The sequence below is a fragment of the Nocardioides nitrophenolicus genome (assembly GCF_016907515.1).
Taxonomy (GTDB): domain Bacteria; phylum Actinomycetota; class Actinomycetes; order Propionibacteriales; family Nocardioidaceae; genus Nocardioides; species Nocardioides nitrophenolicus.
The window spans coordinates 2470893-2920747 of the sequence record NZ_JAFBBY010000001.1 but is presented as its reverse complement, the minus strand read 5'-3'; the positions used below and the strand labels follow the sequence as shown (position 1 = coordinate 2920747).

The following is a 449855-nucleotide window of genomic DNA, read 5'->3' as shown; positions in this document are numbered from 1 at the left end:
CGCCTGCGCGCCGCTGGCCTTGCGGATCAGCCGCCGGCGCGCCCGCTCGGCGGTGGTCGGGTCGACCACCGTCCACGCCCCCCGCAGCTTGATCACCGGGCTGGCCGCCTTCGCGAGCTCGGCCATCTCGTCCGGCGTGAGCGCCTCGCCGTGCAGCGAGACCTGCCACGAGAAGGAGAACAGGCCCTCGGTCGAGAACGGACTGTCCTGCAGTGGCAGCTCCTCGCCGCGCCCCGGCCCCGCGCTCACCGTTCCCTCCCGACGGCGGTCGAGCACCGCGCGGGTGGTGAGCTCGGGTCCCAGCGAACGCGGCCAGTGCACGTCGACCCGGGCATCGCGCAGCGCGCCGACGTGGGCCAGCAGGCTGCCGATCTCGGTGCCGTCTAGAGTCAGCTGGTCCGGCACGGCCAACGCCAGCAGCCGGTCGAGCACCGGCCACGCGTCGGCCGCCGCCCGCAGCGCGATGCTCGCGTGCACCCGCGCCCGGCTCCCGAAGCCGTGCTCGGCCGGGCCCCCGGTCCACAGCAGCGCCGCATCGCAGACGTGGAGCGGGTCGCGCTCGTCGTGGACCTGGAGCACCACCCGGACCGTGCCCGCGACCAGCTCCTCCTCGGCGGCCTCCACCCGCAGCGAGACCCGCACCAGCTCCGGCAGCACCGCGTCGTCGCGGCGCTCCGCCATCCGCCGGCGCACCCGGTCGGCGAACTGGTCGGGGGTGCGGGCGGAGGGCGCCGGCGTGGTGGCGGCCGGGTCCCGCGCCGGGTCCCGCGCCGGCGCCCCGGCCGGCGTGGGTCGTCGCGTCGGCGCCGCGCGCGGCAGCGTGTCGGCCACCGCGTCGAGCATCCCGCGGACCACGTCGTCGCTCTCGTCGAACGACTGGGCGAGCCGGACGACCGCGTCGTCATCGCGAGGGTCGAGCCCCGCGACCCGCCAGCTGCGGCCCTCCCCGTCGGGAGCCACCTTGCCGGCCGCGACCAGGCGCAGCCCGAGCAACGCGGCCCCGCTGAGCAGACGCACGCTCGGGTGGGCGTCGTCGCTCGACCGGGACCGGCTCAGCACCGGCAGGGCAGCGCTGACCGGCAACGCGATCCGGCGAGCACCGGCGGCATCGCTGAACTCGATCGTCGCCGGGTCCCCGGGCCGGAAGGTCGCGGGTCCGGAGACGGGAACGAAGCTCACATGGGGACGCTAACGGGTGGGTCCGACACGAAGTTCCCAGCCGGCTCCTCGCCCGGCTCCTAGCCCGTCGTACGACGGCCGCGCAGCCGGGCGAGGAACGCCCCGCCGAGCAGCAGCACCCCTCCGGCGACGGCGGTGCTCGCCGCCCACCAGGTCGGGTGCTCGGCCGCGAGCGCCACCGACGCGAGCGGGACGCCGAGAGCGGGCATCGCGATCGCCAGGATCGAGAAGCCGGAATGCCCGGACACCGCCGCCGCCAGCGCCCACAGCACCGCGAGCGCCCCACCGATGGCGACCACCCACCACACGTCGGTCTCCCGGAACCCGTCGGAGACGCCCACGGCCGAGAACATCGACGGGTCGTCGCCCAGCAGCATCGTGGACATCCCGCCGAAGATCCCGCCGAGGAACCGCAGCACCGCGAAGGATGCGAGGATCCCCAGGATCCCGACCAGGCCGAACGCTCCGACCACGACCCCGGACACCGCGCGGCTGGGCAGCGCCCAGCCGAGCACCGTGACCGCGACGACGAACACCGCGACCAGCACCGCGCCGGTCACCTGGAGATGCTCGTCGCCCACGCTGTCGGCGAGCAGGTCGTCGAAGGCGACGCCGTAGACGAGCGCCAAGCCGAGGATCGCCACCACGACGAAGGCCGCCCGGCGCGCCGCGACGTACCCGATCACCGCGAGCACGACCATCACGCCGCCGATCAGGTACGCCACCCAGCTGTCGTCGCGGTCGAGGCCGATCCCGATCAGCAGGCCGGCGGCCAGGATCCCGACCGTGCCGGGCCAGGTGACCACCTCCTCCCGCGGGCGCCCACCGACCCGGCTCACCAGCGCTCCGAGGACCGCGATGGCCAGCAGCACCGCGGCCGCGCCCAGGGCGACCCCGAAGTTGGACCAGTCGAGGCCGTCGCCGCCACTGCGACTGCGGAAGCCGCCGATGACGACCGCGGCCCCGAGCAGGCCGGCACCCAGCGCCACCACCGCTCCGGTGACCCCGGACCGGCCGACCCCGGCCGGCTGGACCGGCTCGCTCGGCCCGATCGGTCCGGGCACGCCGGTCTGGGCCGGCGGCACCGGCGGCTGACCGGCGCCACGGTCCTCGGTGGCCGGGACGTCGCCGTCGTCGGGATCGGCGACGATCGCCGACGCGGGCGGCCGGATGACGGTGTCGGGCGCCGGGCCGTCGGGGGCCGAGGACGCGGGCCTCGACGACGCGGGCGGGGGCGGCGGGCCGTCAGCGGGGTGCTCGGGGGTGCCGTTCGCGGGAGCGTCGTCGGTCATGCTTCGGACTCTAGATGAGGCGCGTCCCAGGATCGCGCAGGCGAGCGGCGCTCCCTTCACAGGCGGGGAGGCGGCAGCGGCGGGCCTCGGTCGGAGCTGCGGGCACTCACCCGGCCACCCCCAGCACCAGGGGGAGCACGGCCGCCGCCCCGGCGTCGTGCAGCGCCTCCGCACCCAGCGTCTGGGACCACCCGGTGACCAGCCGGTCGTCGACGAGCAGCACCCGACGACCCTCGACGGCCCCCGGGTCGTCGAGCTGGAGCGCGCACCGGCGACTGACCGCAGCCACTCGTTGCGCGGAGTTGGTCGCCCCGCGGTCGGGACCGACCGACAGGTCGATGACCGCCCACCGCCCGACGACCGGGACCTGCAGGAAGCGGGACAGCCCGCTCGCGAGGTCGGCGGTCAGCTGCGGCTTGCGCTCGGACTCGGCGACCACGATGGCGTCCACCCGGGGCTGCCAGTCGTGGAGCATGGTCACCATCGCCCGGGCCAGCGAGTCGGGGACCGGCCCGTCGGGGGCGTCGAGCGCGAACAGCCCGCGCAGCGCCGCGCCGTGACCGAGGTCGGTGAGCCGGGCGATGGCGCGGCCCTCCTCCGCGGGCTGCTTGATCCGGCCGGACCGGCTCACCCCGATCGCGGACAGTCCGGTGGGCCACAGCTTGCGGGGCTCGATCGGCACGCCGGGCCGTGCGATGCGGTCGGCAGCCTCCTCCACGGCCGCCGCCGAGACCTCCGTCGACAGCCCCAGCCCGCCGCAGTTGTCGCACCTCCCGCAGCGCCAGTCGGGGTCGGCCAGCACCGCCGGGTCGTCGAGCTGTCGGCGGAGATAGCGCATCCGGCACTCGTCGCTGTGCAGGTAGTCGAGCATCGCCTGCTGCTCGGCCGCGCGGGCCGCGGCCACCCGGGCGTAGCGCTCGGCGTCGTAGGACCACGGCTCGCCGGTCGCCTCCCAGCCGCCCTTGACCCGGCGTACGGCACCGTCGACGTCGAGCACCTTGAGCATGGTCTCGAGCCGGTTGCGGGACAGGTCGACCCGGGGCTCGAGGGCGGCGGTGCTCAGCGCGCGCCCCTCCTCGGCCAGCACCGCGAGCGTCTCACGCACCAGCTCCTCGCGGGGGAAGGCGAGCGAGGCGAAGTAGGCCCAGATGTCGCGGTCCTCGGTGGCCGGCAGCAGCACCACCGTGGCGTCGTCGACCGTGCCGCGACCGGCGCGGCCGACCTGCTGGTAGTAGGCCACCGGGCTGTTGGGGGCACCCAGGTTGACCACGAACCCCAACGCCGCGTCGAAGCCCATCCCCAGCGCACTCGTCGCCACGAGCGCCTTGATCTCGCCGTCGACCAGGGCCTGCTCCAGCGCGAGCCGCTCGGTCTGCTCGGTCTGACCGGAGTAGGCGGCCACCTGATGACCGCGCGAGCGCAGGAAGTCGGCAACCTCCTGGGTGGCGGCCACGGTCAGGCAGTAGACGATGCCGCTGCCGGGCTGCTCGGCCAGATGGTCGGCCAGCCAGGCCAGCCGCTGCTCGGCCGTCGTCAGCCGGACCACCCCGAGCCGCAGCGAGGCCCGGTCGAGGGAGCCGCGCAGCACCAGCGCCTCGCCGCCGAGCTGCTCCGCGACGTCGTCGGTCACCCGCTGGTTGGCGGTCGCGGTCGTGGCGAGCACCGGGATCCCGGGCGGCAGCTCGCGGAGCAGGGTGCGGATCCGCCGGTAGTCGGGGCGGAAGTCGTGGCCCCAGTCGGAGATGCAGTGGGCCTCGTCGACGACGAGCAGCCCGCAGGTCGCGGCCAGCCGGGGCAGCACCTCGTCGCGGAAGCCAGGGTTGTTGAGGCGCTCCGGGCTGACCAGCAGGACGTCGACCTCGCCCGCCGCGATCGCGCGGTGCACCTCGTCCCACTGCTCGGTGTTGGTCGAGTTGACGGTGACCGCACGGATGCCGGCCCGCTCGGCCGCGGAGATCTGGTTGCGCATCAGGGCCAGCAGCGGCGAGATGATGACCGTCGGTCCGCTCCCCTGCTCGCGCAGGAGGAGGGTCGCCACGAAGTAGACCGCCGACTTGCCCCAACCCGTGCGCTGGACGACCAGGGCGCGGCGCCGGTCGACGACCAGCGCGGAGATCGCCGCCCACTGGTCGTCGTACAAGGTGGCGTCGGGGCGGCCGACGAGGGCGCGGAGGTGCTCCTCCGCACGGGCGCGGACGGCGGCGTCGGTGGGGGCCTGGGTGTCCATGCCCCGTGTCTACCAGCGGGGCCCGACACGACGCCCGTTCATCCACAACCGCTCATTCACGGGGCGGTGCCACGAGGGCGTCGTCCACAGCCCCGGACCTCGAAACGTCCTTGTGTCGGGCCGTTCGCCTACGGTGATCGCCAACTCAAGAGGAGGTGCAACTTGTGTGTATGACACGCACACCGACTTCAGCGACGCCGCCACGATCCATCGTGCGGCTCGGCGCCAGGGCCGCACGGTCCGCAACAGCGTCGACTGCCTGATCGCCGCCATCGCGATCCGCCACGATGTCCCCCTGCTCCACCGGACTGCCGACTTCGTCGTGATCGGGGAGGTGAGCGACCTGCGCGAGCAGCCCCTGCCCGGGCCCTGACCGACGACCCGACGCTCCGACCACCGATCTCCGCATTCCCGGGACAGGCCGACCACTGGCGCCGTAGGTTTCCTCCTGCAGCCGCTGGTGACCCGAGACGCCAGCGGCTGCACCTTTTCGCAGCCTGACCGCGCTGTCGTCGAGGGTCAGGCCAAGGACCACCAGATCCGGGCCAGGTCGAAGCGCGACCCGGCGTTCCAGCGCAGCAGTACGTCGCCGACGTGCTTCTCCACGCCCTTGACCGAGATGCCCAGCTCACCGGCGATCTGCGGGTTGGTGCGTCCGGACGCGACGAGCGCCGCCACCTCCGCCTGGCGCGGGCTGAGGGCGGGGGCGGGGAGCGCGGGAGCCTCGGTCGGCGTGGTGCCGCCGACAGCGGCGAGCAGGCCGACGCGGGTGGCGACGCCGAAGGCGCACAGCACGCGCGACAGGTGGGTGCGCACCGTGAGGGGCGACAGGAAGAGGGAGGCCGCGATCTCCTCGACCTCGTGGCCGGCCAGGACCAGGCGAGCGACCTCCGCCTCACGAGCCGACAGTGCCTCCCACCCGCCGCCGGCGACCGGGGGCAGTCGACGGCCCGAGCCGGCGAGGGCGGCGCCGGCGGCCCGACGGAGGGCGGCGAACCCGGTCCGGTCGCCCTCGGCGACGACGGCCCGCAGACTGCGGCAGGCCGTGCCGAGGTCGGCGTCGAGGATCCGGGCACGGGCGAGCAGGACCTGTCCCTCCCCGGCTTCGACGCCGCGGTCCTCGGCGACGCAGCGCTCGATGCTGGCGGTGAGCAGCTCGATCGCGGTCGCGGCGTCGCCCGCGTCGATGGCCACCCGGGCGCGGGCGCGTTGGACCGTCGGCTCGGTGATCGGGTGGGAGGCCAGCTCCGCGAGGGCGGAGAGCCAGGCCTCGACCGCACCTCGGTCCTGCTCGAGAAGGGCGGCGTGCAGGAACATCTCGAAGCAGATCGCCCGGTCGATCAGGGTGCAGCGGCTCAGCGCCTCGTCGTCGCCGGCCCGGAAGGCGAGGGCGGCCGCACCCGCCACGTCATAGAGCGCGATGGCGCCATAGGAGAGGAGGAGCAAGGCCCCGCGATCGATGAAGTCGCGCGGGCGAGGCGGGACCTGGGCGGCGATCGACTCCGCCACCCGGACACCGTCCTCGTCGCCGGCGTTGCCCCGGATCAGCACGGCCACGGCGTCGACGACCGGTGCGATCCGGGCGCCCGGGATGACGGAGGCGCGGACCGGGCCCAGCAGGGCGTTGGCTGCCTCGATCCGCCCGGAGAAGGCAGCGATGCGCGCCTGGCAGATCCACAGGATGGTCGCGGCGGGGTGGCCCGACCAGGCCTCCCCGGCCGGCGGGCCGAGGGCGTCGTACGCCGCCGCGGCGCGGATCCGCGCGCCGACCAGGGCTGCCTCCGCGGCGACGTACCGCACGGCGGACCACCACCGGGATCCCGGGTCGTCGGCGGTCGCGAGCAGCCGGTGCAGCTCCTCCTCGTCGACGGCCTCGGCTCCGGGGTCGCCGCCGGCGGCGAGGGCCGCCGCCGCGAGGCACAGGGCGCGGGCCCGGTCGTCGCCCGCCCGGGCCAGCCCGTACGACGCGTGCCGGGTCGCATCGGCGAAGTCGCCGAGCCAGAAGTCGGCGAGGGCGGCCATGCCGTACGCCGCCGCGCCGTCGTCGTCGGCCGCGGCGAGGCAGTCGCTGCGCGCGGCGTCCGGCGTCCCCTCCGCCAGATGCCGGAGCACGTCGTCGAGCAGCGTGTCGCGGTCCATGCCCGAACGTTCCCACGAGCCGTGCCCGCCCGACCACCGTCGTGCCTATGACCGTCGTGATGACGACCATCGTGATTACGACCAATCCCTACCGACGCCTCGGCTCCTGGTCGGGAAGAGTCGGACGCCGCGACAGATGGAGGAAGTGGCATGCGGTGGATGGGGATCACCGGCGGACTGGTCCTGGTGGCCGTGCTGGCGGCGGGGTGCAACGACGGTGAGGGCGCGGCCGCGAGCGACGCAACCACGCCGACCACCGTCGCCACGGCAACCGACACCGCCGAGACCGACGCCGAGACCGAGACCGACGCAGCAGCGCTCCCGGCGTTCTGCGACCTGGTGACCGCCGACCAGCTCGCCGCCGCCGTGGGGGCGGCGGTGACGACCAGCACCGGTCCCTTCGATGCCTGCGAGTTCGACCAGGAGGATCCCCGTGCGCTGAGTGGCTCACTGGGGGCGACGGACGTGCAGGCCGGCGGCGGCTACGAGAGCTACCAGTCCGGCACGAAGGGTGCGCTGGACTCGCCCGTCCGGCACGACCTCGACGGCATCGGCGACGCGGCGTACCTCGACATCGGCACCGTCGCCGGCGGCGAGAACCTGCAGGTCGCCGGGGGCGTTCTGGTCGGCCAGGTGGTCTACACGCTCAACCTCGCCCAGGGCGTGGGCCTGTCCGAGGACGAGCTCGTCGCGACCGGCGAGAAGCTGCTGCGTCTCATGGTCGAGGCCGGCTGACCCATCCACCTGCAAGGCCACCGGCAACCGGCCGGCACCGGCCGGCACACCACCCCGCAAGGAGCCCTGATGACCCTCGTCAGCAAGTCCGGCATCGCCGCCGTCGCCGTCGCCACCGGCCTGGTCCTCACCGCCGGCACCAGCGGCGCCGTCGCCGGCGCGATGATCACCGGCAAGCAGATCAAGAACAACACCGTCACCACCAAGGACATCAAGAACAACAGCCTCACCGGCGCCGACGTCGCCGACGGGTCGCTCGCGGGTGCCGATGTCGCCGACGGATCGCTCGACTCGACCGACCTCAGCCGAGCCGCGAGGTACGACGTGGCCGGAGTCCGCGCCTCGGGCCTGGTCACCCGCGGCGGCGCCCTCGCCCGCTTCCGCGGCGCGGCCGGGGTCACGGCGACGGTGACGAAGCTGGGCACGGGCATCTTCTGCATCAGGCTCGCGGGGACGCCGACGCCCGTCGACGCCACCACCGCGGTCCTCGTCGCGACGCCCAACTACCAGGACGACACCACCAGCGCGGGCTCCGAGAGCAACGCCATCATCGAGGTGTGGGCGGCCAACGAGACCGACTGCGTGGGCGGCTTCGCCGTATTCACCTACGAGCGGTCGGGCGGCAACGACGTCGCCATCAAGGACCAGGGCTTCACCTTCATGATCAACTGAGCCGGCCTCCCCGGCCGAGTACGACGAGCGACCGGCTGGGGGGCGGCCGCTCAGTCGTCGCGCCAGCTCTCGTTGACCAGCTCCGACCGGACCTCCCCGTCGAGGTCGGCCCACAGCGTGACGCCGCCGTGGTCGACCTCGTAGACCTTGAGGTAGATCCAGTGGTCGTACTCGTCGACCGGCTTCTCGACGTCGTACCTGCTGTCGCTGATCCGCCCGTCGCTGCGACCGCGGGCGTCCTGGTCCACCGCGACCAGGACGGCCGGGTCGACGTCCGCGAGGGCGAAGGGCAGCTTGTCGCCGGCCTGCTCGCCCATCCACTTCTCCAGGGTGCGACCGTCCCACTGCCACACCTCGGCGAGGTCGCCCGGCTGCGCCGGGGGCACGGTCACCTGCATCTCGTCGGTGCCGTAGCCGCGCAGCTCGAGGATCTGGGTGCTCCCGGTCTGCGCGGTCAGTGCCGCACCGAGCGCGGCGAAGCCCTCGGCGGTCGCGATCGGCTGGTAGCGCTCCTCGGCCGGCAGCGGCTCCGGCGCCGGCTCCCCACCGCTGACGGCCCGCACCAGCCCGACGGCGGCCAGCACCACCACGACCGAGCCCAGACGCTTCCGGCCCCGCCGGCCCCGCCGGCCCCGACCGTCACGTGCGCGACCGCCGCGTCCCCGCCCGCTGCTCGGCGCCGGGGACGGCGCCGGGGACGCCTCCGGCAGGGGACGTCCCGCGGCGTCCCGCGTCTCGCGCTCGACGTCATCGGTCCTCGGCCGCTGGTAGCGAGGCCACCGTCCCGAACCGCCCGAGCGTTCGCGAGGCGCCTCGCCGTTCACCAGATGCGCACCCGGTCCGCGGGGTCCAGCCACAGCCCGTCGCCGGGTGCGGTGCCGAACACCTCGTGGAACTCGTCGAGGTTACGCACGATGTTGGCGCGGAACTCCGGCGGGCTGTGCGGGTCGATGGTGAGGTACTGCTGCTCCTGCTCGAGGCGGCGCTTGGTGCGCCACACGTAGGCCCAGTTGAGGAAGAGCCTGGTGCGGTCCTCGAGCGACGCGGAGCCGCCCTGGGCGATCTCGAAGGCGGTGTGGGCGATGGTGAGGCCGCCGAGGTCGCCGATGTTCTCGCCGACGGTGAGGGCGCCGTTGACGTGCTCGCCGGGCAGGTTGCGCGGGGAGAACCCGTCGTACTGGGCGATCAGGGCCTTCGACTTGACCTCGAAGGCGGCCTTGTCGTCGGCGGTCCACCAGTCGTTGAGGTTGCCGTCGCCGTCGTACTGCGCGCCCTGGTCGTCGAAGCCGTGGCCGATCTCGTGGCCGATGACCGCGCCGATGCCGCCGTAGTTCTCGGCCTCGAGCGCGTCGGGGCTGAAGAAGGGCTTCTGCAGGATGCCGGCGGGGAAGCAGATCTCGTTGGTGCCGGGGTTGTAGTAGGCGTTGACGGTCTGCGGGAGCATGAACCACTCGTCGCGGTCGACGGGCGAGCCGATCTTGGCGAGCTGGCGGTCGGTCTCGAAGCCGGCGGCGGCCTGGGCGTTGGCGACCAGGTCGTCAGGTACGACGACCAGGGCGCCGTAGTCGCGGAAGCGCTCCGGGTAGCCGATCTTGGGCCGGAAGGTGGCGAGCTTCTCGTAGGCCCGCTCCTTGGTCTCGTCGGTCATCCAGTCCAGCTTGCTGATCGACTGGCGGTACGCGGCGAGCAGGTTGGCGACCAGGTCGTCCATCATCGCCTTGCTGGCGGGCGGGAAGTGCCGCGCGACGTACTCCTTGCCGACGGCCTCGCCCATCGCACCCTCGACGAACGAGACCGCGCGCTTCCAGCGGGCCCGCAGCTCGGGGGTCCCGGAGAGGGTGCGGCCGTAGAAGTCGAAGTTGGTCTCGACGAACGCGTCGGTGAGGTACGGCGCCGCCGAGCGCAGCACCCGCGAGAGGAACCAGTCGCGCCAGGTCTCGATGGGCGTCGCCTCGAGGACGCCCGAGAGGTGCTCGAGGTACGACGGCTGGCGCACCACGACCTCGGCGATGGTGGCGTGCGGGCCGCTGAGGAACCCGCCGAGGTTGGTGACGTAGGCGTCCCAGTCGAACGCCGGGCACAGCGCCTCGAGCTCGTCGGCGGTCAGCAGGTTGTAGGTCTTCTGGACGTCGCGCGTCTCGGCCCGCTCCCAGTGTCCCTGGGCGAGGGCGGTGTCGAGGTCGAGGATGCGCTGGGCCGCGGCCTCGGGGTCGGGGTGCGCGCCGAGGGTAAGCAGCCGGGCGAGGTAGGCGACGTAGGCGGTGCGGATCTCGGCGAACTTCTCGTCGCGGTAGTACGACTCGTCGGGCAGGCCGAGACCGCCCTGCGTCACGTGGAACAGGTAGCGGTCGGACTGACGGCTGTCGGTGTCGACGTACGAGCCGAACAGGCCGTAGCCGCCGATCCGCTCGAACTCGCCGAGGAAGGCGGCCAGGTCGCGGATGTCGCGCAGCCCGGCGACGGCGGCGATCAGCGGCTGGGCCGGCGCGAGCCCGGCGGCCTCGACCCGCTCGGTGTCCATGAAGGAGTTGAACAGGTCGGCGATCTTGCGGGCGTCCTCGTTGCCGCCCCCGTCGCCCGCGCCGGCACCGCCGTCGCCACCGGCGGACGCCGCGGCCAGCTCGGTGATGATGGCCCGCACGTCCTCCTCGGCCTGGTCGGCGAGCTGGACGAAGGGACCCCAGCTGGAGCGGTCGGAGGGGATCTCGGCCTCGGTCAGCCAGGTGCCGTTGACGTGGCCGAAGAGGTCGTCCTGCGGGCGGATGTCGAGGTCCATGCCCGGTCGGGCGTCGTCGAGGATGCTCACGGTCGTGAGCGTAGACCCGAATGAGTAATCGTTGCTCAGGACATCGGGCCCCCGCGCGGCCACGCTGGCTCCATGGTCCCCCGTCGCCACCTGCCGCTCGTCGTCGCGCTCGTCGTCACCCTGGCCCTCGTCCTCGGGCCCGCCCCGTCGTCGACGGCGGTGGCGCGCCCCACGGTCCGGGTGGCCCTGTCGGCCACCGACGTCGCCGCCGGTACGACGGTCGTCGCGACGGTGCGGGTCCGCGGCGGTGCCGCCCGCCAGCGGGTGAGCCTCCAGCGCCGGACGGGTGCCGTGTGGACGAAGGTCGCCACCCGGCGGCTGCCGCGCACGGGGGCGGTCCGCAAAGTCCGGTTCGCCGTCTCCGTCGCTCCCGGCGTGGCGACGTACCGGGTGGTGCTCGCGCGCCGGGGCGGTACGCCGGGCCGACGGGGCGCGGCGTTCACCCTCACCGGACGCACGCCGGGCGGTGCGCCGAGCGTCCCCGAGCCGCTCGCCACCCGGCTGGTCTCGCACCGCCCGGGTGGGGCGACCGCGGGTGACCAGGCTTCGACCGACGCCTCGATCTCGGCCGATGGCCGGTTCGTCGTGTTCGAGTCCACCGCCACCGACCTGCTGCCGGGTGGCAGCGGCGGGCTGTGGCAGGTCTACCTGTGGGACCGCACCACGGACGCGCTCACCCTGGTCTCGCACCGTGCCGACGGCACGCCGGGGCTGGCTTCCTCGCGCGACCCGGCGATCTCCGGTGACGGGCGGTATGTCACCTTCCAGAGCGGCGCGAACCAGCTCGGCGGGGTGAGCGGGGTGGGCCCGGACTCGCTGTGGCGCTGGGACCGCACGACCGATCTGCTCCAGCGGCTGACTCCGGACAGCCTCGACGACGGCGTCACCGACCCCGTCATCTCCGCCGACGGCTCCGCGATCGCCTTCGCGTCCACGGCCACCACCATCGCCGGACCGGGCGCGCCCGCCGCGAGCGACATCTTCCTGTGGCGCCAGGGCAGCGGCTTCACCCTGGTCTCGCACGGCGCCACCGCAGCCAACGGCGCCTCGCGGTTCCCCGCCATCTCCGCCGACGGCCTGCACGTGGCCTACGAGTCGAAGGCCTCGAACCTGGTCGGCATGCCGGGCGGCCAGGAGGACGCCAACGGCAAGAGCGACGTCTTCCTCTGGGATGCCACGATGATCGCGACCACGGAGCCGGTGCTCGTCTCGACCGCCCACGGCGGCCTGACCGCGGGCACCGGTGGCACCGAGGGCGCCTTCTGGCCGACGCTCTCCGCCGACGGGAGCCTCGTCGCCTACGAGACCGACGCCACCAACGTGCTCGCGACACCCGACGGCGACACCAACAAGGACGTCTTCCTGTGGAGCCGGGACGCGCCGGGCAGCCAGGTCCTGGTGAGCCGACCGACCGGGACCGGCCCCGGCAGCTCGAGCGCCTACAACCCCTCCATGTCCACCGACGGCAGCCGGATCGCCTTCCTCGGCCGCCCGGACGACCTCACCGGCGCCGGCACCTTCATCGGCTCCCCGATGCTCTGGACCCGCGCCACGGGCCAGTTCACCGACCTGGCCCCGGCCCTCGCCGGGGCACCGACCGGCGCCGCGCTCTCGGTGACGCTCTCGGGCTCGGGAAGCCACGCCGCCTTCAGCTCGTACGCCGCGAACCTGGTGGGTGGCGCCACCGACGCCAATGGCACCGAGGACGTCTTCGTGCGCGGACCGCTGAGCTGACCCGCCGCCGGGAGTCGACCGGGGACGAACGTCCCGATTTGGGCAGCGGACGCTCAGGACGGCTGAAGGGGCACCGATCGGGCCCTCATGACCCGCCTGCTCGCTCTCGTGCCGTGCCTCGTGCTCGGCCTGGGCCTGCTGGCGCCGACGGCCGCCGACGCCGGGACCGGTACGACGGCCGCGGCCCTGCTGCGCCCGGTCGCGCCGGACGTCGTCCCCACCCGCAAACTGGTCCAGCGCGACCTCGAGGACCGGGTCGTCCAGCTGGTCAACGAGCAGCGCGCCGGCAACGGCTGCCGGGCGCTCAAGCCGGCCAAGCAGCTGCGCAAGGCGGCCCGTCAGCACACCATCGCGATGGCGCGGGCGGGCGTGATGTCGCACCAGCTCCCCGGCGAGGCCAAGTTCTCGACCCGGATCACCAGGGCCGGCTACCGCGGGTGGCGGCTGGTCGCGGAGAACATCGCGCGCGGGTTCAGCTCGCCGGAGTCGGTGATGAACGCCTGGATGAACAGCCCCAGCCACCGGCAGAACATCCTCAACTGCCGGCTCCGGGAGATCGGCGTGGGCGTGGTGCTGGACGCCGACCAGCTGTGGTGGACCCAGGACTTCGGGCTGCGCTGACACCGTCCCGGGACGATCGCCGCGCCCGCCTAGTCCTTCGGGACTAGCGGAGCCTGCCCGGAGCACCGACGCGCCGGCGTACCCCGCCGTCGCACGATCGTGCGCATGCCGCTGCGCTGCCCACGACCGGTCGCCCTGGCCGCCCTCGCGGTCGTGATCACGCTGTCGGCCGCCCTGCCGAGCGCGCCCGCCGCGGCCGCGCCGAGCACCCCCGCCGTCGTCGCCTCGGCCGACGGTCCCACCCTGACCGGGACGCTCACCAACCTGCTCGCCGGCCTGCTCGCCGCGCTGCTCGGCGGCCAGCAGACGGTGCCGGCGCCGGAGCCGAGCCCCGGCACCGCCCCGCAGCCGCCGATGCCGATGACCGTGGCCGCCGACCTGGAGGACCGGGTGGTGACGCTGGTCAACAAGCGGCGGGCCCGCGCCGGCTGCCGGCCGCTGCGGTCCAACGAGCGGCTGCGGACCTCGGCGCGCACGCACAGCGTGGGGATGGCTCAGTACCGCACGATGACCCACTACCTGCCCGGCGAGGCGGGCCTGGGCGACCGGATCACCTTCGCCGGCTACCGCGGCTGGCGTCAGGTCGCCGAGAACGTCGCCACCGGGTTCCCCACCCCGCGCGCGGTGATGCAGGCATGGATGGCCAGCGCCGGGCACCGCGCGAACATCCTGGACTGCCGGCTGCGCCACCTCGGCGTCGGGGTCGTCGTCCAGGGCGACCGGGTCTGGTGGACCCAGGACTTCGCGCGCCGCTGACCCGAAACCGGCGACAAGACGGCTCCCGGCCCGCCATGATGCTCCCCGTGCGCTCGGCATTGCTTCCCCTGGCCGTCCTCGCGGCGGTCCTGCTGACGGCGGTCCCCGCGTCGTCGCGCCCTGCTCCCCCGCGCCCGGACGACGGTCCGGACACCGCGCGGATCGAGGTCCGGCTGCTCGGCCAGGTCAACCACGCCCGGCGCCAGGCCGGCTGTCGCCGGCTCAAGCCCCGTGCCGGGCTGCACGGGTCGGCGAGCGCGCACTCGGCCGCCATGGCCGCCCAGCGCAGCCTGTCCCACCAGGTCGCGGGCGAGGCGGAGCTGCGCGAGCGGATCGCCGCCGCCGGCTACCGCGACGCGGCACTGATGGGCGAGGTGATCGCGATGGGCCCGATGAGCGCCCGGGGCGCCCTCGACCGCTGGCTCGCCAGCCCGCCCCACCGCGCCCTGCTGCTCGACTGCCGGATGCGGCTGGTCGGCCTCGGCGTGCAGTCCGTCGGGTCCCAGCTGTGGTGGACCATCGACCTGGTCCGTCGCCGCTGAGCGTCGCCCGGGCGGCCGGTCAGTCGGTACGCCGGAAGCTCAGCCGCACGGTGTGGTCGTCGGTGCGCAGCGTCGCCTCGACCCAGTCCCGGGCGCGCTCGATGCCGTAGCCGTCGGTCCACCAGGTTCCGTCGACGGTCGCGGCACACCGCACGGTGTCGGCGTCCATCGCCCGGCACTCGTCGAGGGTGACCGCACCGAACGGCCGGCCGGTGGCCGGCGCCGTGAAGTCCGGTCCGGTGAGCCAGGCCCGCAGGTCCGCGCCCGTGTAGGTGGAGGGCACCCCGAAGGAGCGGGTGAAGTACTGTCCCGCGTCGTTGTCCGAGGCGTCCTCGTCGTCCGGGACCCAGTCGGCCGGCACCGGGATCGCCCGGCCCCGGGCGACCACCCGGTGGTCGACCTCCCAGTGGGGCTCGACGTACTGCCGATAGGTCACCTGGAGGTCCACCTCCGCCGCATCGCCGTCGTACGCCGGCGGGCGCAGCTCGGCGCGCACGAAGTGCTCCACCGGATCGCCGGGAGGAGGCACCAGCTGCGCGCGGCAGGTCTGGTCGGCGCGGTCGCAGCTCACCACCCGGAGCGCACCGAAGGACGCGCCGGCGGGGTTGTCGGCCCACGCGGGATCGGCCAGCCAGGCGCGCAGGTCGTCGAAGTCGTACGTCGTCGGCACGTCATAGGTCAGCCAGTAGCGCAGGTTCGGGTGGTGGTTGCCGCCGTCGTCGCCCTTCTCGGTGCGGTCGAGCTCCCAGTCCGCCGGGATCGGCACGGCGGCCACCCGATCGCCCAGCGCGCGGGTCTCGGCGGTGCCGACCAGGTGCCACCACCGGCCGTCGACCGACACGAGCACCGCCGCGCCGAAGACCCCGGCGATCATCACGATCTGGAGCGCCCAGCGCAGCAGACCGACCGCGACCGCCCTGCCCGGCGAGAAGGTGGCGAGGAGCTCCTCGCCATGTCCGACGCCGCGGGTCGCCACCGTCCCCCAGAAGCCGAACCGCAGCATCAGCCACAGCGACGCCGTCAGGGCGAACAGCCAGGACCCGATGGCCGGGAGCAACCGGTCGTCGTAGAACGCCGGGAGCAGGAAGAGCGCCCACGCACCCCAGGCGACGGCCACGGCACCGAGATGGGTGACCAGCAGGAGCAGGGCGGCGCGGCCCGCGCTGCCGTGGTTCCAGGTGGCGAGATAGGCGGAAGGCCCCTTCACGGCGCGTCAGTCGGGGTCGGTCGCGGTCAGTCGCGCAGGCGCACCACGAGCTTGCCGAGCGCGGCCCGCCCGTCCATGTCGCTCAGCGCGCGACCGAACTCCGTCATCGGGTAGACCTGGCCGATCGGAGGCTTCACCACGCCGGCTTCGATCATCGGCACCAGCCGGGCCCACTGCTGCTGGAGGTACTCCGGCCGCGCGAAGGCGTAGGCGCCCCACCCGACGCCGCGCACGTCGATGTTGTTGAGCAGCAGCCGGTTGACCTTGACCTCGGGAATGCCGGTGCCGGCGGCGAAGCCGACGACGAGCAGCCGGCCCTGGGGCGCGAGGGCACGCAGCGAGTCGGTGAACGCCTCGCCACCGACCACGTCGAGGACGACGTCGACGCCGGTGCCGCCGGTGAGCTCGAGCGCGGCGTCCTTGAAGCCGTCGAAGAGCACCGTCTCGTCGGCGCCGGCGGACCGCGCGAAGGCGGCCTTCTCCTCGGTGCTGGTGACCGCGATGGTGCGCGCGCCGAGGGCCTTCGCCACCTGGATGGTCGCGGTGCCGACCCCGCCGGCCGCGCCGTGGACCAGCACCGTCTCGCCGGCCCGCAGGCCGGCTCGCTCCTCGAGGGCGAACAGCGCGGTGAGGTAGTTCATCGGCAGCGCCGCGCCCTCGTCGAAGGACATCTCGTCGGGCAGTGCGAAGGTCGACCACCGGGGTCCGGCGACCAGCTCGGCCGCGCCGCCGTACCCACCGACGCCGGCGACCCGCTGGCCCGGCTCGAAGCCCGGGCCGGACACCACGACGCCGGCGTAGTCGACGCCGAGGGTGAACGGGGGCTCGGGGCGCAGCTGGTACTGGCCGCGGCTGAGCAGCAGGTCGGGGAACGAGGCACCCACGCTGTGCACCTCGACGAGCACGTCGTCGGGCCCAGGCGTGGGGTCGGGCAGGTCCCGCACGGCGATGTCGGCGGGGCCGGTGGTGGTGACGACCTGGACTGCGCGCATGGCTCGGAGCGTACGCGGCGGGTTTGGGCCCCGGACGGCCGGGCAGGCACGCAGGGTGAGCGACAACTACTGGACCGACCGGCGCCAGGACAGGCGGATCGAGGAGGCCGAGGCCCAGCTCGACGCCGAGCGCCGGGCCCGCAACCGCCTCGCCGAGCAGCTGCGCTCGCAGCAGGGCAACACCCAGGCCCAGTTCGAGCGCCTCACCCGCGCGTTCGTCGCCCTCGTCGAGCACGAGGACACCCGCTCCGAGCTGGGGCAGTACGCCGACGCCGCGGCCGTGCGCCGCTACGCCCGCGAGGTGGTGTCGACGGTGGTCGCCACCGGAGGAGCGGCGCTGCGCGACTCGGTGGAGCCGGCCGACGTGCCCGGCTACTGGCTGGCGGCCGCGGCCCGCGGGGTCGCTGCGAGCGCCCGCGGCGAGGCCGAGGGGGCCGGCCTGCTCGCCGAGGCGGCCCGGCGCGACCCGGGCCGGACCACGCTCTTCCTCGCGCTCCTCGGCGCGCTCACCCGCGATCCGCGCTGGGTCGCCCAGCGCACCGACGGTGCGCTGCCCACCGCCCTCACCGTCACCCACGCCGAGCGACAGGTCTGGCTCGCGGCCGCCGACGGCCGGCTCCCCGCGCCGCTGACCGACGCGCTCGGCACCGCCCTGGCCGCCCAGGTCGCCGCCACCGGCGGCGCCGGCCCCGACGAGGTCGCCGCCTGGCTCGAGGGTCGGGCCGTGCTCGGCCGCGACGCGATCGCGGCCGAGCGGGCGAGTGCCCAGCTGGAGGTGCTGCACCAGGTGCTGACCGCGGGCGGCGACGCCGCAACCCCCGAGCCCGCCGAGCCCGACTCCGAGGACCCGCTCGCCGACTGCCTGCGCTCGCTGGTCGACGAGGGCTCGCCGGGCGAGGCCGACATCCTCGACCGGATGGCCGTCGCCCGGGCCGACATGGGCTTCCTCGACGAGCGGATCGCCGCCGACGCCCCGGGCTGGAACGCCGCCGCCGGCGACGTCCTCAGCCTGCTGCTGGCCGACCTGGCCGCGCCGGCGACGAGCGGCCGCTACACCCTGGCCCGCCGTGCCCTCACCCCCGTCCTGCGCGGGATCGCCGGCGAGCTGGCCCAGCAGGCCGCCGTACCCGCGCCGGAGACCCGGACCGTCGACGCGGCCGGCGAGGTGCTGACCGTGCGGGCCGACGGCGCTCCCACCGACTGGCGGGAGCGGGTGACCGGCGCGTTCGACCAGCGCCACCCACGCAACCGGCGCTCGCTGCCGATCGGGCTCGGGGTGCTCGGCCTCGGTGTCGCGTGCTGCCTGCTCGGGTTCGTCGCGGGCGGCTTCCTGCTGCTCGGCGTGCTCGTCGGGTGCGTCGGCGGCGGGCTCGCGCTCGCGGCCGTCGTCAAGCAGCGCGAGCTCGACCGCAACCGCGCCGCCACCCTCGCGGGTGCCGAGCGCGAGATCGCGCGAGAGGCCGCGGTGCTGCGTGACCACGCCAGCCGCAGCGCCGCGGCGGCGAGCCGCGCGGGCGAGCTGCACCGCGCGGTGGCGGGCGTGCTGGTGCCGGCCTGAGCCCCAGCTCACCGACCCGGCGGTCAGGCCGAGGCGCCGCGCCGGGCGTGCTCGGCCACCAGGTCGGCGTACCAGCCGAACGAGCGCTTCGGCGTACGCCGCTGGGTCTCGTAGTCGACGTGGACCAGGCCGAAGCGCTGGGTGTAGCCCTCGGACCACTCGAAGTTGTCGATGAGCGACCAGGCGTAGTAACCGCGCACGTCGACGCCGCGCTCGATCGCCTCGGCGACGGCGGCCAGGTGCAGCGCGTGGTAGTCGACGCGCTGGTGGTCGTCGACCACGCCGTGCTCGTCGGGACCCACGCCGTAGGCGCAGCCGGACTCGGTGATCATGATCGGAGGCACGGCGGCCCGGAAGCGCGCGCGGAAGGTGATCAGCCACTCCCGCAGCGCGTCGGGCACGACCGGCCAGCCGAAGTCGGTCATCGGGTACCCGAGCACCTCACGGAACTCGAACGGCAGCTCCGCGGTCTCGCCGGCGGCCGCGATCCGCATCGGGTTGTAGTAGTTGACGCCGTAGAAGTCGAGCGGCTGGCGCATCGTCGCGAAGTCGCCGTCGCGCACGTGCGGCTCGAGCAGCATCATCAGCTCGTCGGCGTACCGGCCGAGCAGCATGCCCTCGAGGTAGTGGCCGTTCCACAGCGTGTCGAACAGCTTCGCGGCGCCGACGTCGGCGGGGTCGTCGCTGGCCGGCCAGATCGGCGCGTGGTTGTTGGCGCAGCCGATGCTCGTGGCGCCGGCCGCCCGGAGCGCGATCGCGGCCCGGCCGTGGGCGACCAGCAGGTGGTGGCCGGCGGGCAGCGCGTCGAACATCAGCGCCTTGCCGGGCGCGTGCATCGCGACGGCGTAGCCCATCAGGGTCACGACGTTGGGCTCGTTGACCGGGACCCAGTCGGTGACCCGGTCGGCGAGGCGCTCCCCGACGATCGCGGCGTAGTCGGCGAAGCGCTCGACGGTCGCGCGGTTGAGCCAGCCGCCGTCGTCCTCGAGGGCCTGCGGGAGGTCCCAGTGGTAGAGCGTCGCCATCGGCTTGAGGCCGGCCTCGAGCAGGCCGTCGACGAGCCGGTCGTAGAAGTCGAGCCCGGCCTGGTTGACCGCACCGGACCCGGTGGGCTGGATCCGGGGCCAGGCGATCGAGAACCGGTAGCCGGGGGCGCCGAGGGTGCGCAGGAGCGCCACGTCCTCGGGCCACCGGTGGTAGTGGTCGCACGCGACCGCGCCGCTCGACCCGTCGACCACCCGGCCCGGCTCGGCGCAGAAGGTGTCCCAGATCGACCGGCCGCGTCCGTCCTCGTCGACGGCACCCTCGATCTGGTACGACGCCGTGCTGGTGCCGAACCTGAAGTCGGCCGGTAAACGGCCGGCGAGATCTCCCACCCTGTCCCCCACGGAACCAGACTCCCACGACACCGGCACAATCTGACACGTGAGCGTGGAGATCCGCAGGGGAACCGCCCGGTTCGTCGAACGAGAGCGCGGCCGGCTGAGCCACCACGGCTTCTCGTTCGGCCCGCACCTCGACCCCGAGCGGCTCTCGTTCGGTCCGATGGTGTGCCACGACGACCACGTCCTGGGCCGCGACACCGGCTTCGAGGAGCACCCCCACGAGGGCCTCGAGATCATCACCTGGGTGGTGTCCGGCTCGGTCGTGCACCGCGACGGCACCGGCGCCGAGGAGGTCCTCGCGGCCGGTGACTGCGGCGTGCTGTCGGCCGGCGCGGGCGTGCGCCACGCCGAGGTCGCCGGCCCCGACGGACCGGCCCGGTTCGTGCAGGTGTGGCTGCGGCCCGACGACCCCGAGCTGGCGCCCACCTACGCGCGGGCGACGGTGCCCGCGGCGCCCGGCGCCGGCCTGGTCCGGGCGGTCGGCGACGGCGGACCACTGTCGGTCGGCGTCGCCGGCGCCGGCCTCGACGTCGTCCGGCTCGGCGCGGGCGAGACCGTGGCCCTGCCGGCCGCCACGCGGGTGCACGCCTTCCTCACCACCGGCGCGCTGCTCCGCTCGTCGCTGGCCGAGCCGCTCGCCGCGGGCGACGCGCTGTGCGTGAGCGACGGGGCCGACGGGCCGTCGTACCAGCTCACGGCGGGGGTGCCGACCGAGATCCTGGTCTGGTCGTTCGCCTGATCAGGCCTCGCCGAACGCCTCGACCGGGTCGACGAGCGCGGTGGCGATCTCGGCGAGGCTGCGCACCTGCTCCGGCGTGAGCCGGTCGAAGACCAGCTCGCGGACCTGGGCCAGGTGGCCGGGGGCGATCCGGTCGAGCAGCGCCTGGCCCTCGTCGGTGAGCACGGCGAACTGGCTGCGACGGTCGCTGGGACAGTGCGCCTTGGTGACCCAGCCGCGCTCCTCCAGGACGGCGACCGCGTGGGTGAGCCGCGACGGGCTGGTCGCCGTCAGCCGGGCGAGCTCGCCCATGGTCACCATCCGGTCGGGTGCGGCCGAGAGGGTGGCGAGCATCGCGTAGTAGGTGTGCGTGATGCCGACCTCCTCGCGCAGCCGCCGGTCGATCGCCTGTGGGAGCTCCTGGACCAGCCGGACCAGCGGCAGCCAGGCGGCCATCTCGGCCGGGTCCAGCCAGCGGGTCTCCTCGCTCATGCCGACAGACCGCCGAGGTCGAGGGTGTGGGCGGTGTGGTCGCGCTTGACGGTCAGGTAGCGCTCGTTGGCCGCCGAGAGGTGCACCCCGGTCGGCACCCGCTCGTCGACGGCCACGCCGTACCCGGCGAGCTGGCGCGCCTTGTCGGGGTTGTTGCTCAGCAGCCGGATCCGGTCCGCGCCCACGGCCCGCAGCATCTGCGCCGCGGCGCGGTAGTCGCGCTCGTCCTCGCCCCGGCCGAGCGCGACATTGGCCTCGTAGGTGTCGAGACCGGCGTCCTGGAGGGCGTACGCGTCGAGCTTGGCGTACAGCCCGATGCCGCGGCCCTCCTGGCGCAGGTAGAGCAGGAATCCGCCCTCCTCGGTGATCCGCTCGACGGCCTCGCGCAGCTGCGGGCCGCAGTCGCAGCGCTCGGAGCCGAACACGTCGCCGGTGAGGCACTCGCTGTGGGGCCGCACCAGCGGCGCCGGGCCGCCGGCCGCGAGCGCGTCGAGCCGCTCGCGCCAGGGACCGAGGCCGAGCAGCAGGTGCTCCTTGCCGTCGACCAGGCCGTCGAAGGTCACCACGTCGGCGACGGTCCGGTAGCCGTCGGGGAAGCGCAGCGGTACGACGACCTGGGTGCGCACGGCGGCGGTCGGCACCGCGGAGGGCGCGAGCGGCGCGGAGGGCGCGAGCGGCGCGAGCGGCGCGGAGGGCGCGAGCGGCGTGGCGTGGGAGCCGGGCGCGCGGGTGGGGCAGATGGTCATGGTCGCTCCATTATTTGAAACTTCAAATGATGGTGACACAAGGCGACCGCTCGCGCAGGTATTCCCGCTCAGTTCTGCGACTTCGCGGCGACCGGCCGCAGCACCAGGTCGTCGGGCACGACCAGCCCGGCCTGCGCCAGCGCGTCGACGAGGACGGCCACCACCTGTCGGGTGAGCCGGTCGACGAGCTGCTCCTGGGACTCGTCGTGGTGGTCGAACCACCAGATGATGCTCGCGTCGACCATCCCCATCACGCCGACGAGGACGCCCTCGGGCGGGTCGGTGGAGAGCGAGGTCTCGCTCAGGTACGCGCGGGCGGCGTCGGCGATCTCGCTGAGCAGCCGGGTGCGGCCCAGGCGCGCGCGGTGCAGGGCCTTGGTCTGCTGCTGGGCGGCGAGGAAGCGGAACAGGTGGGGATGCTCGGCGGCCCACGCGACGCACGGCGCGATCAGGCCGCGGACGATCTCGACCGGCGTACCCGGCGTCGCGAGGTGCGGCCGGACCCGGCGCAGCAGCTCGGTCGCGGCGAACCGGGCGACCTCGGCGTCGAGCTGCTCCTTGCTCGCGAAGTGCCGGTAGACGTTGGGCCGCGGGATGCCGGCACGCTCGGCGATCGCGCCCATCCCGACCTGCCCACCGCCCTCCTCGATCGCGTCGACCGCGGCCTGGACGACCTGGGCCCGACGGGCGTCGCTCTCGAGCGCCTCCTTGGCGTTGCGCCGGCGCACGGTCGAGTCGACCCACTTCGCCACGTTCGCCACGTCGACCATGGCGCCGACGCTATCGCGGGCCGGCGTGCGGATACACCTTGTATCCGGACGTCCCCCCGTGATACACCCTGTACCCATGCGCCGCTCCCCTTGGATGAACACCGACCTCGACGACTTCCGCGACCTCGCCCGGACCTTCTGCGAGAAGGAGATCAAGCCCAACGTCGACACCTACATCGCCAACCGGCAGGTCGACCGCGGCCTGTGGAACAAGGCCGGCGAGGTCGGCCTGCTGTGCCTGTCGATCCCGGAGGAGTACGGTGGCGGAGGCGGCTCGTTCGCCCACGAGGCGATCCTGATCGAGGAGCAGGCCCGGGTCGGCGACAGCTCGTGGGGCGTCTCGCTCCACAACGGCATCGTCGCCCACTACCTCCTCAACTACGGCACGGAGGCCCAGAAGCAGGAGTGGCTGCCCAAGATGGCCAGCGGCGAGGTCGTCGGCGCGATCGCCATGACCGAGCCCGGCACCGGCTCGGACCTCCAGAACGTGCGTACCAAGGCCATCCGCGAAGGTGACGAGTACGTCGTCAACGGCGCCAAGACCTTCATCACCAACGGCGCCCAGGCCGACGTCGTGGTGACCGTCGTGAAGACCGACCCCGAGGAGGCCGCCGCCGGCATCTCGCTGGTCATCGTGCCGACCGACAGCCCCGGCTTCTCGCGGGGCCGGGTGCTCGACAAGATCGGCATGAAGGGCCAGGACACCTCCGAGCTCTTCTTCGAGGACGTCCGGATCCCGGTCGCCAACCTCCTCGGCACCGAGGAGGGCCAGGGCTTCATCCAGCTGATGGAGCAGCTGCCCCAGGAGCGGCTCATCGTCGCGGTCTCCAACGTCGCGGCCATGGAGCTCTGCTTCGAGGAGACGATGCGCTACGTCCACGACCGGCACGCCTTCAACCGCCCGATCTGGGGCTTCCAGAACACCAAGTTCAAGATGGCCGAGATCGCCACCGAGGCCCGGGTCGCCCGCTCCTTCGTCGACGAGTGCGTCGGCCTGCACCTCGAGGGCCAGCTCGACATCCCCACCGTCGCCATGGCCAAGCTGTGGTGCTCCGAGCGCGCACAGAAGGTCGCCGACATGTGCCTTCAGCTCCACGGCGGCTACGGCTACATGAACGAGTACCCGATCGCCCGCGCCTGGGCCGACCTCCGCGTCTCCCAGATCTACGCCGGCACCAGCGAGATCATGAAGGAGATCATCGCCCGCTCGCTGCCGGCGCCGGCCTGACGTCGTACGGGCTGGTTCGGGGGCTCGTCGTCACCGGCGCTGTAACACGGAGTTCGCTGCCCTACCGGACCCGAGACGTCGAAAATGGGGTCCGTGCGGGTCTGCTACATCCGGCACGGGTCGCGAAGAGCGGCGGACAACGTGTTACAGCGGCGGGGCGGGTGCCCCGCGTCGCCGGCGCTGTAACACGGAGTTCGCTGCCCTAACAGACCCGAGACGTCGAAAATGGAGGTCCGTGCGGGTCGCCTACATCCGGCATGGTGTCCGCCGAGTCCGACCTGAGCGTGCTGATCGGCCACACCGCCGGCAACCCCTACGGCGGCTTCAGCGGCGGCTACAAGATGCCGAGCACCGGCCTGACCTCGTGGCGCAGCATCGCCGCGCACCACTCGCCGCGCACCACTCGCCGCGCAGCCTCTACCGCGACGACTTCGTGCCCGCGTCCACGGGCAGCCGGTTCCGCGAGCAGCTGACGGCCATCGGGCAGCGGATGCAGGAGGCGATGCCACAGCCGTTCTTCAGCGTCGACGCGGTCCTCGACAGCCGCTCGCGCCAGCTCGGCGTCTACGCCGGCCGGATCCCCGAGGTGGAGCAGGCGTCCTGGCCGTTGGCGACCGCGCGGACCGACCTGCGGGTGCCCGGCGAGCCGGCCGACGTGCTGGTGATCGGCGTACCGCGCAACTTCCACTACGGCGCCGGCATGGGCTCCAACCCGATCCTGATGATGCAGGCCGTCGGCGCGAGCGTCGTCCGGGCGAAGCAGGCCCTGGTCGAGAAGCCGATCGTGATCGCCGCGGCGATCTGCGACGGCTGGTTCAACGACGACGAGTTCCCGCCGTACCGCGCGGCCTTCGAGCGGCTCCAGGACTGCCAGCACCCGGCCGACATGCGCGCGCACCAGGAGGAGCTGGCCACGGATCCGGAGTGGGTCTACCGCTACCGGCACCGCTTCGGCTACCACCCGTTCCACGCCTTCTCGATGATCTACATGGGCGGCATCGCCCGCGAGCACAGCGCCGCGATCTACGTCGCGGGTGCGAGGCGGCCCGGCCTGGCCCGCGCCATGGGCGCGCGCACCAGCGCGACGGTCGAGGAGGCGCTCGCGGAGGCCACCGCCATCCTCGGCCGCACGCCCAGGGTGCTGGCCGTGCCGCGCCTGTCCCAGCCGGCCTTCCACCTGACCAGCGCCGGAGCCTGACCGTGACCACGACCGGCCGGGCCCTGACCGCCGACCTGGGCTGGGCCCGGCTCGACCTGGACCGGGCCGCCCGCACCGGCGATCCCGAGGTCGTCTACGGACAGGGCAAGACGGCCAGCCAGGTGGTCGAGGCGCTGCGCCGGCTGCACGAGCACCATCCCACCCGGCAGGTGATGGCGACCCGGCTGGCACCGGACGCGCGCGCCGCCGTGCGCGAGGCGCTGCCGGACGCCGTCGTCGACGACGCGGCGCGGACCGCGGTGCTCGGGCCGCCCGCCCCCGGGACCGGCCGGGTGCTGGTGCTCGCCGCCGGCACCGCCGACGGCCCGGTCGCCGCCGAGGCCGCGATCACCGCGGGGGTCCACGGCGCCGACGTCGAGCGGATCGACGACGTCGGCGTCGCCGGCCTGCACCGCCTGCTCGCGGTCGCCGACCGGCTCGAGTCGGCCGACTGCCTGATCGTGGTCGCGGGCATGGAGGGCGCGCTGCCGTCCGTCGTCGGCGGGCTCACCGGAACGCCGCTCGTGGCCGTGCCGACCAGCACCGGGTACGGCGTGGGGGCCGGCGGCATCACCGCTCTCAACGCGATGCTGAGCTCCTGCGCGCCGGGCGTGGTCGTGGTCAACGTCGACAACGGCTACGGCGCCGGCGTGCACGCCGCCCGGGTCGCGCGGGCGGTCCGCTGAGCCCGCCCTCCGACCGGCGCCGCGTGGGTCAGGCCAGCACCCGGACCGCGCCGGGGACCAGCTCGACGACCAGGGGGGAGGCGGGGTCGGCGGGCAGCGGGCCGAGCGCCTCGCCGTCGGCGCCCACGGGCACGGCGGCACCCCCACGGTGCCGCCCGGAGAGGCCGACGCGCCGACCGGTCACCACGGTCACCTCGGCGAGGTCGACGTGGCTGCCGTCGTACACCTTGGGGAGGGAGCGGATCAGGTCGAGGCGCGAGGCGGCCTCGATGACGATGACGTCGAGCAGCCCGTCGTCGAGGGTGGCCGTGGGCGCGATCGCCATCCCCTTGCCGTAGTAGCGCGAGTTGGCGACGACGACGGTCGCGGCCTGGTGGGTGGTGCGGACGCCGTCGACCTCGAGGGTGCACGCGACGGGCCGGTAGGTGCCGAGCGCGCGGACCGCGGCGTACGGGTACTGCAGCCGCGAGGGCAGCCAGTGCGAGCGGTCGACGATCTCGGCGGCCCGGGCGTCGACGCCGGCGTAGACCGATCCCGCGACGACGTACGACGAGCCGTCGGCCTGGGTGGCACGGAGCAGGTCGATCGGGCGCGGCGTCGCGTCGAGCAGCACGCGCGCCTGGGCGGCGGTGTCGGCGGGGATCTCCAGCATCCGGGCGAAGTCGTTGCCGCGCCCGGCCGGGATGACGGCGAGCACCCCGTCGTGCTCGGCGACCGAGCCGGCGACCGAGGAGAGCATCCCGTCGCCGCCGACCGACACCACCACGGCGTCGCGGGCCACGGCGGCGGCGACCAGCGCGGGGGTCTCGGCGGCGGAGGTGGTGTAGGTGACCTCGACCTCGGCGCCCGCCTCGCGCAGCGCCCGGGCCAGGGGGACGACGACCTTCGGCGCCGCCCCTCCGCCGGCGGCGGGGTTCACCAGGAAGGCGAACGCCCGGGTCACGGGATCAGCACCCCGGGGTTGAGGATGCCGGCCGGGTCGACCGCCTGCTTGACCGCCCGCAGCACCTCGACGCCGACCTCGCCGATCTCGGCGGTGAGGTAGGGCCTGTGGTCGGTGCCGACCGCGTGGTGGTGGGTGATCGCGGCGCCGGCGGCGACGATCGCCTCGCAGGCCGCGGCCTTGGCGGGCAGCCAGCGCGCGAGCGGGTCGTCCCCGGCGGGGGCGGCGACGGTGAAGTAGAGCGAGCAGCCGGTGGCGTACACGTGCGAGATGTGGCAGAGCACCATCGTGCCCTCGCCGAGGCTCTCCTCCAGCGCCGCCTTGACCCGGGTGTAGAGGTTCTCGCGGTTGCTCCAGAAGGTGGCGGTTTCGAGGGTCTCGACGAGCACGCCGACGTCGAGCAGGCTGTCGCGGAGGTAGGGGGCGTCGAACCGGCCGTGCGCCCACGCCTCGCCCGGACCGGATCCCTGGGGGTCACCGCCGAGCGCGGTCAGCGCCTCGGTGACGGCGGCCTGCTTGGCGGCGACGGCGGCGGGAGCGCCCTCGTAGCCGACGATCATCAGGCAGCCCGCGTTGCCCTCGCCGCCGATCCCGGTCGGGTCGGCGAGGTTGATCGCGGTCTCGTTCTCGTCGGAGAGCCGGATCACGGTCGGCAACAGGTCGGACTGGGCCAGTGCGCGCATCGCGTCGGCGCCGGCGGCGAAGCTCTCCCAGCGCCAGCCCTCGTACGCCTTGACCTCGGGCAGCGGGCGGACCCGGACGGTGACCTCGGTGATCACGCCGAGGGTGCCCTCGGAGCCGAGGAAGAGCTCGCGCAGGTCGGGGCCGCTGGCGTTGGCGGGCGCGCTGCCGAGCCGCACCTCTCCGGCCGGCGTGGCCACCCGCAGGCCGACGACCATGGCGTCGAACCGGCCGTAGCCGGCGCTGGACTGGCCGCTGGAGCGGGTCGCGGCGAAGCCGCCGATCGTGGCGTACTCGAAGGACTGCGGGAAGTGGCCCAGCATCAGCCCGTGGGCGGCCAGCAGCGCCTCCGCCTCGGGTCCGCGCAGGCCCGGCTCGAGGACGGCGGTCGAGGAGACCGGGTCGAGCGCGAGCAGCCCGCGCATCCGGCCGAGGTCGAGCGAGAGCACGCCGGTCAGGCCGGCCGGGTCCGCGACCAGGCCGCCGGTGACGGCCGTGCCGCCGCCGAAGGGCACCACGGCGATCCGCTGCTCCGCGGCGTAGGCCAGCACGGCGACGACCTCGTCGTGGCCGGCCGGGCGGACGACGACGTCGGGCGCGTCGCCGAGGTCGCCGGCCCGCTGGCGGAGCAGGTCGGGCGTGGACTTGCCGCGGGTGCGCTGCCGGCGGAGCCGGTCGTCGAGGACGACGTGGTCGGCGCCGACGATCGCTCGGAGCCCGGCGACCTGGTCGTCGGTGAGCCGGGACGCCGGCACGCTCACCTCGACGCGGGCCGGCGTGCCCTGGAGCGGGAAGACCAGGCCGACGAGGTCACGGACCCCGTCGGGCAGGCCGGTCGCGTGGTCCGGGTCGCCCCAGCGGGTCGCGGGCATCTCGGGCTGGAGAACGGAGGGACGCTCGATCGTCATGTGTTACAGTGTGACACATGACGTCACATCGTCACAACACCGAATCCGAGCCGGGCCCGCGGGACGGCTACCTCGACGCGGCGCGCGAGTGCATCCTCGACGTCGGCTGGCGCCGCACCACGCTCACCGAGGTCGCCCGCCGGGCCGGTGTCTCGCGGATGACGATCTACCGCGCCTGGTCCGACATGCCCGCGCTGCTCGGCGACCTGATGACCCGCGAGTGGGGGACGCTCGTCGCCTCCGGGGTCGAGGTGGCCACGACCACGCCCACGCCCGACGCGATCGCCGACGCGGTCGTCGCGACCGTCGGGGCGCTGCGCGACAACGAGCTGTTCACCCGGATCGTCGAGCTCGACCCCGAGCTGATCCTGCCCTACCTGCTCTCCCGCCGCGGCCGCTCGCAGGAGCTGATCCTCGAGGTGCTCGCCGCGGCGATCGCCGCCGGGCAGGAGGCCGGCCTGATCACCGACGGCGGCCCGCAGGCGCTCGCGCGCGGCCTGGTCCTGGCCGCCCACGGGTTCGTCCTGTCCGCCCACACCATGGTCGACGACGACGTCGACCAGTCCGCGCTCGACGCGGAGCTGCACGCCCTCGTCTCCCGGAGGCTCGCGCGATGACCGTGATCACGCCCGGCCTGGCCGCCGTCCCCGCCGAGGTCGACGTCGTCGTGATCGGCCTCGGCGTCACCGGTGCCGGAGTCGCCCTCGACGCGGTCACCCGCGGGCTGAGCGTGCTGGCCGTCGACGCCCACGACCTCGCCTTCGGCACCTCCCGCTTCTCCTCCAAGCTGGTCCATGGCGGGCTGCGCTATCTCGCCTCGGGCCAGGTCGGTATCGCCCACGAGAGCGCCGTCGAACGCGGGATCCTGATGGAGACCACCGCACCCCACCTCACCCGGCCGCTGCCGTCGATCATCCCGCTCGCGGCCGGGGTCAGCCGGCCGATGGGCACCCTCGCCGGAGCCGGCTTCCTCGGCGGCGACCTGCTCCGACGGGCCGCCGGCACCAGCGCCGACACCCTGCCCCGGCCGCGCCGGCTCAGCGCCGCCGAGACCCGCCGGCTGGCGCCGCCCCTGCGCTCCGACGGGCTGCGCGGCGCCTACCTCGGCTGGGACGGCCAGCTCGAGGACGACGCCCGCCTGGTCACCACCATCGCGCGCACCGCGGCCCAGCACGGCGCCCACGTCCGCACCCACGCCCGGGTGCTCGCCGCGACCGGCCACGAGGTGCGCCTGCGCGACGAGCTCACCGGCGCGAGCGCGACCGTCACCGCCCGCACCGTCGTCAACGCCACCGGCGTGTGGGCCGGCGACCTGGTCGACGACGTACGCCTGCGGCCCTCGCGGGGCACCCACCTGGTGCTCCGGGGTGAGGCGCTGCCCGGGCTCGACGTCGCGGTGTTCGCGCCGATCCCCGGCGAGACCAACCGCTTCGTCCTCGTCTTGCCGCAGCCCGACGGCCAGCTCTACGTCGGCCTCACCGACGAGCCGGTCTCCGGGCCGATCCCCGACGTGGCGACGCCGAGCGAGGTCGAGATCGGCTTCCTGCTCGACGTGGTCGCCGCGTCCTTCGCGCGGCCGCTGCGCCGCTCCGACGTGGTCGGCGCGTTCGCCGGGCTCCGTCCGCTGCTCGACGGCGGCGACGACGCCACCGCCGACCTGTCCCGCAAGCACGCCGTGCTCACCTCGGCCACCGGCGTGATCACCATCGTCGGCGGCAAGCTCACCACCTACCGCCGGATGGCCCAGGACGCCGTCGACGCCGCCGTCGCCCACGCCGGCCTCGCCGGCGTGGCAGGCCCCTGCGTCACCGCCACCCTCCCGCTCGCCGGCGCCGCCCCGCGCGACCTGCTCGCCGACCGCGCCGCCCGGGCCGCTCACCCCGGCGCGGCCCGCCTGATCCGCCGCTACGGCGCCGACGCCGACCTCGCGCTCGGCGTCGCCGTCGAGGCCAGCGGGTGGACCGAGGACGAGGTCCTCGCACCGATCGCCGAGAGCATCCCCACCGTGTGGGCCGAGCTGTTCTTCGGGGTGAGCCACGAGGGGGCGGCCGACGTGGCCGACCTGCTCGACCGGCGTACCCGGATCGGGCTGGTCCCCGCCGACCGGGTGCTCGCCGTACCTGCGGCGGAGCGGGTGCTGGAGCTGTGCAGGAATCGCCGGTCGACCGGCGAAACTGTCACTTGACGGGCGTTGCAACGCCCGACAAGTGACAGAACAACCCGACAAGTGACAGAACAACCCGACAAGTGACAGAACAACCGGTCGACCGGCGATTCCTGCACCCCCGACCGATGAGTTTCCCGCTCGCCCCCGGTCACACCGATCAGGCAGACTGACGAGACGACGGGGACGGCGATGGGAATCACGGTGACCGAGACCGAGACGGCAGCAGCGGCGAGCGACGAGCTCGCCGACTTCGACACCCTGACCGGGCGCTACCAGCGCGAGCTGATGGCGCACTGCTACCGGATGAGCGGGTCGGTGCACGAGGCCGAGGACCTTGTCCAGGAGACCTTCCTGCGGGCCTGGAAGGCGTCGGCGAGCTTCCAGGGCCGCAGCTCGGTGCGCACCTGGCTCTACAAGATCGCCACCAACGTCTGCCTCACCAACCTGGAGAGCAAGCCGCGCCGGCCGCTGCCCACCGGGCTCGGCACGGCCGACTCGGCGCCTTCCGACGAGCTGCTCGAGGACCACGAGGTGCCGTGGCTGGAGCCGATCCCGGACGCCGCGGTCGAGGTCGCCGAACGCGACACGATCCGGCTGGCCTTCGTCGCCGCCCTGCAGCACCTCCCGGCCAGACAGCGCGCGGTGCTCATCCTGCGCGACGTCCTGCGCTGGTCGGCCGCCGAGACCGCGACCGCGCTCGACACCACGACCGCCGCGGTGAACTCCGCGTTGCAGCGCGCGCACGCCCAGCTCGCCGAGCGCGGCCTGTCGCCCGACACCGTCGAGCCCGACCTCGACCAGGCGCAGCGCACCCTGCTCGACGCCTACCTGCAGGCGTTCTGGCGCAAGGACATCGACCAGATCGTCCAGCTCCTCAAGTACGACGCCACCTGGGACATGCCGCCGTTCCTCAACCACTACCGCGGCACGGAGGCGATCGGCGAGCTGATCGGCACCAAGTGCCCGGGCGGGTGCAACGACATGCCGATGGTCGAGACGGTCGCCAACGGGCAGCCGGCGTTCGGGCTCTACATGCGCCAGCCCGACGGCCACTTCGAGCCCTTCCACCTGCAGGTGCTGCAGCTCACCGGCGCCGGCGACGACCTGCGCGTCGAGCACGTCACGGCGTTCTTCGACGCCCGGCTGTTCGCGCGGTTCGGGCTGCCGGAGCGGCTGCCCGCCGACTACGTCCCGGTCTGAGCGTGACCGCCCAGGCCCCCGACGGGGTCGTCGCCGGGCTGGACCTGCTCCAGCGCGCCCTCGACTACACCAGCGAGGCGCTCGGCACCATCACCTGCGCCGACGTCGACCGCCCCACGCCCTGCGCCGGCTGGTCGCTCGCCGACCTGCTGGCCCACATGGAGGACGCCCTGGACGCGTTCGCCGAGGCCGCCGACGGCGCGGTCGGGCTGAGCAGCGCGGCACCGACCCCGCTGGAGACCCGGGTCCGGGCGCTCCAGGTCAAGGCCTGCGGCCTGCTCACCGCCTGGCTGCACGCCGACCGCCCGACCGTCGACGTCGGCGGCCACCCGCTGCCGGTGGACGCGATCGCCCGGATCGCGGCGCTCGAGATCGCCGTCCACGGCTGGGACGTGCGCGAGGCGACCGGGCACGCCCGTCCGCTTCCCGAGCGGCTGGCCGCCGCACTGCTCCCCTCCGCGCTGCAGATCGCGCTCGCCGGCGACGACCGCTTCGCGCCCCCGCTGCCCGTCGACGTCGAGGCGCCGGCCGGGGTGCACGTGCTGGCGCTGCTCGGCCGACGAGCCGGGGTCAGCCCTTGAACCGGCTGTCGACCTTCAGCGCCTTGGCGGCGCCCGCGCGCTTGAAGTTGACGACCACCGAGCCGCCGCCGCAGCGGTCGTAGCGGCGGACCGCGCTGAACTCGGCGGTGGTCACGACCGTCCCCTTCGCGCCGACGGTACGCCGGACCTTGCCCGGGCGCATCCCCTTGTCGATCCGGCGGAACTCCTTCTTGGAGACGCACGTGGCCGCACGCCGGCTGGCATCCTGGCTGGCATCCTGGCCGGCATCCTGGCCGGCATCCCGGCTGAGGTCCCGGGTCGCCGGCACCGCCCGGCCCGCGCCGGAGCAGGCGGGCAGCGTCCGGACCGGCACGACCGCCTCGACGGTGATGCCGACCCGGGAGCCGGAGAGCACGTAGACCCAGCCGTTGCTGGGGCGCTGGATCGAGACCGTCGGGCCGATCGTGCCCTTCGCCGCGTGGGAGTAGGTCCACCCGGACAGGGTGAAGTCGTCGGCGACGTGGGCCAGTCCGCCGGCGCCCGACTCCCGGAAGTCGCCGGCGGCGTTCGGGTAGCCCCGTCCGTCCCACCACGCGCTGACCGTCGAGGTGCCATTGCCGTTCGGGGTCACACATACCCGGGTCGACCCGCCGGCCCAGGACGTGACCGTCTTCGCTCCCGCGGCCGCCGCGACCGGCGTACCGACGCCCGGAAGCAGGGCCGCGGCCGTGATCGCCACGATCGTTGCCACTGCCTTGCGCATGAGTGCTCCCCTTCGACGTCCCGAGTCCCGTCGCGGAATCTACCCGAGTGGGTGCGCGATCTCGTCCGCCGGCAGCCGCGCCGCGAGGACCGCGACCGTGGCGGCGACGACGGGCACCAGCGCCGCCACCGCGAAGGTCGCCTCCAGCCCGATCACCGCGGCGACCGGGCCGGCCAGGGCGAGGGACACCGGCATCAGGCTGATCGAGACGAAGAAGTCGAGCGAGGCCACCCGGCCCAGCAGCTCGGGCGGCACCCGCCGCTGCAGCAGCGTCCCCCAGATCACCATCGGGGCCGAGAACAGCGCCCCGATCACGAACGCCGACACCGCGACCTGCCACACGGCCGTGGCGAAGCCGACCACCAGGAACGGCAGGCAGCCGACGCCCCACAGCAGGTTCATCACGCTCAGGTAGCGCCGAGGCAGCGGCAGCGACCCGGTCACCAGCGAGCCGAGCGCGCCGCCGATGCCGAAGCAGGCCATCACGATCGCGTGGTCGCCGGGTCCGCCGCCGAGCCGGTCCTTGATCAAGAAGGGCACCAGCACCTCGAGCGGACCCATCACCACCAGCACCATCACGCTCGCGAACAGCAGCGTGGCCAGCAGCCAGGGGGTCCGCACCAGGTACCCGAAGCCCTCCCGCATGTCGGCCAGCGCGGTGCCGACCGCGTGCGCCCACCCGCCGCGAGTCCGCTCACCCACCGCCGGCAGCTCGCGCCGCACCGCGGTGAGCGGCACGGTCGCCAAGACGACCAGCCCGAGGAGGTACGCCGCCGCGGCCACCGCCGTCGCCGCCGACGACGAGCTCGCGCCGACCACGACGCCCGCCGCCGCTGGCCCGAGCGCCTGACCGACGGTCGGGCGGACCATCCCCTCGAAGCCGTTGACCGCGAGCAGGTCCTCCTCGGGGACCAGGGCGGGCAGCCAGGCGGAGTACGCCGGGTAGTAGAACGCCATCGCCAGGCCCGCGGTCGCGGCCACCACCGCGAGATGCCACAGCTGGGTGAGGTCGGCGAAGGAGAGCACCGCGATCACGCTCATGCCGACCAGCTCGACGGTCGAGGTCGCCAGCAGGATCAGCTTCTGCGGCACCCGGTCGGCCACCACCCCGCCGAGGAGCGCCGGCAGCACCACGCCGACCGCGCCGGCCGTCGTCACCAGCGACAGCGCGCTCGCGCCGCCACCGATCCGGATCACCTCCCAGACCAGCGCGACCACCCACACCCCGCCCGCGAAGCTGGTCAGGACCAGCGCCGTCCCGAGCCGGCGGTACGCCGCGTGCCGGAACGGGGTGAGCGCGCGGGGCAGCCGGCGCGGAGTGCGCAGACCGGTGTCGGCGCTCACGTCACCGGGAGGGCGACGTACGTCGTGTCCAGGTACTCCTCGATCCCCTCGAACCCGCCCTCACGGCCGAACCCGCTGGCCTTCACACCCCCGAAGGGCGCGGCCGGGTTGGAGACCAGGCCGGTGTTGATCCCGAGCATGCCCGTCTCGAGGCGCTCCGCCAGCCGGATGGTGCGGGCCAGGTCGCGGGTGTAGGCGTAGGCGGCGAGGCCGTACTCGGTCGAGTTCGCCAGCCGGATCGCCTCGTCCTCGGTCACGAAGGTGGTGATCGGGGCGACCGGACCGAAGATCTCGTTGCGCACCGCCTCGGCGTCGGCGGGGACGTCGACCAGCACGGTCGGCGGGTAGAAGAAGCCGTCGCCCTCGGTGGCACGGCCGCCGGTGAGCAGCCGGGCGCCGCGATCCACGGCGTCGTCGACCAACGCGGCGACGGAGCTGACCGCCTTGGCGTCGATCAGCGGACCCACCTGCACGCCGACGTCCTGGCCGCGGCCGACCCGGAGGCCGCTCATCCGCTCGGCGAGCCGGGTGCCGAACTCCTCGGCGACCGACGCCTCGACGAGGAACCGGTTGGCGGAGGTGCAGGCCTCGCCCATGTTGCGCATCTTGGCGATCATCGCGCCCTCGACGGCGGCGTCGAGGTCGGCGTCGGCGAAGACCAGGAACGGGGCGTTGCCGCCGAGCTCCATCGACACCCGTTGCAGCTCGCCGGCGGACTGCTCGACGATCCGCTTGCCGACCGAGGTGGACCCCGTGAAGCTGACCTTGCGCAGCCGCGGGTCGGCCTGGAGGGTCTTGCTGAGGCCGCCGGAGTCGGAGGTCGTCACGACGTTGAGTACGCCGGCCGGCAGGCCCGCCTCGGCGAGCAGGGCCGCGAGCAGGAGCATGGTCAGCGGGGTCTGCGACGCGGGCTTGACCACCATCGTGCAGCCGGCCGCGATCGCCGGGCCGATCTTGCGGGTGCCCATCGCGAGCGGGAAGTTCCACGGGGTGATGAACAGGCACGGACCGACCGGCTTGCGCACGGTCAGCAGCCGGCTGCCGCCCATCGGGTTCTGCATCCAGCGACCGTGGATGCGGACCGCCTCCTCGGAGAACCAGCGCAGGAACTCGGCGCCATAGGTCACCTCGCCCTTCGCCTCCGCGATCGGCTTGCCCATCTCCAGGCTCATCACGAGGGCCAGGTCGTCGGCGTGCTCGACCACCAGGCCGAACGCGCGGCGCAGGACCTCGCCCCGCTCCCGGGGCGCCGTCGCCGCCCACGACTCCTGGGCGCCGGCAGCGGCGTCCAGCGCCGCCCGGGCGTCGTCGAGCGTGCCGTCGGCGACGTCGGTCAGCACCGACCCGTCGGCCGGGTCGAGCACGTCGATCCGGGCCCCGCTGCCGGAGGGGACCCAGTCGCCGCCGACGTACAGCTGGCGACGCGACTCCGGGAGCAGGTGGGCGAGGCGATCACGGAAGGTCATGGCCCCACTCTGGCACTGGGCGGAAGGCTTCGGGAGGCCCCGAGGCGAGCCGATGGTCCCGGGTCCCAGGATTTTCGGCGAAAGGGATTTGTCCCTCACGATCGGCGCGCTAAAGTGGCAGCAGTCGTACTTCGGAGGGAGCACCGATACGACTGAGCCCCTCGTTGACCCCATGCAATGAGGGGCTCTCTCCGTTTTCCGATGCGTCGGCCGGAGCCGGACAGCCCGTCAGTCGCCGGGTGGGGTCGGCCCACCCGCAGCTGTCACCCGTTCGGGGGGCATTTGAGACGGTTTGCCTAACTTTGGGGGCCGCCACCTCCGGAGCGCCGGTAAGAACCGGGCCATGTCCACTCTGACTCCCCCTTCCTCCCGACGCGTGAGGCTGGCCGGCATCGCCGCGCTGGCCACCGCGACCGCCACGATCAGCATCTTCGGCACCGTGCCCAGCTCGCACGCCGACCCGGCCACGCCCCCTGACGAGCCGACCACGCTCGCGCTCGGCGAGTTCGAGCAGGCCGCCGCTCCCGGCTCCTGCGCCGCGATCGTCACCCTCGAGGGCGGCAACGGCGGTACCGCCATCTCCGGCGCCGACAACGACGACGACGAGCCCACCGACGACCCGGACCAGGTCGGCGGCGGCCAGGGCGCCCGGGTGCAGTTCCGGATCCCGGTGTCCCCGACCGACGTGCTCACCGGCGTCGTCGGGCGCGGTGGCGCGAGCGGCGGTCTCGGCGGCGCGTCCGGTGACGACAAGGGCGGCAATGGCGGCACCGGGACCCACGCCGGTGCTGGCGGCGGTGGCTACACCAGCCTCCTCGTCAACGGCGACCTCGTGGCGCTCGTCGGCGGCGGCGGCGGCTCCGGCGGCGGCCACAACCCCAACGCGGGCGGCGGCGGCCACGCCGGTGTCATCGAGGGCCAGGGCACCTTCGCCGGCCAGGACGGCGCCGACGGCGTCGACCGCTCGACCACGCCTCGCGCGCCCGGCGGCGGCGGCGCCGGCGGGACCAACGCTGCCGGCACCGGCGGCGTCCACGCCGACAAGCCCGCCGACAACGGCAGCGATGGGTCGGGCCGCAACGGTGGCAACGGCGGCGGCGGCGACGGCGCCGACCAGGGCGGCGGCGGCGGCGCCGGCTACTTCGGCGGCGGCGGCGGCGCCACCACCGTCGGCGACGTGGACAACGGCACCCCTGACCCCACCGACCCCACCGTCGGCACCGGGGTCGTCGGCGGCGGCGGTGGCGGCGGCTCCAGCTTCTTCAGCGGCACCCACGGTGCCACCCTCATCGACCAGGCGGAGGGCGAGTCCCTCGCTCCCAACGGGGCGAGCCGCAACGGCACCGGCGAGATCGAGTGGGTGCCCTGCAACTACGACCTGTCGGTCACCAAGACGGCCGCGGCCGAGGTGTTCGAGTCCGGCACGCCGGTCACCTACACCCTGGTGATCACCAACAACGGCCCCGACCTGATGGGCATCGACGACACCGTGACGGTGACCGACGACAAGGCCGGCGGCGGCACCCTGGTGTCGGTCCAGGCGAGCGGCAGCGGCACGCCGTTCACCTGTGACACCGCGGTCGGCTCGGCGATCCCGGCCGACGGCGAGCTCGACTGCTCGCGGCCCGTCGGCAGCGACGTCCGCGGTCTCGACAACGGCGAGAAGCTGACCCTGGTCTACAGCAAGGTCCTCACCGGCAACGCGCCCGTGCTGAACAACGTCGGCGTCACCGACCGCGGCAACCCGGCCAACAACACCGCGGCCGCCACCGTGCAGCCCGCCGTCCCGGGTGTCTCCCTGGTCAAGAAGGCCACGCCGAAGAAGGTCGCCAAGCTCGGCGAGAAGATCAAGTACACCTTCAAGGTCACCAACACCGGCAACATCGCGCTGAAGACCGTCACCATCGCGGAGCAGCAGTTCAGCGGCAAGGGCAGCCTGACCCCGAAGTGCCCGGCGCTCCCGGCCACCGGCCTCGCCCCCGGCGCCTCGATCACCTGCACCGCCACCTACAAGGTCCACAAGCGTGACCTGGTCGCCGGCAAGGTCGTCAACGTCGCCACCGCCAGCGGCACCACCCCGGCCGGCAACCCGGTCCAGTCGCTGCCGTCGAAGGCGAAGGTGAAGACGCCGAAGCAGCCCAAGAAGGTCGCGGGCACGCCCGCCACCGGCGCCCGGAGCCTCTCCGGACGCTGATCCAGACAGACACCTCCGGGGGGAGGATGTCGAAGACGAAGGGGCCGTACCCGCTCGGGTGCGGCCCCTTCGGCATGGGTGGGGCCGGGCTCGGGGCGGCTCGGCTCGGGGCGGCTCGGCTCGGGGCGGCTCAGGCGCCGCGCTGTAACACGGAGTTCGCTGCACTCCATGACCCCCGTGCACTGTGCCGTACCCGCACAGACCCCACGGCGCGACGTCGCGGGTCGGGTAGAGCAGCGAACTGCGTGTTACAGCCGGGCGGCCGGGGATGGCGGGGCACCGCCCGGCAGGGGCCCGGACGGGGAGCCCGAGAACCCTGGGCACGGCCGGGCCCAGGCCGGATGGCCGGGCCGGACCGGGTACGCGGGCCGAGGCCGGTGGCCGGCCGCGCGGGGGCTCAGCGCGCCCCGCGGAGGAACGCCTCGAGGAGCGGGCCGGCGGTCTGGGAGCCGGACTCGCCGGTCTGGACGTAGACGGCGACGGCGAGGTCGCCCTGGGCGGCGACCATCCAGGCGTGGGTGCGGATGGTGTCGCCGTCGGCGTACTCGGCGGTGCCGGTCTTGGCGATCACGGGCGGGCCGGGGACGTCGGCCAGGCCGCGGCCGCTGCCCTCGGTGACGACCTGGCGCAGGATCGCGCGCAGCTGGTCGGCCTCGGCGGGCGCGAGCGGGGTGGCCTCGGCGGGGACGCTCACGTCGACCTGGTCGACGAGGCGGGGGACGACGGTCGTGCCGGCCTGGACGCTGCCGATCACGGTCGCCATCGCCATCGGGGAGGCGAGCACCTTGCCCTGGCCGATGAGGGAGGCCGCCGCCTCGGTGTCGCTGCCCGGGTCGGGGACCTCGCCGAAGAAGGCGGGGAAGCCGAGGTCGTGGTCGATGCCGAGGCCCAGGGTTGCGGCCGCGGCGGCGAGGTCGCCCTGGTCGAGCGCGTCGCGCTGGCCGATCAGCGCGGTGTTGCACGACTGGGCGACCGCCTCGCGCAGCGGGATGGTGCCGAGGGCGGAGGAGGGGTAGTCGGAGTAGTTCTTGAACTCCTTGCCGTTGACACTGACCGTGGGCGTGCACTCGACCGGGCTGTCGGGGGTGAGCCCGGCGCGGAGCAGGGCCAGCGAGGTGACGATCTTGAACGTCGACCCGGGGGCGAACTGGCCGAAGGTGGCGTAGTTCTGGCCACCGGTCGCGGCGTCGTTGGCCGCCGCGAGGATCGCGCCGTCACTGGGCCGCAGCGCGACCAGGGCGGCGGCCGGCCCGGTCGAGGCGAGCACCTGCTCGGCGAGCGTCTGCAGCCGCTCGTCGAGGGTGATCGCGAGCGGCCGGCCGGGCGTCGCGTCGACGCGGTAGACCTCGCGCCGCTCGGCGGCCGGGTCCTTGCCGCCGGCCGCGGGGAGCACGTAGACGACGCGGCCGACGCGGCCACGCAGCTGGTCGTCGTAGCGTGCCTGGAGGCCGGAGAGTCCGGCCACGTCACCGGGGCGGTAGGCGGCGGGGTCCTTCTTCACCATCTCGGCCGTCACCGGACCGACCCGGCCGAGGATCGGCGCCGCGAAGTCGCGGCTCGGGGCGAGCGCGAGCTCGGCGTCGACGGTGCTCGCGCCGACGATGCCGGCGAGGGCGTCGGCGAACCCGGCCGGCTCCTCGCCGGCGCGGTAGGTGATCGCCTCGACGAAGGCGCGCGGACCGGCCGCGGTGACCGCCTTGACGTAGGGCTTCACCTTGACGTCGACCAGGCGGGCGAGGGCCCGCGCGGAGGCGGGCGCGGCCGCGGCGTCGACCTTGGCGCGGTCGATCCCGACCCGGACGACCGCCCGCTCGGTGACCAGCACCTGGCCGTCGGCGCCGGTGATGTCGCCCCGGTCGGTCGGCTGGGTGACCGCGTCGAGGGACTCGCCCTCGGCCAGGTCGGGCGCGACCAGCGCGGGCGTGAACACGACCTCGGTCGGCCCCTCGTCGAGGGTGCTCTCGGGATGGAACTCCACCGTCGTCTGGTAGGCCCAGGGGTCCTGTCCCTCGACCACCGGCCAGGACCACGAGACCGGCGCGGTGTAGAGGTCCTTGCTCTCGGAGACCTCGCCGATCTCGACGGTCGGCTCGAGGCCGTTCATCCCGCCGACGATCGCACGGTACTGATCGCGCACCTCGTCGGGAGTCTTGCCGGCGAAGGCGAGGTCGGCGAACGGGTTGGGGCCCTCGTCGGTGGTGGCGGCGGCGACCAGCGCCTTCTCCAGCGTGCGCGCGGCGGCGTCGGCCTCGTCGATCGCGCTGGAGCCGGAGCATGCGCTCAGCACGGCGCCGAGCAGGAGGAGAGAGGTGAGGGCTGCCGAGATCCGCCGCATGGGAAAGGTTCTACCAGGCGGGTCCGTCACAACGGGGTCAGTGACCGGCGAGGAAGCGGATGCCCTTCGTCGTACCGTCCACGATGTCGGAGACGTGCGCCTGGAAGCCGGGGCAGGTGGTGATGTCGTGGGCCCGGCACTCCAGCGCGTGCTGGGTCATGTGGCGCGACCGCTCGAGCTCGGCCTGGCGGCGGTCGAGCTCCTCGAGGTGCGCGCGCAGCGCGTCGCGCCGGCCGTCGACCGAGGCGTCGACGAGGGTGCGGATCTGGTCCAGGCTCATCCCGGACGCCTTGCTGGCCAGGATCGCGGCCACCCGGAAGGCGTCGTCCTCGCCGTAGACCCGGCGCCCCGCCGAGTCGCGCGCGGGGTGCAGCAGGCCCTTGTCCTCCCAGTGCCGCAGCACGTGCGTCTCCAGCTCGAAGCGCGCGGCCAGGTCACCGACGGACCACCGGATGTCGCGGGCACTTGACTTCATGTTCACATGAAGTCACAGGCTGGGCCCATGAGCAAATCGAACCGCTACGACGTCGCCGTGATCGGCGCCGGATCCGCCGGCCTCCAGGCCGCCCAGACCCTCGGTCGGATGCACCGCTCCACCGTCGTGATCAGCACCGACCGCTACCGCAACGACCCCACCGAGCACATGCACAACTTCCTCGGCCACGACGGCGCCCCGCCGGCCGAGCTGCGGGTCGCGGCCCGCAAGGACGCCCAGGCGTACGCCGACGTGCGCTTCCTCGACGTCGGTGGCGCCGGCGTCACCCGGATCACCGGCGAGCTCGGCGCCTTCGTCCTCGAGATCGACGGCGAGCAGCCGGTGCGCGCGGAGCGGGTGCTGCTCGCCACCGGCGTCCGCGACACCCTCCCCGACGTCCCCGGGATCGCGGAGAACTTCGGCGACCTGGTCGCGCACTGCCCGTTCTGCCACGGCCACGAGTACGCCGACACCCGCGTCGGCATCCTCGGCGCCGCCCCCCACGTGGCCGCGATGGCCTCGATGGTCCAGCCGATCGCCGAGGACCGGGTGGTGCTCACCCACGGCGCGGACCTCGACCCGACGACCGCCGACCAGCTGGCCGCACTCGGCGCGAGCGTCGTGACCGAGCCGGTGGCCGGCGTCCGCAAGGTGGGAGGAGAGCTGCTCGTCACCCTCGCCGACGACACCGAGGTCACGCTCGGCGGGCTGCTGGTGAAGACCGAGTGGGCGCAGGCCGCACCCTTCGCCGAGCAGCTCGGGCTGGAGATGTCGGAGATGGGCGCGATCGTGGTCGACGCGTTCGGCCGGACCAGCCTCCCGGGGGTCTACGCCGCCGGTGACCTGGCCCAGGGTCCGGGCCTGCCGATGCCGATGGCGTCGGTGCTGGTCGCCGCCTCCGCCGGGATGATGGCCGCCGCCGCGTGCGTGCAGGACGCGGCGCTGGCCCGAATCGCCTGATCGCGATAGTCCCTGCTCAAAAGCACCGAAATCCGACGACAACCGGTGCTTTTGAGCAGGGACTATCGCAAACGGCTCAGTACCAGCCGGTGCGCTCGGAGTGCTCCCACGCCTTCTGCGCGTTGCCGTAGCGCGCGGCGATGTAGGCGAGTCCCCAGCGGATCTGGGTCTCGGGGTTGGTGCGCCAGTCGCTGCCCACGACGGCCATCTTGGTGCCGGGCAGCGACTGGGGGATGCCGTAGGCGCCGGAGCTGCGGTTCTCGGCGAGATGGTTCCAGCCGGACTCGCGCTGCCAGAGGGCGTCGAGATAGGGCCACTGGTCGGCGGGGAAGCCGAACTCGATCATCTCGCGGTAGCCCAGGCCGCGGTTCGAGGCCGGGTCGACCTCGGCCGGCACGATCACCGGCGGCAGCCGCTTCGCGATCCGCTCCGCCCGCCGCGCCAGCTGGGCCATGATCTCGACCGTCGGTACGTCGACCCGGGCGCCCGAGCGGGACGGCTCGTCGGGGCGCGGGGTCGGCGTGGGCGACGCGGACGACGGCGTGGGCGCCGCCGACGAGCCGACGGCGGCCGGCTCCGCGACGGGGGTCGCGGCCGCACAGGCGCTCAGCAGCAGGCCCGCCGCGACCGCGGCGGGCACCCCCAAGCGGCGCCGACCCCCCAAGCGGCGCCGACCCCCCATGGGGTCCGACCCTAGGTCAGTCCCGCGGCTTGCGCGACCGGTTCGGCGGGCCGTAGTCCTTGGCCAGCTCGATCAGCTTGCCGCTGATCCGGGTGCTCTTGAGCCGCTCCCACTGGTCCTCGGTGAGCCGGGCGGGCAGCTCGACGATGGAGTAGTCGGGGCGGATGGTGATCTTGCCGAAGTCGCGACGGTCCAGCCCGCCCTCGTTGGCGAGCGCGCCGACGATCTGCCGCGGCTCGACGCGGTGCCGCTTGCCGACCTGGATCTTGTACGCCTGGAAGTTGCCTCCCGAGCGCGGCGCGCGGTCGCGGCCACCCCGCTCGCCCCGGTCCCGGTCCCGGGCGCCCCGGTCGGCCCGGTCGTCGTGGTCGCGGCGCGGTCGGCGCTCCGGCTCCGGCTCCTCCTCGAGGAGGAGCGGGGTGTCGCCCTGGAGCGCGATCGCGAGGGCGGCGGCCACGTCGGCCTCGGGTACGTCGTGCTCGCGGATGTAGTGGCCGACGACGTCGCGGAAGAAGTCGATCTGCGGCGACTCCAGCGCCGCGGTGATCTGGTCGTCGAAGCGGCTCAGCCGGGACACGTTGATCGCGTCGACGCTCGGGAGCTGCATCTGCTCCAGGGTGGAGCGGGTCGCCTTCTCGATGTGCTTGAGGAGGTAGCGCTCGCGCGGGGTGATGAAGGAGATCGCGTCACCGCTGCGCCCCGCGCGCCCGGTGCGGCCGATCCGGTGCACGTAGGCCTCGGTGTCGGTCGGGATGTCGTAGTTGAAGACGTGGCTGATCCGGGGCACGTCGATGCCGCGGGCGGCGACGTCGGTGGCGACCAGGATGTCGAGCTTGCCGTCCTTGAGCTGGTTGACGGTGCGCTCGCGCTGGGCCTGCACGATGTCGCCGTTGATCGCGGCGGCGCTGTAGCCGCGGGCGCGCAGCTTCTCGGCGAGGGTCTCGGTCTCGTTCTTGGTGCGCACGAAGACGATCGCGCCCTCGAAGTTCTCGACCTCGAGGATCCGGGTCAGCGCGTCGACCTTCTGCGGGTAGCTGACCATCAGGTACCGCTGCTTGATGTTCTCGGCGGTGCGGGTCTTGCGCTCGATCGCGATCTCGACCGGGTTCTTCAGGTAGGTCTGCGACAGCGAGCGGATCTGCTTCGGCATGGTCGCCGAGAACAGCGCGACCTGCTTCTCGTCGGGGGTGTCGGCGAGGATCGTCTCGACGTCCTCCGCGAAGCCCATGTTGAGCATCTCGTCGGCCTCGTCGAGGACCAGGAAGCGCAGCTCGGTGAGGTCGAGGGTGCCCTTCTCGAGATGGTCCATGATCCGGCCGGGGGTGCCGACGACGATGTGGACGCCGCGGCGCAGCGCGGAGAGCTGGACGCCGTAGCCCTGGCCGCCGTAGACGGGGAGCACGTGCACGCCGCGCAGGTTGGCGGCGTACTTCTCGAACGCCTCGCAGACCTGGAGCGCGAGCTCGCGGGTCGGCGCGAGGACCAGCGCCTGCGGGGTCTTCTGGGACAGGTCGAGCTGGTCGAGGATCGGCAGCGCGAAGGCCGCGGTCTTGCCGGTGCCGGTCTGGGCCAGGCCCATCACGTCGCGGCCCTCGAGGAGGTGCGGGATGGTGGCGGCCTGGATGGCGGACGGCGACTCATAGCCGATGTCCTTGAGGGCCTTGAGAATGCGGTCACCGAGGCCAAGATCGGCGAAGGTTGCGGGCTGGTCCTCGGTGTCACTCACCCGTCAAGACTAGTGCCGTCAAGCGTGCGGGGCGTGATCCTCGTCGCGGTGCGCTGGGTCACTGCGGATTGAAAGTGGCCCAGTCTGGTAAGGACAGCCTGTAATGCCGTCACCGCCGCATCCGCTGTCAACCTCGGCATCCGCTCCCGTTCCGCGACGAGAAAGTTCTCCATGAGGCCCCACACTCCGCCCCGCGCGCTGCGCCTGCTGCTCGTCGCGATCGCTCTCCTGCTGTCCACCACCGGCCTGGTCGCCGGGTTCGTGGAGCCCGCCAGCGCCGCGCCCAAGCCCGCCAAGGTCAAGGGGGTCAAGCTGAAGAAGCCTCGCGTCGACGGCACGACCGCCTCGTTCAAGGTGAAGTGGAAGCGCGCGGCGCGGGCGACGTCGTACAAGGTGCAGTGGCGGGTGCCGGGCGGGAAGCCCCGCAAGACCCGCGTCCGGTCGACGTCGACCACGATCAAGGGCCTGGCACAGGGCACCGACTACTGCGTCAAGGTGCGCGCCTACAACGGCAAGCGCAAGGGCAAGTGGTCCAAGACCCGCTGTCGTACGACGGCCCGGCTGGCCGCGGTGCAGCCGGTGTGGGTCGACCGGCAGCAGATCCAGGGCAGCACCGTCGCGCTGACCTTCCGCTGGAACGAGGTCCCCGGCGCGACGTCGTACGACCTCGACTACCTCGGCAACGAGAACCCGATCCAGGGCGCCAAGAACAAGCAGCGCGTCACCGTCCCGAGCACGGGCGGCCCGGTCGCCGGCGTGACCATTCCCGGCCTCGACCCGGGCCGCACCTACTGCTTCCAGGTCCGCCCGTCCGGTCCGGTGGGCGTGGGCGCCTTCGCGACGGCGGGCTGCAAGGTGACCGTGGCGCTGTCACGAGCGACCGGCGGACCGCTCCACGTGAACATGATGACCTGGAATGTGTGCAGCAGCGTCTGCACCGGCGACCGCGCCTGGGACCTGCGCAAGGACGGGGCCAAGGCCCGGCTCGCCGCCATCGCCCCGGACGCCGTGGCCCTGCAGGAGGCGACCCCGGCCGTCGATGATCTGCAGGTCACCCCCGGCTACGAGAAGGCCTGCCAGGCCGGTGACGGCCTCCCGGCCACGCCCAACGTGCGCAACCAGTCGCTGCTGGTCAAGTCGTCGAAGTTCGACGTCGTCGCCGGCACGGCCAATGGGTACCGGTTTCCCGGCTACACCCACGGCGGCTGCTGGGTGCGTGTCATCGACCAGGTGACCCAGCGCCCGCTGATTCTCGCGGGCCTGCACCTCGCACCCCCGGCCCAGGCCTCCGACGCCGAGCGCGACAGCGAGATGCGCCAGTTCCTGCTCGCGATCCAGGCCGATCCCAACACGGCGGGTGTCCCGATCCTGTTCGCCGGCGACTTCAACTCCGACCGCACCCGCGGGTCGGATGCTCCGCGGCAGGTGCTCAACTCCCTGGGCTACGACGACGCCTTCGACGCGGCCGAGGCGTACAACTCGCTGCCGTACGTCAACTCGTGGAACGCCTGGGCGGTGCCGCCGCCGGTCTCGTATCGCTGGGGCGCGCACGTCGACCGGGTCTTCGCTCCACCTGCTGCCCGCGTCACGAGCTGGCAGATGGAGTCCCCGTTCGCGGGGAGCCTGCAGCTCTCGGACCACTCCCCCGTCCGGGTGACCGTCGAGATCCCCTGACCCTCACTCCACGGTGACGGACTTCGCGAGGTTGCGCGGCTTGTCGATGTCGTGGCCCAGCTCCAGGGCCGCGTGGTAGGCCAGCACCTGCAGCGGGATCGTCAGCAGGATCGGGTCCAGCTCCCGCTCGTTGCGGGGGACGTCGATCCGCCCGGTCACGACGTCCTCGAGGTCGCCGAGGTCGACGCCCTCGTGGGAGACCACGACGAGCGGGCCACCGCGGGCCGCGATCTCGTGGAGGGCGGCGACATTGCGCTCGACCAGCTCGTCGTCGGGCACGATCGCGACGGTCGGCACCTCGGGGGAGATGAGCGCGAGCGGACCGTGCTTGAGCTCGCTGGTCTGGTACGCCTCGGCGTGGCGGTAGCTGATCTCCTTGAACTTCTGCGCGCCCTCGCGGGCCACCGGGAAGCCGCGGACCCGGCCCACGAAGAACAGGTTCTCGGCCTCGGCGAGCCGCTTCGCGATGACGGCGAGCTCGGCCTCGGTCGCGAGGATCTCGTCGATCTGAGCGGGGATCCGGGTCAGGCCGGCGATCAGCCGCTTGCCGTCGGCGATGGAGAGGTCGCGGACCCGGCCGAGCTGGACGGCGAGCATGCCGAACGCGAGGAACATGTTGGTCAGCGCCTTGGTGGAGGCGACCGCCACCTCGGGACCGGCGTGCAGGTAGATGCCGCCGTCGACCTGGCGCGCGATCGCCGAGCCGACCACGTTGACCAGCCCGATCACGCGTCCACCCTTGCGCTGCACCTCCTGCACCGCCAGCAGGGTGTCGATGGTCTCGCCGGACTGGCTCACCGCGACGTACAGCGTGTCGGGCTCGATGATCGGGTCGCGATAGCGGAACTCGCTGGCCGCCTCCGCGTCCGCGGGGATCCGGGCCAGCTCCTCGAGCAGCGAGGCGCCCATCTGGCCGACGTAGTACGCCGACCCGCAGCCGAGGATCTTGACCCGGCGGAAGGCGCGCAGCTCCCGGGCGTCGAGGTTGAGGCCGCCCAGGTGACCGGTGCCGAACCGCTCGTCGAGGCGACCGCGCAGCACCGCCTCCGCGCGGGCCGGCTGCTCGAGCAGCTCCTTGTGCATGAACGAGTCGTGCTCGCCGGCGTCGTACGCCTCGGGGTCGACGTCGACCTCCTTGGCGCGGCGGTCGGTGGCGGCCAGGCCGGTCGCCTCGATCCGATAGGTCGTGAACCCGCTCGCGGTGATCGTGGCCATCTCGCCGTCGTCGAGGTGGGCGACCGTGGTGGTGTAGCGCACCAGCGCGGCCAGGTCGGACGCGACGTGCATCTCGTGGTCGCCGACGCCGATGATCAACGGGCTGCCGTTGCGGGCCACGACCAGCCGGTCGGGGAAGTCGGCGTGCGCCACCGCGATGCCGTAGGTGCCCTCCACCCGGCCCAGCGCGTCGGCGATCCGCTGCTCCAGGGTCTTGGCCGTCGAGCCCGCGATGAGATGGGCGAGCACCTCGGTGTCGGTGTCGGAGGCGAGCACGACGCCCGCGTCGCTCAGCTCGGCCCGCAGCGCGGCGGCGTTGTCGATAATGCCGTTGTGGACCACGGCGACCCGCGCGGCCGCGTCGGTGTGGGGATGGGCGTTCACGTCGTTGGCGGGACCGTGGGTCGCCCAGCGGGTGTGACCGATCCCGAGCTTGCCGCCGAACCGCTTCGGCAGCCCGTCGCCGAGGTCGCGGACCCGGCCGGCCTGCTTGGCGACCTTGAGCCCGCTGCCGCCGAGGACGGCGACGCCCGCGGAGTCGTACCCCCGGTGCTCGAGCCGGGTCAGTCCCTCCAGCAGCAGCGGCGCCGCCTGCTGGGTCCCGATGTAGCCGACGATCCCGCACATGTGTCGTCTCCCTGTCGTGTCTAGCCGTAGATGATCCGTCGGAGCTGGCGCTCCGAGAGCTCCGGCGCCGCGACCACGGTGGTGCGCAGCTCCTCGCGCAGCCGGGCGAAGATCGCGTCATTCCTCGCGCCGTGCAGCCGGAGCTCGGCGTGCCGCCGCCGGACCCAGCCCTCGACCGTCTCGTCGTGGAAGGCGAGGACGTCCTGGACCAGCCGGGTCGCCTCCGCCGGACCCAGGCCCGTGCTGTCCTGGACGTGCTGGAGGAGCCGCGGATCGACGTGCACCCGGTGAGCGTGCACCCCGACGGGCACTTTCTCAAGTTCCTGCCCGGAATCGGGCAGATCGCAGGAGATCTGGCCGTCCGCACGAGTTCTCGTGGCGCGTCAGCGGGCGGTGGAGCACCACGCCCGTCTCGCGCCCGCCCTGGGCGTACGAGTGGAGGAAAACAGCCGCCGGCGGCGGGATTCGGGACGGGCCGGTGGGGGACGTGCTATCTTGGTGAACACAAGGTGAACAGGAGGTGACCCATGACCAACACGAACATGACCGAGACGCATCTGGAGATGCGCTGGCTGCCCGTGACCGCCCCCGACGGACGCACCCGGATGGAGGCCGTCTGGGTCGAGGTGGGCCAGCCGGTGGCCGCACACTCGCACGCGGCCTGAGTCCCATCGATTCTCTGGAAGCCACTCCCCGACCGCGGGGAGTGGCTTCCGGCATTTCGTCGTCATTCTGCGAGGTGATCCGGATCACCCCTTGCCTCGGAATGGTTGCCGTGTCACCATTGGTTACGGTCTTTGAAAGTTCAACAAACCCGCCACCATCTCAGGAGCCACCACCATGAGCGAGTCCGCTGCCCTCACCGACATCACCGGCGACTACACCCTCGACGTCGCGCACAGCCGCCTCGGCTTCGTCGCGCGCCACGCGGTCGTCACCAAGGTCCGCGGCCAGTTCACCGACTGGTCCGCCACCGCCCACATCGACACCGCCAACCCGGCCGCCTCCTCGGTCACCCTGACCATCAACCCGGCCAGCGTCTCCACCGGCAGCGCCGACCGCGACGGCCACCTCACCTCCCCCGACTTCTTCGACACCGCCGCCTTCCCGGAGTGGAAGTTCGTGTCCACCGACGTCTCCCGCGACGGCAACGAGTGGACCATCACCGGCGACCTCACCATCAAGGACGTCACCAAGCCGGTCACTATCGAGTTCGAGGAGAACGGCTCCGCCAAGGACCCGTTCGGCAACATCCGGGTCGGCTTCGAGGGCGACGTCACCGTCAACCGCAAGGACTGGGGCCTGACCTGGAACGCCGCGCTCGAGACCGGCGGCGTCCTCGTCTCCGAGAAGATCAAGCTCGAGTTCGACATCTCCGCGATCAAGAACGCCTGATCCCCTCCCCGAGGTCTCGGGGAAATCACGCGCGGACACCCGGGCGAGTCGGCCAGACTCGCCCGGGTGTCCGCCATTTCGCCGCCCTCCGGGCTCACCACGCGTCCGCTCACCCTCGCCGACGCGCCCGCCGTCTTCGCCGTCATCGCCGAGCAGGAGCGCCACGACGTCGGCACCGTCGAGGTCGAGGAGGCCGACCTGCTCGCCGACTGGGGGCGGCCGTCGTACGACCTCGGGGCGAGCTCGGTCGCGGTGCTCGACGGCGATCGGATCGTGGCCTACGCCGAGCACCTCGGGGAGGAGCGGTACGACGCCGCGGTGGTGCCGTCGTACCGCGGGCGGGGGATCGGGACCTGGCTGGCCGGCTGGGTCCGGCAGCTGGCCCGGGCGCGCGGCGCCGCGATCGTCGGCATGCCGGTGCCCCAGGGCTCCGACGGCGACCAGCTGCTCGCCGCGCTCGGCTACGAGGTGCGCTGGACCAGCTGGGTGCTGCGCCTGCCCGAGGGCGCGCGGATCGCCGAGCGTCGCCTGCCAGCGGGATACGCGCTGCGCGCGGCGACCCCCGCCGACCACGAGCAGGTCTGGACCGTCACCGAGGACGCCTTCTTGGAGTGGTCGGTGCGCGAGCGCGCGGCGCTGGCCGACTTCGGCGCCCAGGTCTGGGGCCGCCCCGGCTCCGAGCCGTGGCAGCTCCAGGTCGTCGTCGGACCCGACGGCGACGTCGTGGCCGCCGCCCACTCCTGGAACGCCGGCACCGACACCTTCGTCTCCAAGCTGGCCGTGGCCCGCGCCCACCGGCGCCGCGGCCTCGCCCAGGCCCTGCTCGTCGCGGCCTTCACCGCCGGCCGGGAGCGCGGCGCGACCTCCTCGTCGCTGTCCACCGACTCGCGCACCGGCGCGCTCGGCCTCTACGAGAACGTCGGCATGCGGATCGAGGCGACCTGGGTGCACCGGGCGGTGCGGCTGGGCTGAGGTGTGGCCGGCGCGTGGCCGGGGCCGGATAGGGTCGCCCGCATGGGCGAGGTGTTCGCGGGACGCTACGAGCTGCTGGACCCGATCGCCGCCGGCGGCATGGGCACCGTGTGGCGGGTGCTGGACCGCACGGCCGGCGAGGTGAAGGCCGCGAAGATGCTACGCCAGACCGACGCGGCGATGCTGCTGCGCTTCGTCCGGGAGCAGTCGGTGCGCATCGACCACACCCACGTCGTCACCCCGCAGTCGTGGGCGGGCGTCGACGACCGGGTGCTGTTCACCATGCCGCTGGTGCGCGGCGGGTCGGTGTCCGGACTGATGAAGCGCAACGGCGGAACGCTGCCGCCGCGATGGATCGCCGTCCTGACCGACCAGACCCTGCAGGCACTTGAGGCGGTGCACGCCGCGGGGATCGTGCACCGCGACATCAAGCCCGGCAACCTGCTGCTCGAGGTGACCGGCCGCGACCGCCCGCACCTGCGGCTCACCGACTTCGGCATCGCCGTCCCCAGCGACGAGCCGCGCCTGACCCACGTCGCGATGGTGATCGGGACCCCGGGCTACCTGCCGCCGGAGCAGTACCGCGGCGCCGACCCCGACCCCAGCGCCGACATCTACGCCCTCGGCGTAGTCGTGCTCGAGATGCTCACCGGCCACCGGCCCGCCGCCGACGGCGAGCCCACCCCGATCGACGTCGGTCCCCTGCGCACCGGCCGCCCCGAGCACGACGCGGTGCTCGACCTGGTCGCCGCCGCCACGGCGTACGACCCGCGCCGGCGCCCGACGGCCACCGAGCTCCTCGCCCACCCCGCCCTGCGCGGCCTGGTCGCCCGCTGGGACGAACCGGCGCTCGCCGACCAGGTCGAGGTCCTCGACGAGTACCCCGCCGCCCCGGACCCGACGCCCAGCCGACCGACGGCGGCGTACCCACCGCCCCCGCCGGCCCCGGCCACCCCCGGGGCCCTGGGGGCCCCGCCGCCACCGGCCAATCCCACCGCCGCCGCGACCGCGGCGGTCACCGCCTACGGCGCGCCGGTCGCCCGGCGGCGCCCGGTCGACGCCTACGTGCTGCTCGGCCTCGGCGTCGTGGGACTGCTGGTGGCGCTGCTGCTGCTCGTGGGGTGAGTGTCTGGGCGTGTCTGGGCGTGTCTGGGCGTGCCTGGGCGTGCCTGGGCGGCGGGGCGACCGGCGCTGTAACACGGAGTCCGCCGCTCTTCCGGACCTGCGACGTCGGAGAACGGGGTCCGTACGGGTCCGCTAGATGCGGCCCAGGTACGCCAGGCCGGCGAACTCCGTGTTACAGCGCCCGCCGACCCGACGCCCGCCGACCCGACGCCCGCCGACCCGCCGCCCGCCGACCCGCCGCCCGCCGACCCGCCGCCGGGCGACCCGACCAGGCCCGCCGCCCCTAGGTCACCGCCGGGCGCGGAGCCGGACCACCCCGGCTCCCAGACACGCCACGCTGGCCGCGGCCAGGCCGAACCCGGCCCAGCGCCGGGTCGTGAGCCAGCCGTCGTCGAGCGGACTGCCCGAGGCCACCGCGGCGAAGGTGTCCTCGCCGACCAGGAAGGGCCGCTCGGGCGAATAACCGTCGAGGCTGGTCTTCTTGTCCTGCGCGACCGCGACCCCGTCGTACGTCGGCGCGGCCCCGGCGTGGTGGTCGACCGCGACGGTGAGGGTCACCGGGATCTCCACGGCCTTCCGATCCGCGGACTCCGGGAGTGGCGACGCCGCGAGCGAGACCCAGTAGTCGCCGGGCAGCCGGCCGTCGACCGGGCGCACCGGCTCGCCGGCGGCGACCAGCACGGACGGCTCGCGGTCGTCGGCCGCGGCGAGATAGGTGCCGGTCGTGGAGTCTTCGGCCCCGGAGTCGGCGTAGCCCAGCCGGCCGCGGAGCGGGTCGATCAGGTGCAGGCTCAGGCCGGGGCCGCTGTAGGCGAACTCGTTGCCGTCGGGCGCCGCGGCGACGTCGACCCGCACGACCGGCTGGTCGCCCCAGTCCAGCGGCAGCCGCCAGAGCCGCTCGCTGCCCTCGCGGAGGGTGGTGCGGATCGCCGCGGGCCGGTCGCGGGCGTCGAGCTCGGGCGCCTCGTCGAAGGAGGCCGCGCCGTCGAGCGGCTCGGTGTCCTCGGGCTGGTCGGGCCGGTCGTACGCCGGGGTGTCGTCGGCCTCCTCGTCGCCGGCGCCGGACGAGGGCGCCTCCTCGACCACCTTGATCACATAGGGCAGGTCGGTGGTCGCCGAGGCGTAGCCACGGCTCACCTCGATCTGGATCGTGCCCGCGGCGCGGCAGGTGTCGCCGGTACTGCCGTCCTCGTCGCCCACGACCAGCCGGGCGCCGATCACCGCCTGCGGGACGCTGCTCTCGGTCGAGTCGCCCTCGTCGCCGCAGCTCGTGGGATCGCTGGAGCCCTTCGTGGCGACGCCGGCGACGACCCGGATGCCGTCGCTGCTGGTGCCCTGCGGCGCTCCGAGGACGCCGACGTGGACCCGGCTGCCGTTGATCCGGCGCTCGTAGCTGAAGAACTGCGAGTACGTCGGCCCCAGCGTCACCCGCCACAGCCCCGGGGCGAGCTCGCGGGGATGGGCGCCGTCGGTGCTCGGCTCGTTCGGCAGCGGTACGCCGCCCAGGTCGAGGCCGGGAGCGGCCGCCGCGGCGCCATATCCCGTCGTCAGCGTCAGCCAGGCCAGGCAGGTGGCGCCGGCGAGCAGGGCGGGAGCGCGTCGCGGACTCACGCCTGAACTCTAAAAGATCCGGGCCGCCCCAACCGGACCGACTCCTCGCGCGTCCTTCTCTGAGCACCGCACACCGCGAGCACGAGCACGAGCACGAGAGGATGGTCACCATGGCGCTGCGCGCATCTCGGGGCCCGACGGACGAGGAGTTCGCCGCGCTGGTCCACGCCGCCTGGCCGAGCCTGTACCGGACGGCCGTCCTGCTGGTCCGCGACCACGCGCTGGCCGAGGACCTGGTCCAGACCGCGCTCGCGAAGACCTACGCCCGCTGGTCGGCGATCCGCGACGTCGGCGCGGCCCGGGCCTATGCCCGCCGGGCCCTGGTGACGACGGCGACCAGCTGGTTCCGGCGCCGCTCGTTCCACGGCGAGCGCCCGACGGCCGAGCTCCCCGAGCCGGACACCGACCACGACCCCCGCGGGCCGACCGGCGACCGGATCGACCTGCTGGCGGCGCTGGCCCGGTTGGCGCCGCGGCAGCGGGCGGTCGTCGTGCTGCGCTACTACGACGACCTGTCGGTCGAGGAGACCGCGGAGCTGCTCGGCGTCACCACCGGCACCGTGAAGAGCCAGACCTCCGCCGCGCTCGGCAACCTGCGGCGCCTGCTCGGCGACGACGTCGACCTCCCCGACGCCAGCGCCGCCTCGCTGACCGCACCCACCACACGGACCACACCGACCACCGGAGGCCACCATGGCTGAGCGCCTCACCGACCTGCTCCACGACAGCGTGGACCACCTGCCCGTCCCCCACCCCGACGCCTCGGCGATCGCCGGGGCCGGGCGCGCCCGGCGTACTCGGCGCCGGGTCGGGACCATCGCCGCCGCCGTCGCGGCGATCGCGGCCGTCGGGGTCGGCGGCGCGGTCGTCGCGGACCTCGGCGACGGGCCCGCCCGCAGCTCCCAGGTCGCCACCCAGGACGACGACCCGTACGCCGAGCTGGGGTCGTACGCCGCCGGCGGGCACGTCGTCGTCGGCGACGCCACGGTCGAGCTGACGCCGGCGCCCCACCACCTCGCGCAGACGTCGGTGGGGGTGGTCACCCAGCAGTTCGACGGCCCCGACGGCACGCCCTTCCGGCTGGTCCGGCCCGACGGCACCGTGACGCCGCTGTCGATCCCCACCGACGCCTGGTCCGTCTCCGGCGACCCGGGCAGCGCTCGGGTGGCCTGGCTGGACCCCCTGCGCAACGAGGGCTGGGTGCACGTGTGGGACGTGACGACCGATCGCGAGGTCGCCACCCTGGGGGTCGAGCTGCCCGGCGAGACCCCGGAGGGCGGCAAGTCCGGCCTGCGCGAGGTCCAGCTGGACGGCGACTTCGTCTACGTCGGGACCGACCAGCGCACCGCCCACCGGATCGACTGGCGTACCGGCGCGGACCAGGAGCTGCCGTTCTCCCCGGTCGCCGTCCACGGCGGCGTGGCCACCTCGTTCGACGACGCCGGCCGGTGGACCCTCGTCGACGCCGCGACCGGGGAGCTGATCCGCGAGCTCGGTCGCCGGATCGAGACCGTCACGCTCGCGCCCGACGGCGAGCACGTCCTGGTCGTCCGTCAGGAGGGCAGCGGCTCGGTGGCGAGCGTCGAGCCGACCGAGCCGGGCGGCACGCCGGTCGAGCTGCCCGGTCTCACGGGGATGAGCAGCTGGAGCCTCGGCGGCCTGGTCGTCGGGCAGGTCGACGGCGCCAGCACCCTGCGCCGGTGCGACGTCGCCGGCCGCTGCGAGGACACGCCCGTCCCGTGGCTCGACGAGGAGAACCCGCTGGTGCTGCCGGCGGACTACCTGATGCTCGGCTGATCGGCCATCACCTCGCGCGCGAGCAGCGCGACGTGGAGGGCGAGCACGTTCTCCGGGTCGGCCAGGTCGATGTCGACGACCTGGCCGATCCGCTGCAGCCGGGCGTAGAGCGCGGGCCGGGAGATGTGGCACAGCTCGGCGGTGCGCACCTTGTTGCCGCCCGCGCGGCAGTACGCCGCCAGCGTGGGGGTGAGCTGCTCCCCGGTCCGCGCGTCGTGGGCGAGCAGGGTGCCGAGCTCGCGCTCGACGTACTGCTGCACCCGGGGGTCGTGGCGCAGCAGGTGGAGCAGCCCGCGCAGTCGCAGGTCGTAGAGGCGCACCGCGCGCGGCGGGTCGGTCGGGGCCGCGGAGTCGGCCACCACCAGCGCCTCGCGCACGCTGCCGCCGGCCCCCGCGACGTCGGCGACGGCCGAGCCGAGGCCGACCACCACGGGAGCGCCGGTGCGGGCCAGCCGGCCGACCAGCCGGTCCGCGAGCGCGTCGCCGGCCCCCGGGGCGTGGGCGACCAGGGCGACCACCCGCTCGTCGTCGACCGGGCCGACCAGCCCACTGGTGCGGCGTACCCGCAGCTCGTCGAGGAGGTCGGCGGCCACGCCCCGCAGCTCGTCGGCGTTGCCGGGTCCGGGCAGCCGCACCGCCAGTCCGGTGACCTGCCGGCCCTTCCAGCGCAGCCCGAGCGAGGTCAGCCGGGACGCGAGATGGGGTACGTCGACGCCGGCGGCGAGCTCGGTGAGCAGGGTGCGGTGTGCCTGCAGCTCCAGGTTCTGGGCGTCGCGGTCGATCAGCCGGCCCATGGCGAGCGCCGTCGCGCCGCGCTCGAGGAGCATCCGCTGCCGCGCGGAGAGCTCCTCGTCCGCCCCGTCGGCGACCAGCACCAGCCGCCCGAACCGCCCGGACTCGGGACCGACGTCGACGGCCGCGTCCGTGCCGAGCATCCGGGCGCTGCGCGCGCGCCGCTCCCAGTCGCCGATCACGGCGTCGTGGTCGCGACCGGCGGTGTTGTAGGCGATCACGTGGTGGACCAGGTTCTCGAAGACGACCGGCCGGCCGGCCATCTCCGCGACCAGGTCGACCACCTGCTGCGGCCGGGCCCGGCCGAGGGTGAGCCGGGTGAAGGCGCGGTGCGCCTCCTCGGAGGCCTGCAGCTCGCTCATCTGCGCGTTCACGACGATCTGGTGCACCGCCTGGGTGACCGCCACGAAGGACGTCTCCCGGCGGAAGGCGATCAGCGGCAGCCCGTGCTCCTCGGCCGCCTCGACGAGGGCGTCCGGCAACCGGTCGGCGTAGCGCCGGCCGAGCTCGATCGCCAGGCCGGCGAGCCCGACCTCGGCCAGGCCGGCGACGTACGCGCGCAGCCCGCGATCGGTCGACGGCAGCAGGATGCCGGTGTTGAGCAGCAGCTCGTCACCCTGCAGCAGGGGTGCGATGTCGGCGAGCTCGGCCACGTGGACCCAGCGGATCGCGCGCTCCAGGCGGCCGCCCCCCGCCAGCACCACCGGGTCGCCGCGACGTACCTCCGGCAGGGCGAGCACCTCGGCCAGCGTCGGCAGCATCCGGGGTCATTCCAATCTGTAATGTCGCTGCGCGATCGCGCGACAGATTGATGCTACTCACCGCGCGCCCGCGCGCCTACGTTCGGACCATGAGCGCGACCACCAGCACGATCAGCCACTGGATCGACGGCGCCGCGGTGACCGTCCCCGACGCCCGCACCCAGCCCGTCTTCAACCCCGCCACCGGCGAGGCCACCGGCCAGCTCCAGCTCGCCGACGCCGCCCTGGTCGACCGGGCCGTCGCCTCGGCGGCCGCCGCGGCGACGGAGTGGGGCCGCTCGAGCCTTGCGCGTCGTACCCAGGTGCTGTTCGCCTTCCGCGAGCTGGTCCGCAGCCACGCCGACGAGCTGGCCGCCGCGATCACCGCCGAGCACGGCAAGGTCCTCGACGACGCGGCCGGCGAGGTCGCCCGGGGCCTCGACAACGTCGACTACGCCGTCGGCATCGCCGAGCACCTCAAGGGCAGCTACTCCGCCGAGGTCAGCACCGGCATCGACGTGCGCACCGTGCGCGAGGCGCTCGGCGTCGTCGTCGGCATCACGCCGTTCAACTTCCCGGCCATGGTGCCGCTGTGGATGTGCACCACCGCGATCGCCGCCGGCAACGCCTTCGTCCTCAAGCCCAGCGAGCGCGACCCGTCGGCGTCCCTGCTGCTCGCCGAGCTGTGGCAGCAGGCCGGCCTGCCCGACGGCGTGTTCACCGTCGTCCAGGGCGACGCGACCGCCGTCCAGGCGCTCATCGACCACGACGACGTCGCGGCGGTCAGCTTCGTCGGCTCCACCCCGGTGGCCAAGTCCGTCTACGAGTCGGGCACCCGCGCCGGCAAGCGGGTCCAGGCCCTCGGCGGCGCCAAGAACCACATGGTCGTGCTGCCCGACGCCGACCTCGGCATGGCCGCCGACGCGGCCGTGTCGGCGGCGTACGGCTCCGCGGGCGAGCGCTGCATGGCCGTCTCCGTCCTGGTGGCGGTCGGCGACGTCGCCGACCAGCTGGTCAAGGAGATCACCGTGCGCGCCAACGACATCGTCGTCGGCGACGGCACCGTTGCCGGCACCGGGATGGGCCCGCTCATCACCGAGGCGCACCGCGACCGGGTCGCCGGGTACGTCGACGCCGGAGCCAGCGCCGGCGCGACCGTCGTCCTCGACGGCCGGCGGTCCGAGCTCCCGGCGTCCGGCTTCTTCCTCGGGCCCTCCCTGATCGACCACGTCTCGGAGGAGATGTCGGTCTACCGCGACGAGATCTTCGGCCCGGTGCTGTCCGTCGTACGGGTCGACACCTTCGACGACGCGATCGCGCTGATCAACCGCAACGAGTACGCCAACGGCGTCGCGCTGTTCACCCGCGACGGCGGCGCCGCGCGTCAGTTCGAACGCGAGGTGGAGGTCGGCATGGTCGGCGTCAACGTGCCGATCCCCGTGCCCGTCGCGCACCACTCGTTCGGCGGCTGGAAGAACTCGCTGTTCGGCTCGCACCACATGTACGGCCCCGAGGGGCTGGCGTTCTTCACCCGCGCCAAGGTCGTCACCTCGCGCTGGCCCGACCCGGCGACCTCCAGCGTCGACCTCGGCTTCCCCCGGAACCGGTGACGCGATGACCCTCCTCGACCCCGCCACCAACTCGCCGGCCGACTCGCTCGCCGCGAGCGTCGTCGCCGACGACCGGGCGCACGTCTTCCACTCCTGGTCCGCGCAGGACAAGATCAGCCCCCTGCCGATCGCCGGCGGCGAAGGATCGCGGTTCTGGGACTACGAGGGACGCAAGTACCTCGACTTCTCCTCCCAGCTGGTCAACCTCAACCTCGGCTACCAGCACCCCGCACTCGTCGCCGCGATCCAGGACCAGGCCGCCCGGCTGTGCATGGTGCAGCCGGCGTTCGCCAACGACGTCCGCGGAGAGGCGGCCCGGCTGATCGCCGAGCGCGCGCCGGGCGAGCTGAACCACGTGTTCTTCACCAACGGCGGCGCCGAGGCCAACGAGAACGCCATCCGGATGGCGAGGCTGCACACCGGCCGGCACAAGGTGCTCTCGACGTACCGCAGCTATCACGGCGCCACCGCCGGCGCCATCGCGCTCACCGGCGACCCGCGACGCTGGTCCTCGGAGCCGTCGATCCCCGGATCGGTGCACTTCTGGGGTCCCTACACCTACCGCTCGGCGTTCCACTCGACGTCCGAGGCGGAGGAGGGCGCCCGCGCGCTGCAGCACCTCGCCGACACGATCATGGTCGAGGGACCCGCCACCATCGCGGCGATCATCCTCGAGACCGTGGTCGGGACTAACGGGATCCTGGTGCCGCCGCCGGGCTACCTCGCCGGCGTACGCGAGCTGTGCGACCGGCACGGCATCGTGCTCATCGCCGACGAGGTGATGGCGGGCTTCGGGCGCTGCGGCGAGTGGTTCGCGATCGACCACTGGGGCGTCGTACCGGACCTGATCACCTTCGCCAAGGGCGTGAACTCGGGGTACGTGCCGTTGGGCGGCGTCGTGATCTCGGAGTCGATCTTCGACACCTTCCGTGAGCGCGCCTACCCGGGCGGCCTCACCTACTCCGGCCACCCGCTGGCCTGCGCGGCCGCCGTCGCGTCGATCCGGGTCATGTCCGACGGGGTGCTGGACCACGTGCGGGAGATGGGCAGCGAGGTGATCGGGCCCCGGCTCGCGGAGCTCGCCGCCCGCCACCCGTCGGTCGGCGACGTGCGCGGCCTCGGCATGTTCTGGGCGATCGAGCTGGTCCGCGACCGCGCGAACCGCGAACCGCTCGTCCCGTTCAACGCTGCCGGCCCGGACGCCGACCCGATGGCCCGGTTCACCGCCGCGTGCAAGGAGCGCGGGCTGTGGCCGTTCGTCCACTTCAACCGCACCCACGTCGCCCCGCCCTGCACGACCTCCCGCGAGGACCTGCTCGAGGGACTCGACATCCTCGACCAGGCGCTCGACGTGGCGGACGAGTACTGCAGCGGCTCCTGAGGTCCGCCGACCCGGCAGAAGGTGGCTCGGGTTTTGGGCCGACCCGGCAGAAAGTAGCCCAGGATCTCCGCCGAGCCGGCAGAAAGTAGCTCGGAAAACGACGCCGACCCGGCGCGAACAACGTCGCGCCGGGTCGGCGGGTTTTTTTCAGCCACCTTCTGCCGGGTCAGCGTCAATCGGGAGCCAGTTTCTGCCGGGTCAGCGTCAACCCGGCTCTACTTTCTGCCGGGTCGGCGTGAATCAGGAGCCAGTTTCTGCCGGGTCGGCGGGGTCCTCGGGGTCGGCGGAGCGGTCGGGGCCGTCGGCGAGGATGCCGTAGAGACTGCGGCGGGCCTCGACGAGTACGTCGACCGCGGCCCGGCGCTGGGCGTCGGAGCCGGCGGTGACGATCTGCCAGACCGCACCCATGACCTGGCCGATCTCGGCCTTGAGGTCGGCGTGGCCCTGGTCGGTGGGGCCGGCCTGGGCCTTCTCGCGGGAGCGGTCGAAGGGCACCCACACGGCGGCGAGCTCGTCGGCGTGCTCCTCGCACCAGGCCACGCCGGCGGCGGTGAGCCGCATCGCCCGGCGACCGCGGGCCTCGTCGATGTCGACGAGCTCCTCGTCCTGGAGCTGCTGGACGGTGGGGTACACCGAGCCGGGGCTCGGCTTCCACACCCCGCCGCTGCGGTCGGTGATCGCCTGGATCACCTGGTAGCCGTTGGGCGACTCCTCGCGCTGGTTGGCGTCGCGGAGTACGTCGAGGATGGCCGAGCGTACGTCGCCGCGGCGGACCCGCGGGCCACGGCCCGGCTCGGGGCGGCCCATGCCGAACAGGCCGGCGAGCCAGGGCGGGGGCATGCCGGGGCCGCCGGGGCCGAAGCCCGGGCCGCCGTGGCGGCCGCGGCCACGGCCGGGCTCCCCCCACTCCCAGCCGGCCCAGGCACCCCAGGGGCCGGGGCCGCCGCCGCGGTTGCGGCGCTGGGAGCCACGGGGCTCGGGGCGACCCCAGGGGTCGCGGTCGTCGTACGGACGGAAGTTGTCGTGGTGTCCCATGGCGGGACCTCCTTCGGTTGCTTGGGGCCTCGTGAGCCCCGATCGGTTCGAGATATCGCGAGAACAGTTCGTGTTCGTATCGCGATATATCGCAACCGTACGTGACAGAAAGCCACCACGCAAGCCTCAGCGGCTCGTCAGGCCCGGCTCGAGCGCTCCGGCGCCTCGGTCCGCTCCAGCGCCCACTCCCGACGGAGCGCCCACCGGGCCCGGGCCACCCCCACCACGGCGATCAGCACCAGCACCACCCACAACCCGATCCCCGCGATCCACAGCACGTCGGGGAGACGCGTGCGTCGCGCGATCATGACGCGACTCGCCCGCCCTTGATCACAAGTGTCAGCGCGCCAACCAGGCGGCGTAGGACGCGAACGAGAACGGTCGGCCGAGGAAGTCCGCGACCAGGTCGGCGGCGTCGCCGGCGCCGCCCGGCACGAGCACCCGGTCGCGATAGCGCTGGGCGACCTCGGGACGGAACAGGTCGGACTCGTCGAAGGCGCTGAACATGTCCTTGGCGATGACCAGCGACCACATGTAGGTGTAGTAGCCCGAGCTGTAGCCGCCGAGGTGGCCGAAGCTGGCGAACATGTGGGTGCCGGGCAGATAGGGCAGCGCGGCGTACCGGCCCTGTAGCTCCCTCATCCGCGCGGTGAGGTCGGGTGCGTCGTCGCCGTGGACCCGGTCGGCGTGGAACCAGTACGACATGGCGGCGTAGAACATCTGGGTACGGGCGTAGATGCCCTTGCCGTAGTCGTCGGCGGCGCGCATCGCGGCGACCAGCTCGACCGGGATCGGCTCACCGGCGGCGTCGGTCGCGAAGGTGCGCAGTACGTCGGCGTGCCAGGCCCACTCCTCGAGCATCTGGCTGGGCGCCTCGACGAAGTCCCACTCGGTGGCGACCCCGGCGTAGCGGAACCAGTCGCCGTGGCCGCCGAGGACGTGGTGCAGCAGGTGGCCGAACTCGTGGAAGAGCGTGACGACGTGGTCGTGCTCCATCAGGCCGCGCGAGAAGTTGCAGACCAGCACCCCCTCGGGCAGCTGCTCCCCGGTGACCCCGTCGGCGAGGGTGAACTGCGCGGCGTGCTTGTACTTGCCCTCGCGGGGGTGGAGGTCGAGGTAGATCCGGCCGATCCGCTCGGTCTCGCCGTCGCGGCGGACGTCGTAGGCGGTGACCTCCTCGTGCCACGCGGGTACGTCGACCTGCTCGTAGCGCAGCCCGAACAGCCGGCCGGTGACCTCCAGCAGCCCGGCGCGCACCTTGGCGAAGTCGAAGTAGGTGCGCACCCGCTGGGAGTCGACGTCGTACTCCTCGGCGCGGACCAGCTCGGCGTAGTGGTTGTAGTCGTAGCCCGGGACCTCGGTCGCGTCCGGGAAGTCGCGGCGGTAGCGCTCGAGCAGCTGGGCCAGGTCGCGGCGCATCGGCTCCTCGGCGGCCTCGACGATCCGCTCGATGAAGGCGGGGATGGCGGCGCCGTCGCCGATCATCTTCACGTCGGCGTCGTACGACGGCCAGTCGGCGTACCCGACCGTGGTCGCCAGCTCGTGGCGCAGCGCGAACAGCTCGGTGAGCAGCGGCTCGGTGGTCGGCCAGCCCCGGTCGAGGAAGGCGATGGTGACGTCGCGACGCACGTCCTGGTCGCGGGCGAACATCCGCACCGGGATGGAGTCGGGGTAGTCGGTGGTCACGGTGACCATGCCCTCGTCGTCGACGGGGTGGGCGGCCAGCCAGTCGTCGGGCATGCCGGCGAGCCGCTCCGGCGGGACCCGCACGGTGCGGACGTCGTCGCGGATCACCCGGCTGAACTCCTGGTCGAGCTCGGTGATCCGCTCCCGGATCTCCGCGATCCGGGCGCGGGTGGCCTCGTCCTGGTCGACGCCCGAGCGCCGGAAGTCGTCGCGCACCTTGGCGAGCAGCCGGGCGGCGGCCGGGTCGTGGGCGACGGCGGCGTCGTCGAGGGCCGCGAACACGTCGTACAGCGCGCGGTCCAGGCCCCAGGCGGTGGCGATCCGCTGGGCCTCCTGCTCGGCGGCGTCGGCGAGGTCGCGCACCTCGTCGGAGGGGTGCACGTTGCCGAGCAGCGACCCGGCCGCGGCGGCGTTGCCGAGGTGGCCGGCGGCGCGGTCCCACTGCCGCAGCACGTCGATCGGGTCGGCCGGCGGCGTGGCCCGCAGCGCGTCGACCAGCTCGCTCGCCCGCGCCAGCTCGGCCTCGGTGCGGGCCCGGAACCAGGCGGGCCAGTCGGCGGCGGAAGTCGGGAGGACGAGGGGAGCCGGCGTCATGGCGCAAGCGTACGAGTGCGCCCGCCGTGACGAGCTGTGACGAGCTGTGGGGAGTCGTGGCGAGCTGTGGCGATTTCGGGGGACTCGTGCGGGGCTCGTGTGGACCGGCTGTGGATCGCCGACGAGCAGAGTTCTGGTCATCACCACCGCCGCTGCTCGACCGAGCACGACCCCCACCAGGAGAACCACCGCCATGCGTCTGTCCCGCAAGATCCTCGTCCCCCTCGCCACGCTGTCCGCCGCCGGCGCCATCGCCGTGGGCTCCGGCGCGACCTTCACCTCGCAGTCGGGCAACACGATCAGCGCGGTCACCTCCGGCACCCTGGCGCAGGCCAACTCCAAGGACGGCGGCGCGATCTTCGACCTGACCAACCTGAAGCCGGGCGACACCCTCAACGGCACCCTCTCGCTGACCAACACCGGCAGCCTGCCGGCGTCCTTCAGCCTGACCGAGACCTCCTCCACCAACGCCTTCAGCGGCGACGGGCTGAGCCTCGCGATCACCAACACCACCACCGGGTCGACCGTCTACAGCGGCACCTTCGGCGGCCTCGTCGACGGCGCCAAGACCGACCTCGGCGTGATCCAGCCGGGCGTCGCCAACGTCTTCCGGTTCACCGTGAAGCTGGCCGCCGCCGCGCCGAACGCCGACCAGGGCAAGACCGCGTCGGCGGCCTACCAGTGGGACTCGGTCCAGCTCAACGGCGACACCTACAACCGCTGACCATGGCCGCCCACCGTCGTCCTCCCGGCCCCGGAGCCGCGCGCCGCGTCCTCAGCGGCGCCGGCACCCTCGCCCTGACCGTGGTCTCGCTCGCGGCCGTCGCGTTCGTGCTGCCGTCGGCCTTCGGCTTCCAGCGCTACGTGATCACCGGCGGCTCGATGACCGGGACGTACGACAAGGGCTCGGTGGTCTTCGAGCGCGCGGTGCCGGCCGCCGACCTGGAGGTCGGCGACGTGATCACCTACCAGCCGCCGGCTGCCTCGGGCGTGACCACGCTGGTCACGCACCGGATCATCCGGATCGGCCACGACGAGCAGGGCCGCCAGGTGCTGCGGACCCAGGGCGACGCCAACCCCGATCCCGACCCGTGGCGGTTCTCGCTCACCGCCGAGCAGCAGCCGGTCGTGGAGCACGCCGTGCCGTACGTCGGGTGGGCGTTGATCGCGCTGGCCGACCGCGACACCCGGATGCTCGTCATCGGCGTACCGGCCGGCCTGATCGCCCTGCTCAGCCTCGGGCAGCTCGTCGCTGCCCTGCGTACGCGTCCGGACCCGGCACTGGGGGGTCGAGTGCGGACGGCCTGACGGCCCGGCGCCGTCAGGAGGGGGACAGCCGGGCTCGCGCCTGTGGGAGCGCGAGCCCGGCGCTCGCCCGTTTTTGTGGAGATCGCGTGACTCGCCCGTGGATCTCCCGTGGCGTCGGCCTCCCTAGCGTTGACGACGAGCCACCCACTCCGCCCACTCCCCTGTCAGAAGGACGCCCCGATGCGCTACCCGACCGCGTTCCGCGTGGCCGTCCTCGGCCTGCTCAGCGGGCTGCTGGTGCTGGGGTCGACGACCTTCTCCGACGCCACCTACGTGACCTCGAGCTCGACCACCGCGACCGTCCGGGCCGCCGCCGACTGGACGCCGCCCGCCGTCACGCTCGCCCAGCCCGGTACGCCGGTCCAGGGCACGGTCACCCTGACCGCCACGGCCACCGACGGCGAGTCGGGCATCACGGCGGTCGTCCTGCAGTACCTCGCCCCGGGGGCGAGCACCTGGATCACGCTGTGCACCGCCACGGCCGCGCCGTACTCCTGCGCCTGGAACACCAAGGGCGGTGCCGACGGCGGCTACGACCTCCGCGCCCGGGCCACCAACGGGGCGGGCTACACGAGCGTGTCGGACGTCGTCAGCACCACGGTCGCCAACAGCGTGCTGGTGGTGCTCGACGACCCGGGCGACGTCGTGCGCGGCAGCGTCGCGTTGAAGGCCACGGTCTACAACGGCGGCGTGCTGCCGTGGCTGGTCACGGTCCAGTACACGACCAACGGCGGCACCAGCTGGAAGTCGCTGTGCAGCGGGCTGAGCGCCCCGTTCACCTGCACCTGGTCGACCACCGGCTTCGCCAACGACTCCTTCGACCTGCGGGCGGTCGCGACCGCGGGCCTCACCTCGGCGACCTCTGCGGTCGTCAGCGACGTGCTGGTCGACAACGCCGCGCCGACCGTCGCCATGGTCGACCCCGGCAGCCCGCTGAGCGGTACGACGACCTTCGCCGCCACCGTGAGCGACGCGGGCTCGGGCGTGCAGCAGGTCGTGCTGCAGTACGCCGCTGCGGGCGGGGGCTACCAGACCCTGTGCGTGCTGACCGCGGACCCGTGGTCCTGCCGCTACGCCACGACCGGCCTGCCCGACGGCAGCTATGCGTTCCGCGCCGTCGCCACCGACGTGGCCGGCAATGTCGCGACCTCCGCGGCACTCACCGGCCGGGTCGTCGACAACACCGTGTCCTCGGTGTCCCTCGACGACCCCGGTTCCTTCCTGTCCGGCCGGGTCACGATCACCGCCCAGGCCAGCTCCACCGCGGGGGTCGCCTCGGTCCGGATCCAGTACGCCGCCACCGGCTCCGCCGCCTGGACCGACCTGTGCACCGCGACCGCGGCGCCGTACTCCTGCGCCTGGGACACCACCACCGTCGCCAACGGCTCCTACGACCTGCGGGCGGTGCTGACCGACGGCCGGCGGGCGACGGTCACCTCGGCGGTGCTGAGCGGTCGCAAGGTCGACAACAGCCGGCTGCGGGCGCTCGACGTGCAGACCGCGAACGGCGACGGGACGGCCGGCCGGGTCGACGCGGGCGACACGCTCACCCTGACCTACGCCGACGTGGTGGCGCCGGGCAGCATCAGCGCCGGCTGGACCGGGGCCGCGCTGCCGGTGAGCCTGAGGCTGCGCGACGGCAACCTGCTGGGCGGCACCAGCAAGACCGACGCGGTCGACGTGCTGCGGGGCGGCGCCGCCGTCCAGCTCGGCTCGGTCGGGCTGCGGGAGGACTACGTCAAGGGCCGCAAGACCGCGCTGTTCAGCGCCACGATGACCGCGACGACGGTCACCGTCGACGGCACGGACCGCACCGTCGTGACCATCACGGTCGGCTCGCTGGCCAGCGGGAACGGCCTGCGCACCGTCACCACCGCGTCGACGATGGTGTGGACGCCGTCCACCGCGGCGCTGTCGACCGGTGGCGGCGCCTGCGCGGCGACGCCGGCGACCGAGTCCGGCGCCTCGGACCGGGAGTTCTGATGAGCGCCCCGACCCGAGGCTCCCGGACCGCGGCGGCGCTCACCGCGCTGCTCGGCGTGGGCCAGCTCGGCTGGGCGATCGGGGGCGAGCGCGCCTCGACCACCGCGCTGGTGCTGGCCCCACTCAGCCTCCTCGCCGCGGCCGCGCTGCTCCGGGTCAACTGCCTCGAGAGCCGGCTCGCCGTCGTCCTCGTGGTGTCCGCGCCGCTCCTGCTCACCCTGCTCGCGCTGAGCATCGGCCTGCCCGGGCAGCCCCGGCACGCCTTCGACGCCGCGACCGTCGTGGGGCTGGCGCTGCCGGCCGCCGTCCTGGTCGCGATCGACGCCGACCGCCGGGCGCGCTCCGCCCGGTCCCCGAAGCAGGCCCCCTATGCTCGGTGAGTGCCCGTGCGCCTGCTGATCGTCGAGGACGACGACGCCATCGCCGCCCCGCTCGTGCGCGCCGTCCAGCGCGAGGGCTACGACGTCGACCGGGTCGCGGCCGGCCAGCCGGCGATCGAGCGGGTCGCCGGCGGCGACGTCGACCTGGTGCTGCTCGACCTCGGGCTGCCCGACCTCGACGGCCTCGACGTGTGCCGCCGGATCCGGGCCGACGGCTTCGCCGGCGGCATCGTGATCCTCACCGCGCGGGCCGGCGAGCTGGACCGGGTGGTCGGCCTCGACGTGGGCGCCGACGACTACCTGGCGAAGCCGTTCAGCCTCTCCGAGCTGCTGGCCCGGGTGCGGGCGCTCCTGCGCCGCGCCCACCGCCCCGCGGTGGTCACCGATCCCGACGAGGCGCCGGCCACCGGCGCCGCGCCCGTCGCCCCGGTCCCCCCGGTCGCCCCCGCCGTGGATGCCTTCCGGCTCGACCGCGACGCCCGGCGCGCCTGGGTGGGCGGGAGCGAGCTGGCGCTGACCGCGAAGGAGTTCGACGTGCTCGCGCTGCTCGACGAGCGGCGCGGCGCGGTGGTGACCCGCGAGGACCTGATGGCACGGGTGTGGGACGAGAACTGGTTCGGCTCGACCAAGACCCTCGACACCACGGTCGGCCGGCTGCGCCAGAAGCTGCAGGACGCGGCCGCGCCGATCCGGCTCGACACGGTGCGCGGGGTGGGGTTCCGGTTGGAGGATTCCGTAGTCGATGCGTGAGCGGCTGGTCCTCGCCTTCGTCGGCCTCACGGTCGCCGTGATCGGCCTGTACGGCGTGCCGCGGGCCTACTTCCTGGCCGACCTGGTCCGGGAGCAGGCGCGGACCAGCCTGACCGGGAGCGCCGCGGTGCTGGCGGACCTGGTCGAGGAGCGCACCGGCCAGGGCCGCGAGGTCGACGCGAGCCTGCTCGCGGGCGGCCTGGTCGCCGCCGACCGGGTCGAGCTGGACCGCCCGTCGAGCCCGCCGATCGTGGTCGGCGCCGCCCACGAGGACGCCGACGGCGTCACGGTGAGCCGTCGCCTCGCCGACGGCAGCACGCTGCGGCTCAGCGCGTCCGGGGAGTCGATCGGCACGAGCATCCGCGAGGCACTGCTCCCGCTGGTCCTGCTCGGCCTCGCGCTCGCGCTCGGCTCGGCCGTGCTGGGCTTCGTGATCGCCGCCCGGATGGCGCGGCCGTTCCAGGACCTCGCCGCCTTCTCCCGCGACCTCGGCGACGGGCGGTTCGACATCGACGTGCCGTCGTACGCCGTCCCGGAGGCCGACGAGATCGGGGCATCGCTGCGGGGCGCGGCGACCCGGCTGGACGAGCTGGTGCGCCGGGAGCGGGAGTTCGCCGCGAACGCCTCCCACCAGCTGCGCACCCCGATCACGGCGCTCCGGCTCAACCTCGAGGACCTCACCCTGTGGCCGGAGACGGACCCGGCCGTCGCCACCGAGCTCGAGCACGGCCTGCGCGAGCTGGACCGGCTCAGCGGCGCCATCGACGAGCTGCTCGACCTCGCCCGCGGCCGGAGGATCGACGCCCAGGAGACGGTCGACCTGGTCGAGGTGGTCGACGCGAGCGCGGCTCGCTGGGAGCGCCGCCTCGCGGCCGAGTCCCGCGAGCTCGTCGTACGGCAGACCGGGCGGCGCTCCCGCACCCGGGTGCCGCGCGGTCCGCTCGACCAGGTGCTCGACGTCCTCGTCGACAACGCCCGCAAGCACGGCAGCGGCGCCATCACGGTGGAGGTGCGCGACGCCGGCACGCACCTGGAGATCGTCGTGGGCGACGAGGGCACCGCGCACCTCGGTCCCGAGGTGTTCCGCCGCGGCGTGAGCACCGGCAGCCCGGGCTCGGAGGGGATCGGCCTGGCGGTCGCCGCCGAGCTGGCCGAGGTGTGCGGCGGCCACCTCTCCCTCGACGCGGCCAGCCCCACCACCCGCTTCGTGCTCTGGCTCCCGCCGCGCGACCGCGGGGTCAGCCGGCCAGCTGTCCCCGCTTCCTGAGCAGGTACGCGCGCTCGGCCTGGTTGTCGCACACCGCCAGCGCGGCGTCGTACTGCTCCCGGGCGTCGGCGCTGCGGCCGAGCCGGCGCAGCAGCTCGGCCCGGGTGGCGTGCCAGGCGTGGTAGCCGTCGAGCGGCAGCCGCTCGACGATCGCGAGCGCGACCTCGGGGCCGTCGAGCTCGGCGACCGCGACCGCACGGTTGAGCGCGACGATCGGCGAGGGGTCGATGCGCGCGAGCTGGTCGTAGAGCGCGACCACCTGGGACCAGTCGGTCGCGGCGGCGGTCGGGGCGTCGGTGTGGACGGCGTTGACCGCGGCCAGGATCTGGTAGCGGCCGGGCCGGTTGGCGGCGAGGCAGGCCCGGACCAGGTCATGGCCCTCGGCGATGAGCGCCCGGTCCCAGCCGCCGCGGTCCTGCTCCTCCAGCGGCACCAGCTCGCCGCCCCGGACCCGGGCGGTACGCCGGGCCTCGGTCAGCAGCAGCAGCGCCAGCAGCCCGGTCGCCTCGAGGTCGGTGGGCAGCAGCTGGTGGACGATCCGCGCCAGCCGGATCGCCTCGCCGGTGAGCTCCGCGCGGATCGGGTCGCCGTCGCCGGAGGAGAGGTAGCCCTCGTTGAAGATCAGCAGCACCACCGCGAGCACGGCGCCGACCCGCGAGGGCAGGTCCTCGTTCTCCGGCACCCGGTACGGGATGTTCGCGCCCTTGATCTTGGCCTTGGCGCGGGTGATCCGCTGCGCCATCGTCGTCTCCTGGACGAGGAAGGCACTGGCGATCTCGGCGACGGTGAGGCCGCCGAGCAGGCGCAGGGTGAGCGCGATCCGGGCCTCCGGCGCGAGCGCCGGGTGGCAGCAGGTGAAGATCAGCCGGAGCCGGTCGTCCTCGATGACGCCGGTCGGCGCGTGGGGTGTGTCGTCCGCGATCATGACGGCTGCCTGGTGCTTGCCATCACGGAGCTTCTCGCGGCGGATCCGGTCGATCGCCCGGTTCCCGGCGGTGGTGGTGAGCCACGCGCCGGGATTGGGCGGAACGCCGTCCGCCGGCCACTTCTCGAGTGCCGTGACGAGCGCCTCGCCGGCCGCGTCCTCGGCGAGGTCGATGTCACCGAAGCGCCGGACCAGGGAGGCGATCAGCCGGCCGTACTCGTCGCGGAAGATCCGTTCGACGGCTGCGCGGGCGTCCTGGCTCATTCGGCCTGGAAGGGACGGACCTCGACCTTGCCCTGGCAGGCCTTCGAGCCCGCCGCGGCGTACTTCAGCGCGGTGTCGTGGTCGGGGACGTCGATGATCCAGAAGCCGCCGATGTGCTCCTTGGTCTCCAGGTAGGGCCCGTCGGTGACGACCGGCGCCTCGCCGGACCCGTCGACCACCGACGCCGACGCGACGGTCTCCAGGCCGCCGGCGAACACCCAGACCCCGTCGGCCCGGAGCTGCTGGTTGAAGCGGTCGGTCGCCTCGAACATCTCCTGCATCTGCTCCGCGGTGATCTGCGCGTAGTCGTCGTCGCTGCCGTGCACGGCCATCAGGTACTGGGTCATCGGAATCTCCTGGTATCGGTCGGGGTGCGGTCCCGGGTGCCGCTCACCCTGTCCACGAACGGGCGAGGCCCGCCACGACAGCGTCCCACGAGAATTCTCCACCGCTCCGCGGCGCTCAGGCCAGCCGCTCGGTGAGGTGCACCTCGACGGTGTCCCCCGCGGCCTTGCCGGAGTCGACCCGGAGCGCGGTGGCGACCGGCAGCTTGTGGGTGCCGTCGCCGAGGGCCATGAAGGAGGTCTCGAAGGGCGTGCCGTCGACGGTGCCGCGGACCTTGACCCGGCCGCGGGTGCCGAAGCGCGCGACGGACTCCGGCCAGACGACGTACGTCCAGCCGCCCTTCGCCTCGCTCCGGCGGAGGGTCTCGGTGAAGGTGATGTCGAGCGGACCGACGCCGCTGTGCTCGGAGGTGCTCATGGAGATGTCGACCGGGTCGGCGGGGCCGATTCATCGCCGGGCGCGTCGGCTCCGTAGCCTGCTCCGGTGAGTCTTCGCGGGATGCTGGCCGACACCCGGCCGTTGCGGAACCCGCACTTCCGGCGGCTGTGGACGGCCAACATCGTCACGGTCGTCGGCGCGCAGCTGACCGTCGTCGCCGTCCCGGCCCAGATCTACGCCGACACCGGCTCGTCGGCGTACGTCGGCCTGACCGGGGTGTTCGGCCTGGTCCCGCTCGTCGTGTTCGGCCTGTGGGGCGGCGCGCTCGCCGACCACTTCGACCGGCGCACCATGCTGCTCGTCACCACCTGCGGCCTGATCGGCACCGCCGCGCTGTTCTGGGTGCAGGCCGCGCTCGGGATGAGCAACGTCTGGCTGCTGCTCGGGCTGTTCTCGGTCCAGCAGGCCTTCTTCGCCGTCAACCAGCCGACCCGCTCGGCGGTGCTGCCGCGCCTGCTGGACGAGGACGTGCTGCCCGCGGCGAACTCGCTCAACATGACGGTGATGCAGGCCGGCGCGATCGGTGGCCCCCTGATCGCCGGCATCCTGATCCCGTTCACCGGCTTCGCCTGGCTCTACGCCGGCGACGCGGTCTCGCTCCTCGCGACCCTGTGGGCGGTGGTCCGGCTGCCGGCGCTGCCGATCGAGGGCGTGGTCACCGGGACGCCGGGCCTGCGCTCGGTGGTCGAGGGGATCGCGTACCTGCGCGGCCAGCCGGTGCTGATGATGTCCTTCCTCGTCGACATCATCGCGATGGTCTTCGGGATGCCGAGGGCGCTGTTCCCCGAGATCGCCCACGAGAGCTTCCTCGGCCCCGACGAGGGCGGCCTCGCCTTCGCGCTGCTGTTCGCCGGCATCCCGGCCGGCGCGGTCCTCGGCGGCGTCTTCTCCGGGTGGGTCTCCCGGGTCAGCGCCCAGGGCCGCGCGGTCATCTGGTGCATCGTCGTCTGGGGCCTGGCCATGGTCGGCTTCGGGCTGGCGGTGCTCGGCGCCGACGCGCTGCCCGACGCGCTGCCGGGGTCGGTGCACACCTGGCTCGCGGTCGCCGTCCTCATGCTCGTCGTCGGCGGCGCCGCCGACATGGCCTCGGCCGCCTTCCGCACCTCCATGCTGCAGACCGCGGCCGCCGACGAGGTCCGCGGCCGGCTGCAGGGCATCTTCGTGGTGGTCGTCGCCGGCGGCCCGCGGATCGCCGATGTCGCCCACGGTGCCAGCGCCGCCATGGTCGGTACGGCGACCGCGGCGGCCGGCGGCGGCGTACTGGTCGTCGTCCTGGTGGTCGTGGCGGCGCTCGCCGTGCCGTCGTTCGTGCGCTACCGGATCACGTCGGGGGTCGGGTCCGGTCGTCGCATCTGACGAATGGGCTGTAGAACCGCCCCGTTCTCAACCCATTCGTCAGATGCGCGGCCCACGACCTGACCATGCGGGCCGGTGAGCCACCATGGAGAGGTGCCCCTGCTCGACTCCGACCTCCCCCTCGCCGCCGCACCGATGGCCGGCGGCCCCACCACGGCCGCGCTCGCCGCGGCGGTCACCGCCGCCGGATGCTTCGCCTTCGTGCCGGCCGGCTACCTGAGCGCCGAGGCCTTCGCCGCCGAGCTCACTGCGGCGCACGCGACCGGGAGCCCGTTCGGAGTCAACCTGTTCGTGCCCCAGCCGGGTACGATCGACCCCGCGGCCTTTCGCGCCTACCGCGAGGCGATCCGTCCCGACGCCGACGCCCTCGGTGTGGACCTGCCCGTCGAGCCGCGACACGACGACGACGCCTGGCGGGAGAAGGTCGCGCTCCTCGTGGCCGACCCGGCGCCGGTGGTGTCGCTGACCTTCGGGCTCCCCGAGCGGGCCGACATCGACGCGCTGCGAGCCGCGGGCTCGCGGGTCCTGGCGACCGTGACCACACCCGAGGAGGCCCGCGCCGCCGAGGACGCCGGCGTCGACGGCCTGGTCGTCCAAGGACCCCGCGCCGGCGGGCACAGCGGCACCTTCGACCCGCGCCGCGCGATCACCGACGCCGCCACCGCCGACGTGGTGCGCGCGGTGACGGGCGTGACCCGGCTGCCGCTGGTCGCGGCGGGCGGGGTGAGCGGGCCGGCCGACGTACGCGACCTGCTGGCGGCGGGCGCCGAGGCGGTCGCGGTCGGCACCCTGCTGCTGCGCGCCCCCGAGGCCGGTACGACGACCACCCACCGCGCCGCGCTCGCCGACCCCGCCTTCACCGACACGATGCTCACCCACGCCTTCACCGGCCGGCCGGCCCGGGCGCTGCGCAACTCCTTCGCGCGACGACACCACGCGGACGCGCCGTACGGCTATCCGGAGCTCCACCACCTCACCCGCGAGCTGCGCCGGGCCGCCGCGCGCACCGGCGACCCCCATCGGCTGCACCTGTGGGCCGGCACCGGCTGGCGCAGCGCCCCGGAGCGACCGGCCGGCGAGATCCTGCGCGAGCTGAGCGCCGGACTCTAGGAGGCCAACAGCCCCTTCACGTAGGCCGCCTGCCCGGCGTGCTGAGCGCAGTCGTCCACCACGCTGACCAGCCGCACGCCGAGGGTCACCGGCGGGTCCCAGCGGGTGTCGACGACCCGGTCGAGCTGGTCCGGGGCGAGGCCGGCGACGAAGTCGAGGGTCCGGGCATGGGTGGCCCGGTAGTAGTCCATGAGCAGCCCCGCCGGCGCCCGCACCTGCGCCACCTGCGCGCTGGAGTGGCCGTACCCGATGTCGCGGGGGTCGAGCGACAGGGCGAACCGGTCGGCGTACTCCTCGGTCCAGACCTGGTCGGTCCCGGCGACGTCGGCGACGTGGTCGTCCTGCACCCGGGTCAGGTGCCAGACCAGCCACGCGATGCTGTTGGCGTCCGGCCCCGGGCGCTGGACGAGGAGCGCGTCGTCGGCCCCGTCGAGGACGGTCTCGACGACGCCGAGGACGCGGGAGAAGGCATCGGTCAGCAGGTCGGCAGGGGTCATGGGGTCGACGCTACGCCGGGGCCGGGCGCTGTAACACGCAGTCCGCCGCTCCTCATGACCCCCACCCCACCTACCCGACCCGCACAGACCCCCTCCGCCGACGTCTGGGGTCACGTAGAACAGCGGACAACGTGTTACAGGCCCGGCCAGCCGCCCGTCGCGTCAGCCCCACGACGTCCGACCGGAGCGCTCGGCCCCGGTTGGCGCTGTAACACGCAGTCCGCCGCTCCCCATGACCCCCACCCCACCTACCCGACCCGCACAGACCCCCTCCGCCGACGTCTGGGGTCACGTAGAACAGCGGACAACGTGTTACAAGCCCGGCCAGCCAGCCCGAGCCACCTCCCGGCCTCGTCACACCCGGCGGACGATCACGTGCGGGCGGGGGGGATGGGGGGACGGGGGGATGGGGGATCGGGCGGTAGCCGCTCCCGGTCCTCACTCCCGGCGCTGGAACAGTCGCACGACCACGCGCAGCGCCAGGGTCACCCCGCAGAAGCCGAGCGCGAGCCCCAGCAGGCCGAAGAGGGAGAGCTCGTCGGTCAGCCGCGGTCCGCCGCCGTGGAGGCCGAGGACGACGGCGAGGATGCAGGCGGTGATGCCGAAGGCGGCGGCCAGGCCGTTGTTGACCTGGTCGCGCAGCCAGGCCCGGTCCTCGGCGTCGCCGAAGGCGCGGGTGCGGACCGTGAAGGTGCCGTCGCCGAGCGCGCTGGTGAGGTGCTCGACGCGCTCGGGAAGGCGGCGGGCGATGGCGGCGACCACACCGGCCTGGCTGACGGCCTGCGCGGCGACCCGCTTGGGCTCGGCCAGCCGCCGCAGCAGGGACGGGAGCTGGGCGCGGGCCGAGCGGAGCAGGCTGCTGCCGGGGTCGAGCAGGGTGATCGCGGCCTCGACCGAGGTGAGGGTGCGGAAGGCGGCGGCGACGTCCCCCGGTACGCCGATCCGGTGCCGGCGCAGGACCACGAAGATCCGCGCGAAGGTGTCGCCGCCGATGGTCGTCTGCAGCTGGAGCGCGGCGATCTCGCGGCCGAGCTCCCGGCGCAGCTGCGGCACGTCCAGGTCGTCCGGTACGTCGAACGCCAGGGTGAGCGCGTCCACCGCCGAGACCGCGTCGTCGCTGAGGATCGCGAACAGCAGCAGGGCGAGCAGCTGGCGGGTCTCGCTGTCGAGGACGCCGACGGCGCCGAAGTCGAGCAGCCCGATCCGGCCGTCGTCGAGCACCAGGATGTTGCCGGGGTGCAGGTCGGCGTGGAAGACGCCCGCGACGAACACCGTGTCGAGCAGCGCGGCGATGAGGGTGTCGGCGAGCTCGACCCGGCGCTGCGGGGTGAGCCCGGCGACGGCCGGCTCCCCCGCGGAGAGGGGGACGCCGTGCAGCCGGTCCATCACGAGCACCCGGCGGGTGCTCAGCGCGGCGTCCACGGCGGGGACGACGAGGTCGGGCCGCTCGCGCAGCGCGGCCGCGCCGGCCGCCGTGTTGCCCGCCTCGATCCGGTAGTCCAGCTCCTCGCGCAGCGACTGGGCGAGACCGGCGGCCAGCCGCGAGACCCCGAGGTCGCGCGCCCATGGCCAGCGCTGCTCGGCGGTACGGGCCAGCCGGACCAGGATGTCGGTGTCGACCTCGACCTGTCGGCGGGCCTTGCTGCGCTGCACCTTCACGACCACCTCGCGGCCGTCGTGCAGCGTCGCGGTGTGCACCTGGGCGACGGAGGCCGCGGCCAGCGGCTCGGTGTCGAAGGCGGCGAAGAGCGCCTCCGGCCGGTCGCCGAGGTCGGCCTCGATGGTGGCCGCCACGGCGTCGTACGGCTCCGGGTCGGCGTCCGACTGCAGGGTCGCGAGCGCGCGGGTGGTGTCGGCGGGCAGCAGGTCGTCGCGGGTGGCGAGGATCTGGCCGAGCTTGACGAAGGTGACGCCCGACCTGTTGAAGACGGAGGCGAGGGCGGGCCCGAACGACGCCGAGCCGGGACCGCCCCGCAGCACCGCCCCGAGCCCCGAGCCGGTGGCCGCACGACCGATCTGCAGATACCGGCGGGTCCGGCGCAGCCACGACCGGAACCGGCCGAACGCCTCCCGCGGACCGGGGACCGTGCCCGACGGCAGGAGCACCTCCAGCAGCATCACCACCGCCAGCGCGGCGGCGAACACCCACAGGCAGCTGACCAGCAGGAAGGCGACCGCCGTGCCCTGGGACGTGGTCAGCCGGCCGCTCTCGGTCCCGACGCCGGCGGCGACGGCCAGCTTCCCGGTCACGGGAATCCCCACCAGGAGGGCGGTCCAGGCGACCAGCAGGGTGCGCAGCCAGCCCACCCGGGCGCCGAGGATCCGGCGGATCACCGCCCCGAGGCCGGCGGCCAGGACCAGGCTCGTGACGACCGTGTAGACCCACTCCACCACTCCCACGTGCTCACCGTAGGGCGCTCGGCGGCCCCGGGCGGGGAGGGTCAGGGGCCGACCAGGGACGGATCAGGGCGTGGTCAGGGCGATCACCGGCGCGACGAACCGGTCGACCAGCCGCCGCTCGGCCGCCTCGTCGCCACCGGGCACGGTCAGCAGCGACACGATCACCCGGACCAGCCAGGCAGCGGCCTCGCGATCGGCCACCAGGCTCAGGCCGAGGGCCTCGACCACCTCGGAGTCGTGGGCCAGACCGGCCGACCGGCCGGCGTCCCCCTCGCGGAACCAGGCGGCCAGCGTGGGCGCGGCCCGGACGTGGCGCAGCGCCGCGAGGGCGGCCTCGGTCACCGTCGCGGGCGCCTCGGCGGCGACCAGGGCGCCGACCCGGACCGCCTCGCGCTGCACGAAGGCGCGCTGCAGCGCGAGCCGGTCGGGGAAGTAGCGGTAGAGCGTGGCCCGCGAGCACCCCGCCGCCCGTGCGATCTCCCCCATCGCGACGGCGTCGACGCCGCGCTCGGCGATCAGCCCGCCCGCGGCGTCGAGGATCCGCTCGACCGCCGGCGTACGACGGTCGACCCAGCTCACGAGACCACCAGCGGCATCGAGAGCGGCCGCCGGACGTAGGGTCCCGGCGCCCAGGTCACCGCGTCCTCGTCGACCGTGAAGTCCGGGATCCGGGCGAGCAGCTCCTCCAGCGCGACGGTGATCTGCAGCCGCGCGGCGGCGGCGCCGAGGCAGTGGTGGTGTCCCTGGCTGAAGCTGAGCACCTGGCTCGGGCGCCGGCGTACGTCGAGCCGGTCGGCGTCGGGGCCGTAGCGGCGCGGGTCGCGGTTGCCGGCGGCGTAGAGCAGCAGCACCTTGCGGCCCGCCGGGACGACGGTGTCGTGCAACTCGACGTCGCGGGTGGTGGTGCGGGCCAGGCCCTGCACCGGCGAGGTGAGGCGCAGGACCTCCTCGACGGCGTCGGGGACGAGGCCGGGATCCCCGGCCAGGAGGGCGCGCTGGTCGGGGTGGGCGGCGAGCAGCTGCACGGCGCCGCCGAGCGCGCCGGTGGACGTGTCGTTGCCGCCGGCGACCATGGTGAAGACGAAGGCGAGGATCTCGAGCAGGTCGGTCTCGGCCAGGACCAGCTGGGAGACGGTGTCGGCGCCCGGCTCGCGGCGGCGGCGCTCGACCAGGTCGGCGAAGTACGCCATCAGCTCGGTGGTCGCGGCGGCGGCGTCCGCCGCGGCGAGGGCGCCCTCACCCGCGACGTTGGCCGCGACGATGGCGCCGCTCCAGTCGTCGAAGCGCGGCTGGTCCTCGACGGGGACGCCGAGGTAGTGGCCGACGACGAAGCTCGGCAGCGGCTTGAACAGCTCGGCCACGACGTCGCCGCCACCGGCCGCCCGCAGCGCGTCGAGCCGCTCGACGACGAAGGCCCGCACCGCCGGCCCCAGCTCGCGCACCTGGCGGGGCGTGAACCCGCGCGCGACCAGCCGGCGGAAGGTGGTGTGGACGGGCGGGTCGGTCATCACGAACGGCGGGTTGTCGACCAGCCCGATCCGCTCGAGCTCGTCGTACTCGACCGTGAGCCCGGCCGCGCTGGAGAAGGTGGCGGTGTCGACGGCCGCGGCGAGCACGTCGGCGTGCCGCGAGAGGACGTAGTAGTCGCGGTCCGGGCGGCCGGCCGGGACCACGTGGTGGACCGGGTCGTGCTCGCGCAGCCACGCGTAGGACGCCCACGGGTCGCGCCACGCGACCCCGCCCCGCGCCACATAGCCCTGCAACATCTCAGCCGACATGCCCCAACCCTGAGACACATCGGCCGATCTGTCTAGCCTTGCTTCCGTCGCATCTGACGAATGGGTCGACGACGAGCCGGCAGGCTCAAGTGGTCGTAGCAACACCAATCCCGTGGAGGTGTTGTGGTCCGTCAGCGTGTGCCGTACGAGGTCCGTGCTCGGTTCTTTGGCTTGGTGTGCACAGGCTGGTCGCTGGCGAAGGCCTCGAGCGAGGTCGGCGTGGCGAAGCAGTCGGCGTGGGAGTGGTGGCGCAAGTCTGCTCCGGTGACCTTGGAGCTTCTGCCAGGCCGAGTCGGGGGCATCGACAGCGCCCGCACCAGACTTAGCGGCCGGGGCGGCCGGGGCGGCCGGGGTGGGTCAGCGGCGCATGCTGACCAGTGAGGACCGGGCTGTGATCGCTGCCTGCCTGCAGTGTCGGGCACGGGGCGAGAAGATCACGCTTGCTCAGATCGGTGAGCTGATCGAGCGGCACAAGTCGGTGATCGGTCGCGAGATCGCTCGCAACAGTGGCCCGGACGGCTCCTACTATGGCGCGCTGGCGCACCAGCAGGCCGTGGTGAAGCGCAAACGGCCCAAGGAGTTCCGGCTGGTCGCCGAGCCGGGCCTGTGCCGGCGGATCGAGGCCTGGATGGACGACGGTTGGTCCCCGCAGTTGATCGCGCGGGTGCTGCGTGAGGAGTCGCCCCACACGATCATGGGCCGTGTGTCGCACGAGACGATTTACCAGGCGCTCTACGTCCAGACCCGCGGAGGGTTGCGCAAGGACCTCTACCGGCAGCTGTCGACCAAGCGGGCTGCACGTAAGCCGCAGGGCGGGGTCAAGCGCGCGAACAGCCCGTACAAGGAGGCGTTCAAGATCAGCCAACGCCCGCCCGAGGTCGCGGACCGGGCGGTGCCCGGTCACTGGGAGGGCGACCTCATCATGGGCAGCCCGGGGAGTCCCGCGGTCGGGACGCTGGTCGAGCGGGCCACGCGGTTCACGATCTTGTTGCACCTGCCCGGCAGCCATGACGCCGAGTCCGTGGCTGAGGCGATGATCCGGGAGATGTCGCAACTGCCTGAGCATCTGCGGCGGTCGTTGACCTGGGACCGCGGGACCGAGCTCGCGGCCTACGCCAAGATCCAGACCGACCTGTCGATGCCGGTCTACTTCTGTGACCCGCACTCGCCGTGGCAACGCGGCACGAACGAGAACACCAACCGGCTGCTACGCCACTGGCTCACCAAGGGCAGCGACCTGTCCCGCTTCACCGCAGCCGACCTACGCCGGATCGCGGCCAGCCTCAACGCCCGCCCACGTCCTACCCTGGACATGAAGACACCAGCCCAAGCGCTGGACGCGCTGTTGTCGAACCCGGCAGCAGCCTAGAAGTTGCTTCGACCGCTTGACCTAGCCGCCGAATTCGGGACCCATTCGTCAGATACGACGCGCAACCCCGGGCTCAGGCGATGATCGCCTCCGGCACCGAGCCCTCGGGCGCCCGCCGCTCGGCGTCGGTCAGCCAGGCCAGCTGCTCGAGCCGCTCGAGGATCGAGTGCAGCAGGTCCGCGGTGGTGGGGTCCGCGGCGTCGACGTCGTCGTGGACCCGGCGCACGGTGCCGGCGACCGCGTAGATCGAGGCGACGATCGCGTCGATCGCGTCGCCGGTGGCGACCTCGCCGCCTGGGAAGGCGGGGAGGCTGGACTGGGCGGCGGTGCGGGCGGAGGTGCCGTCGGGGACGACGTACAGCGCGCGCATCCGCTCGGCGACGGCGTCGGTGAACTCACGGGCGGCGTCGACGATCTCGTCGAGCTGGAGGTGCAGGTCGCGGAAGTTGGGGCCGACCGCGTTCCAGTGCGCCTGCTTGCCCTGGAGGGCGAGATCGTTGAGGTCGACGAGGACCTGCTGGAGGTGGCCGGCCAGGGCGGCGTCGGCCCGGAACGCGGGGTGGGCGACGTGCTGGGACGAGCGGTGTCGGGTCACGGTGGTGGCCACGGGTGGTGCTCCCTTCATCGATGACGGTGACTCCACCTTGCCACGCTTTCTGGAGTCATTCCAGAAAAGGAAGCCTTGCCTACGCACGCCCAGCCTTGCCTCACCGCGATGAGTTCCGTTGTCGGCGGTGGTCCCTAGTGTCGAAGCCGGGGACGACGACACGAGAAGGACTTCAGGGGCGACGATGAGCGATCCGATGATCAGCGCGACCGGACTGGTCAAGCGCTACCAGGACGTCGAGGCCCTCGCGGGCCTCGACCTGGCCGTGCCCGAGGGGAGGGTGCTGGCGCTGCTGGGGCCCAACGGAGCCGGCAAGACCACGGCGGTGCGCTGTCTGACCACGCTGCTCAAGCCCGACGCGGGCAGCGCGCGGGTGGCCGGCATCGACGTCCTCGCCGATCCCGCGGCGGCCAAGGCCAAGATCGGGCTGTCGGGCCAGTACGCCGCCGTCGACGAGCACCTCACGGCCGCCGAGAACCTGGTGATGATCGGCCGGCTCTACCACCTCGGCCGCGGGCCCGCCCGGGCTCGGGCGCACGAGCTGCTCGAGCGCTTCGACCTCACCGAGTTCGCGAACCGGCCGACGAAGACCTACTCCGGCGGCCAGCGCCGGCGTCTCGACCTGGCCTGCGCGCTGGTCGCGGCGCCGCCGGTGATCGTGCTCGACGAGCCGACCACCGGCCTCGACCCGCGCAGCCGCCAGCTGATGTGGGACGTCATCCGCGAGCTGGTCGCCGACGGCGCGACCCTGCTGCTCACGACGCAGTATCTCGAGGAGGCCGACGTGCTGGCCGACGACATCGTGGTGATCGACCACGGCCGCGAGATCGCCCACGGCACCGCCGACGAGCTCAAGGCGCAGACCGGCGGCCAGCGGATCGAGGTCGTGCTCACCAACGCGGCCGACGCCGAGGCCGCCGGCCGGATCCTCAACGAGGTCGCGGTCGGCGAGGTGCAGGTCACCGGAGCCGGCCGCGAGCTGGCCGCCGCGGTCGGCGACGAGGCGGCGGGCGACCTGCTGCGGGTGCTGCAGGGCTTCGAGCGCGACGCGGTGAAGGTGCTCGACGTCGGGCTGCGCCGCCCCACCCTCGACGACGTCTTCCTCAGCCTGACCGGCCACGACAGCACCGACAGCAGCCAGACCACGGAGGTCGACCAGTGAGCACCCTGACCCAGGCCGCCAGCGACGGCTGGGTGGTCGCCCAGCGCAACCTGATCAAGATCGTCCGGGTCCCCGAGATCCTGGTCTTCGTCCTGGTCAGCCCGATCATGTTCGTGCTGCTGTTCGCCTACGTCTTCGGCGGCGCGATCGAGACCCCGGGCGTCAACTACCGCGAGTGGCTGATCGCCGGCATCTTCGGCCAGACCATCGTGTTCGGCGCGACGTTCACCGGCGCCGGGCTCGCGGAGGACATGCAGAAGGGCATCATCGACCGGTTCCGGTCGCTGCCGATGTCGAGCTCGGCCGTCCTCGTCGGGCGTACGTCGTCCGACGTGGTCTACAACGTGCTCTCGCTGATCATCATGGCGCTGACCGGCCTGATGGTCGGCTGGCGGATCCGCGAGGGCGTCCTCGACGCCCTTGCCGGCTTCGCGCTGCTGTTGGTCTTCGGCTACGCGATCAGCTGGGTGATGGCGTGGGTCGGCCTGATGGTGCCGAGCGTCGAGGTGATCAACAACGCCTCGTTCATCGTGATCATGCCGCTGACCTTCGTCTCCAACGCCTTCGTCCCGACCAGCTCGTTCAACAGCGTGCTCAAGCCGGTGGTCGAGTGGAACCCGGTCTCCGCGGTCACCCAGGCCAGCCGCGACCTGTTCGGCAACACCGGCGTCGGGCCCGGCTCCGACGCGTGGTCGCTGCAGCACCCGGTCCTCTACACGCTGATCTGGGTGGTCGCGATCATCGCGGTGTTCGCGCCGCTGTCGGTGCGCCAGTACCGGCTGACGACCAGCCGCTGAGCAGCCTGCGCCGCGCCCACCGTCCCCACGACTGGTGAGCGCGGCGCAGGGGTCCGAGGCGCCCGCAGGGACCTCTTCCCCCTCGCGCGCCACTTCAACCGGCGCCCCACCTCCGGCACCACTAGGCTTCCGCGCATGCCGACGACGGTCGCCCCGCAGCCCGAGCGGCAGTGGCCGTTGCTGGGGCGCGAACGGGAGCTCGACACCGCGCTCGGCGCGCTGGGCGGTCCGGCCCGGATCGTGACCGTCCACGGACCGGTCGGCGTCGGGAAGACCCGGCTGCTGGCCGAGGTCGCCGCGCGCGCGGCCACCGCCGGCCAGCACGTGGTCGAGCTGGACGGCAGCGCGATCCTGGCCGGTGTACCCCTCGGCGCACTGTCGGCGCGACTCCCCGGCGTGCGTCCGTACGACGGCGCCGCGCCCGACCCGGCCCGCCTGTTCACCGAGGCCGGTGCCGCGCTGACGGCCGATGCCGGTGGGCGCCCGATCGCGCTGGTGGTCGACGACGTCACCCTGCTCGACCCGGCCTCGGTGCTCCTCGTCGCCCAGCTCGCCGCGGCCGGCCGGCTCCGGCTGGTCGTCGCGCTGCGCCACGGCGACCCGCTGCCCGACCCGCTCGTGCTCGCCTGGAGCGCGGGTCGCGACGTCCGGATCGACCTCGGTCCGCTGTCGGCGGACCTCGTCCAGGAGGTGCTCGAGGACGCTCTCGGCGGCGCCGTGGCGCACCGGACCGCGGCCACGCTGCACGCCGCGAGCGGCGGCAACCCGATGTACCTGCGGGAGCTGGTGGTCGGCGCGCTCGCGGACGGTGGCCTGTCCGCCGCCACCGGGGTCTGGCAGTTGGCCGGCGACGCCGCGGGCACGCCCACCCTGCGGGACCTGGTGCTGGCCCGGGTGGCTCCGCTCGGCGACGCGGCCCGCGACGCGCTGGAGCGGCTGGCCGTCTGCGGCGACCTGCGCCCCGACCAGCTCCCCGGCGCGAGCGTCCGACCGGCGCTGACGGCGCTGGAGGCGGCCGGCCTGGTCCGGGTCGGCGCCGACGGCACCGTCGGGCTGGCGCAGCCGGTCTACCGCACCGTGCTCACCGGATCGCTGTCCCGGCTCCGGGCCGAGGACATCCTCACCGAGCAGGCCGCGCTCCTCGCCGGCCGCGACAGCGACCTGCTGCACGTCACCCTGTGGCAGATCGAGGCCGGCCTCGGCGCCGACCCGGCGGTGATCGCCACCGCCGCGCAGTACGCCGCCGCGACCGCGGACCACGCCACGGTGATCCGGCTGACCGAGGCCGGGCTGCGCACCGATCCCGGCCGGGTCGAGCTGGTGCTGCTGCGCGCGGATGCGCTGCTGCGCTCCGGACGGTCCGACGAGTCGCTCGCGCTGCTGGAGCGCCACCCCGAGCAGAGCGCCCGGATCGCCCGGCTGGTCGCGGTCGGCCGGCTCACCGGCCGGGGCCCGCTCGCGGCGCTCGACGTACTCGACCGGGCGGCCCGCGCCGCCGACCGGCCGCATCCGGCCCTGGAGCTGACCCGCGCCGCCGCCCTGGTCGCGGCCGGGCGCTCCACCGAGGCCGAGGCGATCGTGACCGCCATCGCCCCGCTGTTCGGCGACGGCGAGCAGGAGCGGGCGCGGATCGCGCTGGCGCACGCCGTACCGCTGGCCTGCCTGGGCCACGAGGCGGCCGCCCGCGCCGCCGCGGAGCGCGCGGTCGCGTACGCCGAGGAGACCGAGGGACGGGTGCTCGGCCTGAGCCACGGCGAGGTCCAGCTCGCGCTCGCCACGGTGCACCATCTCTTCGGCCGCTTCGGGCTCGCCCGGGCCGCCGCGGTCCGCGCGCTCACCAGCGCCGCCGACAACGGCGACGAGATCCTCAGCCGGTCCATCGAGTTCCTGCTCGGCCGGATCGCCGCCGACGCCGGCCATCTCGCCTCCGCCGAGCGGTGGCTGGCCGAGACCATCAGCGGCGCCACCTCGGTCGGCCCGCCGGGGCTCGCCGTACTGGCCCGGTTGACCCTGACCGCCGTCCACGGCGCGGCCGGCGACCTCGACCGGGCCCGCTCGACGATCGCCGCGGTCTCCGCCGAGCTGGTCCCCGTGTCCTGGCTGGCACTGGCGCGCGGCTGGTCCGACGGCATGGCGTCCGGCACGACGGCGACGCTCGGCCACGTCGCGGACGCCGCGACCCGCGCCCACGAGACCGGCAACCGCGCCCTCGCCGCCCAGGCCTGGCAGGTCGCCCTCGAGATCGACCGCCCCGACGCCGCCGTCGCCCCGCTGGCCGCGCTGGCCGCGGGGTGCGACAGCGGCTTCATCGCCCTGCTCGCCGAGCACGCCGCCGCGGCCGCGGCCCGCGATCCCGCGCGCTTGCTGGAGATCAGCGAGGCCTGGGAGCAGCGCGACGGGCTGCGCCTGGCCGCGGTCGCGGCCGCCGGCGCCGCCCGGGCCGCCCAGGCCGCGGGCAGCGCCCGCACCGCCACCGCCGCCCGGGCCCGCGCCGAGGACCTGAGCCGCCGCTGCGACGGCCTCGACCTGCCCGTGCTCCGCACCGACGAGAGCGCCAGCCCGCTCACGCCCCGGGAGCGGGAGATCGCGACCCTCGCCGGGGCCGGCGCGACCAGCAAGGAGATCGCCGCCCAGCTCTTCCTGTCCTCACGGACGGTCGACAACCACCTGCAGTCGGTCTACACGAAGCTCGGGATCAGCGGTCGGCAGGAGCTGGCGGCGCGGCGCTGACGACCACCTCGCGCCGGGCCTCCAGCGCGGCCCGCACCTCCTCGATCCGGCCGGCCTCGGCACCCAGGTCGTACAGCGTCATCACCAGGTGCTCGGCCACCGCGTCGAAGGCGTCGTCGGTGATGCCCAGCCCGGCGTGCGCCGCGGCGAGCGGGCGGCCGGCGAACAGCTCGGGACCGCCGAGCGCGTGGCTGAGGAAGGCGCGCTGGTGGGCCTTGAGCCGGTCGACGTCGATCCCGTCGAACCAGGCCCGCAGGTCCGGGTCGTCCAGCACCCGCTGGTAGAACACCGCCACCACCGCCCGCACCGCGCCGGCCCCGCCGAGGGCGTCGTACGTGCTCATGAGGTGACGCTAGCGAGACCGCCCGGTCGGGCGCCTGAGTATCGGTTACTCAGGCGGGCTCGGCGACCCGGTCGCCGCCGGTGAGCACGGGGAGCGCCTCGACGCCGTAGACCGCGGAGAGCTTGCGGAACTCCAGCTCGGAGATGTCCGCGGCCATGGCCAGGTCGGGGAAGCGCTCGGCGAGCATCCGCAGCGCGGTGCGCAGCTCCATCCGGGCCAGCTCGGCGCCGACGCAGCGGTGCATGCCCCAGCCGAAGGCGAGGTGGCGCGTGGGCTCCCGGCTCGGGTCGAAGGTGTCGAGGTCCGGCGCGAGCCGGGGGTCGCGGTTGGCGGCGAGCAGCGATACGCCGACCGCGTCGCCCTCCTTGATCTGCACGCCCCCGATGACCACGTCCTGCTTGGCGAAGCGCAGGAAGGCCAGCTGGACGACGCACAGGTGGCGCAGCAGCTCCTCGACGACCTGGTTGACCTGCTCGGCGTCCTCCGAGCGGAGCATCTCGCCGGCCTTCGGCGTGGTGGCGATCAGGTAGGCGCCCAGGGCCAGCATCGACGCGGAGGTCTCGTAGCCGCCGAGGAAGACGCCGTCGGCGATGCCGCCGAGGGTCACGTCGTCGAGCTCGTCGCCGTGCTCCTTCAGCAGCGCGCCGATCAGGCCGTCGCCGGGGTTCGCCCGCTGCTCGCGCACCGCGTTGATCAGGAACTCGCGGGTGTGGGCGGCGGCGCCGAACGCGCCCGCGCCGCCCTCGGTGAGGTCGAAGCGGGCGACGCCGAGCTCGAGGAAGCGGGCCCGGTCGTCGACCGGCAGGCCGAGCAGGTCGCAGATCACGTCGAACGGCACGGCGAAGGCGAACTCCTCGACCATGTCGACCGGCCGCCCGTCGCGACCGGCCTCGGCCATCGCGTCCAGCCGCTGGCGCACGATCGCCTCGATGCCGGGCTGCAGCCGGGCGAGGCGGCGCATCGTGAACTCGGGGGTGAGATAGCGCCGCAGCGCGGTGTGGAGCGGCGGGTCGGTCATCCCGAGGCCGCCGATCTGCTCCTCGTCGGAGCGGCCCTCCTGGGACACGAACTGCCCGAGGTCGTTGGACCAGACCTCGGCGCCACCGGCGAGCACCTCGCGCGACTCGTCGTACCCGCTCACCAGCCACACGCCCCGGCCGAACAGGTCGGCGAGCTTCTTGACCGGCTCCTCGGCCCGCACCCGCGCCATCGCGGGCAGCGGGTCGAGGCCGTCTCGCTTGAGGGGCAGGGTCATCGAGTCGGGCAGGAAGCGGAGCTTGCGCAGGTCGATGCCGTTGCGCATGGTCCGGTTGAGCAGCCAGATGCCGACGCGCTGCTTCACCGGGCCGAGGAGGGGGACACGCATGAGGTGTATTCCACCAGACGAGACGCCTCGATGAATCCGGTGTGACCCGGATCGCGCCCTGACCCGACCCTGGGGTCTCCCCGGTTAGCCTGAGCGCGTGCCTCGGACAGTAGTGGACTGGGATGCCTGGGATGCGGTGCTCTTCGACCTCGACGGGGTGGTCACCCCGACGGCCGAGGTGCACATGCACGCGTGGTCGGCGATGTTCTCCTCCTTCCTGACCGCGCGCTCGGCGGCGGACGGCGTCGCCTACCCGGCGTACACCGAGCAGGACTACTTCGCCTACGTCGACGGGAAGCCCCGCTACGACGGGGTCCGCTCCTTCCTCGCCTCCCGCGGGATCACCCTGCCGGAGGGCACGCCGGAGGACCCGCCGACGGCGGACACGGTGGCTGGCCTCGGCAACCGCAAGAACGAGGCGTTCAACCAGATCCTGGCCTCGGACGGGGTCACGCCCTACCCCGGCTCGGTGCGGCTGATCGCGGACCTGCGCCGGCGCGGGATCCCGCTGGCCGTGGTGTCGTCCTCGCGCAACGCACCGGCAGTGCTGGAGGCAGCCGGGCTGTCCGGGGAGTTCGACTTCGTGATGCACGGCGGACTGGCCGCCGAGCTGGGCCTGCCCGGCAAGCCCGCACCGGACACCTTCTCCCACGCGGCCCAGGTGCTGGGTGCGACCGACGCCCGCTCGGTCGTGCTCGAGGACGCCATCAACGGGGTCGCCGCGGGCCACGCCGGCGGCTTCGGGCTGGTCATCGGCGTGGACCGCGGCGCGGGCGAGGACGCCCTGCGCGCGGCCGGAGCCACCGTCGTCGTCCCCGATCTCGCCGACCTGGTCGCGGAGGAGCAGCCATGAACGCACCCGAAGGCCCGTCCCACAAGGCGCCCCCGGCCGGCGACCCGCTCGACCGCAGCCGGTTCCCCGTCGACGAGTGGCGCCTGGTCGAGACCCGCTTCGACGGCTCAGACCTCGGCACCACCGAGTCGCTGTTCACCGTCGGCAACGGCTACCTCGGCCTGCGCGGCAACTACTCCGAGAGCCGCGACGCCCACCTCGACGGCACCTTCATCAACGGCTTCCACGAGACCTGGCCGATCTCCCACGCCGAGGAGGCCTACGGCTTCGCGCGGATCGGGCAGACCATCGTCAACGTGCCGGACCCGAAGGTGATCCGGCTCTACGTCGACGACGAGCCGCTGCAGGTCTCGGTCGCCGACCTGCTCGAGTACGAGCGTGCCCTCGACTTCCGCACCGGCGTGCTCACCCGCGACCTGCTCTGGCGTACGCCGGGCGGCAAGCGGGTGCGGGTCCGCAGCACCCGGATGGTGCCGCTGGAGCAGCGCCATCTCGCCGTGCTGACCTTCGAGGTCACCCTCCTCGACCAGCGGGCCTCGCTGGCGATCTCCTCCCAGCTGGTCAACCGGCAGGACGAGCAGCGCGAGACGGCGCCGATCGACCAGAGTGGCGGCGGGACCGCGGATCCCCGACGGGCCGAGGACTTCGACCGCCGGGTGCTCGACCCGCGGATCCACGAGGCCGACCCCGAGACCGGGCGGCTCAAGCTCGGCTACCGCACGATGCAGAGCGGGATGACCCTCGGCGTGGTCGCGGACCACGTGCTGGAGACCGACGCGCCGTACTCCCTCGACGTGCACGCCGAGGACGACCTCGCCAAGGCGATCTACCGGATCGCGGCCGAGCCGGGCGTCCCCGTGCGGCTGACCAAGCTGGTGTCCTTCCACACCGCGGCGACGGTGCCGCCGCGCGAGCTGATCGACCGCTGCGAGCGGACCCTGGCCCGCACCCGCGAGGAGGGGGTGGCGCACCAGTTCGAGGCACAGCGGGCGTGGCTGGACGCGTTCTGGGCCCGCGCGGACGTCGCGATCCCGGACCAGCCCGCGCTGCAGCAGGCGATCCGGTGGAACCTCTTCTCGATCCTGCAGGCCTCCGCCCGCGCGGAGGGCCAGGGCATCGCGGCCAAGGGGGTGAGCGGGTCCGGCTACGGCGGCCACTACTTCTGGGACACCGAGATCTACGTGATGCCGTTCCTCACCTACACCATGCCGTGGGCGGCCCGGAACGCCCTGCGCTTCCGCTACAACCTGCTCGACAGCGCCCGCTCCCGGGCCCGCGAGCTGTCCCAGAAGGGTGCGCTCTTCCCCTGGCGCACGATCAGCGGGCAGGAGGCGTCGGCGTACTACGCGGCCGGCACCGCGCAGTACCACATCGACGCCGACATCGCCTACGCCCTGAGCCAGTACGTCGGCGCCACCGGCGACGACGAGTTCCTGGCCCGCGAGGCGGTCGACATCTTCGTCGAGACCGCGCGGCTGTGGGCCGATCTCGGCTTCTGGCGCGACGAGAGCCGCCGCACCTTCCACATCCACGGCGTCACCGGGCCCGACGAGTACACCACCGTGGTCAACGACAACCTCTACACGAACGTGCTCGCGCGCTTCAACCTGCGCCGCGCCGCCCGCGCCGTGTGGGAGCTGCAGCGCGACGACCCGGCGGCGTACGACGACCTGGTGCGCCGCACCGGGCTCACCACCGACGAGCCGGACGAGTGGGCGCAGTGCGCCGACGGGATGTCCATCCCGTTCGACTCCTTCCTCGGCATCCACCCGCAGGACGCGCACTTCCTGGAGCGCGAGATGTGGGACCTGGAGAACACCCCGCTCGACAAGCGGCCACTGCTGCTCCACTACCACCCGCTGGTGATCTACCGCTTCCAGGTGCTCAAGCAGGCCGACGTGGTGCTCGCGCTCTACCTCCAGGGCGAGGACTTCACGGCCGAGCAGAAGCAGGCCGACTTCGAGTACTACGACCCGATCACCACCGGCGACTCCACGCTGTCCGCGGTCGTGCAGTCGATCGTGGCCGCCGAGGTCGGCTACCACTCCCTCGCACTGCGCTACTTCCACTCGGCTCTCTTCGTCGACCTCGCCGACCGCCACAACAACACCGCCGACGGCGTCCACGTCGCCTCCACCGGTGGGGTGTGGAGCGCCCTCGTCGGCGGCTTCGGCGGGTTCCGGGACCGCGGCTCCGGCGCCGGGGACCAGCAGTGGCAGCTCGACCCCCGGCTGCCGGCGTCGTGGCCGTCGCTCACCTACCGGCTGACGCTCCACGGGACCCGGGTGCGGGTCGTGGTCCGCGCCGACGAGCTGGAGCTGTTCGTCGAGGAGGGGACCGGTCCGGTCACGCTGTCGGTGCGGGGCACCCTGGTCAAGGTCGCCCCGGGCGACCCGGTCGTGGTCCCGCTCGAGCACCAGGGGCCGCGGCTGGACGGCGAGCCGCCGTACCCCGCCGGGATCCAGCGGGCTGATGGGACGGTGATCTCGGCGATCGTGCCGAGCGGGGAGTGAGGGTGCAGGAATCACCGGTCGACCGGTTGTTCCTGCACTTGTCGGGCGTTGCAACGCCCGACAAGTGACAGAACTGCCCGACAAGTGACAGAAACGCCGGTCGACCGGCGATTCATGCAGCAGGCGGATGCCACCCCACCCGGTTCGCCAACCCCACCGCCTCGAGCTGCGACGACACGTCCAGCTTGGCCAGCACCCGCTTCACCTGGGTCCGCACGGTGCTCTCCGACACCACGAACGCGGTCGCGACGTCGTGCACGGTCTGCCCGCGCATCAGGCACCCGAGCACCGTCGCCTCGCGCGGGGTCAGCAGCTCGAACCGGGCCCGGATCTCCCGGTTCTCCTGGCCGGTCTCGCGGGCCAGGGTGACCAGTGCGGCGCGCTCGTCCTCGCGGAGCAGGGTGCCTCCGACCAGCAGCACCCGGATCGCGCCGAGCACGCTGTCGAGGGTGCCCGACTTCGAGAGCACCTGCCGCGCCCCGAGCGCCAGGCACTCCCCCCAGCGGGCCCGGTCGGTGGTGGCGGTCAGCACCAGCACCAGGACACCGGCCCGTGCCAGCGGGCCGATGAGGAGTCGGCCGTCGCCGAGCGGCCCGAGGTCGAGGTCGACCAGCACGATGCGCGGGTGGAGGTCGCGGACCCGGGTGAGCAGCGCCGCCGGCGAGGGGTAGTCGTCGGGCGTCAGCACCCGGACGTCGTGCCCCTCCCGGGTGAGCGCGAAGTCGAGCGACTGGGCGAACAGCGCGTGGTCCTCGACCAGCACGATCCTCGTCGGGCCGGGCATCGCGCTCACCCCACGCTCCGTACGACGCCCGGCCGGGGCAGCGCGACGGTGAAGGTGGTCCCCGCGCCGGGGGTGGAGTCGACCCGGATCACGCCGCCGTGGAGGGTGGCGACCCGCTGCGCGATGGCGAGGCCGAGGCCGGCGCCGGGGCGGCGGCGTACGGCGAGGCTCCGGGACCGGAAGAACTCCTCGAAGACGTGCTCGCGGTCGGCCGGGTCGATGCCGATGCCGACGTCGCTCACGCTGAGCACGACGCCGTCCGGCTCCGCGGCGACCCGCACCACCACCCGGCCCTCGGGCTCGGAGTACTTGATCGCGTTGGAGACCAGGTTGTCGATCATCCGGCCGAGGTCCTCCGGATCGCCGTCGACGACGGTCTCACCGGTCGCGTCCAGGTCGACGGCGACCCCGCGGCCGTGGGCCTCGGCGCTGTGCAGCGCGATCGACTCCCGTGCGAGCGCGGCGAGGTCGGCGGGCAGCGCGCGGAGCGGGACGTCGGCCCGGCCCAGCTTGGCGAGCGCGCTCATGTCGTCGACGACCGAGCGCAGCCGTTCGGCCCCGCCGTGCACGACGTCCAGCCCGGCCTCGACCGCGGCACCGAGCTCCGGCTCGGCCCGCAGCGCGTCGACGGTGTGCGCGATCGCGGCCGCCGTGCCGCGCAGCTCGTGGGAGAGCACGTCGATGAGGGTCCGGCGGTACTCCGCGACGGCGTGCTCGCGCTCCACCCGGACCTCGAGGTCGTCGCGCTCCAGCGCCGTCACCAGCGCGCGCTCGGCGAGGCGGACGTACATCTGCAGGGTGGCCCGCTGGGCGGCGTCGGGTCGCCGCCCGTTGGTCGGGAGGTCCACCCAGAGGACGCCGCGCAGGCGGCCGGCGGAGTCGCGGAGCAGGCCGCAGATGAGGTCGCGCGGATCCCAGGCGTCGGCACCGGCCAGCGGTGGTGCGCCGGAGGTCCACAGGTGGCCGGCGAGGTGGCCTCCCGACCGGTCGGCGGGCAGGAACCGCAGCGCACCCCACTGCTCGGCGGGCGCCAGCTCGCGCTCGAGGAGTGCCACCGGGGTGCGCTGGTCGACCAGCTGGGCGGCGGCGTCGTCGTCGCCGACCACGGCCACGGTGTGCAGGACGCCGTCGGCCACCAGGCTGACCGCGGCCACCCGGAAGCCGGCGAACTCGATCACGCCCTCGGCGAGGAGCTCGAGGGTCCGAGTCAGCGGATGACCGGCCTCCATACCGGCCATGGTGCCCGAATCCGGGCCCGATCATCCGCTCCGGCGCTCGATGAGGCGTCAGGCGCTGAACAGGGTGGGTGCGATCCAGTCCGCCGTCCACGAGACCGGCGCCCGGCCCGGCCCGACCTCGGCCAGCTCGCGGGCGGCCAGCTCGAGCAGCAGCAGCCGGGCGATGCAGCGGGCCTCGCCCACGACGCGCCCGTGCCAGCGGGCGAGCAGCCGGGGCGCCTCCGTGACCAGGGCCGTGCCGGCGGCGGGGCGGCGCTGCTCGCCGCGCAGCTCGTCGAGGCGGAAGTGCAGGGTGTCGAAGCCGATCGGCCGGTTCCGCTCGAAGCGGTCCCAGTCCCGCACCAGCACCGTGCCCTGCGGCCCGGCCGCCACCGTCGCGCGCGACCAGCTCCCGTGCCAGGCGCCCCGTGGCAGCGCGTCGAGGTCGTGCTGCGCTCCAAGCCGGTCGAGCGCGGCGAGGAGCTGGTCGCCGAACGCCGAGGACGGCAGGTCCCGCAGCCGGGCCCGCAGGCCGTCGGCGTACGAGCGGTCCAGGTCGGCCGTGCTGCCGAGCTCGACGACCACCCGCTCGGCGTCGTACCGGGCGCCACGGGCCGGCACCCGTCCCGGGTACGGCGTCGCGCACCATTCCTGCACCAGCAGCGGCCGGCCCGCCCAGGTGGTGAGCGCGAGCAGGCGGGGCACGACCAGCCGGCTGCCGTGGTGGTGGGCCTCGACCGTGGCCAGCGCGGAGGCCGCGTCGAGCAGCCGGCGGGCGGCGGCCTCGTCCTCGGCCCACCGGACCACCGCGACCCGGCGCGCGTGCTCGTCGTACGCATGGAGCAGGCTCTCGCCCGGGCGGCCCGACTGCGGAAGCAGCCGGACCGGGCGCTCGACGGCGGCGCCGACCAGGTCGGCCAGCTCCCTGAGATCGCTCGGCTGGTTCATCGTGTGGTCCCCTCGTCCGGCGGCGCGTCCCCCCAGAACGCGCCGGACACCCAGGGTCGGGGACGCGAGCGGGCCCGGGGACCGCGGTCGGGAGTTGTCCCCAGAATTCGGTATGCGGCGTCATTCCGCGATCTCACATTCCAAGATCGACGTCTCATTCAATGGACACCTGTGCTTGACTGAGCCGGTGACCTCGACCGCTGCCCCGACCGACGCCGGGGCGCGGACGGTGTCACCGGCACGCCGCTGGGCGATGCTGGCGGCCGGGACCGGCGCACAGGCCGCGACGGCGGCGATGGTGACCGCGCCGAGCTTCCTGATCCCCGAGCTGCACCGCCCGGTCGCGGACGGCGGCTACGGCATGAGCCTGGCCGAGGCCGGCCTGGTCGCGGCCGCCTCGATGACCGGGATGATGTTCACGCTCGTGCTCTGGGGGCTGGTCGTCGACCGGCGCGGCGAGCGGTTCGCGCTGCTGGCCGGGCTGCTGATGACCGCCGTCGGCGGCGGCGTCGCGGCCCTGCTCGCCTCACCCTGGCCGATGGCCGCCGCCCTGTGCTTCGCCGGCATCGGCGCCGCCGCGACGAACTCCGCCTCCGGCCGGGTCGTCGTGGGCTGGTTCCCCCCGGAGCGCCGGGGCATCGCGATGGGGATCCGGCAGACCGGGCAGCCGCTCGGCGTCGGGCTGGCGGCCGGCACGGTCGCGGTCATCGCCCACCACCACGGCATCGGCCCGGGACTGTGGGTGCCCACCGCGGCCGCGATCCTGATGACCGGCTTCGTCGCCCTCGTCGTCCTCGACCCGCCCCGCCCGCCCCGCGCCGCCGCGGTGGCGGCCGCCAACCCGTACCGCGCCGACAGCTATCTCACCCGGATCCACCTCGCCTCCGTGCTGCTCGTCGTCCCCCAGTTCCTGGTCTGGACCTTCGGGCTGACCTGGCTGGTCGACGACCTCGGCTGGTCGCCCGGCGTCGCCGGACTCGTCGTCGCCGGCACCCAGGTCGCCGGCGCCGCCGCCCGGATCGGCGCCGGCTGGGCCTCCGACCTGGTCGGCAGCCGGATGCGACCGATGCGCGCCGTCGCCCTCCTCGCCGCCGCCACCATGGCCCTGCTCGGCCTGGCCGCCACCGCCACCGCCGGCTCCACCCTGGTGACCGCCCTCGCCGTCGCCCTGCTGGTCGTCGCCTCCGCCGTCACCGTCGCCGACAACGGGCTGGCCTTCACCGCCGTCGCCGAGCGCGCCGGCCCGTTCTGGTCCGGCCGCGCCCTCGGCCTGCAGAACACCGCCCAGCATCTGGCCGCCGTCGCCGTCCCGCCCGTCGCGGGCCTGACCATCACCGCCTGGGGGTACGGCGCGGCGTACGCCCTCGCGGCCGCGCTCCCTCTGCTGGCCGTCCTCGTCGTCCCCGTCGCCGGGGAGCGCCAGGTCAGCTGAGGTCATCTTCCGGCTGGGAACCGAGCGTCTCCTCCCAGTCCTGGCCACCGTGGAACAGCCCGAGAACGGTGATCACCGGATCGCCGGACGAGCGGTCGACCACATAGGCGATGAGGGTCCGTTTCTTGAACGTCGTCGTCCGCATGCCGGAGCGGATGTCGTCTCGCGCCCGGCCCGCGAGGGGGAAGGAGGCGATGCCCTCGACGTGATCGAGGACGGCGGACACGAATCGACGAGCGATCGCGGCGGTGGACTTCTCCGCGATCCAGTCGTCGAGATCGTTGAGCTGCTGCTCGGCTTCGGGAGTGAGACGGACCCGCCCCGTCATGGGCGGGCGGCCCACTTGGCCTCGAAGCGTTCCCGCACGGTGTCGAGAGGGACCGCACGCGAGGGATTCGCCTCGTGCGCGTCGTACGCATCGGCCGCGACGGTGCGCAGCCACGACTCCGCCGTGGCGTCGAAGGCCTCGTCGGGATCCACGGACTCGAGCAGTCGAAGGGCCACGTGCCGGCGCACATGTGGCGGCAGGGACATCCCCGCCTCGTAGAGCTCCGACTCACTCACCGACATGCAGCGAGTCTACGCCGGGGAGCGCCAGGTCAGCTGAGGTCGTAGTCGACGACCACGGGCGCGTGGTCGCTCATCCGCACGCCGAGGTGGTGCCGGTCCACGACCGCGGAGACGGCCGTGCGGGCCAGCCTGGGCGTCGCCAGGTGGTAGTCGATGCGCCAGCCCCGGTCCTCGTCGTAGGCCCGGCCGAGCCAGCTCCACCAGGAGTACGGGCCCGGCGTGTCCGGATGCAGCCGGCGTACGACGTCGACGAGCGTGCGCGGCGAGAGCTGCGCGGCCAGCCAGGCCCGCTCCTCGGGCAGGAAGCCCTCCGTCTGGTTGCTGCGCTTGTAGGCCGCCACGTCGAGACTCTGGTGCGCGACGTTGAGGTCGCCGGTCAGCAGGAACTCCCGGCCCGCGGCGACGGCCGCCTTGCGGGAGGCCGCGAGGTGGCGCGCGAAGCCGGCCATGAAGGCCATCTTGCGCTGGTACTTCGCGCCCCCGTCCGGTGCCTCCCGCATCCGCTTGGGGTCCTGCAGGTGCGCCGGGAGACCGCCCTTGGGCAGGTAGAGGCTCGCCACCGTCAGCGGTACGTCGGCCAGGTCGACCTCGACGTAGCGTCCCTCGTTCGCGTGGGTCCGCAGCGCGCGGGGCAGCGGCCGGTCCGGGGCGGGGACCGCCCAGGTCCGGACGGCGGCCGCCGGCTCCCGGGTCAGCACGGCCACGCCGTTGCGGCCCGCGAGCTCGCCCGCGTCGTAGGCGACCTGGTAGTCGCCGAACGCGCCGTCGGGCAGCAGCGGCACCGGGCAGCGCACCTCCTGCAAGGTCACCACGTCGCACGCGCGGCTCGCCAGCCAGTCACCGAAGCCCCGGCGGTGGGCGGCACGGATGCCGTTGATGTTGGCGGTGGCGATGCGGAACACCGACCGGACGTTAGCGAGCCCCCCAGCGCGCCAGCAGGTCGGCCTCCCGCTCGATGGTGATCCCGGTGATCCGCGCCGCCGGATCCGCGTCCAGCCAGGCCCGGGTGTCGCGCGTCGTCGCCTCGACCGGCCGGGGCCGCAGGCCCGCCGCCAGCGCGGGACCGGCGTCGTGGGCCAGCATGCCGTCGTACGCCGGACGGGGGAGCCAGAGCGGGACGGCGTCCGGCCCCGACCACGGCTCGACGCCCTCGGCCTCGAGGAAGTCCTGGTCGACCCAGACCAGGGCGGCGTCGGGCAGGGCCGCGGTCAGCAGGTCCGCGATCGGCTGGGAGGGGCCGACGGCGTCGTAGGTGCCGCCGGCGCGGTCCTCGGCGAGGGTGACGACCCAGGCCGCGAGGTCACGCACGTCGATCACCTGCACCAGGTCCCGCGGGTCGCCGGGCGCGAGCACCGCACCGGTCGCGGTCGAGCGCCGGGCCCAGTACGCGAACCGCCCGCTCGGGTCCCCCGGGCCCACGATCAGGCCCGGGCGGACGACCGCGGCGCCCGGGACCGCCTCCAGGACCAGCCGCTCGCAGGCGACCTTCATCCCGCCGTAGCTCTCGACGCTCGCCGTCGGGTCCAGGTCCTCGGGGATCGGCTCCTTGAGCCGGCTCGCGCCGGGACCGGCCGGGTCGGCGTCGTCGGCGTAGACCGAGATGGTCGAGACGAAGACCCAGTGCGCGTCGGGCACGGCGGCCAGGGCCCGGCGGACGTGGGAAGGGGTGCGGGCCACGTCGACCACCGCGTCGTAGGGTCCCGCGTCGGCGAGCTCGGGCGGCGGCGCCTCGTCACGGTCCCAGCGCACCGTCCGCGCCCCGGGTGGCACCGTCCCGGACCGGCCACGGTTGGCGCACACCACGTCGTGCCCCCGGCGTACCGCCTCGGCCGCGACCGCGCGGGACAGGAACTGGGTACCGCCGAGAACCAGGAGCCTCATCCGGACAGCATGCCCTGCGGGTGGCGGCTCCTCAGAGGAACTGGGTCGGGTCGAACTCGTCGATCGGGATGATCCGGACCCGCGGCAGCCGCTCGTTGAACGCGTTGACGTCGTACTCGAGGTCGAAGAAGTCCAGGCCGCGCGAGGTCAGCTGGGCGAAGGCGCTGTTGCGGAACTCGGTGAACCCGACCAGGCCCACCCGCCGGCCGTCGAGGACGTCCTCGATCTGCTCCACGAAGTCGCCGTCGTTGCTGACCAGGACGACATCGGCCTCGCGGCTCTTCAGCTCCTCCAGCGTGCGCTGGATGGCGATGTCGACGACCTTCTGGTTGGCCCCGCCCGACAGCGGGATCGGGCGGTAGCCGATCGCCAGCAGCGCCTGCACGAACGACATCGGCAGCTCGCTGTTGGCCGCCAGGAAGAACAGGCCGTTGGTCGGCTGACCCCACTGCCGCTCGACGAACTGCAGCAGCCGCTCCCAGCGCGGCCGCTCCTCGGGCCGGGGCCGCCGGCCCAGGATCGACGTACCGAGGGTGGCGTCGATGTTCTCCCCGTCCACCAGGACGTGGGTGGTCCGCGCGCTCTCCATGGGAGGAGGCTAGCCGCCCGCCCTCCCGGCCGGGCCGGTCAGCCGCGGCGCACGCCGCGGAACTCGGTCCAGTCGCCCTTCAGCTTGTAGAACCCGGCGACCGCCTTGAAGGTGTACCGCGCGGCCGTGCTGTCCAGGCACGCCTGGGGTACGACGATCCGCACCCGGTCGACGTCGAAGCGCCACCGGCCCCGGATCCCGGAGCACTCGACCGGCATCCCACCGAACTCCTGGTCCGTGGGCTCCCAGAGCTGGGTCACCGGGTCGGACCCGGGGCGGTGGCTGCTGTAGGCGATGAAGCCGGCCTCGCTCGAGGGGTCGGTGCCGATGAAGACCTTGGTCTGACCGCGGCGGGACTCGGTCAGGTCGCGGAAGGTCAGCTTGAGGACCACGCGGTCGGCGCGGTTGTCGATCTTCACGCGCAGGATGTCCATCTGCGCGGGCAGTGACGGGTCGGGGCCGTCGTCGATCACCTTCACGGCGGCGCCGGCGGGCGCGGGCAGCGCGAGCGCACCGCCGAGCAGGGTCAGGAGCGGGATCAGCAGCAGCCTGCGCATGGCTCGACCCTACGCCCGCCGCGGGCGTGGTTGGCTGGGCGACGTGAGGAGCCTGGTCGTCGCCGTGGTGGCCCTGGTGGCGCTGGTGGCCGCCGGTTGCGGCGGGGACCCGCCGGAGCCGGCCCCGACTCCCACGCCCACCCCGACTCCCACCCCCAGCCCGACGCCGACCCCCAGCCCGACGCCGGCGCCGGCCCTCGCCGAGGGCATCGACGTCTCCCACCACCAGGGCCCGATCGACTGGGGCCGGGTCGCGGCGGCGGGCATCGGGTTCGCCTACCTCAAGGCGACGGAGGGCACCGGGTTCACCGACCCGAGGTTCGCGACGCACCGGGCCGCGGCTCTGCGCTCGGGCGTGGCGGCGGCGGGCTACCACTACTTCCAGCTGTGCGGCGACGGCGTGGCGCAGGCCGAGCACTTCCTCGACGTCCTCGGCCCCGACCCGGACCTCCGGATCCCGCCCGCACTCGACCTCGAGCTCGCCGGCAGCTGCGCGGACCCGCCGCCCCGCGCGAGCCTGCTGCGCGAGGTCCGTGCCTTCCTCGCCACCGTCGACGACCGGCTGGGCACGACCACCCTGGTCTACCTCTATCCCGACTTCGAGGACCGCTTCGGGTTCGCGCGGGAGCTGGCCGACCACCCGCAGTGGGTCCGCCGGCTGGGCGAGCGGACGCCGGGGCGGGCCTGGGCGGTGTGGCAGTACGACGACCGCGGCTCGGTCCCGGGCGTCACCGGCGGCGTCGACCGCAACCGGGGAACAATCCCGCTCCCGATGCGTTGAGGAGACATGTCCACCATCGACCTCACCGCCGGCAACTTCGAGCAGACGGTCCTCGACAACGAGATCGTGTTCGTCGACTTCTGGGCGTCGTGGTGCGGCCCGTGCCGCAACTTCGCGCCGATCTACGAGGCGGCCTCCGAGGAGCACGGCGACCTGGTCTTCGCCTCGGTCAACACCGAGGAGGAGCAGCAGCTCGCCTCCGCCGCCCGGGTCACCTCGATCCCGACCCTGATGGCCTTCAAGAAGGGCGCGCTGGTCTTCTCGCAGGCCGGTGCCCTGCCCGCGCCCGCGCTGGCGCAGGTCATCGCCGCCGTCCGCGACTTCGACGTCGACGCCGCGAAGGCCGCGAAGTGACCGAGCTGGTCTTCGGGCTCGACACCTTCGGCGACGTCACGCTCGATCCCGCGACCCAGGAGCGCCTGGACCATGCCCAGGTGATCCGCAATGTCGTCGAGCAGGGCGTGCTGGCCGACCAGGTCGGGGTCGACGTGTTCGGCATCGGGGAGCACCACCGCGCGGACTTCGCGGTGACCAGTCCCGAGATGGTGCTGGCCGCGATCGCCGCGCGCACCGAGCGGATCGGGCTCGGCACCGCGGTCACGGTGCTCAGCTCCGACGACCCGGTGCGCCTCTACGAGCGGTTCGCGACCCTCGACGCGGTGTCGAACGGCCGCGCCGAGATCACCATGGGCCGCGGCTCGTTCACCGAGTCCTTCCCGCTGTTCGGCTACGACCTGGCCCACTACGACCAGCTGTTCAGCGAGAAGATCGACCTGTGGGCCGCGCTCCAGGGCGAGCAGCCGGTCAGCTGGGACCGGGGCAGCCTGCGGCCGCCGCTGCGCGACGTACGGATCTTCCCGACCACCGAGCGCGGCTCGATCCCGACCTGGATCGGCGTCGGCGGGTCACCGGAGTCGGTGGTGCGCGCCGCCACCTACGGCTTCCCGTTGGCGATCGCGATCATCGGCGGCGAGCCGGCCCGGTTCGCGCCCTTCACCGACCTGTACCGCCGGGCCCTCAAGGAGTTCGACCGACCGGACCTGCCGATCGCCGTCCACTCCCCCGGCTTCGTCGCCGACACCGACGACGAGGCGCGCGAGGCGCTCTACCCGCACTTCACGGAGAGCCGCAACCGGATCGGCGCCGAGCGCGGCTGGGGGCCCGCCACCCGGGCCCAGTACGACGCCGAGGTCGACCACGGCGCGCTCTTCGTCGGCTCGCCGGAGACGGTCGCGCGCAAGATCGCGGCCGCCGTACGCGACCTCGGGATCCAGCGCTTCGACCTGAAGTACAGCAACGGTGCGATGCCGCATCCCCAGCTGCTGCGCAGCATCGAGCTCTACGGCACCCAGGTGGTCCCGCGGGTCCGCGAGCTGCTCGCGCAGGCCCCGGTCACGGCCTGACGGCGAGGAAGAGGTCCACCAGGACGTCGACCAGTCGGTCCCGCTCGACCTCGACGTCGCCCTGTAGCGCGGCGCTGAGCGCGTGCGCCACCCCACCGATGAGGAAGCGCGCCCGCAGCCGCAGCTCGACCGGGAGTGCGGCATCGGGCTGCGCAGGGTCCCCGGAGGAGGCGGTGGCGGCGAGCATGCCGGCGAAGCGCCGCGACTCCGCCAGCACCCGCGGGCCGAGCACCGGCGAGGTGATCGACTCCAGCAGGGCGATCCGGCCCTTGCGCGGGTCCTCGAGGAAGAGCTCGGCCATCTGCGCCAGCACCGCCCGGGTCCGCGCCGCCGGGTCGTCCGGCGCGGTGGCCAGCGCGCCGAGCGCCCGCTGCGCGGCCTCGGCCGCGATCTGCTCGAAGACCGCGAGCTGGAGCGCCTCGATGCTCGCGAAGCTCTCGTAGAAGTAGCGCGCCGCCAGCCCGGACTCCTCCGCGACCCCGCGCACGGTCACGCCGACGACGCCGCGGGTGCCCATCAGCTCCAGGCCGGCCGCCAGCAGCCGCGCCCGGCGCTCGGCGACCCGCTCCCCGGCCGCGCGGCCGCCGTACCGTCGCGCGCTGTCCGTCACCGGCCCATCGTGACACGCGCGTTGACCGATGCCGCCGACGGCCGACTGTGACCAGGGCACAAAACTCCGGCGGCTCTCTGTCGCCGGGCACGAGCGATCCGCGTGCCGCCCATCACAGACTCGGTGAGGTCGAGACGCCCACCCGAGGAGCCCGCGTTGCGTGACCTGATGACCCTGGTACCGATCTTCGCCTTCATGCTCATCCCGCTGTGGATCCCGCTCGCCGCGATGGCCTTCGGCGCGCTGCACGACGCCGTGGCCGCCCCCGCGCGGCTGCGCCGCCGGACCACCACCGAGCCGGCGCGGGTCAGCCCTTCCGGTCCTCGGGTCCGCGCGGCAGGAACTGCTCGGTGAAGGCCGGCCAGGCCTCGTCGATGAGCTCCTCCATGTCGAGATGGGTGGCCTTGCGCACGTAGGCCTTGGCCAGCTCGGTGTCCAGCACCTTCAGCAGGAACCGCCGCAGCTCGGCGTCGAGGCCGGCGACCTTGCGCAGCATCGCCCCCCGCCGGGTGTCGGTCTTGACCTCGAGCCCGATCTGGTCCTCGGTCGGGGTCCGCAGCTCCAGGCGGAGCTTGAGCGGCGCCTCGGTGTGGACCACGAGCACGAGCGGTACGACGACCTCCGCGTTGAACGTCAGCCGGTCCATCGGCAGGCCGAGCTCGAAGACCACGCTGATCGGCAGGTCGATCGCGTAGGTCAGCAGCTCGCCCGGCACCAGCTCGCCCGTGGTGGGCCGGTAGGTCCCGACGAAGCTCACGCTCGCGAACGCCCGGCCCGGCCCGGCGCCGATCGGTCCGAGCGCGATCTGGTCGCCGAGCACCTGGTCGACGGTGCGCAGGATCCGCTCCTTGTGGAGCACCCGGTGGATCCAGGCGACCCCGAACTGCTCGTACGTCGTCGCCCCCGACGGCGTCGGTGACGTGGTGACCTCCTCGGTCACGGCTCCCTCCAGCACGGCTTCCCCCCACGGTGTCGTCCCGAATCCCGCTCCAGGACGGACGATTCTCGTACACGACAACGAGCGGCATGACGACGGGTCCCGGCTGTCGGCGCGATCCGTCATGATGGGCCGCATGCCGACGCCCGCCCGTCCCCGCGACAGCCACCCCGCCGACAGCCACGACGTGATCCGGGTGCAGGGCGCCCACGTCAACAACCTGCGGGGGGTCGACGTCGACATCCCGAAGCGCCGGCTCACCGTCTTCACCGGCGTGTCCGGCTCCGGCAAGAGCTCGCTCGTGTTCGGCACCATCGCCGCCGAGTCGCAGCGGATGATCAACGAGACCTACTCGACGTTCGTCCAGGGCTTCATGCCGTCGCTGGCCCGGCCCGAGGTCGACAACCTCGAGGGGATCACGACCGCGATCCTGGTCGACCAGGAGCGGATGGGCGCCAACGTCCGCTCGACCGTCGGCACGGCCACCGACGCCAACGCCATGCTGCGGGTGCTGTTCAGCCGGATCGGCGATCCCTACATCGGCCCGCCCACGGCGTTCGCGTTCAACGTGCCGACCCGCAGGGCCGGCGGCGTGATGCAGACCGAGAAGGCCGGCGGCAAGGTCGAGAAGAAGGTCGTCAAGAACGCCGTCTACCTCGGCGGCATGTGCTCGGAGTGCGAGGGCCGCGGCTCGATCTCCGACCTCGACCTGACCGCGATCGTCGACGAGTCGAAGTCGCTCGTCGACGGTGCGATCCTGGTGCCGGGCTACACCGCCGACGGCTGGATGGTGGCGGCGTTCAAGGCGGTGCTGCCGCCGGAGAAGCCGATCGCGAGCTACACCGAGGCCGAGCGCGCGGACTTCCTCTACGCCGAGCCGCGCAAGGTCAAGGTCGACAAGATCAACGTCACCTACGAGGGCCTGATCCCCAAGATCCGCAAGTCCATGTTCAGCAAGGACGTCGACTCGCTGCAGCCCCACATCAAGGCGTTCGTCGAGCGTGCGGCCGTGTTCGCGCCCTGCCCGGCCTGCGACGGCACCCGCCTCAACGAGGCCGCCCGCAGCTCCCGGATCAACGGCCGCTCGATCGCCGACGTCTGCGCGCTCCAGATCACCGACGCGGCCGAGTGGGCCCGCGGGATCGACGACCCGTCGGTGGCGCCGCTGCTGGCCAACCTGCTCCACCTGTTCGACTCGTTCGTCGAGATCGGGCTCGGATACCTCTCCCTCGACCGACCGGCCGGCACCCTCTCCGGCGGCGAGGCCCAGCGCACCAAGATGATCCGTCACCTCGGCTCCGCGCTGACCGACGTCACCTATGTCTTCGACGAGCCCACCATCGGGCTGCACCCCCACGACATCGCGCGGATGAACAAGCTGCTCCTCGAGCTGCGCGACAAGGGCAACACCGTCCTCGTCGTCGAGCACAAGCCCGAGACCATCGCGATCGCCGACCACGTCGTCGACCTCGGCCCCGCCGCCGGCACCGGCGGCGGCCGGATCTGCTTCGAGGGCGACGTCGCCGGGCTCCGTGCCTCCGACACCCTCACCGGGCGGCACCTCTCCTACCGCGCCGAGCTCAAGGAGACCGTCCGCGAGCGCACCGGCGTGATCGAGGTGCGCGGCGCCTCGTCCCACAACCTGCGCGACGTCGACGTCGACGTACCGCTGGGGGTGCTGTGCGTCGTCACCGGCGTCGCCGGCTCCGGCAAGAGCTCGCTCATCCACGGCTCGATCGCCGGGCGCGACGAGGTCGTGGTCATCGACCAGGGCGCGATCAAGGGCTCGCGACGGAGCAACCCGGCGACGTACACCGGACTGCTGGAGCCCATCCGCAAGGCCTTCGCGAAGGCCAACGGCGTCAAGCCGGCCCTCTTCAGCGCCAACTCCGAGGGCGCGTGCGAGAGCTGCAACGGCAACGGGATGATCTACACCGAGCTCGGGTTCATGGACACCGTCGCCACGGTGTGCGACGAGTGCGGCGGCAAGCGCTTCCAGGCCTCCGTCCTCGAGCTGACCTTCGGTGGGCTCGACATCGCCGAGGTGCTCGACCTCCCCGTCGCCCAGGCGCACGCCTTCTTCGCCTCCGGCGACGCCAAGACCCCCGCCGCGGCCGCGATCCTGCAGCGGATGGAGGACGTCGGGCTCGGCTACCTCAAGCTCGGCCAGCCGCTCAACACGCTCTCCGGCGGCGAGCGGCAGCGGCTCAAGCTCGCCATGCGGATGGGCGAGAAGGGCGGCGTCTACGTCCTCGACGAGCCCACCACCGGCCTCCACCTCGCCGACGTCGCCAACCTCCTCGGCCTCCTCGACCGGCTCGTCGACGCCGGCAAGTCGGTCATCGTGATCGAGCACCACCAGGCCGTGATGGCCCACGCCGACTGGATCATCGACCTCGGCCCCGGCGCCGGCCACGACGGCGGCACCATCGTCTTCGAGGGCACGCCCGCCGACCTGGTCGCGAAGCGGTCGACGCTCACCGGCGAGCACCTCGCCGACTACGTCGGCGGGTGAGGAGCTAGGCCCAGGCCTCGACCGCGTCCGGGTCGCCCGCGACCCCGAGATCCCGAGCGGCGGCGGAGATCCGCTGCGCGAGACCGAGGTCGGCGGTCGTGAGCGTCCCGGTGTCATGGGTCGTCAGGTGCACCGCGAGCGCGGGGTACCCGAGCTTGAGGTCCGGGTGGTGGTCGGCCGCCTCGGCCAGCTCGCCGATCGCGTTGACCAACGCCAGGCCGGTCGCGAAGCTCCCGGTGCGGAACACGGCGTACGCATGTGTCCCCACGACACGCCAGTCACCCACGCCTTCGGCGCGGGCGAACTCCTCCGCGGTGATCTGCTGGTAGCCCATGGTCCGACGGTACGCCGTGCCTCCGGCTCAGGTTGCCCGCCACAGCCCGACGTCGACCATCCGCCGCCGCGTGCGCCCTGCCCCGGGCTGTAACACGCTGTTCGCTGCTCTCCGCGACCCGTCCCCGCTGTTCCCGACCCGCACGGACCCGACTGTGCGACGTCCCAGGTCAGGTAGGCCAGCGGACTCCGTGTTACAGCGGCACCCACCCCAGCCACCCCGCACCCCAGCCACCCCGCACCACACCGCGCTCGTCAGCGAGCCTGCCCCGGGCTGTAACACGCTGTACGCCGCTCTCCACGACCCGTGCCCACTGTTCCCGACCCGCACCGACCCGACGCGGCGACGTCCCAGGTCAGGTAGGCCAGCGGACTCCGTGTTACAGCGGTCCCCACCCCACCGGCCCCCACCCCACCGGTCACCCCGCGTGCACGTGCGGGCGCCGGCGCGGGTCCGGCTCGGCGCGGCGGACCACCTCGCGGGTGAGCGGGGCGACCTCGCCAGTGCCGAACAGCAGGAATCTCGCCATCTGCGGGACCGGGCTGCCCTCGGTCCACTCGAAGTACAGGTGCGGGCGCACGCCGGTCCGCTCGCGCAGGTCGAGGACCAGCGCGGCGAGGGCGTTGGGGATGGTGGCGGCGTGGACGGTGAGCACGCGGTACTCGCCGTGGGCGACCGAGCCGGTGACCAGGACCCGGCTCTCGAAGTCGGAGTAGTCCTCGACGACGACCTCGACGAAGAGCAGGTCGCCGCCGTTGGGGAGCTCGTGCGCCTCGACGATCTTGCGCACCTTCGCGCGGTAGGCGCCGGCGTCGTGGTGGGCGGGATCGTGGGCGACCAGCCGGAGCGTACGACGCGCGCAGTCGCGGATGAACGCGTCCGCCTTCGCGTCGTACTCGATCTCGGTGGTGCGCAGCTCCAGCGACCGGGTCATCCGCGACAGCAGCGACACGGCGACGATCGCGGCGATGAAGCAGGCGCCGATCTTGACGCCGTCGGGGCGCTCGAGGACGTTGTCGATCGTCGTGTAGACGAACACGACCGAGATCAGGGTGAAGGCGATGGTCCAGCCCCGCTCGCGTGCCTTGCGGGCGGCGAGGGCGACCGCGACGCTCGCGGAGGTCATCAGCACCAGGACGCCGGTGGCGTAGGCCCCGCCCTGGGCGTCGACGTTCGCGTCGAAGATCCAGGTGATCAGGAAGGCGGTCAGGGTGAGCACGCACACTAGCGGCCGGACGGCGCCCGCCCACTCGGGTGCCATGCCGTAGCGCGGCAGGTAGCGCGGGATCAGGTTGAGCATGCCGGCCATGGCCGAGGCGCCCGCGAACCAGAGGATCAGGATGGTCGAGAGGTCGTAGACGGTGCCGAAGCCGTCGCCCAGGAACCGGTGGGCGAGATAGGCGAGCGCCCGGCCGTTGGCGCTGCCGCCGTCCTCGAACTCCTTCGCCGGGATGAGCAGCGTGGTGACCAGGCTCGAGCAGATCAGGTAGCCGCTCATCATGATCGCGGCGGTGGTCAGCAGCCGCTTGGTGTTCCGGATCCGTACGGCGGGTCGCCGGGCGTCGTCGTCCGGCGCACCCTGCACGTGGGTCATCACCGCCACCCCGGTCTCGAAGCCGGACATGCCGAGCGCCAGCTTCGGGAACAGGGTCAGCGCGACCGCGACCATCAGCACCACGTTGCCGTGCTCGGCGGTGAGCGCGCCGGTCCAGTCGGTGACGACGTGGCCGTTCTCGACGACGTGCACGGCGCTGACGACGATGACGATGGCGTTGAGCAGCAGGTAGACGCTGACCAGGCCGACGGCGAGCCCGATCGCCTCGCTGAAGCCCTTGAGGAAGACGCCGCCCAGCAGGGCGATCAGGCCGAGGGTGATCCACAGCTCCTGGCCGTGCAGGAAGGCCGGCACGTGCGGGTTCTCGACGACGTGCGCGCTCGCGTCGGCGGCGGAGAGGGTGATGGTGATGATGAAGTCGGTCAGCGCGAAGCCGAGCAGCGCCAGCACGAACAGCTTCCCGCGCCACCCGACGAGGAGCCGCTCCAGCATCGCGATCGAGCCCTGCCCGTGCGGGCTCTCGGCCGCGACCCGGCGGTACACCGGCAGCGCGCCGAACAGGGTCAGCAGCACCAGGACGACGGTCGCCAGCGGGCTGAGCAGGCCGGCCGCGAGGAAGGCGATGCCCGGCTGGTAGCCGAGGGTGGAGAAGTAGTCGACGCCGGTCAGGCACATCACCTGCCACCACGGACGCGGACGCTCGGCCGCCGACCCACTCACGACTCAAGTCAACCGCGCCGAAGTCCGACAACCCGCCGCCTAACAGACTCCTAACACGCGTTAGCGCCTGTCAGGCGGTCGTTAGGGACGCGTCAGGACCGGCGCCATCGCGCCGCGCCGGGCGAAGACTCCGGGTCATGACCTCCGTCCACCTCCTCCCCCGCGCCGGGCACCACCCCGAACCGCGGCTGCTCGAGGAGCCCGCCGTCCGCTTCGGTCTCGGCGGCTTCGCACTCTTCCTGGCCGCCGGCCTGGTCAGCGCCCTCGACCTCTCCGCCGTCCCCGGCAGCGCCGTGGTGCTCGCGGTCACCGCGGTCGCGGCCCTTCCCCTGTCCCGCTCGCTCGGCTCCGGGATCGGCATCGCGGGCTGGGCGTTCGCGGAGGGATTCGCCGTCCACGCGTACGGCGAGCTGACGCTCGCGCCGGCCGATCTCGCCCTGCTGGCGGGCTTCGTGCTGGTCGGGCTGGCGGCGGCGAGGAGCGGGTCATGAGCGCCGAGAACGTCGTCGCGCTGGTCATCAGCGCCCTGCTGCTCGGCTACCTCGTCCTGGCCCTGATCCTCCCGGAGCGTTTCTAGACATGTCCGACACCCTGGCCGGCCTGCTCCAGGCCGGCGCGCTGATCGCTGCCCTCGCCCTGTGCTACCGCCCCCTGGGCGGCTACCTCGCCCGCGTCTTCACCGACGAGCGCGACCTGCGCGTGGAGCGCGGGATCTACCGCCTGGCCGGGATCGACCCCCGTGGGGACCAGGCCTGGCGCACCTACGCCCTGTCGCTGCTCGCCTTCTCCGCCGCCGGGCTGGTCCTCCTCTACGCGCTGCAACGGCTGCAGGACCACCTGCCGTGGTCGCTGGGCCTCCCCGACGTCGCGCCGGACCTGGCCTTCAACACCGCTGCCTCGTTCGTCACGAACACCAACTGGCAGGCCTACTCGGGCGAGGCCACGATGGGCCATCTGGTCCAGATGGCCGGCCTGGCCGTGCAGAACTTCCTCTCCGCCGCCGTCGGCCTCGCGGTCGCGATCGCGCTGATCCGCAGCTTCACCCGCTCCCGCACCGGGCGACTCGGCAGCTTCTGGGTCGACCTGACCCGTGGCACGATCCGGGTGCTGCTGCCGCTGGCCGTCGTGGCGGCGGTCGCGCTGATCCTGCTCGGCGTCGTGCAGAACCTGTCCGGAGGCGTCGACGCCACCACCCTGACCGGCGGCCACCAGACCATCCCGGGCGGGCCGGTCGCGTCCCAGGAGGCGATCAAGGAGCTCGGCACCAACGGCGGCGGCTTCTTCAACGCGAACTCCGCCCACCCCTTCGAGAACCCCAACCCGGTCAGCAACCTGCTCGAGATCTTCCTGCTGCTCCTCATCCCGGTCTGCCTGACCCGCACCCTCGGGCTGATGGTCGGCGACGTCCGCCAGGGGTACGCCGTGCTCGCCGCGATGGCGGTGATCTGGGTGATCATGCTGGCCGCGGTCTGGGCGATCGAGGCGGCTCACCCGACCCCGGCGTACGACCTCGCCGGCGCCGCGATGGAGGGCAAGGAGACCCGGATCGGCGTCCCCGGCTCGGCGCTGTTCGCGGTCTCCACGACCGGCACCAGCACGGGCGCGGTGAACTCCTTCCACTCCTCCTTCTCGCCGGTCGGCGGCGGCCTGCTGATGCTCAACATGGGCCTCGGCGAGGTGGCGCCGGGCGGGGTGGGGACCGGCCTGTACGGGATGCTGGTGCTGGCGATCCTGACCGTCTTCGTCGCGGGCCTGATGGTGGGCCGCACCCCCGAGCTGCTCGGCAAGAAGCTGACCCCCCGCGAGATCAAGCTGGTGGCGCTCAACATCCTCACCATGCCGCTGCTCGTCCTCGGCTTCACCGCGCTGGCCCTCTCCCTGAGCGGCCCCCGGGAGTCGATCCTCAACACCGGGCCGCACGGGCTGAGCGAGGTGCTCTACGCGTATCTCTCGGGTGCGAACAACAACGGCTCGGCGTTCGCCGGGCTGTCCGCGAACACGCCGTTCTACAACATCACCATCGGCCTGGCGATGCTGCTCGGGCGGTTCGTGCCGATCGTGCTGGTGCTCGCCCTGGCCGGGTCGCTGGCCCGGCAGGTCCCGGTGCCCCGCACCGCCGGCACGCTGCCGACCCGCGGCCCGCTCTTCGTCGGGATGCTCGTCGTCGTCACGTTCATCGTCGCCGGGCTGACCTTCTTCCCCGCCCTCGCCCTCGGCCCGCTCGCGGAGGGCCTGTGAGCACCCCACGACCGGAGAAAGCCATGCTGCACACGCTCCTGAAGGCGCTTCCCGACGCGCTCCGCAAGCTCGACCCCCGGGTCATGGTCCGGACGCCGGTCATGTTCGTGGTCGAGGTCGGCGCCCTCCTCTGCACCGTCCTCACCGTCCGCGACGGCTCCGGCTTCGGCTGGGCGATCACCGCCTGGCTGTGGCTGACCGTGCTGTTCGCCAACCTGGCCGAGGCGGTGGCGGAGGGCCGGGGCCGGGCGCAGGCGGCCACCCTGCGCAAGGCCAAGACCGAGACCCTGGCCCGCCGGCTGGAGCCGGACGGCGACCTGGTGCCGGTGCCCGCGACGGACCTGCGGATCGGCGATCGGGTGGTCGTCGAGGCCGGCGAGGTGATCCCGGGCGACGGCGACGTCGTCGAGGGCATCGCGAGCGTCGACGAGTCCGCGATCACCGGCGAGTCCGCGCCGGTGATCCGCGAGTCCGGCGGCGACCGCTGCTCGGTGACCGGCGGCACGAAGGTGCTCTCGGACCGGATCGTCGTGCGGATCACCACCAACCCGGGTGAGTCCTTCATCGACCGGATGATCGCGCTCGTGGAGGGCGCGAGCCGGCAGAAGACTCCCAACGAGATCGCGCTCAACATCCTGCTCGCCAGCCTCACCATCATCTTCCTCGCCGCCACGGTGACCTTGAAGCCGCTGGCGATCTACTCCGGTGCCGACCAGTCGATCCTGGTGCTGGTCGCGCTGTTGGTCTGCCTGATCCCGACCACGATCGGCGCGCTCCTGAGCGCGATCGGCATCGCCGGCATGGACCGGCTGGTGCAGCACAACGTGCTCGCCATGTCCGGGCGCGCGGTCGAGGCCGCCGGCGACGTGAACACCCTGCTCCTCGACAAGACCGGCACCATCACCCTCGGCAACCGCGAGGCCGCCGAGCTGATCCCCGCCGACGGTGCGGGCGTCGCCCTGCTGGCCGACGCCGCCCAGCTCGCCTCCCTGGCCGACGAGACACCCGAGGGCCGCTCGGTCGTGGTCCTCGCGAAGCGGGAGTACGGCCTGCGCGAGCGCTCCGCCGGCGAGCTCACCGACGCGCACTTCGTGCCGTTCACGGCCCAGACCCGGATGTCCGGCGTGGACCTGCCCGGCCGCGAGATCCGCAAGGGCGCGGCGGCCGCGGTCACCGCGTGGGTGCGCGAGCACGGCGGGCGGCCCTCCCTCGAGGTCGGTACGACGGTCGACGCGATCTCGTCGGCCGGCGGCACGCCGCTGGTCGTCGCCGAGCGCACGGCGGGCGCCGCACCCCGGGTGCTCGGCGTCATCCATCTCAAGGACGTGGTCAAGGAGGGGATGCGCGAGCGGTTCGAGGAGATGCGCCGGATGGGCATCCGCACCGTGATGATCACCGGCGACAACCCGCTCACCGCCCGGGCGATCGCCGACGAGGCGGGGGTCGACGACTTCCTCGCGGAGGCGACGCCCGAGGACAAGATGGCGCTGATCAAGCGCGAGCAGGAGGGCGGCCGGCTGGTCGCGATGACCGGCGACGGCACCAACGACGCGCCCGCGCTCGCCCAGGCCGACGTCGGCGTCGCGATGAACACCGGCACGTCCAGCGCCAAGGAGGCCGGCAACATGGTCGACCTCGACTCCAACCCGACGAAGCTGATCGAGATCGTCGAGATCGGCAAGCAGCTCCTCATCACCCGCGGCGCGCTGACGACCTTCTCGATCGCCAACGACGTGGCGAAGTACTTCGCGATCATCCCCGCCATGTTCGCCGGCGTGTACGGCGGCCTCGACGCGCTCAACGTGATGCGGCTGTCGTCGCCGGAGTCGGCCATCCTCTCGGCGGTCGTGTTCAACGCGTTGGTCATCGTCGCCCTGATCCCCCTCGCCCTGCGCGGCGTGAAGTACACGCCGTCCAGCGCGTCGGCCATGTTGCGCCGCAACCTCACGATCTATGGCCTCGGCGGGCTGATCACCCCCTTCCTCGGCATCAAGCTCATCGACCTCCTGGTCTCGACCATCCCCGGCATCGGCTGAACAAGGAAGCGACCCATGTCTGTCACCTCCACCCTGCGCGGCGGCCTCACCCAGCTCGCCGCCGCCCGCGTCCTCGGCGTGCTCACCGTGCTCCTCGGCCTCGCCTACCCACTCGCCCTCACCGGCTTCGCCAGGACAGTCGTACCCCAACGGTCCGACGGATCCCTGGTCGAGCGTGACGGCGAGGTGGTCGGCTCGGCCCTGATCGGCCAGTCGTACGCCGGGGACCCGGCCTACTTCCAGTCCCGTCCGTCCGCGGCGGGCGACGGCTACGACCCGCTCGCCAGCGGCGCCTCTAACCTCTCGCCCGCGAACCCCGAGCTGGTCGCCACCGTCCGGCAGCGGATCGCGGAGGTCGCCGCCTTCGACGGCGTCGCGCCGGCCGACGTCGCCCCCGACGCCGTGCTGGCCAGCGGGTCGGGCCTGGACCCCCACATCTCGCCGCAGTACGCCGCCCAGCAGGTCGCCCGGGTGGCCCGTACCCGTGACCTCCCGGCCGCCACCGTGCGCGACCTGGTCGCGGAGAGCACCAGCGGACGCACCCTCGGCTTCCTCGGCGAGCCACGGGTGAACGTGCTGGAGCTCAACCTCGCGCTCGACGGGCTGGAAGGATAGGCAGCGTGAAGCGAGGCCGGCTGCGGGTCTACCTCGGCGCCGCCCCCGGCGTCGGGAAGACCTACGCCATGCTTGGCGAGGCCCGGCGCCGGCTGGAGCGCGGCACCGACGTGGTGGTCGGCCTGGTCGAGACCCACGGCCGCGACCACACCGCGGCGATGCTCGAGGGCCTGGAGGTGGTTCCGCGCCGGACCACCCACTATCGCGGCGCCGAGCTCGAGGAGATGGACCTGGACGCGGTGCTGCGGCGCCGCCCGCGCGTCGTCCTGGTGGACGAGCTGGCGCACACCAACGCGCCGGGCTCGCGCAACGCCAAGCGCTGGCAGGACGTGCAGGAGATCCTCGACGCCGGCATCGACGTGATCTCCACGGTCAACGTGCAGCATCTCGAGTCGGTCAACGACGTGGTCGAGAAGATCACGGGGGTGCGGCAGCAGGAGACGGTGCCGGACTCCGTGGTCCGCGCGGCCGACCAGGTCGAGCTGGTCGACATGTCGGCCGAGGCGCTGCGCCGACGGCTCGCCCACGGCAACGTCTACGCGCCCGACAAGGTCGACGCCGCGCTGTCCAACTACTTCCGCGAGGGCAATCTCACCGCGCTGCGCGAGCTGGCGCTGCTCTGGGTGGCCGACAAGGTCGACGACGCGCTGCAGGGCTACCGCCGAAGGCACGACATCACCGGCACCTGGGAGGCGCGCGAGCGGGTGGTGGTCGGGCTCACCGGCGGACCCGAGGGCGAGCAGCTGATCCGGCGGGCCGCCCGGATCGCCGCCCGCTCCGGCACCGGCGACCTGCTGGCCCTCCACGTCAGCCGCTCCGACGGGCTCACCGGCGCCGACCCGACCCACCTCACCCACCAGCACCAGCTCGTCGAGTCGCTCGGCGGGAGCTACCACCAGCTGCTCGGCGACGACGTCCCCGAGACCCTGCTCGCCTTCGCCCGCGCGGAGAACGCGACCCAGCTGGTGCTCGGAGACAGCCGGCGGTCGCGGTGGGCGGCGTACGTGCTCCCGCCGGGGATCGGCGCCCGCACCATCCGCGCCTCGGGCGACATCGACGTGCACATCGTGTCCCACACCCACGCCGGCCAGGGCCGGCGGCTGCCGGTCGGGCGCGGCGCGCTGAGCCCGCGGCGGCGGGTGCGCGGGTACGTGCTGGCGGTGCTGCTGCCCGCGCTGCTCACCCTGGCGCTGCTGCCCGTCGACCATGCCCTCAACCTGGTCAGCGACGTGCTGCTCTTCCTGCTGCTGGTCGTCGCGGTCGCCCTCGTCGGCGGCGTGGGGCCGGCGGTCGTCGCGGCGCTGCTGGGGTCCTTCCTGCTCAACTACTTCTTCACCGAGCCGGTGCACACGCTGACCATCGCGAGCACCAACAACGCGCTGGCGCTGGGCGTCTACCTGCTGGTCGCGCTGATGGTGAGCTCGGTGGTCGACCTGGCCGCACGACGTACCCGACAGGCGGCGCGGGCGGTCGCGGAGTCCCACGTGCTCGCCAGCCTGGCGGCGACGCCGCTGACCGGCAGCCACGACCTGGCCGCGCTGCTGGAGCGCTTCCGCGAGAGCCTGTCGCTGGAGTCGGTCGCCTTCCTGGAGAAGGAGGACCGCACCTGGCGGCTGCTCGGCGCGGCCGGACCGGACCCGGCGACCACGCCCGAGGCGGCGGACACCGTCGTACCCGCGGATCCGGACACCTCGCTGGCCCTGCGCGGTCGCGGCCTGGCGCCCGAGGACGCCCGGGTGGCCGCGGCTTTCGCGGCGCGCACCAGCCAGGCCGTGCACCAGATCCGGCTCGCCGAGGAGGCCGCCCGGGCCGGCACCCTGGCCGAGGCCAACACCGTGCGGACCGCGCTGCTGGCCGCGGTCGGCCACGACCTGCGCACTCCCCTGGCGGCCGCGAAGGCGGTGGTGTCGGGGCTGCGCGCGGAGGACGTCGCGCTGACCGAGAGCGACCGGCGCGAGCTGCTCCGCACGGCCGACGACGCGCTCGACACCCTGGCCGGGCTCGTCGACAGCCTGCTCGACCTGAGCCGGCTGCAGGCGGGCGCGCTGCCCGTCCACCTCGCCCCGGCCTTGGTCGAGGACGTGATCGCCGGCGCCCTCGACGACGTCAGCGTCGCCGGTCCGGTCCGCCTCGACGTCGCCGAGGACCTCCCGCCGGCGCTGGTCGACGCCGCGCTGCTGGAGCGGGTCGTGGTCAACCTGCTGACCAACGCCCACCGCTACTCACCCGAGGGCACGCCGCCGCTGCTGACCGGCAGCGCCGTGCTCGACCGCGTGGAGATCCGGGTGGTCGACACCGGGCCCGGCATCCCGGCGGCGGAGTACGAGCGGGTGTTCCTGCCCTTCCAGCGGCTCGGCGACCACGACAACAGCACCGGCGTCGGACTCGGCCTGGCCCTGTCCCGCGGCCTGGTCGAGGCCATGGGCGGCACACTGGAGCCCGAGGAGACGCCTGGTGGTGGGCTGACCATGGTGATCTCGCTGCCCGTCGCGGCCGGCGAGCCCGCCGGACCGGACCTCGGCATCAGGGAGCGGGTGGGATGACGCGGATCATGGTCGTCGACGACGAGCCGCAGATCGTGCGCGCGCTGTCGATCAACCTGCGGGCCCGGGGCTACGAGGTCACCACCGCCGGCGACGGCACCGAGGCGGTCGCGGTCGCCGAGATCGCGCCGCCCGACCTGGTGATCCTCGACCTCGGCCTGCCCGACCTCGACGGGGTGGACGTGATCGCCCGGCTCCGCGCGCGCTCCGCCGTGCCCATCCTGGTGCTGTCCGGTCGCAGCGACAGCGCCGACAAGGTCGAGGCCCTCGACGCCGGTGCCGACGACTACGTCACCAAGCCGTTCGGCATGGACGAGCTCCTCGCCCGGCTGCGGGTGATGGAACGACGTACGACGCCCGCCACCGACGGCGCCGCCCCGGTCGTGACCTTCGGCGACGTCGTCGTCGACCTCGGCGCCACCCGGGTCACGGTCCGCGGCGAGGAGGTCCGGCTCACCCCGACCGAGTGGCACCTGCTCGAGGTGCTGCTGCGCAATCCCGGCCAGCTCCTCAGCCAGCGCCAGCTGCTCACCGAGGTCTGGGGCCCCGGCTACGAGAACGCCCACGGCAACCTGCGGCTCTACGTCGCCCAGCTGCGCCGCAAGCTGGAGCCGGACCCCGCCCGCCCGGTCCACCTCAGGAACGAGCCGGGGATGGGCTACCGGTTCGAGCTCTGAGGTTGGCTGCGAGGATGCCGTCCGTGGGCAACGTCTTCGACTGCGAGATCCAGGCACGGCTGCGCGACGTCAACCTCGGCGGGCACGTCGACAACGTCGAGGCGATCCGGGTGCTCGACGAGGCGCGGCTGCTGTTCTTCCGGTTCGCGCCGCTGGACGGGGACGACCGGCCCGGGCTGCTCCGCGACCTGCCCGACGGGATCGCCCACCTGGTCGGCGCGCAGCGGGTCGACTACCACTCCGAGATGCGCTTCGTCGCCTACCAGCCCTTCCTGGTGCGGATCTGGGTCAGCCACGTGGGGCGCTCGTCGTTCACCGTGTCCCTGGAGCTGCGGGTCGCGCCGGACCACCCGCCGGCGGTCGTCGCCGAGACGAGCGCGGTGTTCTGGGACACCGCCGCCGGGTCGGCGTGGACGATCTCGGAGCCGGTGCGGACCGCGCTGGCGGCGTACGCCGGGCCGGCGGTGGCGCTCAGGCCCCGACCCGGTCACTGACGTCCGGCACCAGCCGCCACACCACCCCGAGGAAGCCGACCAGCCCCGCCAGCGCGAGGATGCCGGCGACGGCGGCATGGAAGGCGGCGGCGTGGAGGCCGGCGTCGAGATGGCGCACGCCGCCGGCGAGCGAGATCGCGGTGGCGACGCCGAGGCCGACGGGCAGGGTCGCCGCCGGCAGCCGTCGCGGTCGGGGTGCGCCGCGTCGGAGGCGGCGGACGTGGTGGGCGATCGCCAGGCCCACGACGAGCAGGCCGACGATCCCGGAGGCGAACTGCGCCCACTGCTGACCGGGCAGGCCACCGTGCGTCTCCCGCAGCCAGGCGACGTGCCGCACGCCCCAGCGGCCCTGGTGGGTGAACGCGTCCCACACCGTGTGCGTGGTCGAGCCGAGCACCGCCGCGAGCGGGGCGAGCAACCAGGCACGGCGCCCGATCCGGGCGCGGGCGGGGAGCCGGTCTCGGACCACGGCGGGGGCGGTGTCGACGAGCGCGTCGCGTCCCAGCAGGTCCCAGAAGGCCAGCAGGAGCAGGGTGAGCGCGAGGTCGAGGGTGACGATGCCGGCCGCGCCGTGGCTGAAGCCGTACAGGCCCCAGGTCTGCGCGAGCACCGGCAGGTCGGGCACCATCGACCCGACCACCAGCGCCGACAGCGGCAGCCCGAGCCCGCGCAGCGGCAGGACGGCGGCCGGGTGGGCCAGGGTGACCGGCACGTCAGGACCGCGCCGCGAGCTCGAGGGACGCGGTGAGCCGCTGCCCGACCTCGATCCCCTCCGCCCGTCGTACGACGACCTTCAGCGGCACGAGGTAGCGACCGTCCTTCGGGAACAGCGCGGTGCGGAAGTCGGTCCCCCCGATCCGCACCTCGACCGCGACCTGCCCCCAGTACTCCTGGCCGCGCGCGGCCTCCTTGATGTCCTCGCTCTCCTCCTCGGGCACCGCCAGGAACACGAAGGGTGCGGGTCCACGCCACTCGATCACGGCGCCGGAGAAGGTGAAGGGCACTCAGCCACCGTAGCCATCGTCGCCGAGCGGGTCGTACTCGTAGGTGTCGACATAGCCGGGCGGCCGCTCGTGCCCGATGTCGCACAGCTCGGCCGGTGACAGCAGGCCGGTGCCGTCGGCCTCCTGCTCGGCGATGCAGTCGTACCAGTCGGAGTGGTCGGCGCCGCTGCCCGTCCACTCGGCCGAGGACGCCACCGCGCCGATGACCACGACCGCGATCACCACGAGGATCCCGATCAGCACCCCGGTCGCCGACCCGCCACCCCGCGCCCCGACCGGCCCGAACTCGTCGGGCGCCAGCAGCGGCTGCTCCCGCGCCGGGGCCGGCTCGGCCGGCTTCTCACCGGGCCGCTCGTCCGGCGCGTCGTACTGCTCCCACATGCGGGAGACCCTGCCCCGGTGCGAGGTGGACCATGCCTCCTCGCTCAGTGCCGCACCAGGCTGTCCGCGAGGAGCTGGGAGAGCCGGCGGCCGGCGACGGCTCGGCCCGCCGCCCACGGCACCGGGCGGCCGGCCAGGGAGGTGCGGGCGCGAGCCACCGCCTCGCTCTGCCAGCCCGAGAGCATGTAGCCGGTCCGGGCGGAGAGCTCCTCGGCTCCGCTGAGCAGCTCCTCGGCCGCGGGGTCGGCCAGCTCGGCGAGAGCGCAGCCGGCGCCGACCAGCGCGTCGGCGTGCCAGCGCGCACCGAGGTCGGGGCCCTCGCCGGCCAATGCGCCACCGAAGGCGTGCAGGGCCGCGGTGCCCTGGCCGAGCAGCAGGTGCGCCCACCCGATGTGGATGCGCAGGTACGACGGCACCGCACTCGCGTCGAGCTCGCCGGCGACGCGCAGCAGGATCTCCAGGGCGTCGCCGGCGCGGCCGAAGGAGAACAGGGTCCAGGCGACGTTGGCGGCCACGCCGGGCACGTCGTCGGTGACCTCACCGGCGAGCAGCAGCTCGAGGGCCTCGGCGGCGACCGCCTCGGCGCGACCGGGATCGAGCTCGACGGCGATGGCGGCGAGGACGCTCAGGGCGAGCCGGAGTCGGGAGGGCTGCAACCGGCGAGCCGCCGAGACCGCCGCCTCGGCGTCCACCACCGCCTCGACGGTGGCTCCGCTCATGGACCGCTCGATGGCGGAGCCGATGAGGGCGAGGACGAGGTTCTCGCCGTCCTCGTCGACCTCCAGGAGCGGGATCGCCGCCGCGAAGTCGGCGCGCGCGCCGTCGGGGTCGTGATCGACGAGCAGGTTGCCGCGCAGCGCGCGGACCCGGGCCACGTCGTACGGGTCGAGGGACACCTCGGTGAGCAGCCGGCCGGTCCACCGGCGGCCGGCGGCGGCCATCTCGCGGGCCTCCCACCAGCGCCCGAGCCGCAGCAGCAGGGCGACGGCCGCCGCCCCGTCGCCGACGTCGACGGCGCTGCGCAGCGCTGCCAGATGGTCGTCGTAGTGGAGCCGGACGTGCTCGATGACGCCGTCCTCGGACCCGCCACGTGGCGCGGCGAACCAGGCGCGGTGCCGCGCCCGGGCGGCGCGCAGGTCACCGGCGCCGGCCACGTCCTCGAGCGCGCAGTCGCGCACGGTGCGCAACAGGCGCAGCCGCAGTCCGCCAGCGGTGCGCTCCACCTGCAGCAGCGACTCACGCACCAGGCCGTGGACCAGACCGTCGACCGTGGTGGTCGAGCCCAGGTCGTCGCCCACGACGTGACGGGCCGCGGCCTGGTCGAAGCCGCCGACGAAGACCGCCAGGCGACCCAGCACGATCCGCTGCTCGGGTCGCAGCCGCTCGACCGTCCAGCGCACGGCGTCACGCAGGGACCGATGCCGCAGGGAGCGACCGACGTCGGCGGCGGCGAGGTCGAGGGGGGCCTCCAGCAGCTCGCCGAGGTCGGCCAGGGAGCGCGAGCCGGCGTAGCCCGCGACCAGCTCCAGGGCGAGCGGCAGGCCGTCGAGCTGGCGCGCGTACGACGCCAGCCGAGCCAGCTGCGCCTCCCCGACCGCCATCGTCGGGCTGTGGTCGTGGAGTCGTTCGAGGAGGAGCTGGACGGCGGGCACGGCGGCGAGGTCCGGTCCGGTCGCGGACGGTCCCGGCACCTCGAGCGGCGCCAGCGGCAGGTCCACCTCGCCGATCACGCCCAGCGCCGCGCGCGAGGTCACCAGCACGGTCACCCGGGGGCAGCGCCGCGCGACCGCGGCCGCGAGCTCGGCGACCCCGGCGCGATGGCGCTCCGCCTCGTCGACGACGAGGAGCAGCGAGCGGTCGACGAGCGCGTCGGCGACGCGGTCCGGCTCGGCGTCCTCCGCCGCGAGCCCCAGGGCCGCCGCCACCGCCTCGGTGACCTCGGCCGGGCTGTCGGGCTCCGCGGCGGCCAGGTCGACGAAGCAGATCTCCCGCTGACCGGCGAGCTGGTCGGCGACCTCCAGCGCCAGCCGGGTCTTGCCCACGCCGGCGGGCCCCGTCACCGCGACCACCCGGCGCCGGGCCACCAGGTCCAGCAGGGTGCCGAGCTCGGCGGACCGACCCACCAGGCGGCTCACCGGCACCGGCGGCGCGGACACGCGCACCCCGCCACGACGCTCGGTCAGCGCCTCGGAGCCGGACGGCCGGGGCAGCAGCAGCGTGACGTCCTGGTCGAGCACGCGGGCATGGAGCTGCTGGAGGGTGCGGCCCGGGTCGACGCCGAGCTCGTCGCGCAGGACCTGGCGCATTCGCTCGTAGGTCGCGATCGCCTCCGCCTGCTCGTCGAGCCGGGCCGCGGCCAGCATCGCGAGCTCGGAGGACCGCTCGCGCAGCGGCTCCCGCTCCACCAGCTCGCGCGCGACGCTGAGCGCTCGGACCGCCGCGTCCCGCTCGGAGGCGGTCAGGAGCAGCTCGACGAGGAGCTCGTCCGCGGCGAGCCGGGCGTCGACCAGACGCGCCACCTCGGCCCCGGCGATGGTGTCGGCGACATCGGCGAACGGGCGCGGTCCCCGCCACAGCCGGCGCGCGGCGTCGAGGAGGTCGACCGCGCGCGCGGGCCGGTCGGCGCGTCGGGCCTCGCCGACGAGGTCGAGGAACCGGTCCGCGTCGGTCCGGCACCCGGTGAGCCGGTAGCCCGTCGGCGTGGTGACCACCTGGTCGGCCCCCAGCGCGCGACGCAGCCGGGCCACCTGGGTGTGCACCACCGACACGTCGAGCCGGGTCGCCTCCTCGCCCCAGACCAGGTCGAGCAGCACCTCGGGTCCCACGGCGCGGCCCGGCCGGAGCAGCAGGACCGCCAGCAGGTCACGCGACCGCTGGCCCCGAGGGGTGTGGTCCACGCCGGCCGCCGCCGCGGTCAGCTCGCCGAGAACGCCGTACTCCACCGCGTCATCGAACCACGGTCCAGCGCCTCCGCGCCGTGCATCGGTACCGCTCCGGCTCACCGCTCTGCTCTCGGCAGACGGGAGGCCAGCCAGGTGAGCGCCGGGCCGCTCCCGACGGTCGCTCCGGAGAGGTGGTCGGCCGCCTCGACCGGGCGCCAGGTGACGTCCGCGCCGAGCCGCTCGTAGTCGAGCGCGAGCCGGCGGCCCACCTCGGTGGGGACGAGCAGGTCGCCGCGCACGTGTACAGGTACGCCGGCACCGCCGGTGCGCGGCCGCCGTTGCGCTCCCGGTCCAGCAGCGCCCGCCACACCGGCTCCTCCCAGGGTTCGTCGCGCACCGTGTGCTCGCGCATCGGCTGGGGGTGCTCGACGACCAGCCCGACGACGTCGGCCAGCGCCGCCCGCTCGGCCGCCGCCCGGCCGTCGGTGCTGAGGATCCGCAGCAGGGCCGGGTCCTGGTGCGCGTGGGCCAGACCGACGAGGACCGCGAGGCCCAGCCCCGAGAACGGACCGCCGTCGATCGCCTCGACGACCTTCCGCAGGTCGGCGGGCACCCCGCCGGCCGCCAGTGCCACCAGCGCCACGTCGGGCGCGTACGACGGCTGCAGCTCCGCCGCCCAGGCCGCGCAGCGACCACCCTCGGAGTAGCCCCAGAGCAGCGTCGGCGGGGTGCTCGCCCAGCGGGGCACCGCGACGGGTGCGGCGCGGACGATGTCGAGCAGCGCATGACCGCCCGGCGCCCCGGCGCCGTAGGTGTGCGGACCGGGCATGCCCAGGCCGTCGCCGTCGCTGATCGCGACCGCCCAGCCCCGGTCCAGCGCGCCGGCGACCAGGTCGAGCTCCGGCTCCGCGCCCCGGGCGATCAGATGGCTGGGTGCGGCGTCCCGATCCAGGCCGTGGACCCCGACGCCGTAGCTGAGCAGCGGGCGCTCCCCGGGGCCACGCCAGCTACGGCAGGGCAACAGCACCGTTCCGGACACCGCGATCCGCTGCCCCCGCGCCCCGGTGGACGCGTAGACGAGCTGCCAGCCGGCCGCCACCGCCTCGTGCAGCACGACCACACGCCGGCTGCGGATCACGGTCCCGGGAGCGGGGACGGTGGCGACCGGGCCGTAGAACGGGTCCAGGCTCGGCGGCGGGACGAGGGCCGTGCCGCGGCCCACGCCGGTGCGCTGCACGCTCATCTCCGGCCTCCTCGCGCGCCGGTGAGCACCAGCACGACCGCCACCGCCGTCGCGACAGCGGCCAGCGCGGCTGCGAGCGTGAAGCCGTCGCCGAACCCGGCCAGGAGGGCGGCGCGCACGTCCTCGACCGACAGCGGCCCGTCGCTCGCGGCGATCCGGTCGGCGGTGCTCGAGGACGCGATCGACGCCAGTGCGGCGACGCCGACCGTGCCTCCGACCGCCTGGAAGGTGCTGAGCAGCCCGGAGGCGATGCCCGTGTCGTCGGCCGCCACGTCGGTCATCGCCAGCGCCGCGTTCGCGACGAAGGTCGTGCCGACACCGGCGCCGAGGCCGACCAGGCAGGGCAGCAGCACCAGGGCATAGCTGCCGTTCCGATCCAGCGCCACCAGGCCGGCGGCACCCACGGTGGCGGCTGTCGTACCGACGAGGACGAGGGGGCGGGCGCCCACGCGAGCGAGGAGCCGGCGGGCGAGAATCGCGAACGCCAGCACGCCGACGCCGATGGGCAGGAAGCGCAGCCCCGCGGTCACCGGACCGAGGCCCTGGACCTCCTGCAGGCTCCGGCTGAGCAGCAGGAAGCTCGGGTAGAGACAGGCGAACAGCAACCCCGCGATCAGGTACGCCGCGAGCCGGGTCCGGTGACGCAGCAGGTGCAGCGGCAGCGTGGGCTCGGGGACGCGCAGCTCCACCGCGACGAACGCCCCGAGCAGCGTCGTCGCGGCGGCGAGCGCCACCACCGACCGGTGGTCGGCCCCGTCGTGGCTGCCGGCCCGGATCACCCCGTAGACCAGTGCGGTCAGGCCGGCCGTGCCGAGCCCGGCGCCGAGCAGGTCGACCCGGCGGTGCACGCCCCGGGACTCCGGCAGCACGCGTCGCACGCTGACCAGCAGGCCGAGGCCGATCGGGACGTTGACCAGGAACACCCAGCGCCACGACGCGTACTCGGTCAGCAGGCCGCCGAGGACCAGGCCCAGCGTGATGCCGAGCCCGGCCATCGCGCCGTACGCCACCATCGCGCGGGCGCGAGCCGCTCCCGCCGGGACCAGCGCGGTGATCAGCGCCAGCGTCGTGGGCGTGGCGAAGGCGGCGCCGACCCCCTGGCCGGCGCGGGCCGCCAGCAGCACCGCGGGGTCGTGGGCCAGGCCCGCGACCAACGAGGCGCCGGTGAACAGGCCGATGCCGATCATCAGGGTGCGACGGCGCCCGACCAGGTCGCCGAGCCGGCCGCCGACGAGCAGCAGGCCCGCGTAGGCGAGGGTGTACGCGTCGATGACCCACGCCAGGCCGGCATCGGTCAGGCCCAGCGCCCCGTCGATCGCCGGAAGCGCCAGGTTGACGATCGTGACGTCGAGGGTGGCCATCAGCTGGGCGACGCAGATCAGCGGCACCGCCCAGCGGCTCAGGCCCGGCGTGGCGCCGGGCGTGCGGTCGCCGTCGACCGCGCCGGTGGTGGTTGTCATGCCAGCACGCTGCTCGGCCGGCCTGTCATCGGCCTGTCACCTGCCGCGGCGGCGGACCTTGACGACCACCGTGGTGCTCGACGGCTGCGCGTCGATCGAGCCGCCGTAGCTCACCAGGATCCGATGCCTGCCCTTCTTGAGCCGCTTGGTGATCCGCACCCGCGCCTGCCCGTTCACCACGACGCCGGCGCCGACGACCACACCCTTGCGGGTCAGCGTGACCGTGCCGGAGAGCGGAACGGTCGCCGAGACGGTCACGGGCAGCACGATCCGCCGCTTCCTGGCGGCCTTCCAGCGGTACTTCCTGCGCACCTGCACCGTCGTGGTCGAGGTGGGCACGGTGACGGCGCGCAGCACCTCGCGGCGGTCTCCCGGCGCGAGGAGGCCGGCGAAGACCAGGGTCCTGCCGAGCACGCCGATCCGCCACGGGTCGGACCCGCCCGCGCCGGGAACGAGGTCGGCCAGCTGGCGGGTGCCGGCGGCGGTGCCGTCGGAGATCCAGGGCTCGGCGCCCGCGGCGGTGGTGGCGTTGAGGAGCAGCCGGCCGTCGACGGCGGCCATCGGACGCGGGCCGCTGGAGGCCGCCCCGGGGTCGAGGTCGGCGAGCAGCCTGGTCCCGGCGGCCGATCCGTCGCTGACCCACGGCTCCCTCCCGTGCACCCCGTCGTCGGCGACGAGGTACAGCTCGTCGCCCGCGACGGTCAGCTCCGCGACCCCCACACCGCCCGGCGGCTCGATGTCGCGGACCAGCTGGGTGCCGCCGGCGGTGCCGTCCGAGGACCACAGCTCGGCGCCGGTGCCCGGCTGGTAGGCGGCGAAGAGGAGGCGGTCCCGGAAGGCGGTCAGGCTGGTGGGGTAGCTGCCCCCGGTGCCCGGGGCGATGTCCCTGACGATCGTCGCGTCGCCGGGCAGGCCCCGGCTCGACCACAGCTCGCGGCCGGCGTCCGGGTCGAGCGCGGTGAAGTAGACGCGATCCCCGACCGCGGTGAACTCCGCGGGGCGCAGGTCGACCGTGAGTGGCAGCTGGTCCAGGCGACTGGTGCCGGCCGGCGTACCGTCGGTGACATAGGGCTTCAGCACCCCGTCGGCCACCCGCCCCGAGAAGGCCAGGCGGTCGCCGACCCGCGTGATCAGGTTGGGGAAGCCCGACTCCGGTCCGGCGAAGATGTCGAGCGCGAGCCGGGTGCCGGCGACCGTGCCGTCGGTGACCAGCAGCTCGAAGCCGGCACCGACGGCCTGACCCTTGAAGTACATCCGCCCGCCCAGCACCACCGGGTTCTCCGGCGCGGTGCCGGAGCTGCCCGGCACCAGGTCGGCGAACAGCCGGGTGCCTTCGGGCGTGCCGTCGGTGACCCACCACTCCTCCCCCGTGTCGGGCGTGTAGGCGCTGAACCACACCAGTCCCGCGAAGGCGACGAAGTCGATGGGATCGGAGTCCATCGGCCCGGGGTGGATGTCGCGCAGCAGCCGGGTGCCGCCCGGCGTACCGTCCGTCGCCCACACCTCGGTGCCCTCGGCACCCCCGTCGGCCGCGAACACCATCCGGCCGCCGACCACGGCGCTGCCGGGCTCGTATCGCCCACCGGAGTCGATGCTGTCGAAGACGCGAAGCTCCTCAGGAGACGGCCCGAAGAGCGCCGGAGTGCCCGGCTCGGCCGACGTCGGCGGTACGACACCGAGGATCGTGACCGTGAGCAGCGCGGCCACCACCGCGCGCGGCGTCATCGCCGCACCCGGATCGTGAGGCGGTCGACGGGCGACGACTGGGCCCAGACCGATCCGCGGTAGACGGCCCGGAGTCGATGCCTGCCGACGCGCAGCCGCTTGGTGATCCGCACCGTGGCGGTGCCGTTCACGACCACGGCCCGGCCCACGACCCGACCCTTCCGGACGACCTCGACGAAGCCGCCGGTGACGCCCGGGCTCACCGCCACCTTGACCCGGATCCTCTTCTTGCGGGCCTTGACGGCGGCGTACCGGCGCTTCGCGCTCGCCTGCACCGACGACGGCTGCAGGGTGGCGGCGAACACCTGGCCACCGGGGACGCCGCTCGCGGCGAAGAGCCAGGTGTTGCCGAGCGAGCCCATCGGCACCGCGTTCGAGCCGGTGGCGCCGGGGTCGAGGTCGCCGAGGGGACGCAGCGTGCCGTCCGGCTCGACCACCCAGGGCTCGTCGCCCGCGCCGGGGGTGTTCAAGGAGAACAGCGCCCGGGCCCCGACCAAGCCGAGAGTGTCGGGCTCCGAGCCGGCCGCACCGGGCGTCGCGTCGCGGGCCAGGACGGTGCCGCCCGGCGTACCGTCGGTCGACCACAGCTCGGCGCCGTGCACGCCGTCGTCGGCGACGAACCAGGCCCGGCCGCCGACGACCTGGTAGCCCGACGGTGTCGCGGACTGCGGTCCCTCCTTGATGTCGCGCAGCAGCTGGGTGCCGCCGGCGGTGCCGTCGGTGGTCCACAGCTCGTAGCCGGCGGCGGCGGTCTTGGCGGTGAGTACCAGCCGGTTGCCGAGCCGGGTCAGCTGGGCGACACCGTCGTCTCCGCCGGGGTTGATGTCCTTGACCAGGACGCCGTCGCCCGCGGCGCCGTTCGAGGTCCACAGGTCGACCCCGCTCTGCTCGGTGTAGACGGTCAGCAGCAGCCGGCCGCCGAGCTCGACGAACTCGAGGGGGTTCACGCTCTGGTCGAGCGGCAGCGGGTCGAGCCGGACGGTGCCGCCCTGGGTCCCGTCGCTGAAGAACGGCTTGTACCGGCCGAGGGTGTCGGGGCTCGCCGCGAACACCACGCCGTTGCGGAACGGAGTGATCCGCCGAGGGCCGGAGCTGTTGCGTCCGCCGTTGACGTCGACGGCGAGGACCGTGCCGGCGGCAGTCCCGTCGCTGACCCACAGCTCCTTGCCGTTCTCGCGGTCGGCCGCGGCGAAGAACAGCCGACCACCGGAGACGACCAGGTCGTCCGGGCTGCTGACCTCCGCACCGAGATTGATGTCCTTGACCATCCGGGTGCCCGCCGCGGTCCCGTCGGTCACCCACAGCTCGTAGCCGTGGGTCCCGTCGGTCGCGGCGAAGAACACCCGCCCCTGGAAGGACGCGAACCGGTCCGGGAAGCCCGACGAGGCACCCGGCCAGATGTCGGCCAGGAGCCGGGTGCCGGCGGGCGTGCCGTCGGTGACCCACAGCTCCTGGCCGGTCGCGGCGGTGCCGGCACGGAACACGTAGCCGTCCCCGAGCACGGCGCCGGCGTTGCTCGACCCGTTGCCGTCGTCGTACGTCGCCGCCGTCAGCGGCACCGGTCCCGGGCCGAACGGCTCGGCCGCCGCGGCCGCCCCCGGTGTCGCCGATGTGGGTGCGGCGAGTGCGGAGACGACCGCGGCGGCGGTCAGGGTGGACCCGAGAAGGCGAGGAAGTCGTGTCATGGCCTCACCGTGCGGGTCGGGCCTGTCATCGACCTGTCAGCACCCGATCCTCAGCGCCCGACCTTCAGCGCCGACGCGCCTTGCGTACCTTGATCGTGAGCGTCACCGGCTCGCTCGGCCGGAGTCCCGAGCCACCCAGGAAGCGCACCGTCAACCGGTGCCTGCCCGGCTTGAGCCGCTTCGTGAGCCGCACCCGGGCGGTGCCGTTCACCAGCGTCGCCCGGCCGACCACCTTGCTGCCACGGGTGACCACGACGTCGCCGGTCGGGACCAGCGCCGGGGCGCCGACCTGCACGGACAGTCGGATCCGGCGCTTGGCGGCCGCCTTGTGCGGGTACCTCCGCTTCGCGGTGACCTGGAGCTGGGCCCGGTCGAGCTCGAAGGCCACGAGGCGTGCGGTGAGCCGGTCCACCGCGGTGGAGGCGATCACGGTCGTGCCCAGCACCCCGACGCCGAACGGCCCGGACCCGCCGTCGGCGCGCAGGTCGGCGACCTTGAGGGTGGTGGTGCCGTTGGTCAGCCACGGCTCGCCGTTGCCCGCGGCGTCCTCGGCGTTGAACAGGAGCCGTTCCCCGACCAGGGCGACCGGATAGGCGTACGACGGATCCGGACCGGGCCGCACGTCGTGCACCAGGCGCGCCGTACCCCCGGACAGCACCCACAGTTCCTCGCCGGCCGCAGGGTCGGCGACGGAGAAGAACATCCGGTCGCCGGCGGGGACGAAGCCGCCGGGATAGCCGCTGGCCGTGCCCGGATGGAAGTCACGGAACAGCCGAGTGCCCGCCTCGGTCCCGTCGGTCGACCACAGCTCCACGCCCGCGTCGTCGGTCCGGGCCGAGAACCAGACCCGCCCGTTCCACGCGGTCAGCCGTCGCGGGCCGCTGCCGTCCGCGCCCAGCCGGATGTCGATCAGCCCGTCGGCCCGGGTCAGCGCGGCGTCGGTGCGCCACAGCTCCTGGCCGCTGCGCGCGTCCCCGGCCGCGAACACCACCCCACCGTCGGCGAGCGGGGCGAAGCTGCCGACCTTGAGATCGACCCGAGCGTCCATCTGGTCCAGACGGAATGTCCCGGCAACGGTCCCGTCGGAGACGAAGGGCTTCCGGATCGCCTTGTCGGCGTCCAGGGTGCCCCCGAAGACCACCTTGTCGCCGTGGGCCATCAGGCCGTACGGCGCGGAGCCGACCGGGCCGGGCACGATGTCGGTCAGGTTGAGCCCGTCGGTGCCGTTGGTGCTCCACAGCTCGACGCCGCGGCCGGCCTGCGCGGCCGCGAAGTAGAGGCGATCGCCGGCGATGGTGAAGCCGCTCGGCCGGGAGTCGGGCTCTCCGGGGTTCAGGTCGGCCAGCGGACGGGTCCCGGCCTCGGTGCCGTCGGTGACCCACAGCTCGATCCCGAGCCCCGGCGTGCGGGCCCCGAAGTACACCGCTCCGCGGAAGGTGATGAAGCCGGTCAGCGAGGAGCCGTCGCCGCCCGGGACGATGTCGCGCAGCATCCGGGTGCCGGCCGGCGTCCCGTCGCTGACCCAGGGCTCGTTCCCGGTGGCGTCCGTGTACCCGGCGAAGACCAGCCGGCCCCCGACCCGTGCGCTCATCGGGCTCACGTCGAAGCTGACGCTGTCGGCGTCGGCCAGCGGCACGATCGGGACGCCCGGATCGGCGGTCGAGTACGTCGGCGACGGCTGCCGCGCGTGCGCCGGGTCGCCACCCGTGGCGAGCCCGGTGAGGGAGACGACGAGCGCCAGCACGGTGGCGCCGAGACGGATCCGCATCCGACTACTCCGCCGCGATGCCGACGCAGGTGTCGGTGAGATAGGTGATGAAGGCGTTGACCTTCTCCTGGTCGGCCGCGCTGACGTCGTCGGCGGTCGCGTTCTCGATCATCGTCTCGAAGCCGGCCCGGGCCTGCTCGGGGATGTCCGCCGGCGTGCCGATCTCGACCATGTCGTCGACGAGGCCGCCGGGGTCGGACCCGTCCCAGTCCCCGATCGAGTTGCAGAAGTCGTCCACCGACGCGTCCTTCGGCGCGTCCGCACCGTCCGGACCGCCGCAGGCGGTGAGGGTGAGTGCCGTCGCGGCGGCCACGAGGGCCAGCCGGGTCGGCCGGGTCGGCCGGGTCGGCCGGGTCAGGGAACGGTGCGAGGTCACGATGGTGCCTTTCTGGGTCGGAGTCGCCTCCGAGCCTCGACACCCGTCCTGTCGCCGGCCTGTCACGGCGAGCCCTCGACTCAGCGCAGCAGCGCCGCGATCTCCTCGTACCCCCGCCGCTCGGCGTGCTCCAGCGGCGTGACCCCGTCGCGGTCGGCGATGGTCGGGTCCGCGCCGGCGGCGAGCAGGATGCGCACGATCTCCTGGTACGGCTCGCTGCCGTTGCCGAGGATGATCGCCTCCAACATCGAGGTCCAGCCGAGGTCGTTGACGTGGTCGAGGTCGACGTCGGTCCGCACGACCCGGCGGATGTAGTCGACGTGACCGCGCTCGCCGGCGGGGATCGGCGAAAGGCCGCCGTATCTGTTGACGACGGTGAGGTCGGGATTCGCCGGGAGCAACGCCTCGAGCATCGCGACGCTGCCGGTCACGCCGGTGACCAGCCACGGGGTGTCGTGACGGTCGTCGAGGGCATCGGGGTCGGCGCCCATCGCGACGAGCACCTCGGCGACCGCGACGTGGTCGTACGTCGAGGCGAGCAGCAGCGCCGTGCGGTCGTGTTCGTCGCGGGCCTCGAGGTCGGCACCCGCGCGCAGGGCGAGGGCGACCGCGTCGGCGTCCCCGGCGCGGGCGGCACGCAGCAGCGCGGCGTTCGCGTCGGGGGGCTGCTCGGCTGCGTTCGTCATCGTCCTCAGGATCCTCTCCAGACCGGCGTATCCGCGCTCGCGGGCCATCTGCAACGGGGTCAGTCCCGCCGACGGCGAGACCTTGTCGAGTTGGACGCCGCCGGCGGCGAGCACCCGCACGGTGGTGGCGTACGCCGAGGTGTCCGCGCCGAGCCAGACCGCCTCGTGGATCGCCTGGTAGCCGATCCGGTTCACGTGGTCGCGGTCGATCCCGGCCCGCAGCAGCTCGCCCACGACCAGGGCGTGGCCGCGCTCGGCGGCGCGGATCAGGCCGGTCCCGTTCCAGCTGTCCTTGGCGTCGATGTCGGCGCCGTGACGCAGGGTGAGCCGGAGCAGGTCGAGGTGGCCCTCGCTGGTGGCGATCAGGTACGCCGACTGCTCGGTGTCGTCCTCGGCGTTCACGTCGGCGCCCTGCCGGATCAGCCGGCGGGCTCGGCGTACGTCATTCGCCCAGGCGGCGTCCCGCAGCCGCCGGTCGAGCCGGGCCTGGGGCACGGGCGCTGCGGGCGGGGGTGCGATCGTGGAGCTCGTCGTCGCCTCCCCGGCGGCCGGCCGCTCCGCCGGTACGGCGGGGTCGCCGCCCCCGCACCCGCCCAGGACGAGCGCGAGCGAGAGGGCGGCGACGACGAGCCTCGGATTCATCGGGTCGGGTCCGCGATGACCTCGTAGGGACCCGAGGCGACCGCCTCGTCGAACTTGCTGTCGACGTACAGGATCTGGCCGCGCAGCTCCTTGGCGGTGGTCAGCACCCGGTCCGGCGAGGACGCCTGCTGGCGGATCAGCTTCGCCCTGCGGCCGTCGGCGGACAGGCGGAAGGTCGCGATCTGCCTCTTGAAGTTGCGCACGACGGTGAGCCGGCTGCCCCGCAGCACCAGGCCGTCGGCGTCGGTCAGGTCGGCACCTCCGGTCCGCACCTGGCTGACCTTGCCGCTCCTCAGCGAGAAGCGCCACAGCCTCCCGGTGTTGCCCTGGGCGACGACGAGCGCCTTCTGGTCGGCCGTGACGACGATGCCGCCGAGGTTGAACCCGGTCTGGCGCGCGATCGTGGCGCCGGCGTCGGCCCAGAGCCTCACGCCCCAGCCGTGCTTGCCCTTGGCGACCCGGAAGATCTGCGCGTCGTTGGAGTTGGTGAAGTACGCCGCGCCGTCGGGACCGATCGCGACGTCGTTGAGGAACACGTCAGTGCCCGGGGTCTGCAGCGCCGCGAGGAGCTTGCCGGTCTTGGAGTAGACCCACAGCTCGGGCCGTCCGTTGTCGCTGGCGTCGGCACCGATGCCGTTCGGGCCGCCGGCGACGTAGACCCGGCCCTGGGCGTCGACCGTGATGCCGCGGGCGGTGTAGCGGCCGTCGGTGCCGTTGCCGGGGAGCCACTCGCGGGTCCGGGCGGTGCCGACCTTGCCGCGGTGGATCTCGCCGCCGGTGACCTCGCTGACGTAGAAGCGGCCGCGCCTCTCGTCGGCGCCGATGCCCTCGAACTTCGAGCCGGCCGGGTTGGTCGCGTCGACCGGGTCGCCGGTGAGCAGGTAGCTCGCGGCGCGGCCGTGGTCGGCGTCCGCGGCGGAGGCCGGCGTACCGGTGGCGCCGGTGAGCCCGGTCAGGCCCGCGGTGGCGGTCGTCGCGAGGAGCAGGGAGCTGGTGATCAGGTGGGTGCGCTTCATGTCCACCACTGTGCGTCGGTCCGCGGGGTCCGGACGTCGGGCGGCCGGCTACCGCTCGATAGCCAATCGGTTGATGCCGTCCTCGCCCGCGCTCCCTACGCTGGTCGGGCCATGTCCGTCCTCCCTCCCGCCCGCCGCCCCGGCGAGCACGGCATCCTCGCCCCGGCTGGTCGGCTCGACCGGTGGCTGCTGGCCGTGCTGGTCGTGCTGCTGGCGACCTGCGCGGTGAGGTACGTCGACCGGCACGCCTTCGACGCGACGGGCGCCGCCGTCCTGGCCGGTGCGCTGGTGCTCGGCCTCGCCTACGCCACCCGCGGGCTGCTGGCGGACCGCAGCTGGTGGCCGACGGCGTGGGTGAGCGGCATGGTGCTGCTCTGGGGTGCGCTCACCGCGGTGGCGCCGTCGTTCGCGTGGTGCGCGGTGCCGGTGGCGTTCGCGGTGCTGCAGGTGCTGCCGTTCGGCTGGGCCGTCGGGACCGTCGTCACCATGACCGTGCTGCTCACCGCCGCCTGGCAGCGGATCACCGACGGCTTCGACCCGGTCCAGGTCGCCGGACCGATCGGGGTCGCGCTGGTCACCGTGCTCGCCTACCGCGCCCTGGACCGGGAGTCGCTGGCCCGCCAGCACGCCCAGGCCGAGGTCGGCGCGCTGGCCGAGCGGACCCGGCTGTCGCGGGAGATCCACGACTCGGTCGGCCAGGGCCTGTCGAGCATCAACCTGCTCCTCCAGGCGGCCGAGCAGTCCTGGGACGCCCAGCCGGCGACGGCGCGCGAGCACGTCCGGACCGCCGCGGCGACCGCGCGCGAGGGCCTCGACGAGGTCCGCCGCGTCGTCCGCGACCTCGCGCCGGTCGACCTCACCTCCTCCGCGACCGCCCTGCCGGACGCGCTGCGGGCCGCGGCGGCGCAGGCGGCGCCGGGCGGGATGCAGGTGGAGGTGCGCGTCGACGGCACCCCGGTCGTCGTCCCCGCCGCCGTCGCGGCCGCCCTGGTCCGCACCGCGCGGGGCGCGCTCGCCAACGTCCGCGAGCACGCCGGCGCCACCCGGGTCGCGCTCACCGTGACCTACCACCCCGACGAGGTGGTGCTCGACGTCCGCGACGACGGGCGCGGCTTCGACCCGGCGGCCGTCCGCGCCTCCGGCACCCGCGGCCGCGGCCTGGCCGGCGTCCGCGACCGCGCCGTGGCGCTCGGCGGCCACGCCGACATCGAGAGCGCGCCCGGCGAAGGCACCACCGTGTCCGTCCGGTTCCCCGTGCGAGCCGAGGAGGAGAGCCGATGATCCGGATCGTGCTGGTCGACGACCACCCCGTCGTCCGCGCCGGGCTGCGCGCCCTGGTCGAGGGCCAGGACGACCTGACCGTCGTCGGGGAGGCCTCCGGCCTCGACCAGGCCGTCGCGGTGGTCACCCTCGACCAGCCTGACGTCGTGCTGATGGACCTCAGCCTCGGCGCCGGCCAGGCCGGCGGCGCCGAGGTGACCGCGGCACTGCGAGGACTGCCGGCGCCGCCGGAGGTGCTGGTGCTGACGACGTACGACACCGAGTCCGACATCCTGCGCGCCCTCGAGGCCGGCGCCCGCGGCTACCTGCTCAAGGACGCCCCACCCGAGGAGCTGTTCGCCGGCATCCGCGCCACCGCCCGCGGCGAGACCGTGCTCGCGCCGTCGGTCGCGGCCACACTCGTCCGGCGGACCACCCCCGGCGCGGTGACCATCACCGAGCGCGAGGTCGAGGTGCTCGAGCTGCTCTCCCGCGGGCTCGGCAACAAGGAGCTGGCCCGCGAGCTGTTCGTGTCCGAGGCGACCGTCAAGTCCCACCTGTCCCACATCTACACCAAGCTCGGCGTCGACACCCGCGCCGGCGCCGTCGCCGCCGCCATCGAGCGGCGGATCATCCGAGCCTGAGGAGGCCCCCCCCCCCGTCATGTCCGTCTCCGCCGAGGACCTGCGCCACCTGGAACGCTGCATCGAGCTGGCCGAGGCCGCCGTCGCCATCGGCGACGAGCCCTTCGGCTCGGTCCTGGTCGCCGCCGATGGCACCGTCCTGTTCGAGGACCACAACCGGGTCAGCGGCGGCGACGGCACCCGCCACCCCGAGCTGGCGAGCGCGCTGTGGGCCGCCGCCCACGTGCCCGCCCCCGAGCGCGCCGCGCTGACCGTCTACACCTCCGGCGAGCACTGCGCCATGTGCTCGGCCGCCCACGCCTGGGCCGGCCTCGGCCGGATCGTGTTCGCCACCTCGACCCCGCAGCTCGTGGAGTGGTACGCCGACCTCGGCCTCCCCGCCTCCCCCGTCACCCCGCTGCGGATCACCGAGGTGGCGCCCGGCGTACCCGTCGACGGGCCGGTCGAGGAGCTCGCCGAGCGGGTCCGGGACCTGCATGTCCGGCATCACGCCGGCTGACCCGGTCGGCGGGGTCGTCCACAGGGGCGGGGGTGCAGGGCTGCTGCGGTTTGGGACCAAACCGTGAAAAATCGGCCGAAATCGTGCGGTCTGTGCCCAAACCGGACGCGGTCAGACCAGTTCTACACAAGCTCGCCGAGCGGCACCGACGGGTCCCGGACGGCGTCCGTAGCGACCCCACCGACCACCCCGCGCAGCGGCTCGATCGCATCCCAGTCGTTGAGGTGCATCCCGGCCACCACCCGATCCCCGCGCAGCCACAGCACGCTCCCCTGCCGGGCACCGAGATCCCCGCGCACCACCAGGCCGTCGTAGCCCGCGCCGTGCCCGACGTACTCCATCCCGAGGTCGTACTGGTCGGTGAAGAAGTACGGCAGCCGCGTGTACGCCTCGTCCGCGCCCAGCATCACCCGCGCGGCCTGCCGCCCGTGCTGGATCGCGGTGTCCCAGTGCTCGACGCGGATCCGGGTGCCGAGGACGGGGTGGTCGTGGTCGGCGACGTCGCCGGCGGCGAAGACGTGCGGGTCGGAGGTGCGCAGCCGGGCGTCGACCTGGATGCCGTCGTCCACGGCCAGGCCGGCGCTGGTCGCGATGCCGTCGGTGGGTACGACGCCCACGGCGACGAGGAGCAGGTCGGCGGCGACCGGGTCGCCGCCCTCGACGTGGATGCGTACGCCGGCGCCGTCCGGCTCGATCCCGGCCACCCGGACGCCCAGCCGCAGGTCGACGCCGTGGGCGCGGTGCAGGTCGGCGAAGACGGTGGCCACCTCGTCGCCGAGCACCCGCTGCAGCGGCAGCGGCGCGGACTCCAGGACCGTCACCGACGCGCCGCGCTGCCGGGCGGCCGAGGCGACCTCGAGGCCGATCCAGCCCGCGCCGATGATCGCGATCCGCGCGCCCTCGGTGAGCCGGTCGCGCAGCGCCAGCGCGTCGTCGAGCGTGCGCAGGTACGCCACCGGGGCGCCCGACCCGTCGGCCATCGGCAGCCGCCGCGGGGTGGCGCCGGTGGCCAGGAGCAGGCGGTCGTACGGCAGCTCGCCGGATTCGAGGTGCACCCGCCTGCGGTCGAGGTCGATGCCGGTCGCGAGGGTGCCGGTGCGGAGGTCGACCTGGTGCTCGTCGTACCACTCACGCGGGTGGACCAGCGCCGACTCCGGCTCCGCCGTGCCGAGCAGCAGGCCCTTGGACAGCGGCGGACGCTCGTACGGCGGGTGCGGCTCGCCGCTCACGACGACGATGTCACCGGTGTGGCCCTGCTCCCGCAGCTCGGCGGCCGCACTGGCGGCGGCCAGGCCGCCGCCCACCACCACGACGTTCATCGCCGCCCCCTGGTCAGGTCGAGGAACTCCGCCCGGCTGCGGGCGTCGTCGCGCAGCTGTCCGAACAGCGCCGCCGTGAGCAGGTCCACCGCTGCGCGGTGGGCGCCGGCGTGGTCGACGGACGGTCCGTCCGGCACGATGCGAGGGCGCCACTTCTCCTCTAAAATCGTCACAGTTTCTATTTAGAAACGAGGACGGCGGTCTGTCAACTGTCGGACCCTGCGCGCACACTCCTCCCATGACCGACCGACGACCCGCCGCACCCACCCCGCCGCCCACCCCGCCGACCGACTCGGAGGTGGTCGCCGCGCGCTGGGACGGCGAGGACCTGTCCGGTCGCAGCTTCCAGCGGATCGCCTTCGTCGACGTCGACCTGACCGATGTCGTCGCACGCGGCGCCACCTTCGAGGAGTGCAGCTTCCGCGACTGCGAGCTCAACGGCGGGAAGTTCACCGACACCGGGTTCCTCAACTGCACCTTCACCAAGTCGACCTTCTTCGGCGCGAGGTTCGAGGGCTGCAAGCTGGTCGGGTCGCGGTTCGAGCGGTGCCGGTTCGGGCCGGTCGAGATCGTGGGCGGCAACTGGCAGTTCGTCGGACTGGGCGGAGCCGACCTGCGCCAGGCGACGATCCGCCGCGCCACCTTCCGCGAGGCCGACCTCAGCGGAGCGCGCCTGTCGGGAGCCACGGTCCATCACGTCGACCTCGGTGGCGCCTGGCTCCACCAGACCGACCTGTCCGGAGCCGACCTGCGCGGTTCCGACCTGTCCTCGCTCGACCCGGCCGCCGCCGCGCTCGGCAAGGCCGTGATCGACCTCGACCAGGCCGTGGTGCTGGCCCGCGCGCTCGGGCTGAAGGTGGAGGAGGCGGTGCCGATGGAGTCCTGACAACTCCAGAGCGACCCAAGAGCGACCGATCCGGCCGGCCGCCGGGATCAGCCGAGCCCGTCCCTCGGGGTCAGCCGAGCCCCGCCACCGCCGACGCGGCCCGGTGCAGCTCCGCGCGTACGACGGCCGCCGGCACGCCGCTGGCCACGAGCTCCGCCGACGACCGCACCAGCCCGGCCACCAGGAGCGCGCGGACCCGCCCCTGCTCCGGGGTGCGTGCGCCACCGGCCTCGAGGATGCCGCCGAGCGTCGCATAGAGCTCGCGGTGCCGCTGCCCGAAGTGCGCGACGATCTCCGGGGACAGCTCGGCCGCGGCCCCGCTCGCCTCGACCAGGGCGCCGTGCGCCTCGTCGGTGACGAAGTCGAGCTGGACGTCGAGCCAGGCGTGCAGCGCCTCGACCGTGGCGCCGTGCTCGGCGACGACCGCCTCGGCGCGGGCGAGCAGCGGGTCCATCTCCCGGTCGAACCAGACCTGGAGGATGTGTCCCTTCGTCGGGAAGTAGCGGTACAGCGAGGTCCGGCCGAGGCCGACCTCGGCGGCGATGTCGCCGAGGGTGACCGCGGCGACGCCGCGCTCCGCGAACAGCCGCTGCGCGGCGGCGACCACCGCGGCCTCCTGGGCGGCGACGTGCTCGGCGATGCTGGCGCCGGTGATCCGCGGCATGGGCTCCTCCCGTGGGTCGGCGTGGCCGGCGCTGACGTCGGCGGGTGTCGCCCCGAGCGGCTGCCCGAGGCCGGTCAGGTGGTGCTGCCCACCTGGACGCCGCCCGCGCTCAGGTGCAGGTGACGGTCCGCCCGGGCGGCCTGGTCCGGGTCGTGGGTGACCACCACCGTAGCGGCGCCGACGCGGCGCGCCTCGTCGAGGAGCAGGCCGAGCACCGCCTGACCCCGCTCCGGGTCGAGGGACGCCGTGGGCTCGTCGGCCAGTACGACGCTCGGCTCGTTCATCAGCGCGCGGGCGATGCCGACCCGCTGCCGCTCGCCGCCCGAGAGCTCGGCGGGCCGGGCGTCCAGGCGGTCGGCCAGGCCGACCCGGGTGAGCAGGTCGACCGCGCGGGTGCGTGCGGCGGAGTCGAGGGCGCCGGCGATGTGGGCGACCACCTCGACCTGCTCGCGCGCGGTGAGGGCCGGCAGCAGGTTGGGCGACTGGAACACGATGCCGATCCGGTCGCGCCGGAGCCGGACCCGGCCCCGGTCGCCGAGCGCCGTGGCGTCGGTGCCGCCGATGAGCACCCGGCCCTCGTCGGGGGCGCGGAGCAGGCCGGCCACGGCGACCAGGGTCGACTTGCCCGAGCCCGACGCGCCGGTCACCGCGACCGTCTCGCGGGGGTGCACCTCGAGGTCGAGCCGGTCGAGGAGGACGCGACGTGCCGGACCGTCCGGGACGGCGACGGTGATGTTCTCCAGGCGGAGGGACATGGGGTTCTCCTTCGGGTCGGGCGAGGTCAGTCCGAGCTGCGCAGCGCCAGGGCGGGATCGACCGAGACGACCCGGCGGATGCCGGCGAGGCAGCCGAGCAGGCCGGCGCCGACGAGCAGGCCGAGTGCCGACAGCGCGGGGGCGGCGGCCAGCCGGAAGGGCACGGCGCTGCGCTCGACGAGTCCGCCGACCCCGAAGGCGACCAGGCCGCCGAGCGCGGTGGCGACCAGGAGCACGACGAGCAGCTGTCCGACCGCGTCCCGGCCGACATACCCGCGAGAGGCGCCGAGCGCCTTGAGCAGCGCGATCTGGCGCGCCCGCTGCATGGTCCACACCACGAAGAAGGCGCCGACGATGAGCGCGGAGATGACGAGCAGGAACCAGCGGATCATCGCCATGGTCTGGGTCTCGCCGGCGTAGCCGGGCGAGCCGGCGTAGGCCTGCTCCTTGGTGACGACCGCGAGGCCGTCCGTCTCCTCGGCCGCGGCGGCGATGGCGTCGGGGTCGCCGGCGAGGGCGATCGCGGAGAAGCGGCCGCGGGCGTTGTCGCCGTACAGGAGCGACTGCCAGGTCTCGAGGCTGGTGAACGCGATGTCGACGTGACCGTACGAGCCGGCGTAGGTGAACCCGAGGACCGGCACCTGCTCGTCGACGCCGACGATGGTGAGCTCGTCGCCGACCCGGATCCCCTGCTCCTCGAACTCGTGGCTGAGCACCAGGCCGGGCGGACCGGCGAGCGCCTGCTCGGCGTCGTGGCGCGGGGCGAGGAAGGAGCGGGCGGGTACGCCGAACAGGGCGATGTCGACGGTCGTCCCGGAGGCGGTCCGGGCGTTGACGAAGGACACGCCCAGGGGCGACGCCTCGACGCCGTCGACACCGCTCCAGCGCTCCAGGTCCGCGGCGTTGAGCGTGGACCGGCTGAAGGTCTCGTCGGCGCCCTGCTGGAACGCGAGGTGGGTGAGCGGGAGTCGGCGCAGTCCGGAGATGCCGTCGTCGACCAGCCCGTTGGCCAGACCCGACAGCATCGTGGTCAGCATCGCCACGAGCGCTATCACCGCCCCGACCAGGACGAACCGGCCGCGGGCGACCCGCAGCTCCCTCAGCGCGAGGTACATCTCGACCACTCCCTGCTTGGCGACACCATGTCGACATCATAGCGACATGGTGTCTACAAACAAGAAGCGGCGGCTCAGCCCTTCTGCAGCGCGGCCAGGACGGCGTCCAGCTTGGTCGTGAGCTCGGGGACCTCGTCGAGCAGGACGAGCTTGTCGTTCAGGTCGCCGAGCAGGCCCTGCACCTCGCCCAGCACCACCCGGGTCTCGGCCAGGGTGGTGTCGACGGTGGTCAGCTTGCCGTCGACGTCGGCGAGCGTGGTGCCGACGGTGCCCAGCGTGGTGTCGACATTGCCGAGCGCGGTCTCCGCGCTCTTCAGCACCTTGTCGGCGCGCTTGAGGACGTCAGCGACGGGGTTCAGGCCCACGGGTTCTCCTTCGGTACGACGCGTAGGGGCTCACTTTGGCAGTCCCGGCTCAGCCGAGGCGCCCCAACACGGCCTCCGACTCGACCAGGCCGGCGTCGCTGGGCGCCTCGCCGCGACCGAAGACCTTGGCGTGCTGCTGAGCGCGCCAGGCGAGGTGCGCCTCGGCGGGCCGGTCGTACCCGTAGCGGGCCTGGGCCTGCGTCGGCGTCAGCAGCTCCGGGGTCACCGGCGGCACGCCGAGCAGGACCGGCGCGACCACCGGGACCGTGCTGGGGGACAGCAGCGCCAGGATCCGCAGCTGCAGCCGCCTGCTCACCGACAGCGCGGCGAAGGTGGCGCGCAGCACGGGTCGCGCGACGACGTCCATGACCCGCGGCTGGGTCACGCCGCCCAGCTCCCGCATCCAGTGCGGCAGGGTCGCGATCACCCCCGCCCGGAAGAAGAGCGCGACGAGCCACTGCGCCGGGCGGAGCGGCCAGGGCACCTCGACCAGCTGCCCGACGTCCATCAGGTGCGCCATCGCGCGCCGGGCGATCGGCGAGCCGGACATGACCGGCCGCATCCGCTCGTAGTAGGCGTGCAGCTCGGCGCGCGAGCGCGGCACGTCGTCGGGCGAGCAGGTCTGCAGCTCCGCTGCCCGGGCGCACTCCGCCCAGTACTGCGCCTCCTCGGCCTCCGACAGCCGGCCGGGACCGTACATCTCGTACGCCTTGAGCACCGAGTGCCACCCGGTGACCAGGATCCACAGCTGCGAGTCGGGGTCGTTGGCGTCGTAGCGACCGCCGCCGTAGGGCTCGGTGCCGATCGCCTTGCTGTGCACCTTGACCAGTACGTCGGCGGCGTGGGCGGTCGTGCGGCTGTCACCGAAGGCGACCAGGGCGAAGTAGTGGATGGTGCGGTCGTAGCGGGTCTTCGGCCGCCGATAGATGTCCTGGGTGTGGTCCACGGACGCCACCAGGTTGGGGTCCAGCTCCTCGACGACGACCGCCCGGCTGAAGCCGATGGTCAACGAGGTCGGGTACGACCAGACCTTCCAGGTCACCGACCCGGGCCCGAAGAAGCCGTAGTCCTCGGCCGGCGTGAGCTCGCGGGTGCACTTGAGGATCGCCATGTGCCCAGAATGCTACACAACTGTAGTAAATGGAACCCTAGAGTGGCTCCCATGTCCGATCCGGCCCGCAAGCGTCGCCCGTACGCCGCCCGGGTGCCGATGGCCGAGCGCCGCGAGCAGCTCCTCGACGCCGCGCTCACGATCATCGACCGCGACGGGTACGACGGCGTCTCGATCGACGCGATCGCGCGGGAGGCCGGGGTGACCCGCCCGGTGGTGTACGGCGCCTACGACGGCCTGGGCCCGCTGCTGACCGCGCTGCTCGACCGCCAGCAGCAGCGGGCGCTCACCCAGCTCTACGCGGCGCTCCCCCTCACCGCGCTGACCAGTCCGCCGGTCGACATCGTCGAGCGCGCGGTGCCGGCCCTGCACGCGATGGTGCTGGCCGATCCCGTCACCTGGCGCGCGATCCTGCAGTCGCCGGCGAACGTGCCCGATCTCGTCCGGGAGCGGATCGAGGGCGATCGCTCCCGGGTCCAGGCGACGATCGCGCTGATGGTCACGGCGGTCCTCCCGGGTGCGGACGCCGAGGTGCTCGCCCACGCGGTGCTCGCGCTGCTCGAGCACTTCGGCCAGCTCGCGCTCGCCGAGCCCGAGCGGTTCAGCGCCGAGCGGCTGACCGCGGCCGCGCGCGCGATGATCGGGGCATGGCTCCCATGACCGTCCGACTCGCCACCCCCGCCGACGCCTTCGTCGTCGGCGGCCTGCTCTTCGACTTCAACACCGAGTTCGAGGCGCCCACGCCGAGCGCCGCCGACCTCGGCGACCGGTTCACCGCGCTGCTGGCGCGCACCGACGTGCTCGTCGTCCTGGCCGAGGACCCGGCGACCGCCGCCCCCACCGGGTTCGGCTACCTCACCCTGCGCCCCACGCCGTACGGCGACGGCCCGCTCGCCCAGCTCGAGGAGCTGTACGTCCTGCCGAGCCTGCGCGACCAGGGCGTCGGCACCGCGCTGATCACCCGCGCGCTCAGCGAGGTCCGCGACCGCGGCGCGATCGAGATGCACATCAACGTCGACGAGGTCGACGTCGACACCCGGCGGTTCTACGAGCGGCACGGGTTCACGAACATCGAGCCCGGCGCCGACTACCGGATGCTCTGCTACGTCCAGGAGCTCGCGTGAACCCGCCACCGCGGCACCCGGACCCGCCCCGCCTGCGCCCCGCCGCTCCCGGCGAGGCCGCCGCGCTGACCGAGCTCGCGCTGCGCTCGAAGGGCCACTGGGGCTACGACGCCGCCTTCCTCGAGTCCTGTCGCGACGAGCTGACGGTGCGCGAGGACGAGCTCGGCGCCCGTCGTACGGTCGTCGCGGAGCTTCCCGACGGCCGGATCGCCGGCTTCCGCACCCTCGAGGGCGAGCCGCCGGTGGGGGTGCTCGGGATGATGTTCGTCGACCCGGACGCGATCGGCCGCGGCATCGGGGGCGCCCTGGCCCGCCACCTGGTCGCGGAGGCCCGGGCCGCCGGGTTCACCCGGCTGACCATCGACGCCGACCCGAACGCCGAGGCGTTCTACCTGGCGCAGGGCGCGGTCCGGGTCGGCGCGACGCCGTCCGGCTCGATCCCGGGCCGGGTGCTGCCGCTCCTCGAGCTGCGGCTCGAGCCCGCCGGCCACTGCTAGCCCGCCGGCTCCGCGCTGAACTCGCCCGGGGTGACCCCGGTGACCGAGCGGAAGTCGCGGGTGAAGTGGGCCTGGTCGGCGTACCCCAGGTCGGCGGCCACCCGGGCCAGGTCGACCGGCGTGCCGGCCCGGAGCAGGTCGGCCGCGTCGTGCAGCCGGCGGCGCTGCACCAGCCACTTCGGGGTGAGCCCGATCCGGCGCCGGGTCAGCCGCTGCAGGGCGCGCTCGCCGAGACCGAACTTCTCGCACACCTGCGACACGCGCCGCACCTCGCGCTCGCCCTCGACGTACTCCACGATCGCGTTGACCAGCCGGCCCTCGTCGTCGACCGGGACCAGTACGTCGAGCGCCTCGGCCACCAGCGCGCACGCCTCCCGCTGGCGGGCGATCTCGGCGGGATCGCTCCCGAGCGCGGCGCGCACCGCGGCGACCAGGGCCGCCGCGTCGATGCCCGCGACCGTGGAGAGCGGGCGGCGCCGGTCGGTCAGGTCCGCGACCGGTCCGCCGGCCAGGGCCAGCCCCGCGGCCGGCTGCATCATCGCGCCCACGACCCAGCCGGCGCCGCGCAGCTCCTCGGTGCCGAGTCCGGCGTGCGGGCCGACCAGCTGGCCGCCGTCCGGGCCGACGACCACCTGGCAGACCGGGTACTGAAGCACCCGCTGCACCGAGCTCTCCCCCGGCGGCAGCGACCAGACCGGCACCCAGAACCGGCGGACCACGTCGGCGAGCGACGGCGGGGGCGCATAGCGCCGCAGCGACGGGCTGTAGCCGCGGACGTCGCGCAGGTGGGCGGGCTCGGCCACGTCGAGCGGTCCGTCGGGCGTCCAGCGCATGTGTCGGATTCTTTCAAGACACTGTCGGAGCGGCCAGGCATCGTGGACCCATGACCTCTCCCGTCACCGAGCTCATCGCGTTCACCATCGACTCGGCCGACGCCGCGGCGCTGGCCCGCTTCTACGCCGACCTGACCGGGGGCGAGGTGACCGGCGACTACCCGGAGTACGGGTACGCGTCGGCCGCCGTGCTGGGCGCCACCCTCAACTTCCAGACCGTCGCGGACTACGCCCGTCCGCAGTGGCCGGGGCAGGCCCACCCGCAGCAGTTCCACCTCGACTTCCGGGTGCCCGACCTCGAGGCCGCGACCGAGCACGCCCGCTCCCTGGGGGCGAGCGTCGCCGAGACCCAGCCGGCGGCCGAGGTCGGCGGCTCGTGGCGGGTGATGCTCGATCCCGACGGCCACCCGTTCTGCCTGTGCCCGCCGCAGGAGGGCTGAGCGCCGACGCATCTGACGAATGGGCTGTCTACCGGCCCGATCCGGAGCCCATCCGTCAGATGCGTGGCGGAGCCTGAACCCCCGATCAGCCGGCGGTGCGGATCAGCTTCTTGTTGACGAACTCCTCCATGCCGTAGCGGCTCAGCTCACGGCCGAAGCCGGACCGCTTGATGCCGCCGAAGGGCAGCTCGGCCGCGTCGAGGCCGACGCCGTTGACGAACACCATGCCGGCGTCGATCTGGTCGGCGACCCGCTGCGCCTGGGCGGCGTCGGTGGAGTAGACGTACGAGCCGAGGCCGTAGGGCGTGTCATTGGCGATCCGGACCGCCTCGTCCTCGTCGGAGGCGCGGAACACCATCGCCACCGGGCCGAACAGCTCCTGGTGGTACGCCGGGTTGTCGGTCGTGATCCCCGACAGCACGCCGCTGGGGTAGAACGCCCCGTCGCGCTCGCCCGCGCTGGTCAGGCTCGCACCGCCGGCGACGGCCTGGTCGACCTGCTTCGCGAGGTTCTCGGCAGCGGTGACCGACGACAGCGGGGAGCCGCCCGAGGCCGCGAGCAGCTTCTCGGTGAACTTGGCGACGAAGTCGTCGTACAGGTCGTCGACGACGATGAACCGCTTGCCGCCGTTGCAGACCTGGCCGGCGTTGTCCATCCGGGCGAAGACGGCGGCGTCGACGGTCGCGTCGAGGTCGTCGGAGGAGAGCACGATGAACGGGTCCGAGCCGCCGAGCTCGAGGACGACCTTCTTCAGGTTGCGCCCGGCGATCTCGGCCACGGCGGCGCCGGCGCGCTCGGAGCCGGTGAGGGAGACGCCCTGGACCCTCGGGTCGGCGATGATGTCGGCGACCTGCTCGTTGGTGGCGTAGATGTTGACGTAGGCGCCCTCGGGGAAGCCGGCGTCCTTGAAGATCTGCTCCTGCAGCGCCGCCGAGCGCGGGCACTGCGGCGCGTGCTTGAGCAGGATGGTGTTGCCGATGATCAGGTTCGGGCCGGCGAAGCGGGCGATCTGGTAGACGGGGAAGTTCCACGGCATGATCCCGAGCAGGACGCCGACCGGCATCCGCCTGATCACGGCGGTGCCCTCGCCCTCGCCGAGCTCGATCGGCTCGTCGGCGAGGAAGCGCTCGGCGTTGTCGGCGTAGAACTCGTAGATCGCGGCGGAGAAGTCGACCTCGCCCTCGGCGTCCTCCAGCGGCTTGCCCATCTCCTCGACCATCGCGGCGGCCAGCTCGGCGCTGCGCTCGCGGTGCAGCTCGGCCACCCGGCGGATCAGGGCCGCGCGCTCGGCGACCCCGGAGGTGCGGCCCCAGGAGGCGTACGCCGCGGAGGCCGCGTCGATCGCGGCAGCGATGTCGGCGTCGGTGGCGGTCGGGAAGGTCTCGACCAGCTCCCCGGTCGCGGGATTGCGGACGGCGTACTCGACGGTCATGGGGTGGTGCTCCTTCATTGCAGCGGGACGGGATGGTCAGGGTGTCAGCGGACGGCCTCGACGTCGGAGGACAGCCGCTGCGCGAGCCAGACGGGGAGGATCGAGAAGACGATCAGGACGACGGCGACGACGTTGACCACCGGCGCCTGGTTGGGGCGGAACATGTTGTTGAGGATCCAGATGGGCAGGGTGGTCGCGCCGTTGCCGGCCGTGAACGTGGTCACGATGATCTCGTCGAAGCTCAGTGCGAAGGCAAGCATGCCACCGGCCAGAAGCGCCGAGCGGAGCTGCGGCAGGGTGACCAGCCGGAAGGTGGTGAGGACGCCGGCCCCGAGGTCCGCGGAGGCCTCCTCGAGGCTGGTCCCCATCCGCCGCAACCGGGCCTGGACGTTGTTGAAGACGGTGACGATGCAGAAGGTCGCGTGCGCCACCACGATGGTCCACAGCGACAGGTCGACGCCGAGGATCCCCCGGAAGCCGTTGTTGAGCGCGATGCCCGTGACCACGCCCGGCAGCGCGATCGGCAGGATGACCAGCAGGTTGACCGAGTTCTTGCCGAAGAACGAGTAGCGCTGCAGGGCGAGGGCGAGCAGGGTGCCGAGCAGCAGCGCGAGCAGGGTCGCGATCGCGGCCACCTGCAGGCTGGTCACCAGCGCCTCCCGGGCGCCGCTGCTGTGCGCGGCCCGGCGCCACCACTCGAAGGTGACGCCGTCGGGCGGCCAGGTCATCGCCTGGCTGGGGTTGACCGAGTTGGCGACGACGACCAGCAGCGGCAGGTAGATCAGCGCCAGGACGCCGAAGGTGAGGACGGCGAGCAGCTTGCGGGCGTGCGGGCTCAGGGTCATCAGAGGTTCTCCAGGGCGCCGGTACGACGGATCGCGGTCAGCAGCACCAGCATCACCACGATCGGGATCATCGCGATCGCCGCCGCGAGCGGCAGGTTGTTGGCCGCGCCGGCGTTGATGAAGATCAGGTTGCCGAGCATCTGGTTGGCCCCGCCGACGATGTTGACGGTGATGTAGTCGCCCATGGTGAGCGAGAAGCTGAAGATCGCGCCGGCGACGATGCCGGGCACGAGCAGCGGCAGCACGATCGAGCGCAGCACCATCCCGGTCGGCGCGCCGAGGTCGCCGGCCGCCTCGAGCAGCGAGTCGGGGACCCGCTCCAGCGCGGCGAAGATCGGCAGGATGACATAGGGCAGCCAGATGTAGGACTGGGTGAGGATCACCGCGGTCAGCCCGTAGCCGGGCGAGCCGAGGTGGGTCCAGTCGGCCAGGCCGCCCTCGGAGAGGACCACCCGCCAGGCGAACACCTTCACCAGGTAGCTGGCCCACAGCGGGGTGAGCACCGCGACCACCAGCATCCGGCGGGCGCGGGGCGAGGCCACCTTCGCCATGTAGAACGCGATCGGCAGCGCGATCGCCACGTCGACGACGGTCACCGTGAGCGCGACGGCGACGGTGCGGAAGGCGACCTTCCGGTAGACCTCGTTCTCGAGGAGGGTGCGGAAGTTGTCGAGGGTCCAGGCGTGGTCGATCTGGCTGCTGAGGCTGTCCACCGACCACAGCGACGTGATCAGCAGCGCCGCGAGGGCGACGACGTAGACCAGCAGCATCCAGGCCAGCGGACCGGAGAGCAGGAGCGAGAGCCGCAGCCACACCCAGCGGTGCAGGAGGCGCGAGCCCGGCCGGGCCGCCGGCCCCCGCAGGGCGGGGGCCGGGGCCGGCTGTTCGGTGGACGTGGCGGCCATGGTCAGCCCTTGATCTCCGTCCACGCCTCGGTCCACTGGGCGTAGTTGGTGCACTGCACGTCGGTGCGGCCGTCGAGGCACTTCTCGATCGGCGTCCGCCAGAACCACAGCTGCTGGGCGTACTCCTCGTCACCGGCGTGGAAGGTGTCGCAGTGGTTGGGGTCGGTCGTCTTGGCGCAGGCCTCGGGGCTGTTGGGCGCCTCGCCGAAGTACTCGGTCGCCTGCGCGTTCGCCTCGGGCGAGAGGATGTAGTCCATCCACTTGTAGGCGCAGTTCGGGCTCTTGGCCTGCGACGACAGCATCCAGGTGTCATTCCACGCCGTCGCGCCCTCGGTGGGCAGGGTGACGTCGACGTCCTTGTTCTCGATGCTGTTCTTGATCACCTGCCAGGTGGTGCCGACGACCGAGTCGCCGGTCTCGAAGGCCTGGACCTCCTTGAGGTAGTCCGACCAGTACTCGCCGACGTACTGGCGCTGCTCCTTGAGCAGGGCCACCGCGGCGTCGAGCTGGGTCTGGTCCAGCGCGTAGGGGTTCTCGATCTTCAGCTCGGGCTGGTGCTTCATCAGGTACAGCGCGGCGTCGGCGATGTAGATCGGCGAGTCGTACGCCGTCACCTTGCCCTTGTTCCTCTCCAGCTCGGCCTTGTCGAAGACCGCGGACCACGAGGTCGGCGGCTCGGCGAAGTTGGACTTGTTGAACATCAGCAGGTTGGCGCCGTAGCCGTGCGGGACGCCGTAGTTCTTGCCGTCCACCGAGTTCCACTCGGTGTCCTTGAGGAAGTCGTAGACGTTCGCGTAGTTGGGCACCAGGTCGGTGTTGATCTCCTGGGCCTCGTCGGACGCGATCAGGCGCAGCGACAGGTCGCCGGAGGCCGCGATGACGTCGTACTCCCCGGACTTGGCGAGGTTGAGCGCCTCGTCGGAGGTGCCGTAGACCTTGCTGGTCACCTCGCAGCCGGTCTCCTTCTCGAACGGGGTGACCCAGTCGACCTCGGGATCGTTGCTGCCGTCCTCGACGTAGCCGGGCCAGGCGAGGATCGAGACCTTGCCCTCGGTCTTGCCGAGCTTCTCGACGGCCTCGGTCTTCTTGTCGTCGTCACCGCTGCCGCAGGCGCTCAGCACGGAGACCGAGAGCAGGGTCAGGCAGGCCGCGGCCACTCGGCCTCTCCGGATGGTGTTCTTCATCGGGTTCTCCGCTTTCTCGTTGGGGATGGAGGGAGCATTCAGGAGCTGAGGGGGACGACGTCGGCCCGCGCGAAGCGCACCGTGACGTCGTCGCCACGGTGCTCACGGGTGTCGAGGGAGCCGGTCGACTGCTCGAGCGCGACCAGCTCGACGCCGTCGGAGGTGCGCAGGTGCACGCGGTTGCCGGTGCCGAGGTAGATCGTCTCGACGACGACCGCGTCCAGCCGGACCTCGCCGTCGCGGGCGGGCTCGGTGTCGGTGCCCGGCGAGAGCCGCAGCCGCTCGGGCCGCACGGCGTGCTCGCCGGCGACGCCGAGCACCCGGTGGGACGTCTCGGCGTCGAACAGGTTGGTGGTGCCGACGAAGCCGGCGACGTACGCCGACGCCGGGTTCTCGTAGATCTCGCGCGGGGTGCCGAGCTGCTGGATCCGGCCCGCGTCGAAGACCGCGATCCGGTCGCTGAGGGTGAGCGCCTCCTCCTGGTCGTGGGTGACGAACACGAAGGTGATGCCGAGCTCGCGCTGGAGCTGCTTGAGCTCGACCTGCATCTGCTCGCGCAGCTTGAGGTCGAGCGCGCCGAGCGGCTCGTCGAGGAGCAGCACCCGGGGCTGCAGCACGATCGCGCGGGCGAGCGCGACCCGCTGGCGCTGGCCGCCGGAGAGCTGGGCGGGACGCCGGGCGCCGAGGTGGTCCAGGCGCACCGTGGCGAGCGCCTGCTGGGCGCGCTCGCGACGCTCCTTCTTCGCCATCCCGCGCACCCGCAGCCCGTAGGCGACGTTGTCGAGGACGCTCATGTGGGGGAACAGGGCGTAGTCCTGGAAGACGGTGTGCACGTCGCGCTCGAAGGGCGCGGAGCGGGTGACGTCGACGCCGCCGAGCTCGACGGTCCCGGCCGTGGCCTGCTCGAACCCGGCGATCAGCCGGAGCACCGTGGTCTTGCCGGAGCCGGACGGTCCGAGCATCGAGAAGAACTCACCGTCGGCGATGTCGAGGTCGACGTCGTCGACCGCGACCACGTCGCCGAAGGTCTTGCGCAGCCCGCGGAGGGAGATCGCGGGGGTGCGGTCGACGGCGGTCTCGCCGGGGGGAGCACTGGTCGAGAGAGACATCGGATGTGCCTTTCGTCACGTACGGATTGGCGATAACATATGACTTCAGAGTTCAAAGCACAAGAGGCATCCTGGGGCCCTCGGGCAGGATGACCACGAACATCGGGGACGAGGGACTGGAGGCGAGACGGTGGCCGTGCCGTTCTACGGACGCGCATCCGCGGCGGTGTTCTCGCCGCTCGAGTCGCTGAGCCGCTCCGAGCTCGTCGTCCGCCGCCTCACCGACGCGATCGCGCTCGGCCTGCTCCCCGACGCCGAGCAGCTCCCCGGAGAGCTCGACCTCGCCGGGATCTTCGGCGTCTCGACCGTCACCGTGCGCGAGGCGCTGTCCGTGCTGCGCTCCGAGGGACTGATCGAGACCCGGCGCGGCCGCGGCGGCGGCAGCTTCGTACGCACCCCCGAGGACGGGATCAGCCATCTCGCCCGGCGCCGTCTCGACGGGTTCAGCCTCGGCGAGCTGCGCGACCTCGGCGACGTGTACGCCGCCATCTGCGGGGCCAGCGCCGCCCTCGCCGCCCGCCGCTCCAGCCCCGACGACGTCGACCGGCTGCAGCGCGTGGCCGACGCCCTCGAGCACGCCGACAAGCCCGACGCCCGGCGCCGCGCCGACGCGCAGTTCCACATCGAGGTGGCCGCCGCCGCCCAGTCACCCCGGCTCTACCACGAGGAGGTCAGCCTCCAGGCCGAGTTCGGGACCCTGCTCTGGCTCGCCTTCGGCGACGACGACAGCCACGCCCAGATGGTCCGCAGCTGCCGGGCCGTCGTCGCCGCGATCGCCGCGCGCGACCCCCACGCCGCCCGCGAGGCGGCCGAGCAGCGGGTGGCCGACTCCACCGCCCGCCTCATCGACTACCAGCTGAGCGAGGTCCACGCATGAGCGCCGCGCACACCCGCCTCTCCCCCGCCGTCACCGCGCCGGTGCTCGCGGCGATCACCGAGCTCGCCGAGGACGCCTTCGGGGTCGCGGCGTCGATCGCGGCCACCGTCGAGCGGGCCCTCGCCGGGCGACCCGCCCCCCGTCGTGCCGACCTCGGCGCGGTGGAGCCGCTCGTCGTCCCCGTGCTGGCCGACGACCACCGACCGGTCCAGGGCGCCGGATTCGTCGCCGCCCCCGGCGTCCTCGACGACGCCGAGTGGTGGCTGGAGTGGTTCGCCCGCGACAGCGACGGCCGCCCCCAGCGCCTGGTCACCCACTCCGAGCCGCAGGCGATCGGGTTCTACGACTACGAGCACCTGCCCTGGTTCGTGGTGCCCCGGGAGACCGGGCGCCGTCACGTGACCGGACCCTATGTCGACTACCTGTGCACCGAGGAGTACACCCTCACCTTCACCGTGCCGGTGGTCGTCGACGGCGGGTTCCGCGGGGTCGGCGGCGCCGACGTCGCGGTCCGGAGCGCCGAGGAGGCCCTGCTTCCCGCACTGCGCGCCGCCGACGCCCGGATCGCCGTGGTCAACGGCTTCGGCCGGATCCTGTCGAGCAACTCCGGGCGGCACCTGTGCGGCGACCTGCTCGACGGGCTCTCCTTCGACGAGCTGCCCGACGCGCAGCGGGTCGGCGACCTGCCGCTCGCGGTGGTGGCGCTCGACTGACGTCCTACGGCGCGTCCCGGCTGCGTCGGTAGGTCAGGTGCGTGACGTGGGGCGTGGCCCGGGTCGCCACCGGCTCCAGCCCGAGCGGGCCGACCCCGGCGAACATCCGGGACCCGGTGGCCAGCCCGGCGACGTACGGCACCACGTGGAGGCGCAGCTCGTCCAGCTCGCCGGCCGCGAGGCAGGCGTTGATCGTCGAGGCACCGCCGGCGATCGCGACATTGCGCTCGCCGGCGGCCGCGCGGGCCCGGGTGAGCGCCGCGTCGAGGCCGTCGGTCACGAAGTGGAAGGTGGTCCCACCCGCCATCTCCAGCGCCGGCCGCTCGTGGTGGGTGAGCACGAACACCGGTGCGTGGTACGGCGGGTCCTCGCCCCACCAGCCCCGCCAGTCGAGGTCCCACGCCCCCCGGCCCGGGGTGAACATGTGGCGGCCCATCACGAACGCCCCGGCGTCGACGATCGCGGCGACCTCGGCGGCGTTGTCGGCGCCGTGCTCGAACATCCAGCGGTGCAGCCGGCTCTCGTCGAGCGAGCCGAACGGATGCTCGCGCGACTGGTCGCTCGCCGCCCCGAAGCCGTCGAGGGTGATGCTGATGTCCGCGGTCACGATGCCCATGTCGGTGCTGACCGGAGAGGACGGGCGCACTCATCGCGCGACGTGGGAGGATGCGGCCCGTGCTGGGCATCACGGACCTGTCGACGTACCTCGTCGGCCTGGTGATCATCATCCTGCTGCCCGGACCGAACTCGCTCTACGTCCTCTCCGTGGCGGCCCGGCGGGGCGTGCGACCGGCGTACGCCGCGGCGGCGGGGGTGTGGACCGGCGACTCCGTGCTGATGGCGCTGTCGGCCGCCGGCGTGGCCTCGCTGCTGCAGGCCAACCACGTGGCGTTCTCGATCGTGAAGTACGTCGGCGCGGGCTACCTCGGCTACCTCGCCTACACGATGCTGCGCGGCGCGCTCGTGATGTGGCGCGCGCGGCGCCGGGCGGTGCGGGCGGTCGAGGAGGGAGCGCCGCCCCCGGTGCCCGGCGAGCGCCCCTACCGCCGCGCGCTCGTGATCAGCCTGCTCAACCCGAAGGCGATCTTGTTCTTCGTCGCCTTCTTCGTGCAGTTCGTCGATCCCGACTACGCCCACCCCGCGCTGTCGTTCCTCGTGCTCGGCACCCTCGCCCAGATCGCCAGCGTGGCCTACCTCAGCGCGCTGATCTTCGGCGGCACCCGGCTCGCCGCCGCCTTCCGCCGGCGCCGCGGCCTCTCCGCCGCCGGCACCTCGGCCATCGGCGCGATCTTCCTCGGGTTCGCGGTCAAGCTCTCCCTGGCCCACGCCTAGGGTCCCCGCGTCGTACCGGACGAAATGGTCGCCGGATCGCCGAGTTCACGACCAGATCGTCCGGTACGACGGTCGACCCGCTCACCAGGTGACCGCGTCGCAGGCAGCCGAGCGGTGCCCCTCGATCTGCAGCGTGGCGTGCTCGATCTCGAAGCGCTCGCGCAGCAGCACCTGCCCCTGCCGGAGTACGCCGGCGCCGTCGGCACCCGCGACCAGCACCAGGTGGGCGGTGGCGACGTGCATCCCGGAGGTGAGGGTCCAGGCGTGCAGGTCGTGGACGTCGCAGACGCCGTCGATGCCGCCGAGCGCACCGGCGACGGTGTCGATGTCGACGCCGGCGGGGACGTGCTGGCCGAGGACCGCGAGCACCTCGCGCCCGAGCAGCACCGCGCGGAAGGCCACGAAGCCGCCGATCAGGAAGGCCACGACGGTGTCCCAGACGGCATCGCCGGTGGCGAGGATCAGGCCGCCGGCGACCATCACGCCGACGCTGCCGGCGGTGTCGGCGACCACCTCGACGTAGGCGCCCTTGACGTTGAGCGACTCCTGCGACCCGCCGCGCAGCAGGGCCATCGCGACCAGGTTGACGACCAGGCCGAGGAAGCCGACGACCAGCATCGGACCGGTCGCGACCTCGGGCTCCGCGCCGATCCGGCCGATCGCCTCGACCACGACGTAGACCGCGACGCCGAGCATCATCAGCACCGCCAGGCCCGAGGCGAACACCTCGGCCCGGTACGACCCGTAGGTACGCCGGCCGGTGCTGTCGGCGCGGGTGGCGATCTTGGTCGCCACCAGCGCCGCGCCGAGGGTGACGACGTCGGCGGCCATGTGGCCCGCGTCGGAGATCAGCGCGAGCGAGCCGCTCACCAGGCCGACGACGAGCTCGACGACGAAGAAGGCGGCGATCAGCCCGAAGGAGACGGCCAGCCGCCAGCGGTGCCGTGCGCCCGCGTGACCGGTGTCGCCACCGTGTCCGTGTCCGTGTCCGACACCCATGGTCAGTCCCTCCCGCAGGGGCCGCCGGTGACGGCGACCAGGCGCTCGGCGGCACGCACCACCTCGCGGGTCAGCTCGGGCTGGGCGAGCGAGATCAGCGAGGCTCGGCCGCTCGGGCGCGAGACCACCAGGCCGCAGTCGCGCAGGCAGGCGAGGTGCTTGGACACCGTCGACTGGGCGAGCCCGAGGTGGGCGGTGAGGTCGACGACGCGGTGCTCGCCGAGGGTGAGGTGCTCGAGGATCGCCAGCCGGTTGGGGTCGCTGAGCGCGTGCAGCAGGCCCGCGACGTCGGCGAGCGCGTCCACCTCGGTGGGGGCCTGGGGCATCCTGCCGTCGAGCTGATTCATCGCCATGTGGCGATGTAATCACCGAACGGCGTCATCGGTCAACCTCCCCCGCCACGCCGCCACGATTCCGCCCGGCGACCAGCACTCGCCTACCGTCGGAGCTGGGCGTGCGCCGCTGCGGCGCACCAGGGAGCCGAGGGATGCGTGCCATGACCGTCACCGACACGGGTCTGTACGACGTCGAGACCGGGCTGCCCGGACGCGGCCTGCTCGTCGACCGGCTCACCATGGCCCTGCGCGGCGCCGAGCGCACCGGGCACGAGGTCGCGCTCGTCCTGGTCGACCTGGCGTCGATCGAGACCGCCGACGGCTCCCCCGCTCCCGACGCGGACGTGCTGACGGTGGTCAAGGAGGTCGCCGACCGGCTCAGCGCCACGGTGCGCGGGATCGACTCGGTCGGCCGGTACGGTCCCCGGACCTTCGCCCTGGTGTTCCCCGGCGAGGTCGGCGAGGACGGCTTCACCACGCTCGCGCGCCGGCTGCTCGTCGAGCTGAGCCCGCCGGTCGCCATCGCGCTGCGCCCCCACTTCGTCACCGCCCGGATCGGCGGCACGATCGCGCGCGCCGGCCTCGACGACCCCGGCGCGATGCTGGACCGCGCCGCCGACGCGCTCCGCGAGGCGCAGCTGCCCGGCGACCGGCTCGTCGTGCTCCGCACGCCCTAGCGACTAGGCTCGACTGTCGTGATGATGCGACCGGCCGAGCTGGAGGGCGTGCGCGCCGGCACCGTCGACCTCGCGTTCCGCCGCTGGGACCGGCCCCGGGTCAAGGTCGGCAGCCGACTGCGTACGGCGGTCGGGGTGGTCGAGGTGACCAGCGTCGAGGAGGTCGCCCTGTCGCGGCTGCGGGCCGAGGACGCCCGCCGGGCCGGCGCCGCGTCACTGGGCGCGCTCAAGGAGGCGCTGGCCGCGCGGGCGGACCGGCCGGTGTTCCGCGTCGGGCTGCGCTACGGCGGCACCGACCCGCGCGAGACGCTGCGCGAGACCGTGCCCGGACCGGGCGAGATCGTCACGATCCTCGCTGGCCTCGACCGGCTCGACGCGGCGTCCGCGATCGGGCCGTGGACGCGCACCACGCTGCGGATCATCGACCGCAACCCGGAGGTGCGCGCGCCCGACCTGGCCGCCGAGCTGGGCCGCGAGACGCTCGACTTCAAGAAGGACGTGCGCAAGCTCAAGGAGCGCGGGCTGACCGAGTCGCTGGCGATCGGCTACCGGCTCTCGCCGCGCGGCGAGGCGGTCCTCGACCACGAGGACGGCCCCCGGGAGCGGGCGCCGCGCCGCACCGGCACGCCCCTGCCCCGCACCATCGGCGCCCCGGCCACCCGCGCGCTGCGTGCCGTCGACGTCCACACCCTCGAGGCGGTCAGCGGCTGGACCCGGGCCGACCTGGCCGCGCTCCACGGGGTCGGTCCGATCGCGCTGGACCGGCTCGAGACCGCGATGGGCGAGCTCGGTCTGGGCTATGCGACCTGACCTGCTGCGCCGCCTGCTCGTCACGCTCGCCGCGCTGGCGGGCCTGTTCGCCATGCACGGCATGGCCGACCACGGCGTCGCGTCGGCGCCGCTCCCCGCGGTCACCGCCGCCGACCACGCCGCCGCCCACGACGCCCCGTCGCCCGCCCACGGCGGCTCCACCGGCCACGACCTGGCCGAGCTGTGCCTGGCCCTGCTCGTGCTGGCGGCGGGCCTGGCCGCCGGCCTGCTCGGCGTACGCCGGGCGCTGGTGGTGCCGCGAGGCGCACCCCCGCGCTGGCGGGCCCTGGTCGCCCGGGCCGCGCGCTTCCGCGAGCCACCCGATCTCCACCGGCTGTCGGTCCAGCGCTGCTGAGGGCCTCCCGCCCCGCAGCCACGACCGAACAGAACACAGGAGAACGAGATGCACCGCACCACCCTGCGCCGGCTGGCCTCCGCCACCGGCGCGATCACCCTTGCCCTGACCCTCGCCGCCTGCGGCGACGACGGCGAGGACGCGAAGCCCGCGGCGGTCGAGACCGCCCGCAACGGCGACGTCTTCAATGCCGCCGACGTCGACTTCGCGACCGCGATGATCCCGCACCACGCCGAGGCGCTGCGGATGGCACTGCTCGCCCAGGACCGGCCGCTGCCCGCGGAGGTCCGGGCCCTGGTCGACCAGGTCCAGGCCGCGCAGACCCCCGAGGTCGAGACGATGACCACCTGGCTGACCGACTGGGACAAGGACGTCCCCGCCACCTCGATGGACCACGCCAACGCGGGTCACGACATGGAGGACATGGGCGACGCGGGCGGCGAGAAGATGCCCGGGATGATGTCCGACGAGCAGATGAAGGAGCTCGAGGCCGCCACGGACGCCGACTTCCCGGACCTCTGGATGACGATGATGATCGAGCACCACGAGGGCGCGATCGAGATGGCGAGGACCGAGCAGGCCGACGGCCGGTTCGCCGACGCCGTCGCCCTCGCGAGGTCCATCGCGGAGAGCCAGGCCGCGGAGATCGCGACCATGGAGGACCTGCTCGCGCGGGACTGACCGGCCGCACGGCGGGGGCCGGAGGCGACCGCGAACGCGGTCGTCGCCGGCCCCCTGTCACACCCGGGGCGCGGGCGGTGTCTTGATGGCATGACCACGTCAGGAACCCGCATCCCCGCCGCCCCGATCACCGGTCTCTACGGAGCCCTGGTGAAGAAGTTCGCCACCAAGATGTTCGGCTCCGTGCCGGAGTCGCTCGGCGTCCTGTGGCACCACCAGCCCGCGCTCAAGGCGAGCATGTCCTACGGCCAGAAGCTGCAGAAGTGGGACGTTGTCGACGAGACGCTCAAGACCTACGCCCACATGGCCGTCGCCTCGATGATCGGCTGCTCGTGGTGCCTCGACTTCAACTACTTCATGGCCCGCGACAAGGGCCTCGACCTCGACATGGCGCGCGAGGTCCCGAACTGGCGGGCCTCCGCCGTGTTCTCGCCGCTCGAGCGCCAGGTGATGGAGTACGCCGAGGCGGCCAGCCAGACCCCGCCGACGGTCACCGACGAGATGGTCGAGCCGCTGCTCGCCGCGCTCGGACCGGCCGGCGTCGTCGAGCTGACCAGCGTCATCGGCTTCGCGAACATGACGACCCGGTCCAACATCGCGCTCGGCATCGAGTCCGAGGGCTTCTCCGCCGCCTGCGGCCTCAAGCCGCTGGCGGAGCGTCCCGCCGTAGGCTCGCCGGCATGAGCGATCCCTTCGTCGCCCACCGCAACCTGCTCTTCACCGTCGCCTACGAGATGCTCGGCTCCGCGGCCGACGCCGAGGACGTCGTCCAGGAGACCTGGCTGCGGTGGGCCGAGGTGGACCAGGCCCAGGTGCACGACCCCCGTGCCTACCTGGTCCGGATCGTCACCCGCCAGGCCCTCAACCGGCTGCGCACCCTGACCCGTCGCCGCGAGGACTACGTCGGCGAGTGGCTCCCCGAGCCGCTGCTCACCGCGCCCGACGTGGCCGAGGACGTCGAGCTCGCCGACAGCGTGTCGATGGCGATGCTCACCGTGCTGGAGACCCTGGGACCGACCGAGCGGGCGGTGTTCGTGCTGCGCGAGGTCTTCGAGCTGCCGTACGACGAGATCGCGGCCGCGGTCGGCAAGAGCTCGGCCGCGGTGCGCCAGATCGCCACCCGCGCCCGCAACCACGTCGCGGCCCGCCGCCCCCGGGTCGAGGTCGACCGCGGCGAGCAGCAGGCCGTGGTCGAGAGCTTCCTGGCCGCCGTCCGGGGCGGCGACCTCCAGGCGCTGCTCGACTCGCTGGCGCCCGACGTGGTGCTGCTCGCCGACCACGGCGGCGTGGCCCAGGCGATCCGCAAGCCGCTGCACGGCTCCGAGCCGGTCGCTCGGCTGCTGGCGAACTTCGCGACCTTCGCGCCCGACGGGGTCGTCGAGCCGGTGTGGATCAACGGCGCGCTCGGCGCCCGGATCGACGCCCGCGGCGAGGTCACCGCGATCAGCCTGGAGGTCGAGGACGGGCGGATCAAGCAGATCCTGGTGGTGCGCAACCCGGCCAAGCTGACCTCGCTGACCGAGGAGATCGCGCTCAGCCGGGACGCCTGAGCGGCTTCCGCCTGGGGCATGTCCTAGGGCCCGAGCAGCACCGGCATCAGCTCACGGACCTGGTCGCGCAGGTCGTCGAGCACGCCCTCGCGCTCGCAGAGGTAGCCGAGCAGGGCCTGCTGGAAGAGCCCGTCGAGCAGCCCGTAGGTGACATGGGGGGTCATCGCGGCGGGTCGCCCCGCCAGCTCGGCGTACGTCGAGACGACCCGCCAGACCATGTCCTCGAGGGTCTGGTCGATCTGGAGGACGGCCTCGCGCAGGCTCTCCTCGAACATGCTCTGGGAGCGCAGGTCGTACCAGAGGCGGTGCATCGGCGCCTCGTCGACGATGGTCTCGGCGAGCTTGTCGGCGAACGCCTCGACCAGCCCGTCGGCGGTGGTGGCGTCGGCCACCACGCCGTCGTAGCGGTGCACGCAGGTCGCCTTGTACTGCCGCACGCAGTAGACGATCAGCTCGAGCTTGTCGTGGAAGTAGTAGTGGACGACGCCGTGGGAGAACTCGGAGTTGTTCGCGATCTCCCGCAGGCTGGCGCGGGCGTAGCCGAGCTCGCCGAGGGTCCGCAGGGCCGAGTCGGCCAGGGCGCGGCGGCGCTCGTCGTGCTTGTCGGCGGGCGTGCGACGCGCGGTCGCTGTCGTCATGGGACCCGACCCTACCGCCTCGACGGCCGATCTCTGGACGGTCGCCCAGATTTTTCTGGACAATCGTCAAGAGAAGTCTTGACAGTCGTCAAGGAAACGGAGTTGTGTGGCCCACGTCACCCCACGAGCACGACGAAGGAGTCGCACACCATGACCGATGCCGAACTGAGCGGGCGCACGGCGCTCGTCACCGGCGGCGCCCAGGGCCTGGGCCGCAAGTTCGCCGAGCACCTCGCCGCGGCCGGCGCCACCGTCGTGATCGCCGACCTGCAGGACGCCAAGGGCAAGGAGGTCGCCGACGCCGTCGGCGGCCACTACGTCCACCTCGACGTCACCCAGGACGACTCGTGGGCCGCCGCGGTCGGCGCCGCCGTCGAGCAGACCGGCGGACTCGACATCCTGGTCAACAACGCCGGCATCGAGATCGCCGGGCTGTTCGTCGACCTCGACCCCGACGTCGTCCGGCGGATCTTCGACGTCAACGTCGTCGGCACCTCCCTCGGCATCAAGCACGCCTTCCGCACCATGGGCCCGGGCGGACCGGCCGGCAAGGGCGGCGTGGTGATCAACATCGCCTCGGTCGCCGCGACCATCGCCTTCCCCGCCCTCTCGGCGTACTCCGCCTCGAAGTCCGCCGTCGACCGGATCACCCGGATCGCCGCGATGGAGAGCGGCAAGCTCGGCCTCGGCGTCCGGGTCAACTGCGTCTACCCCGGCCTGGTCCCCAACGAGATGGGCGCCGGGCTGGCCAACGAGATGACCACCCTCGGCCTGTTCCCCTCCCCCGAGGAGGCGGTGGCCGGAGTCGTGGCGCTGACCCCGTCGGGCCGCCTGGCCACCGAGGACGAGATCGCCGACGCGGTCGCCTTCCTCGCCTCCGACCGAGCGCAGTTCGTCAACGGCGCGGGCCTGCCGGTCGACGGCGGAATGGGGATGTGAGATGAGCACCACCAAGCCCGTCGTCGTCTACGGCGCCTCCGGCTACACCGGCCGGCTGATCTGCGAGTACCTCCGCGAGTTCGGCGTCCCCTTCGTCGCCGCCGGCCGCTCGGCCGACAAGCTCAAGGACTCGATGGACGCCCACGTGCCCGGCATCGAGACCGCCGACTACGACATCGTCGAGGTCGGCCACTCCGTCGAGGCGCTCACCGAGCTGTTCCGCGGCGCCTCGGTCGTGTGCAACACCGTCGGCCCGTTCTCCAAGTACGGTCCCGAGGTGGTCGAGGCCTGCCTCGCCACCGGGACCCACTACCTCGACACCACCGGCGAGCAGGACTGGCTGATCACCTGCGACGAGCGCTGGGGCGCGGACTTCGCGGCCGCCGGCCTGCTGCTCTCCCCCGGCATCGCCCAGATGTACACCACCGGCGAGATCGCCGCCGAGCTGTGCCTGGAGAAGCCGGGCCTGGACACCCTCGACATCGCGGTCTTCTGGGGCGGATCCCCCACGATCGCGTCCACCCAGACCATCCTGGTCAACGCCGCGACGTCGAGGGCCCACTACCTCCAGCAGAACCAGTACGTCGAGTTCGACCCCACCCAGGGCCTGGTCCCGCTCGTCGTACCGGGCCAGCACGAACTGGCGCTCTCCCTGCCGTGGGGCGGCACGTCACACCCGGTCTGGTACCGCAAGGACCCGCGGGTCGCGAACTGCAAGGCGCAGGGCGGGGTCTTCAACGCGGCACTGATGAACGGCGTCCCCCAGATCGTCGCGGGCGCGCTCGAGGCGACCAAGGACATGTCGGAGTCCGAGCGCGACGAGGCGCTGACCGCGACCGCGGCCCAGGTGATGAACCAGATGCCCCCGCGCGAGAACCCGCGGCTCAACAAGTCGCTCGACTCCGTGCACGCCTCCGGCCCGCTCGGCCGCGCGCACTGCGTGATCCACGGCAACCAGAACTACAAGCAGACCGGCCTGCTGCAGGCCTACGCCGCGTACTCGCTGCTCCAGCAGCCACCGCTGCGGGTCGGCTTCGCGTCGGGCTGCAAGGCGTTCGGCCATCGCGAGCTGCTCGGCCAGCTGCGCGCCTTCGGCCTGGTCGCCGAGCCGGTCCTCACCGTCGAGGGCTGAGCGGATGCGACTGGTCGAGTACCTCGACAAGGGCGCGTCACTGGGGGGAGACGCGCCCTGCCTGGTCTGCGACGGGCGGACGTGGACGTACGACGAGGTCCGCGACCTCGCCGGCCGGATCGCGTCCGCCCTGGTGGGCCGGGGGGTGCGTCCGGGCGACAAGGTCGCCATCCTCTCCTCGAACGACCCGGTGGCCTTCACCTGCGTCTTCGGGATCAGCCGGGCGGGCGCGGTCTGGTGCCCCGTCAACCCGCGCAACGAGGCGGACGAGAACCGCGAGCTGCTCGACCTCTTCGACTGCTCGGTGCTGGTGTTCCAGGCGTCGTACGCCGACCTCGTGGACAGGATCCGCGGCGACCTCCCGCGGGTCACCACGCTGGTCTGCCTCGACGGCGACGTCGCCTGGGCGCTCGGATGGGAGGAGTTCCTGGCCACCGGCACCGAGCAGGTGGACCGCCCCGCCGACGACGACCTCGCGATGATCGTCGGCACGGGCGGGACCACCGGCCGGCCCAAGGGTGTGATGCTGACCGGCGCCAACCTGGAGACGATGACGGCGCTCACGCTCATCGGCTACCCGTGGCCCGAGCGGCCGGCCCGGCCGACGTACCTCGCCCTGGCGCCCCTGACCCATGCCGCGGGAGTGCTCTGCTTCCCCGTGCTGACCCAGGGCGGCGCCATCGTCGTGATGAGGCAGCCGGACGTCGGCGCCTTCCTGACCGCGGTGCAGGAGCACCGGGTGACGCACACCTTCCTCCCGCCGACGCTGATCTACATGGTGCTCGACCACCCGGCGCTGGAGATCACCGACCTGAGCAGCCTGCAGTGCTTCTGGTACGGCGCCGCGCCCATGTCGGCGCGCCGGCTGGAGGAGGCGCTGACCCGGATCGGGCCGGTGCTGGCGCAGCTCTTCGGCCAGACCGAGGCACCGATGATGATCTCCACGATGGCCCCGCGCGACCACTTCCGCGCGGACGGGAGCATCGCCCACGAACGGCTGTCATCAGCGGGGCGGCCCGCACCGCTGGTGACGGTCTCCATCATGGCCGAGGACGGCACCGTGCTGCCCCCGGGCGAACGCGGCGAGATCGTGGTCCGCAGCTCGCTGGTCATGCGCGGCTACTACGAGAACCCCGAGGCCACCGCCGAGGCGTCGGCGTACGGCTGGCACCACACCGGCGACATCGGGTACGTCGACGAGGACGGCTTCCTGTTCATCGTCGACCGGGCCAAGGACATGGTGATCACCGGCGGCTTCAACGTCTACTCGACCGAGGTCGAGCAGGCGCTGATGGCCCACCCGGCGGTCGCGGACTGCGCGGTGATCGGCCTGCCCGACGAGAAGTGGGGCGAACGGCTGACCGCCGTCCTGCAGCTGCGCCCCGGCCGGTCGGTCACGCCCGAGGAGGTGCGGGCGTTCGTCAAGGAGCGGATCGGGAGCGTCAAGACGCCGAAGCAGGTGGAGGTCTGGGCGGACCTGCCCCGCTCGAAGGTCGGGAAGGTGCTCAAGTCCGAGATCAAGGAGCGGCTGGGCAGCGAGAAGGTATAGCCGGTCCCATCAGCATCAGGGCTGATCCTCACGGAGCTCAGATCGCCCCGACGGCCACTGCATCGACGGTTCGCGCATGATCCCAAGCGAGTCATGGACCTCCTGGTCCCGGGAGGAGCCTACTGGGCACCGGCCTGATCACCAGGTCGGCTCTCGCGGAAGGAAGCGCCATGAATCGCTCTCTGAAAGTCGCCGCCACGATGCTCGCGGGCATCGCCGCCCTCACCGTCGCTCCGGGTCCGGCTCATGCCGCCAATCTCACGGTCAACACGACCGGGGCACGCGCGTACTGGAACGACGCCGCGAACAACCTGACCGCGACGGACACAGCACCAGACGGCGATGCCGCGGTCGCCCAACTCCGCCGCCCCAACGGCGACATCGTGACCGTCGTGGCCAGTGGGGGATCGGGTACCTCCGCCACCAGCACCATCTCGATCGCGGAGGACGTGAGCATCGCCGTCCGAGCGTGTCGGCGAAGCAGTGGCGCCATCACGGGGTGCAGTAGCTGGGTCGGCACCGCTTCCTGACGGGCTGCCTGCCGTGACCCCCCGAGAGTTTCGCGAGCGGCTCGAGCACGAACTGACCGGCGCCGAGAAGGACGCTCCGCCGATGCCGCCCCTGTCAGAGATCCTTCGACGTGGGCGACGGGCGCAACGGAGGAGGCGACTGGCGATCAGCCTCCTCGGCGCACTCGCCGCAGCGACGCTCGCCGCCTTGCTGCTGATCTAGGTTGATCCATCGCGGCGGCCCGGAGGTTCACCCACCGGGGGCCGGGTCGAGGAGCGGTGCGCCGGTCAGCTCGCGGACCTTCGCGGCGTCGACCCCCGGCGCGACGTCGAGGAGCACCAGGCCCTCGGGGGTCACGTCGAGGACGGCGAGGTCGGTGATGATCCGGTCGACGACGCCGGCACCGGTGAGCGGCAGGGTGCACCGCTCCACGATCTTGGGCGTGCCGTCCTTGGCGACGTGGTCGGTGATGACCACGACCCGGCGGGTGCCGGCGACCAGGTCCATCGCGCCGCCCATGCCCTTGACCAGCTTGCCCGGGACCGTCCAGTTGGCGAGGTCGCCGTTGGCCGCGACCTGAAGCGCGCCGAGGATGGCGATGTCGACGTGGCCGCCGCGGATCATCGCGAAGCTGGTGGCGGAGTCGAAGAAGGACGCCCCCGGCGCGGTGGTGACGGTCTGCTTCCCGGCGTTGATCAGGTCGGCGTCCTCCTCGCCGTCGTAGGGGAAGGGGCCCATGCCGAGCAGCCCGTTCTCGCTCTGCAGCAGCACGTTGACGCCCGGTGGCAGGTGGTCGGCCACCAGGGTCGGGATCCCGATGCCGAGGTTGACGTAGTCGCCGTCGTTCAGCTCGCGGGCGGCGATCGCCGCCATCTCGTCGCGACTCCAGGCCATGTCAGGCACCCACCCTCTCGCGCACGATGCGCTGCTCGATGTCCTTCGGACGGTCGCTCGCCCGGACCGTGACGTCCACGAAGATCCCGGGCGTGATCACGTCGTCGGGGTCGAGGTAGCCGTCGAGCACGTGCTCGGCCTCGGCGATGCAGACCCGGCCGCTCATCGCGACCAGCGGGTTGAAGTTGCGTGCGGTCATCCGGTAGCGCAGGTTGCCCTCGGCGTCCGCGGTGTGGGCGTGGACCAGCGCCAGGTCGGCGACGATGCCGCGCTCGAGCACGAAGGTCTCGCCGTCGAACACCTCGTGCGGCTTGCCCTCCGCGACCTCGGTGCCGACGCCGGTGCGGGTGTAGAAGCCGGCGATGCCGGAGCCGCCCGCGCGCAGCCGCTCGGCGAGCGTGCCCTGCGGGCAGAACTCCACCTCGAGCGCGCCGTCGAGGTACTGCTGCGCGAACAGCTTGTTCTCCCCGACGTAGGACGCGATCACCTTGGCGACCTGGCTGTTCTCCAGGAGCACGCCCAGGCCCTTGCCGTCGACGCCCATGTTGTTGGACACGATGGTCAGGTCGCGCACGCCGCTGTCACGCACCGCCTCGATCAGGTCGCGCGGGATGCCGCACAGGCCGAAGCCGCCCACGGCGATCGTCATTCCGTCCCGGACCCGCTCGGCCACCGCCGTGCGCGCGTCGTCCACCAGCTTCCTCATGCCTGCCATCACCGCCGACGCGCGCGGCTCTCGTCAACGAAGTGACCGGGCAGCGGATGCACTCGGCCGTGGGCGTCCACTCAGTGGACGCGTAGGATCGGCTCGTGGAGCGCGCGCCGGGGGTCGTCGAGAAGGTCGCCGCCCTGCTCCGGGGGCTGTCCACCGCCGAGTCCGGTACGACGACCACCGCGCTCGCCGCGGCCACCGACCAGCCGCGGGCGACCACCCACCGGTTGCTCGAGTCACTGGCGGCCGAGGGCCTCGCCGACCGCGACCCCCAGACCGGGCGCTGGTTCCTGGGCCCGGAGACCTACGTGCTGGGCATGGCCGCCGCCACCCGCTACGACCTCACCAACGAGGCCCGCGCCAGCGTGCTCCGGCTGGCCAAGGAGACCGGGGAGAGCGCCTTCTTCTCGGTGCGCCGCGGCGACGAGACGGTCGTGCTGCTGCGCGAGGACGGCGACTTCCCGATCCGCTCCTACGTGCTCTACGAGAGCGCCCGCTTCCCCCTCGGGGTCGTCTCGGCCGGCATCGCCATCCTCGCCCACCTGCCGGACCGCGAGATCGACGCCTTCCTGGCCCGGGTCGACCTGACCGCGGAGTGGGGACCGCAGCACTCCGCGGCGGCGATCCGGCGCCGGCTGGCCGCCACCCGGCGTACCGGCTGGTCGCTGAACCCGGGCCACGTCGTGGAGGGCTCGTGGGGGATGGCCGCCGCCGTCTTCGACAAGACGGGCCGGCCGGAGTGGGCGCTCACCCTGACCGGCGTCGAGCAGCGCTTCCGCCGCGACCGGCAGCCCGTCCTCGGCAGGCTGCTGCTCGAGGAGGCGCACCGGCTGTCACGGCTGGCGTGACGGTGAGGTTGACATCGTGGGCGATATCAACCGAGACGAGGCGGTGGGCGTGAGCGACGTTCTGGTACGCGGCGTGCCCGAGGCGACCCCGGAGGACTACCAGCGGTCGAGGGAGGCCATGGTCGACCTCGGTGACGACGACGCGATGCGCGCAGCCTGGTCGTGACCGATCGCTGGCTGATCGACAAGTCGGCCTACGTCCGCCTCGGTGACGCATCCCCGACCTGCCGATCGCCGCGGCGGCCGAGCTCGCGGGACTCACCGTCCTCCACGTCGACAAGGACCTCGAGCTGATCGCGAGCGTGACGGAGCAACCCGTGGAGAGGCTGCGCGGCGAGTGGTGACCTGAGCGGCGGCGCGGCCGGGGTGGCTGGTCTCGTGCGCGGGCTACCGTGGGTTCCGCTGGGGGGATGCCAGACCGAGCCGGAGGTGCTCGGCGTGGTAGATCGCCTGGTCCAGCAGCTCGGCCACGTGGTCGTCGTAGAGCTCGTAGACGATGGTGCGCCCGTCGCGGTTGCCGGTGACCAGGCCGAGGTTGCGCAGCAGCCGGAGCTGGTGGGAGACCGCCGGCTGCTCCATGCCGATCGCCTCCACGAGCTCCGAGACCGTGGCCGGGCCGCGACGGAGCCGGTCGAGGATGAGCAGCCGGCTGGGGGTCGCCAGCGCCTGGAGGGTCGCCGCCACCGACTTGGCCGCGGCGGCGTCGAGCTCGCGCGGCGCGCGGTGGCGCTCTCCGTGTCCCACGCCTCGCATCGTAGTGCCCGATCTCGGGGCGTTTGCATGCACATATATGCATGTCTCAGTATGGGTCCATGACCGAGCATCACCACCACGGCCCCTGGGCCCGGGTCCGGCACCTGGTCGTCCCCCACTCCCACGATCCGGCCGAGGGGATCCGCAGCGCCGAGGAGAGCAGTGGCGTCGGCATCCGCGCCGCCTGGATCGGGCTCGCCGGGATGACGGCGACGGCCCTGCTCCAGGTGGCGATCGTCGCGATCTCCGGCTCGACCGCGTTGCTGGCCGACACCGTCCACAACCTGGGCCACGCCGCCACCACGGTGCCGCTGATCCTCGCCTTCCGGATCGGCCGACGTCCGAGCAGCCGGCGCTACCCCTACGGCCTGCGCCGTGCCGAGGACCTGGTCGGCCTGCTCATCGGCCTGATCGTCGCGGCCTCGGCGGCCTGGATCATCGCCGACTCGATCGACGCACTGCTGCACCCGCGCGAGCTCACCCACCTGGGCTGGGTGTTCGCGGCCGGCGTGGTCGGCCTCCTCGGCAACGAGGCGGTCGCGGTGTACCGGATCCGCGCCGGGCGCCGGATCCACTCCGCCGCGCTCGTCGCCGAGGGCCAGCACGCCCGGGCCGACGGGCTCAGCTCGGTCGCGGTGGTCGCCGGCGTGGTCGGCGTCTGGGCCGGCGTCACCCGGGCCGACGCGATCGTCGGCCTGCTCATCGGGCTGATGATCCTCGGCGTGCTGGTCGCGACCATGCGCACCGTCGTGCGCCGGCTGATGGACGGCGTCGAGGACGGGGTCCTCGACGAGCTGACCAGCGCGGCGACCACCGTCCCCGGCATCGCCGGCGTCGAGCGGGTCCGCGCCCGCTGGACCGGTCACCGGATCGAGGGCGACCTGGTCGTCCGGGTCCCGCCGGACCTGAGCCTGCTCGAGGCGCACGCCGTCGCCGACCAGGTCGAGCGCTCACTGCACGACGCCGTGCCCCACCTGGAGAACCTGGTCGTGCACGTCCACCCCGCGCTCAGCCCACCTCGACCTGCGTGATCCGGCGCCCGTCGACCGCGGCCACGCGGAGCACGCGGTCCCCGACGGCGACCTCGTCGCCGACCTCGGCGACCCGGCCCAGCCGGGCCAGCAGGTAGCCCGCCACCGTCTCGTAGTCACCGTCCGGCAGCAGCAGTCCGGTCTCCTCGGCGACGTCCTCGATGGTCAGCCCGCCCGACACCAGCACCGGGCCCACCGGGCCCTCCGCGGGCCCGGTGGGCGGCTGGTCGGGCTCGGGGTCGTACTCGTCGCGGATGTCGCCGACGATCTCCTCGACCAGGTCCTCGAGGGTGACGATGCCGTCGGTGCCGCCGAACTCGTCGACCACGATCGCGAGGTGGGTGCCCTCCTTGCGCAGGAGCACGACGGTCGGCAGCAGCGTGTTCGTGCCGGGCAGGTGGAGCACCTCCCGTCGTACGTCGGCGACGGTCCGGCCGGCCGGGTCGCCGCCGGCGAGCAGGTCGCGGACGTGGACGAAGCCGATGATCTCGTCGAAGCTCTCGCCGATGACCGGGAAGCGAGAGTAGGGCTGGTCGACCACCCACGCCGCAGCCTCCGCGAGCGGCAGGTCGCCACGCACGAACACCACGTCGCCGCGGGGCCGCATCACCTCCTTGAGGTTGCGGCGGGTGGCCCCGAAGACGTCGCCGAGGATCCGCCGCTCCTCGACGCCGAGTCCCTCGTTGCTGGCGACGATCTCGCGCAGCTCGTCGCGGCTGACCTCCTCCGAGGTGGCGTCCGGGTCACCGCCCAGCAGCCGCACCAGGGCGTTGGTGGACACCGACAGCAGCCAGATCACCGGCCGCATCAGGTTCGCGAACCGGTCGAGGACCGGCCCGGTGAGCAGCGCGACGCCCGCCGCCCGCTGGAGGGCGAGGCGCTTGGGGACCAGCTCGCCGAGCACCAGCGAGAGGTAGGCGATGAGCAGGGTCATCACGACCAGCGCCACGGTGTCCGCGGCGTCGGGGCCGAGACCCAGGTCGACGAGGTACGGCGCCACGTCGGGCGCGAGCGTCGAGCCGCCGTACGCCGCGGAGAAGAAGCCCGCCACCGTCACGCCGATCTGGACGGCCGAGAGGAAGCGGTTGGGGTCGCGCGCGATCGCGGCGACCCGCTCGCCGCGGCCACCGCGCTGCGCGAGCTGGGTCAGCTGGGTGTCGCGCAGGGACACCAGCGCCAGCTCGGTCGCGGCGAAGACGCCGCCGACCAGCACGAAGGCCACCACGAGGCCGAGGTTCACGAAGGTCTGGGAGTCGATCATCGCCGTTCACCCGCACTCGGCCGCGCGGATGAACGGGAACGACATCGGGACGAATCCATGGCCAGATCGTAGGGGCGGACCCCACGCGGACGGGACACCAGCGCGACACCGGGGCGTGCTTCACTGCCGTCGTGACCGCGCGCGACCACGACAGCCATCCCGTCGGCGGCGACGTGATCCCGCTGCGCGAGGCGACCCGGGCCTGGTTCCAGATCTCGCTGCAGACCTTCGGGGGCCCGGCCGGCCAGATCGCGGTCATGCAGCACAAGCTGGTCGACGAGAAGCGCTGGATCGGCCAACGCCGGTTCCTGCACGCGCTGAACTTCTGCATGCTGCTGCCGGGGCCCGAGGCGCAGCAGCTCGCGATCTACACCGGCTGGCTGCTCAACGGGGTCCGCGGCGGGCTGATCGCGGGCGGGCTGTTCGTGCTGCCCGGGATGCTGGCCCTGCTCGCCCTGTCCGGCATCTACGTCGGCTACGGCGAGACCGGCCTGGTCACCGCGCTGTTCGCCGGCCTCGCGCCCGCGGTGATCGCCATCGTCGTCCAGGCGGTCCACCGGGTCGGGCGGCGGGCGCTGCACCACCCGGCCCTGGTCGCCCTGGCGGTCGCGTCCTTCCTCGCCCTCACCTGCTTCGCGGTGCCCTTCCCCGCCGTCGTCCTCGCCGCCGGGCTCCTCGGCTGGCTGCTCAGCCTGCGTCTGCCCGCCCTGCGCGAGCCTCCCGCGGCGGCCGCCACCGACGGACCGGAGCCGCTGATCAGCGACGACGCGCTGCACCACGAGCTGCCCACCGTCCGCCGCTCCGGCACCGTCCTGCTGCTGGGCCTGGTGCTGTGGTTCGCGCCGGTGGCGGCGTTCGCCCTGCTCGCCGGCCGGACCGACACCTCCGTGTTCGTCGACCAGGGCCTGTTCTTCTCCGGCGCCGCGGCCGTCACCTTCGGCGGCGCCTACGCCGTGCTCTCGTACGTCGCGCAGCAGGCCGTCGGCGTCTACCACTGGCTCGCGCCGGGCGAGATGGTCCGCGGCCTGGCGCTCGCCGAGACCACCCCCGGCCCGCTGATCATGGTGGTCCAGTTCGTCGCCTTCGTCGGCGCCTACCGCCACCCCGGCTCGCTCGACCCCTGGGTGGCCGCGGTCCTCGCCTCGCTGCTCGTCACCTGGGTGACCTTCGTCCCGTGCTTCCTGTTCGTCCTCCTCGGCGCGCCGTACGTCGAGCGGCTGCGCGACAACCGCGGCCTCGGCGCCGCCCTCACCGGCATCACCGCCGCCGTCGTCGGCGTGATCGCGAACCTGGCCCTGTTCTTCGCGCTGCACACCCTGTTCGACGACAACCGCACGATCGTTGCCGGGTGGCTGCACCTCGACGTCCCCGTGCTCGGTTCCGCGGACCCGGTGGCCTTCGGGATCACCGCCGTCGCTCTCGTCGTCATGTTCCGGCTCGGCTGGAGCCCGCTGCGGACGCTCGGGCTTTGCGCGGCCCTGGGCGTGGGCGTGTTCCTCATCGGGTTGGCGGGCTAGGGAGGGGCTCGCCGGGCGGATCCTCCCGTCGTACCCGGCGAACGGGCTGCCCTTTCGCCCGAACGACGACCCATTTGCCGGGTACGACGCAACTCCCCCGACCACGCGCGACCCACGCGCGAACGGGCGCGACCGTGCACCGCCCTCAGGCGGCGGGGAGGACGAGCACCCGCACCTCCGGCGCGTCCTCCCCCGCCGCCTCCCGCAGCCAGGCCGGGCGCAGCCGGAGCACCTCGGCCCAGCCGGACCCGAGGTACAGCGCCAGGGCGGCCGCGTGGAGCGGCAGCACCTCCAGGCAGGGGTGCAGCCCGGCGGCGCGGATGTCGGCGACGACGGTGTCGTGCAGCAGCCGCCCCACGCCGAGCCCCCGGGCGCCGGTGCCGACGAACAGGGTGCTCACCCAGCCGAGCTCGGCGACCTCGCAGCCGTGCGCCCGGGCGCAGGCCTGGTTCATCGCCGCCGCCTCGGCGAAGCCCGCCGGCGGCCCGGTGCGGCAGACGTGACCGACCGGGCGGCCGTCGAGCTCCGCCGTCCAGGCCGCGGCCGCGTCCTCGGCGTGGAGGAACTGCTCGACCGGGATGGGGAGCGGGTCACGGAACGGGTACCGGGTCGCCGGCTGCTGCTCCCACAGGACCTCGGCGAGTCCGGCGAGGTCAGCAGCACGACGCGGACGGACCTGGAGCGCTGCCACGCGCCGATCCTCGCACGAGCGTCCCGGCCAGGGCCGCCGCCGCGCAGCGCAGGGCGCACGCGGCGGCGACCCGGGCGACGTCGCGAGCGCTCACGAGGCCCGGCCCCGGAGCAGCGCGGCCGACGCCAGCGCACCCACCGCGGCGACGACGGCGGCGCCCACGAAGGCGGCGGCGTAGCCGTCGGTGAGGGCGACCGGGTCACCGAGCCGGTCGGCGCCGGCGGCCGCGGCGACGGCCGTCATCACGGCCAGGCCGAGGGCCGAGCCGATCTGGTAGCTGGTGTTGACGATGCCCGAGGCGAGACCGCCCTCCTCCGGCGGTGCGGCGGAGATGGCCGTGCCGAGGGTGGGGATGAAGGCGAGCGACATGCCGAGCGCGGCGACCAGCGACGCCGGCAGTACGTCGACGGCGTAGCTCCCGTCGGGGTCGATCATCGCGAGCCACGCCATGCCGGCGGCGAGCAGCACCAGCCCGGTGACCGTCGCGGCCCGCACCCCCAGTGCGGCGAGCACGCGCGGGGCGAGCAGCACCATGCCGACCATGATCAGCAGCGTCATCGGCAGCAGCGCGGCGCCGCTGGGGAAGGCGGTGAGGCCGAGCACCTGCTGCAGGTAGAGGTTGAGGAAGAACCACATCGGGATCCAGGCGGCGCCGAGCAGGAGCTGGGCGAGGTTGGCCGCGGCCAGGTCGGGGGCCCGGAAGATGCCGAGGCGCACCAGCGGGTCGCGGCCGCGCGCCTGCTGGGCGACGAAGACGGCGATCAGCAGCACGCCCGCGCCGAGCACCCACCAGGTGCGCGCGGCGCCCCAGCCGACCTCGGGAGCCTGGACCACGGCGTACACGAGGGCGGCGAGGCCGGCGGTCACCGTGACCGCGCCGACGACGTCCACCCGCCGCGAGGCGCCGGCGCGACCGCCCGGCATCGAGGCGGGCACGAGGGCGAGGATGACCACCGCGATCGGGAGGTTGATCGCGAAGACCCACGGCCAGCTGAGGTACTCGGTGATCACGCCGCCGAGGAAGACGCCGGCCGTGCCGCCGGCGGGCGCGGCGGCGCCGTACAGCGCCAGCGCCTTGGTCAGCTCACGCGGGTTGCCGCCGAACAGCATCATCAGCAGGGTCAGCGCGGCGGGCGCGATGAGTGCGGCGCCGGCTCCCTGGACCGCCCGGCCGGCGAGCTCGGTCCCGACGTCGCCGGCGACGGCCGCGACGAGCGATCCGGCGCCGAGGACGACCCAGCCGGCGGCGAAGACGGTGCGCGCGCCGAGGACGTCGGAGATCTTGCCGCCGAGCAGCAGCAGGCCGCCGAAGGCGACCACGTAGGCGTTGAACACCCAGGACAGGTTCTCCGGGGTGAAGCCGAGGTCGCGCTGCATCTCGGGCAGGGCCACGCCGATGATCGACGTGTCCATGATGACCATGAACTGGGCCGCGGCGATGACCGCGAGCCCGAGCCAGCGCCGGTTCTGAGGACCGGCCTCCGGTGGGGTGTGGACTGACATCTCGATCTCCTTCTTGACGGATATGTACCCTAGGGGGGTACCGTACTCACGAGATCGGGACGGTAGCACGGAATACCGCAGGGGGGTATCCTGTTCAGGCAGGACGATCCCCCCGAGACGAAGGACAGAGGCCATGGCACACAGCTACATCGCCAACCGCACCAAGGACGACTACCTCAAGCGGCTGCGCCGCATCGAGGGTCAGGCGCGGGGTCTGCAGCGGATGGTGGAGGAGGAGCAGTACTGCATCGACATCCTCACCCAGGTCTCCGCGATGACGAAGGCCCTCCAGTCCGTCGCCCTCGGCCTGCTCGACGAGCACCTGGCGCACTGCGTCGTGAACGCCGCCCAGGAGGGAGGTGAGGAGGCCGACATCAAGCTCAAGGAGGCCTCCGACGCCATCGCCCGCCTGGTCCGCTCCTAGGGCAGACCTGCCCTAGGCGTCCCGATCCCGCATCACCCACCCACCGAGAGGAAGCTCCGATGAGCACCACCCAGACCTTCACCGTCACCGGCATGACCTGCGGCCACTGCGTCGCCTCCGTCACCGAGGAGGTGCAGGAGCTCGCCGGCGTCGAGGACGTCGCCGTCGACCTGCCCACCGGTGCGGTCACCATCACCAGCGCCGCCCCCCTCGACGAGTCCGCCGTCAAGGCCGCCGTCGAGGAGGCCGGCTACCAGCTCGCATGAACACCCCGGCGCGGCTGGCCGGCTTCGCCGGCGTCGCCGCGGTCGTGTTCGGCATCGCGCTCCTCGCCGGCCGGGTCGTCGGCCCGGTCGACGTCGAGGAGCCGACCGCCCACGACGCCCACCAGAGCTCCGACGCCGGGACGACGACCGAGATCCCAGGAGGACTCATGACCTCGCAGGACGGCTACACCCTCACCCTCGACCGCGCCGAGGCCCCCGCCGGGAGCGCGGTGCCGGTGAGCTTCACCATCACCGGACCCGACGGCGCCCCCGTGACGTCGTACGACGTCCAGCACGAGAAGCAGCTCCACCTGATCGCCGTACGACGCGACTTCAGTGGCTTCCAGCACGTCCACCCCACCCTCGACGGCGGCACCTGGTCGACCGACCTCGCGCTGACGCCGGGCAGCTGGCGGCTGTTCGCGGACTTCAAGGCCACCGGCGGCGAGGCGCTCACGCTCGGCACCGACCTCGCGGTCGACGGCGTCTACGAGGCCGCGCCCGCCACCGAGGAGAGCCGCACCACCACCGTCGACGGCTACCAGGTCACCCTCGACGGCGACCTGTCCGCCGGCGCCGACGCGATGCTCACGCTGAGCGTCAGCAAGGACGGGCGGCCGGTCACCGACCTGCAGCCCTACCTCGGTGCCTACGGCCACCTGGTCGCGCTGCGCGGCGGCGACCTCGCCTACCTCCACGTCCACCCGGACGGCGAGCCCGGCGACGGTACGACGGCGCCCGGCCCCGACGTCGTCTTCCACACCGCGGTCCCGAGCGCCGGGACCTACCACCTCTACCTCGACTTCCAGCACGACGGCGTCGTCCGCACCGCGGCGTTCACCGTCACCGCCGGGGGCACCGGGGAGAGCCGGCCCCAGGAGCACGGAGAGAGCAGTGGACACGCACACTGACCCCGCGACCCCCGACCAGCAGGTCGAGCTCGCGCTCACCGGGATGACCTGCGCGTCGTGCGCCAACCGGATCGAGCGCAAGCTCAACAAGCTCGAGGGCGTGACCGCGACGGTCAACTACGCGACCGAGAAGGCGAAGGTGAGCTACGCCGAGGGCGTCTCGACCGACGACCTGGTGGCCGCCGTCGAGGCGGCCGGCTACGGCGCCTCGCTCCCCCGGCCGCCCGCGGCCGAGGGCGAGAGCCTCGCGGCCGAGCCGGATCCGATCACCCCGCTGCGCAACCGGCTGGTGATCTCGGCCCTGCTGACCGTCCCGGTGATCGCGATGGCGATGGTGCCCGCGTTCCAGTTCGACAACTGGCAGTGGCTCTCGCTGACGCTCGCCGCGCCGGTCGTGGTGTGGGGCGCCTACCCGTTCCACCGGGCGGCATGGACCAACCTGCGTCACGGCACGTCCACCATGGACACGCTCATCTCCCTCGGGACGCTCGCGGCGCTGGGCTGGTCGCTCTACGCACTGTTCTGGGGCACCGCCGGGATGACCGGCATGAAGCACCCCTTCGAGCTCACCATCGAGCGCAGCGACGGCAGCGGCAACATCTACCTCGAGGCCGCGGCGGGCGTCACGACGTTCATCCTGGCCGGGCGCTACTTCGAGCAGCGCTCCAAGCGGCGGGCCGGCGCGGCGCTCAAGGCGCTGCTCGAGCTCGGGGCCAAGGAGGTCGCGATCCTCGGGCCCGACGGCGTCACCGAGTCCCGGATCCCCGTCGCGGAGCTGAAGGTGGACGACCTGTTCGTCGTCCGCCCGGGCGAGAAGATCGCCGCCGACGGCGTGGTGGAGCGCGGCAGCTCCGCGGTCGACGCCTCGATGCTGACCGGCGAGTCGGTCCCCGTCGAGGTCGGCGCGGGCGACCCCGTGGTCGGCGCGACGGTCAACGCGGGAGGGCGGCTCGTCGTCCGGACCACCCGGGTCGGCGGCGACACCCAGCTCGCCCAGATGGCGCGGCTGGTCGAGGACGCCCAGAACGGCAAGGCCCAGGTGCAGCGCCTGGCCGACCGGATCTCGGGGATCTTCGTGCCCATCGTCATCCTGCTCGCGGCCGGCACGCTCGGCTTCTGGCTGGGGACGGGCAACGGGCTGGCGGCGGCGTTCACGGCGGCGGTCGCCGTCCTGATCATCGCCTGCCCGTGCGCCCTCGGCCTGGCCACGCCGACCGCCCTCATGGTCGGCACCGGCCGCGGCGCCCAGCTCGGCATCCTGATCAAGGGACCCGAGGTGCTGGAGTCGACGAAGGCCGTCGACACCGTCGTGCTCGACAAGACCGGCACCGTGACCACCGGCAGGATGACGCTGCGCGAGGTGATCGCGGCCGAGGGCGAGGACGCCGCCGAGGTGCTGCGATACGCCGGCGCGCTCGAGGACGCCTCCGAGCACCCGATCGCGCGCGCCATCGCCGACGCCGCCCGGGAGGCCGGACCGCTCCCGGCGGTCGAGGACTTCGCCAACGTGGAGGGCCTCGGGGTCCAGGGCGTCCTGGTGGACGGCGACGCGTCGCACGCGGTGCTCGTCGGGAGGCCCCGGCTGCTCGAGGAGTGGTCCCAGCATCTCTCGCCGGCCCTGACGTCGGCACTCGAGGAGGCCCAGCGCACCGGCGGCACGGCCGTCGCGGTCGGCTGGGACGGCCGGGCGCGCGGCGTGATCGTGGTCGCGGACGCCGTCAAGCCGACGTCCGCCACCGCCATCGCCGAGCTCCGCGGACTGGGCCTGCGCCCGGTGCTGCTGACCGGCGACAACGCCGTCGTGGCGCGCACCGTGGCCGCGGAGGTCGGCATCGACGAGGCGGACGTGATCGCCGACGTGCTGCCCGCCGACAAGGTCGACGTCGTCCAGCGGCTGCAGGACGAGGGCCGCGTGGTCGCGATGGTCGGCGACGGTGTCAACGACGCCGCCGCCCTCGCCCAGGCCGATCTCGGCCTGGCCATGGGCACCGGCACCGACGTGGCGATCGAGGCCAGCGACCTCACCCTGGTCCGCGGTGACCTGCGGGTCGCGGTCGACGCGATCCGGCTCTCGCGCCGGACCCTGGCCACGATCAAGGGCAACCTGTTCTGGGCCTTCGCCTACAACGTCGCCGCGCTGCCGTTGGCCGCCGCGGGGCTGCTGAACCCGATGCTCGCGGGTGCGGCGATGGCCTTCTCGTCGGTGTTCGTGGTGTCCAACAGCCTGCGGCTGCGTCGGTTCCGGGCCACCGCCGGCTGACCACGGGCCGATCAGGCGCGGATGCCGGCGAGGTAGAGCGCGATGCACTCCTCCTCGAGCCGCTCGAGCGGGTAGACCTGCGAGGGCTGGTACCAGCGCACGGTCAGCCACAGCCCGTCCCGGATCAGCCGGAAGGCCACCCGTACGTCGAGTCCGGCCCGCACCGAGCCGTCGGCCATCCCGGCGCGCAGGCTCGCCAGCCACGCCTCCTGCAGGCCGTTGGTGATCTCGCGCAGCCCGGCCGGCGTCCCCGCGGCGCGTAGCAGGGCCGCGTCGCGCTCGTAGATCTGCGAGGCGTGCGGGTGGCGGTGCATCACGCGCAGGGACGCCCGGATCAGGCCGACGACCCGGTCGGCGCCGGTGCGGGCGCCGGCCAGCTCGGCGTCGTACGCCGTGCCGAGCTCGGCGACATAGGCGGCCACCAGCTCCCCGGCGATCTCCTCCTTGGCGGCGAACTGGTGGTAGAGGCTGCCGGACTTGAGGTCGGCGGCGGTCGCGATGTCGCGCACGGAGGTGGCGGCGACGCCGTGGGCGGCGAAGAGCGGAGCCGCGGCGTCGAGGATCTGTCGGCGCCGGGGCGAGACCGGGGTCGCGGTCCCGCCGCCGTCCTGCGCCATGTCGGGGATCGTAGCGGACGCTCCGCCTTCGCCGAAATCGCCCAGATACGCCTTGCCGAGGGTTGGTAGCGATCGCTACGGTCGATCTCCATGAACCTCCCGCCCACCGCTCTGCCCCTCGCCCTGGTCACCGGCGCCGCCGGCGACGTCGGCGCCAGCACCGCCGCGCGGCTCCATGCCGACGGTTGGCGGGTGCTGCTCGCCGACGTGGACCTGCCGGCCACGCGGGAACGGGCCGACGAGCTCGGGCAGCACGCCGCCGCGACGTACCTCGACCTCGCCGACGAGCGCTCGGTGCGCGCCGTCGCGGAGCGGGCCGCCGCCGAGCAGGTGAGCGCACTGGTGTCGTGCGCTGGGGTGGCCGCGGTCGGCCGCTTCGTCGACAGCACGCCGGCCACCTGGGACCGGCTGCTCCGGGTCAACCTGCGCGGTCCGATGCTGCTCAGCCAGGCGCTGCTGCCGGCGCTGGCCCGCGCCACCCACCCCCGGATCGTGTACGTCGCCTCCGACAGCGCGCGGGCCGGGGCGGCCCACGAGGCGGCGTACGCGGCGAGCAAGGCCGGCCTGCTCGGCCTGGCCAAGTCCCTCGCCCGCGAGCACGCCCGCGACGGGGTCACCGTCAACGTGGTGTGCCCGGGTCCGGTGCGCGGGCGGATGGTCGAGGAGCACATGGCCGGCCGGCAGGCGATGCTGGACAAGCTGGTCGCGGCGATCCCCGGCCGGCGGCTCGGCGACCCCGACGACATCGCCGCCGCCATCGCCTGGCTCAGCAGCCCCGACGCCGGCTATGTCACCGGCCAGACGCTGAGCGTCAGCGGCGGCCTGACCATGCACTGAGCCACCACCTGTCCCCAATCCGAGGAGCCCCCATGACCCCACCGACCATCGTCGACGCCCACGCCCATCTCTGGGACCCGGCGGCCCATCCGTGGTACCCGGGCCTGCACGCCTTCGCCGAGCACGCCGCGAGCCCGTGGCTGCTGGACCGCCATCGGTACACCGACTACGCGGACCACCACGCCGGGGTGCCGCTGGGCGGCCTGGTCCACGTCTCGGCCGCCACCGCACCGCACGCCTATCTCGCCGAGGCGCGCTGGCTGGAGGAGGAGCTCGCCGCCGCCCCGGTGCCGGCGGTCACCATCGGCACCGTCGACCCGCTCCTCCCGGCAGCCGAGCTGGTCGCCCACCTCGACGAGCAGGCGGCCTCGGTGCGCTTCCGCGGTGCCCGGGTCTACGGCGGCCTGGAGCCCGACTCCCCGGCGACCCCGGTGCTCCTCGACTGGCTGGCCGGCCACGGCCTGGTCTTCGACCTGGTCGCCTCGCCCGGCAGCCTGCCCGCCTGGGTCGACGTCCTCGCCGCCCACCCCGGCCTGGCCGTCGTCCTCGAGCACCTGGGCACGCCCCACGACATCACGCCCGACGGGCGCGCCGCCTGGGCGGCGACCCAGCGCACCGTCGCGGAGAGCACCGACTGGGTGTGCAAGTTCTCCGGCCTCGGCATGGTGCTCCCCGAGGTGGACGCCGACACCGTCCGGCCGTGGCTCGAGGGCGCCGTCGACGCCTGGGGCTGGGACCGGCTGCTCTTCGGGTCGAACATGCCGATCGACTCGCTGCACGTGCGGCACGCCGACCTGCTCGCGGTGATCGTCCCGCTCGTCGGCTCGCTGGCGAGCCCGGCCGAGGCCGAGCGCTTCTTCGCCGGGAACACCCGGGCGACGTACGACCTGCCGGTCGCCGGCTGAGGTCGTCAGGAATCGAGAAGCGGGGAGCGGCCGCTGGACCTAGCGTCGGGGACATGAACTCCCTCGACACCCTCCTCCTCGAGGTGGCCGACCCGGCCGCCGCCCGTGACTTCTACGCCCGCGCCTTCGGCCCGGACCTGCCGCTCGACGTCCGCGCCACGGACGCGCCCACCGAGGGCTTCCGCGGCTTCCACGTCTCGCTGACCATGGCGCAGCCCGCCGACGTCGACAGCCTGGTCGCGTCCGCCGTGGCGGCGGGCGCCACGACGATCAAGCCCGTGACCAGGTCGTTCTGGGGCTACGGCGGCGTGCTGCGCGCGCCCGACGGCGCGATCTGGAAGGTGGTCAGCTCCTCGAAGAGGAACAAGGGACCGGCCACGCGTGAGATCGAGAGCATCGTGCTGCTCCTCGGCTGCGCCGACATCAGCGCCACCAAGCAGTTCTACCTCGACCGCGGGTTCGCGGTCGCGCGCAGCTTCGGCAGGAAGTACGTCGAGTTCGAGCCCGGATCGGGCGCGGTGACCCTCGGCCTGCTGCCCCGCAAGGCGCTGGCCAAGGACGCCGGCGTACCGATCGAGGGCGGCGGCTCACACCGCCTGGTCCTGGTCGGCGGCGACACCGCGGCGACCGACCCGGACGGCTTCGCCTGGGAGCCGGCGCGGGCTCAGCGCACCGCGAACCCGAGCCACGAGCCGAGGATGACGGTCGCCACGACCACCTCGACCCGGCGGGACAGGCGCGAGGGGTAGACCCGGTCCTCGAAGTAGTGGGCGATGAACCCGCGCTCGTGCAGCTGCGGCTTCCCGGCACCCTCGCGGCCCCAGTTCTCCAGCCGCGACAGCGGGCAGGCCGCGTCGGTGGCGGCCATCCGGCCACCCCAGGCCGCGGCGGCGAGGTGGGGGAGGAAGACCCACGGCATCAGCCAGGCGAGGAAACCACCGACCACGGTGAAGCCGACGAAGAGCACATGCACCACGAAGGCTCCTGCTGCGACGACCCGGTGCATGGACCCGAAGTGTAGTGACACGCTGTCACGGGTCGATCGTCAGCCCCGCCGCCGTGAACGCCCGCGCGTAGATCTCCCGGACCACCCGCTCCTTGCGGGCGTTGTACTGCATGCCGTGCTCGCCGGCGGCGCTCGCCGCGGCGGACGCGGCGAGCTTGGCGGCGGCGTACCGCTCGCGCTCGTCGGGGTTGCCGCGCAGCCAGTCGCGGAAGATCCGGTGCCGGACGGTCTCGGGGCTGTCGGGGCCGAAGACGTGGAGATGGGTGGCGGGGTCGGCGCCGCGGAGCAGGCGGTGCTCGAACCACCAGGGCTCGCGGACGCGGAGCACGAAGCCGACCGCCTCCAGCGCCGGGACGTACGCCGACTCCTCGGCCGGCTCGGCGACGACCAGGTCGATGTCGATGACCGGCTTCGCGGGCAGGCCCGGGACGGCGGTGGAGCCGACGTGCTCGACGACGAGCGCCCGCCAGCCGAGCGCGCCGCGGATCCGCGCCGCGACCTCCTCGAAGTGCGCGGGCCAGGCCGGGTCGGCCGGGACGACCGCGACGTCGGGCGACGGTCCGCCGGCCACCCAGGGCGTCGCACCCGGCGGGACCGGCGCGTCGTGGAAGGTGACGATGTCGGCGCGGGTCGGCACGCTCACCCCACCAGCCCGTGCTCGTGGGCGAACACCACGATCTGCACCCGGTCGCGCAGCCCGAGCTTGCGCAGGATCGCGCCCACATGGGTCTTCACCGTCGACTCGCTGAGGAAGACCTGCCCCGCGATCTCCTGGTTGGACAGCCCGCGGGCGACCGCGGCGAAGACCTCGCGCTCCTTCTCGGTGAGGCCGAGGTACGCCGCCGGCGGCGCCGCGGCCGCCTTGAACTGGCTGTCCAGCAGGGTGGACAGGTCCGCCGGCGCGAGCACGGCGTTGCCGGCGTGCACGGTGCGGATCGCGTCGCGCAGCATCACCGGGGTGGTCCCCTTGAGGAGGAACCCGCTGGCGCCGTACCTGATCGCGGTCGCGGCCCGGTCGTCGAGGTTGAAGGTGGTGAGGACGACGACCCGCACCGGCTTCTCGCGGCGGGCCGCCCGGTCGGGCAGGAAGATCTGCCGGGTCGCCTCGACGCCGTCCATCTCCGGCATCCGGATGTCCATCAGCACCACGTCCGGCGCCAGCTCGTCGACCAGGCGGACGGCCTCGACACCGTCCGCGGCGGTGCCGACGACAGCCATCCCGTCCTGGGCGTCGACGATGACCCGCACGCCCTCGCGGAAGAGCTCCTGGTCGTCGACGAGCAGTACCTCGATCATCGGTTCCTCACCGGCACCCACGCGGTCGCGGTGAAGGTCGGCGGCTCGGCCCGGCGGCGTACGTCGAGATGACCACCGACCGCCTCCAGCCGGCGTCGCATCCCGTCGAGGCCCTGCCCCCCGCCGGGCGGGACGTCGCCCGGAAGCACCGCGTTGCGCACCTCGATCCGCAGGTCGCCCTCCCAGTGCCGCTCGACGTGGACCGGCTGGTCGCGGCGGCCGTGCTTGATCGCATTGGTCAGCATCTCCTGAAGCACTCGGAACGCGACGACGGCCAGCTCCGGCGGCATCGGCTGCGGCGTGCCGACCTCGGTCGTCAGCACCTCGTGCCCGCTCGCGCGTACGCCGTCGACCAGGCTGTCGAGGTCGGTGTGCTGCACCGCTCCGGCCTGCGACTCCGACGTCGAGGCGAGCACCTGGCGCACGTCCTCCAGCGAGGAGCGCGCCGAGCCGGCGATGTTGGCCATCGTGGTCTTCAGGCCCTGGGTGTCGGCGTCCTCGAGGTACTGCGCGGACTCCGCCTGGGCGAGGATCACGGCGAGCGAGTGCCCGACCACGTCGTGCACGTCGCGCGCGAGCTGGGCCTGCTCCTCGCGCAGCCGGGCGATCTCCTCGGCCTGGTCGCGCTGCGCCTCGGCGGCGACCTGGGAGCGCCGGGAGTCCTGCGAGCGGGCCGCGAAGCGCAGCGCCAGGCCCAGCAGCCAGGGCGTCGCCATCAGCGCGAAGCCGATCAGCCCGGCGACGATCCGCCAGTCGTAGCCACCGCTGCGGTAGGTCTCCACCGCGATCCGGTTGATGCCGAGGACGTCGAGCGCCTGGTAGAAGGAGTACGGCGAGGTGATCAGCACCGCGAGCCCCACACTGACCGGGATCGAGAATCCGCTCAGCCACACCGTCGGCAGGCTGCCCCACCGTGCGCAGCCGAAGGCGACCGCGGCGAGCACCACCTCGGTCAGCATCGGGTCGACGCCGAGCCACAGCTGGACGAGGCCGGTGCCCCAGGCCACGACCAGCGCCGCGCCCGGCAGTCGCCGGCACAGGCCGACCGCGAGCGCGACCCCGGCCAGCACCAGCAGCGGTGGCCACGGGTCCGCCTCGGCGGAGCCCTTGACCTCGACCAGCGCGAGCGCCACGACGGCCGCCGCGGCGAGCAGGTCGGGCAGCCAGCGCTCCGCACGCTTCACGCCGGTCCTCCCTCCAGGTCGGTCTCGATGGTCTGCGGACAGCGAACCACAACCCTCATCGGTGGGCGGAGCGGACCAGCTCGTCGAGCAGCTCGGCGTAGCTCATCCCGGCGGCGGCGAACATCCGCGGCGCCTGGGAGTGCGCGGTCATGCCGGGCATGGTGTTGACCTCGTTGAGCACCGGGCCGGCGTCGGTGAGGAAGAAGTCGACCCGCGCGACGCCCGCGCAGCCGAGCGCCTCGAAGGCGGTCGTGGCCGCGCCCTGCAGTGCCTTGGCGTCCACATCGTCGAGCCGCGCCGGGAGCCGGAAGTCGGCGTGGCCGCCGTACTTCGCGTCGTAGTCGAAGATCCCGTCGGCCACGATCTCCAGCGCCGGCGGGACGAACAGGCTGCCGTCGGCGCGCCGCAGCACGGCGACGTCGACCTCCCGCCCGACCACGAGGTCCTCGACGAGGACTCGGTCGTCGAGGGCGAAGGCGGCGTCGAGCGCCCCCGCCAGCACCTCGGGGACGTCGACCCGGCTGACGCCCTGGCTCGACCCGGCCGCGACCGGCTTGACCACCACCGGGTGGGTCCAGCGCAGGTGCCGCGCCGTGGCCCGGGTGACGAGGACGCCGGGAGCGACGGCGATCCCGACCGCCTGCGCGACCAGCTTGGTGGCCCACTTGTCCATCGCCAGCGCGCCGGGGCGGATCCCGCTGCCGACGTACGGCAGGCCGGCGAGCTCGCACAGCGCGGCCAGCGCGCCGTCCTCGCCGCGCGGACCGTGCACGACCGGGAACACCACGTCGCAGCCCCGCAGCACCTGAGCCGCGCCGCTCAGCCCGATCGGGCGCAGCCCGCGATCGCGCCAGGTGCCGTCGCGGCCGATGGTGAGCGGGACGACGTCGTACGTCGCCGGGTCGAGCGCGCCCGCGACCGACGCCGCGGAGGCGAGCGAGACGTCGTGCTCGCAGTTCTGGCCGCCGCCGATCACGGCCACCCGGGTCCTCATCGCCGCCCCTCGGACGCGAGGGCGCGCAGGTGGGCGGCCGCGCGGACGACGCGCGGGACCCGGGCGCCGATCCCGGTGACCACCTCGTGCTCGATGGTGCCGGCCCAGGCCGCCCACTCGGCGGCGGTCGGCGCGCCGTCGGGTCCCGGCCCGAAGACGGTCGCGATCTCGCCGGCCTGCGCTCCCTCGGCGCCGAGGTCGACGACCACCTGGTCCATCGAGATCCGGCCGACGACCGGGCGCCGCACGCCGCGGACCAGCACCTCGGCGCGCTCGGAGGCGACCCGGGGCAGGCCGTCGGCGTACCCGAGCGGGAGCAGGCCGAGGTGAGTGGCGCGGCTGGTGCGGTGGGCGTGGCCGTAGCCGACCGGGGTCCCGGCGCGCACCCGGCGTACCTGCACCAGCGGTGCGGTCAGCGTCATCGCGGGCTCCAGCGCGGTGGTCCCGGACGGGTCGATGCCGACCAGGCCGGCGCCGACCCGGCTCATCGTGTGGTGGGTGCGCGGGTCGGTCAGGGTCGCGGCGGTGGCGGCCAGATGGCGCTCCCGCGGACGCAGCCCGGCGGCGCGGGCGACCTCGACGGCCCACGCGAACCGCGTCCGGCCGCGCGCGTTGCAGGCGTCGGCCGGGTCGTCGGCGCAGCCGAGATGCCCCATCACACCGACGACCGCCACGTCGCTCCGCTGCTCCGCACGTCGGGCGGCCCGGCACAGCGCGGTCCACTCCGTGGGCTCGGCGCCGTCGCGGGCCATGCCGGCGTCGACGTGCAGGTGGATCCGCAGCTTCCCCGGGGCGGCGGCGACGGCCGCGAGGTGGGCGAGACTCGGGACGGCGACCTCCACGTCCCGGACGGCGGCCGCAGGGAAGTCGGCGTCGACCGGGTTGAGCCAGCTCAGGATCGGTACGACGAAGCCCGCGTCGCGCAGCGCGAACGCCTCGGCGAGGCTGGTGACGCCGAGCCGGGTCGCGCCGTGCGCCAGCGCGGTGCGCGCCACGTCGGCGGCGCCGTGCCCGAACCCGTCGGCCTTCACCACGGCCATCAGCTCGCCGCTCGCCCGATCGGCGAGGGCGCGGGTGTTGCGGGCGACGGCGCCGAGGTCGACGGTGAGCCGCGGCGTGCTCGTCGTCGCCGGCCGGGTGGCCACCGCGAGCCCGGTCATGCCGCCACCGCGGTCGCCAGCGGGCCGTAGCGCGCGTGCGGCGCCTGGGTGAGCAGCGCCCAGTACCGGTCGCCGTAGCTCCAGTGCCACCACTCCGTCGGGTAGTTCACCAGTCCCTGCGAGCCCAGCACCCTCGCTAGCAGCGTGCGATGCGCCCGCGCGTCCTGCCCGATCCCCGCCGCCGCGAACCAGCACCGGCCGTCGCTCTGCTCGGGCGTCGCGTCGATCGGCGTACCGAGGTCGAGCTCGTCGCCGGTGATGTCCACCAGGGTCAGGTCGACCGCCGCCCCGGCGACGTGCGGCGCCACGTCGAGCGGAGCCACGAAGCGACTGGTCAGCCGCTCCAGCGCCTGGTCGCCGATGCCGGGGTGCAGCGCGGCCAGCTCGGCGCCGTACGCCGCCACGATGGCGCGCTGCTCGGCCTCCGGCCGGAAGCCCTCCACCACCCGCAGCCGGACACCGGCCGGCAGCAGCCGGTCGGCCGCGACCAGCCGGTCGGCGAGGTCCGCGCGCACCAGGGCGCCGGCGGGCGAGAGGTCCAGCGGGAGCCGCACCAGCGGCTCCCCGCACTCGACCACGGGCACCGCGCGAACGCGGGGATCGGACAACAGGATCGTCATGCGTCCACGCTAGGAACGCGACAGGTCGCGCCGCCTCCGCCTGAGGTGCCGGGGCCCGGTCCTCAGGTGCCGGACACCTGGCACCTCACGCCGCGCGTGGTCGGGCGGGTGCGTAGGCCATCCCGGCCTTGCGGAGGTTGTCGAGGGTGTTGCGTGGTGGTGGTGTCCAGACGGGTTGGCCGGTGTCAGGGTCGATGTGGACCACCCAGGGGGTTTGGTGGGTCAGGGTGTGGTGGTGGCGGCAGAGCATGATGAGGTTGTCGAGGCTGGTGGTGCCTTGTTCGGCCCAGTGGGTGATGTGGTGGGCGTCGCAGGCCAGTGGCATGCGGGTGCAGCCGGGGAAGGCGCAGTGTCGGTCCCGGATCACCAGCGCGGTCCACAGGGCGGGGGTGACGAGGCGTTGGGCCCGGCCCACGTCGAGGACCTGGCTGTGGGTGCCGAGGACGGCGGGGATGATCTCGGCGTCGCACGCGATCCGGCGTATCGCGGTCGCGGAGAGCCGGGCCCCGGTGGGGGCCTGGCCCTCACGCGCGAGTCCGGTGTCGATGACTTGTTGGCGGAGGCTGTCGTGGTCGATCAACACGATGACCCGGGGCTTGGCGCCGTGGTCGCTCGGGAGGTCATCGGTGAGGGTGAGCCGGTCACAGGCGTCGACCAGGGCGTCCCACAGCCGGGCGCCGGCGTCACGGACATCGCGTCCGTCGTGGGCGCATTCGGGATCCAGGCAGGCCCGGGCGGTGGCCACCCCGTCGGTGTCGTAGGCCGGGGCCCCGGCCGGCCGGGGGATCCCACCGCAGGCGCTCGGCGCGGAGGTCACCGGGGCCGCGAGCGGCAGCAGGACCGCCTTGATCGCCTCGGTGTCCTCGAGGGTGCCGTAGCCCTTGACCCGGACCCCGCCGAGACCGTCCTCGGCGAAGGACAGGTACCGGGCGTGGTGGGCACCGCGTTCGGCCTTGGCCTTCTCCTTGTCCGCGTTGACGAGTGCGGCGTCGGGGTCGAGTCCACGCACGACATCACTGAACGCGTTCTGCAGGTCGGAGGCGTCGTAGTGGTGACGCTCGACGAGGTCGAGCAGCTCGGCGGCGACCGCGGTGCGGAACTCGGGCACTCGGGGCAGGGTGTGGACCTTGGCCGCGATCGCGCGGGCCTGGGGCAGGGTCACGTGTCCGGTTTCGAGGGCGGTCTGGACCTCGGGCAGGTCGCGCAGCTGTTCGACCGCGCGGACCAGTCCGCCGCCGCTGCCCTTGTGGCCGCCGGTGAGGTGGGTGAGGTAGTCCTTGACCGAGGCCCAGCCCAGTTCACGGACCGCGTCGGTGGCCTCGAGTCGTTCGATGCCTCGCAGCAGGGCGGCGTCGAGGAACGAGCGGGCCGCCGTGATCGACTCGACCACATTCACCGCATCAGGGCCCTCGAGGCCCTGCCAGTCCAGGCGGGCCAGCTCGGCGGCGCGGTCGGCCGCGGCCGTAGCCGTGGAGAGCGCCCCGAGTGTAGACATGCGCTCATCCTAATCGAACATGTGTTCGAACGCAAGGTAACCTGAGCTGTCTCCTTGTGATGTCTCAGGACTTACCTGACACTTCTTCGGGTCCCTGTCCTCCGCGTGGTCGGCCGTTGCCGTCGTATCGGACGCCGACGGGGGCGCGTTGGTGCTCGATGCAGGATCTCGCCTTCGAGGTCGGCGACGGTGATGGTGTCGCGCTCGACGATCACCAAGACCTGCTGGAAGCCGTAGCGTCCGTCGACCTTGTAGTTGGCCCAGCCAGCATGGAGGTGCCCGCCGTGCTCAGCTTTCTGATGCTCGTGCCGGGCAGCGCTGGGTGTCACCCGGGCGCCATGTCGATGTAGATGGCCTGATGATTGCCAGGGTCGCCCAATGCCCAGCACTCGAAGCAGTTCACGTCTGCCTTGAAGTAGACACGGTCAGGCTCACATCTCGGCTCATCCTCCTGCCCGATGCGTGCCGCCAGATCGAACGCGCCAGCTCCCCCGCGAACGCGGAGCAGGTCGGGAAAGGCTTCTGCTATTGCGAGAACGGCAATCCCTGAATCCAGACAGAAGCGGAAAGGCGAGCCGTTCCAGTTGGGAAGTGGCTTCCATCCATCGGCTGCGAGATCGGCATTCAGCGTGCTGACGAGGACGCCCTCTACCCAGTCGGATTCCGGATCTGCTGAAAAGCACAGCGTGACATCAAGCTGTGCGTCGGCGAACGCTGCGACGGCGTCCTCCATGCCGAACCCGTTCGTCCCGACCTCATCTGGCGTCAGTCGCCCTGTCACATCGGCGACAAAGACAGTCGCGGACGGCGAGGTGAGGGTCCAGACGCAGCGCCTGCCCTCCTCGTAGACCTCGAAGTCATGGAGTTGCACTTCTCGAGGATGCCGCCGCCCGCAGCACGTGGCCAGCCCTGGGAGTCGGCAGCCGGTGCGGGCGGCGTGGTGTCTCGCCGACCTCCCGGGCCCGCACGTGCCACGATTCGGGGCATGGCCGGTGGTCCCGAGCGCGCAAACGAGTACGCCGCCGCCCTTGCGGCCAGGATCCGTGCTGCGATCATCTCTGTCGAGGATGACCTGCGAAGCATGCCCCAAGCCGAGGCAGAGGAGATCCTGGCAGCCGCACTTGGCGCGGATGCGCCCGTTCTGGGGACTCTGGGCATCAGGCGGACGGTCCGTCACGTCAAGGACCCGCTCTGGATCCTGAAGCATCCGCTGCGTTCCCGGCGCGAGCTCCGCGACAGCTAGCGGCCCACGCCACGACGCTCTGCGCGATCCTGACGGTGGGTGGTCTAGTCCCCCCGCTCGACACAGCCCTCCGTCGCGTCCAGCGAGACTGCCCCAGCGCCAGCCAACGCGTCGCCGGCCCGCGCCCGCCCCAGGTTCCACTCCAGCCAGTCGTCGCCCCCGACCCGCCGGCCCGCGAGCGCACAGGTCCGGTCGGATCCGGTCAGCTCGGCGAGCACCGGTACGGCGTCGTCGGACAACCCGCGCAGGTAGGACCAGTCGACGCGGCCGGTGTCGGCGTACCGGTCCAGGTTGTGGCGGGCGATCCACGCGTCGGGGTTGACCGCGGCCAGCCCGAGGAGGCCCAGCACGCCGCTCAGGAGCGCGAACCGCGGGAGCCAGGCACCACGTAGTCCGATGCCGCTGACCACGACCGCGAGCACCAGGACGCCGAGCCAGCCCTCGAAGACGTCGACGAGCAGGCGCAGGCGGGTGAAGCCGTACGCCTCCTGGTAGACGTCCATCCGGTACAGCGCGGACGCGACGACGACCAGCGTCTCGGCGCACAGCGCGCCGAGGGCGAGCCGCAGCCAGAGCCGGTCGGCCGCGGTCTCCCGCGCGGCCTTGCGGGCGGCGACGGCGATCACGAGCAGGGTCAGCGCGGTGGCGACGGTGAGCTGGGCGAAGCCCTCGTGGACGTACTCGGCGTAGGTCAGGCCGGTGGTGCGCCGCAGGTAGGCGTGCCCGCCGAACACCACCGTCGCCTGGGCGACGAGGAAGACCGCGAAGACGCCCACCACGACCAGGACCGGCGCCAGCCACTCGTAGCGCCGGGCCACCGACCGCGGGGCGACCCCGGCGCGGTCGACGCGCGGCGGGTTGAGGGAGAGGTACGCCGCCGCGAGCACCGTGCCGCCCACGGCGGTGGTCACGAAGGCGCGCAGCACGAAGGTGTCGACGGTGAGATCGGGCAGCAGCGCGTCGACCCACTCCGCGACCAGCGCGTCGGCCGAGGCGAACAGCGCCCCGAAGACGACCAGGCCGAGCACCGACCAGACCAGGGTGCGCAGCAGGGCGGCGCCGTGACCGACCACCGGCAGCGCGGTGACCGTCCGGCCCAGCCACGGCATCCCGCGCAGGCCCGCGACCGGCCACATCAGCCCCGACAGCAGGAACCCACCGAGGGTGCGTCCCCCGGTCACGCCGATCACGCAGAGTCCGGCGCCGGCCAGCAGGCACAGCACGACCACCCACTCCGCGTCCCGTACGACGGCGGTCGCCGCGAGCAGCACGCAGAGCCCCGCGCAGCTCAGCGTGAACGCGTCCCGACGCTCCCGGCTCGCGGTGAGCACCACGGACCCCGCGGCGACCAGCACCAGGAAGGTGCCGATGCCGAGGGCCCGCTCGGGGAGCACCAGCCCGCCGAGCAGGCCGGTGCCGAGCGCGCCGAGCAGCAGCGCGGGCCGGGCCGGTACCCCGCGCTCGGGCCAGAAGCCGCCGAGCAGGTCGTCGGTGATCGAGGGCGGCGGTGGGACAGGGGCGGGCGGGGACGGGGGTGCGGTGGGCGCGGACACGGGTGCCTCCTGGTTCGAGGTGACGGGTACGGCGGCCGGGCGGGCCGCGGGCTCGAGGGGCAGCTCGACCCGGACCCGGGCACCACTGCTCCCGTCGGCCGGGTCGAGGAAGCCGATGGTGCCGCCGTGCAGGTCGGTGACCCACCGGGCGATCGCGAGGCCGAGGCCGGTGCCCCCGGTGCCACCGGACGCGGCCAGGGTGCCGAACGGCTCGAACACCCGCTCCCGGTCGGCCGCCGGCACGCCCGGACCGGAGTCGCGGACCTCGATCCGGTACCGGTCGCCGGCGGCCTCGGCCCGCACCTCGACCGTGCCGCCCGCGGGACTGTGCCGCGAGGCGTTGTCGAGCAGGTTGGCCACCAGCTGGTGCAGGCGCGCCGGGTCGGCGGTCACGACGAGGTCCGGCGGCGTCACCCGGAGGTCGTAGGTCACGCGGCGGCCGAGCGCCTCCGCCTCGGCGACCGCATCGGTCAGCAGCTCGGCGAGCGGTACGCCGCGGGCCGCGAGCGGCGCCTTGCCCGCGTCGACGCGAGCCAGGTCGAGCAGGTCCTCGACCAGGCCGCTCATCCGCTCGGCCTGCGCGAGCGCGGTCGCGAGCACGGCGGGGTCGTCGGGGGCGACGCCGTCGACGACGTTCTCGAGGACCGCCCGCAGCCCGGCGAGCGGGGTGCGCAGCTCGTGGCTGACGTTGGCGACCAGCTCGCGGCGCTGCCGGTCGACGCCGGCGAGCTCGCGGGCCATCGTGTTGAACGCGCGGGCCAGCTCGCCGACCTCGTCGCGCGCGGTGTCGGGCACTCGTACGGCGTAGTCGCCGGTCGCCATCCGCCGGGCGGCGGCGGTCATCTGCCGCAGCGGCGAGGTCATCCCCACCGCGAGCAGCTGGGTCAGCGCCAGGGCCAGGCCGATGGTGACCGGGATGGTCAGCCAGAGCGGGACGTTGTCGGAGCGGCCGAGCGCGGCGACCAGGGCGGCGACGGTGGCGCTCGCCGCGACCAGCAGGCCGAGCTTGACCTTGATCGAGCGGACGCCGACGAGCGGCTGGGGCGTCATGCCGACGGCACCTCCAACGCGTAGCCCACGCCGTGCGCGGTCCGCACCAGGTCGGCGCCGACCTTGGCGCGCAGGCCCTTCACGTGGCTGTCGACGGTGCGGGTGCCGGTGGCACCGTCCCAGCCCCACACCTCGGCGAGCAGCCGCTCCCGGGTGACCACCGCGCCCGGCGTGGCGGCCAGGCAGAGCAGCAGGTCGAACTCGGTCGGCGTCAGCCGCACCTCCTCCTCGCCCCGCCACACCCGCCGGGCCGGGGCGTCGACCCGCAGGTCGCCGAGCTCCAGGGCCCGGCGGCCGGCCAGCTCGGCCGCCCGGTCCACCCGGCGCAGCAGCGCCGCCACCCGAGCGACCAGCTCGCGCATCCGGAACGGCTTGGTCAGGTAGTCGTCCGCGCCGACCCCGAGCCCGACCAGGACGTCGGCCTCGTCGGTGCGGGCGGTGAGCATGAGCACCGGCACCGGCCGGTCGGCCTGGATCCGACGACACACCTCGTGGCCGTCGTACCCGGGCAGCATGACGTCGAGCAGCACCAGGTCCGGCTCGTGCTCGGCGTGCGCCGCCACCGCGCCGGGTCCGTCGAAGTCACGCACCACGTCGTAGCCCTCGGCCTGGAGCCGGTCGGTGACCGCCTGGTTGATGACCGGGTCGTCCTCGACGACGAGGATCCGACGGCGCACGCTCTCCATGCCCCGAGGCTACGAGCGCGAGGCGCCGGGAGACGGGGACGACGTGTGCAGGTTCTGTGCAGATCCGCGCGCGGCCCCTCAGGCACCGTGCCCGGCCGCGGCGCTCAGGTACGGCGCGCGAGCTCGTCCTCGACGTACCGGTCACCGGTGGCGTAGAGCCCACACAGGTACAGCGGCACGCACAGACCGAGCAGCAGCAGCACCGACGGGGTCCAGCTCCCGGTGGCGGCGTGCAGGGCGCCGACGCCGAAGGGACCGGCGGCGGAGAGCAGGTAGCCGGCGGACTGGGTGAATCCGGACAGGGCGGCGGTGCCCTCGGGGGTGCGGGCGCGCAGGCCGATCATGGTGAGCACGAGCGGGAAGGTGCTGGTGCCGCAGCCGATCGCGAGCGCCCACAGCCAGCCGAGGGGCCTCGGGTCGGCCAGGAAGCCGAGATAGCCGACCGGGTAGCAGGCGATCAGCGCGGTGAGCAGCCAGCGCTGGTCGCGGAAGCGGCCGGCGAGGATCGGGATGAGCAGGGACAGCGGGATGCTGGCGCCGGTGACCACGCCCAGCAGCACTCCGGATGCCTCGGCGGAGTAGCCGGCATCGCGGCACATCTGCGCGAACCAGCCGAAGATCGCGTACGCCTGCAGCGACTGGAGCCCGAAGGCGCCGGCCATCGCCCAGCCGAGGCGGGTGCGCGCGATGGCGCTGACCCCGATCGTGGAGGTGCGCCGGTCGACGTGCAGGTCGTGCCGGATCAGCCCGACCCACGGCAGCACCGCGATGCCCGCGGTCACCGCCCACGCGACCAGGCCGCGGGTGTAGTCGGCGTGCTCGCCGCCGCCGGTCGCGATCGGGACGCTCAGCGCCGACGACGCGGTGAGGCCGACGGCCATCGAGGTGGTGTAGACGGCGGTGATCTGTCCGACCCGGTCGGGGAAGTGCAGCTTGACCAGCGAGGGCATCAGCACGTTCGCGGCGGCCGCGCCGGCGAGTGCCACGAAGGAGAGGACCAGGAACAGCGAGCCCTGGTGGACGTGACCGCGCGCCCACAGGCAGCCGGTGAGCAGCACCAGCCCGAGCAGCACGACCCGGTGCACCCCGAGCCACGACGCGAGCCGGGGCGCCGCGCCGCCGACCAGCGCGAAGCAGATCACGGGCAGCGTGGTGAGGATGCCCGCCTCGGTGGCGCCCAGGGGCACGCCGGCGCGGATCTCCTCCAGCAGCGGCCCGACACTGGACGCGGCCGGCCGCAGGTTGAACGCGAGGACCACGATCCCGAGGACGACGAGCAGGCGCTGGAGCCGGGTCTCCTGGGCGGCGGCGTCGGTGGTGGCGGTCACGGAGCCATGCAACACCAGACGTCGGATGTCCATTCCGCCGGGTTCAGGTCCGGTAGGTCGCCCGCCGGACCAGCACCTCGAACGGGCCCCGCCGCCCGCGCCGGGCCAGCAGGTCGGCGAGGACGACCGAGCCGGCCCAGGTGGCGATCGCGAGCAGGGCCGTCGCCGTGACGCTCAGGGTGCCGGCCAGCCCGAGCAGGTACGGCGTGAACACGACCGCCCACACCACCGACTGCACCAGGTAGCAGGTCATCGAGCGTTGCCCGGTCGCGGCGAGGGCGTCGATCACCCGGCCCCGGCGTCCCTCGACCACGCCTTCGAGCCGGCGGGCGGCGAGGGTGATCAGGGCCGCGTACCCCAGTCCGCCGAGCACGCCCGCCGCGTCGTGCAGCGGTCCGACCAGCTCGAGCACGCCGGCCGACGGCACCGCCGTGACCCCGGCCAGCATGAGCGCGACCGGCTGCGCGCCGAGCACCGCGACGCCGACGCCGACGGCGGCGACCGAGACGAGCAGACCGCGATAGCGCTCCGGCTGCTCGAGCACCCGGCGTCGCCCGGCCCACAGCCCGAGCAGGTAGGGGCAGGCGAACCCGATCGGCCCGAGCAGGGCGATGAAGGCGACCACGACCGGGCGCTCGGCCAGCTGGGTGGCGAGGTCCGGCGGCAGCATCGAGACGTCCGGCGGGTCCGTGCTCACCGAGGACGAGTCCGCCGACGGAAGGGCGTTCAGCGCGAAGAGCAGCCCGGCGACGACCAGCAGCCAGCGGTCCGACCAGCGCACCGCCCACGCACCGACGAGCAGCAGCACGCCGTACATCGCCAGGATGTCGCCGACGAAGAGGAGCATCGCGTCGACCACGCCCACCGCGACCAGGACGCCGGCGCGCCGCCACAGCAGGCGGCGTACCGCTCGCGGCGGGGCACCGGCCTCGACCTGGCGGCGCACGAGGTGGGCCACGCCGTACCCGAACAGGAAGCCGAACATCGGGAACGCCCGGCCGTCCACGAAGGTCGCGATCACCCAGGTCACCGCGTGGTCGAGCGCCGAGCCGGCCACCGGGAAGCCGCCGCGGACCGCGTCGCCGGTCAGGAAGTAGTGGGAGTTGGCCAGCGCGATGAACAGCAGCATGCAGCCGCGGGCCAGGTCCGGTCCCAGCGCCCGCGCCCCCAGGGCGACCGGACCGGCGCTGGTCATCGAGCTCACCCGGTCAGTCAAGCCGCGCGGCCGCCCGGGCACATCGGACCGCGGTCGGCGCCACCCCCTCCTTTGGTCGGGCCGCCGACCGACCGCGACGCTCAGCCGATCAGGCCGGGCGTCTGCGAGCGGGCTGCCTCGAACCGGCGCTCGACGTCGGCCCAGTTCACGATGTGCCACCACTGTTGGACGAAGGTGGCCTTGTCGTTGCGGTACTGCAGGTAGTAGGTGTGCTCCCACATGTCGAGCATCAGCAGCGGGACCATGCAGATCGGGACGTTGCCCTGGTGGTCGAAGTGCTGGATGACGTACGGCCGCTGGGCCAGCACGTCCCAGGTCAGCACGGACCAGCCCGAGCCCTGGACGCCGAGCGCGTTGGCCTGGAAGTGGGCACGGAACCTGTCGAAGCTCCCGAAGTGCTCGTCGATCGCCTGCGCCAGCTCGCCGGTCGGCTTGTCCCCGCCGTCGGGCGACATGTTCGGCCAGAACACCGAGTGGTTGACATGGCCGCCGAGGTGGAAGGCGAGGTTCTTCTCCAGCGTCGAGAGGCTGCCGAAGGACTCCTGCTCGCGGGCCGCGGCGAGCTGCTCGACGGCGGTGTTGACGCCGGTGACATAGGCGTTGTGGTGCTTGCTGTGATGCAGTTCCATGATCTCGCCCGAGAGGTAGGGCTCGAGGGCGGCATAGTCGTAGGGGAGGTCGGGAAGCGCGTAGACGGACATGTCGCCAGCCTTTCGCTATTGCAACTGATTTGCAACAATGGTCCAGGGAAATGCTGCCCTCGCGGGTCGTCCCCACCATTGCTCGGCGGGTACCGAGGGTGGGGACGGCCCGCAACCCGAATCAGAAGTCCTCGTCGAACCCGACCGAGCCACTCACCCCGACCTGGTACGCCGAGACCCGGCGCTCGAAGAAGTTCGACAGCTCCTGCACGTCCTGCAGCTCCATGAACGCCAGCGGGTTGGCCGATCCGTAGATGGGCTCCAGGCCCAGCCGCTGCATCCGCCGGTCGGCGACGTGCTCCAGGTAGGCGCGCATGTCGGCGGTCGACAGTCCGGCCACTCCCTGGCCGAGTAGGTCGTCGGCGAACTGGGCCTCGGCGTCCACGCCCTCGATGAGCATCTGCCGGATCTCGGCGGCCATCTCGTCGTCGAAGAGGTCCGGCTCCTCCTCGCGCACCGTGTCCACGACGTCGAAGGCGAACGCCATGTGCATCGACTCGTCGCGGAACACCCAGTTGGTCCCCGAGGCGAGGCCGTTGAGCAGCCCGCGCGAGCGCAGGAAGTACACGTACGCGAAGGCCCCGTAGAAGAACAGCCCCTCGATCACCGCCGCGAAGCAGATCAGGTTGAGCAGGAACGCCCGCCGGTGCTCGCGGGTCTCGAGCCGGTCGAGCTCGAAGACCTTGTCGATCCACGTGAAGCAGAAGTCCGCCTTGTGCTTGATCGACGGGATGTTGTCGACCGCCGCGAACGCCTCGTGCCGCTCGGTCTCGTCGGGCACGTAGGTGTCGAGCAGGGTCAGGTAGAACTGCACGTGCACGGCCTCCTCGAAGAGCTGCCGGCTCAGGTAGAGCCGCCCCTCCGGGGAGTTGATGTGCTGGTAGAGGTTGAGCACCAGGTTGTTCGCCACGATCGTGTCGCCGGTCGCGAAGAAGGCCACCAGCCGCGAGACCAGGTGCCGCTCGGCGTCGGTGAGCCGGCTCAGGTCCTTGAGGTCGGAGTGGAGGTCGACCTCCTCGACGGTCCAGGTGTTCTTGATGGCGTCGCGGTAGCGCTCGTAGAAGTGCGGGTAGCGCATCGGCCGCAGGGTGAGGTTCATCCCCGGGTCGAGCAGCATCCGGCTGGTGGTGGCGGTGTGGTCGGTGGCGGTCACTGGCAGGCCTCGCAGCTCTCGGGGTTCTCGAGGGAGCAGGCGATCGCTTCCTCGTCGGCGGTCGTGGGGGTGGGCAGCACGGCGACGGTCGCCTGCTGGATGCGCGAGGCGGGTCGCGAGCGCAGGTAGTACGTCGTCTTCAGCCCGCTCTTCCAGGCGAAGGCGTACATCGACGACAGCTTGCCGATCGTCGGTGCGGCCATGAAGAGGTTGAGCGACTGCGACTGGTCGATGAAGCCCTGGCGCTCGGCGGCCATCTCGACAAGCGCCTTCTGCGGGAGCTCCCAGGCGGTGCGGTAGAGCAGCCGTACGTCGGCCGGGATCGCCGCGATCCCCTGGATCGAGCCCTCGGCGCGCTTGATCTCCTCGCGGACCTCGGCGGTCCACAGGCCGCGCGCCTTGAGCTCGCGGACGAGCGCGGAGTTCACCTGGAGGAACTCCCCCGACAGCGTCTCGCGCTTGAACAGGTTGGAGACCTGCGGCTCGATGCACTCGTAGCAGCCGGCGATCGAGGCGATCGTCGCCGTCGGCGCGATCGCGATGAGCAGCGAGTTGCGCAGGCCGTGCTCGGCGACGCGCTCCTTGAGCGCGGCCCAGCGCTCGGGCTGGGTGACGGTGGCGCCCCACAGGTCGGGGTGCAGGTCGCCGCGGGCGGCCCGCGTGGCGTCGTACGCCGGGTGTGCGCCGTGGACGGCGGCGAGCTCGCAGGAGACCTCGAGCGCGGTCAGGTAGATCTCCTCCGAGATCCGGGTCGACAGCGCGCGGGCCTCCGGGGAGTCGAACGGCAGGCCGAGCGCGAAGAAGACGTCCTGCAGCCCCATCAGGCCCAAGCCGACCGGCCGCCAGCGCGGGTTGGAGGCCGCCGCCTCGGGGCTCGGGTAGTAGTTGATGTCGATGACCCGGTCGAGGAAGGGCACAGCGGTGCGCACGGTCGCGCGGAGCTTGTCCCAGTCGAGATCGGCACCACCGACCCCACCGACCCCGCCGGCGAGCAGGTGCTGGCCGAGGTTGACCGAGCCGAGGTTGCACACGGCGGTCTCGCCGTCGGAGGAGACCTCGATGATCTCGGTGCACAGGTTCGACAGGTGCACGACCGGCTGCCGCGGCCCCGGGGTGTCGGTGGTCTGGTTGCAGAACCGGTTGGCGGCGTCCTTGAAGGTCATCCAGCCGTTGCCGGTCTGGGCGAGGGTGCGCATCATCTTGGCGTAGAGGTCGCGGGCCTTGACCTGACGCACGTACCGGCCCTCGGCCTCGATCCGGCGGTAGGCCTCGTCGAACGCGGTGCCCCACAGGTCCGGCAGCTCCGGCGCCTCGTTCGGGTCGATGAGCGACCACGTCTCGTCGGCCTCGACCCGGCGCATGAACTCGTCGGGGATCCAGTGCGCCAGGTTGAGGTTGTGGGTCCGCCGGGCGTCCTCGCCGGTGTTGTCGCGCAGCTCGAGGAACTCCTCGACGTCGGGGTGCCACGGCTCCAGGTAGACGCATGCCGCGCCCTTGCGGCGCCCGCCCTGGTTGACCGCGGCGACCGAGGCGTCCAGCGTGCGCAGGAACGGCACGATCCCGTTGGACTGGCCGTTGGTGCCGCGGATCAGCGCGCCGCGCGAGCGGACCCGGGAGAAGCCGATGCCGATCCCGCCGGCGAACTTCGAGAGCTGGGCGACCTGGAGGTAGCGCGCGTAGATCGAGTCGAGCTCGTCGCGCGGGCTGTCGACGAGGTAGCACGACGACATCTGGGTGTGCCGGGTGCCGGAGTTGAAGAGCGTCGGGCTGCTCGGCAGGTAGGCCAGGCTCGACATCAGCCGGTAGAAGCCGATCGCCTCCTGCGGGGTGCGGGACAGGCCGCAGGCCACGCGCAGCAGGAAGTACTGCGGCGTCTCCAGCACCAGCCGGGTCGTCGGGTGCCGCAGCAGGTAGCGGTCGTAGACCGTGCGCAGGCCGAAGTACTCGAAGCGGCGGTCGGCGTCCTCGTCGATCGCGAAGTCGAGCTTGCGGGCGTTGTCCTTGACGAAGGCGGCGGTCTCGTCGCCGATCACGCCCTCGGCGTGGCCCAGCGCGACGGACTGGCTGAACGAGGCCACGCCCTGGTTGCGGACCTCCTTGTCGACGTACCCGGCGAGCAGCCGGGCCGCCAGTCGCGAGTACGCCGGCTCCTCGCCGATCAGCTCGGCCGCGGTCTGGATCGAGAGCCGGTCGAGCTCGGCGGTGGTCGCGCCGTCGTACAGGCCGCTGATGGTGCGCGTGGCGACCCGCATCGGGTCGACGTCGGGCAGGTCGGCACTGACCCGGTCGACGGCGCGGACGATCTTGGTGACGTCGACGCTCTCGGTCTCGCCGTTGCGCTTGCGCACCGTCATGGTGGTGCGGGTGGGTGACTCGGTGACGGTCACTGGCTTCTCCCCTCGGAGTCTGGCTCGCGAGGGGACGACAGCAGGGGAGGCGCCCCGTCGTCGGCAGGCGCCTGCTCAGCCGTCGGCCTTCCCACGAGGCCTCGGACCACCGCACCCGGCGGGCGCGGTGCGCTGGCAGGTCTTCGGACTCGCGGGCGTCTCCTCGAAAGGAGTCCTACTGGCCGTCGCTTCCCAGGTCGCACGTCGCGACCCAGTGCTGTGTGACGGCGGTCGTTCCCACTCACCGCTGCGGGGCAGTCCCGGACTTCCACCGGGTTCCCTCTTGCCTCCGCGCCCCTGGGTGGGGCGAGGAACCAGCTACGAGAACCACCATATGTAGTGGTTGCTCAGATCCGTGGGACCTAGATCTGGTGTCGGCGTGTCGGGTGCCCCGGAGGTGAGATATCCCACCAAGAGCGCCCGGGCGGCGCGTGCTAGCGTCCGCATCGCCAGTCGTGCTCACGAAGCAACGTGAGTCAGGGAACCCGGTGAGAGTCCGGGACTGACGCGCAGCGGTGAGGGTGACGGGCGGGGCAACACGCCACTGGTGGCGGGCAGCAGACACTCGGCTGACCGACTCCGGGAAGGCGCTCCGTCCGGTCGATCCCGAGTCCGAAGACCTGCTGGCCGTGGATCTCGAGGGTCCGCGACACACCCGCACCACAGGCTTCGCGCAAGAGCCTCGGACCCGAAAAGAGTGACCGTGACGTCGTTCCGTCGTACCCGCTTCCTGCCTGCCCTGGCCGCCCTGCCGCTCCTCCTCGCCGGGTGCGCCGGCGCTCCCGAGGCCGAGGACAAGGGCCCTGCCACCACGACCGGCTTCCCGGTGAAGGCCAGCAGCTGCGGCTTCACCTCGACCATCACCGCGCCGCCTGAGCGCGCGGTGACCATGAACCAGGGCGCGACCGAGGTCATGCTCGCGCTCGACCTGTCCGACCGGATGGCCGGCACGGCGTACCTCGACGACGCGGTGCCGCAGAAGTGGCAGCCGGCGTACGACGAGGTGAAGGTGCTCGCCAAGGAGTACCCCGACAACGAGACCCTGCTCGCCGCGAAGCCGGACTTCGTCTACGCGTCGTACGCCAGCGCCTTCGACGCCGACAACGCCGGCGCCCAGGACGAGCTGACCAAGCTCGGCATCGGCTCGTTCCTCTCGCTCTTCGGCTGCGGCGAGAACAAGCCCAGCGCCGACGTCTCGTTCGACTCGGTGTGGGACGAGATCGAGATCGTCGCCGACGTCTTCGGCGTCCCCGAGCGCGCCGACGCGCTGGAGAGGGAGCAGCAGGGTCAGCTCGACACCCTCGCCGCGGACAAGCCGGGCGACGGCCTGGACGTCTTCTGGTTCGACTCCGGCGACAAGACCGCGTTCGCCGGTGCCGGCGAGGGCGGCCCGCAGCTGATCCTCGACGCCGTGGGCGCGACCAACGTCTTCGGCGACGTCGAGGGCGGCTGGGCCGACGTGAGCTGGGAGCGGGTCGTCAAGTCCGACCCCGACGTGATCGTGCTGGCCGACGCGAGCTGGTCCACGGCCGACGACAAGATCGCGATGCTCGAGAAGGACCCGGTGCTCAAGAACCTGCGCGCGGTCAAGGCGAAGCGATACGTCGTGATCCCGTTCTCGGAGTCCACGCCCGGCGTGCGGCTGGCCGACGGAGCCGTCTCCGTCGGCGCCCAGCTCGCCGACCTGCCCCCGCTGGGCTGATGCTGCAGGCGGCCCGGCCGTCCCGGCCGGCGCGCACCCGGTCGGGAACGGGCCTCGTCGCGGGCGCCGCGCTCACCGTCGCCCTCGTCGCCACCGTCGTGGTGGCGGTGGGGATCGGCTCGGTGCACGTGCCCGCCGGCGACGTGGTCGACGTGGTGCTGCGCCGGATCGGCCTGCCGGTCGACGGCGTGACCCTCATCGACGACCGCATCGTCTGGCAGCTCCGGATGCCCCGCGTGGTGGGCGCCGCGGCCACCGGCGCCGGGCTGGCGCTGGCCGGCGCGGTGCTGCAGTCGCTGACCCGCAACGACCTGGCGGATCCCTACCTGCTCGGCATCTCCGGCGGCGCGACCGTCGGCGCGGTGACGGTGATCGTGCTCGGCGTCAGCGTCGCCGGGCTGGCCGGCAGCGCCCTGGTCGGTACGGCAGCCTTCGTCAGCGCCCTGGCCGCCCTTGCCCTGGTGCTCCTCCTCGCGACCGGGCGCTCCGGCGAGCTGCCCCCGGCCCGCACCGTGCTCGCCGGCGTCGCGGTCGGTCAGATGTGCGCGGCATTCACCTCGTTCGTGGTGATCATGGCCGGCGACCACGACGCCGCCCGGCGGGTGCTGGCCTGGACCATGGGCTCACTCGCCGGCGTGCGCTGGCACAGCGCCGGGGTGCTCGTCGCCGTCACGCTCGTCGCCCTCGTCGCGATCCTGCTGTACGCCGCCGACCTCGACGCCTTCGCGTTCGGGGACTCCTCGGCGGCCTCGCTCGGCGTCTCGATCCGGCGCACCCGCTGGGTGCTGCTGATCGGCACCGCGCTGCTCACCGCGTGCCTGGTCGCCTACACCGGGGCGATCGGGTTCGTCGGGCTCGTCGTGCCGCACGTCGTCCGGCTGGTGTGCGGGCCGCTGCACCGGCGGCTGCTGCCGCTGAGCGCACTGGCCGGCGCGGTGCTCATGATCTGGGCCGACACCGTCGCCCGCTCGCTGGTCGACGGCCAGGAGATCCCGATCGGCGTGGTGACCGCGGTGCTCGGGGCGCCGCTGTTCGCCTACCTGCTGCGGCGCGAGTCGAGGGCGCGATGAGGATCCACGCCGAGGGCGTCACCTGGGGCGTGCGCAGCCGCACGATCGTCCACGACATCACGCTCGACTGCCCGGCCGGCACCATCACCGGCCTGCTCGGCCCCAACGGCTCGGGCAAGACCACGCTGCTGCACGTGATGTCCGGGCTGCGCCGGCCGGCCTCCGGCACGGTCCGGCTCGGGGACGACGACGTGCACCGCCTGCCCGCCCGGGTGCGCGCGCGGCGGATCGCCGTCCTGGAGCAGCACACGTCGACCTCGCTGCCGCTCACCGCGCGCCAGGTCGTCGAGCTGGGCCGGATCCCGCACCGCGGCCGCTGGCCCGCGGCGCGCGACGAGGGCGCCGGCGAGGTCGCCGAGGCGATGCGGCGCAGCGGCGTCGACCACCTCGCCGACCAGGACTGGAGCACCCTGTCCGGCGGCGAGCGGCAACGCGTGCAGCTGGCCCGGGCGCTCAGCCAGGAGCCCGACGTCCTCATGCTCGACGAGCCGACCAACCACCTCGACCTGGCCCACCAGCTCGACCTGCTGGCCACGGTCCGCGCCCTCGGCCGGACCACGGTCGCCGCGCTGCACGACCTCGACCTGGCCGCCGCCTTCTGCGACCGGCTCGTCGTGCTGCGGGCGGGCCGGGTGGTCGCGGCGGGCTCGCCCGACGAGGTGCTGACCGCGGACCTGGTCCGCGACGTCTACGGCGTCGAGGCGACCGTCTGGCGCCACGACCACTCCGGCCGGCTGCACGTCGTGTGGCACGACCCCCGGGCGGCCCGGTGAGCCGCGCGGTGGTGCTGGTCCCGCTGGGCGTCGACGCCGGACGGTACGCCGCGGAGCTGGCCGAGGTCGCCGCGGCCACCGGGGCGTCGCTCGCCTTCCTGCAGGCGGGCTCTCCGAGCGTGACCGACGAGCTGGACCGGCTCGCCGGGCTCGGCGTACGGCAGGTCGAGCTGGTCGGGCTCGGGCTGGGCGCGCCGACGGCCCGGTCCTGGCTGCGCCGGGTCGCCGGGCACTGGCGGCGGGCCCGCCCCGAGGTCGAGGTGCTGGTCGGCGGCCGGGCCGTCACCGGCGAGGAGGCACCGCTGAGGTCGCCCGCCTGGGAGGACGTGCCCGGGCACGCCCACCAGGTCCTGGTGTGCCGCGGACCGCGCTGCTCGGCCCGCGGCTCGGCCGCCACGTCCGCCGCACTCGACGCCGAGCTGCGGGCCCGCGGCCTCGGCGACGACGACGTCCTGGTCACCCAGACCGGCTGCCTGTTCCCCTGCAACCAGGCGCCGGTGGTCGTCGTCCACCCCGACGACAGCTGGTACGGCGGCGTCGACCCGGACCGGGCGCGCGCGATCGTCGCCGACCACCTGGTCGGCGGGCTGCCGCTCCCGGACCGGCTGCCGCGCGCGCGACCCTAGGACGCGCCGAGGCCGGCCAGCAGCCGGGTCACCTCGCGCGGCTCGTCGACCCAGAACCCGACCCGCTCGACGACCCGCTCGCCGTCGTGGGTGACCAGGGCGGTCGGCCCGGCGAGGGCGAGCTCGACGTTGGTGCGGTTGCCGGGGCCGACCAGGAGCAGCCCGTCGGCCTCGTGCACCGAGCGCACCAGGCCCTCGAACTCATGCTCCACCCCGCGCACCGCCGTCACCGACGCCAGCGGCACGTCGACCCGGAGCCGCGGCCCGTTGCGGATCACCAGCCGGTCGGCGAGCACCAGGTGCCGGCGTACCGAGAACGAGGCGGCCATGCCCAGCATCCAGAACGCGCCCCACACCCCGACCACGAACAGCGGGATCCGCACGACGTCCGCCCAGGTCGCGTCGACGGCGCGCAGCACGAGCTCGAACGCGACCACCTCGGCGAACGCGCCGAAGATCCACAGCCACATCACCGGCGCGGTGAGCCGGGCGTAGCCGAGCTGGGTCGCCCCCGCCGGAGCGTCCGGCCGGCGGACCAGCCAGCGGGCGAGGCAGCGCCAGATCGCCACCTCGAGCAGCACCGCGTCCTTGACGATCCGCCACGCCGGGGTCACGTCGCCTCCTCCTCCATCAGCGCGGTGAACCGGGCGATCGTGGCGTCCAGCACCCTGGTGAGCTCGGTCAGACGCCGCGCGGACAGGTCGCCGAAGAGCCGGCGGCCCAGGTCGTCGTAGCCGGCCTGGTTGTCCTCGATCACCGCCCGCCCGGCGGCTGTCGGGGTCACCAGGGTGGCCCGCCGGTCCGTCGGGTGCGGCTCGCGGGTGACGTGGCCGGACGCGACCAGCCCGTCGACCAGGCCCGTGACATTGCGCGGCGTGACGTCCAGCGCGGCGGCCAGCCGCTGCTGGGTCTGCGGTCCGGACAGCCCCAGCTCCCAGAGCAGGTGGACCCGCGACGCGGTCAGCCCGGTCTCCTTCTCGTAGCGGCTCAGGTCGCTGGAGATGAGCAGGGACAGGTGCATCACGCGGTCGATGGCGGCGCGGGGAGTGGCGTCCATGTGCTGAGGTTAGTACATGATGAATGAACCTCACTAATTTTCCGGCCCTAGGCTCCCCCCATGAACCTCGTCGTGTGGATCGTGACCGGCCTGCTGGCCGCGCTGTTCCTGATGGCCGGCTCGATGAAGCTGGCCAAGTCCAAGGAGCAGATCGTGACCGATCCCCGGATGGGCTGGGCCGAGCCGATGCCGCCCGGGGTGATCAAGCTGATCGGGGCCGCGGAGGTGCTGGGCGCGCTCGGGCTGGTGCTGCCCGGCGCGCTGGAGATCGCGACCGGCCTGGTGCCGGCGGCCGCGATCGGGCTCGCCGTGATCATGGCGGCGGCCGTGGTCACCCACCTGCGCCGCGGCGAGTCGCAGAGCGCCGCCCTGACCGTGGTGCTGCTGGCCGGATGCCTGTTCGTGGCGGTCGAGCGGCTCGGGCCGCGGTCCTTCTGAGCCGCTCGCGCTACGGCGCGCGGAAGATCACGCTCACGAAGACGACACCGTCGTCGTCGCGCCAGGCGCCCACCGCCGCCTGACGGTACGCCGGCTGGACGATCACGGCGTGGTGGGACGGCGAGTCCATCCAGGCCCGGACGACGGCCGCCGGGTCGCGGAAGCCCGCGCCCCGGGCGATGATCTCGCCGACCCGGGACCCTCCGCAGCGCCCGAAGACCTTGCCGAGCCCCGCGTAGTGCACCATCTCGTCGCGGACCGCCATCCGCCGGGACCGCGCCTCGGCGAGGCCGTCGACGCACGCCGACGGCTGCAGCCCGGACCGGCCGCGGTTGACCCGGCGCCGCTCGATGGCCTTCAGCACCGCGGCCTCGTAGGCATCGCTCATCGCCCGGACCGACCTGTCCTGCCCAGCGGCGGCGGCCGCACCGGGGGCGGCGAGGACCGTCGCGGCGACGGTCAGCGCCAGCGTGACACGGTCGAATGCGGGCATGGGGGGACACCTCCGAGTCGGTGTGATCCCTCAACGCTGGTGGTTGGCGGGCATCACCGTCAACCACCCGCCCACACGCGGCGGCTCCCTCAGTACGGGCCGTACCACGCGGGGTCGAAGTCGCACGCGCCTCCCGCGCCGGCGGGAACGAGCACGGCCCGGAGGGCTACCTGCCACCTCCCGACGCGGCCGAAACCCGCGCCCGGGACCGGGTCGTGTTCCACAGCAGCACCGCCGCCGCCACCTGCAGGACGCCGATCACCGCGGCCAGCAGCGGCACGTGGCCGTCGACGAGCGCGCCGGCGACCGCGCCACCGACCAGGGCGCCGATGCCCTGCACCGCGGCGAACACGCCGTACGCCGTGGCCCGGCGGCCCGCGGGGACCAGGTCGGCGACGTACGCCTTCACGGTCGAGTCCTGCACGCCGGTCGCCGCGCCCCAGACGACGACACCGGCGAGCACCCACCCGAGCTGGTCGGTGAACACGCAGAGCGGGACGACCGCGACGAGCACGGGTACGACGAGCAGCACCCGCCCGCCCCAGCGGTCGAACATCCCGCCCGTCGCCAGCGCGGCCACCGCCTCGACGGCCATCGCAAGGGCGTAGACGAGCGGCACCGCGGCCGCGGCGACCAGGCCCGCCTCCACGAAGCGGTAGGACATCACGCCGAAGGTCATCAGCCCCGCCGTCGTCAGCGCGGCCGAGAGCGAGAAGAGGTGGAAGCTGCGCGGCAGGTCCGCGCCGACCGCCGCGGCGCGCACCTCCGCCCACGCACTGCGGGGCGGCCGGGCGGTCGGCGGCATCTCGGCGTCGGGCTCGGCGTCGGGCTCGGCGTCGGGCTCGGCCTGGGTCGCGATCGGCGCTCGGCGGCGGAGCTGGGCGAGCAGCAGCATCGCCAGCGCGCCCGGGATCGCCAGCACCGCGAAGCCCGGCCAGAGCAGGCCGGTCAGCGCCGCGATCCCGGCCAGCAGCAGCGGGCCGGTGAACGCGCCGACCTGGTCGAGCGCCTTGTGGACCGCGAAGCCCTTCCCGCGTCCGGTGGTCGTCGCCATCCGCGCGAGCAGCGCGGACTTCGCCGGGCTGCGGACCGCCTTGCCGGTGCGCTCCAGCACGATCAGCGTGGCCGCGACCGCCAGTCCGGCGCTGCCGAGGAAGGGTGTGACCGCGAGCAGCGGCACGCAGACCGCGGTCATGCCGTACCCGACGACGGTCAGCCGCCAGTGGCGGTTGCTCCGGTCCGCCCACGGCCCGGTGACCAGCCGCAACATCAGCGCGACCGCCTCGCCCGCGCCGGTCACCAGACCGACGGTCAGGGCGGAGGCACCCAGGCTGCCGAGGAACGGACCGGCCATGGCCCGCATCCCCTCGTAGACCATGTCGGCCGCGAGGCTGACCAGGCCGAAGGCGAAGACGGTGCGCCATGGCGTCCAGACCGGGCGTTCGCGCGGGGTGGAGCTCACCCTCAGATCCAACCAGCCCCACTCGCGATGAGCGCGAGCCCGAACAGCGCGAACAGCGCCGCGGCGCCGTACTTGATGACCTTCTCGGGCAGCTGCCGACCGAGCACCGCACCCACGCCGATGGCGAGCGCATCGGCGGCGACCATGCCGACCGTCGAGCCGAGCCAGGTGCCGAACCAGCCCTCCTGGGTGGCCAGGGTGATCGTCGCCAGCATGGTCTTGTCGCCGAGCTCGGCGAGGAAGAAGAAGAGCGCGACGACCAGGACCGCCCGGCCCGTGGCGCTGGTGGCCTTGCGCTCGTCGTCCTCGGTCAGCTCGTCGCCGCGCAGCGTCCACAGCGCGAACCCGAGGAACGCGATGCCCGCGCAGACCTCGATCGTGCCCTGGTAGTCGGCGAAGGCGTCGCCGATGGCGTAGCCGATGCCGACCGACGCCAGATGGACGACCGCCGTCGCGGCGGTCAGCCCGATCAGCACGTCGCGGGCGCGGTAGCGGGTGGCGAAGGTCATCGCCATGAGCTGGCTCTTGTCGCCGAGCTCGGCCACGAAGATGACCGCGGTGCTCAACAAGAAGGCGTACATCAGGTTCCTCTCCGGCGCCCGGCCGAGGAGCCCGCCGCGAGGACGCGCCTTCGACCAGGCGCGTCCATGACAAAACGGGTCGCACTGCTGGTCGAAAGTCTCGTCCGCCACCATCGGTGGCCTGCTGCGCCGGGCCCGCGAGCGGTCCAGTATGTCGACGCAGCCGTTGAGGACTACTCCCCTTCGTAGCGCCAGTCTAGGTGGTGCGCGGCGGACCGGACAAAACGGCCTGGGGTCGGCTCAGTCGCCGGTCGGGTCCAGGACCCGCGCGAGCGCATGGAGCGCCTCCGGGGCGACGCGATAGTAGGCCCACCTGCCACGCTGCTCGCGGGTCGCGAGCCCGGCGTCGACGAGCAGCCTCATGTGATGGGACACCGTCGGCTGGCTGAGTCCGACGGGTTCGGTCAGATCGCAGATGCATGCCTCGCTCTCGGGCGCTGCCGCGATCAACGACAGCAGCTTGACCCGGGTGGGGTCGCCGAGCGCCTTGAAGGTCCGCGCCAGGGTCTCGGCGACGGCGTCACTGACCACGCCGCCGGTGACCGGCGAGCAGCAGGTCGTGAGGTCGGCAGGCTCGAGGACGGGAAGTGACGACGGCACCCACCCCATGCTGCCCTATCCATTGACATCTGTCGATGGATTGCCCAGGGTTGTCACATCGAAGAACGTCGATGCATGATGATCCCGAGTCGAGGAGTGACGATGAACGAGCTGCCCGTGGTGGTGATCGGCGCCGGCCCCCAGGGCCTCGCCGCGGCCGCCCACCTCCTGGAGCGCGGTCTGCGGCCGCTGGTGCTGGAGGCCGGCGCCGGACCGGGCGCGGCGGTCGCGGAGTGGGGACATGTGCGCCTGTTCTCGGCCTGGCCCGAGCTCGTCGACGCCGCCGCCGCGCGCCTGCTCGGGCCGACGGGCTGGCGCGCGCCGGTCACCGGCTACCCCACGGGCTCGGACTGGATCGACGGCTATCTCGCCCCGCTCGCCGCGGTGCTCGGCGACCGGGTCCGGTACGACGCGCGCGTCACCGGGGTGTCCCGTCGCGGCCGCGACCGCCTCGTCGACGCCGACCGGGACCGGCAGCCGTTCACCGTGCACCTCACGGACGCCGCGGGTCACGAGTCCCGCGTCGAGGCACGCGCCGTCATCGACGCGTCCGGAACCTGGCGCCGGCCCAATCCCGCCGGTGCGGACGGGCTGCCTGCCTTGGGGGAGCGCACGGCGGGTGCCCGACTGACCTCCCGGGTTCCGGACCGTGCGCACCCCGAGAGGTACGCCGGTAGGCACACCGTCGTCATCGGGTCCGGCGACTCGGCGTTCAACGCGATCCACGAGCTGGTCGAGCTGGCGTCGGCGCACCCCGGCACGCGGATCACGTGGGCGATCCGGCGCGTCGTCAGCGCCGGGACGTTCGGCGGCGGCGCGGCGGACCAGCTGCCCGAACGCGGCGCCCTCGGCGTGCGAGCCCGGCGCGCCGTCGAGTCCGGAGAGGTCGAGCTGGTCACCGGGTTCCGGACGGCGGAGCTGCGGTCCGACGCCGGCGGCGTGGTCGTGGTCGACGAGGACGGACGGGCGCTCCCGGCGGCCGACACGGTCGTCGTGCTGACCGGCTTCCGTCCCGACCTGACGTTCCTGTCCGAGCTCCGACTGGATCTCGACCCCACCCTCGAGGCGCCACGGCGGATGGCCGCGGAGATCGATCCGAACGTCCACTCGTGTGGTTCGGTCCGGGCGACCGGCGCCGCGGATCTCGCCCAACCGGAGCCGGACTTCTACCTGGTCGGGATGAAGTCGTACGGCCGGGCGCCCACCTTCCTCGCCCTGACCGGCTACGAGCAGGTCCGCAGCGTCGTCGCCGCGATCGCCGGCGACGACGAGGCCGCTGCGCGGATCGACCTGGTCCTGCCCGACACCGGGGTGTGCGGAGGTGCCGGGATCTTCGACGATCCGGCGAGCAGCGGCGGCGGCTGCTGTCCTCCGTCGCCGGGGACGAGTGCCGGCAGTGACCTGCTCGAGATCGGCCGAGCACCTGCCGACGCCTGAGCCGCCGCGCGGCGTCCTGCTCGCGCTGTGCGGGACGGTCACGATCGCCTACGGCGTGCTGTACTACGCCTTCACGGTTCTCGCGAGCACCATCGTCGACGACACGGGGTGGTCGGCCACCGCCGTCACGACCGCGTTCTCCGCCGGAAGCCTGGTCGGAGCCCTCGCCGGCGTGGGAGCCGGGCAGGTGATGCAACGTCGGGGTCCGCGCCTGGTGATGACCGCGGGCAGCGTGCTGGCCGCGATCGCCGTCGCGGTGATCGCGGTGGCGCCCTCCCTGCCGGTGTTCACCATCGGCTGGCTGCTCGCGGGCACGGCCAGCGCCGGCACCTTCTACCCGCCGGCGTTCGCCGCCCTCACCCAGTGGTACGGCGAGCGCCGGGTCCAGGCGATCACGACACTCACCTTGGTCGCCGGCTTCTCGTCCACCATCTTCGCGCCGCTGACCGCCGAGCTCGGTGACCGACTCGGTTGGCGGGCCACCTACCTGGTCCTCGGCGCCCTGATGCTGGTGGCGACCGCACCCGCGCACGCCCTCGCCCTGCGACCACCCTGGCGGCCCGCGGTCCTCTCCGGCCACCACTCCACCCGCTCCGACCGCAGCATCCTGACCAGCCGCACCTTCGTACTCGTCACGACCTCAGGGGCGGTGACGTCGCTTGTCATGTACGCCTCCCTGGTCCATCTCGTCCCGCTGCTGCGGGATCGCGGATCCAGCGTGCAGCTGGCGGCGTGGGCACTCGGCCTCAGCGGCGCCGGCCAGGTCCTCGGCCGGCTGCTGTACCCAGCGCTGCAACGGCGGACCACCCCCAACGGCCGGGCGACGGCCTCGATCGTCGTACTGGCCTTGACCGTGCTCGCGCTCGGACTCCTCAGGGGACCGGTGCCGCTCCTGATCGGGGTCGCCGTCCTCGCCGGAGCCGCGCGAGGCGTGTTCACACTCGTCGGCGCGACGGTCGTGAGCGACCACTGGGGGCCCGCGCGGTACGCCGCGCTCAACGGCGTCTACAACGCCCCGCTCGGCATCGCCGCGGCCCTCGCCCCTGCCATCGGGGCCGCGCTGACGGCGGCGACGGGTGGCCCGACGGGCCTCTTCGTCACTCTCGGGCTGCTCGGCCTCGCGGCGGCCGTGCTCGCCGCGTTCGCCGGTGGGCCGGACTCAGCCGGCCTGCCGGACGAGCGGGACCAGCCGATCGACCCGCCGGGCGAGGTCGTCGTACGCACGGTCGAACGCTGAGCGCGTGCGGGCCGGGACCGGGTCGGCCACCGACCAGTGGACCCGCGACACCGGTCCCAGCTGCTCGTGGGCACGATCGCACACGGTGACGACGAGGTCTCGCCCCTCGCCGCGCAAGCCCACGTCGTCGAGATGGCGCGGCTCGACATCGGCCAACGCCAGGTCGTGCCGCCCGGCGGCGGCGAGGGCTCCCGGCGCGATCCGCGGACCTGGCTCGGTGCCGGCGGAGGTGGCCGGCACGCTGCTCGCACGCTCCCAGAGAGCGGCGGCGAGCTGGGATCGGGCCGAGTTGGCCGTGCAGACGAAGACGACCCGCTCCGGCGTCGCGAGCACAGCGGTCTCGGCGGTCTCGGCGGGCGCCAGAGCGGCATGGATCAGCCGCCAGTAGCCGCGGCGTCGGTCGCCTTCGGACCGATGCCGCTGGATCACGCCCGCCGACTCGAGGATGCGGAGATGGTGGGCGAGCAGGTTCGACGCCGCCCCGACCCGGTCGGAGAGCTCCGACGACGACGCATCGCCCACGGCGAGCAGGTCGACCACCCGGAGGCGGATCGGATCCGCCAGCGCCGCGTGCAGCGCCGCCCGGGCAGCCAGCAGATTTTGCTCAACGTTCATTGCCTCAAGTTTGACTGAGCCATTCTGCTCGGGTCAAGATCCCTGCGTGAGCGTCGCCGTACCGCTGTCCCGCCGCCTCCTCGCCGAGCTCGTCGGTACGGCGCTGCTGGTCACCGTCGTCGTCGGCTCCGGCATCGCCGCCGCGACCCTCTCCCCCGACGACCTCGGCCTGCAGCTCCTGGAGAACTCGACGGCCACGGCGCTCGGCCTGAGCGTGCTGATCGTGTGGTTCGGGCCGGTCTCCGGCGCCCACCTCAACCCGGTCGTCTCCGCCGCGGACTGGTTCCTGGGCCGTCGTACCGGCGCCGGCCTGCCGCTGCGCGACGTCGGCGCCTACGTGCTGGCACAGGTCGCCGGCGGCATCGGTGGCGCGCTCCTCGCCAACCTGATGTTCGAGGTGCCCCAGGGCCTCTCGGCCAACGATCGCCTCGGCGGCGGCCACGTCACGGCCGAGGTGGTAGCGACCGCCGGGCTCGTCGCGCTCGTCTTCGCCCTGGTGCGGACCGGCCGGAGCGCGCTCGCCGCACCGGCCGTCGGCGCCTACATCGGCGCGGCGTACTGGTTCACCAGCTCGACCTCCTTCGCCAACCCCGCCGTGACGATCGGTCGGACGTTCACCGACACCTTCGCCGGCATCGCCCCCGGCTCGGTGCCGGTCTTCGTCGGCGCGCAGCTCGTCGGCATGGTCCTCGGCGTCGCGCTCACCCTGACCCTCCACCCCCACCACCCCGACCACCCCGACGCCGAGGAGGCGACGCCATGACCCGACCCACCGTGCTGTTCGTCTGCGTCCACAATGCCGGCCGCTCCCAGATGGCCGCGGCCTTCCTCCAGCACCTCGCCGGCGACCGGATCGAGGTGCTCTCCGCCGGATCCCAGCCGGCCGACCAGGTGAACCCGGTCGCGGTCGCGGCGATGGCCGAGGTGGGCGTCGACATCGGCGCGCGGCAGCCGAAGGTGCTCACCGACGCCGCGGTGCGGCAGGCCGATGTCGTGGTGACCATGGGCTGTGGCGACGAGTGCCCGTTCTTCCCCGGGAAGCGCTACGAGGACTGGGTGCTCGACGACCCCGCCGGCCAGGACCTCGCCGCCGTCCGCCCGATCCGCGACGAGATCCGGCGCCGGGTCACGGCGCTGGTGGCCGACCTCGATCGGGGCCGGTGACACCGGTTGCTGCTGGGCGCGCGTGGTGCGGGGCCGGGGCGCCCGGACTGCTCAGAACCGCTGTAACACGCTGTTCGCCGACCTGACGGACCTGATTCGTATCTGGCGGACCCGCACGGACACCCGTTCGCGACGTCCCGGGTCGGGTAGAGCGGCGGACTGCGTGTTACAGCGCCGGGAGACCCGGTGGCCGGAGCCCGGACCGCTCCGACCCGCTGTAACACGCTGTCCGCCGACCTGACGGACCTGATTCGTATCTGGCGGACCCGCACGGACACCCGTTCGCGACGCCCCGGGTCGGGTAGAGCGGCGAACTGCGTGTTACAGCACCGGGAGACCCAGCGGCCCGGAGCCCCCACCCCCGGCCGGAGCCCGCAGCCCCAGCCCGGCCCGACCTACCCCGCTTCGCCGACCGGCGTCGACCAGTGCGGCGCGTGGTCCTTGTCGACCAGCACCGAGCGCACACCCTCCACGAAGTCGGCGCTGCGGATCACCTCGGCGGCGGTGGCCAGCTCGGCGCGCAGGCACTCCTCCAGCGAGCGGCCGCGGCCTTCGACGAGGAGCCGGTCGGTCACCGCGAGGCTGTACGGCGAGGCAGACTCGAGCGCCGCGAGGGTCTCGGCCGCCCAGGTGGCCGCCGGGCCCGGCGTGGCGACCAGCCGGCGGAGCCGGGGGCCGATGCCGGCGAGGTCGGGGGCGCTGAACACCCACTCCAGCTCGGGCCGTACGGCGGCGAGCGAGCCGGCCGAGCCGGGTGCGTCCGGCGCGAGCTCGCGGAGCAACTGCTCGAGCGGACCGTCGTAGCCGGCGATCAGCTCGGGCAGCCGGGCCAGGTCGGCGGCGGAGCAGGCATGGGTGGCGACGCCGAGGGCCAGGGCGTCGGCGGCGCCGATCCGGGCGCCGGTGAGGCCGAGATAGCGGCCGGTGTGGCCGGGCAGGCGGGGCAGGAAGTGGGAGCCGCCGACGTCGGGGAAGAAGCCGATCTTGGTCTCGGGCATCGCGAAGGAGGCCTCCGGGGAGACCACCACGAAGGTGCCGTGCACCGACAGGCCCATCCCGCCGCCCATGCAGATGCCGCCGACGAGGGCCACGACGGGCACCGGGTAGCTGCCGAGGAGCGCGTTGACGGCGTACTCCGTGTCGAAGAAGCGCAGGCTCTCCTCGTGGCGCCCGGCCAGCGAGTTCTCCCGCACCCGGCGGATGTCGCCGCCGGCGCAGAACGCCCGCTCGGACGCACTCTCCACGACGATGGCGCGCAGCCCGGCGTCGCGCCACTCCTCGAGCGCCGCATGGATCCGCTCGACCATGCCGAGCGTGATGGCGTTGAGCGCCCGCGGTCGGTCCAGCACGATCCGGCCGACCGGTCCGAGCCGCTCGACGCGGACGTCGTCGGTAGGTCCCTGCACGGCCTCAGTCTCCCAGTGCGGGGGCGCTGGCTACCGTCGGGGGCACATCCCCCAGCCAAGGAGATCCCGTGGACGACCTGTTCGAGATCGACCAGACCCAGCGCCTTCGTCGCGAGGAGGCGGCCGCCCGGCTGCGCGCCCTCGCCGACTCCCTGGAGCGCCACAACAGCGTGACGTTCGAGCGGGAGGGCCGGCGGATCACGATCGACGTCCCGGACGAGGTGGAGCTCTCGGTGGAGGTCGAGATCGGCGAGAAGAACGAGCTGGAGATCGAGCTCAGCTGGTAGCTGACGACCGCCGCTCCCCGGCGGTGGTCCGCGTGAGACCCTGGGGCCCGTGAACGGGGAGCAGCTGGCGCACTGGCTCGAGGGTCTCGGCCTCGCCGACCAGCTGGCCGCGGCGGGGCTGCCGTCCTTCGAGCGCGACCTCGGCGGCGTGGTGCGCTGGCGCGATCCGGGCACCGGCGCGGCACTCACCGACGACCAGCTCGCCGAGCTCGACCGGGTGCTCCACCAGGACGGCGAGGACCCGGCGTACGCCGTGCCCCTGGCGCTGGTGCAGCTGCGCCGCCAGGCCGAGGTCCGCGCCGGCCTGCTCGCCTCGCCGACCCACGACTACGCGGGCCTCGCGCGGCTACGCGGGGTGTCGGAGAACGCCGCCCGGTTCGCGGTGCACAAGGCGGCCGAGCGGCATGCCCTGCTCGTCGTGCCCCACGACGCCGGGGTGCTGGTGCCGGCCTTCCAGCTCGACGCCCGGGGCGAGCTGCGCCCCGAGCTGGGCGCCGTCCTGGAGCCGTTGCTCGCCGCCCGGATGGACCCGTGGCGGGTGTGGGCCTGGCTCACCCAGCCGGCCGGCCTGCTCGGCGGCCGGATCCCCCACGAGGCCGCGCGCGACGGCGACGAGGTCGCCATCGTGCGGCACGCGGCGGTCCGGCTCGCCGAGCGCGCGGGGCGCTGAGGTCAGGCCGGGACGAGCTCCCCCTCCGGCTGGAGGTGGGTGGTGATGCCGGTCATGTTCCAGGTGTTGATCGTGCCGACGGCGACGATCAGGTCGGCGCGGCGCTCGTCGCCGAGCAGCCGGCCGGCCTCCTCCCACAGCGCGTCGTCGATCGCGTCGATGCCGCCGGTGAGCCGCTCGGTGAAGGCGAGCGCCACCCGCTCGGTCGCGTCGAAGAACGGGCTCTCCTGCCAGGCGGCGACGCCGTGCAGCTTGCGGCTCGGCGTACCGCGCCGCTCGAGGTCGGTGGCGTGCATGTCTACGCAGTACGCGCAGCCGTTGAGCTGGGAGGCGCGCAGCTTGACCAGGTCGTAGAGGACCGGGCCGAGGGACTTCTTCATCCGGCTGTCGAGGGCGATCAGCGCCTGGAAGGTCTCCGGGGAGGCGTCGTTGGTGCGGGTGCGGGTCATCATGGTTCCTTTCGTGGACATTTGGTATCCAGTTATGGGTCGAGGAGAAGGACTCAGGCGCGCGCGAAGTGACGCCGCGCGTCGGCGGCGATGCTGCGCGGGGTGGCCGCGACCAGATCGAGGACGGAGGTGGCGGCGAGCTCGCGGCGCCAGGCCAGCTCGGCGGCGCGCATGGCGTGCGCGATGCCGCAGGGCTGGGTGAAGTCGCGCGCCGGACGGTCCTGGTTCATCCCGCGCTGCCGGATCTCGGTGCAGGCGAAGGCGTCGTCGGGTCCCTCGATCGCGGCGACGACGTCCATCAGGGTGATCTCGGCGGCCGGACGCGCGAGCCGGACGCCGCCGTTCTTGCCCGGGACCGACTCGGTGATGCCGGCCCGGGTGAGCGCCTGCACCTGCTTGACGAGGTACGGAGCCGGCAGCTCGTAGGCCTCCGCCAGCCGCGCCACCGGCACCGGAGCGGGGTCGGCCCGGTCGTCGTGGAGCCAGTGCAGCAGCACGCAGACGTGAGCGGCCCACTCGACGCCCTCGTTCATCCGCATGCCGGCCTCCTTAACTGGACATACTATATCCAGGTCTCTCGTCGTACCCGGCATCCGGGTCGTCCCCGGGGCCTCTTCACGACCCAGATGCCGGGTACGACGCCACCACCCGGCCTACGACGCCACCCCCCGATCAGCTCGACCGGGGCGCGTACATGATGATCGCCACCCCGAGCAGGCACACCAGGGCACCGGCGACGTCGTAGCGATCGGGCCGGAAGCCGTCGAGGGCCATCCCCCACAGCAGGGAGCCGGCCACGAAGACCCCGCCGTACGCCGCGAGGATCCGGCCGAAGTGCGCGTCCGGCTGCAGCGTCGCGACGAAGCCGTAGAGCCCGAGCGCGATCACCCCGGCGCCGATCCAGAGCCAGCCGCGGTGCTCGCGGACCCCCTGCCAGACCAGCCAGGCGCCACCGATCTCGGCGATCGCGGCGAGCACGAACAGCGGGATCGAGCGGATCAGGTCCATGCGCCCGATCCTCGCAGGCGCAAGCGTCAGAAGTAGCCGCCCGGCCGCTCGGCCGTGTCGCCCGGCCGCACCGCACGGGCGCCGGGGCGGGCGCCTTCCTGCCAGGCGGTGATGGTGCTGCGCGCCTCGAGGTCGACGTCGGGGTTGGCGCGGATGAAGTCGCGGACCACCCGCTCGGGGTCGACCCGCTCGCGGTTGACGATCAGCCGGCCGTAGGCGACCAGCTCGCGCACGGTGAAGGTCCGGAAGCCGTCGCGGTCCTGTGCGTGGCCGGCCGATCCGTAGGGGGCGCCGTAGCTCTGAGCCCGAGTCATGGCTGCACGGTACCTCTGGTCGCGGCGAGGCCGGCACTCGGAGCGGCCTGCGACGGGTCACCAGGAATTTCGGGAGATCGGGCTTGACCTTGACGCTACGTCAACCCCGCACGCTTCTCTCATGACCACCGAACACAGCCCTGCGGAGCACCCCGGCCCCGCGATCCGGGTCGCCGGCGTGACCAAGTCCTTCGGCGAGCTGAAGGTCCTCGACGGCGTCGACCTCGAGGTCGCCCCCGGCAGCATCCAGGCCCTGCTCGGCTCCAACGGCGCGGGCAAGACCACGCTGATCCGGATCCTCGCCACCCTGCTGAAGCCCGACGCCGGTACGGCGAGCGTGCACGGCTTCGACGTGGCGGCGCAGCCCGACCGGGTGCGCGAGTCGTTCAGCCTGACCGGGCAGTTCGCGGCCGTCGACGAGATCCTCACCGGTCGCGAGAACCTGGTGCTGGTCGGGCGACTGCGCCACCTCCCGGACCCCGGACGGGTCGCCGACGAGCTGCTCGCCCGGTTCTCGCTGACCGACGCGGGCGGCCGGCGCGCCGGTACCTACTCCGGCGGCATGCGCCGCCGGCTCGACATCGCGATGAGCCTGATCGGCGAGCCGCCGGTCATCTTCCTCGACGAGCCGACGACCGGCCTGGACCCGCAGGCGCGGATCGAGGTGTGGCAGGCGGTGCGCGAGCTGGCCGCGGGCGGCACCACGGTGCTGCTCACCACGCAGTACCTCGACGAGGCCGAGGAGCTGGCCGACCGGATCGCGATCCTGCACCAGGGCCGGATCATCGTCGAGGGCACCCTCGCCGAGCTGAAGGCGCTGCTGCCGCCGGCCCGTGTCGAGTACGTCGAGAAGCAGCCGACGCTCGAGGAGATCTTCCTCGCGCTGGTCGGCGCCGAGAGCTGAGGAGACCACCATGAGCACGCTCGTCCTGCGCGACACCCGCACCCTGCTCGGCCGCTCGCTGCGCCACATCCTGCGCAGCCCGGACACCATCATCACCACGGCGATCACGCCGATCGCGATGCTGCTGCTGTTCGTCTACGTCTTCGGCGCGGCGATCGACAGCGGCGACGGGAAGTACGTGAACTACCTGCTGCCCGGGATCCTGCTGATCACCGTGGCCTCGGGGATCGCGTACACGTCGTACCGGCTGTTCCTGGACCTGCAGGGCGGCATCTTCGAGCGCTTCCTGTCGATGCCGATCGCCCGCTCGGCGGCGCTGTGGGGCCACGTGCTGACCTCGCTCGTCGCCAACGCGATCTCGGTCGTGCTGGTCGTGCTGGTCGCCCTGCTGATGGGCTTCCGGTCCGGCGCCGGGCTCGTCGCCTGGCTCGGCGTGGCCGGCCTGCTGGTCCTGTTCACCCTCGCCCTGACCTGGCTCGCGGTGATCGCCGGGCTGGCGGCCAGGTCGCCCGACGGCGCGGGCGGGTTCGCCTACCCGATCATCTTCCTGCCGTTCATCAGTTCCGCGTTCGTGCCGACCGACGGGATGCCGGGGCCGGTGCGCTGGTTCGCCGAGCACCAGCCGGTCACCTCGATCGTGAACACCCTGCGCGCCCTGCTCGGCGAGCAGCCGGTCGGCGCAGACGGGTGGCTCGCGCTGGCCTGGTGCGCCGGGCTGCTGGTGCTCGCCTACGCCCTCGCGATGCGCGCCTACCGCCGCCGGTTCGCCTGACCGCGCCCGGGACACGGCAGGCTGGACTCGTGCTGACGATCGGACAGCTGGCGTCGTACGCCGGCGTGACCATCCGGACCGTGCGCCACTACCACCAGGTCGGGCTGCTGCCGGAGCCGGAGCGGGACCGCTCCGGCTACCGGTCGTACGACGCCGCCGCGGTCGTGCGGCTGATCCGGATCCGCACCCTGGCCGACGCCGGCGTCCCCCTCGCCCGGGTCCAGGACCTGCTCGACGCCGACCCGGAGACCTTCGCCGGCGCGGTCGCCGAGATCGACCAACGGCTGCGCGCCGAGATCCGCGAGCTCCAGCAGCACCGTCGCCGGATCGCCCAGCTCGGCTCGGGCGACACCCTCGCGGTCCCGCCGGAGGTGTCGGCGTACCTCGAGCTGGTGCGGGCGATCGGCGTCCCCGACGAGATGCTGGAGGCCGAGCGGGACGCCTGGATCCTCATCGCGGCGCGCTACCCGGACCAGATCGGGGCGTTCATGGCCGACAAGCGGACCCAGCTGGAGGATCCGCGCACCGTGCGCTTCTACCAGCTCATCGGCGAGCTGCTGCGCAGCACCGACGACGAGGCCGAGCAGCTGGTCCACGAGATGGCCGACCTGCTGGTCGAGCTGTTCGAGGAGGCCGCCGCCAGCGGTCAGCTCGAGCAGCAGGACCTGGCGATGGACGACTCGGCCTTCGTCCAGCTGCTCGACTCGATGGCCGACACCCATCCCCAGGTGATCCGGCTGCGCGAGCTGCTCGCCGAGCGCGGCTGGGCCGGCTGGACGAACATCGAACGGGCCTGAGTAGCCTCTGCGCATGGAGATCGAGCGACTGGTCGAGGCGCTCGCGCCGCTGCTGCGCGAGCCCGTGGCCGAGGGCGACTTCGCCTACGGCATGGCCGACCTGCCGGCCGCCGGCACCGACGTCATGGTCAACGTCGACCCCGAGCTCGAGGACCGCGCGGACGTCGAGGTCGCCGCCCTGGTCGACCGGGTCGCGGCCTTCCTCGCGCTCACCCCCGAGCAGTGGGCGGCGATCGTGGACCGGGTCGTCGCCGAGATCGAGGAAGCGGTCGCCGACCAGCCGATCGCCGAGACCACCGCGCTGCGCGACGACCTCGCGCTGACCTCGTCGGTCGTCTTCGTCGACGCGGTGCTGCTGTCCTTCGTCGCTCCGCTGCAGCTGCCCGACGCGCTCGTGCGGGTCCAGCTCGACTCCGACCACCGGTTCGAGGACCTCGAGGTCGAGATCGACGGCGTCGAGCCGGTGACCTTCGACAGCCTCGACGACCTGCTCGACCACCTCAGCGAGGATCCCGGCCCGACCGCTCCTTGATCTGGGCGAACATCTCCCGCAGCGCCGGCGAGACCTCCGCCAGCTCGACGTACGACGCGCCGGCCGCCGCCGTGTCGAGATAGGCGAAGCGCATCAGGCCGCCGGCCATCGCGCCCGCCTGCACCACCGCGAAGCCCTCCGCCTCGGCGCGCGCCAGCGCCTCGTCCATCGAGGCCACCTCGCAGCACACGTGGTGCAGCCCGGGTCCGCGCTCGGCCAGGAACTCGGCGTACATCGAGGCGCCGGCCACCGGTCGGATCAGCTCGAGCTGCAGGTCGCCGGCGTAGCTGAGCGAGATGTCGGCGGTGAAGTCCGCCGGCTCGCCGCGCAGCGTGCACGCGTCGGGACCGAAGTGGATGCCCGGCAGCCGGGTCCACCCGACCGCACCCAGGGTCGCACCCAGCGCCCGCTCGGTCGCGTCGAGGTCGTCGGTGACCCAGGCCAGCTGGGTGACCGGGCCGAAGCCGGTGCGGGGAGTCGTCGTCGGGCCGGACGTCATCGGGCCAGACTAGGGGCGTGGCGAGCCTCGACGACGTACGCCCGCTGGCCGACGAGCTGGAGCGGTCCTATCCCGTCTACGTCCGCAACCGGCTCAAGTTCCGCGTCGGCCAGCTCGTGTACGCCGCCTTCTCGCTCGACGAGACCGTGATGGGCTTCGCGTTCCCGAAGGAGGAGCGCGACGCACTGGTCGCCGGGGCGCCGGACCGGTTCCAGCTGCCCGCCGCGTCGGACCTGCGCTTTCACTGGGTGCACGCCACGCTGGCGGCCCTGGAGCCCGTGGAGGCGCGCGAGCTGGTCGTCGACGCGTGGCGGATGGTCGTACCGAAGAAGCTGTCCCGCGCGTACGACCTCAGCCACCCCGAGGGGCCGGGCCCGGGTCGATGAGCGCGGCCAGGCCGTCGAGGGTGCGGGCCAGGCCGAAGCGCCAGGCCCGGTCGGCGTCCCACGCGCTCCCCTGGGCGGCCCCCGCGGCGGCGCCGACCCGGACCGCGCGCGGGTAGGCCGCGGGATCGAAGGCGCGCTCGAGGATCGGCTGGTTCGCGGCCCACCAGTCGGCGTCGCTCAGCGCGGAGTCGGTGCTCGCCCGGGCGGCGTCGTGGGCGGCGCGGCAGTGGGCCTGGACGAAGCCGAGCAGGTAGCTCAGGGCCGCATCGGTGTCGACCTCGCTGAGCCCGGTTCCGTCGTACGCCGCCAGCTCGTGCTCGTACTTCGCCATCACTCCGGGCCCCAGCGGCGGCCGGCTCAGCGCCGCGACCTCGGTCAGCCAGGGATGCGCGCGCAGCAGGTCGCGGTTGGCCTCCGCGACCCGGGTGAGTCGGCTGCGCCACGAGCGGCTGCGCCACGGAGGCCGCGTCATGGCGAGATAGACCGCGTCGACCATCAGGTCGAGCAGCTCGGGCTTGCCGGGCACGTAGGTGTAGACCGACATCGCGGAGATCCCCACCCGCTCGGCGAGCGCGCGGGTCGTGACCGCGGCCAGGCCGTGCTCGTCGGCGAGCGCCAGCGCGGCCGCGACCACCTGCTCGACGGTCACGGACCGCCCCGGCCCCTTGCGCCGCGGGCCCGCCGACGGATCCCCCCACAGCAGCGCGAGGGTCCGGCTCGGCTCTCCCCCACCGGTGCTGGTCGCGCTCACGGGAACAGTCTGGCACACTCGTACGTTGTACGTTGTACACTGTACAGAGAATGCTCTCGAGGAGGACCATGAACATCACCGCCACCGCCATCTCCCTCAACGTCGCCGACGTCGACGCCTCGGCCACCTGGGCCCGGCGCCACCTCGGCTTCACCGAGGCGATGGCCGCCGACGGCTTCTGCTCGCTCGAGCACGAGCAGGCCGGGTTCAACCTGATCTACCTGCGCACCGGCCTGGCCAGCTTCAAGCCGGCCACCGCCGCCGGCGCCGCCGACGGGCTGCTCGTCGTGTTCACCGTCGACGACATCGACGCGCGGTACGAGCGCCTGCGGGCCGAGGCCGTCGAGATCGTGACGCCGATCGAGACCGAGCCGTGGGGCGAGCGGTACTTCCAGATGGCCGATCCGAACGGGGTGATCTACCAGCTGGTGCAGTGGGTGGAGGCGCCGTGAGAGATGGTCCTCGCCCCAGCCAGGAGCCCACCCGAGAGAAGGCTCCGGTCAGTGCCCGGTGCCCAGGATCGACCCGAGGGTGCGCAGGAGCGCCGCGGTCGGGTCCTCCGGCTGCTCGAGTCGACGTCGCCCTCGACGCCCGTCGCGGCCGCGACGTCGGCGGCGGCCGCGCGCCAGGCGTCTCCCTGGATGCCGGCCACGAGGGTGAATCGGCCCACCCTCACCGGTCGCGGCACCGGTGACCTCTATTCACTGACCATCGCCTCATCGGCTCTCCCATCCAGTTCGTCACCGGAGGCGAAGAGCCGAGCGACCTGCTGGCTCGCATGTACGCGGCCGCCCACGCCGTCATCGACACCAACCCGAAGGCCACCCGTGTGCTGCCGACCGAGGCAGCCAGCCTCGCGTTACGCGAGCCGACCGAGTTCCCGCCCGCTCCGCCGTGGCGGCTCCTCGCGGTCGAGTACGACACCGGCAGCGGGCCCGTGGACTTGGCGTGGGTGCACGCGGCGACCGGTGGCAGGTGCCGTCGACCTGAGTGGCGGAGGCCCGCCGGTAGGCGGCTGCCGGATCGGTCCGGTTCAGTGGCTCGTTCCTCGGAGCGCGACTGGTCCCCCTGCTCGCCGCCGACACGACCCGTCTGGTGCTCCGACGCAGGATCCCTTCCGGAACGATCACCGTTCACGAGGCACTGACAGACTGTGGATGAACGACACTTCGATGTCACTACTGACACCCCATGTCGTTTGGCCAGAGGGCCACCGACACCAGATGTCGCGTTACTGACGACGAAGTGTCGCCGTCCTACTGACATGTGTCGTCGCGACCACTGAGATCAAGGTGTCGCGTCTCATCAGTGCGCCATGTCGACGAACCGGCTGTAGTGACCCTGGAAGGCCACGACGATGTCGCGCGTCGCGCCGTTGCGGTGCTTGGCGACGATGAGGTCGGCCTCGCCGGGGCGGGTCGACTCCTTCTCGTAGACGTCGTCGCGGTGGAGCAGGACGACCATGTCGGCATCTTGCTCTATGCTCCCGGATTCGCGAAGGTCGCTGACCGCCGGACGCTTGTCGGCGCGCTGCTCGGGACCACGGTTGAGCTGGGAGAGCGCGATGACGGGGATCTCGAGCTCCTTGGCGAGGAGCTTGATCTGGCGGGAGAACTCGGAGACCTCGAGCTGGCGGGACTCGACCTTCTTGCCGGAGCTCATCAGCTGGAGGTAGTCGATGACCATCAGCTTGAGGTCGTGCTTCTGCTTGAGCCGGCGGGCCTTCGCGCGGATCTCGGTCATCGTCATGTTGGGCGAGTCGTCGATGAACATCGGCGCGGCCGAGACCTTGGCGACGTGGCGGGCGAGGCGGTCCCACTCCTCGGTGCCCATCTTGCCGTTGCGGATGTGGTTGAGCGGGATCCGGGCCTCGGCGGAGAGCAGGCGCATGACGATCTCGCCGCGCGTCATCTCCAGGCTGAAGAAGGCGGCGGTGAGGTTGTTGTGGATGGCGGCCGCGCGGCAGAAGTCGAGCGCGAGGGTGGAGTTGTGGGTCGGGATCATCGAGCGGCCCGCGAGGTACAGATGATCGTCGTTGTCCACCTGCACGCACCGCACGGGAACCGACTCGATCGGTGTCACCGAGGTGATGTAGCGACGACCGATGCGGGTCGTGCTCTGGGGTCGGGTCTCCTTGTGCAGGAGCGCCTTGCGATGCAGCCGGAAGACGTCGTCGACGGTCGAGAAGTTCAGGTTGTAGGCCGTGGAGCTCCGTTCTGTCCGGCCGCGCACCTTCTTGCGGGAGACTCCACAGCGGTATCCGAGGCTGACGATCAGCTCGTAGACGTCGTCGGCCAGCCGACGGCTGGTGGTGGTGAACTGCACCGCACCGCACTGCCGGGACACCGTGCCGTCCGTGTCGAGGAGGCCGGCCAGCAGTTCGCGTCGATCGGCTTCGGACGCGCGGAGGTACGACAGCGGAATGTGCTTGTTGCCCAGCACGCCCACACTGCGCAGCAACGCGGTGAAGGATCCATGGTCGAGGTAGCAGTCGCGGCACTGCTGCGACTCTCCTGAGGACGGACCGCCGCAATCCGCGCAATCGAACCGCTCGGGGTGAGCGCCCTTGTTCTTGGGCCCGCAGGTCCGGCCGCAGGTGTGGACATTCGGATGCCGGGCCTCGAAGGACGACCCGCAGACCTCGCACTCGCGCACGATGGGCTCGCGGGCCGGCAGCTGCAACGAGTACAGCATGCGGCCGCGGCTCTCACACCTGATGCCGAGCCCCTCGATGTACATGGGGATCTCGTCGGTCTCGGAGGTCAGGCGCGCCCCATCGCTGTGACCGTCACCCAGCCAGGCACCCAGGACGTAGGCCGGGATGGGCAGCGGCGAGGAAGGCGTCTGGAGCGGTGCGGCGTTGAGGACGGCGTGGTTCGCCCGTCCCTCCGCGCCGAGTCGCACGGTGCGGGCGATCTGTTCGGTCGTGACCACGGAGGCGACGACGTTCTGGTTGACCGCCCGGTTGTAGTGGTTGTCGGCGGCCCACTTCGACTTCCGGGCTGCGCGGGTCTCGGTGAGCCACTGGTGCTCGGCATCGGCCACGATGGTCGAACCGTCGGAGAACTCGACGCGGAAGCACGGTCGGTCCATCAGGACGTCGGTCGCGGCGACGACCCTGGTCGGGCGACCGTGGGCGTCGTAGAGCTCGTCTCCGACCTCGACCTCCCCCATCGTGGTCCACCCGGTGGGCGTCGGGAGCGGCGTGTCGAGTGAGAGCGCCTTGCCCATGGCGGGCCGCGCCGCGACGACGATCATCTGGCCGGCGTGGAAGCCGTTGGTGAGCTCGTCGAAGTCGGCGAAGCCGGTGGGCACGCCGTAGATGCCGGCCTCCCGGTTCTCCATCGCCTCGATCTCGTCGAGGACGCCGTCCATGATGTCGGACAGCGGCGCGTAGTCCTCGGACTTGTTGCGGTCGGTGACCTTGTAGATCTCGGACTGGGCCTCGTTGACGATGCCCTCGACCTCGCCCTCGCCGGCGTAGCTGATCTGGACGATCTTGGTGCCGGCGTTGACGAGGCGGCGCAGGATCGCCTTCTCGTAGACGATCTCGGCGTAGAAGCCGGCGTTGGCGGCGATCGGGACGTTGGCCGCCAGGGTGTGGAGGTACGGCGCGCCGCCGATCTTCTGCAGCTGGCCGCGGCGCTGGAGCTCGCCGGCGACGGTCACCATGTCGGCGGGCTCGCCGCGGCTGTAGAGGTCGAGGATCGCCTCGTGGATCTCCTCGTGGGCCGGGCGGTAGTAGTCGGCCCCGCGGATCACCTCGACGACGTCGGCGATGGCGTCCTTGGAGATCAACATCGCGCCGAGCACGGACTGCTCGGCGGCCATGTCCTGAGGGGGGGTGCGGCCACCGGTCGGAGCCTCGCCGGGCTGGTACGGCGCCGGGCCGTCGCCGTAGTCGGGCGGCTCGGCGGTCCAGGTCGGCGAGTCGTCCGTGAGGCTCACGGTCGTGGCCCCCTTCCTGGTGTCACTGCCTGGTCTGGTCAGCTCGGGTCGTCCGGTGTCCAGCCTGCCGGAGGGGTCCGACACAATCGTCGGCGGTGGGCCGAGCGGGCCACCGATGCGGCAACCTACGGGGCCGGCCGGGGATGCCGAAAGGGGCCTATCCACAAGGGTTGGGGATAACTGGGGACAGGGCGTGGACGACACGCGGACATGGTGTGCACGGGGTGGGGAGGAATCTGTGGAGAACGTGGTGCCGGAGTCCACTGAACACGCTCTGACCTGCGGAAACACCGTCCACGACCTGTGGACGAGAAAATTCTCGGGTGTGATCCTGTTCACCTCGTGGCCATCGGTCGGTCGAACCGGGCTCACCCGCGCAGCCGACGCTCCCGCCCACCTCCAGGCCGACTTTCCACAGCGACACCGCACTTATCCACCGGTCCCCACGGCGGTGCGCGCGGCCTGGCTCGGACCCGCCCGATGAGCCGCGCCCGCGCGCTCGACCGGGAGATCGCCCGGCTCGCGTTCCCCGCCTTCCTCGCCCTGGTCGCCGAGCCGCTCTTCCTCCTCGGCGACGCCGCGGTCGTGGGCCACCTCGGTACGCCGGAGCTGGCGGGCCTCGGCATCGCCGGCACGGTCGTGACCACGGTCGTCGGGCTGTGCATCTTCCTCGCCTACGGCACCACCGCGGGCGTCGCCCGGCAGATCGGGGCCGGGCACCGCGACGCCGCGCTGGCCCAGGGTCTCGACGGCCTCTGGCTGGCCGTCCTCCTCGGCCTCCCCGCGACCCTGCTCACCGCGCTCGCCGCCGACCCCCTCGTCGCGGTGTTCGGGGCGTCCCCGGACGTGGTCGAGCCCGCCACGACCTACCTGCGGGTGGCCGCCCTCGGCCTGGTCCCGCTGCTGCTGATCCTCGCCGGGACCGGCGTGCTCCGCGGCCTCCAGGACACCCGGACCCCGCTCGTGGTGGCGGTCGCCGGCAACCTGGCCAACCTCGCGCTCAACGTCGTCCTCGTGTACGGCGCCGGCCCGGTCCCCCGCCTCGGCATCGCCGGCTCGGCGCTGGGCTCGGTGCTCGCCCAGACCGCGATGGCCGTGGCGCTCGTGGGCGTCGTGGTCCGCTCGGCACGTCGTGAGGGCGCCAGCCTCCGCCCGCACCTGCCCGGCGTCCGGGCGGCGGCCCGGGCCGGCGTACCACTCATCGTCCGGACGTTGACCCTGCGCGCCTCGCTCCTGGTCACGACGTACGCCGTCGTGCTCACCGCGACCGGGACCGGCAGCACCGCGGTGCCCGTCGCCACCCACCAGCTCGCGATGACCCTGTGGGGCTTCCTGGCGTACGTGCTCGACGCCATCGCGATCGCCGCGCAGGCGATCACCGGGCGCTTCCTCGGCGCCGGGGACCTCGCCGCCACCCGCGCGGTCACCAGCCGGATGCTGGGCTGGGGGATCGTCAGCGGGGTCGTGACCGGCCTGCTGCTCGCGGCGGCCAGCCCCTGGCTCGGCGCCCTGTTCACGCCGGACGAGGGGGTCCGGGACGCCCTGGTGCCGGTGCTGCTCGTCGCCGCCGTCGCGCAGCCGGTCGCGGGCGTGGTGTTCGTCCTCGACGGGGTGCTGATCGGTGCCGGCGACGGCCGCTACCTGGCCCGGGCCGGGCTGGTCGTGCTCGCGGGCTACGCTCCGCTCGTGCTGCTGACGAGTGCGCTGGGCGCCGGGCTCCCCTGGCTGTGGCTGGTGTTCGGCGCCGTCTTCATGGGCGGCCGGCTGCTCACCCTGGTCCACCGCTCCCGCGGCGACGCCTGGCTGGTGGCGGGCGCGTGAAGCCGCTCTACTGGGTCGCGATCGGCCTCGCCGTCGTCGTCTTCACCGCCGCACCCGACGACAGGGTCGACGTCTCCGAGGTGCTCGGCTGCCTGCTGGTGCTGGTCGGCTACGTGCGGCTGGTGCGGGCGGTGCCCGACCTGCCGCTGCGGCTGACGCTCGGCTATCTCGCGGCGCTCGCGCTCGTCCTCGCGATCGCGCTCAGCCCGCCGGACGCCCGGGCCTGGCTCGACGACGCCGACCCGGCCGTGGTGTGGGCGTCCTCGCTCCCGGCCCTCGGCTTCCAGGCGGCGCTGTGCCACGCGCTCGGCACCCGCGCCCGCGAGGCGGGCGCCCGCAGCGGCTGGTGGTGGTTCGTCGCCGAGACGGCGATCGTGGTGGCCCTGGTCGCGAACGTGCTCTACAACGCCGCCGACTGGACCTGGCTGTACGGCGTCGGCACGGTCGGCCTCGCCGGCGTCCTGCTGGTCATCGTCCTGTGCGCTCTCCTGGGGGAGCCTGAGCAGGCGCGTATCTGACGAACGGGCCGTGGATCAGGCGATTCCACGACCCGTTCGTCAGATACGCGGGACAGAACTCAGCCCTTGACCGCGGCTAGGATCTTCTCGGCCAGCCCGACGGACTGGTTGAGCGGGTCGCCCTCGTACTCGACGCCGTCCTCGTAGTCGAGGTCGATCTGCAGCAGCACGGTGGCGGTGCAGGCGCGCAGCTCACCCTCGAAGTCCGGCGGGTTGCTCACCTTCCACCAGCCGCCGGTCGCGCCGGCGATGTCGTCGGCCGGGTCGACGACGCCGTCGTCGTCGCGCGGCTGGGGGCAGCCGAAGGCGCCCTTGGTGAAGTCCTCGGGTCCGGTCAGCTTGACGGTCACCTCGGCCAGGCCCTCGGCCTCGAAGGAGCAGTCGTCGCTCGTCCAGGCCAGGCCGCCCTCGGTGTGGTCGTCGCCGCCGACCTCGGGGGCGCCGAAGGACATGCCGTACGCCTCGGCCAGGTCGTCGGCGGTGACCACGTCGCACGCGCCGGGCAGGCCCGCAGCGGCGGTGGTCGGGGGCGGGGTCGGCGCCGAGGTCGGGGTGCTCGGCACCTCGGTGGGCGTCGAGTCCTCGGTCGCGCTGGACGCGTCGGTCGGGGTGTCGGTCGCGTCCGGCTCGTCGTCACCGCAGGCCGCGAGGACCGGGGTGAGCAGCAGCAGGGCGGCAGGCGCCAGCCGTCGTACACGCATGGGGAAGCTCCTGGGTCTCGGGGAAGGAAGGAGGAGTGGGCCAAAACTAACGGCGTGGCCGGTCCCGAGGGGACCGGCCACGCCGTCGTACGTCGATCGGGTCAGCCCGGGATGACGTTGAGGGCCACCGCGGCGGACACCTCGTCGTGGAGCTTGACCGACACCGCGTGGTTGCCCAGCGACTTGATCGGGTTGCCGAGGACGATGGTCCGCTTGTCGATCGCCTCGCCGGCGGCCTCGCCGAGCGCGGCGGCGATGTCGGCGGGGGTGACCGCACCGAACAGGCGGCCGCCCTGGCCGGCCTTGACCTTGACGTCGACCGGCGAGCCCTCGAGCTTGGCCTTCAGCTCGGCGGCGTGGGCCTCGTCGCGGACGGCACGGGCCGAGCGAGCGGCCTTGATCGAGTCGGCCTGGGCCTGGGCACCGCGGGTCCACCGGATGCCGAAGCCGCGGGGGATGAGGTAGTTGCGGCCGTAGCCGTCCTTGACCTCCACCACGTCACCGGCAGCGCCGAGGTTCTCGACCTCCTGCGTCAGGATGATCTTCATGAGTTCAGCTCTCCTTCTCTGACTCTGCTCAGCGACCGGCGGAGGTGTAGGGCAGCAGCGCGACCTCGCGGGCGTTCTTCACCGCGATCGCGACGTCCCGCTGGTGCTGGACGCAGTTGCCGGTCACCCGACGGGCGCGGATCTTGCCGCGGTCGGAGATGAACTTCTTCAGAAGGGCGGTGTCCTTGTAGTCGACACCGGTGGCCTTCTCCTTGCAGAACTGGCAAACCTTCTTCTTCGGCTTGCGGACGACTGCCTTCGCCATTGTGGTGCTCCTCCTCAGAGCCCGGCCGCGTCAGTCAAACGAACGGCCGGAATGGTTGGATTGTGATGCTGGTCAGAACGGGGGCTCGTCGCTCGACGAGACGCCCGGCGCGGCCCACGGGTCGTTGGCCGGGGCGCCGCCCCCGTAGTTGGAACCGCCACCCTGGTTGCCGCCGCCGGACGGGGCGCTGCCCCACGGGTCCTGACCCGCGGGACGACCGCCGCCACCCTGGTTGCCGCCACCCTGGCCGCCGCCGTAGCCGCCGCCACCGCCGGAGCGGCTCGCGCGGGTCACCTTGGCGGTGGCCCAGGTGAGCGACGGGCCGATCTCGTCGACCTGCAGCTCGTTGACGGTGCGCTTCTCGCCCTCGCGGGTCTCGTAGGAGCGCGACACCAGACGGCCCTGCACGACGACGCGCATGCCCTTCTGGAGGGACTCGGCGACGTTCTCCGCGACCTGGCGCCAGACCGAGCAGCGCAGGAAGAGGGTGTCCCCGTCCTTCCACTCGTTGGTCTGGCGGTCGAAGGAACGCGGCGTCGAGGCCACCGTGAAGTTGGCGACAGCCGCGCCCGACGGGGTGAAGCGAAGCTCCGGGTCGTCGGTGAGGTTGCCGATGACGGTGATGACGGTGTCGCCAGCCATGGTGGTCTCCTGTGCGGTGGGGTTCAGTGGCCCGCCCGGGTCAGTCCCGGGCAACGGACCCCATGGTGTCCCGTGGCTCCGACAATGAACAGTCGGCTTCCACAGGACGGGGTCCGGGGCTGCCTCAGACGGTGGGTCGCAGGACCTTGGTCCGCAGCACGGACTCGTTGAGGGTGAGCTGACGGTCGAGCTCGTCGACGGTCGCCGGAGCGGCGGTCAGCTTGATGATCGCGTAGATGCCCTCGGCGTTCTTCTTGATCTCGTACGCCAGGCGGCGCTTGCCCCACACGTCGACGTTGTCGACCGTGCCGCCGTCGTTGCGGACGACGTTCAGGTACTTGTCGAGCGACGGCTGAACCGTCCGCTCGTCGAGGCTCGGGTCGAGGATGACCACGACTTCGTAGTTGCGCAAAGCGGTCTCCACCTCCTCTGGACTCAGGCGGCCGTGGACTTTCCACGGCAGGAGGGCCTTGCTTGCCCGCTGGTTCGGCCCAGCGGACGGTACGGCGCCAGCGGCACCGGACGGGACAGGCTAACAGCGCCCGCCCGCCCGGACCGAATCCCGCCGACCCGGCGCGCTAGCCGAAGATCACCGGGTTCTGGATCTGGGTGTCGTCGATGGCCAGGACCGCGATCGCCCCCGCCAGCCCCTCCGGTACGTCGAGCGACACCGCCGCGCACACGTCGTCCGAGCCGAGGTTCCACGAGCCGTCGAGCGAGCCGAGCAGCTCCCCCTGCGGGTTGTAGAGCTCGATGGTGAACGGCGTGCCGTCCGGCAGTCCCGTGACCGCGAAGTGCGCGTACAGGGTCGCCGGGAGGGTGACCCCGCTGAGCACCTGCGGGTCGTCGAGGGTGCTCGTGGTCGAGCAGTCGCTGTTGCCGTCAACCGACCATCCGGACGGCGCGGCGGTGGCCTGGCCCATCGGGTCGGCCGGCGGCTCCGGCACGTCGTCGAGGTAGGGCGAGACGTACTCGGGGTCGCCGCCCTTCTTCGCGATCTCGACGATGTCGGAGGTCAGGTTGACCGGCCGGATCCGCGCGGAGCCGCCGGTGAACGCGCCGCCCTCGCCGCTGTCGCCGACGGTGGACTCGGTGACCACGGCGCTGTTGATGCCGACCAGCTCGCCGTCGTCGTTGATCGAGGCGCCGCCGGAGTTGCCGGAGCCGATCCGGATGTCGCTGTCGATCCAGGCCCGGTTGCCGGGCACCGCGGCCTCCTTGAGGAAGGTCGACACGACACCGCGGGTCACGGTCAGCGCCCGGTCCAGCCCGTCGTCGGACGCGACGTGCGCGACCGCCGGGAAGCCCAGCGCGGTGAGCTCGTCGCCGGTGCGCAGGTCGTCGCTGTCGCCGAGCGGGACCGGCGGCGGCAGGTCGAGCTTCTCGTCGTCGATCTCCTTGCCGTCGGCGTCGGCGGTGATCTTGAGGACCGCGAGGTCGAGCACGCCGTCGGCGACGATCGCCTCGGCGGAGTACGACGGCGCGGCCGGCTTGTCGTCCTCGGCGGAGGTGAGCGCGACCAGGAGGCCCGCGGGATCCTCCGAGTCGCCCTGCTGGCCGGGCGCGCTCGGCTTGCCGACGTGGGCATTGGTGAGGATCAGCCCGTCCTCGCTGATGATCGTGCCGGAGCCGGTGTAGAGCGGGTCGCCGCCGTCGTCGACGGCGATGATCAGCACGCTGGCGAGCTTGGCCCGGTCCAGCTCCTCGGTGCTCAGCCCGGCGGTCTCGGTGGGGCCGTCGTCCTTGCCGGAGTCGTCACCGCCGAGCAGGACGGCGGCGCTGACGCCGCCGCCGACGAGGACCAGCACGCCGACGACGCCCGCGACGAGGGCAGCGGTGCGCTTGCGCTTCTTCTTCGCGATCGACTTCTGCGCGGCGCCCGCCGCCACGATCGGGACCACCTCGACCTCGGCGCCCGCCGTGGGGTGGCCGAGCATCAGCGTGGTCGGCTCCTCGAGCTTGCGCTGGGCGACCCGGTCCTCCTCGAGGAAGGTGCCGGCGGTCGACCGGTCGACGTACCACCAGCCGTCGGGGCGGCCCTCGACCACACCGTGCAGGCGGGAGACGGACGGGTCGTCGACCACGACCTCGCTGACCGGGTCGCGGCCGATCCGGACCACCACCCCGGGTGGGAACCGCTTGGAGACGCCGCCGACCCGCACCAGCAGCCCGGGGCCGCTGACGTAGCCCGGTCCGGCCGGGCCGACGCCGGGCAGCACGGTCTGCTGGAGTGCCGCCGGCGGCATCGTGGCGGGGTCGGGCGCGGCGGGACGGGCGACGCCGGCCGGCGTCAGCACCACCTCCTCGCCGTTCACACCGCCGAAGCGGACGGTGGTCGGCCCGGTGAGCCGCACCTCCGTGACGCGGGTGCCGTTGAGGAAGGTGCCGCCGCTCGAGCCGATGTCGACGAGCACCCAGCCGGAGCCGTCGGAGCGCAGCTGGGCGTGCTGGCGGGAGGCGGACGGCGCCGTGAGGACGAGGTCGGAGCCGGTGTCGCGTCCGATGCTGACGACGCGCGGCTCCTCGAACGACCAGGTCCGGCCGCCCGCGGAGACATGGAGGGTGGTCACGCGAGGACGTTAATGCCCTCGCGCGCGCTCCACGAGCATTCCTGGCCAACCCGGGACAGCCGCAGGACAAGGACGGGACACACCAGGACCGCGCTGTCCGACCCCGTCCCTACGATGGCGCCATGAGCGAGCTGCGCATCGGAGCCCATGTCGACCAGACCGACCCGATCGCCGAGGCGGCCGCGCGCAACGCCCCGTTGGTGCAGTTCTTCCTCGGCAACCCGCAGTCCTACAAGGGCCCCGTGCTGTCGTACGACGGCGGCCCGGCCGCGCTCCGGGCCGCGGCCGAGGCGGCGGGCGTCGACCTCTACGTGCACGCGCCGTACCTGATCAACGTCGCGACCACCAACAACCGGCAGCGGATCCCGAGCCGCAAGCTCCTGCAGCAGCACATGGACGCCGCCGCCGAGCTCGGCGCGAAGGGACTGATCGTCCACGGCGGTCACGTCACCGACGAGGACGACCCCGCCAAGGGCTTCGACAACTGGCGCAAGGCCATCGAGGCCACCGACCTCAAGATCCCGCTGCTGATCGAGAACACCGCGGGCGGCACCAACGCGATGACCCGCTATCTCGACCGGATCAAGGGCACCTGGGACGCGATCGCGTCCGCCGAGGGTGCCGACATGGTCGGCTTCTGCCTCGACACCTGCCACGCCCACGCCGGCGGCAACGCGCTCGAGACGATCGTCGACGACGTGCGCGCCATCACCGGCCGGATCGACCTGGTCCACGCCAACGACAGCCGCGACGCCTTCGACTCCGGCGCCGACCGCCACGCCAACTTCGGCTCCGGCCAGATCGACCCCGACCTGCTCGCCCAGGTGGTCCGCGACGCGGGCGCGCCGGTGGTGTGCGAGACGCCGGGCGGGGCCGACGAGCACGTCGCCGACTTCGCCTGGCTGCGCGAGCGGGTCTGAGCTCTCGCCATCCGAGCCCTTGCGCTCGCGCCGTTCCGGCGTAATCTCAATTACATGATTACAACGGAGCAGCGCGAGCAGATCCAGGGCTGGTTCGCCGGCCGGCTGCCGGAGGACCTCTTCGAGTCCCTGGTGGAGGTCACCGTCGACCGCGAGGAGATCACCGTCATCGGCCGCATCGCGGCCCCCGAGCTCGCCGCGGACGCCTCGGCGACCGCGCGCGAGGCCGCGGCCCAGGGCCGGATCCAGGAGTTCCGCGAGCGCACCCGCGACACCCGGATCGCCATCGCCCGGGAGGCCGAGCGCCAGTACGACCAGAAGGTCGCCTGGGGGGTCGAGTGCGACGGCACCCGCGTCCTGTTCACCCACCTGGCGGTGCCGACCATGACCCGGCTGCGCCAGCCGGAGCGCGCGGTCCTCGACACCCTGATCGCGGCCGGCGTCGCCCGCAGCCGCAGCGAGGCGCTGGCGTGGTGCGTCCGGCTCGTCCAGCGGCACGCCGACGACTGGCTCGGCGAGCTGCGCGACTCGCTCGAGCACGTCCAGCGGGTCCGGGCCCAGGGACCGGACGCCTAGCGCCCGTCCTAGCGCCCGCTACCCACCAGCCCGGGCGTCGAACCAGCCCAGGTTGGTGGCGACCTGCTCGAGCGAGCCGAGCAGCGCGTCGTACTGCTCCGGCGAGAGGCCCTCGGCCGCTCGCTCCGCGACCACCTGCACCGGCCCGGACTGGAGCTCGGCGACCCGCTCGCTCCCGTCCGGAGTGAGCCGGTACTCCCCACTGCGGTGCTCGACGAGCCCACCCGAGACGAGGCTCGCGAGCGCCGGCAGCAGGTCCTCCGCGACGTCCTCGGCCACGGCGCCGTGCTCGAGGCGACCCAGCGCGTGCCACTCGCGCCGGCTCAGGCCCCGGGCGGCGACCGCGTCCTCGACCTGCTCCTCGAGGAGTCGATCGAGCGTGGTCAGCCAGTAGCCGAGAGGTCGAGGTGCGGTCATGACCCGGTACCCCGCTCGGTGGTCGGGATTCATCACGGGATGTAGGCGAACCCCTGCTTCCCCCGTGGAACTCCACGACAGAAGCAGCCACTCGCCTACATCCCGTGGTGAATCCCCCGCCCGATAGGTTGGTGTCCATGCCCAGCGTGCGCCCGATCAGCCCGACCGAGCACCGCGACCACCTCGCCACGCTGCCGTCGGCCAGCTTCCTGCAGACCCCCGGGTGGGCACGGGTGAAGAGCGAGTGGCGCAGCGAGTCGCTGGGTTGGTTCGACGACGCGGGGCAGCAGGTCGGCGTCGCGCTGGTGCTCTACCGGAAGCTGCCGAAGCTCAACCGCTACCTCGCCTACCTGCCCGAGGGCCCGGTCATCGACTGGAGCTCCGACGACCTCGGCTCCTGGCTCGATCCGATGGTGCGGCACCTGAGGACGCAGGGCGCGTTCGCGGTCCGCATCGGGCCGCCGGTGGTCACCCGGCGCTGGACCACCGCCCAGGTCAAGGACGGCATCGCCGACCCCGCCGTACGGCTGCTCGGCCAGATCCCGCCCGCGGAGCGCACGCCCGCGGGCGCGCGGGTGGTCGCCCAGCTCCACGAGCTCGGCTGGCGGCACCAGGGGGTCGAGGGCGGGTTCGCGGCGGGACAGCCGCAGTTCGTCTTCCAGATCCCGCTCCGCGCCGCCGACGGCACCCCGCGCAGCGAGGACGACGTCCTCAAGGGCATGAACCAGCTCTGGCGCCGCAACATCAAGAAGGCCGCCAAGGAGGGCGTCGAGGTGACCCGCGGCGGCCGCGACGACCTGGCGGCGTTCCACGAGCTCTACGTCCACACCGCCCAGCGCGACCACTTCACCCCGCGCCCGCTGCGCTACTTCGAGACGATGTACGACGCCCTGAGCGCCGACGCCCCCGAGCGCTTCACGCTCTGGCTGGCCCGCCACGACGGCGACCTGGTCGCGTCCACGATCGCGATCCGGGTCGGCGAGCACGCCTGGTACTCCTACGGCGCCTCGTCCACCGAGAAACGCGAGGTGCGCGGCTCCAACGCGATCCAGTGGGCGATGATCCGCGACGCGATCGCCGCCGGCGCGGCGGTCTACGACCTGCGCGGCATCACCGAGACCCTCGACGCCGACGATCCCCACGTCGGGCTGATCCAGTTCAAGGTCGGCACCGGCGGCGAGGCGGTCGAGTACGCCGGCGAGTGGGACCTGCCGGTCAACCGGGCGCTCTACAAGGCGTTCCAGCTCTACCTGCAGCGGAGGGGCTGATGAGTCTCACCCTCACCGTCGACGGCCCCCGCTGGCGCGCCCACCTGGAGCAGGTGGCCGCCGCCAACCCCGGTCTCGTCCCGGTCGCCAAGGGCAACGGCTACGGCTTCACGCTGGGGCGCCTGGCGCGCCGGACCCAGTGGCTGGCCGAGCGCGGGCACGACGTCCGCGCCCTCGCCGTCGGCACCTACGACGAGCTCCCGGAGGTCGCCCAGCGCTGGGCCGGCGACCTGCTGGTGCTGACCCCGTGGCGCCCCTGGGTGCCGCTCCCGGACGCCGCCACGAGCCGGCGGCTGGTCCACACCGTCAGCCGGCTCTGCGACCTGCGCGAGCTGCTGCACGCCGACCCGGCGGCCCGGGTCGTGCTCGAGCGGATGACCTCGATGCGCCGCCACGGCATGGCCGCCCGCGAGCTGTGGGAGGCCGGCGACCTGCTCCGCAAGCACCCCGGTGCCCGGGTCGAGGGGCTCGCGCTGCACCTGCCCCTCGGGCAGGGCACCCACCTCGGCGAGGTGACCCGGCTGGTCAACGACTTCGTCGCCGCCGAGATCCCCACCCGGGGTGTCCCCCAGGTCTGGGTCAGCCACCTGACCGACGCCGAGCTGACCACCCTGCGCACCCAGTACGGCGACTTCGCGATCCGGCCCCGGATCGGCACCGGCCTGTGGCTCGGCGACCGGGGCGCGCTGCGCGTCACCGCGACCGTGCTCGACGTGCATCCCGTCGAGCGCGGCGACGCGTTCGGCTACCGCGGCCGGACCGCCCCCAAGTCCGGACACGTGCTGGTCGTCAGCGGCGGCACCGCCCACGGCATCGGCCTCGAGGCGCCCACCGGCGAGCAGTCGATCAAGGCCCGCGCCGCGACCCTGGCGCGGGGCGGCCTGGACGCGGTCGGGTTCGTCCGCTCGCCGTACGCCATCGACGGCAAGCAGCGGCTCTTCGCCGAGCCGCCGCACATGCAGGCCTCGATGCTGTTCGTGCCCCACGGCGCCCGGGTGCCCGAGGTGGGCGAGGACGTCGACGTCCGGGTCCGCTACACCGCCACCGCGTTCGACCGGGTCGTCGTCACCGACTGAGCGAGCCGGCCCCGACCGTCTCGACCCGCTCCAGCGCGACCGGGTCGTGGTCGGGCCGGTAGAGGTCGCGCACGATGACCGCGGCGAGGTACAGCTCGCCGAGCACCCGCACCACGATGCCGACCCAGTAGAAGCCGGCGTCGCCGCCGCCGGTCGGGGCGAGGTAGCCGCCGAGGTACCACCACACCGTGCAGAAGTAGAAGACCTCGCAGGCCTGCCACACCAGCTGGTCACGCCACCGCGGCCGGGCCAGCACCGCGAGGGGGAGCAGCCACAGCACGTACTGCGGCGAGTACACCTTGTTGACCAGCAGGAAGCCGACGACGATCAGGTAGCCCAGCTGGGCCAGCCGCGGCACCCGGTCGATGCCGGCGGCCCGCCGCCCGGCGGTCATCCCGATCGCGAAGACGCCGAGGCACCACGCGCCGAACAGCGCCCACGACCACACGTTGACGGTGTGCGCCGAGATCGCGAGGTCGCCGGCCTGGTCGAGCACCAGCCACAGCGAGCCCAGGTCGGCCTTCCGTTCGGCGTTGAACGACCAGAACACGTGCCACTGCTCCGGCCCGGAGAGGTACGCCGGCGCGTTGGCCACCACCCACGCGACCACCGCCCAGAGCGCGGTCACCACGAACCGGCCCGGCCGCCGCCGGCGCAGGCAGATCACCAGCACGGCGCCGAGCAGGAACAGCGGGTACAGCTTGGCGGCGGTGCCGAGGCCGATCAGCACGCCGGTCAGCACCGGCCGCTCGCGCGACCACGCCCACAGCGCGCCGGCCACCAGCGCGACGGCGAGCAGGTCCCAGTTGATCAGCCCGGTCAGCAGCAGCGCGGGGGAGAGGGCGAAGGCCGCGGCGTCCCACGGCCGCGCGCGATGCACGCCCGCCAGCAGCCAGACCGCCAACAGCGCGAGCGCGGCGAAGCCGACGGCGTTGACGAGCAGGAAGATGCTCTCCTCGTCCTGGACCTCCGGGTCGCCGTACAGGTCCTCGACGGGCTGCTTGTAGCGCGCGGAGACGTCGGGGGAGCCGTTGAGCCAGTGCGTGACCCACGCGGTGCCCCAGGCCCAGTAGGCGATGCCGACGGGGTACTCCATCACCTTGTAGCGCGCCCGGGTCTGCTCGTCGTCGGAGTACGGCCAGGCGTGCTCGGCCAGCCCTCGCGGCACGTACAGCGGCTTGAGGTCGGTGTAGCACATGTGGGAGTAGGTCCAGTTCTGGTCGTGTCCCTCCGCGAGGGAGCACGGCGCCTTCTGGACCAGTCCGGCCGCGAAGACCAGCGCGGTGAGCAGCAGGAGCACCCGGGTCGGCGTCCACCACCGGTGCGGCGCGGCGTGGTCGCCCATCGGGCCGCCGACGACCTCGCTCAGCGCCGTGACGACGCCGTCGTCACGGGTGGGGTGGACGTGGGTCACCGAGCCGTCCTGGGCCTAGTCGCGCACGCGCGGACTGCCGACGGTCGCCGGCGCCGTCGGGGTCACGGGAGGCGTGGTCGGCGGCGCCTCGGTGGTCGGCGGCGGGGCCTCCGTGGTCGGCGGAGGCGGAGGCGGCAGCTCCGGCTCCTGGGTCTTGATGGTCTTCGGCTCCTTGGGCTTCTTGGTCTTCTTCGGCGGCGGGGGCGGCGGCGGCACGTACTCGTGGCCGTCGCTGGGCGCCTCGCCCTTGACGTACGCCGCGCCCGGCAGGCTCTCGACGTCCTCGCCCTCGAGCGCGCGGGTCATCACCGCGGTCCAGGTCTCCGCGGGATAGGAGCCGCCGAAGTACGACGGCAGCCAGTCCTTGAGCTGCTCGTTGCCCTTGCCGCGCACGTACATCACCGCGGTCGCCAGCTGCGGGGTGTAGCCGACGAACCACGCCGAGGAGACCTCGCCGTTGCCGTTGGTCGCCGTGCCGGTCTTCCCGCCGGCGGGGCGGCGCAGGCCGAGCGCGGCCGAGCCGGAGCCGGCCTTGACGACCTGCTGCAGGGCGTAGCCGACGTCGTCGGAGATGCCCTCGGAGAGGGCCTCGTGGGTGGCGAGCTTGTGGTCGAAGCGGACCACGCCGTCGCGGTCGACGACCTTCTCGATGATGTAGGCCTCGGCCGCGACACCGCGGTTGGCGATGGTCGCGTAGCCGTTGGCCATGTTGATCGGGCTGACCGTCTGCGAGCCCAGCGCGACGCCCGTGTTGGGCTGCAGGCCGGGGCTCGAGGTCGGGATGCCGTACGCCGGCGAGGCGGGCTCGGCCGGCGGGATCCCCATCGCGTTGGCGGTGCGGATGATCTGCTTGGGCCCGTCGGGCATCGCCAGCGTCATGTCGATGTAGGCGGTGTTGATCGAGTCCTGGGTGGCCTTGATCAGGTTGACCCGGCCGTAGCTGCGGTCACCCTGGTTCTCCACCGGACGGCCGCCGCCCGGCAGGTCGTAGGGCGAGTTGCCGTCGAAGGTGTCCTTGAGCTCGAAGCCGGACTCGATCGCCGCGGCGAGCGCGAAGGGCTTGAACGTCGAGCCGGCCTGGCCTCCGGCGACCGCCCAGTTGATCTGGGACTCCAGGTAGTCCTGGCCGCCGTAGAAGCCGCGCACCGCGCCCGTGCCGGGCTCCACCGAGGCGACCGCGACGTGGAGCTGCTTGGGCCCGAAGCCCTCGGGGCGCTGCTCGGCGACGCCCTCGGCGGCCGCGGTCATCGCCTTCTTGGTGAACGTGGTGGTGACCTGGAGGCCGCCGCCGTTGATCTCCTGCTCGCTGAACCCGAGCCGGATCAGCTCCTTGCGGACCATGGTCAGCGCGTGGCCGCGCTGGCCGCCGTACTGCGCGCTCTGCTTGATCTGCGGGAACTTCGGCAGCGCCTCGCGCGCCTGGGACACCTCACCGGCCGGGGCGGTGCCCATCTTGTCCATCGAGTCGAGCACGTACTGGTAGCGGCCGAGCAGGCGCTGGGCGACGTCCTCGCCGTCCGCGGGGTCGAGCCCGTTGGGGTTGTTGAGGATCGCGGCCAGGGCGGCGGACTGCTTGAGGTTGAGGTCGGCGGCGTTCTTGGCGAAGTACGCCTGGGCCGCGGCCTGGATGCCGTAGGCACCGCGGCCGAAGTAGATGGTGTTGAGGTAGCCCTCGAGCACCTCCTGCTTGCTCAGCTGGTTCTTGACCTTGAGCGAGAGGATCGCTTCCTTGAGCTTGCGCTTCCAGGTGCGCTCCTGGGTGAGGTACAGGATCTTGACGTACTGCTGGGTGATCGTCGACGCACCCTGGGTGGCGTTGCCCTGGGCGTTGCTGAACGCCGCGCGCAGGATGCCCTTGGGGTCCAGACCGTTGTCGGTCCAGAAGGTCTGGTTCTCGGCCGCGACCACGGCGTCCTTCATGGTCTGCGGCATCTCGTCGTAGTCGATCGCATCGCGCTTCTGCACCGCGAACTGACCGAGCTTGCCCTTGCCGTCGGAGTAGTAGACCTGGGTGGTCTCGGTGAGGTACTCGGCGTTGGGCTTGGGGATGTCGATCGACCGGTAGGCGATGAAGAAGCCGGCCGCGCCCAGCAGCGCCATCACCACGCAGGCGATGAGCCCCCAGATGGTGAACCTCTTGAGCCGCTGCTTCCAGGTCCGCGGCGTGCGGTCCTTGGTGCGCGACTTCGACCGCTTGGTCGGCGCTCCGGACTTCCGTTTTCCCTGAACCACGCAGGACAGGGTACGGCGCGCCGCTCAGCCGACCGATTTCCGACTGATCTGCCCCCGCAGCGCCGCGAGCGCCCGGGACGACTGGCTCTTGACCGTCCCCTCCGCGATCCCGAGCTCGGCGGCCGTCTCGGCGACCGACAGCCCGAGCCAGTGCCGCAGCACCACCACCCGACGCTGCATCGGTGGCAGCGCCCGCACCGCCGCCAGCAGGTCGGTGCGCTCGGCGACGCCCAGGCCGTCCCGGGCCGCGGCGTCGTGGCCGTCCAGGCCCGGCCGCTCCCGGCGCCACGGCCGGCGCCGCTCGTCGAGGTCGGCGTTGACGATGATCCGGCGCACGTACGCCAGCTCGGTGCCCGCGGCGTGCAGCCGCGGCCAGCTCACGTAGAGCTTGGCCAGCGCGGTCTGCAGCACGTCCTCGGCCCGGTCCCACTCGCCGGCGCACACGGCGTACGCGATCCGGCGCAGCCGGACCTGGTGGGCCTCGACGAAGGCCGTGAAGGCGGCGTCGCGCTCCTCCCGCGAGCTCACCGCAGCCCCTCGCCGGAGGCGTACCGCTCGCGGGCGTAGGCGAGGAAGGCCGCGAGCGTCGGCTCGGGAAGCCGCTCCGCGTCGACCGGGATCGCGTCGGTGGGCCCGCCCCCGGTCTGCCGGGCGAGCACGAACGCCACCCGCCCGTCGACGACCACCTTGGCCACCGCGGTCCGGTCGCCGGGCGCGGCGAAGCCGGGGAGCCCGCGGAGGTCCTGGTCGGGCCACTGCCGCAGGATCCGCACGCCCACCCCGGGGGTCAGGGTGCCGTCGGCCGCGAACGCGACATAGCCCTCCGGCTCGGTGCCGCGCTGCAGGTCGACCATGTCGTCCAGCCACTGCTCGAAGCGCGGGTGCCGCGACCCGGCCGGGTCCCAGGACGCGCCGCCGCCGTCGACGGTGTGGTCGAGGAGGTACCAGTAGGTGCGGTCGCCGTCGGTCACCACGAGACCGGCCGACGCCTCCGGCGCGACCCGGTCGAGCGGGTTCGGCACCTCCCGCACGACCCGCCAGCCGCGGCGCAGCACGACGTTGCCGTGGCCGTCGTAGCCGACCTGCTGGCCGGGCACGAGCACGTCGGAGACCTTCTCGGCCGGCTCCGTCGGCTCCGTCGGCGCGGTCGGCTCGGCCTCCGTCGCGGTCGGGGTCGGCTGCTGGACCACCGGCGTGGGATCGGGCGTGCTCCGGGGAGCGGCGCCGTCGGGGAGCAGGGCGACCGTGACAGCGGCGGCCGCCAGCACCGCCCCCGCGGCGCCGAGCCGCAGCCGCCGGTTGCGCAGCCGGCGGCGGCCGGCCGCGACGTAGCCGCCGGGCTCGCGCGGGGCCGGCTCGTCGTCGTACCCCGCCTCGAGGGCGGCCGCCACCTGGTCCCACACGTCCGTGCTCATGTCCCTCCTACGGAGCGAACCGCCGATCGGTTGCAGGCGGGTGCCGAGCACCCGTCCCGACACTCCCGATCCATCGCGAGTTCACGTCCTGCGGATATATCGCTACGATAGATCGCATGGCACGGCGCGGGGACACCATCGAGCTCGCAGTCCTCGGACTGCTGCACGAGGGACCCATGCACGGCTACGAGCTGCGCAAGCGGCTCAACCTGATGCTGGGCTGGGGCCGGCTGCTGTCGTACGGCTCGCTCTATCCCGCGCTGAAGAAGATGCTCCGTGGCAACCTCATCGAGGAGACCGTGCCCTCGGGTCCCCAGACCCGTCGGCAGCGGATCGTCTACCAGGTGACCGACCTGGGCACCGAGGAGTTCTCGCGCCTGATGTCGGAGGTGGGTCCGACCGCTTGGGAGGACGACAACTTCGACATCCGGTTCCGGTTCTTCTCCTCCACCGACATGGAGATCCGGCTGCGCGTCCTCGAGGGACGTCGCTCCCGGCTCCAGGAGCGGCTCGACCGCGTCCAGCGCGAGCTGGCCATGACGCAGGCCGAGGCCGACCGGTACGCCGCCGAGCTGCAGCGTCACGGGGTGGAGTCGGTCGAGCGCGAGGTCCGGTGGCTCTCCGAGCTCATCAACGCCGAGCGCACCGGCCAGCAGGCAGCACCCGGACCGGAGACGCCGACCTCAGCAGCACCGTCGACGCCGTCCTGACCGGTACCGCACCACGGAACAGGTCAGCACCTGATCATTCACGAGATGTCATGAGTAGCAAGGAAGGAAACCCCATGGGTTCGGTTCGAGTAGCGATCGCCGGCGTGGGCAACTGCGCCACGTCCCTCATCCAGGGCGTGCAGTACTACCGGGGCGCCGATGCCGCGAGCACCGTCCCGGGGCTCATGCACGTCCAGTTCGGCGACTACCACGTCGGCGACGTCGAGTTCGTCGCCGCGTTCGACGTCGACGACAAGAAGGTCGGCAAGGACCTGTCCGAGGCCATCAACGCCTCGGAGAACAACACCATCAAGATCACCGACGTCCCGACCCTGGGTGTCGAGGTCCAGCGTGGCCCGACCCTCGACGGTCTCGGCAAGTACTACCGGATGACCATCGAGGAGTCCGCGGCCGAGCCGGTCGACGTCGTCCAGGCGCTCAAGGACGCCCAGGTCGACGTCCTCGTCTCCTACCTCCCGGTGGGCTCCGAGGAGGCCGACAAGTTCTACGCCCAGTGCGCCATCGACGCCGGCGTGGCCTTCGTCAACGCGCTCCCCGTCTTCATCGCCTCCGACCCGGTCTGGGCCAAGAAGTTCGAGGACGCCGGCGTCCCGATCGTCGGCGACGACATCAAGTCCCAGGTCGGCGCCACCATCACCCACCGGGTGATGGCGAAGCTGTTCGAGGACCGCGGCGTGACGCTGGACCGCACCTACCAGCTCAACGTCGGCGGCAACATGGACTTCAAGAACATGCTCGAGCGCGAGCGCCTGGAGTCCAAGAAGGTCTCCAAGACCCAGGCCGTCACGTCCAACCTCAACGGCCCGCTGGCCGGCAAGGTCGACGACAAGAACGTCCACATCGGCCCGTCCGACTACGTCGCGTGGCTCGACGACCGCAAGTGGGCCTACGTCCGCCTCGAGGGTCGCGCCTTCGGTGACGTCCCGCTCAACCTCGAGTACAAGCTCGAGGTCTGGGACTCCCCGAACTCCGCCGGCATCATCATCGACGCCGTCCGCGCGGCCAAGATCGCCAAGGACCGCGGCGTCGGCGGCCCGATCATCCCCGCGTCGGCGTACCTCATGAAGAGCCCGCCGGTGCAGATCGAGGACACCGAGGGTCGCGCCCAGCTCGAGGCCTTCATCAAGGGCGTCTGACGCTCCCCGCTCCACCGGCAACGGCCCGGCTCGCACTCGCGAGCCGGGCCGTTGCGCGTTCCGGGCGGTCGCGGGGACGCCGGGGTGCGTCGTACCCGGCATCCGGGTCGCCGATCGCGGGGGACCACGACCCGATCGCCGGGTGCGACGGAAGGACCGGACCGGCGGCTCAGCAGGCCGCGCGCGGCTGCAGCCGCATCCGGGTCCACACGGCGCGGTGGTCGGAGACCGCGGAGTACAGCACCTCGGCCTGCACGGGCGTGAACGAGGCGTCGTGGAGGATGAAGTCGATCCGGCTGCCGGGGCGGTCGGCGGGCACGGTGGCGCCCTTGCCGGAGCCGACGGCCCAGGAGTCGCCGAGGCCGGCGCCGGTGAGGATGGCGATCGGGCGGGAGTCGGGACCGGTGTTGAGGTCGCCGCCGAAGAGCTTGGGCAGCGGGTCGGCGGCGAGCTGCTGGACGACGGTCTTGGCCTGCACCCGGCGGGCCTTGCGGCCCCGGTGGTCGAAGTGGCTGGCATAGACGCTGACCGGTACGCCGGCCACGTCGAGCTGCGCGTGGAGCAGCCCGCGCAGCTCCTTGCCCCCCGCCATCGGCAGGTGCGTGTTGGTGGCGGAGGTGATCGGGAACCGGGTCAGGATCGCGTTGCCACGGGGGCCGGCACCGGTGTTGCGGGAGTTGCCGCCGTAGACGTGGTTGAGACCGGTCTTGGTGCCGAGGACCGCGGCCTGGTCGAGGTTGCCGCTGACCGGGCGCCCCTTGTCGACCTCCTGGAGCAGGACGACGTCCGGGTCCCAGCCGCGGATCTCGGCGGCGATCCGGTCCAGCTCGACCCGGCCGCGGTGGTCGGTGCCGTAGTGGATGTTGAAGGTCATCACCGTCAGCTGGACCGGGGCCGGGGTGGGGCAGGTCGTGGGCGCGGTCGGCGGCGGGACGCTCGTCGTGGGCGGCGGCGGGGGAGCGGTCGGCGTCGGCTCGGTCGTGGGCGGCGGGGGCACCGTGGTGACCGGGTTCTCCGGGCCGGAGCCGGACGGTCGGTGGTCGTCCTGCAGCAGCAGCGCGACGGCCACCCCGACGAGCACGAGGAGGACGACGGCGAGGGTCGCGATCCTCGTCGCGGGGCTGGTGGCGGGGACCGCCTTCGGCCGCTGCGGCTTGGGGCGGTCCTCGGTCACGCGCCTATGAGACCAGACGTGCGGTCGGGCTCGGCGCGGGGTCCGGGCTCAGGCCCCGGCCTCGGCCTCGGCCTTGATCCGCTCGAGGGTCTGCCGGATGCCGCGGCGCAGCTCGGCGGTGAACGGCTTCTGGCCGCCGAGCACCACCTTCGTCAGCAGCATCGAGACGCCGGAGATGCCCTCGGGGGTCTCGCGGCGCTCGGTCAGCCGGGTGCGGCCGTCGGCGGTGGGCTCGAGCTCGAAGGACCACACGGTGCGGTTCTCGCGGATCCGGAAGGCGAACTCGCCCGGCGTCGTGGCGGTCGGCGGCTGGAACCGGACCACCTTGCCGCCGGTCGGCCACCGCTTGAGGCCCTGCTTGTTGAGGTTGCTGAACGTCGCGCCCTGTTTGACCACGCCGCCCTTGACACTCGACTTCACGACCTGCGGGCTCCACTTCGCCATCGCGGGGATGTCGGTGACCAGGCTCCAGACCTGCTCGGCGGGAGCGGAGATCTCGATGGTGTCCTCGAGGAGCTTCTCGTAGGTGTCGGCCATGGTGGTGCCTTCCGTCGGAGCAGGGCGGTCCCGGGCAACCTACCCGCTGGTAGCGTACCGGTGGTACGTGACCCCGGTCACAGGGTGCGACGTCCGATTGCCGCCAGACCCGCACCCCCGACCACCGCGAGCCTGGACCCCATGACGACGATGACGAACCCAGGAGTCGCCCTGGTCACCGGCGGCAACCGCGGCCTCGGCCTCGCGACGGCCCGACGGCTCGGCCAGGAGGGCCTGACCGTGGTGATCGGCGCCCGCGACCCGGACCGGGCCCGCGCCGCGGTGACCCAGCTGCGCACCGCAGGCGTGTGGGCCAGTGCCGTGCCGCTCGACGTCGACGACGCGACGAGTACGACGGCCGCCGCCGAGCGGATCCGGCGCGAGCACGGCCGGCTCGACGTGCTGGTCAACAACGCGGGCATCCTCCCCGAGGCGACCGCCACCGACGCCGCCGACCCGCTCGACCCCGACCTCTTCCTGCGCACCTTCCGCACCAACGTGCTGGGAGCGGTCGGGGTGACCCAGGCCGTGCTGCCGCTGCTCGTCCGCTCGGACCGGGGCCGGGTGGTCAACGTGTCCAGCCGGATGGGCTCGCTGAGCGACCAGCTCGACCCGGCCTCGCCCTACCACTCCCTGGTGGTGCCGGCCTACCAGGCGTCGAAGGCCGCCCTGAACGGCCTGACGGTCGCCCTGGCCAAGAGGCTCGCCGGCACCCGGGTCAAGGTGAACTCGGTCTGCCCAGGGTGGGTGCGCACCGACCTCGGTGGGCCCGAGAACCGGGCGGCCGCGCCGACCCCGGCGGAGGAGGCGGCCGAGGTGGTGGTGCGGGCGGCGCTGCTCGACGACACCGGGCCGTCGGGCAGCTTCTTCGACGCCGCCGGGCCGGTGCCGTGGTAGCCGCGGCTCAGCCGCGCGCGGCCCACCACTCCCGCAGTGCGGCGGTCGCGGCCTCCTCCGACATCGGGCCGTTGTCGAGGCGCAGCTCCAGCAGGAACTTGTACGCCTCGCCCACCTCGCGGCCCGGACCGATCCCGAGCAGGTCCATGATCTGGTTGCCGTCGAGGTCCGGGCGGATCGATGCCAGCTCCTCCTCGGCGGAGAGCCGGTCGATCCGGGCCTCCAGGTCGTCATAGGTACGCCGCAGCCGGTCGGCCTTCTTCTTGTTGCGGGTCGTGCAGTCGGCGCGGGTGAGCACGTGCAGCCGCTCGAGCTGGCTGCCGGCGTCGCGGACGTAGCGGCGCACGGCCGAGTCGGTCCACTCGCCGGAGCCGTAGCCGTGGAAGCGCAGGTGCAGCTCGACCAGGTCGCCGACGGCGTCGATCTGGTCGTTGCTGAACTTCAGCGCCTTCATCCGCTTGCGGGTCAGCTTCGCGCCGACCACGTCGTGGTGGTGGAAGGTGACCACGCCGTCGTCCTGGAAGCGGCGGGTCCGCGGCTTGCCGACGTCGTGCATGAGCGCGGCGAAGCGGGAGACGAAGTCCGGGCCGGCCGGCAGGCCCGCCCGCGCGGCCAGCCGGGGCTCGAGGTCGATGGCCTGCTCCAGCACGGTCAGGGTGTGCTCGTAGACGTCCTTGTGGCGGTGGTGCTCGTCGCGCTCCAGCTTGAGCGCCGGCAGCTCGGGCAGCACCCGGTCGGCCAGCCCGGTCTCGACGAGCAGCTCCAGCCCGAGCCGGGGATGGGGCGCGCAGACCAGCTTCACCAGCTCGTCGCGCACCCGCTCCGCGGAGATGATCTCGATCCGGTCGGCCATCTCGGTCATCGCCCGCACCACCGCGGGGTCGACCGAGAAGCCGAGCTGGGCGGCGAAGCGCGCGGCCCGCATCATCCGGAGCGGGTCGTCGGAGAAGGACTGCTCGGGAGTGCCGGGGGTGCGGATCACCCGGTGAGCGAGGTCCACCACGCCGCCGTAGGGATCCTCGAGCTCGCGGCCCGGCAGCCGCACCGCCATCGCGTTGACGGTGAAGTCGCGGCGACCGAGGTCGCCGGCCAGGCTGTCGCCGTACTGCACCTCGGGCTTGCGGGAGTCGGGGTCGTAGGCCTCGGAGCGGTAGGTGGTCACCTCGACCACCCAGTCGCCCTTGCGGCAGCCGATGGTGCCGAAGTCGCGCCCCATGTCCCACCACGCGTCGCCCCACGCTTTGAGGATCCGGTCGGTCTGCTCCGGGCGGGCCGAGGTGGTGAAGTCGAGGTCGTTCGACCGGCGACCGAGCATCGCGTCGCGGACCGGCCCCCCGACGAGCGCCAGCTCGTGACCCGCGGCGGCGAACAGCCCGCCGAGCTCGTCGATCACCGGGGCGATCCGGTCCAGCTCGGCGGCGACCGCGGCCTGGACGTCGACCAGCCGCAGCGGGGCACCGGCGAGGGTCTGGTCGGGCGTGTCGGTCACGGGCGGAGAGTCTAGGCCGAGGCACTCAGGCGGCCCTACTACCCTCGGTCCGTGGTCCGCCGTCGCTCTCGCCTGCTCGCAGGTCTGGCGACCGCTCTCGTGCTCGCGACCGGTACGCCGCCCGCGTCGGCGCAGGCGGAGCCCGCGACCGCGCCGAAGCACGCGGCGTACGACCCGCCGCTCGAGGTCAGCATCGACGCGCTCACCCCCGGGGTGCTGCCGACCAAGGGCCCGCTCGTGGTCCGCGGCACCGTGACCAATGTCGACCTGGAGACCTGGCAGCGGATCAACCTCTACCCGATGTTCGGGTCCGGCGCGCCGCCGATGACGACCGAGGACGAGCTGACCGCGGCGATCGCCACCGACCCCGAGGCCGAGGTCGGCAAGCGCTACACCGAGGACCTCGCGGTGCGCGCGGAGGTCGCGTCGCTCGGGCCCGGCGAGACCCAGACGTACACGATCCGGATCCCCCAACGCGTCCTGCGCGAGGAGTTCACCAGCCCCACCACCGGCGTCTACTGGTTCGGCGTCCACGCGCTCGGCGAGAACGCCGACGGCCGCGACACGCTCGCCGACGGCCGGGCCCGCACCTTCCTCCCGTACGTCGCCCCCGGCGCCGGTGCCCCCGTCGACACCTCGGTCGTGGTGCCGCTGCGGGGTCGGGTCGCGCACTCCGCCGACGGCGAGCTCGGCCGCACCAGCTGGTGGGACGAGGCGCTCGCGCCCGACGGCACCCTCGGCGGCCCGCTCGCGTTCGGAGCGGCCAGCGGCACCAAGCCGGTGACCTGGCTGGTCGATCCCGCGGTGCCGGACGCGGTGAGCCAGCTCGCCGCCGGCAACCCGGTCCGCGAGATCACGCCGGTCGCGCCGGCCGACGATCCGTCGGAGAGCGAGAGCCCCTCGCCGAGCGGATCGGCGAGCTCGGCGGGCGAGGGCGGTGGTGACGGCGCGGAGGTCGGTGGCGCCACCCTCCAGCCCGACAGTCCGCTGGTCCGCGCCGCCCAGACCTGGCTCGACAAGGCCGGCACCGTGCTGCCCGACGACGCCGTCGCCGTGCTGCCCTACGGCGACCCCGACCTGGCGGCCGCGGCCCGCGCCCTGCCCAGCCTGTACCCCACCGCCCGCAAGCACCCGTCGGCCACGCTCACCGCCTGGGGCGTCGAGGGGACCCCGGTCGTCGCCTCGCGCAACGGTTACCTCGACGCCGCCGCGATCGACAAGGTCGACGACGACGCGACGGTGCTGCTGGGCGAGCAGATGTTCGGCGCCCAGGACTATCCCGACGGCCCGCCGGCCCGCGGCCGGGTCGGTGACCGGCCCGTCGTACCGACCAGCACGGCGACCGCGAAGGGCGGCCCGGGACCCGACCGGGTGCTGGCGCCGGTCGCCCTGCGGCAGCGGCTGCTCAGCGAGGCGACGGTCCGGATCCTCGCCGCCGCGGCCGGCCGCACCCCGGACGGGCAGGCCGACCCGCTCGTCGTCGTCCTCCCCTCCACCATCGACGCGGCCGGGGCCTCCGAGTTCTGGGCCGGGCTGGACCCGGCGCTGGTCTCCCTGGTCTCGCTGCCGACGATCACCCACCTGGGGACCGACGAGAGCCAGATCGACCCCGACGAGCTCACCTATCCCGAGGGGCAGGTGTCCGCCCAGCTCGACGCCGGCGTGTTCAGCGAGGCGGGCGCCCTGATCCGCTCGGGTCGCTCGCTGCAGAGCATCCTCGGCGACGGGTACGCCATCGGCGACACGCTGGTCGGCGAGGCGCTCGCCGGGACGTCGTACGCCATGCGCGACGACTCCGACGCCGGCCCGCGGCTGGACCGGTCGCGCTCCTGGGTGACCGACCAGCTCGAGATGGTGAGTCTCAGCGCGCCGCAGGGGGTCACCCTGTCGAGCAGCTCCGGCAGCTTCAACGTCGCCATCGCCAACACCCTCGACCACGCCGTCACGGTGCGGATCGAGGCCGCGACCGACGAGGACGCCACGATCAAGGCGGCCAACCCGATCGTGCTGGCGGCCAACAGCCGCTCGTCGGTGCCGATCAGCGCCGACATGCACGGCACCGGCGTCCACAACGTCCGGCTCCGCCTCACCGACGCCGACGGCACGCCGATCGGCGCCGAGGCCGAGCTGCCGATCCGCTCCGGCCAGGTCGGGGTGGTGATCTGGGCGATCATGGGCACCGGCGCGGGGATCCTGTTCCTGGCCATCGGCATCCGCCTGGTCCGCCGGTTCCGCTCCCGCGGGGGCGAGGACGGGCCCGCCGACTCCGCCGAGGCCACGGCGTGAGCGACACCGACAGCACGACCGGCGGGGAGCAGCGCAGGATCCTCGCCAACACCGCGGTGATGGCGGCGGGCACGATCGTGTCCCGGTTCAGCGGCTTCATCCGCTCGACCCTGCTGGCCGCGGCGCTCGGCGTGTCGCTGCACGCCGACATCTTCACCGTGGCCAACACGGTGCCGAACATGCTCTACATCCTGCTCGCGGGCGGGGTGTTCAACGCGGTGCTGGTGCCGCAGCTGGTGCGGTCGATGAAGAACGACCCCGACGGGGGCGCGGCGTACGTCAACCGGGTGATGACCCTCGCCGCCTGCTTCCTGGGCCTGGTGACGGTCGGGCTCGTGGTGGCCGCGCCGCTGGTGATGCAGGTGCTGGTGCCGAGCTACAACGCCCCGGAGCTGGCCGAGCAGCGCCAGTCGGCCATCGACTTCGCGCGCTACTGCCTGCCCCAGGTCTTCTTCTACGGCATGTTCGTGCTGGTCGGGCAGGTGCTCAACGCCCGCGGCCGGTTCGGCCCGATGATGTGGGCGCCGATCGCCAACAACGTCATCTCGGTCGCGGTGCTCGTCGCCTACCTGGTCGCGTTCGGGCCAGCGACGCCCGCCGAGCAGCGCGGCGCCTTCACGTCCGGCCAGGAGGCCCTGCTCGGCATCGGCTCCACCGTCGGCATCGCGGCCCAGCTGCTGATCCTGGTGCCCTACCTGCGCGCGGCCGGGGTCCGGGTCCGCCCACGGTTCGACTGGCGTGGCGTGGGACTGGGCCACACCCTGCACCTCGCCGTGTGGACGGTGCTCTTCGTCATCGTCAACCAGGTCGCGTACGTCGTCGTGGTGCGGCTCGCCTCGGGCGGCACCGCCGCCGCGGAGGACGGCACCGGCATCACGATCTACTCCAACGTGATGCTCGTGACGATGGTCCCCCACTCGATCATCACCGTCTCCCTGGCGACCGCGATCCTGCCCCGGCTCTCGGCCGCCGCCGCGGCCTCCGACATGGGCCGGCTCGCCACCACGCTCGGCGCGACCCTGCGTACCGCGCTGGCCGTCGTGATGCCGTTCGCGGCGCTGCTGCCCTCGATCGCGCTGCCGCTCGCCCAGGTCGTGTGGGGCCACGGCGCGACCGCGCCGTACGTCCACCGCTTCGAGTCCTCGATGGTGCTCTTCGGCTTCGCGGTCGTCGCGTTCACCGTCCACTACCTGGTGCTGCGCGGCTTCTACGCGCTCGAGCTCAACCGCCTGGTGTTCTTCGTGCAGTGCGCGATCGCGGCCACCAACATCGGGTTGGCGGTGCTCTTCGTCAGCCGGGTCGACCCGTGGGACACCTCGCCGATGCTGGTCCTGGCGTACGGCGGCGCGTACACCGTCGGCGCGACCCTCTCGTCCGTCGTCCTGCTCCGCACGCTGCGCCGCGGCGGGATGCCCCGAGGCGCGGTGTGGCACCGGCGCGGCTTCCTGCTGCGGCTGCTGGCCGCGTGCGTGGTCGTCTTCGTGGTCGCCCGCTTCCTCGACATCGTGGTGACCGACACCGTGGTCGAGCTCGTCGGCCCGGACCCGAACTGGCTGTGGGCGGCGCTCGAGGTGGCCGTGGTCAGCAGCGGCGCGGCGGCGGTCCTGCTGGGCGTCGCGCGGCCCCTGGGCCTCGACGATGTGACGTCCGTCGCCGACACCGTCACCAGGCGCCTGCGCCGAGGCTGACCCGGGCTGACGGCGTGTCCTAAGGTGACCGGAGGGACTCGAGGGCGGATCGGCAGGGGGATCGAGGTGGCGACGTCGACGCGGTCGGGCGATGTCCTCGCCGGCCGCTACCGGTTGATCGACCTGCTCAGCGAGAGCGGCGGGGGGCGGTTCTGGCGCGCCCACGACCGGGTGCTCGAGCGCTACGTCGCGCTGCACGTCATCGCCCAGGACGATCCGCGCGCCCACGAGCTGGTCGAGGCCGCCCGCACCTCCGCCCAGGTCCTCGACCCGCGGATCCTGCGCGTCCTCGACGCCGAGGAGGAGGACGGGCGCTGCTTCGTGGTCAACGAGTGGGGCACCGGCATCTCGCTCGACATCCTGGTCACCCATGACGGACCGCTGACCCCGCGCAACGCGGCCTGGCTGGTCGCCGACGTCGCCGACGCACTCGCCCGCGCGCACGCCGCCGGCGTGACCCACGGCCGGCTCAACCCCGAGAACGTCCTCATCGACCGCTACGGCGCGGTGCGCATCATCGGCATGTGCGTCGACGCCGCGCTGCACGGACTCTCGCCCGGCGACGTCCAGGGCGACCTCGAGGACCTCGGCGGCCTGCTCCACTGCGCCCTCACCGGCACCTGGCCGGGGCCCTCCGGCTCCATCGTCCCCGCCGCGCCCCGCGAGAACGACCTCACCCTGAGCCCGCGCCAGGTGGTCGCCGGCGTGCCCCAGCCGCTCGACGTCCTGTGGCGCGAGCTGGACCAGCGCGGCGCCGTGCCCCGCTGGCGCCGGCGCGGCGGTGAGCACCCCGACGTCTCCTCGGCCGCCGCGATCGCCGCCGAGCTGCTCGCCTTCGTCGGCGACCCGGCCGGTGCGCCCGCCCGGCTGGCCCGGGCGATCCCGCCGATCAACGAGCTCCGTCCGGTCTGGCTGCCCGCCCTCGCCGACCCGCTGCCCCACGACGCCTCGCGCGACGACATCCCGGTCGTCCCGCCGGCCCCGGAGCCCGAGCCGGAGCCCGAGCCCGATCTGGAGCCGGAGTCCGAGGACGAGCCACCGATCCCGCTGGTCACCGAGCTGCCCACCGAGGCCGGGATGCCGGTGTTCGGCGACGACGAGGACGTCACCTGGTTGCGCACCCGGAGCACCCCACCGCCGCCGCCACCGCCGTTCGAGGACCTGCCCGAGCGGCCGCTGTTCGCGCCCGACCCGCCGGGCGGGCGGCGCCGGCTGCCGCCGGTCCCGTCCGAGCCGGGTGGCCCACCTGGTGGCCCGACCCCGACCGGCTTCTGGCCGTGGGAGACCGACACCGGTCCCGACGCCCAGGAGTCGACCGACAGCCTCGAGAGCGTGCCCGGGCGGAGCTGGCTGCGCCTGGCGATGGCGGTGGCGCTCGCCGTCCTGCTGCTGGTGGCGGTCGCGATCGCGTTCAACCTCGGCCGGGGCCGCACCGCTCTCGGCGGCGACCCCCAGGAGGCCCCCACCCCCACCACGACGACCACCGCCGGCCGGGCCGCCCCGCTCGACGGCGTCACGGCCGGAGCGCTCGATCCGCTCGGCACCGACGGCGACGAGAACGGCTCCCTGGCCGGCGACGTCCTCGACGGCGACCCGAGGACCAGCTGGCGCACCGACACCTATCTCCAGCAGCTCGGGCCCACCGGCCTGAAGACCGGCGTCGGCCTGGTCCTCGACCTGGGTGGCACCCGCACCGTCGCGACGGTCGAGCTGCGGATGCTCGACGACGGCCTGATGACGTCCAACCAGGTGGGCCTGTACGCCGTCGACGGCACCGCGGCGCCCACCGCCGCACCCACCGGCGATCCCGTCGCGGAGGCGACCGGAGGCGGCAGGTTGAACCTCACCCCTGCGCAACCGGTGAAGGCTCGCTACCTTGTCCTGTGGTGGACGGCCCTGCCGGAGGTCTCCGGCGGCTTCCGGGCCCAGGTCTCCGAGGTGGTGGTCCGTGGTGAGTGAGGCCGGCGCGATGCTGACCGATCACGAGCTGCTGGCCGCCCACGTGGCGGGTGACCCGGCCGCCTTCGGCACCCTGGTCACCCGGCACCGCGACCGGCTGTGGGCGGTCGCGCTGCGCACCTGCGGTCACCCCGAGACCGCCGCCGACGCGCTCCAGGACGCCCTGGTGTCGGCGTTCCGCCGGGCCGGCACCTTCCGCGGCGACGCCGCGGTCACCACGTGGCTGCACCGGGTCGTGGTCAACGCCTGCCTCGACCGCCTCCGCGCCGACAAGGTACGCCGCACCGAGCCGCTGCCCGACGACCTCGACGACCTCGGAACCGGTCGTCGCGAGACCGTCGCCGACGCGATCGATCCCGCCGAGCACGGTCTCGCCGTCGACCGGCGCGAACGGGTGCTGGCGGCGCTGCGCACCCTGCCCGAGGAGCAGCGGGCCGCGATCGTGCTGGTCGACATGGAGGGCTACCCGGTCGCCGAGGTCGCCCAGATCCTCGACTGCGCCGAAGGCACCGTCAAGAGCCGCTGCTCGCGGGGCCGGGCGCGGCTCGCCGTCCTGCTCGCCGACGTCCTCGACCTCGCGGGAGAGGAGACCGACTCCCGGCCGCACGACGGCGGGAACCCGACCCGCCCGCCGGACGTCGGATCGGTGGCGCCCCGCGGACCACCCGCCGGGACCGCCGTCGACTGACCATCCGTCCCGTCCCCACCGGGGACCCCCGTGCCAGGAACTCCCCCCATGACCGACGCCCACGAGCCGTTGACCCCCGCCCAGGAGGACGCCGTCCGGCGCGCCCTCGCGGACGCCGGCGGTCCGGTGCGGATGCCGGGCGACGTCGCCGCCCGGCTCGACGACGTGATCGCCGGGCTCGCCACCGAGCGCGTGTCGGGCACCCGCCCCCTGGGCGGCGTCCACGAGTCCCACCCCGAGGCGGTCGTCGTCCCCCTCGACCCGGCGGCGCTGCGCCGGCGCCGGCGGGTCCGGATGCTGTTCGGCGCCGCGGCCGCGGTGGCCGTGGTCGCGGTCGGCGTCGGGATCGCCTCGGACCACCAGAGTGACGACCTCACCGCCGCGAGCAAGGCCGCCCAGGACGACACCAGCCGCGACGCCGCCGGCGGCTCCGCCCAGGAGGCGGCGCCCGAGGCCGCGACGGAGTCCGCGGCCGCGCCGGGCGCCGTCGAGGAGCAGGGCGACCGGCTCTCGGTCGAGCCGCGGCGGGTGGCCACCGACCAGCCGCTGCGGGAGGTGCGGATCACCCACCTGCGCGAGGACCTGGTCGCGCTCCAGCACGTCCTGCTGCCGCACCCCAGCACCGCCGACTACACCGGCACGACCCTGACCGCGCCCGCCGACTTCATGTGCGGCGCGGCGAGCTACGGCGCCGGCCACCTCGTCGGCGTCGAGTACGACGGCAAGCCGGCGGTCGTCGCCTTCCGCGCCCCGGTCGGCTCCACCCAGGTCGCCGAGGTGCTCACCTGCGGCACCGCCGACGTCCTCCACTCCACCACCCTCGCCGCCACCGGCTGAGCCCACACCGGACCGGACGGGCGCTCGGGAATCTCGCGGCCTACGATCTCGTTGTCGAAGTGTCCGTCCTGGCCAGATCCCGTTGGGAGTCCCATGTCCGAGTCCGCCCCGTCCGAACCCCGCAACGTCATCGTCATCGGGTCCGGGCCGTCCGGCTACACCGCCGCGATCTACGCCGCGCGGGCCCAGCTGAACCCGCTGGTCTTCGAGGGCTCGGTCACCGCCGGCGGCGCCCTGATGAACACCACCGAGGTCGAGAACTTCCCCGGCTTCCGTGACGGCATCCAGGGCCCGGCGCTGATGGACGAGATGCGCGCCCAGGCCGAGCGGTTCGGCGCCGAGCTGGTCGCCGACGACGTGGTCGAGGTCGACCTCACCGGCGACATCAAGGTCGTGAAGACCGCCACCGACACCTACACCGCACGCGCGGTGATCCTGTCGACCGGCTCCGGCTACCGCAAGCTCGACCTCCCCAACGAGGAGCGGCTCTCCGGTCGCGGCGTCTCCTACTGCGCCACCTGCGACGGCTTCTTCTTCCGCGAGCAGCACATCGCGGTCGTCGGCGGCGGCGACTCGGCCGTCGAGGAGGCCACCTTCTTGACCCGGTTCGGCTCGAAGGTGTCCCTGATCGTGCGTCGCGACGAGCTGCGCGCCTCGAAGATCATGCAGGAGCGCGCCTTCGCCGACCCGAAGCTCGAGATCGTGTGGAACTCCGTCGTCGAGTCGATCAACGGCGAGGACTCGCTGGAGTCGCTGACCCTCAAGGACACCGTCACCGGCGCCACCTCGGAGCTGCCCGCGACCGGCCTGTTCATCGCGATCGGCCACGAGCCGCGCTCCGAGCTGCTGGTCGGTCAGGTCGACCTCGACGACAACGGCTACGTCCTGGTCCAGCCCGGCTCGACCGCCACCAACATCCGGGGTGTCTTCGCCGCCGGTGACCTGGTCGACCACACCTACCGCCAGGCGATCACCGCCGCCGGCACCGGCTGTGCGGCCGCCCTCGACGCGGAGCGGTTCATCGCCGAGCTCGACCACGCCGCCGCGACCGCCGGGAATGCCCCGGTCACCGCGTAGGTTCCATCAACAGACTTCACGTTCACCTAGATCCCGAAGGGGTGCCCACCGTGGCCGACAACATCTCCGCCGTGACCGACGCCGAGTTCGACGCGCAGGTCCTCAAGTCCGACAAGCCCGTCCTCGTGGACTTCTGGGCCGAGTGGTGCGGCCCGTGCCGCCAGGTCGCCCCGATCCTCGACGAGATCGCCGGCACCCACGGCGACAAGATCACGTTCTTCAAGATGAACGTCGACGAGAACCCGGTCACCCCGGCGTCGTACCGGGTCACCGGCATCCCGACCATCAACGTCTACCAGGGCGGCGAGGTCGTGAAGACCATCGTCGGCGCCCGTCCGAAGGCCGCGATCCTCAACGAGCTCGCCGACTTCATCAACTAAGAGATTCCGCGGGTAGGCGGCGTCGTCGCGAGCGTCGCGAGACGCGTGCGATGGCAAGGCGGCGGAGCGAAGACGTGCTTGGCCGCCCATCGAGCGACGCCAACGCCGCCAGCGTGCGCGTGTCGCGGCGCGCAGCAGGCGGCGCCTACCCGCGGAATCTCTAACGTCAGCCTCGAGAGCCCCCGGTCCCCGGACCGGGGGCTTTCGCATTTCCGCCACCGGGTGGCTCCGCAGCCCCCAGAATGTCCTCGCTCCCGATCAACCGGAGGACTCATGGGGAACCACTCCGCCCTACGACGGCGCCCACCGGACCTCCGGCAGGCCCTGCCCCCGATCCTCGCGCTGCTCCTCGTCGTCGCCACCGCCGTCGTGCTCGCGGTGCTGCTCAGCGGACGCGAGGTGCCGCCATCGCGGGTACAGCCACCGCCGACCAGTGCGAGCAGCACCCCGAGCGCCGTCGCCCTGGTGATCGGGGAGGAGGAGCGGGGTGCGGCGCTGAGCCTGGCCGCGACCGCGGCGGAGCAGATCATCGGCGAGATCCCGGACGCGGTCGACCTGATGACCCCGCACTACGCCCGGCTCTACCGGCACGCCGTCGACGGCGGCACCGACCCGGCGGCGCCCGTGACGATCGCGGGCGCCGGGCTGATGGGCATCGACGGCGCCTCCGCCGACGTCCTGGTCCTCGTCGACCGGGCCGAGGACCCCTCGGGCGTGGTCCTCCACCTGCGCCGGTACCGCTCCCAGTGGCGGGTCGACGACCTGGTCCCCGTCACGGCGCCGGTGGACCATCTCACCGAGCCGGACGCTGCCCGCCGCGCGCAGCTGGCCGCCGCCCAGGACGCCGTGCCGGGCGAGGCACTGGCCGCCGGCCTCGCCGTCTCCGGCCCCGACGCGGCCACGGTGCTGGTCGCGACCCGGGACCGGCCGCTGCGGGTGGAGCTGGCCCTGGTCGACGGCAGCTGGCGGGCCGAGGTCGCCGAGGTGGGCGAGGTCAGCGCCGACTGACCGGGGTCGGCGCGTGCTTGGGCCGTCGTACGACGCCGACCAGGCGCTCCCAGGCCGCCTCGACCTCCTCGCGCCAGGTCGCCAGCGAGCGCATCTCCATCCGCATCCGCGGGGTGCTCGGGTGGGCACGCTGGGTCTTGAAGCCGACCCGCGCCAGGAACTCCTCGGGCACCACGCAGTCGGGGACGCGGCCGGAGCCGAGCCGACCGGTGCGGGCGAAGGCCTCCACCGCACGGATCCCGTCGCGCCCCACCAGGTCGCGGGCCATGCCCTGCACCAGCAGCCGCCCGGTCCCGCCGCGGACCTGGTCGGGGCGCACCCACGCGGTGGTCAGCAGCACCGCGTCCGCGGACACCGGCGCGGTGGGGAAGGCGGCGGCGCCGGGGACGTACGACGCGGGTGCGTACACGACGTACCCGACCGGTCGGCCGTCGACCAGCGCGACCCGCCCGCAGGAGCCCCACTCGCGCAGCAGCTCGGAGACCCAGGCCTCCTTCTCGGCGGCGCGCTCGGCGGGAGCGAGGCGCTCGCGGTGCACCGGCTCGCGCTCCCAGAACAGGCAGGTGCGGCACGGCGCGTCCGCGTCGGCGAACAGGGCGTCGAGCAGGTCGAGGGTGAGCGGAACCGTGGTCCGGGCCACGTCTCGATGGTACGGCGGTGAGCGAGCCGGAAATCGGTGGCGCGGACCTGAGAGGATGGCCTTCGTGCGCAAGATCCGCCAGAGCCAGAAGCTTCGCAACGTCCGCTACGACGTCCGGGGACCGATCCTCGTCGAGGCTCAGCGCCTCGAGGCCGAGGGTCACAAGATCCTCAAGCTCAACATCGGCAACCCGGCACCCTTCGGCTTCGAGGCACCCGAGGCGATCGTGGCCGACATGGTGCACAACCTGCCCGACGCCCAGGGCTACTCCGACTCCCGCGGCATCTACTCCGCTCGCACCGCCGTCGCGCAGTACTACCAGTCGCGGGGCCTCAAGGACACCGCCGTCGACGACGTCTTCGTCGGCAACGGCGTGTCCGAGATGATCTCGATGGTCCTGCAGGCCTTCCTCGACGACGGCAACGAGATCCTGGTCCCCGCCCCCGACTACCCGCTGTGGACCGGCGCGGTGTCGCTGTCCGGAGGCACGCCGGTCCACTACCGGTGCGACGAGGAGAACGGCTGGATGCCGGACCTCGAGGACATCGAGTCGAAGATCACCGAGAACACCCACGGCCTGGTGATCATCAACCCCAACAACCCCACCGGTGCCGTCTACAGCAAGGACATGGTCGCCAAGCTCGTCGACATCGCCCGGCGCCACGACCTGGTCGTCTTCGCCGACGAGATCTACGAGAAGATCCTCTTCGAGGACGCCGAGCACCACCACGCCGCCGCGGCCGCCGGCAATGACGTCCTGTGCCTCACCTTCAGCGGCCTCTCCAAGGCCTACCGGGTGTGCGGCTACCGCGCCGGCTGGGTGATGATCTCCGGGCCCAAGGAGCTCGCCGAGGACTTCCTCGAGGGCCTCACCACGCTCTCCAACATGCGCATGTGCGCCAACGTCCCGGCGCAGCACGCCATCCAGACCGCACTCGGCGGCTACCAGTCGATCAACGAGCTGATCGTCCCCGGCGGCCGCTTCTACGAGCAGGCCATGCTCGCCGACAAGCTGCTCAACGAGATCCCCGGCGTCTCCTCGGTCCGGCCCCGAGGCGCGCTCTACTGCTTCCCGCGCCTGGACCCCGAGGTCTACCCGATCGAGGACGACGAGGCGTTCGTCATCGAGCTGCTGCGAGCCAAGAAGATCCTGGTCACCCACGGCACCGGCTTCAACTGGTTCGCCCCCGACCACTTCCGGCTGGTGACGCTGCCCGATGTCGAGGTGCTCGAGGAGGCGATCGGGCGGATCGCCGACTTCCTCGCCACCCGGCGCTGAGTCAGGCCACCGCGACCGGCGCCCAGGTCACGCCGGCGTCGGTCGACGCACGGTGACACCTCGGATCACTGCAGGATCGTGACCCCCAAGGCATTCTCGACTCGTCCGATCCGTGTGAACACACACCTGTTGTACTGGTCGATGCCGACATGCGTACCTCGGGCGATCGACGCATAGAACCATGGTCCGCCGCTGTCGCCACCGAGGCAGGTCGGCCCGTTTGCGATATCGAGTCCACACGTGCCTGACAGGCATGTGTTCGTCAGAGCGACCGTGCCGCAGCTGTAGCCACTCGTGCCACCCCAGTGACAGACCGCAGTGCCGACTGGCGCGTTCTGCACCAAGCTCGGCACCCGGTCCTCGGTAGCGGTCGCGCGAAACTGGTTGTTGGTCGTGTGTCCGTTGCCCGTCAGGGTCCGATGAAACTGGGTGTCGTAAGTCGGGTAGGCGCTTTGAGATGGATCGGCCGTGATGACGCCGGACAGATTGTTGTAGGCGAGTGATCCGCCGCAGTGCCCGGCGGTCGTGACTCCCCGGTTCCCGTTGCTGGTTCGCGCAGCGGTGAACCCTGCGGTACACCACCTGCCACCGTTTCGAAACAGATCGCGACCGCCTTGAACGACGGTCTGCTCAACCAAGAGATTCGCCTTGACCTGCAGCAGCTCGACGGGGGCCGGGAGGAGCCCGTCTGCCTGGGTCCTGGCCGACCTGGTAAACGCCTCGTCCAGGACCGCCGCCACCTGTTCGGACGAAGCACCCTCGGCGGGCGAATACTCGAAGACGAGCTTGCCGGAGGACGGGTCGTAGCGGCTAGCCGTCGACACGAGGACCGCTGGAGCGTTTCCCGCGACTGCGCTCCACGCTTCGGAGGCCATTTCCAGATCCGATGCGCTCGCTGGTGCCCCGAATGACACCTCGACCGCCCCGAGGTCAGCTTCCTCGATCGCGGCGATCAACGCAGCAGACGGCGAGCCGGCTGTCTGCAACCAGAAGACAACCCCCCGGTGGTCTCGATTGATCGCAGAGCCGGTCACCCCTCCGGGAAACCTTTCATCAAGACGGACCAGCAGTTTCTCGAAGGCAGGCAGCCTCGAGGCCTCCTCGCGGAGTTCCTCAACCGGCCGCCCGGTGCTCAAAGCCGTGGCCGCGAGATCGTGCTCGGCCTCATCCGACAGCGAGAGCGGCGCGGAGCCATCGGCGTCCGTGCCACGCAGACGCAGCGTGCCCTGTCGGTCAGCGGCAGCGCGCACGCCGACCTTGATCTCGTAGTCTGAATCCTGCTCGGCTCGGGCGTTTCCGCCTGCCGCGACCATCGAGGTAAGGGCAAGACCAACCACGATCAGAACACTGCTCAACCGGGCCGCTGAAGACTTCATGCGTGGCATCGATCTGCTCCTTCACGATCGGATTCGGAGGCCAAGCGTGAATGCACCACCACGTGAATCCCTTGAGACCGTTCCGTTCTGTTCGCAAATCGCTGATTGTCGGCTGGCTGCCAGTCGTCTGTCGGGCTTGCTGCGGAATAGTTCGATCGCAGACGCAACAGAATCGACCGGCCGTTCGTCTTACGAGCATGGTTGCCACCGACGAGCGGGCCGACTTTGCCGCGTTCGTGCGCTCGTATGGCAACACGATGAAGCGACTGGGACACGCCGTCAGCGGCGACCCTGACATCGCCGAGGACGCCACACAGTCAGCTCTGATCAAGGTCTTCAAGCACTGGCACGAGATCGAGCACCCGCGGGCCTACGCGCGCCGTGCCGTCGTGTCAGAGTGCATCGACCGCGGCCGCCGGCTGCAGCGGGAGAAGGTCACCCCCGCCGGCGAGTGGGGCACCTTGCCCGGCGAACGCGGGACGAGCCCCCAAGATCAAGAGGCATGGGAGATGCGCGAGGCGCTCTGGCAAGCAGTTCGTCGGTTGCCCCTCGGCAGCGGGCGGTGCTCGCGCTGCGCTACTTCGAATCCCTCACAGACTCCGAGATCGCCGACGTTCTCGCCATCAGCGCCGGCGCTGTGCGGTCCACAGCCTCGAGAGCTCTCGGGGCACTGCGATTGATCTACACCGAGGACGAGAAATGATCGACAACCACTCAACGCGTCCCAAGCTCGAGAGTCAGTTGCGGGTGATGTACGACCGCGTCGCAGCAGCGACTCCACCGCTCGGTGATCTGCGCCAGGTCCGCCGAGACCACTCGCGACCTCGAAGGCACCTGGTTGGGCCCTTGTGCGCTGTCGCCACCGTCGTCGCTGTTGCCGGACTGTCCGCGACCGCGATCCACGCATGGGGCCAGCAGTCCGACGACGACTCGGTTCGCCCTGGACCCGCGGTAGGCCCGCGCGTGGGCCTCATCGTCAGGGTTGCTGACAGCCTGGTACCGCAGGCTCGCATCCGCGGCGTCCTCGACCTGAACGCGGACGGATGCGTCACGCTCGACGGTCTCCTGCTCATCGCACCGGCCGGGTCCGAGGTCCTGGACGACACCAGTGGTATCGCCTTTCCCGGTCTCGGACCCGTCAGGTTCGGCACCACCATCGAAGGTTCGGGAGGGATCGCACAGAGCCCAACGGATGCGGACGTGACTGATCCACTCGGTTGCGTCAGCGCGGACCCAGACGACGCCTACCTGATCTTCTATCCCTGACGGTCAGCGGACCGCAGACAAGCCGCTCGCGCGACCCGACCGGCAGCGGCGCCAGTCCGGCCGCCCGCGCCCAGGTCACGCCGGTCGGTCGTCGCATAGATTTCGACCACCGGGTCGTCACCGGCGATCAGCCGGGTCGAGACGAAGGAAGCGAGCTGCGGAGTGGTCCGCTCCGTGGGCGCACCTGTCAGACCAGGGCGCCGGGTTCTGCGCAGACGATCGATCGGCAGCCCGGCCGAATCGCCCTCTCGGGTTCCGCGTTTTGTTCGCCAGGCTCAAGACCGGAGCAGGGGTCTGCGCGACATGCAGTCGCATCTGCTGGGCGCGCCTGTCAGACTTCACCGGTGCTCGACATCACCTACCCGCCCGTCATCGTCACCGCCAAGGTGCTCTTCAAGCTGATGCGGCAGAAGGTCGTCGTGTCCGGCTCGGAGAACGTGCCTCGCAAGGGTGGGGCGCTGATGGCGATCAACCACACCGGCTACATCGACTTCATCTACGCCGGCGCCGGCGCCGAGCCGCAGAAGCGGCTGGTGCGGTTCATGATCAAGAAGGAGATGATGGACGCGCCCGGCGTGGGTCACCTGCTCCGGTCCTTCCACCACATCCGGGTCGACCGCTCCTCGGGCCTGCAGGCCATGAAGGACGCGCTGGCCTACCTCAAGGCCGGCGAGGTGGTCGGGATCTACCCCGAGGCCACGATCTCGCGCTCCTTCGAGATCAAGGAGCTCAAGTCCGGCGCGGCCCGGATCGCCGCCGACGCCGGCGTACCTCTCATCCCGGTGATCGTGTGGGGTGCGCACCGGCTGATGACCAAGGACCACCCGAAGGACTTCTCCCGCTCCGCCAAGACGATCATCGTCAAGGTCGGCGAGCCGATGTACCCCACCGGCGAGGACGTCGACGCCGAGACCGCCGAGCTGCGCACCGTGATGCAGCGGATGCTCGACGAGGTCATCGCCGAGTACCCCGAGGCCGAGAAGGCCCCCGGCAGCTGGTGGACGCCCGCCCGGTTCGGCGGCTCCGCGCCCACGCCCGAGGAGGCCGACGCGCTCGACAAGGCCGAGCTGCGCGCCCGGGCCGCCAAGCGGGCCGCCAAGAAGGCCGGCTGACACCGTCGCCGTGGAGTCGCCGCTGGTCCTGCTGGTCGAGGACGACGACGACCTGCGTACGACGACCCGCCTGGTCCTCGAGTCGCGCGGCTTCCGGGTCGTCACGGCCGCGGACGGGGAGGCCGGCTGGACGACCTACGTCACCCAGCCGGTGGACGTCGCCGTCGTCGACGTCGTGCTGCCGAAGCTCGACGGGCTGCGGCTGACCGAGCGGATCCGCGCCGACGGCGAGCTGCCGGTGCTGCTGCTCACCGCCCGCGATCTGCCCCGCGACCAGGTGGTCGGCTTCGACGCGGGCGCGGACGACTACGTCGTCAAGCCGTTCGACGGCGACGTGCTGGAGGCACGGCTGCGCTCCCTGCTCCGCCGCCGCGGAGGCTCCGGTCCTGCGCGCGTGGTGGAGCGCGACGGGCTGCGGATCGACGTCGACGGGATGACGGTCGAGCGCGATGGCGTACCCGTCGACCTGTCGGCCACCGAGTTCCGGCTGCTCACGGCCTTCCTCGACAACGCCGGCATCGTGCTCGGCCGCACGCAGCTGCTCGAGCTGGTGTGGGGGAGCGCGTCGTGGGGCGACCCGCACGTCGTGGACGTCACCGTGCAGCGGCTGCGCGCCAAGATCGGCGCCGCGCAGGTGGTGACCGTGCGCGGTGCGGGCTACATGATGGCGCGGGCCTGACCGTGCCCTCCGGGCTGGCCGGCTGGCGGCACTCGCTGCGGACCAGGATCACCGTCGCTGTCGTGGGAGCCGCGCTGGCGACCCTGGCGGGCGTCGGCGTCGTGGTCGACCACCAGTCGGCCGTGGACGCCCGGGACCGGCTGCGGACCCAGGCACTGACGGAGCTGGACGCCGGCATCGCGGTCCTCGAGGTGACCTCGACGCTGCGCTACGACCTGTCCCTCGACCCGGCCCGCTTGCCGGCTCCGCTCCGCGCCTCCTTGCCGTCGGCAGGGGAGGACCGGGCTGCGACGTACTACGCCGACGGCCGGATGTGGGCGGCTCGCCGGTTGTCGTCCGACCGGGTCGCGAGCGTGACGCTGGACGACGGGCCGGTGCGGGCAGCGCGGACGTCGCTACGACGGCGGATGCTGGTCGCCGCCGGAGCGGTGTTGCCCCTCACCGCGCTGCTGGGCCTGCTGGTCGGCGCCGGGCTGAGCCGCCGGTTGCGACGGGCCGCGGCGGCTGCCGAGGTGATCAGCCACGGCGGTACGGCGCGCTGCACGGTCGGCGGCCGTGACGAGGTGGCCGCGCTCTCCCGTGCGGTCGACGACATGGCCGACGCCCTGGAGCGAAGGTTCCACGTGGAACAAGCCTTCTCGGCGGACGTCGCCCATGAGCTGCGCACCCCGGTCGCGGCCCTCCTCAGCGCCAGCGAGCTGCTGCCGCCCGGGGAGATCACCGACCTCCTCCGTGGCCACGTGGCGCGATTGCGCCGCTTGGTCGAGGACCTGCTCGAGGTGGCCCGTCTGGACAGCGCCACCGAGGAGGTCTCCCTGTCCGTGCACCGGCTGGGTTCCCTCGTCCCCGGCGCCGTCGTGGACCGCGACACGGACGTGCTGGTCGACCCCCGTCGCGTCGAGCGGATCATGACCAACCTGGTCGCCAACGCCGAACTGCACGGTGGCGGGCTGACCGACCTGCGCGTGGACGGGCCGCGGGTCGTCGTGCGCGACGGGGGAGCGGGCTTCCCGGCCGACGTACTCGCCGCCGGGGCGATCCGGTTCCACAGCACCGGCAAGGGCACGGGCCTGGGCCTCACCATCGTGCAGGGCCAGGCCCGCGCCCTCGGCGCCACCGTCACGATGGCCAATCCACCGACCGGCGGCGCCGAGGTCGTGGTGAGCTTTCAGGAACCGGGACCCATCTCGGGGTCGACCGGGTCCACCGTGTCCAGCGGGTAGGTCTGCGTCGCCTGCATCCCGTCGGGCACCGTGCCCTCGACGGTGATGGTGATCGTGCCGTACGTCGCCGACGCCTCGCCCTCCACGATGTCCGACACCACGACCTTGGCCGGCACGGTCACGTCGGTGCCCTCGGCGCAGCTCGGATCGCAGTTGTTGGCGACCAGCTTCCCGGTCGCCGTCGCCTCGTCCGCGCCCCAGTCGCTCCACGCGAGGTCGGTCAGGCTCTGGTTGCCGTCGGCGCAGGCGACGGTCACCGACGCCGGGCTGGCCACGGGCTCGCCGACGCAGTCCAGGATGTAGGTCACCGCGGCCCGGGCCGCGACGGCCGGGTCCGTTGCGGTCGTCGTACCTGAGCCGGCGCCGGGCTGCGCCTTCACCGGTGCGTCGTCCTCGACCCCACAGGCGGCGAGCGCGCCCAAGGACAGGACCAGGGCCCCGGCCAGGGCGGCGGTACGGCGGGTGCGGGTGGTGTTCATCGGGTTCCGTTCTGCTGGGAGTCCGGCGGATCTCGCCGGCCTGACCAGCGTCGCGTCCCAGCCTCACACGAGCCCGGCAGGAAGGTCACAACAGCCTCACAGATGTGGTGTCTCTTTCGCGATATATCGGTATGTCGACCTGTCGTCTTGTCGACAAAGAGGCATTTGCTCCGAGTTCGAGAGGTCGGGGCCATGCCGTCACCGGGTGCCACGTGAAACAGGGCGCGACCACCGAGGTGGTCGCGCCCTGTGCCCGGGATCCGGGCGAACGTCAGATCGGGCGGTCGCTACGGTTGCGCGGGTCGATCAGGTCGACGATCCGCTGCAGGTCGCCGGTGTTGGCGAACTCGATCGCGATCTTGCCCTTGGCCTTGCCGAGGTCGATCTTGACCCGCGTCTCCAGCCGGTCGCCGAGCCGCTCGGCCAGCTCGCCGAGACCGGGAGCCTGGGGCTTCGCACGCCGGGGACGGGGCGGGGTGCCGGTGGTGCCGTCGCCGACCGCGACGATCTCCTCGAGGCCGCGGACCGAGATCCCCTCGGCGACCACGCGCTGCGCGAGCCGGTCCTGCTGCTCGGCGTCGCCGACGCCCAGCAGGGCGCGCGCATGACCGGCGGACAGGACGCCGGCGGCGACCCGGCGCTGGACGGCGGGGGAGAGCTTGAGCAGGCGCAGCGTGTTGCTGATCTGGGGCCGCGAGCGGCCGATCCGCTGCGCCAGCTCGTCGTGGGTGCAGGAGAAGTCCTCGAGCAGCTGCTGGTACGCCGCCGCCTCCTCCAGGGGGTTGAGGTTGCTGCGGTGCAGGTTCTCCAGCAGCGCGTCGCGCAGCATGTCGGTGTCGTCGGTCTCGCGCACGATCGCGGGGATCGTGCTGAGTCCGGCGGCCCGGGTCGCGCGCCAGCGCCGCTCGCCCATGACCAGCTCGTAGCTCTCGGCGCCGGCCTTGCGGACGACGACGGGCTGGAGGAGGCCGATCTCCTTGATCGAGTGGACGAGCTCGGCCATCGCCTCCTCGTCGAAGACGGTCCGCGGGTTGACCGCATTGGGCGAGATGGCGTCGACCGGCAGTTCGGCGAAGTAGGCACCGTCGACGGGCTGCAGAGCCGAATCCGCGATCTGAGCGCCGTTCCCGGAGCCGGTGGGCCTAGGGTCCACGGAAGCGCTGGAAGTCGCTCCAGCGGCAAAGTCCGCATCCTGGGCGTTCTGGTTGACATCCGGCTCCGCGGCCGGAGCCGATACCGGCGGGGTGGGCCCGGTCGGGATCAGCGAACCAAGACCGCGGCCGAGGCCGCGGCGGGGGGCTTGGGCGTTCACGACAGGCTCCCTCGGACGACGATCTCGCGCGCGGCTTCGAGGTAGCTGAGCGCACCGGGTGAGCCCGGATCGTAGGTCATCACGGTCTGTCCGTACGACGGCGCCTCCGACACCCGCACCGAACGCGGGATCGCGGTCTTGAGCACCTGGTCGCCGAAGTGCTCACGCACCTCGGAGGCGACGCCGGCGGCGAGGCGGGTGCGGGCGTCGTACATCGTGAGCACGATGGTCGACACGGCGAGCTCGGGGTTGAGGTGCGCCCGGACCATGTCGACGGTCGCGAGCAGCTGGCCGAGGCCCTCGAGCGCGTAGTACTCCGCCTGGATCGGGATGAGCATCTCGGCGCCTGCGACCAGGGCGTTGAGCGTCAGCAGGCCGAGCGAGGGCGGGCAGTCGATGAAGACGTAGTCGAACCGGTCCTCGCCGACCGCGGCGGCGGTGCCGATCCGCGGGTGGGCGTCGAGCGCCTTCTTGAGCCGCTGCTCGCGGGCCACCACGCTGACCAGCTCGATCTCGGCGCCGGCCAGGTCGATCGTGGCCGGGACCACCCACAGGCCGGACGCGTCGGGGCACGGCTGGGCGATGTCGGCGATCGCCACGCCGTCCACGAGCAGCTCGTACGACGAGGGCGTGCCCTGCCGGTGCTCGATGTTGAGCGCCGTCGACGCATTGCCCTGCGGGTCGAGGTCGATGACCAGGACGCGCTGGCCGAGCTGGGTCAGGGCGGCCGCGAGGTTCACCGTGGAGGTCGTCTTGCCGACGCCGCCCTTCTGGTTGGCGACCACGAACACCCGGGTCTCCGAAGGACGGCTGAGCTGCTCCTGCGGAATGCCGGCACGGACCATCACCGTCGCCTGAGCCGCCCGGGCGAGAGGGGTGAGGTCGTCATCGAAGCCGGCCGCCCGCTCGGCGAGCTGAGCCGCGGTCAACGGCGCTGCGGGCGCGGCCTGAGCGGTTTCACGTGAAACGTCTTGCGGGGGAGTGGAGCCGGTTTCACGTGAAACGTGGTCCTCGGTCACGACTGTCCCTTCCGAGTGTGCCTGTGGATAACTAGGTGCGTTCTGTGGAGACTCACGCTCAGCAACCGTCTCCGGACCGGTGGAAAACTTGGGACCGGGACCCAACGAGTCGCTCACGACTTCCTCCTCTTCCGCCGCGACGAGCTCCCGCGCGATCCCCGAGAATCGCGCTGGCCGCGAAGCGGCAACGATACGCGGGCCGGATCGGCCCACGACAGACGGACGATGCGAACCGGCTCCACGGCACCGTCGGCCGCCAGCTCCGCACCCAACTCCTCGACCACGGCCGGGGCGCAGCCCAGCCGGCGCGTCACCTCGGCCGCCTCGGCGACCTCCTCGGCCGCGCTGGAGCCCTTCATCGCGAGCAGAGCGCCCTCCGGCGCGACCAAGGGCATGCACCAGGTCGCGAGCTTGTCGAGGGCCGCCACCGCGCGGGCGGTGACGACGTCGAAGGTGGCGACCCCGTGCACGGCGTCGGCACGGCCCCGGATCACGGTGACGTTGTCGAGGCCCAGCCGCTCGACCGCCTCCTCCAGGAAGGTGGTGCGCCGCAGCAGCGGCTCGATCAGGGTGACCCGCACGTCGGGACGCGCGATCGCGAGCACCAGGCCGGGCAGACCCGCTCCGGACCCGACGTCGGCGACCGTCGCGTCGGCGGGCAGGGCGGCGGCGAGCAGGCCGCAGTTGATCAGGTGGCGCTCCCAGAGCCGGGGAGTCTCGCGGGGGCCGATCAGGCCGCGGACGACACCATCGGTCGCCAGCAGGTCGGCGTACGCCAGCACGAGATCGAGGCGGTCGGCGGAGAAGACCTCCGCCAGGATCGCCGGGGGAGCAGGGAGGGCAGCACGCAGCACCCCCGGGTCCGCCTGGCCCTCAGGGCCGGGGGACACCGGGGGTGCGGCGTCGTCGTCGTGTTTCACGTGAAACGTCGACAGGTGGCAGTCGGCCGGATCAGGCCGGCAGGACCACGACGTACCGGCGCGGCTCGACGCCCGCCGACTCCGAGCGCAGGCCCGCGGCGGCAACCGCGTCGTGCACGATCTTCCGCTCGAAGGGAGACATCGGCTCCAGCGACACCGGCTCGCCGGTCTTGGCCACCTCGGCGGCGGTCTCCGTGCCGAGCTGGGTCAGCCGGGTCCGCTTGTCCGCGCGGTAGCCGGAGATGTCGAGCATCAGCCGCGAGCGTTCGCCGGTCTCGCGGTAGACCGCCAGCCGGGTCAGCTCCTGCAGCGCCTCGAGCACCTTGCCGTCCCGGCCGACCAGCTGGGTCAGGTCCGCGCCGACGATCGACACGGCGGCCCGGTCGGCCTCCACGTCGATGTCGAGGTCGCCGTCGAGGTCGGCTATGTCGAGCAGCTCCTCGAGGTAGTCGGCGGCGATGTCGCCCTCCTGCTCCAGGCGGGAGATCCGGTCACCCTCGCCGGCGGCCGGCGCGTCGGTCTGGTCCTCGGCCCCGTTGTCCGCCAGGTCCTCGACGGGAGCCTGCTCGGTCTCCGCCGCGGTCTCGTCGGTCACGACCTCGTTCTCGGTCTCGGTCTCGGCGCTCACTTGTCGTCTCCCTGCTCGTTCGTGGTGTCGCCCTCGGCCGGCTGACTCTTCGCCTGGCCGTCGGGCTTGCTCGGGGGGGTGGCCCGGTTCGCCGGGCCCGTCCTGCGCTGCGAGCGGCTCTGCCGCTTCGGCTGCTGGCGGGTGCTGGGCCGCTGCTCCGGCTCGGGGGCGGCCTCGGTGATGGTGTCGGTCGCGGTGTGGCCGTGGCGGGCCGCCTTGGCCTTGTCGCGCTCCTGCTTGGCCGTGAAGGCGGGAGTGCCGGGCGCGGGGTTGTTGCGGATAACGTAGAACTGCTGGCCCATGGTCCACAGGTTGGAGGTGGTCCAGTAGAGGAGAACGCCGATCGGGAACGCGATGCCACCGAGGCCGAAGGCCACGGGGAGGATGTAGAGAAGCATCTTCTGCTGCTGGGCGTACGGGCCGCTCATCGCCTCGGCGGGCATGTTCTTGGCCATCAGCTGACGCTGGGTGGTGAAGGTGGTGGCGGTCATCGCCAGCACCAGGATCGCGGCCACGATCATCACGCCGGCGTGCGGGGTGTCACCCCAGGTGCGCGAGGCCCAGAAGTTCCCGTCGATCGGCAGCTGGCCGAAGATCTTGGCGTGGCCGAACTCGTGGGCCTTCTCCTTGGTGAGGAAGCCGTGCGGCTTGTCGGCCTTCGCTGCCTGGGAGAGCAGCCGGAAGAGCGCGAAGAAGATCGGCATCTGCAGCAGGATCGGCAGACAGGACGCGAACGGGTTGGTACCGGCGTCCTTGTACAGCTTCATCGTCTCCTCGGCCAGCTTCTGCCGGTCGTGGCCGTACTTCTTCTGCAGCTCCTTCACCTTGGGCTGCAGCAGCTGCATGTTGCGGCTGGACTTGATCTGCTTGACGAACAGCGGGATCAGGGCCGCTCGGATGACCAGGGTCAGGCCGATGATCGACAGCGCCCAGGACAGACCGCCCTTGGGGTCGAGGCCGAGCACCGTGAACAGCTTGTGCCAGCCGAGGAGCACCGCAGAGATGATGTAGTACAGCGGCACCATGATGAAGTGGCCGATGTCGCCGATGATGCCCACGAATCAGGCTCCTTGCTGGAAGGGGTGACGCCCGGCGGTCGCCGGGCGGAGTTCGGAGTCGCGCTCAGCGCGGGTGGGGGAGTGGTCGTGCTCGTGGCCGCGACGCGGCGGGACGTGGTCGACGCCGCCGGGTGACCAGGGGTGACAGCGCAGCAGCCGGCGTACCGCCAGCCAGCTGCCGCGGAAGGCGCCATGGACCTGCAGCGCCTGGACGGCGTACGCCGAGCACGACGGGTAGTAGCGGCAGGTCGGCCCGAGGAACGGGCTGACCAGGAGCTGGTAGCCGCGCACCAGGCCGATGAGCAACCACTTCATCGCGCCTCCTGCCCGCTCGCCTGACCGGGGGCGACCACGCGCTCCAGACAACGTGCGAGGTCGGCCACCAGTTCCGGGTACGACGACGCCGCGGCCGCGGGCTGCGCCCGCACCACGAGCACGGCTCCCGCCGGCAGGCCCGCGAGCAGCGGACGGACGGCGTGTCGTAGCCGGCGCTTGACGCGGTTGCGGACGACGGCGTTCCCGACGGCCTTGCTGACCACGAAGCCCGCCCGGGCCGGACGCGGCGACGAGTCACGCCCGGACATGCCGACAACCTGCTGCTCGTCGGGGAGCAGCAGGTGGGCGACGAGGGTGCGCGAGCCGGCACGACGACCCTTGCGGCTGACGGTCCGGAACAGGTCCGGCTCGGTCAGCCGCTGGTCGGCAGCGAGCACGTCAGCCCCACGGGAACCGCTGGGCGGACACGCCGGTGTCCGTCAGACGGACAGGCTCGAGCGGCCCTTCCGGCGACGGTTCGCCAGGATGGCGCGACCGGCGCGGGTGCGCATGCGCAGTCGGAAACCGTGCACCTTGTGGCGACGACGGTTGTTGGGCTGGTACGTCCGCTTGCTCACGATCGGCCTCTCAGGATGATGCAGATGTCGGGAAGGGTCTTCCGGCAGCCGGGAGCCAGCTCCGATCGGGAGCCGCACAGCACGTCGGCCGGCACCGCGCAGCCACGATGACCGGTGGATTCCGGGGCGTCGTGGACATGCGGCACCGGTCGACACCGGTTGACCAATCAACGGTACGCGGACGCCGGATCCAGGGTCAAACCGGCGGCGCCCGGAGCGGCCTCGACGAGCAGTTCCGCACCCGACGTCAAAACCTGTGGATAGCGGGTTGATCGACCGGCACCGGACAGTTAGGTTCGACGGATCCGGGATTCCCCGCCGGTGCCGGCCACCTCGGCCGACGAATGTCGCACGGTTGCTCCCTTCGTTCTCGGGAAAGCGCCGCTGACCTGCGCAAACAGTCGTTCGAGGAGGATCGGGACCGGCCTCGGTTCGGCATTGTCAACCTGATGATGCAAGAGTTCACAACCTGTGGACAAACCTGTGGAGCCAGCGTCGAAGGCGACGCCTTCCGGCTCCGCGGCTGACAGACGAGCGAGAGGGAGTGGCGTGACCGGCAACCCGGATCAGCCCCAGGACGAGACCAACACCCCCGCCCCGGACACTCCTCCGCTCGACCCCGCCACCGCACGCCTCGTCCACGAGTGGGTGACCGTGGTCGGCGAGCTGCAGACCCACCAGCGCGCCTGGCTCCAGGCCAGTCGGCCGGTGACCCTCCACGGCACCACCGCGATCGTCGCGGTGCCCGACGACTTCACCCGCAAGCGGCTCGAGGGCCGGCTGCGCGGTGAGCTCGAGGACGCGCTGACCGAGCGCTTCGGCCACGACGTCCAGCTCGCCGTCACCGTCGACAGCTCCCTGCGCCACGAGCTCGGCCACGAGCCCGCCACCTCCCCGTCGTACGACGACGGCCCGGCGTACGACGCCCCGTCGGCCTATGACTCCTTCGAGCCGGCGCCCACCTTCGAGCGCCCCCGCGAGGACGCCGCGGTCGGCGAGGCTCAGGATCGACAAGTCGCCATGTCGACAAATCGACCTGTCGACTCGGCTCCCCAGCCGCCCGACCTGGGCGGGATGCCCGCTCCGAGCACGCCGCAGGCCACGCCCAGCGGCGAGTCCCGGCTCAACCCGAAGTACACCTTCGAGACCTTCGTCATCGGCTCGTCCAACCGCTTCCCCCACGCCGCCGCGGTCGCGGTGAGCGAGGCGCCAGGCCGCAGCTACAACCCGCTGCTCGTCTACGGCGAGTCCGGCCTCGGCAAGACCCACCTGCTCCACGCGATCGGCCACTACGTCCGCACCATCTACGCGGGCTCCAAGGTGCGCTACGTGTCGAGCGAGGAGTTCACCAACGAGTTCATCAACGCGATCCGCGACGACCGGCAGGACCGGTTCAAGCGGAAGTACCGCGACATCGACGTACTCCTCATCGACGACATCCAGTTCCTGGAGGGCAAGACCCAGACCCAGGAGGAGTTCTTCCACACCTTCAACACCCTCCACAACGCCAACAAGCAGATCGTGCTCACCTCCGACCGCCCGCCGAAGCGGCTCGAGGCGCTCGAGGACCGGCTGCGCAACCGGTTCGAGTGGGGCCTGATCACCGACGTCCAGCCGCCCGACCTCGAGACCCGGATCGCGATCCTGCGCAAGAAGGCCGCGATGGACCGACTCACCGCGCCCTCCGACGTCCTCGAGTTCATCGCCTCGAAGATCCAGACCAACATCCGCGAGCTCGAGGGCGCGCTGATCCGGGTGACGGCGTTCGCCAACCTCAACCGGCAGGACGTCGACATGACGCTCGCCGAGATCGTGCTCAAGGACCTCATCCCCGAGGGCGGCGAGCCCGAGATCACCGCGTCGCTGATCATCGCCCAGACCGCGGCGTACTTCGGGCTCTCGATCGACGAGCTCACCGGGCCCAGCCGCGGCCGGCACCTGGTGATGGCCCGGCAGATCGCGATGTACCTGTGCCGCGAGCTCACCGGGCTCTCGCTGCCGAAGATCGGGGCGCAGTTCGGCAACCGCGACCACACCACCGTCATGTACGCCGAGCGGAAGATCAACCAGCTCCTCGGCGAGCGTCGCGCGGTCTTCAACCAGGTCTCCGAGCTCACCAACAGGGTGAAGATGCAGGCCCGCCAGGGCTGAGCAGCCTGTGGACAGAACCCGGGAAATTGTGAGAACTACACGGGGAGGATTCCGTGGAGGCGCCTACACGGCCCTCCACACCACCTCCTCGGTGCACATCGAAGCGTGTGATCCCCGATTTCATCCACAGCCTTCATCCACCGGCCAGATGGCGGCTCATCTGCGGAAACGTCGGTTCTCCACAGTTTCCACCACCGCTATGACCACTCCGTACCTCCATGCGGACTTCGATCGCCGGAACTCCTCCGGACCTCCGACCTGTGGATCATCCCTCCCCGTGCAGCGCTCAGGGGGCCCATGGCAGGATGCAACTCCCAATAACCACGTGAGAGGTACGACGACGTGAAGTTCCGTGTCGACCGCGACGTCCTCGCCGACGCCGTCGCCTGGGCTGCGCGCAGCCTGCCCGTCCGGCCCAGCGCGCCCGTGCTCGCGGGACTGCTCATCGAGGCCGGCAACGACGGACTGGTCCTCTCGACGTTCGACTACGAGACCTCCGCGCGGGCCACGCTCGCGGCCGAGGTCAACGACGAGGGCAAGGCCCTGGTCAGCGGCCGGCTGCTCGCCGACATCTGTCGCAGCCTCCCCAACAAGCCGGTCGACCTGGTCCTCGACGGCAACCGGGTCTCGCTCACCTGTGGCTCGTCGCGGTTTTCGCTGCAGACGCTGCCGGTCGAGGACTACCCGACGATCCCCGAGATGCCCGCGGCCACCGGCACCGTCCCCAGCGAGGCCTTCGCCCACGCCGTCGCCCAGGCCGTCACCGCGGCCGGTCGCGACGACATGCTCCCGGTGCTGACCGGCGTCCGCCTCGAGATCGAGGGCTCCACGATCGCGCTGCTCGCGACCGACCGGTTCCGCCTCTCGCAGCGTGAGCTCACCTGGAACCCCGGCACCCCCGACGCCACCCTCGCCGCCCTGGTGCCCGCCAAGGTGCTCGGCGACACCGCGAAGTCGCTGACCGCGGGCCCCGAGGTCACCATCGCGCTGTCCGCCTCGGGCTCCGGCGACGGCATCATCGGCTTCGAGGGAACCGGCCCCGGCGGCGTACGTCGCACCACCACGCGGCTGCTCGACGGAGAGTTCCCGAAGGTGCGCAGCCTGTTCCCCAACGAGAAGCTCACGGTCGCCAAGATCGACCGCCAGGAGCTGATCGAGTCGGTCAAGCGGGTCTCGCTCGTCGCCGACCGCAACACCGCGGTCCAGCTCAGCTTCCGCGACGGGGCGCTGGTCCTCGACGCCGGCTCCGGCGACGACGCGCAGGCCTCGGAGTCGGTGGCCGCCGAGATCCAGGGCGACGACCTGGTCACCGGCTTCAACCCGACCTTCCTCCTCGACGGCCTGACCGCCATCGACCAGAGCGTCGTCGAGCTCGCCTTCACCCAGCCGTCGAAGCCCGTCGTCATCAGCGGCACCGGCGACGAGGACGAGGCCGAGGACGGCGGCTCGTTCCGCTACCTGCTGATGCCGCGTCGCCTGCTCAGCTGACCCAGCCGCACCGCCAACCGGAGGGAGAACCGCTGTGCACATCGGACTCGTCGGACTCGGAAAGATGGGCGGCAACATGCGCACCCGGCTGCGCGACGCCGGCCACACCGTGGTCGGCTACGACCGCAACCCGGACCTCGCCGACGTCGAGAGCCTGGCCGCGATGGTCGAGGCGCTGCCCACGCCGAAGGTGGTGTGGGTGATGGTCCCGGCCGGGGACCCGACCCGCTCGACCATCGCCGAGCTCAAGGAGCTGCTCGGCGAGGGCGACCTGGTCGTCGACGGCGGCAACTCCAAGTACACCGACGACGCGATCAACGCCGCCTCCCTCGCCGAGAAGGGCATCGGCTTCGTCGACTGCGGCGTCTCCGGCGGCGTGTGGGGCCTGGCCAACGGCTACGCCCTGATGTACGGCGGCTCGGCCGACGACATCGCGAAGGTCCAGCCCGCCTTCGACGCACTCAAGCCCGAGGAGGGCGGCGCCGTCCACGCCGGTCCGACACCGGGCGCGGGGCACTTCGCGAAGATGGTCCACAACGGCATCGAGTACGCCATGATGCAGGCCTACGCCGAGGGCTGGGAGCTGCTCGAGAAGGTCGACATCGTCGAGAACGTGCCGGCGATCTTCGAGTCCTGGCGCCACGGCACCGTCATCCGGTCCTGGCTGCTCGACCTGCTGACCGAGGCGATCGAGGCCGACGAGCACCTCGAGGAGCTGCGCGGGTACGCCGACGACTCCGGCGAGGGTCGCTGGACGGTGCAGGCGGCGATCGACAACGCCGTACCCATGCACGTCATCGCCTCCTCGCTGTTCGCGCGGTTCACCTCGCGCCAGGAGGACAGCCCGGCGATGAAGGCGATCGCGGCGATGCGCAACCAGTTCGGCGGGCACGCCGTCCACACCGAGCCGCCTCCGGGTGGCGAGGCCAACCCGGACGCCTCCTAGCGTCGATCCGCTGTCAGGGCGGCCCGGGCCGCGGGGCCTGGGCCCCGGTCCCGGCGCGGCCGCGGCCTGGTCCGGCGGTTGCGCTGTAACACGTTGTCCGCCGCTGTTCCGGACCCGCCTCGGCTGTAGCCGACCCGCACAGCACCCTTCCCGCGACGTCTGGCGTCGGGTAGGGCAGCGAACAACGTGTTACAGCGGTGGAGCGGTGCCCAGCAGCGGAGCCGGCACGGCGGGCACCCGACCAGGCAGCGCCCAGGACCGACCCGCTCTCCCAACCCGCCCTGAGCAGGCGTCAGAGCGCGAGCACCGCGCGGACCACGGCCCAGCCCAGCCAGACCACGATCACGGCGACCGAGACCGGGTGGCGGACCAGGCGGTCCAGGGACGGCGGTGGGGTACGTCGGACCCGCGCCCGCACCACCGCGACGGCGAGGAGGACCGCGACGAGCGCGAGCAGCGGCCCGAACGGATGGGCCTGCAGGGAGTCCTGCCACCAGCCGTGGGTGAGATAGGTCCACGACCGGGTCAGGCCGCAGCCGGGACAGGGCAGTCCGGTCAGCCGGCGGAACGGGCAGATGACCGGCCCGTCCTCGATGTGGTCGACCGGCAGCAGCGCGCTGACCCCGAGCGCGACGACGCCGGCGGCCGCGACGAGCTCCGAGCTCGTCGGCCGCCGGGTCGCCGGCGCGTCGGTGGTGGTCATGGTGCGGGTCAGCGCAGCGGCCGGCCCTGGGCGTCCGGCACCTTGCGCAGGGTCACCAGGATCGCGTCGATGAGCGACCAGATGCCGAGGCCGCCGCAGGTGAGCAGCTTGGCGATGCCGAGGCCGGTGTAGCCCAGGTAGAAGCGGTCGATGCCGAGTCCGCCGAGGAGCCAGGTGAAGATCAGCGTCATCACCCACTCCTTGTCGGAGAACAGCCCGGGCACGTCCTTGGCGAGCACGTACTGCTGACTGTCGGCCGAACGGACCGCGGTGTCGGCCTTGAGCTGGCCGGTGACCGCCATCTGGGCGAGCTGGCCGAACTCGATCGGGCCCTGCTCCTGGCCGAGGTAGTTGATGAAGAACGGGCCGCCGGTGGGGGCGCCGTAGCCCGGCTGGCCGCCGGGCGCGCCGTAGCCGTAGGCGGGGGGCTGCTGCGGCGGCTGCTGGCCGTAGGGGTCGGGAGCGCCGTAGGGAGGGTTGGGTGGTTGCGTCATGCGGGTCAGCCTAGGGTTTTGCGGCGCCGCCGAAACCCCCTTCGGGGCCGGGTTCGGGGGAGAATCGTCACGTGAGCGGATCGAGGGAGGTGGAGGCGTGCACGTCGCACGGCTGAGCCTGCACGACTTCCGGTCCTACGCCGACGTCGACGTCGAGCTCGAACCGGGCGTCACCGCCTTCGTCGGGCGCAACGGTCAGGGCAAGACCAACCTGGTCGAGGCGGTCGACTACCTCTCCCGGCTGTCCTCCCACCGGGTCGCCACCGACGCCCCGCTGATCCGCGCGGGCGCCGACCAGGCGATCATCCGCGCGGCCGTGGTCCGCGAGGGCCGCACCGCCGTGCTCGAGGTCGAGCTCAACCCCGGCAAGGCCAACCGGGCGCGGATCAACCGCTCGCCGCTGCCGCGGGTGCGCGAGCTCGCCGGGATCGTGCGCACCGTCGTCTTCAGCCCCGAGGACCTGGCCCTGGTCAAGGGCGACCCCGGCGGCCGGCGGCGCTTCCTCGACGACCTGCTGGTGCTGCGCACGCCCCGCTACGCCGGCCTGATCGCCGACCACGAGCGGGTGCTCAAGCAGCGCAACACCCTGCTGAAGACGCTGTACGCCGCCCGCGGGTCCAGCCGCGAGGCCGCGCTCGCCACGCTGGCGGTCTGGGACGACCACCTGGTCGCCACCGGCACCGAGCTGCTCGCCGCCCGGCTCGCGCTCAGCGCCGACCTGGCGCCCTACGTCGGGAAGGCCTACGAGGCCGTGGCGCGCGGCGCCTCGCGCGACGACGCCCGGATCGAGTACCAGCCGACCGTGTCCGAGCCGACGCCCGAGGCCTTCCGGGCCGAGCTCGAGCGGCGCCAGGCCGACGAGATCGGCCGCGGCGTGACCCTGGTCGGCCCGCACCGCGACGACCTGCTGCTCACCCTCGGCCCGGGCGACGACCAGCGGCTGCCGGTGCGCGGCTACGCCAGCCACGGCGAGTCGTGGTCCTTCGCGCTGGCGCTGCGGCTCGCTTCCTACGACCTGCTGCGGGCCGACGGCGACGACCCGATCCTGGTCCTCGACGACGTCTTCGCCGAGCTCGACACCGAGCGGCGGGTGCAGCTCGCGTCGCTGGTGGCGGGCGCCGAGCAGGTGCTGGTCACCGCGGCGGTGCCGGCCGACGTACCCGCGGAGCTGGCGGGGGCGACCTTCCACGTCGCGGCGGGGGAGGTGACCCGTGCCTGAGCAGCCGGAGCAGCCCGAGGAGGAGCAGCCCGAGGAGCACCGTCCCGACGGGCTCGACCTGGCGCGGGCGCTGACGCTCGGCACCGCCGGGTCGAGTACGACGCCCGCGCGCCGGCTGCCGCGGGTCAACCCCGGCAAGAGCGGCGGCCTCTTCCGGCGCCGCGGCAGCCGCGACGAGCCGCAGCTGAGCGGCGCCCATCCCGACGGCCGCGACCCCCAGGGGCTCGGCAGCGAGATCGGCCGGCTGATCGACGGCCGCGGCTGGGGGCTCGACCTCCAGGTGCGGGGCGTCTTCGCGCGCTGGGCCGAGATCGTCGGGCCCGAGATCGGCGCGCACAGCACCCCGGAGTCGCTGACCGACGGCACCCTCGTGGTCCGCACCGACTCGACCGCCTGGGCCACCCAGCTCAAGCTGTTGGCGGCGACCGTCGTCCGGCGGCTCAACGAGGAGCTGGGCGACGGCACCGTCACCGTCGTAGAGGTGCTCGGGCCGCACGCGCCGAGCTGGAAGCACGGCCGCCGCAAGGCCCCGGGCAGCCGCGGGCCGCGCGACACCTACGGCTGATCGGGACGGTCGGCGACGTACCGGGGCTCATCGCCCCCCCTGTTCGGCGCTCCGATCGCCGTTTCTGGGCCGTCTGCGGCCCGTTTTCACCTGCTGTTGTCCCCAGACCGGGCCGCGACACGTGTCCTGAAGCGCTCAGAAGGCTAGAATGGGTTATCGGCCGGGAACGCGTCTCGGGACGCCTGACTCGGCCTTCGCCATGCCTTCAAGTGAATGAGGTCCCGCGTGTCCACTGACGACCAGTCCCCCGAGGTCGAGTCCCAGGTCCCCGCCGAGATGGGCGACTACGACGCCTCGGCGATCCAGGTCCTCGAAGGCCTCGAGGCGGTCCGCAAGCGGCCCGGCATGTACATCGGCTCCACCGGCGAGCGCGGACTCCACCACCTGATCTGGGAGATCGTCGACAACGCGGTCGACGAGGCGCTGGCCGGCTACTGCGACACGATCAAGGTGACGCTCAACGCCGACGGCTCGGTCAGCGTGTCCGACAACGGCCGCGGCATCCCCACCGACACCGCCCCGGGCCAGGAGCTGCCGGCCGCGACCCTCGCGCTGACCGTGCTCCACGCCGGCGGCAAGTTCGGCGGCGGCGGCTACAAGGTCTCCGGTGGCCTCCACGGCGTCGGCTCGTCGGTGGTCAACGCGCTCTCGACCAGCCTGCGCCTGGAGATCAAGAACCGCGGCTACCTGTGGGAGCAGGACTTCTCCCTCGGCGTCCCCGACTACGACCTGCGCCAGGTGCGTCCCCTCGAGGACGACGAGCGCACCGGCACGACCGTCACCTGGTCCGCCTCGCCCGAGATCTTCGAGACCACCGACTACAACCTCGAGACGATCTCCACCCGGTTCCGCGAGATGGCCTTCCTCAACAAGGGCCTGCGCATCGAGCTGCGCGACGCCCGGCCCAAGGCCGAGGGACTCGCCGACGCGGTCGAGGACGGCACCGTCGACGAGGCCGCCGGCGTCGCCACCTCCGCCTCGGAGGTCCACGCCGTCGACGTCGACGGGCACAAGGCGCTGGAGCAGGTCTTCCAGTACGAGCGCGGCCTGGCCGACTACGTCGACTTCCTCAACCGCAACAAGACCACGGTCAGCTCGATCATCGCGGCCGAGGCCGACACGGGCGACGACGTCCCCAACCCGATGAGCCTCGAGCTCGCCATGCAGTGGCAGGTGTCGTCGTACAACGAGTCGGTGCACACCTTCGCCAACACGATCAACACCCCCGAGGGCGGCACCCACGAGGAGGGCTTCCGCGCCGCGCTCACCTCCCTGATCAACCGGTGGGGCGAGGAGTGGGGGCTGATCAAGAAGAAGGAGGACCGGCTCACCGGCGACGACATCCGCGAGGGTCTCACCGCGATCATCAGCCTGAAGATCTCCAACCCCCAGTTCGAGGGCCAGACCAAGGCCAAGCTCGGCAACACCGAGGCCAAGGGCTTCGTCCAGTCGGTCGTCAACGACCAGCTCGGCGCCTGGCTCGAGCAGAACCCCAACGAGGGCAAGGAGGTCATCCGCAAGGCGCAGGCCGCGGCGACCGCCCGGATCGCGGCCCGCAAGGCGCGCGACCTGGCCCGCAACCGCAAGGGCCTGCTCGGCGGCGGCGGCCTGCCCGGCAAGCTCCGCGACTGCTCCTCCCGCAGCCCCGAGGAGTGCGAGGTCTTCATCGTCGAGGGCGACTCGGCGGGCGGCTCGGCGGTCATGGGCCGCGACAACCGGATCCAGGCGATCCTCCCGATCCGCGGCAAGATCCTCAACGTCGAGAAGGCGCGCATCGACAAGGTCCTGGCCAACCAGGAGGTCCAGGCGATCATCTCCGCGCTCGGCACGGGCGTGCATGAAGAGTTCGACATCGACAAGCTGCGCTACCACAAGATCGTGCTGATGGCCGACGCCGACGTCGACGGCCACCACATCAACACGCTGCTGCTGACCCTGCTGTTCCGCTTCATGCGGCCGCTGATCGACGCCGGCCACGTCTACCTTGCCCAGCCGCCGCTGTACCGGATCAAGTGGAACAAGCCCCACGAGCACGAGTACGTCTACTCCGACGCCGAGCGCGACGCGGTGATGCGCGACGGCCTCGAGCAGGGCAAGAAGCTCCCGAAGGAAGCCCCCATCCAGCGCTACAAGGGTCTCGGTGAGATGAACGCCGACGAGCTGTGGGAGACCACGCTCGACCCCGACCAGCGGGTGCTGCTGCAGGTCACCCTCGAGGACGCGGCGCAGGCCGACGAGATCTTCTCGATCCTGATGGGCGAGGACGTCGAGCAGCGCCGCTCCTTCATCCAGCGCAACGCCAAGGACGTCCGATTCCTCGATATCTAGGTCTCTAGCTCCGTTCCTAGATTTCGATAGACGACACCAGAAAGAGCAATCGTGACTGAGACGCAGAGCAACCTCGGCGACGGCACCGGCGGCGGCCGGGTCCAGCCGGTCGACCTCCAGGAGTCGATGAAGCGCTCCTACATCGACTACGCCATGGCGGTCATCGTCGGCCGGGCGCTGCCCGACGTACGCGACGGGCTCAAGCCGGTGCACCGCCGGGTCCTCTACGCCATGTACGACGGCGGCTACCGCCCCGACCGCGGGTTCAACAAGTGCGCCCGCGTCGTCGGCGACGTGATGGGTAACTACCACCCCCACGGCGACTCGGCGATCTACGACACCCTGGTCCGCCTCGCGCAGCCGTGGGTGATGCGCAACCCGCTGGTCGCCGGGCAGGGCAACTTCGGCTCGCCGGGCAACGACCCGGCCGCCGCGATGCGGTACACCGAGTGCCGGATGGCGCCGCTGGCCATGGAGATGGTCCGGGACATCGACGAGGACACCGTCGACATGACCCCGAACTACGACGGCAAGACCGAGGAGCCGACGATCCTGCCGGCCCGGTTCCCCAACCTGCTGGTCAACGGCAGCGCCGGCATCGCGGTCGGCATGGCCACCAACATCCCGCCCCACAACCTGCGCGAGGTCGCCGACGGCGCCATCTGGGCGCTCGAGCACCCCGACGCCACCCGCGAGGAGCTGCAGGACGCGCTCATCGAGCGGATCAAGGGCCCCGACTTCCCCAACGGCGCGCTCATCGTGGGCCGCGAGGGCATCGAGCAGGCCTACCGCACCGGCCGCGGCTCGATCACCCAGCGCGCGATCATCGAGGTCGACGAGGACAAGTCGGGCCGCACCGTGCTGGTCATCACCGACCTGCCCTACATGGTCAACCCCGACAACCTGCTGGTGAAGATCGCCGAGCTCGCCGACGCCGGCAAGGTGCAGGGCATCAGCGACGTCCGCAACGAGACCTCCTCGCGCGTGGGCCAGCGGATCGTCGTCGTCCTCAAGCGCGACGCGGTCGCGCGGGTCGTGCTCAACAACCTGCTCAAGCACACCGAGCTGCAGACCAACTTCTCGGCCAACATGCTGGCCCTGGTCGACGGCGTACCCCGGACGCTGTCGGTCGACCAGTTCATCAGCAACTGGATCGAGCACCAGATCGAGGTCATCCGGCGTCGTACCGAGTACCGCCTGCGCGAGGCCGAGAAGCGGGCCCACATCCTGCGTGGCCTGGTCAAGGCGCTCGACATGCTCGACGAGGTGATCGCCCTCATCCGGCGCTCGCCCGACGTGGCCGAGGCCCGCGAGGGCCTGATGGAGCTCCTCGACGTCGACGAGATCCAGGCCGACGCGATCCTCGAGATGCAGCTGCGCCGGCTCGCCGCCCTGCAGCGGCAGCGGATCATCGACGACCTCGCCGAGATCGAGCTCAAGATCGCCGACTTCAAGGACATCCTCGCCAATGTCGCCCGCCAGCGGCAGATCGTCATCGACGAGCTCGGCGAGATCGTCGAGAAGTACGGCGACGACCGGCGTACCCAGATCATCGCGGCCGCCGGCGACATGTCCATGGAGGACCTGATCCCCGACGACGACCAGGTCGTCTCGATCACCCGCGGCGGCTACGCCAAGCGCACCCGCGCCGACCAGTACCGCACCCAGAAGCGCGGCGGGAAGGGCGTGCGCGGCGCCTCGCTGCGCGGCGACGACGTGGTCGACCACTTCATCTCGACCACCTCCCACCACTGGCTGCTGTTCTTCACCACCGCCGGCCGGGTCTACCGCACCAAGGTCTACAACCTGCCCGAGGCCTCCCGCGACGCCAAGGGCGGCCACGTCGCCGGCCTGCTGTCCTTCCAGCCCGACGAGTCGATCGCCCAGGTGCTGGCGATCCGCGACTACGAGCAGGCGCCGTACCTCGTCCTCGCGACCAAGAAGGGCCTGGTCAAGAAGACCCGCCTCGGCGACTACAACAGCCCGCGCCAGGCCGGCGTCATCGCGATCAACTTCCGCGACGACGACGACGAGCTGATCGGCGCCGAGCTGGTCAGCAGCGACGACTCGATCCTGCTGGTCTCCCGCAAGGGCCAGTCGATCCGCTTCGGCGCCGACGACGACCAGCTGCGCCCGATGGGCCGGGCCACCTCCGGCGTCACCGGCATGAAGTTCCGCGACGGCGACGCCGTCCTCTCGCTCACCGTGATCCGCGCCGCCGACGCCGCGCAGGAGGAGAGCGACGAGAACATCCAGTACGTGTTCACCATCACCGACGGGGGCTACGCCAAGCGCACCCGGATCTCCGAGTACAAGATCCAGGGCCGCGGCGGCCTCGGCGTCAAGGCGATGAAGCTCGAGAACGAGGAGCGCGGCTCCCTCGTCGGCGCCTTCATCGTCGTCGACGGCGACGAGATCCTCTCCATCACCCAGTCCGGCCAGGTCGTCCGCAGCCCCATCAACGACGACTTCCGCCCAACCGGCCGCGCCACCCAGGGCGTGAAGTTCGTCAGCCCGAAGAAGGGGGACGCCGTCGCGGTCGTCGCCCGCTCGGTCGAGGCCAAGGAGGCCGACGAGGAGGGCACCGAGGAAGGCGCCGTCGAGGGTGCCGCTGACGGTGCGGCTGACGGTGCGGCTGAGGGTGCCGTGAGCGCCGGTGAGGGCTCGACGGAATCGCCGGTTCAGGCTCCGGATGCCACAATCGAGGGGTCCGAGGGCACGACCGAGGCCGACGGGGAGAGTGAGAGCTGATGACCGAGCGCGTCGAGGACACGGTAGTCCGGCCGGCGGCCGCCGCAGGCCGCCCCGCCGGTGCGCCCTCGGCGCCCAACGGTCCGGTCCCCCCGGCGGTGGCACCCGGCGTACCTGGTCCGGCGGCGCGGGGCCGCACCCCCCGCCGGGCCCGCCTCCGTCTCACCCGGGTCGACCCCTGGTCGGTGATGAAGACGTCCTTCCTGCTGTCCATCGCCTTCGCCGTCGTCACCGTCGTGTCGGTCGCGATGGTCTGGCAGGTCCTCGGCGCCGCCGGCGTCTGGGACTCGATCAACTCCACGATCCAGGAGGGCATCGGCGGCCAGGACGTCGCCTCCTTCCGGATCGAGGACTACGTCGGCACCAGCCGCGTCCTCGGCTTCACGATGCTCGTGGCCGCGATCGACGTCGTACTGATCACGGCGGCGGCCACCCTCATCGCCTTCCTCTACAACATGTCCGCCGCCCTCCTCGGCGGCGTCGAGATCACCCTCGCCGAGGACGCCTGACGCCCCGTTTTGTCGCCGGCTCCACCGCTCCGGTAGTGTCTGTCCTCGGCTTGCTGCCGCGGGGCTTCCACCCAGAGCGGCCGGCCACCCGGGCCTATAGCTCAGACGGTTAGAGCACCACACTGATAATGTGGGGGTCAGAGGTTCAAGTCCTCTTAGGCCCACGGAAAGCCCCGGCCGCGGTCACCGCGGACCGGGGCTTCTTCGAAGGAGGAGCGGTTCATGAAGAAGATTCTTCTCGCAGTCCTGGGCCTGCTCGGCGTCGTCATCGCCGGCAAGAAGCTCCAGGAGAGCAAGGCCGAGCAGGCGCTCTGGGCCGAGGCCACCGACACGCTTCCCAAGAACTGAATCCATGCTCGGGTGCGCCCGAGTGAGGGGCCTTGGCGCAATTGGTAGCGCACCTGCTTTGCAAGCAGGGGGTTAGGGGTTCGAGTCCCCTAGGCTCCACGCATGTGATCTCTCAGGAGATGCCGGACAGGCCGGACCCAGAACTTGGGTCCGGTCTTCTGGGTTTTCTGGGTTTGGGTCCGCGTGGTCGGCCGAGTGGCTGGTAGTCGCGGGTGGTGTCCATGGTCAGGTCGCGGAGGAGTTCTCCGGTTGCGGCGTTGATGACGCGGACGTGGAGTCCGTCGACGAGTTTGAGGACCTGGGTTCGGGTGTGTTCGCGTCCGATGCCGATGTGGTGCATGCGGCCGGCCAGGCGCAGGCTGACCTTCCCGTCTTTGTCGACGGTGTCGGACAGGACCCGGTGGTGGGTGTCGATGCTGCGGTCAGCGGTGGGGCCTGCCGTCGGTCGGGCTTGGTATGCGGTGGCGGGTGTGGCGCGGCGCTCGAGGGATCGGTGGAGTCGGGTGTGGTTGTAGGCGGCGGTGAACGCGTCGATCAGGGTCTGCAGTTCGGTGATGGTGACGGGTTGGTTCGGCTGGGCGGTGAGCCAGTTCTTCATGGTCTGTTGGAATCGCTCGACCTTGCCGCAGGTGGTGGGGTGGTTGGGCCGGGAGTTCTTCTGCAGGATGTTGAGTCGTTGTAGCTCGGTTTCGAGGCCGTTGCGTCCGCCGCGTCCGCCTGAGAAGCGGGTGGTGTAGACGAGGCCGTTGTCGGTGAGCACGGATGCGGGGTAGGCGTGCTGGCCTGCGGTTTGGGTGAAGGTGTCGAGCACGATCCGGCCTGTGATCCGCGGGTGAGCGCTGACGTGGAGTGCGTAGCGGGAGTGGTCGTCGAGCCAGGTCAGGATCTCGGTGTCGGTGCCGTCGGTGAGTCGGTAGTGGGTGAAGTCGGATTGCCAGGTCTCGTTCGGTTGTTCGGCTTCGAATCGGATGTAGGACGACTTCGGCCGTTTCTTCGGTTCGGGTTGGACCAGGCTCTGTCGGTTCAGGGTGCGGGCGATGGTGCTGGCTGACACCGTGATGTCGTGGTGGTGGCGTAGGTGCCAGGTGATGGTGTCCGGGCCGGCGTCGAGGCCGGACTGGGTGAGTTGTTTGCGGATGCCGGTGATTAGTTCGATGGTGTGTTGGTCGATCGCAGTGGGGCTGGTGTGCGGGCGTCGGGAGCGTGGTTCGAAGGCGGCGTCGCCTTCGGTTCGGTAGCGGGACAGGAGCTCGTAGATCCAGGACCGGGAGACCTGGTAGGTCTGGGCGACCTCGGTCACGGTTCGTCCTTCGATCGCGACCGCGGTGATCACCAGTCGGGCTTTCGACATGGACCGTCAGGTATCAGGGGGCGTGTATGCACCTCCCGAGGAGTGAGTTCAGGTGTCCGGGATGTCTTGAGAGAGGTGTCCGGGATGTCCTGACGGATCGCACCATAGGCTCCACCAGTGTGATATCTCAGGAGATGCCGGACCCAGAACTTGGGTCCGGCCTTCTGGGTTGTGCTCTCTCCACCTTCGAGGAGCCAACGCAGTCAGTCCCGTTGAGCGCGCCGTCGTCTCGCCGTCGATGAGTGCCCAGACCATTTCGGCTCGATAAGTCTCCGGATCGGGATCGTTCTCCTCAGGGCGAGCGCTGCCTTGGCGGCCGCTGAGCGCCCGGCGTACCGAGGAAGTCGCTCCGGAGGTACTCATGGTGATTGTGCTCGCGTTACCCGCAATCTTCGCCGTCGCCGCGATACACCGCTTCCTTCAGCTCTACGCGCCGACCAACTTGTTGGTGCGCCAGGTCCGTGCTCAGGAACCTCGATGCAGCGTGGCCGCCGTGCTCAGCGGGCTCGCCACGACTTTGCTCGTGATGATGCACCTGCTGGGCGAGGCCGTCGCCAACGGGGGACCAGGTTGGCTCAACTTGGCAGTGCTGATGCTGGCCTTGGGAGGCCATCAAGGTTGCCGTGCTGGCGTTGACCGTCATGGTGCGGGCCATCGCCGCGGCTGCGCGTTGCGGGATGACCCGCGCGTCGCGAGCGCCGCAGGTGTCTTCATAGGATCGGCTGTGTGACAGAGGACCTCTCACTCTTTGGTGACGACGAGTCGGCCATGCCGCCGCCGCATGAGACCGGTCTAACATCCATAGCTGACTGGCAGGTCGACCTGCTGCGGAAAGCGCTTGATGCCCGCGGTCTGAAGTCAATGACGGAACGCCAACGGGCCGTCGAGGCAGCGGCTGGGCGTCGCGTCGACTCGTTGCGTGCCCTGTCGCACGACGAAGCGCTTCGGGTGCTGTCGCGACTTGGTCAGCAGGGAAGTCCCGGTTCTGACGAGAAGTCGGCCTGGGACGATCGCGACGGCGACACCTGGATCGACAAGCTCTGAATCACTGAGGGGCGTTCGGCGCCTCGGAACCCGTTCGCCATCCGAGCAGTCTTCGGGTAGATCCCATGAGGGCACGGCCGGCGTCGTCGCGCTCGATCTCGGGTTCGCGAAGTGCCTGCCACCCTGCATCGAATCCATACTTTGTCGCTTGGCCGACGGGATCCTGGATGCGGTGGATCACTGCAGCGTCGTCGTCCTCAGCGTGCTCGACGACATAGAGCCAGAAATCATCTGGATGGTTCCGGTTCTCCTCGAGTTGGGTGGACGACATCCACACTCCGAAGCCCGTCCACGGTCCACCGATCGACTTGACCTCGATGCGACGGACGACTGCACCATCTCCGTCCTTGGAAAGCACGTCGTACCCGGGGTTGTTGTGAGGCTGTTCCTCGGGGATTCGACCGCAGGAACGCTCGTAATCGAGGACCCGGCTGACGCCCGCGCTGTCCACGGGTGACTTCTCGGGCGCCTCGTCGCCGCTTTCGTCGTGGTCCTTGTCCTCGTCGTCGAAGGACACGAACGAAACCATGTGGGTCCGCCGCTGCCCACCGCCGCTGCGACGTTGGTTGCGCTTCCGGCCAGGTTTGGTCGACCCCGTGGCACCGCCGCCCACACTCGCGTCGGCTTCGGACTCGGCGTCGTTCGCATCGTCGTCGGTTGAGTCGTCATCGGACCGCGCGTGCGCGCCCTCGCCGTGGCTTGGGTCTGCGTCCTCGTCGGACGAATCAACGTTGTCGAGGTCGAGATCATCGACCTCGACGGAAGTCGCGCTGCCCACCTGCACCCACTCAGTGGGGTCCAGGTCCCGCACCCCGTATTCGTCGAGGACGGTCATGGCGTCAGCGAGGTCGGAGGCAGCCAGGATCTCCAGGATGGAAGGTGCCAGCGAGCTGACGTCGACCTCAGGAGCGACGCAAAGGGCAATCTCGCGAGCAATGTGACGGTTGGGCATCTCCGTCCGAACAATCAGGCGGCCGTCGTCTGGCAGGTAGATCGCTTCCGTCGTCCGGGGAGGGTCGACCTGGTGCTGATGAGCGAATCGGGTGACGTACTCGACAGTGAGGTCAGGCATCACTTCCAAGCTGATCTCCACGAGCCGCACGAGGTCGTACTGCCCTGCATCCTCGACGCGTTGTGCCTCGGCAAGTCGCTCGAGTGCCGGCATGCGTTCGCTCAAGAGCGCGGAGAGCGAAGACGCATCGGTTGCTTCGGCTTCCTCGTTGATATGCGCGCTGATGACGTCTTCGGCGGGCCGGACCCCAGCTGCGGCTAGAGCACGGTGCGTCGAGCGGTCACGTCGGATCAGGTTGTCCCTAATCAGAAGGATCGTCTCGGCAAGCCGGCGGCCGTCTGCGAATAGCAGCAGTTCGGGCTTCTCCAGGAGATCACGTGGGCCGACGGCAGACTTGATTGCTCCGAGCCTCGTCAGTGCGTCGCCCGACTCGTCAAGGCGCTGGTCGAGCAGTTCCCAGCAGCGGTGCACAACGCGCTTGGTGTCATCATCGAGCCGCGTGTTGCCAGCCGCCCGACTGATTCGTCGCAGTGTCTCCTCGACGTGGGCCGGCTCCGCTGATTCGCTCACCCCGACCCGATCGAAGAAGGCCTGGTAGTCCCTGTTGCCCGACGCCAGAACGTGCGCCCACTCACCGAGTCCAGGATCAGACCAGAAGACGATGCTCGGCTCAACGAAGACACCGTCGCCGATCTGAACACACGGTTCGCGGCTCAGCGCCCGAACGGCATGCTCTTCCTTCGCCTGCCCCAAGGCACGGTAGACCTCGGGATGGAGTCGGCTGGCCGCGGACACGCAGTGGCGCAGGTGCGCGATAACCATCGCGGTCGTAGGGGTGCTCTGGACGCCCAGCCACTCCAGCACCGGGGCCAGTCGACGCTGGTCATTGACGTGCAGCGCGAGCTTCTTGCCCTGGGACTCGAACAGGTATCGCTGGAACGTCGCGAAGGTCTCCTCGGGCCTGCCTCGCGAGCCGTCCTCGCACGGGAGCCATGGCGAGGTTTGAAGCGATCGCAAGGACGCGGGGACCGTGTCCGAATCTGGCGGGTAGGGGAGTGCGTCCAGGACCGCCAGGACGACCTCTGCACTGGGCAGTTCCTCCTCCTGACCGAGCCGTTGCGCCGCTGCGTTGAGCACGGCCGCGCTGGGGTGTTCCGACACGCCGAGCCACACGAGGGTTTCGACGAGATATGAGGCCATTCCATCTGTGTCGGCGACCGGCGCTTCGGGCGCGATCAGTGTGAGTGCCCGATTCGGCAGGTGGACCTCGTGGGCCGGGTGAAGGCCGTCGGCACAAGGCACGAGTGGGGCTCGGCGGAGCACATCGCGTGCGCTCAAAGACTGTTCAAGCTCGACGCGGTGGCGCTGAATGATCTGGAGAACCTGCCGCGCCTGGTCGGTCGTCAGGCCGCTGGTCGCCGCGGGCACAACGTGGCGCAGGAGGTATTCGACCGCGTCGAGTTCTCGGGCTCCGAGCAGGTGTAGGAGGTCGGTGTGGCCCGCAGTCTTGTCGCGATCCACTACGTCGGCGACACCGAGAACGTCGTCGAAGTCTGAAGGCAGGGACAGCTCGTCGAGGGACCGGAGATCGCCTCGTGTGCTTGGGAAGACCGTGAGCGCACTCACACGACCGGCAAGGGAAGACAGCGCGCCTCGATGATTGTCGAGCCAGTCGAGGACCAGCTCGGGAGCCACTTCCAGCGCCTGCGGGTCAGCCTCGAAGATCTCGATCGCACGCTCAGGCGTGATGTCATCGCACAATTCGATGAGCTTCGGACAGAGCGACGTCAGCCACTGCGTGTCAACGATTCTTAGATCCGGGTCAAGCAGCTCGAACAGTGCGCGGTCGTCCTCTTCGAGCAGTGATACCTGGCTCGCTGGCGCGAACGTTCCGTCTACGCACCGGACGATTGCGACGTCGGCAATGTCGGAGTCGGAGAGCAGCGACTTGCCGCGACCCTGAAGGTGGTCGAGCAATCGCAACAGTGCCTCGACGTCCGCAATCGTGAGCGGTGCGTCATCTCCCTCCGGCGTCCACGCCTCAGTTACAGCAGACTCCTCGAGGGCCGAAACGACATCGGCGATCCCCAAGAGGCTCATGCCGTATTGCGTCAGCGTTGTCTGCCTCGCCAGCGGACGAATCGACGCTGCGAGGACCGGGACTCCCAGTCGGAGCAGGACTTCGACAGCGTCGTACTCCTCCTCATCGCGCGGCACGAGGGTTCCCGCGGGAAAAACGGCTGTGTCGTCGGCCAACAGGGCGATCCGCGATGCCGGCGCGAGCTCCTTGGCACGTTCGAAGAAGCCCCTGAACACCGCGGGGTACTCATCCTTGGCGATGTCGCGGTTGACCCTTTCAACGTCGACCAGGTAGTTCCATGCGACTCGATGGCCGAGTTCCTGCGCAATGGTTTCCAGGTTGTCGGCCACCAGCACGGCTGCGGCATCGATGAGGACGTCGTTCCACTTGCCTAGAAACCCTCGGCCATCGAACTCGACGCCTTTGCGGTCCTGACGTGGAAAGAACGTGGCGTTGACGTGGCCGCTCCAACCGGTCCGCGTCTCAGTGGGGAGATCCGCGAATATGCGGCCCACAACGCGTTCCTCGACAGGTACTGCGACCTGAACAAGCGGGGACCGCTTCGAATCGGGTTCGTACTCCTGCTTGAGTCGCGCAGCGCCCTCGGCCTCGCCCTCCAGCAACAACCACTCGGAGGGATCGCCGTTGACCGTGATGGTGATCCTGTCGCCTTGCTGCTGCCTGGTGACCTTCGAGGTCCGTTCGGGTGACGCGATGCTCAGAGCTTGAGTTCGGTCGAGGAACACCAAGGCAGCGCCGGCTGCGTCGTGCAGCTCGTCGATGAGCCGCGCGACATCGGCATCAGCGAGGGGCGGTGCGCTCAAGTCTCGACGCAGAGACGTGTGCTCGCGGGCCCAAGGCAGGTAGAAGGTAGTTCCGTCAGACGAGTGGTCCCGAGCGCATCCTCCAGGGCACTGAACGATGCGCTCGTTTTCATCGCGGGCCTCGTCGAGGATCAGGTGGCGCCCGGCTGTAAGAACCTCGGGGTGATCTGTGACTTGGTAGACGGCGGTGAAGCCCACGCCGAAGGCCCCCGTTGTCCGGGCGTCGTTGGCCTTGTGTCGACCCGCGACCTGGCGAAACGAGTGCAGGTCGCAACTGCGCGTGTCGTCGTCAATCTTCCAGGGACAGCGCTTCATGTCCTCCTGGTGCCCGCAGTCGCTGAAGACTGCGGAGTTCCAGACGGCTAGCTCCTCGCGCGTCGCCACGAAGGTGATGCGGTCGGCGTCTGCGTCGTTCGCGTTCTGCGTCAGCTCGTGCAGGAGGGTACCGCCGCCCCCGAGGTCCTTGAGAATGTTCGCAAGGTTCCCAAGGTGGTCCGACGCCCTCGACAGCGTGGTCGGCTCGCCCGCCGTGCCCGTCATGCCTGCTCCTCCACCGTTCACAGGCACCGTACCTAGGAGAGCCGACACAGTCAGTCGAATCAGCGGGCTTGGCAGTGCGGTCGGCCCTGTCTCGCTCGAACCCGCCAAATCCGTCGGAGGACCTCACTAGGGTGATCCTCGTGGGAGTAAAGAACGAGGGGCGGCGAGCATGACGGGGACGATCGACAATCCCATTCTGAACTCGCCGTACGAGCAGCCGAACCGCCATTACGTCATCGGTCCACAGGGGCCGACTGGCGAGATCAAGGATGGCCGGAGGCCGAGCGAGTCGTTCATCCCGATCGCGGTCAGTAGGAAGGGCAAAAAGGGCGGAGACGGCTCCGAACAGGAGGGCTTCGACTTCGACGCCACGCACGAGCGCCGTGAGAAGAACAGCCTGATCAACGACGTCCGTCGGGACCTCGAGCGGTGGCGCCGCGACGGTCAGTACGCCGGCGTCACCCCCATCTCACGGAAGCTGCTGCAGCATTGGGCGGACCCGACTCGTGAGAACCGCGTCATCTTCGCCCAGCGCGAGGCAGCCGAGACGGCGATCTTCCTGACCGAGGTCGCTGGCCGGCAGGCTCTCTACGCGGACTGGCGCAAGCGCCTCGAGCCCGAGAACGAGGCACACAACAACGGTCTTCCTCGGGCCGCTCTCAAGATGGCTACCGGCTCCGGGAAGACGATCGTCATGGCGATGCTCATCGCCTGGCAAACCCTCAACAAGCAGTACGCCCCCAGGGATGCGCGCTTCACCAACCGGTTCCTCATCGTCGCGCCGGGCATCACCATCCGTGATCGCCTGCGGGTGCTGCTGCCAGAGGACTCTGAGAACTATTACGACCTGCGCGACCTGGTTCCGGCTGATCTCAAGGGCGGCCTCGACAGCGCTCGCATCGCCATCACGAACTATCACTCGTTCCTGCTCAAGGATGCGAAGGAGATCAAGGGCGTCGCCAAGAACACCCGCCTCCTGCTCAAGGGCGATCGAACCGAGGACCCCTTCAAAGAGACGCCGAAGGCCATGGTCAGCCGCGTTCTCCGCGACCTCGGGGCGGACAAGCAACAGATCATGGTGCTCAACGACGAAGCACACCACTGCTACCTTGCCCGCCCGATCCAGACCGGCGAGAAGCGTGCCAAGGAGGAGGACGAGGAGAACGAACAGGCCGGGGTCTGGTTCTCCGGTCTCCAGGCGATCGCGAAGCACGTCGGGATCAAGCAGATTTGGGACCTCTCGGCCACGCCGTTTTACCTATCGGGCAGTGGCTACAATGAGGGCTACATCTTCCCGTGGACCGTCAGCGACTTCTCGCTCATGGACGCGATCGAGGCTGGCATCGTGAAGGTCCCGAGGACGCCGGTCGACGACAACGCGGACGAGGACCTGGTCACCTACCTGCGCCTCTGGGACTACGTCGGCCAGCTGCTGCCGAAGCGCGCCGCGAAGGACACGGTCAAGGACTGGCTGCCTCCCAAGGAGCTTGAGGGCGCACTGCGCAGCCTCTACCGCAGCTACGAGAAGGCGTACGAGCACTGGGAGCGTGCCCTCAAGCCGTACGGCGAGACGCCGCCGGTCTTTATCGTCGTCTGCCCGAACACAGTGGTGAGCAAGCTGGTCTACGACTGGATCGCAGGCGAGGCCATCGTCGAGGACGGCGAGGTCATCGCTCACAAACCGGGGAATCTCGCTCTTTTCAGCAACATCATCGACGGCCAGCCGGTCGCGCGGCCGTTCAGCATCCTGGTCGACTCGGCTCAGCTCGAGTCTGGCGAGGCGCTCAAGGATGATTTCAAAAACGCGGCCGGCCTTGAGATCGCCAAGTTCAAGGCCGAATACCGTCAGCGCAATCCCGGAGCGGACACCGACAAACTCACCGACCAGGACCTCCTGCGCGAGGTGATGAACACGGTCGGGAAGAAGGGCAAGCTCGGCGCTGACGTCCGCTGCGTCGTCAGCGTTTCGATGCTCACCGAGGGTTGGGACGCCAACACCGTGACGCACATCCTGGGTGTCCGAGCGTTCGGCAGCCAGCTGCTTTGCGAACAGGTCGTTGGGCGTGGCCTGCGTCGGCGCAACTACGCCACGAACGAAGACGGCTACTTCGAGCCGGAGTACGCCAATGTCTACGGCATCCCGTTCCAGTTCATCTCAAGTGACAAGCCGATCGTCGACCCGACTCCGCCTAAGCCGTCCATCGAGGTGCGTGCTCTGGAAGGTCGCGAAGGCTTGCGAATCTCGTTCCCGAAGCTCGACGGGTATCGAGTCGAGCTTCCGGACGAGGACATCTGGCTGGATCTCGACAACGCCCCAGTGTTCGAGATCGGCCCGAACACCGTCCCGACCTGGGTCGAGATGGGTGGTGTCGTCGGCAAGCGGGAGCTCGAGGAGGGCGATCCCACCGCGTACCGGCCGCAGCAGGTGGCTTTCGCGCTCGCCAAGCGGATCCTCGACGAGCAGTTCACGACGGCGGGGGACAGGCGGCCATGGCTCTTCCCGAAGCTCGTTAAGATCTGCCAGGAATGGATCGAGCAGCGTGTCGAGCTCAAGGGCGACTACAGCCTCGGCTACCTGATGACCATCACCGAGGCTAGGGTCCTGGCGGCTGAACAGGTTTGGAACGCGATCACGCGGCACGTGGGCAACCGGCGAGAGCGTCTCCGTCCGATGATCAATCGTTTCGACCCGGAGGGCTCTACGGGTGACGTCGACTTCGTGACGCGCAAGCGCGTCGTCACCGCCGAGAAGTCCGAGGTCTCTCACGTCACTCTCGACGGCAAGGACGGCAACACCTGGGAGCAGCTGTTGGCCAGCGAGCTCGAGCTCAACAAGAACGTGCATGCCTACGTAAAGAACGACCACCTGGGCTTCACAATCCCGTACGTGCACAAGGGGCGGAGCCACTCATATGTCCCGGACTTTCTCGTCCGCCTGGTCAAGAACGACGAGTCCGAGGTCGAGCGGACATTGATCATTGAGGTCTCCGGAAGCCAGAAGAGCCCCGGGCCGACCCAGCAGAAGGCGACAACTGCCCGCGACTCGTGGTGCGTCGCGGTCAACAACCACGGCGGCTTCGGTCGCTGGGGCTACATCGAAATGACCGACCCCCACAGCTTCAAGGTCCGGATCGCTGAAGCGATTCAGGCCCTCTACGACGATGCGCCGATCATCGGCGACCCCGACCTTCTCGACTTCAACGAGACTCGCAGCGATAGGAGCGCTCGTGGCGCGTAACGCCTCCAAGGGCCCGACCCCCGTCAACTCGATCACGCATGACGAGAAGCGGACCAACATCCCGACTGCCGACTCTGTCGACTTCCACGACAGTGCCGTGCTCGAGGAAGTCCGCCAGGTCCGATACGCGCGGGACGAGTCGCTCGACCCGCAGCTGGTGTGGCGCGGAAAGTACCCGTCAGCGGACGAGATCGAAGGGTACGACGATGGCCTGGTCACCGACGCGCCACCGATCTACATCCAGGAGAAGATCGATCCCCGGGTGCTGATCGAGAACCTTCGTCGCACAGCGGAGCGACAGGAGGATGAGCCTGAGCTGACTCTGTTCGACTCGTTCGACGGTCTCGACGACCTCCAGCAGATTGAGTTCTACGAGCACGACGCGAACTGGTCGAACCGCATGATCCTCGGCGACAGCCTGCAGGTCATGGCCTCGCTAGCCGAGCGGGAGAAGCTTCGGGGCAAGGTCCAGATGGTCTACATCGACCCGCCTTACGGCATCAAGTTCGGGTCGAACTGGCAAGTGTCAGCCCGAAACCGCGACGTCAAAGACGGCAAGATGGACAGCGCCGCACGCGAAGCCGAACAGATCCGGGCGTTCCGCGACACTTGGGAGCTGGGTATCCACTCGTACCTCTCGTACCTGCGCGACCGCCTGCTCGCCTCCCGGGATCTTCTGACCAGATCGGGGTCGTGTTTCGTCCAGATCGGAGATGAGAACGTCCACTTGGTCCGATCGCTGATGGACGAGGTCTTCGGTGCTGCCAACTTCGTGAGCCAGATTGCCTTTGCGTCGACCAGCGGGTTTTCACAAGCGTCAGCACTGGGGCGGGCCGGCGACTACGTGCTCTGGTACGCCCTTGACATCGATCAGGTGAAGTACCGGCCACTTTGGCGTCGTTCCGCCGACCGACAGGGTTACAACTGGCTGCATCTTTCGGATGGCACGACCCGTGGCATGACAGCAGCCGAGCGGAAGGGAGACGTTCCGATCCCCGACGGCGCGAGGATTTACACGCCGGACAACATCAAGTCTCAAGGTGCCTCGAGTCAGGATCAGACGTTTGAGTTCCGCGGCAAGAAGTATGCTCCGGGCGCCGCGTCCCATTGGAAGGCTAACTTCCCGGCCGGAATGAACCGTCTTGCATGGGCTGATCGGATTCACGTCGCCTCCAACAGCATTCGCTACATTCGCTATCCTGACGACTTCGGCTGGCAGCCATACACGAACACGTGGACAGACACAGCGACCGGCAACTTCACTGACGACAAGGTTTACGTCGTCCAGACGGGCTCAAAGGTCATAGAGCGGTGCCTGGTGATGGCAACAGATCCGGGCGACCTCGTTGTTGATCCGACTTGTGGAAGCGGTACGACTGCTGCAGTGGCCGAGCAGTGGGGCCGCCGGTGGGTCACGGTCGACACCTCACGAGTTGCGCTCGCGATCGCGCGTCAGCGCGTCATGGCGGCGCGGTATCCCTGGTACCTACTCGCAGACTCCGCTGAGGGCCATAAGCGCGAGGAGGAGATGTCCGCGAGGACTCTCCCGAGACAGACGTTTTCCAATGACATTCGGTCGGGCTTCGTATACGACCGGGTTCGTCGGATCACGCTAGGCGCGATCGCGAACAACCCCGATCTGCACGAGGGAATGACCCGGGAAGAGGCTCAGGCAGCAATCAATCGGCATGCTGAGTTCGAGCTGCTCTACGACAAGCCACTCGAAGATTCGAAGAAGGTCCGCGTTGCTGGTCCGTTCACTGTCGAGTCGCTGAGCCCGCACCGCGCGCTGTCCTTCAAGGACTGGGATGAACCGGTTTCGGAGACCGAGGCCGCTAAGGATGCGGACGCCCCGAACTTCGAGCAGTCGATCTTGGACAACCTGTCAAAGGCCGGCATCCAGAACGGCACTAAGGCGGAACGCATCAAGTTCGCGGCGTTTGAGACCTATGCGGGCTCATACGTCCAGGCGATCGGCGAGCAGGTTCCGACGGGCGATCACGCGAAGCCGGCGCGGATCGGCATCGCGGTCGGCCCGCAATACGGCACCGTGAGCGCGTCGTACGTGAAGAACGCGGCCAAGGAGGCGATCCAGGCCGAGAACGTCGACCTGCTTTGCATCCTCGGATTTGCCTTCGATCCGAACGTCACCAATGTGACGGAGACCGATGGTGTGACCGTCGAGGCGACGGACGATGGGTTCGCCCAAGTCCAAGGCGCACGGCTGCTTGGCAAGCTTCCTGTTCTGATGGTCCGTATGAACGCCGACCTGCTGATGGGTGAGGAGCTCAAGAAGACCGGTGCCGGCAACCTCTTCACTGTGTTTGGCGAGCCCGACATAGACATCGCAAAGACGGCGGACGGCTACGTGGTGGACCTCAAGGGCGTCGACATTTACGACCCCACGACCGGCGAGGTGCGGAGCAACGACACAAGCCAGATCGCACTCTGGATGATCGACACGGACTACAACGGCGAGTCGTTCTTCGTGCGGCACTGCTATTTCACGGGGGGCAACGATCCCTACAAGAAGCTGAAGACGGCGCTCCGGGCAGACATCGATCCAGACGCCTGGGAGTCGCTCTATCAGACCGTTTCGCGGCCCTTCCCGGCTCCCGCCGATGGCAACAAGATCGCCGTCAAGGTCATCAACGACTATGGCGACGAGGTCATGAAGGTCTTTGAGGTATGAAGCTGACTCATGTCCGGATCAAGGACTTCCGCAGCTTCTCCGGCGAACACGAGTTCGATGTCTCGTCGGGCGTGAACTACTTCGTTGGGCCAAACAACTGCGGCAAATCCAACCTCGTCCGCGCGCTCGAACTCGCGCTGGACCCGGATGCAAGGTACGTTGCAGAACGGGACCGTCCTGCACGGCCGGGGGCCGTGGGGGCGCCCCCGACTACTCGGATCACGCTGACCTTCCATGTCGGGAAGACAAGCCCCGAAGTCACGCTCTTGCGTCGTGCGAAGGACTACGAGCTTGCCGTTCGGAAGGCGCGGAAGGGCGCGACGACCGGCAAGATCCAGACCTACGCTGCAGACCGCGAGGTCCGTATGGTCACGTCCTTCACTGGACAAGGCGGGCGACAGACGACGTTCCAGGCCAAGGGCTACGGCGCCGCATCCCTGCCAGCCGACAGCCAGGAACACCTGAAGCTCGAGGCACAGTTCCGTTCGGTTGTGCGATCAGCCGTCGTTCACAGCGGCGAGGATCTTGAGTCGCTGTTGCAGGGCAAGTTCCGGCAGATCCTGCAGCTCGTTATTGCCGACCACCTCGGCGAGGAGCTCGGTAAGGCGGAGCAGGCTCGTTCCGAGTACCTCGCGGCCCTGCAAGCAGAACTTCTCGAACCGCTCAGGGCGCAGATCGAGGAACGGGTCGGTGCCATGTTCCCGGAAATCGGGGCCGCGACGCTGGTGCCCGAGCTGCCCTCGGTCGCCGAGACACTCTCCTCGGTCGACGTGCAGCTTGGCGACCTAGTGACGACGCAGTTGATCGACAAGGGAACTGGGGTGCGGGGCGCTGTGCTCGTCTCGATGCTCCAGTACCTCGCTGAGCAGAGCAGGCGATCGCTGGTACTGGCAGTCGAGGAACCCGAGGCGTTCCTCCATCCCGCCGCCCAAGAGGCGATCATGGAGCAGCTGGAGGAGTTGGCCACTCGGGCCGACGTCTCGCTGTTGGTCACCACTCACTCGCCCTACGTTCTCTCGAGGCGCGCCGACGCGTCGATCACCGAGCTTCGGAAGCGGCCGGATGGCGTGACCAGCAAGGCCGCCTGCTGCGCAGGAGATCAGAGCCGCGCGGAGTTGATCGGGTCGCTCTACCGTGACGCCGGCATGGCGGGCGTGCTAGAACGCGCGCTTACGATCCCGGCCGGCACACGAGCAGTGGTGATCACCGAGGGATACACGGATGGCGAGTTCCTCCGCATCGCTTGTGAGGCGGCTGCGCGCGAGGAACTGCTGGACGGGATCCACATCATCAGCGCAGGCGGCGCCAAACGAGTCGTATTTCAAGCGATCCTTGCGCGCTCGGCGACGGAGAAGCCGGTCATCGCGATCCTCGACCATGATGACCACGGTCGGGCGGCCATCTCCAAGCTCGAGGACTTCGGGTGGGCGAAGAGCAAGGACCTCGTGACCCTGGCGGCGTGGCCGGATAGGTGCCTCAAGGGGCACGACGCCGAGATCGAGGACCTGATTCCGTCGTCGCTCTGGGAAGACGTGATTAAGCGCATCGGCGAACTCGAGGCGATCGACTCGAAGCAGAAGTGCGATGGAAAGTGGCACTTCCAACTCAGCACGACAGGCAAGTTTGAGGCACTGGCCATCCTGCCCGGCCTGATGAAGCCCGCACACACAAGCCCGCTCGTCTGGCTTGCCGAGGAGATCAACGCTCGAATCGCCAAGATCGAGAAGTCCTCTGCGGCGGCTAAGGCACATGCGGCGGCCTCGGCTAAGTCATGACTGCGTACACCGAAGCACAAGCAGCGGCCATTGCCTGCCTGGACGAGCCGCTCCAGATCATCGCGTGCGCGGGGTCCGGCAAGACTCAAGTGATCTCTCAGCGGGTGGCCGAGATCCTTAAGCAGCCGGGTGTCGATCCGCGCAACGTCATCGCCTTCACGTTCACCGAAAAGGCTGCGGCCGAGCTCAAGGAGCGGATCCACACTGTCCTCGAATCCGAGGGAGTGAGCCCCCAAGGCATCGCCGAGATGTACGTGGGAACGATGCACGGCTACGCGCTTGACCTGGTTCAGCGACTGGTGCCTGAGACGTTCAAGTTCTCCGTACTCACAGACATCACCACGCGTCTGTTCATCGACCGCAACAGCCGAAAGTCAGGACTCACGGAGTGCCCCACCCTCTCGCCCGGAACGCCGCGCCTTAGGCGCTTCATTCACTCGAAGCTCTACATGCAGGCGACCAGCGTCCTCCGCGAGGACACGATCGACGAGGAACAGGTCCAGGCCGGCGTGCTCAAGTCCCATTGGGACTACATGAAATTGCTGTACGACAACGCGTACTTCGACTTCACGGAGATGATCAACCTCGCGGTGCAGCTCCTCGAAGGCGATCCTGCCGAGGACGCTGAGGCTGAACTCGTCCAGCGCAACATCCGCGAGCAGGTCCGCTACGTCGTCGTCGATGAGTATCAAGACGTCAATCCGCTTCAGGAACGACTGATCCGCGGGCTCGTGCAGTTCGGCGCGAACCTCTGCGTGGTCGGCGATGACGACCAGACGATCTACCAGTGGCGCGGCAGTGAAGTAGGCAACATCCTGTCGTTCAAGGACCGCTACGCCGGTGTCCGGCAGGTCACCCTCGACGACAACTTCCGCTCAAGCGAGGGCGTTGTCGAAGTCGGTCGATCGGTGGCTGAACTGATCCCGTTCGGATCACGACTTTCGAAGGCCATGGTGGCGGCAGGGCACCAGAAGTTCTCGCGCGGGGACCTACTTGCCCTCGACTTCGCCGACCCCGACGCGGAGGCTGATTGGATCTGCGACCGGATCCAAGCCATGCGGGGAGTTGCGTTCACCGATGGGCCGAGCATGAATCCACGTGGTCTGTCCTGGTCGGACTGCGCTGTGCTGTTCCGCTCGGTCGCACGGGACGCCGGACCTCTCGTTGACGAGATGCGACGACGCCAGATTCCGTTCGTGATCAAGGGACTCAACCGGTTGTTCGACAGCCCTGAGATCCAGGCGGTGGTCGGTGTCTTCCGCTACATGGTCGGCGAGCTTGATGGCCCGGCGTTGCGGACACTGTTCGATGACGCGGCCCTTTTGCCCACGGGGTGCGAGTGGTCGACGGCCATGCGCGTGCTGGAGGAAGGTCGCGACTTCGACCGCGGGGAGCGGTGGGGCGTTTACAACATCCAGCGCCTCTACCTGGAGTTCCTCGAAGCACTGACGCTCCGCGAAGACACCGTGCCGGGGGACCCGGCTAGGGCGGAGCTGGTCTTCTATCAACTCGGCAAGTTCAGCCAGGCAATCTCGGACTTCGAGGCGATCTACTTCAACACCGACCCCGCGCAGAAGTACAAGGCGTTCGCTGACTGGCTCGAGCATCAAGCGCCCGACTACTACGCGGACGCCGACGCGGATGTCGGCTACGCGGCGCCCGATGCAGTCGTCATTTCGACCGTCCACCAGGCCAAGGGCATGCAGTGGCCAGTTGTGTTCGTGCCATGCCTCCGCAACAACCGGTTCCCCGCAAAGAGGCAAGGTGGGCTCGGTCTCTTCCATGTCATCCCGGACACCGCTGTCGCGAGTCCTGACCGCTATCGCGGGACCGTCGAAGACGAGACTCGCCTCTTCTACGTGGCGGTCACCCGCGCCCAGAAGTACCTGTTCGCCTCTTACTCCCCGGTGCCAGGCAATCGGCTCTACGGCCGCCGCTCCCAGTTCTTCGACCACTGCGCGCGGCAGTCATGGTTCCTGACTCGTGACCCGGGAGCGCCGGCGCCCTCACTCGAACCACATGCCAAGCAGGAGCTTCCGAACGTCACGCTCTCGTTCTCAGAACTCAAGTACCTATTCGAGTGCCCCTACCAGTTCAAGCTTCGATTCCTCTATGGCTTCAACCCGCCGCTGCACGAGGCACTTGGCTACGGCAAGGGGCTGCACGACGCGCTAGCAGAGGCGCACAAGCGGGCGTTGGACGGCGACCTCCTCACAGCCAGCGCGGCCGAGGACCTTGTGGACCGGCACCTACACGCGCCATACGCGTATCCGGCGCTTAGGGCGACCCTCCGTACGGCGGCCATCAAGTCGGTCGAGCGCTACCTCACCGATCACGCAGAGGATCTGGAACGGACTGTCCACAGCGAGAAGCAGATCCAGGTGCACGTGGCGCCCGGGATCACGGTGGATGGCCGCATCGACCTCGTCCGTCGACTCGATAGCGACGAGGTTGCGATCGTCGACTTCAAGTCGACGGCTCGAGCACAGGACGACGACGTCACGCGCGACCAGCTCCACGTCTACGCGGTCGGTTACGAAGAGCTCACCGGTGAGCGGGCAGACCTCATCGAGGTGCTGAACCTCGATGAGCAGGGCAAGACGATCCGGGAGCTCGTCGAGGATCCACTGCTCACCGCTGTGCGGGGTCGAATCAAGGACGCCGGCGACGCGCTCCGCGACAACGACCTTCCGCGGCTGCCGGTGTGGGACGAGAAGTGCTCCAAGTGCGACCTCGCGGAGCTCTGTCGGGACGTGCCTGAAGATGATCGGCGGGCTCGCAGAGCAGCCTCTGGCCGATAACGCCTGAATCTGTCGGACCCTTGTGGAAGTCTCAAGTCGGAACCGTTGAGGCTTGACCGAAAAGGCAGACATGACCGAGCTCATCCCAGGAGTAGGCGCCGGCTCGCTGCTCCATGCCCAGCTGCTCGCCGACGACCGATCCACCCGGATCGGCGCGATCTACCGGCTGGACTACAACGAGGCCATAGTGCTCACGCACGACAAGTGGAAGTTCGACGCTGGCGGCATCCCGCAGCACTCATTCCTTCTCGCCACGGCGCAGGACATCAATACCCCGCAGGTCGATGACGACGAGGTGCTCCTGCTGCGGGTCGAGGGAACGGCTCCGCTCTCAATGGAGACCGACCTACACGCCGTCCGCGAAGAGTCGCTCAGGTCGGCTCTTTCCAGCAACAACGACCCGCTGCCGTCGGCTGTGCTCGACGTCGAGATGGACCCGTTCACGCGCAACCGCGTCTCGTTCACTGGCCTCCGCTGCCGCATCCTGGGCACCTTCTACGAAGACGACGTGGATGGCCGGAAGGTTCTCGAGTTCGGCGCCGACGTCGACAACTTCTACGCAACGTCCACCTACCGAGTGCTCAAGCCGGTGGGAGACGGACTCTCGACCATCGCGTCCTACCTCAAGCCGACGGGACGCGAGCAGGAGCGAGTGCGGATCGGCGCGGTGCGCTACTCGGCGACCCGGCGGCGCGCGAAGACGTCGAAGCAGGCAGATGCTGCGGTAGAGGTCAACATCCACGACTTCATCGGGAACAAGACCGCTCTGCTTGGTATGACCCGGATGGGTAAGTCCAACACGGCCAAGACCATCATCGCCCGCACCTTCGTGATCTCGGAGCGGCAGCGCGCCGTTAGCGGGAAGCCGATCGGTCAACTGATCTTCGACCCGCAGGGGGAGTACGCCAACGCCAACACCCAAGACGGCACCGAGATCGCCGCCATCGGCGCCAACCACGTGAGCATCTACAAGTTCGGCGCGGACGGATCGCAGCCCCACGTGAAGCCTCTCAACATCAACTTCTTCTCCGAGAACCAGATCGATGCCGTACAGGGCCTGATCTCAGAGGCGCTGAGCGGCGAGGGATCGGGATACGTGAAGGACTTCGCAGGAACGTCGTACTCCGACGTCGCAGGCGACCGATCGGCCACCACCCACGCACAGCGGGCGCGCATGGTCCTTTACGGAGCGTTGATGCGCGCTGGTTTCAGCGTCCCGGCCAACTTTAGCGCGCGCATCAACATGGCCGGGAGCCTCCAGGCGACGATCACCAACGACCTGGGCCGAAACCCGTTCACTCAAGCGGGTCGGACACCCAACATCGTGTCAGTTGGCGCTAGCGACCTCGAGGCGGTCGTCGACAAGATCATCGAGCTTCGCGAGGCCAACAGCCAAGACGCTGCCGACTTCACCAAGGACGTGCGGTGGAAGAGCGTGGAGCCGATCTTCACGACGCAGAGCGGAGGGCGATCGGTCCGCGGCTGGCGCAACCTCAACCCCTTGCGGCCGTTCCACAGCCCGCTGACTCAGAACGACCCAGCCATCGAGATTTACGACGAGCTGGTCGACGGTCGGATCGTCATTGTCGACCTCCACGTCGGTGCGGAGGCTGTGACGAGGGCGATGAGCGAAGACATCACACGACGGTTGCTCTCGCGCCAGACCGAGGTGTTCACGTCCGGTCAGGAGCCTCCTCACATCCAGGTGATGCTCGAGGAAGCCCACAACCTCTTCTCGTCAGACCGTTACAAGGACGACCTGGACGTATGGGTGAAGCTGGCCAAGGAGGCCAGCAAGCTGAATCTCGGCATGACGTACGCGACACAAGAGGTTTCCGGCGTCGCCCATCAGGTCAAGGCGAACACCGCCAACTGGGTTGTCGCACACCTCAACAACACGACCGAGGTCAACGAACTCGCTAAGTTCTACGACTTCGGCTCGTTCAAGGACGCGATCATTGCCTCAGAAGACCGCGGCTACGTGCGACTCAAGACGCTTTCGTCGCCCTACATCGTGCCCGTTCAGATCGATCGGTACGACGTTGAGCTTGTGAACGAAGCCCGCGCGGCCGCAGGAGATGCCCCGCTTACGCCGGGGCGGGATTCCTGATGCCCTACGAAACCGTCGCGGGGTCTCATGAGCTCGCGTCGAGGCTCGGGCATTCGGCAGCGGCGGTTCGCGCAGTCGCCGACAACCGAACCTTTCACGTCCCGGCTGAGGCCCTCCGTGACGCAGAGGACATCAAGAAGAAGGTTCGGCCTCGCGGCGATTTCCTCTTTCCCGATGAAAAGCGGTTGACCGCTGCGCTGGCGATCGATGGCTCGTATGTCGTCGAGCGCATCCGTGACGGCTTGCCGTCGGTGCTCTACGGCTTCGCGCAGGCAGCTGCGGCGTACGTCGATCTCACGATCATGGAGTCCCAGGCAGCCGAAAGGTTTGTCGACCCATACGAGGTCGAACGCGCCGTGAATACGGCGCTTGTGACGCTCGACCTGCCTGTTGCCGGCGCATACACGCGGGAGGGAGTAGACATCGCCACGTCGTGGCGCGAGGCCATCGACGGCCTCTTTCGGGCCAAGAAGGTTCAGGTCAATCGACTCGACGAATCTCTGCTCGACCTGCTTTTCCTGCTCCACGGCCGTCCCGGGGCCCCGGCGAGCCGCTTGCCGGTCAACTGTCCCACTGAGGACTGCCAGAAGGACGTTATGGTGCCGGCCGCCGGCGTTGAATGCATCGCATGCAACGAGTGGCTGTACCCCACGGACGTACTCCGCATCCACGAGGAGGTTGGCGAGGAGGGCTCGAACCAGTCGGCGCTGGGACGGCTGATGTCAGTCGTCGAACTCCTCGTCCTTGTCGGACTTGCGACGCTGCTGTGGGAGCAGTCGCGTTACGAGCTCCTGCCGAGGACCCTGTTCATCGTGGACGGCCCTCTCGCTGTTTACGGTCCGCCTGCGAAGCTGCGGGCCCGGGCCTTGGAGTACTTCCAGTTCATGGACGCAGGGACTCCCGGCGACGCCCCATACCTGTGTGGACTTGAGAAGACAGGCGCGATGGTGGACTTCGCTCGTCAATTGGCCCGTCACGAGATCCTCCAGCCCGGCGAGGTCCTGGTCTGTGACGAGGAGATCCTGGCCAGGGTCACGAACGCGACGAATGTGCAGGCGTACGGCAAAGAGACCTACTGGGGGCGCAAGTTCGTCTATCGCGCCCTCGACGGACGTGTCGTGGTGCCGACGGTGATGCCGGCTGTCGGCGCGCCATACGACGCGAACGGTGGTCAGCCCGACCCGAAGGATTACCCGACGCTGCCGGCGATCATCGACGTCATCGACCGGACCGGGTCCTCGATGTACGTCGACGGCATCATCCCGGTGGCAGCCGCACACGGGAAGGCGGCCTTCCCGATTGGCGTTGGGACCGACGTCCTACGTCTCGTCGCTACCCAGCGCCTGGGACTAGCCCAGGGCAGTTAACTCTCGGAGCCGAGCGCCTTCGCCACGGTGTTCGACAGAACCATGAACTCGCTGGCCACTTCGCGGCGATTCGCGGAGTAGTGGAGGTTGAACTCCAGCGATGTGCGGTCTCGATACAGCTTCTTGATGAAGTCGGCGATGTCGTACGTGAGTACCCAGTTGGCGTCGGACAAGGCATTGAGCCACTGGGCGAGCGAACGATGCTGGTCGTCGTTGAACGAATTCAGGTAGAGCGCACTGCCCTTCTCGTAGTACGGGGGATCGACGTACGCGAAGACGTTCTCCTTCGGGAGCCAGTCTCGAAGGCGACGCACGCCGTCCTGGTGTGTAACCAGGATCTTGGACCGGTGCTTGCCGACGGCTTCGATCCGTTGCCTGAGGGTCTCCTTGTTGAAGCGTGCGTCGAGCTTGTACGTCCCCTCCTGCTTGAGGCCGCCGATCATGCCTCCGCGCAGAACGCCGGATCGGTTGGTCCGGTTGAGGAAGAAGGTTGCGAATCCGAGGTCCAGCTTGTCGAGTCCCGGTTCGTCGCGACGCCGATAGATCTCACGCTGTCGCTTCCACTCCTCGACTGTGAGCGGCACCGAGTCGAAGCGGTCCAGAAACTCCTCGTGGCGGTGGAGCATGGAGTCCCACAACGAGTAGACTGAATAGTCGAAGTCGTTGATGACCACACGGCCGACGATGTCTCGGTACAGCAGATCAAGGCCGGCCCCGGCCCCCCCGGCGTACGGCTCGACGTATGTGGGCTTGACCAGCCCAAGAGCCCGGATCGTGTCCTCAAAGAAGCCCGCAAGCGACGCTTTGCCGCCGGGATAGCGGAGCGGGCTCGGATTGGAGCGTCGCCGCGCCATGACATCGATCAAGGCACACCTCTTCGCGCGGGCTTACTGGACGGAGAAACGATACCGGCGGCCGCCGACGTTTCGCGCGAGAGTAAACGCTGCCGGTCGGACCTCGGGGACGAAGAGCGTGTGCCACGCTGCTCGCCACGCGGTTCGGCGCTGGGGTGCGTCTGGGTACGCACAACATGAAACGGCGCCTCACGCCGGAAGACGTTTTCGCAGGTCACACGCCGTTTCAGACATCTAGACGCAGGTCAATGAGCCCCCGGAATCAGATGTCGTAATACACTGCGGAACTGCCGCGACTGCGGAAGGTCGTACGGCCGAGCGTCGGCCGGGCTATGGGAATGCGGTGGATGGTCGTCGATCTTGCGGTCAAGCTGCGGGCGACCACAGAGCCGTGATCAACAGACCGCGGGAGTTCGCGACGTCGCTTCAACCAGCGGCGCCACCTTTGCCGAAGCAAATATCAACGGCCACCGCTGCAAACCTGGGGAGCGGCGATCTTCTCCAACACTGAGTCCGGGGAGTTGCGGTCCACTCCAAATCGCAACTGCCAGGCACTCTCAGGGATCTTGGGCTCGATGACCGCTCGGACGACGGCTTGAGCGGCATGATCGGCGTCACCGCGGACGACGTTCCGATCTTCCAGTCGCCCCTCTTGACGCCGGGCATGAGCCGCCGGGTCCAGGTGCCGCTCGCCTCCCCTACCGGCTCGGTGTCCAGGCGAGGGAGACTTCGCCCGACGAGCTCGACGCATCCCCGGTATTCGGCGACCCGGCGCTCCTGTGCACGGGAGTATCCTGACGCACGGGAGTATCCTGACGGCGCGCGGCCGACTCCGGTGAACATCTGCTGACGCCCGTTTCATACCCCTGGCGAGTGTCGGTGCCCCGACCTACTGTCGAACCATGACCGCAACCCAGTGGACAGCGGACTCCCTCTTGACCAGGTACGACGAGGTCAGAGCTCACACCGAGCGCCTCGCCGCGCCGTTGAGCCCGGAGGACCAGACGGTCCAGTCGATGCCGGACGTGTCGCCGACGAAGTGGCACCGGGCCCACGTGACCTGGTTCTTCGAGACGTTCGTGCTGGCGGACAACGAGCGCAACTTCGCGCCCTACCAGGACCAGTACTGGTTCCTGTTCAACAGCTACTACGAGGCGGTCGGGCCGAGGTACAACCGGGCCGAGCGCGGGGTGATCAGCAGGCCGGGAGCCCATGACGTGGGGCTCTACCGCAGCAATGTCGACGAGCGCTTCCGCAACCTGATCGACCAGACCGACCAGGGGACGATCGACAAGCTGGCGGGGACGATCGAGCTGGGCTTCCATCATGAGCAGCAGCACCAGGAGCTGCTGTTGATGGACATCAAGCACGTCCTCTCGCTCAACCCCCTGCGCCCGACGTACGCCGGCACCCCGGCCGGCCCGACGACCCCGGACCAGCTCAACTGGGTCGAGGTCGAGGGCGGGTTGGTGGAGATCGGCCACGACAGCAGCGGCTTCTCGTTCGACAACGAGCTGCCACGACACCTGGTCCACCTCGAGCCGTACCGGCTCGCCGACCGGCTGGTGACCAACGGGGAGTGGCTGGAGTTCATGGCCGACGGGGGGTATCGGCGTCCGGAGCTGTGGCTCTCCGACGGGTGGGCGCAGGTGAAGGCGCAGGGCTGGCGGGCGCCGTTCTACTGGACCGAGGTCGACGGGGTGTGGTTCGAGCACACCCTCCACGGCAGCTTCCCGGTCGACCCGGGGCTGCCGGCGAGCCATGTCAGCCACTACGAGGCCGACGCCTACGCGACCTGGGCGGGCAAGCGGCTGCCGACCGAGGCGGAGTGGGAGCACGCCGTGCGTGGGCACGGCGACGACGGAGAGGCCAACCTGGCCGACACCGAGACCTGGCACCCGCGGGCAGCGGGCAGGAGCACGGGCCGGCTGCGGCAGGCGTACGGCGACTGCTGGGAGTGGACCTCGTCGGCGTACCTGCCCTATCCCGGCTTCCACCCGGCCGAGGGCGCGATCGGGGAGTACAACGGCAAGTTCATGTCCGGGCAGATGGTGCTGCGCGGCGGCTGCGCGCTGACGCCGCCGGGACACGCGCGAGCCAGCTACCGCAACTTCTTCCCGCCGGGGGCGCGGTGGGCGCTGAGCGGGGTGCGGCTGGCCGACGGGGGTGTGCGCGGATGAGCCAGGAGGTGCGGGTGCTGCTGGAGCCCGACTGGGCGAGCGGCAGCCTCGCGGCCGACGTACGCCGAGGCCTGAGCACCATCCCGCGGACCCTGCCGCCGCGCTGGCTCTACGACGACCGGGGCTCGGCGCTGTTCGACGAGATCACCCGGCTGCCGGAGTACTACCCCTTCGCCGCCGAGCACGCCATCCTCACCGCCCACGCCGGCGACATCGTGACCGCGAGCGGGGCGACCTCGCTGATCGAGCTCGGCAGTGGTACCAGTGAGAAGACCCGGCTGCTGCTCGACGCCTTCACCGAGCGGGGCCAGCTGGAGAGGTTCGCGCCGGTCGACGTCTCCGAGGCGACCCTGCGCGAGGCGGCCGAGCAGATCGCGGCGCGCTATCCCGACCTCGACGTGACCGCGGTGGTCGGCGACTTCACCCTCCACCTCGCCCAGCTGCCGGCCGGGGGCCGGCGGATGGTGGCCTTCCTCGGCGGCACCATCGGCAACCTCTACCGCGAGGAGCGGGCCGCCTTCCTCGGGGCGCTGGCCGACGTGCTCGAGCCGGGCGACTCGCTGCTGCTCGGCACCGACCTGGTCAAGAGCGCCGACCGGCTGATCGCGGCGTACGACGACGAGCGTGGTGTCACCGAGGAGTTCATCCGCAACAGCCTGGTCGTGGTCAACCGCGAGCTGGGTGCGGACTTCGACCCTGACGCGTTCTCCTATGTCCCGTTCTGGGATCCCCACATGGAGCGGATGGACCTGCGGCTGCGCGCGGAGGTGCCGCAGCGGGTGAGCATCCCGGGCGCCGAGCTGGTGCTGGACCTGGCGATGGGGGAGGAGATCCGGATCGAGATCTCGACCAAGTTCCGGGTCAGCCGGATCGCCGCCGAGCTGGAGGCCGCGGGCCTCGACGTGGCGCGGGTGTGGACCGACGATGCTGGCGACTTCGCCCTCACCCTCGCCGTGAAGGTATAGAACCCGCGGCGCGGGATACCCCCCTTGAGTCCGCGCGTCGGGGTGGACGTGACGGGAGTGACGCGGCAAGGTCGGACCTGCGCCGGAAGATTTCCCGGTCACCCAATATTTCTCGGAAGGTTGTGACGTGAAGAGAGCACTGACGATCGTTGCGTCGGTTGCGACGGCAACAGCCCTGCTGGTGCCCGGGGGGAGCAGCAACGCTGCGCCGCAGGCTCCCCAGGTCGCCGCGAAGGCGCCGTCGTACACCCCGCCCGCGCCCGTGTGGGGCGCGTGCACCAACAAGCGTCTGATCGACGCTGGCGCCCAGTGCGGCATGCTCGAGGTACCCCTCGACTACGCCAAGCCCAAGGGCAAGAAGATCCAGATCGCCGTCAGCCGCGTGCTGCACACCAACGCCGACTACAAGGGCATCATCGTCGGCAACCCGGGTGGGCCCGGTGGCTCCGGCCTCGGCATGGCCCGGCTCGGCGCCGCGATCCCCAACGGCGTCGGCGCCAAGTACGACTGGTACGGCTTCGACCCGCGCGGCGTCGGCAGCAGCACGCCCTCGCTGAGCTGCAACCCCGACTACAAGGGGCAGGGCTACGACCGGCCGAACTACGTGCCCACCAAGAAGAAGGACCTCAGGTGGTGGCAGCGGGTCACCAAGAAGTACGCCAAGGCGTGCTCGAAGGCCGACGCCAAGCGGCTGCTCAAGCACATCCACACCACCGACGTCGCGCAGGACCTCGACAGCCTGCGCAAGGCGGTCGGCGCGCCGGTGCTGAACTACTACGGCTTCTCCTACGGCACCTACCTCGGCCAGGTCTACGCGACCATGTTCCCGAAGAAGGTCGGCCGCTTCGTGTGGGACGGCGTGCTCAACGCGGACCGCGCGTTCTACCAGTCGAACGTCGACCAGAACATCCAGTTCGACAAGAACATCAACCGCTACTTCAAGTGGCTGGCCCTCAACGACGCCCGCTACGGCCTCGGCACCAACGGCAAGAAGATCCGCAAGGGCTACTACAAGCTGCTCAAGAAGCTCGACAAGCAGCCCGCGGCCGACGGCAAGCTCGGACCCGACGAGCTCGGTGACGTGCTGCTCAGCGCCGGCTACTACGTCTACGACTGGGACGCGATCGGCCAGGCGTACGCGAAGTTCGTCAAGACCGGTGACGGCAAGGACCTGATCGACATGTACGCCGGCCCCGGCGACGACAACGGGTTCGCGGTCTACAACGCCGTCCAGTGCACCGACGCGGTGTGGCCGAACTGGAAGAAGACCGAGGCCGACGCCTGGCGGGTGCACGAGAAGCACCCCTTCCTCACCTGGGGCAACACCTGGTACAACGCGCCCTGCCTGAACTGGCCGGCCCCGTCGCGCAAGGCGTTCGAGGTCAGCGGCAAGAAGGTCAAGTCGCCGATCCTGATGATCGGTGAGACCCACGACGCCGCGACCGTCTTCTCCGGTGCGCTCGCCACCCGCCAGAAGTTCAAGACCTCGTTCCTGATCGAGGGCAAGGGCGGGACGACGCACTCCGGCTCGCTGTCCGGCGTCGCCTGCACCGACGACCTGGTCGCCAGCTACCTCGACACCGGCGTGCTGCCCAAGCGCAAGAAGCACAAGGGCAGCGACCTGAAGTGCCCGCCGGTCGCGCCGGAGTTCCTGGCCGCCCGGGGCAACGGGCCGCAGACGGTGAACGACCGGATGCCGGCGGACCTGCGCCGGGTGCTGCTGGAGGCGCAGGCCTCCGGCCGCTGAGCCAGCACTGATCCACCCACGAACGGGCGTCGGCCGGCAGGCCGGCGCCCGTTCGGCGTCCCGCGGGCGGGCCGTGGGCGTGTCGCGGGCGCTCAGCGCGACGGCAGGCCCAGGGTGTGCAGGAACTCGCGCAGCCGGTGCCGCCCGACCAGGCTGTCCGGGCCGCGCAGGCGGTCCAGGATCCGGTCGGACCACGCCCCGGCGAGGCCGTGGCGCGCGTTGTAGGCGGCGAGACTCTGGTCGTAGTCGACGACGGCGGCGTCCGCCGTACCGACCTGGTAGGTCTCGCGGTGGAGCACGGCCGCCTGCGGCAGCCGGGGCTTGACGCCCGCCTGCTCCGCGGGATCGGGTACGCCGAGCGCCATCCCGAAGACCGGCACGGTGTGCGGCGGCAGGCCGAGCTCCGCGGCGACCTCGAGCGGGTGGTTGCGGATCGCGCCGACGAACACCGAGCCCAGGCCCAGCGACTCGGCGGCGACCACGGCGTTCTGGGCGGCGAGGGCGGCGTCGATCACCGCGAGCAGGGTGACCTCGAGATAGCCGGTCGCCTCCAGGTCGACGTCGTGCCGCTCACCGAGGCGGCGGTGCCGCCCGAGGTCGGCCAGCCAGACCAGCAGCACCGGCGCCCGCCGGATGAAGTCCTGGTCGCCCGCGAGCGCGGCGAGCCGGTCCTTGCGGTCGGGGTCGGCGACGGCGATCACGCTCCAGGCCTGGAGATTCGACGAGGTGGGTGCGGACTGGGCGGCCGCCACGATCGTCACCAGCTGCTCGTCGGTGACCGGCTCCGGCAGGAACTGGCGGACCGAGCGGTGGGCGAGCTGGAGGGCGAGGATCTCGTTGGCGGCCAGGTCGAGGCCGGGGGCGCCGTACCGCGCCGTGGCGAGCTCGGCGGTGGTCGAGGTCATGGGAGTCCTTCCGATGGGCCGTCCGGCCGGGTGCCGGGACGGGAGGAGCGGGAGCAGCAGGGCGGCGGAGAGCAGGGAGGCGAGGCCGCAGCCGATCAGGAAGCGGGCGTCGCCGACGGCGACCGCGACCGGCGGTGAGGCGGCTCGGGAGAGCGCGACCAGCGCCGTGAGCACCCCGAGGATGCTGGCGAAGCGCAGCGCGCCGAACCGGTCGGCGACGAGCGAGGGCCGGGCGATGGTGGCCACGCCGATGCCGGCGCCGACGGTGCCGACGCAGACCAGGAGCAGGGCCGGGGAGTGGGCCACCAGCGGCATCGCGAGCATGCCGACGCCCTGCAGCGCGAACGCGGCGACGGACAGCGCGGTCATGCCGAGCAGCCGGACCAGTGCCGGCAGGCCCAGCCGTACGACGAGCATGAGCACGCCGATCGCGAGCGGCACCGTCGACGCGAAGGCCGTCGAGTGCCCGACGTCGCGCAGCCAGGAGACCAGCTGGAGCTGGAAGGCGGCGGTGGCGCCGGCCTGGACCACGAACGCCGCGCACAGCAGCCAGAACCCGCGCGAGCGCAGGGCGGTGCCGACGCCGGAGCCGGTGCGCTCGCGGGCCACGGCCAGGTGCGTGCGCCGTCCGGGCACGGCGACCAGGTGCACCGGCACGGCGGAGGCGCCCACGACCAGGCCGAAGAGCAGCACCGTGCCGCGCCAGCCGAGCTGCGGCTCGAGCCAGCCGGCGAGCGGGTAGTAGAGGAAGGTGACCGCCCCGGCGAGCATGGTCACCGCGAGGATGGCCCGGTCGCGGTGCCGAGCCTCCGTGGCGATGACCAGCACCGAGAACGCGGCCTCGTAGGTGGAGGTCGCCAGGGCGATGCCGATGCCGGCGAACGCGGCGTACAGCGTCCACAGTGAGTCGGCCTGGGACCAGGCGACGACGCTGAGCGCGCCGACGACCGAGCCGGTGGTCATCACCAGCCGCCCGCCCCAGGCGTCGAGGAGGCGGCCGATCGGGAGCGCGACCACCGCGCCCACCAGGACCGAGATGGTCGCGGCGCCGGTGACGGCGGTGCGCGAGACGCCGAGGTCGGCGGCCATCGGGATGATCAGCACCGGGAAGGCGTTGATCATCGCGCCGTAGGTGACCGCGCTGGTCAGCGCGAACGCCGTGACCAGACGCCGCCAGTCCAGCTCCGCCACCGCGTTATTCCTTCCGTCCCTGCAGGCGCTGCCTGCCTGTCCGCCATGCGGATCCGTTGACCGCGATCCGAGATTCGACCCGACCTTATCCTTTGTATCTCGATAAGATCACTGGACTTACATGAGGTTGTGCTCGGACCGACCGACCACCCCCGAAAAGACAGGACATCCCCTTCCCATGCGCCCACTGCGTTCCCGTCTCCTGCTGACGTCAGCAGCCCTCGCCACCACCGCCTCGCTGTTGCTGGCCGCGTGCGGTGGCGGCTCGACCTCCGGCAACGGCGGCGATGCCGGCGAACCCGTCTACGGCGGGACGCTGACCGTCTACGACCCGGTGCAGTACGCCGCCTGGAATCCCACCAACTCGCTGTGGTCCAACACCCAGGTCACGCCGACCCTCGCCGAGCGGCTGATCTGGCAGGACCCCGAGACCGGTGAGTTCAAGCCCTGGCTCGCGGAGTCCTGGGAGGTCAGCGACGACCACCTGAGCTACACCTTCCACCTGCGCTCCGACGTCACCTTCTCCAACGGCGACCCGCTCGACGGCGAGACCGTCGCGCTCAACTTCGACCAGCACGGCAAGGGCGACGCCGCCAAGGGCATCCCGGTCGACCCCTGGTGGGCCAACTACGTCGGCACCGACGTACCCGACCCGCACACGGTGGTCGTCAAGTTCTCCGAGCCCAACGCCGCGCAGCTGCAGGTGTTCTCCAACTACCGCGCGGCCTCGATCCTCGGCAAGCCCTACCTCGCCCTCGACTTCCAGGGCCAGGGCAAGCTCGAGAACTGGGTCGGCACCGGCCCGTTCACCGTCGACTCCGTCGACGGCACCACCGGCGTCACCCTGGTCCGCCGCGACGACTACGACTGGGCGCCGGAGGGCTCCGACCACGAGGGCAAGGCCTATCTCGAGAAGATCGTCTTCAAGGTGGTCCCCGAGGCCGGCACCCGGGTCGGCGCGCTCGCCAGCGGCGAGGCGCAGGTCGCGCGCAACATCGCGCCGTACGACGAGGAGACGGTCACCGCGCAGGGCGGCGTCGTCGAGGCCTTCCCCGTCCAGGGCGAGACCAACGACCTCACCATCCAGCTCGACGCCAAGGCGCCGACCCAGGACAAGAACGTCCGCCTGGCGCTGATCGCGGCCACCGACCGCGAGGAGATCAACGAGACGGTGCTCTCGCCGTCGTACCCGATCCCGACCAGCGCGCTCACCCAGGGCACGCCGCTGCGCGGCGACTCCAGCAAGTACCTCGGCTACGACCTCGACAAGGCCAAGCAGCTCCTCGAGGAGGCCGGCTGGGTCGAGGGCAAGGACGGGATCCGCGAGAAGGACGGCCAGCGGCTGCACTTCGAGTCGTGGGTCGCGCCCTACTACCAGGTCTCGCAGTCGGTCCTCGAGCTGCTGCAGTCGCAGTGGAAGAAGGCCGGCATCGAGCTGAACATCAACGCCGTCTCGCAGACCGAGTACGAGTCGCTGCGCCTCGCGCGCGGTGACAAGTGGACCTTCGAGCAGGGCCAGCAGTCCACCGCCGAGCCCGGCGTCCTCTACGCGTCGTACGGATCCAAGCGGTCCAACGCGACCCACAACCCGACGCCGGACACGGTGCTCGAGGGCCTGCTCGAGGCGCAGTCGCAGGAGTTCGACCCGACCAAGCGCGCGGCGATCATCCAGCAGATCGAGGACCGCATCTTCAGCGAGGGCTACTCCGACCCGCTGTACGACGAGACCCAGGTCTTCGGCCTCGCGCCGAGCGTCCAGGGCTTCAAGACCGAGTCCACCGCGCGCTCGTGGTGGTACGACACCTGGCTGTCGGAGTGACGGCCGTGACGACGAGAGAGCGCTGAGACGATGCGCCGCTATGTTGCGAAGCGCGTGGGTCAGGCGGTGCTGGTCCTCTGGGCCGCCTGGACCCTCGCCTTCATCCTGCTGAGTGCGCTGCCCGGTGACTCGGTCAGCAACCGGATCAGCGACCCCGAGGCCAACATCTCCCCGGAGGGCGCCAAGCTGCTCCTCGAGTACTACGGCCTGGACCGTCCGCTGTGGGAGCAGTACCTGCACAGCCTGTGGAGCGTGCTCCACGGCGACTTCGGGTACTCGCTGACCAATGCGACCGCGGTGGAGTCGCTGATCGGCCAGGCCCTCCCGGCCACGGTCAAGCTCACCACGCTCGGCCTGGTCTTCGGCGTGGCCTTCGCGAGCCTGGTCGCGGTCACCATCAACTACGCGCCCTGGGCCTGGCTGCGCAACCTGGCCGGCTCGATCCCGGCCCTGTTCGCCTCGGTGCCGACGTTCGTGGTCGGCATCATGGCGCTGCAGTACCTGTCCTTCCGGTTCCACCTGATCCCCTCCGTCGACGACGGCTCGCTGCGGGCGCTCATCGCGCCCGCGGCGACGCTCGGGATCCTCGTGGCCGCACCGATCGCGCAGGTGCTGGCGACATCGATCCGCAAGACCCGCAACCAGCCCTTCGTGCACGTGCTGCACGCCAAGGGCGCGGGCGAGGGCTTCATCTTCCGCAAGGACGTGCTGCGCAACTCCTCGCTGCCCGTGCTCACCCTGCTCGGCCTGGCCTTCGGCGAGCTGATCGCCGGGTCGGTCGTGACCGAGTCGGTCTACGCCCGCAACGGGATCGGGATGATCACCGTCAACGCGGTCAACACCCAGGACCTGCCGGTGGTGCAGGGCGTGGTGCTGCTCTCGACGCTGATCTACGTGGCGATCAACCTGGCCGTCGACCTGGCCTACCCGTTCATCGACCCGCGGATCCTGATCGACACCAAGACGGCCAAGCGCAAGGCCAAGGCCGTGCGCGCCGACGTACCCGCTCCCGAGCCGGTGCGCCGCCGGCTCCCGGCCGAGGTGGCGATGCCATGACGATCACCCTCGACCAGACGGGCACACCCGCGGACGAGAGCGCGGCGGGCCGGGTCACCGCGTCGTACGTCGTACGGTGGGCGGCGCGGCACTGGAGCCTGCTGCTGGCCGGCGCCATCGTGCTCACCGTCATCGCGTGGGCGCTGTTCCCCGGCCTGTTCACCCACTACGACCCGGTGGCGGTCGACCCGCGCAACAAGCTCCAGCCGCCCTCGGGGGCGCACTGGTTCGGCACCGACCACCTCGGTCGCGACGTGTACGCCCGGGTGGTCCACGGCTCCCGGGCGTCCCTGACCGGATCGCTGATCGCGGTCGGCGTCGGCGCGGTCGTCGGCTCCCTGGTCGGCGCGATCGCCGGCTGGTTCGGCGGCTTCGTCGACAACCTGGTGGGCCGGGCGATCGACGTGTTCCTGGCGATCCCGGGCTTCCTGTTCGCGATCTGCATCGTGGTGCTGCTCGGCTTCGGCATCGTCCAGGCGGCGATCGCGGTCGGGCTGACCCTGACCGCGACCTTCACCCGGCTGATCCGGGCCGAGGTGCTCAAGGCGCGCACCAGCAGCTACGTCGAGGCCGCCACCACCAGTGGGACGACGACCTTCGACATCCTGCGGCGCCACGTCATCCCGAACTCGCTGGCGCCGACGATCGCGCTGGTGACCGTGCAGTTCGGGATCGCGATCATCTGGATCGCGTCCCTCAACTTCCTGGGTCTCGGCACCCAGCCGCCCGAGCCGGAGTGGGGCCTGCTCGTGTCGGAGGGACGGCGCTACATCGCCACCCGGGGCTGGCTGACGCTCTACCCCGGCCTGGTGATCGTGGCAGTGGTGCTCGCGACCAACCACATCTCGCACCACCTGACCAAGGGAGACCAGTCATGACCGCCCTGCTGCGCGTGGAGGGACTCGAGGTCGCCTACGAGATCGCCGGCCGCGCGAAGACCGTCGTCCACGGGGTCGACCTGGAGCTGGCGGAGGGCGAGGTCCTCGCCCTGGTGGGGGAGTCGGGCTCCGGCAAGACCACCACCGGGCAGGCCATCCTCGGCCTGCTGCCCGCCAACGGCCGGGTGACTGGCGGCCGGATCCACTTCCGCGACCAGGTGCTCACCGACCTGTCGCCGGCCGGCTGGCGCGACGTACGGGGCCGCGCCATCGCGCTGATCCCGCAGGACCCGACCGTCTCCCTCGACCCGGTCCGCCGGGTGGGCCACCAGGTCGACGACGTACTGCGCCTGCACACCACGCTCGACGCCGCCGCCCGGCTGGCGCGGGTGCACGAGCTGTTCGAGCTGGTCGGGTTCACCGACGTCGAGCGGCGCTACCGGCAGTACCCCCACGAGCTGTCCGGCGGCATGCGCCAACGGGTGCTGATCGCCGCAGCGGTCGCCGCCGAGCCCGACCTGATCATCGCCGACGAGCCGACCTCCGGCCTGGACGCGACCGTGCAGAAGCAGGTCCTCGACCTGATCGACGACCTGCGCGCCCGGCTCGGGACGGCCGTCGTACTGGTGACCCACGACCTGGGCGTCGCCGCCGACCGCTCCGACCGGATCGGCGTGATGCAGGACGGCCGGCTGGTCGAGGTGCGGCCGACCGCCGAGATGATCGCGGACCCGCGGCACGAGTACACCCGCCGGCTGCTCGGCGCCGTCACCTCCCGGCTGGAGCGCGGCCGGGAGCGGGTCGCGCCGACGTCCGGGCGCGAGGTGGTGGTCCGGGTCGAGGGCCTGCGCAAGGAGTACGACGCTTTCGTCGCGGTCGACGACTCGTCGTTCGAGGTGCGCCGCGGGGAGACCTTCTCGATCGTCGGGGAGTCCGGCTCGGGCAAGTCGACCACCGCCCGGGTGCTGACCGGGCTCACCCCCGCGACGTCCGGCCGGGTCGAGATCCTCGGCACCGACGTCACCGGGCTCGGCCCGCGCCAGTTCCGGCCGCTGCGCAAGGACATCCAGATCGTCTACCAGAACCCGTACTCCTCCTTCGATCCCCGCTTCGGCGTCTACGACGTCGTCGACGAGCCGCTGCGCGCCGCCATCGGCTCCGGCGGACCGCGCTGGGGGAGGGGCGGCAAGCGGCCCCACGAGGACCAGGTCGTCGCCGCCCTCGAAGCGGCCGCGCTGCCGGCCGACTTCGTCAACCGGCACCCCCGGGAGCTCTCCGGCGGCCAGCGGCAGCGGGTCGCGATCGCCCGGGCGCTGGTCTGCGAGCCGCAGGTCGTCGTACTCGACGAGCCGATCTCGGCGCTCGACGTATCGGTGGCGGCGCAGATCCTGGAGCTGCTCGGCCAGCTCCAGGCCGAGCGGGACCTGACCTATGTCTTCATCTCCCACGACCTCGCGGTGGTCCGGGCCATCTCCGACCACGTCGCGGTGATGCAGGAGGGCCGCATCGTCGAGGCCGGCGCGATCGGCGACGTCTTCGACCGCCCGCAGCACGCCTACACCCGGGACCTGTTGGCCGCGATCGCCGGCCGCGACCTGGTGACCTCCCGCTGACCCGGCTCGAACTGGCTCTGAAATCCCGCCGACCCGGCTCGAACTGGCTCGGAAATCCCGCCGACCCGGCTCGAAGTGGTCCTGAAATCCCGCCGACCCGGCGCGAGTTACCTCGCGCCGGGTCGGGCCCTTTCGGGAGCCAGTTTGTGCCGGGTCGGGCCAATTCCGAGGCCAGTTTGTGCCGGGTCGCGCACTATCGGGGGCTACTTCGAGCCGGGTCGGGGGAAGGGGTGGAGCAGGAGGGCGATCTCGAAGCCGCGGCGCTGGAGCCAGTGCGCGACGACGGCGGCGCGGGCGCCGAGCAGGTCGTCGATCAGCACCACCCGGGCGCCGCGGACGGCGATGGTGCGGTAGGCGACGCCGAGCAGCTGACCGCCCTCGGAGGAGAGCGAGCCGAGGAGATGGTCGGCGGCGTACTCCTCCGGCGTGCGTACGTCGAGCAGGTACGTCGTGCGGTCCGGGTCCGCGGCCCAGTCCTCGGCGGTCGCCAGGTCGATCCGCGGGAAGCTGTCGTCGGCGGAGATCGCCGCGACCCGCTCGGAGGTCGCCGCGAGGGCGGTCGCGCTGGCGGCGTCGTAGACGGCGGTGGCGCCGGTCTCGAGCTCGCCGCCGGCGTCGGTCCAGGCCCGGGTGCCGTCGTACAGGAAGGACACGGGGTTCGCGACGCCCGCGTCGATCAGGGTCTGGGCGCCGAGGATGGCGCGGGCCAGGCCGGCGCAGGAGACGACGACCCGCGTGCTCGGGTCCGGTACGACGTCGGCGAAGCGCAGCAGCAGCTCCGCCCCCGGTACGCCGATCGCGCCGGGGACGTGTCCGTCGGCGAACTCCGGCAGGGTCCGGGTGTCGATGACGACGACGTCCTCGCCCGCTTCGCGCAGGGCGGTGAGCTCGGCGACGGTGGTGACCGGGGTGCCCTGTTCCTGGCTGACGGCGAGGGTGAAGTCGTTGCCGGGTACGTCGAAGGTGGGCAGCCGTTCGCCGGACGCGAGCCAGGCCGGGATCCCGCCCTCGACGGCGACGATCCGGGTCCATCCGCGCTCGCTCAGCTGGGCGGCGAGGCGCTCGGCCGTGCCGTCGCCGCCGTCGATGAGGGCGGTGCGCACGACCCGGCGGGGCACGAACCGGTCGATGGTGTCGAGCAGCTCGTCGGCCGGCAGGTTCGTGGTGAACAGCGGCGAGGCGTAGCCGACGGTGGCCCGGTCGCGGACGTCGATGACGGCGAGCTCGTCGCCGTCGGCCAGCCAGGCGTGCAGGGTCGCGACGTCGATGGTGCTGGTGGAGGTGGTGGTCGTCATGGGCTTCCTTCACTCAAAGGGCTGTTAGTCACTCAACCTAGTCCACATGCGGAGACGCAAACACATTTAATTCAACAGGGAAACTAGTCTTTGAGCATGGCTCTGCCTCCCACCCGGCACCTGGTGCTCGCCGCCTCGATCACCGGCGCCGGCACCTCCCCCTACGCCGCCACCTGGCCGGGCACCCGCCCCTACCGGTTCGCCGAGTGGGAGCACTACCGCCACGCGGCCGAGGTCGCCCGGCGCGGCGTCCTGGACGCGGTCTTCGTCTCCGACATGCCCGCCCACACCGGGCACCGCGAGCGCGGCGCGGGCCAGGTCCTCGACCCGATCGCGTCGTTCTCCGCGATCGCCGCGGCGGTGCCCGACATCGGCTTCGTGCTGACCGCGTCGACGTCGTACAACTCGCCGTACAACCTGGCCCGGCGGATCGCCACCCTGGAGCTGATCTCCGGCGGCCGCACGATCCTCAACCTGGTCACCAACTTCAACCCGGCCGTCGCCGCCAACTTCGGCAGCGCCGCGCTGCTGCCCCGCGCCGAGCGCTACCGGCGCGCGGCCGAGTTCGTCGACGTCCTCGAGCAGCTCTGGGACAGCTGGCAGCTGCCCGAGGAGCCGCGCGACGACGGGTTGCTGTGGGGCGAGGAGACCGGCAACCCGATCCACCACGACGGCGAGTTCTTCCACGTCGCCGGCCCGCTCAACGTCCCGTCCGGACCGCAGGGCCGCCCGGTGCTCTCCCAGGCCGGCGCCTCCGGACCGGGCCTCGACTTCGCGGCCGCGCACGCCGAGATGGTGTACGCCGCGACGCTCAGCAAGGAGCTGGCCGTGCGCTTCCGCGCCGATCTCGCGTCGCGGGTGCGGGCGGCGGGCCGCGAGCCGGCCGACGTACGCGTGGTCCCCGGCGTCAACATCATCCTCGGCGACACCGAGGCCGAGGCGCGGCGCCGCCACGAGGCCTGCTTCGGCGCCGCCGACGAGGACCAGCTGATCGAGCGCTTCCTGGCCGCCCAGCGCGACTGGTCCCAGCCCGGCCTGCCCGCGCGGATCGACTACGACGCGCCGCTCGACCCGGCCTGGCTGGAGCCGGACCCCGAGCAGAACAAGCCGATCGGCTTCAGCCGCGCCCTGCAGGAGCTGGTCGCGGCCGAGGGCCTCACCCCGCGCCAGGTGGTACGCCGGTACGGCGAGCCGGGCGGCCACCGGCTGCTCGTCGGCACGCCGCGGCAGGTCGCCGACGCGCTGCTCGACTGGTGGTCCGACGGCGTCGTCGACGGCTATGTCGCGCACTTCCCGGTGCTGCCCGAGGACCTCGAGCGCTTCGTGGACCAGGTGGTGCCGATCCTGCAGGCGGAGGGCGCCTTCCCCCGCAGCTACGCCGAGTCCGGGCGCACGGTGCGCGAGCGCCTCGGACTGCCCGACCCCCGCTCGTCCCGCACCGCCCCACCCACCACAGCCACGGAGGAACTGCATGTCGCTCACGGACGCTGAGCTGCTCGACAAGTACCGGCCGGTCTTCGACAAGATCCGCGCCACCTCGATCGAGCGCGAGGAGAACGACCGGCTCGCGCTCGAGGAGGCGGGCTGGCTCAAGGAGGCCGGCTACACCGCGTCGCGGGTGCCGACCGAGTACGGCGGTGACGGCGCCAGCCTGCGCCAGCACTTCCTGCTCACCATCGAGCTCGCCGCCGCGGAGTCGAACCTCCCGCACGCGTTGCGGATCCACTTCCGCACCACCGAGGACCACTGGCAGAGCCGCGACGAGGCGCGCTCCCAGGAGTGGCTGACCCGGATCGCCGGTGGCGCCGTCGTCGGCACGGCGGTCAGCGAGCGCACCGGTGAGTTCCGCAAGCCGTCGACCACGCTGACCCGGCGCGACGGCGCGCTGCTGCTGAACGGCACGAAGTACTACAGCAGCGGCGCGCTCTACGCCGACTACCTCACCGTCTCCGCGGCCGAGGAGAACGGCGACCTGCTCAGCGTGGTCGTCCGCGCGGACGCCCCGGGCGTGGAGCGGATCGACGACTGGGCCGGCTTCGGCCAGCGCGCGAGCGCCAGCGGTACGACGGTCTTCACCGACGCCCCGGTGGACGGCGAGGACTGGATCTTCCCGCCGGTCGGGGGCAGCGGCACCCGGCTCGCCCACCTCCAGCTCACCCACCTGGCCACGGCGGCCGGCATCGTCCGGCGCGCGGTCGACGACGTCGCCGAGTTCGTGCGCGCCCGGCAGCGCACCTACCCGCACGCCAGCGCCGCGGTCGCCAGCCAGGACCCCCTGGTGCAGCAGGTGATCGGCAAGGCGGACGCGGTCGCGCACGCCCTGCGCTCGATCGTGCTCGAGGCCGCCGACGCGCTCGACCGCGCCCAGGACGCGCGCTTCGCCTTCCGCACCGCCGCCGAGCGCGACCGGACGCCGGAGGCCGAGGCGGTCGTGGTGGCACTCGAGCTGGAGGCCGAGCTGGCGGCGTACCGCGCACAGAGCGTGGTCTTCGACCTCGCCATCGCGACCGCCTCGGACATCTTCGAGGTCGGCGGCTCCTCGGCCCTGGACCGCAAGCACCACCTGGACCGGCACTGGCGCAACCTGCGCACGGTGGCCAGTCACAACCCGATCATCTACCGCGACCGCCAGCTCGGGGACTACGTGCTCAACGGCACGCCGCCGGCGTCGGTCTCCAGCGAGGACACCGCCGGCAAGGCGTCCTGAGAGCGGATCCACCGAGCTGCCGGGGGTGGCGCTGTAACACGGCGTCCGCCCCACTGGTCGCCGCTTGTCAGCAGAATCGGGCCCGAATTCGGCGCTGTTCTGCTGACAACCGGCGGGTAGTCGTGTGGACACCGTGTTACAGCGCGTCGGCGACGGAGCCCGCCCGCCCCTCAGGGGCAGGCGGGCTCCGGCATCACGTCGACCGACGCAGCGGCGGGCGCGGCACGCCGGGCGCCGATCAGCGGGACCAGGGCGGCGGCCGACAGCACGCAGGCCAGGCCCATCACCACCAGGAACCGCCAGTCCTGGAGCCAGGTCGCGACCAGCGGCGCGCCGGCCCGGGAGACCGCCATCGGCACCGTCATCACCGACAGGATGCTGGCGAAGGTGGTCACCCCGAAGATGTCGGCGACGATCGAGGGCCGGGCGACCACGCTGATGCCGTAGCCGAGGCCGAAGAACGCGATGCACATCAGGGTCAGCGGGATCGAGGTGCCCACCAGCGGCAGGACCAGCATGCCGACCCCCTGGACCGCGAAGGACACCGCGGTCACCCGCGTCATCCCGAACCTGGCCGCCAGCGGAGCCAGCGCCAGGCGCGAGGTGAGCTGCAGGATGCCGACGGCCAGCGGCAGGCTGGCGGCGGTCCCGGCCGAGAAGCCGACGTCGCGGAAGTAGGTCACCATCAGCAGCAGGAAGGCCGCGTTGGCGCCGCCCTGCAGCACGAAGGCCACCAGCAGCAGCCAGAACCTGCTGTTGCGCAGCGCCTCGCCCAGCCGGACGCCGCTGCGGTCGGCCAGCAGCGCCGAGTGCATCGCCCGGCTCGGTACGACGAACGCGTGCAGCGGGATCGCGGTCACGGCCAGGGCCGCACCGAGGACGAGCAGGGAGGGCCGCCAGCCGATCTGGCCGTCGAGCCAGCCGGTCAGCGGGTAGAAGAAGCTGGTCGCGAAGCCGGTGATCATGGTGACCACGACGATCGCGGTGTCCCGCCGTCTCTCGTCGGTGGCGACGACCAGCACGGCGAAGGCCGACTCGTAGGTCGACGCCGCCAGCGAGAACCCGATCAGGGTGAAGGCGAGGTAGAGGTGGGGCAGCGAGTGGGCGGTGGCCCACAGCCCGACGCCCGCCACGCCGACGACGGTGCCGAGGGTCATGATCAGCCGGCCGCCGTACCTGTCGAGCATCCGGCCGATCGGGACGGCGGTGAACGCGCCGACCAACGTCGACAGGGTCGCCGCGAAGGCGACGGCGGTGCGGGACGCGCCGAGGTCGGCGGACATCGGGACCAGGAGCACGGTGAAGGACTGGATCAGCGCCCCGTAGCCGATGGTGTTGGTGACGATGAAGGCGATGACCAGCCGGGTGCTGGTGCGCGATCGCGCGGGATCCCCGGACGCCGCGCTCATCCGCGCAGCAGCGGGAGCAGCTGGTCGCCCTGGCGCCTGATCTCGTCGAGGTACGGCGTGTCCGACAGCACGAAGTGGGTGACGCCGAGGTCGGCGTACCGGCGCAGCGACTTGGCGACGTCCTGCGGCGAGCCGACCAGCCAGGTGGTGCCCGCGCCGCCGCCGCCGAACCTCCCCGGCGTCGTGTAGAGGTTGTCGTCGAGCACCTCGCCCCGCCCGGCCAGGTCGAGCAGCCGCTGCTGCCCGACGGCCGCCCGGCGGTGCGCGTCCTGGGTGAGGGCGCCCTGCTGGGCGGCCATCTGCGCGACCTTGGCCTCGGCGTCGGCCCAGGCCTGGTCGGTGGTGTCGCGGACGAAGGTGGTGACCCGCAGGCCGAACTGCAGTGGCGCGTGCCGGCGACCGAGCGACGCCTCCAGCCCGCGCAGCCGCTCGATCCGCTCCCGGACGCCGTCGAGCGGCTCGCCCCAGAACAGCTGGACGTCCGCCTCGGCGGCCGCGGTGCGCTCGGCGGCCTCGGAGGCACCGCCGAAGTAGATGGGCGGGTGGGGGCGACCCTCGCGCGGCGTGATCCGCGGCGCGACCGTCGAGTCGGTGACCGAGAAGTGCTCGCCGTGGAAGGTGACCTGCTCCTCGGTCCACAGCCGCCGGATCAGCTGGATGAACTCGGTGGTGCGCGCATAGCGGTCGGCCTGCTCGGCGTCCGCGTCGCCGTACGCCGCCAGGCTGTCCTTGCCCGAGACGATGTTGACCCGGACCCGGCCGCCGGTGAGGTGGTCGAGGGTGGCGGCGGCCGCGGCGAAGTTCGCGGGGCGCCAGTAGCCGGGCCGGACCGCGATCAGCGGCTCGAAGGTGGTGGTCCGCGCGGCCAGCGCGGTGGCGACGGTGAAGGTGTCGGGGCGGCCCCAGGTCGTCCCGATCAGGGCGCCCTTCCAGCCGTGGTCCTCGAGCGCGCGGGCCTGCTCGGTGAGGGTGTCCAGGCTGTTGTGGTCGGGGCGGGTGTTGTCGTCGCCGCGGTGGCCGGGCTCGGTCTGGTTGGGGATGTACCACAGGTACTCGGCGGTCATGGGGGGCTCCTGTCGGGCGTCAGCGGGCGAGACTGGTGAGTTGGGCGGCGCGCACGTCCGGGGTCTGGCCCTGGACGAGGATGAACAGCGCGGAGCGGGCGTGCAGCTGGGCGGTGTCGGTGCCGGCCAGGCCGCGGCCGGAGCGGGCGACGAGCAGCGCGCGGGTCACGACGGACAGCGCGTCGCCGCTGGCGACCTTGGTGTCGAGCCGCTCCTGGATCCGGTGCTCGCCGCCGCCGGCGGCCGCGGCCTCGTCGGACAGCTCGTAGGCGCGGGCCCGGATCTCCTCGATCCGGGGCCGCCACACGGCGGCGACCTCGCGGGCAAGGGGGTGCTCGGCGCGGTCGAGCTCGTCGAGCACCCGGCGGGCCAGGCCGAAGTGGTGCGCGCGGGCGTCGCTGGCGGTGCCGAGGTCCTCGTGGCGCCAGCGCTCGATGGTCTGGACGCCGAGCACGTGGCTCTCCGGCACGAACACCTGGTCGAGCACGACCCGCTCGGTGCGGCTGCCGTCGACCGCGCTCAGCTGCAGCGGCGTGGCGTGCAGCCGGTCGCCGACCTCGACCAGCGCGGTGACCACCCGGTCCGGCTGGTCACCGGCGGCGGGGTGCACGGCGGCCACGGTGATGGCGGAGTTCAGTCCCCAGCCGCTGACCCAGGAGATGGTGCCGCTGAAGACCCAGCCGCCCTCGACCTCGCGGGCGATGATCGCGCTCGTCGGGTAGCGGCGTACGTCGCTCACGGCGGCGCCGAGCAGCAGCTCACCGCGCAGGATGCGCAGCGCGAGCTCGGGCAGCGACCGGCCCTCGGCGCGGGCGGCGGCGATCCGGGCGGCGAGCGGAGCGTGCTGCGCCCAGACCAGCCAGGTGTTGAAGCAGCCGCCGGAGAGGATCTCGTGCAGCCGCCGGTCGACCGCGCGGTCCAGCTCGTGGCCGCCGAACTCGCGGGGCGCGAGGTGGTTGAGCAGACCGAGCTCACGCAGCTCCTCGATCCGCTCGGGCGTGACGCCGCCCACCTCGGTGGTCAGTGCCGTCGGTGCGAGCACGCGCTCGGCGTACTCCCGCACGCGCTGCACGAAGGGGTGGCCGTCGGCCGCGTCCACGGCCTCGGCGGCCGGTGTCGCCACGAGCTCGGGGGTTGTCATCTAGCTCTCTCGATTCCTGGGATCGGTGACCACATTGTGGACGGTATCTTAGTCAAGTAACTAAACTCCATCGAACTACTACAGTATCTGGACAGGGTGCTCGTCCAGACAGATGCAGGGGAGAGAAGGGAAGCCGCATGACCGACGGGCCGCAGCTGCACCTGAACGTCAACATCCTCAACGCCGGCGTGTTCGGAGGCTCGTGGCGACTGCCCGGGACCGACGGGGCCGCCAGCTACCGGATCGAGCACTACACCGACATCGCGCGGCTCGCGGAGCAGGCCTGCCTGGACGCGGTCTTCCTGGCCGACGGCCCGGTCCTCGACCCGCAGATCCGGCACCGTCCCAACAACAACCTCGAGCCCACGACGGTGCTGGCGCGGATCGCCGCGCAGACCGAGCGGATCGGGCTGATCGCCACCTTGTCGTCGTCGTACAACGACCCGCGTGAGCTCGCGCGCCGCTTCGGCGACCTCGACGTCGTCACCGGCGGCCGGGTCGGCTGGAATGTCGTCACCACGGCCGGGCCGGTGGCCGCGGCGAACTTCGGCCGCGAGGGCGAGCCGGACCACGCGCTGCGCTACCGCCGGGCCGCCGAGTTCGTCGAGCAGGTCGTCGCGAGCTGGGCCGCGGCCGAGCACCCCTCGCCGCAGGGCCGGCCGGTCGTCGTCCAGGCCGGCGGGTCGAGCGACGGCAAGCGGCTGGCCTCACGGGTCGGTGAGGTGATCTTCTCCGCCGAGCAGGACGTCGCCAAGGCGCGGGAGTTCCGCGCCGAGCTGCGTGCCGGGGCGGTCGACTTCGGCCGCGACCCCGACGAGATCGTCGTGCTGCCGGGGATCTCCACCGTCGTCGGCAGCACCGAGGCCGAGGCCCGGGAGCGTCGCGCGCTGCTCGACGAGCTGCTGCCCGACGCCTACGCCCGCGGCCGGCTGGCCGGACAGCTCGGCTTCTCCCTCGACGGTCTCGACGACGACCGGCCGATCCCGCCCGAGCTGCTCCGCGACCCCGACGAGGCGGGCGGGTCGCAGACCTTCTACCGCGTGGTGCGCGGCATCATCGACCGCGAGAACCCGACCCTGCGCCAGCTGCTGCGCAAGCTCAGCGGCGGCGGTGGCCACCGGATCGTGGTCGGCACGCCCGAGCAGATCGCCGACGACATCGAGCTGTGGTTCCGCACTGGAGCGGCCGACGGCTTCAACGTGATGCCCGACGTGCTGCCCTCGGGCTTCCACCACTTCGTCGAGCACGTGGTGCCCGAGCTGCAGCGCCGCGGCCTGTTCCGCCGCGAGTACACCGGCTCCACGCTGCGCCACCACCTCGGCCTCGGCCTCCCGCCCGCGCCGCGTGGCGTCGCCGACCGCGCCCCGCTCGAAGCCGCCCGCTGACCGGGCTGACCCGGTCGACCCAGGAGGACCACATCCGATGACCACCATCCCCCCGCGCGCCGTGCTCGTGGAGCTCGCCGTGGGCACCACCCCCAGCAGCGTGCCCACGGTCGCCGAGGCCGCCCGGATCGCCGCCGCCGCCGAGGCGGCCGGGGTGACCGCGCTGCGCCTGGTCGACGAGCTCGCCGACGGCGCCGTGCTCGACCCCTCCGTCGTGGCCGGCTTCCTCGGCGGTATGACGACCACGCTCGGCTATGTCGTCGACGTACCGACGACGCGGCACGCGCCGTACAACTCCGCGCGCCGGATCCTGTCCCTCGATCGCGCCGTCGGCGGCCGGGCCGGTGTCGCGCTGCGCCCCGGCGCCGGCGACGAGGTCAGCGAGGCGGTCGCGCCCGACCCGGCGGCGGCCGACCCGGTCGAGCGCTGGGCCGAGTACGCCGACGTGCTGGCCCGGCTCTGGGAGAGCTTCCCGGCCGAGGCGCTGGTGGGTGACCAGGACGCCGAGATCCTGGCCCGCGACGAGCTGATCCACCCGATCGCGCACGCCGGCCGCTACTACCGGGTCCGGGGCCCGCTCGACGGGCCGTCCTCGGTCCAGGGGCGTCCGGTCCAGGTCGTGGTCGACACCGACGCCATCGACGTCCACCGATTCGCGGCGCTCGCCGACGTGGTCGTCGTCGACCGCGAGCGGGCCGCCGGGTACGCCGCGGCCCTCGCCGCCGCGCTCGCCGCCGTCGGCCGCTCGCGGGAGGACGTCGTCCTGCTCGGCCGGGTCCGGCTGGACCGCGCCGACCTGGCCGACCCCGGGACCGTGGGCGCCGTGCTCGCCGAGCTCGACGGCTGGGCGAGCGCCGACGGCCTCGACGGCTTCGACCTGACCGGCGACGACCCGCTGGCGCTCGTCGACCTGGCCGGCCGGCTCCAGCCCCGGGGCGGCGCCACCCTGCGCGCCGCGTTCGGCCTGCCGCCGGTCGCCGCCCGGCTCGCCCCGGTCGCCCGCGAGGACGTGGCATGAGCGCGCTGCCCACCGACACGGTGCTGACGCCGGCCTCGATCCGGGCCGCCGTCGCACCGGTGCTGGCCGAGCTGTCCGCGACCTCGCGGGAGCGGGAGGGGACCCGGGACTATCCCCACGCGCTCGTGCGGCGGCTCGCGGACGCCCGGGTCACCCTGATCGCGGTCAGCCGGGAGGACGGCGGCGCGGGCGGCGACCTGCGCGACCTCGTCGACCTCGTCGTCGACATCGCCCGGGCCGACTCCAGCGTGGCCCAGTCGCTGCGCTCCAGCTTCCTGACCGCGTGGACGGTGGTGTCCGACCCGGCCGGGCCCCAGCGCGAGCGCACCCTGCAGCGGCTGCGGTCCGGGCACCTGTTCGCCGGCACCGCCAACGAGCGGGGCGGGGCCGCGGGTGGCGTGGCGACCACGCTGCGGCCCGGGCCCGACGGCGTCCGGGTCGTCGACGGGGAGAAGTACTACTCGACCGGGAGCCAGTACGCGACCTGGTTCGGCGGCACCGCCCTCGACGAGCACGGCCGGCTGGTCCGGTTCTCGGTCCCGGTCGACCGGCCCGGCGTCGAGGTGGTCGACGACTTCGACGCGGTCGGCCAGCGGCTGACCGCCTCCGGGACGACCCGGCTGCACGCCGTACCGGTGGCGGACGACGAGTGGAGCGTCGCGGCCGACACGGCGCCGCGCAACCCGTGGCAGGGCTCGCTGGCGCAGCTCTATCTCGCCGCGATCGAGGCGGGCATCGCCGCCGCGGCGCTGGACGACGCGGTCCGCTTCTCCCGTGAGATCGCCCGCCCGATCAAGCACTCCACCGCCGACGCGGCGGTCGACGACCCCTACGTGCGCGAGGTCGTCGGCGAGATCGCGGCCCGCGCGAACGCCGCGCGGGCGGTGGTGCTGCTCGCCGCCGAGGTGCTCGGCGCGGTGCCGGCGGCCGACGACGAGGAGGTGCGCGAGCGCGGCGCGGAGGCGTCGATCACCGTCGCCCAGGCCCAGTACGTCGCCATCGAGTCCGCCCTGCGCGCGGCCGAGCTGCTCTTCGACGTGGGCGGCGGCTCCGCCACCGACCGGGAGCACGCGCTGGACCGGCATTGGCGCAATGCGCGCACCGTCGCCAACCACAACCCGCGGGCCTGGAAGGCCGCCGTGACCGGCGGCTGGCTGCTCGTCGGCGAGGAGCCGCCGACCACCGGGCTGTTCTGACCCCGACTCCGCCCCCCAACCGGGCGCCGCGACCGAGCCGGCGCCGTACGAAAGGAAACCCATGTCCCTCGAGCTGACCAGACGACTCGGGCGCACCGGAGTCCGGATCAGTCCGCTGACCCTGGGCACCATGAACTTCGGCCGCTGGGCCGAGGAGCCCGAGAGCATCGAGATCATCCACGCCGCCGTCGACGCGGGCATCACCGTGATCGACACGGCCGACGCCTACGGCAGCGGCCGGTCCGAGGAGATCGTCGGCAAGGCGCTGGCCAGCGCCTCCGTGCCGCGCGAGGACCTCTTCCTCGCGACCAAGTTCCACGGCCAGATCGGCGACAACCCGCAGCACGCCGGCAACAGCCGGCGCTGGATCGTGCAGGCCGTCGAGGACAGCCTGCGCCGCCTCGGCACCGACTACCTGGACCTCTACCAGGCCCACCGGCCCGACCCGCACACCGATCTCCTCGAGACCCTGGTGACCCTCGACGGCCTGGTCCGCTCGGGCAAGATCCGCTACTACGGCACCTCCACCTTCCCGGCCCACCAGCTGGTCGAGGCGCACTGGCTGGCCGAGAAGCACGGGCTGATCGCGCCGCACACCGAGCAGCTGCCCTACTCCATCCTGGTGCGGGGCGTGGAGCGCGAGGTGTTCCCGGTCGTCGAGAAGTACGGCGTCGGCGTGATCTCCTACGGTCCGCTCGCGGCCGGCTGGCTCTCGGGCAAGTACCGCATCGGCGTGGAGCAGCCGGTCTCCCAGCGCGCCGACCTGATCCCCGGCCGCTTCGACATCGCCCTGGAGCGCAACGAGCGCAAGCTGCGCGCGGCCGACGCGCTGGCCACCCTGGCCGAGGAGAACGGGCTGAGCCTGGTCGACCTCGCGGTCGCGTTCGCGCTCAACCACCCGGCGGTCAGCTCGGTCATCATCGGCCCGCGCACGCCCGAGCACTTCGAGGCCTACCTCAAGGCCGCCACGGTCCAGCTCGACGACGCGATCCTGGACCGCATCGACGAGATCGTCGACCCCGGCACCCAGTTCCTCGAGCGCGACACCGGCCAGCACACGCCCTCCCTGCAGCCCGCGGCCCTGCGCCGCGGCCACGCCGTCGTCGGCGCACCCGCGGCCAACCGGCACTGAATCCCACCCCTCCCACCAGCGAGAGACGAGACATGAGCGACACGTTCCCCCACTACTACCGGGTCCACCAGGCGGCCGAGAACCGCTACGAGCAGGTGCCCTACCGGCGTACCGGCCGCTCCGGGCTGGACCTGCCCGCCTTCTCCTTCGGCCTGTGGCAGAAGTTCGGCGCCGACTACGCCTTCGACAAGCAGCGCGACATCATCCTGCACGCCTTCGACCTGGGCATCACCCACTTCGACAACGCCAACCGCTACGGCCCCCCGCACCGCGGCGCGGAGCAGACCTTCGGCCGGGTCCTGCGCAAGGAGCTGAGCGGCTACCGCGAGGAGCTGGTGCTGTCGACCAAGGCCGGCGGCGCGATGGGCCCCAGCCCGTACCTCAAGGGCGGCAGCCGCAAGAACCTGCTGGGCTCGCTGGACCTGAGCCTGCGCGACCTCGGCACCGACTACGTCGACATCTTCTACCACCACACCCCGGACGAGACGACGCCGCTGGAGGAGACCGCCTCGGCGCTGGCCACGGCCGTCCGCTCGGGCAAGGCGCTCTACGTCGGCATCTCCAACTACAAGACCGACCGCGCCGCCGCGATCGCCCAGCTGCTCAAGGCCGAGGGCGTCCCGCTGCTGATCCACCAGCCGCGCTACTCGATCTTCGACCGCAGCATCGACCAGAACGGCCTGGCCCAGCTCGCCCTCGACGAGGGCTTCGGGCTGATCGTCTACTCCCCGCTGGCCCAGGGCCTGCTGACGAACAAGTACCTCGAGTCGATCCCGGAGGGTGCCCGTGCGGAGAACTCCGAGTTCCTCGACAAGAGCCTGATCGACGAGACCTACCGGCAGCGCACGGCGGAGCTGGTCAAGCTCGCGGAGTCCCGCGGCCAGTCGCTCGCGCAGCTCGCGCTGCAGTGGGTGCTGCGCAATCCCGCGGTCACCTCCGCGCTGATCGGCGCCAGCTCGATCGAGCAGCTCGACCACAACGTGCAGGCGGCCCAGGGTCCGGAGCTGACCGACGACGAGCTGGCGGTGATCGACGAGTTCGGCGTCCACGGCACCGGAGTCGTGCTGCGATGACCATCCACCTCGTCGCGTCCCTGATGACGCCGGGTCACTTCCGGGCTGCCTGGCGGCTGCCGCACAACGATCCCGGCGACCATCTGTCGATCGACTACTTCCAGGGGTTGGCCAGGGTCGCCGACGAGGTGGGCCTGGACGCGATCTTCCTGGGCGACGCCCCGGCGCTGTCCCCGGACATCGCGTCCCATCCGGCCAACGGCATCGACCCGCTGGTGCTGCTCGGCAACCTGGCCGCCATCACCGAGCGGGTCGGGGTGCTGATCACCAGCTCGACGACCTACAACTCGCCGTACAACCTCGCGCGGCGCTTCCAGGCCCTGGACATCGTGACCCGGGGCCGGGCGGCGGTGAACCTGGTGACCACCTTCGCGGGCGGGGCCTCGGCGAACTTCGGGTACCCCGAGAACCCGGACAAGGAGACCCGATACCGCCGGGCCTACGAGTTCGTCCAGGTGGTGCAGGGACTGTGGGACGGCTGGGAGCCCGGGGCGATCGTCGCCGACAAGGAGGCCGGCCGGTACGCCGACACCGACCGGATCCATCCGATCGAGCACCGGGGCGAGTTCTTCTCGGTGCGTGGCCCGCTGCCGACCCCCGCGGGTCCGCAGGGCCGTCCGGTCGTGTGCCAGGCCGGCGGCTCCGAGGGCGGGCTCCGGCTCGGCGCGGAGCTGGCCGACGTGATCTTCACCGTGGCCCAGACCCAGGACAAGGCGGTCGCCTTCCGCGACGACATCCGGGCCCGGGCGGTCGCCGCGGGTCGGCGGGCCGACGACGTCAAGGTGTCGCTCGGCGTGATCGTGCTGGTCGGCACCGACGAGGACGACACCCGGGCGCGCTTCGAGGAGCTCTACGCCACGGTGCCGGAGGACGAGATCGCCCGCACCACGCTGGCCCTGCTCGGCCTGGGCGAGCGGGACCTGGACAGTCCGATCTCGCTCGCCGACCTGCCGGAGGTGCCGGTCGGCGAGGCGGGCTCGGCCGGCTTCCAGGTCAGCACCCGCGGCATGCTCAAGGAGGGACCGCTGACGCCGCGCGAGCTCGTGCGCCGCACCGCCGGCGTCGCCGGTGGCGGGCACCGGCTGCTCGCCGGCACGCCCGAGCAGATCGCCGACGACCTCGCGCGCTGGCACGCCGCGGGCGCGGCCGACGGCTTCACCATCATGTACGCCGACACCTCGGTCGACTTCGAGAGGTTCGCCCGGCTCGTCGTACCGCTGCTGGTGGAGCGGGGGCTGTTCGTGCCCGGTGAGGTCGGCAGCACGCTGCGCGAGCGGCTCGGCCTGCCCCTCCCCGCGCGGACGCGCGGGGAGGAGCGACTGGTCGGCTGACGCTCGGTCGAAGCACGCCACGGGCGGTGCCGGTCAGACGACCGGCACCGCCCGCTGCTCGTCCGCGGGGCTCCACACCGCGTGGGCGTAGACCGCCCGGTGGTCCGGGGCCTGGCCCGCGGGGGCCGTGGCTGCGTCGGGCCGCGGCGCCGCGGCGGCCAGGTCGAGGTCCTCGAAGTGGAGGTCGCGGCCGAGGGCGTCGACCAGCCGGGGTACGCCGGTCGAGAGGCTGGCGACGTCGCCGACGGGGAGCCCGAAGCTCATCGCGGCGGCCGCCGAGAACACGTGGATCCGGTGCAGCCACGGCGCCGAGCCGGGCACCTTCTCCTGCAGCTCGTAGCCCTCGCCGAGGTAGGGCCAGCGGCCCAGCGAGGCGTCGGCCAGCTCGGCGGGCGGCTGGTACCGGTCCTCCCAGAGCGCGATCCGGGCGGCGATCGGGCCCAGGTCGGGGCTGGTCGCCGGGTCGTACTGGTAGCCGGTGCCGGCGATGGCGAAGTCGAAGTGGTGGCTGCCGTCGGCCGCCTCCACGCGCAGGCCGGCGCCCTCGGGGGCCGCCGCCGCCCAGCCGGCCGAGAGGTGCACCCGGAAGCCGTCGTACGCGCTGGCGCGCTGGACCGACTCGAGGGTGCAGGAGCGCCCGGCCCGGGCGAGGCCGACCTTGAGCTGCCAGCGGTCGGCGTCGCTGCGCCGGTGGAAGTTCTCCCGGGCGCCGAGGTTGCCCGGAGGGAAGCCGCCGCCCTGGACGATCAGCTCGGACCGGCGGGTGAACAGGTGCACCTCCGCCGCGCCCGCCTCCAGCGCGGTGCCGACCGCGTCGAGAGCCGAGGCGCCGGCGCCGACGACGGCGACCCGGCGCCCGCGCAGCGCGGCGAAGTCGATGTCGTCGCCGGTGTGCGCCCACAGCGTGCGGGGCAGGCCGGCCAGCGCGGCGGGGACCTGGGGACCGCCGGTGCCGGCGACGCCGTTGGCGAACACCAGCTTGCGGGTGGTCTCGGTGACCCGGCGGGTGGAGCCGTCCTCGGCGGTGAGCTCGAGGTGGGCCGCGACGTGGGTGGGGTGGCCCTCGATCCCGACCAGGCGGGTGCGATGACGGACCGGCACCCGGACGATGGCCTCGACCCAGCTGAGGTACTCCGCCCAGTCCAGGCGCGGGATCCGCTCCAGCTCGTCGTACGCCGCCACGCCGTGGCGGCGCTCGTACCAGGCCCGGAAGCTCAGCTCGGGGAAGCCGAACTCCGGCTCCGGCCAGGCCTTCGGGGTCCGCAGCCGGCGCATCCGCGCGATGGTGGTCCACACGCCGGTGCCGCCCGGGGACGCCGCGTCGATCACCGAGGTGGACGCGATCCCGGCCCGGCGCAGGGCGAAGCCGATGGCCACCCCGGCCTGGCCGCCGCCCACGACCAGCACGTCGTGGTCGGTGTCGGTCTCCCGGACCCAGGGGGCGGGTGGAGCGCCGAACAGCCGGTGGATGCGGGCGCCGTACTCGTGATCGCTCTCAGGCGGTGATGTCATGCATTGGACTATATCTGCATTAACTTACTCGTCTTACGGTATGTTCACCTGTCATGCAGCCTTCCTCCCCCTGGCGCCCATGAGCACCTTCCCGACCAACCAGGACCTCGATCCCTCCCGGCTCCGCAAGGCGTTCGGCGTCCACCCCACCGGCGTGGTGGCGGTCGCCGCGGTGGTCGACGGCCGCCCGGTCGGCCTGGCCGCGTCGTCCTTCCGCTCCGAGTCGATCGACCCGCCGCTGGTCTCCTTCTCGATCGCCGCCGGCTCCAAGACCTGGCCGGACCTGCGCCGCTCGCCGCGGCTGGGAGTCACCGTCCTGGCCGAGCACCACGGGGAGCTCGCCCGCCAGCTCGCCGGGGAGCCGGACCAGCGCTTCGCCGGGGTCGGGGTCTCGGCCTCCGACGAGGGTGGCCTGGTCATCGACGACGGGGTGGCCTGGTTCGACACCTCGATCTACCGCGAGGTGGAGGCGGGCGACCACGTGATCGTGCTGCTGCGGATCCGCGCGGTCGAGCAGCCCGACGCCGGCGCCCCGCTGATCTTCCACCGCTCCGCCTTCGGCCGGCTCGCCGCCTCCCTGTGAGGCGGCGGTAGCGAAGGTCGGACCGCCCGGGCCGCGTCATGGCAAGATTCGGCGCGTGAGTCGTGTGGGGAGTCTCGGAGCCGCGCTGGTCGGCGTCCTCCTCACCCTCCCCCTCGCCGGCTGCAGCAGCGAGCCGAAGGTGGTCCACCAGAAGGTGCCGACCCCCGAGGTCGTCGCCACGGAGTACGACGCCTCCAAGGAGCCGTCCGCCGCCGTGCTCGCCCTGGTGCCGTCGAGTGCCACCACCTTGACGGTGACCGACTTCGACCAGCTCCGGCTGGTGCTGGGCTTCTCGACCCTCGACGGCGCCACCCCCGGCCCCGAGCGGGAGCGGTTCTGGCGGCGGCTCCCCCGCACCGCCGCCCTCTCGACCGGCCTGCTGCGCCCCGACGACCAGCGGCTGCGCAACCAGTTCGGGATCAGCCAGGACGACGTCGCCTGGGAGGCGAGCTGGACCGGCGACGGCGGTGCGGAGGGCTGGGTGCTCGCGTTCCACGAGCGGGTGCCGATGGCGGCGATCAGCCGGGCCGTCGAGGCCCGGGTCGGTCCACTCGCCGGCGCGGTCGTCGACGAGAGCCGCCACCTGGTGACCTCGGCCGCCCCGCCCGCCGTCGGCGAGTCCTGGGGCGCGGACCCCTCGCTGGTCGCGATCACCGGCAGCGAGGCCGTGTCGACGTACGTCGAACGCGGGTGCACCCCCTTCGACACCGTCTTCGGCGCCGGCATGGAGCAGCAGCTCGCCGCCGCGCCCGCCGCCGCCCTGCACGGGCTCGACGAGCTGGACGCCTGGTCGGTGGCGCTCGGCACCGAGCTGGTCACCGTCCAGCTCGGCCCCAAGCGCAGCGACGCCTTCGACCGGGTCCGGCTGGCCGACGTGATGCCGCCGACCGACCCCGACTTCAGCCTGGTGATGAGCCGTGGGGTCGCCGACCCGGCGAGCGGCCGGCTCGGCTACATCCTCGACGACCCGGCGGCCGCGGCCCGGCTCACCCGCCAGGGACACCTGCCGTTCACGGTCTGCCCGAGCTGAGGTCGTCGTACTGCGCCCGGTCGTGGGCGCAGATCACGGTGACCTCGGCCTGGCTGCGGGCCAGCTCCCGGAGCCGCTCCAGGTTGGCGACCCGGGCCCGGTTGTCGATCGCCATCAGCCGCTGGAAGGCGGTCAGCGACACCGGGCAGGTGGGCGGATCGGCGAGCTGGCCGCCGTGGAAGAAGGCGTCGCCGGCGTGCAGCAGCCACCGGCCGTCGTCACGTCGTACGGCGACCCCGGAGTGGCCGCGGGTGTGGCCGGGCAGCGGGACGATCACCACGTCGTCGGCGAGCGCGGTGACCGACGCGAACCCGAACCAGTCGTCGCCGCCTTCCTCGTGGAGGGTCCACCGCGGCCCGTGCGCCCACTGGCCGGCGACATAGCGGGCCTTCTCGCGCAGGCTCGGCCGGGTCGCGGCGGCGTGCTCGGTGGCGTGCACGTGGACCCGGGCGTTCGGGAAGTCGCCGATCCCGCCCGCGTGGTCGAGGTCGAGATGGGTGAGCACGATGTCGGTGACGTCGGCCGGATCGTGACCACGCGCCCTCACCTGGGCCAGGGCGGTCTCACCCGGGTCGAGGTCGGGCCGCACGGTGGTGAGGAAGGGCCGGCCGAGGCGCTCGCGATCGGCCAGGTCGCCGGTGCCGAAGCCGGTGTCGACCAGCGCCAGCCCGTCGGGGCGCTCGAGGAGCAGCACGTGGGCGACCATGGGGGGAGCGAGGGCGGGCCTCATGGTCGCGCAGTTGAGGTGGGAGATCCGCACGGCGCTCAGCCTGTCACGCGTGGACGCGTGGCTCTACGGAATCGTGCGAGCGAGCGTCGCTCGGCGCCGCGCTCGCAAGGCGCCGGCGCGAGGGCATGCCGGGCGCACGTCGAGCGTCGGCGACGCCGCGAGCGTGGATGCTGAGCGTCGCGCAGCGTGCGAGGCCGTAGAGTCACGCGTCCTGGCTGTGCAGGCGCTGAACGGTCGGAGAGGTGGGCACCGTGCTCGGGTCCGGCGCGGTCCCGAACAGCCGGTCCGCCGTCCCCGCGCTGGTGACGGTGAACCAGTAGTGCTCGCTCTTGTAGTGGTGCAGCCGGTGGTTGCGCCACACCTTGCGGAACCACGCCGACCGCGGCCGGTAGTCGCTGTGGAGCAGGTAGTGGGTCCACTCGTAGGTCGACTTGATCGCGTAGACCGCCGTCAGCAGGGTGAACATCGCGCTCGTCGTCGGGGTGACCAGCCAGGCCAGCGCGGTCCACGCCGGCGCCAGCCAGAGCTGGGCCTGCCACGGGATGAACACCAGAGGGATGGCGCGCGGATCGGCGTGGTGGGCGCGGTGCTTGCGGGCGAGCAGCGGGTCCAGAGTGATCGGGCCGACGCGGCGCGGGCGCCAGTGCAGGATGACCACGTGGACCACCCACTCCACGACCGGCAGCAGCGCCACCAGCCCCACCGGGATCAGCAGCTCGTACGCGCTGCCCGGCCCGGCGAGCACCCGGCCGGTGACCGCGGCCAGCAGGCAGGTGGCCAGCAGGTAGGGGCTCGGGTGCCGCCAGAACTCGGCCAGCACCTCGCCCATGGTGGCGCTGGTGCGGCGCCGCGCGCCGACGTACCGATCGTCGAGGGGGGTCTCGCCGCGGCTCACCGGTCGTCCCCCATCGCGGCGAAGGCCCCGAGCAGGGTGTCGGCGGTGGGGATGAGCACCCGGGCCGCGGCCGCGCGCGCCGTCGCGGCGTCGCCGGACCGGACGGCGGCGGCGAGCAGCAGGTAGGGCTCCACCTGTCCGACCTCGCCGGCGAGCACCGTCGCCAGCGCCGGGAGCGCGGGCTCGTAGGCCGCGCGCAGGCTGTTGAACATCAGCCGGAACACCATCGAGTCGGCGCCGTCGACGAGGACGTCCCAGTAGTCGAGCGCGAGCACCTGCCACTCCACGGCGTCGGTGGTCGCGGCCATCCGCTCGGTGACCGCCTCCAACCCCGCGGCGAGCGCCGGTCCCCCGCGCTCGGCGGCCAGCGCGGCGATCCCCGGCCCGACCTCGGCCCGCGCCTCGATCACGCTGCGCCCGATCGAGGTGTCGAGCTGACCGCCGCGGACCAGCAGCCGGGGCAGCAGGTCCAGCCCCGCCGCCCGGCGGAAGTCGCGCACCACCGTCGCGCCGCCGTGCCGCATCTCCACCAGGCCGGTCTGCGCGATCCGCTGCAGCGCCTCGCGCACCGCCGGCCGGGAGATGCCGAGCACCTCCGCCAGCCGGCGTTCGCTGGGCAGGGGGTCGCCGGCCGCCAGCTCGCCGTCGACGACGTCGTCGAGGAGCTGGTCGACCACCTGGTCGGACACGGAGCGGCGGGTGACGGGGCGGAGGGCCATGGGGGTGACCGTACGGTCCGGTTATCTGGTGGTCAAGTGGTCTGACCAGTTTTCTTGTGGGCAGAGACTGCGGCAGGTCGGCGTGAAATCGCACGGATTGGTCCCCAACCGCACGTGGTCAGACCAGCCACGTAGGCTGCTGACGTGGCGCGCTGGTGGAGCATGAGGCTGTGGGCCGCCCACCTGCTCGGCCTGACCTGCGTCTCCATCGCGGTCGGCATGGGCGGGTGGCAGTACGACGCCTGGCAGACCCGCCGCGATGCCGAGCGGGTCGACCTGACCCACGCCGACCCGGTGCCGATGACCGAGCTGATCGGCCCCGACGACCCGTTCCCGACGGCCGGGCTGGGCCGTCCGGTGGAGGTGCGCGGCCACTTCCTGCCCGAGGGCACCGTGCTGGTGTCCGGCCGGGCGGGGAAGCAGGGGGCCGACGGCGACTGGCTGGTCACGCCGATCACCGTCGGCGACGCCGATGCGGCCGCCGTACCCGTCGTCCGGGGCTGGGTGCCCGCCGGAACCGACCCGGCCACGCTGCCCGCGCCGCCCGCCGGCGAGGTCGACCTGCTCGGCTGGCTGCAGCCGCCGGAGGGCAGCGGCCAGGTCGACGACGACCCGCGCGACGACGTGGTGCCGGAGCTGCGGATCGCGGACCTGGTGCAGCGCGTCGACCAAGACCTGTACGGCGCCTACGTGGTCGCCGAGGAGCCGCTGCCCGCGGACGCCGCCGCCGGCATCGCGGGCGCGACCCTGGACCAGCTGCCCGAGGCGAGCCGGTTCACCGGCCTGCGCAACATCCTGTACGCCGTCGAGTGGTGGGTGTTCGCGGCCTTCGCGGCGTTCCTGTGGTTCCGCTACGTGCGCGACGCCACGTCGGAGCGGGACCTGGAGGAGGCCGACGCCCCGGCGGCCGAGGACGCCGTCGTACCCTCGGACTCGTGACCAAGCTCTTCAACGTCTACCGCGTGCTCGCGCTCGTGGTCGGCGTGCTCCTGCTCGTCGGCACCGTCGGCTCGCTGCTGAAGTACCTGCTCGAGGACGGCACGACGCTGCAGCGGCTGGGTGACGACCTCACCCCGATCTGGCTGGTGCACGGCTGGATCTACATCGTGTACGTCGTCGTCGCGTTCCTGCTCACCCAGAAGGCGCGGTGGACGATCCCCCAGCTCCTGCTGATGCTGGTCGCGGGCCTGGTGCCGGGGCTGATCTTCTGGGTGGAGCGCCGGGTCGCACAGCGGCTGCGCGAGGATCACGCGGAGCTCGCGCAGGGCTGAACCCCGCGAGCCCGCAGGCCCGCGGGTCGGGCCGACCGGTCAGCTCTGCGGCTCCTCCGGCAGCGGATCGGTGAGCGGGTCCGGGCGCTCGTCGGCCGCGGAGGGCGGCGGCGGGACCTGGTCCGGCTGGTCGATCGGCTCGGGCGCGTTGTCGACGAGCAGCTCGTCGGGCGCCGGCGTCGGAGGCGCCGGGGCTGCGGGTGCCGGGGTCGGCGCGGCCGGGGTGGCCGGCTCGGGCGCGGACTGCCACGGGGAGCTGTCGTTCCCTCCGGCCTGGAGCTTCTTCGCCACCGCGGCCACGATCGCCCCCAGCGCACCGACGGCCACCAGCTTCTTCAGCTTTCCCATCCCGAGCTCTCCCTTCGCGGATCCGACCCGGCCGGGTCGGCGAGTCCCATCCCACCACGCCCCGAGCGGCGCGGGTCAAGCCCTGTCGAGGGTACGGGCGGCGGGGTGGCCGGGCGTGTGGCCGGGCGTGTGGCCAGGCGTGTGGCCAGGCGTGCGCGCGTCAGTAGGATCGACGCCGTACCGCATCACACCCGTACCACCTGGAGACGAGGCACTTCCATGGCAGAGCAGCAGGCCGTCCTGAAGACCAACAAGGGCGACATCACGCTCAACCTGTTCCCGAACCACGCGCCGGAGACGGTCGCCAACTTCACCGGCCTCGCCTCGGGGGAGAAGGCGTACGACGCCGGCAACGGCCGCACCGGCAAGTTCTACGACGGGCTCACCTTCCACCGCGTCATCCCGGGCTTCATGATCCAGGGCGGCTGCCCGCTCGGCACCGGCACCGGCGGTCCCGGCTACACCTTCAAGGACGAGCCGCACCCCGAGCTGGTCTTCGACAAGCCGTACCTGCTCGCCATGGCCAACGCCGGCCCGGGCACCAACGGCTCGCAGTTCTTCATCACCGTCGGCCCCACCACCTGGCTGAACTTCAAGCACACCATCTTCGGCGAGGTCGCCGACCAGGCCGGCCGCGACGTCGTCGACGCCATCGCCGCGGTCCAGACCGGCCCGATGGACCGCCCCGTGGAGCCGGTCGTCATCGAGTCCGTCGAGCTCGTCGGCTGACCCACCCCGGATGAGCAACCCTCCGGTCGGAGTGCCGACCTGCTACCGGCACTCCGACCGCGAGACCTGGATCCGCTGCCAGCGCTGCGACCGCCCGATCTGCCCCGACTGCATGCGGGAGGCGGCGGTGGGCTTCCAGTGCCCCGACTGCGTCGCCGAGGGGCGCAGGTCGGTACGCCAGGCCACGACGGCCTACGGCGGCCGGATCTCCGGCAATCCCGGCGCGGTCTCGATCGCGCTGATCGGCATCAACGTCGTCGTCTGGGTCGCGATCATGGCGTCGGGTCGCTACGGCAGCAAGCTGTACGACCTGTTCGCGCTGACCGCCCGGGGCTCGTGCCGCGAGAACAACGGCGGCTACTACCCGTTCGTGGACAAGGTCTCCTGCGACGCCGGCACGACCGCCCACTGGGCGAGCGGCGTCAGCGACGGCGCGCCATGGCAGCTGCTCACCACGATGTTCACCCACGTCGAGCCGCTTCACCTCGCCTTCAACATGTTCGCGCTGTGGGTCCTCGGTCCCCAGCTCGAGGCGCTCTTCGGCCGCGGTCGCTATCTCGCGCTCTACCTGCTCTCGGGCCTCGCCGGCTCAGTCGTCGTCTACTGGCTCTCCGCCGAGCAGACCCCGACCGTCGGCGCGTCCGGCGCCGTGTTCGGCCTGATGGGCGCACTGGTCGTGGTCGGCCTCAAGATGGGCGCCAACATCCAGAGCCTGCTGCTGTGGATCGGCATCAACGTGGTGCTCACCTTCACGCTCTCGAATGTGTCGTGGCAGGGACACTTCGGCGGGCTCGCCGGAGGCGCGGCGATCGCGGCGGTGCTGGTGCTCGCGCCGAAGGAGCGTCGTACGGTCGTCCAGGTGGCCGGCCTGTCCGCCATCGGTGCGGTGCTCGTCGTCGCCACGGTCCTCCGCACCCTCACCCTCACCTGACCCGGCAGAAACTGGCCCCCGATTCCGGCCGAGCCGGCAGAAACTGGCTCAGGAATCCCACCGACCCGGCAGAAGCTTCTGCCGGGTCGGCGTCGTTCCGGCGCGAGTTTCTGCCGGGTCGGCGTCAACCCCGCGCCACTTTCTGCCGGGTCGGCGTTTTCCCCAGGGTTATCCACCGATGTGGAGGAATGACACCCATGTAGTTCTCCCCAGCTGTGGACATCCCTGGGGAAAACGAGCGCCGCGCCGGGGACCACGGGGGTCCGCCGGCGCGGCGTGCGAGAGCGGCAGGGACTACTCCCAGCGGGTGGCGAAGGCGAAGCCGACGGCCATGAACCCGATCCCGACGAACAGGTTCTTCTGGCCCAGGTCGTTGAGGATCGGGATGTCCTTGGGGTCGTTGCCCGTCAGGAAGATGTAGAAGACGCAGATCCACAGCAGGCCGATCAGGAAGCACGCCAGCATGCTGACCACCACGCCGCGGCCGCGACCCATCGGCGTGGACGGGTGGGCGGAGACCATCAGGCCGAGGAAGAGCGCGATGAACCCGATCAGGTAGTTCTTGCCCTCGAGGTCGGCGAGGAAGGACGGCCCGCCGGGCTGGCGCACCTTGCCGTTGGAGCCGATGCTGCCGAACCCGTCGGTGGGCCGGATGCCGAAGTAGTAGTAGAGGATCCAGGCGATGCCGCCGAGGATGAGCAGCAGCGCGATGGCGAACCGCACGCTCATCAGCGGTCCGCGATCCGGGTCGCCGAAGACCTCGCGCTCCTTGCGCTTCGACAGGCGGGACGACTTCGCCACGGGTGGCTCCTCGATCAGGTTCTGTGGTGGTGGACACTGTCAGTATGACGGGTGCCCACGCCGGAGGTACGACGGGCCGCCGCCCCGAGGCGCGCGGCCGCTCTCGGGCATGGCGGGTCGGCACCCCCGCGGTGGTCCTGATGTGCGGTGCGCTGCTCGCCGTCTCGGCCACCAACAGCGAGGGCTCCGACCTGCGGCCGGGCCGCTACACCGACCTCGCGGGGCTGGTGGAGGGCGAGGCGGCGGACTACCGCAAGGTCGAGCAGCAGTACCAGAACCTGTCCGACCAGGTCGACCGGCTCAGCGCCGGGGTCGGCGACAAGAGCGTGCGGGACGCGCGGCGCGAGATCGCGAAGCTGCGCGACCCGGCGGGGATGACGCCGCGCACCGGTCCCGGGCTGAAGGTCACCCTGTCCGACGCGCCCGAGGAGCTGCTCGACAAGGCGGTCGAGCGCAACAAGCACCTCGATCCCGACGACCGGCTCAACCTGAACCGCTTCGTGGTCCACCAGCAGGACATCCAGGCCCTGGTCAACGCGCTGTGGAAGGGCGGGGCGAGCGCCGTCACCATCGCCGGGCAGCGGGTGATCTCGACGACGGGCATCCGGTGCAAGGGGCCGGTCGTCCAGCTCCAGGGCGAGCCCTTCCCGCAGCCGTACGTCATCGAGGCGGTCGGCGACCCGAGCGAGCTCTACTCCTCGGTGGCCGGCGACCCGATCGTCGCCGGCTACCGCAAGGACGCCGACAACCCGCTCATCGAGATGGGCTGGGACCTCGACTTCGAGGACCGGATCGAGGCGCCGGCGTACGACGGCCTGGTTGACCTGCAGTACGCCCGCCCGCTCCGCTGAGGGCCGGGCCCTACGGCCGCACCCGGCCCAGCGGGTTGAGCGGGTCGGTGCCGTTGGCGACCTCCTGGCCGTCGCTGACGCCGTCGCCGTCGGTGTCGGGGTTGGTGGGGTCGGTGCCGCGGGCGGCCTCGTCGGTGTCGGGGAGCCCGTCGCCGTCGGTGTCGGTGACCGGCGGCGGCGCGGGCTCGTAGGTCGACACGAAGATCACCACGTTGGTCCCCTTGGCGAGGGTGCCGTCGGCGGGGATCTGCTCGGTGACCCGGCCCTTCTTCTGGCTGCTGTCGTCGGGCCGGGCCTCGCGCACGACCGGCACGAAGCCGGCGTCCTTGATCGCCTGCTCGGCGGCGGCCTGCTTCATGCCGACCACGTTGGGGACGGTCTCGGGGCCGTCGGAGAGGCACAGCTCGACGGTGGCGTCCTGGTCGACCATGGTGTTGGCGGGCGGGTTCTGCTCGACGACGGTGTTCTTGGGCTCGTCGGTGTCGCACTCGCGGTCGGTGATGTTGCGCTCGGCGATGCCGGCGTCGACCAGGGTCTGGACCGCGTCCTTGCGCTTCTGCTCGAGCACCGAGGGCAGCGCGAACTGGCCCTTGCCGAGGGAGACCACGAAGTTGATCCGGGTGCCCTCGGCGACGTAGTCGTCGCCGATCGGGTCCTGCTCGATCACTCGGCCGGCCTCGATGGTGTCGTCATTGCGCACGCTCACCGTGCCGACCTCGAAGCCGGCCTTCCCGATCGCGGAGCGCGCGTCGTCCTCGGTCATCCGGACCACATTGGGGACCCGCTCGGGTGGCGGGGTGTTGTCGAAGAGCCGGGGCAGCACGAAGAAGGCGGTGCCGATCAGCGCGGCGACGAGGACGCCGAGCAGCACCCACAGGGTGGCCCGGCTGCGGCGGTCGCTGTCGCGGTCGCGGCTCGGCGGCAGCGGCTGCCGGATCGCTGTCTCGGCGTGCTCGACGGGCGCGGCGTGGCGCGGCGTGACGGCCGCGGTCTCGCTGGTCTCGGCGGGCAGCACGGCCTGCACCGGCCGGCCGGCGAGGTAGCGCTCGATGTCGGCGCGCATCTGGGCGGCCGACTGGTAGCGGTCCTCGACCCGCTTGGCCAGCGCCTTCATCACGATCGCGTCGACCTCGGGGGTGAGGTCGTCCTCGTGTCGGGACGGGGGCACGGCGGGCTCGCGGACGTGCTGGTAGGCCACCGCGACCGGCGAGTCGCCGACGAACGGCGGCCGTCCGGTCAGCAGCTCGTAGAGCAGGCAGCCGGCGGAGTAGACGTCGGAGCGGGAGTCGACGGTCTCGCCACGGGCCTGCTCGGGCGAGAGGTACTGGGCGGTGCCGACCACGGCCGCGGTCTGGGTCATCGAGGACTGGGCGTCGCTCATCGCGCGGGCGATGCCGAAGTCCATCACCTTGACGTCGCCGGACGGGGTGAGCATCACGTTGCCGGGCTTGATGTCGCGGTGGATGATCCCGGCGCGGTGGCTGTAGTCGAGCGCCGACAGCACGCCGCTGGTGATCTCCAGGGCCCGCTCGGGCAGGATCTTGCGGCCCTCGCGCAGGATGTCGCGCAGGGTGCGCCCCGCGACGTACTCCATCACGATGTAGGGGACCACCTCGGTGCTGCCGTCGAGGTGGGTGGTGCGCTCCTCGCCGGTGTCGTAGACCGCGACGATCGCCGGGTGGTTGAGCGACGCCGACGACTGCGCCTCGCGGCGGAACCGGGCCTGGAAGGTGGCATCGCTGGCGAGGTCGGTGCGCAGTCGCTTGACCGCCACGACGCGGCCGAGCCGGGTGTCGGTGCCCTTGCGGACCTCGGCCATGCCGCCGCGGCCGAGGAGCTCACCGAGCTCGTACCGTCCGCCGACGACGGTCCGGGCGGCGCCGGGCTCGTGCGGAGGAGTGGTCACTGGGCACCACCTGTCAGGTCGGTGGGAGCAGTGGGCAGCGTGACGGGGGAGCTGGGCTCGGTCGGCTCCGTGGTGGGCGTCGACGGCACGGGACCCCAGTAGTAGACGACGATCGAGTCACCCACGGTGAGGGTGCCGTTGCGGGAGAAGCGGGAGACGGTGCCTTCGTCGCAGCTGCCGTCGTTGGTCGCGGAGTCCTGCTCCCAGGTGACCTTCAGGTCCAGGTCCTGCAGGTCGGAGACGGCGTCGTGGTAGTCGGTCGAGCACTGGTAGGGGTCCTGGTTGACCTGGACCGTCTTCGGCGCCTCGGAGGTCGGCTCGGTCGTCGGCGTCGTCGGCGCGCTGGTCGGCGTCGTCGGCGTCGTCGGCGCGGTGTCCTGCGAGGTGGGGGTGTCCTCGACGACGGGGGTGTCGTCGCCGCGGTCGCCGAGCAGGAGCACGGCCGCGACCACGGCGAGGATCACCAGCACGATCACGGCGATCGCGATCGGCCACGGCGACCTGCGCTCGTCGTCGTCGTCCTGACCGGCGTACGCCGCCGGGCTGTCGAGGCGCTGCATCGGCTGGGACGGCGGGTCGGCGGGCGTCGGCGTCGGCACGGGGACCGGCACCGGCGGCACCACGCCGGTCAGCACCCGGGTGCCGTCGTCGGGCTCGGGGGGCGCCGCGGCGGCGGCCACCTCGGGGGAGCGGAGCGCCTCGGCGAAGGCGGCGCCGTCGGCGTACCGCTCCGCGGGGTCCTTGGCCAGCGCCCGGCGGACGACGGCCGCCAGCGGGCCGGGCACGCTCGGCGGCAGCTGGGGCACCGGCTGCTGGAGATGGGCGAGCGCGGTCGCGACCGGCGTCTCGGCCTCGAACGGACGCCGCCCCGACAGGCACTCGAAGGCGACCACGCCGAGGGAGTAGACGTCGGAGGCGGGCGTGGACGGGTTGCCGCGAGCCTGCTCGGGGCTGAGGTACTGGGGCGTGCCCATCACCGAGCCGGTGCGGGTGAGCGCGACCGAGTCGAGGGCGCGGGCGATGCCGAAGTCGGTGATCTTCACCGCGCGCTCGGGGGTCACCAGCAGGTTGGCCGGCTTCACGTCACGGTGCACGATGCCGGCGCGGTGCGCGACGCCGAGCGCGTCGGCGGCCTGCGCCATCAGGTCCTGCACGACCGCGGTGTCGAGGGTGCGCCCGCTCGCGCGGGCGTTGGCGAGCAGCGCCGAGAGCGGCTGGCCGTCGACCAGCTCCATCACCAGGTACGGCGGCAGGTCGCCGCCGTCCTCGCCCGCGCCGTAGTCGTAGACCCCGGCGATGCCCGGGTGGTGGAGCGCGGCGGCACTGCGGGCCTCGCCCTCGAACCGGCTGCGGAACATCGCGTCGTCGGCGTACTCCGGCTTGAGCACCTTCACCGCGACCGGCCGGCCCAGCCGGGTGTCGGTCGCGCGCCAGACCACGCCCATGCCGCCGGTGGCGATCATGGAGTCGAGGCGATAGCGACCGGCCCGGTCGGCGTACCTGCTCTGCTCGGAGGTCACTTCTTCAACACCGCTTCCATCACTGCCTTCGCGATCGGACCACCGAGCTGGCCGCCCGCGATCTCGCCGCACGCCACGTCGGGCGCCTCTTCGATCATGACCGCCACCGCGACCTCGGCGTCCTCGGCGGGCGCGAAGGACACGAACCAGGCGTACGGCGGCTTCCCGCCGGCGCTGCACAGCGAGTCGCCGCGCTGGGCGGTGCCGGTCTTGCCGGCCACCTTGACGCCGTCGATCGCGGCGGGCGAGGCCGTGCCGTTGTCGACGGTGGCCTCGAGCAGCTGGGTGAGCTCGCCGGCGGTCTGCGCGGACACGGCGTGCTCGTTGAAGACCTCGGGCTCGGTGGTGCGCAGCACGTTGAACCCGGCGGTCTGCACCTTGTCGACGAGATAGGGCCGCATCAGGGTGCCCTGGTTGGCGATCGCCGCGGTGACCATCGCCATCTGCAGCGGCGTGGCCTGGACGGTGTTCTGGCCGATGCCGGTCTGCGCGGTCTCGGCGAGGCTCAGCTCGCGGGAGCCGCCGCCCTCGCTCTGGGGGACGTCGACGCCGGTCGGGTACACCGACTGCACCTGGCCCTGCAGGTCGCGCAGGTAGTCGCTGTTGAAGCCGAACGCCTCGGCCTGGGCGCGCATCTTCTCGGGTCCGACGTCGACCGCGAGCTGGGCGAAGGTGGTGTTGCACGACCACTCCATCGCCGTCGCGAAGGAGATCTTCGCGGGGCTGCACTGGCCGCGGCCGTCGTTGCCGATCTTGTGGCTGGTGCCGGGCGGCTGGTAGGTCGCGCCCGCGGGGACCTGGTCGCCGGCGTGGAACTTGCCGTTCTCGATCGCGGCCGCCGCGGTGACCAGCTTGAAGGTCGAGCCCGGGAACAGCCGGGTGCGGATCGCGCGGTTGAGCAGCGGCTCCCGGTCGTCGGCGTCGAGCTCCTTGTAGGCGGCCGAGGCCTTCGCGGAGTCGTGGGTGGCCAGCTCGTTGGGGTCGTACGACGGGTAGCTGGCCATCGCCAGGATCCGCCCGGTCTTCGGCTGGATCGCGACCACCGAGCCCTCGCCACGCGGACCGAGGGTGTCGCGCAGGCCCTCGAAGGCGGCCTTCTGGGCCGCGGCGTCGAGGGTGAGCACGACGTTGCCGCCCTGCGCGGTCTCGCCCTTGAGCAGGTCGACCAGGCGGGTCACGAAGAGCTGGGGATCCTCGCCGGTGAGCACGGCGTTCTGGCTGCGCTCGATGCCGGTCTGGCTGCCGAGCTGGAGGTAGCCGGTCACCGGCGCGAACATCCGGGCGCCGGCCTCGGGATAGACCCGCAGGTACTTGTAGCGGTCGTCGACCGGCTTGCTCGTGGCGACCGGCTCGTCGCCGACGATGATCTGGCCCCGCTCGCGGCTGTAGGACGCCTCGGCGACCCGGGCGTTGCGGGGATCCTTGTTGTAGGAGCTGGACTTCACGAACTGCACGTACGTCACGTTCGCCATCAGGGCGAGGAAGAGGAACATGCAGAAGATCGAGACCGCTCGAATGGGCTTGTTCATCGCCACTCCGGCATGACTTTGACGACCTGGGTGGACTGCTCGTCGGGGTCGCCCCCGTCGTCGGCCGCCAGGTCGGGCAGCGGCCGGCGGGCCTGGTCGGAGATGCGCAGGAGGATCGCGATGATCACCCAGTTCGCGACCAGGGACGAGCCGCCGTAGGACAGGAAGGGGGTGGTGAGGCCGGTCAGCGGGATCAGCCGGGTGACGCCGCCGATGACGACGAACACCTGCAGCGCGAAGACCGCGGCCAGGCCGGTCGCGACCAGCTTGCCGAAGCCGTCGCGGGAGATCAGCGCCGCCCGCAGCGCCCGCTCGACGACCAGGCCGTAGAGGAGGAGCACCGCCATCACCGCGGTCAGGCCGAGCTCCTCGCCGATGGCGGCGAGGATGAAGTCGGACTCGACGTAGGGCACCCGCTGGGGCATGCCCTCCCCGAGCCCGCGGCCGACCAGCCCGCCCCAGGCGAAGCCGTAGAGCGCCTGGACCAGCTGGTAGCCGTTGCCGTCGGGGTCGGCGAAGGGGTGCAGCCAGATGTCGACGCGGCTCTGCACGTGACCGAAGAGGCGGTACGCCGCCGTGGCCCCGCCGAAGAAGAGCAGGGCGCCGACGACCAGCCAGCCCGGCCGCTCGGTGGCGACGTAGAGCATCACCAGGAACAGGCCGAAGAACAGCAGGCTGGAGCCGAGGTCGCGCTGCAGCACCAGGATGCCGAGGCTGACCACCCACATCATCAGGATCGGGCCGAGGTCGCGGCCGCGCGGCAGGTCGACGAAGACCACCCGCCGGCCGGCGAGGGCGAGCGCGTCGCGGTGGACCACGAGGTAGCCGGCGAAGGTGACGACGAGCAGCAGCTTCGCCACCTCGCCCGGCTGGAAGCTGAACGGGCCGAGGGAGATCCAGATCTTGGCGCCGTTGATGGAGGTGCCGAGGCCGGGGACCATCGGCAGGATCAGCAGTACGAGCGCGGCCAGGCCGGAGGTGTAGGTGAAGCGCGCCAGCAGCCGGTGGTCGGGCAGCGCGATCAGGGTGCCGACGAAGAGCGCGACGCCGAGGGTCATCCAGGTGAGCTGCTGGCTGGCCAGGCCGGTGTCCTTCGCCAGGTCGACGCGGTGGATGATCGCCAGGCCCAGGCCGTTGAGCGCCGCGACGACGGGCAGCAGCACCGGGTCGGCGTACGGCGCGACCAGGCGGACCGCGACATGGGCGGCCACGACGAGCAGGGTCAGCCAGCCGCCGTACGCGATCAGGTTGGCGGGCACCTCCCCGTCGACGCCGAGCCCGACGGCGGCGTAGGCGCCGATGCCGACGATCAGGGCGAGCACGAGCAGGAAGAGCTCCGCGCCCCGCCGGCGGCGGTGCACGAATCCCATCAGTGCGGAGTTGGTGGCCACGGCGGCTCTCACGACCTCGACGGGCTGAGCGTCGTCAGGTCGGCCGCGCCGCCCTCGGTCGGGGTGGTGAACGGCGAGGCGGAGTCAGGCGGCGCCGTCGGGGGCGTCGAAGTCGCCGGCTCGTCCTGCGACTGGCGTCCGTTGGCGCCGATCCGGGTGATCGCGGCCCGCGCCCGCTCGACGCTGCCGTAGATCATCGCGCCGTTGCGGACCTCCTCCTGGGTGCTCTCCTGGAGGTCTCCGACCTCGAGGTCGGAGACCTCGTAGACATGGGAGAGGCCCGGGACGTCGACGCCGCGGTAGATGACGACATAGCCGTCCTGCTCGCCGACGTAGTACTTCTGCTGGCTCCACCAGTAGGCCGTGCCGAGCGCGATCCAGACCAGGCCGAGCACGATCGCGGCCGCCAGCACCCGGCGGGCCCAGGCGAAGCGCGGCGGCGGCTGGGGCGCGTAGCGCAGCGCCTCCGGGTCGACGATCGGGTCCTCGGGGATCGCATAGCCGACCCCCGCCGGGATCTCGGCCGTGACCGGCTCCAGCTCGCCGGTGTCGCCGGCGCGGTGGCCCCGGAACAGGCTGCGCGCGCGGCGCCGGCTCATGTCGGCCGCGGCGCCCACCACCATCGGGTCGGCCGGCGGACGCTCCGTCGGGTCGACGACATCGGCCACCACGCAGGTGACGTTGTCGGAGCTGCCGGCGTCGAGGCTGGCGCGGACCAGCTCGATCGAGCTGAACTCCGGCGTCCCGTCGCCCAGCAGTGCGGTGATCCGGTCGTCCTCCAGCACCCCGCACGCGCCGTCGCTGCACAGGAACAGCCGGTCGCCCGGCACCAGCTCCAGCGCGAACAGGTCGGGCTCCACGTCGTGGAGGCCGTCGAGCGCCTTGAGGATCAGGTTGCGGTGGGGATGGACCCGCGCCTCCGCCTCGGTGATCCGGCCCTCGTCGATCAGGCTCTGCACGAAGGTGTGGTCGTTGGTGAGCTGTGACAGCTCGCCGTCACGCAGCAGGTACGCGCGCGAGTCGCCGATGTGGCCCACCGCGAGCCGCTGCCCGTCGAAGAGCGCGACCGTCGCGGTGGTGCTGGTGCCGTTGAGCGCCGGATCCTGGTCGACCTGGCCCCCGATCGACACGTGCGCCTCGTGGAGGCCGTCGTTGACCCGGTCGATCACGTCGACCGAGCCGGGCGCCTCGTCGAGCTGGCGCAGCTCGCCGATCGCCGTACCGGAGGCGATGTCGCCGCGCGCGGCCCCGCCCACCCCGTCGCAGACGGCGAGCAGCCACGGCCCGGAGTAGCCCGAGTCCTGGTTGTCCTTGCGGACCCGGCCGACGTCGGAGACGGCGTACGCGTCGAGCTGGAGCAGCGGTCGCGTCACCGGCAGCGGTACGTCGACCGTGTCGGGCTGCGGGTCGTGGGGCACCTCGTCCGGCGCGGGCGAGGTGTCGTTGCCGGGCTCGGTCATCTACTTCCTCAGCTCCACGATGGTCTTCCCGATCCGGATCTGCGAGCCGAGACCGACCGGGACCGGCTGGGTGAGCCGCTGGCTGCCGAGGTAGGTGCCGTTGGTGGAGCCGAGGTCCTCGACGTACCACTGGCCGCCGGACTCGACGATGCGGGCGTGCCGGGTGGAGACGTAGTCGTCGTCGAGGCGGATCGCCGCGTCGTTGCCGCGGCCGATCAGGATCGGCGCCTGCGCGAGATCGGCGACGATCCCGGTGTTGACGCCCTGGACCACCTCGACCCGGGTCGGCTGGCCCCGCCGCGGACTCGCCGGCTTCGGCGCCCGCGGCTGCTTGCCGGGCGCCGCCGGCGCCGGGACCCGGGCACCGAACATGTCGGAGCGGATCACCGAGATCGCGGACAGCACGAAGATCCACAGGATCGCGAGGTACGCGATGCGTACGAGGAACAGGGTCAGCTCAGACATCGTCGACCACCTGACTCGTCTCCTGGAGCAGTCGGAGAACCAAGGACGTATGACCGATCTGGACCCGCGAGCCGTCGCGCAGCGCCGCCCGCGCCACCTTCTGCCCGTCGACCCGGATGCCGTTGGTCGAGCCCATGTCGTGGACCTCGACGTGGACCGGGCCGGCGATCGTCGTACCGGACTGGGGGGGAGGGGTGGTGATCAGGAACTCGGCGTGTCGCCGGCTCACCCCCGGGTCGTTGATCCGCAGATCGGCCTCGCTGCCCCGCCCCACGACCAGGCCCGGCGGCTGCAGCGGATGCTGGGTGCCGTTGACCTCGAGCACCGCCCGGGTCCGCTGGCCCCCCGCGCGCCGGCTCTGCCCGGTGACCTCCGCCTCCGCCTGGCTGCGCACCCGGAACCGGCCCGTCCCCAGGTCGTCGGCCGACTCGAACACGATCCGGATCGGCCCCGGGAAGACATACGACTGCAGCTCCGCATGCTCGGTCAGCTGCGTCGTCAGCTCCCCCTCCAGCGCCGAGTCGTACGGCGCCAGCCGCTCCAGGTCGCCCTCCGACAGCTCGACCACGAAGCTGTTCGGCACCAGCCGCCGCTGCCGCGACAGCACCTGCGCCTTGTTGTCGAGCTCGCGCTGCAGCGCCGCGGCCACCTCCACCGGCTGCACCGCACTGCGGAAGGTGCGCGCGAACACGCCGGAGATCGCCTGCTCGAGTCGCTGCTCGAACCGCTGCAGTCCGCCCACGTCGCTCACCCTCCTTCCGCATGCCTCACCCACCAGGCCCCCTGCCCGGCGGTCCCACCGATCGTATCGGTGGCGCCTCGTCGTACCCGGGACCTCGGCGACGCACCCCCCGTTTTGGGCGTGGGGTCGGGACTGGGATAGCCTTGCCCGGCTGTTGCATGACAGTGACGCGCGAGTGGCGGAATAGGCAGACGCGCACGGTTCAGGTCCGTGTGTCCGAAAGGACGTGGGGGTTCAACTCCCCCCTCGCGCACGTGAGAAGGCCCCGGTCGAGAGACCGGGGCCTTCGTGCTCTCCTCAGCGTGGCCGCTGCCGATCGGCGTCGCCCGGCTCCAGCTCGGGAATCGCCGGCAGCGGGCGCGCGCACAGCTCCTCGGCCTCGGTGCTGTCCATGCCGAAGGCCCGGAGAAGGCGGGCCGTCATCTGGTCCGACAGCGAGTCGGCATCGGCGTCCGGATCGCTGTCGAGCAGCTGGAGGAGGCCGAGGAGTGCGCCGCCGGCGGCCATCAGGCCCAGTTGGGCGTTCTCGATGTCGAAGCGACCGGCCTCGACGGCCCGTCGGATGTCGTGGACGGCCCGTGGTGCGAGCCCGCGGTCGCGGAGGAGGATCCCCACGCCCTCGTTGAGCAGCACCTTGACCATGGCCGGCACCTGACGCTGCAGGCGACCCGTCATCCGGAAGCTGACGGCGAAGACCTCGGCAGGGTCGTCGTACCCGGCGACGAGCTCGTCGCGCAGCGCTGCGTAGGTGTCGAGCACGTCGGCGACAGCCGCCTCGAAGAGCGCCTCCTTGCTCTCGAAGTGGTTGTAGAAGGTGCCGAAGCCGACGTCCGCGGCGTCGGTGATCTGCTGGATGCTCACCGACGTCGTGCCCTCGGCGAGGAAGCCCCTGGCGGCGCCGAGGAGCGCTGCACGCGTGCGCTCCTTGCGCCGGTCGATCCGGGTCGGCGCTGCGGCGGGGTCGCTCATGAACCGATCATAACTGATGGTTTCATCAGAAAGTCTTGACAGATCGTTTCATCGGAACTGATGATCTCATCAGTTTAGCACTGATGGAGGTTGATCGATGAGCACCACCGCTACCGAGCGCACCGAGCACCACGTCCGGGTCGGACGGCGCGACCTGTTCGTCACCGAAGCCGGAGCGGGCACGCCCGTCGTCCTGCTGCACGGGGGAGGGCCGGGGGCGAACGGCGCCTCGAACTACGTCCGCAACATCGACGCCCTCGCGGAGCGGTTCCGGGTGATCGTGCCGGACCTGCCGGGCTACGGCGCGTCCTCGAAGGACCTCGACCTCTCCGACCCGTTCGGTGACCTGGCGCTCGCGGTCCGCGGCCTGCTGGACGCGCTGGACATCGAGACGGCGCACCTCGTCGGCAACTCCTACGGCGGCGCCGCCGCGCTCCGGCTGGCGCTGGACCGGCCCGACCGCGTCGACCGGATGATCCTCATGGGACCCGGCGGGATAGGGACGACGCGCGCTCTGCCCACCGCGGGCCTCAACTGCCTGCTGGACTACTACGGCGGCGAGGGCCCCAGCCGGGCGAAGATCGAGACCTTCATCCGCGACTACCTGGTGTACGACGCCGGTTCGGTACCCGACGAGCTGATCGACCTGCGCTACGAGGCCAGCATCCAGCCGGAGGTCGTGTCCTCGCCGCCGTTGCGCCGGCCCTCGGGGCCCACCGCCCTGCGCACCTTGTGGCGGATGGACCTGACCCGCGACCCGCGCCTCGCTCGGTGCGAGGTTCCCACCCTGGTCGTGTGGGGCGCCGAGGACAAGGTCAACCGTCCCTCGGGCGGCGCGCGGCTGGCGAGCACGATGCAGGACTGCGACCTGTTCCTGATGGCCAACACGGGTCACTGGGCGCAGTGGGAGCGGGCCGAGCAGTTCAACGCCCTGGCCGCCGCCCACCTCGGGGACGAGCGGTGAGCGTCGCGTTCCTCCGGCCGACCACGGGCCCGTCCGTCTTCGGCGCCGTCCACCTCGGCTACCTCGTCGTGGAGTCGCGGCGGATGACCGAGTGGCACCGCTTCGGCGCCGACGCGATCGGCCTGCACGTCGACGAGCTCGACGGCGACACGCTCCGGTTCCGGCTCGACGACCACGCGTGCCGGTTCCTCGTGCGGCGCGGCCTCGCCGAGGACCTGATGGCGATCGGCTGGCAGGTCGACGGCCACGAGACCTTCGACCGGATCCTCGCCCGGGTCACCGAGCGCGGCGTACCGATCGAGGAGGGCACCGCCGAGGAGGCCGCACGGCGCGGCGTCGAGCGGCTGTGGCGCTTCGCCGGGCCGAAGGGCATCGTGCAGGAGGTCTTCACGACGCCGCTCACGACGGCCGAGCCGCTGCGGATGATCAGCTCCGGCTTCGTGACGGGTGGGTCGGGCATGGGCCACGTCGCGATCACCTCCCGCGACCCGCTCGGCATCCACCGCTACTACGCCACGCTCTTCGACTCCCGGCTCTCGGACTACATCGACGAGAACATCAGCGGCCTGACGCTGAAGATCCGCTTCCTGCGGGTCAACGAGCGACACCACTCGATTGCCGTCGCCAACCTCCAGGGCCTCAGGGTCGACCCGATCCGCACCCGCGCCCAGCACGTCAACATCGAGGCGGCCTCACTCGAGGACATGCTCGGTGCCTACGAGCGGGTCCGGGCCCTGGGCTTCACGATGGCCTGGTCGGTCGGCCAGCACACCAACGACCGCGAGCTGTCCTTCTACTGCGTGACCCCCTCCGGCTTCGAGCTCGAGGTCGGCTGGAACCCGATCGTGTTCACCCCCGAGCTCGAGGACGCCTGGCGGGTCGCCACCCACCAGGGCATCAGCAGCTGGGGCCACCAGCCGGTCGACTCCGGCCTCCTCGACAGGCTCGGCCAGATCCGCAGTGCCGCCCGCAACGCGCGCCGTCCCGAGATCGCCGTACCCGGCCTCAGTACCCCCGCAGGAGCGGCATCATGAGCAGCAGCGAGTACGACGTCGTCGTGGTCGGGCTCGGACCGACCGGCCTGACCATGGCCACCCTGCTGGGCCGTCGTGGCCTGAGCGTCCTTGTCCTCGAGCGCGAGCCCGAGTTCTACGGCATGGCGCGCGCGGTCTACACCGACGACGAGGCGCTGCGGGTCTTCCAGACCGCCGGCGTGGCCGACGAGATCCACGCCGACATGAACGTCGACAGCGCCGTGCAGTGGGTCAAGGCCGACGGAACGTTGCTGGTGCAGTTCCGCGAGTCCCAGCGGCCCCTGTCGTGGCCGGTCACCAACTTCCTCTACCAGCCCTACCTCGAGAACCGGCTCGAGGAGCAGCTCGCCCGCTACCCGCGGGTCGAGGTACGACGCGGCCGCGAGGTCGTCTCCTTCGACCAGGACGGCGACGGGGTCACCGTCGTGCACGCCGGGTCGACGGGGTCGGGCTACGGCAGGCGCGAGGCCGTCCTCGACGAGACGACCGAGTCCGTGCGGGCGTCCTTCCTGATCGGCGCCGACGGCGGCCGCAGTGTCGTCCGCACCTCGCTCGGCGTCGACATGACAGGCAAGAGCTATCCCGAGCGGTGGCTGGTCATCGACCTCGAGGCCAAGGACGGCGTCGACGCCTTCCGCCACCTGCCGTACTTCGACTTCGTCTGCGACCCCGACCTGCCGACCGTCAGCTGTCCGCAGCCCGGAGGTCACCACCGCTTCGAGTTCGCGCTGAAGGACGAGGACGACAAGGACGAGTTCGAGTCGGACGAGACCGTGCGCCGACTGATGGCGCGCTACGTCGACCCCGAGGAGGTCGTCGTGATCCGTCAGCTCGTCTACACCTTCAACGCCGTGGTCGCGGACCGGTGGCGCGAGGGCCGCGTGCTGCTCGCGGGCGACGCCGCGCACATGACCCCGCAGTTCATCGGCCAGGGCATGAACGCCGGCGTCCGCGACTCCGACAACCTCTCCTGGAAGCTGGAGGCGATCCTCAAGCACGGCGCCGACCTGGCGATCCTCGACTCCTACGAGTCCGAACGCCGGCCGCACGCCAAGGCGATGATCGACCTGTCGGTGCTCAACAAGTCGCTGGTGTCGGTGAAGAACCCGGCCAAGGCCCGCGCGCGTGATGCCGCGCTGAGGACCGCCCTGCGCACGCCGGGCGTGGGCGGCTGGCTGCGCCGCGCCGGGATGAAGCCCAAGCCCCGCTACCAGAAGGGCGCCTACCTCGGCCTGCCGCGCGGCCTGCGCGGCATCGAGGGCACCCTGTCGCCCCAGCCGCTGGTCCGTCGGTACGACGGCCGCCCGGTCCGGCTCGACGACGCGATCGGCATCGGCTGGTCCGTGATCGGCGTCGGCGTCGACCCGCGCGAGGCTCTCGGCGCGGACCTCGACACGTGGGCCCGGGTCGAGCCGACGTACGCCACGATCTACGACTTCGGCACCCGCCCGCAGGGATCGGTCGGCGACGGTCGGCGGCGCGCGGGCCTCGTGGACCTCGAGGACACCTCGGGCGCCTTCGCGCGCTGGCTGCGTCGCCACGGTGTGCGGGAGGGGGCGGTCGTGGTGCTGCGGCCGGACAAGTTCGTGTTCGGGACCGCGCGGGGCGACACGAGATCCCTCACGCGGGCGCTGGTCGACCAGCTGGGTCTGGCCTGATGGGCAGCAGCCCGGCCCGGATCGACGTGCACCACCACGTCGTACCGCCGGCCTATGCGGACCTCCTGAAGGACAAGGGCATCAGGCCCGGTGGCGTCGACGTGCCGTCGTGGACGGCCGAGCGGGCGCTCCGCCTCATGGACCGCAACGGCATCGCGACCAGCATCCTCTCGCTGTCCACGCCGGGCGCGTGGTTCGGCGACGACCGCCAAGCCCGCCGCACCGCCCGCGAGGTCAACGACTACGCCGCCGGCGTCGTCGCCGACCACCCGCACCGGTTCGGGTTCTTCGCCACGCTGACGCTGCCCGACCTGGCCGGCGCGCTCGCCGAAGCCGAGTACGCCCTCGACTCCCTGGGCGCCGACGGCATCGTGCTGCTGAGCAACGTGGCGGGCTGCTACCCCTACGAGAAGGACCTCGAACCGCTCCTGGCCTACCTGCACGCGCGGCGCGCCGTGGTCTTCCTCCACCCCGGCGAGCTGCCCGCCGAACCCGCGCCCGGCATCCCGTCGTTCACCGCGGACTTCCTGCTCGACACCGTCCGTGCGGCCACCGGCCTGGTGCTGTCCGGGGCGCTGGAGAAGTACGACGGCATCCGCTGGATCCTCTCCCACGCGGGCGGCTTCCTGCCCTACATCGCCCACCGGGTCCTGCTCACGATGATCCGCGACGAGCCCAGGCTGGCCCAGGCCAAGGCGATGGTCGCGCGCAAGCGGGAACGCGAGCGCCGGCTCGACGTGCTGCGCCGCTTCTACTTCGACGTCGCGCTGTCCTCGACCCCGCACGCCCTGCCCAGCCTGCTCTCCTTCGCCGACCCGACCCACGTCCTGTACGGCAGCGACTACCCGTTCGCACCCGCGCCCGCCGTGCGCTTCATGCGCCAGGAGTACGAGGACATCGCGCTCAAGCGACGCCAGCGCGCAGCCATCGACCGGACCAACGCGCTCGGCCTGTTCCCACGCATCGCTGGAAGGACCACACCATGACCGCACCGATCAGCCGCCGAAGCATCCTCGGTGCTGCCGCGACCGGCCCCGTCGCCGCCCTGGGCGCGAGACTGCCGGCGTCCGCCGTACCGCTCCTGCCGCTCCCACGGACCCGGATCGACGTGCACTGCCATCACATTCCCGACTTCTACCGAGCCTCGCTCGCCGAGCACGGCATCACCGAGGCAGGCGGCAAGAAACTGCCCGCCTGGAGTCCCCAGAGGGCCGTCACCTTCATGAACGACTTCGGGATCGCCGCCCAGGTGGTCTCGATCTCCGAGCCCGGCGTCGCCTACCTGCCGACCGCCGCGGAGCGCAACGCGATGGCCCGCCGGATCAACGACTACACCTACGAGACCCTGATCAAGGGAAGCGGAACCCTCGCGAAGCGGTTCGGCGCCCTCGCGGTGCTCCCGCTCGGCGACCTCGACGACCCCGACGACCTCGCCAACGCCCGCGCCGAGGCCACCCGCGCGATCAAGGTGCTCGGCTTCGACGGCGTGGGCCTGTTCAGCCAGTACGACGGTGTCTACCTCGGCGACCCCCGGCTCAAGGCGCTGATGGCCACCCTCAACCAGCTCGGCGCCATGGTCTTCGTACACCCCGTCACCCCGGTGATGCCCGACCTCGGCCTGCCGGCGTTCCTGTTCGAGTTCCCGTTCGACACCACCCGGGCGGCGGTGAACCTGAGCTACCGGGGGACCTTCACGGCGTACCCCTTCGTCCGGTGGCTGCTCGCCCACGCCGGCGGCACGCTGCCCTTCCTCGCGTACCGGACCTCGCTGCTGCAGTACGCCACGCCGATCATGCAGAACCTCGGCCTCGGCCTGCTCGACGAGCAGAACCTCGACTACGGCCGCCTCTTCTACGACACCGCCCTGTCGCCTGCCCCGTCGGCCATGATGGCGGTCAAGGAGGTCGCGCCGGTGTCGCACATCATGTTCGCCACTGACTGGCCCTTCTCGGCGGAGGTCTTCACCATCCCCGGCGACCCCGCACCCCAGCTGCCGCGCTCGTTCGACAGCACCGAGCTGCCCAAGGTGCTGCGGACCAACGCCCTGGCCCAGTTCCCCAGGCTCGAGGCGAGGCTGGCCGCACCGTGATCCAGACCGTGATCGAGGACCTCCGGCGCCTCGCGATCGAGGCCGTCCGCCACTATCACCGCCTCGAGATCGACCTTCCGGACGAGCTGCCCGACGGACCGGTCCTGTTCGTCGCCAACCACGGCTTCGGCAGCCTGTTCGACCCCAACGTCCTCGCCACCCTGGCCGCACTCGACGACCTCGACCTCGACCGACCGGTCACGACCCTGGTCCACCAGATCGCCTGGACGGTCGGCCTCGGCCCGCTGCTCGAGCAGCTCGGCTGCCGGCCCGCGAGCCGGTCCGCCGCGCAGGAGGCACTCGTCGCCGGCCGTCACGTCCTGGTCTTCCCCGGCGGCGACCTCGACGCCTTCAAGGCCCACAAGGACAAGGACCGCATCGTCTTCGGGGGACGCTCCGGCTTCGCCCGCCTGGCGATCGAGCACGACGTACCGATCGTCCCTGTCGTCACCGCCGGTGCCGGGAACACCCTCCTGGTCCTCGACGACGGCCAGCGCTGGGCGCGACGGCTCAAGCTCGACCAGCTCCTCAGGCTCAAGGCGCTGCCGGTGTCCCTGACCATCCCGTGGGGGCTGAACGTGGGCCTGGCCGGGTTCCTGCCCTACCTCCCGGTCCCCGTGCGGCTGCGCACCCGGGTACTGCCAGCACAGCGCGCGCACGTGGGCGAGGTGGACGCTCCGGAGTTCGCCCGCCGGGTGGAGGAGGCCATGCAGGCGGCGCTCGACGAGCTCGCCGTCCGGAGGGGATGAGCCCGCCACCGTCGTCGGCCCTCGCAGGACCCGACCGCGCGCCAGCGGGCCGACCTCAGCCCGCGATCAGCGTCGACGCGAGATCCCTTCCACGCCGATGAGGTGCCGGGCACTGCCTGAGCCGACCCGCTCTGGCGGCTCAGGTGTCGTCGTCGACCTCCGTCCGGTTCGGAACCTGGGCGGCGACGGTGCCCGTCGACCGGACCTCCCCTGATCAGGGGACCCTCGGACCGACCGTCGCCGGGGGATCCGCCGGGGGTGGCGCCGAACCTACGTTGACGACTCCGCCGGCGATCGATCCGTCACATCGCCGCTACGCACCGAGGAGTCACGATGGGATCGCACAACAGCGTCACCGAGATCAACGAGCTGTTCGTCGAGGCGATGAACGAGGGCGACCTGGACCTCGCCCTGTCCTGCTGGGACGAGAGGACCGTCTTCCAGACGGCGCCGGGAACCGCGCCGGTCACCGGCCTGCCGGCGCTGCGCGAGGCGTTGCAGGCGTTCATCGACACCAAGCCGCACCTCACCGTCGAGGAGCTGCACCGCGTCGATGCCGGCGACGTGGTCCTCGTCGCGCTCCGGTGGCAGCTCACCGGCACCGGTCCCGACGGCGAGCCGGTCGAGATGGAGGCGGTCGACAGCAACGTCTTCTGCCGGGAGCCCGACGGCACCTGGCGGATCCGGATCGACAACCCCTTCCACTCCGCTCACCTCGGGCTCTGACATGACCGGGACGACCCTGCAGCCGGACCGGCTGACCCTCTCGTACGCCGTCCCGCAGCTCGTCGGTGGCGAGGAGCTTCCCGTGGGCCCCACGTTCACGGCGGTGGACCCGAGCACCGGCCGGGGCTGGGCGGAGGTGGCGGCCGGGACCGCGGCCGACGCCGACCTGGCGGTGGATGCTGCCGCGCGAGCGTTCGCGTCGTGGCGGCACACCTCCCTCGATACCCGTCAGGCGCTGCTGTGGGAGGTGGCCGAACGGCTGTCGGCGTCGGCCGAGTGGTGGCCCAGGCTGCTGGCGACGGAGAACGGGCGCGCGATCCGCGAGGCCGGGCTGATCGACGTACCGACGGCGGCGGAGATCTTCCGCTACTTCTCGGGCATCGTCCGGGACCTCCACGGCCGCACCCTCCCCTGCGGTCCGGGCGCCCACGTCGCGACCTCGCCGCGACCGCTCGGTGTGGTGGCGGCGCTCGTACCGTGGAACTCGCCGCTGATCTCGGTGGCGCACAAGCTCGCGCCCGCACTGGCGGCGGGCAACACGGTGGTGGTCAAGCCGAGCGAGCTGGCGTCGGTCGCGACGGTCGAGTTCGTCCGGCTCGTGCAGGACCTGTTCCCGCCGGGGGTGGTCAACGTCGTCACCGGACTGGGGCCGGAGGTCGGGCGCGCGCTGGTGTCGAACCCTCGGGTCGCGAAGATCAGCTTCACCGGCGGCACAAGGACCGGCAGGAGCATCCTGGGCGATGCCGCCGCCGGCCTCACGCCGGCGCTGATGGAGCTGGGTGGCAAGGGCTCGATGGTGGTCTGCGCCGACGCGGACCTCGACACCGTGACCGAGGACGTGCTGACCGGCATCTTCGCCGCGAACGGCGAGGTCTGCTTCGCCGCGTCGAGGGTCCTTGCGCATCGCGAGATCCACGACGCCCTGCTCGACCGGGTGTGCGAGCGCGCGGAGCGGATCGTCGTCGGCGACGCGCTCGACCCGGCCACGCAGCTGGGCCCGCTCGTCAGCCGCACCCATCGCGACCAGGTCGCCCACCGGGTGGCGGCCGCCGTCGGCGAGGGGGCCGAGGTGCGCGCCGGTGGCGGCGTTCCGGAGCTTCCGGCCGAGCTGGCCGGCGGCAGCTACTTCCGCCCGACGGTGCTGTCCTCGGCGGACGGCGCGACCAGCGCCTCGGCGGAGGAGTTCTTCGGCCCCGTGCTGACGGTGGAGGTCTGGGACGGCGAGGACGAGGTGGTCGAGCGCGTGAACCGTGTCGACTACGGCCTCGCCAACGGTGTCTGGAGCAGCGAGCTCGGCCAGGGGCTGCGGATCGCCGACCGCCTCGACTCGGGGATGGTCTGGGTGAACACCTGGTTCGCCACGCCGCTCGGCCAGCCGCAGGGCGGGGTCAAGGCCAGCGGGTTCGGTCGCGAGGGCGCGGCCGAGACCCTCCTCGAATACACCTCCACGAAGGTCGTCCACGCCAGCCTCGACCGCGCCCGCCCGCCGATGTGGGTCTGACCCACGCCCATCAAGGAGACCTCGACATGCACTTCGAACTGGACCACCACAGCCGTACGCTCGCCAGCCTCGGTGCCTCCCTGGCGGAGGAGTTCGCCCTCCGGGCGCAGGAGCACGACCGCGACCGGACGATCGCCACCGAGAACTTCACCCGGCTGCGGGAGGAGGGCCTGTACGCCGTCGCGCTGCCGCGTGAGCTCGGCGGACAGGGAGCCCGCTCCACGCAGTGGCTGGCGTTCGCGGAGGCGCTGTCCCGTGGCGACGCCGCGACCGCGCTGGGCTTCAACATGCACTATGTCGCCACGCGGATCGGCTCGACCCTGGACGCCGTTCCGACCGATGCGAAGAAGCGGCTCGCGGAGCTCGTCGTGGGCGGGGCGCTGATCTGCGCACCGCTCTCCGAGCCGGCAGCGTCGAGCCTGCTGCCCGGGACCTATCTCCCCACGCTCACCGCACGTCGCGTACCAGGGGGGCTCGAGGTGACCGGGACCAAGATGTTCGCGTCGCTGTGGGAGGCGAGCGACTACGCGTTCATGTTCGCCCACCCCGAGGGGAGCAGCGACCCGACGGAGGTCGTCGGGTTCCTGATGCCCACCGACCAGCCCGACGCGATCACGGTCGTCGACGACTGGGACACCCTCGGGATGCGGGCCACGCGCAGCAACCAGGTCCGGATCGAGGGGGCGTTCGTACCCGACGAGCTCGTGCTCTGCCGGATCGACGACTTCCTCGGGAACTGGATCGTCGCCCAGGCGCACATCGCCTGGGGCGGCTACACCGGCTGCTATCTCGGCGTCGCGGAGGGCATGGTGGCCTGGCTGCAGGCGAACCTCGGTACGCGCGCGGCCAAGGGCTACGCGCAGCCGACCGGCTATCACCCCACGATCAGCAGCGCCGTCGGCCACGCCACGACCCAGGTGGAGGCCGCCCGCCTGCTGATGTACCAGGCGGCCTGGGAGGCCGACGAGCGGAGCGGGCCGAGCGTCCAGACCTGCGCGGCGTACCTGCGGGCCAAGCTCATGGTCGGCACCGCCATCCACACCGTGTCGACGCTGGGGACGACGGCCGGCGGCCTGAACGCGCTGATGCGCTCGCGCGGGTACGAGCTGATGCTGCGCAATGCGTCGACCGGATCGATCATGCCGCCGAACGCGCTCGCGTGCGCGGAGATGGCCGGCCTGATCTCGATGGGCCTGGACCCCGCCGAGGCGCCCTCGTTGAGGCTGGCGACGGCATGACCGCGCTCGCGACCGACGCCGGCCGGGACGCCGCCCAGGTCCCGGTCGGCGACACCGACACGTTCCGCAGGGCCTGCGCGCAGTTCCCCACGGGAGTCGCGGTGATCACGACGAGCGTGGACGGGGAGTGCTTCGGCAGCACGGTCAACGCGTTCACGTCGCTGACCCTGGAGCCGCCGCAGGTGCTGGTGTGCCTCGCCGACTCGTCCCGCACCTGGGCGGCGATCGAGCGCTCCCGGACGTTCGTGGTCAACCTGCTCGCCGACGACCAGGGCGACCTCGCGCGGCTGTTCGCCACGAAGGACCCCGACAAGTTCTCCCGCGTCGCGCATCGCCCGAGCCAGTCCGGACCGCTCCTGACCGGGACCGTGGGCCGCTTCGCGTGCGATCTCGCCGACGCGATCCGCAATCATTCGCACTGGATTCTGGTAGGAAGGGTCTCGACGCTGTCCGTGGACCCGGACGTCGAGCCGTTGCTGTTCTTCCGCGGCCGGATGCGTGGCTGAGGCCCTCGTCGAGCGGAGGCATCGATGGACGAATCGCCGGCCCGGCCCGGGTCCTCGCTGCCGCCGCTGCTCGTCGCCGAGCTGGTCACCTCGCCCACCGTCGACGACCTGCTGCGCCGGTTCCTCGACGAGGCCACGCACCGTCTCGCGGCGTTCGCGGTCGGGGTCTACGTGCACGACCACGCGACGGGCCGACCCACGGTCGCGCAGATCCGGGGACTCGGCAGCTACTACGTCAACAGCTACGAGCGGTACGGGCGCGACCAGGACCCGGTCGTCCAGGCCGCGCTCCGCGGACGCCAGGTGGCCGACAGCGACTCGCTGATGTCGCCCGACGAGTGGCGGGGACTGCCGGTGGTGCGCGACGTCTTCGCCCCGCACGCCATGGCGCGGGTCCTCTGTGCGCCCTTCGTCGTCGGCGGTGAGGTGGCGGGAACCCTGAACCTGGCGCGGCACGACGACCAGCCGGCGTTCAGCGACGCCGACCGGGAGGCGGCCCGGACCGCCGCCGCCGTCCTGGGCATCGCGGTGGCGGCCGCCGACGAGCGTCGCTCGGTCGAGCGCGAGCGCACCCAGCTGCGCGCCGCCCTGGACCGCTGTCGTACGCCGGTCGTGGTCACCGATCTCGACGCGGCGCGGCGCCATCTCAACGCGCCCGCGCTCGACCTCTTCGCGAAGATCGGCGTCGCGGGCCAGGAGCTCGTGCAGCTGCTCGACTGCGACGACGAGCGCGGAGTGGACTCGGTGACCGCTCCCGACGGCCACGGCGGCCAGATGGTGATCACGGTGACGTCCCAGCGCCTGCCGGACCACCCGGAGGTGGTCGTCTCCGTGCTGGGTCTCGAAGGGGCGGGCGTGGGCGACCTCGACCCCTCGATCCGCCAGCTGCTGACCGAGCGGGAGGCCGACGTCGCCGCGTGTGCACTGCGGGGGCGCAGCGACAGGGAGATCGCCGACGAGCTGTTCCTGAGCCCGCACACGGTCAAGCACCACATCAAGTCGATCTACGCGAAGCTCGGCGTGCACACCCGGGTCCAGCTGCTCACCCGGCTCCGAGGCTAGGGCGTGAGCACCGACGCCAACAGCGTGCTGGGCAAGGCACGGCTGATCCTGGAGTGCGTCGCGAGCGGCGACGCCGAGCCGTCCCTGGCCGAGATCTCGCGGCGCACCGGCATCGCCAAGCCCACGGTCCACCGCCTGAACCGGCAGCTCCTCGAGTGGGGCCTCCTGGAGCGGTCCGGGCAGGAGTACCGCCTCGGGCTGCGGGCCTTCGAGCTCGGCGGTCGGGTGCCCCGCCTCCGCGTGCTGCGTGCCGCGATCCGTCCGTACCTGCACAGCCTCCGCCTAGCGACGGAGGAGACGGTCGACCTCGCGGTCCTGGACGGCAGGGAGGTGCTCGACCTCGAGCGGGCCGGCAGCCCGCGGCAGGCGGCGACGTCCTCGCCCACCCCCGGTCGCCGGCCGGTGCACGCCACCGCGACCGGGAAGGTGCTCCTCGCCCACAGCCCGCCGGAGCTCGTGGACGCGGTCCTCATGCGTGGGCTCGAACAGGTGACCCCGCTGACCGTCACCTCGCCCCAGCTGCTGCGTGACCAGCTGGTCCGCGCCCGTCACGACGGCTACGCGACCGAGGTCGAGGAGGCCGCGGCGGGCCACTGCTCCGTGGCCGTGCCCATCTTCGGCCCCACCGGACTGCTGCTGGCGGCGCTGTCCGTCACGAGCCCCGCCGGTCACGGTGATCCCGAGCGGTACGCCGGGATGCTGGCCGCGGTCGGTCGTGAGGTCTCGGCCGACCGGTCGGTCACCTGACGCCGACCGCCGCCTTGACGGGTCTCCCTGACCCCGGCATCATTCCTGCCAGTCGGTATGAGGAGGCTGGATGTCGCGCGCCGTGCGAGCAGGGCTGGACTTCGTCGCGGCCCTCGACCGCGGCAGCCTCGGCGGGCTGGCCCGGCTCTGCGCGACGGACGCGGTCTGGTGGGTCGACTCCGGCCCGGACCGGCGCGGGGGCGATCCCGTGCTGTCCCCCGAGGGGAGTGGCCGGTTCCCGCTGCACGGGCTGATGGGGATGGACGCCAAGCTCGCGCTCATGCGCGAGCTCGGGCCGGGCGCCTTCCCGACCGGGTGCCGGCAGATCCCGCGGCGAGTGGTCGCCGGCGCGCGAGACTGCGTGATCGAGGTCGAGGGTCACGGGGTGCACGCCTCGGGCGAGGTCTACGCCAACCGCTACGCGTTCGTGTTCGACGTCGACGAGGCGGGCGCGATCACCTCGGTGCGGGAGTATCTCGACACCATCCATGCGCAGCACGTCGTCGGTGACGGCAGCGCGATCCCGCGGACGACCACCGAGCATCCGCCGGCCCCCGCACTGCCCGAGGACCTGCCGGCCGCGGCCCGGAGCGTGCTCGGACTGTGGGTGGCGCTGGCCGAAGGGGACCTGGAGCGGTTCGCGGCGCCGTTCGCGCCCGACGCCACCTGGTGGACCGACTCCGGGCGGGACCGGCGGCGGGGCCGGCTGTACGCGCGGGGCGACATCGCGGCCAACGGACCCTTCCACGGCGTGGTCCCGATCGCCGACAAGCTCGCGGCCATGCGGGCCCGGGTCGGCTCCGGTGCCTACGCGTCGCCGGCGATCGCGGTGACCCCGCGGCGGGTGATCGCCGACGACGAGCTGGTCGCGGTGGAGGCGACCGGCGAGGCGCTGCTCGGCGACGGGGCGCGCTACCAGAACCGCTACCTGTGGGTGGCCGACGTAGGCCCGGACGGGATCCGGCAGCTGCGGGAGTACTGCGACACCCTGCACGTCGCCGAGCTGATGGGGTACGACGCGGAGGTGGCCCGATGAGCGCCCTGCCGTTCACCGACCTCAACCACGTGCTGACGACGACCCGAGCGGTCCGGCTCCGGCTCGACCACGAGCGGCCGGTCTCGCTGGAGGTCGTGGGCGAGTGCCTGCAGCTCGCGCTGCAGGCGCCGACCGGCGGTGCCGCGGAGGACTGGCGCTGGGTGGTGGTCGCCGACTCCGAGGTCAAGGAGCGACTGGCCGCGCTGTACCTCTCGGCGTACGAGGAGTTCGTCCACGCACCGCTGCACAGCGCTGCCGGCGCGGAGAGTGACACGGTCCAGGGCCGGCTCGGCGGCGTGGGCAGCGACGGTGAGGTGAGTCGGCGCACCCGCCGCATCCTCGACGGGGCGGACCACCTGGCCCGCACCCTGGCCCGGGCGCCGTACCTGGTGGTGCCATGTGCCACCCGGCCCGATCCGGCGAAGGGCGGCGCGGGCACGTCGTCGGCGCTCTACGGCTCGGTCTATCCCGCGATCTGGCAGTTCAACCTGGCGCTTCGGGCCCGGGGGCTGGGCACCGTGATCACCACCTTGCACCTGCACCACGCGGCCGAGGCCGCTGCCCTGCTCGGCATCCCCGAGGACGCGGTACAGGTCACCCTGCTGCCGGTCGCCTACACGGTGGGTACCGAGTTCAAGGTCGCCGCGCGCAAACCGGTCGCCGAGGTCGCCTATCTCGACCACTGGAGCACCCCCTTCCCGTACGCCGACAAGCCGGTCGACCGGCTCACCGGAGAGGACGTCACGTGACCGCCGTCATCACCGACATCGACCAGGTACTCACCACCACCCGTGCGGTACGCCGAAGGATGGACTTCACCCGTCCGGTCCAGCGCACGGTCGTCGAGGAGTGCCTGCGTCTCGCTCAGCAGGCGCCGATGGGCTCCAACCTGGAGGACTGGCGCATCGTCGCGGTCGACGACCCGGAGCTCAAGCGTCAGCTCGGCCGGCTCTACACCGAGGTCTGGCACCAGACCGTCGAGGGACCGCTGGCGACGGGAGAGGCCGCGACCACGACTCGGCTCTCCCCGGACGTCCGGCCCGACCAGGTGTCGAAGGACCGACAGGAGCGGGTGCTGAGAGCGGTCAAGCATCTCGTCGACCACCTCGAGGAGGTGCCGGTGCTGGTCGTGCTGTGCAGCACGAAGCCGATCCCCGAGCGCCCGGTCGGCGGCGCGGCGTCCGGCTACTACGGCTCGATCTTCCCGTTCGCCTGGTCCTTCCAGCTCGCGCTGCGCTCGCGCGGCCTCGGCTCGGTGATGGCGACCGCGCTCGCCCACAAGGCGCGCCGGGTCCAGGAGGTGCTCGCCCTGCCCGAGGACTGGCGGCCGGTCACGCTGCTCCCGGTCGCCTACACGCAGGGCCTCGACTTCCGGCCGGCCGCGCGGGCCGAGCTCAGCGAGGTCGCCTTCTGGAACGGTGCCACCGAGCCGGCGGGCACGGCATGAGGGCGGCGTACGTCGGCGGGTCCTCGGCCACCGACCCGGCGTCGGCGGTGGAGGTCGGCGAACTCCCCACGCCCAGCGTGCCCGAGGGCTGGGCAGCGGTCGAGATGCGGGCCGGGGCGCTCAACATGCACGACGTCTGGATGCTGCGCGGCGTCGCCCGGCAGCCCGACGGGGTCCACGTGCTCGGCAGCGACGGCGCCGGCGTGTACGACGGCCGGGAGGTCGTGGTCTACCCGGTGCTGCCCGGCCGGGTCACGAGCAAGGTGGTCGCGCACGCCACGCTGGTGAGCGACCTGGGCCACGGGCTACTCGCCGAGACGGCCGTGGTCCCGGTGGGGAGCCTGGTTCCGAAGCCGGCACACCTGTCGATGGCCGAGGCGGCCTGCCTGCCGACCGCGTGGCTCACGGCGTACCGGATGCTCTTCACCCGCGCCGGTCTGCACGCCGGCCAGACCGTGCTCGTCCAGGGTGCTGGTGGCGGCGTGGCCACCGCGGCCGCCGCGCTGGCGACGGCGGCGGGCGCGGAAGTGCTGGTCACCTCCCGCTCCGCGGAGAAGCGGGAGCGCGCCCTGGCGGCTGGAGCACGTCTCGCGCTCGCGCCGGGTGAGCGGGTGCCGGACCTGGTGGACGTCGTGGTCGAGACGGTCGGACCGGCGACCTTCGAGCACTCCGTGCTCTCCACGCGGGCGGGTGGCGCGATCGTCACCTGCGGCGCGTCGACCGGCTTCGTCGCCGAGCTCGACCTGGCGCGACTGTTCGCCCGCGAGATCAGCGTGCACGGCTCGACGATGGGCACCCTCGAGGAGTTCCGCGCGCTGCTCGGTCTCGTCGAGGAGCACCGGATCACCCCGGTGGTCGACAGCGTCGTCCCGTTGGCCGAGGTCCGCGGCCAGGTGGAGCGGATGCTGGCCGGCACGGCGTTCGGCAAGCTCTGCGTGAGCATCCCGTGAGCGTCGTCCTCACCCGCCATGGCGCGGTTCTGAAGGCCCGGATCGACCGGCCTCGGGCGAGCAACGCCTGCGACTCGACGGTGCTGGCCGGCCTGACGGAGTGGCTGGACCAGGCCGATGCGCCGGACGTCCGGGCGCTGGTGCTGACCGGGACCGGCCGGGCCTTCTGCGCCGGCGCCGACCTGGTCGAGGCCTCCGCGCTCCTGGGCGATCCGGCGGGCCTGCGGGCCTTCCTCGCCCAGGGCCGGGATCTGGTACGTCGGCTGCGCACCGCGCCGGTGCCGACCGTCGCGGCGGTCAACGGCGTCGCCTTCGGCGGCGGCCTGGAGCTGCTGCTGGCCAGCGACATCGCGATCGCGGGCCGGGCAGCCCGGGTCGGAGACCGCCACATCGCGGTCGGCCAGCTTCCGGGCTGGGGCTCCAGCGCGATGCTGCCCCGGGCGGTGGGGCCGGTGCTGGCCCGCCGGCTGCTGCTGACCGGCGAGACCTGGACCGGCGAGCAGGCGGCCGGGCACGGCCTGGTCAGCGAGGTCGTCGACGACGACCGGCTCGCGGGCCGGGCGCTCGAGGTCGCGCAGGGCCTGGCCGCCCTCGCCCCGGTCGCCCTGCGCCGGATGCTCGACCTCGCCCGCGGGCCGGCGGATGCCGACGACGACGCGTGGGCACGCGAGTGGGAGGCGCTCACCGTGCACGCCTCGGCCCAGGGCTCCGCGCCCGCCGGGACCCTGCTGGGCGCCCTGCGTCGAGCCGGGTCCGCCCCGTCCTCACCCTCCACCGGATCGGAATGAGCATGCGCACCCCCAGCAAGGTCACCGTCGCCACGCCCGCGGACCTCCTCGGCCTGGTCGGCCAGGAGCTCGGCATCAGCCAGACCCAGGTGGTCACCCAGGAGGAGGTGAACCTGTTCGCCGACGTCACCAAGGACCACCAGTGGATCCACGTGGACGTCGAGCGCGCCGAGGACGGCCCCTTCGGCTCCACCATCGTCCACGGCTTCCTCACCCTGGCGCTGGTCCCGCGCCTCCTCGCCGACATCCTCGAGGTCGAGACCTTCTCGATGGGCGTGAACTACGGTCTCGACCGGGTCCGGTTCATCAAGCCGCTGCCGCCCGGAACCCGGATCCAGGGTGTCGCGACCCTCGTCGCCGCCCAGCCGCTCACCGCGGCGGACGGCAACACGGTCGAAGGCGTGCAGGCGAAGGCCTCGGTGGCCGTAGAGTTCGCGGACGAGCCACAGACCTGCTGCGTCGCGGAGATCCTGTTCCGCTACTACGCCTGAGGATGAGAGAGCCCATGACCGAGCCTGCTGAAGCCACCACGCCGTCCGGGCGGCGGCGCTGGACGGGAGGCTACGACCCGCCGCGCACCCGGCGCGAGCTGGTCGACAGCGCCCTGCACCTGTTCGAGCAGGAGGGCTTCGACCGCACGTCCCTGCAGCAGATCGTGAGTCGTGCGAACCTCACCAAGGGCGCGTTCTACCACCACTTCGAGAGCAAGGAGGATCTGCTCTGGCAGATCCAGAACGAGTATCTCGACACCCAGCTCGAAGCGGCGGCCGCGATCGTGGAGGAGCACCCCGACACCGTCGACCAGCTCCGGGAGCTGATCCGGCTGAGCCTGGCCGGCGTGTCGTCGTACCGGGCCCACGTGGCGATCTTCTACCAGGAGCGCCGGCACCTCACCGGTGACCGCCTCGCCGCGGTGGCCGCCAAGCGCGACGAGCTGGAGGCGATCTTCCGGGCGGCCGTCCAGCGCGGTCTCGACGAGGGCACCTTCCGGCCCGGCCTGAGCGGCCGGATCATCACCTTCGGCATCCTCGGCATGTGCTCCCTGGCCTTCCAGTGGTTCAACCCCGACGGCACCTTGAAGATCGAGGAGGTCGCGGACCAGTTCTGCACCCTGGTCCTCGACGGCCTGCTCGCCTGACCGGCCCCCGTCGGCTCAGCACCCGCGCTCAGCCTCCGAGCGAGGTGACCGGCGCGGCGAAGCGACCCCGGTAGAACGAGAGCGCGGGGACGGCGGTCGGCTTGCGGTGCACGTGGTCGACGTCGACCAGGATGATCACGTGGTCGCCGCTGGTGATGATCTCGTCGCTCGTGCCGGCCAGGATCGCGGGCGTCCCCGGCAGCAGCGGTACGCCGCCCGGCCCGGGCGTCCAGGCGACTCCCTCCAGCTTCTCGGCGCCGGTGAGACCGGAGGTGGCGAAGCGCCGGGCGATGTCCTCCTGGTCCTGGCCGAGGATGTGGATGGCGATCCGGGCCGCCCGGCTGAGGACGGGGAAGCTGGACGAGGTCGTCGCCAGGCAGAACAGGACCTTGGCCGGCTCCAGCGACACCGAGGTGAAGGAGTTCACGGTCAGCGCGGCGACCGCGCCGTCGTCGTCGAGCGCGGTGACCGCCGTGACGCCGGTGGGGAAGTGCCCGCAGACCTGGCGGAACTCGCCGGTGTCGAAGAGGGGCTCGGTCATCATGCGCTCACCGCCGGGTCGTGGAGGAGGGTGTCGGGACGGAGGCCGTCCTCGAGCTCGATCAGGCACAGCGTGTGGCCGCCCGGGTCCCGCACCAGGTGCAGGCGGCCGTGCGGGCTGGCGACGGGGCCGACGCTCGGCGTACCGCCCAGGTCGACGACCCGGGCCAGCGCCTCGTCGAGCGAGGCGACGTTGAAGTAGGCGATCCACTGCGACGGCAGCAGGTTGGGCCAGTCGTTGTCGAGCTCCAGCACCCCGGCGACGGGGACCGCGCCCAGGGTCAGCACCGTGTAGGGCTGCGCGCTCGGTGAGTCGCGGCGATCGGTCCCGAAGCCGAAGAGCTCGCGGTAGAACGCCACGGACGCCTCGGGCTCACCGGTGTCGAGCTCGTTCCAGCACAGCGCGCCGACGGCGTTGAGCATCTCCACGCCGGCCCGGGACTCGCCCTGGTAGAGCCCGAACACGGCGCCGAAGGGGTCGATGACCGCACCCCCGGCGCCGGCGGCGGGCAGGTAGCGGGGCGGTGTCAGCAGCTCGGCGCCCAGGCTCACCGCGCGACGCGTGGAGCCGTCGATGTCGTCGACAGCGAAGTAGGTGATCCAGCCGCGGTGGCCGGCGTGCAGCGCACCCGCGTCGGAGATGCCGGCGACGTCGCGGCCGCCGAGGCTGCACATCCGGTACGTCGAGGAGCCGATCCGCTCGTGGCGTACCTCCCAGCCGAGCAGCTGGGAGTAGAAGCTCTCGGCCGCGGCGGGATCCGAGGTACTGAGCTCGATCCAGACGGCCTCACCGGCCAGGAACGGCCGGGTCACCGGTGCTCGCCCCCCGCGGCGCCGCGCACGATGGTGCGCGCCGCGATCAGGTAGGCCTGGGCCGGTCGGCCGGTCGCCCGGCTGGACTCGACGACCGCGGTCACCGCGCGCAGGGTGTCGCCCGGCACGGCCATCAGCGTCTCGACCAGGTCGTCGACCGCTGCGTCCAGGCCGTCGTCCGCGACCACCTGCGCGATCAGGCCCCAGCGGTGCAGGTCGGCGGCGGTCGCGCTCGTGGCTCCGGTGAGCAGGGCGTAGGCCTGGGCACGGGGGAGGGCTTGGCTGACGGTGTGCCCGACGCCGGCGGGGGCGAAGCCGAACCGGGCCTCCGGGAGAGACGCGCGCACGCCCGTGCCCGCCACCGGCAGGTGCACCGCGCTCAGCAGGCCGAGCCCGAAGCCGATGACCTGGCCGCGCACGGCTGCGACGACCGGCACCGGCAGCCGCCGGATCCGGTCGAGGGCCTCGTCGGTGGCGCGCAGGTCGGCCGCGACCTGATCCTCGCCCGCCGTCGCGAGGGCGCCGAAGGACGAGGTGTCCCAGCCGCCGCAGAAGTGCCGGCCGGCCATGTCGAGGCGGATCAGGGCGCAGCGGGGATCGGCGGCGGCCTCCTCGAGGGCAGCCACGAGGCCGCTCAGCCGGGGCTCGTCGAAGCAGTTCCCGCGCTCCGCGTGGTCGAACCCGACGCGGGCCACGCGGCCGTCCCGCTCGCGGGTCAGGGTCGTGGACATGAGGGAGATCATACATACCAGTCGGTATGAACGGAAGCCGGCCGGGTGCGGATCTCGCCGAGCGAGGCCGTTGACGACATACCGGCCGGTCGGTACGGTGTGGCGAGCGTCACGCTCTCGGATCCCTGGTCAGCAAGCACCCTCGCCTCGAGAAGGACATCACGATGAAGGCACACAGCTTCGCGCTCCGGAAGGCGGTCGCGGTCCTCGCCGCCGCGAGCCTCGGTCTCACGGCCTGCGGCAGCTCCTCCGACACCGACGCTGGAGGTGGCGGCGGGTCGAGCTCCGCGCCGATCCGCGCGCTGCTCAACGCTCAGCCCGCGACGCTCGACCCGATCGTCGGGGCCCGTTCGGCCCAGGTGGTCTGGGCGACCATGCTCGAGCCGCTGGTCCACACCGACGACGAGCTGGAGCCGGACAAGACCGGTCTGGTGACCGAGTGGACGCGGGACGACCCGACGACCTGGACCTTCACGATGCGCGAGGGCGTGACCTTCAGCAACGGGGAGAAGGCCGACGCGGCGGCAGCGGCCAACACGCTGCTCCTCTCGCGCGACACCGACGCGTCGATCCTCAAGTCCTACTTCGCCAACGTGACCTCGGTCGAGGCGACCGACGCCACCACCTTCGTGGTGAAGACCAAGAGCCCGCAGTACGACCTCCCGAACCTGCTCACCACCGTCTACCTCGTCCCGCCGGCCTACTACGAGGAGAAGGGCTCGGAGGGCTTCGCGGCGGCTCCGGTCGGCACCGGTCCCTATGTGCTGGACAAGGTGCAGGCGGGGCGGAGCATCTCGGTGAAGCAGAACCCGGACTACTGGGGTGAGAAGCCGGCCAACCAGGGTGTGGTGTTCACCTGGTCGACCGAGGCGTCGCAGCGGCTGGCGCTGCTGCAGAGCAAGAGCGTCGACCTCTCCTTCGACCTGCCGCCGGCCCAGGTGGCCGAGGCCGAGAAGGCGGGCATCGAGGTGGTCAGCACGGAGTCGGCCATGAAGATCATCGCCTTCCTGGACTCGACGAAGGCGCCGTTCGACGACGCGAAGCTGCGCGAGGCCGCGGCGCTGGCGATCGACCGGGACGCGATCGTGAAGGGCATCTTCGACGGCAACGCGAGTGCTGACGGTGGGCTGTTGAACGTCAAGCCCGGCACCGAGCCGGCCGAGCAGGTCGAGGCCGACCCGGCCAAGGCGGCCGAGCTGGTCGGGGGCGACGGGCCGACGGTGCCGATCACCTATCCGGCGGGTCAGTACACCAACATCGAGGAGGTCGCCCAGGCCGTGGGCGGCAGCCTGGAGCAGGCCGGGTTCGAGGTGAAGTACCAGCCGGTGGACTACGGCACCTTGGTCAAGCAGGTGATCGGTCGTCAGCTCAACGGGCTCTACATCTTCGCGGGGGTGCCGAATGTGGCGGTGCCGGACTTCTTCGCCAGTGGGTTCATGAAGACGGCCTCGATCACGGGCAACTGCCCGGACCCGCGGATGGACGAGCTGACCGCGAAGGCGTTGGAGCAGGACGATGCCGCGGCGGCGCAGTCGACGTACGACGAGCTGAACACCTTGGGCGTGGTGGAGAAGCACTGCTACGTCCCGCTCTACCGCCAGACCTACAGCTACGGCCTCGCCGACGGGGTCTCCGGAACCGTCTACAGCCCGCTCAACGCCGTCGACTTCACCCAGACGACGCACTGACCCACCCATCCCCCGGAGGTGCCGGCCGCTCGGCGGCCGGCACCTCCGTCATGTCCGAGGAGGACGCGCATGTCCCAGCTCACGACCGGCGAGTACCTGGTCGACGTCGGCGACCACCGGCTGCAGGTCGACGTGATCGGCGCCGGCCCGCCGCTCCTCGTCGTCCACGGTGGGATGGGCTACGGCCACCGCGGCTTCCGGCCCTGGCTCGACGGTCTCGCCGACACCCGCACGGTCGTGTACGTCGACCTGCCGGGCAACGGGGGCAGCGACACCCCGGCCGACTACGACGACTGGCACACGGTCAGCCGGCTCTCGGACGCGCTCCACGGGCTACGCGTGGGGCTGGGCGTGGACCGCTGGAGCGTGCTCGGGCACTCCTTCGGCGGCTTCGTCGTCCAGTCCTACGCGATCGACCATCCCGACGACCTCGACGCCCTGGTCGTCTCCTGCTCGACCTCGGCGCTGGACCACCTGGACGAGTCGCTGCGGTTCGCCCGCGAGGTCTGCGTCAGCGACGAGCAGTTCGAGAGCATCCGCGACGCCCTGCTGGTGCCCAAGGCGACCGATGCCGAGTTCGACGCCGTCACCGCATCCGTCCGGTCCGCCTACTTCGCCGACCCGGGCCTGCTCGGCACCGACGTCCCCCTGCCCCGTGGCGGGAGCGCCGCGGCCTTCAACGCCACGCTGCGGATCTGGGCGGGCTCGGACCTGCTCGACCAGGTCCCGTCGATCGCGCGGGTGCCGACCCTGGTGCTGGGCGCCGCGCGCGACTGGACCTTCCCGCTGGAGGTGGGCGCTCGTCGTACGCATCGGCTGATCGCTGGCTCGACCCTGCACGAGTTCGCGCACTCGGGCCATTTCCCGTACGTCGAGGAGAACGCCGAGTTCCTCCGGGTCGTCTCCGGGTGGCTGGCCACCGCGTCGCCCCTCCCCGCGGCGCCCTGAGCGCGGCGTCGGGGAGAATCGCCGCATCGCCCACGGATTCGCCTGGGGCGCGGACGAGATCGTTGACTTAATACCGGCCGGTCGGTACTTTGTGGTGAGCATCACGGAGACTCGGAGCTGCGTGAGGCCCTCTCGAACTCACCGCACCAAGGAAGGCGCAATGAAGAAGAACCGCTTGGTGTCGTCGCGGCTGGCCGCCGCGACGGCGGCCCTGCTGATCGCGGGGACCGGTCTGGCCGGCTGTGGCAGCGACTCCGACGCGACCGGCGCCGAGGCGTCGGTGATCCGGGCGCTGCTGAACGCCCAGCCGACCACCCTCGACCCGGTCGTGGGCGCGCGCTCCGGCGAGACCGTCTGGTCGACCATGCTCGAGCCGATGATCGCGATCGACGGGGACTACGAGCCGGAGAAGACCGGTCTGGTCACCGACTGGACCCGCGACGACCCGACCACGTGGACGTTCACCGTCCGGGACGGCGTCAGCTTCAGCAACGGCGAGCCGGCCGACGCCGCCGCCGTCGCGAACAGCATCCTGCTCAACCGCGACACCGAGTCCGGCATCTTGAAGTCCTACTTCGCCAACGTCGCCTCGGTCGAGGCGACCGACGCCACGACCGTCGTGGTGAAGACCAAGAGCCCGCAGTACAACCTGCCGAACCTGTTCTCGAATGTGTACGTGCTGCCCCCGGCGTACTATGCCGAGAAGGGCTCGGAGGGCTTCGCGGCGGCTCCGGTCGGCACCGGTCCCTATGTGCTGGACAAGGTGCAGGCGGGGCGGAGCATCTCGGTGAAGCAGAACCCGGACTACTGGGGTGAGAAGCCGGCCAACCAGGGTGTGGTGTTCACCTGGTCGACCGAGGCGTCCCAGCGGCTGGCGCTGCTGCAGAGCAAGAGCGTGGACGTCGCCTTCGACCTCACCCACGCCCAGTCCCAGGAGGCGGAGAAGGCCGGCCTGGAGACCGAGAGCGTCGAGACCGCGATGAAGATCGTCGCCTTCCTGGACTCGACGAAGGCGCCGTTCGACGACGCGAAGCTGCGCGAGGCCGCGGCGCTGGCGATCGACCGGGACGCGATCGTGAAGGGCATCTTCGACGGCAACGCGAGTGCTGACGGTGGGCTGTTGAACGTCAAGCCCGGCACCGAGCCGGCCGAGCAGGTCGACGCCGACCCGGCCAAGGCCGCGGAGCTGGTCGGGGGCAACGGTCCGACGGTGCCGATCACCTATCCGGCGGGTCAGTACACCAACATCGAGGAGGTCGCCCAGGCCGTGGGCGGCAGCCTGGAGCAGGCCGGGTTCGAGGTGAAGTACCAGCCGCTCGACTACGGAACCCTGGTCAAGCAGGTCATCGGCCGTCAGCTCAACGGTCTCTACATCTTCGCGGGGGTGCCGAACGTGGCGGTGCCGGACTTCTTCGCCAGTGGCTTCATGAAGACGGCCTCGATCACGGGCAACTGCCCGGACCCGCGGATGGACGAGCTGACCGCGAAGGCGTTGGAGCAGGACGACGCGGCGGCGGCGCAGTCGATCTATGACGAGCTGAACACGCTGGGTGTGGTGGAGAAGCACTGCTACGTCCCGCTCTACCGCCAGATCTACAACTATGCGACCGCCCCCGGTGTCAGCGACGTCGACTACAACGCGCTCAACCGCGCGGACTTCACGAAGGCGACGCGCTGACCATGTCCGAGATGCTCGCGAAGGAGGTGCCGGCCGGCGGCCGGCACCTCCCGGGACCCGAGGACGCGGTGCCGGTGCTCGTCGTCGACGACCTCGTCGTCGAGCACCGCAATCGCACCACCGGGGAGGTCTTCCGGGCGGTCGACGGTGTCTCCCTGAGCATCGCCGCGGGGGAGAGCGTCGCGATCGTGGGCGAGTCCGGCTCGGGCAAGACCACGCTGGCGATGGCCGCCACCGGCCTCGGCGCCCGCGGCGAGGGCGACATCCGGCTGCTCGGGCACTCGCTCTCCTCGATCGGGCGCCGCCAGCTGCGCGAGCTGCGGCCCGAGGTGCAGGTCGTCTTCCAGGACCCTCACGGCTCGCTGGACCCGCGCCAGTCCGTGCGCTCGGGCTTCGCCGAGCTGCGTGGGCTGCAGCGGGAGCGCACCTCGTGGATCGACGACACCGGCCTGCTCGAGCGGGTCCGGCTGGCTCCGGAGATCCTGGACCGCTATCCCCACCAGCTCAGCGGCGGCCAGGCCCAGCGGGTCTGCATCGCGCGGGCGCTGCTGATGCGGCCCCGGCTGATCGTCGCCGACGAGCCGACCTCGGGGCTCGACGTCTCGGTGCAGGCCGACGTCTTGAAGCTGCTCGAGGAGATCCGCTCGACCACCGGCGCGGCGCTGCTCATGATCAGTCACGACCTCGCTGTCGTGCGCTCGGTCTGCGACAGCGTGCACGTCATGTTCCGCGGCAAGGTCGTCGAGGCCGGGCCGTGCGAGTCGGTCTTCCTCGATCCGCAGGAGGACTACACCCGCGAGCTCCTGGCCGCGATGCCCGGAGCGCGATGGAGGGCGCGCCGATGAGAGCCACCACCCTGCGCCGCGTCGGCTCCCGCGTCGGCGCCCTGTTCGCCTCACTGCTGATCGCGCTGACCCTGGCGTTCGCGCTCGGCCGACTCTCCGGCGACCCGACCGCCACGATCCTCGGTCCGATGGCCCCGCAGGAGCAGCGCGACGCGCTGCGCCACGAGCTGGGCCTGGACCGCTCGCTGATCGTGCAGTACCTCGACTACCTCAAGGGCGTGTTCACCGGCGACCTCGGTACGTCGCTGCAGTTCTACCAGCCCAACAGCACGATGATCTTCGACCGGCTGCCGTACACCCTCCAGCTGGTCGCCGCAGGCATGGCACTCGCCCTCCTGATCGGCATCCCGCTCGGCGTCCTGGCCGCGACCCGCGAGGGCACCTGGTGGGACCGCGGCGCCTCGACCCTGGCGCTGCTCGGCCAGTCGGTTCCCGTCTTCTGGCTGGGGATGATGCTGGTCGTACTGTTCGCGGTGAAACTCGGCTGGCTCCCCGCGGGGCAGTCCGGCTCACTGCGGCACCTGATCCTGCCGGCGGTCACCATGTCGCTGTATCCGATGGCCCACATCGCGCGACTGACCCGGGCCTCGATGAGCGAGGCGCTCGGCGAGCCGTTCATCGACTCCGCCCGGGCCCGCGGCATCAGCCGGACCCGGGTGGTCTGGCGGCACGCCTTCAAGAACGCGATGATGCCGATCCTCACCATCGTGGTGCTCCAGACCGGGATCCTGCTCTCGGGAGCCGTCGCGGTCGAGTACGTCTACTCCTGGCCGGGCCTGGGCCAGCTGGCCCTGCAGGCGATCCAGTTCCGCGACTTCCCGCTCGTGCAGGCGATCGTCGGGTTCGGCGCCCTGGTCTTCGTCTTCTTGAACCTGCTCGTCGACGTGATCCACTCCGTCGTCGACCCGAGGGTGAGGTGACCCGATGAGCCAGCTGGAGCTCGACCTGGCCACGTCGGAGGGCGAGGTCCCCGACCCGCCCCGGACCCGGCGCGAGCGGACCTCGGTGTTCTGGCTGGCGCTGCCGCTGGTCACGGTCGCCGTACTGGTCTTCGTGCTGCCGCTCACCGGCCTGCTCCCCGACGGCGGCCAGGACCTGTCCGCGACCCGTACGCCGCCCGCCTGGCTCTCGGGCGGGACCTGGGAGCACCCGCTCGGCACCAACAAGCTGGGCCAGGACGTGCTGACCCAGCTCGTCGAGAGCGGCCGGCTGACGATCCTGATCGGCCTCGTCGGCGCCCTGGTCGCGATCGGGCCGGGCACCCTGATGGGACTGCTCGCCGGCTACTGCCGAGGCTGGGTCGACAAGGTGGTCTCGATCCTGATCGACGCCCAGCTCGCGCTGCCGTTCATCCTGGTGGCGCTGGCGATCATCGCGAACCGGGGCTCCTCGCTGCCCGTGCTCTTCCTGGTCCTCGGCCTCACCGGCTGGGCTGCCTGCGCCCGGGTCACCCGCTCGGCGACGATGACCATCCGGGAGCGCCAGTTCGTCCTCGGCCTGCGGGCGGCCGGCGCCTCGGAGTCCCGCATCGTCTTCCGCCATGTGCTGCCCAACCTGGCCGGGACGATCGTCGCCCTGGCCACCCTGCAGGTCGGCACCGCGATCCTGGTCGAGAGTGCGCTGAGCTTCCTCGGCCTGGGCGTGGTCCCCCCGAAGACCAGCTGGGGCTCGATGCTGGCCGCCGGCCAGGACGAGCTCAGCCAGGCCTGGTGGATCGCGTTCTTCCCCGGCCTCGCGATCACCGTGCTCGTGCTGCTGGTCAACCTGCTCGGCGATGCCCTGCTCACCCACCACGACCCGCGGAAGAGGCGCCGATGACCGAGCTGCTCACCGTCTCCGGGCTCTCCATCACCGCGCGGCTGGCCGCCAGCGACCTGCGCCTGCTCGACGAGGTGTCCCTGGAGATCCGCAAGGGCCAGATCCTCGGCGTGGTCGGCGAGTCCGGAAGCGGCAAGACCACCCTGGCCCGCTCCGTCGTCGGGCTGCTGGAGCGCAACGTCCGGGTGGACGCCGGCGCCATCGAGCTGGCCGGCACCCGGATCGTCGCGCCCGGTGTCGACCGCACCCACCAGGTGCGCGGCTCCGAGGTCGGGATGGTCTTCCAGGACGCGTCCCGCTCGCTCAACCCGCTGCTCAAGGTCCGTGGCCACCTCGCCGAGGTGCTGCGTCGCCACGTCCGCGACATCGACAAGGCGGAGATCGAGCGGCGCTCGGTCGAGGTGCTCGAGCAGATGCGGATCACCGATGCCGCCCGTGTTCTCGACTCCTACCCGCACCAGCTCTCGGGCGGGCTGCGGCAGCGGGTCGCGATCGGCCTCGCCGTGGTGACCCGGCCCGCGCTGGTGATCGCCGACGAGTGCACCACCGCGCTCGACGTCACCACGCAGACCAAGGTCGTGGAGCTCTTCCGGAGCCTGGTCGACGAGCTGGGCATCGGCCTGCTCTTCGTCACCCACGACCTGATGCTCGCCAGCGACCTGTGCGACCGGATCGCCGTGATGAGCGCGGGCCGCGTGGTCGAGCAGGGCGACGCCATGACCGTGCTCGAGCAGCCCCAGCAGGACTACACGCGGCGGCTGCTCGCCGCCATCCCCTCGTGGAGCTAAGGAGAAGTCCCACCCCCATGTCCGAACAGCTCGGCATCGAGGCCTACGCGGCCTACCTGCCCGCGTACGTCCTCGAGCACAACCAGCTCGACGCCACCGGATTGCCCCGTCCGGGCGGCCCGACCCGCGGCGTGGCCGCCTTCGACGAGGACAGCGTCACGCTCGCCGTCGAGGCGCTGCGGCACGTCGCCGGCGCGACTCCCGAGGGCCGGCAGCTCCTGCTCGCCACCACCAGTGCCCCCTACGACGCCAAGACGGCCGCCGGCATCGTCCACGAGGCGCTCGGGCTGGACCCGGGCGTCGCGGCGGTCGACCTGCGCGGCCACCGCTCCGGCGCGACCGCACTCGACCTGGTGCTCCGAGCGGGTGCCAGCGCGGCCCTGGCCGACGTCCGGCAGACCCGGCCGGGAGCGCCCGACGAGCTCGCGCAGGGCGATGCAGCAGCGGCCTTCACCGGCGGCACCGGCGCCGCCACCCTGCTCGCGCGCGCCGGGCACACCACCGAGGTGCTGGAGCGCTGGCGTCTCCCCGGCGAGCGCACCGACCGGATCTGGGACGAGCGCTTCACCGCCGACATCCTGGTCGCCGCCGGCCGCGAGGCGGCCGGGCGGGCGCTCGTCGACGCCGGCCTCGACGCGGTCGACCACGTCGTCGTCTCCTCCTCCAACGCCCGGGCCGCCGCGACCCTGAGGCGGGCGCTGGGCGGCGCCGGCGAGGACGCGCGGATCGAGCGCGCAGCCGGGTTCACCGGCGCCGCGCACCCCGGCCTGCTGCTCGCCGCGACGCTCGACATCGCCGAGCCCGGCCAGACGGTCCTCCTCGTGTCCGCGACCGAGGGCGCCGACGCCTTCGTGCTCCGCGTCGGTGACGGCGTCCGCGCCGCGCGCGGCGGTGCGTCGGTGCGCGACCAGCTCGCCGCCCGGCAGCCGCTGGGCTACGGCCGCTACCTGCGCTGGCGCGGCCTCCTCGACGTCCAGGGTCCGGCCCGCCCGGCCGCTCCGGCGCCGGCCGCGCCGCCGATGCATCGCCGCGCGGGCTGGAAGTTCCGGCTCGAGGGGAGCGTGTGCGACGCGTGCGGCACGGTGACCACGCCGCCGAGCCGGGCCTGCGCGGCGTGCGGCATCGTCGCCGAGATCCCCGGCAAGCGGATCTCGCTGCGCGACCAGGTCGCGCGGGTCGTCTCCGTGACCACCGACCACCTCACCACGATGCCGGAGGACGCGGTCGACATCGTCGTCGCAGACGTCGAGGGCGGTGGTCGACTGACCGCGTACGCGACCGACGTGCCGGCCGGCTCGGTGGCCGTCGGCGACGCAGTCCGCCCGGTGTTCCGCCGGCTGTGGACCACCGACGGGATCCACAACTACTTCTGGAAGCTGCGTCCGCAGGAGGACAACCGCTGATGGGCACCAAGCGCATGACCCACGACGTCGCGATCGTCGCGATGGGCTGCACCCCGTTCCGGGACCACTGGAACTCCTCCGCCGACGACCTCCTCGTCGACGCCGTCACCGAGTGCCTCGCCGCCCTGCCCGAGGTCCAGCTCGCCGACGTCGACGCCTTCTGGGTCGGCACCCAGGGCTCCGGGATGTCCGGTCAGACCCTGGCCCGGCCGCTGCGCCTGGTCGGCAAGCCCGTGACCCGTGTGGAGAACTACTGCGCCACCGGGTCCGAGGCCTTCCGCAATGCGGCCTTCGCGGTGGCCTCCGGCGCCTACGACGTGGTGATGGCGACCGGCGTCGAGAAGCTCAAGGACTCCTCCCAGGCCGGCCTCTCGGCGGTCTACCCGCCGTCCGACGGCACCGACGTCGACTGGACCGCGCCGGCCGGCTTCTCCCTGCTCGCACCGGCGTACCAGCAGGCGCACGGGGTCGGCGACCGCGACCTGCGCAGCGCGCTCACCCACGTCGCGGTGAAGAACCACGCCAATGGCTCCCGCAACAGCCGCGCCCAGTTCCAGAAGGCGATCGCGCCGGAGGTCGTGGAGAGCTCGCCCAAGATCGCCGGGCCGCTCGGCGTGATGGACTGCTCGGGCGTCTCCGACGGCGCGGCCGCCGCGATCCTGGTGCGGGCCGAGGACGCGTACAAGTACACCGACAAGCCGATCTTCCTGCGCGGGATGAGCTTCGTCGCCGGCTCGGGCGCCGGGCTGGCCGCCGACGGCTACGACTTCACCACCTTCCCCGAGGTGGTGCTCGCCGCCCAGCAGGCCTACGAGCAGGCCGGGGTGAGCGACCCCGCGACCGAGATCTCGCTGGCCGAGGTGCACGACTGCTTCACGCCGACCGAGCTGGTGCTGATGGAGGACCTCGGCTTCTCCGAGCGCGGCAAGGCCTGGCGCGACATCCTCGACGGGCGCTACGACCTCGACGGCGCGCTCCCGGTCAACAGCGACGGCGGGCTGAAGTCCTTCGGCCACCCGATCGGTGCCACCGGACTGCGGATGATGTTCGAGTGCTTCACCCAGCTGCGCGGCGAGGCCGGCGAACGACAGGTCCCGGACGCCCGGCTCGCCGTCGCGCAGAACCTCGGCGGCCAGCCCGGCTCGTGCGTCGCCTTCGTCGCCGTCCTCGGCACCGAGCCGTCCACGCGCGAGGAGGTCGGCGGATGAGCCGCCAGGTCTCGTACGACGGCCGGGTGGTCGTCGTCACCGGCGCCGGCAACGGCATCGGTCGGGCGCACGCGCTGACCCTCGCCCAGCACGACGCCCGGGTCGTGGTCAACGACCTCGGCGGCGCGGTCGACGGGACCGGCAGCTCCGGCGCCGCCCAGGCCGTGGTCGACGAGATCACCGCTGCCGGCGGCATCGCCGTGGCCAGCACCGACTCGGTCGCCACGGTCGAGGGCGGCCGGGCGCTGATCGCCACCGCTATCGACGCCTTCGGCCAGGTCGACGCCGTCATCCACAACGCCGGGATCCTGCGCGACCGCTCGTTCGCCAAGGCGGTCGACACCGATGTGACCGACGTGCTCGACGTCCACCTCGGCGGCGCGTTCAACGTGTTGCGGCCCGCCTGGCCGCACTTCGTCGAACGCGGCTACGGCCGGATCGTGCTCACCACGTCCTCCTCCGGCCTGCTCGGCAACTTCGGCCAGTCGTCGTACGGAGCGGCGAAGGCCGGGCTGGTCGGCCTGATGAACGTGCTCTCCCTGGAGGGTGAGCGACACGGGATCACGGTCAACGCGCTGTCCCCGACCGCCGCGACCCGGATGACCGAGGGCCTGCTCGGCGAGCTCGCCGACCGCTTCGACCCGCAGCACGTGGCGGCGGTCGCGACCTATCTCGCCTCCGAGCAGTGCGAGCTCAACCGCCACATCCTCACCGTCGGCGGCGGCCGCGTGGGCCGGATCTTCCTGGGCGTCACGCCCGGCTGGTACTCCGGTCCCGACCCGGCGTCGCCCTCCGACGTCCTCGCCGCGATCGACGAGATCTGCTCCCTCGAGGACTTCATCGTGCCCGAGGGCGGTCACGACGAGATCGCCCTGATCCAGAAGGTCCTCGGCGCCTGAGGGCGCGGACCAGCGCAGAGAGAGGACCGACCATGCCCGTCAGCGAAGTCCACCACGTCGCGATGACCGTGTCCGACGTCGAGAAGGCGGCCGACTTCTACGAGAAGGCGCTCGGCTACACCAGGACCCTCCGCTCCGATGTCGGCGGCCCGGGGATCGAGGGCTCGCTGGGCCTGCCCCCCGGCACCACCGGGAAGGTGCAGTACCTGCAGGGGCCCAGCCAGATCGGCCAGCTCGAGCTGATCGAGTGGAACGGCGAGAAGCGGCGCACCGCCAGCGCCGGCCATCTCGAGCTCGGCACCTTCCTGCTCTCCTTCCAGGTCCCGGTCGACGAGATCGCCGAGGTGCACCAGCGCTTCGTCGACCTCGGCGCCGAGGTGCTCGGCCCGCCGAACCGGGTGCTGCTGGAGAACTACGGCTACATCACCGCCTTCGCCGCGCGCGACCTCGACGGCAACCTGCTGGAGCTGGTCTCGCTGCCGACGCGGGAGGAGATCCTGGCCTTCCGCCGAGGCGAGCTCTCCTGATGGCCACCAGCAACTTCGCGGAGACGCTGCGGGTCCAGGCGCTGCGGCGCGCGGACCGGGAGGCCCTGGTCGACGGCGAGCGGCGCTGGACCTATGCGGAGCTGGACGCCGAGGTCGACAGGTACGCCGCCGCCCTGCTCGCCGCGGGGATCGGCATCGACGACCTGGTGGGCGTCCTCGGCCGCAACACCGCGACCTACGTGCTCGAGCTGCTCGCCCTGGCCCGGATCGGCGCGATCTCGGTGCCGCTGAACTGGCGCCTGCACGCCACCGAGCAGGCCTATGTCATCGAGCAGGCCGGCATCGCCTGCCTGCTGTACGACGACGACTTCGCGCCCGTGGCCGAGAGCCTGCTGGCCTCGACCGGGCTGAAGATCACCGTGGCCAACCAGGACCGGGTGCTGGCCGGCTCGCTGCGACTGAGCGACCTGCTGGCGACCGTGCCCGCGGGAGTGCGGGTCCCCGACGCCGAGCGGGCGGCCGACGACGTGCACCGGCTGCTCTACACCTCGGGCACGACCGCGCACCCCAAGGGCGTGATCCACACCTGCGGCAACCTGACCGCCAACCACCGGGCGCAGGTGCTCGAGCTCGAGCTGACGCAGTCCGACCGGATCCTGATCTCGGCGCCGCTGTTCCACGTCAGCGGCCTGGAGGCGCCCGGGCTCGCGGTGTTCACCGCCGGCGCGACCATGGTGCTGACCCCGACGTTCAAGGCCGAGGACATCGCCCGGATCGCCGTCGAGGAGCGGATCACCGGCCTGGTGCTCGCCGCCCAGATCCTGTTCGCGATGCTGGAGCTCGACCCGAAGCCGGACCTGTCCGCGCTGCGCTACCTGCTCTTCGCCGGCGTCGCGCCGAGCGTGCGGCGCCAGGTCAAGGCGCTGCTCCCGCACGTGCGGCTGGTCGACACCTTCGGGATGACCGAGCTGTGCAACGGGGTCTGCTACATGGACGCCGCCCACGAGGAGGCGAAGATGGGAGCGCTCGGCGCGCCCTTCCCCGGCGTCCACCTGCGCATCGTCGATGAGGACTTCCGCCCGGTGCCGCCCGGGGTGGAGGGGGAGCTGATCGTGCGGGGCGAGAAGATCTCGCCCGGCTACTGGAATGACGACGCCGCCAACGCCCGCACCCGCCGCGACGGCTGGTTCCTCACCGGCGACGTCGCCCGGATCGACGAGGACGGCTATCTCTGGTTCGTCGACCGGCGCACCGACCTGATCAAGTCCGGCGGCGAGAACGTCGCGAGCGCCGAGGTGGAGCGGGTCATCGCGCAGCACCCGGACGTCGCCGAGGTGGCGGTGATCGGCGTACCCGACGCGACGTGGGACGAGGTGCCGAAGGCGTTCGTCATCCTCCGCGAGGGCGCCGCGACCACGGCCGCGGACCTCCGTGAGCACTGCATCGCCCACCTCGCCAAGTACAAGGTGCCCAAGCACGTCGACGTCGTGGCGGCGCTGCCGCGCAACGACTCCGGCAAGGTGCTGAAGAAGCAGCTGCGCGCCCAGGAAGCCGAGTCGCGGTCGTGACCGCGCCGACGGCCAACCTGGCCCGGATGCTGACCTGGAACGCGGTCCGGTTCGCCGACGCCGACGCGCTGGTCTTCGAGGGCCGGCGCTGGACGTACGCCGAGCTGGACACCGAGGTGAGCGCGCTCGCCGCGGGCCTGCGGGAGCAGGGCGTCGGGCAGGACTCGCGGATCGCGATCGTCGCCGACAACGTGCCGGGCTTCATGTTCCTCTCGCTCGCGCTGTCCCGGATCGGCGCGGTGTTCGTGCCGCTCAACTACCGGCTCACCGCGGGCGAGCTCGCGCACCTGCTCGGTCATGCCCGGGTGGAGGCGGTGGCGACGGTGCCGGAGTTCGCCGAGGTCACCGCCGCGGCGCTGGCCGGGCTGCCCGGCGTACGCCGGCTGGCGCTCGAGCCGATCGACCCGAGCTGGGAGGACCTCGCGGACCTCGCGGCGCCGTACCGGGGGACCCGGGTGCCCGACCTGCCCCTGGAGCCCGACGCGCTCCAGCGGATCATCTACACCTCGGGGACCACCAGCCTGCCGAAGGGCGTGCTGATCACCCACGGCAACGTCGCCGCGAACATGCACGCCCAGATCGTCGAGCTCGGGCTGCGCCCGACCGACCGGATCCTCAACTTCGCGCCGCTCTACCACGTCGGCGGCACCGACCTGCCCGGGTACGCCATCTGGCAGGTGGGCGGGTGCATGGTGCTGCAGCGGCGGTTCCTGCCGGCCGAGGTGCTCGCCACGATCGAGGCCGAGCAGATCACGGGGATGGTCGTCGCGGCGACGATGCTCGACATGATCCGCCGGGCCGCGGACGATCGGGAGACCGGCCTGGCCTCGGTGCGCTGGCTGATCTTCAGCCAGGTGACCTCGGCACTCTTCCAGGTGGCGCGTGGGCTGTTCCCCAACGCCCGGCTGATCGAGGGCTACGGCCTGACCGAGACCTGCAGCGGGCTGACCTATCTCGACGAGGCGCACATGGAGTCCAAGCAGGGCTCGGTGGGCATCCCCGTCGTGGGCGTCGACGTCCGGGTCGTCGACGCGAACGACGACGACGTCCCGGTCGGCGAGAACGGTGAGGTCGTCGCCCGGGGACCGAAGGTCAGTCCGGGCTATCTCGACGACGGCGCGGCCACCGCGGCGGCCTTCCGCGGCGGCTGGTTCCACACCGGTGACGTGGGCTGCCTCGACGCCGACGGCTACCTCTACATCCGCGACCGGCTCAAGGACATGATCCGCAGCGGCGGGGAGAACATGTCGAGCGCCGAGATCGAGAACGTGCTGGCCGACCACCCGCTGGTGCTCTCGGCGTCGGTGATCGGCGTGGCGCACCCGACCTGGCAGGAGGTGCCCGTCGCCTTCGTGATCGGCCGGCCCGGCCTGGACGCGGCCGACCTGATCGAGCACGCGCGGGCCCGGCTGGGTCGGTTCAAGGTGCCCAAGGAGGTCTACCTGGTGGTCGAGCTCCCGACCAACCCGTCGGGCAAGGTGCTCAAGCGCAGCCTGCGCGAGAGTTGGTCCGAGCTCACCCCGGACTGGGCCTACCCCGAGAAGTAGGCCGGAGCCAAGTTCAGTGCCCGGCGCCGCGGATCAGCGCGAGCGTGTGCATCAGCGCGAACCGTCGGGTGCCGCTGCCCAGCTCGGCCCACGGCTTCGCCCGGTCGAGTCGGGGCGCCAGCTCCCAGGCGGTGTCGTAGCGAGGCAGCAGGGTGCGGACCTCGTCGACCTCGGCCCGGTGGTGGGCCGCGAGCAGGTGCGCGCGGGTGGACACCTCGCGGTAGGCGAACTGGTGAGCTGGACATGCCACGTCCACCCCGAGGCCGGCGATCCGGTCCAAGGTGGCGAGCAGGTCGCCGGCCGGGTCGTCGTCCGGCAGGCTGGGGATGGCGAGCTGGGTGGGGCCCTCGGCCATCATCGTGTCGCCGGTGAAGACCATGCCGCGCGCGACGAAGACGAGATGGCCGTAGGTGTGGCCGGGGGCGTGCACCACCTCGATGTCGACGTCGCCGATGCTGAGCACCTCGCCGCCGTCGAGCACGCGGTCGGCGCGCAGGCTCTCGGCGTGATGGGCGACGGCGAGCGCCTCGTCGTACATCGAGGCGACCACGTCCTCGGGTGCGCCGGTGGCGTTCAACGCCCGGCGGAGCTGGGCCAGGAAGCCGCCGCGGACGGTCTCCTGGGTGGCGAAGTCGTCGTCGCGGTGCAGCATCACCTCGGCGCCGGACGCTTCGCGGACCCGGTCGGCGAAGCCGACGTGGTCGGGGTGGTTGTGGGTGATCAGCACGGCGCGGATCTCCTCGACGCGGTGGCCGATCGCGGACAGCGAGGCCTGGAAGGACTCCCAGCAGGTGCGGTGCTCGTAGCCCGCGTCGATCAGCACGAGGCCGTCGGAGGTCTCCAGCAGGTAGACGATGATCGAGCGGAGCGGACTGCCGTGCAGGGGCACCGGGACCGCCCAGACGCCGGCGCCGACCAGGCTGGGCCCGGCGACCTCGCGCGCTCGGTACCGGGCGGCGTGCTGCTGGCTGACAGGTATGGACATGATGGTTCGATCCCGTCTACTCTTTCGGGAGAACATACCGAATGGTCGGAATCTAGTTCAAGGAGTGCGATGAGCGAGCAGGTCGGCTTCCGGCTCTGGGCCGCGTCCGATCCGGACCAGTGCGCGATCGTCACCGCCGACGACGAGCGGATCAGCTACGGCGAGCTCTTCGCGGAGGTCAACCGGATCTCGCACGGGCTGCGCGAGCACTGCGGGCTCAGGGAGGGCGACACCGTCGCCTCGGTGACGACCAACAGCGCCGCGATGGTCGCCCTCTACCTCGCCGCGATGCAGTCCGGGATCTACCTGGTCACCGTGAACTACCACCTGACCACGCCCGAGATCGAGTACATCCTCGCCGACAGCGGCGCTAAGGTGGTGGTCGCCTCGGAGCGCGCCGAGACCACCGTGCTGGCCGCGGCCGGCCCCGGCGTGCAGGTGTACGTCGACGGCCCGGGCGCCGCCGGCGCCCGCCCGCTCACCGAGCTGACCGCCGGCATGCCCGCGACCGACCCCGAGCGCACCCCGGCCGGCTCGCTGATGATGTACACCTCCGGTACCACCGGCCGGCCCAAGGGCGTCAAGCGCCCGCTGAGCGGAGTCGACGCCGACACCGGCGCCCTCACCTACGTCTGGCTCTTCAACGAGTTCGGGATGCACCGTGAGGCCTTCGGCTCCTGGCTGGTCTCGGCGCCGCTCTACCACTCCGCCAACATCACGCCCGCGATGGGCGCGCTGCACGCCGGTGGCACGCTCGTGCTGATGGACGGCTGGACGCCGGAGTCCTTCCTGGCCCGAGTCCAGGACCAGCGGGTCACCGGCTCCAGCATGGTGCCCACCCACTTCTACCGGCTGCTGCAGCTCCCGGCCGAGGTCCGCGCGTCGTACGACGTCTCCTCGATCCAGTACGTGATCCACGGCGCCGCGCCCTGCCCGCGCGAGGTGAAGCAGGGGATCCTGGACTGGTTCGGCCCGGTGGTCTACGAGTACTACGGCTCCACCGAGGTCGGTACGACGATCGCCCGCCCCCACGAGTGGCTGGCCCATCCCGGCACGGTCGGGCGCCCGGCGTCGATCTCCACCCTGAAGATCCTCGACGCCGAGGGCAACGAGGTCCCGACCGGCGAGTCCGGCATCGTCTACATGCGCCAGGGCGAGGACAAGGTCGAGTACCACAACGATCCCGGCAAGACCGACACCTCGCGCCGCGGGGGCCTGATGACCGTCTGGGACGTCGGGCACGTCGACGAGGACGGCTTCCTCTACATCACCGGGCGGGTCTCCGAGCTGATCCTGGTCGGCGGCGTGAACGTCTACCCGGCCGAGATCGAGGCGGCGCTCATCGCCCACCCGTGGGTCGCGGACGCCGGCGTCGTCGGCGCGGCCGATCCCGAGTACGGCCAGGTCCCGGTCGCGCACCTGGTGCTCACGCCGGACGCCCCCGACGAGGACGCCGCGGTCGCCGGGCTGCGCTCCGACCTCGCCGAGCGGCTCGCCAAGCCCAAGCTGCCGCGGCGCTTCGTGGTCCACGACCAGCTGCCCCGCGACCCCAACGGCAAGCTCTACAAGGCTCGGCTCGCCGACACCGAGGTGTCCGCGTGAGCCACCCGGACCACAGGAGAGGTGGACATGGACTTCGATGACAGCGACGCCGACCGGGCGTTCCGCCGGGAGGTCGGCGCCTGGCTCGACGAGGCGCTCGAGGACGTGCCCGACCAGGAGGTGCTCCCGCAGGCCGAGCGCGAGCGGTGGTCGCGGATCTGGCAGGACCGGCTCTGCGCCGACAACTGGGCCGGGCTGTCGTGGCCGACCGAGCACGGCGGTCGCGGGCTGGACTCGCTCGCCCAGGCGATCTTCAACGAGGAGGCGGCGGTCCGCAGCGCGCCGTACCCGCTCAACGGTGTCGGGATGATGCTCGCGGGGCCGACGATCATCGCGCACGGCACCGCCGAGCAGCAGGCCCGCTACCTGCCGGGGATCCTCAAGGGTGAGGAGTACTGGTGCCAGGGCTTCAGCGAGCCCGGCTCCGGCTCCGACCTGGCCAGCCTGCGCACCGCCGCGACCAAGGTCGAGGGGGGCTGGCTCGTCAACGGCTCCAAGATCTGGACCTCGAACGCGCACAACGCGACCCAGTGCCTGCTGCTGGCCCGCACCGACCCGGACCAGAAACACGCCGGGATCACCTACTTCCTGGCGCCGATGGAGCGGTTCACCGTCCGCTCGCTCGAGATGATCAACGGCGACACCGAGTTCAACGAGATGTTCCTCGACGACGTCTTCGTCGCCGACGAGGACGTCCTCGGCGGGGTCGGCAACGGCTGGAAGGTCGCGCTGACGACGCTCGCCTTCGAGCGCGGCAGCATGGCGCTCAACCTCTGGGTCTGGGCCCGGCAGGCCGTCGACCGGATCATCGACATCGCGCTCGAGCGCGGCGTCGCGGACGACCCGGCCTTCCTGGACGCGGTCGGCGCGCTGCAGTGCGACGCCGAGGCCGTGCGGATCGGCTCGATGCGGATGCTCGGCGAGAGCCAGGCCGGAGGCATCCCGGGGCCGGAGACGTCGGCCCTGAAGAGCCTGTGGGCGGGCGTCGTCCAGAACGCCAACCGGCTGGCGGTGCAGCTCGACGAGGCCGGCGGCGTGCTCCTCGACGGCGACGGCGCCGCGGCCCGGATGCGCCGCTACCTGCGCGCCCGCGCCCACACCATCGAGGGCGGCACCGAGGAAGTCCAGAAGTCGATCCTTGCGGAGCGGGTGCTCGACCTGCCCCGCTCGCGTTGAGCGGAGAGAACCGTGCGAGCCACCTTCACCCAGGACCAGCGGGACATCGAGTCGACCGTGCGCGGCCTCGTCGCCGACGAGAAGACCGGTGCCCGCGACGCCCTCACCGCGCCGTGGGGCGCGCCGGACTGCGATGCCGCCCTGCTGCGTGACTTCGGTCTGCTCGGCGTACCCGAGGCGGCGGGCGGGCTGGGGTCGAGCCTGATCGACCTGCTGGTCGCCGTCGAGGCACTGGGCGAGAGCCTGGTGCCGAGCCGGTTCCCGGCGCATGCGGCCGCGGTCCAGCTCCTCGCCGGCGCCGGTGCCGAGGTGCCCGCCGACATCCTCGACGGAAGCCGGGTGCTGACGCCCGCCGTCGACGCGCCCGGCGTCACGGGCTGGGCCGACCGAGCGAGCGACGAGCGCCGCACCCTGGTCCGGTACGCCGAGGTAGCCGACGGCGTGGTCGCCCTCGGCCCCGCGGGTGTCTGGCTCGCCGACCCGGTGCAGGTCGTCCCGCGGCAGTCCTTCGACCCCTCCGTGCCGTTGGCCGACCTCACCCTGGCCGCGCCGGAGGGCGCGAGCGCGGTCGGCTCCGGCGTCCGGCGCGCCACCCTGGTCGTCGCGGCCGAGCTCGCGGGCCTCGCCCAGGGCGCGATCGACCTGGCGGCCGAGTACGCCCGCACCCGGCATCAGTTCGGGCGCCCGATCGGCTCCTTCCAGGCCGTCGCCTTCCAGCTCGCGGAGGCGGTCGCCGTCCGCAAGGCCGCGTGGGACCTGGCGCTGTACGCCGCCTGGGCGGTCGAGAACGGCCGGGAGGACGCGCCGATCCAGGTGCACGCCGCGAAGGCGGCCGCGGGCAAGGCGGCGATCTTCGCGGCCGAGCGGTGCATCCAGGTCCACGGCGGCATGGGCATCACCATGGAGGCCGACCCGCACCTCTTCCTGCGCCGCGCCTTCGTCCTCGACGCGCACGCGGGCCGCGGCTCGTGGCACCGCCGGGAGGCCGGCGTGCTGCGGGTGCGCGCGCACCGCGCCCGGGGCTGAGGATCGCGCGCCACCCTTGCGGGTCGCTGCCGCTCGCACTAACATACCGTCTGGTCGGAATATTCAAGGAGTGACCGTGAAGTTCGGAATCATGAACCTGTTCCCGGTGAGCGATGGCGCATCGGACCACCAGGTGCTGCGCGAGACCCTCGAGGAGATCGAGCTCGCCGACGACCTCGGCTTCGACTCCGTCTGGCTCGCCGAGCACCACTTCTCCAAGTACGGGATCCTCGGCTCCCCGGTGAACTTCGGCATGGCCGTCGCCGAGCGGACCAAGCGGATCACCATCGGCACCGCGGTGCTGGTGCTGCCGCTGCACGACCCGCTCCGGCTCGCCGAGGACATCGCCGCCCTGGACGTGCTGTCCGGTGGCCGGGTCACCATCGGGGTCGGCCGTGGCTACCAGCCGCAGGAGTTCGCCGGCTTCGGCGTACCGCTGGAGGAGTCGAAGGTCCGCTACCAGGAGACCCTCGAGGTGCTGCGGCTCGCGCTCAGCCAGGAGTCCTTCTCCTACCAGGGCCAGATCTTCTCCTACGAGAACATCACCACCTACCCGCGCCCGTTCACCCCCGGCGGGCCGCCGATCCTGCAGGGCACGGTCTCGCCGGAGTCGTTCAAGGAGCGCGGGGCGATCGGCGAGCCGATCATCACCTCGCCGAACTTCACCCCGCTCGGCATCATGCAGAAGAACTACGCGCTCTACCGCTCCGCCATGGCCGAGAACGGCTTCGACGTCACCACCTATGACGTGCCCTTCATGCAGCAGGTCTGGGCCGGCGAGGGGGAGGATGGTCTCAAGGAGGCCGCCCGAGCCGCCCTGAACTACTACAAGTCGGTCGGCAAGGTGATCCCCGGTTCGGAGGAGGCGATGGAGAAGGAGCGGGCCTACTACGAGGCCGTCGCCAAGAACATCGAGCTGCTCACCCTCGAGCAGACCCTCACCCACGGCGGCAACTTCGGCTCGCCGCAGCAGGTCATCGAGACCATCGAGATGCTGCGCGACCAGCTCGGCATCAACCACTACATCGGCTGGCTGCGGATCCCGTCGCTGGACCGGAAGGCGGCGCTGAAGTCCATGGAGACCTTCGCCGAGACCGTGATCCCCCACTTCCGCGCGCAGGACGAGGCCGCCGAGCGGTCGCGGACCGAGGCGGTCGTGGGGTGAAGGTCAGCTGCTTCCTGAGCGCACAGTTCGACCCGGCGGCGGACGCCGTCGGCGGGATCGACGACGTGCTGGCGCAGGCGGCCGCGGCGGAGGCGGCCGGCTTCCACGCCGTCTACCTCGGTCACCACTACCTGGCGCAGTCGGCGTTCGTGCAGCCGATCCCGCTGGCGGGCTACCTGGCCGCGGCCACCTCGCGGGTCCGGATCGGCTTCGGCGTCCTGCTCGCCCCCCTGCTCAACCCGGTCGCGCTCGCCGAGGAGCTGGTCTCGCTCGACGTGCTCTCCCGCGGGCGACTGACCGTCGGCATCGGCGCCGGCTACCGGCGTCGCGAGACGACGGCGTTCGGCGTCGCGTGGGAGGACCGGCTGGCGCGGCTGCGCGCCTATGTCCCGATCCTGCGCTCGCTTTGGAACGGCGAGACGATCGACATCAGTGGGTCCTGGGGCGAGGTCCCGGGCGCCTCACTGGCCCTGCGCCCGGTCCAGCCCGGCGGTCCGCCGCTGTGGATCGGCGCCTTCGCCGAGCCGGCGATCAAGCGGGCGGCCCGGCTGGACGCCCCGTGGCTGATCGGCCCCAAGGGCGATGACGCGGACCTCGCGGCGATGCTGGCGGTCTACCGCGACACGCTCACCGAGCACGGTCACGACCTGGCTCGGGAGTACCCCATGAGCCGGGAGGCATTCATCGCCGACTCGTACGACGCCGCGGTGGCGGGCGTGCGCCCCCACCTCGAGCGCCAGTACGCCGGCTACAAGTCCTGGGACGACGCCCAGGGCCTCGACCTGGACCGGTACCTCGCGGAGGACTGCCTGGTCGGCTCGGCCGACGAGATCGTCGCCAAGCTGCGGCGCTGGGAGTCCGAGCTCGGCATCACCGAGGTCTCGCTGCGCCTGCAGTTCGTCGGTGCGAGCCAGGCGGAGGCGATGGACCAGATCGCCCGCTTCGGCGCGGAGGTCATCGAGCGGGTCTCCGGACCAGCCGTGGAGGGAGCGCGATGAGCGGCACCAACCTGGCCACCATCCTGGAGCACCGGGCGGCCGACCGCGGCGCGCTCATCGGGCTCCACGGAGAGGACGCAGGCGGCTGGACCTTCGACCACGTCGACCTGCTCGCCGGCGGCGTCGCCGAGCGGCTGCGCGCCCACGGTGTGGGTCCCGGTGACCGGGTCGCGTTCTACCTGACCAACGGACCGGAGACGGTCTTCCTCCTCTTCGGTGCCTGGAAGCTCGGCGCCGTCCCGGTCACCATCAGCAGCCTCTACAACGCCGCCGAGCTGGCCGAGTCGGTCGCCAAGACCGACCCGGTGCTCCTGCTCACCGACACCCGCCGCCCCGACGTGGTCGCGGACTTCGTCGCCGGGGCGAGCATCCCCGTACTCTCGGTCGGTGACCCGCTCCCCGGCGTCGAGCAGCTGGGCTGGGGCGCGCAGGTCCGGGTGATCGCGCCCGAGGTCGCGGCGGACGCCGAGGCCTGCATCCTGTTCACCGGCGGCACCACCGGACGGCCCAAGGCGGTCAGCGTCACCCACGGTGGCACCTACGGCTCACTCCAGCGCCTGGCCCGGGTCTCCACCGGCTCCGACGCGGAGGGCACGGCCAGCGAGACCGCCAAGCCGAACCTGATCGCGCTGCCGCTCTTCCACTCCGGTGGCCAGCACTCGCTGCTGTTCGCCTACTTCGTCGGTCGCCCCGCGGTCGTGTGGGAGCGCTTCGGCGTCGACCGGCTGGGCCGGCTGATGGAGCGCTTCGGCTTCGACAACTTCTTCTTCCTGCCGACGATGGTGTTCGACATCGCCCACGCCGAGCAGGACCTCCCGTTCGCCGGCGTGAAGTCGGTGCTGGTCGCCGGCCAGGCCATCTCGTGGCAGGTACGCCGGGCGTTCGAGGAGCGCTACCAGGTGCCGATCCTGGTCAACTACGGCTCGACCGAGTCCGGCCACATCGCCGGCTGGACCGGCAAGGACATGAAGGCCGGCCTGTGGAAGCCCGGCTCGGCGGGCCGGGTCTACCCCGGCGTCGAGCTGGAGATCCGCGGCGACGACGGCAGCGCGCTGCCGGCGGGCGCCGAGGGCGAGGTCGTCGTCCGCTCCGAGCTCACCAAGGGCTACGTCGACGACGCCGCCGCCTCCGCCGAGCTGGTCCGCGACGGCTGGGTGCACACCGGCGACGTCGGCCACGTCGACGCCGACGGCGTGCTGTGGCTCTCGGGCCGCAAGCGCGACATGATCAAGTGCGGCGGCTTCCAGGTCTGGCCCGAGGAGGTCGAGGACGAGCTGCGCGAGCACCCCCTCGTCGCCGACGTCCGGGTGCTCGGGCTGCCCGACGACCGGCTCGGCGAGATCCCGGTCGCCCTGGTCGTCCGGGCCGACCTGACCGACCAGGCCGACGGCGCCGCACAAGTGACCGACGAGGAGCTGAAGGAGCAGCTGGTCGCGTTCGCCCGCGATCGGCTGGCCCACTTCAAAACCCCCCGCCGGATCGAGATCGTCCCCGAGCTCGAGCGCAGCGAGGCCGGCAAGATCAGCCGGGCATCGGTGCCGGACCTGGTCCTCGACGCGGGAGCGGGCCGATGAGCGGGCCGATGAGGTTCGGGATCATGGCATCCCACCAGTACCCCCACGCCGACGACCTCGGCACCCACCTCAGTGACCTCTTCGGGACGGTCGAGCTGGCCGCGGAGCTGGGCTACGACTCGGTGTGGACGATCAACCACTTCCAGTCCAACCTGGCCACGCCGCAGCCGATCTCGATGCTGGCGAGCCTGATCCCGCGCTCGGGCGAGATGACGCTCGGCACCGGCATCCTGCTGCTGCCGCTGTTCCACCCGGTCCACGTCGCCGAGGAGTTCGCCACCCTCGACCACCTCTCCGGCGGCCGGGTCGTGCTCGGCGTCGGCGCCGGCTACCGCGAGAACGAGTTCGCCGCCTTCGGCGTCGACCCGGAGACCCGGTTCCGCCGGTTCGACGAGAGCCTCCGGGTGATCCGCGCGCTGTGGTCGGGGGAGCCGGTCGACCACGACGGCGAGTTCTACCCGCTGCACGACGCCTCCATCGGCATCCGCCCGCTCACTCCCGGTGGCCCCCCGATCTGGGTCGGCGCAGGCGGCAAGAAGGCGGTGCGCCGCGCCGCCCGCCTCGGCGACGCCTGGTACGCCCCGGGCAACGCGCCCAGCAAGACCTTCCTCCCCGACCACCTGGCGGTCTACGACCAGGCGCTGGTCGAGGCCGGCAAGGACACCGTCGACGTGGAGCGACCGGTGGGCGTCGAGCTCTACTGCGCGCCGAGTGACGAGCGAGCGGTCGCCGAGGCGCTGCCGCACGCCCGCACCGAGTACTCGACGTACGCCGAGTATCCGGCGCTGCGCTGGCAGCGGGACCGCTTCGACGAGCTGGTCGTCAACACGCTGCTGCTCGGCTCTCCCGAGTACCTGGTCGAGCGGATCTCCGCGCTGCGCGACCTCGGCTTCAACCACCTCATCTTCCGGCCCGGATGGCTGGGCATGCCGACCGAGCAGGTCCGCGCATCGCTCCGCCTCTTCGCCGCCGAGGTGATCCCCGCGTTCCGCTGACGCATCCCCGCCCATCCCCGGATCCACGAACAACCAGAAGGACGAGACCGTGAAGAAGACCGAAGCAGAGCTGCTGGAGAACCAGTGGGACGTCGACAACATGGAGGTCGACCCCGAGGTCCTCGCGAAGTACGTCCGCTACGAGGTGGACGAGAAGCGCTGCACCGCCACGATCACCTTCGACCGGCCCGACCGGCTCAACGCGATCCCGGTGGCCGCCTTCGAGCGGGTGGGCGACCTGGTCCGCGAGGCCGAGTCCGACGACCGGGTGAAGGTCATCATCTTCAAGGGTGAGGGCGAGCACTTCGGCACCGGCGCCGACGCCGCCGAGCTGGGCCACTACATCGGCTACAAGTCCGGGACCGACAAGGCCTCACGCCGCCGTCCGGCCCAGCGCCAGCGGATCCTCCCCGACCGCAACGTGCTGTCCTCGGGCTTCACCCGGCCGATCATCGAGTCGCTGAAGGCGACGATCTGCCAGGTGCAGGGCTACTGCTACGGCGGGCACTTCCAGATCGCGCTCTCCGCCGACATCGTGATCGCCAGCCCGGACGCCAAGTTCACCCACCCGGCGTTCCGCTATCTCGGCCCCGGTCCGCAGGACATGTATCACTGGATCGAGAAGATGGGCCTGACGACGATGAAGGACGTCATGCTCACCATGCGCGCCATCGGCGCCGAGGAGGGCGAGGCCAAGGGCCTGGTCACCAAGGTCGTCGAGCGCGACGAGCTGGACCAGTGGGTCGCCGACTACGCCGAGGCGATCGCGGTGATGCCGCTCGACTCGCTGATGATGGGCAAGTCGATGATGCAGATCGTGATGGAGGCGCGCGGCAAGGGTCTCGGCGCGATGACCGGCTGGGTCGGCCACGGCTGGGCCACCAACGCCTCCTTCGACGAGGGCGACTGGAACTTCCTCAAGGAGCGTCGCGACAAGGGTGTCAGCCGCGCGCTCGCCGACCGCGACCGCCTGGTCGCGCCGTACTTCCGGCTCAGCGACGCCCGGTCCCAGGAGGACTGATCCTCCCGTGAAGTTCGGCATCCTCCTCGACCACCAGTACCAGCCGGGCGACGACCTCGGCCGGCGTACCGGTGAGATCGTCGAGTACGTCCAGCACGTCCGGGACCTGGGCTACGACTCGGTCTTCGGCATCCACCACTACCTGTCCTCGCTCAGCACGCCACAGCCGCTCCCGCTGCTGTCGCGGCTGATCGAGCACTCGGGCGAGATGGAGCTCGGCACCGGGATCCTGATCCTGCCGCTGGGCCATCCGGTGCACTGGGCCGAGGAGATCGCCACCATCGACCAGATGTCCGGGGGCCGCTTCGTCCTCGGCATCGGATCGGGCTACCGCGAGGACGAGTTCGCCTCGTTCGGCATCGAGCGGCGGACCCGCGTCTCGCGGATGAACGAGTCCCTCGAGGTGATGCGTGCGCTGTGGACCGGGGAGAAGGTCGTCCACCACGGCAAGCACTTCGACCTCGACGGCGTGCGCTGCAGCGTGCTGCCGGCGCAGGAGGAGATCCCGGTCTGGGTGGGCGCCAACGGGCCGATCGGCATCGAGCGGATCGCGCGCCAGGGCCTGCCCTGGCTCGCGCCGTCGAACGTGCGCCGCAACTGGGCGGTCGGCAACCTGAAGGACTACCGGGGACTCCGGGCCGAGGCAGGCTTCTCCGACGACGGCGCCACCTTCCCGATCCACCGGGACCTGTGCGTGGCCGACTCCTTCGACCAGGCCTGGGAGATAGCGGGGGAGCCGGTGCGTCGCTCCTACGGCGAGTACGTCCAGTACGGCATGGACTACTTCGAGTCCCAGTGGGAGGGGATCAAGCACAAGGCCCTCTTCTTCGGCTCGCCGGACGACGTCGCGGCCAAGGTGCAGGACTTCGCGGACGCCGGCTACAACCACTTCGTCTTCCGCGCGCAGTGGCTCGGCCTGCCGATCGAGGAGTCGGTGCGGATCGTGGAGCGGTTCGCCCGTGAGGTGATGCCGAGGTTCCGCGGATGAGGATCGGGCACGTCATCGTCCCCGCGGAGGACCTGGACGCCCAGCTCGCCTTCTACGGCGAGCTCGGGCTGACCACGCGCTTCCGCGACGGGGACCGGTACGCCGCGGTCACCGACGGCACCGTCACGCTCGGCCTGGCCGACGAGACCCAGCAGCCGCTCGCCGGCCGCACCATGGTGAGCATCGAGGTCGACGACCTCGACGCCTGCATCGCCCGGCTGGGTGCGGCCGGGACCGCTGCCGGGGACCCGGTGGTGGGTCCCCACGAGCGGCGGGTCGTGGTCACCGATCCCTCCGGCAACCCGGTGGCGCTCTACGAGAGGACCACATGAGCGACGAGGTCCTGCTGGACCGCGACGGCGCCACCGCGATCGTCACCCTGCACCGCCCCGACGCCGGCAATGCGTTCAGCACCGCGCTGAAGTCCGCGCTGGTCGAGGCGCTGCGCGAGGTCGGCAGCGACGACGCCGTGCGCGCGGTCGTGCTCACCGGCGCCGGGTCCGTCTTCACCGTGGGGCAGGACCTGCGCGAGGCCGTGCAGGCGCTCCAGGCGAACCCCGCGCGCGCCGGCGACACCGTGCTGGCGCACTACAACCCGATCACCCTGGCCCTGGCGAGCATGCCGAAGCCGGTCGTGGCCGCGGTCAACGGCACCTGCGTCGGCGCGGGCCTCGGCTTCGCGCTGGCCTGCGACCTGCAGGTCTGGGCGTCCGGCGCGACCCTCGCCACGGCGTTCACCGGTGTCGGGCTCACCTGCGACTCCGGGGTCTCCGCGTCCCTGGTCCGCGCGGTCGGCCAGGCCCGTGCCAGCCGGCTGGTGCTGCTCGGCGAGAGCTTCACGGTCGAGCAGGCCGTCGGCTGGGGCTTCGCCGGGGAGGTGGTCCCCGCCGACCAGGTCCTCGCCACCGCCCGGACGCTGGCGGACCGGTTAGCGGCCGGCCCCACCCGGGCGCTCGCCGCCTCGAAGCGGCTGCTCGCCGCGGGATCCTCGCGGTCCCTGGCCGAGACGCTGCAGGCCGAGGCGGTCGAGCAGAGCGCGCTCGGACTCAGCCGGGACCACGCGGTGGCGGTCGAGGCCTTCCTGAACCGGACCGCGCCCGTCTTCACCGGCTCCTGAGGAAGCCCCCGAAGAACCGGGTCAGCTCCTCCCGCGCGGTGAGCGGGAGCACGTGCGCGACGTACTGGTCCGGGCGGACGACCACGAGCGCGCCCTCGGGGTCGATGCCGCGGGCCGCGAACACATCCTCCCGGGCGTCCACCGCCCACGCCTTCTCCCAGTCCTGCAGGCCCAGCGGGCCGGTGCGGGGCAGCAGCACCGCCGGCAGGTCGGACGGGTCGAGGTCGTGGTGGCCGCAGCGGAAGACGCCGTGCACGTCGATCACGCTGTCGAGGTCGGCGCCGGCGGGGGTGAACCGGGCGAGCGGGGAGTCGGGAGAGTCGCCGAGCCAGGTGGCCAGGTCCAGCAGGCCGTCGTGGGTGGCACCGCCGAAGGCGAAGATCCGCCAGCGGCCGTCGGCGCGCTGGGCGTGCCCGAGCTGGAGCGGCCGGGCGTCGGCGAGCCGGATCACCGGAGCGGAGTGGAAGCGGGTGCCGACCTCGAAGCCCTTGGCCAGCGCCTGGTGGGAGTCGTCGCCGACGATCGCCGACGGTGCGTACGTCGTGGCGAGGCCCGCGGTGTAGCGGCCCTGGCGGGCGAACTGGGTCCGCATCTGCTCGGCGGTGATGCCACCGAGCTCGGGGTGGGACTCGTCGACGACGGGCTGGGCGATGAAGTCGGACCAGAAGCGGTCGAAGTCGATCAGGTCCTGGGCGACGGCCTGGCGCTCGGCGGAGTAGGTGCGCAGCAGGTCGGCGTCCGAGCGCCCCTCGAGGACGGCGGCCAGCTTCCAGCCAAGGTTGAAGGCGTCCTGCATCGAGACGTTCATGCCCTGGCCGGCCTTCGCGGAGTGGGTGTGGCAGGCGTCGCCGGCGATGAAGACCCGCGGCTGCGCGGAGCCCTCGGCGTCGTCGAACCGGTCGGCCAGCCGCTGCCCGACCTCGTAGACCGAGGACCACGCGACTGAGCGCACGTCGACCGAGTAGGGGTGCAGGATGTCGTTGGTGATCTCGACCAGCCGCTCGACCGTGGTGGCGCGGACCCGGCCGGCGTCGTCGGCCGGGACCTCGCCGAGGTCGACATAGCAGCGCACCATGGTGCCGCCCTCGCGCGGGATCATCAGCAGGCTGCCCTTGCCGTCGGACTGGACCACGTTCTTGGTGCGCCAGTCCGGGAAGTCGGTGGTCGCGAGCACGTCCAGCACGCCCCACGCGTGGTTCGCGGCGTCACCGCGCAGCTCCAGGCCGATCGCCCGGCGTACCGCGCTGCGGGCGCCGTCGCAGCCCACCACGTAGCGCGCCCGCACGGTCTCCTGCGAGCCGTCCGCGCGACGCAGGGTCACCGTCACCGGGTGCTCGCCCGCGCCGACGTCGAGGGTCACCAGCTCGAGTCCGTACGCCGGCTCGAGTCGGCTCGCGGAGCGTGCCATGTGGTCGAGGAGGAACTGCTGCATCCGGGCCTGGTTGACGATGACGTGGGGGAACTCGCTCAACCCGGCCGGGGTGTCCTCGACCCAGCCGGTGCGGGCGATGCGGGACCGGTCGGCCTCGGAGGGGCCCCAGAACCGGACCTCGTTGACCCAGTACGCCTCGCGCAGCAGCGCCTCGGCGAGCCCGAAGGCCTGGAACATCTCCACGGTGCGGCAGGCCACGCCGTCCGCCTGGCCGACCTGGAGCGGACCCTCGCGTCGCTCCACGACGGCGGTGCGGATCGACGGGAAGGCCGCGAGCTGGGCGCCGAGGACGGTGCCGGCGGGTCCGGTGCCGACGATGAGCACGTCGACCTCGGGGGGCAGGCTCCCGGCCCGCTCCGCCGCGCCGGGCGCGGCCGGGAGGAGGTCGGGATCTCCCGGCCGATAGCCGTCTCGGTAGAACTGCATGGATGGCACGCTAGGCAGCCTGCAGAATCGCGGGGAACGGTATTCTGTAGCGCAGAAAGGAGCGCATGCGGATGAAGAACCGGCCGTCGTACGCCATCGAGTCGGTCGACAACGCGCTGCTGCTCGCCCAGCTGCTCGTGCTCGAGGGGCCGATGCGGGTCACCGACGCCGCGGCCCGGCTCGGCGTCTCGCCCTCCACCGCGCACCGGCTCCTCGCGATGCTGGTCTACCGCGACTTCGCCGAGCAGGACGCCGACAAGCGCTACCGGGCCGGACCGCTGCTCCACGGCTCGACCACGGCGGTGCCGCTCTCGGCGCTGCGCCAGGCCGCACTGCCCCACCTGCAGCGGCTGGTCGACCGCACGAGCGAGTCGGCCAACCTGCTGGTGCTGACCGGCGGCGAGGCACGCTTCGTGCACACCGTCGAGTGCGAGCAGCCGCTGCGCGTCGGGGACCGCACCGGCAAGGCGCTGCCCGCCCACGTGAGCAGCGCCGGCAAGGCGATGCTGTCGGTCCTCGACGACGACGCGCTGGCGGCGGTGCTCGCCGGCCTGGAGCCGACCGAGCGGACCAAGGTACGCCGAGCCCTGCGCGCGGTGCGCCAGAACGGGTTCGCGCTCAACAACGAGCAGACCGAGACCGGGCTCTCGGCGATCGGCGTACCGGTGCGGTGGGCGGACGGGATGGTGGCCGGCATCTCGCTGGCGCTGCCGACCGCGCGCTTCTCCCGGGACCGGGTGCCGGGCTGGGTGCACGAGCTGCACCGCTGCGCCCGCGGGATCGAACGGGCGCTCAGCTCGTCGTGAGGCGGGCCTCGCCCAGCGTTTTCGCCGCGCATCTGACGAACGGGCTGCAGATCGGCCACTTCTTCAGCCCATTCGTCAGATGCGACGGGAGAACCCGGCCCGACCACTCAGCTGACCAGCGCCGCCTCCCGCGCCGGTACGACGGCCGCCGGCCGGGCCCGCCGGGGCCAGGCCCGCTCGCCCAGCAGCACCAGCACCGCCGGGAGCACCACCAGCCGGATCACCGTGGCGTCGATGAGGATCGCGGCGGCGAGCCCGACGCCCATCATCTTCATCTCCATCATCGACAGCGTCGCGAAGATGGCGAACACCGACACCATCACCGCGGCGGCGCTGGTGATCACGCCGGCGGTGTCGGCGATGCCGCGGTGGACGGCGTCGCGGGCGGGCAGGCCGCGGTCGACGAGCTCGCGGATCCGGCTGAGGACGAAGACGTGGTAGTCCATGGACAGCCCGACGAGGACGACGAGCACGAAGATCGGGATCCACTCGATCACGAAGCCGGGGCTGGTGAAGTCGAGCAGGTCCGCGCCGACGCCGTGCTGGAACACGATCGACAGCAGCCCGAAGGCCACGCCGACCGAGGCCAGGTTGAGCACCGTGGACACCAGGCCGAGCAGCACGCTGCGGAAGGCCAGGACCATCATCACCATGGTCAGCAGCAACACGAAGCCCAGCAGCCACGGCATCCGCTGCTCCCGCAGGTCGTTGCGGTCCAGCGACTCGGCCGCGCCGCCCCCGACCGCCCACGAGCCGTCGGGGCCGAGCCGGTCCAGCGCGTCCGGCGCGAGCGTGGCGCGCAGCCGCTCGATCGCCGCGGTGGCGCGGTCGTCGGCCTCCTCGTAGGGCAGCGGCAGGTCGACGACCGACGTATCGCCGTCGGCGGAGGTGCGCACCTGGACCCCGTCGGTCGCGAAGCCGGCGCCGCCGGCCGCGGCGACCAGGTGCTCCAGTGCGGGCCGCGCCGCACCCGACGACACGCCGGTGACGACGACCTGGGCGGCGGTGCCCTCCGCGGGGAACTCCTGCGTGATCGCCCGCAGCGTCTGCACGGCGGGGATGTCGGCGGGCAGGGTCTCGATGCTGGCCTGGTGGGTCTTCATCCCGAGGGCGGGTACGGCGAGCGCGAGCAGCCCGGCGGCGGAGACGACCAGGGCGACCACGGGATGCCGCACCACCGGGCCGAGGACCCGGCCGCTGACCGTGCCCGACGGAACCCGGCGGGTGAGCCGCCACAGCAACGGCAGCCGCGGCCGGTCCGCCCAGCGCCCGAGCTTGACCAGCAGCGCCGGCAGCACGGTGATCGAGCCGAGGACCGCGACCGCGACGACCAGGATGGCGCCGGTGGCCAGGGAGTCGAAGGTGACGTCGGAGAGCACGAACAGCCCGGCCAGGGCGGCGATCACGGCGCCACCGGAGACCAGGATGGCGTGCCCCGAGGTCTCGGCGGCGATGGCGACCGCGTCGAGCGTCGTCCGGCCGGCGGCCCGCTCCTGGCGCTCCCGCTTGAGGTAGAACAGCGAGTAGTCGACGCCGACCGCCATGCCGATCAGCACGATCATGCTCAGCACCGTCGACTCGGCCGGCACCAGCCACGAGATGGGTGCGCTGATGCCGATCGTCGCGGCCACGCTGGTGGCGGCGAGCAGCACCGGCAGCCCGGCCGCGATCAGGGCCCCGAACGCCAGCAGCATCAGCACCAGCGTGATCGGCAGGCTGATGAACTCCGCCGAGTGCAGGTCCTCGCCGACCCGCTCGTTGATCGCCTCGTCGATGGTGACGTCGCCGGCCTGGGCGACCTCGAGGTCCGGATGGGCCCGCTGGACGGCGGCGGTCGCGGCGAGCAGGGGAGCGGCGTCGATCTCGTCGGAGGTCAGCTCGACCGGGACGAGCAGGGCCGTCCCGTCCGCGCTCGGTACGACGTCGCCGACGTCGGCCACGCCCGGCACGGTGCGCATCCGGTCGGCGAGCTCGGCCGTCGCGGCCCGGCCCGCCGCCGGGTCCAGCTCGCCGGACCGGGCCCGGACCAGCACGCTCTCGGAGGGCGGCGCGTCCAGGCCGGCCCGCTCGACCAGCGCCTCGGCGCGGCCGGACTCACCGATCCGGTAGTCGGCGTCCTCGACCTCGTTGGTCGACACGGTGGCGGCGAGGGCGACGGCGATCGCGACGAACGCCAGCCAGGCGCCGATCGCGCGCCACGGGTGGGTGGCGCTCCAGCGGGCGGCGCGGGTCGGCACCGCGCTCAATGAGAACGACATGGGGACTCCTGGGACTGAGGGAGAGGGTGGTCCCACCCTCCCGGCGCGGCACCCCGGGGGTCAGGGGTGGAGCGTCCCGTCCGGTGGTGGTGCCTGCACCCCTGTGCGCTCCGGAGCGGTCGGTCAGGATGGAGTCGTGCAGCCCGTCCCGACCCGACCCGCCGGCCCGCTCAAGGTCACCGGTGTCGCGCTCGCCCAGGTGCTGCTGTTCGTGCCGGTGATCCTGGTCTTCGTGCTCATCGTGGTGAGCAGCGTGCTCACCGTGGTCTGGGTCGGGATGCTGCTCCTGCTCGGCGCGCTGCCGCTCGGCCGGCTGATCGCCGACGCCCACCGGCGGATGGCCGCGGCGGTCACGGGCGAGCCGGTGCCGGCGCCGTACCTGCCGCTGCCGCCCGGCCCACTGCGCGCGCTGCGTGCCCGGGCCCTCGACCCGGCCAGCTGGCGGGACCTGCTGTGGATGCTGTGGGCGATGACCGGCGGCTTCGTGCTGTCGCTCCTGGTGTTCCTGCTGATGATCGCGGTGGTCACCCTGCCGCTGTGGCGCTACGGCGCCGTCCCGCTGATGCGCGCCCGCTCCTGGGTCGACCGCGCGATCCTCTCGCCGGGCCGCACCGAGGCGCTGGAGCGCCGGGTCCACGACCTCACCGCCTCCCGCGCCGTCGTCGTCGACCACTCCGCCGCCGAGCTGCGCCGCATCGAGCGTGACCTGCACGACGGCCCCCAGGCCCGGCTCGCCGCGGTGTCGCTCAGCCTCGGACTGGCCGACGACCTGTTCGAGACCGACCCGGCGGCCGCGCGCCGGCTGCTCAACGAGGCCCGGGGTACGTCGTCCACCGCGCTCGGCGAGCTGCGCGACGTGGTCCGCGGCATCCACCCGCCGGTGCTCGCCGACCGCGGCCTGACCGGCGCGGTATCCGCGCTGGCGCTGGACATGGCGGTGCCGGTCGAGCTCGCGCTCGAGGTACCGGAGCGGTTGCCGGCGCCGGTCGAGTCGGCGGTCTACTTCGCGGTCGCGGAGTGCCTGGCCAACACCGCCAAGCACGCCGGCGCCGCGCAGTCCTGGGTGACCCTGCACCACGACGGCGCCCTGCTGCGCGCCGAGGTCGGCGACGACGGCCGCGGCGGCGCCGACCTGCGCTCCGGCTCCGGTCTGCCGGGGGTGGCTGCCCGGCTCGCGGCCTTCGACGGCATCCTGTCGGTGTCCAGTCCCACCGGGGGACCGACCGTCGTGACCTGGGAGATCCCGTGCGCATCGTCCTCGCCGAAGACCACGCGCTCCTGAGAGCAGGCCTCAGCCAGCTCCTGGAGGCCAAGGGCTTCGAGGTGGTGGCCGCCGTCGACAACCTCACCGAGCTCGAGCGCGCGCTCGACGACCCGAGCGCCGAGGCGGCGGTGGTCGACGTACGGATGCCGCCGTCGTTCACCGACGAGGGCCTGCGCGCCGCCATCGCCGTCCGGGCCCGCCGCCCCGGCTTCCCGGTCCTCGTGCTCTCGCAGTACGTCGAGCAGCTCTACGCCCGCGAGCTGCTCGCCAGCGGCGAGGGCGCCGTCGGCTACCTCCTCAAGGACCGGGTCTCCGACGTCGGCGAGTTCGTCGACGCCCTGCACCGGGTCGCCGCCGGCGGCACCGTCCTCGACCCCTCCGTCGTCGCGGCGGTCCTCGACCGTCGCAAGGACACCCCCGTCGACCGGCTGACCGAGCGCGAGCGCGAGGTGCTCGCGCTGATGGCCGAGGGCCGCGCCAACGCCGGGATCGCCCAGGCGCTGGTCGTCACCGAGAAGGCGGTCGCCAAGCACATCAACAGCATCTTCGCCAAGCTCGACCTGCCCGCCGACACCGACGACCACCGGCGGGTGCGCGCGGTGCTGGAGTGGCTTCGCTTCTAGGAGACGGCCGACGGGACCGGCTCGACCGCGTCCGCCCGGGCCCGCTCGATCAGCCGCTCGTCGCGCCACGCCACGCGCCGGTCCCACTCCTCGAGCGGCAGCAGCGCGCGGCGCTGGGCCGCCACCGTGGCGACCAGGTCGGGCGTCCACGGGTCGTGCTGACCGCGCTCGCGCCCCATCCGCTCGTAGGCCGGACCCATCTTCTCGGCGTGCGCCTCGATCCCGCCGCGGGTGTTCAGGTCGACGGTCTCGAACGGCCCGATGACGCTCCAGCGCCGGCCCAGCCCGAGGGTGACCACGGCGTCCAGGTCGGCGACGTCGACCACGCCGTCGCGGACCAGGCAGTAGGCCTCCCGCAGCACCGCGCCCTGTAGCCGGTTGAAGACGAAGCCCTCGACCTCGCGGTGCAGGGCGATCGGGTGCAGCCCGGCCCCGGCGTACAGCTCGGCGGCGGCCCGGGTGATCGAGGGATCCGTCGCGGTGCTCGGCACCAGCTCGATGACGGGCAGCAGGTACGGCGGGTTGGCCGGGTGCGCGACCAGGATGCGGTCCGCGGCGCCGTTGCCTTCGGCGAGCAGGCCGGCCCGCAGCGCCGAGCTGGAGCTGGCGAGGGGCACGCCGGCACCGGTGAGCTCGGCCAGCCGGGCGTACAGCGCCTGCTTGACGTCGAGGCGCTCGGGCGCGCACTCCTGGACCAGGTCGGCGTCCTCGACGGCGACCTCGAGCCGGCCCACGAACGAGACCCGGCCGGCGACGGCCGCCGGGTCCTCGTCGAGCAGGCCGCCCCGGTGCAGCCGGTCCAGCCGGTCGTCGAGCTCGGTGGCCGCCCGGTGGCAGGCGTCCGGGAACGGGTCCCAGCACCGTACGTCCTGGCCGGCGCGGGCGAACACCACCGCCATGGCGACGCCGATCGAGCCCGCGCCGGCGATGCCGATGGTCATGTCCACCAGCTCCGGTCGCCGGCGATCCCGCGCTCGAGGATCCGCACGACGTCGGCCCGCTCGAGCTCGCGCGGGTTGTTGGCGGTCAGCCGGGTCGCGAGCATGGCCTGGTCCGCGACCTGCTCGACGTGCTCGGGGCGCAGGCCGAGGGCGGCCAGGTCGAGCGGGCAGCCGATCGTGGCGAGCAGCGACTCGATGCCCTCCACGGCGGCGTGCGCCGCCGCCTCGGCCGAGCCGCCGGCGGGGGCCACCCCGATCAGGTCGGCGACCTCGGCGAGCTCCTCGATCCGGGTCGGCAGGTTGAAGCGCAGCACGTAGGGCAGCAGCGCGCCGACCCCCAGGCCGTGCGCGCTGTGGGTGAGGGCGCCGATCGGCGACTGGATCGCGTGCGCGGCCGCCGTCCCGGCGGTGTTGATCGCGAGTCCCGCCGAGAACGCCGCGAGCATGGTGTCCGACCGCGCGCCGAGGTCGGCGGGATCGGCCGCCATCCGCGGGAACGCGTCGCGCACCAGCCGCAGCCCCTGACGTGCCCAGGTGTCGGCCAGCAGGTTCTTGCCGGCGTACAGGTGGGCGTCGAGATCCGCGCTGGTCGGGTTCTTGGCCCGCGCGGTGAACGCCTCGACCAGGTGGGTGAGCGCATCGGCGGCCGTCGCCGTGGTCAGCGAGGGTGGGCAGGTGAGGGTGAACTCGGGATCGATGATGGTGGCCGCCGCCTCGAGCCACGCGCTCGCGATGCCGACCTTCATGCTTCGCTCGTCGTCGTAGACCACCGAGATGCAAGTGGCCTCGGCGCCGGTGCCACCGGTCGTCGGCAGCGTGACGAGCGGCAGGCCCGCGGCCGGCACGACGTTCTCGCCGTACAGCGCGGCGACGTCGCCGCCTTGCGCGAGCAGGATCGCGGCGACCTTCGCGAAGTCGAGGACGCTCCCACCGCCCACCGCCACGACCACGTCGAACTCGTCGCCGTCGTGGGCGCGAGCCACCGCCTCGAGGTTCTGCCGGGGCAGGTCCGGCTCGACCTTCGCGTAGGTGGTCACCTTGGTGCCGGCCTCCTCGACGCCGGCGACCAGCTCCCGGTAGACCGGATCGGCGGCCATCCGCTCGTCGGTGCAGAACAGCGCCCGGCCGCCGTACGCCGGCAGCAGCCGGGCCAGGTGGTGCCGCTGCCCGGGACCGAACAGGACGGTGCCCGGCTGCCGGAGCAGGCCCAGTCGCAGGTCGTTCGTGGTCCGGACCGGCGCGCTCATCGCAGGCCGTCCTTGGACTCGTCGACGGTGATCGCGAGGTACTTGGGCTCCAGGAACTCGTGGATGCCGTCGGGCCCGCCCTCGCGGCCGAGACCGGACGCCTTCACGCCACCGAACGACGCGACCGGGTCGGCCATGATCCCGCGGTTGATGCCGACCATGCCGAACTCGAGGTGCTCGGCGATGCTCACCGCACGGTCCAGGTCGCGGGTGAACAGGTACGCCGCGAGTCCGTAGGTCGTGTCGTTGGCGAAGTCCAGCGCCTCCCGGACGCTGCCCACGCGGTAGAGGGCGGCCAGGGGGGCGAACAGCTCCTCGGTGCACAGCTCGTGGTCGCGGCTGGCGAGCGCCATCACGGTCGGCTCGTAGAAGTAGCCGTCGCCCGGGGCCGGCCGGCCGCCGGTCAGCACGTCGGCGCCGATCCCCCGGAACCGGTCGACCAGGTCGACCACCCGGTCGCGCTGGCGGCCGCTGATGATCGGACCGACCTCGGTGTCCTCGTCGAACCCGTTGCCGACCCGGAGGTCGCGGGCGCCGGCGACGAACTTCTCGGTGAACTCGTCGGCGATCGCCTCGTGCAGGATGATCCGGTTGGCCGCGACGCAGGCCTGCCCGGCGTTGCGGAACTTGCAGATCAGCGCGTGCTCGACGGCCAGGTCCACGTCGGCGTCGTCCAGCACCAGGAAGGGACCGTCGCCGCCCAGCTCCATCGACGCGTTGACGACGTTCGGGGCGGCCTGCTGGAGGAGCAGGCTGCCGACGCCGGTGGAGCCGGTGAAGCTGATCTTGCGCAGCCGGCGGTCGGCGAGGGCGGTCTCCGAGACCGTCGCGGAACGCGTCGTGTGCAGCAGGTTCACCACGCCGGCCGGGAAGCCCGCGTCCACCAGGGTCTGCGTGAACAGCGCCCCGGTGAGCGGCGTCTCCTGCGCCGTCTTCATCACCACGGTGCAACCGGCCGCGAGGGCCGCGCCGGCCTTGCGGGCCGACATCAGCAGCGGGAAGTTCCACGGGGTGATGAGCAGGCAGGGCCCGACCGGCTGATGGGTGGTGACCACGCGGTAGCCGCCGTTCGAGCCGTGCGCCCAGGTGCCGTGCAGGTGGGTGATCTGCTCGGCGTACCAGAGGAAGAAGCCGGCCGAGAGGTCGAACTCGGCCCGGGACTCGCTGAGCGGCTTCCCGCTCTCGGCCGTCATCACCCGGGCGAACCGCTCCCGGCGCTCGCGCAGCAGAGCGTACGCGTGGTGGAACAGGTCCGCCCGCGCCCGCGGCGCCCAGTGCGCCCAATCCTGCTGGGCGCGCACGGCCGCGTCCAGGGCGGCGCGGGTCTCGTCCGCACCCGCGTCGGCCATCCGGGCGATGACCAGCCCGGTGGCGGGGTCGGTCACCTCGAACGAGCCGCCCGGGTCGCTCCAGGCGCCGTCGATGTGGAGGCCGGTCGGCACGTCCGCGGCGGCCGACAGTCCCTGCGGTGCCACGGTCTCGGCAGTGGTCATGGGTTCTTCCTTCCTGGTGCGGGCCAGCCCGCGGGTGCGAATGGGTGGGGCGGTTCAGCGGGCGGTGTAGCCGCCGTCGATGGGCAGCGCGACGCCGGTGACCCACGATGCCTCGTCCGAGGCGAGGTACAGGACGCCATAGGCCACCTCCTCGGGGCGACCGAGCCGGCGCAGCGACTGATGGGTGGTGTTGACCTCCTCGTAGGCCGCGATCCCGCCGGGGAAGTCGGCCGCGATGCCCTCGACGAGCGGGGTCAGCACGGTGCTGGGGTGCACGCTGTTCACCCGGATGCCGTACTTGCCGTACGTCGCCGCGTCCTGCCGGGTCTGCATGGTGACCGCACCCTTGGCGACGTGGTACGCCGTGAACTCGTCGTTCCCGCGCAGGCCGTAGATCGAGGAGAAGTTGACGATGCTGCCGCCGCCCTGCTCGATCATGTACGGCACGGCGTGCTTGGTGCCCCACAGCACGCCCTTGACGTCGATCGCGAACAGCGCGTCCCACTCGGCCTCGGTGAGCTCGTGCGTGGGCTTGTCGGGGCCGATCACGCCGGCACAGTTGACCAGGATGTCGATCCGGCCGTGCTCGGCGACCACGTCGGCCCAGGTGCGGGCGACCGCGGCCTCGTCGCTCACGTCGAGCGGCCGGAAGCTCGCCCGGCCGCCGGCGTCGCGGATCGCCGCGGCGGCGGCCTCGCCCTCCCCGGCGTCGATGTCGGTCAGCGTGACCACCGCGCCCTCGCGGGCGAACAGCTCGGCGGTCGCGCGGCCCATGCCCATGGCGGCGCCCGTGATGACGGCGACCTTGTCGGCGACCCTCACGCCGGGACCACCTCGGCGTCCTCGGCGTGGACCCGGTCGTTGAGGAAGGACACGTAGCCCTCGGCCTCCGCCTGGCCGCAGTAGTCCTGGTAGACCTGCCCGCCGCCCATGTACACCTGGAACGCGCGGCCCTTGCCCGGGACGTTGTGGCCGAGGAACCAGGCGCCGGCCTTCTCGCCCTCGGAGCACATCACGGTCGCCTCGCCTGCCCGGTTGGTCTCGTCGAGCCACCACTGCTCGGAGGCCGCGGTCGCCTCGATCCGCGGCACGTCGTTCTCCCGCGCCCAGACCAGCAGCCGCTGCAGCCACTGCGCGCCGAGCTGGATCGGGACCGGCAGGTTCGAGTACGGCGTCTGCGGGCCGAGCGACATGAAGAAGTTCGGGAAGCCGTGCACCGAGATGCCCAGGTTGCTCCGCAGGCCCTCGCGCTCCCACTTCTCCCGCAGGACCAGCCCGTCCCGGCCCACGATGTCGATCGTGGTGAGGGTGCCGGTCATCGCGTCGAAGCCGGTCGCGAAGACCAGCACGTCGAGCTCGTACTCGGTGTCGCCGACGACCAGGCCCCGCTCGGTGATCGCCGAGATCGGCGTCGACTTCACGTCGACGAGGTGCACGTTCGCGCGGTTGAAGGTGTCGTAGTAGTGGTGGCCGGTCGGCACCCGCTTGCCGTTGAACGAGTAGTCCTTCGGGCAGAGCAGGTCGGCGACGGCCGGGTCCTGGACGATCTCGCGGATCTTGGAGCGGATGAACTCCGAGGCGAGCTCGCTCGCCTCGTGGTTGGTGGCGAGGTCGTTGAAGCACTCGTTGGCGAAGTGGAAGCCGCCCTCCTGCCACTTGCTCTCGAACACCGCGCGGCGCTCCTCCGGCGTGGCCTCGAGCGCGCTCTTCTCGGCGTACTCCATCGCGACGCCGAACGGGTGAGCGGCGGCCTGCGCGAAGATCTCGTCGTAGTGGTCGCGCACGTACTGCATCCACTCCGCGTCGACCTGCTCGTTGTTGGTCTCGACGACGTAGTTGGGGGTGCGCTGGAAGACGTAGAACTCCTCGGCCTGCTGGGCGATCACCGGAACCGCCTGGATGCCGGAGGCGCCGAGGCCGATGATGCCGACCCGCTTGCCGCGCAGGTCGACGCCCTCCCGGGGCCAGGAGGCGGTGTGGTACTTCTCGCCGGCGAAGGAGTCGACGCCCGGGATCGCCGGGTAGATCGGCTGGGAGAGCACGCCCATCCCGCTGACCAGGTAGCGCGCGGTCTGCCGGGTCCCGTCCTCGAAGTCGACCACCCAGCGGTTGCCCGCCTCGTCGTACGCCGCCCGCGAGACGCGCTTGCCGAGCTCGATGTCCTTGCGCAGGTCGAGCCGGTCGGCGATGAAGTTGAGGTAGCCGAGCACCTCCTTGCCGCTGGGGTAGCGCTCGGTCCAGGTCCACTCCTCGCGGACCTCCTTGGAGAAGGAGAACGAGTAGTAGTGGAACTCGCTGTCGGTTCGCACACCCGGGTAGTTGTTGATCCACCAGGTGCCGCCGATGCCGTCGGTCGCCTCGACCACGTGGGTGGCCAGGCCCGCCTCGCGGAGGTGGTGGAGCAGGGCGAGGCCGGAGAAGCCGGCGCCGATGACGAGCGCGTCGTGGTCGACGGTGAGGTCGGTGCTCATTGCTGTGATCCTTCGGGTTCGGGAGTGGTCGGTCAGGCGGGGAGGCCGGCGCGGTACCAGGCGGCGATCGCGGCGATCTCCTGGTCGGCGCGCTCGGTGCGGCCCGCCAGGAAGGGGAAGACGTGCTGCTGGCCCTCGCCGATGGAGAGGGTCACGTCCACGTCGTGCTTGCGGGCCAGCTCGTCCAGCCGGACGCTGTCGTCGAGCAGCGACTCGACGGAGCCGGCGCAGACGTAGAGGCGCGGGAAGCCGGTGAGGTCGGCGTACAGCGGGTTGGCCAGCGGATCGGTCGGGTCGCCGATGCCCCCGAGGTAGCGGTCGATGTTGGCCTGCAGTCCCTCGCGGGTGATCAGGAAGTCGGTCGCGTCGTTGGTGTCGAGGGTGGCGCCGGTGTTCTCCATGTTCAGCCAGGGCGACATGGTGATCACCTGGCGAGGCAGCGGCTCAGCGGCCTGGAGCAGGCGGAGCGTGGTGGCGATCGCCAGGTTGGCGCCGGCCGAGTCGCCCACGATCGTGGTGCGCTCGGGGGCGCGGCCCTCGGCACGCCACGCCGCCAGCACGGCGAGCGCGTCCTCGATGGCCGCCGGGTAGGGGTGCTCCGGGGCCAGCCGGAAGTCGGCGACGAACACCGGCGCCGCGCAGGCCCGGGCCAGGTGACCGCCGAGCTTGCGGTGCGAGGCCGAGGAGCCGAGCGCGAACCCGCCGCCGTGCAGGAGCAGCAGCACCTCCTCGGACTCCACGCCGACCGGCTCGGCCCAGATCCCCGGGACGCCGCCGACGGCGGCGTGGCGGTAGGTGACCCCCTCGGGCTCGGCCGTGGCCCGCTGCCAGTCGTCGAACATGATCCGCAGCAGCTGCAGCGACATGTCGGGGTGAGCCTGCATCTCGTCGGCCCACTGGGCGTAGATCTCGCCGAGGAGGTCCTGCGGCACCGGTTGCGTCATCGCTGACGTCTCCTTCCGAGGGATGGGTGTCCCCCTCGACCGGCGTCCTGACCGGGGCCGGGAGGGAGGTGGCGATCGGCCACGTCCTCACCTTGAACGGCCGGGTCGTCGCGATGCGAGGTCTGTCGCAGATTGCGACAGTCCGGTCGCAGAGTGACGCGGCTCACTGCCCTCCGGACGCCCAAGACTCCCGGTTCAAGGAGGTGCTGTGACGGACGGCACCCACAGACAGGGCGGACTGATCACAGATGCAGGTGAGCAAGAAGGGCCTTCTCGCGCTGGCGGCGACCGCGGCGCTGGCGACGGCGTGCTCGAGCGGGGCGCCGTCGGGGGCGAAGAGCTCCAAGGACGCGGTCGAGGGCCAGCAGGTCGGCGTCGTCGGCACCCAGGACCAGATCCAGGACATCAGCGAGTTCTGCGGGGACGACGACATCACCGTCGCCCTCGCCGACGGCTTCGGCGGCAACTCGTGGCGCAAGATCACGCGGGCCGTGTTCGAGGCCGAGGCCGCCAAGTGCGACAACATCACCAAGGTCCTCTACACCGACGCGCAGGGCGACACCCAGAAGGCGATCGCCGACATCAACTCGCTCGTCGCGCAGGGCGCTGACGTCATCGTCACCTTCGTCGACGGCGGCGAGGCGCTGCTGCCGACGATCAAGAAGGCGACCGCCGCGGGCGTCGAGGTGGTGCCCTTCGTCGGCTCGCCGGGCGGCGAGCCGGGCAAGGACTACGTCGACTTCGTCTCCGAGGACATCGCGACGTACGGCGAGAACCTGGCGGCCTGGACCATCGAGAAGATGGGCGGCAAGGGCAACCTGGTCATGCTCGGCGGCCTGCCCGGCAACTCCTACTCGCAGGGGGTCTACGACGGCGTCGTCCGGGCCGTGAAGGAGCACCCCGACGTCACCCTGCTCAACACCGACGGCCCGGTGAGCACCGACTGGGAGCCCGGCAAGACCCAGCAGGTCGTCGCCGGCCTGCTCACCAAGTACGACTCGATCGACGGCATCGTGGCCGACTACGGCGGCGGCTCGGTCGGCGGCATCCGCGCCTTCCTCGCGGCCGGACAGCCGCTGCCGGTCTGGTCGGCCAACGACTCCAACGAGTTCGCCTGCCTGTGGTACGAGCACGCGAAGGCACAACCGACCTTCCAGGTGGCGACCGAGTCCTCCCGCAACTGGGTGGTGAAGGTCGCGCTGCACAAGGGCCTCGCCGCCCACAACGGGATCCTCAACGAGGAGCCGTCGACGTACAACCTCGAGATCATCGAGGACTCGACCGACCCCGCCAAGGCGCCGAAGTGCGAGGACTCCCTCCCGCCCGACGCCATCCTCTCCTCCGGCCTGACGGTCGAGGAGCTCCAGGCGCTCTTCGACTGAGCGACCGACCCGACCATCCATCCACCGCCGGTCCGGACGGCCACCACCGTGTCCGGACCGGCGGGTCCAGCACACCCAGGAGCACCCATGTCCCGACTCACTGGCAAGGTCGCCATCGTCACCGGCGCGGGACGCGGCATCGGCCGGTCCATCGCCGAGGTCTTCGCCCGCGAGGGCGCGAGCGTCGTCGCGACCAGCCGCGGCAGCGACGCGGACCAGCTCGGCGGCCGTCCCGGCCTCGAGTACCAGCAGCTCGACGTCGCGAAGGACGCCGACTGGCAGCGCGTCGTCGCCGACGTCCTCGACCGCCACGGCCGGATCGACGTCCTGGCCAACAACGCCGGCATCATCACCTACCAGCCGGTGCACGAGCTCACCGTCGAGGACTGGGAGCGGGTCGTCGCCATCAACCAGACCGGCACCTGGCTCGGCATGCGCGCGGTCCTCCCGGCCATGCTCGGCCAGGGCAGTGGCTCGATCATCAACGTGTCCTCGATCTGGGGATCCGCCGCCGTCGCGGGTGGGCACGCCTATCACGCCACCAAGGGCGCGGTGCGGAACATGTCGAAGAACGCGGCCATCACCTATGCGCAGAACGGCATCCGGGTGAACTCGCTGCACCCGGGCTTCATCAGCACGCCGCTCACCGACGCCCAGGACCCCGAGGTCAACGACTACGTGGTCGGCCAGACGCCGATGGGCCGTGCCGGGAAGCCGGAGGAGATCGCGCAGGGTGCGGTGTTCCTGGCCAGCGACGACTCCAGCTTCATGACGGGCGCGGAGCTCGTCATCGACGGCGGGTACCTGGCGCAGTGAGCACCGCCGGCATGGAGGGAAGCACCGCGATGACGGTGCAGGAGGTCCCGGTCCCGACCGGCCCGGGCACGACGGGCGCCCCGGCCGGGCACGCCCTCGAGCTGCGCGGCATCGGCAAGCGCTTCGGCGCGGTCCGGGCGCTCGCCGACGTCGACCTCGTCGTCGACCGCGGCGAGGTGCACGCGCTGGTCGGCGAGAACGGCGCCGGGAAGTCGACGCTGATGGCGATCGCCTCCGGGGCGCTCGCCGCGGACGACGGTGAGGTCGTCATCCTCGGTGACGAGCTGGGTCACGCGTCGCCGGACCGGGCCCGCGAGCTCGGTCTGGCCATCGTGCGCCAGCACCCGGCGCTGCTCCCGGACCTCACCGTCGCCGAGAACATGGCGGTGGGCGTGGGCTTCGCGAACGGAGGCGTCCGCGGCGCCGTCGCGTGGAGCCGGGACCAGCTGGCGCCGTGGGGCATGGACATCGACCCCCGGGCCCGCGTCCGGGACCTGCCGATCGAGCAGTGGTTCGTCATCGAGATCGCCAAGGCGCTCGCACTGCGGCCGAAGGTGCTGGTGCTCGACGAGCCGACCGAGCACCTCAGCCTCGACGAGGTGCGGCTGCTCTTCCGGCGGCTGCGTGAGGTGGTCGCCGACGGCACCGCCGTCGTCTACATCTCGCACCGGATCCCCGAGGTCAAGGAGATCGCGGACCGGATCACGGTGCTGCGCGACGGGCGGACCCGGGGCGTCCACGCCGCCGCGACCGTCTCGGAGGACCAGATCGTCGAGCTGGTCGTGGGCCGCGCCCTGGAGACGGTCTTCCCGCCGAAGGGGTCGGTCGTCGGGTCCGTCGGCACCCGCGAGCAGCTCGTGGTGGAGGGGCTGGGCGGCGACCGGTTCCAGGACGTCTCGTTCACCGTCCGGGCCGGCGAGGTGGTCGGCCTGGCGGGCGTTCAGGGCAACGGCCAGGCCGAGCTGCTGCGCGCGATCGCCGGGCTCGAGGCCAGCCGCGGCACGGTCCTCGTCGACGGCCGGGCCGTACGCCGGGGCAGCACCGCCGCGGCCCGGCAGGCCGGCGTGGTCCACGTGCCGGCGGACCGGCACGAGGAGGGTGTCTTCCTGCCCCTCTCGGTCGCGGAGAACACCGTCGCCGCCACGCTCGACCAGGTGAGCACCGCCGGACTGGTGCGCGGTCGCGCCGTGGCCGCGCGGGCCGAGGAGCAGCGGGCGGCGCTGGGCATCAAGACCCCGTCGGTCGACGCGCCGGTCGCCTCGCTGTCGGGCGGCAACCAGCAGAAGGTGGTGCTGGCGCGCACCGTGCTCGCCGGCCCGGGCGTGCTGCTCGCGGAGGAGCCGACCCAGGGGGTCGACGCCGGTGCGCGCGTCGACATCTACCGGATCCTCCGCTCGCTCGCCGACGACGGCGCGGCCGTCGTGGTGCTGTCGTCGGACGGCGTCGAGCTCGAGGGTCTGTGCGACCGCGTGCTCATCGTGTCGCGGGGCAGCGTGGTCAAGGAGCTCACCGGCGCCGAGGTCACCGAGGAGGCGATCGCGCACGCCGCCCTGACGGCGACGACCGTGCGGGAGCGTGCGGAGGTGGACCCGCCCCGCCGTGCGGGCTGGCGACGGCTGCTGGCGAGCGACCACGCACCGGCGGCGGTGCTGGTCGGCGTGATGGCCCTGCTGGGTCTGGTCGTGGGCGCGCAGAACTCGTCGTACTTCTCCTCGTTCAACGTCTACAACCTGCTCTTCATGGCCGCCCCGCTGGTCCTCGTCGGAGCGGCGCAGCACCTCGTGGTGCTCACCGGAGGCATCGACCTCTCGGTCGGCCCGTTGATGGGACTGCTCGTCGTGGTCGGCTCGTTCTGGGTCGTCGACGGCGGGAACCCGGGCCTCGGCCTGCTGCTCATGGCCCTCACCGGGCTCGCGGTGGGGCTGGTCAACGGCTTCCTGGTGGCGGTCCTCGGCGTCGACGCGGTGGTCGTGACCCTCGCGGTGTTCATGGCGCTGCAGGGCCTCTACCTGACCCTGCGCGAGGTGCCCGACGGCATCGTCGCCGAGGGCTTCGCCACGCAGGTGATGGCGCGCTTCGGGCCGCTGCCGGTCGCGATCCTCGCCGCCGCGGCCGTCGCGATCGGCCTCGAGGTCGCGCTGCGGCGTACCCGGTGGGGCGTGGCGTTGCGGGCGACCGGCTCGCGCCGCGAGGCCGCCGAGAGCATCGGTGTGCGGACGGTGCGGGTCCAGCTCGGCGCCTACGTCCTCGCCGGCGCCCTGACCTGCGCGGCGGCGGTGCTGCTGATGGCCCAGATCGGCATCGGGGACGGCCGGCCCGGGGTCGGCTACACGCTGTCGTCCGTCACCGTCGTGGTGCTGGCCGGCGCGAGCGTCTTCGGCGGGCGCGGCTCGTTCCTCGGCGTGCTCGCGGCGGGCCTGCTCGTGCAGCAGCTGCTCTCCGCCTCGCCGTTCCTGCAGCTCCCCCAGGCCTGGAGCTACCTGCTCCCCGGCCTGGTCATCCTCGCCGCGGCCGTCCTCTTCGGCCGCCTCCAGCACGCACGGAAGGCGTGAGCATGGACCTCACCTCCCCATCGACCCCGTCGACACCGTCGACCCCGGCGCTCCGCGACCTGGGCCGCCGGCTCCTCACCGCGGGCCCGGCCACCATCGTGGTCGCCACGGTCCTGCTGTTCGTGGTGTCGCCCCTGGTCGCGCCCGGCAGCCTCGCCTCGGCGCCGCTGCTGAGCATGCTGCCGTTCGCCGCGGTGCTGGCGATCGCCGCGGCCGGGCAGACCCTCGTCGTCCAGCAGCGCGGCCTGGACCTGTCCGTGCCCGGGATGATCGCGCTGGGCGCGGTGCTGTGCACCGCCCTGCCCCAGCAGCACGGCTGGCCGCTGGCCCTCGCCGTCGTCGCCGGCGCGCTCGGCCCGGCAGTGGCGGGCCTGGTGACCGGAGTGCTGGTCACCCGGTTCGCGGTGATCCCGCTGATCGCGACCCTCGGTCTCAACGCGGTGCTGCTCGGGATCGTGTTCGCCGTCGCGGACGGTACGCCGGCCGGCGCGGCCCCGGCACTCAACCAGTTCGCGCTCGACCGCACCCTCGGCGTACCCAACACGGTGCTGGTCGCCGTGCTCGTCGTCGGCGTCGTCGGCGTGGTGATCGGCCGCTCGACCAGTGGGCGCCGGCTGACCGCGGTCGGGGTCAGCCCGCGTGCCGCCGAGGTGATCGGGGTCCGGGTCGGGCGCTACCAGCTGCTCGCGTACGCGAGCGCCGGCGCCTGCTACGGGGTCGCGGGGGTGCTGCTGGCCGGGTACACCAAGACGCCGCCGCTGTTCCTGGGCGACTCCTACCTGCTGCCGACCGTGGCCGCGGTCGTCCTCGGCGGGACCGCTCTGTCCGGCGGGGTCGCCAGCGTGGTGGCCTCCGGCGTCGCCGCGCTCTTCCTCACCCAGCTCGGCCAGCTGCTGCGGGCCCTGGGCTGGTCGGACTCGCGTCAGCTGGTCGCGCAGGCAGCGGTCCTGCTCCTCGTGGTGCTGGGGCGGGTGCTGGTGCCGATGCTCGTCGCCGCCTGGCGTCGGCGGCTGACCGACCGGACCGCTGCCGTGCCGGCCTGACGTCGGCCCGGGCGTCAGCCGATGAGCCGGTAGGACTTCATCTTGCGGTAGACCGTGGCCCGTGACACGCCGAGGATCTCGGCGGCACGGGCCCGGTTGCCGCCGGCCTCCTGGAGCGCCTGACGGATGGCGCGGACCTCGACCTGCTCGATCAGGGTCAGCCCCGGGGCGCTCTCGCGCAGCGCCGCCGGCAGGTCCGCGATCCCGACCGGACCGGTCTTGCCCGACCGGGCGAGCCGGGAGACCAGCAGCCGCAGCTCGGTGAGGTTGCCCGTCCAGTCGTGGCCGCGGAGCAGGTTGAGCGCCTCGGGACGCAGCACCATGCCGGCGCCCGGGGCGTGGACCCGGGCGAAGGAGTTCCACAGCTCCGGGAGGTCGGCCGCACGCTCGCGCAGAGCGGGGACCCAGACCACGCGGCCGCCACCGAGGCGGACCGCGAGCTCCTCGGCCTCGGCCGGCTCGCCCGCCGACACGGTGACCACCACCGACGGCGCCGCCTCGGCGTGGGTGAGCAGCGAGCGGAGCCCGGCGAGCGCGGCCCGGTCGAGGGTCTCGGCCCCGTGGACCACCAGCCGCCGCGACCCGGTGAGGTGCTGGGCGATCCCCGCCAGCCAGGCCTGGGTCCCGACGACATGGCTCTCCGCCGCGTCGACCACGACGTCCGAGGGCTCCGCCGGGGGCGAGCCGACCGAGTTCCACGGACGCCCGGTGGCGACCGACATCTTGCCGGTGCCGGGCTCGCCGGCGATGACGAGCGGGCCGTCCTCGTCGCGGGCGCGCGCGACCTGCTGCAGGACCGCGAGCCACTCCGGCGTACGGCCGACCAGGCCGAGGCTCGGCAGCGCCGCCGGCGCCGCGCTCCGGGCGGCCCGGCCGGCGTGCTGGGGCGTCTCGAGAACCACCGCGACGTGGTTGTCGTCGGCGAGGGTGGTCAGCTGCAGCTGCAGGCTCTCGGTGGTCACCCGGGTCGGGAGGCCCTGCGGCGCGCCGGCCTCGCGGCACGCCTCCTGGATCTCCTCGAGCTGGGCCGGGCTCAGCTTGCTGGCGAGCGCGTTCTGGATGACCAGGCCGTTCTGCCCGACGGCGACGACCGGCTCGGAGTAGCGGCGTACGGCCTGGATGAAGCCCTCGAGGACCTGGCGCGACGCCGGGGTCTCCACGTCGAGGATGTGCTGCCGCAGCCGCTCGACGATGGTCTGGAGCAGGGGGCGGATCAGCTCGGTGCCGGGGCTGATGTCGGAGGAGAGGGTTACCGAGCCGAGCAGCGATCCGGTGATCGGGTGCAACAGCGGGGCGCCGGTGCACACCGCGCGCTGGTAGAAGTCGGCGAAGTGCTCCGCGCCGCGGACCTGGACCAGGCTCCGGGTGGCGAGGGCGGTGCCGACGCCGTTGGTGCCGACCGAGTCCTCGGAGAGCACCGAGCCCCGGAAGGTGCCGACCTTGTCGAAGTGCGCGCTCGCGGTCCGGTCGGCCACCCAGCGCTCCAGGATCCGGCCGTTGGCGTCGGACAGCAGCAGGCCCAGGCCGGTGCCGTCGAGGGTGTCGGCGAACCGCTGCAGAGGACTCCGCATCATCTCGAGCAGGTGGGCGTCGAGGAGCTCCTCGCCGACGTGGGGGACGTCGCGCACGTTGGCGGGGACGCCGAGGGCGTCGCGGGAGCGGCGCCACGAGTCGATCAGGGCCGGCGCGGGGACGGCGGACTCGGCGGGCTCGTTGAGCACCGCGTCCTTGGCCGCCGCCAGCGCGTCGGGTGCGGGCTGGTCCGGCACGACCGCCTCCTATCTCGCTGCGTCCAGGCGTCCGGCCTCCGCTTTCGGAGCGGTGGGCGCGGTCCGAGATGGACAGCCGTGACGACTGTCACCATAATCGTCATACCGTCATACGATCAAGGCTCGTACGTGCGGGTCGTCACATTCGGGAGGACAGCGATGATCACGGTCCCGGCCGCACCCGTCCGCCAGGAGGTGGTCCGGGCGGTCCGCCAGGACATCGTCCAGCTCGAGCTGCGGCCCGGCCAGCGGCTGGCCGAGCCGATGCTCTGCGAGCGCTACGGCGTCTCCCGCACGGTCGTGCGCGAGGCGCTGCGGCAGCTCGAGTCCGAGGGCCTGATCACGCTGCTGCCCAACCGGGGCGCGATCGTCACCCTGCTGACCCGCTGCGACATCATCGCCATGTACGAGGTGCGCGCCTGCCTCGAGGGCCTGATGGGGGAGTGCTTCGCCGCCCGGGCCGGCGACGAGCAGGCCCGGGGACTGGTCGCCCACCTCGAGCGGATGGACCGCGAGTTCCTCCCCGGCGACCTGGCCACCCGGATCGTGCTCAAGGACGAGTTCTACGAGCGGCTGCTCACCGGGGCCGACAACGAGGTGCTCCGCGAGAACCTCGAGCGGATCCACCTGCGCATCGGCATCTTCCGCCACTTCGCCTTCACCGACGACGAGCGGGTCCGGCTCTCGCTCGACGAGCTCCGGCGCATCGTCGACGCCGCCGCCGTCCGCCGGGACCCCGACGACGCCCGCGCGGCCTGCGCCGCCCACATCAGGCGCGCCGGCGAGCTGGCGGTGGCCGAGTACGAGACGCGCACCCCGCCCCTGCTCGCGACGGGCGGCTGAGGGCTCCGCGACGCCCGGACGCGATACTCGACCCATGAACCCGGTCGACATCGCCGAGCCGCTGCGCTCCCGCTGGAGCCCGAGCGTCTTCGACGCCCGCCACGAGCTCACCGCCGCCGAGATCACCCGCCTCCTCGAAGCCGCGCAGTGGGCGCCGAGCTCGGGCAACCGGCAGCCCTGGCGCTTCGTCGTCGCGCCGCGCGGCAGCGCCCAGCACGCCGCCTTCGTCCCGCACCTGAGCCGCGGCAACTCCGGATGGGTGCCGCGCGCGTCCGTCGTCCTGCTGTCGGTGGTGATGCTGGGCCAGGACGGGGTCGAGCTCAGCGACGTGCTCATCCCCACCCACGACGTGGGCCAGGCCGCCGCCCACCTCACCCTGCAGGCGCGGGCGATGGGGCTGCACGCCCACCAGTTCGGCGGGTTCGACCACGACGGCGCGGCCGAGGCGCTCGGGATCCCCGACACCGCGCGGCTGCTCGCCGGCATCGCCGTCGGCGTGCGCGGCAACCCGGCCGAGGTGTCCGAGCGCGACGCCGAGCGCGACCACCGCGAGCGGCAGCGGCGCCCGCTCGCCGAGACGGCGTACGGCGCGTGGGGGGAGGCCTGGCCCGGCCTCACCCCGTCCGGCCCGACGGTGGCCGACCGCGGCTGACCGCGGCTGACCGCGGCTGACCGGGCCCGCGCTCGGGTCGTGCGTGCCAGACTTCCCGCATGACCTCCCTCCACGACTTCAAGGCCACCGCGATCGACGGCCAGGAGGTCGACCTGTCGTCGTACGACGGCTCGGTCGTCCTCGTCGTCAACACGGCCTCGAAGTGCGGGTTCACCCCGCAGTACCAGGGCCTGCAGGAGCTCTACGACTCCTACGGCGACCGCGGCTTCACCGTGCTCGGCTTCCCGTGCGACCAGTTCGCCCACCAGGAGCCCGGCACCGACGACGAGATCGCGGCCTTCTGCGAGCGCAACTACGGCGTCTCGTTCCCGATGTTCGCCAAGATCGACGTCAACGGCAAGGAGGCCCACCCGCTCTACCAGTGGCTGAAGAAGGAGCAGGGCGGGCTGATCGGCGGCGCCATCAAGTGGAACTTCACCAAGTTCCTGCTCGGCCGCGACGGCCAGGTCCTCGACCGCTACGCGCCGACCACCGAGCCCGCCAAGATCTCCGGCGACATCGAGCGGGCCCTGGGCTGACCCGGCCCCAACTGGCTCTCGATTTCCGCCGACCCGGCAGAAACTGCACGCGAAAACGCGCCGACCCGGCGCGAAAGTGGCTTTTTCGCGCCGGGTCGGCGGGTTTGCGGCGCTACTTCGCGCCGGGTCGGTCAGACACCAGCCAGCCGCTTGTCCTCGTCAAGGTCGTCACGACCCGCGCCGACGTGCACCGGAGCCGAGTCGCGCTCGAGGGACTCACCCTCGACGTCGACGTTCGGCAGGATCCGGTCGAGCCACTTCGGCAGCCACCAGGCCTTCTCGCCGAGCAGGTAGAGCACCGACGGGATGAGCACCATCCGCACCACGAAGGCGTCGAAGACGATCGACACGGCGAGCGCGAAGCCCATCGACTTCACGACCGCGGTGTCCTCGAGGATGAAGCCGGAGAACACGGCGATCATGATCGTCGCGGCGGCGGTGACCACCCGGGCGCTGTTGCGGAAGCCGTCGATGACCGCCTCGTGGGTGGGCAAACCGTGGACGTGCGCCTCCCGCATCCGGGTGACCAGGAAGACCTGGTAGTCCATGGCGAGGCCGAACACCACGCCGATCAGGAAGATCGGCATGAAGCTCACGATCGGCTGGCCCTCGAACAGCCCGAGCGCGCCCTCCTGGAAGATCGCGACGGTCGCGCCCAGCGTGGCCAGCACCGAGAGCAGGAAGCCCAGGGTGGCGGTCAGCGGGATCAGGATCGAGCGGAACACCAGCACCAGCAGCACGAACGCCAGGCCGATCACGACGGCGAGGTAGATCGGCAGTGCGCCGTTGAGCCGGTCGGAGACGTCGGTGGTGATGGCGGTCAGGCCGGTGACGCCGACGACGGTGTCGGTCTGGCTCTCGATCCGGCTCTGGCCGTCGCGCAGCGCCTGCAGCAGGTCGAGGGTCTCCGGCTCGTCGGGGCCCGAGGACGGCACGATCTGGATCATCGCGCCGGTGCCGGTGCCGACCGGTGCGCCGGACGCGTCGCGCTCGGCGTTGGTCGCGACCAGGTCGGCGCTCTTGACGTCGTCCTGGCCCGCGGCCCACTCGACCACCCGGTCGAAGGCGGCCTGGCGCTGGTCGTCGTCGGCGATCTTGCGGCCGTCGACGACCACCAGCAGCGGACCCTCGCGGCCGGGGCCGAACGCCTCGGTCATCAGGTCCGACGCCTTGCGCTGCGTGGTGTCGGTCGGCGAGGTGCTGTCGGTGGGGAAGGCGAGGTACATCTGCGAGATCGGAGCGGCCAGCGCCCCCAGCAGTACGACGACACCCAGGGTCCACGCGACCGGAGCCTTCGCGAGCAGCTGCGCCCAGCGCACGCCGTTGTTGTGCACCCGGCCGTGCTCGTCGCGCTTCGGGTCGTACCTGCGCACCTGGCCGGCGAAGGACTTGGACTTGGTCAGGCCGAGCAGCGCGGGCAGCAGCGTGAGCGCGACCAGCACCGCGACGAAGACCGTGGCGGCGGCCGCGAGGCCCATGGCGGTCAGGAACGGGATCCGTACGACGGCCAGCGCGGAGAGCGCGATGAGCACGGTGAGGCCGGCGAAGACGACCGCGGAGCCGGCGGTGCCGACGGCGATGCCGGCGGCGTGGGCGCGGTCCTTGGTGTGGTGCAGCTCGGTGCGGTAGCGGGCCAGGATGAACAGGGTGTAGTCGATGCCGACGGCGAGGCCGATCATCGTGGCCAGCATCGGGGTGCTGGAGCCGATGTCCATCAGCGCGGTCATGGCGGTGATGCCGGTCATGCCGAGACCGACGCCGAACACCGCGTTGAGCAGCGGCATGCCGGCGGCCATCAGCGAGCCGAAGGTGAGCACGAGGACGACGAGCGCGATGCCGAGGCCGATCAGCTCGGCCGAGCCGCCGGGCGGCTCCATCACGGCCATGCCGGGACCGTTGGCCTCGGCGACCAGGCCGGTCTCGGCGGTGGTGTCGGCGAGCAGGTCCTCGAGGTCCTCGATGGTCGTGGCCTTCAGGTCGGACGGCGAGTCGACGTCCCACTCGAAGGACAGGGTGCCGATCCGGCCGTCGTCGGAGAGGGTGGAGAACGCGGCGGGCATCCCCTCGGGCGCCGGCGCGGGGGCGACCAGGCCGGGGTTGTCGTTGCCGGTCTGCGGCAGCGTCGGGACGCCGTCGATGAGGTCCTGGATGGCCGTCTGGTACGCCGGCTCGGCGAGGGTGTGGCCCTTCGGCGCGGCGACGACGATGTTGACCGACGCGTCGTCGAACGCGTCGCCGGACTCGGGGAACAGCTCCTGCTGGATGTCGGCGGCCTTCTCCGAGGGGATCCCCGGGATGGAGAAGGCGTCGGTCATCGGCTTGGAGAAGGCGGCCGCGAGGCTGCCGAGGACGACGGCGACGAGCAGCCATCCGGCGATGAAGAACGGCCACCGCCGATAGGCGGTCGAGCCGATGCGGTAGAGCAGGCGGGCCATGGTGGGGTCTCCTGATGGGGATGGACTGCGGCCGGGGTCTCCGGTGCAGGGCGGGGCGGGGGAAGGGGGTCAGGCGAGAGCGGTCCGCGCGTCGGCGATGGTCGCGTCGAAGTGCTCGGTGAAGGTCCGGCTCGGGTCGTCCGAGGTCCGGTCGAGGGCGTTGTCGAAGAAGGTGAGCATCAGCTTGAGCAGCAGCCGCGCCTGTTGGGCGGGATAGTCGTCGCCCTCGCGCTGGCGCACGCACTCGACCAGGCCGGTGGCGGCCTCCTCGAGTCGGTCGTGCACCAGCACCAGGAGCCGGCTGTCCTTGACCACGGCCTCGCGCAGCAGGGTGATCATCCGCTCGTCGTCGGTGCGGTCCTTGATCGCCTCGTGGGCGAGCAGGATCAGGTCGTCGAAGAGTCGGCCGGTCGGCCCGCCCGCGATGAAGGCGTCGACATGGGCCTGGTCGACCTCGATCCCGGGACCGAGGACGACGTCGGCCTTGCCGTCGAAGTAGTTGAAGACGGTCCGGCGGGACACGTCGGCCGCGAGGGCCAGGTCGTCGATGGTCCAGCCGTCGAAGCCGCGGTCGAGGGTGAGCTCCAGCCCGCACTGCTGGAGACGGAGGGCGGTCTGGTACCGCTTGAGCTCGCGTCGGTTGATGCACGGGGCGGACATGGAGTGCATCTTTGCACTATCGATCCGCTTGGTGCAACTTTGTGACGGGCGTCACGCGGCGCCGACGCCGAGGTGGGCCCGGGCCGACGGCGTACCGCGCCCGACGATGGCGGGCGCCTCGCGGACCAGGTCGTCGTCGGTGAGCGCGGCGACCATGAACAGGGCGTAGTCGGAGCGCATGGTCCGGTTGCTCGCCAGCACCGGGTCGCCGACGTGTGGAGCCCACAGCGGCAGGCCCTCGGAGGGGCCCTCGGTCAGGTCGCTGCCGCGCACGACAGTCCAGGCGGTGTCGCTGGCGAAGATCGCGTCGCAGGCGCGCACCTGGTCGTCGATGTCGGCGAACCGGACCGCGCGGGCGAGCACCGTCATCGCGCGCACCAGCAGCCGGAACCGCCGGGTGTAGCGGTCCTGGCCGTCGCGGGTGATGTGCCAGCCGCAGGAGAAGACCAGGCGGGCGCCCGGCTCGGCCTGGTCGAGCACCGCCCGCGCGGTGCCGGAGGAGTAGTCGTGGACGCCGAACGGCACGAGCACGGTGAGCACGCCGTCGCACCCGGCGATCGCGCGCCCCACGACCGCGCGGTCGTCGGTGCGGCCGGGTACGACGGTGATCCGGTCGGCGAGGTCGGCCAGCTTGCCGACGCTCTCGGGGCGGCAGACCGCGGTGACGTCGTACCCGCGCTCGAGGCAGTGGCCGATGAGGTAGCGGCCCAGCTTGCCGGACCCTCCGATGATGGCGACCTTACGCATGTAAGGGAACCTAGCAGCCGACCTTACACGTGTAAAGTGCCGCGGGTGCCCCGCTCCCGGACCCCGCTCTCGCCCGAACGGATCGTGGTGGCGGCGGTCGAGGTCGCCGATCGCAGCGGCCTGGCCGCGGTCAGCATGCGCAATGTCGGCAAGGCGCTCGGCGTCGAGGCGATGTCGCTCTACCACCACGTGCGGGACAAGGAGGCGCTGCTCGACGCGCTCGTGGAGTGGGTCTTCGGTGGCATCGACCTGCCCGAGCCCGACGAGCCCTGGCGCCCGGCGATGTACCGCCGGGCCGCGTCCGCGCGCGACCGGCTCGCGGCCCACCCGTGGGCGATCGGCCTGATCGAGTCGCGGTCGGCGCCCGGCCCGGCGCTGCTGCGCCACCACGACGCCGTCCTCGGCAGCCTGCGCCGTGGCGGCTTCTCGGTCGCCGACGCGGCCCACGCGTTCTCGGTCATCGACGCGTACGTCTTCGGCTTCGTGCTGACCGAGGTGAACCTCCCGTTCGACTCGCCGGCCGAGGTCGAGGAGATCGCGGAGGGGATGATGGCGACCATGCCCGAGGGCGACTATCCCCACCTGGTCGAGCTGATCACCAGCCACGCGCTCCGGCCCGGCTACGACCACCGCGCCGAGTTCGGCTTCGGTCTCGACCTCATCCTCGACGGGCTCGCCCGGCTCGTGGAGGCGTGAGCGGTCGCACGGTTTGCCGACGGCCTGTCCGGATACGATCCCGGGACCTTCCCCGTCCGACCGGAGCCCACGTTGACCGTCTTCCTCGTCCTCGGCATCGCCGGGCTCGTCGTGCTCGCCCTGTCGCTGGTCGCCGGCGACCTGCTCGACGGTGCCTTCCAGGCACTCGAGGCCGACTGGATCTCCAGCGCCGCGATCGGCGGCTTCGTCTCCGCGTTCGGCTTCGGCGCGGCCGCCTCCGACGGCGCCGGCCTGCCGCTGCCGGCGTCCCTGGCGATCGGCGGCGGCGCCGGCGTCGTGGTCGCCTGGTTCGCGCTGTGGCTGACCCGTCTGGTCAAGGACGGCCCGAGCGACGGCACGGTCGCGATCGCCGACGCGGTCGGCCAGGTCGCCCGGGTCGTCACCGACATCCCCGCCGACGGGTACGGCGTCGTCCGCGTCGTCGTCGGCGGCCACACCCTGCGCTTCAACGCCAGCGCCCACCGGCCGATCGAGGCCGGCGCCGAGGTCAACGTGATCGGCGTACTGTCCCCGACCGCGGTCAGCGTGACCGAGGTCTGGCAGGCCTGACCTCCCCCGATTCCCACACCCAACGAAACGGAGATCGACGTCATGAACGCCGAAGTCCTCGTGCCGATCGCCGGCATCGTGGTCCTGCTCATCCTCCTGGTGCTGCTGGTGACCAGCCGCTACAAGGTGGCCGGCCCCAACCAGGCCTTCATCATCACCGGCCGCAAGGGCAAGGCGGTGATCAACCCCGAGACGGGTGAGCTGACCACCGACCTGTCCGGCCAGAAGGTCGTGCTCGGCGGCGGCGTCTTCGTGATCCCGTTCGTGCAGAAGCAGGCCACCATGGACCTGTCCAGCCGCCGGATCTCCGTCCAGATCCGGGGCGCCGTGTCCGGCCAGGGCATCAAGCTCAACCTCGACGGCGTCGCGATCGTCAAGGTCGGCGGCAACGCCGACCAGATCCGGCTCGCCGCGCAGCGCTTCCTCTCGCAGCAGGCCGACATCGAGCCGTTCACCCAGGAGGTGCTCGCCGGCGCGCTGCGCTCCATCGTCGGCGGCCTGACCGTCGAGCAGATCATCCGCGACCGCGCCGCGTTCGCGCAGCGGGTCGCCGACGAGTCCGAGGCCTCGCTCACCGGCCAGGGCCTGATCCTCGACGCCTTCCAGATCCAGGACGTCACCGACGACGGCACCTATCTCGCCGACCTCGGTCGTCCCGAGGCCGCGCGCATCCAGCAGGCCGCGGCGATCGCCGAGGCCAACGCCCGCCAGGCCGCCGAGCAGGCCCAGATCGCCGCCGAGCAGGAGATCGCCATCGCCCAGCGCACGCTCGCGCTCAAGCAGGCCGAGATCAAGGCCGAGACCGACGCCGCGTCCGCCCAGGCCGCCGCGTCCGGCCCGCTGGCCCAGGCCGAGCGCGACCAGGCGATCCTCTCCGAGCAGGAGAAGGTCGCCGTCCAGCAGGCCGCGCTGACCGAGCGCCAGCTCGAGACCCAGGTCCGCAAGCCCGCCGACGCCGAGCGGTACCGCGTCGAGCAGGAGGCCGAGGGTCGCCGCAACGCCGAGATCGCGGCGGCCGACGCCCGCAAGGCGGCCACCATCGCCGCCGCCCAGGCGAAGGCCGAGGAGACCAAGCTCAGCGGTGAGGCCGAGAAGGGCCGGCGTGCGGCGCTCGCCGAGGCCGAGGCGATCGAGGGCGCCAAGCGCGGTGAGGCCGAGAAGGCCCGCCGTGTCGCCGAGGCGGAGGCCACCCGGGCCGAGGGTGAGGCGCAGGCCGCCGCGACCCTGGCCGTCGGCCAGGCCGAGGCCGAGGCGATGGACAAGCGCGCCGAGGCGTTCGCCCACTACAACGACGCCGCCGTGCTCCAGATGCTGATCGAGGTGCTGCCCCAGATCGCCAAGGAGGTCGCCTCGCCGATCGCCGCGATCGACCAGCTCACCGTGCTGTCCACCGACGGCGCCGGCGCGCTGCCCAAGCAGGTCACCGACAACGTCACCCAGACCCTGCAGATGCTCAAGACCTCGACCGGTCTCGACCTCGAGTCGCTGATCAAGAAGTCGGTCGGCAAGGCCGCGGACGGCGTGGTCCCGGGCGAGCTTCACGGCGCGGGCGAGCTCGACGAGGCGGGCGCCTGAGGATGGGTCTGCTCGACAAGCTGAAGTCCGCGTTCACCGGTCCGGAGGTCGACGTCGCCGCCGAGGTGACCGCGATCGAGCCCGGCCTCCGGGTGATCGGCCACACCCGCGTCGTCGCCAGCGCCTTCGAGCGCGGCGGCGGCGTGGCGTCGGGTCCGAACAAGCTGCTCGGCAAGGCCGTGGACGCGGCGGCCACCGCCGCCTCGGGCGCCCGCCACGTCGGCGGCGACGACGACGGCATCGCCCGGAGCCTGCCGCGCACCGCCGACCTGCACGTGCTGGTCCTCGCCGAGCAGGGGCTGTCGCTGTGGGACTTCGGGATGATGGCGAACTCCACTCCGCCCGACCCGGTGGCGAGCGTGCCGCGGGAGGCGATCGCCTCGATCGCCGACACCGGCAAGAAGGCCCAGGGCGGGGTCACCGTCGCCCGGGTGAGCTTCACCGACGGGTCCTTCTTCGACTACCGGATCATGGCCAAGCCCGACACGGAGTTCTGGGAGGCGGTCGCCCGCTTCTAGGTCCCTGGATGAGTAAGTCCAAGCTCTCGCACGACGCACGACCCTTGGACTCACTCATCTAGAGGCGGCCGGGGGCGACCAGGCCGTGGTCGTACGCGTAGACGATCGCGGCCGGTCGGTCCCGCAGCCCGAGCTTGGTGAAGATCCGCCCGACATGGCTCTTCACGGTGAGCTCGGAGATCACCAGCTCGGCCGCGATCTCGCCGTTGCTGCGGCCCAGCGCCATCGCGCGCAGCACCTCCAGCTCGCGCGCGGTGAGCGGGTCCACGCCGCCCGGTGCCGGGCCGCTCGGCACGGGCGCGAAGGTCCGGAACCGGTCGAGCACCCGGCCGGTGACGGCCGGGTCCAGCCAGCTGCCGCCCTCGGCGACGGTGCGGACCGCGCGGATCAGGTCGTCGGCCGAGGAGTCCTTGAGCAGGAAGCCGGCGGCGCCCGCGCGCAGAGCGCCCGAGAGCATCTCGTCGTCGTCGAAGGTGGTCAGCACCAGCACCGGGGGACCCTCGGCCGCCACCACCGCGCGGGTGGCGGTGATCCCGTCGACGGCCCGCATCCGCAGGTCCATCACCACCACGTCGACGCCGCCCTCGCCGAGCCGGTCGAGGGTGGCGGGCAGCTCGCCCCCGTCGGCGCACTCGGCGACGATCTCGAAGCCGTCGCGCCGGCGCAGGATCCGGCGCAGCCCGGAGCGCACCAGCTCCTGGTCGTCGACCAGCACCACCTTCACCACGGGCTCGCTCACGCGGTCTCCATCCTTCCGAGGGTTCGGCCACAGGGCAGGGTGGCGCCGGGGCGCCCCGCCCCCAGTCGTACGTCGACCACCCAGTCGCCGCCCGCCGGCCCGGCGTCGAGCCGGGCCCCGAGCTGAGCAGCCCGGGCCTGCATCCCGGCCAGTCCGGAGCCCAGTCCGTCGGGACGCGGCCGCCCGGCGGGCAGCGGGTTGGAGACCTGCAGCCGGGCCCGGGCGCCGGTCACCGAGAGGCGGACCCGCACCGGAGCGGTGCCGTCGCCGTGCTTGACGACATTGGCGAGCGACTCCTGCGCGATCCGGTACAGGCCCAGGCCGGCGGCGTCGGGGAGCGAGCGCGGGTCGCCCTGCTCGTCGTACTCGACGGCGAGGCCGGCGGCGGCCAGCTCGCGCACCAGCGCGGCGATGTCGGCGGCGCCGGGCAGGGCGTGGCGCTGGGAGCTGCCGTCGGCCATCGCGCTCACGGCGCGCCGGATGTCGGCCATCGCGCGCCGCCCGACCTGCTCGGCGTCGGCGAGCGCCGCGTCCACCTCGGCCACCGCCTCGGCCGTCTCGGCCGCGCTGGCGGCCTCGGCGACGTCGCGCAGGGCGCGGCGGGCGCCGGTGACCTGGAGCAGCGAGATGCTCAGGGAGTGGGCCACGAGGTCGTGGATCTCGCGGGCGATCCGCTCGCGCTCGGCCGTCGTCGCGCGCTCCCAGGCCTGCTCGCGGGCCTTCCGCTCGGCGATCAGGGCGCGCATCTGCCACAGCAGCATGGCGCCGATGACGAAGCCCAGCAGCAGCTCGAAGGTGTAGAGCGGCGCGCCGGCCAGCCCGGGGCCGAGGGCGGCCCAGATCAGCACGACCTGGCCGATCGCCGCCACCGACAGGCCCTCGCGGACGCCGTCGCGGGCGGTGATCTCGGCCGTCGCGAGGCCGAGCAGCACCGGTGCGAGGTCGAGGACGCCGTCCGCCGGACGGGAGAGCAGCAGCGCGGCCGCGAGCACGCTGCCGGCCGCGTCCAGCCACCACGGCAGCCAGCGGTTGGTCGTGAACTGGACCAGGGGCGAGACCATGACCAGCGGCAGGCAGAGCAGCAGCGGGTCGAGCGGCCAGAGCGCGTCGCGCAGCACCAGCGCGACCACGACCGATCCCACCTGGCCCAGGTGGGACGCCAGCGGCACCCACCACGGGTAGAGGATCTGGTGCCGGTCGAGGTTCGCCTCGATCCCGGCCCGCAGCCAGCGCAGCATGCCCACCAGCCTAGGGAGCACGCTGCCGCCGGTCATCCCGCCGGGGGAGGCCGCCCGGCTCCTCCCCTGGTAGGAGGCGAGGTGCCTGCCGTCGGCCGATGTCCGTGCCGTCCGGCGCCCGTAGGTTCGAGCCATGACCTGGACCGAGACCCACCGCCGCTGGCAGGCGCTGCGCGAGATCGAGGAGCAGCTCGGAGCCGAGGCACACCCCACCCTCCCCTGGAACACCGAGCTCGCCGCGATCTTCGGCGACCGCGACGGCCTGCGGGCGGCGCTGCGCTACCGCTGGCGGCTCGCCGTCAGCACCCAGCTCGACACCCACCTGCCCGAGCGCGTGCTCGAGGAGCAGCGGCGGGTTCTCGCCGAGCGGGCCCGGGGCGTGCTCGCCGTGCTGGACAACGGAACCGACGAGGAGTTGGGTACGACGCATGCGCTCGCCTAGGCCCGAGCTCGCCCGAGCCGTCGACCTCCCGCGCTCCTTCACCGCGTGGACCCTCGCCCACGGACTGCAGCGCTCGCTGATCCAGCGCGGTGCGCGCAAGGGCGACCTGATCAGCCGGATGGTGATGGACCCGCAGCTGCGGGTCGACCCGTTCCCGGCGTACGAGGAGCTGCGCGGTCGCGGAGTGATCAGCGCCAACGACCTCATCTCGGCCAGCGTCGACCATGCGGTCTGCAACGAGGTGCTCCGCAGCGACGCCTTCGGCACCGCGGGTGGTCAGGGCGAGCTGCCGAAGCCGCTGCGCTGGCTGCATCACAAGGTGATCGACCCCGACACCCTCGGCCCGGTCGACCCGCCGTCGATGCTGGCCGTCGACCCGCCGCTGCACACCCGCTACCGCAAGCAGGTCGCCCGCGCCTTCACCGCGCGCAAGGTCGGCCGGATGGGCGACCGGGTGAGCGACGTGGCCGGCGACCTCCTCGACGAGCTGGCCGGGGTCGAGGACTTCGACCTGGTCGAGCGGTACGCCGCGCAGCTCCCGGTCACCGTGATCGCCGACCTGCTCGGGGTGCCCGAGCACGACCGCGAGCGGCTGCTCGTGCTCGGCAACGAGGCCGCGGTCACCCTCGACCCCGGGCTCTCGTGGCGCCAGTTCCGCCGGGCGGAGGTGGCCCTGCGCGAGATGCACACCTGGTTCCGCGGCCATGTCGAGCGGCTCCAGGCCGATCCCGGCGACGACCTGATCAGCCAGCTGATCCGGCTCGAGGGCCCCGACCGGCTCGACACCGTCGAGCTGCACCAGGTCGGCCTGCTGGTGCTCGCCGCCGGCTTCGAGACGACCGTGAACCTGATCGGCAACGCCGTCGCGATGCTCGACGGCCACCCCGACCAGCTGCGCTGGCTGCGCGAGAACCCCGACGGCTGGGGCAATGCTGTCGACGAGGTGCTGCGCCACCAGTCGCCGGTCCAGCTGACCCTGCGGATCGCGCTGCGCCGCACCGAGGTGGCCGGCAAGGTCTTCGAGCCGGGTCACGGCATCCTGCTCTACCTCGGCGGCGCCAACCGCGATCCGTCGGTGTTTGCCGACCCCGACGCCTTCGACGTCACCCGCGCCAACGCCGACCAGCACCTCGCCTTCTCCGCCGGCGTGCACTTCTGCCTCGGCGCCAGCCTGGCCCGGCTGGAGACCGCGGTCGCGCTGCGGGCGCTCTACGAGCGGCATCCCGACCTGCACGTCGCCGGCCGGCCAGAGCGGCGCGGCACCCGGGTCCTGCGCGGGTTCGAGCGGCTGCCGGTGCGCACGGCAGTGCGGGTCTGAGTCGGATCAGCCGGCCGGCGTGAGGTCCGTCTGGGTGAAGTCGGCTCCCTTGAACAGGAGCGGGACGGCATGCGTCTTGGCCAGCGCATAGGAGAAGCAGTCGCCGTAGTTCAGGCCCGCCGGGTGCCGGCCCTTCCCGAACCGCACCCAGGCGGCATGGGCTGCCCACGCCAGCTCCGCGTCGACCGGCTGTACGTCGAGCTCGGCGCGCTGGACGAGCAGGTGCAGGTCCTGCACGGCGTCGGACCCCTGGCGAGCGTGGAGCACCATCGCTGCCTCGGTCAGCGACGCGGACGAGACCATGGCCGGCCCTCGGGAGAGGATCGCGCTGAACCTCTCGAGCTCCGGCTCGCCGAGCACGATAGCCACGAGCGCCGAGGTGTCGACGGCGATCACGCCGGTAGTCCGTGCTCGTCGTAGCCGACGATCTCCTCGGCGGTGCGTTCGTCAACGGCTGCGCGCAGCCGGCCACGCTCGCCGATGGCGACCAGGTCGGCGTACACGACGTCCATGCGTGGCGCCGAGCGGGCGAGCCGGTCCTTCAACGCGACCTTGAGCGCCTCGGTGATGGAGGTGCCCAGGCGGTCGGCGAGCTCGCGGGCCAGCCGGTCCGTCTCGGGGTCCTTGATGTTGAGGGCCATGGAGGAAGAATAACAGGCGGCTTTCTTCCTGTATGTCTTCCTCGGTCAGCTGGGCATGGCTGAGAAGTGCTGGTGGTCGACCGGGTCGCGCCACCGCCCGCCCCAGTACCAGCCGATCGCGTCGAACGCCGCCACCACCGGGTCGCCCTCGATCAGGACGCCGGGCCGGGGCGTGGTGCGGTCCAGGTAGGGGACCGAGCCGTCGTGGGTGGTGCGCCCGTGGAGCACGTAGGGGTTCTCCAGCGGGTTGAGGTCGATCGCGCGGCCATAGGCGTGGTGGGACCAGGTGGTGCTCGACCCGGTCTTCGCCCGGCAGTTGAAGGCCGAGGTGTTGTCGGCCTCGATCGAGGCGAAGTCGTCGCCGTCGTACGCCTCGACCGGGCGCATCCGGCGGATCGGGTAGTCGAGCCGCCACAGCCGCCGGAACACCCGGCGTACGTCGGCCACGACGTCGCGGTGCACCACCAGCCGTCCGGTGCGGCGTCGCCCGGCGAAGTCGTGGAAGGCCAGCCGGACCACCCGCAGGTCGGCGAGCGGGACCGGGCAGCCCGGATGCCAGCTCACCCCGCGCATGGCGGCCTGCTCGGCGGCGGTGAGGCGGCGGCTGCTCGCGGTGAAGTCGGCCGGCGGCGGAGGAGGCGTCGGGACGGAGCTGGTCGGCGAGGCGGCCGGGGAGCTGGTCGGGGAGCTGACCGTCGGTCGGGCGGGGTCGGGCCGGGTGGTGACCGGGTCGGCCGTGCAGCCGGTCAGGAGCGCGAGCGCCGCGAGGGCGAGTGCCCCGCGGGTCAGCACGGGGGGACCGGGCCGGCGAGGTGCAGCAGGGCGACCCAGTCGCCGTCGACGGTCCGGGCCCAGCGGTCCGAGCTGGCCGCCAGGCTCTGGGAGGAGACGGTCTCGCCGCGCACCCAGCAGACCACCTGATGCGTGGTCTCGTCGTCCCAGCGCTCGCTGCGACCCTGGTCGTCACGGGCCTCGGCGTCGTCGGTCGAGGGTCCGGTGCGGACCTGGAGATAGCAGCTGCCGTCGCCGCAGGTGCCGTGCACCCGCACGGCGACGGGCGCCGGCTCGTCGGGCCGGGTGGTGGAGATGCCGCCGACCTGGCCGGTGTCGGGGTCGGACGGGGTGGTCACCGGCGACGCGCCGTGGGTCGCGGTTCGCGCGCGCGGCTGGTCGTCGGCCGCCCACGGCCGCAGCACCGCCGCCACCACGCCGATGGCGACCAGGACCGCGACGCCCACCGCGAGGGTGACCCGCCCGGCTCGCCCGGCTCGCCCGGCCGGGGCGGGCGGCGGGGTCGGGGCCGGCGCGGCCGGCCGCTCCGGCAGTGGAGGCGTGGCCGGGGGCAGGGCGGTCGGGGGAGCCGCCGGGAACGCCGGCGGTGGCGGGGGCGGCGCCGGCGCGGCCGGTCCCGCGGCGCGCACCGCGAGCCGGCGCACGTCCATCGGCACCGCGGCCAGCACGTGGTCGAGCGCCACCCGCATCGCGTCGACCGAGGCGAACCGCTCGCCCGGCTGCTTGGCCATCGCCTGCAGCAGCACCCCGTTGAGGTCCTCGACCCACGGCGCGTCGACGGCCAGCTGGCGGACCGGCGCCTCGAGGTGCTCGCGGGCGAGCGCGAACTGCGTCCCGGCGTAGGGCGGCGCCCCGGTCAGCATCGCCCAGAGCAGGCAGCCGAGGGCGTAGACGTCGGTGGTGCGGGCTGCGGGCGCGCCACCGAACCGCTCGGGCGCGAGATAGGGGAAGGTGCCGATGACGGCACCGGTCGCGGTCAGGCCCTGGTCGGGCTCGGTGTCGCGCGCGATCCCGAAGTCGCAGAGGTAGGCGAACGGGGCGTCCGCGCTGCCGGTCACGAGGACGTTGCTGGGCTTGATGTCGCGGTGCAGGACCCCGGCGCGGTGGGCGTCGGCCACCCCGGAGGTGATCTGGACGGCGAGGGCCAGCGCGGTGCCGACGGGGAGCGGCCCGTCCTCGAGCCGCTTGGCGAGGTCGGCGCCGGCGACCAGCTGGGTGGCGATGAACAGCGAGCCGTCGATCTCGCCGTGGTCGAGCACCTGGATGATGTGGGGGCTGTCGAGGCGGACCAGGGTCGCGGTCTCGTGGAGGAAGCGGGTCCGGTACTCGTCGTTGCCGGCGAGCTCGGGTGCGATCACCTTGAGCGCGACCCGGCGACCGATCCGGGTGTGCGTGGCGGCGTACACGACGCCCATGCCGCCGCGGCCGAGGACGCCGTCGACGAGGTAGTCCCCGAAGGTCTCGCCCGCGCGTGGGTAGCCGGTCATCACCACCCCCTCCTGCCCGCTGGTCCGGAGCCCATTCTCGCGCGTTCGCGGTGTGACCGCGGACACTTTACAGATTCGCTGCTCTTGTCAAAGGACTTTACAAGTCCTACGGTTCTGTCAAACGGCAGAGCTGCCGCTGCGCAAGGAGGCCAGACATGACCGGACCGATCGTCGGTGCGACGGTGCCCGAGGGATCCACCGAGAGGTGGAAGGACAAGAAGCGCTACCTGTGGCTGTGGGGGCTGATGGTCCCCGGCTTCGGCGTGCTCTTCGCCCTCGCCTACATCGCGACGGGCGGCTGGTGGGGATTCACCCTGGTCGCGCCCTTCCTCGTCAACTTCCTGATCCCGCTGCTCGACCTGGCGATGGGCACCGACCAGAGCAACCCGCCCGACGAGGTCATCGAGGAGCTCGAGAACGACAAGTACTACCGCTGGGTGGTCTTCGCCTACGTGCCGATGATGTTCGCCCTGGTGTTCGCGGGCTACTACATCATCGGCGAGGGCAACCCGGTCGCCTGGCTGCTCAACCACGTCGGCCTCGGTGACTGGGGCGACGCTCACCTGAGCGCCAACCTGATGGCCGACCACCTCGAGCTGCCGTGGTGGGAGAAGGCGCTGTGGGCGCTGTCGATCGCCGGCGTCGTCGGCATCGGCATCAACACCGCCCACGAGCTGGGCCACAAGAAGGAGTCCGTCGAGCGCTGGCTGGCCAAGATCACCCTGGCGCCGACCTTCTACGGCCACTTCTACATCGAGCACAACCGCGGCCACCACGTCCGCGTCGCCACGCCCGAGGACCCGGCGTCCTCCCGCCTCGGCGAGAGCCTGTACCGCTTCTGGCCGCGCACGGTCTGGGGCTCGCTGAAGAGCTCGTGGGAGGTCGAGGCCAAGCGCTACCGCCGCAAGGGCACCCACCCCTTCCACGTCGGCAACGACGTGCTCAACGCCTGGGCGATGTCGGTCGCGCTGTGGGCGGCCGTGATCGCGCTCAACGGCTGGGAGGTCGCGGTCTACATCCCGATCACCGTCGTCTTCGGCTTCTCGCTGCTCGAGGTCGTCAACTACCTCGAGCACTACGGCCTCAAGCGCCAGCGGGTCGGCGAGAAGCAGCGCTACGAGCGGGTGCTGCCGATGCACAGCTGGAACAGCAACAACATCGTCACCAACATCTTCCTCTACCACCTGCAGCGCCACAGCGACCACCACGCCAACCCCACCCGGCGCTACCAGGCGCTGCGCGACTTCAAGGAGTCCCCGGCCCTGCCCACCGGGTACGCCGGCATGATCAACCTCGCGCTGATCCCGCCGCTGTGGCGCAAGGTGATGGACCACCGCGTGGTCGAGCACCTCGACGGCGACGTCACCCTCGCCAACATCGCGCCCGGCAAGGAGGCGGCGTACCTCGCCAAGTTCCCGCCGCCGGTCGAGCACGCCGTGAAGACCGAGGACCCGTTCGCCCAGAAGTTCGTCGGCGAGGTGCTGGCCGCGCGCTGTCCCGGCTGCTCCTACGTCTACGAGGTCGCCGCGGGCGACGAGCACGAGGGTTTCGCCGCCGGCACCGCCTGGACCGACATCCCCGACGACTGGTGCTGCCCCGACTGCGGGGTTCGCGAGAAGATCGACTTCATCCCGTTCGACCCCGAGAAGGTGCAGGCATGAAGATCGTCGCCGATCTGGACAAGTGCGAGGGCCTCGGCATGTGCGAGGCCATGGCCAACGACTACTTCGAGGTGGACGAGGACGAGGACAAGGTCGTCGTCCTCGACTCGGCCCCGCCCGAGGAGGACCGGGCGCACGTCTACGCCGCCGTGCAGGCGTGCCCCGTGCTCGCCCTCACCCTCGAAGGCTGATGTCCCTCCTCGCCGACCGGACCAGAGCCCTGGTCGACCGGGTGGCTACCCTCACGGGGGTGGCCACCCAGACCCTCCGCGACCGCCTGCTCGAGGCGGCCGTCGAGCTCACCACCAGCTCGGGGTGGGCCAAGGTGACCATGGCCCGGCTGGCCGACGAGGTCGGGGTCAGCCGGCAGACCGTCTACAACGAGATCGGCACCAAGAACGACCTCGCCGAGGCGATGGTGCTGCGCGAGCTGGACCGCTTCCTCGCCGGGGTGACCCGTTCGTTCGACGAGAACCCCGACGACCTGGTCGCCGCGATCCGCGACTCGGCGCGCCGGGTGCTCAAGTACGCCCAGGACAACGCCCTGCTCCACGCCGTCGTCTCGGCCACCCACGGCGCCGACACCGAGCTGCTGCCGCTGTTGACCACGCACTCCGAGTACCTCCTCGAGGGCGCCAAGCTGGTGGTCGCCGACCGGGTGGCCGCCTACGACGTCGACCTGCCGGCCGAGCGGCTCGCCGCCAGCATCGACATGGTCGTCCGGCTCGTCCTCAGCCACGTCATGCAGCCCTCGGCCGACCCCACCCGCACCGCCGACGACATCGCGTGGATCGCCGAACGCGTTCTGCGCTGATCACCCACGTACTACCCTCGCCTCGGGAGATGCCGGGAGAACCCGGTGGAGGGATGAGGTTCATGGGGTTGGTGCGACGCGCCCTGGTGCGTGGCTCTCGAGCCACGGCCGTAGCGAGCGACGCTTCCGGCCGATCTGGCAAGGCGGCGGAGCGACGTCGTGCTGGATGGCCCTTCGAGCGACGCCAACGCCGCCAGATCGAGTCGGAAACGTCGCGTAGTAGGCCGGGGCTCGGGAGCCGCGCCCTGGGGGATCGGCCGGTGGCCGGGCTCGCGGCTGCCGCTGCCCTGCTCGCCCTCGCCGCCTGCGGCACGCCCCAGGAGAGCGGCGCCCCGAAGCCGAAGCCCGACCCGACCGACGCGGCGGCCACCACGACCGCCACCGCGACGACGGCGGTCGCCGACCCGGCGCACGCCGTACCGCCGCCGGGGGCGTTCGACGGCAAGCAGTACGGCGACGACCTGCTCCTCGTCTCCCAGGACACCTTGTCGAAGGACGACCTGGCCGCCATCACCGGCGTGACGGTCCGCGGCAAGCCCGGCGTCGCCGCCTCGACGCAGCTGTCCTACGGCCAGTTCACGGTGGAGAACAAGTACTTCAACATCGCCGCCGTCGACCCGGCCGAGTACCGCCGGTTCACCGGCAACGACTCCGCTCGGTTCCAGGAGCAGTGGGACCGGATCGCGGGTGGCGAGGTCGCCATCCCGAAGCGGCTCGAGCAGGAGCTGGTGCCCGACAGCAAGGGCTACCTCGCTGTCGACGAGGAGCGGATCCACATCGGCGCGCTGTTCCCGGGCGGGGTCGGCGGGGTCGACGCGGTCGTCAACGAGAAGTGGGGCGAGACGCTCGGGCTGCCCCAGGACAACGCCGTGCTGATCAACACCGGCCTGTCGTCCCCGCAGGTCGTGCGGAAGAAGATCGAGAAGGCGTTCGGCAAGGAGCGGTTCTCCATCAGCGCCCTCGACATCGTCGCGCAGAGCGGCATCGACCCCGGCACCTACCAGCAGGCGATCCCGGTCGGCGCGTTCAGCGACGCGGTCGGGGTCTACCGCTACACGCCCGTCGGCGGCGGCCGGATCGCGCCCGACGCCGCCTGGGTGAAGGCCCACATCGTCACCGAGGTGGTCCCGATCCTGGGGCGGGTCACCTGCAACCGGTTCATGATGCCGCAGCTCAAGGCGGCGCTCGCCGAGATCCAGACCACGGGGCTGGGCGACAAGATCTACCAGTACTCCGGCTGCTACAACCCGCGCTTCATCGCCGGCTCCACCCAGCTGTCCAACCACTCCTTCGGCCTGGCCCTCGACCTCAACGTGCCCGGCAACCAGCGCGGCACCGTCGGCCAGATGGACCGGGGCATCGTGGCGATCTTCAAGAAGTGGGGCTTCGCGTGGGGCGGCGACTGGGCCTACACCGACCCGATGCACTTCGAGCTGGCCCGGATCGTCAACCCTGGCTGACCCCCTCCGGTAGTCCCTGCTCAAAAGCACCGTTCTGCACCGCTAGACGGTGCTTTTGAGCAGGGACTACCGGCGGACTCTGACAGCATCGCTGTCACTTTCCGTGCCATGATGCGCCCATGACGTTCGCGCTGGGTCAGGGAACCGGTCCGCTGCAGGGCCTCAAGGTCGTCGAGATCGCCGGCATCGGGCCCAGCCCGCACGCCTGCATGATCCTCGCCGACCTGGGCGCCGACGTGATCCGCGTCGAGAGGCCGGGTGGGCAGATGCTCACCGGTGGCTCCCACGACCTGCTCAACCGCGGGCGCCCCAGCGTCGCGCTCAACCTGAAGGACCCCGAGGCGGTGGCGACCGTGCTCGACCTGGTCGAGCAGGCCGACGTGCTGGTCGAGGGGATGCGGCCGGGCGTCGCGGAGCGGCTCGGGTTCGGTCCCGAGGAGTGCCACGCCCGCAACCCGCGGCTGGTCTACGGCCGGATGACCGGCTGGGGCCAGGACGGTCCGTGGGCGCAGGCCGCCGGGCACGACATGAACTACATCGCCATCACCGGCACCCTCCACGGTCTCGGGCAGGTCAAGGACAAGCCCCAGTTCCCGGCCAACCTGGTGGGCGACTTCGGCGGCGGGTCGACGTACCTCGTGATCGGGATCCTCGCCGCGGTCTTCGAGGCCCGGACGTCCGGTCGGGGCCAGGTGGTCGACGCCGCCATCGTCGACGGCACCGCGAGCCTCAACGCGATGACGGCGGCCTTCCTCGCCGGTGGCGGCTTCAAGGAGGAGCGAGCCGCGAACCTGCTCGACGGAGGCGCGCCGTACTACGACATCTACGAGACCGCGGACGGCGAGCACATGTCGGTGGGCGCCCTCGAGCCGCAGTTCTACGACCTGTTCGTCGAGCTGCTCGGCATCAAGGACACCGCGCCGGACCGCTTCGACCTCGCCCGCACCGACGAGCTGCGCGATCTGCTCACCGCGACCTTCAAGACCAAGACCCGCGACGAGTGGTGCGCGGTCTTCGACGGCACCGACGCGTGCGTGGCGCCGATCCTGCGGATGAGCGAGGCCAAGGACCACCCCCACATCAAGGCCCGCGAGATCTTCGTCGAGCACGAGGGGATCGTCCAGCCGCAGCCCGCGCCGCGCTTCTCGCGGACCAAGGCCACCCTGTCCCACCCGCCCGCCCCCGGCGCCGGCGCGCACACCCGGGAGGCGCTCGCGGCGTGGGGGATCAAGGACGTCGACGGGCTGATCGAGCGGGGTGCGGCGGTGCAGCTGTCGTAGCGGCGGGGTTCGGGTCCGGCGGGCGCGGGTCGGGTCGGGCGCGGGTTGGGTCGGGCGCGGGTTGGGTCGGGCGCCGGTCGGGTGGACCGCTGTAACACGGTGTCCGCCGCTCTTCCCGACCCGCGACGTCGCCCGAGGGGTGCTGTGCGGGTCGCGTACATCGGACCCGGGTCGGCTACCGCAGCGGACACCGTGTTACAGCGCCCGCCACCCCCGCCCGCGATTCCCCCTGATCACCCCCCACCCCCTAGAGTGGGCGGCACCGATCCGGCCAGTCTTGCCCCGGATCCCGGCGCACCCACGGCCCCAACCGAGGACCGCGCCCCTCACCCGAGGCACCGCTTCACCGCCTGTCACCGGACAGGCAGCACGGCGAGACGCCCATGAGGGGAACGCGCCGACGCGTGCTGCGGTCCCCGGAGAGAAACACGTGACCACCACCTTCGCCGACCTCGGCGTGCCCACCGCCCTCCTCGACGTACTCACCGCGGAGCAGATCACCGTCCCGACGCCGATCCAGGCCGCGACGCTGCCGGACTCGCTGAAGGGCCGCGACGTGCTCGGCCGCGGCCGCACCGGCTCCGGCAAGACCTATGCGTTCGGGCTGCCGCTCGTCGCCCGCCTGGCCGCCGACGGCGAGCGCCGCCGCCCCGCGCCGAAGCGCCCCCGGGCGCTGGTGCTCGCGCCGACCCGCGAGCTGGCCTCCCAGATCGCCGCGACCGTCGCTCCGCTCGCGAAGGCGGTCGGGCTGCGCACCACCACGGTCTTCGGTGGCGTCGGCCAGGGCCCGCAGGTCACCGCGCTGCGCGACGGCGTCGACATCCTGATCGCCTGCCCCGGCCGGCTCGAGGACCTGATCGGCCAGGGCCACTGCAGCCTCGCCGACGTCCGGGTGACGGTGCTCGACGAGGCCGACCACATGGCCGACCTCGGCTTCCTGCCCGCCGTACGCCGGCTGCTCGACCAGACGCCCAAGGGCGGGCAGCGGATGCTGTTCTCCGCGACCCTCGACAACGCCATCGACGTCCTCGTCAAGCGCTTCCTGGTCGACCCGGCGGTGCACGAGGCCGACTCGGCGCAGTCGCCGGTGACCAAGATGGACCACCACGTGCTCCACGTCGAGCGCGAGCAGCGCCTGCCCGTGCTGCTCGACCTGGTCAGCGCCCCGGGCCGCACGGTCGTCTTCACCCGCACCAAGCACGGTGCCAAGGCTCTGGCCCGCCAGCTCAACAAGAACGGCGTGCCCGCCGTCGACCTCCACGGCAACCTGAGCCAGGGTGCCCGCACCCGCAACATGGAGGCCTTCCACAGCGGTACGGCGACCACCCTGGTCGCCACCGACATCGCGGCCCGCGGCATCCACGTCGACGACGTCTCGCTCGTCGTCCACGCCGATCCGCCGGCCGAGCACAAGGCGTACCTGCACCGCTCGGGCCGGACGGCGCGGGCCGGCGCCGCCGGCACGGTCATCACGCTGATGACCAGTGAGCAGCGTGGCGACGTCCGGGCGCTGACCCGGGCCGCCGGGATCACCCCGACCACCACCCGGATCCAGGGCCCGGACCACCCGGTGCTGCAGGACCTGGCCCCCGGCGAGCGGACCCGCCCCGGTGGGATCGACCTGACCCCCGCGCCCTCCCAGGGTGGCAGCGGCAACGGCGGTGGCGGTCGGCGCCGCTCCGGCGGCGGCAAGAGGCCCGCGGCGAAGCAGGCCGCGGCCTCGAAGTCGGGCGGCCAGGGCCGCTCGGGCGGGCAGGGCCAGCGCTCGGGTGGCCAGGGCCGCTCGGGGCAGGGCGTCGCGAAGCCGGCCGGCCAGCGCTCCGGAGGCGGCGGGCGCAACCGGTCCCGCTCACGGGGCGCGGGCGCCGGCTCGGGCGGCGGCCACAGTGCCGCCGGCTTCAGCTCCGGTCGGCGCTGACCAGGCAGAAAGTGGCCTGAGATTCGCGCCGACCCGGCAGAACTTTCTGCCGGGTCGACGCAATTCCGGGGCTAGTTCGAGCCGGGTCGGCGCAATTCCGGGGCCAGTTCGAGCCGGGTCAGCGCCGCCGGGGGGTCCGGGCCGCGCGCGCCACCGCCGACTCGTACGCCGACACCAGGCCGCCGACGGACAGCGGCTTGAGCCGTTCCATGATCTCGCGGAAGTGCGCGGAGGTGCTGGCGTCGTCGTACAGCGGCGCGAGCTTGTCGTTGATGACCTCGTAGAGCTCCTTGGCCATCTGCTCGCCGTGCTCCTGGTAGACCGCGGCGGCCGCGGCGGCGACCTCGCGGGGGAACCCGAGCTCGAGCAGCCGGATGCCGATGGCGAGCTGGTTGCTCGCGACGAGGTACGACGCCCCGCGGATCCGCAGCACGCCCAGCGCCTGGAGGGTGGCGACGTCCTCGGCGGACAGGGCGCGTCCGGCCTTCTGCTCGAGCTGGTCGCGGTCCATCTCGACGGGCAGGTCGGACTGCCAGGGGGCGAGCATGGTGCGGGCCAGGGCGATGTCCTCGGGGGTGGCGTCGTCGGGGATGCCGGCGACGTAGCGCTCGATCGCGGAGAGCGTGAACCCGTGGCTCTGCAGCTCCAGCACCAGCTCGATCCGGGCCAGGTGGACCGCGGAGTAGTAGCCGGAGCGGCCGCGCCGGATGGGCGGGGGGACCAGGCCGCGCGAGGTGTAGAAGCGCACCGTGCGCACGGTGAGGCCGACCCGGGCGGTGAGCTCCTCGAGGGTGAGCAGCTCGTCGGCGGATCCGGGCCTCGGGTCCGCCCCCGATGCGTCCTGGGTCACACCGCCCGCGGGCTCCTCGCTCTTGACCATGACAGTAATAGTGTCACAATCGACCTCAGAGACACCTCTCCCGTACAGAAACAAGGACGGTCATGGCAGAAGCATTCGTGTACGACCACCTCCGCACGCCGCGCGGCCGGGGCAAGGCCAACGGCTCCCTCCACGAGGTGAAGCCGGTCGACCTCGCCGTCGGCCTCGTCGACGCCGTGCAGGAGCGCAACCCGGGCCTCGACCCGAACCGGATCGACGACATCGTGCTCGGCGTCGTCTCCCCGATCGGCGACCAGGGTGGCGACATCGCGAAGACCGTGGCCATCGCCGCCGGTCTCCCGGACACCGTCGCCGGCGTCCAGCTCAACCGCTTCTGCGCCTCCGGCCTCGAGGCCGTCAACCAGGCCGCGGGCCGCGTGCGCGGCGGGTTCGAGGACCTGATCATCGCCGGCGGCGTCGAGTCGATGAGCCGGGTGCCGATGGGCTCCGACGGCGGCGCCTGGGCGTCCGACCCCGCGACCGCGTTCAAGGCGGGCTTCGTGCCGCAGGGCATCGGCGCCGACCTGATCGCCACCATCGAGGGCTGGAACCGCGAGGACGTCGACGCGTACGCCGCCGAGTCCCACCACCGCGCCGCCAAGGCGCAGGCCAACGGCTACTTCGACGGCGCGATCGTGCCGGTCAAGGACATCAACGGCCTGACCGTGCTCGACCGCGACGAGACCGTCCGTCCCGACACCTCGGTCGAGGGCCTCGCCGGGCTCAAGCCGTCCTTCGCCCAGCTCGGCGCCGACGCCGGCTTCGACGACGTGGCGCTCGAGAAGTACCACTGGCTCGAGAGGATCAACCACGTCCACCACGCCGGCAACAGCTCGGGCATCGTCGACGGCTCCGCGCTCACCCTGATCGGCAACGAGCAGGTCGGCAAGGACCTCGGCCTGACCCCGCGGGCCCGGATCATCGCGACCGCGGTCTCCGGCGCGGACCCGATCATCATGCTCACCGGTCCCGCCCCGGCCGCCCGCAAGGCGCTGGCCAAGGCCGGCCTCGAGGTCGGCGACATCGACCTGTTCGAGATCAACGAGGCGTTCGCCGCCGTCGCCATGCGGTTCATGCGCGACATGGGCATCAGCCACGACATCACCAACGTCAACGGCGGCGCGATCGCCATGGGTCACCCGCTCGGCGCGACCGGCGCGATGATCCTCGGCACCCTGATCGACGAGCTCGAGCGCCGCGACCTGCGCCGCGGCCTCGCCACGCTCTGCGTCGGCGGCGGCATGGGCATCGCCACGATCGTCGAGCGCGTCTGACGCCGTACCGGACCCAGAGACCCAGAACAGGAACGACATTGAGCACCGAAACCCAGAGCGCGGTCCGCTACGAGCGTGACGCCGACGGCATCGTCACCCTCACCCTCGACGACCCCAACCAGAGCGCCAACACCATGAACGAGCTCTACCGCGAGTCCATGGCGGCCGCGGTCGAGCGCCTGTACGCCGAGCAGGACGACATCACCGGCGTCGTCGTCACCTCCGCGAAGAAGACCTTCTTCGCCGGCGGCGACCTCAAGTTGATGGTCCAGACCACCAAGGACAACGCCGGCGACGTGTTCGCCCAGTGCGAGAGCATCAAGCAGGCGCTGCGCCGCCTCGAGCTGTTCCCGAAGCCGGTGGTGGCCGCGATCAACGGCGCCGCCCTCGGCGGTGGCTACGAGATCACCCTCGCCACCCAGCACCGGATCCTGGTCAACGACCCGAAGATCAAGGTCGGCCTCCCCGAGGCGACCCTCGGCCTGCTCCCCGGCGGCGGTGGCGTCACCCGCGCCGTGCGCAAGTGGGGCCTGCAGACCGCGCTGATGGACGTGCTGCTCCAGGGCACCCAGTTCAACCCGGAGACGGCGCTCAAGAAGGGCGTCGTCGACGAGCTCGTCGCCACCCAGGAGGAGCTGGTCCCCGCCGCGAAGGCCTGGATCAAGGCCAACCCCGAGGCCGCGCTGTCCCCGTGGGACGCCCCCGGCTACAAGATGCCCGGCGGTACGCCGAAGTCGCCCGCGCTGGCCGGCTTCCTGCCCGCCTTCCCGGCCCTGCTGCGCAAGCAGCTCAAGGGTGCCGACTACCCGGCGCCGCGCGCGATCCTCTCGGCCGCGGTCGAGGGTGCGCAGGTCGACTTCGACACCGCCTCGCGGATCGAGTCGCGCTACCTGGCGAACCTGGTCGTCAACCAGGGCTCGAAGAACATGATCCAGGCGTTCTTCTTCGACCTGCAGGCGATCAACTCCGGCTCGCTGCGCCCGCAGGGCATCGAGCCCTACAAGGCCAAGAAGGCCGTCGTCCTGGGCGCCGGCATGATGGGCGCCGGCATCGCCTACGTGCTGGCCAAGGTCGGCGTCGAGGTGGTCCTCAAGGACATCTCGGTCGAGGCGGCCGAGAAGGGCAAGTCCTACTCCGAGGGCCTGCTCGACAAGGCGATCAGCCGCGGCCGGTCCACCGAGGAGAAGAAGGCCGAGCTGCTCGGCCGGATCACCGCCACCGACGACCCGGCCGCCGCGGCCGGCGCCGACCTCGTGGTCGAGGCGGTCTTCGAGGACCCGTCGCTCAAGGCCAAGGTCTTCGCCGAGATCCTGCCGCACCTCGCGCCCGACGCGCTGCTGTGCTCGAACACCTCGACCCTGCCGATCACCGAGCTGGCCGCCGGCCTGGAGAACGCCGAGGACGCGAAGCGGTTCATCGGCCTGCACTTCTTCTCGCCGGTCGACAAGATGCCGCTGGTCGAGATCATCGCCGGCAAGGAGACCTCCGACGAGGCGCTCGCCAAGGCGTACGACGTGGTGCTCCAGATCCGCAAGACGCCGATCGTGGTCAACGACAGCCGCGGCTTCTACACCTCGCGCGTCATCGGCTACATGGTCAACGAGGGCATGGCGATGCTCGCCGAGGGCGTGGCGCCGTACTCCATCGAGCGGGCCACCACCTCGGCCGGCTACCCGGCTCCGGTGCTGCAGCTCTCCGACGAGCTCAACCTCGAGCTGATGGCCAAGATCGCCAAGGCGACCGCCGAGGCCAACCCCGACCTGCCGGTGCACCCGGGCCAGGCCGTGGTCGGCAAGATGCTCGAGGCGGGCCGGGCGGGTCGCCTGCGCGGCGCCGGCTTCTACGACTACGAGGACGGCAAGCGCGGCTCGATCTGGGCCGGCCTGGCCGACCTCTTCCCGGTCGCGAAGGAGCAGCCGCCGATCGAGGACATCCGCGACCGGATGCTCTTCGCCGAGGCGCTGGAGACCGCCAAGACCTTCGAGGAGGGCGTGATCACCTCGGCGGCCGCCGCCAACATCGGCTCGATCATGGGCATCGGCTTCCCGCCGAACACCGGTGGCGCCGCCCAGTTCATGACCGGCTACGAGGACAAGGCGACGGGCGAGATCGGCCTCGGCGCCTTCCTCAAGCGCGCCGACGAGCTGGCCGCGACGTACGGCGACCGCTTCCAGGCCACCCCCTGGCTGCGCGAGCTGGCCGCGTCGGGCAAGGGCTTCCCCGCCTGATCGTCGGATGACTCCCGCCTGATCGGGACACGGCACGCCGGGCCGGGTCGAACGGAGCACTCCGTTCGGCCCGGCCCGCTACCGTTCCGGTCATGGGAGGGCGGCGACGGGTGGCGCGGCCGGGGCGGACCGTCGTCCGGGTCATCGTGGCGAGCCTGGCCGCGCTCGGGCTTCTGACCGGGCTCGGCGTGGTGCTGGCCTACGAGAACTGGAACGGCAACCTGGAGCACCCGGCCGTCGTCGGCAAGAACCGGCCGGCCAAGAAGACCAAGGCGCTCAACATCCTGGTGATGGGCACCGACACCCGTGCCTGCGCGGGCTGTGGCATCGACAGCGAGGCCGGTGGCGGGCTGTCCGACACCACGATCCTGTTCCACCTCTCGGCCGACCGGACGTTCGCCTACGGCATCTCCATCCCGCGCGACACCGCGGTGATGCGGCCGGTCTGCTACCGGGCCGACGGCACCGAGATCCCCGCCGCGACGACCTACGAGAAGTGGAACGAGGCGTACAAGGTCGGCGGCCCCGGTTGCACCCGCCAGCAGCTCGAGCAGCTGACCGGGGTCCACGTCGACCGGTTCGTGGTCGTGGACTTCGGCCAGTTCAAGGACATGGTCAACGCGCTCGACGGCGTGGAGATCTGCGTGCCGCAGGAGATCGACGACACGACCGGCAACATCCACCTCAAGGCCGGCACCCGCGAGGTCGACGGCACCGAGGCGCTGGCCTACGCGCGGGTGCGCTACGGCATCAGCGGCGGCATCGACCCGTACCGCACCCGCCGCCAGCAGGCCCTGATCGGCGCGATGATCGACAAGGCGCTCACTCGCGGGATGCTCGCGCGGCCGGACCGGATCGTGGGCTTCATCGACGCCGCCACCACCCAGCTGCAGACCGACTTCAAGTCCGTGGCCCAGATGGCGAAGGTGGCATCGAGCGCCCGCGGCATCAACGCCGACGACATCAAGTTCGTCACCACGCCGTGGACGCTCGACACCGACAAGGTGAGCGGCGGCGTGGAGTGGCTGCCGTCGGTCGAGCGGCTGTGGCCGCTGGTGATCGAGGACCGGCCCCTGACCAAGGAGTTCCTGGCCGGCTCGCTGAGCGCGGGCGGGTCGCCCTCCGGGGAGTCGGCCAGCGGGGCGCCGGCCACCGGGACGCCGTCCGGCTCGGCCTCTGCTCCGGCCTCCGGGGCGCCCTCGCCGTCCGGCACGCCGAGCGGCGACGAGGGCCTGTCCCCCGAGGAGCGGGACAAGGCCGGGCTCTGCTCCTGAGCGGCCCGAGCGCTCAGGACGTCGTGACCGCCGCCGATGCCGTCGACATGGGAGTCGAGGTGAGCGGCCTCCGCGTCCGCTTCGGCCCGGTCGAGGCGGTGGCCGGCGTGGACCTGCGGGTCGAGTCCGGCCACGCGCTGGCCCTGCTCGGGCGCAATGGCGCGGGCAAGTCGACGACGATGCGGGTGCTGGCCGGTGTGGTGCCGCCGACCTCGGGACGGGCCCTGGTCGCCGGGTACGACGTGCACCGGCAGCCGCTGGCGGCGAAGCGCGCGGTCGGGTACTGCCCCGACGTGGGCGGCCTGGTCCCGCGGGCGACCCCGTGGGAGCACCTGCAGCTCAGTGCCCGCCTGCGCCGCCTGGACGACTGGGAGCCGCGGGCCCGGCTGCTGCTGGAGCAGTTCGACCTCGGCGACGTGGCGCACCGGGTGACGGCGGGCTTCAGCCACGGCATGGGCCGCCGGCTGAGCGTGGTGCTGGCCGCGCTGCACCAGCCCGAGGTGCTGCTGCTCGACGAGCCGTTCGACGGGGTCGACCCGCTCGGCGTCGAGGCGACCCTCGCCGTCGTCGAGGACGCCCGCGCCCGGGGCGCCGCGGTCCTGGTCTCCACCCACCTGCGCGACCTCGCGGTCCAGGCCTGCACCGAGGTGGCCGTGCTGCGCGGCGGGGTGCGGGTGGCCACGGTCAGCGCCGACCACATGGCGGGGGAGGACGGCGCCCGTGCCTACCGCGCGCTCCTGGCCTGAGCCTGCTCGGGCGCTGGCCGACATACGACACCTGCTGTGGTTCCGCCGCGCGGCGGTCCGGCGACCGCGAGCCGCCGCGCTCGCCCTGGTCGGCCTCGGCGGAGTCACCGTGGCCGCCGTGGTCCTGCCGGCTCTCCTCGGTCCCGGCGACGACCTGGACCGGCTCCTCCGCCCGGCGCTGGTCGCGGTCGTCCTGGTCGCCGTGAGCGGTGCGGTCGCGGCCGGCGGCGGCCGCGAGCTGCTCGCCCGGGACCCGGCGTCGGTGTTCCCGGTCAGTCCGGTGACCGACCACCTCGGTGCGCTGCTGCTCGCCCCGCTCAGCGCGGGCTGGCTGATCCAGGCCTGGGGCCTGCTCGGCCTGACGGCCGCGGTCGCCGGGCCGGGCGCCGTACCGGTCGCGCTCGCCTGGCTGGTCGCCGCGACCGCGCTGGCGCAGGCGGTCGGCTGGGCCGGGGAGTATCTCCGCCGGCGTGGAGTCCTCGCCTGGTTCGCGGTGCCGCTCGCCGGCCTCGGGGCGCTCCCGGCGCCGCTGGTCGCCGACGCGGTCCGGCACGGCGGTCCGGCCGCGCAGGCGGTTGCCTTCGTAGCGCTGCTCGCCGCGACGATCCTGCTGGTGGCCGTCGGCTCCGTCCTCGCCGTCGTCACCGCCCGCCGGGTGCCGCGCGACGAGACGCGTCGCGAGACGGCCACGCACGCACCCCGCCCGCTGCCCCGCTCGGACCTGGCCCTGCTGCGGCGTACCGACCGGGCCTCGGTGTGGCGCAGCGTCCCCCTGCGCCGGGGCACCCTCCTGCTCGCGCTCGCGCCCGGCGCGGTGGCGCTCGCCGGCGGCCTCGACTGGTCGAGCCTGGTGCTGCTGCCCGGGCTGGTGGCGTCCGGCTGCGTGCTGCTGTTCGGCGTCAACCTGTGGTGCCTCGACGGCCGCGGGATGCTCTGGCGCGAGTCCCTGCCCGTGCCCCCGCGGACCGTCGTCGCCGCCCGGGTCTGGGTCCTGGTCGAGGTGCTCCTCGGCGGCAGCGGGCTCACCCTCGCCCTGGGCGCGGTGCGCGCCGGCCGCCCGAGCGGGCCCGAGGTCCTGGCCGTCGTCCTGGCACTGGCGGTGGTCGTCGGCCAGGCCGTGTCGGCGGCCTTGCGCTGGTCCCTCGCCCACCCGTACGCCGTCGACCTCCGCTCCGCCCGCGCCACCCCCGCCCCACCGCTCGTCATGGTCGGCTACTCGCTGCGCCTCGCCGTTGCGACCACGCTCTCCGGGCTGCTGCTGGCCGGGCTCGCCGGCGTCGGCCGGGTCGACCTGCTGGCGACCGCGGCGATCGGGCTGCTCGCCGTCTCGGCGCTGCGGGTGGTCCGGGCGGCGCGACGCTGGGAGGACCCCGAGCGCCGGGCCGGGGTGGTCGCCGTCGTGGTGGCGTGAGAGTGCGGGGCGGCCGACGTCGTCGGGTGGTCTGACCAGTCGCGGTTTGGGACCAATCCCGTGCCAAACCGGTGAAGAGCATGCGGTCTCTGCCCAATCCGTGCGCTCGCCGCGACGTACCGTTGACAGCATGCGGCTCCCTGCGTCCGAGCACCTGGCCCGCCCGTGGCGTATCCACGAGGTCGTCCCGGACTTCGAGCTCGAGGACGTGTGGGAGATCCCGGTCGACCTGGACCCCGGTGCCCTCCCCCGAATCGCGATCGCCCTGGCCGGGCGGCACCCCGAGCAGACCGCGGGCCGGATCGTCGGCGTACTCCTCCGCGTCCGCCGTCTCCTCGGTACGACGTTCGGCTGGGACGATGCCGACGAAGGGCCGGGGCGGCGCGTCACCAGCCTGCGTGAGCGGCTGCCCGCCGACCTGCGGGACGGTCCTCGGGGGCCGGCCGCCCAGGGTTTTCCGTTCGAGCCGCTCTACCTGCTGCCAACGCGACGGTCCACGGCGTCATGCACCTGGGCCTGGTCGAGACGGGTTCCGGCCGCTGTCGCGGGCGGATGGCGGTCCTGGTCAAGCCCAACGAGAGGCTCGGGCGGATCTACTTGGCCACGATCAAGCCGATCCGCCACCGGATCGTCTACCCGCTCATGATCCGTGCGCTGGCGAGAAGCTGGGCCGAGATCCAACGGACGGCCGCCTGAGATGGTGGGGGCTGACCCCGCGCGGAGGGTCACGGGCGGGCTCGTCGGTCGGCCTACGCATGGACGGTCGTGAGCAGGCGATCGATGGGTCGATGAGACCCCGGCCGCGGTGGTCTGACCAGTTGCGGTTTGGGACCAATCCGTGTCAAAAGCCGCCGAGACCATGCAGTTTCTGACCAATCCCCACCCCACGAGAGGATCAGCCCATGCTGCGAGGAGCGATCGACGGCGCCGGCCTGCTCCTCCTCGCCGTGCTCGTCGCCCGCGCCGTCCCCCACCTGTCGTCGAAGGCCCTGTGGTTCACCACCACGGCGGTCCTGGGCCCGCTGGTCACCTATCTCTCGCTCAGCAGCCGCGGCTACCGGGCGACGATCTCCCTCGATCTCGCGTACGTCGCGATCGTGGTGGTGACGGCGGTGCGGACCAGGGGCGAGCTGTGGCGCTGCTTCCCGGAGGCCTACCGGCGCCGGTCGTCTCCGGGTGCCGGCGAGCCGAGGCTCGACATCGGGTGGTTGGGCGCGGCGGCGGTCATCGTGCTCTTCGTGGCCCTGGAGCACTTCGTCGGTAGCGGCATCACCGACGCGTAGGGCGACACATTAAGGTCGGCGGGGTGACCGACCAGCCGCCTCAGCAACAGCGCGTCCTGATCACCGGCGCGGCCTCCGGACTCGGCGCCGCCCTCGCCCGGGCCTGGGAGGCGCGGGGCGCCGAGGTGCTGCGCACCGACCGCGCGGACGGCGAGGGGATCGTCCGGCTCGACATCGCCAGCGACGCCGACTGGGCCGCTGTCCTCGCGTACGTCGAGCGGACCTGGGGCGGCCTGGACGTCCTGGTCAACAACGCGGGGATCGCGGGCGGCGGGCGGCTCGACGTCGCGGGGATCGACGAGTGGCAGCGGCTGGTCGACATCAACCTGCTCGGGGCGGTGCGGGGGACGGCCACGTTCACGCCGGTCTTCAAGCGGCAGGGGAGTGGCCGGGTGGTCAACGTCGCCTCGCTCGCGGGGCTGGTGCACCCGGCCGGGATGGCCGGCTACAACGCCACGAAGG

General features: G+C 72.3%; 428 protein-coding genes, 3 tRNA genes, 3 pseudogenes and 2 riboswitches (2 of these 436 cut by a window edge). Of the genes and pseudogenes, 244 read left to right on the top strand and 190 right to left on the bottom strand.

The window, feature by feature from the left end; genetic code table 11:
* The 3 genes from JOD66_RS14210 to JOD66_RS14200 form a co-directional block, all read right to left on the bottom strand.
* A protein-coding gene (locus tag JOD66_RS14210) for a DEAD/DEAH box helicase (RefSeq protein WP_204837496.1) crosses the window boundary here: on the bottom strand, window positions 1-1179 show its beginning. The gene continues 1605 nt to the left of window position 1, outside the view; 1179 of the gene's 2784 nt are visible here — the first part of the coding sequence; it begins with the start codon at window positions 1177-1179; the stop codon falls past the left edge of the window.
* Window positions 1180-1238: 59 nt separating this feature from the next.
* Complete coding sequence (locus tag JOD66_RS14205) at window positions 1239-2471, bottom strand: hypothetical protein (protein WP_204837495.1); 1233 nt, start codon at window positions 2469-2471, stop codon at window positions 1239-1241.
* Between the two features lie 106 nt (window positions 2472-2577).
* Complete coding sequence (locus JOD66_RS14200) at window positions 2578-4698, bottom strand: RecQ family ATP-dependent DNA helicase (protein ID WP_204837494.1); 2121 nt, start codon at window positions 4696-4698, stop codon at window positions 2578-2580.
* A gap of 166 nt (window positions 4699-4864) precedes the next feature.
* Between JOD66_RS14200 and JOD66_RS14195 the strand changes: the two genes are divergently transcribed.
* The gene (locus JOD66_RS14195) at window positions 4865-5071 is read left to right on the top strand and encodes a PIN domain-containing protein (RefSeq protein WP_204837493.1); all 207 of its coding nucleotides are present in this window, start codon (window positions 4865-4867) and stop codon (window positions 5069-5071) included.
* Between the two features lie 146 nt (window positions 5072-5217).
* Here JOD66_RS14195 and JOD66_RS14190 read toward each other — a convergent pair whose 3' ends face one another.
* Window positions 5218-6837, bottom strand: a complete 1620-nt coding sequence (locus tag JOD66_RS14190) for a helix-turn-helix domain-containing protein (protein WP_204837492.1) — start codon at window positions 6835-6837, stop codon at window positions 5218-5220.
* 150 nt (window positions 6838-6987) lie between these two features.
* Here JOD66_RS14190 and JOD66_RS14185 point away from each other — a divergent pair, with 150 nt between their 5' ends.
* Together JOD66_RS14185 and JOD66_RS14180 are read left to right on the top strand one after the other, a co-directional pair.
* Window positions 6988-7572, top strand: coding sequence for a hypothetical protein (locus JOD66_RS14185; RefSeq protein ID WP_204837491.1), 585 nt, complete (start codon window positions 6988-6990; stop codon window positions 7570-7572).
* Window positions 7573-7641: 69 nt separating this feature from the next.
* Complete coding sequence (locus JOD66_RS14180) at window positions 7642-8244, top strand: hypothetical protein (protein ID WP_204837490.1); 603 nt, start codon at window positions 7642-7644, stop codon at window positions 8242-8244.
* Between the two features lie 50 nt (window positions 8245-8294).
* Here JOD66_RS14180 and JOD66_RS14175 read toward each other — a convergent pair whose 3' ends face one another.
* Window positions 8295-8834 (bottom strand): hypothetical protein, encoded by a 540-nt coding sequence (locus tag JOD66_RS14175; protein WP_204837489.1) that lies wholly within the window; start codon window positions 8832-8834, stop codon window positions 8295-8297.
* Window positions 8835-9064: 230 nt separating this feature from the next.
* Complete coding sequence (locus tag JOD66_RS14170) at window positions 9065-11050, bottom strand: M13 family metallopeptidase (RefSeq protein ID WP_307823521.1); 1986 nt, start codon at window positions 11048-11050, stop codon at window positions 9065-9067.
* Window positions 11051-11122: 72 nt separating this feature from the next.
* On the opposite strand from JOD66_RS14170, the gene JOD66_RS14165 reads away from it, so the two are divergent.
* The 4 genes from JOD66_RS14165 (at window position 11123) to JOD66_RS14150 (ending at window position 14703) form a co-directional block, all read left to right on the top strand.
* Window positions 11123-12784, top strand: a complete 1662-nt coding sequence (locus JOD66_RS14165) for a TolB-like translocation protein (RefSeq protein ID WP_204837488.1) — start codon at window positions 11123-11125, stop codon at window positions 12782-12784.
* An 87-nt stretch (window positions 12785-12871) separates the two neighbouring features.
* Window positions 12872-13405, top strand: a complete 534-nt coding sequence (locus JOD66_RS14160) for a CAP domain-containing protein (protein ID WP_204837487.1) — start codon at window positions 12872-12874, stop codon at window positions 13403-13405.
* Between the two features lie 105 nt (window positions 13406-13510).
* Window positions 13511-14161: a CAP domain-containing protein gene (locus tag JOD66_RS14155; protein WP_204837486.1), complete on the top strand. Its 651-nt coding sequence runs from the start codon at window positions 13511-13513 to the stop codon at window positions 14159-14161.
* A 35-nt stretch (window positions 14162-14196) separates the two neighbouring features.
* Window positions 14197-14703, top strand: a complete 507-nt coding sequence (locus JOD66_RS14150) for a CAP domain-containing protein (RefSeq protein WP_204837485.1) — start codon at window positions 14197-14199, stop codon at window positions 14701-14703.
* Window positions 14704-14722: 19 nt separating this feature from the next.
* Here the strand turns inward: JOD66_RS14150 and JOD66_RS14145 are convergent, their stop codons facing one another.
* Window positions 14723-15910 carry a hypothetical protein gene (locus JOD66_RS14145; protein ID WP_204837484.1) on the bottom strand — a complete coding sequence of 396 codons (1188 nt, stop codon included), beginning with the start codon at window positions 15908-15910 and terminating at the stop codon, window positions 14723-14725.
* Between the two features lie 26 nt (window positions 15911-15936).
* Entirely contained in the window at window positions 15937-16902 is a 966-nt protein-coding gene (locus JOD66_RS14140; protein WP_204837483.1) for an NADPH:quinone oxidoreductase family protein, read from the bottom strand.
* A 55-nt stretch (window positions 16903-16957) separates the two neighbouring features.
* Between JOD66_RS14140 and JOD66_RS14135 the strand changes: the two genes are divergently transcribed.
* Window positions 16958-18460, top strand: coding sequence for a hypothetical protein (locus tag JOD66_RS14135; protein WP_204837482.1), 1503 nt, complete (start codon window positions 16958-16960; stop codon window positions 18458-18460).
* Between the two features lie 23 nt (window positions 18461-18483).
* Here JOD66_RS14135 and JOD66_RS14130 read toward each other — a convergent pair whose 3' ends face one another.
* On the bottom strand, window positions 18484-19848 hold the full coding sequence (locus JOD66_RS14130) for a GH1 family beta-glucosidase (protein WP_307823519.1): 1365 nt from the start codon (window positions 19846-19848) through the stop codon (window positions 18484-18486).
* A 37-nt stretch (window positions 19849-19885) separates the two neighbouring features.
* On the opposite strand from JOD66_RS14130, the gene JOD66_RS14125 reads away from it, so the two are divergent.
* Window positions 19886-20584 (top strand): pirin family protein, encoded by a 699-nt coding sequence (locus JOD66_RS14125; protein ID WP_204837481.1) that lies wholly within the window; start codon window positions 19886-19888, stop codon window positions 20582-20584.
* Here JOD66_RS14125 and JOD66_RS14120 read toward each other — a convergent pair whose 3' ends face one another.
* The 3 genes from JOD66_RS14120 to JOD66_RS14110 all read right to left on the bottom strand — a co-directional run bounded on the left by JOD66_RS14120 (window position 20585) and on the right by JOD66_RS14110 (window position 22571).
* Window positions 20585-21055, bottom strand: a complete 471-nt coding sequence (locus JOD66_RS14120; RefSeq protein ID WP_204837480.1) for a MarR family winged helix-turn-helix transcriptional regulator — start codon at window positions 21053-21055, stop codon at window positions 20585-20587.
* Entirely contained in the window at window positions 21052-21801 is a 750-nt protein-coding gene (locus JOD66_RS14115) for a GTP cyclohydrolase II (protein WP_204837479.1), read from the bottom strand. Before JOD66_RS14115 ends, JOD66_RS14120 begins: the two co-directional genes overlap by 4 nt.
* Before the next feature lie 68 nt (window positions 21802-21869).
* Window positions 21870-22571 (bottom strand): TetR/AcrR family transcriptional regulator, encoded by a 702-nt coding sequence (locus tag JOD66_RS14110; protein WP_239545237.1) that lies wholly within the window; start codon window positions 22569-22571, stop codon window positions 21870-21872.
* 76 nt (window positions 22572-22647) lie between these two features.
* Between JOD66_RS14110 and JOD66_RS14105 the strand changes: the two genes are divergently transcribed.
* From JOD66_RS14105 to larB, 3 genes are all read left to right on the top strand, one after another.
* The gene (locus JOD66_RS14105) at window positions 22648-23799 is read left to right on the top strand and encodes an acyl-CoA dehydrogenase family protein (protein ID WP_239545235.1); all 1152 of its coding nucleotides are present in this window, start codon (window positions 22648-22650) and stop codon (window positions 23797-23799) included.
* Window positions 23800-24163: 364 nt separating this feature from the next.
* Entirely contained in the window at window positions 24164-24997 is an 834-nt protein-coding gene (locus JOD66_RS14100) for a hypothetical protein (RefSeq protein ID WP_204837478.1), read from the top strand.
* A 2-nt stretch (window positions 24998-24999) separates the two neighbouring features.
* Entirely contained in the window at window positions 25000-25683 is a 684-nt protein-coding gene (gene larB / locus JOD66_RS14095) for a nickel pincer cofactor biosynthesis protein LarB (RefSeq protein ID WP_204837477.1), read from the top strand.
* A gap of 28 nt (window positions 25684-25711) precedes the next feature.
* Here larB and JOD66_RS14090 read toward each other — a convergent pair whose 3' ends face one another.
* Both JOD66_RS14090 and JOD66_RS14085 read right to left on the bottom strand, forming a co-directional pair.
* Window positions 25712-26626 (bottom strand): diacylglycerol/lipid kinase family protein, encoded by a 915-nt coding sequence (locus tag JOD66_RS14090; protein WP_204837476.1) that lies wholly within the window; start codon window positions 26624-26626, stop codon window positions 25712-25714.
* Window positions 26623-28215, bottom strand: a complete 1593-nt coding sequence (locus JOD66_RS14085; protein ID WP_239545233.1) for an FAD-binding oxidoreductase — start codon at window positions 28213-28215, stop codon at window positions 26623-26625. The genes JOD66_RS14090 and JOD66_RS14085 overlap by 4 nt, the downstream gene beginning before the upstream one ends.
* 17 nt (window positions 28216-28232) lie before the next feature.
* Here JOD66_RS14085 and JOD66_RS14080 point away from each other — a divergent pair, with 17 nt between their 5' ends.
* From JOD66_RS14080 to JOD66_RS14065, 4 genes are all read left to right on the top strand, one after another.
* Window positions 28233-28832 (top strand): TetR/AcrR family transcriptional regulator, encoded by a 600-nt coding sequence (locus JOD66_RS14080; protein ID WP_204837475.1) that lies wholly within the window; start codon window positions 28233-28235, stop codon window positions 28830-28832.
* Window positions 28829-30400, top strand: coding sequence for a glycerol-3-phosphate dehydrogenase/oxidase (locus tag JOD66_RS14075; RefSeq protein WP_204837474.1), 1572 nt, complete (start codon window positions 28829-28831; stop codon window positions 30398-30400). Before JOD66_RS14080 ends, JOD66_RS14075 begins: the two co-directional genes overlap by 4 nt.
* A 183-nt stretch (window positions 30401-30583) precedes the next feature.
* A complete protein-coding gene (locus JOD66_RS14070; protein WP_307823518.1) occupies window positions 30584-31582 on the top strand; it encodes a sigma-70 family RNA polymerase sigma factor in 999 nt (332 codons plus the stop codon).
* A 2-nt stretch (window positions 31583-31584) separates the two neighbouring features.
* On the top strand, window positions 31585-32163 hold the full coding sequence (locus tag JOD66_RS14065) for a TIGR03086 family metal-binding protein (protein WP_204837472.1): 579 nt from the start codon (window positions 31585-31587) through the stop codon (window positions 32161-32163).
* Here JOD66_RS14065 and JOD66_RS14060 read toward each other — a convergent pair.
* Genes JOD66_RS14060 through JOD66_RS14050 form a run of 3 tightly spaced genes read right to left on the bottom strand, consistent with a single transcriptional unit; the run spans window position 32153 to window position 35697 of the window.
* The gene (locus JOD66_RS14060) at window positions 32153-32887 is read right to left on the bottom strand and encodes a hypothetical protein (protein ID WP_204837471.1); all 735 of its coding nucleotides are present in this window, start codon (window positions 32885-32887) and stop codon (window positions 32153-32155) included. The two genes, JOD66_RS14065 and JOD66_RS14060, sit on opposite strands and share 11 nt — an antisense overlap.
* A 39-nt stretch (window positions 32888-32926) precedes the next feature.
* Window positions 32927-34231: an MFS transporter gene (locus tag JOD66_RS14055; protein ID WP_204837470.1), complete on the bottom strand. Its 1305-nt coding sequence runs from the start codon at window positions 34229-34231 to the stop codon at window positions 32927-32929.
* Window positions 34228-35697, bottom strand: coding sequence for an NAD-dependent succinate-semialdehyde dehydrogenase (locus JOD66_RS14050; protein ID WP_204837469.1), 1470 nt, complete (start codon window positions 35695-35697; stop codon window positions 34228-34230). Before JOD66_RS14050 ends, JOD66_RS14055 begins: the two co-directional genes overlap by 4 nt.
* 376 nt (window positions 35698-36073) lie before the next feature.
* On the opposite strand from JOD66_RS14050, the gene JOD66_RS14045 reads away from it, so the two are divergent.
* Complete coding sequence (locus tag JOD66_RS14045; RefSeq protein ID WP_204837468.1) at window positions 36074-37891, top strand: CLIPPER-2 domain-containing protein; 1818 nt, start codon at window positions 36074-36076, stop codon at window positions 37889-37891.
* Between the two features lie 397 nt (window positions 37892-38288).
* Here JOD66_RS14045 and JOD66_RS14040 read toward each other — a convergent pair whose 3' ends face one another.
* The gene (locus tag JOD66_RS14040; protein ID WP_204837467.1) at window positions 38289-40226 is read right to left on the bottom strand and encodes a penicillin-binding transpeptidase domain-containing protein; all 1938 of its coding nucleotides are present in this window, start codon (window positions 40224-40226) and stop codon (window positions 38289-38291) included.
* Window positions 40227-40263: 37 nt separating this feature from the next.
* Window positions 40264-40701, bottom strand: a complete 438-nt coding sequence (locus JOD66_RS14035; RefSeq protein WP_204837466.1) for a MerR family transcriptional regulator — start codon at window positions 40699-40701, stop codon at window positions 40264-40266.
* 27 nt (window positions 40702-40728) lie between these two features.
* Between JOD66_RS14035 and JOD66_RS14030 the strand changes: the two genes are divergently transcribed.
* The gene (locus JOD66_RS14030; protein ID WP_204837465.1) at window positions 40729-41661 is read left to right on the top strand and encodes an NAD(P)/FAD-dependent oxidoreductase; all 933 of its coding nucleotides are present in this window, start codon (window positions 40729-40731) and stop codon (window positions 41659-41661) included.
* A 76-nt stretch (window positions 41662-41737) separates the two neighbouring features.
* On the opposite strand, the gene JOD66_RS14025 is transcribed toward JOD66_RS14030, so the two are convergent.
* Entirely contained in the window at window positions 41738-42301 is a 564-nt protein-coding gene (locus tag JOD66_RS14025) for an aggregation-promoting factor C-terminal-like domain-containing protein (RefSeq protein ID WP_307823517.1), read from the bottom strand.
* Window positions 42302-42359: 58 nt separating this feature from the next.
* Window positions 42360-44069, bottom strand: coding sequence for a DEAD/DEAH box helicase (locus JOD66_RS29515; RefSeq protein WP_204837464.1), 1710 nt, complete (start codon window positions 44067-44069; stop codon window positions 42360-42362).
* A gap of 171 nt (window positions 44070-44240) precedes the next feature.
* On the opposite strand from JOD66_RS29515, the gene JOD66_RS14015 reads away from it, so the two are divergent.
* Window positions 44241-45743 (top strand): fibronectin type III domain-containing protein, encoded by a 1503-nt coding sequence (locus JOD66_RS14015; RefSeq protein WP_204837463.1) that lies wholly within the window; start codon window positions 44241-44243, stop codon window positions 45741-45743.
* A 3-nt stretch (window positions 45744-45746) separates the two neighbouring features.
* Here JOD66_RS14015 and glmS read toward each other — a convergent pair whose 3' ends face one another.
* The gene (glmS, locus tag JOD66_RS14010; RefSeq protein ID WP_204837462.1) at window positions 45747-47585 is read right to left on the bottom strand and encodes a glutamine--fructose-6-phosphate transaminase (isomerizing); all 1839 of its coding nucleotides are present in this window, start codon (window positions 47583-47585) and stop codon (window positions 45747-45749) included.
* 20 nt (window positions 47586-47605) lie between these two features.
* Entirely contained in the window at window positions 47606-47869 is a 264-nt protein-coding gene (locus tag JOD66_RS14005; protein WP_204837461.1) for a hypothetical protein, read from the bottom strand.
* Between the two features lie 243 nt (window positions 47870-48112).
* Between JOD66_RS14005 and JOD66_RS14000 the strand changes: the two genes are divergently transcribed.
* From JOD66_RS14000 to JOD66_RS13985, 4 genes are all read left to right on the top strand, one after another.
* Complete coding sequence (locus JOD66_RS14000) at window positions 48113-48250, top strand: hypothetical protein (protein WP_204837460.1); 138 nt, start codon at window positions 48113-48115, stop codon at window positions 48248-48250.
* Between the two features lie 175 nt (window positions 48251-48425).
* On the top strand, window positions 48426-48980 hold the full coding sequence (locus tag JOD66_RS13995; RefSeq protein ID WP_204837459.1) for a YceI family protein: 555 nt from the start codon (window positions 48426-48428) through the stop codon (window positions 48978-48980).
* Window positions 48981-49046: 66 nt separating this feature from the next.
* On the top strand, window positions 49047-49952 hold the full coding sequence (locus JOD66_RS29510; protein WP_307823516.1) for a GNAT family N-acetyltransferase: 906 nt from the start codon (window positions 49047-49049) through the stop codon (window positions 49950-49952).
* 42 nt (window positions 49953-49994) lie between these two features.
* Window positions 49995-51077, top strand: coding sequence for a serine/threonine-protein kinase (locus JOD66_RS13985; RefSeq protein WP_204837458.1), 1083 nt, complete (start codon window positions 49995-49997; stop codon window positions 51075-51077).
* A gap of 288 nt (window positions 51078-51365) precedes the next feature.
* Here JOD66_RS13985 and JOD66_RS13980 read toward each other — a convergent pair whose 3' ends face one another.
* On the bottom strand, window positions 51366-52688 hold the full coding sequence (locus tag JOD66_RS13980) for a hypothetical protein (RefSeq protein ID WP_204837457.1): 1323 nt from the start codon (window positions 52686-52688) through the stop codon (window positions 51366-51368).
* Window positions 52689-52798: 110 nt separating this feature from the next.
* Between JOD66_RS13980 and JOD66_RS13975 the strand changes: the two genes are divergently transcribed.
* Window positions 52799-53389: a SigE family RNA polymerase sigma factor gene (locus tag JOD66_RS13975; protein WP_204837456.1), complete on the top strand. Its 591-nt coding sequence runs from the start codon at window positions 52799-52801 to the stop codon at window positions 53387-53389.
* Window positions 53382-54485 (top strand): hypothetical protein, encoded by a 1104-nt coding sequence (locus JOD66_RS13970; protein ID WP_204837455.1) that lies wholly within the window; start codon window positions 53382-53384, stop codon window positions 54483-54485. Before JOD66_RS13975 ends, JOD66_RS13970 begins: the two co-directional genes overlap by 8 nt.
* Here JOD66_RS13970 and JOD66_RS13965 read toward each other — a convergent pair.
* On the bottom strand, window positions 54467-56038 hold the full coding sequence (locus JOD66_RS13965) for a PucR family transcriptional regulator (RefSeq protein WP_204837454.1): 1572 nt from the start codon (window positions 56036-56038) through the stop codon (window positions 54467-54469). The two genes, JOD66_RS13970 and JOD66_RS13965, sit on opposite strands and share 19 nt — an antisense overlap.
* 89 nt (window positions 56039-56127) lie before the next feature.
* Here JOD66_RS13965 and JOD66_RS13960 point away from each other — a divergent pair, with 89 nt between their 5' ends.
* Both JOD66_RS13960 and JOD66_RS13955 read left to right on the top strand, forming a co-directional pair.
* Complete coding sequence (locus JOD66_RS13960; protein ID WP_204837453.1) at window positions 56128-57627, top strand: CoA-acylating methylmalonate-semialdehyde dehydrogenase; 1500 nt, start codon at window positions 56128-56130, stop codon at window positions 57625-57627.
* A gap of 4 nt (window positions 57628-57631) precedes the next feature.
* The gene (locus JOD66_RS13955; RefSeq protein ID WP_204837452.1) at window positions 57632-59008 is read left to right on the top strand and encodes an aspartate aminotransferase family protein; all 1377 of its coding nucleotides are present in this window, start codon (window positions 57632-57634) and stop codon (window positions 59006-59008) included.
* Window positions 59009-59248: 240 nt separating this feature from the next.
* On the opposite strand, the gene JOD66_RS13950 is transcribed toward JOD66_RS13955, so the two are convergent.
* From JOD66_RS13950 to JOD66_RS13940, 3 genes are all read right to left on the bottom strand, one after another.
* Window positions 59249-60043 (bottom strand): PadR family transcriptional regulator, encoded by a 795-nt coding sequence (locus JOD66_RS13950; RefSeq protein WP_204837451.1) that lies wholly within the window; start codon window positions 60041-60043, stop codon window positions 59249-59251.
* 137 nt (window positions 60044-60180) lie between these two features.
* On the bottom strand, window positions 60181-60351 hold the full coding sequence (locus tag JOD66_RS13945; protein WP_204837450.1) for a hypothetical protein: 171 nt from the start codon (window positions 60349-60351) through the stop codon (window positions 60181-60183).
* A gap of 31 nt (window positions 60352-60382) precedes the next feature.
* The gene (locus JOD66_RS13940; RefSeq protein ID WP_204837449.1) at window positions 60383-62323 is read right to left on the bottom strand and encodes a M3 family metallopeptidase; all 1941 of its coding nucleotides are present in this window, start codon (window positions 62321-62323) and stop codon (window positions 60383-60385) included.
* A 193-nt stretch (window positions 62324-62516) separates the two neighbouring features.
* Here JOD66_RS13940 and JOD66_RS13935 point away from each other — a divergent pair, with 193 nt between their 5' ends.
* From JOD66_RS13935 to JOD66_RS13910, 6 genes are all read left to right on the top strand, one after another.
* On the top strand, window positions 62517-63047 hold the full coding sequence (locus JOD66_RS13935; protein ID WP_204837448.1) for a TasA family protein: 531 nt from the start codon (window positions 62517-62519) through the stop codon (window positions 63045-63047).
* Between the two features lie 2 nt (window positions 63048-63049).
* Window positions 63050-63631, top strand: coding sequence for a signal peptidase I (locus tag JOD66_RS13930; RefSeq protein WP_204837447.1), 582 nt, complete (start codon window positions 63050-63052; stop codon window positions 63629-63631).
* A 180-nt stretch (window positions 63632-63811) separates the two neighbouring features.
* Entirely contained in the window at window positions 63812-65614 is a 1803-nt protein-coding gene (locus tag JOD66_RS13925) for an Ig-like domain-containing protein (protein ID WP_204837446.1), read from the top strand.
* Window positions 65614-65994 (top strand): hypothetical protein, encoded by a 381-nt coding sequence (locus tag JOD66_RS13920; RefSeq protein WP_204837445.1) that lies wholly within the window; start codon window positions 65614-65616, stop codon window positions 65992-65994. Before JOD66_RS13925 ends, JOD66_RS13920 begins: the two co-directional genes overlap by 1 nt.
* The gene (locus tag JOD66_RS13915; protein ID WP_443678764.1) at window positions 65995-66744 is read left to right on the top strand and encodes a response regulator transcription factor; all 750 of its coding nucleotides are present in this window, start codon (window positions 65995-65997) and stop codon (window positions 66742-66744) included. It abuts the gene before it with no gap.
* On the top strand, window positions 66737-68011 hold the full coding sequence (locus JOD66_RS13910; protein ID WP_204837444.1) for a sensor histidine kinase: 1275 nt from the start codon (window positions 66737-66739) through the stop codon (window positions 68009-68011). The genes JOD66_RS13915 and JOD66_RS13910 overlap by 8 nt, the downstream gene beginning before the upstream one ends.
* Here JOD66_RS13910 and JOD66_RS13905 read toward each other — a convergent pair.
* The 3 genes from JOD66_RS13905 to JOD66_RS13895 form a co-directional block, all read right to left on the bottom strand.
* Window positions 67983-69200: an RNA polymerase sigma factor gene (locus JOD66_RS13905; RefSeq protein WP_204837443.1), complete on the bottom strand. Its 1218-nt coding sequence runs from the start codon at window positions 69198-69200 to the stop codon at window positions 67983-67985. The two genes, JOD66_RS13910 and JOD66_RS13905, sit on opposite strands and share 29 nt — an antisense overlap.
* Complete coding sequence (locus JOD66_RS13900; protein WP_204837442.1) at window positions 69197-69547, bottom strand: YciI family protein; 351 nt, start codon at window positions 69545-69547, stop codon at window positions 69197-69199. The genes JOD66_RS13905 and JOD66_RS13900 overlap by 4 nt, the downstream gene beginning before the upstream one ends.
* Window positions 69548-69662: 115 nt before the next feature.
* Window positions 69663-69962: a DUF1905 domain-containing protein gene (locus JOD66_RS13895; RefSeq protein WP_204837441.1), complete on the bottom strand. Its 300-nt coding sequence runs from the start codon at window positions 69960-69962 to the stop codon at window positions 69663-69665.
* Window positions 69963-70028: 66 nt separating this feature from the next.
* Between JOD66_RS13895 and JOD66_RS13890 the strand changes: the two genes are divergently transcribed.
* Both JOD66_RS13890 and JOD66_RS13885 read left to right on the top strand, forming a co-directional pair.
* Complete coding sequence (locus JOD66_RS13890; protein ID WP_307823514.1) at window positions 70029-71339, top strand: MFS transporter; 1311 nt, start codon at window positions 70029-70031, stop codon at window positions 71337-71339.
* A gap of 93 nt (window positions 71340-71432) precedes the next feature.
* On the top strand, window positions 71433-72449 hold the full coding sequence (locus JOD66_RS13885) for an NAD(P)H-dependent flavin oxidoreductase (protein WP_307823513.1): 1017 nt from the start codon (window positions 71433-71435) through the stop codon (window positions 72447-72449).
* Here the strand turns inward: JOD66_RS13885 and JOD66_RS13880 are convergent.
* The 4 genes from JOD66_RS13880 to JOD66_RS13865 all read right to left on the bottom strand — a co-directional run bounded on the left by JOD66_RS13880 (window position 72446) and on the right by JOD66_RS13865 (window position 77124).
* Window positions 72446-72946, bottom strand: a complete 501-nt coding sequence (locus tag JOD66_RS13880; protein ID WP_204837440.1) for a mycothiol transferase — start codon at window positions 72944-72946, stop codon at window positions 72446-72448. The two genes, JOD66_RS13885 and JOD66_RS13880, sit on opposite strands and share 4 nt — an antisense overlap.
* 438 nt (window positions 72947-73384) lie before the next feature.
* Window positions 73385-75346, bottom strand: coding sequence for an ABC1 kinase family protein (locus tag JOD66_RS13875; RefSeq protein WP_204837439.1), 1962 nt, complete (start codon window positions 75344-75346; stop codon window positions 73385-73387).
* 63 nt (window positions 75347-75409) lie between these two features.
* Window positions 75410-75925, bottom strand: a complete 516-nt coding sequence (locus JOD66_RS13870) for a TetR/AcrR family transcriptional regulator (RefSeq protein ID WP_204837438.1) — start codon at window positions 75923-75925, stop codon at window positions 75410-75412.
* The gene (locus JOD66_RS13865) at window positions 75922-77124 is read right to left on the bottom strand and encodes a cytochrome P450 (RefSeq protein WP_204837437.1); all 1203 of its coding nucleotides are present in this window, start codon (window positions 77122-77124) and stop codon (window positions 75922-75924) included. The genes JOD66_RS13870 and JOD66_RS13865 overlap by 4 nt, the downstream gene beginning before the upstream one ends.
* 123 nt (window positions 77125-77247) lie before the next feature.
* Between JOD66_RS13865 and JOD66_RS13860 the strand changes: the two are divergent.
* A pseudogene (locus JOD66_RS13860) lies at window positions 77248-78493 on the top strand (IS30 family transposase).
* A 73-nt stretch (window positions 78494-78566) separates the two neighbouring features.
* On the opposite strand, the gene JOD66_RS13855 reads toward JOD66_RS13860, so the two are convergent.
* The gene (locus JOD66_RS13855; RefSeq protein WP_205126383.1) at window positions 78567-79118 is read right to left on the bottom strand and encodes a Dps family protein; all 552 of its coding nucleotides are present in this window, start codon (window positions 79116-79118) and stop codon (window positions 78567-78569) included.
* A gap of 166 nt (window positions 79119-79284) precedes the next feature.
* Here JOD66_RS13855 and JOD66_RS13850 point away from each other — a divergent pair, with 166 nt between their 5' ends.
* From JOD66_RS13850 to JOD66_RS13840, 3 genes are all read left to right on the top strand, one after another.
* The gene (locus JOD66_RS13850; RefSeq protein WP_204837435.1) at window positions 79285-80262 is read left to right on the top strand and encodes an ATP-binding cassette domain-containing protein; all 978 of its coding nucleotides are present in this window, start codon (window positions 79285-79287) and stop codon (window positions 80260-80262) included.
* The gene (locus JOD66_RS13845) at window positions 80259-81059 is read left to right on the top strand and encodes an ABC transporter permease (RefSeq protein ID WP_204837434.1); all 801 of its coding nucleotides are present in this window, start codon (window positions 80259-80261) and stop codon (window positions 81057-81059) included. Before JOD66_RS13850 ends, JOD66_RS13845 begins: the two co-directional genes overlap by 4 nt.
* A gap of 135 nt (window positions 81060-81194) precedes the next feature.
* Window positions 81195-83789 (top strand): helix-turn-helix transcriptional regulator, encoded by a 2595-nt coding sequence (locus JOD66_RS13840; protein WP_204837433.1) that lies wholly within the window; start codon window positions 81195-81197, stop codon window positions 83787-83789.
* Here JOD66_RS13840 and JOD66_RS13835 read toward each other — a convergent pair.
* Both JOD66_RS13835 and JOD66_RS13830 read right to left on the bottom strand, forming a co-directional pair.
* Window positions 83755-84132: a group I truncated hemoglobin gene (locus JOD66_RS13835; protein WP_204837432.1), complete on the bottom strand. Its 378-nt coding sequence runs from the start codon at window positions 84130-84132 to the stop codon at window positions 83755-83757. The two genes, JOD66_RS13840 and JOD66_RS13835, sit on opposite strands and share 35 nt — an antisense overlap.
* A 49-nt stretch (window positions 84133-84181) precedes the next feature.
* Window positions 84182-85498 (bottom strand): cytochrome P450, encoded by a 1317-nt coding sequence (locus tag JOD66_RS13830; protein ID WP_204837431.1) that lies wholly within the window; start codon window positions 85496-85498, stop codon window positions 84182-84184.
* A gap of 97 nt (window positions 85499-85595) precedes the next feature.
* On the opposite strand from JOD66_RS13830, the gene JOD66_RS13825 reads away from it, so the two are divergent.
* A complete protein-coding gene (locus tag JOD66_RS13825; RefSeq protein ID WP_307823511.1) occupies window positions 85596-86351 on the top strand; it encodes an HAD family hydrolase in 756 nt (251 codons plus the stop codon).
* Window positions 86348-88864, top strand: a complete 2517-nt coding sequence (locus tag JOD66_RS13820; protein ID WP_204837430.1) for a glycoside hydrolase family 65 protein — start codon at window positions 86348-86350, stop codon at window positions 88862-88864. Before JOD66_RS13825 ends, JOD66_RS13820 begins: the two co-directional genes overlap by 4 nt.
* A 112-nt stretch (window positions 88865-88976) precedes the next feature.
* Here JOD66_RS13820 and JOD66_RS13815 read toward each other — a convergent pair whose 3' ends face one another.
* Genes JOD66_RS13815 through JOD66_RS13805 form a run of 3 tightly spaced genes read right to left on the bottom strand, consistent with a single transcriptional unit; the run spans window position 88977 to window position 91813 of the window.
* Window positions 88977-89648: a LuxR C-terminal-related transcriptional regulator gene (locus JOD66_RS13815; RefSeq protein WP_205126381.1), complete on the bottom strand. Its 672-nt coding sequence runs from the start codon at window positions 89646-89648 to the stop codon at window positions 88977-88979.
* 5 nt (window positions 89649-89653) lie between these two features.
* On the bottom strand, window positions 89654-90877 hold the full coding sequence (locus JOD66_RS13810; protein ID WP_204837429.1) for a sensor histidine kinase: 1224 nt from the start codon (window positions 90875-90877) through the stop codon (window positions 89654-89656).
* Between the two features lie 57 nt (window positions 90878-90934).
* Window positions 90935-91813: a hypothetical protein gene (locus JOD66_RS13805; protein WP_204837428.1), complete on the bottom strand. Its 879-nt coding sequence runs from the start codon at window positions 91811-91813 to the stop codon at window positions 90935-90937.
* A 187-nt stretch (window positions 91814-92000) separates the two neighbouring features.
* Here JOD66_RS13805 and JOD66_RS13800 point away from each other — a divergent pair, with 187 nt between their 5' ends.
* Window positions 92001-93245, top strand: a complete 1245-nt coding sequence (locus tag JOD66_RS13800) for an MFS transporter (protein WP_307823510.1) — start codon at window positions 92001-92003, stop codon at window positions 93243-93245.
* On the opposite strand, the gene JOD66_RS13795 is transcribed toward JOD66_RS13800, so the two are convergent.
* Genes JOD66_RS13795 through JOD66_RS13770 form a run of 6 tightly spaced genes read right to left on the bottom strand, consistent with a single transcriptional unit; the run spans window position 93238 to window position 96842 of the window.
* On the bottom strand, window positions 93238-93588 hold the full coding sequence (locus JOD66_RS13795) for a type II toxin-antitoxin system RelE/ParE family toxin (protein WP_204837426.1): 351 nt from the start codon (window positions 93586-93588) through the stop codon (window positions 93238-93240). The genes JOD66_RS13800 and JOD66_RS13795 overlap by 8 nt on opposite strands.
* Window positions 93570-93815, bottom strand: a complete 246-nt coding sequence (locus JOD66_RS13790) for an addiction module protein (protein ID WP_204837425.1) — start codon at window positions 93813-93815, stop codon at window positions 93570-93572. Before JOD66_RS13790 ends, JOD66_RS13795 begins: the two co-directional genes overlap by 19 nt.
* A 29-nt stretch (window positions 93816-93844) precedes the next feature.
* On the bottom strand, window positions 93845-94717 hold the full coding sequence (locus JOD66_RS13785; protein WP_204837424.1) for an exodeoxyribonuclease III: 873 nt from the start codon (window positions 94715-94717) through the stop codon (window positions 93845-93847).
* Between the two features lie 10 nt (window positions 94718-94727).
* Window positions 94728-95696 (bottom strand): NAD-dependent epimerase/dehydratase family protein, encoded by a 969-nt coding sequence (locus JOD66_RS13780; RefSeq protein WP_204837423.1) that lies wholly within the window; start codon window positions 95694-95696, stop codon window positions 94728-94730.
* A gap of 31 nt (window positions 95697-95727) precedes the next feature.
* The gene (locus JOD66_RS13775; protein WP_204837422.1) at window positions 95728-96285 is read right to left on the bottom strand and encodes an NYN domain-containing protein; all 558 of its coding nucleotides are present in this window, start codon (window positions 96283-96285) and stop codon (window positions 95728-95730) included.
* 38 nt (window positions 96286-96323) lie between these two features.
* Entirely contained in the window at window positions 96324-96842 is a 519-nt protein-coding gene (locus tag JOD66_RS13770) for a hypothetical protein (RefSeq protein ID WP_204837421.1), read from the bottom strand.
* Here JOD66_RS13770 and JOD66_RS13765 point away from each other — a divergent pair.
* The 3 genes from JOD66_RS13765 to JOD66_RS13755 are packed head-to-tail and all read left to right on the top strand — an operon-like array spanning window position 96841 to window position 99026.
* Window positions 96841-97623, top strand: coding sequence for a glycoside hydrolase family 25 protein (locus JOD66_RS13765; RefSeq protein WP_204837420.1), 783 nt, complete (start codon window positions 96841-96843; stop codon window positions 97621-97623). The genes JOD66_RS13770 and JOD66_RS13765 overlap by 2 nt on opposite strands.
* 6 nt (window positions 97624-97629) lie before the next feature.
* A complete protein-coding gene (gene trxA / locus JOD66_RS13760; protein ID WP_204837419.1) occupies window positions 97630-97977 on the top strand; it encodes a thioredoxin in 348 nt (115 codons plus the stop codon).
* Window positions 97974-99026 carry an LLM class flavin-dependent oxidoreductase gene (locus JOD66_RS13755; RefSeq protein ID WP_204837418.1) on the top strand — a complete coding sequence of 351 codons (1053 nt, stop codon included), beginning with the start codon at window positions 97974-97976 and terminating at the stop codon, window positions 99024-99026. Before trxA (JOD66_RS13760) ends, JOD66_RS13755 begins: the two co-directional genes overlap by 4 nt.
* Here the strand turns inward: JOD66_RS13755 and JOD66_RS13750 are convergent.
* Window positions 99016-99636, bottom strand: coding sequence for a TetR/AcrR family transcriptional regulator (locus JOD66_RS13750; RefSeq protein WP_307823509.1), 621 nt, complete (start codon window positions 99634-99636; stop codon window positions 99016-99018). The two genes, JOD66_RS13755 and JOD66_RS13750, sit on opposite strands and share 11 nt — an antisense overlap.
* Before the next feature lie 168 nt (window positions 99637-99804).
* Between JOD66_RS13750 and JOD66_RS13745 the strand changes: the two genes are divergently transcribed.
* Window positions 99805-99990, top strand: a complete 186-nt coding sequence (locus tag JOD66_RS13745) for a hypothetical protein (RefSeq protein WP_204837417.1) — start codon at window positions 99805-99807, stop codon at window positions 99988-99990.
* Here JOD66_RS13745 and JOD66_RS13740 read toward each other — a convergent pair.
* Window positions 99944-100576, bottom strand: coding sequence for a hypothetical protein (locus JOD66_RS13740; protein ID WP_204837416.1), 633 nt, complete (start codon window positions 100574-100576; stop codon window positions 99944-99946). The genes JOD66_RS13745 and JOD66_RS13740 overlap by 47 nt on opposite strands.
* Window positions 100577-100709: 133 nt before the next feature.
* Between JOD66_RS13740 and JOD66_RS13735 the strand changes: the two genes are divergently transcribed.
* Entirely contained in the window at window positions 100710-103088 is a 2379-nt protein-coding gene (locus tag JOD66_RS13735) for an ATP-binding cassette domain-containing protein (protein WP_204837415.1), read from the top strand.
* A 4-nt stretch (window positions 103089-103092) separates the two neighbouring features.
* Here the strand turns inward: JOD66_RS13735 and JOD66_RS13730 are convergent, their stop codons facing one another.
* Window positions 103093-103422 (bottom strand): 4a-hydroxytetrahydrobiopterin dehydratase, encoded by a 330-nt coding sequence (locus JOD66_RS13730; protein WP_204837414.1) that lies wholly within the window; start codon window positions 103420-103422, stop codon window positions 103093-103095.
* A gap of 418 nt (window positions 103423-103840) precedes the next feature.
* Entirely contained in the window at window positions 103841-105697 is a 1857-nt protein-coding gene (locus JOD66_RS13725; protein WP_307823508.1) for an APC family permease, read from the bottom strand.
* 137 nt (window positions 105698-105834) lie between these two features.
* Between JOD66_RS13725 and JOD66_RS13720 the strand changes: the two genes are divergently transcribed.
* From JOD66_RS13720 to JOD66_RS13685, 8 genes are read left to right on the top strand one after another with little or no spacing between them, the layout of a single operon-like run.
* Window positions 105835-106188, top strand: a complete 354-nt coding sequence (locus tag JOD66_RS13720) for a hypothetical protein (RefSeq protein WP_204837413.1) — start codon at window positions 105835-105837, stop codon at window positions 106186-106188.
* The gene (gene kdpF, locus JOD66_RS13715) at window positions 106185-106274 is read left to right on the top strand and encodes a K(+)-transporting ATPase subunit F (RefSeq protein ID WP_204837412.1); all 90 of its coding nucleotides are present in this window, start codon (window positions 106185-106187) and stop codon (window positions 106272-106274) included. Before JOD66_RS13720 ends, kdpF begins: the two co-directional genes overlap by 4 nt.
* Before the next feature lie 2 nt (window positions 106275-106276).
* A complete protein-coding gene (kdpA, locus tag JOD66_RS13710; RefSeq protein ID WP_204837411.1) occupies window positions 106277-107935 on the top strand; it encodes a potassium-transporting ATPase subunit KdpA in 1659 nt (552 codons plus the stop codon).
* 23 nt (window positions 107936-107958) lie between these two features.
* Window positions 107959-109971 carry a potassium-transporting ATPase subunit KdpB gene (kdpB, locus tag JOD66_RS13705; protein WP_204837410.1) on the top strand — a complete coding sequence of 671 codons (2013 nt, stop codon included), beginning with the start codon at window positions 107959-107961 and terminating at the stop codon, window positions 109969-109971.
* A gap of 15 nt (window positions 109972-109986) precedes the next feature.
* Window positions 109987-110586, top strand: coding sequence for a potassium-transporting ATPase subunit KdpC (gene kdpC / locus JOD66_RS13700; RefSeq protein WP_204837409.1), 600 nt, complete (start codon window positions 109987-109989; stop codon window positions 110584-110586).
* Between the two features lie 5 nt (window positions 110587-110591).
* Window positions 110592-113129: a sensor histidine kinase gene (locus JOD66_RS13695; RefSeq protein ID WP_307823507.1), complete on the top strand. Its 2538-nt coding sequence runs from the start codon at window positions 110592-110594 to the stop codon at window positions 113127-113129.
* Complete coding sequence (locus tag JOD66_RS13690; RefSeq protein ID WP_204837408.1) at window positions 113126-113806, top strand: response regulator; 681 nt, start codon at window positions 113126-113128, stop codon at window positions 113804-113806. Before JOD66_RS13695 ends, JOD66_RS13690 begins: the two co-directional genes overlap by 4 nt.
* A gap of 23 nt (window positions 113807-113829) precedes the next feature.
* Complete coding sequence (locus tag JOD66_RS13685) at window positions 113830-114300, top strand: acyl-CoA thioesterase (protein ID WP_204837407.1); 471 nt, start codon at window positions 113830-113832, stop codon at window positions 114298-114300.
* Here the strand turns inward: JOD66_RS13685 and JOD66_RS13680 are convergent.
* The 12 genes from JOD66_RS13680 to JOD66_RS13625 form a co-directional block, all read right to left on the bottom strand.
* Window positions 114278-115012: a DUF4184 family protein gene (locus JOD66_RS13680; RefSeq protein ID WP_204837406.1), complete on the bottom strand. Its 735-nt coding sequence runs from the start codon at window positions 115010-115012 to the stop codon at window positions 114278-114280. The two genes, JOD66_RS13685 and JOD66_RS13680, sit on opposite strands and share 23 nt — an antisense overlap.
* 1 nt (window position 115013) lies before the next feature.
* The gene (locus JOD66_RS13675) at window positions 115014-115304 is read right to left on the bottom strand and encodes a DUF1905 domain-containing protein (RefSeq protein ID WP_204837405.1); all 291 of its coding nucleotides are present in this window, start codon (window positions 115302-115304) and stop codon (window positions 115014-115016) included.
* A complete protein-coding gene (locus tag JOD66_RS13670; protein WP_204837404.1) occupies window positions 115305-115685 on the bottom strand; it encodes a hypothetical protein in 381 nt (126 codons plus the stop codon).
* A 44-nt stretch (window positions 115686-115729) separates the two neighbouring features.
* Entirely contained in the window at window positions 115730-118627 is a 2898-nt protein-coding gene (locus JOD66_RS13665) for an AfsR/SARP family transcriptional regulator (RefSeq protein ID WP_204837403.1), read from the bottom strand.
* A 4-nt stretch (window positions 118628-118631) separates the two neighbouring features.
* Window positions 118632-119810, bottom strand: coding sequence for a lipase family protein (locus tag JOD66_RS13660; protein WP_204837402.1), 1179 nt, complete (start codon window positions 119808-119810; stop codon window positions 118632-118634).
* Window positions 119807-121270, bottom strand: a complete 1464-nt coding sequence (locus JOD66_RS13655) for an MFS transporter (protein ID WP_204837401.1) — start codon at window positions 121268-121270, stop codon at window positions 119807-119809. Before JOD66_RS13655 ends, JOD66_RS13660 begins: the two co-directional genes overlap by 4 nt.
* 36 nt (window positions 121271-121306) lie before the next feature.
* Entirely contained in the window at window positions 121307-122995 is a 1689-nt protein-coding gene (locus tag JOD66_RS13650; protein WP_204837400.1) for an ELWxxDGT repeat protein, read from the bottom strand.
* On the bottom strand, window positions 122992-124680 hold the full coding sequence (locus JOD66_RS13645; RefSeq protein WP_204837399.1) for an ELWxxDGT repeat protein: 1689 nt from the start codon (window positions 124678-124680) through the stop codon (window positions 122992-122994). Before JOD66_RS13645 ends, JOD66_RS13650 begins: the two co-directional genes overlap by 4 nt.
* 64 nt (window positions 124681-124744) lie before the next feature.
* Window positions 124745-126448 (bottom strand): Ig-like domain repeat protein, encoded by a 1704-nt coding sequence (locus tag JOD66_RS13640; protein ID WP_204837398.1) that lies wholly within the window; start codon window positions 126446-126448, stop codon window positions 124745-124747.
* Between the two features lie 4 nt (window positions 126449-126452).
* On the bottom strand, window positions 126453-126824 hold the full coding sequence (locus JOD66_RS13635; RefSeq protein WP_204837397.1) for a hypothetical protein: 372 nt from the start codon (window positions 126822-126824) through the stop codon (window positions 126453-126455).
* An 80-nt stretch (window positions 126825-126904) separates the two neighbouring features.
* Window positions 126905-128152, bottom strand: coding sequence for an ankyrin repeat domain-containing protein (locus JOD66_RS13630; RefSeq protein WP_204837396.1), 1248 nt, complete (start codon window positions 128150-128152; stop codon window positions 126905-126907).
* Window positions 128149-129168 carry an SMP-30/gluconolactonase/LRE family protein gene (locus JOD66_RS13625; protein ID WP_204837395.1) on the bottom strand — a complete coding sequence of 340 codons (1020 nt, stop codon included), beginning with the start codon at window positions 129166-129168 and terminating at the stop codon, window positions 128149-128151. Before JOD66_RS13625 ends, JOD66_RS13630 begins: the two co-directional genes overlap by 4 nt.
* Window positions 129169-129279: 111 nt before the next feature.
* Between JOD66_RS13625 and JOD66_RS13620 the strand changes: the two genes are divergently transcribed.
* Genes JOD66_RS13620 through JOD66_RS13610 form a run of 3 tightly spaced genes read left to right on the top strand, consistent with a single transcriptional unit; the run spans window position 129280 to window position 131571 of the window.
* Window positions 129280-130449 carry a sensor histidine kinase gene (locus JOD66_RS13620; RefSeq protein ID WP_204837394.1) on the top strand — a complete coding sequence of 390 codons (1170 nt, stop codon included), beginning with the start codon at window positions 129280-129282 and terminating at the stop codon, window positions 130447-130449.
* A complete protein-coding gene (locus tag JOD66_RS13615) occupies window positions 130446-131072 on the top strand; it encodes a response regulator (RefSeq protein WP_204837393.1) in 627 nt (208 codons plus the stop codon). The genes JOD66_RS13620 and JOD66_RS13615 overlap by 4 nt, the downstream gene beginning before the upstream one ends.
* Window positions 131073-131091: 19 nt before the next feature.
* On the top strand, window positions 131092-131571 hold the full coding sequence (locus tag JOD66_RS13610) for a nucleoside deaminase (RefSeq protein ID WP_204837392.1): 480 nt from the start codon (window positions 131092-131094) through the stop codon (window positions 131569-131571).
* A gap of 122 nt (window positions 131572-131693) precedes the next feature.
* On the opposite strand, the gene JOD66_RS13605 is transcribed toward JOD66_RS13610, so the two are convergent.
* Together JOD66_RS13605 and JOD66_RS13600 are read right to left on the bottom strand one after the other, a co-directional pair.
* Window positions 131694-132890, bottom strand: coding sequence for an NAD(P)/FAD-dependent oxidoreductase (locus JOD66_RS13605; RefSeq protein WP_204837391.1), 1197 nt, complete (start codon window positions 132888-132890; stop codon window positions 131694-131696).
* Window positions 132887-133027, bottom strand: a complete 141-nt coding sequence (locus JOD66_RS13600; protein WP_204837390.1) for a hypothetical protein — start codon at window positions 133025-133027, stop codon at window positions 132887-132889. The genes JOD66_RS13605 and JOD66_RS13600 overlap by 4 nt, the downstream gene beginning before the upstream one ends.
* Window positions 133028-133128: 101 nt before the next feature.
* On the opposite strand from JOD66_RS13600, the gene JOD66_RS13595 reads away from it, so the two are divergent.
* Window positions 133129-133776 (top strand): pentapeptide repeat-containing protein, encoded by a 648-nt coding sequence (locus tag JOD66_RS13595; protein WP_204837389.1) that lies wholly within the window; start codon window positions 133129-133131, stop codon window positions 133774-133776.
* A gap of 70 nt (window positions 133777-133846) precedes the next feature.
* Here the strand turns inward: JOD66_RS13595 and JOD66_RS13590 are convergent, their stop codons facing one another.
* The 5 genes from JOD66_RS13590 to JOD66_RS13570 all read right to left on the bottom strand — a co-directional run bounded on the left by JOD66_RS13590 (window position 133847) and on the right by JOD66_RS13570 (window position 137786).
* On the bottom strand, window positions 133847-134440 hold the full coding sequence (locus JOD66_RS13590) for a TetR/AcrR family transcriptional regulator (RefSeq protein WP_204837388.1): 594 nt from the start codon (window positions 134438-134440) through the stop codon (window positions 133847-133849).
* Between the two features lie 74 nt (window positions 134441-134514).
* The gene (locus JOD66_RS13585) at window positions 134515-135195 is read right to left on the bottom strand and encodes an ABC transporter ATP-binding protein (protein WP_204837387.1); all 681 of its coding nucleotides are present in this window, start codon (window positions 135193-135195) and stop codon (window positions 134515-134517) included.
* A 26-nt stretch (window positions 135196-135221) separates the two neighbouring features.
* Window positions 135222-136310 carry an ABC transporter permease gene (locus JOD66_RS13580; protein WP_204837386.1) on the bottom strand — a complete coding sequence of 363 codons (1089 nt, stop codon included), beginning with the start codon at window positions 136308-136310 and terminating at the stop codon, window positions 135222-135224.
* Between the two features lie 74 nt (window positions 136311-136384).
* Entirely contained in the window at window positions 136385-136675 is a 291-nt protein-coding gene (locus tag JOD66_RS13575; RefSeq protein ID WP_204837385.1) for a hypothetical protein, read from the bottom strand.
* 49 nt (window positions 136676-136724) lie between these two features.
* Window positions 136725-137786 (bottom strand): oxygenase MpaB family protein, encoded by a 1062-nt coding sequence (locus tag JOD66_RS13570; RefSeq protein WP_204837384.1) that lies wholly within the window; start codon window positions 137784-137786, stop codon window positions 136725-136727.
* Window positions 137787-137837: 51 nt separating this feature from the next.
* On the opposite strand from JOD66_RS13570, the gene JOD66_RS13565 reads away from it, so the two are divergent.
* From JOD66_RS13565 to JOD66_RS13555, 3 genes are read left to right on the top strand one after another with little or no spacing between them, the layout of a single operon-like run.
* Complete coding sequence (locus JOD66_RS13565) at window positions 137838-138446, top strand: TetR/AcrR family transcriptional regulator (RefSeq protein WP_204837383.1); 609 nt, start codon at window positions 137838-137840, stop codon at window positions 138444-138446.
* Entirely contained in the window at window positions 138434-138910 is a 477-nt protein-coding gene (locus tag JOD66_RS13560; protein WP_372442566.1) for a GNAT family N-acetyltransferase, read from the top strand. The genes JOD66_RS13565 and JOD66_RS13560 overlap by 13 nt, the downstream gene beginning before the upstream one ends.
* A complete protein-coding gene (locus JOD66_RS13555) occupies window positions 138907-139407 on the top strand; it encodes a GNAT family N-acetyltransferase (RefSeq protein ID WP_307823502.1) in 501 nt (166 codons plus the stop codon). Before JOD66_RS13560 ends, JOD66_RS13555 begins: the two co-directional genes overlap by 4 nt.
* Here JOD66_RS13555 and JOD66_RS13550 read toward each other — a convergent pair.
* The gene (locus JOD66_RS13550) at window positions 139404-140240 is read right to left on the bottom strand and encodes an AraC family transcriptional regulator (protein ID WP_204837382.1); all 837 of its coding nucleotides are present in this window, start codon (window positions 140238-140240) and stop codon (window positions 139404-139406) included. The two genes, JOD66_RS13555 and JOD66_RS13550, sit on opposite strands and share 4 nt — an antisense overlap.
* Window positions 140241-140290: 50 nt before the next feature.
* Between JOD66_RS13550 and JOD66_RS13545 the strand changes: the two genes are divergently transcribed.
* Window positions 140291-140680, top strand: a complete 390-nt coding sequence (locus tag JOD66_RS13545; protein WP_204837381.1) for a VOC family protein — start codon at window positions 140291-140293, stop codon at window positions 140678-140680.
* A gap of 85 nt (window positions 140681-140765) precedes the next feature.
* Here JOD66_RS13545 and JOD66_RS13540 read toward each other — a convergent pair whose 3' ends face one another.
* Genes JOD66_RS13540 through JOD66_RS13520 form a run of 5 tightly spaced genes read right to left on the bottom strand, consistent with a single transcriptional unit; the run spans window position 140766 to window position 146155 of the window.
* On the bottom strand, window positions 140766-142112 hold the full coding sequence (locus JOD66_RS13540) for an NAD-dependent succinate-semialdehyde dehydrogenase (RefSeq protein WP_204837380.1): 1347 nt from the start codon (window positions 142110-142112) through the stop codon (window positions 140766-140768).
* Window positions 142113-142156: 44 nt separating this feature from the next.
* Window positions 142157-142957, bottom strand: coding sequence for an ABC transporter permease (locus tag JOD66_RS13535; RefSeq protein ID WP_204837379.1), 801 nt, complete (start codon window positions 142955-142957; stop codon window positions 142157-142159).
* Complete coding sequence (locus tag JOD66_RS13530) at window positions 142957-143862, bottom strand: ABC transporter permease (RefSeq protein WP_204837378.1); 906 nt, start codon at window positions 143860-143862, stop codon at window positions 142957-142959. The genes JOD66_RS13535 and JOD66_RS13530 overlap by 1 nt, the downstream gene beginning before the upstream one ends.
* Before the next feature lie 2 nt (window positions 143863-143864).
* On the bottom strand, window positions 143865-145046 hold the full coding sequence (locus tag JOD66_RS13525; protein WP_204837377.1) for an extracellular solute-binding protein: 1182 nt from the start codon (window positions 145044-145046) through the stop codon (window positions 143865-143867).
* A 38-nt stretch (window positions 145047-145084) separates the two neighbouring features.
* Window positions 145085-146155 carry an ABC transporter ATP-binding protein gene (locus JOD66_RS13520; RefSeq protein ID WP_204837376.1) on the bottom strand — a complete coding sequence of 357 codons (1071 nt, stop codon included), beginning with the start codon at window positions 146153-146155 and terminating at the stop codon, window positions 145085-145087.
* A 130-nt stretch (window positions 146156-146285) separates the two neighbouring features.
* Here JOD66_RS13520 and JOD66_RS13515 point away from each other — a divergent pair, with 130 nt between their 5' ends.
* On the top strand, window positions 146286-147032 hold the full coding sequence (locus JOD66_RS13515) for a FadR/GntR family transcriptional regulator (RefSeq protein ID WP_204837375.1): 747 nt from the start codon (window positions 146286-146288) through the stop codon (window positions 147030-147032).
* Window positions 147029-147745 carry a cache domain-containing protein gene (locus JOD66_RS13510; protein WP_204837374.1) on the top strand — a complete coding sequence of 239 codons (717 nt, stop codon included), beginning with the start codon at window positions 147029-147031 and terminating at the stop codon, window positions 147743-147745. The genes JOD66_RS13515 and JOD66_RS13510 overlap by 4 nt, the downstream gene beginning before the upstream one ends.
* Before the next feature lie 4 nt (window positions 147746-147749).
* Here JOD66_RS13510 and JOD66_RS13505 read toward each other — a convergent pair whose 3' ends face one another.
* The gene (locus JOD66_RS13505; protein WP_204837373.1) at window positions 147750-148361 is read right to left on the bottom strand and encodes a dihydrofolate reductase family protein; all 612 of its coding nucleotides are present in this window, start codon (window positions 148359-148361) and stop codon (window positions 147750-147752) included.
* 59 nt (window positions 148362-148420) lie between these two features.
* Here JOD66_RS13505 and leuE point away from each other — a divergent pair, with 59 nt between their 5' ends.
* Window positions 148421-149077, top strand: a complete 657-nt coding sequence (gene leuE, locus JOD66_RS13500) for a leucine efflux protein LeuE (RefSeq protein WP_204837372.1) — start codon at window positions 148421-148423, stop codon at window positions 149075-149077.
* Window positions 149078-149158: 81 nt separating this feature from the next.
* Here leuE and JOD66_RS13495 read toward each other — a convergent pair whose 3' ends face one another.
* Window positions 149159-150076 carry a cation diffusion facilitator family transporter gene (locus JOD66_RS13495; RefSeq protein ID WP_204837371.1) on the bottom strand — a complete coding sequence of 306 codons (918 nt, stop codon included), beginning with the start codon at window positions 150074-150076 and terminating at the stop codon, window positions 149159-149161.
* Between the two features lie 2 nt (window positions 150077-150078).
* Window positions 150079-150429, bottom strand: coding sequence for an ArsR/SmtB family transcription factor (locus JOD66_RS13490; protein WP_204837370.1), 351 nt, complete (start codon window positions 150427-150429; stop codon window positions 150079-150081).
* 143 nt (window positions 150430-150572) lie between these two features.
* On the opposite strand from JOD66_RS13490, the gene JOD66_RS13485 reads away from it, so the two are divergent.
* From JOD66_RS13485 to JOD66_RS13460, 6 genes are all read left to right on the top strand, one after another.
* Window positions 150573-151088, top strand: coding sequence for a GGDEF domain-containing protein (locus JOD66_RS13485; protein WP_204837369.1), 516 nt, complete (start codon window positions 150573-150575; stop codon window positions 151086-151088).
* Between the two features lie 18 nt (window positions 151089-151106).
* Window positions 151107-151898 (top strand): helix-hairpin-helix domain-containing protein, encoded by a 792-nt coding sequence (locus JOD66_RS13480; protein WP_204837368.1) that lies wholly within the window; start codon window positions 151107-151109, stop codon window positions 151896-151898.
* Window positions 151888-152253, top strand: a complete 366-nt coding sequence (locus JOD66_RS13475) for a DUF6153 family protein (protein ID WP_204837367.1) — start codon at window positions 151888-151890, stop codon at window positions 152251-152253. Before JOD66_RS13480 ends, JOD66_RS13475 begins: the two co-directional genes overlap by 11 nt.
* 48 nt (window positions 152254-152301) lie before the next feature.
* Window positions 152302-152934: a DUF305 domain-containing protein gene (locus tag JOD66_RS13470; protein WP_204837366.1), complete on the top strand. Its 633-nt coding sequence runs from the start codon at window positions 152302-152304 to the stop codon at window positions 152932-152934.
* 90 nt (window positions 152935-153024) lie between these two features.
* Window positions 153025-153618 (top strand): carboxymuconolactone decarboxylase family protein, encoded by a 594-nt coding sequence (locus JOD66_RS13465; protein ID WP_204837365.1) that lies wholly within the window; start codon window positions 153025-153027, stop codon window positions 153616-153618.
* Window positions 153615-154484 carry an RNA polymerase sigma-70 factor gene (locus JOD66_RS13460; RefSeq protein ID WP_204837364.1) on the top strand — a complete coding sequence of 290 codons (870 nt, stop codon included), beginning with the start codon at window positions 153615-153617 and terminating at the stop codon, window positions 154482-154484. Before JOD66_RS13465 ends, JOD66_RS13460 begins: the two co-directional genes overlap by 4 nt.
* A 23-nt stretch (window positions 154485-154507) precedes the next feature.
* Here JOD66_RS13460 and JOD66_RS13455 read toward each other — a convergent pair whose 3' ends face one another.
* A complete protein-coding gene (locus tag JOD66_RS13455) occupies window positions 154508-155122 on the bottom strand; it encodes a TetR/AcrR family transcriptional regulator (protein ID WP_204837363.1) in 615 nt (204 codons plus the stop codon).
* A 150-nt stretch (window positions 155123-155272) separates the two neighbouring features.
* On the opposite strand from JOD66_RS13455, the gene JOD66_RS13450 reads away from it, so the two are divergent.
* From JOD66_RS13450 to JOD66_RS13435, 4 genes are all read left to right on the top strand, one after another.
* Window positions 155273-156061 (top strand): SDR family NAD(P)-dependent oxidoreductase, encoded by a 789-nt coding sequence (locus JOD66_RS13450; RefSeq protein ID WP_204837362.1) that lies wholly within the window; start codon window positions 155273-155275, stop codon window positions 156059-156061.
* A gap of 1 nt (window position 156062) precedes the next feature.
* Entirely contained in the window at window positions 156063-157193 is a 1131-nt protein-coding gene (locus tag JOD66_RS13445; RefSeq protein ID WP_204837361.1) for a DUF5938 domain-containing protein, read from the top strand.
* 4 nt (window positions 157194-157197) lie between these two features.
* The gene (locus JOD66_RS13440) at window positions 157198-158742 is read left to right on the top strand and encodes an acyl-CoA synthetase (protein WP_204837360.1); all 1545 of its coding nucleotides are present in this window, start codon (window positions 157198-157200) and stop codon (window positions 158740-158742) included.
* A 170-nt stretch (window positions 158743-158912) separates the two neighbouring features.
* Entirely contained in the window at window positions 158913-159272 is a 360-nt protein-coding gene (locus JOD66_RS13435) for a hypothetical protein (RefSeq protein WP_204837359.1), read from the top strand.
* 229 nt (window positions 159273-159501) lie between these two features.
* On the opposite strand, the gene JOD66_RS13430 is transcribed toward JOD66_RS13435, so the two are convergent.
* Window positions 159502-160146 (bottom strand): CoA transferase subunit B, encoded by a 645-nt coding sequence (locus tag JOD66_RS13430; RefSeq protein ID WP_204837358.1) that lies wholly within the window; start codon window positions 160144-160146, stop codon window positions 159502-159504.
* A gap of 1 nt (window position 160147) precedes the next feature.
* Window positions 160148-160852 carry a CoA transferase subunit A gene (locus JOD66_RS13425; protein ID WP_204837357.1) on the bottom strand — a complete coding sequence of 235 codons (705 nt, stop codon included), beginning with the start codon at window positions 160850-160852 and terminating at the stop codon, window positions 160148-160150.
* Window positions 160853-160956: 104 nt separating this feature from the next.
* On the opposite strand from JOD66_RS13425, the gene JOD66_RS13420 reads away from it, so the two are divergent.
* Window positions 160957-161706: an IclR family transcriptional regulator gene (locus JOD66_RS13420; protein WP_204837356.1), complete on the top strand. Its 750-nt coding sequence runs from the start codon at window positions 160957-160959 to the stop codon at window positions 161704-161706.
* A 387-nt stretch (window positions 161707-162093) separates the two neighbouring features.
* Here JOD66_RS13420 and JOD66_RS13415 read toward each other — a convergent pair whose 3' ends face one another.
* The gene (locus JOD66_RS13415) at window positions 162094-162450 is read right to left on the bottom strand and encodes an ArsR/SmtB family transcription factor (protein WP_204837355.1); all 357 of its coding nucleotides are present in this window, start codon (window positions 162448-162450) and stop codon (window positions 162094-162096) included.
* Window positions 162451-162518: 68 nt separating this feature from the next.
* On the opposite strand from JOD66_RS13415, the gene JOD66_RS13410 reads away from it, so the two are divergent.
* On the top strand, window positions 162519-163490 hold the full coding sequence (locus JOD66_RS13410; RefSeq protein ID WP_239545230.1) for a cation diffusion facilitator family transporter: 972 nt from the start codon (window positions 162519-162521) through the stop codon (window positions 163488-163490).
* Here JOD66_RS13410 and JOD66_RS13405 read toward each other — a convergent pair.
* Entirely contained in the window at window positions 163468-164751 is a 1284-nt protein-coding gene (locus JOD66_RS13405; RefSeq protein WP_204837353.1) for a hemolysin family protein, read from the bottom strand. The two genes, JOD66_RS13410 and JOD66_RS13405, sit on opposite strands and share 23 nt — an antisense overlap.
* A 131-nt stretch (window positions 164752-164882) precedes the next feature.
* Here JOD66_RS13405 and chrA point away from each other — a divergent pair, with 131 nt between their 5' ends.
* Window positions 164883-166268: a chromate efflux transporter gene (chrA, locus tag JOD66_RS13400; RefSeq protein ID WP_204837352.1), complete on the top strand. Its 1386-nt coding sequence runs from the start codon at window positions 164883-164885 to the stop codon at window positions 166266-166268.
* 145 nt (window positions 166269-166413) lie between these two features.
* Here the strand turns inward: chrA and JOD66_RS13395 are convergent, their stop codons facing one another.
* Together JOD66_RS13395 and JOD66_RS13390 are read right to left on the bottom strand one after the other, a co-directional pair.
* Complete coding sequence (locus JOD66_RS13395) at window positions 166414-166959, bottom strand: GNAT family N-acetyltransferase (protein WP_204837351.1); 546 nt, start codon at window positions 166957-166959, stop codon at window positions 166414-166416.
* Window positions 166960-167049: 90 nt separating this feature from the next.
* Window positions 167050-168462 carry an MFS transporter gene (locus tag JOD66_RS13390; RefSeq protein WP_204837350.1) on the bottom strand — a complete coding sequence of 471 codons (1413 nt, stop codon included), beginning with the start codon at window positions 168460-168462 and terminating at the stop codon, window positions 167050-167052.
* A 133-nt stretch (window positions 168463-168595) separates the two neighbouring features.
* Between JOD66_RS13390 and JOD66_RS13385 the strand changes: the two genes are divergently transcribed.
* Genes JOD66_RS13385 through JOD66_RS13370 form a run of 4 tightly spaced genes read left to right on the top strand, consistent with a single transcriptional unit; the run spans window position 168596 to window position 172323 of the window.
* Entirely contained in the window at window positions 168596-168886 is a 291-nt protein-coding gene (locus JOD66_RS13385; RefSeq protein ID WP_204837349.1) for a metal-sensitive transcriptional regulator, read from the top strand.
* Between the two features lie 59 nt (window positions 168887-168945).
* Window positions 168946-169152, top strand: a complete 207-nt coding sequence (locus tag JOD66_RS13380; protein WP_204837348.1) for a heavy-metal-associated domain-containing protein — start codon at window positions 168946-168948, stop codon at window positions 169150-169152.
* Entirely contained in the window at window positions 169149-170063 is a 915-nt protein-coding gene (locus JOD66_RS13375; RefSeq protein WP_204837347.1) for a DUF8832 domain-containing protein, read from the top strand. The genes JOD66_RS13380 and JOD66_RS13375 overlap by 4 nt, the downstream gene beginning before the upstream one ends.
* A gap of 43 nt (window positions 170064-170106) precedes the next feature.
* Window positions 170107-172323: a heavy metal translocating P-type ATPase gene (locus JOD66_RS13370; protein ID WP_205126375.1), complete on the top strand. Its 2217-nt coding sequence runs from the start codon at window positions 170107-170109 to the stop codon at window positions 172321-172323.
* Window positions 172324-172334: 11 nt separating this feature from the next.
* On the opposite strand, the gene JOD66_RS13365 is transcribed toward JOD66_RS13370, so the two are convergent.
* Entirely contained in the window at window positions 172335-172940 is a 606-nt protein-coding gene (locus JOD66_RS13365; RefSeq protein WP_204837346.1) for a TetR/AcrR family transcriptional regulator, read from the bottom strand.
* A gap of 90 nt (window positions 172941-173030) precedes the next feature.
* On the opposite strand from JOD66_RS13365, the gene JOD66_RS13360 reads away from it, so the two are divergent.
* From JOD66_RS13360 to JOD66_RS13350, 3 genes are read left to right on the top strand one after another with little or no spacing between them, the layout of a single operon-like run.
* Complete coding sequence (locus JOD66_RS13360; RefSeq protein WP_204837345.1) at window positions 173031-173777, top strand: SDR family NAD(P)-dependent oxidoreductase; 747 nt, start codon at window positions 173031-173033, stop codon at window positions 173775-173777.
* A gap of 32 nt (window positions 173778-173809) precedes the next feature.
* Window positions 173810-174682: an amidohydrolase family protein gene (locus JOD66_RS13355; protein ID WP_204837344.1), complete on the top strand. Its 873-nt coding sequence runs from the start codon at window positions 173810-173812 to the stop codon at window positions 174680-174682.
* Window positions 174683-174735: 53 nt separating this feature from the next.
* On the top strand, window positions 174736-175431 hold the full coding sequence (locus JOD66_RS13350; RefSeq protein WP_204837343.1) for a VOC family protein: 696 nt from the start codon (window positions 174736-174738) through the stop codon (window positions 175429-175431).
* Here JOD66_RS13350 and JOD66_RS13345 read toward each other — a convergent pair.
* From JOD66_RS13345 to JOD66_RS13310, 8 genes are all read right to left on the bottom strand, one after another.
* Window positions 175347-175688 (bottom strand): DUF2784 domain-containing protein, encoded by a 342-nt coding sequence (locus tag JOD66_RS13345; RefSeq protein WP_204837342.1) that lies wholly within the window; start codon window positions 175686-175688, stop codon window positions 175347-175349. The genes JOD66_RS13350 and JOD66_RS13345 overlap by 85 nt on opposite strands.
* A 25-nt stretch (window positions 175689-175713) precedes the next feature.
* Entirely contained in the window at window positions 175714-176331 is a 618-nt protein-coding gene (locus JOD66_RS13340) for a GrpB family protein (RefSeq protein WP_204837341.1), read from the bottom strand.
* Window positions 176328-176984 (bottom strand): response regulator, encoded by a 657-nt coding sequence (locus JOD66_RS13335; RefSeq protein WP_204837340.1) that lies wholly within the window; start codon window positions 176982-176984, stop codon window positions 176328-176330. The genes JOD66_RS13340 and JOD66_RS13335 overlap by 4 nt, the downstream gene beginning before the upstream one ends.
* Window positions 176981-178168: a sensor histidine kinase gene (locus JOD66_RS29505; protein ID WP_204837339.1), complete on the bottom strand. Its 1188-nt coding sequence runs from the start codon at window positions 178166-178168 to the stop codon at window positions 176981-176983. Before JOD66_RS29505 ends, JOD66_RS13335 begins: the two co-directional genes overlap by 4 nt.
* Window positions 178169-178223: 55 nt before the next feature.
* A complete protein-coding gene (locus JOD66_RS13325) occupies window positions 178224-179162 on the bottom strand; it encodes a D-alanine--D-alanine ligase family protein (RefSeq protein ID WP_204837338.1) in 939 nt (312 codons plus the stop codon).
* Window positions 179159-180322 carry an alanine racemase gene (gene alr / locus JOD66_RS13320; RefSeq protein ID WP_204837337.1) on the bottom strand — a complete coding sequence of 388 codons (1164 nt, stop codon included), beginning with the start codon at window positions 180320-180322 and terminating at the stop codon, window positions 179159-179161. Before alr ends, JOD66_RS13325 begins: the two co-directional genes overlap by 4 nt.
* A complete protein-coding gene (locus JOD66_RS13315; RefSeq protein WP_204837336.1) occupies window positions 180319-180942 on the bottom strand; it encodes a M15 family metallopeptidase in 624 nt (207 codons plus the stop codon). Before JOD66_RS13315 ends, alr begins: the two co-directional genes overlap by 4 nt.
* A gap of 85 nt (window positions 180943-181027) precedes the next feature.
* Entirely contained in the window at window positions 181028-182437 is a 1410-nt protein-coding gene (locus tag JOD66_RS13310; RefSeq protein ID WP_204837335.1) for an HNH endonuclease signature motif containing protein, read from the bottom strand.
* A gap of 158 nt (window positions 182438-182595) precedes the next feature.
* Here JOD66_RS13310 and JOD66_RS13305 point away from each other — a divergent pair, with 158 nt between their 5' ends.
* On the top strand, window positions 182596-182787 hold the full coding sequence (locus tag JOD66_RS13305; RefSeq protein ID WP_204837334.1) for a hypothetical protein: 192 nt from the start codon (window positions 182596-182598) through the stop codon (window positions 182785-182787).
* Here JOD66_RS13305 and JOD66_RS13300 read toward each other — a convergent pair.
* Window positions 182763-183308: a hypothetical protein gene (locus JOD66_RS13300; RefSeq protein ID WP_204837333.1), complete on the bottom strand. Its 546-nt coding sequence runs from the start codon at window positions 183306-183308 to the stop codon at window positions 182763-182765. The genes JOD66_RS13305 and JOD66_RS13300 overlap by 25 nt on opposite strands.
* A 114-nt stretch (window positions 183309-183422) precedes the next feature.
* Between JOD66_RS13300 and JOD66_RS13295 the strand changes: the two genes are divergently transcribed.
* Window positions 183423-183680, top strand: a complete 258-nt coding sequence (locus JOD66_RS13295) for a hypothetical protein (RefSeq protein WP_204837332.1) — start codon at window positions 183423-183425, stop codon at window positions 183678-183680.
* 44 nt (window positions 183681-183724) lie between these two features.
* Here JOD66_RS13295 and JOD66_RS13290 read toward each other — a convergent pair whose 3' ends face one another.
* The 7 genes from JOD66_RS13290 to JOD66_RS13260 all read right to left on the bottom strand — a co-directional run bounded on the left by JOD66_RS13290 (window position 183725) and on the right by JOD66_RS13260 (window position 193754).
* Complete coding sequence (locus tag JOD66_RS13290) at window positions 183725-186283, bottom strand: DUF4153 domain-containing protein (RefSeq protein WP_204837331.1); 2559 nt, start codon at window positions 186281-186283, stop codon at window positions 183725-183727.
* A complete protein-coding gene (locus JOD66_RS13285; protein WP_204837330.1) occupies window positions 186280-186969 on the bottom strand; it encodes a response regulator in 690 nt (229 codons plus the stop codon). The genes JOD66_RS13290 and JOD66_RS13285 overlap by 4 nt, the downstream gene beginning before the upstream one ends.
* Before the next feature lie 104 nt (window positions 186970-187073).
* Window positions 187074-188297: an MFS transporter gene (locus JOD66_RS13280; RefSeq protein WP_307823499.1), complete on the bottom strand. Its 1224-nt coding sequence runs from the start codon at window positions 188295-188297 to the stop codon at window positions 187074-187076.
* A 43-nt stretch (window positions 188298-188340) separates the two neighbouring features.
* The gene (locus JOD66_RS13275) at window positions 188341-189492 is read right to left on the bottom strand and encodes a DUF418 domain-containing protein (protein ID WP_205126374.1); all 1152 of its coding nucleotides are present in this window, start codon (window positions 189490-189492) and stop codon (window positions 188341-188343) included.
* Between the two features lie 101 nt (window positions 189493-189593).
* Entirely contained in the window at window positions 189594-190214 is a 621-nt protein-coding gene (locus JOD66_RS13270; RefSeq protein WP_204837328.1) for a superoxide dismutase, read from the bottom strand.
* 121 nt (window positions 190215-190335) lie between these two features.
* On the bottom strand, window positions 190336-191367 hold the full coding sequence (locus JOD66_RS13265) for a ribonucleotide-diphosphate reductase subunit beta (RefSeq protein WP_307823498.1): 1032 nt from the start codon (window positions 191365-191367) through the stop codon (window positions 190336-190338).
* Window positions 191364-193754, bottom strand: a complete 2391-nt coding sequence (locus JOD66_RS13260) for a ribonucleoside-diphosphate reductase subunit alpha (RefSeq protein ID WP_204837327.1) — start codon at window positions 193752-193754, stop codon at window positions 191364-191366. Before JOD66_RS13260 ends, JOD66_RS13265 begins: the two co-directional genes overlap by 4 nt.
* 117 nt (window positions 193755-193871) lie before the next feature.
* Window positions 193872-194088: riboswitch (cobalamin riboswitch) on the bottom strand.
* 101 nt (window positions 194089-194189) lie between these two features.
* Window positions 194190-194394, top strand: a riboswitch (cobalamin riboswitch).
* A 57-nt stretch (window positions 194395-194451) separates the two neighbouring features.
* Between JOD66_RS13260 and JOD66_RS13255 the strand changes: the two genes are divergently transcribed.
* From JOD66_RS13255 to JOD66_RS29500, 4 genes are read left to right on the top strand one after another with little or no spacing between them, the layout of a single operon-like run.
* A complete protein-coding gene (locus tag JOD66_RS13255; RefSeq protein WP_372442564.1) occupies window positions 194452-195456 on the top strand; it encodes an ABC transporter substrate-binding protein in 1005 nt (334 codons plus the stop codon).
* The gene (locus JOD66_RS13250) at window positions 195456-196526 is read left to right on the top strand and encodes a FecCD family ABC transporter permease (protein ID WP_204837326.1); all 1071 of its coding nucleotides are present in this window, start codon (window positions 195456-195458) and stop codon (window positions 196524-196526) included. Before JOD66_RS13255 ends, JOD66_RS13250 begins: the two co-directional genes overlap by 1 nt.
* Complete coding sequence (locus tag JOD66_RS13245; protein WP_204837325.1) at window positions 196523-197299, top strand: ABC transporter ATP-binding protein; 777 nt, start codon at window positions 196523-196525, stop codon at window positions 197297-197299. Before JOD66_RS13250 ends, JOD66_RS13245 begins: the two co-directional genes overlap by 4 nt.
* A complete protein-coding gene (locus JOD66_RS29500; RefSeq protein ID WP_307823496.1) occupies window positions 197296-197925 on the top strand; it encodes a (2Fe-2S) ferredoxin domain-containing protein in 630 nt (209 codons plus the stop codon). The genes JOD66_RS13245 and JOD66_RS29500 overlap by 4 nt, the downstream gene beginning before the upstream one ends.
* Here JOD66_RS29500 and JOD66_RS13235 read toward each other — a convergent pair.
* Together JOD66_RS13235 and JOD66_RS13230 are read right to left on the bottom strand one after the other, a co-directional pair.
* Window positions 197922-198539 carry a hypothetical protein gene (locus JOD66_RS13235; RefSeq protein WP_204837323.1) on the bottom strand — a complete coding sequence of 206 codons (618 nt, stop codon included), beginning with the start codon at window positions 198537-198539 and terminating at the stop codon, window positions 197922-197924. The genes JOD66_RS29500 and JOD66_RS13235 overlap by 4 nt on opposite strands.
* Window positions 198536-198982, bottom strand: a complete 447-nt coding sequence (locus JOD66_RS13230; protein WP_204837322.1) for a MarR family winged helix-turn-helix transcriptional regulator — start codon at window positions 198980-198982, stop codon at window positions 198536-198538. The genes JOD66_RS13235 and JOD66_RS13230 overlap by 4 nt, the downstream gene beginning before the upstream one ends.
* A gap of 60 nt (window positions 198983-199042) precedes the next feature.
* On the opposite strand from JOD66_RS13230, the gene JOD66_RS13225 reads away from it, so the two are divergent.
* Window positions 199043-199420 carry a DoxX family protein gene (locus JOD66_RS13225; protein WP_204837321.1) on the top strand — a complete coding sequence of 126 codons (378 nt, stop codon included), beginning with the start codon at window positions 199043-199045 and terminating at the stop codon, window positions 199418-199420.
* A 10-nt stretch (window positions 199421-199430) separates the two neighbouring features.
* On the opposite strand, the gene JOD66_RS13220 is transcribed toward JOD66_RS13225, so the two are convergent.
* The 4 genes from JOD66_RS13220 to JOD66_RS13205 all read right to left on the bottom strand — a co-directional run bounded on the left by JOD66_RS13220 (window position 199431) and on the right by JOD66_RS13205 (window position 202565).
* Window positions 199431-199913 carry a CAP domain-containing protein gene (locus tag JOD66_RS13220; RefSeq protein ID WP_204837320.1) on the bottom strand — a complete coding sequence of 161 codons (483 nt, stop codon included), beginning with the start codon at window positions 199911-199913 and terminating at the stop codon, window positions 199431-199433.
* A gap of 166 nt (window positions 199914-200079) precedes the next feature.
* Window positions 200080-201375 (bottom strand): MFS transporter, encoded by a 1296-nt coding sequence (locus JOD66_RS13215; RefSeq protein WP_307823495.1) that lies wholly within the window; start codon window positions 201373-201375, stop codon window positions 200080-200082.
* Window positions 201376-201377: 2 nt separating this feature from the next.
* Window positions 201378-202067, bottom strand: coding sequence for a TMEM165/GDT1 family protein (locus JOD66_RS13210; RefSeq protein WP_307823494.1), 690 nt, complete (start codon window positions 202065-202067; stop codon window positions 201378-201380).
* A gap of 129 nt (window positions 202068-202196) precedes the next feature.
* The gene (locus JOD66_RS13205) at window positions 202197-202565 is read right to left on the bottom strand and encodes an ArsR/SmtB family transcription factor (RefSeq protein WP_204837319.1); all 369 of its coding nucleotides are present in this window, start codon (window positions 202563-202565) and stop codon (window positions 202197-202199) included.
* Between the two features lie 93 nt (window positions 202566-202658).
* Here JOD66_RS13205 and JOD66_RS13200 point away from each other — a divergent pair, with 93 nt between their 5' ends.
* Both JOD66_RS13200 and JOD66_RS13195 read left to right on the top strand, forming a co-directional pair.
* Entirely contained in the window at window positions 202659-203993 is a 1335-nt protein-coding gene (locus JOD66_RS13200) for an NAD(P)-binding domain-containing protein (protein ID WP_204837318.1), read from the top strand.
* Window positions 203953-205230: an MFS transporter gene (locus JOD66_RS13195; protein ID WP_204837317.1), complete on the top strand. Its 1278-nt coding sequence runs from the start codon at window positions 203953-203955 to the stop codon at window positions 205228-205230. Before JOD66_RS13200 ends, JOD66_RS13195 begins: the two co-directional genes overlap by 41 nt.
* Here JOD66_RS13195 and JOD66_RS13190 read toward each other — a convergent pair.
* The gene (locus tag JOD66_RS13190) at window positions 205153-205845 is read right to left on the bottom strand and encodes an arsenate reductase/protein-tyrosine-phosphatase family protein (protein ID WP_204837316.1); all 693 of its coding nucleotides are present in this window, start codon (window positions 205843-205845) and stop codon (window positions 205153-205155) included. The genes JOD66_RS13195 and JOD66_RS13190 overlap by 78 nt on opposite strands.
* A 46-nt stretch (window positions 205846-205891) precedes the next feature.
* On the opposite strand from JOD66_RS13190, the gene JOD66_RS13185 reads away from it, so the two are divergent.
* Both JOD66_RS13185 and JOD66_RS13180 read left to right on the top strand, forming a co-directional pair.
* Complete coding sequence (locus JOD66_RS13185) at window positions 205892-206608, top strand: aquaporin (RefSeq protein WP_307823493.1); 717 nt, start codon at window positions 205892-205894, stop codon at window positions 206606-206608.
* Window positions 206605-207009 (top strand): arsenate reductase ArsC, encoded by a 405-nt coding sequence (locus JOD66_RS13180; protein ID WP_204837314.1) that lies wholly within the window; start codon window positions 206605-206607, stop codon window positions 207007-207009. Before JOD66_RS13185 ends, JOD66_RS13180 begins: the two co-directional genes overlap by 4 nt.
* 395 nt (window positions 207010-207404) lie before the next feature.
* On the opposite strand, the gene JOD66_RS13175 is transcribed toward JOD66_RS13180, so the two are convergent.
* Complete coding sequence (locus JOD66_RS13175; RefSeq protein ID WP_204837313.1) at window positions 207405-208415, bottom strand: enoyl-CoA hydratase/isomerase family protein; 1011 nt, start codon at window positions 208413-208415, stop codon at window positions 207405-207407.
* A 68-nt stretch (window positions 208416-208483) separates the two neighbouring features.
* On the opposite strand from JOD66_RS13175, the gene JOD66_RS13170 reads away from it, so the two are divergent.
* Both JOD66_RS13170 and JOD66_RS13165 read left to right on the top strand, forming a co-directional pair.
* Complete coding sequence (locus JOD66_RS13170; protein ID WP_204837312.1) at window positions 208484-208702, top strand: amphi-Trp domain-containing protein; 219 nt, start codon at window positions 208484-208486, stop codon at window positions 208700-208702.
* Between the two features lie 49 nt (window positions 208703-208751).
* Window positions 208752-209372, top strand: a complete 621-nt coding sequence (locus JOD66_RS13165) for a hypothetical protein (RefSeq protein WP_204837311.1) — start codon at window positions 208752-208754, stop codon at window positions 209370-209372.
* A gap of 2 nt (window positions 209373-209374) precedes the next feature.
* On the opposite strand, the gene JOD66_RS13160 is transcribed toward JOD66_RS13165, so the two are convergent.
* The 4 genes from JOD66_RS13160 to JOD66_RS13145 all read right to left on the bottom strand — a co-directional run bounded on the left by JOD66_RS13160 (window position 209375) and on the right by JOD66_RS13145 (window position 211143).
* A complete protein-coding gene (locus JOD66_RS13160; protein WP_204837310.1) occupies window positions 209375-209821 on the bottom strand; it encodes a carboxymuconolactone decarboxylase family protein in 447 nt (148 codons plus the stop codon).
* Window positions 209822-209874: 53 nt separating this feature from the next.
* The gene (locus JOD66_RS13155) at window positions 209875-210360 is read right to left on the bottom strand and encodes an RrF2 family transcriptional regulator (RefSeq protein WP_204837309.1); all 486 of its coding nucleotides are present in this window, start codon (window positions 210358-210360) and stop codon (window positions 209875-209877) included.
* A gap of 133 nt (window positions 210361-210493) precedes the next feature.
* Window positions 210494-210829 carry a YnfA family protein gene (locus JOD66_RS13150; RefSeq protein WP_204837308.1) on the bottom strand — a complete coding sequence of 112 codons (336 nt, stop codon included), beginning with the start codon at window positions 210827-210829 and terminating at the stop codon, window positions 210494-210496.
* Window positions 210830-210855: 26 nt separating this feature from the next.
* Window positions 210856-211143, bottom strand: coding sequence for a hypothetical protein (locus JOD66_RS13145; protein WP_204837307.1), 288 nt, complete (start codon window positions 211141-211143; stop codon window positions 210856-210858).
* A 121-nt stretch (window positions 211144-211264) separates the two neighbouring features.
* Here JOD66_RS13145 and JOD66_RS13140 point away from each other — a divergent pair, with 121 nt between their 5' ends.
* Genes JOD66_RS13140 through JOD66_RS13125 form a run of 4 tightly spaced genes read left to right on the top strand, consistent with a single transcriptional unit; the run spans window position 211265 to window position 214148 of the window.
* Window positions 211265-212047, top strand: a complete 783-nt coding sequence (locus tag JOD66_RS13140) for an ABC transporter ATP-binding protein (RefSeq protein WP_204837306.1) — start codon at window positions 211265-211267, stop codon at window positions 212045-212047.
* A 10-nt stretch (window positions 212048-212057) separates the two neighbouring features.
* On the top strand, window positions 212058-212819 hold the full coding sequence (locus JOD66_RS13135) for an ABC transporter permease (protein WP_204837305.1): 762 nt from the start codon (window positions 212058-212060) through the stop codon (window positions 212817-212819).
* Window positions 212820-212848: 29 nt separating this feature from the next.
* Complete coding sequence (locus tag JOD66_RS13130) at window positions 212849-213616, top strand: MerR family transcriptional regulator (RefSeq protein WP_204837304.1); 768 nt, start codon at window positions 212849-212851, stop codon at window positions 213614-213616.
* Window positions 213617-213629: 13 nt separating this feature from the next.
* On the top strand, window positions 213630-214148 hold the full coding sequence (locus JOD66_RS13125; RefSeq protein WP_204837303.1) for a hypothetical protein: 519 nt from the start codon (window positions 213630-213632) through the stop codon (window positions 214146-214148).
* On the opposite strand, the gene JOD66_RS13120 is transcribed toward JOD66_RS13125, so the two are convergent.
* Window positions 214117-214647, bottom strand: a complete 531-nt coding sequence (locus JOD66_RS13120; protein ID WP_204837302.1) for a VOC family protein — start codon at window positions 214645-214647, stop codon at window positions 214117-214119. The genes JOD66_RS13125 and JOD66_RS13120 overlap by 32 nt on opposite strands.
* A 17-nt stretch (window positions 214648-214664) precedes the next feature.
* On the opposite strand from JOD66_RS13120, the gene JOD66_RS13115 reads away from it, so the two are divergent.
* The gene (locus JOD66_RS13115; protein ID WP_204837301.1) at window positions 214665-215033 is read left to right on the top strand and encodes an MmcQ/YjbR family DNA-binding protein; all 369 of its coding nucleotides are present in this window, start codon (window positions 214665-214667) and stop codon (window positions 215031-215033) included.
* Here JOD66_RS13115 and JOD66_RS13110 read toward each other — a convergent pair.
* Window positions 214999-215784, bottom strand: a complete 786-nt coding sequence (locus JOD66_RS13110) for a TetR/AcrR family transcriptional regulator (RefSeq protein WP_204837300.1) — start codon at window positions 215782-215784, stop codon at window positions 214999-215001. The two genes, JOD66_RS13115 and JOD66_RS13110, sit on opposite strands and share 35 nt — an antisense overlap.
* Before the next feature lie 68 nt (window positions 215785-215852).
* On the opposite strand from JOD66_RS13110, the gene JOD66_RS13105 reads away from it, so the two are divergent.
* On the top strand, window positions 215853-216236 hold the full coding sequence (locus JOD66_RS13105) for a VOC family protein (RefSeq protein ID WP_204837299.1): 384 nt from the start codon (window positions 215853-215855) through the stop codon (window positions 216234-216236).
* Window positions 216237-217089: 853 nt separating this feature from the next.
* Here JOD66_RS13105 and dnaB read toward each other — a convergent pair.
* Complete coding sequence (gene dnaB / locus JOD66_RS13100) at window positions 217090-219615, bottom strand: replicative DNA helicase (RefSeq protein WP_205126369.1); 2526 nt, start codon at window positions 219613-219615, stop codon at window positions 217090-217092.
* Between the two features lie 597 nt (window positions 219616-220212).
* Here dnaB and JOD66_RS13095 point away from each other — a divergent pair.
* Complete coding sequence (locus tag JOD66_RS13095; protein ID WP_204837298.1) at window positions 220213-221553, top strand: MATE family efflux transporter; 1341 nt, start codon at window positions 220213-220215, stop codon at window positions 221551-221553.
* Window positions 221550-222071: a hypothetical protein gene (locus JOD66_RS13090; RefSeq protein WP_204837297.1), complete on the top strand. Its 522-nt coding sequence runs from the start codon at window positions 221550-221552 to the stop codon at window positions 222069-222071. The genes JOD66_RS13095 and JOD66_RS13090 overlap by 4 nt, the downstream gene beginning before the upstream one ends.
* 59 nt (window positions 222072-222130) lie before the next feature.
* Here the strand turns inward: JOD66_RS13090 and JOD66_RS13085 are convergent, their stop codons facing one another.
* The 6 genes from JOD66_RS13085 to JOD66_RS13060 form a co-directional block, all read right to left on the bottom strand.
* Window positions 222131-222772: a hypothetical protein gene (locus JOD66_RS13085; protein ID WP_204837296.1), complete on the bottom strand. Its 642-nt coding sequence runs from the start codon at window positions 222770-222772 to the stop codon at window positions 222131-222133.
* 101 nt (window positions 222773-222873) lie between these two features.
* Entirely contained in the window at window positions 222874-223320 is a 447-nt protein-coding gene (gene rplI, locus JOD66_RS13080; protein ID WP_204837295.1) for a 50S ribosomal protein L9, read from the bottom strand.
* Window positions 223321-223348: 28 nt separating this feature from the next.
* Window positions 223349-223585: a 30S ribosomal protein S18 gene (gene rpsR, locus JOD66_RS13075; protein WP_141796553.1), complete on the bottom strand. Its 237-nt coding sequence runs from the start codon at window positions 223583-223585 to the stop codon at window positions 223349-223351.
* 72 nt (window positions 223586-223657) lie between these two features.
* Entirely contained in the window at window positions 223658-224227 is a 570-nt protein-coding gene (locus tag JOD66_RS13070) for a single-stranded DNA-binding protein (protein WP_204837294.1), read from the bottom strand.
* Between the two features lie 124 nt (window positions 224228-224351).
* The gene (rpsF, locus tag JOD66_RS13065) at window positions 224352-224639 is read right to left on the bottom strand and encodes a 30S ribosomal protein S6 (RefSeq protein WP_056897082.1); all 288 of its coding nucleotides are present in this window, start codon (window positions 224637-224639) and stop codon (window positions 224352-224354) included.
* 166 nt (window positions 224640-224805) lie between these two features.
* Window positions 224806-226797 carry an FHA domain-containing protein gene (locus tag JOD66_RS13060; protein WP_204837293.1) on the bottom strand — a complete coding sequence of 664 codons (1992 nt, stop codon included), beginning with the start codon at window positions 226795-226797 and terminating at the stop codon, window positions 224806-224808.
* A 122-nt stretch (window positions 226798-226919) separates the two neighbouring features.
* On the opposite strand from JOD66_RS13060, the gene JOD66_RS13055 reads away from it, so the two are divergent.
* Both JOD66_RS13055 and abmR read left to right on the top strand, forming a co-directional pair.
* Window positions 226920-227717: a deoxyribonuclease IV gene (locus tag JOD66_RS13055; protein ID WP_204837292.1), complete on the top strand. Its 798-nt coding sequence runs from the start codon at window positions 226920-226922 to the stop codon at window positions 227715-227717.
* Window positions 227718-227771: 54 nt separating this feature from the next.
* Window positions 227772-228293, top strand: a complete 522-nt coding sequence (gene abmR / locus JOD66_RS13050; protein ID WP_204837291.1) for an ATP-binding transcription factor AbmR — start codon at window positions 227772-227774, stop codon at window positions 228291-228293.
* An 18-nt stretch (window positions 228294-228311) separates the two neighbouring features.
* Here abmR and JOD66_RS13045 read toward each other — a convergent pair whose 3' ends face one another.
* Complete coding sequence (locus tag JOD66_RS13045) at window positions 228312-228710, bottom strand: winged helix DNA-binding protein (protein WP_204837290.1); 399 nt, start codon at window positions 228708-228710, stop codon at window positions 228312-228314.
* A gap of 137 nt (window positions 228711-228847) precedes the next feature.
* On the opposite strand from JOD66_RS13045, the gene JOD66_RS13040 reads away from it, so the two are divergent.
* Both JOD66_RS13040 and JOD66_RS13035 read left to right on the top strand, forming a co-directional pair.
* Window positions 228848-229978: a lipid II:glycine glycyltransferase FemX gene (locus JOD66_RS13040; RefSeq protein ID WP_204837289.1), complete on the top strand. Its 1131-nt coding sequence runs from the start codon at window positions 228848-228850 to the stop codon at window positions 229976-229978.
* Entirely contained in the window at window positions 229978-231054 is a 1077-nt protein-coding gene (locus tag JOD66_RS13035) for an alanine racemase (RefSeq protein WP_204837288.1), read from the top strand. The genes JOD66_RS13040 and JOD66_RS13035 overlap by 1 nt, the downstream gene beginning before the upstream one ends.
* Here the strand turns inward: JOD66_RS13035 and JOD66_RS13030 are convergent.
* From JOD66_RS13030 to JOD66_RS13015, 4 genes are read right to left on the bottom strand one after another with little or no spacing between them, the layout of a single operon-like run.
* A complete protein-coding gene (locus JOD66_RS13030; RefSeq protein WP_307823490.1) occupies window positions 231044-232468 on the bottom strand; it encodes a glycosyltransferase family 87 protein in 1425 nt (474 codons plus the stop codon). The genes JOD66_RS13035 and JOD66_RS13030 overlap by 11 nt on opposite strands.
* Window positions 232469-232483: 15 nt before the next feature.
* Window positions 232484-234700, bottom strand: a complete 2217-nt coding sequence (locus tag JOD66_RS13025; RefSeq protein WP_307823489.1) for a transglycosylase domain-containing protein — start codon at window positions 234698-234700, stop codon at window positions 232484-232486.
* Between the two features lie 24 nt (window positions 234701-234724).
* Window positions 234725-235228, bottom strand: a complete 504-nt coding sequence (locus tag JOD66_RS13020) for a SigE family RNA polymerase sigma factor (protein WP_204837287.1) — start codon at window positions 235226-235228, stop codon at window positions 234725-234727.
* Entirely contained in the window at window positions 235225-236115 is an 891-nt protein-coding gene (locus JOD66_RS13015) for a hypothetical protein (protein WP_204837286.1), read from the bottom strand. Before JOD66_RS13015 ends, JOD66_RS13020 begins: the two co-directional genes overlap by 4 nt.
* 116 nt (window positions 236116-236231) lie before the next feature.
* On the opposite strand from JOD66_RS13015, the gene JOD66_RS13010 reads away from it, so the two are divergent.
* A complete protein-coding gene (locus tag JOD66_RS13010; protein WP_204837285.1) occupies window positions 236232-236825 on the top strand; it encodes a PadR family transcriptional regulator in 594 nt (197 codons plus the stop codon).
* Between the two features lie 74 nt (window positions 236826-236899).
* On the top strand, window positions 236900-237982 hold the full coding sequence (locus JOD66_RS13005) for an inositol-3-phosphate synthase (protein ID WP_204837284.1): 1083 nt from the start codon (window positions 236900-236902) through the stop codon (window positions 237980-237982).
* A 169-nt stretch (window positions 237983-238151) separates the two neighbouring features.
* On the opposite strand, the gene JOD66_RS13000 is transcribed toward JOD66_RS13005, so the two are convergent.
* Window positions 238152-239156: an endonuclease/exonuclease/phosphatase family protein gene (locus JOD66_RS13000; RefSeq protein WP_204837283.1), complete on the bottom strand. Its 1005-nt coding sequence runs from the start codon at window positions 239154-239156 to the stop codon at window positions 238152-238154.
* Between the two features lie 48 nt (window positions 239157-239204).
* Complete coding sequence (locus JOD66_RS12995; RefSeq protein ID WP_204837282.1) at window positions 239205-239693, bottom strand: SRPBCC family protein; 489 nt, start codon at window positions 239691-239693, stop codon at window positions 239205-239207.
* A 141-nt stretch (window positions 239694-239834) separates the two neighbouring features.
* Between JOD66_RS12995 and JOD66_RS12990 the strand changes: the two genes are divergently transcribed.
* Window positions 239835-240590, top strand: a complete 756-nt coding sequence (locus tag JOD66_RS12990) for an SDR family NAD(P)-dependent oxidoreductase (protein ID WP_239545227.1) — start codon at window positions 239835-239837, stop codon at window positions 240588-240590.
* A gap of 7 nt (window positions 240591-240597) precedes the next feature.
* Here the strand turns inward: JOD66_RS12990 and JOD66_RS12985 are convergent, their stop codons facing one another.
* On the bottom strand, window positions 240598-242040 hold the full coding sequence (locus JOD66_RS12985; protein ID WP_239546223.1) for a CCA tRNA nucleotidyltransferase: 1443 nt from the start codon (window positions 242038-242040) through the stop codon (window positions 240598-240600).
* 90 nt (window positions 242041-242130) lie between these two features.
* Here JOD66_RS12985 and JOD66_RS12980 point away from each other — a divergent pair, with 90 nt between their 5' ends.
* The 8 genes from JOD66_RS12980 to JOD66_RS12945 all read left to right on the top strand — a co-directional run bounded on the left by JOD66_RS12980 (window position 242131) and on the right by JOD66_RS12945 (window position 252002).
* Entirely contained in the window at window positions 242131-244365 is a 2235-nt protein-coding gene (locus tag JOD66_RS12980) for a DUF6049 family protein (RefSeq protein WP_204837280.1), read from the top strand.
* Window positions 244362-246053, top strand: a complete 1692-nt coding sequence (gene murJ, locus JOD66_RS12975; RefSeq protein WP_307823488.1) for a murein biosynthesis integral membrane protein MurJ — start codon at window positions 244362-244364, stop codon at window positions 246051-246053. The genes JOD66_RS12980 and murJ overlap by 4 nt, the downstream gene beginning before the upstream one ends.
* Window positions 246054-246119: 66 nt before the next feature.
* Window positions 246120-248012 carry a protein kinase family protein gene (locus JOD66_RS12970; RefSeq protein WP_204837279.1) on the top strand — a complete coding sequence of 631 codons (1893 nt, stop codon included), beginning with the start codon at window positions 246120-246122 and terminating at the stop codon, window positions 248010-248012.
* 10 nt (window positions 248013-248022) lie between these two features.
* Entirely contained in the window at window positions 248023-248700 is a 678-nt protein-coding gene (sigM, locus tag JOD66_RS12965; RefSeq protein WP_205126364.1) for an RNA polymerase sigma factor SigM, read from the top strand.
* A 48-nt stretch (window positions 248701-248748) separates the two neighbouring features.
* Window positions 248749-249537: a hypothetical protein gene (locus JOD66_RS12960; RefSeq protein ID WP_204837278.1), complete on the top strand. Its 789-nt coding sequence runs from the start codon at window positions 248749-248751 to the stop codon at window positions 249535-249537.
* A 93-nt stretch (window positions 249538-249630) separates the two neighbouring features.
* On the top strand, window positions 249631-250614 hold the full coding sequence (trxB, locus tag JOD66_RS12955; protein ID WP_204837277.1) for a thioredoxin-disulfide reductase: 984 nt from the start codon (window positions 249631-249633) through the stop codon (window positions 250612-250614).
* 50 nt (window positions 250615-250664) lie between these two features.
* Complete coding sequence (gene trxA, locus JOD66_RS12950) at window positions 250665-250994, top strand: thioredoxin (protein WP_307823485.1); 330 nt, start codon at window positions 250665-250667, stop codon at window positions 250992-250994.
* Window positions 250995-251267: 273 nt separating this feature from the next.
* The gene (locus tag JOD66_RS12945; protein ID WP_204837276.1) at window positions 251268-252002 is read left to right on the top strand and encodes a hypothetical protein; all 735 of its coding nucleotides are present in this window, start codon (window positions 251268-251270) and stop codon (window positions 252000-252002) included.
* Here the strand turns inward: JOD66_RS12945 and JOD66_RS12940 are convergent.
* Entirely contained in the window at window positions 251989-252642 is a 654-nt protein-coding gene (locus JOD66_RS12940) for a GNAT family N-acetyltransferase (protein ID WP_204837275.1), read from the bottom strand. The genes JOD66_RS12945 and JOD66_RS12940 overlap by 14 nt on opposite strands.
* Window positions 252643-252697: 55 nt before the next feature.
* Between JOD66_RS12940 and JOD66_RS12935 the strand changes: the two genes are divergently transcribed.
* Window positions 252698-253921, top strand: coding sequence for a pyridoxal phosphate-dependent aminotransferase (locus JOD66_RS12935; RefSeq protein WP_275579821.1), 1224 nt, complete (start codon window positions 252698-252700; stop codon window positions 253919-253921).
* Between the two features lie 65 nt (window positions 253922-253986).
* On the opposite strand, the gene JOD66_RS12930 is transcribed toward JOD66_RS12935, so the two are convergent.
* Window positions 253987-255306 carry a S1 family peptidase gene (locus tag JOD66_RS12930; protein ID WP_204837273.1) on the bottom strand — a complete coding sequence of 440 codons (1320 nt, stop codon included), beginning with the start codon at window positions 255304-255306 and terminating at the stop codon, window positions 253987-253989.
* A gap of 41 nt (window positions 255307-255347) precedes the next feature.
* Between JOD66_RS12930 and JOD66_RS29740 the strand changes: the two are divergent.
* The 6 genes and pseudogenes from JOD66_RS29740 to JOD66_RS12905 form a co-directional block, all read left to right on the top strand.
* Window positions 255348-255713 (top strand): annotated as a pseudogene (locus JOD66_RS29740) (RNA polymerase sigma factor); the annotation flags it as partial.
* 86 nt (window positions 255714-255799) lie between these two features.
* Window positions 255800-256000 carry a sigma factor-like helix-turn-helix DNA-binding protein gene (locus JOD66_RS29735; RefSeq protein WP_372442562.1) on the top strand — a complete coding sequence of 67 codons (201 nt, stop codon included), beginning with the start codon at window positions 255800-255802 and terminating at the stop codon, window positions 255998-256000.
* 260 nt (window positions 256001-256260) lie between these two features.
* Window positions 256261-256563 carry a hypothetical protein gene (locus JOD66_RS12920; protein WP_204837271.1) on the top strand — a complete coding sequence of 101 codons (303 nt, stop codon included), beginning with the start codon at window positions 256261-256263 and terminating at the stop codon, window positions 256561-256563.
* Between the two features lie 344 nt (window positions 256564-256907).
* A complete protein-coding gene (locus JOD66_RS12915; protein WP_204837270.1) occupies window positions 256908-257675 on the top strand; it encodes a lysophospholipid acyltransferase family protein in 768 nt (255 codons plus the stop codon).
* Between the two features lie 10 nt (window positions 257676-257685).
* Window positions 257686-258354: a response regulator transcription factor gene (locus JOD66_RS12910; RefSeq protein WP_204837269.1), complete on the top strand. Its 669-nt coding sequence runs from the start codon at window positions 257686-257688 to the stop codon at window positions 258352-258354.
* Window positions 258355-258416: 62 nt separating this feature from the next.
* Window positions 258417-259577: a sensor histidine kinase gene (locus JOD66_RS12905; RefSeq protein WP_204837268.1), complete on the top strand. Its 1161-nt coding sequence runs from the start codon at window positions 258417-258419 to the stop codon at window positions 259575-259577.
* On the opposite strand, the gene JOD66_RS12900 is transcribed toward JOD66_RS12905, so the two are convergent.
* The 9 genes from JOD66_RS12900 to rpmH all read right to left on the bottom strand — a co-directional run bounded on the left by JOD66_RS12900 (window position 259523) and on the right by rpmH (window position 265886).
* Window positions 259523-260056, bottom strand: coding sequence for a hypothetical protein (locus tag JOD66_RS12900; protein WP_204837267.1), 534 nt, complete (start codon window positions 260054-260056; stop codon window positions 259523-259525). The two genes, JOD66_RS12905 and JOD66_RS12900, sit on opposite strands and share 55 nt — an antisense overlap.
* Before the next feature lie 271 nt (window positions 260057-260327).
* Window positions 260328-261209, bottom strand: coding sequence for a ParB/RepB/Spo0J family partition protein (locus JOD66_RS12895; protein ID WP_372442561.1), 882 nt, complete (start codon window positions 261207-261209; stop codon window positions 260328-260330).
* Window positions 261210-261364: 155 nt separating this feature from the next.
* Window positions 261365-262297, bottom strand: coding sequence for a ParA family protein (locus JOD66_RS12890; RefSeq protein WP_239545225.1), 933 nt, complete (start codon window positions 262295-262297; stop codon window positions 261365-261367).
* 203 nt (window positions 262298-262500) lie between these two features.
* The gene (gene rsmG, locus JOD66_RS12885) at window positions 262501-263307 is read right to left on the bottom strand and encodes a 16S rRNA (guanine(527)-N(7))-methyltransferase RsmG (RefSeq protein ID WP_307823484.1); all 807 of its coding nucleotides are present in this window, start codon (window positions 263305-263307) and stop codon (window positions 262501-262503) included.
* A gap of 31 nt (window positions 263308-263338) precedes the next feature.
* A complete protein-coding gene (locus tag JOD66_RS12880; protein ID WP_204837265.1) occupies window positions 263339-263935 on the bottom strand; it encodes a Jag family protein in 597 nt (198 codons plus the stop codon).
* Window positions 263932-264960 carry a membrane protein insertase YidC gene (yidC, locus tag JOD66_RS12875; RefSeq protein ID WP_239546213.1) on the bottom strand — a complete coding sequence of 343 codons (1029 nt, stop codon included), beginning with the start codon at window positions 264958-264960 and terminating at the stop codon, window positions 263932-263934. Before yidC ends, JOD66_RS12880 begins: the two co-directional genes overlap by 4 nt.
* 36 nt (window positions 264961-264996) lie before the next feature.
* Complete coding sequence (gene yidD / locus JOD66_RS12870; RefSeq protein WP_204837263.1) at window positions 264997-265308, bottom strand: membrane protein insertion efficiency factor YidD; 312 nt, start codon at window positions 265306-265308, stop codon at window positions 264997-264999.
* Window positions 265305-265706: a ribonuclease P protein component gene (rnpA, locus tag JOD66_RS12865; RefSeq protein WP_204837262.1), complete on the bottom strand. Its 402-nt coding sequence runs from the start codon at window positions 265704-265706 to the stop codon at window positions 265305-265307. Before rnpA ends, yidD begins: the two co-directional genes overlap by 4 nt.
* A 42-nt stretch (window positions 265707-265748) precedes the next feature.
* Window positions 265749-265886 carry a 50S ribosomal protein L34 gene (rpmH, locus tag JOD66_RS12860; RefSeq protein ID WP_075018668.1) on the bottom strand — a complete coding sequence of 46 codons (138 nt, stop codon included), beginning with the start codon at window positions 265884-265886 and terminating at the stop codon, window positions 265749-265751.
* 648 nt (window positions 265887-266534) lie between these two features.
* On the opposite strand from rpmH, the gene dnaA reads away from it, so the two are divergent.
* The 3 genes from dnaA (at window position 266535) to gnd (ending at window position 270471) form a co-directional block, all read left to right on the top strand.
* Window positions 266535-268037: a chromosomal replication initiator protein DnaA gene (gene dnaA, locus JOD66_RS12855; RefSeq protein WP_205126360.1), complete on the top strand. Its 1503-nt coding sequence runs from the start codon at window positions 266535-266537 to the stop codon at window positions 268035-268037.
* Between the two features lie 342 nt (window positions 268038-268379).
* The gene (gene dnaN, locus JOD66_RS12850) at window positions 268380-269525 is read left to right on the top strand and encodes a DNA polymerase III subunit beta (protein WP_204837261.1); all 1146 of its coding nucleotides are present in this window, start codon (window positions 268380-268382) and stop codon (window positions 269523-269525) included.
* A 34-nt stretch (window positions 269526-269559) separates the two neighbouring features.
* Window positions 269560-270471 (top strand): phosphogluconate dehydrogenase (NAD(+)-dependent, decarboxylating), encoded by a 912-nt coding sequence (gene gnd / locus JOD66_RS12845; protein ID WP_204837260.1) that lies wholly within the window; start codon window positions 269560-269562, stop codon window positions 270469-270471.
* 292 nt (window positions 270472-270763) lie between these two features.
* On the opposite strand, the gene JOD66_RS12840 is transcribed toward gnd, so the two are convergent.
* Complete coding sequence (locus JOD66_RS12840) at window positions 270764-271174, bottom strand: DUF2752 domain-containing protein (RefSeq protein WP_204837259.1); 411 nt, start codon at window positions 271172-271174, stop codon at window positions 270764-270766.
* A gap of 8 nt (window positions 271175-271182) precedes the next feature.
* The gene (locus JOD66_RS12835) at window positions 271183-271668 is read right to left on the bottom strand and encodes an NINE protein (protein WP_204837258.1); all 486 of its coding nucleotides are present in this window, start codon (window positions 271666-271668) and stop codon (window positions 271183-271185) included.
* Between the two features lie 97 nt (window positions 271669-271765).
* Between JOD66_RS12835 and recF the strand changes: the two genes are divergently transcribed.
* The 8 genes from recF (at window position 271766) to JOD66_RS12800 (ending at window position 279487) form a co-directional block, all read left to right on the top strand.
* Window positions 271766-272887 (top strand): DNA replication/repair protein RecF, encoded by a 1122-nt coding sequence (gene recF, locus JOD66_RS12830; protein WP_204837257.1) that lies wholly within the window; start codon window positions 271766-271768, stop codon window positions 272885-272887.
* Complete coding sequence (locus tag JOD66_RS28425) at window positions 272880-273452, top strand: DciA family protein (protein WP_204837256.1); 573 nt, start codon at window positions 272880-272882, stop codon at window positions 273450-273452. The genes recF and JOD66_RS28425 overlap by 8 nt, the downstream gene beginning before the upstream one ends.
* 276 nt (window positions 273453-273728) lie before the next feature.
* Window positions 273729-275780, top strand: coding sequence for a DNA topoisomerase (ATP-hydrolyzing) subunit B (gene gyrB / locus JOD66_RS12820; protein WP_239546206.1), 2052 nt, complete (start codon window positions 273729-273731; stop codon window positions 275778-275780).
* A gap of 51 nt (window positions 275781-275831) precedes the next feature.
* On the top strand, window positions 275832-278531 hold the full coding sequence (gene gyrA / locus JOD66_RS12815) for a DNA gyrase subunit A (RefSeq protein ID WP_204837254.1): 2700 nt from the start codon (window positions 275832-275834) through the stop codon (window positions 278529-278531).
* Window positions 278531-279040 carry a DUF3566 domain-containing protein gene (locus JOD66_RS12810; protein ID WP_204837253.1) on the top strand — a complete coding sequence of 170 codons (510 nt, stop codon included), beginning with the start codon at window positions 278531-278533 and terminating at the stop codon, window positions 279038-279040. Before gyrA ends, JOD66_RS12810 begins: the two co-directional genes overlap by 1 nt.
* A gap of 90 nt (window positions 279041-279130) precedes the next feature.
* A tRNA-Ile gene (locus JOD66_RS12805) sits at window positions 279131-279204 on the top strand.
* A gap of 58 nt (window positions 279205-279262) precedes the next feature.
* Window positions 279263-279388, top strand: a complete 126-nt coding sequence (locus JOD66_RS28420; protein WP_239545223.1) for a DLW-39 family protein — start codon at window positions 279263-279265, stop codon at window positions 279386-279388.
* 26 nt (window positions 279389-279414) lie between these two features.
* A tRNA-Ala gene (locus JOD66_RS12800) sits at window positions 279415-279487 on the top strand.
* A gap of 13 nt (window positions 279488-279500) precedes the next feature.
* Here JOD66_RS12800 and JOD66_RS12795 read toward each other — a convergent pair.
* Entirely contained in the window at window positions 279501-280739 is a 1239-nt protein-coding gene (locus JOD66_RS12795) for a DDE-type integrase/transposase/recombinase (protein ID WP_239545221.1), read from the bottom strand.
* A gap of 361 nt (window positions 280740-281100) precedes the next feature.
* On the opposite strand from JOD66_RS12795, the gene JOD66_RS12790 reads away from it, so the two are divergent.
* Both JOD66_RS12790 and JOD66_RS12785 read left to right on the top strand, forming a co-directional pair.
* On the top strand, window positions 281101-281469 hold the full coding sequence (locus JOD66_RS12790) for a hypothetical protein (protein ID WP_204837252.1): 369 nt from the start codon (window positions 281101-281103) through the stop codon (window positions 281467-281469).
* Window positions 281466-281783 carry a hypothetical protein gene (locus tag JOD66_RS12785; RefSeq protein WP_204837251.1) on the top strand — a complete coding sequence of 106 codons (318 nt, stop codon included), beginning with the start codon at window positions 281466-281468 and terminating at the stop codon, window positions 281781-281783. The genes JOD66_RS12790 and JOD66_RS12785 overlap by 4 nt, the downstream gene beginning before the upstream one ends.
* Window position 281784: 1 nt before the next feature.
* Here the strand turns inward: JOD66_RS12785 and JOD66_RS12780 are convergent, their stop codons facing one another.
* Entirely contained in the window at window positions 281785-286239 is a 4455-nt protein-coding gene (locus tag JOD66_RS12780; RefSeq protein WP_204837250.1) for a protein NO VEIN domain-containing protein, read from the bottom strand.
* 169 nt (window positions 286240-286408) lie between these two features.
* On the opposite strand from JOD66_RS12780, the gene JOD66_RS12775 reads away from it, so the two are divergent.
* The 6 genes from JOD66_RS12775 to JOD66_RS12750 all read left to right on the top strand — a co-directional run bounded on the left by JOD66_RS12775 (window position 286409) and on the right by JOD66_RS12750 (window position 300222).
* Complete coding sequence (locus tag JOD66_RS12775) at window positions 286409-289477, top strand: BPTD_3080 family restriction endonuclease (protein ID WP_204837249.1); 3069 nt, start codon at window positions 286409-286411, stop codon at window positions 289475-289477.
* Complete coding sequence (locus JOD66_RS12770) at window positions 289467-292169, top strand: site-specific DNA-methyltransferase (protein ID WP_204837248.1); 2703 nt, start codon at window positions 289467-289469, stop codon at window positions 292167-292169. The genes JOD66_RS12775 and JOD66_RS12770 overlap by 11 nt, the downstream gene beginning before the upstream one ends.
* Entirely contained in the window at window positions 292166-293944 is a 1779-nt protein-coding gene (locus JOD66_RS12765) for an AAA family ATPase (protein ID WP_204837247.1), read from the top strand. The genes JOD66_RS12770 and JOD66_RS12765 overlap by 4 nt, the downstream gene beginning before the upstream one ends.
* Window positions 293941-296745: an ATP-dependent helicase gene (locus JOD66_RS12760; protein WP_204837246.1), complete on the top strand. Its 2805-nt coding sequence runs from the start codon at window positions 293941-293943 to the stop codon at window positions 296743-296745. The genes JOD66_RS12765 and JOD66_RS12760 overlap by 4 nt, the downstream gene beginning before the upstream one ends.
* A gap of 70 nt (window positions 296746-296815) precedes the next feature.
* Complete coding sequence (locus JOD66_RS12755) at window positions 296816-298855, top strand: helicase HerA domain-containing protein (protein ID WP_204837245.1); 2040 nt, start codon at window positions 296816-296818, stop codon at window positions 298853-298855.
* Window positions 298855-300222, top strand: coding sequence for a DNA double-strand break repair nuclease NurA (locus JOD66_RS12750; RefSeq protein WP_204837244.1), 1368 nt, complete (start codon window positions 298855-298857; stop codon window positions 300220-300222). Before JOD66_RS12755 ends, JOD66_RS12750 begins: the two co-directional genes overlap by 1 nt.
* Here JOD66_RS12750 and JOD66_RS12745 read toward each other — a convergent pair.
* A complete protein-coding gene (locus tag JOD66_RS12745; protein ID WP_204837243.1) occupies window positions 300219-301088 on the bottom strand; it encodes a DNA adenine methylase in 870 nt (289 codons plus the stop codon). The genes JOD66_RS12750 and JOD66_RS12745 overlap by 4 nt on opposite strands.
* A gap of 890 nt (window positions 301089-301978) precedes the next feature.
* Between JOD66_RS12745 and egtB the strand changes: the two genes are divergently transcribed.
* The 3 genes from egtB (at window position 301979) to JOD66_RS12730 (ending at window position 305968) form a co-directional block, all read left to right on the top strand.
* A complete protein-coding gene (gene egtB, locus JOD66_RS12740; protein WP_204837242.1) occupies window positions 301979-303256 on the top strand; it encodes an ergothioneine biosynthesis protein EgtB in 1278 nt (425 codons plus the stop codon).
* A complete protein-coding gene (gene egtD / locus JOD66_RS12735) occupies window positions 303253-304221 on the top strand; it encodes an L-histidine N(alpha)-methyltransferase (protein WP_204837241.1) in 969 nt (322 codons plus the stop codon). The genes egtB and egtD overlap by 4 nt, the downstream gene beginning before the upstream one ends.
* A 127-nt stretch (window positions 304222-304348) precedes the next feature.
* Window positions 304349-305968, top strand: a complete 1620-nt coding sequence (locus JOD66_RS12730) for an alpha/beta hydrolase (protein WP_204837240.1) — start codon at window positions 304349-304351, stop codon at window positions 305966-305968.
* A gap of 92 nt (window positions 305969-306060) precedes the next feature.
* Here JOD66_RS12730 and JOD66_RS12725 read toward each other — a convergent pair whose 3' ends face one another.
* On the bottom strand, window positions 306061-308064 hold the full coding sequence (locus JOD66_RS12725; protein WP_204837239.1) for an MFS transporter: 2004 nt from the start codon (window positions 308062-308064) through the stop codon (window positions 306061-306063).
* 178 nt (window positions 308065-308242) lie between these two features.
* Here JOD66_RS12725 and JOD66_RS12720 point away from each other — a divergent pair, with 178 nt between their 5' ends.
* The 4 genes from JOD66_RS12720 to JOD66_RS12705 are packed head-to-tail and all read left to right on the top strand — an operon-like array spanning window position 308243 to window position 313430.
* Window positions 308243-309883, top strand: coding sequence for an ABC transporter substrate-binding protein (locus JOD66_RS12720; protein WP_204837238.1), 1641 nt, complete (start codon window positions 308243-308245; stop codon window positions 309881-309883).
* Between the two features lie 30 nt (window positions 309884-309913).
* Window positions 309914-310939: an ABC transporter permease gene (locus tag JOD66_RS12715; RefSeq protein WP_239545219.1), complete on the top strand. Its 1026-nt coding sequence runs from the start codon at window positions 309914-309916 to the stop codon at window positions 310937-310939.
* Window positions 310936-311817 (top strand): ABC transporter permease, encoded by an 882-nt coding sequence (locus JOD66_RS12710; RefSeq protein ID WP_204837236.1) that lies wholly within the window; start codon window positions 310936-310938, stop codon window positions 311815-311817. Before JOD66_RS12715 ends, JOD66_RS12710 begins: the two co-directional genes overlap by 4 nt.
* A complete protein-coding gene (locus JOD66_RS12705; RefSeq protein WP_204837235.1) occupies window positions 311814-313430 on the top strand; it encodes a dipeptide ABC transporter ATP-binding protein in 1617 nt (538 codons plus the stop codon). The genes JOD66_RS12710 and JOD66_RS12705 overlap by 4 nt, the downstream gene beginning before the upstream one ends.
* Before the next feature lie 203 nt (window positions 313431-313633).
* Here the strand turns inward: JOD66_RS12705 and JOD66_RS12700 are convergent, their stop codons facing one another.
* Entirely contained in the window at window positions 313634-314725 is a 1092-nt protein-coding gene (locus tag JOD66_RS12700; RefSeq protein WP_204837234.1) for a rhodanese-like domain-containing protein, read from the bottom strand.
* Window positions 314726-314821: 96 nt separating this feature from the next.
* Here JOD66_RS12700 and JOD66_RS12695 point away from each other — a divergent pair, with 96 nt between their 5' ends.
* Together JOD66_RS12695 and JOD66_RS12690 are read left to right on the top strand one after the other, a co-directional pair.
* On the top strand, window positions 314822-316216 hold the full coding sequence (locus tag JOD66_RS12695) for an NtaA/DmoA family FMN-dependent monooxygenase (RefSeq protein WP_204837233.1): 1395 nt from the start codon (window positions 314822-314824) through the stop codon (window positions 316214-316216).
* Window positions 316197-317432 carry an acyl-CoA dehydrogenase family protein gene (locus JOD66_RS12690; protein WP_204837232.1) on the top strand — a complete coding sequence of 412 codons (1236 nt, stop codon included), beginning with the start codon at window positions 316197-316199 and terminating at the stop codon, window positions 317430-317432. The genes JOD66_RS12695 and JOD66_RS12690 overlap by 20 nt, the downstream gene beginning before the upstream one ends.
* A 170-nt stretch (window positions 317433-317602) precedes the next feature.
* On the opposite strand, the gene JOD66_RS12685 is transcribed toward JOD66_RS12690, so the two are convergent.
* Genes JOD66_RS12685 through JOD66_RS12675 form a run of 3 tightly spaced genes read right to left on the bottom strand, consistent with a single transcriptional unit; the run spans window position 317603 to window position 321046 of the window.
* Window positions 317603-318841 carry an MFS transporter gene (locus JOD66_RS12685; RefSeq protein WP_204837231.1) on the bottom strand — a complete coding sequence of 413 codons (1239 nt, stop codon included), beginning with the start codon at window positions 318839-318841 and terminating at the stop codon, window positions 317603-317605.
* Window positions 318838-319905: an LLM class flavin-dependent oxidoreductase gene (locus JOD66_RS12680; protein ID WP_204837230.1), complete on the bottom strand. Its 1068-nt coding sequence runs from the start codon at window positions 319903-319905 to the stop codon at window positions 318838-318840. Before JOD66_RS12680 ends, JOD66_RS12685 begins: the two co-directional genes overlap by 4 nt.
* 19 nt (window positions 319906-319924) lie before the next feature.
* Window positions 319925-321046 carry an acyl-CoA dehydrogenase family protein gene (locus JOD66_RS12675; protein ID WP_204837229.1) on the bottom strand — a complete coding sequence of 374 codons (1122 nt, stop codon included), beginning with the start codon at window positions 321044-321046 and terminating at the stop codon, window positions 319925-319927.
* Between the two features lie 137 nt (window positions 321047-321183).
* Here JOD66_RS12675 and JOD66_RS12670 point away from each other — a divergent pair, with 137 nt between their 5' ends.
* From JOD66_RS12670 to JOD66_RS12645, 6 genes are all read left to right on the top strand, one after another.
* Window positions 321184-322431 (top strand): LLM class flavin-dependent oxidoreductase, encoded by a 1248-nt coding sequence (locus tag JOD66_RS12670; RefSeq protein WP_204837228.1) that lies wholly within the window; start codon window positions 321184-321186, stop codon window positions 322429-322431.
* A gap of 37 nt (window positions 322432-322468) precedes the next feature.
* A complete protein-coding gene (locus JOD66_RS12665) occupies window positions 322469-323449 on the top strand; it encodes an LLM class flavin-dependent oxidoreductase (RefSeq protein WP_204837227.1) in 981 nt (326 codons plus the stop codon).
* Entirely contained in the window at window positions 323446-324645 is a 1200-nt protein-coding gene (locus JOD66_RS12660; protein ID WP_204837226.1) for an acyl-CoA dehydrogenase family protein, read from the top strand. Before JOD66_RS12665 ends, JOD66_RS12660 begins: the two co-directional genes overlap by 4 nt.
* A 61-nt stretch (window positions 324646-324706) precedes the next feature.
* A complete protein-coding gene (locus JOD66_RS12655; protein ID WP_204837225.1) occupies window positions 324707-325777 on the top strand; it encodes an aldo/keto reductase in 1071 nt (356 codons plus the stop codon).
* Between the two features lie 32 nt (window positions 325778-325809).
* Window positions 325810-326850: an aldo/keto reductase gene (locus tag JOD66_RS12650; protein ID WP_204837224.1), complete on the top strand. Its 1041-nt coding sequence runs from the start codon at window positions 325810-325812 to the stop codon at window positions 326848-326850.
* Complete coding sequence (locus JOD66_RS12645; RefSeq protein WP_204837223.1) at window positions 326847-328181, top strand: NtaA/DmoA family FMN-dependent monooxygenase; 1335 nt, start codon at window positions 326847-326849, stop codon at window positions 328179-328181. The genes JOD66_RS12650 and JOD66_RS12645 overlap by 4 nt, the downstream gene beginning before the upstream one ends.
* Before the next feature lie 33 nt (window positions 328182-328214).
* On the opposite strand, the gene JOD66_RS12640 is transcribed toward JOD66_RS12645, so the two are convergent.
* On the bottom strand, window positions 328215-329693 hold the full coding sequence (locus JOD66_RS12640; protein ID WP_204837222.1) for a SidA/IucD/PvdA family monooxygenase: 1479 nt from the start codon (window positions 329691-329693) through the stop codon (window positions 328215-328217).
* A gap of 79 nt (window positions 329694-329772) precedes the next feature.
* On the opposite strand from JOD66_RS12640, the gene JOD66_RS12635 reads away from it, so the two are divergent.
* Both JOD66_RS12635 and JOD66_RS12630 read left to right on the top strand, forming a co-directional pair.
* Window positions 329773-330276, top strand: coding sequence for a flavin reductase family protein (locus tag JOD66_RS12635; RefSeq protein ID WP_204837221.1), 504 nt, complete (start codon window positions 329773-329775; stop codon window positions 330274-330276).
* A 55-nt stretch (window positions 330277-330331) separates the two neighbouring features.
* Window positions 330332-331306, top strand: coding sequence for a hypothetical protein (locus JOD66_RS12630; protein ID WP_204837220.1), 975 nt, complete (start codon window positions 330332-330334; stop codon window positions 331304-331306).
* Here the strand turns inward: JOD66_RS12630 and JOD66_RS12625 are convergent.
* From JOD66_RS12625 to JOD66_RS12615, 3 genes are all read right to left on the bottom strand, one after another.
* Window positions 331287-332066, bottom strand: a complete 780-nt coding sequence (locus JOD66_RS12625; protein WP_204837219.1) for an MBL fold metallo-hydrolase — start codon at window positions 332064-332066, stop codon at window positions 331287-331289. The two genes, JOD66_RS12630 and JOD66_RS12625, sit on opposite strands and share 20 nt — an antisense overlap.
* 172 nt (window positions 332067-332238) lie before the next feature.
* A complete protein-coding gene (locus tag JOD66_RS12620) occupies window positions 332239-332931 on the bottom strand; it encodes a sterol desaturase family protein (protein WP_307823481.1) in 693 nt (230 codons plus the stop codon).
* Complete coding sequence (locus tag JOD66_RS12615; protein ID WP_204837218.1) at window positions 332928-333650, bottom strand: FadR/GntR family transcriptional regulator; 723 nt, start codon at window positions 333648-333650, stop codon at window positions 332928-332930. Before JOD66_RS12615 ends, JOD66_RS12620 begins: the two co-directional genes overlap by 4 nt.
* Window positions 333651-333794: 144 nt before the next feature.
* On the opposite strand from JOD66_RS12615, the gene JOD66_RS12610 reads away from it, so the two are divergent.
* Both JOD66_RS12610 and JOD66_RS12605 read left to right on the top strand, forming a co-directional pair.
* Window positions 333795-334589, top strand: coding sequence for an SURF1 family protein (locus tag JOD66_RS12610; protein ID WP_204837217.1), 795 nt, complete (start codon window positions 333795-333797; stop codon window positions 334587-334589).
* On the top strand, window positions 334586-334921 hold the full coding sequence (locus JOD66_RS12605; protein ID WP_204837216.1) for a DUF3817 domain-containing protein: 336 nt from the start codon (window positions 334586-334588) through the stop codon (window positions 334919-334921). Before JOD66_RS12610 ends, JOD66_RS12605 begins: the two co-directional genes overlap by 4 nt.
* A gap of 39 nt (window positions 334922-334960) precedes the next feature.
* On the opposite strand, the gene JOD66_RS12600 is transcribed toward JOD66_RS12605, so the two are convergent.
* Complete coding sequence (locus tag JOD66_RS12600; RefSeq protein WP_204837215.1) at window positions 334961-335269, bottom strand: hypothetical protein; 309 nt, start codon at window positions 335267-335269, stop codon at window positions 334961-334963.
* A 219-nt stretch (window positions 335270-335488) separates the two neighbouring features.
* Between JOD66_RS12600 and JOD66_RS12595 the strand changes: the two genes are divergently transcribed.
* Window positions 335489-335998 (top strand): peptidylprolyl isomerase, encoded by a 510-nt coding sequence (locus JOD66_RS12595; protein ID WP_204837214.1) that lies wholly within the window; start codon window positions 335489-335491, stop codon window positions 335996-335998.
* Window positions 335999-336008: 10 nt separating this feature from the next.
* A complete protein-coding gene (locus JOD66_RS12590) occupies window positions 336009-336929 on the top strand; it encodes a rhomboid family intramembrane serine protease (RefSeq protein WP_204837213.1) in 921 nt (306 codons plus the stop codon).
* A 294-nt stretch (window positions 336930-337223) separates the two neighbouring features.
* On the opposite strand, the gene JOD66_RS12585 is transcribed toward JOD66_RS12590, so the two are convergent.
* Window positions 337224-337730: a cell division protein CrgA gene (locus tag JOD66_RS12585; protein WP_307823479.1), complete on the bottom strand. Its 507-nt coding sequence runs from the start codon at window positions 337728-337730 to the stop codon at window positions 337224-337226.
* A gap of 44 nt (window positions 337731-337774) precedes the next feature.
* Between JOD66_RS12585 and JOD66_RS12580 the strand changes: the two genes are divergently transcribed.
* Window positions 337775-338581, top strand: a complete 807-nt coding sequence (locus JOD66_RS12580) for a DUF881 domain-containing protein (protein ID WP_239545217.1) — start codon at window positions 337775-337777, stop codon at window positions 338579-338581.
* Between the two features lie 10 nt (window positions 338582-338591).
* Here the strand turns inward: JOD66_RS12580 and pknB are convergent, their stop codons facing one another.
* The 7 genes from pknB to JOD66_RS12545 are packed head-to-tail and all read right to left on the bottom strand — an operon-like array spanning window position 338592 to window position 347594.
* The gene (gene pknB, locus JOD66_RS12575; RefSeq protein WP_204837212.1) at window positions 338592-340487 is read right to left on the bottom strand and encodes a Stk1 family PASTA domain-containing Ser/Thr kinase; all 1896 of its coding nucleotides are present in this window, start codon (window positions 340485-340487) and stop codon (window positions 338592-338594) included.
* Window positions 340484-342007 (bottom strand): serine/threonine-protein kinase, encoded by a 1524-nt coding sequence (locus tag JOD66_RS12570; RefSeq protein ID WP_204837211.1) that lies wholly within the window; start codon window positions 342005-342007, stop codon window positions 340484-340486. The genes pknB and JOD66_RS12570 overlap by 4 nt, the downstream gene beginning before the upstream one ends.
* Entirely contained in the window at window positions 342004-343536 is a 1533-nt protein-coding gene (locus tag JOD66_RS12565) for a peptidoglycan D,D-transpeptidase FtsI family protein (protein WP_204837210.1), read from the bottom strand. The genes JOD66_RS12570 and JOD66_RS12565 overlap by 4 nt, the downstream gene beginning before the upstream one ends.
* A complete protein-coding gene (locus tag JOD66_RS12560) occupies window positions 343533-344906 on the bottom strand; it encodes an FtsW/RodA/SpoVE family cell cycle protein (RefSeq protein ID WP_205126356.1) in 1374 nt (457 codons plus the stop codon). Before JOD66_RS12560 ends, JOD66_RS12565 begins: the two co-directional genes overlap by 4 nt.
* 29 nt (window positions 344907-344935) lie before the next feature.
* A complete protein-coding gene (locus JOD66_RS12555) occupies window positions 344936-346387 on the bottom strand; it encodes a PP2C family protein-serine/threonine phosphatase (RefSeq protein WP_204837209.1) in 1452 nt (483 codons plus the stop codon).
* Entirely contained in the window at window positions 346388-346852 is a 465-nt protein-coding gene (locus tag JOD66_RS12550; protein WP_204837208.1) for an FHA domain-containing protein FhaB/FipA, read from the bottom strand. It abuts the gene before it with no gap.
* Window positions 346845-347594: an FHA domain-containing protein gene (locus JOD66_RS12545; protein ID WP_204837207.1), complete on the bottom strand. Its 750-nt coding sequence runs from the start codon at window positions 347592-347594 to the stop codon at window positions 346845-346847. The genes JOD66_RS12550 and JOD66_RS12545 overlap by 8 nt, the downstream gene beginning before the upstream one ends.
* Before the next feature lie 169 nt (window positions 347595-347763).
* Between JOD66_RS12545 and JOD66_RS12540 the strand changes: the two genes are divergently transcribed.
* A tRNA-Leu gene (locus JOD66_RS12540) sits at window positions 347764-347847 on the top strand.
* A 44-nt stretch (window positions 347848-347891) separates the two neighbouring features.
* Here the strand turns inward: JOD66_RS12540 and JOD66_RS12535 are convergent.
* Window positions 347892-348563 (bottom strand): TetR/AcrR family transcriptional regulator, encoded by a 672-nt coding sequence (locus JOD66_RS12535; RefSeq protein WP_204837206.1) that lies wholly within the window; start codon window positions 348561-348563, stop codon window positions 347892-347894.
* A gap of 97 nt (window positions 348564-348660) precedes the next feature.
* Here JOD66_RS12535 and JOD66_RS12530 point away from each other — a divergent pair, with 97 nt between their 5' ends.
* The 19 genes from JOD66_RS12530 to JOD66_RS12440 all read left to right on the top strand — a co-directional run bounded on the left by JOD66_RS12530 (window position 348661) and on the right by JOD66_RS12440 (window position 366196).
* On the top strand, window positions 348661-349527 hold the full coding sequence (locus JOD66_RS12530) for an alpha/beta fold hydrolase (protein ID WP_204837205.1): 867 nt from the start codon (window positions 348661-348663) through the stop codon (window positions 349525-349527).
* On the top strand, window positions 349524-350561 hold the full coding sequence (locus JOD66_RS29495; protein ID WP_204837204.1) for a VOC family protein: 1038 nt from the start codon (window positions 349524-349526) through the stop codon (window positions 350559-350561). The genes JOD66_RS12530 and JOD66_RS29495 overlap by 4 nt, the downstream gene beginning before the upstream one ends.
* Entirely contained in the window at window positions 350558-352219 is a 1662-nt protein-coding gene (gene mhpA, locus JOD66_RS12520) for a bifunctional 3-(3-hydroxy-phenyl)propionate/3-hydroxycinnamic acid hydroxylase MhpA (RefSeq protein ID WP_204837203.1), read from the top strand. Before JOD66_RS29495 ends, mhpA begins: the two co-directional genes overlap by 4 nt.
* Window positions 352219-353205: an amidohydrolase family protein gene (locus JOD66_RS12515; RefSeq protein ID WP_204837202.1), complete on the top strand. Its 987-nt coding sequence runs from the start codon at window positions 352219-352221 to the stop codon at window positions 353203-353205. Before mhpA ends, JOD66_RS12515 begins: the two co-directional genes overlap by 1 nt.
* Complete coding sequence (locus JOD66_RS12510; protein WP_204837201.1) at window positions 353202-354308, top strand: amidohydrolase family protein; 1107 nt, start codon at window positions 353202-353204, stop codon at window positions 354306-354308. Before JOD66_RS12515 ends, JOD66_RS12510 begins: the two co-directional genes overlap by 4 nt.
* Window positions 354305-355057: a 1-acyl-sn-glycerol-3-phosphate acyltransferase gene (locus tag JOD66_RS12505; protein WP_307823477.1), complete on the top strand. Its 753-nt coding sequence runs from the start codon at window positions 354305-354307 to the stop codon at window positions 355055-355057. Before JOD66_RS12510 ends, JOD66_RS12505 begins: the two co-directional genes overlap by 4 nt.
* Window positions 355058-355390: 333 nt before the next feature.
* Window positions 355391-355783, top strand: coding sequence for a YybH family protein (locus JOD66_RS12500; protein ID WP_204837200.1), 393 nt, complete (start codon window positions 355391-355393; stop codon window positions 355781-355783).
* A gap of 1 nt (window position 355784) precedes the next feature.
* Window positions 355785-357284, top strand: coding sequence for an aldehyde dehydrogenase family protein (locus tag JOD66_RS12495; protein WP_204837199.1), 1500 nt, complete (start codon window positions 355785-355787; stop codon window positions 357282-357284).
* Window positions 357285-357310: 26 nt separating this feature from the next.
* Window positions 357311-358522: an acyl-CoA dehydrogenase family protein gene (locus JOD66_RS12490; RefSeq protein ID WP_204837198.1), complete on the top strand. Its 1212-nt coding sequence runs from the start codon at window positions 357311-357313 to the stop codon at window positions 358520-358522.
* Window positions 358519-359028 carry a flavin reductase family protein gene (locus tag JOD66_RS12485; protein WP_204837197.1) on the top strand — a complete coding sequence of 170 codons (510 nt, stop codon included), beginning with the start codon at window positions 358519-358521 and terminating at the stop codon, window positions 359026-359028. Before JOD66_RS12490 ends, JOD66_RS12485 begins: the two co-directional genes overlap by 4 nt.
* Before the next feature lie 24 nt (window positions 359029-359052).
* Complete coding sequence (locus JOD66_RS12480; RefSeq protein ID WP_204837196.1) at window positions 359053-360090, top strand: LuxR family transcriptional regulator; 1038 nt, start codon at window positions 359053-359055, stop codon at window positions 360088-360090.
* A gap of 3 nt (window positions 360091-360093) precedes the next feature.
* Entirely contained in the window at window positions 360094-360837 is a 744-nt protein-coding gene (locus JOD66_RS12475) for an IclR family transcriptional regulator (protein ID WP_204837195.1), read from the top strand.
* A 70-nt stretch (window positions 360838-360907) separates the two neighbouring features.
* Entirely contained in the window at window positions 360908-361873 is a 966-nt protein-coding gene (locus tag JOD66_RS12470; RefSeq protein WP_204837194.1) for a nuclear transport factor 2 family protein, read from the top strand.
* Window positions 361870-362622 (top strand): nitroreductase family protein, encoded by a 753-nt coding sequence (locus tag JOD66_RS12465; protein WP_204837193.1) that lies wholly within the window; start codon window positions 361870-361872, stop codon window positions 362620-362622. Before JOD66_RS12470 ends, JOD66_RS12465 begins: the two co-directional genes overlap by 4 nt.
* On the top strand, window positions 362619-363320 hold the full coding sequence (locus tag JOD66_RS12460) for a nitroreductase family protein (protein WP_204837192.1): 702 nt from the start codon (window positions 362619-362621) through the stop codon (window positions 363318-363320). Before JOD66_RS12465 ends, JOD66_RS12460 begins: the two co-directional genes overlap by 4 nt.
* Complete coding sequence (locus JOD66_RS12455) at window positions 363317-364270, top strand: zinc-binding dehydrogenase (protein WP_204837191.1); 954 nt, start codon at window positions 363317-363319, stop codon at window positions 364268-364270. The genes JOD66_RS12460 and JOD66_RS12455 overlap by 4 nt, the downstream gene beginning before the upstream one ends.
* On the top strand, window positions 364267-365058 hold the full coding sequence (locus tag JOD66_RS12450) for an enoyl-CoA hydratase/isomerase family protein (protein WP_204837190.1): 792 nt from the start codon (window positions 364267-364269) through the stop codon (window positions 365056-365058). Before JOD66_RS12455 ends, JOD66_RS12450 begins: the two co-directional genes overlap by 4 nt.
* 2 nt (window positions 365059-365060) lie before the next feature.
* Window positions 365061-365549 carry a MaoC family dehydratase gene (locus JOD66_RS12445; protein WP_204837189.1) on the top strand — a complete coding sequence of 163 codons (489 nt, stop codon included), beginning with the start codon at window positions 365061-365063 and terminating at the stop codon, window positions 365547-365549.
* A gap of 14 nt (window positions 365550-365563) precedes the next feature.
* Window positions 365564-366196 (top strand): TetR/AcrR family transcriptional regulator, encoded by a 633-nt coding sequence (locus JOD66_RS12440; RefSeq protein ID WP_204837188.1) that lies wholly within the window; start codon window positions 365564-365566, stop codon window positions 366194-366196.
* Between the two features lie 28 nt (window positions 366197-366224).
* On the opposite strand, the gene JOD66_RS12435 is transcribed toward JOD66_RS12440, so the two are convergent.
* From JOD66_RS12435 to JOD66_RS12425, 3 genes are read right to left on the bottom strand one after another with little or no spacing between them, the layout of a single operon-like run.
* Complete coding sequence (locus JOD66_RS12435) at window positions 366225-366737, bottom strand: flavin reductase family protein (RefSeq protein ID WP_204837187.1); 513 nt, start codon at window positions 366735-366737, stop codon at window positions 366225-366227.
* Complete coding sequence (locus tag JOD66_RS12430) at window positions 366737-367549, bottom strand: VOC family protein (RefSeq protein WP_204837186.1); 813 nt, start codon at window positions 367547-367549, stop codon at window positions 366737-366739. Before JOD66_RS12430 ends, JOD66_RS12435 begins: the two co-directional genes overlap by 1 nt.
* Window positions 367546-368280 (bottom strand): enoyl-CoA hydratase/isomerase family protein, encoded by a 735-nt coding sequence (locus JOD66_RS12425; protein WP_204837185.1) that lies wholly within the window; start codon window positions 368278-368280, stop codon window positions 367546-367548. The genes JOD66_RS12430 and JOD66_RS12425 overlap by 4 nt, the downstream gene beginning before the upstream one ends.
* A 164-nt stretch (window positions 368281-368444) precedes the next feature.
* On the opposite strand from JOD66_RS12425, the gene JOD66_RS12420 reads away from it, so the two are divergent.
* From JOD66_RS12420 to JOD66_RS12360, 13 genes are all read left to right on the top strand, one after another.
* Window positions 368445-369968 carry an ABC transporter substrate-binding protein gene (locus tag JOD66_RS12420; RefSeq protein WP_204837184.1) on the top strand — a complete coding sequence of 508 codons (1524 nt, stop codon included), beginning with the start codon at window positions 368445-368447 and terminating at the stop codon, window positions 369966-369968.
* A 69-nt stretch (window positions 369969-370037) separates the two neighbouring features.
* Entirely contained in the window at window positions 370038-370916 is an 879-nt protein-coding gene (locus JOD66_RS12415) for an alpha/beta fold hydrolase (protein WP_204837183.1), read from the top strand.
* Window positions 370917-371076: 160 nt separating this feature from the next.
* Complete coding sequence (locus JOD66_RS12410) at window positions 371077-372594, top strand: ABC transporter substrate-binding protein (RefSeq protein WP_204837182.1); 1518 nt, start codon at window positions 371077-371079, stop codon at window positions 372592-372594.
* A 2-nt stretch (window positions 372595-372596) separates the two neighbouring features.
* Complete coding sequence (locus tag JOD66_RS12405; RefSeq protein ID WP_204837181.1) at window positions 372597-373439, top strand: ABC transporter ATP-binding protein; 843 nt, start codon at window positions 372597-372599, stop codon at window positions 373437-373439.
* Window positions 373436-374359 (top strand): ABC transporter permease, encoded by a 924-nt coding sequence (locus tag JOD66_RS12400; RefSeq protein WP_204837180.1) that lies wholly within the window; start codon window positions 373436-373438, stop codon window positions 374357-374359. The genes JOD66_RS12405 and JOD66_RS12400 overlap by 4 nt, the downstream gene beginning before the upstream one ends.
* Before the next feature lie 4 nt (window positions 374360-374363).
* Window positions 374364-375257 (top strand): ABC transporter permease, encoded by an 894-nt coding sequence (locus JOD66_RS12395; RefSeq protein WP_204837179.1) that lies wholly within the window; start codon window positions 374364-374366, stop codon window positions 375255-375257.
* Complete coding sequence (locus tag JOD66_RS12390; RefSeq protein WP_204837178.1) at window positions 375254-376045, top strand: ABC transporter ATP-binding protein; 792 nt, start codon at window positions 375254-375256, stop codon at window positions 376043-376045. Before JOD66_RS12395 ends, JOD66_RS12390 begins: the two co-directional genes overlap by 4 nt.
* A 17-nt stretch (window positions 376046-376062) precedes the next feature.
* Window positions 376063-377448: a zinc ribbon domain-containing protein gene (locus tag JOD66_RS12385; protein WP_204837177.1), complete on the top strand. Its 1386-nt coding sequence runs from the start codon at window positions 376063-376065 to the stop codon at window positions 377446-377448.
* The gene (locus tag JOD66_RS12380; RefSeq protein ID WP_204837176.1) at window positions 377448-378656 is read left to right on the top strand and encodes an acetyl-CoA acetyltransferase; all 1209 of its coding nucleotides are present in this window, start codon (window positions 377448-377450) and stop codon (window positions 378654-378656) included. Before JOD66_RS12385 ends, JOD66_RS12380 begins: the two co-directional genes overlap by 1 nt.
* Window positions 378653-379555 (top strand): SDR family NAD(P)-dependent oxidoreductase, encoded by a 903-nt coding sequence (locus JOD66_RS12375; RefSeq protein WP_204837175.1) that lies wholly within the window; start codon window positions 378653-378655, stop codon window positions 379553-379555. The genes JOD66_RS12380 and JOD66_RS12375 overlap by 4 nt, the downstream gene beginning before the upstream one ends.
* Window positions 379556-379587: 32 nt before the next feature.
* Entirely contained in the window at window positions 379588-380082 is a 495-nt protein-coding gene (locus JOD66_RS12370; protein WP_204837174.1) for a VOC family protein, read from the top strand.
* The gene (locus JOD66_RS12365) at window positions 380082-381611 is read left to right on the top strand and encodes a class I adenylate-forming enzyme family protein (protein ID WP_204837173.1); all 1530 of its coding nucleotides are present in this window, start codon (window positions 380082-380084) and stop codon (window positions 381609-381611) included. Before JOD66_RS12370 ends, JOD66_RS12365 begins: the two co-directional genes overlap by 1 nt.
* On the top strand, window positions 381608-383158 hold the full coding sequence (locus tag JOD66_RS12360) for a class I adenylate-forming enzyme family protein (protein ID WP_204837172.1): 1551 nt from the start codon (window positions 381608-381610) through the stop codon (window positions 383156-383158). The genes JOD66_RS12365 and JOD66_RS12360 overlap by 4 nt, the downstream gene beginning before the upstream one ends.
* Before the next feature lie 13 nt (window positions 383159-383171).
* Here JOD66_RS12360 and JOD66_RS12355 read toward each other — a convergent pair whose 3' ends face one another.
* A complete protein-coding gene (locus tag JOD66_RS12355; protein ID WP_204837171.1) occupies window positions 383172-384143 on the bottom strand; it encodes an MBL fold metallo-hydrolase in 972 nt (323 codons plus the stop codon).
* Between the two features lie 69 nt (window positions 384144-384212).
* On the opposite strand from JOD66_RS12355, the gene JOD66_RS12350 reads away from it, so the two are divergent.
* The 11 genes from JOD66_RS12350 to JOD66_RS12300 all read left to right on the top strand — a co-directional run bounded on the left by JOD66_RS12350 (window position 384213) and on the right by JOD66_RS12300 (window position 395805).
* On the top strand, window positions 384213-385745 hold the full coding sequence (locus JOD66_RS12350; protein ID WP_204837170.1) for an AMP-binding protein: 1533 nt from the start codon (window positions 384213-384215) through the stop codon (window positions 385743-385745).
* Between the two features lie 27 nt (window positions 385746-385772).
* Window positions 385773-386921 carry an acyl-CoA dehydrogenase family protein gene (locus JOD66_RS12345; RefSeq protein WP_204837169.1) on the top strand — a complete coding sequence of 383 codons (1149 nt, stop codon included), beginning with the start codon at window positions 385773-385775 and terminating at the stop codon, window positions 386919-386921.
* Between the two features lie 12 nt (window positions 386922-386933).
* Window positions 386934-387947, top strand: a complete 1014-nt coding sequence (locus JOD66_RS29490) for an acyl-CoA dehydrogenase family protein (protein WP_204837168.1) — start codon at window positions 386934-386936, stop codon at window positions 387945-387947.
* A 76-nt stretch (window positions 387948-388023) separates the two neighbouring features.
* A complete protein-coding gene (locus JOD66_RS12335; RefSeq protein ID WP_204837167.1) occupies window positions 388024-389112 on the top strand; it encodes an LLM class flavin-dependent oxidoreductase in 1089 nt (362 codons plus the stop codon).
* A complete protein-coding gene (locus tag JOD66_RS12330; RefSeq protein WP_204837166.1) occupies window positions 389109-390110 on the top strand; it encodes an LLM class flavin-dependent oxidoreductase in 1002 nt (333 codons plus the stop codon). The genes JOD66_RS12335 and JOD66_RS12330 overlap by 4 nt, the downstream gene beginning before the upstream one ends.
* The gene (locus tag JOD66_RS12325) at window positions 390107-391684 is read left to right on the top strand and encodes a class I adenylate-forming enzyme family protein (protein WP_204837165.1); all 1578 of its coding nucleotides are present in this window, start codon (window positions 390107-390109) and stop codon (window positions 391682-391684) included. The genes JOD66_RS12330 and JOD66_RS12325 overlap by 4 nt, the downstream gene beginning before the upstream one ends.
* Complete coding sequence (locus tag JOD66_RS12320; RefSeq protein WP_307823473.1) at window positions 391681-392679, top strand: LLM class flavin-dependent oxidoreductase; 999 nt, start codon at window positions 391681-391683, stop codon at window positions 392677-392679. Before JOD66_RS12325 ends, JOD66_RS12320 begins: the two co-directional genes overlap by 4 nt.
* 49 nt (window positions 392680-392728) lie before the next feature.
* Complete coding sequence (locus JOD66_RS12315) at window positions 392729-393700, top strand: enoyl-CoA hydratase/isomerase family protein (RefSeq protein ID WP_204837163.1); 972 nt, start codon at window positions 392729-392731, stop codon at window positions 393698-393700.
* Between the two features lie 7 nt (window positions 393701-393707).
* Window positions 393708-394688, top strand: coding sequence for an LLM class flavin-dependent oxidoreductase (locus tag JOD66_RS12310; protein ID WP_204837162.1), 981 nt, complete (start codon window positions 393708-393710; stop codon window positions 394686-394688).
* Window positions 394685-395020, top strand: coding sequence for a VOC family protein (locus JOD66_RS12305; protein WP_204837161.1), 336 nt, complete (start codon window positions 394685-394687; stop codon window positions 395018-395020). The genes JOD66_RS12310 and JOD66_RS12305 overlap by 4 nt, the downstream gene beginning before the upstream one ends.
* On the top strand, window positions 395017-395805 hold the full coding sequence (locus JOD66_RS12300) for an enoyl-CoA hydratase/isomerase family protein (protein WP_204837160.1): 789 nt from the start codon (window positions 395017-395019) through the stop codon (window positions 395803-395805). Before JOD66_RS12305 ends, JOD66_RS12300 begins: the two co-directional genes overlap by 4 nt.
* Here JOD66_RS12300 and JOD66_RS12295 read toward each other — a convergent pair.
* Window positions 395792-397663: an FAD-dependent monooxygenase gene (locus tag JOD66_RS12295; protein ID WP_204837159.1), complete on the bottom strand. Its 1872-nt coding sequence runs from the start codon at window positions 397661-397663 to the stop codon at window positions 395792-395794. The genes JOD66_RS12300 and JOD66_RS12295 overlap by 14 nt on opposite strands.
* 71 nt (window positions 397664-397734) lie before the next feature.
* Between JOD66_RS12295 and JOD66_RS12290 the strand changes: the two genes are divergently transcribed.
* On the top strand, window positions 397735-398469 hold the full coding sequence (locus tag JOD66_RS12290; protein WP_204837158.1) for an IclR family transcriptional regulator: 735 nt from the start codon (window positions 397735-397737) through the stop codon (window positions 398467-398469).
* A 107-nt stretch (window positions 398470-398576) separates the two neighbouring features.
* On the opposite strand, the gene JOD66_RS12285 is transcribed toward JOD66_RS12290, so the two are convergent.
* Entirely contained in the window at window positions 398577-400727 is a 2151-nt protein-coding gene (locus JOD66_RS12285; RefSeq protein WP_239545214.1) for an MMPL family transporter, read from the bottom strand.
* A gap of 136 nt (window positions 400728-400863) precedes the next feature.
* Here JOD66_RS12285 and JOD66_RS12280 point away from each other — a divergent pair, with 136 nt between their 5' ends.
* Window positions 400864-402009: a sensor histidine kinase gene (locus tag JOD66_RS12280; RefSeq protein WP_204837157.1), complete on the top strand. Its 1146-nt coding sequence runs from the start codon at window positions 400864-400866 to the stop codon at window positions 402007-402009.
* Entirely contained in the window at window positions 401973-402614 is a 642-nt protein-coding gene (locus JOD66_RS12275; protein WP_204837156.1) for a response regulator, read from the top strand. Before JOD66_RS12280 ends, JOD66_RS12275 begins: the two co-directional genes overlap by 37 nt.
* Here the strand turns inward: JOD66_RS12275 and JOD66_RS12270 are convergent.
* Genes JOD66_RS12270 through JOD66_RS12245 form a run of 6 tightly spaced genes read right to left on the bottom strand, consistent with a single transcriptional unit; the run spans window position 402611 to window position 409710 of the window.
* Window positions 402611-403555, bottom strand: coding sequence for a 3-hydroxyacyl-CoA dehydrogenase (locus tag JOD66_RS12270; protein ID WP_204837155.1), 945 nt, complete (start codon window positions 403553-403555; stop codon window positions 402611-402613). The two genes, JOD66_RS12275 and JOD66_RS12270, sit on opposite strands and share 4 nt — an antisense overlap.
* The gene (locus tag JOD66_RS12265; protein ID WP_204837154.1) at window positions 403552-404802 is read right to left on the bottom strand and encodes an iron-containing alcohol dehydrogenase; all 1251 of its coding nucleotides are present in this window, start codon (window positions 404800-404802) and stop codon (window positions 403552-403554) included. The genes JOD66_RS12270 and JOD66_RS12265 overlap by 4 nt, the downstream gene beginning before the upstream one ends.
* Window positions 404799-406295 (bottom strand): NAD-dependent succinate-semialdehyde dehydrogenase, encoded by a 1497-nt coding sequence (locus tag JOD66_RS12260; RefSeq protein ID WP_204837153.1) that lies wholly within the window; start codon window positions 406293-406295, stop codon window positions 404799-404801. The genes JOD66_RS12265 and JOD66_RS12260 overlap by 4 nt, the downstream gene beginning before the upstream one ends.
* 54 nt (window positions 406296-406349) lie before the next feature.
* Window positions 406350-407117 (bottom strand): SDR family NAD(P)-dependent oxidoreductase, encoded by a 768-nt coding sequence (locus JOD66_RS12255; RefSeq protein ID WP_204837152.1) that lies wholly within the window; start codon window positions 407115-407117, stop codon window positions 406350-406352.
* On the bottom strand, window positions 407114-408766 hold the full coding sequence (locus JOD66_RS12250) for a flavin-containing monooxygenase (protein WP_204837151.1): 1653 nt from the start codon (window positions 408764-408766) through the stop codon (window positions 407114-407116). The genes JOD66_RS12255 and JOD66_RS12250 overlap by 4 nt, the downstream gene beginning before the upstream one ends.
* A gap of 32 nt (window positions 408767-408798) precedes the next feature.
* A complete protein-coding gene (locus JOD66_RS12245) occupies window positions 408799-409710 on the bottom strand; it encodes an alpha/beta hydrolase (protein WP_204837150.1) in 912 nt (303 codons plus the stop codon).
* Window positions 409711-409958: 248 nt separating this feature from the next.
* On the opposite strand from JOD66_RS12245, the gene JOD66_RS12240 reads away from it, so the two are divergent.
* The 4 genes from JOD66_RS12240 to JOD66_RS12225 all read left to right on the top strand — a co-directional run bounded on the left by JOD66_RS12240 (window position 409959) and on the right by JOD66_RS12225 (window position 415503).
* The gene (locus tag JOD66_RS12240) at window positions 409959-411092 is read left to right on the top strand and encodes a substrate-binding domain-containing protein (protein WP_204837149.1); all 1134 of its coding nucleotides are present in this window, start codon (window positions 409959-409961) and stop codon (window positions 411090-411092) included.
* Window positions 411093-411179: 87 nt separating this feature from the next.
* On the top strand, window positions 411180-411908 hold the full coding sequence (locus tag JOD66_RS12235) for an SDR family NAD(P)-dependent oxidoreductase (RefSeq protein WP_204837148.1): 729 nt from the start codon (window positions 411180-411182) through the stop codon (window positions 411906-411908).
* Window positions 411909-411919: 11 nt separating this feature from the next.
* Window positions 411920-414460 (top strand): ATP-binding cassette domain-containing protein, encoded by a 2541-nt coding sequence (locus JOD66_RS12230; RefSeq protein ID WP_204837147.1) that lies wholly within the window; start codon window positions 411920-411922, stop codon window positions 414458-414460.
* Window positions 414461-414462: 2 nt separating this feature from the next.
* Entirely contained in the window at window positions 414463-415503 is a 1041-nt protein-coding gene (locus JOD66_RS12225) for an ABC transporter permease (protein WP_204837146.1), read from the top strand.
* Between the two features lie 14 nt (window positions 415504-415517).
* On the opposite strand, the gene JOD66_RS29485 is transcribed toward JOD66_RS12225, so the two are convergent.
* Window positions 415518-417272 carry a sigma-54-dependent Fis family transcriptional regulator gene (locus tag JOD66_RS29485; protein ID WP_204837145.1) on the bottom strand — a complete coding sequence of 585 codons (1755 nt, stop codon included), beginning with the start codon at window positions 417270-417272 and terminating at the stop codon, window positions 415518-415520.
* 159 nt (window positions 417273-417431) lie between these two features.
* Here JOD66_RS29485 and JOD66_RS12215 point away from each other — a divergent pair, with 159 nt between their 5' ends.
* From JOD66_RS12215 to JOD66_RS12205, 3 genes are read left to right on the top strand one after another with little or no spacing between them, the layout of a single operon-like run.
* Window positions 417432-418115 carry a GntR family transcriptional regulator gene (locus JOD66_RS12215; RefSeq protein ID WP_204837144.1) on the top strand — a complete coding sequence of 228 codons (684 nt, stop codon included), beginning with the start codon at window positions 417432-417434 and terminating at the stop codon, window positions 418113-418115.
* 34 nt (window positions 418116-418149) lie between these two features.
* Window positions 418150-418767 (top strand): nitroreductase family protein, encoded by a 618-nt coding sequence (locus JOD66_RS12210; protein WP_204837143.1) that lies wholly within the window; start codon window positions 418150-418152, stop codon window positions 418765-418767.
* Window positions 418768-418826: 59 nt separating this feature from the next.
* Window positions 418827-419306: a glutathione peroxidase gene (locus tag JOD66_RS12205; protein WP_204837142.1), complete on the top strand. Its 480-nt coding sequence runs from the start codon at window positions 418827-418829 to the stop codon at window positions 419304-419306.
* 131 nt (window positions 419307-419437) lie between these two features.
* Here JOD66_RS12205 and JOD66_RS12200 read toward each other — a convergent pair whose 3' ends face one another.
* From JOD66_RS12200 to JOD66_RS12190, 3 genes are all read right to left on the bottom strand, one after another.
* On the bottom strand, window positions 419438-421741 hold the full coding sequence (locus tag JOD66_RS12200) for an MMPL family transporter (protein WP_204837141.1): 2304 nt from the start codon (window positions 421739-421741) through the stop codon (window positions 419438-419440).
* Between the two features lie 69 nt (window positions 421742-421810).
* On the bottom strand, window positions 421811-422401 hold the full coding sequence (locus JOD66_RS12195; protein WP_204837140.1) for a TetR/AcrR family transcriptional regulator: 591 nt from the start codon (window positions 422399-422401) through the stop codon (window positions 421811-421813).
* Between the two features lie 51 nt (window positions 422402-422452).
* On the bottom strand, window positions 422453-423148 hold the full coding sequence (locus JOD66_RS12190; protein WP_204837139.1) for an NAD(P)-dependent oxidoreductase: 696 nt from the start codon (window positions 423146-423148) through the stop codon (window positions 422453-422455).
* 45 nt (window positions 423149-423193) lie between these two features.
* On the opposite strand from JOD66_RS12190, the gene JOD66_RS12185 reads away from it, so the two are divergent.
* From JOD66_RS12185 to JOD66_RS12170, 4 genes are all read left to right on the top strand, one after another.
* On the top strand, window positions 423194-423844 hold the full coding sequence (locus tag JOD66_RS12185) for a TetR/AcrR family transcriptional regulator (RefSeq protein WP_307823469.1): 651 nt from the start codon (window positions 423194-423196) through the stop codon (window positions 423842-423844).
* 72 nt (window positions 423845-423916) lie between these two features.
* Window positions 423917-424414, top strand: a complete 498-nt coding sequence (locus JOD66_RS12180; RefSeq protein WP_204837138.1) for an NfeD C-terminal domain-containing protein — start codon at window positions 423917-423919, stop codon at window positions 424412-424414.
* Between the two features lie 42 nt (window positions 424415-424456).
* Window positions 424457-425989, top strand: coding sequence for a flotillin family protein (locus JOD66_RS12175; protein WP_204837137.1), 1533 nt, complete (start codon window positions 424457-424459; stop codon window positions 425987-425989).
* Window positions 425990-425991: 2 nt separating this feature from the next.
* A complete protein-coding gene (locus tag JOD66_RS12170) occupies window positions 425992-426507 on the top strand; it encodes a hypothetical protein (protein ID WP_204837136.1) in 516 nt (171 codons plus the stop codon).
* Between the two features lie 58 nt (window positions 426508-426565).
* On the opposite strand, the gene JOD66_RS12165 is transcribed toward JOD66_RS12170, so the two are convergent.
* Together JOD66_RS12165 and JOD66_RS12160 are read right to left on the bottom strand one after the other, a co-directional pair.
* Complete coding sequence (locus tag JOD66_RS12165) at window positions 426566-427246, bottom strand: response regulator transcription factor (RefSeq protein WP_204837135.1); 681 nt, start codon at window positions 427244-427246, stop codon at window positions 426566-426568.
* Entirely contained in the window at window positions 427243-428484 is a 1242-nt protein-coding gene (locus JOD66_RS12160; RefSeq protein WP_204837134.1) for a sensor histidine kinase, read from the bottom strand. Before JOD66_RS12160 ends, JOD66_RS12165 begins: the two co-directional genes overlap by 4 nt.
* Before the next feature lie 133 nt (window positions 428485-428617).
* On the opposite strand from JOD66_RS12160, the gene JOD66_RS12155 reads away from it, so the two are divergent.
* Together JOD66_RS12155 and JOD66_RS12150 are read left to right on the top strand one after the other, a co-directional pair.
* Complete coding sequence (locus JOD66_RS12155) at window positions 428618-428926, top strand: hypothetical protein (protein WP_204837133.1); 309 nt, start codon at window positions 428618-428620, stop codon at window positions 428924-428926.
* Window positions 428913-430244, top strand: coding sequence for a cytochrome P450 (locus tag JOD66_RS12150; protein ID WP_204837132.1), 1332 nt, complete (start codon window positions 428913-428915; stop codon window positions 430242-430244). The genes JOD66_RS12155 and JOD66_RS12150 overlap by 14 nt, the downstream gene beginning before the upstream one ends.
* A gap of 6 nt (window positions 430245-430250) precedes the next feature.
* Here JOD66_RS12150 and JOD66_RS12145 read toward each other — a convergent pair whose 3' ends face one another.
* Genes JOD66_RS12145 through JOD66_RS12130 form a run of 4 tightly spaced genes read right to left on the bottom strand, consistent with a single transcriptional unit; the run spans window position 430251 to window position 433164 of the window.
* Window positions 430251-430640 (bottom strand): type II toxin-antitoxin system VapC family toxin, encoded by a 390-nt coding sequence (locus JOD66_RS12145; protein ID WP_307823467.1) that lies wholly within the window; start codon window positions 430638-430640, stop codon window positions 430251-430253.
* Window positions 430637-430885: a type II toxin-antitoxin system VapB family antitoxin gene (locus JOD66_RS12140; protein ID WP_204837131.1), complete on the bottom strand. Its 249-nt coding sequence runs from the start codon at window positions 430883-430885 to the stop codon at window positions 430637-430639. The genes JOD66_RS12145 and JOD66_RS12140 overlap by 4 nt, the downstream gene beginning before the upstream one ends.
* Window positions 430886-430930: 45 nt before the next feature.
* Window positions 430931-431677: a M15 family metallopeptidase gene (locus JOD66_RS12135; protein ID WP_204837130.1), complete on the bottom strand. Its 747-nt coding sequence runs from the start codon at window positions 431675-431677 to the stop codon at window positions 430931-430933.
* The gene (locus tag JOD66_RS12130) at window positions 431671-433164 is read right to left on the bottom strand and encodes a serine/threonine-protein kinase (RefSeq protein ID WP_204837129.1); all 1494 of its coding nucleotides are present in this window, start codon (window positions 433162-433164) and stop codon (window positions 431671-431673) included. Before JOD66_RS12130 ends, JOD66_RS12135 begins: the two co-directional genes overlap by 7 nt.
* Window positions 433165-433319: 155 nt before the next feature.
* Here JOD66_RS12130 and JOD66_RS29110 point away from each other — a divergent pair, with 155 nt between their 5' ends.
* The 6 genes from JOD66_RS29110 to JOD66_RS12100 all read left to right on the top strand — a co-directional run bounded on the left by JOD66_RS29110 (window position 433320) and on the right by JOD66_RS12100 (window position 440297).
* Entirely contained in the window at window positions 433320-434825 is a 1506-nt protein-coding gene (locus tag JOD66_RS29110) for a fatty acid desaturase (RefSeq protein ID WP_204837128.1), read from the top strand.
* A complete protein-coding gene (locus tag JOD66_RS12120) occupies window positions 434822-435016 on the top strand; it encodes a ferredoxin (RefSeq protein ID WP_204837127.1) in 195 nt (64 codons plus the stop codon). The genes JOD66_RS29110 and JOD66_RS12120 overlap by 4 nt, the downstream gene beginning before the upstream one ends.
* Before the next feature lie 59 nt (window positions 435017-435075).
* Window positions 435076-435639: a TetR/AcrR family transcriptional regulator gene (locus JOD66_RS12115; RefSeq protein ID WP_307823466.1), complete on the top strand. Its 564-nt coding sequence runs from the start codon at window positions 435076-435078 to the stop codon at window positions 435637-435639.
* Window positions 435640-435899: 260 nt separating this feature from the next.
* Window positions 435900-437099, top strand: a complete 1200-nt coding sequence (locus JOD66_RS29480; protein WP_204837125.1) for a M15 family metallopeptidase — start codon at window positions 435900-435902, stop codon at window positions 437097-437099.
* A 119-nt stretch (window positions 437100-437218) separates the two neighbouring features.
* The gene (locus JOD66_RS12105; RefSeq protein ID WP_204837124.1) at window positions 437219-438379 is read left to right on the top strand and encodes a CaiB/BaiF CoA transferase family protein; all 1161 of its coding nucleotides are present in this window, start codon (window positions 437219-437221) and stop codon (window positions 438377-438379) included.
* Between the two features lie 430 nt (window positions 438380-438809).
* Window positions 438810-440297 carry a DEAD/DEAH box helicase gene (locus JOD66_RS12100; protein ID WP_204837123.1) on the top strand — a complete coding sequence of 496 codons (1488 nt, stop codon included), beginning with the start codon at window positions 438810-438812 and terminating at the stop codon, window positions 440295-440297.
* Window positions 440298-440415: 118 nt separating this feature from the next.
* Here JOD66_RS12100 and JOD66_RS12095 read toward each other — a convergent pair whose 3' ends face one another.
* Window positions 440416-441177, bottom strand: a complete 762-nt coding sequence (locus JOD66_RS12095; protein ID WP_204837122.1) for a MerR family transcriptional regulator — start codon at window positions 441175-441177, stop codon at window positions 440416-440418.
* 62 nt (window positions 441178-441239) lie between these two features.
* Between JOD66_RS12095 and JOD66_RS12090 the strand changes: the two genes are divergently transcribed.
* From JOD66_RS12090 to JOD66_RS12055, 8 genes and pseudogenes are all read left to right on the top strand, one after another.
* Window positions 441240-442451 carry an acetyl-CoA C-acetyltransferase gene (locus tag JOD66_RS12090; protein ID WP_204837121.1) on the top strand — a complete coding sequence of 404 codons (1212 nt, stop codon included), beginning with the start codon at window positions 441240-441242 and terminating at the stop codon, window positions 442449-442451.
* 38 nt (window positions 442452-442489) lie between these two features.
* Window positions 442490-444679, top strand: a complete 2190-nt coding sequence (locus JOD66_RS12085; RefSeq protein ID WP_204837120.1) for a 3-hydroxyacyl-CoA dehydrogenase NAD-binding domain-containing protein — start codon at window positions 442490-442492, stop codon at window positions 444677-444679.
* Window positions 444680-444771: 92 nt separating this feature from the next.
* Window positions 444772-445953: an LCP family protein gene (locus JOD66_RS12080; protein WP_204837119.1), complete on the top strand. Its 1182-nt coding sequence runs from the start codon at window positions 444772-444774 to the stop codon at window positions 445951-445953.
* A 23-nt stretch (window positions 445954-445976) separates the two neighbouring features.
* Entirely contained in the window at window positions 445977-446699 is a 723-nt protein-coding gene (locus JOD66_RS12075; RefSeq protein ID WP_307823465.1) for an ABC transporter ATP-binding protein, read from the top strand.
* Window positions 446674-448110: a hypothetical protein gene (locus tag JOD66_RS12070; protein ID WP_204837118.1), complete on the top strand. Its 1437-nt coding sequence runs from the start codon at window positions 446674-446676 to the stop codon at window positions 448108-448110. Before JOD66_RS12075 ends, JOD66_RS12070 begins: the two co-directional genes overlap by 26 nt.
* Before the next feature lie 489 nt (window positions 448111-448599).
* Window positions 448600-448806 (top strand): annotated as a pseudogene (locus JOD66_RS29105) (DUF2867 domain-containing protein); the annotation flags it as partial.
* 206 nt (window positions 448807-449012) lie between these two features.
* The gene (locus tag JOD66_RS12060; RefSeq protein WP_204837116.1) at window positions 449013-449393 is read left to right on the top strand and encodes a hypothetical protein; all 381 of its coding nucleotides are present in this window, start codon (window positions 449013-449015) and stop codon (window positions 449391-449393) included.
* 23 nt (window positions 449394-449416) lie between these two features.
* Window positions 449417-449855 carry the 5' portion of an SDR family NAD(P)-dependent oxidoreductase gene (locus tag JOD66_RS12055; protein WP_204837115.1) on the top strand. The gene runs 341 nt beyond the window's last position, so the window shows 439 of its 780 coding nt (coding positions 1-439); the start codon lies at window positions 449417-449419; the stop codon falls past the right edge of the window.

What these genes read in the sequence shown, in the direction of transcription:
- JOD66_RS12750 (WP_204837244.1), top strand. Translation starts at nt 298,855, where the DNA reads ATGCCCTACGAAACCGTCGCGGGGTCTCATGAGCTCGCGTCGAGGCTC.
- JOD66_RS13810 (WP_204837429.1), bottom strand. Translation starts at nt 90,877, where the DNA reads ATGGAGGCCGGTCATCCGCTGACTCGGACCCTCGAGCTCCTCGCCGAG.
- JOD66_RS13525 (WP_204837377.1), bottom strand. Translation starts at nt 145,046, where the DNA reads ATGAAGAACACCATCCGGAGAGGCCGAGTGGCCGCGGCCTGCCTGACC.
- JOD66_RS13565 (WP_204837383.1), top strand. Translation starts at nt 137,838, where the DNA reads ATGTCCGATCCGGCCCGCAAGCGTCGCCCGTACGCCGCCCGGGTGCCG.
- JOD66_RS14105 (WP_239545235.1), top strand. Translation starts at nt 22,648, where the DNA reads ATGCGCCGCTCCCCTTGGATGAACACCGACCTCGACGACTTCCGCGAC.
- JOD66_RS12140 (WP_204837131.1), bottom strand. Translation starts at nt 430,885, where the DNA reads ATGGCCCTCAACATCAAGGACCCCGAGACGGACCGGCTGGCCCGCGAG.
- JOD66_RS13125 (WP_204837303.1), top strand. Translation starts at nt 213,630, where the DNA reads ATGGAGATCGAGCGACTGGTCGAGGCGCTCGCGCCGCTGCTGCGCGAG.
- JOD66_RS13010 (WP_204837285.1), top strand. Translation starts at nt 236,232, where the DNA reads ATGGCACGGCGCGGGGACACCATCGAGCTCGCAGTCCTCGGACTGCTG.
- egtB (WP_204837242.1), top strand. Translation starts at nt 301,979, where the DNA reads ATGACCGCAACCCAGTGGACAGCGGACTCCCTCTTGACCAGGTACGAC.
- JOD66_RS13585 (WP_204837387.1), bottom strand. Translation starts at nt 135,195, where the DNA reads ATGTCCCTCCGCCTGGAGAACATCACCGTCGCCGTCCCGGACGGTCCG.
- JOD66_RS13570 (WP_204837384.1), bottom strand. Translation starts at nt 137,786, where the DNA reads ATGGCGATCCTCAAGTGCACCCGCGAGCTCACGCCGGCCGAGGACTAC.
- mhpA (WP_204837203.1), top strand. Translation starts at nt 350,558, where the DNA reads ATGAGCAGCAGCGAGTACGACGTCGTCGTGGTCGGGCTCGGACCGACC.
- JOD66_RS13275 (WP_205126374.1), bottom strand. Translation starts at nt 189,492, where the DNA reads ATGACCAGCGCCGGTCCGGTCGCCCTGGGGGCGCGGGCGCTGGGACCG.
- JOD66_RS13950 (WP_204837451.1), bottom strand. Translation starts at nt 60,043, where the DNA reads ATGGGACACCACGACAACTTCCGTCCGTACGACGACCGCGACCCCTGG.
- JOD66_RS13670 (WP_204837404.1), bottom strand. Translation starts at nt 115,685, where the DNA reads ATGTGGGAGCAGTACGACGCGCCGGACGAGCGGCCCGGTGAGAAGCCG.
- JOD66_RS12765 (WP_204837247.1), top strand. Translation starts at nt 292,166, where the DNA reads ATGAAGCTGACTCATGTCCGGATCAAGGACTTCCGCAGCTTCTCCGGC.
- kdpC (WP_204837409.1), top strand. Translation starts at nt 109,987, where the DNA reads ATGTCTGTCACCTCCACCCTGCGCGGCGGCCTCACCCAGCTCGCCGCC.
- JOD66_RS14150 (WP_204837485.1), top strand. Translation starts at nt 14,197, where the DNA reads ATGATGCTCCCCGTGCGCTCGGCATTGCTTCCCCTGGCCGTCCTCGCG.
- rplI (WP_204837295.1), bottom strand. Translation starts at nt 223,320, where the DNA reads ATGAAGATCATCCTGACGCAGGAGGTCGAGAACCTCGGCGCTGCCGGT.
- JOD66_RS12960 (WP_204837278.1), top strand. Translation starts at nt 248,749, where the DNA reads ATGACCGACGCCCACGAGCCGTTGACCCCCGCCCAGGAGGACGCCGTC.
- abmR (WP_204837291.1), top strand. Translation starts at nt 227,772, where the DNA reads ATGATTACAACGGAGCAGCGCGAGCAGATCCAGGGCTGGTTCGCCGGC.
- JOD66_RS12150 (WP_204837132.1), top strand. Translation starts at nt 428,913, where the DNA reads ATGCGCTCGCCTAGGCCCGAGCTCGCCCGAGCCGTCGACCTCCCGCGC.
- JOD66_RS12175 (WP_204837137.1), top strand. Translation starts at nt 424,457, where the DNA reads ATGAACGCCGAAGTCCTCGTGCCGATCGCCGGCATCGTGGTCCTGCTC.
- JOD66_RS12200 (WP_204837141.1), bottom strand. Translation starts at nt 421,741, where the DNA reads ATGGCCCGCCTGCTCTACCGCATCGGCTCGACCGCCTATCGGCGGTGG.
- JOD66_RS13230 (WP_204837322.1), bottom strand. Translation starts at nt 198,982, where the DNA reads ATGGACGCCACTCCCCGCGCCGCCATCGACCGCGTGATGCACCTGTCC.
- JOD66_RS12705 (WP_204837235.1), top strand. Translation starts at nt 311,814, where the DNA reads ATGACCGCCCTGCTGCGCGTGGAGGGACTCGAGGTCGCCTACGAGATC.
- JOD66_RS12230 (WP_204837147.1), top strand. Translation starts at nt 411,920, where the DNA reads ATGGAGGGAAGCACCGCGATGACGGTGCAGGAGGTCCCGGTCCCGACC.
- JOD66_RS13375 (WP_204837347.1), top strand. Translation starts at nt 169,149, where the DNA reads ATGAACACCCCGGCGCGGCTGGCCGGCTTCGCCGGCGTCGCCGCGGTC.
- JOD66_RS13910 (WP_204837444.1), top strand. Translation starts at nt 66,737, where the DNA reads ATGCGTGAGCGGCTGGTCCTCGCCTTCGTCGGCCTCACGGTCGCCGTG.
- JOD66_RS12455 (WP_204837191.1), top strand. Translation starts at nt 363,317, where the DNA reads ATGAGGGCGGCGTACGTCGGCGGGTCCTCGGCCACCGACCCGGCGTCG.
- JOD66_RS13335 (WP_204837340.1), bottom strand. Translation starts at nt 176,984, where the DNA reads ATGATCGAGGTACTGCTCGTCGACGACCAGGAGCTCTTCCGCGAGGGC.
- JOD66_RS12650 (WP_204837224.1), top strand. Translation starts at nt 325,810, where the DNA reads ATGAGCGACACGTTCCCCCACTACTACCGGGTCCACCAGGCGGCCGAG.
- JOD66_RS13305 (WP_204837334.1), top strand. Translation starts at nt 182,596, where the DNA reads ATGCAGGATCTCGCCTTCGAGGTCGGCGACGGTGATGGTGTCGCGCTC.
- JOD66_RS13975 (WP_204837456.1), top strand. Translation starts at nt 52,799, where the DNA reads ATGGCGCTGCGCGCATCTCGGGGCCCGACGGACGAGGAGTTCGCCGCG.
- JOD66_RS12205 (WP_204837142.1), top strand. Translation starts at nt 418,827, where the DNA reads ATGACCTCCCTCCACGACTTCAAGGCCACCGCGATCGACGGCCAGGAG.
- JOD66_RS12615 (WP_204837218.1), bottom strand. Translation starts at nt 333,650, where the DNA reads ATGGCCCTCCGCCCCGTCACCCGCCGCTCCGTGTCCGACCAGGTGGTC.
- JOD66_RS13290 (WP_204837331.1), bottom strand. Translation starts at nt 186,283, where the DNA reads ATGACGCCCCAGCCGCTCGTCGGCGTCCGCTCGATCAAGGTCAAGCTC.
- JOD66_RS12775 (WP_204837249.1), top strand. Translation starts at nt 286,409, where the DNA reads ATGACGGGGACGATCGACAATCCCATTCTGAACTCGCCGTACGAGCAG.
- JOD66_RS13475 (WP_204837367.1), top strand. Translation starts at nt 151,888, where the DNA reads ATGCGACCTGACCTGCTGCGCCGCCTGCTCGTCACGCTCGCCGCGCTG.
- JOD66_RS12790 (WP_204837252.1), top strand. Translation starts at nt 281,101, where the DNA reads ATGGTGATTGTGCTCGCGTTACCCGCAATCTTCGCCGTCGCCGCGATA.
- JOD66_RS13225 (WP_204837321.1), top strand. Translation starts at nt 199,043, where the DNA reads ATGAACCTCGTCGTGTGGATCGTGACCGGCCTGCTGGCCGCGCTGTTC.
- JOD66_RS12365 (WP_204837173.1), top strand. Translation starts at nt 380,082, where the DNA reads ATGGCCACCAGCAACTTCGCGGAGACGCTGCGGGTCCAGGCGCTGCGG.
- JOD66_RS12295 (WP_204837159.1), bottom strand. Translation starts at nt 397,663, where the DNA reads ATGCAGTTCTACCGAGACGGCTATCGGCCGGGAGATCCCGACCTCCTC.
- JOD66_RS13120 (WP_204837302.1), bottom strand. Translation starts at nt 214,647, where the DNA reads ATGACGTCCGGCCCGACGACGACTCCCCGCACCGGCTTCGGCCCGGTC.
- JOD66_RS13510 (WP_204837374.1), top strand. Translation starts at nt 147,029, where the DNA reads ATGAGCGCCGCGCACACCCGCCTCTCCCCCGCCGTCACCGCGCCGGTG.
- JOD66_RS12495 (WP_204837199.1), top strand. Translation starts at nt 355,785, where the DNA reads ATGACCGGGACGACCCTGCAGCCGGACCGGCTGACCCTCTCGTACGCC.
- JOD66_RS12060 (WP_204837116.1), top strand. Translation starts at nt 449,013, where the DNA reads ATGCTGCGAGGAGCGATCGACGGCGCCGGCCTGCTCCTCCTCGCCGTG.
- JOD66_RS13295 (WP_204837332.1), top strand. Translation starts at nt 183,423, where the DNA reads ATGGCCGGTGGTCCCGAGCGCGCAAACGAGTACGCCGCCGCCCTTGCG.
- JOD66_RS14115 (WP_204837479.1), bottom strand. Translation starts at nt 21,801, where the DNA reads ATGACCATCTGCCCCACCCGCGCGCCCGGCTCCCACGCCACGCCGCTC.
- JOD66_RS12635 (WP_204837221.1), top strand. Translation starts at nt 329,773, where the DNA reads ATGAGCACCTTCCCGACCAACCAGGACCTCGATCCCTCCCGGCTCCGC.
- JOD66_RS12425 (WP_204837185.1), bottom strand. Translation starts at nt 368,280, where the DNA reads ATGTCCACGACCCTGACCCGCGAGCGGGACGGCCGCGTGGCCCGCGTC.
- JOD66_RS13315 (WP_204837336.1), bottom strand. Translation starts at nt 180,942, where the DNA reads ATGACGATCCTGTTGTCCGATCCCCGCGTTCGCGCGGTGCCCGTGGTC.
- JOD66_RS13835 (WP_204837432.1), bottom strand. Translation starts at nt 84,132, where the DNA reads ATGAGCACGTACGACGCCCTCGGCGGGGCCGGCGCGGTGCGGGCGGTG.
- JOD66_RS13035 (WP_204837288.1), top strand. Translation starts at nt 229,978, where the DNA reads ATGAGTCTCACCCTCACCGTCGACGGCCCCCGCTGGCGCGCCCACCTG.
- JOD66_RS12485 (WP_204837197.1), top strand. Translation starts at nt 358,519, where the DNA reads ATGACCGCGCTCGCGACCGACGCCGGCCGGGACGCCGCCCAGGTCCCG.
- JOD66_RS13270 (WP_204837328.1), bottom strand. Translation starts at nt 190,214, where the DNA reads ATGTCCGTCTACGCGCTTCCCGACCTCCCCTACGACTATGCCGCCCTC.
- JOD66_RS12235 (WP_204837148.1), top strand. Translation starts at nt 411,180, where the DNA reads ATGTCCCGACTCACTGGCAAGGTCGCCATCGTCACCGGCGCGGGACGC.
- JOD66_RS13140 (WP_204837306.1), top strand. Translation starts at nt 211,265, where the DNA reads ATGACCACCGAACACAGCCCTGCGGAGCACCCCGGCCCCGCGATCCGG.
- JOD66_RS13660 (WP_204837402.1), bottom strand. Translation starts at nt 119,810, where the DNA reads ATGAGCGTGCAGCGCACCGGCGTGGGCCGCGGCACGGCCCTCGTCCCG.
- JOD66_RS13345 (WP_204837342.1), bottom strand. Translation starts at nt 175,688, where the DNA reads ATGCACCGGGTCGTCGCAGCAGGAGCCTTCGTGGTGCATGTGCTCTTC.
- JOD66_RS12900 (WP_204837267.1), bottom strand. Translation starts at nt 260,056, where the DNA reads ATGAACACCACCCGCACCCGCCGTACCGCCGCCCTGGCCGGGGCCCTG.
- JOD66_RS13495 (WP_204837371.1), bottom strand. Translation starts at nt 150,076, where the DNA reads ATGGGTGTCGGACACGGACACGGACACGGTGGCGACACCGGTCACGCG.
- JOD66_RS13470 (WP_204837366.1), top strand. Translation starts at nt 152,302, where the DNA reads ATGCACCGCACCACCCTGCGCCGGCTGGCCTCCGCCACCGGCGCGATC.
- JOD66_RS28420 (WP_239545223.1), top strand. Translation starts at nt 279,263, where the DNA reads ATGAAGAAGATTCTTCTCGCAGTCCTGGGCCTGCTCGGCGTCGTCATC.
- JOD66_RS12720 (WP_204837238.1), top strand. Translation starts at nt 308,243, where the DNA reads ATGCGCCCACTGCGTTCCCGTCTCCTGCTGACGTCAGCAGCCCTCGCC.
- JOD66_RS13325 (WP_204837338.1), bottom strand. Translation starts at nt 179,162, where the DNA reads ATGAGGACCCGGGTGGCCGTGATCGGCGGCGGCCAGAACTGCGAGCAC.
- JOD66_RS12225 (WP_204837146.1), top strand. Translation starts at nt 414,463, where the DNA reads ATGGACCTCACCTCCCCATCGACCCCGTCGACACCGTCGACCCCGGCG.
- glmS (WP_204837462.1), bottom strand. Translation starts at nt 47,585, where the DNA reads ATGTGCGGGATCGTCGGCTACATCGGGACCCAGCAGGCGGCGCCGCTG.
- JOD66_RS13350 (WP_204837343.1), top strand. Translation starts at nt 174,736, where the DNA reads ATGAACTCCCTCGACACCCTCCTCCTCGAGGTGGCCGACCCGGCCGCC.
- JOD66_RS12465 (WP_204837193.1), top strand. Translation starts at nt 361,870, where the DNA reads ATGAGCGCCCTGCCGTTCACCGACCTCAACCACGTGCTGACGACGACC.
- JOD66_RS14190 (WP_204837492.1), bottom strand. Translation starts at nt 6,837, where the DNA reads ATGGACCGCGACACGCTGCTCGACGACGTGCTCCGGCATCTGGCGGAG.
- dnaB (WP_205126369.1), bottom strand. Translation starts at nt 219,615, where the DNA reads ATGGCCGCCGAGCAGTCCGTGCTCGGCGCGATGTTGATCTCCAAGGAC.
- JOD66_RS14140 (WP_204837483.1), bottom strand. Translation starts at nt 16,902, where the DNA reads ATGCGCGCAGTCCAGGTCGTCACCACCACCGGCCCCGCCGACATCGCC.
- JOD66_RS12840 (WP_204837259.1), bottom strand. Translation starts at nt 271,174, where the DNA reads ATGACCACCACCGACGCGCCGGCGACCCGGCGGCCGACGAGCTCGGAG.
- JOD66_RS13355 (WP_204837344.1), top strand. Translation starts at nt 173,810, where the DNA reads ATGACCCCACCGACCATCGTCGACGCCCACGCCCATCTCTGGGACCCG.
- JOD66_RS12300 (WP_204837160.1), top strand. Translation starts at nt 395,017, where the DNA reads ATGAGCGACGAGGTCCTGCTGGACCGCGACGGCGCCACCGCGATCGTC.
- JOD66_RS13790 (WP_204837425.1), bottom strand. Translation starts at nt 93,815, where the DNA reads ATGTCGGTGAGTGAGTCGGAGCTCTACGAGGCGGGGATGTCCCTGCCG.
- JOD66_RS13370 (WP_205126375.1), top strand. Translation starts at nt 170,107, where the DNA reads ATGACCTGCGCGTCGTGCGCCAACCGGATCGAGCGCAAGCTCAACAAG.
- JOD66_RS12645 (WP_204837223.1), top strand. Translation starts at nt 326,847, where the DNA reads ATGACCATCCACCTCGTCGCGTCCCTGATGACGCCGGGTCACTTCCGG.
- JOD66_RS12380 (WP_204837176.1), top strand. Translation starts at nt 377,448, where the DNA reads ATGGGCACCAAGCGCATGACCCACGACGTCGCGATCGTCGCGATGGGC.
- JOD66_RS13650 (WP_204837400.1), bottom strand. Translation starts at nt 122,995, where the DNA reads ATGACGCCGCGCGCGGTGGTGGCCGCGCTGCTCACGGTCACGATCCTC.
- sigM (WP_205126364.1), top strand. Translation starts at nt 248,023, where the DNA reads ATGCTGACCGATCACGAGCTGCTGGCCGCCCACGTGGCGGGTGACCCG.
- JOD66_RS12250 (WP_204837151.1), bottom strand. Translation starts at nt 408,766, where the DNA reads ATGAGCACCGACCTCACCGTCGACCACGACGCGCTCGTCATCGGCGCC.
- JOD66_RS13285 (WP_204837330.1), bottom strand. Translation starts at nt 186,969, where the DNA reads ATGGAGAGCGTGCGCCGTCGGATCCTCGTCGTCGAGGACGACCCGGTC.
- JOD66_RS13135 (WP_204837305.1), top strand. Translation starts at nt 212,058, where the DNA reads ATGAGCACGCTCGTCCTGCGCGACACCCGCACCCTGCTCGGCCGCTCG.
- JOD66_RS13070 (WP_204837294.1), bottom strand. Translation starts at nt 224,227, where the DNA reads ATGGCTGGCGACACCGTCATCACCGTCATCGGCAACCTCACCGACGAC.
- JOD66_RS13425 (WP_204837357.1), bottom strand. Translation starts at nt 160,852, where the DNA reads ATGAGGAAGCTGGTGGACGACGCGCGCACGGCGGTGGCCGAGCGGGTC.
- JOD66_RS12240 (WP_204837149.1), top strand. Translation starts at nt 409,959, where the DNA reads ATGCAGGTGAGCAAGAAGGGCCTTCTCGCGCTGGCGGCGACCGCGGCG.
- JOD66_RS12445 (WP_204837189.1), top strand. Translation starts at nt 365,061, where the DNA reads ATGCGCACCCCCAGCAAGGTCACCGTCGCCACGCCCGCGGACCTCCTC.
- JOD66_RS12435 (WP_204837187.1), bottom strand. Translation starts at nt 366,737, where the DNA reads ATGACCGAGCCCCTCTTCGACACCGGCGAGTTCCGCCAGGTCTGCGGG.
- JOD66_RS13380 (WP_204837348.1), top strand. Translation starts at nt 168,946, where the DNA reads ATGAGCACCACCCAGACCTTCACCGTCACCGGCATGACCTGCGGCCAC.
- JOD66_RS14200 (WP_204837494.1), bottom strand. Translation starts at nt 4,698, where the DNA reads ATGGACACCCAGGCCCCCACCGACGCCGCCGTCCGCGCCCGTGCGGAG.
- JOD66_RS12390 (WP_204837178.1), top strand. Translation starts at nt 375,254, where the DNA reads ATGACCGAGCTGCTCACCGTCTCCGGGCTCTCCATCACCGCGCGGCTG.
- kdpF (WP_204837412.1), top strand. Translation starts at nt 106,185, where the DNA reads ATGAGCGCCGAGAACGTCGTCGCGCTGGTCATCAGCGCCCTGCTGCTC.
- JOD66_RS13855 (WP_205126383.1), bottom strand. Translation starts at nt 79,118, where the DNA reads ATGAAGGGAGCACCACCCGTGGCCACCACCGTGACCCGACACCGCTCG.
- JOD66_RS12695 (WP_204837233.1), top strand. Translation starts at nt 314,822, where the DNA reads ATGGCTCTGCCTCCCACCCGGCACCTGGTGCTCGCCGCCTCGATCACC.
- JOD66_RS12470 (WP_204837194.1), top strand. Translation starts at nt 360,908, where the DNA reads ATGTCGCGCGCCGTGCGAGCAGGGCTGGACTTCGTCGCGGCCCTCGAC.
- JOD66_RS14075 (WP_204837474.1), top strand. Translation starts at nt 28,829, where the DNA reads ATGACCGTGATCACGCCCGGCCTGGCCGCCGTCCCCGCCGAGGTCGAC.
- JOD66_RS13595 (WP_204837389.1), top strand. Translation starts at nt 133,129, where the DNA reads ATGACCGACCGACGACCCGCCGCACCCACCCCGCCGCCCACCCCGCCG.
- JOD66_RS14035 (WP_204837466.1), bottom strand. Translation starts at nt 40,701, where the DNA reads ATGAAGTCAAGTGCCCGCGACATCCGGTGGTCCGTCGGTGACCTGGCC.
- JOD66_RS12660 (WP_204837226.1), top strand. Translation starts at nt 323,446, where the DNA reads ATGAGCGCGCTGCCCACCGACACGGTGCTGACGCCGGCCTCGATCCGG.
- JOD66_RS13820 (WP_204837430.1), top strand. Translation starts at nt 86,348, where the DNA reads ATGAACGCACCCGAAGGCCCGTCCCACAAGGCGCCCCCGGCCGGCGAC.
- JOD66_RS14160 (WP_204837487.1), top strand. Translation starts at nt 12,872, where the DNA reads ATGACCCGCCTGCTCGCTCTCGTGCCGTGCCTCGTGCTCGGCCTGGGC.
- JOD66_RS13690 (WP_204837408.1), top strand. Translation starts at nt 113,126, where the DNA reads ATGACGCGGATCATGGTCGTCGACGACGAGCCGCAGATCGTGCGCGCG.
- JOD66_RS13945 (WP_204837450.1), bottom strand. Translation starts at nt 60,351, where the DNA reads ATGATCGCGCGACGCACGCGTCTCCCCGACGTGCTGTGGATCGCGGGG.
- JOD66_RS13245 (WP_204837325.1), top strand. Translation starts at nt 196,523, where the DNA reads ATGAGGATCCACGCCGAGGGCGTCACCTGGGGCGTGCGCAGCCGCACG.
- JOD66_RS13955 (WP_204837452.1), top strand. Translation starts at nt 57,632, where the DNA reads ATGACCCTCCTCGACCCCGCCACCAACTCGCCGGCCGACTCGCTCGCC.
- JOD66_RS12270 (WP_204837155.1), bottom strand. Translation starts at nt 403,555, where the DNA reads ATGACCATCGGCATCGCCGGCGCGGGCTCGATCGGCGTCGCCATGGCG.
- JOD66_RS12945 (WP_204837276.1), top strand. Translation starts at nt 251,268, where the DNA reads ATGGGGAACCACTCCGCCCTACGACGGCGCCCACCGGACCTCCGGCAG.
- JOD66_RS12755 (WP_204837245.1), top strand. Translation starts at nt 296,816, where the DNA reads ATGACCGAGCTCATCCCAGGAGTAGGCGCCGGCTCGCTGCTCCATGCC.
- JOD66_RS12245 (WP_204837150.1), bottom strand. Translation starts at nt 409,710, where the DNA reads ATGACGCAACCGGTGCCGCAGGACCTCCTCGGCGAGATCTACGCCCAG.
- JOD66_RS13560 (WP_372442566.1), top strand. Translation starts at nt 138,434, where the DNA reads ATGGCTCCCATGACCGTCCGACTCGCCACCCCCGCCGACGCCTTCGTC.
- JOD66_RS12285 (WP_239545214.1), bottom strand. Translation starts at nt 400,727, where the DNA reads ATGTCGTTCTCATTGAGCGCGGTGCCGACCCGCGCCGCCCGCTGGAGC.
- JOD66_RS14015 (WP_204837463.1), top strand. Translation starts at nt 44,241, where the DNA reads ATGAGGCCCCACACTCCGCCCCGCGCGCTGCGCCTGCTGCTCGTCGCG.
- JOD66_RS13545 (WP_204837381.1), top strand. Translation starts at nt 140,291, where the DNA reads ATGACCTCTCCCGTCACCGAGCTCATCGCGTTCACCATCGACTCGGCC.
- JOD66_RS13430 (WP_204837358.1), bottom strand. Translation starts at nt 160,146, where the DNA reads ATGGCCTGGAGTCGCGACGAGATGGCGGCGATCGCCGCCCGCGAGCTG.
- JOD66_RS12320 (WP_307823473.1), top strand. Translation starts at nt 391,681, where the DNA reads ATGAGCGGGCCGATGAGGTTCGGGATCATGGCATCCCACCAGTACCCC.
- JOD66_RS13410 (WP_239545230.1), top strand. Translation starts at nt 162,519, where the DNA reads ATGACCGAGCATCACCACCACGGCCCCTGGGCCCGGGTCCGGCACCTG.
- JOD66_RS13960 (WP_204837453.1), top strand. Translation starts at nt 56,128, where the DNA reads ATGAGCGCGACCACCAGCACGATCAGCCACTGGATCGACGGCGCCGCG.
- JOD66_RS13440 (WP_204837360.1), top strand. Translation starts at nt 157,198, where the DNA reads ATGCGACTGGTCGAGTACCTCGACAAGGGCGCGTCACTGGGGGGAGAC.
- JOD66_RS12590 (WP_204837213.1), top strand. Translation starts at nt 336,009, where the DNA reads ATGAGCAACCCTCCGGTCGGAGTGCCGACCTGCTACCGGCACTCCGAC.
- JOD66_RS12420 (WP_204837184.1), top strand. Translation starts at nt 368,445, where the DNA reads ATGAAGGCACACAGCTTCGCGCTCCGGAAGGCGGTCGCGGTCCTCGCC.
- JOD66_RS13995 (WP_204837459.1), top strand. Translation starts at nt 48,426, where the DNA reads ATGAGCGAGTCCGCTGCCCTCACCGACATCACCGGCGACTACACCCTC.
- JOD66_RS13580 (WP_204837386.1), bottom strand. Translation starts at nt 136,310, where the DNA reads ATGTACCTCGCGCTGAGGGAGCTGCGGGTCGCCCGCGGCCGGTTCGTC.
- JOD66_RS12370 (WP_204837174.1), top strand. Translation starts at nt 379,588, where the DNA reads ATGCCCGTCAGCGAAGTCCACCACGTCGCGATGACCGTGTCCGACGTC.
- JOD66_RS12490 (WP_204837198.1), top strand. Translation starts at nt 357,311, where the DNA reads ATGCACTTCGAACTGGACCACCACAGCCGTACGCTCGCCAGCCTCGGT.
- JOD66_RS13905 (WP_204837443.1), bottom strand. Translation starts at nt 69,200, where the DNA reads ATGAGCCAGGACGCCCGCGCAGCCGTCGAACGGATCTTCCGCGACGAG.
- JOD66_RS13630 (WP_204837396.1), bottom strand. Translation starts at nt 128,152, where the DNA reads ATGAATCCGAGGCTCGTCGTCGCCGCCCTCTCGCTCGCGCTCGTCCTG.
- JOD66_RS12990 (WP_239545227.1), top strand. Translation starts at nt 239,835, where the DNA reads ATGACGACGATGACGAACCCAGGAGTCGCCCTGGTCACCGGCGGCAAC.
- JOD66_RS13520 (WP_204837376.1), bottom strand. Translation starts at nt 146,155, where the DNA reads ATGTCTCTCTCGACCAGTGCTCCCCCCGGCGAGACCGCCGTCGACCGC.
- JOD66_RS12090 (WP_204837121.1), top strand. Translation starts at nt 441,240, where the DNA reads ATGGCAGAAGCATTCGTGTACGACCACCTCCGCACGCCGCGCGGCCGG.
- JOD66_RS13965 (WP_204837454.1), bottom strand. Translation starts at nt 56,038, where the DNA reads ATGCTGCCGACGCTGGCCGAGGTGCTCGCCCTGCCGGAGGTACGTCGC.
- JOD66_RS12325 (WP_204837165.1), top strand. Translation starts at nt 390,107, where the DNA reads ATGAGCGGCACCAACCTGGCCACCATCCTGGAGCACCGGGCGGCCGAC.
- JOD66_RS14165 (WP_204837488.1), top strand. Translation starts at nt 11,123, where the DNA reads ATGGTCCCCCGTCGCCACCTGCCGCTCGTCGTCGCGCTCGTCGTCACC.
- JOD66_RS12095 (WP_204837122.1), bottom strand. Translation starts at nt 441,177, where the DNA reads ATGGTCAAGAGCGAGGAGCCCGCGGGCGGTGTGACCCAGGACGCATCG.
- JOD66_RS13970 (WP_204837455.1), top strand. Translation starts at nt 53,382, where the DNA reads ATGGCTGAGCGCCTCACCGACCTGCTCCACGACAGCGTGGACCACCTG.
- kdpA (WP_204837411.1), top strand. Translation starts at nt 106,277, where the DNA reads ATGTCCGACACCCTGGCCGGCCTGCTCCAGGCCGGCGCGCTGATCGCT.
- JOD66_RS12550 (WP_204837208.1), bottom strand. Translation starts at nt 346,852, where the DNA reads ATGTCTGAGCTGACCCTGTTCCTCGTACGCATCGCGTACCTCGCGATC.
- JOD66_RS13720 (WP_204837413.1), top strand. Translation starts at nt 105,835, where the DNA reads ATGACCTCCGTCCACCTCCTCCCCCGCGCCGGGCACCACCCCGAACCG.
- JOD66_RS12080 (WP_204837119.1), top strand. Translation starts at nt 444,772, where the DNA reads ATGGGAGGGCGGCGACGGGTGGCGCGGCCGGGGCGGACCGTCGTCCGG.
- JOD66_RS13015 (WP_204837286.1), bottom strand. Translation starts at nt 236,115, where the DNA reads ATGAGCACGGACGTGTGGGACCAGGTGGCGGCCGCCCTCGAGGCGGGG.
- JOD66_RS13985 (WP_204837458.1), top strand. Translation starts at nt 49,995, where the DNA reads ATGGGCGAGGTGTTCGCGGGACGCTACGAGCTGCTGGACCCGATCGCC.
- JOD66_RS12120 (WP_204837127.1), top strand. Translation starts at nt 434,822, where the DNA reads ATGAAGATCGTCGCCGATCTGGACAAGTGCGAGGGCCTCGGCATGTGC.
- JOD66_RS12780 (WP_204837250.1), bottom strand. Translation starts at nt 286,239, where the DNA reads ATGACGGGCACGGCGGGCGAGCCGACCACGCTGTCGAGGGCGTCGGAC.
- JOD66_RS13900 (WP_204837442.1), bottom strand. Translation starts at nt 69,547, where the DNA reads ATGACCCAGTACCTGATGGCCGTGCACGGCAGCGACGACGACTACGCG.
- JOD66_RS13625 (WP_204837395.1), bottom strand. Translation starts at nt 129,168, where the DNA reads ATGAAGCGCACCCACCTGATCACCAGCTCCCTGCTCCTCGCGACGACC.
- JOD66_RS13085 (WP_204837296.1), bottom strand. Translation starts at nt 222,772, where the DNA reads ATGCGTGTACGACGGCTGGCGCCTGCCGCCCTGCTGCTGCTCACCCCG.
- JOD66_RS13610 (WP_204837392.1), top strand. Translation starts at nt 131,092, where the DNA reads ATGTCCGTCTCCGCCGAGGACCTGCGCCACCTGGAACGCTGCATCGAG.
- JOD66_RS13205 (WP_204837319.1), bottom strand. Translation starts at nt 202,565, where the DNA reads ATGGGGTGGGTGCCGTCGTCACTTCCCGTCCTCGAGCCTGCCGACCTC.
- JOD66_RS12810 (WP_204837253.1), top strand. Translation starts at nt 278,531, where the DNA reads ATGACCGAGCGCGTCGAGGACACGGTAGTCCGGCCGGCGGCCGCCGCA.
- JOD66_RS13850 (WP_204837435.1), top strand. Translation starts at nt 79,285, where the DNA reads ATGAGCGATCCGATGATCAGCGCGACCGGACTGGTCAAGCGCTACCAG.
- JOD66_RS14040 (WP_204837467.1), bottom strand. Translation starts at nt 40,226, where the DNA reads ATGCGGCGGATCTCGGCAGCCCTCACCTCTCTCCTCCTGCTCGGCGCC.
- JOD66_RS13620 (WP_204837394.1), top strand. Translation starts at nt 129,280, where the DNA reads ATGTCCGTCCTCCCTCCCGCCCGCCGCCCCGGCGAGCACGGCATCCTC.
- JOD66_RS13930 (WP_204837447.1), top strand. Translation starts at nt 63,050, where the DNA reads ATGGCCGCCCACCGTCGTCCTCCCGGCCCCGGAGCCGCGCGCCGCGTC.
- JOD66_RS13150 (WP_204837308.1), bottom strand. Translation starts at nt 210,829, where the DNA reads ATGGACCTGATCCGCTCGATCCCGCTGTTCGTGCTCGCCGCGATCGCC.
- JOD66_RS14180 (WP_204837490.1), top strand. Translation starts at nt 7,642, where the DNA reads ATGACCCTCGTCAGCAAGTCCGGCATCGCCGCCGTCGCCGTCGCCACC.
- JOD66_RS13605 (WP_204837391.1), bottom strand. Translation starts at nt 132,890, where the DNA reads ATGAACGTCGTGGTGGTGGGCGGCGGCCTGGCCGCCGCCAGTGCGGCC.
- yidC (WP_239546213.1), bottom strand. Translation starts at nt 264,960, where the DNA reads ATGGTGCCGCTGTACTACATCATCTCTGCGGTGCTCCTCGGCTGGCAC.
- JOD66_RS13405 (WP_204837353.1), bottom strand. Translation starts at nt 164,751, where the DNA reads ATGATCGACTCCCAGACCTTCGTGAACCTCGGCCTCGTGGTGGCCTTC.
- JOD66_RS13505 (WP_204837373.1), bottom strand. Translation starts at nt 148,361, where the DNA reads ATGGGCATCGTGACCGCGGACATCAGCATCACCCTCGACGGCTTCGGG.
- JOD66_RS13830 (WP_204837431.1), bottom strand. Translation starts at nt 85,498, where the DNA reads ATGCGTGTCCCCCTCCTCGGCCCGGTGAAGCAGCGCGTCGGCATCTGG.
- JOD66_RS12565 (WP_204837210.1), bottom strand. Translation starts at nt 343,536, where the DNA reads ATGAACAAGCCCATTCGAGCGGTCTCGATCTTCTGCATGTTCCTCTTC.
- JOD66_RS12930 (WP_204837273.1), bottom strand. Translation starts at nt 255,306, where the DNA reads ATGCCACGCATGAAGTCTTCAGCGGCCCGGTTGAGCAGTGTTCTGATC.
- JOD66_RS13730 (WP_204837414.1), bottom strand. Translation starts at nt 103,422, where the DNA reads ATGGGCTACCAGCAGATCACCGCGGAGGAGTTCGCCCGCGCCGAAGGC.
- JOD66_RS13655 (WP_204837401.1), bottom strand. Translation starts at nt 121,270, where the DNA reads ATGACAACCACCACCGGCGCGGTCGACGGCGACCGCACGCCCGGCGCC.
- JOD66_RS13490 (WP_204837370.1), bottom strand. Translation starts at nt 150,429, where the DNA reads ATGGCGATGAATCAGCTCGACGGCAGGATGCCCCAGGCCCCCACCGAG.
- JOD66_RS13805 (WP_204837428.1), bottom strand. Translation starts at nt 91,813, where the DNA reads ATGAACCAGCCGAGCGATCTCAGGGAGCTGGCCGACCTGGTCGGCGCC.
- JOD66_RS12670 (WP_204837228.1), top strand. Translation starts at nt 321,184, where the DNA reads ATGACCGACGGGCCGCAGCTGCACCTGAACGTCAACATCCTCAACGCC.
- JOD66_RS13775 (WP_204837422.1), bottom strand. Translation starts at nt 96,285, where the DNA reads ATGGAGAGCGCGCGGACCACCCACGTCCTGGTGGACGGGGAGAACATC.
- JOD66_RS12690 (WP_204837232.1), top strand. Translation starts at nt 316,197, where the DNA reads ATGTCGCTCACGGACGCTGAGCTGCTCGACAAGTACCGGCCGGTCTTC.
- JOD66_RS12195 (WP_204837140.1), bottom strand. Translation starts at nt 422,401, where the DNA reads ATGTCCGCCCCGTGCATCAACCGACGCGAGCTCAAGCGGTACCAGACC.
- JOD66_RS12385 (WP_204837177.1), top strand. Translation starts at nt 376,063, where the DNA reads ATGTCCGAACAGCTCGGCATCGAGGCCTACGCGGCCTACCTGCCCGCG.
- JOD66_RS12760 (WP_204837246.1), top strand. Translation starts at nt 293,941, where the DNA reads ATGACTGCGTACACCGAAGCACAAGCAGCGGCCATTGCCTGCCTGGAC.
- JOD66_RS13550 (WP_204837382.1), bottom strand. Translation starts at nt 140,240, where the DNA reads ATGCGCTGGACGCCCGACGGACCGCTCGACGTGGCCGAGCCCGCCCAC.
- JOD66_RS12160 (WP_204837134.1), bottom strand. Translation starts at nt 428,484, where the DNA reads ATGCTGCGCTGGCTGCGGGCCGGGATCGAGGCGAACCTCGACCGGCAC.
- JOD66_RS12305 (WP_204837161.1), top strand. Translation starts at nt 394,685, where the DNA reads ATGAGGATCGGGCACGTCATCGTCCCCGCGGAGGACCTGGACGCCCAG.
- JOD66_RS13865 (WP_204837437.1), bottom strand. Translation starts at nt 77,124, where the DNA reads ATGTCGGCTGAGATGTTGCAGGGCTATGTGGCGCGGGGCGGGGTCGCG.
- JOD66_RS13940 (WP_204837449.1), bottom strand. Translation starts at nt 62,323, where the DNA reads ATGACGCCGGCTCCCCTCGTCCTCCCGACTTCCGCCGCCGACTGGCCC.
- JOD66_RS12105 (WP_204837124.1), top strand. Translation starts at nt 437,219, where the DNA reads ATGACGTTCGCGCTGGGTCAGGGAACCGGTCCGCTGCAGGGCCTCAAG.
- JOD66_RS13145 (WP_204837307.1), bottom strand. Translation starts at nt 211,143, where the DNA reads ATGACTCGGGCTCAGAGCTACGGCGCCCCCTACGGATCGGCCGGCCAC.
- JOD66_RS13450 (WP_204837362.1), top strand. Translation starts at nt 155,273, where the DNA reads ATGACCGATGCCGAACTGAGCGGGCGCACGGCGCTCGTCACCGGCGGC.
- JOD66_RS12655 (WP_204837225.1), top strand. Translation starts at nt 324,707, where the DNA reads ATGTCCCTCGAGCTGACCAGACGACTCGGGCGCACCGGAGTCCGGATC.
- JOD66_RS12395 (WP_204837179.1), top strand. Translation starts at nt 374,364, where the DNA reads ATGAGCCAGCTGGAGCTCGACCTGGCCACGTCGGAGGGCGAGGTCCCC.
- JOD66_RS29110 (WP_204837128.1), top strand. Translation starts at nt 433,320, where the DNA reads ATGACCGGACCGATCGTCGGTGCGACGGTGCCCGAGGGATCCACCGAG.
- JOD66_RS12795 (WP_239545221.1), bottom strand. Translation starts at nt 280,739, where the DNA reads ATGTCGAAAGCCCGACTGGTGATCACCGCGGTCGCGATCGAAGGACGA.
- JOD66_RS13005 (WP_204837284.1), top strand. Translation starts at nt 236,900, where the DNA reads ATGGGTTCGGTTCGAGTAGCGATCGCCGGCGTGGGCAACTGCGCCACG.
- gyrB (WP_239546206.1), top strand. Translation starts at nt 273,729, where the DNA reads ATGGGCGACTACGACGCCTCGGCGATCCAGGTCCTCGAAGGCCTCGAG.
- JOD66_RS13200 (WP_204837318.1), top strand. Translation starts at nt 202,659, where the DNA reads ATGAACGAGCTGCCCGTGGTGGTGATCGGCGCCGGCCCCCAGGGCCTC.
- JOD66_RS12405 (WP_204837181.1), top strand. Translation starts at nt 372,597, where the DNA reads ATGTCCGAGATGCTCGCGAAGGAGGTGCCGGCCGGCGGCCGGCACCTC.
- JOD66_RS12835 (WP_204837258.1), bottom strand. Translation starts at nt 271,668, where the DNA reads ATGACGCAACCACCCAACCCTCCCTACGGCGCTCCCGACCCCTACGGC.
- JOD66_RS12170 (WP_204837136.1), top strand. Translation starts at nt 425,992, where the DNA reads ATGGGTCTGCTCGACAAGCTGAAGTCCGCGTTCACCGGTCCGGAGGTC.
- JOD66_RS12560 (WP_205126356.1), bottom strand. Translation starts at nt 344,906, where the DNA reads ATGGGATTCGTGCACCGCCGCCGGCGGGGCGCGGAGCTCTTCCTGCTC.
- JOD66_RS12265 (WP_204837154.1), bottom strand. Translation starts at nt 404,802, where the DNA reads ATGAGCGCGCCGGTCCGGACCACGAACGACCTGCGACTGGGCCTGCTC.
- JOD66_RS12215 (WP_204837144.1), top strand. Translation starts at nt 417,432, where the DNA reads ATGATCACGGTCCCGGCCGCACCCGTCCGCCAGGAGGTGGTCCGGGCG.
- JOD66_RS13095 (WP_204837298.1), top strand. Translation starts at nt 220,213, where the DNA reads ATGAGCCGCGCCCGCGCGCTCGACCGGGAGATCGCCCGGCTCGCGTTC.
- JOD66_RS13745 (WP_204837417.1), top strand. Translation starts at nt 99,805, where the DNA reads ATGACCCTGGTACCGATCTTCGCCTTCATGCTCATCCCGCTGTGGATC.
- JOD66_RS12345 (WP_204837169.1), top strand. Translation starts at nt 385,773, where the DNA reads ATGGACTTCGATGACAGCGACGCCGACCGGGCGTTCCGCCGGGAGGTC.
- JOD66_RS14120 (WP_204837480.1), bottom strand. Translation starts at nt 21,055, where the DNA reads ATGAGCGAGGAGACCCGCTGGCTGGACCCGGCCGAGATGGCCGCCTGG.
- JOD66_RS12290 (WP_204837158.1), top strand. Translation starts at nt 397,735, where the DNA reads ATGAAGAACCGGCCGTCGTACGCCATCGAGTCGGTCGACAACGCGCTG.
- JOD66_RS12600 (WP_204837215.1), bottom strand. Translation starts at nt 335,269, where the DNA reads ATGGGAAAGCTGAAGAAGCTGGTGGCCGTCGGTGCGCTGGGGGCGATC.
- JOD66_RS12935 (WP_275579821.1), top strand. Translation starts at nt 252,698, where the DNA reads ATGGCCTTCGTGCGCAAGATCCGCCAGAGCCAGAAGCTTCGCAACGTC.
- kdpB (WP_204837410.1), top strand. Translation starts at nt 107,959, where the DNA reads ATGCTGCACACGCTCCTGAAGGCGCTTCCCGACGCGCTCCGCAAGCTC.
- JOD66_RS13770 (WP_204837421.1), bottom strand. Translation starts at nt 96,842, where the DNA reads ATGCGCAGGCTGCTGCTGATCCCGCTCCTGACCCTGCTCGGCGGTGCG.
- JOD66_RS13590 (WP_204837388.1), bottom strand. Translation starts at nt 134,440, where the DNA reads ATGCCGCGGATCACCGGCGCCAGCATCGCCGAGCACGTCGCCGCCCAG.
- yidD (WP_204837263.1), bottom strand. Translation starts at nt 265,308, where the DNA reads ATGAAGTGGTTGCTCATCGGCCTGGTGCGCGGCTACCAGCTCCTGGTC.
- JOD66_RS12190 (WP_204837139.1), bottom strand. Translation starts at nt 423,148, where the DNA reads ATGCGTAAGGTCGCCATCATCGGAGGGTCCGGCAAGCTGGGCCGCTAC.
- JOD66_RS12355 (WP_204837171.1), bottom strand. Translation starts at nt 384,143, where the DNA reads ATGTCCATACCTGTCAGCCAGCAGCACGCCGCCCGGTACCGAGCGCGC.
- trxA (WP_204837419.1), top strand. Translation starts at nt 97,630, where the DNA reads ATGTCCACCATCGACCTCACCGCCGGCAACTTCGAGCAGACGGTCCTC.
- JOD66_RS13935 (WP_204837448.1), top strand. Translation starts at nt 62,517, where the DNA reads ATGCGTCTGTCCCGCAAGATCCTCGTCCCCCTCGCCACGCTGTCCGCC.
- JOD66_RS14060 (WP_204837471.1), bottom strand. Translation starts at nt 32,887, where the DNA reads ATGCGCAAGGCAGTGGCAACGATCGTGGCGATCACGGCCGCGGCCCTG.
- JOD66_RS12510 (WP_204837201.1), top strand. Translation starts at nt 353,202, where the DNA reads ATGACCGCACCGATCAGCCGCCGAAGCATCCTCGGTGCTGCCGCGACC.
- JOD66_RS13055 (WP_204837292.1), top strand. Translation starts at nt 226,920, where the DNA reads ATGAGCGAGCTGCGCATCGGAGCCCATGTCGACCAGACCGACCCGATC.
- JOD66_RS13880 (WP_204837440.1), bottom strand. Translation starts at nt 72,946, where the DNA reads ATGACCCCTGCCGACCTGCTGACCGATGCCTTCTCCCGCGTCCTCGGC.
- JOD66_RS12480 (WP_204837196.1), top strand. Translation starts at nt 359,053, where the DNA reads ATGGACGAATCGCCGGCCCGGCCCGGGTCCTCGCTGCCGCCGCTGCTC.
- JOD66_RS13540 (WP_204837380.1), bottom strand. Translation starts at nt 142,112, where the DNA reads ATGACCGTCGAGTACGCCGTCCGCAATCCCGCGACCGGGGAGCTGGTC.
- JOD66_RS13925 (WP_204837446.1), top strand. Translation starts at nt 63,812, where the DNA reads ATGCGCTACCCGACCGCGTTCCGCGTGGCCGTCCTCGGCCTGCTCAGC.
- JOD66_RS12415 (WP_204837183.1), top strand. Translation starts at nt 370,038, where the DNA reads ATGTCCCAGCTCACGACCGGCGAGTACCTGGTCGACGTCGGCGACCAC.
- JOD66_RS14050 (WP_204837469.1), bottom strand. Translation starts at nt 35,697, where the DNA reads ATGACCTTCCGTGATCGCCTCGCCCACCTGCTCCCGGAGTCGCGTCGC.
- JOD66_RS12210 (WP_204837143.1), top strand. Translation starts at nt 418,150, where the DNA reads ATGAACCCGGTCGACATCGCCGAGCCGCTGCGCTCCCGCTGGAGCCCG.
- JOD66_RS12530 (WP_204837205.1), top strand. Translation starts at nt 348,661, where the DNA reads ATGAGCACCACCGCTACCGAGCGCACCGAGCACCACGTCCGGGTCGGA.
- JOD66_RS13465 (WP_204837365.1), top strand. Translation starts at nt 153,025, where the DNA reads ATGACCACGTCAGGAACCCGCATCCCCGCCGCCCCGATCACCGGTCTC.
- JOD66_RS12260 (WP_204837153.1), bottom strand. Translation starts at nt 406,295, where the DNA reads ATGACCACTGCCGAGACCGTGGCACCGCAGGGACTGTCGGCCGCCGCG.
- JOD66_RS12410 (WP_204837182.1), top strand. Translation starts at nt 371,077, where the DNA reads ATGAAGAAGAACCGCTTGGTGTCGTCGCGGCTGGCCGCCGCGACGGCG.
- JOD66_RS14205 (WP_204837495.1), bottom strand. Translation starts at nt 2,471, where the DNA reads ATGACCGACGACGCTCCCGCGAACGGCACCCCCGAGCACCCCGCTGAC.
- JOD66_RS13040 (WP_204837289.1), top strand. Translation starts at nt 228,848, where the DNA reads ATGCCCAGCGTGCGCCCGATCAGCCCGACCGAGCACCGCGACCACCTC.
- JOD66_RS12350 (WP_204837170.1), top strand. Translation starts at nt 384,213, where the DNA reads ATGAGCGAGCAGGTCGGCTTCCGGCTCTGGGCCGCGTCCGATCCGGAC.
- JOD66_RS13615 (WP_204837393.1), top strand. Translation starts at nt 130,446, where the DNA reads ATGATCCGGATCGTGCTGGTCGACGACCACCCCGTCGTCCGCGCCGGG.
- JOD66_RS13360 (WP_204837345.1), top strand. Translation starts at nt 173,031, where the DNA reads ATGAACCTCCCGCCCACCGCTCTGCCCCTCGCCCTGGTCACCGGCGCC.
- trxB (WP_204837277.1), top strand. Translation starts at nt 249,631, where the DNA reads ATGTCCGAGTCCGCCCCGTCCGAACCCCGCAACGTCATCGTCATCGGG.
- JOD66_RS14185 (WP_204837491.1), top strand. Translation starts at nt 6,988, where the DNA reads ATGCGGTGGATGGGGATCACCGGCGGACTGGTCCTGGTGGCCGTGCTG.
- JOD66_RS13895 (WP_204837441.1), bottom strand. Translation starts at nt 69,962, where the DNA reads ATGAGCACCTCCGAGCACAGCGGCGTCGGTCCGCTCGACATCACCTTC.
- JOD66_RS13385 (WP_204837349.1), top strand. Translation starts at nt 168,596, where the DNA reads ATGGCACACAGCTACATCGCCAACCGCACCAAGGACGACTACCTCAAG.
- JOD66_RS14000 (WP_204837460.1), top strand. Translation starts at nt 48,113, where the DNA reads ATGACCAACACGAACATGACCGAGACGCATCTGGAGATGCGCTGGCTG.
- JOD66_RS12400 (WP_204837180.1), top strand. Translation starts at nt 373,436, where the DNA reads ATGAGAGCCACCACCCTGCGCCGCGTCGGCTCCCGCGTCGGCGCCCTG.
- JOD66_RS14030 (WP_204837465.1), top strand. Translation starts at nt 40,729, where the DNA reads ATGAGCAAATCGAACCGCTACGACGTCGCCGTGATCGGCGCCGGATCC.
- JOD66_RS12535 (WP_204837206.1), bottom strand. Translation starts at nt 348,563, where the DNA reads ATGAGCGACCCCGCCGCAGCGCCGACCCGGATCGACCGGCGCAAGGAG.
- JOD66_RS12440 (WP_204837188.1), top strand. Translation starts at nt 365,564, where the DNA reads ATGACCGAGCCTGCTGAAGCCACCACGCCGTCCGGGCGGCGGCGCTGG.
- JOD66_RS13530 (WP_204837378.1), bottom strand. Translation starts at nt 143,862, where the DNA reads ATGGCCGCCACGTCCACCGAACAGCCGGCCCCGGCCCCCGCCCTGCGG.
- JOD66_RS12595 (WP_204837214.1), top strand. Translation starts at nt 335,489, where the DNA reads ATGGCAGAGCAGCAGGCCGTCCTGAAGACCAACAAGGGCGACATCACG.
- JOD66_RS13160 (WP_204837310.1), bottom strand. Translation starts at nt 209,821, where the DNA reads ATGACCCGCACCCGCACCAACGACGCCTCCCCGGAGACCTTCCAGGCG.
- JOD66_RS12680 (WP_204837230.1), bottom strand. Translation starts at nt 319,905, where the DNA reads ATGACCGCCGAGTACCTGTGGTACATCCCCAACCAGACCGAGCCCGGC.
- JOD66_RS13455 (WP_204837363.1), bottom strand. Translation starts at nt 155,122, where the DNA reads ATGACGACAGCGACCGCGCGTCGCACGCCCGCCGACAAGCACGACGAG.
- JOD66_RS14080 (WP_204837475.1), top strand. Translation starts at nt 28,233, where the DNA reads ATGACGTCACATCGTCACAACACCGAATCCGAGCCGGGCCCGCGGGAC.
- JOD66_RS13190 (WP_204837316.1), bottom strand. Translation starts at nt 205,845, where the DNA reads ATGAACGTTGAGCAAAATCTGCTGGCTGCCCGGGCGGCGCTGCACGCG.
- JOD66_RS29735 (WP_372442562.1), top strand. Translation starts at nt 255,800, where the DNA reads ATGGGAGATGCGCGAGGCGCTCTGGCAAGCAGTTCGTCGGTTGCCCCT.
- JOD66_RS13105 (WP_204837299.1), top strand. Translation starts at nt 215,853, where the DNA reads ATGAACATCACCGCCACCGCCATCTCCCTCAACGTCGCCGACGTCGAC.
- JOD66_RS13445 (WP_204837361.1), top strand. Translation starts at nt 156,063, where the DNA reads ATGAGCACCACCAAGCCCGTCGTCGTCTACGGCGCCTCCGGCTACACC.
- JOD66_RS13180 (WP_204837314.1), top strand. Translation starts at nt 206,605, where the DNA reads ATGACCCGACCCACCGTGCTGTTCGTCTGCGTCCACAATGCCGGCCGC.
- JOD66_RS12700 (WP_204837234.1), bottom strand. Translation starts at nt 314,725, where the DNA reads ATGACGACCACCACCTCCACCAGCACCATCGACGTCGCGACCCTGCAC.
- JOD66_RS13310 (WP_204837335.1), bottom strand. Translation starts at nt 182,437, where the DNA reads ATGTCTACACTCGGGGCGCTCTCCACGGCTACGGCCGCGGCCGACCGC.
- JOD66_RS13045 (WP_204837290.1), bottom strand. Translation starts at nt 228,710, where the DNA reads ATGACCGCACCTCGACCTCTCGGCTACTGGCTGACCACGCTCGATCGA.
- JOD66_RS13220 (WP_204837320.1), bottom strand. Translation starts at nt 199,913, where the DNA reads ATGCCCGCATTCGACCGTGTCACGCTGGCGCTGACCGTCGCCGCGACG.
- JOD66_RS12640 (WP_204837222.1), bottom strand. Translation starts at nt 329,693, where the DNA reads ATGACATCACCGCCTGAGAGCGATCACGAGTACGGCGCCCGCATCCAC.
- JOD66_RS14110 (WP_239545237.1), bottom strand. Translation starts at nt 22,571, where the DNA reads ATGGTCGACGTGGCGAACGTGGCGAAGTGGGTCGACTCGACCGTGCGC.
- JOD66_RS13535 (WP_204837379.1), bottom strand. Translation starts at nt 142,957, where the DNA reads ATGACCCTGAGCCCGCACGCCCGCAAGCTGCTCGCCGTCCTCACCTTC.
- JOD66_RS12675 (WP_204837229.1), bottom strand. Translation starts at nt 321,046, where the DNA reads ATGACAACCCCCGAGCTCGTGGCGACACCGGCCGCCGAGGCCGTGGAC.
- JOD66_RS12130 (WP_204837129.1), bottom strand. Translation starts at nt 433,164, where the DNA reads ATGACCGGCTACCCACGCGCGGGCGAGACCTTCGGGGACTACCTCGTC.
- JOD66_RS13250 (WP_204837326.1), top strand. Translation starts at nt 195,456, where the DNA reads ATGCTGCAGGCGGCCCGGCCGTCCCGGCCGGCGCGCACCCGGTCGGGA.
- JOD66_RS14085 (WP_239545233.1), bottom strand. Translation starts at nt 28,215, where the DNA reads ATGACGATCGAGCGTCCCTCCGTTCTCCAGCCCGAGATGCCCGCGACC.
- JOD66_RS13485 (WP_204837369.1), top strand. Translation starts at nt 150,573, where the DNA reads ATGACCGTCACCGACACGGGTCTGTACGACGTCGAGACCGGGCTGCCC.
- JOD66_RS13765 (WP_204837420.1), top strand. Translation starts at nt 96,841, where the DNA reads ATGGCTCGACCCTACGCCCGCCGCGGGCGTGGTTGGCTGGGCGACGTG.
- JOD66_RS13645 (WP_204837399.1), bottom strand. Translation starts at nt 124,680, where the DNA reads ATGACACGACTTCCTCGCCTTCTCGGGTCCACCCTGACCGCCGCCGCG.
- JOD66_RS12580 (WP_239545217.1), top strand. Translation starts at nt 337,775, where the DNA reads ATGACGGGTGCCCACGCCGGAGGTACGACGGGCCGCCGCCCCGAGGCG.
- JOD66_RS13390 (WP_204837350.1), bottom strand. Translation starts at nt 168,462, where the DNA reads ATGTCAGTCCACACCCCACCGGAGGCCGGTCCTCAGAACCGGCGCTGG.
- JOD66_RS13780 (WP_204837423.1), bottom strand. Translation starts at nt 95,696, where the DNA reads ATGAGGCTCCTGGTTCTCGGCGGTACCCAGTTCCTGTCCCGCGCGGTC.
- JOD66_RS13365 (WP_204837346.1), bottom strand. Translation starts at nt 172,940, where the DNA reads ATGGCGCAGGACGGCGGCGGGACCGCGACCCCGGTCTCGCCCCGGCGC.
- JOD66_RS13735 (WP_204837415.1), top strand. Translation starts at nt 100,710, where the DNA reads ATGCCGACGCCCGCCCGTCCCCGCGACAGCCACCCCGCCGACAGCCAC.
- rpsR (WP_141796553.1), bottom strand. Translation starts at nt 223,585, where the DNA reads ATGGCGAAGGCAGTCGTCCGCAAGCCGAAGAAGAAGGTTTGCCAGTTC.
- JOD66_RS12555 (WP_204837209.1), bottom strand. Translation starts at nt 346,387, where the DNA reads ATGACCGAGCCCGGCAACGACACCTCGCCCGCGCCGGACGAGGTGCCC.
- JOD66_RS12685 (WP_204837231.1), bottom strand. Translation starts at nt 318,841, where the DNA reads ATGAGCGCGGCGTCCGGGGATCCCGCGCGATCGCGCACCAGCACCCGG.
- JOD66_RS13840 (WP_204837433.1), top strand. Translation starts at nt 81,195, where the DNA reads ATGCCGACGACGGTCGCCCCGCAGCCCGAGCGGCAGTGGCCGTTGCTG.
- JOD66_RS14155 (WP_204837486.1), top strand. Translation starts at nt 13,511, where the DNA reads ATGCCGCTGCGCTGCCCACGACCGGTCGCCCTGGCCGCCCTCGCGGTC.
- JOD66_RS12995 (WP_204837282.1), bottom strand. Translation starts at nt 239,693, where the DNA reads ATGGCCGACACCTACGAGAAGCTCCTCGAGGACACCATCGAGATCTCC.
- JOD66_RS12500 (WP_204837200.1), top strand. Translation starts at nt 355,391, where the DNA reads ATGGGATCGCACAACAGCGTCACCGAGATCAACGAGCTGTTCGTCGAG.
- JOD66_RS12715 (WP_239545219.1), top strand. Translation starts at nt 309,914, where the DNA reads ATGCGCCGCTATGTTGCGAAGCGCGTGGGTCAGGCGGTGCTGGTCCTC.
- JOD66_RS13155 (WP_204837309.1), bottom strand. Translation starts at nt 210,360, where the DNA reads ATGCGGATGAACGAGGGCGTCGAGTGGGCCGCTCACGTCTGCGTGCTG.
- JOD66_RS12375 (WP_204837175.1), top strand. Translation starts at nt 378,653, where the DNA reads ATGAGCCGCCAGGTCTCGTACGACGGCCGGGTGGTCGTCGTCACCGGC.
- JOD66_RS13435 (WP_204837359.1), top strand. Translation starts at nt 158,913, where the DNA reads ATGAATCGCTCTCTGAAAGTCGCCGCCACGATGCTCGCGGGCATCGCC.
- JOD66_RS12665 (WP_204837227.1), top strand. Translation starts at nt 322,469, where the DNA reads ATGACCACCATCCCCCCGCGCGCCGTGCTCGTGGAGCTCGCCGTGGGC.
- JOD66_RS13815 (WP_205126381.1), bottom strand. Translation starts at nt 89,648, where the DNA reads ATGCCCGGCCCGACGAGGATCGTGCTGGTCGAGGACCACGCGCTGTTC.
- JOD66_RS12710 (WP_204837236.1), top strand. Translation starts at nt 310,936, where the DNA reads ATGACGATCACCCTCGACCAGACGGGCACACCCGCGGACGAGAGCGCG.
- alr (WP_204837337.1), bottom strand. Translation starts at nt 180,322, where the DNA reads ATGACCGGGCTCGCGGTGGCCACCCGGCCGGCGACGACGAGCACGCCG.
- JOD66_RS13460 (WP_204837364.1), top strand. Translation starts at nt 153,615, where the DNA reads ATGAGCGATCCCTTCGTCGCCCACCGCAACCTGCTCTTCACCGTCGCC.
- JOD66_RS12515 (WP_204837202.1), top strand. Translation starts at nt 352,219, where the DNA reads ATGGGCAGCAGCCCGGCCCGGATCGACGTGCACCACCACGTCGTACCG.
- JOD66_RS12155 (WP_204837133.1), top strand. Translation starts at nt 428,618, where the DNA reads ATGACCTGGACCGAGACCCACCGCCGCTGGCAGGCGCTGCGCGAGATC.
- JOD66_RS13920 (WP_204837445.1), top strand. Translation starts at nt 65,614, where the DNA reads ATGAGCGCCCCGACCCGAGGCTCCCGGACCGCGGCGGCGCTCACCGCG.
- JOD66_RS13640 (WP_204837398.1), bottom strand. Translation starts at nt 126,448, where the DNA reads ATGCGGATCCGTCTCGGCGCCACCGTGCTGGCGCTCGTCGTCTCCCTC.
- egtD (WP_204837241.1), top strand. Translation starts at nt 303,253, where the DNA reads ATGAGCCAGGAGGTGCGGGTGCTGCTGGAGCCCGACTGGGCGAGCGGC.